The organism is Ferrovibrio sp. GW821-FHT12E11, assembly GCF_058806975.1.
This window is the reverse complement of record NZ_JBXAQG010000001.1, coordinates 2,220,645-2,663,888: the sequence shown is the minus strand read 5'-3', so window position 1 is coordinate 2,663,888 and position 443,244 is coordinate 2,220,645. Positions and strand designations below refer to the sequence as shown.

General features: G+C 64.8%; 445 protein-coding genes, 4 tRNA genes, 2 pseudogenes and 2 riboswitches (2 of these 453 running past the window's edge). Of the genes and pseudogenes, 196 read left to right on the top strand and 255 right to left on the bottom strand.

From position 1 onward, the window contains the following. On the top strand, positions 1 to 509 hold the end of the coding sequence (locus tag AC1ROT_RS13310) for an elongation factor G (protein ID WP_492973302.1). Its footprint begins 1,537 nt before the window's first position; 509 of the gene's 2,046 nt are visible here — the last part of the coding sequence; its start codon lies off the left edge, out of view; its stop codon occupies positions 507 to 509. Here the strand turns inward: AC1ROT_RS13310 and AC1ROT_RS13305 are convergent, their stop codons facing one another. The 3 genes from AC1ROT_RS13305 to atzF all read right to left on the bottom strand — a co-directional run bounded on the left by AC1ROT_RS13305 (position 510) and on the right by atzF (position 3,930). Further along, positions 510 to 1,058: a PAS domain-containing protein gene (locus tag AC1ROT_RS13305; protein ID WP_492999534.1), complete on the bottom strand. Its 549-nt coding sequence runs from the start codon at positions 1,056 to 1,058 to the stop codon at positions 510 to 512. 21 nt (positions 1,059 to 1,079) lie between these two features. Beyond that, entirely contained in the window at positions 1,080 to 1,688 is a 609-nt protein-coding gene (locus AC1ROT_RS13300; protein WP_492999533.1) for a glutathione S-transferase, read from the bottom strand. Between the two features lie 409 nt (positions 1,689 to 2,097). Further along, on the bottom strand, positions 2,098 to 3,930 hold the full coding sequence (gene atzF, locus AC1ROT_RS13295; RefSeq protein WP_492999530.1) for an allophanate hydrolase: 1,833 nt from the start codon (positions 3,928 to 3,930) through the stop codon (positions 2,098 to 2,100). 303 nt (positions 3,931 to 4,233) lie between these two features. Here atzF and AC1ROT_RS13290 point away from each other — a divergent pair, with 303 nt between their 5' ends. From AC1ROT_RS13290 to hpxZ, 8 genes are read left to right on the top strand one after another with little or no spacing between them, the layout of a single operon-like run. Continuing rightward, positions 4,234 to 5,853 carry an ABC transporter substrate-binding protein gene (locus tag AC1ROT_RS13290; RefSeq protein WP_492999528.1) on the top strand — a complete coding sequence of 540 codons (1,620 nt, stop codon included), beginning with the start codon at positions 4,234 to 4,236 and terminating at the stop codon, positions 5,851 to 5,853. Between the two features lie 38 nt (positions 5,854 to 5,891). Next, a complete protein-coding gene (locus AC1ROT_RS13285) occupies positions 5,892 to 6,905 on the top strand; it encodes an ABC transporter permease (RefSeq protein WP_492973307.1) in 1,014 nt (337 codons plus the stop codon). After that, positions 6,902 to 7,747 carry an ABC transporter permease gene (locus AC1ROT_RS13280; RefSeq protein ID WP_492973308.1) on the top strand — a complete coding sequence of 282 codons (846 nt, stop codon included), beginning with the start codon at positions 6,902 to 6,904 and terminating at the stop codon, positions 7,745 to 7,747. The genes AC1ROT_RS13285 and AC1ROT_RS13280 overlap by 4 nt, the downstream gene beginning before the upstream one ends. A gap of 34 nt (positions 7,748 to 7,781) precedes the next feature. After that, positions 7,782 to 8,753: an ABC transporter ATP-binding protein gene (locus AC1ROT_RS13275; protein WP_492999527.1), complete on the top strand. Its 972-nt coding sequence runs from the start codon at positions 7,782 to 7,784 to the stop codon at positions 8,751 to 8,753. Then, the gene (locus tag AC1ROT_RS13270; protein WP_492999526.1) at positions 8,750 to 9,826 is read left to right on the top strand and encodes an oligopeptide/dipeptide ABC transporter ATP-binding protein; all 1,077 of its coding nucleotides are present in this window, start codon (positions 8,750 to 8,752) and stop codon (positions 9,824 to 9,826) included. The genes AC1ROT_RS13275 and AC1ROT_RS13270 overlap by 4 nt, the downstream gene beginning before the upstream one ends. Further along, entirely contained in the window at positions 9,823 to 10,011 is a 189-nt protein-coding gene (locus AC1ROT_RS13265; protein WP_492999525.1) for a DUF4089 domain-containing protein, read from the top strand. The genes AC1ROT_RS13270 and AC1ROT_RS13265 overlap by 4 nt, the downstream gene beginning before the upstream one ends. A gap of 4 nt (positions 10,012 to 10,015) precedes the next feature. Continuing rightward, the gene (locus AC1ROT_RS13260) at positions 10,016 to 11,407 is read left to right on the top strand and encodes an AtzE family amidohydrolase (RefSeq protein WP_492999523.1); all 1,392 of its coding nucleotides are present in this window, start codon (positions 10,016 to 10,018) and stop codon (positions 11,405 to 11,407) included. Positions 11,408 to 11,419: 12 nt separating this feature from the next. Continuing rightward, complete coding sequence (gene hpxZ / locus AC1ROT_RS13255) at positions 11,420 to 11,797, top strand: oxalurate catabolism protein HpxZ (protein ID WP_492973313.1); 378 nt, start codon at positions 11,420 to 11,422, stop codon at positions 11,795 to 11,797. A 2-nt stretch (positions 11,798 to 11,799) separates the two neighbouring features. Here hpxZ and AC1ROT_RS13250 read toward each other — a convergent pair whose 3' ends face one another. The 8 genes from AC1ROT_RS13250 to AC1ROT_RS13215 form a co-directional block, all read right to left on the bottom strand. Further along, positions 11,800 to 12,684, bottom strand: coding sequence for a transglutaminase family protein (locus AC1ROT_RS13250; RefSeq protein WP_492973314.1), 885 nt, complete (start codon positions 12,682 to 12,684; stop codon positions 11,800 to 11,802). Then, on the bottom strand, positions 12,684 to 15,278 hold the full coding sequence (locus tag AC1ROT_RS13245; protein WP_492973315.1) for a circularly permuted type 2 ATP-grasp protein: 2,595 nt from the start codon (positions 15,276 to 15,278) through the stop codon (positions 12,684 to 12,686). The genes AC1ROT_RS13250 and AC1ROT_RS13245 overlap by 1 nt, the downstream gene beginning before the upstream one ends. A 42-nt stretch (positions 15,279 to 15,320) precedes the next feature. Further along, on the bottom strand, positions 15,321 to 18,656 hold the full coding sequence (locus tag AC1ROT_RS13240) for a transglutaminase family protein (protein ID WP_492999521.1): 3,336 nt from the start codon (positions 18,654 to 18,656) through the stop codon (positions 15,321 to 15,323). A gap of 147 nt (positions 18,657 to 18,803) precedes the next feature. Next, the gene (locus AC1ROT_RS13235; protein ID WP_492999519.1) at positions 18,804 to 20,393 is read right to left on the bottom strand and encodes a gamma-glutamyltransferase family protein; all 1,590 of its coding nucleotides are present in this window, start codon (positions 20,391 to 20,393) and stop codon (positions 18,804 to 18,806) included. A 55-nt stretch (positions 20,394 to 20,448) separates the two neighbouring features. After that, on the bottom strand, positions 20,449 to 21,672 hold the full coding sequence (locus AC1ROT_RS13230) for an amidohydrolase family protein (RefSeq protein WP_492999517.1): 1,224 nt from the start codon (positions 21,670 to 21,672) through the stop codon (positions 20,449 to 20,451). 14 nt (positions 21,673 to 21,686) lie between these two features. Continuing rightward, positions 21,687 to 24,164 carry a branched-chain amino acid ABC transporter ATP-binding protein/permease gene (locus tag AC1ROT_RS13225; RefSeq protein ID WP_492999515.1) on the bottom strand — a complete coding sequence of 826 codons (2,478 nt, stop codon included), beginning with the start codon at positions 24,162 to 24,164 and terminating at the stop codon, positions 21,687 to 21,689. Between the two features lie 4 nt (positions 24,165 to 24,168). Next, a complete protein-coding gene (locus tag AC1ROT_RS13220; protein ID WP_492999513.1) occupies positions 24,169 to 25,041 on the bottom strand; it encodes a branched-chain amino acid ABC transporter permease in 873 nt (290 codons plus the stop codon). A 72-nt stretch (positions 25,042 to 25,113) separates the two neighbouring features. After that, positions 25,114 to 26,328 carry an ABC transporter substrate-binding protein gene (locus tag AC1ROT_RS13215; RefSeq protein ID WP_492999512.1) on the bottom strand — a complete coding sequence of 405 codons (1,215 nt, stop codon included), beginning with the start codon at positions 26,326 to 26,328 and terminating at the stop codon, positions 25,114 to 25,116. Between the two features lie 263 nt (positions 26,329 to 26,591). On the opposite strand from AC1ROT_RS13215, the gene AC1ROT_RS13210 reads away from it, so the two are divergent. Continuing rightward, positions 26,592 to 27,020 (top strand): nuclear transport factor 2-like protein, encoded by a 429-nt coding sequence (locus tag AC1ROT_RS13210; RefSeq protein ID WP_492999511.1) that lies wholly within the window; start codon positions 26,592 to 26,594, stop codon positions 27,018 to 27,020. A 4-nt stretch (positions 27,021 to 27,024) separates the two neighbouring features. Here AC1ROT_RS13210 and AC1ROT_RS13205 read toward each other — a convergent pair whose 3' ends face one another. Continuing rightward, positions 27,025 to 27,720, bottom strand: coding sequence for a GntR family transcriptional regulator (locus tag AC1ROT_RS13205; RefSeq protein ID WP_492999509.1), 696 nt, complete (start codon positions 27,718 to 27,720; stop codon positions 27,025 to 27,027). Between the two features lie 121 nt (positions 27,721 to 27,841). Then, positions 27,842 to 28,342 carry a GNAT family N-acetyltransferase gene (locus tag AC1ROT_RS13200; protein WP_492999508.1) on the bottom strand — a complete coding sequence of 167 codons (501 nt, stop codon included), beginning with the start codon at positions 28,340 to 28,342 and terminating at the stop codon, positions 27,842 to 27,844. Positions 28,343 to 28,421: 79 nt separating this feature from the next. On the opposite strand from AC1ROT_RS13200, the gene AC1ROT_RS13195 reads away from it, so the two are divergent. Next, on the top strand, positions 28,422 to 29,201 hold the full coding sequence (locus tag AC1ROT_RS13195) for a COG3650 family protein (RefSeq protein WP_492999507.1): 780 nt from the start codon (positions 28,422 to 28,424) through the stop codon (positions 29,199 to 29,201). Positions 29,202 to 29,247: 46 nt separating this feature from the next. After that, entirely contained in the window at positions 29,248 to 29,958 is a 711-nt protein-coding gene (locus tag AC1ROT_RS13190) for an RluA family pseudouridine synthase (RefSeq protein WP_492999505.1), read from the top strand. Here AC1ROT_RS13190 and AC1ROT_RS13185 read toward each other — a convergent pair. The 3 genes from AC1ROT_RS13185 to AC1ROT_RS13175 are packed head-to-tail and all read right to left on the bottom strand — an operon-like array spanning position 29,936 to position 32,470. After that, a complete protein-coding gene (locus AC1ROT_RS13185; protein WP_492999503.1) occupies positions 29,936 to 30,061 on the bottom strand; it encodes a DUF2474 family protein in 126 nt (41 codons plus the stop codon). The genes AC1ROT_RS13190 and AC1ROT_RS13185 overlap by 23 nt on opposite strands. Next, on the bottom strand, positions 30,045 to 31,052 hold the full coding sequence (cydB, locus tag AC1ROT_RS13180; RefSeq protein WP_492999501.1) for a cytochrome d ubiquinol oxidase subunit II: 1,008 nt from the start codon (positions 31,050 to 31,052) through the stop codon (positions 30,045 to 30,047). Before cydB ends, AC1ROT_RS13185 begins: the two co-directional genes overlap by 17 nt. Further along, positions 31,049 to 32,470 carry a cytochrome ubiquinol oxidase subunit I gene (locus tag AC1ROT_RS13175; protein ID WP_492999499.1) on the bottom strand — a complete coding sequence of 474 codons (1,422 nt, stop codon included), beginning with the start codon at positions 32,468 to 32,470 and terminating at the stop codon, positions 31,049 to 31,051. The genes cydB and AC1ROT_RS13175 overlap by 4 nt, the downstream gene beginning before the upstream one ends. A 269-nt stretch (positions 32,471 to 32,739) precedes the next feature. On the opposite strand from AC1ROT_RS13175, the gene AC1ROT_RS13170 reads away from it, so the two are divergent. Together AC1ROT_RS13170 and AC1ROT_RS13165 are read left to right on the top strand one after the other, a co-directional pair. Beyond that, on the top strand, positions 32,740 to 34,173 hold the full coding sequence (locus tag AC1ROT_RS13170) for a DHA2 family efflux MFS transporter permease subunit (protein ID WP_492999497.1): 1,434 nt from the start codon (positions 32,740 to 32,742) through the stop codon (positions 34,171 to 34,173). A gap of 3 nt (positions 34,174 to 34,176) precedes the next feature. After that, positions 34,177 to 34,980 carry a hypothetical protein gene (locus AC1ROT_RS13165; protein ID WP_492999496.1) on the top strand — a complete coding sequence of 268 codons (804 nt, stop codon included), beginning with the start codon at positions 34,177 to 34,179 and terminating at the stop codon, positions 34,978 to 34,980. Here AC1ROT_RS13165 and AC1ROT_RS13160 read toward each other — a convergent pair. Next, positions 34,977 to 35,720 (bottom strand): SDR family oxidoreductase, encoded by a 744-nt coding sequence (locus AC1ROT_RS13160; RefSeq protein WP_492999494.1) that lies wholly within the window; start codon positions 35,718 to 35,720, stop codon positions 34,977 to 34,979. The genes AC1ROT_RS13165 and AC1ROT_RS13160 overlap by 4 nt on opposite strands. 108 nt (positions 35,721 to 35,828) lie before the next feature. Between AC1ROT_RS13160 and AC1ROT_RS13155 the strand changes: the two genes are divergently transcribed. Further along, complete coding sequence (locus tag AC1ROT_RS13155) at positions 35,829 to 36,743, top strand: LysR family transcriptional regulator (protein ID WP_492999492.1); 915 nt, start codon at positions 35,829 to 35,831, stop codon at positions 36,741 to 36,743. A 102-nt stretch (positions 36,744 to 36,845) separates the two neighbouring features. Next, positions 36,846 to 38,000, top strand: coding sequence for an aminotransferase (locus tag AC1ROT_RS13150; protein WP_492999490.1), 1,155 nt, complete (start codon positions 36,846 to 36,848; stop codon positions 37,998 to 38,000). Positions 38,001 to 38,055: 55 nt separating this feature from the next. On the opposite strand, the gene AC1ROT_RS13145 is transcribed toward AC1ROT_RS13150, so the two are convergent. The 5 genes from AC1ROT_RS13145 to AC1ROT_RS13125 all read right to left on the bottom strand — a co-directional run bounded on the left by AC1ROT_RS13145 (position 38,056) and on the right by AC1ROT_RS13125 (position 43,562). Continuing rightward, positions 38,056 to 38,568: a 6,7-dimethyl-8-ribityllumazine synthase gene (locus AC1ROT_RS13145; protein ID WP_492999488.1), complete on the bottom strand. Its 513-nt coding sequence runs from the start codon at positions 38,566 to 38,568 to the stop codon at positions 38,056 to 38,058. Positions 38,569 to 38,668: 100 nt separating this feature from the next. Continuing rightward, positions 38,669 to 38,829, bottom strand: a riboswitch (FMN riboswitch). Positions 38,830 to 38,932: 103 nt separating this feature from the next. Continuing rightward, entirely contained in the window at positions 38,933 to 40,045 is a 1,113-nt protein-coding gene (locus AC1ROT_RS13140; protein ID WP_492999486.1) for an NADH:flavin oxidoreductase/NADH oxidase, read from the bottom strand. A gap of 60 nt (positions 40,046 to 40,105) precedes the next feature. Beyond that, positions 40,106 to 40,732 carry a TIGR02466 family protein gene (locus AC1ROT_RS13135; RefSeq protein WP_492973337.1) on the bottom strand — a complete coding sequence of 209 codons (627 nt, stop codon included), beginning with the start codon at positions 40,730 to 40,732 and terminating at the stop codon, positions 40,106 to 40,108. Then, positions 40,732 to 42,171 (bottom strand): glutamine synthetase family protein, encoded by a 1,440-nt coding sequence (locus AC1ROT_RS13130; RefSeq protein ID WP_492999485.1) that lies wholly within the window; start codon positions 42,169 to 42,171, stop codon positions 40,732 to 40,734. The genes AC1ROT_RS13135 and AC1ROT_RS13130 overlap by 1 nt, the downstream gene beginning before the upstream one ends. A 59-nt stretch (positions 42,172 to 42,230) precedes the next feature. Next, entirely contained in the window at positions 42,231 to 43,562 is a 1,332-nt protein-coding gene (locus tag AC1ROT_RS13125; RefSeq protein WP_492999483.1) for an aromatic ring-hydroxylating dioxygenase subunit alpha, read from the bottom strand. A gap of 114 nt (positions 43,563 to 43,676) precedes the next feature. On the opposite strand from AC1ROT_RS13125, the gene AC1ROT_RS13120 reads away from it, so the two are divergent. After that, positions 43,677 to 44,465, top strand: coding sequence for an IclR family transcriptional regulator domain-containing protein (locus AC1ROT_RS13120; protein ID WP_492999481.1), 789 nt, complete (start codon positions 43,677 to 43,679; stop codon positions 44,463 to 44,465). Here the strand turns inward: AC1ROT_RS13120 and AC1ROT_RS13115 are convergent. Both AC1ROT_RS13115 and AC1ROT_RS13110 read right to left on the bottom strand, forming a co-directional pair. Further along, positions 44,462 to 44,956, bottom strand: a complete 495-nt coding sequence (locus AC1ROT_RS13115) for an aromatic-ring-hydroxylating dioxygenase subunit beta (protein WP_492999480.1) — start codon at positions 44,954 to 44,956, stop codon at positions 44,462 to 44,464. The genes AC1ROT_RS13120 and AC1ROT_RS13115 overlap by 4 nt on opposite strands. A 2-nt stretch (positions 44,957 to 44,958) precedes the next feature. Further along, complete coding sequence (locus AC1ROT_RS13110; RefSeq protein ID WP_492973342.1) at positions 44,959 to 46,236, bottom strand: aromatic ring-hydroxylating dioxygenase subunit alpha; 1,278 nt, start codon at positions 46,234 to 46,236, stop codon at positions 44,959 to 44,961. 143 nt (positions 46,237 to 46,379) lie between these two features. On the opposite strand from AC1ROT_RS13110, the gene AC1ROT_RS13105 reads away from it, so the two are divergent. Together AC1ROT_RS13105 and AC1ROT_RS13100 are read left to right on the top strand one after the other, a co-directional pair. Continuing rightward, positions 46,380 to 48,050, top strand: a complete 1,671-nt coding sequence (locus tag AC1ROT_RS13105) for a long-chain fatty acid--CoA ligase (protein WP_492999479.1) — start codon at positions 46,380 to 46,382, stop codon at positions 48,048 to 48,050. A 189-nt stretch (positions 48,051 to 48,239) separates the two neighbouring features. Continuing rightward, positions 48,240 to 49,964, top strand: a complete 1,725-nt coding sequence (locus AC1ROT_RS13100; RefSeq protein WP_492973344.1) for an MFS transporter — start codon at positions 48,240 to 48,242, stop codon at positions 49,962 to 49,964. Between the two features lie 117 nt (positions 49,965 to 50,081). Here AC1ROT_RS13100 and AC1ROT_RS13095 read toward each other — a convergent pair whose 3' ends face one another. Further along, positions 50,082 to 51,665 (bottom strand): ABC transporter substrate-binding protein, encoded by a 1,584-nt coding sequence (locus AC1ROT_RS13095; protein WP_492999477.1) that lies wholly within the window; start codon positions 51,663 to 51,665, stop codon positions 50,082 to 50,084. A gap of 115 nt (positions 51,666 to 51,780) precedes the next feature. On the opposite strand from AC1ROT_RS13095, the gene AC1ROT_RS13090 reads away from it, so the two are divergent. After that, entirely contained in the window at positions 51,781 to 53,286 is a 1,506-nt protein-coding gene (locus AC1ROT_RS13090) for a M20 family metallopeptidase (RefSeq protein WP_492999476.1), read from the top strand. Here AC1ROT_RS13090 and AC1ROT_RS13085 read toward each other — a convergent pair. The 10 genes from AC1ROT_RS13085 to AC1ROT_RS13040 form a co-directional block, all read right to left on the bottom strand. Continuing rightward, positions 53,283 to 54,089 (bottom strand): aspartate dehydrogenase, encoded by an 807-nt coding sequence (locus AC1ROT_RS13085; RefSeq protein WP_492999474.1) that lies wholly within the window; start codon positions 54,087 to 54,089, stop codon positions 53,283 to 53,285. The two genes, AC1ROT_RS13090 and AC1ROT_RS13085, sit on opposite strands and share 4 nt — an antisense overlap. Then, positions 54,086 to 55,924 (bottom strand): DNA helicase RecQ, encoded by a 1,839-nt coding sequence (gene recQ, locus AC1ROT_RS13080; RefSeq protein WP_492999472.1) that lies wholly within the window; start codon positions 55,922 to 55,924, stop codon positions 54,086 to 54,088. Before recQ ends, AC1ROT_RS13085 begins: the two co-directional genes overlap by 4 nt. A 66-nt stretch (positions 55,925 to 55,990) precedes the next feature. Then, entirely contained in the window at positions 55,991 to 57,001 is a 1,011-nt protein-coding gene (locus AC1ROT_RS13075; RefSeq protein WP_492999471.1) for an alpha/beta fold hydrolase, read from the bottom strand. Then, positions 57,002 to 57,820 carry an isocitrate lyase/PEP mutase family protein gene (locus tag AC1ROT_RS13070; RefSeq protein ID WP_492999470.1) on the bottom strand — a complete coding sequence of 273 codons (819 nt, stop codon included), beginning with the start codon at positions 57,818 to 57,820 and terminating at the stop codon, positions 57,002 to 57,004. Between the two features lie 35 nt (positions 57,821 to 57,855). Continuing rightward, the gene (locus tag AC1ROT_RS13065) at positions 57,856 to 58,920 is read right to left on the bottom strand and encodes a TauD/TfdA family dioxygenase (RefSeq protein WP_492999469.1); all 1,065 of its coding nucleotides are present in this window, start codon (positions 58,918 to 58,920) and stop codon (positions 57,856 to 57,858) included. Positions 58,921 to 59,027: 107 nt separating this feature from the next. Continuing rightward, entirely contained in the window at positions 59,028 to 60,449 is a 1,422-nt protein-coding gene (gene hydA, locus AC1ROT_RS13060) for a dihydropyrimidinase (RefSeq protein ID WP_492999468.1), read from the bottom strand. Between the two features lie 14 nt (positions 60,450 to 60,463). Further along, positions 60,464 to 61,168, bottom strand: a complete 705-nt coding sequence (locus AC1ROT_RS13055; RefSeq protein ID WP_492999467.1) for a GntR family transcriptional regulator — start codon at positions 61,166 to 61,168, stop codon at positions 60,464 to 60,466. A gap of 7 nt (positions 61,169 to 61,175) precedes the next feature. Further along, the gene (locus AC1ROT_RS13050; RefSeq protein ID WP_492973354.1) at positions 61,176 to 61,871 is read right to left on the bottom strand and encodes an amino acid ABC transporter permease; all 696 of its coding nucleotides are present in this window, start codon (positions 61,869 to 61,871) and stop codon (positions 61,176 to 61,178) included. A 72-nt stretch (positions 61,872 to 61,943) separates the two neighbouring features. Continuing rightward, positions 61,944 to 62,768 carry an ABC transporter substrate-binding protein gene (locus AC1ROT_RS13045; RefSeq protein WP_492999466.1) on the bottom strand — a complete coding sequence of 275 codons (825 nt, stop codon included), beginning with the start codon at positions 62,766 to 62,768 and terminating at the stop codon, positions 61,944 to 61,946. A gap of 52 nt (positions 62,769 to 62,820) precedes the next feature. Continuing rightward, complete coding sequence (locus AC1ROT_RS13040; protein ID WP_492999464.1) at positions 62,821 to 63,735, bottom strand: dihydrodipicolinate synthase family protein; 915 nt, start codon at positions 63,733 to 63,735, stop codon at positions 62,821 to 62,823. Positions 63,736 to 63,861: 126 nt separating this feature from the next. On the opposite strand from AC1ROT_RS13040, the gene AC1ROT_RS13035 reads away from it, so the two are divergent. From AC1ROT_RS13035 to AC1ROT_RS13015, 5 genes are read left to right on the top strand one after another with little or no spacing between them, the layout of a single operon-like run. Further along, positions 63,862 to 66,804, top strand: coding sequence for an FAD-dependent oxidoreductase (locus AC1ROT_RS13035; RefSeq protein ID WP_492999462.1), 2,943 nt, complete (start codon positions 63,862 to 63,864; stop codon positions 66,802 to 66,804). A gap of 9 nt (positions 66,805 to 66,813) precedes the next feature. Further along, on the top strand, positions 66,814 to 67,542 hold the full coding sequence (locus AC1ROT_RS13030; RefSeq protein WP_492973358.1) for an amino acid ABC transporter ATP-binding protein: 729 nt from the start codon (positions 66,814 to 66,816) through the stop codon (positions 67,540 to 67,542). A 2-nt stretch (positions 67,543 to 67,544) separates the two neighbouring features. After that, complete coding sequence (locus AC1ROT_RS13025; RefSeq protein WP_492999460.1) at positions 67,545 to 68,579, top strand: phosphotriesterase family protein; 1,035 nt, start codon at positions 67,545 to 67,547, stop codon at positions 68,577 to 68,579. After that, the gene (locus AC1ROT_RS13020) at positions 68,576 to 69,247 is read left to right on the top strand and encodes a GntR family transcriptional regulator (protein WP_492973360.1); all 672 of its coding nucleotides are present in this window, start codon (positions 68,576 to 68,578) and stop codon (positions 69,245 to 69,247) included. Before AC1ROT_RS13025 ends, AC1ROT_RS13020 begins: the two co-directional genes overlap by 4 nt. A gap of 31 nt (positions 69,248 to 69,278) precedes the next feature. After that, positions 69,279 to 70,592, top strand: a complete 1,314-nt coding sequence (locus AC1ROT_RS13015; RefSeq protein WP_492999457.1) for a M20 family metallopeptidase — start codon at positions 69,279 to 69,281, stop codon at positions 70,590 to 70,592. Positions 70,593 to 70,607: 15 nt separating this feature from the next. On the opposite strand, the gene AC1ROT_RS13010 is transcribed toward AC1ROT_RS13015, so the two are convergent. The 14 genes from AC1ROT_RS13010 to AC1ROT_RS12945 form a co-directional block, all read right to left on the bottom strand. Continuing rightward, positions 70,608 to 71,513 carry a carbohydrate ABC transporter permease gene (locus AC1ROT_RS13010; protein ID WP_492973362.1) on the bottom strand — a complete coding sequence of 302 codons (906 nt, stop codon included), beginning with the start codon at positions 71,511 to 71,513 and terminating at the stop codon, positions 70,608 to 70,610. Beyond that, on the bottom strand, positions 71,506 to 72,468 hold the full coding sequence (locus tag AC1ROT_RS13005; protein ID WP_492999455.1) for a carbohydrate ABC transporter permease: 963 nt from the start codon (positions 72,466 to 72,468) through the stop codon (positions 71,506 to 71,508). Before AC1ROT_RS13005 ends, AC1ROT_RS13010 begins: the two co-directional genes overlap by 8 nt. A 72-nt stretch (positions 72,469 to 72,540) precedes the next feature. Then, the gene (locus AC1ROT_RS13000) at positions 72,541 to 73,773 is read right to left on the bottom strand and encodes an ABC transporter substrate-binding protein (protein WP_492973364.1); all 1,233 of its coding nucleotides are present in this window, start codon (positions 73,771 to 73,773) and stop codon (positions 72,541 to 72,543) included. Positions 73,774 to 73,867: 94 nt separating this feature from the next. Next, complete coding sequence (locus tag AC1ROT_RS12995) at positions 73,868 to 74,926, bottom strand: ABC transporter ATP-binding protein (protein ID WP_492999454.1); 1,059 nt, start codon at positions 74,924 to 74,926, stop codon at positions 73,868 to 73,870. Between the two features lie 566 nt (positions 74,927 to 75,492). Beyond that, positions 75,493 to 76,161: an aspartate/glutamate racemase family protein gene (locus AC1ROT_RS12990; RefSeq protein ID WP_492999453.1), complete on the bottom strand. Its 669-nt coding sequence runs from the start codon at positions 76,159 to 76,161 to the stop codon at positions 75,493 to 75,495. Continuing rightward, complete coding sequence (locus AC1ROT_RS12985; protein ID WP_492999452.1) at positions 76,148 to 76,948, bottom strand: ABC transporter permease; 801 nt, start codon at positions 76,946 to 76,948, stop codon at positions 76,148 to 76,150. Before AC1ROT_RS12985 ends, AC1ROT_RS12990 begins: the two co-directional genes overlap by 14 nt. Beyond that, on the bottom strand, positions 76,941 to 77,789 hold the full coding sequence (locus AC1ROT_RS12980) for an ABC transporter permease (RefSeq protein WP_492973368.1): 849 nt from the start codon (positions 77,787 to 77,789) through the stop codon (positions 76,941 to 76,943). The genes AC1ROT_RS12985 and AC1ROT_RS12980 overlap by 8 nt, the downstream gene beginning before the upstream one ends. 2 nt (positions 77,790 to 77,791) lie before the next feature. Then, positions 77,792 to 78,832: an extracellular solute-binding protein gene (locus AC1ROT_RS12975; RefSeq protein WP_492999451.1), complete on the bottom strand. Its 1,041-nt coding sequence runs from the start codon at positions 78,830 to 78,832 to the stop codon at positions 77,792 to 77,794. Between the two features lie 26 nt (positions 78,833 to 78,858). Then, positions 78,859 to 79,968 carry an ABC transporter ATP-binding protein gene (locus AC1ROT_RS12970; protein ID WP_492999449.1) on the bottom strand — a complete coding sequence of 370 codons (1,110 nt, stop codon included), beginning with the start codon at positions 79,966 to 79,968 and terminating at the stop codon, positions 78,859 to 78,861. Further along, positions 79,965 to 81,467: an amidohydrolase family protein gene (locus AC1ROT_RS12965; protein WP_492999448.1), complete on the bottom strand. Its 1,503-nt coding sequence runs from the start codon at positions 81,465 to 81,467 to the stop codon at positions 79,965 to 79,967. Before AC1ROT_RS12965 ends, AC1ROT_RS12970 begins: the two co-directional genes overlap by 4 nt. Positions 81,468 to 81,531: 64 nt before the next feature. After that, a complete protein-coding gene (locus AC1ROT_RS12960; RefSeq protein ID WP_492999446.1) occupies positions 81,532 to 82,542 on the bottom strand; it encodes an isopenicillin N synthase family dioxygenase in 1,011 nt (336 codons plus the stop codon). Beyond that, positions 82,539 to 83,471 carry a polysaccharide deacetylase family protein gene (locus tag AC1ROT_RS12955; RefSeq protein ID WP_492999445.1) on the bottom strand — a complete coding sequence of 311 codons (933 nt, stop codon included), beginning with the start codon at positions 83,469 to 83,471 and terminating at the stop codon, positions 82,539 to 82,541. The genes AC1ROT_RS12960 and AC1ROT_RS12955 overlap by 4 nt, the downstream gene beginning before the upstream one ends. Positions 83,472 to 83,475: 4 nt before the next feature. Then, the gene (locus AC1ROT_RS12950) at positions 83,476 to 84,372 is read right to left on the bottom strand and encodes a phytanoyl-CoA dioxygenase family protein (protein WP_492973374.1); all 897 of its coding nucleotides are present in this window, start codon (positions 84,370 to 84,372) and stop codon (positions 83,476 to 83,478) included. Further along, on the bottom strand, positions 84,365 to 85,456 hold the full coding sequence (locus tag AC1ROT_RS12945; RefSeq protein WP_492999444.1) for a ring-opening amidohydrolase: 1,092 nt from the start codon (positions 85,454 to 85,456) through the stop codon (positions 84,365 to 84,367). The genes AC1ROT_RS12950 and AC1ROT_RS12945 overlap by 8 nt, the downstream gene beginning before the upstream one ends. 326 nt (positions 85,457 to 85,782) lie before the next feature. Between AC1ROT_RS12945 and AC1ROT_RS12940 the strand changes: the two genes are divergently transcribed. Both AC1ROT_RS12940 and AC1ROT_RS12935 read left to right on the top strand, forming a co-directional pair. After that, positions 85,783 to 87,072, top strand: coding sequence for a Zn-dependent hydrolase (locus AC1ROT_RS12940; protein ID WP_492999442.1), 1,290 nt, complete (start codon positions 85,783 to 85,785; stop codon positions 87,070 to 87,072). After that, a complete protein-coding gene (locus AC1ROT_RS12935; RefSeq protein WP_492999440.1) occupies positions 87,059 to 87,835 on the top strand; it encodes a GntR family transcriptional regulator in 777 nt (258 codons plus the stop codon). The genes AC1ROT_RS12940 and AC1ROT_RS12935 overlap by 14 nt, the downstream gene beginning before the upstream one ends. A 231-nt stretch (positions 87,836 to 88,066) precedes the next feature. Here the strand turns inward: AC1ROT_RS12935 and AC1ROT_RS12930 are convergent, their stop codons facing one another. The 6 genes from AC1ROT_RS12930 to AC1ROT_RS12905 form a co-directional block, all read right to left on the bottom strand. Continuing rightward, the gene (locus tag AC1ROT_RS12930) at positions 88,067 to 89,731 is read right to left on the bottom strand and encodes a PepSY-associated TM helix domain-containing protein (protein ID WP_492999438.1); all 1,665 of its coding nucleotides are present in this window, start codon (positions 89,729 to 89,731) and stop codon (positions 88,067 to 88,069) included. A gap of 7 nt (positions 89,732 to 89,738) precedes the next feature. After that, on the bottom strand, positions 89,739 to 90,032 hold the full coding sequence (locus tag AC1ROT_RS12925) for a hypothetical protein (protein ID WP_492999436.1): 294 nt from the start codon (positions 90,030 to 90,032) through the stop codon (positions 89,739 to 89,741). A gap of 271 nt (positions 90,033 to 90,303) precedes the next feature. Next, a complete protein-coding gene (locus AC1ROT_RS12920; protein WP_492999435.1) occupies positions 90,304 to 92,757 on the bottom strand; it encodes a TonB-dependent siderophore receptor in 2,454 nt (817 codons plus the stop codon). 189 nt (positions 92,758 to 92,946) lie between these two features. Next, positions 92,947 to 93,921 carry a FecR family protein gene (locus AC1ROT_RS12915; protein WP_492999433.1) on the bottom strand — a complete coding sequence of 325 codons (975 nt, stop codon included), beginning with the start codon at positions 93,919 to 93,921 and terminating at the stop codon, positions 92,947 to 92,949. A 125-nt stretch (positions 93,922 to 94,046) separates the two neighbouring features. Beyond that, positions 94,047 to 94,559 carry a sigma-70 family RNA polymerase sigma factor gene (locus AC1ROT_RS12910; RefSeq protein ID WP_492999432.1) on the bottom strand — a complete coding sequence of 171 codons (513 nt, stop codon included), beginning with the start codon at positions 94,557 to 94,559 and terminating at the stop codon, positions 94,047 to 94,049. Between the two features lie 417 nt (positions 94,560 to 94,976). Further along, a tRNA-Ser gene (locus tag AC1ROT_RS12905) sits at positions 94,977 to 95,067 on the bottom strand. A 91-nt stretch (positions 95,068 to 95,158) separates the two neighbouring features. Between AC1ROT_RS12905 and AC1ROT_RS12900 the strand changes: the two genes are divergently transcribed. Further along, a complete protein-coding gene (locus AC1ROT_RS12900) occupies positions 95,159 to 95,476 on the top strand; it encodes a hypothetical protein (protein WP_492973378.1) in 318 nt (105 codons plus the stop codon). Between the two features lie 12 nt (positions 95,477 to 95,488). Here the strand turns inward: AC1ROT_RS12900 and AC1ROT_RS12895 are convergent, their stop codons facing one another. From AC1ROT_RS12895 to AC1ROT_RS12875, 5 genes are all read right to left on the bottom strand, one after another. Further along, a complete protein-coding gene (locus tag AC1ROT_RS12895; protein ID WP_492999431.1) occupies positions 95,489 to 95,902 on the bottom strand; it encodes a DCC1-like thiol-disulfide oxidoreductase family protein in 414 nt (137 codons plus the stop codon). Then, on the bottom strand, positions 95,899 to 97,740 hold the full coding sequence (locus tag AC1ROT_RS12890) for a hypothetical protein (RefSeq protein WP_492999430.1): 1,842 nt from the start codon (positions 97,738 to 97,740) through the stop codon (positions 95,899 to 95,901). The genes AC1ROT_RS12895 and AC1ROT_RS12890 overlap by 4 nt, the downstream gene beginning before the upstream one ends. 37 nt (positions 97,741 to 97,777) lie before the next feature. Then, positions 97,778 to 99,580 (bottom strand): translation elongation factor 4, encoded by a 1,803-nt coding sequence (gene lepA, locus AC1ROT_RS12885; RefSeq protein WP_492973379.1) that lies wholly within the window; start codon positions 99,578 to 99,580, stop codon positions 97,778 to 97,780. Between the two features lie 15 nt (positions 99,581 to 99,595). Continuing rightward, positions 99,596 to 100,075: a PaaI family thioesterase gene (locus AC1ROT_RS12880; protein ID WP_492973380.1), complete on the bottom strand. Its 480-nt coding sequence runs from the start codon at positions 100,073 to 100,075 to the stop codon at positions 99,596 to 99,598. Positions 100,076 to 100,474: 399 nt separating this feature from the next. Beyond that, positions 100,475 to 100,657: a DUF3606 domain-containing protein gene (locus AC1ROT_RS12875; RefSeq protein ID WP_492999429.1), complete on the bottom strand. Its 183-nt coding sequence runs from the start codon at positions 100,655 to 100,657 to the stop codon at positions 100,475 to 100,477. Positions 100,658 to 100,832: 175 nt separating this feature from the next. Here AC1ROT_RS12875 and AC1ROT_RS12870 point away from each other — a divergent pair, with 175 nt between their 5' ends. Together AC1ROT_RS12870 and AC1ROT_RS12865 are read left to right on the top strand one after the other, a co-directional pair. After that, positions 100,833 to 101,531: a hypothetical protein gene (locus AC1ROT_RS12870; protein WP_492999428.1), complete on the top strand. Its 699-nt coding sequence runs from the start codon at positions 100,833 to 100,835 to the stop codon at positions 101,529 to 101,531. 133 nt (positions 101,532 to 101,664) lie between these two features. After that, complete coding sequence (locus AC1ROT_RS12865) at positions 101,665 to 102,777, top strand: sensor histidine kinase (RefSeq protein ID WP_492999427.1); 1,113 nt, start codon at positions 101,665 to 101,667, stop codon at positions 102,775 to 102,777. 85 nt (positions 102,778 to 102,862) lie between these two features. Here AC1ROT_RS12865 and AC1ROT_RS12860 read toward each other — a convergent pair whose 3' ends face one another. Further along, a complete protein-coding gene (locus AC1ROT_RS12860; RefSeq protein WP_492973383.1) occupies positions 102,863 to 103,933 on the bottom strand; it encodes a tartrate dehydrogenase in 1,071 nt (356 codons plus the stop codon). Positions 103,934 to 103,989: 56 nt separating this feature from the next. Next, complete coding sequence (locus AC1ROT_RS12855) at positions 103,990 to 104,970, bottom strand: tripartite tricarboxylate transporter substrate-binding protein (protein ID WP_492999426.1); 981 nt, start codon at positions 104,968 to 104,970, stop codon at positions 103,990 to 103,992. A 213-nt stretch (positions 104,971 to 105,183) separates the two neighbouring features. Here AC1ROT_RS12855 and AC1ROT_RS12850 point away from each other — a divergent pair, with 213 nt between their 5' ends. Further along, a complete protein-coding gene (locus AC1ROT_RS12850; RefSeq protein ID WP_492999425.1) occupies positions 105,184 to 106,386 on the top strand; it encodes an aromatic ring-hydroxylating oxygenase subunit alpha in 1,203 nt (400 codons plus the stop codon). 41 nt (positions 106,387 to 106,427) lie between these two features. After that, complete coding sequence (locus AC1ROT_RS12845) at positions 106,428 to 107,369, top strand: glycosyltransferase family 2 protein (protein WP_492999424.1); 942 nt, start codon at positions 106,428 to 106,430, stop codon at positions 107,367 to 107,369. Here the strand turns inward: AC1ROT_RS12845 and AC1ROT_RS12840 are convergent. The 5 genes from AC1ROT_RS12840 to rpmI all read right to left on the bottom strand — a co-directional run bounded on the left by AC1ROT_RS12840 (position 107,366) and on the right by rpmI (position 113,300). After that, positions 107,366 to 109,087: a carbamoyltransferase C-terminal domain-containing protein gene (locus tag AC1ROT_RS12840; RefSeq protein ID WP_492999422.1), complete on the bottom strand. Its 1,722-nt coding sequence runs from the start codon at positions 109,085 to 109,087 to the stop codon at positions 107,366 to 107,368. The genes AC1ROT_RS12845 and AC1ROT_RS12840 overlap by 4 nt on opposite strands. Positions 109,088 to 109,109: 22 nt before the next feature. After that, positions 109,110 to 111,518, bottom strand: a complete 2,409-nt coding sequence (gene pheT / locus AC1ROT_RS12835; protein ID WP_492999421.1) for a phenylalanine--tRNA ligase subunit beta — start codon at positions 111,516 to 111,518, stop codon at positions 109,110 to 109,112. Continuing rightward, the gene (pheS, locus tag AC1ROT_RS12830) at positions 111,515 to 112,597 is read right to left on the bottom strand and encodes a phenylalanine--tRNA ligase subunit alpha (RefSeq protein ID WP_492999420.1); all 1,083 of its coding nucleotides are present in this window, start codon (positions 112,595 to 112,597) and stop codon (positions 111,515 to 111,517) included. Before pheS ends, pheT begins: the two co-directional genes overlap by 4 nt. 116 nt (positions 112,598 to 112,713) lie before the next feature. Continuing rightward, positions 112,714 to 113,082, bottom strand: coding sequence for a 50S ribosomal protein L20 (gene rplT, locus AC1ROT_RS12825; protein ID WP_492973390.1), 369 nt, complete (start codon positions 113,080 to 113,082; stop codon positions 112,714 to 112,716). Positions 113,083 to 113,099: 17 nt separating this feature from the next. Continuing rightward, positions 113,100 to 113,300 (bottom strand): 50S ribosomal protein L35, encoded by a 201-nt coding sequence (gene rpmI, locus AC1ROT_RS12820; protein WP_144068321.1) that lies wholly within the window; start codon positions 113,298 to 113,300, stop codon positions 113,100 to 113,102. A gap of 683 nt (positions 113,301 to 113,983) precedes the next feature. Here rpmI and AC1ROT_RS12815 point away from each other — a divergent pair. Both AC1ROT_RS12815 and AC1ROT_RS12810 read left to right on the top strand, forming a co-directional pair. Continuing rightward, on the top strand, positions 113,984 to 114,739 hold the full coding sequence (locus AC1ROT_RS12815; RefSeq protein WP_492973391.1) for a DEAD/DEAH box helicase: 756 nt from the start codon (positions 113,984 to 113,986) through the stop codon (positions 114,737 to 114,739). A 203-nt stretch (positions 114,740 to 114,942) separates the two neighbouring features. Then, complete coding sequence (locus AC1ROT_RS12810) at positions 114,943 to 115,881, top strand: class I SAM-dependent methyltransferase (protein WP_492999419.1); 939 nt, start codon at positions 114,943 to 114,945, stop codon at positions 115,879 to 115,881. Here AC1ROT_RS12810 and AC1ROT_RS12805 read toward each other — a convergent pair. From AC1ROT_RS12805 to AC1ROT_RS12725, 17 genes are all read right to left on the bottom strand, one after another. Next, on the bottom strand, positions 115,878 to 116,147 hold the full coding sequence (locus AC1ROT_RS12805; protein ID WP_492999417.1) for a hypothetical protein: 270 nt from the start codon (positions 116,145 to 116,147) through the stop codon (positions 115,878 to 115,880). The two genes, AC1ROT_RS12810 and AC1ROT_RS12805, sit on opposite strands and share 4 nt — an antisense overlap. An 88-nt stretch (positions 116,148 to 116,235) precedes the next feature. Continuing rightward, on the bottom strand, positions 116,236 to 117,039 hold the full coding sequence (locus AC1ROT_RS12800; RefSeq protein WP_492973394.1) for a metal-dependent hydrolase: 804 nt from the start codon (positions 117,037 to 117,039) through the stop codon (positions 116,236 to 116,238). 27 nt (positions 117,040 to 117,066) lie between these two features. Next, positions 117,067 to 118,038 (bottom strand): Bug family tripartite tricarboxylate transporter substrate binding protein, encoded by a 972-nt coding sequence (locus tag AC1ROT_RS12795; RefSeq protein ID WP_492973395.1) that lies wholly within the window; start codon positions 118,036 to 118,038, stop codon positions 117,067 to 117,069. A 222-nt stretch (positions 118,039 to 118,260) separates the two neighbouring features. After that, entirely contained in the window at positions 118,261 to 118,746 is a 486-nt protein-coding gene (locus AC1ROT_RS12790) for a F0F1 ATP synthase subunit B family protein (RefSeq protein WP_492973396.1), read from the bottom strand. Between the two features lie 18 nt (positions 118,747 to 118,764). Then, on the bottom strand, positions 118,765 to 119,259 hold the full coding sequence (locus AC1ROT_RS12785) for a F0F1 ATP synthase subunit B family protein (RefSeq protein WP_492973397.1): 495 nt from the start codon (positions 119,257 to 119,259) through the stop codon (positions 118,765 to 118,767). A gap of 5 nt (positions 119,260 to 119,264) precedes the next feature. Next, positions 119,265 to 119,489 (bottom strand): F0F1 ATP synthase subunit C, encoded by a 225-nt coding sequence (locus AC1ROT_RS12780; protein ID WP_341978682.1) that lies wholly within the window; start codon positions 119,487 to 119,489, stop codon positions 119,265 to 119,267. A 55-nt stretch (positions 119,490 to 119,544) separates the two neighbouring features. After that, positions 119,545 to 120,303, bottom strand: coding sequence for a F0F1 ATP synthase subunit A (locus AC1ROT_RS12775; RefSeq protein WP_492973398.1), 759 nt, complete (start codon positions 120,301 to 120,303; stop codon positions 119,545 to 119,547). Position 120,304: 1 nt separating this feature from the next. Continuing rightward, positions 120,305 to 120,688, bottom strand: coding sequence for an AtpZ/AtpI family protein (locus AC1ROT_RS12770; RefSeq protein WP_492973399.1), 384 nt, complete (start codon positions 120,686 to 120,688; stop codon positions 120,305 to 120,307). A gap of 254 nt (positions 120,689 to 120,942) precedes the next feature. Continuing rightward, complete coding sequence (locus AC1ROT_RS12765; protein WP_492973400.1) at positions 120,943 to 121,572, bottom strand: PAS domain-containing protein; 630 nt, start codon at positions 121,570 to 121,572, stop codon at positions 120,943 to 120,945. A gap of 87 nt (positions 121,573 to 121,659) precedes the next feature. Further along, positions 121,660 to 122,256: a PAS domain-containing protein gene (locus AC1ROT_RS12760; RefSeq protein ID WP_492999416.1), complete on the bottom strand. Its 597-nt coding sequence runs from the start codon at positions 122,254 to 122,256 to the stop codon at positions 121,660 to 121,662. A 115-nt stretch (positions 122,257 to 122,371) separates the two neighbouring features. Then, a complete protein-coding gene (locus AC1ROT_RS12755) occupies positions 122,372 to 123,130 on the bottom strand; it encodes a HesA/MoeB/ThiF family protein (protein WP_492999415.1) in 759 nt (252 codons plus the stop codon). Positions 123,131 to 123,135: 5 nt separating this feature from the next. Then, the gene (gene cysK / locus AC1ROT_RS12750) at positions 123,136 to 124,116 is read right to left on the bottom strand and encodes a cysteine synthase A (protein WP_492973403.1); all 981 of its coding nucleotides are present in this window, start codon (positions 124,114 to 124,116) and stop codon (positions 123,136 to 123,138) included. Between the two features lie 120 nt (positions 124,117 to 124,236). Further along, positions 124,237 to 124,689 (bottom strand): RrF2 family transcriptional regulator, encoded by a 453-nt coding sequence (locus AC1ROT_RS12745; RefSeq protein ID WP_492973404.1) that lies wholly within the window; start codon positions 124,687 to 124,689, stop codon positions 124,237 to 124,239. A 4-nt stretch (positions 124,690 to 124,693) separates the two neighbouring features. After that, the gene (gene dut, locus AC1ROT_RS12740; protein ID WP_492999413.1) at positions 124,694 to 125,179 is read right to left on the bottom strand and encodes a dUTP diphosphatase; all 486 of its coding nucleotides are present in this window, start codon (positions 125,177 to 125,179) and stop codon (positions 124,694 to 124,696) included. Beyond that, positions 125,179 to 126,477: a bifunctional phosphopantothenoylcysteine decarboxylase/phosphopantothenate--cysteine ligase CoaBC gene (gene coaBC / locus AC1ROT_RS12735; protein ID WP_492973406.1), complete on the bottom strand. Its 1,299-nt coding sequence runs from the start codon at positions 126,475 to 126,477 to the stop codon at positions 125,179 to 125,181. The genes dut and coaBC overlap by 1 nt, the downstream gene beginning before the upstream one ends. A 110-nt stretch (positions 126,478 to 126,587) precedes the next feature. Continuing rightward, positions 126,588 to 127,328, bottom strand: coding sequence for an SDR family NAD(P)-dependent oxidoreductase (locus AC1ROT_RS12730; RefSeq protein WP_492973407.1), 741 nt, complete (start codon positions 127,326 to 127,328; stop codon positions 126,588 to 126,590). 99 nt (positions 127,329 to 127,427) lie between these two features. Next, entirely contained in the window at positions 127,428 to 129,743 is a 2,316-nt protein-coding gene (locus tag AC1ROT_RS12725; RefSeq protein ID WP_492999411.1) for a fused MFS/spermidine synthase, read from the bottom strand. 174 nt (positions 129,744 to 129,917) lie between these two features. Between AC1ROT_RS12725 and AC1ROT_RS12720 the strand changes: the two genes are divergently transcribed. The 7 genes from AC1ROT_RS12720 to AC1ROT_RS12690 all read left to right on the top strand — a co-directional run bounded on the left by AC1ROT_RS12720 (position 129,918) and on the right by AC1ROT_RS12690 (position 135,904). Next, entirely contained in the window at positions 129,918 to 131,039 is a 1,122-nt protein-coding gene (locus tag AC1ROT_RS12720; protein ID WP_492999409.1) for a carboxylate-amine ligase, read from the top strand. 42 nt (positions 131,040 to 131,081) lie between these two features. After that, entirely contained in the window at positions 131,082 to 131,360 is a 279-nt protein-coding gene (locus AC1ROT_RS12715; RefSeq protein WP_492999407.1) for an RNA-binding S4 domain-containing protein, read from the top strand. Between the two features lie 137 nt (positions 131,361 to 131,497). Further along, on the top strand, positions 131,498 to 131,839 hold the full coding sequence (gene fdxA, locus AC1ROT_RS12710; RefSeq protein ID WP_492973411.1) for a ferredoxin FdxA: 342 nt from the start codon (positions 131,498 to 131,500) through the stop codon (positions 131,837 to 131,839). Positions 131,840 to 132,728: 889 nt separating this feature from the next. Beyond that, on the top strand, positions 132,729 to 133,247 hold the full coding sequence (locus AC1ROT_RS12705) for a CarD family transcriptional regulator (RefSeq protein ID WP_492973650.1): 519 nt from the start codon (positions 132,729 to 132,731) through the stop codon (positions 133,245 to 133,247). Positions 133,248 to 133,509: 262 nt separating this feature from the next. Next, a complete protein-coding gene (locus tag AC1ROT_RS12700) occupies positions 133,510 to 134,286 on the top strand; it encodes a hypothetical protein (RefSeq protein ID WP_492999405.1) in 777 nt (258 codons plus the stop codon). Between the two features lie 59 nt (positions 134,287 to 134,345). After that, positions 134,346 to 134,951 (top strand): PAS domain-containing protein, encoded by a 606-nt coding sequence (locus AC1ROT_RS12695; RefSeq protein WP_492999403.1) that lies wholly within the window; start codon positions 134,346 to 134,348, stop codon positions 134,949 to 134,951. A gap of 74 nt (positions 134,952 to 135,025) precedes the next feature. Continuing rightward, positions 135,026 to 135,904, top strand: coding sequence for an RNA polymerase factor sigma-32 (locus tag AC1ROT_RS12690; RefSeq protein ID WP_492973414.1), 879 nt, complete (start codon positions 135,026 to 135,028; stop codon positions 135,902 to 135,904). Positions 135,905 to 135,908: 4 nt separating this feature from the next. Here AC1ROT_RS12690 and AC1ROT_RS12685 read toward each other — a convergent pair whose 3' ends face one another. Together AC1ROT_RS12685 and AC1ROT_RS12680 are read right to left on the bottom strand one after the other, a co-directional pair. Further along, on the bottom strand, positions 135,909 to 137,366 hold the full coding sequence (locus AC1ROT_RS12685) for a M48 family metalloprotease (RefSeq protein ID WP_492999401.1): 1,458 nt from the start codon (positions 137,364 to 137,366) through the stop codon (positions 135,909 to 135,911). Between the two features lie 22 nt (positions 137,367 to 137,388). Then, positions 137,389 to 138,216, bottom strand: a complete 828-nt coding sequence (locus tag AC1ROT_RS12680) for a crotonase/enoyl-CoA hydratase family protein (protein ID WP_492999400.1) — start codon at positions 138,214 to 138,216, stop codon at positions 137,389 to 137,391. 127 nt (positions 138,217 to 138,343) lie between these two features. Between AC1ROT_RS12680 and rnhB the strand changes: the two genes are divergently transcribed. From rnhB to AC1ROT_RS12665, 3 genes are all read left to right on the top strand, one after another. Continuing rightward, positions 138,344 to 138,985 (top strand): ribonuclease HII, encoded by a 642-nt coding sequence (gene rnhB, locus AC1ROT_RS12675; RefSeq protein ID WP_492999398.1) that lies wholly within the window; start codon positions 138,344 to 138,346, stop codon positions 138,983 to 138,985. A 276-nt stretch (positions 138,986 to 139,261) separates the two neighbouring features. Further along, positions 139,262 to 140,290, top strand: coding sequence for a site-specific DNA-methyltransferase (locus tag AC1ROT_RS12670; protein ID WP_493001159.1), 1,029 nt, complete (start codon positions 139,262 to 139,264; stop codon positions 140,288 to 140,290). A gap of 172 nt (positions 140,291 to 140,462) precedes the next feature. Further along, complete coding sequence (locus AC1ROT_RS12665; protein WP_492999397.1) at positions 140,463 to 141,515, top strand: PAS domain-containing protein; 1,053 nt, start codon at positions 140,463 to 140,465, stop codon at positions 141,513 to 141,515. Between the two features lie 12 nt (positions 141,516 to 141,527). Here AC1ROT_RS12665 and AC1ROT_RS12660 read toward each other — a convergent pair whose 3' ends face one another. Then, positions 141,528 to 141,971 carry a DUF3237 domain-containing protein gene (locus AC1ROT_RS12660; RefSeq protein WP_492999395.1) on the bottom strand — a complete coding sequence of 148 codons (444 nt, stop codon included), beginning with the start codon at positions 141,969 to 141,971 and terminating at the stop codon, positions 141,528 to 141,530. Positions 141,972 to 141,981: 10 nt separating this feature from the next. Beyond that, positions 141,982 to 142,446, bottom strand: coding sequence for a MarR family winged helix-turn-helix transcriptional regulator (locus AC1ROT_RS12655; RefSeq protein WP_492999394.1), 465 nt, complete (start codon positions 142,444 to 142,446; stop codon positions 141,982 to 141,984). A gap of 98 nt (positions 142,447 to 142,544) precedes the next feature. On the opposite strand from AC1ROT_RS12655, the gene fabF reads away from it, so the two are divergent. Further along, entirely contained in the window at positions 142,545 to 143,807 is a 1,263-nt protein-coding gene (gene fabF / locus AC1ROT_RS12650) for a beta-ketoacyl-ACP synthase II (RefSeq protein ID WP_492973421.1), read from the top strand. Positions 143,808 to 143,928: 121 nt separating this feature from the next. Next, a complete protein-coding gene (locus AC1ROT_RS12645) occupies positions 143,929 to 145,755 on the top strand; it encodes a PAS domain-containing sensor histidine kinase (protein ID WP_492999393.1) in 1,827 nt (608 codons plus the stop codon). A gap of 36 nt (positions 145,756 to 145,791) precedes the next feature. Here the strand turns inward: AC1ROT_RS12645 and AC1ROT_RS12640 are convergent, their stop codons facing one another. From AC1ROT_RS12640 to AC1ROT_RS12630, 3 genes are all read right to left on the bottom strand, one after another. Then, entirely contained in the window at positions 145,792 to 146,499 is a 708-nt protein-coding gene (locus AC1ROT_RS12640; RefSeq protein ID WP_492999391.1) for a hypothetical protein, read from the bottom strand. A gap of 107 nt (positions 146,500 to 146,606) precedes the next feature. Further along, the gene (locus AC1ROT_RS12635) at positions 146,607 to 147,296 is read right to left on the bottom strand and encodes a DUF4175 family protein (RefSeq protein ID WP_492999390.1); all 690 of its coding nucleotides are present in this window, start codon (positions 147,294 to 147,296) and stop codon (positions 146,607 to 146,609) included. Between the two features lie 201 nt (positions 147,297 to 147,497). After that, positions 147,498 to 148,013 carry an RT0821/Lpp0805 family surface protein gene (locus AC1ROT_RS12630; RefSeq protein WP_492973425.1) on the bottom strand — a complete coding sequence of 172 codons (516 nt, stop codon included), beginning with the start codon at positions 148,011 to 148,013 and terminating at the stop codon, positions 147,498 to 147,500. A gap of 165 nt (positions 148,014 to 148,178) precedes the next feature. Here AC1ROT_RS12630 and pdxH point away from each other — a divergent pair, with 165 nt between their 5' ends. The 11 genes from pdxH to AC1ROT_RS12575 all read left to right on the top strand — a co-directional run bounded on the left by pdxH (position 148,179) and on the right by AC1ROT_RS12575 (position 159,199). Continuing rightward, positions 148,179 to 148,769 carry a pyridoxamine 5'-phosphate oxidase gene (gene pdxH, locus AC1ROT_RS12625; RefSeq protein WP_492999388.1) on the top strand — a complete coding sequence of 197 codons (591 nt, stop codon included), beginning with the start codon at positions 148,179 to 148,181 and terminating at the stop codon, positions 148,767 to 148,769. Further along, complete coding sequence (locus tag AC1ROT_RS12620) at positions 148,766 to 149,695, top strand: cation diffusion facilitator family transporter (RefSeq protein WP_492999386.1); 930 nt, start codon at positions 148,766 to 148,768, stop codon at positions 149,693 to 149,695. Before pdxH ends, AC1ROT_RS12620 begins: the two co-directional genes overlap by 4 nt. Beyond that, a complete protein-coding gene (locus AC1ROT_RS12615) occupies positions 149,682 to 151,094 on the top strand; it encodes a sodium:proton antiporter (RefSeq protein WP_492999384.1) in 1,413 nt (470 codons plus the stop codon). The genes AC1ROT_RS12620 and AC1ROT_RS12615 overlap by 14 nt, the downstream gene beginning before the upstream one ends. 89 nt (positions 151,095 to 151,183) lie before the next feature. Next, a complete protein-coding gene (rsfS, locus tag AC1ROT_RS12610) occupies positions 151,184 to 151,897 on the top strand; it encodes a ribosome silencing factor (RefSeq protein ID WP_492999382.1) in 714 nt (237 codons plus the stop codon). Between the two features lie 10 nt (positions 151,898 to 151,907). Beyond that, a complete protein-coding gene (locus AC1ROT_RS12605; RefSeq protein ID WP_492973430.1) occupies positions 151,908 to 152,378 on the top strand; it encodes a 23S rRNA (pseudouridine(1915)-N(3))-methyltransferase RlmH in 471 nt (156 codons plus the stop codon). An 82-nt stretch (positions 152,379 to 152,460) separates the two neighbouring features. Then, complete coding sequence (gpmI, locus tag AC1ROT_RS12600; RefSeq protein ID WP_492999381.1) at positions 152,461 to 154,050, top strand: 2,3-bisphosphoglycerate-independent phosphoglycerate mutase; 1,590 nt, start codon at positions 152,461 to 152,463, stop codon at positions 154,048 to 154,050. After that, the gene (locus AC1ROT_RS12595) at positions 154,043 to 155,245 is read left to right on the top strand and encodes a murein hydrolase activator EnvC family protein (protein ID WP_492999378.1); all 1,203 of its coding nucleotides are present in this window, start codon (positions 154,043 to 154,045) and stop codon (positions 155,243 to 155,245) included. The genes gpmI and AC1ROT_RS12595 overlap by 8 nt, the downstream gene beginning before the upstream one ends. Continuing rightward, entirely contained in the window at positions 155,245 to 156,555 is a 1,311-nt protein-coding gene (locus tag AC1ROT_RS12590; protein ID WP_492973433.1) for a S41 family peptidase, read from the top strand. Before AC1ROT_RS12595 ends, AC1ROT_RS12590 begins: the two co-directional genes overlap by 1 nt. Positions 156,556 to 156,593: 38 nt before the next feature. Then, positions 156,594 to 157,913 (top strand): divergent polysaccharide deacetylase family protein, encoded by a 1,320-nt coding sequence (locus AC1ROT_RS12585; RefSeq protein WP_492999375.1) that lies wholly within the window; start codon positions 156,594 to 156,596, stop codon positions 157,911 to 157,913. 7 nt (positions 157,914 to 157,920) lie between these two features. Then, positions 157,921 to 158,400 carry an RNA pyrophosphohydrolase gene (locus AC1ROT_RS12580; protein WP_492973435.1) on the top strand — a complete coding sequence of 160 codons (480 nt, stop codon included), beginning with the start codon at positions 157,921 to 157,923 and terminating at the stop codon, positions 158,398 to 158,400. A 7-nt stretch (positions 158,401 to 158,407) separates the two neighbouring features. Then, a complete protein-coding gene (locus AC1ROT_RS12575) occupies positions 158,408 to 159,199 on the top strand; it encodes an alpha/beta hydrolase (protein ID WP_492999374.1) in 792 nt (263 codons plus the stop codon). A 7-nt stretch (positions 159,200 to 159,206) separates the two neighbouring features. Here the strand turns inward: AC1ROT_RS12575 and AC1ROT_RS12570 are convergent, their stop codons facing one another. The 3 genes from AC1ROT_RS12570 to AC1ROT_RS12560 are packed head-to-tail and all read right to left on the bottom strand — an operon-like array spanning position 159,207 to position 161,120. Continuing rightward, entirely contained in the window at positions 159,207 to 159,698 is a 492-nt protein-coding gene (locus AC1ROT_RS12570; protein WP_492999372.1) for a PAS domain-containing protein, read from the bottom strand. A 51-nt stretch (positions 159,699 to 159,749) separates the two neighbouring features. After that, positions 159,750 to 160,247 (bottom strand): PAS domain-containing protein, encoded by a 498-nt coding sequence (locus tag AC1ROT_RS12565; protein ID WP_492999370.1) that lies wholly within the window; start codon positions 160,245 to 160,247, stop codon positions 159,750 to 159,752. A 57-nt stretch (positions 160,248 to 160,304) separates the two neighbouring features. After that, positions 160,305 to 161,120, bottom strand: a complete 816-nt coding sequence (locus tag AC1ROT_RS12560) for a ferritin-like domain-containing protein (protein ID WP_492999368.1) — start codon at positions 161,118 to 161,120, stop codon at positions 160,305 to 160,307. A gap of 107 nt (positions 161,121 to 161,227) precedes the next feature. Between AC1ROT_RS12560 and arsC the strand changes: the two genes are divergently transcribed. After that, positions 161,228 to 161,569 carry an arsenate reductase (glutaredoxin) gene (arsC, locus tag AC1ROT_RS12555; protein ID WP_492999367.1) on the top strand — a complete coding sequence of 114 codons (342 nt, stop codon included), beginning with the start codon at positions 161,228 to 161,230 and terminating at the stop codon, positions 161,567 to 161,569. Between the two features lie 64 nt (positions 161,570 to 161,633). Further along, positions 161,634 to 162,566 carry a DMT family transporter gene (locus AC1ROT_RS12550; RefSeq protein ID WP_492999365.1) on the top strand — a complete coding sequence of 311 codons (933 nt, stop codon included), beginning with the start codon at positions 161,634 to 161,636 and terminating at the stop codon, positions 162,564 to 162,566. Positions 162,567 to 162,569: 3 nt separating this feature from the next. On the opposite strand, the gene fdhF is transcribed toward AC1ROT_RS12550, so the two are convergent. The 4 genes from fdhF to aroA form a co-directional block, all read right to left on the bottom strand. Continuing rightward, a complete protein-coding gene (gene fdhF / locus AC1ROT_RS12545) occupies positions 162,570 to 165,320 on the bottom strand; it encodes a formate dehydrogenase subunit alpha (RefSeq protein ID WP_492999363.1) in 2,751 nt (916 codons plus the stop codon). Next, on the bottom strand, positions 165,317 to 166,984 hold the full coding sequence (locus AC1ROT_RS12540) for an NADH-ubiquinone oxidoreductase-F iron-sulfur binding region domain-containing protein (protein ID WP_492999362.1): 1,668 nt from the start codon (positions 166,982 to 166,984) through the stop codon (positions 165,317 to 165,319). Before AC1ROT_RS12540 ends, fdhF begins: the two co-directional genes overlap by 4 nt. Positions 166,985 to 167,076: 92 nt before the next feature. After that, on the bottom strand, positions 167,077 to 167,976 hold the full coding sequence (locus AC1ROT_RS12535) for a LysR family transcriptional regulator (protein ID WP_492973444.1): 900 nt from the start codon (positions 167,974 to 167,976) through the stop codon (positions 167,077 to 167,079). 7 nt (positions 167,977 to 167,983) lie between these two features. Further along, positions 167,984 to 169,366 carry a 3-phosphoshikimate 1-carboxyvinyltransferase gene (gene aroA, locus AC1ROT_RS12530; protein WP_492999360.1) on the bottom strand — a complete coding sequence of 461 codons (1,383 nt, stop codon included), beginning with the start codon at positions 169,364 to 169,366 and terminating at the stop codon, positions 167,984 to 167,986. Positions 169,367 to 169,538: 172 nt separating this feature from the next. On the opposite strand from aroA, the gene AC1ROT_RS12525 reads away from it, so the two are divergent. Together AC1ROT_RS12525 and AC1ROT_RS12520 are read left to right on the top strand one after the other, a co-directional pair. Then, complete coding sequence (locus tag AC1ROT_RS12525; protein WP_492973446.1) at positions 169,539 to 169,862, top strand: TIGR02300 family protein; 324 nt, start codon at positions 169,539 to 169,541, stop codon at positions 169,860 to 169,862. A gap of 119 nt (positions 169,863 to 169,981) precedes the next feature. Continuing rightward, positions 169,982 to 170,057: transfer RNA gene (locus AC1ROT_RS12520), tRNA-Ala, on the top strand. Positions 170,058 to 170,128: 71 nt separating this feature from the next. Here the strand turns inward: AC1ROT_RS12520 and AC1ROT_RS12515 are convergent. Further along, positions 170,129 to 170,332, bottom strand: coding sequence for a hypothetical protein (locus AC1ROT_RS12515; RefSeq protein WP_492973447.1), 204 nt, complete (start codon positions 170,330 to 170,332; stop codon positions 170,129 to 170,131). A gap of 82 nt (positions 170,333 to 170,414) precedes the next feature. Here AC1ROT_RS12515 and AC1ROT_RS12510 point away from each other — a divergent pair, with 82 nt between their 5' ends. The 4 genes from AC1ROT_RS12510 (at position 170,415) to speE (ending at position 173,675) form a co-directional block, all read left to right on the top strand. After that, positions 170,415 to 170,957, top strand: a complete 543-nt coding sequence (locus AC1ROT_RS12510) for a PAS domain-containing protein (RefSeq protein ID WP_492973448.1) — start codon at positions 170,415 to 170,417, stop codon at positions 170,955 to 170,957. Between the two features lie 7 nt (positions 170,958 to 170,964). Then, the gene (locus AC1ROT_RS12505; RefSeq protein WP_492999358.1) at positions 170,965 to 171,954 is read left to right on the top strand and encodes a peptidoglycan bridge formation glycyltransferase FemA/FemB family protein; all 990 of its coding nucleotides are present in this window, start codon (positions 170,965 to 170,967) and stop codon (positions 171,952 to 171,954) included. A gap of 351 nt (positions 171,955 to 172,305) precedes the next feature. Further along, positions 172,306 to 172,737 carry an adenosylmethionine decarboxylase gene (speD, locus tag AC1ROT_RS12500; protein WP_492973450.1) on the top strand — a complete coding sequence of 144 codons (432 nt, stop codon included), beginning with the start codon at positions 172,306 to 172,308 and terminating at the stop codon, positions 172,735 to 172,737. Then, positions 172,734 to 173,675, top strand: a complete 942-nt coding sequence (gene speE, locus AC1ROT_RS12495) for a polyamine aminopropyltransferase (protein WP_492973451.1) — start codon at positions 172,734 to 172,736, stop codon at positions 173,673 to 173,675. The genes speD and speE overlap by 4 nt, the downstream gene beginning before the upstream one ends. Before the next feature lie 75 nt (positions 173,676 to 173,750). On the opposite strand, the gene AC1ROT_RS12490 is transcribed toward speE, so the two are convergent. The 3 genes from AC1ROT_RS12490 to AC1ROT_RS12480 all read right to left on the bottom strand — a co-directional run bounded on the left by AC1ROT_RS12490 (position 173,751) and on the right by AC1ROT_RS12480 (position 178,209). Next, positions 173,751 to 175,721: an APC family permease gene (locus AC1ROT_RS12490; protein ID WP_492973452.1), complete on the bottom strand. Its 1,971-nt coding sequence runs from the start codon at positions 175,719 to 175,721 to the stop codon at positions 173,751 to 173,753. Positions 175,722 to 175,853: 132 nt separating this feature from the next. Continuing rightward, complete coding sequence (locus AC1ROT_RS12485) at positions 175,854 to 177,056, bottom strand: MFS transporter (protein ID WP_492973453.1); 1,203 nt, start codon at positions 177,054 to 177,056, stop codon at positions 175,854 to 175,856. A gap of 100 nt (positions 177,057 to 177,156) precedes the next feature. Then, positions 177,157 to 178,209, bottom strand: coding sequence for an aromatic ring-hydroxylating dioxygenase subunit alpha (locus AC1ROT_RS12480; RefSeq protein WP_492999355.1), 1,053 nt, complete (start codon positions 178,207 to 178,209; stop codon positions 177,157 to 177,159). Positions 178,210 to 178,431: 222 nt separating this feature from the next. On the opposite strand from AC1ROT_RS12480, the gene AC1ROT_RS12475 reads away from it, so the two are divergent. Next, positions 178,432 to 178,923 (top strand): hypothetical protein, encoded by a 492-nt coding sequence (locus AC1ROT_RS12475; RefSeq protein ID WP_492999354.1) that lies wholly within the window; start codon positions 178,432 to 178,434, stop codon positions 178,921 to 178,923. Between the two features lie 106 nt (positions 178,924 to 179,029). Next, positions 179,030 to 179,938: an aromatic amino acid exporter YddG gene (yddG, locus tag AC1ROT_RS12470; protein WP_492999352.1), complete on the top strand. Its 909-nt coding sequence runs from the start codon at positions 179,030 to 179,032 to the stop codon at positions 179,936 to 179,938. Here the strand turns inward: yddG and AC1ROT_RS12465 are convergent. Continuing rightward, complete coding sequence (locus AC1ROT_RS12465; protein WP_492973457.1) at positions 179,906 to 181,150, bottom strand: MFS transporter; 1,245 nt, start codon at positions 181,148 to 181,150, stop codon at positions 179,906 to 179,908. The genes yddG and AC1ROT_RS12465 overlap by 33 nt on opposite strands. A gap of 89 nt (positions 181,151 to 181,239) precedes the next feature. Here AC1ROT_RS12465 and AC1ROT_RS12460 point away from each other — a divergent pair, with 89 nt between their 5' ends. Next, entirely contained in the window at positions 181,240 to 182,034 is a 795-nt protein-coding gene (locus tag AC1ROT_RS12460; protein ID WP_492973458.1) for an AraC family transcriptional regulator, read from the top strand. Here the strand turns inward: AC1ROT_RS12460 and AC1ROT_RS12455 are convergent. Genes AC1ROT_RS12455 through rmuC form a run of 3 tightly spaced genes read right to left on the bottom strand, consistent with a single transcriptional unit; the run spans position 182,003 to position 184,379 of the window. Next, entirely contained in the window at positions 182,003 to 182,425 is a 423-nt protein-coding gene (locus tag AC1ROT_RS12455; protein ID WP_492999350.1) for a cupin domain-containing protein, read from the bottom strand. The genes AC1ROT_RS12460 and AC1ROT_RS12455 overlap by 32 nt on opposite strands. Continuing rightward, a complete protein-coding gene (locus AC1ROT_RS12450; protein WP_492999348.1) occupies positions 182,425 to 183,051 on the bottom strand; it encodes an exopolysaccharide biosynthesis protein in 627 nt (208 codons plus the stop codon). The genes AC1ROT_RS12455 and AC1ROT_RS12450 overlap by 1 nt, the downstream gene beginning before the upstream one ends. Then, positions 183,048 to 184,379 carry a DNA recombination protein RmuC gene (gene rmuC / locus AC1ROT_RS12445; protein ID WP_492973461.1) on the bottom strand — a complete coding sequence of 444 codons (1,332 nt, stop codon included), beginning with the start codon at positions 184,377 to 184,379 and terminating at the stop codon, positions 183,048 to 183,050. The genes AC1ROT_RS12450 and rmuC overlap by 4 nt, the downstream gene beginning before the upstream one ends. A 94-nt stretch (positions 184,380 to 184,473) precedes the next feature. Here rmuC and def point away from each other — a divergent pair, with 94 nt between their 5' ends. From def to truA, 3 genes are read left to right on the top strand one after another with little or no spacing between them, the layout of a single operon-like run. Further along, entirely contained in the window at positions 184,474 to 184,992 is a 519-nt protein-coding gene (gene def, locus AC1ROT_RS12440; protein ID WP_492999346.1) for a peptide deformylase, read from the top strand. A gap of 7 nt (positions 184,993 to 184,999) precedes the next feature. Beyond that, positions 185,000 to 185,920: a methionyl-tRNA formyltransferase gene (gene fmt, locus AC1ROT_RS12435; RefSeq protein ID WP_492999344.1), complete on the top strand. Its 921-nt coding sequence runs from the start codon at positions 185,000 to 185,002 to the stop codon at positions 185,918 to 185,920. Next, positions 185,920 to 186,657 (top strand): tRNA pseudouridine(38-40) synthase TruA, encoded by a 738-nt coding sequence (gene truA / locus AC1ROT_RS12430; RefSeq protein WP_492999342.1) that lies wholly within the window; start codon positions 185,920 to 185,922, stop codon positions 186,655 to 186,657. The genes fmt and truA overlap by 1 nt, the downstream gene beginning before the upstream one ends. 10 nt (positions 186,658 to 186,667) lie before the next feature. Here the strand turns inward: truA and AC1ROT_RS12425 are convergent, their stop codons facing one another. The 4 genes from AC1ROT_RS12425 to dapE form a co-directional block, all read right to left on the bottom strand. Then, on the bottom strand, positions 186,668 to 186,994 hold the full coding sequence (locus tag AC1ROT_RS12425; RefSeq protein WP_492999340.1) for a hypothetical protein: 327 nt from the start codon (positions 186,992 to 186,994) through the stop codon (positions 186,668 to 186,670). 84 nt (positions 186,995 to 187,078) lie between these two features. After that, the gene (locus tag AC1ROT_RS12420) at positions 187,079 to 187,675 is read right to left on the bottom strand and encodes a DUF6624 domain-containing protein (protein WP_492999338.1); all 597 of its coding nucleotides are present in this window, start codon (positions 187,673 to 187,675) and stop codon (positions 187,079 to 187,081) included. 72 nt (positions 187,676 to 187,747) lie between these two features. Next, on the bottom strand, positions 187,748 to 188,320 hold the full coding sequence (locus AC1ROT_RS12415) for a hypothetical protein (RefSeq protein WP_492999337.1): 573 nt from the start codon (positions 188,318 to 188,320) through the stop codon (positions 187,748 to 187,750). Next, complete coding sequence (gene dapE / locus AC1ROT_RS12410) at positions 188,304 to 189,545, bottom strand: succinyl-diaminopimelate desuccinylase (RefSeq protein WP_493001157.1); 1,242 nt, start codon at positions 189,543 to 189,545, stop codon at positions 188,304 to 188,306. Before dapE ends, AC1ROT_RS12415 begins: the two co-directional genes overlap by 17 nt. A 230-nt stretch (positions 189,546 to 189,775) precedes the next feature. Between dapE and secA the strand changes: the two genes are divergently transcribed. The 3 genes from secA to AC1ROT_RS12395 all read left to right on the top strand — a co-directional run bounded on the left by secA (position 189,776) and on the right by AC1ROT_RS12395 (position 194,258). Then, the gene (gene secA, locus AC1ROT_RS12405; RefSeq protein WP_492999335.1) at positions 189,776 to 192,490 is read left to right on the top strand and encodes a preprotein translocase subunit SecA; all 2,715 of its coding nucleotides are present in this window, start codon (positions 189,776 to 189,778) and stop codon (positions 192,488 to 192,490) included. Positions 192,491 to 192,641: 151 nt separating this feature from the next. Further along, positions 192,642 to 193,643, top strand: a complete 1,002-nt coding sequence (locus AC1ROT_RS12400; protein ID WP_492999333.1) for a DUF2891 domain-containing protein — start codon at positions 192,642 to 192,644, stop codon at positions 193,641 to 193,643. Positions 193,644 to 193,685: 42 nt separating this feature from the next. Beyond that, on the top strand, positions 193,686 to 194,258 hold the full coding sequence (locus AC1ROT_RS12395) for a hypothetical protein (protein WP_492999331.1): 573 nt from the start codon (positions 193,686 to 193,688) through the stop codon (positions 194,256 to 194,258). Here AC1ROT_RS12395 and AC1ROT_RS12390 read toward each other — a convergent pair. Further along, on the bottom strand, positions 194,255 to 195,355 hold the full coding sequence (locus tag AC1ROT_RS12390) for a peptidoglycan-binding domain-containing protein (protein ID WP_492999328.1): 1,101 nt from the start codon (positions 195,353 to 195,355) through the stop codon (positions 194,255 to 194,257). The genes AC1ROT_RS12395 and AC1ROT_RS12390 overlap by 4 nt on opposite strands. 168 nt (positions 195,356 to 195,523) lie before the next feature. Between AC1ROT_RS12390 and AC1ROT_RS12385 the strand changes: the two genes are divergently transcribed. The 6 genes from AC1ROT_RS12385 to AC1ROT_RS12360 all read left to right on the top strand — a co-directional run bounded on the left by AC1ROT_RS12385 (position 195,524) and on the right by AC1ROT_RS12360 (position 201,141). Further along, complete coding sequence (locus tag AC1ROT_RS12385) at positions 195,524 to 196,150, top strand: LysE family translocator (protein ID WP_492999326.1); 627 nt, start codon at positions 195,524 to 195,526, stop codon at positions 196,148 to 196,150. Position 196,151: 1 nt separating this feature from the next. Continuing rightward, complete coding sequence (locus AC1ROT_RS12380) at positions 196,152 to 197,339, top strand: epoxide hydrolase family protein (RefSeq protein WP_492999323.1); 1,188 nt, start codon at positions 196,152 to 196,154, stop codon at positions 197,337 to 197,339. A 363-nt stretch (positions 197,340 to 197,702) separates the two neighbouring features. Further along, complete coding sequence (locus tag AC1ROT_RS12375) at positions 197,703 to 198,158, top strand: MaoC family dehydratase (RefSeq protein ID WP_492999322.1); 456 nt, start codon at positions 197,703 to 197,705, stop codon at positions 198,156 to 198,158. Positions 198,159 to 198,305: 147 nt separating this feature from the next. Continuing rightward, positions 198,306 to 198,947 (top strand): glutathione S-transferase family protein, encoded by a 642-nt coding sequence (locus tag AC1ROT_RS12370; RefSeq protein ID WP_492999320.1) that lies wholly within the window; start codon positions 198,306 to 198,308, stop codon positions 198,945 to 198,947. A gap of 276 nt (positions 198,948 to 199,223) precedes the next feature. Continuing rightward, the gene (locus tag AC1ROT_RS12365; protein ID WP_492999318.1) at positions 199,224 to 200,285 is read left to right on the top strand and encodes an ABC transporter substrate-binding protein; all 1,062 of its coding nucleotides are present in this window, start codon (positions 199,224 to 199,226) and stop codon (positions 200,283 to 200,285) included. 250 nt (positions 200,286 to 200,535) lie between these two features. Next, the gene (locus tag AC1ROT_RS12360) at positions 200,536 to 201,141 is read left to right on the top strand and encodes an alpha/beta fold hydrolase (RefSeq protein ID WP_492999317.1); all 606 of its coding nucleotides are present in this window, start codon (positions 200,536 to 200,538) and stop codon (positions 201,139 to 201,141) included. A 307-nt stretch (positions 201,142 to 201,448) separates the two neighbouring features. On the opposite strand, the gene AC1ROT_RS12355 is transcribed toward AC1ROT_RS12360, so the two are convergent. After that, on the bottom strand, positions 201,449 to 202,402 hold the full coding sequence (locus AC1ROT_RS12355) for an acetyl-CoA carboxylase carboxyltransferase subunit alpha (RefSeq protein WP_492973478.1): 954 nt from the start codon (positions 202,400 to 202,402) through the stop codon (positions 201,449 to 201,451). Positions 202,403 to 202,547: 145 nt separating this feature from the next. On the opposite strand from AC1ROT_RS12355, the gene purH reads away from it, so the two are divergent. The 3 genes from purH (at position 202,548) to AC1ROT_RS12340 (ending at position 206,199) form a co-directional block, all read left to right on the top strand. Then, the gene (purH, locus tag AC1ROT_RS12350; RefSeq protein WP_492999315.1) at positions 202,548 to 204,134 is read left to right on the top strand and encodes a bifunctional phosphoribosylaminoimidazolecarboxamide formyltransferase/IMP cyclohydrolase; all 1,587 of its coding nucleotides are present in this window, start codon (positions 202,548 to 202,550) and stop codon (positions 204,132 to 204,134) included. Between the two features lie 14 nt (positions 204,135 to 204,148). Further along, positions 204,149 to 204,796, top strand: coding sequence for a glutathione S-transferase family protein (locus AC1ROT_RS12345; RefSeq protein WP_492999314.1), 648 nt, complete (start codon positions 204,149 to 204,151; stop codon positions 204,794 to 204,796). A 155-nt stretch (positions 204,797 to 204,951) separates the two neighbouring features. Further along, positions 204,952 to 206,199 (top strand): cyclopropane fatty acid synthase, encoded by a 1,248-nt coding sequence (locus AC1ROT_RS12340; RefSeq protein WP_492999313.1) that lies wholly within the window; start codon positions 204,952 to 204,954, stop codon positions 206,197 to 206,199. Positions 206,200 to 206,238: 39 nt separating this feature from the next. On the opposite strand, the gene AC1ROT_RS12335 is transcribed toward AC1ROT_RS12340, so the two are convergent. Continuing rightward, positions 206,239 to 207,558, bottom strand: a complete 1,320-nt coding sequence (locus AC1ROT_RS12335) for an MFS transporter (RefSeq protein ID WP_492999310.1) — start codon at positions 207,556 to 207,558, stop codon at positions 206,239 to 206,241. A 333-nt stretch (positions 207,559 to 207,891) separates the two neighbouring features. On the opposite strand from AC1ROT_RS12335, the gene AC1ROT_RS12330 reads away from it, so the two are divergent. The 5 genes from AC1ROT_RS12330 (at position 207,892) to AC1ROT_RS12310 (ending at position 213,176) form a co-directional block, all read left to right on the top strand. Then, on the top strand, positions 207,892 to 208,311 hold the full coding sequence (locus AC1ROT_RS12330) for a globin family protein (protein ID WP_492973483.1): 420 nt from the start codon (positions 207,892 to 207,894) through the stop codon (positions 208,309 to 208,311). A 25-nt stretch (positions 208,312 to 208,336) separates the two neighbouring features. Further along, positions 208,337 to 209,311 (top strand): alpha/beta fold hydrolase, encoded by a 975-nt coding sequence (locus AC1ROT_RS12325; RefSeq protein ID WP_492999309.1) that lies wholly within the window; start codon positions 208,337 to 208,339, stop codon positions 209,309 to 209,311. A 78-nt stretch (positions 209,312 to 209,389) separates the two neighbouring features. Beyond that, positions 209,390 to 210,100 (top strand): response regulator, encoded by a 711-nt coding sequence (locus tag AC1ROT_RS12320; RefSeq protein ID WP_492973485.1) that lies wholly within the window; start codon positions 209,390 to 209,392, stop codon positions 210,098 to 210,100. A 3-nt stretch (positions 210,101 to 210,103) separates the two neighbouring features. Next, the gene (locus tag AC1ROT_RS12315) at positions 210,104 to 212,047 is read left to right on the top strand and encodes a PAS domain S-box protein (RefSeq protein ID WP_492999307.1); all 1,944 of its coding nucleotides are present in this window, start codon (positions 210,104 to 210,106) and stop codon (positions 212,045 to 212,047) included. A gap of 154 nt (positions 212,048 to 212,201) precedes the next feature. Next, positions 212,202 to 213,176 carry a TRAP transporter substrate-binding protein gene (locus AC1ROT_RS12310; protein ID WP_492999305.1) on the top strand — a complete coding sequence of 325 codons (975 nt, stop codon included), beginning with the start codon at positions 212,202 to 212,204 and terminating at the stop codon, positions 213,174 to 213,176. A gap of 74 nt (positions 213,177 to 213,250) precedes the next feature. Here the strand turns inward: AC1ROT_RS12310 and AC1ROT_RS12305 are convergent, their stop codons facing one another. Both AC1ROT_RS12305 and AC1ROT_RS12300 read right to left on the bottom strand, forming a co-directional pair. Next, on the bottom strand, positions 213,251 to 214,570 hold the full coding sequence (locus AC1ROT_RS12305) for a TRAP transporter large permease (RefSeq protein ID WP_492973488.1): 1,320 nt from the start codon (positions 214,568 to 214,570) through the stop codon (positions 213,251 to 213,253). A gap of 10 nt (positions 214,571 to 214,580) precedes the next feature. Continuing rightward, the gene (locus tag AC1ROT_RS12300; protein ID WP_492973489.1) at positions 214,581 to 215,120 is read right to left on the bottom strand and encodes a TRAP transporter small permease; all 540 of its coding nucleotides are present in this window, start codon (positions 215,118 to 215,120) and stop codon (positions 214,581 to 214,583) included. 207 nt (positions 215,121 to 215,327) lie between these two features. Here AC1ROT_RS12300 and AC1ROT_RS12295 point away from each other — a divergent pair, with 207 nt between their 5' ends. Further along, positions 215,328 to 215,681, top strand: coding sequence for a RidA family protein (locus AC1ROT_RS12295; protein ID WP_492973490.1), 354 nt, complete (start codon positions 215,328 to 215,330; stop codon positions 215,679 to 215,681). Positions 215,682 to 215,685: 4 nt separating this feature from the next. Further along, positions 215,686 to 216,039 (top strand): RidA family protein, encoded by a 354-nt coding sequence (locus AC1ROT_RS12290; RefSeq protein ID WP_492999303.1) that lies wholly within the window; start codon positions 215,686 to 215,688, stop codon positions 216,037 to 216,039. 4 nt (positions 216,040 to 216,043) lie between these two features. Here AC1ROT_RS12290 and AC1ROT_RS12285 read toward each other — a convergent pair whose 3' ends face one another. Further along, the gene (locus tag AC1ROT_RS12285; protein ID WP_492999300.1) at positions 216,044 to 216,595 is read right to left on the bottom strand and encodes a cupin domain-containing protein; all 552 of its coding nucleotides are present in this window, start codon (positions 216,593 to 216,595) and stop codon (positions 216,044 to 216,046) included. A 168-nt stretch (positions 216,596 to 216,763) separates the two neighbouring features. Between AC1ROT_RS12285 and aptA the strand changes: the two genes are divergently transcribed. Next, a complete protein-coding gene (gene aptA / locus AC1ROT_RS12280) occupies positions 216,764 to 218,113 on the top strand; it encodes an omega-aminotransferase AptA (RefSeq protein ID WP_492999299.1) in 1,350 nt (449 codons plus the stop codon). Between the two features lie 66 nt (positions 218,114 to 218,179). Here the strand turns inward: aptA and AC1ROT_RS12275 are convergent, their stop codons facing one another. After that, complete coding sequence (locus tag AC1ROT_RS12275) at positions 218,180 to 218,743, bottom strand: SRPBCC family protein (RefSeq protein WP_492999297.1); 564 nt, start codon at positions 218,741 to 218,743, stop codon at positions 218,180 to 218,182. Next, positions 218,740 to 219,075: an ArsR/SmtB family transcription factor gene (locus AC1ROT_RS12270; protein WP_492999295.1), complete on the bottom strand. Its 336-nt coding sequence runs from the start codon at positions 219,073 to 219,075 to the stop codon at positions 218,740 to 218,742. The genes AC1ROT_RS12275 and AC1ROT_RS12270 overlap by 4 nt, the downstream gene beginning before the upstream one ends. Before the next feature lie 107 nt (positions 219,076 to 219,182). Here AC1ROT_RS12270 and AC1ROT_RS12265 point away from each other — a divergent pair, with 107 nt between their 5' ends. Continuing rightward, positions 219,183 to 219,620 (top strand): EamA family transporter, encoded by a 438-nt coding sequence (locus AC1ROT_RS12265; protein ID WP_492999292.1) that lies wholly within the window; start codon positions 219,183 to 219,185, stop codon positions 219,618 to 219,620. A 4-nt stretch (positions 219,621 to 219,624) separates the two neighbouring features. On the opposite strand, the gene AC1ROT_RS12260 is transcribed toward AC1ROT_RS12265, so the two are convergent. The 4 genes from AC1ROT_RS12260 to AC1ROT_RS12245 are packed head-to-tail and all read right to left on the bottom strand — an operon-like array spanning position 219,625 to position 222,485. After that, positions 219,625 to 220,032, bottom strand: a complete 408-nt coding sequence (locus tag AC1ROT_RS12260; protein WP_492999291.1) for a carboxymuconolactone decarboxylase family protein — start codon at positions 220,030 to 220,032, stop codon at positions 219,625 to 219,627. A gap of 11 nt (positions 220,033 to 220,043) precedes the next feature. Then, positions 220,044 to 220,541: a cell wall hydrolase gene (locus tag AC1ROT_RS12255; RefSeq protein WP_492999288.1), complete on the bottom strand. Its 498-nt coding sequence runs from the start codon at positions 220,539 to 220,541 to the stop codon at positions 220,044 to 220,046. A 4-nt stretch (positions 220,542 to 220,545) separates the two neighbouring features. After that, positions 220,546 to 221,148 carry a 2-hydroxychromene-2-carboxylate isomerase gene (locus tag AC1ROT_RS12250; protein ID WP_492999287.1) on the bottom strand — a complete coding sequence of 201 codons (603 nt, stop codon included), beginning with the start codon at positions 221,146 to 221,148 and terminating at the stop codon, positions 220,546 to 220,548. A 20-nt stretch (positions 221,149 to 221,168) separates the two neighbouring features. Next, positions 221,169 to 222,485: a deoxyguanosinetriphosphate triphosphohydrolase gene (locus tag AC1ROT_RS12245; RefSeq protein WP_492999286.1), complete on the bottom strand. Its 1,317-nt coding sequence runs from the start codon at positions 222,483 to 222,485 to the stop codon at positions 221,169 to 221,171. A gap of 134 nt (positions 222,486 to 222,619) precedes the next feature. On the opposite strand from AC1ROT_RS12245, the gene AC1ROT_RS12240 reads away from it, so the two are divergent. The 5 genes from AC1ROT_RS12240 (at position 222,620) to AC1ROT_RS12220 (ending at position 228,131) form a co-directional block, all read left to right on the top strand. Next, positions 222,620 to 224,338: a sensor histidine kinase gene (locus AC1ROT_RS12240; RefSeq protein ID WP_492999285.1), complete on the top strand. Its 1,719-nt coding sequence runs from the start codon at positions 222,620 to 222,622 to the stop codon at positions 224,336 to 224,338. A gap of 110 nt (positions 224,339 to 224,448) precedes the next feature. After that, a complete protein-coding gene (locus AC1ROT_RS12235; protein ID WP_492973502.1) occupies positions 224,449 to 225,426 on the top strand; it encodes a Bug family tripartite tricarboxylate transporter substrate binding protein in 978 nt (325 codons plus the stop codon). Continuing rightward, positions 225,426 to 225,914: a tripartite tricarboxylate transporter TctB family protein gene (locus tag AC1ROT_RS12230; RefSeq protein ID WP_492999284.1), complete on the top strand. Its 489-nt coding sequence runs from the start codon at positions 225,426 to 225,428 to the stop codon at positions 225,912 to 225,914. Before AC1ROT_RS12235 ends, AC1ROT_RS12230 begins: the two co-directional genes overlap by 1 nt. Continuing rightward, positions 225,914 to 227,392 (top strand): tripartite tricarboxylate transporter permease, encoded by a 1,479-nt coding sequence (locus AC1ROT_RS12225; RefSeq protein WP_492999283.1) that lies wholly within the window; start codon positions 225,914 to 225,916, stop codon positions 227,390 to 227,392. Before AC1ROT_RS12230 ends, AC1ROT_RS12225 begins: the two co-directional genes overlap by 1 nt. Positions 227,393 to 227,678: 286 nt before the next feature. Further along, positions 227,679 to 228,131: a PaaI family thioesterase gene (locus AC1ROT_RS12220; RefSeq protein ID WP_492999282.1), complete on the top strand. Its 453-nt coding sequence runs from the start codon at positions 227,679 to 227,681 to the stop codon at positions 228,129 to 228,131. Between the two features lie 21 nt (positions 228,132 to 228,152). Here the strand turns inward: AC1ROT_RS12220 and AC1ROT_RS12215 are convergent, their stop codons facing one another. After that, positions 228,153 to 229,079: a hypothetical protein gene (locus AC1ROT_RS12215; RefSeq protein ID WP_492999281.1), complete on the bottom strand. Its 927-nt coding sequence runs from the start codon at positions 229,077 to 229,079 to the stop codon at positions 228,153 to 228,155. 197 nt (positions 229,080 to 229,276) lie between these two features. Here AC1ROT_RS12215 and AC1ROT_RS12210 point away from each other — a divergent pair, with 197 nt between their 5' ends. After that, positions 229,277 to 230,029 carry a substrate-binding periplasmic protein gene (locus AC1ROT_RS12210; protein WP_492999280.1) on the top strand — a complete coding sequence of 251 codons (753 nt, stop codon included), beginning with the start codon at positions 229,277 to 229,279 and terminating at the stop codon, positions 230,027 to 230,029. Position 230,030: 1 nt separating this feature from the next. Here AC1ROT_RS12210 and AC1ROT_RS12205 read toward each other — a convergent pair whose 3' ends face one another. The 26 genes and pseudogenes from AC1ROT_RS12205 to tsaB all read right to left on the bottom strand — a co-directional run bounded on the left by AC1ROT_RS12205 (position 230,031) and on the right by tsaB (position 259,531). Beyond that, entirely contained in the window at positions 230,031 to 231,617 is a 1,587-nt protein-coding gene (locus AC1ROT_RS12205; protein WP_492999279.1) for an alkaline phosphatase D family protein, read from the bottom strand. Positions 231,618 to 231,770: 153 nt separating this feature from the next. Then, entirely contained in the window at positions 231,771 to 233,921 is a 2,151-nt protein-coding gene (gene pnp, locus AC1ROT_RS12200; RefSeq protein ID WP_492973509.1) for a polyribonucleotide nucleotidyltransferase, read from the bottom strand. A gap of 280 nt (positions 233,922 to 234,201) precedes the next feature. Further along, entirely contained in the window at positions 234,202 to 234,471 is a 270-nt protein-coding gene (gene rpsO, locus AC1ROT_RS12195; protein ID WP_492973510.1) for a 30S ribosomal protein S15, read from the bottom strand. A gap of 18 nt (positions 234,472 to 234,489) precedes the next feature. Beyond that, entirely contained in the window at positions 234,490 to 235,410 is a 921-nt protein-coding gene (truB, locus tag AC1ROT_RS12190; RefSeq protein WP_492999277.1) for a tRNA pseudouridine(55) synthase TruB, read from the bottom strand. 13 nt (positions 235,411 to 235,423) lie between these two features. After that, entirely contained in the window at positions 235,424 to 235,864 is a 441-nt protein-coding gene (rbfA, locus tag AC1ROT_RS12185) for a 30S ribosome-binding factor RbfA (protein WP_492999275.1), read from the bottom strand. A gap of 31 nt (positions 235,865 to 235,895) precedes the next feature. Beyond that, positions 235,896 to 238,775 carry a translation initiation factor IF-2 gene (infB, locus tag AC1ROT_RS12180; protein WP_492999273.1) on the bottom strand — a complete coding sequence of 960 codons (2,880 nt, stop codon included), beginning with the start codon at positions 238,773 to 238,775 and terminating at the stop codon, positions 235,896 to 235,898. 55 nt (positions 238,776 to 238,830) lie between these two features. Continuing rightward, complete coding sequence (locus tag AC1ROT_RS12175; protein ID WP_492973514.1) at positions 238,831 to 239,328, bottom strand: DUF448 domain-containing protein; 498 nt, start codon at positions 239,326 to 239,328, stop codon at positions 238,831 to 238,833. Between the two features lie 35 nt (positions 239,329 to 239,363). Beyond that, entirely contained in the window at positions 239,364 to 240,890 is a 1,527-nt protein-coding gene (nusA, locus tag AC1ROT_RS12170; protein ID WP_492973515.1) for a transcription termination factor NusA, read from the bottom strand. Between the two features lie 29 nt (positions 240,891 to 240,919). Then, positions 240,920 to 241,450, bottom strand: coding sequence for a ribosome maturation factor RimP (rimP, locus tag AC1ROT_RS12165; RefSeq protein WP_492973516.1), 531 nt, complete (start codon positions 241,448 to 241,450; stop codon positions 240,920 to 240,922). 211 nt (positions 241,451 to 241,661) lie between these two features. Beyond that, positions 241,662 to 242,339: a CbtA family protein gene (locus tag AC1ROT_RS12160; protein ID WP_492999271.1), complete on the bottom strand. Its 678-nt coding sequence runs from the start codon at positions 242,337 to 242,339 to the stop codon at positions 241,662 to 241,664. Between the two features lie 33 nt (positions 242,340 to 242,372). Next, entirely contained in the window at positions 242,373 to 242,981 is a 609-nt protein-coding gene (trmB, locus tag AC1ROT_RS12155; protein WP_492999269.1) for a tRNA (guanosine(46)-N7)-methyltransferase TrmB, read from the bottom strand. Between the two features lie 129 nt (positions 242,982 to 243,110). After that, positions 243,111 to 244,325, bottom strand: a complete 1,215-nt coding sequence (gene metK, locus AC1ROT_RS12150) for a methionine adenosyltransferase (protein ID WP_492999267.1) — start codon at positions 244,323 to 244,325, stop codon at positions 243,111 to 243,113. Positions 244,326 to 244,460: 135 nt separating this feature from the next. After that, positions 244,461 to 244,937 carry a helix-turn-helix domain-containing protein gene (locus tag AC1ROT_RS12145; RefSeq protein ID WP_492973520.1) on the bottom strand — a complete coding sequence of 159 codons (477 nt, stop codon included), beginning with the start codon at positions 244,935 to 244,937 and terminating at the stop codon, positions 244,461 to 244,463. A gap of 67 nt (positions 244,938 to 245,004) precedes the next feature. Then, positions 245,005 to 246,579 (bottom strand): apolipoprotein N-acyltransferase, encoded by a 1,575-nt coding sequence (lnt, locus tag AC1ROT_RS12140; protein ID WP_492999265.1) that lies wholly within the window; start codon positions 246,577 to 246,579, stop codon positions 245,005 to 245,007. Positions 246,580 to 246,587: 8 nt separating this feature from the next. Next, positions 246,588 to 247,472, bottom strand: a complete 885-nt coding sequence (locus AC1ROT_RS12135) for a hemolysin family protein (RefSeq protein ID WP_492999263.1) — start codon at positions 247,470 to 247,472, stop codon at positions 246,588 to 246,590. Positions 247,473 to 247,624: 152 nt separating this feature from the next. Then, positions 247,625 to 248,104: pseudogene (gene ybeY / locus AC1ROT_RS12130) on the bottom strand (rRNA maturation RNase YbeY); the annotation flags it as partial. Positions 248,105 to 248,113: 9 nt separating this feature from the next. Then, the gene (locus AC1ROT_RS12125; protein WP_492999261.1) at positions 248,114 to 249,169 is read right to left on the bottom strand and encodes a PhoH family protein; all 1,056 of its coding nucleotides are present in this window, start codon (positions 249,167 to 249,169) and stop codon (positions 248,114 to 248,116) included. A 34-nt stretch (positions 249,170 to 249,203) separates the two neighbouring features. Then, complete coding sequence (gene miaB / locus AC1ROT_RS12120) at positions 249,204 to 250,598, bottom strand: tRNA (N6-isopentenyl adenosine(37)-C2)-methylthiotransferase MiaB (RefSeq protein ID WP_492999259.1); 1,395 nt, start codon at positions 250,596 to 250,598, stop codon at positions 249,204 to 249,206. 545 nt (positions 250,599 to 251,143) lie between these two features. Then, positions 251,144 to 252,349 (bottom strand): PepSY-associated TM helix domain-containing protein, encoded by a 1,206-nt coding sequence (locus AC1ROT_RS12115; protein ID WP_492999257.1) that lies wholly within the window; start codon positions 252,347 to 252,349, stop codon positions 251,144 to 251,146. Next, a complete protein-coding gene (locus AC1ROT_RS12110; RefSeq protein WP_492999255.1) occupies positions 252,346 to 254,685 on the bottom strand; it encodes a TonB-dependent siderophore receptor in 2,340 nt (779 codons plus the stop codon). Before AC1ROT_RS12110 ends, AC1ROT_RS12115 begins: the two co-directional genes overlap by 4 nt. Positions 254,686 to 254,845: 160 nt before the next feature. Next, complete coding sequence (locus AC1ROT_RS12105) at positions 254,846 to 255,778, bottom strand: FecR family protein (protein WP_492999253.1); 933 nt, start codon at positions 255,776 to 255,778, stop codon at positions 254,846 to 254,848. A 37-nt stretch (positions 255,779 to 255,815) separates the two neighbouring features. Continuing rightward, the gene (locus AC1ROT_RS12100) at positions 255,816 to 256,358 is read right to left on the bottom strand and encodes an RNA polymerase sigma factor (RefSeq protein ID WP_492973528.1); all 543 of its coding nucleotides are present in this window, start codon (positions 256,356 to 256,358) and stop codon (positions 255,816 to 255,818) included. A 67-nt stretch (positions 256,359 to 256,425) separates the two neighbouring features. After that, positions 256,426 to 257,268, bottom strand: coding sequence for a lysophospholipid acyltransferase family protein (locus AC1ROT_RS12095; RefSeq protein WP_492999251.1), 843 nt, complete (start codon positions 257,266 to 257,268; stop codon positions 256,426 to 256,428). A 26-nt stretch (positions 257,269 to 257,294) separates the two neighbouring features. Further along, positions 257,295 to 257,723 carry a Fur family transcriptional regulator gene (locus AC1ROT_RS12090; RefSeq protein WP_492973530.1) on the bottom strand — a complete coding sequence of 143 codons (429 nt, stop codon included), beginning with the start codon at positions 257,721 to 257,723 and terminating at the stop codon, positions 257,295 to 257,297. A gap of 120 nt (positions 257,724 to 257,843) precedes the next feature. Then, entirely contained in the window at positions 257,844 to 258,278 is a 435-nt protein-coding gene (locus AC1ROT_RS12085) for a Ros/MucR family transcriptional regulator (protein ID WP_492999249.1), read from the bottom strand. Positions 258,279 to 258,409: 131 nt separating this feature from the next. Continuing rightward, the gene (gene tsaB, locus AC1ROT_RS12080; protein ID WP_492999247.1) at positions 258,410 to 259,531 is read right to left on the bottom strand and encodes a tRNA (adenosine(37)-N6)-threonylcarbamoyltransferase complex dimerization subunit type 1 TsaB; all 1,122 of its coding nucleotides are present in this window, start codon (positions 259,529 to 259,531) and stop codon (positions 258,410 to 258,412) included. A gap of 56 nt (positions 259,532 to 259,587) precedes the next feature. Between tsaB and ddpX the strand changes: the two genes are divergently transcribed. After that, positions 259,588 to 260,160, top strand: coding sequence for a D-alanyl-D-alanine dipeptidase (gene ddpX, locus AC1ROT_RS12075; protein WP_492999246.1), 573 nt, complete (start codon positions 259,588 to 259,590; stop codon positions 260,158 to 260,160). On the opposite strand, the gene AC1ROT_RS12070 is transcribed toward ddpX, so the two are convergent. Genes AC1ROT_RS12070 through sppA form a run of 5 tightly spaced genes read right to left on the bottom strand, consistent with a single transcriptional unit; the run spans position 260,097 to position 263,883 of the window. Further along, positions 260,097 to 261,317: an NAD(P)/FAD-dependent oxidoreductase gene (locus AC1ROT_RS12070; RefSeq protein ID WP_492999245.1), complete on the bottom strand. Its 1,221-nt coding sequence runs from the start codon at positions 261,315 to 261,317 to the stop codon at positions 260,097 to 260,099. The two genes, ddpX and AC1ROT_RS12070, sit on opposite strands and share 64 nt — an antisense overlap. Further along, positions 261,314 to 262,258, bottom strand: coding sequence for a bifunctional Delta(1)-pyrroline-2-carboxylate/Delta(1)-piperideine-2-carboxylate reductase (gene lhpI / locus AC1ROT_RS12065; RefSeq protein WP_492973535.1), 945 nt, complete (start codon positions 262,256 to 262,258; stop codon positions 261,314 to 261,316). The genes AC1ROT_RS12070 and lhpI overlap by 4 nt, the downstream gene beginning before the upstream one ends. 13 nt (positions 262,259 to 262,271) lie before the next feature. Beyond that, positions 262,272 to 262,595, bottom strand: coding sequence for a LapA family protein (locus AC1ROT_RS12060; protein WP_492973536.1), 324 nt, complete (start codon positions 262,593 to 262,595; stop codon positions 262,272 to 262,274). A 19-nt stretch (positions 262,596 to 262,614) separates the two neighbouring features. Beyond that, positions 262,615 to 262,917, bottom strand: coding sequence for an integration host factor subunit beta (gene ihfB, locus AC1ROT_RS12055; RefSeq protein ID WP_492973537.1), 303 nt, complete (start codon positions 262,915 to 262,917; stop codon positions 262,615 to 262,617). Between the two features lie 39 nt (positions 262,918 to 262,956). Beyond that, positions 262,957 to 263,883: a signal peptide peptidase SppA gene (gene sppA, locus AC1ROT_RS12050; RefSeq protein WP_492973538.1), complete on the bottom strand. Its 927-nt coding sequence runs from the start codon at positions 263,881 to 263,883 to the stop codon at positions 262,957 to 262,959. A gap of 82 nt (positions 263,884 to 263,965) precedes the next feature. On the opposite strand from sppA, the gene AC1ROT_RS12045 reads away from it, so the two are divergent. Then, positions 263,966 to 264,883, top strand: a complete 918-nt coding sequence (locus AC1ROT_RS12045; RefSeq protein WP_492999242.1) for an NHL repeat-containing protein — start codon at positions 263,966 to 263,968, stop codon at positions 264,881 to 264,883. On the opposite strand, the gene AC1ROT_RS12040 is transcribed toward AC1ROT_RS12045, so the two are convergent. From AC1ROT_RS12040 to AC1ROT_RS12030, 3 genes are all read right to left on the bottom strand, one after another. Next, positions 264,884 to 265,240, bottom strand: a complete 357-nt coding sequence (locus AC1ROT_RS12040) for a hypothetical protein (protein ID WP_492973540.1) — start codon at positions 265,238 to 265,240, stop codon at positions 264,884 to 264,886. It abuts the gene before it with no gap. Positions 265,241 to 265,311: 71 nt separating this feature from the next. Continuing rightward, entirely contained in the window at positions 265,312 to 265,890 is a 579-nt protein-coding gene (locus AC1ROT_RS12035) for a PAS domain-containing protein (RefSeq protein ID WP_492973541.1), read from the bottom strand. Positions 265,891 to 266,031: 141 nt separating this feature from the next. Next, positions 266,032 to 266,589: a sigma-70 family RNA polymerase sigma factor gene (locus AC1ROT_RS12030; protein ID WP_492999240.1), complete on the bottom strand. Its 558-nt coding sequence runs from the start codon at positions 266,587 to 266,589 to the stop codon at positions 266,032 to 266,034. 247 nt (positions 266,590 to 266,836) lie between these two features. Here AC1ROT_RS12030 and AC1ROT_RS12025 point away from each other — a divergent pair, with 247 nt between their 5' ends. Genes AC1ROT_RS12025 through AC1ROT_RS12015 form a run of 3 tightly spaced genes read left to right on the top strand, consistent with a single transcriptional unit; the run spans position 266,837 to position 269,054 of the window. Continuing rightward, on the top strand, positions 266,837 to 267,361 hold the full coding sequence (locus AC1ROT_RS12025; RefSeq protein WP_492999239.1) for an invasion associated locus B family protein: 525 nt from the start codon (positions 266,837 to 266,839) through the stop codon (positions 267,359 to 267,361). Next, entirely contained in the window at positions 267,358 to 268,566 is a 1,209-nt protein-coding gene (rlmN, locus tag AC1ROT_RS12020; protein ID WP_492973544.1) for a dual-specificity RNA methyltransferase RlmN, read from the top strand. Before AC1ROT_RS12025 ends, rlmN begins: the two co-directional genes overlap by 4 nt. A 2-nt stretch (positions 268,567 to 268,568) precedes the next feature. Further along, positions 268,569 to 269,054 (top strand): hypothetical protein, encoded by a 486-nt coding sequence (locus AC1ROT_RS12015; RefSeq protein ID WP_492973545.1) that lies wholly within the window; start codon positions 268,569 to 268,571, stop codon positions 269,052 to 269,054. Positions 269,055 to 269,073: 19 nt separating this feature from the next. Here AC1ROT_RS12015 and AC1ROT_RS12010 read toward each other — a convergent pair whose 3' ends face one another. From AC1ROT_RS12010 to AC1ROT_RS11990, 5 genes are all read right to left on the bottom strand, one after another. Then, positions 269,074 to 271,224 carry a methyl-accepting chemotaxis protein gene (locus AC1ROT_RS12010; RefSeq protein WP_492999237.1) on the bottom strand — a complete coding sequence of 717 codons (2,151 nt, stop codon included), beginning with the start codon at positions 271,222 to 271,224 and terminating at the stop codon, positions 269,074 to 269,076. 211 nt (positions 271,225 to 271,435) lie between these two features. Then, a complete protein-coding gene (cynS, locus tag AC1ROT_RS12005; RefSeq protein ID WP_492973547.1) occupies positions 271,436 to 271,885 on the bottom strand; it encodes a cyanase in 450 nt (149 codons plus the stop codon). Positions 271,886 to 271,912: 27 nt separating this feature from the next. Beyond that, positions 271,913 to 272,764, bottom strand: a complete 852-nt coding sequence (locus AC1ROT_RS12000; RefSeq protein WP_492973548.1) for an ABC transporter ATP-binding protein — start codon at positions 272,762 to 272,764, stop codon at positions 271,913 to 271,915. Between the two features lie 5 nt (positions 272,765 to 272,769). Next, complete coding sequence (gene ntrB / locus AC1ROT_RS11995) at positions 272,770 to 273,609, bottom strand: nitrate ABC transporter permease (protein ID WP_492973549.1); 840 nt, start codon at positions 273,607 to 273,609, stop codon at positions 272,770 to 272,772. Positions 273,610 to 273,630: 21 nt separating this feature from the next. Next, the gene (locus tag AC1ROT_RS11990; protein ID WP_492973550.1) at positions 273,631 to 275,022 is read right to left on the bottom strand and encodes a CmpA/NrtA family ABC transporter substrate-binding protein; all 1,392 of its coding nucleotides are present in this window, start codon (positions 275,020 to 275,022) and stop codon (positions 273,631 to 273,633) included. 176 nt (positions 275,023 to 275,198) lie between these two features. On the opposite strand from AC1ROT_RS11990, the gene AC1ROT_RS11985 reads away from it, so the two are divergent. From AC1ROT_RS11985 to AC1ROT_RS11975, 3 genes are all read left to right on the top strand, one after another. Then, a complete protein-coding gene (locus tag AC1ROT_RS11985; RefSeq protein ID WP_492999235.1) occupies positions 275,199 to 277,109 on the top strand; it encodes a sigma-54 interaction domain-containing protein in 1,911 nt (636 codons plus the stop codon). Positions 277,110 to 277,203: 94 nt separating this feature from the next. After that, entirely contained in the window at positions 277,204 to 277,446 is a 243-nt protein-coding gene (locus AC1ROT_RS11980; protein WP_492973552.1) for a hypothetical protein, read from the top strand. Positions 277,447 to 277,606: 160 nt separating this feature from the next. Beyond that, entirely contained in the window at positions 277,607 to 278,407 is an 801-nt protein-coding gene (locus AC1ROT_RS11975; protein WP_492999234.1) for a MipA/OmpV family protein, read from the top strand. 99 nt (positions 278,408 to 278,506) lie between these two features. Here AC1ROT_RS11975 and AC1ROT_RS11970 read toward each other — a convergent pair whose 3' ends face one another. Then, positions 278,507 to 279,703, bottom strand: a complete 1,197-nt coding sequence (locus AC1ROT_RS11970; RefSeq protein ID WP_492999233.1) for a M20 aminoacylase family protein — start codon at positions 279,701 to 279,703, stop codon at positions 278,507 to 278,509. Positions 279,704 to 279,851: 148 nt separating this feature from the next. Here AC1ROT_RS11970 and AC1ROT_RS11965 point away from each other — a divergent pair, with 148 nt between their 5' ends. Continuing rightward, positions 279,852 to 281,132, top strand: a complete 1,281-nt coding sequence (locus tag AC1ROT_RS11965) for an MFS transporter (RefSeq protein WP_492999232.1) — start codon at positions 279,852 to 279,854, stop codon at positions 281,130 to 281,132. Here AC1ROT_RS11965 and AC1ROT_RS11960 read toward each other — a convergent pair whose 3' ends face one another. From AC1ROT_RS11960 to AC1ROT_RS11945, 4 genes are all read right to left on the bottom strand, one after another. Then, positions 281,133 to 281,951, bottom strand: coding sequence for a hypothetical protein (locus tag AC1ROT_RS11960; RefSeq protein WP_492999230.1), 819 nt, complete (start codon positions 281,949 to 281,951; stop codon positions 281,133 to 281,135). A gap of 82 nt (positions 281,952 to 282,033) precedes the next feature. Further along, positions 282,034 to 283,398 carry an MATE family efflux transporter gene (locus AC1ROT_RS11955; protein WP_492999227.1) on the bottom strand — a complete coding sequence of 455 codons (1,365 nt, stop codon included), beginning with the start codon at positions 283,396 to 283,398 and terminating at the stop codon, positions 282,034 to 282,036. Positions 283,399 to 283,485: 87 nt separating this feature from the next. Then, positions 283,486 to 283,734 (bottom strand): YjiS-like domain-containing protein, encoded by a 249-nt coding sequence (locus AC1ROT_RS11950; protein WP_492999225.1) that lies wholly within the window; start codon positions 283,732 to 283,734, stop codon positions 283,486 to 283,488. Then, entirely contained in the window at positions 283,734 to 284,792 is a 1,059-nt protein-coding gene (locus AC1ROT_RS11945; RefSeq protein ID WP_492999222.1) for a class I SAM-dependent methyltransferase, read from the bottom strand. Before AC1ROT_RS11945 ends, AC1ROT_RS11950 begins: the two co-directional genes overlap by 1 nt. Before the next feature lie 122 nt (positions 284,793 to 284,914). Here AC1ROT_RS11945 and AC1ROT_RS11940 point away from each other — a divergent pair, with 122 nt between their 5' ends. Beyond that, positions 284,915 to 285,952, top strand: a complete 1,038-nt coding sequence (locus AC1ROT_RS11940) for a GlxA family transcriptional regulator (RefSeq protein WP_492999218.1) — start codon at positions 284,915 to 284,917, stop codon at positions 285,950 to 285,952. On the opposite strand, the gene AC1ROT_RS11935 is transcribed toward AC1ROT_RS11940, so the two are convergent. Next, complete coding sequence (locus AC1ROT_RS11935; protein WP_492999217.1) at positions 285,848 to 287,095, bottom strand: acyltransferase family protein; 1,248 nt, start codon at positions 287,093 to 287,095, stop codon at positions 285,848 to 285,850. The genes AC1ROT_RS11940 and AC1ROT_RS11935 overlap by 105 nt on opposite strands. A gap of 138 nt (positions 287,096 to 287,233) precedes the next feature. Between AC1ROT_RS11935 and AC1ROT_RS11930 the strand changes: the two genes are divergently transcribed. The 4 genes from AC1ROT_RS11930 to vapC all read left to right on the top strand — a co-directional run bounded on the left by AC1ROT_RS11930 (position 287,234) and on the right by vapC (position 289,647). After that, positions 287,234 to 288,268 carry a methionine synthase gene (locus tag AC1ROT_RS11930; protein ID WP_492973562.1) on the top strand — a complete coding sequence of 345 codons (1,035 nt, stop codon included), beginning with the start codon at positions 287,234 to 287,236 and terminating at the stop codon, positions 288,266 to 288,268. Between the two features lie 45 nt (positions 288,269 to 288,313). Further along, positions 288,314 to 288,610, top strand: a complete 297-nt coding sequence (locus tag AC1ROT_RS11925; RefSeq protein WP_492999216.1) for a SemiSWEET family sugar transporter — start codon at positions 288,314 to 288,316, stop codon at positions 288,608 to 288,610. A gap of 374 nt (positions 288,611 to 288,984) precedes the next feature. After that, the gene (gene vapB, locus AC1ROT_RS11920; protein WP_492973564.1) at positions 288,985 to 289,215 is read left to right on the top strand and encodes a type II toxin-antitoxin system VapB family antitoxin; all 231 of its coding nucleotides are present in this window, start codon (positions 288,985 to 288,987) and stop codon (positions 289,213 to 289,215) included. 30 nt (positions 289,216 to 289,245) lie between these two features. Beyond that, positions 289,246 to 289,647, top strand: a complete 402-nt coding sequence (gene vapC / locus AC1ROT_RS11915; RefSeq protein ID WP_492999214.1) for a type II toxin-antitoxin system tRNA(fMet)-specific endonuclease VapC — start codon at positions 289,246 to 289,248, stop codon at positions 289,645 to 289,647. Between the two features lie 173 nt (positions 289,648 to 289,820). Here the strand turns inward: vapC and AC1ROT_RS11910 are convergent, their stop codons facing one another. After that, a complete protein-coding gene (locus AC1ROT_RS11910) occupies positions 289,821 to 290,312 on the bottom strand; it encodes a hypothetical protein (RefSeq protein WP_492973566.1) in 492 nt (163 codons plus the stop codon). A 56-nt stretch (positions 290,313 to 290,368) separates the two neighbouring features. Next, positions 290,369 to 291,187 (bottom strand): MipA/OmpV family protein, encoded by an 819-nt coding sequence (locus AC1ROT_RS11905; RefSeq protein WP_492999213.1) that lies wholly within the window; start codon positions 291,185 to 291,187, stop codon positions 290,369 to 290,371. Between the two features lie 165 nt (positions 291,188 to 291,352). On the opposite strand from AC1ROT_RS11905, the gene AC1ROT_RS11900 reads away from it, so the two are divergent. Together AC1ROT_RS11900 and AC1ROT_RS11895 are read left to right on the top strand one after the other, a co-directional pair. Next, positions 291,353 to 292,096, top strand: a complete 744-nt coding sequence (locus AC1ROT_RS11900; protein WP_492973568.1) for a response regulator — start codon at positions 291,353 to 291,355, stop codon at positions 292,094 to 292,096. Continuing rightward, the gene (locus AC1ROT_RS11895; RefSeq protein ID WP_492999212.1) at positions 292,093 to 293,514 is read left to right on the top strand and encodes an ATP-binding protein; all 1,422 of its coding nucleotides are present in this window, start codon (positions 292,093 to 292,095) and stop codon (positions 293,512 to 293,514) included. Before AC1ROT_RS11900 ends, AC1ROT_RS11895 begins: the two co-directional genes overlap by 4 nt. An 18-nt stretch (positions 293,515 to 293,532) precedes the next feature. Here the strand turns inward: AC1ROT_RS11895 and AC1ROT_RS11890 are convergent, their stop codons facing one another. From AC1ROT_RS11890 to AC1ROT_RS11855, 8 genes and pseudogenes are all read right to left on the bottom strand, one after another. Then, positions 293,533 to 294,840: a sensor histidine kinase gene (locus tag AC1ROT_RS11890; protein WP_492999210.1), complete on the bottom strand. Its 1,308-nt coding sequence runs from the start codon at positions 294,838 to 294,840 to the stop codon at positions 293,533 to 293,535. A gap of 6 nt (positions 294,841 to 294,846) precedes the next feature. After that, positions 294,847 to 295,665 (bottom strand): PstS family phosphate ABC transporter substrate-binding protein, encoded by an 819-nt coding sequence (locus tag AC1ROT_RS11885; RefSeq protein ID WP_492999208.1) that lies wholly within the window; start codon positions 295,663 to 295,665, stop codon positions 294,847 to 294,849. Positions 295,666 to 295,929: 264 nt separating this feature from the next. Beyond that, positions 295,930 to 296,589 carry a peroxiredoxin gene (locus AC1ROT_RS11880; protein ID WP_492999206.1) on the bottom strand — a complete coding sequence of 220 codons (660 nt, stop codon included), beginning with the start codon at positions 296,587 to 296,589 and terminating at the stop codon, positions 295,930 to 295,932. A gap of 108 nt (positions 296,590 to 296,697) precedes the next feature. Next, on the bottom strand, positions 296,698 to 297,105 hold the full coding sequence (locus tag AC1ROT_RS11875) for a DUF2177 family protein (protein ID WP_492973573.1): 408 nt from the start codon (positions 297,103 to 297,105) through the stop codon (positions 296,698 to 296,700). A 110-nt stretch (positions 297,106 to 297,215) separates the two neighbouring features. Further along, positions 297,216 to 298,874, bottom strand: coding sequence for a chaperonin GroEL (gene groL, locus AC1ROT_RS11870; RefSeq protein ID WP_492973574.1), 1,659 nt, complete (start codon positions 298,872 to 298,874; stop codon positions 297,216 to 297,218). 38 nt (positions 298,875 to 298,912) lie between these two features. Then, positions 298,913 to 299,230, bottom strand: coding sequence for a co-chaperone GroES (locus AC1ROT_RS11865; RefSeq protein ID WP_492973575.1), 318 nt, complete (start codon positions 299,228 to 299,230; stop codon positions 298,913 to 298,915). 221 nt (positions 299,231 to 299,451) lie between these two features. After that, positions 299,452 to 300,084, bottom strand: a pseudogene (locus AC1ROT_RS11860) (NADPH-dependent F420 reductase); the annotation flags it as partial. A gap of 14 nt (positions 300,085 to 300,098) precedes the next feature. Then, complete coding sequence (locus AC1ROT_RS11855; protein ID WP_492999205.1) at positions 300,099 to 300,860, bottom strand: 3-oxoacyl-ACP reductase family protein; 762 nt, start codon at positions 300,858 to 300,860, stop codon at positions 300,099 to 300,101. Between the two features lie 117 nt (positions 300,861 to 300,977). On the opposite strand from AC1ROT_RS11855, the gene AC1ROT_RS11850 reads away from it, so the two are divergent. The 6 genes from AC1ROT_RS11850 (at position 300,978) to AC1ROT_RS11825 (ending at position 308,005) form a co-directional block, all read left to right on the top strand. Next, complete coding sequence (locus AC1ROT_RS11850) at positions 300,978 to 301,901, top strand: LysR family transcriptional regulator (protein ID WP_492999203.1); 924 nt, start codon at positions 300,978 to 300,980, stop codon at positions 301,899 to 301,901. Positions 301,902 to 301,969: 68 nt separating this feature from the next. Next, the gene (locus tag AC1ROT_RS11845) at positions 301,970 to 302,638 is read left to right on the top strand and encodes a glutathione S-transferase family protein (RefSeq protein WP_492999201.1); all 669 of its coding nucleotides are present in this window, start codon (positions 301,970 to 301,972) and stop codon (positions 302,636 to 302,638) included. Between the two features lie 10 nt (positions 302,639 to 302,648). Beyond that, positions 302,649 to 303,038: a PaaI family thioesterase gene (locus AC1ROT_RS11840; RefSeq protein ID WP_492973579.1), complete on the top strand. Its 390-nt coding sequence runs from the start codon at positions 302,649 to 302,651 to the stop codon at positions 303,036 to 303,038. 16 nt (positions 303,039 to 303,054) lie between these two features. After that, the gene (locus tag AC1ROT_RS11835; RefSeq protein WP_492999199.1) at positions 303,055 to 304,194 is read left to right on the top strand and encodes an alanine racemase; all 1,140 of its coding nucleotides are present in this window, start codon (positions 303,055 to 303,057) and stop codon (positions 304,192 to 304,194) included. Positions 304,195 to 304,271: 77 nt separating this feature from the next. Then, on the top strand, positions 304,272 to 306,026 hold the full coding sequence (locus AC1ROT_RS11830) for a sensor histidine kinase (protein WP_492999197.1): 1,755 nt from the start codon (positions 304,272 to 304,274) through the stop codon (positions 306,024 to 306,026). Between the two features lie 185 nt (positions 306,027 to 306,211). After that, positions 306,212 to 308,005 carry a sensor histidine kinase gene (locus AC1ROT_RS11825; RefSeq protein WP_492999196.1) on the top strand — a complete coding sequence of 598 codons (1,794 nt, stop codon included), beginning with the start codon at positions 306,212 to 306,214 and terminating at the stop codon, positions 308,003 to 308,005. A gap of 6 nt (positions 308,006 to 308,011) precedes the next feature. Here the strand turns inward: AC1ROT_RS11825 and AC1ROT_RS11820 are convergent, their stop codons facing one another. The 8 genes from AC1ROT_RS11820 to rsmI all read right to left on the bottom strand — a co-directional run bounded on the left by AC1ROT_RS11820 (position 308,012) and on the right by rsmI (position 314,312). Beyond that, complete coding sequence (locus AC1ROT_RS11820) at positions 308,012 to 309,133, bottom strand: DUF2336 domain-containing protein (RefSeq protein WP_492999194.1); 1,122 nt, start codon at positions 309,131 to 309,133, stop codon at positions 308,012 to 308,014. Between the two features lie 189 nt (positions 309,134 to 309,322). Beyond that, positions 309,323 to 310,075: an FkbM family methyltransferase gene (locus AC1ROT_RS11815; RefSeq protein WP_492999192.1), complete on the bottom strand. Its 753-nt coding sequence runs from the start codon at positions 310,073 to 310,075 to the stop codon at positions 309,323 to 309,325. 189 nt (positions 310,076 to 310,264) lie between these two features. After that, entirely contained in the window at positions 310,265 to 310,462 is a 198-nt protein-coding gene (locus tag AC1ROT_RS11810; protein ID WP_492973585.1) for a hypothetical protein, read from the bottom strand. A gap of 99 nt (positions 310,463 to 310,561) precedes the next feature. After that, positions 310,562 to 311,518 carry a glutathione synthase gene (gshB, locus tag AC1ROT_RS11805; RefSeq protein ID WP_492999190.1) on the bottom strand — a complete coding sequence of 319 codons (957 nt, stop codon included), beginning with the start codon at positions 311,516 to 311,518 and terminating at the stop codon, positions 310,562 to 310,564. Between the two features lie 25 nt (positions 311,519 to 311,543). Further along, the gene (locus AC1ROT_RS11800) at positions 311,544 to 312,368 is read right to left on the bottom strand and encodes a SirB1 family protein (RefSeq protein WP_492973587.1); all 825 of its coding nucleotides are present in this window, start codon (positions 312,366 to 312,368) and stop codon (positions 311,544 to 311,546) included. 19 nt (positions 312,369 to 312,387) lie between these two features. Beyond that, positions 312,388 to 313,002, bottom strand: coding sequence for a BON domain-containing protein (locus AC1ROT_RS11795; RefSeq protein WP_492973588.1), 615 nt, complete (start codon positions 313,000 to 313,002; stop codon positions 312,388 to 312,390). Between the two features lie 55 nt (positions 313,003 to 313,057). After that, positions 313,058 to 313,432: a YraN family protein gene (locus AC1ROT_RS11790; RefSeq protein WP_492973589.1), complete on the bottom strand. Its 375-nt coding sequence runs from the start codon at positions 313,430 to 313,432 to the stop codon at positions 313,058 to 313,060. Continuing rightward, positions 313,419 to 314,312: a 16S rRNA (cytidine(1402)-2'-O)-methyltransferase gene (gene rsmI, locus AC1ROT_RS11785; RefSeq protein WP_492999188.1), complete on the bottom strand. Its 894-nt coding sequence runs from the start codon at positions 314,310 to 314,312 to the stop codon at positions 313,419 to 313,421. The genes AC1ROT_RS11790 and rsmI overlap by 14 nt, the downstream gene beginning before the upstream one ends. Before the next feature lie 19 nt (positions 314,313 to 314,331). On the opposite strand from rsmI, the gene AC1ROT_RS11780 reads away from it, so the two are divergent. From AC1ROT_RS11780 to AC1ROT_RS11770, 3 genes are all read left to right on the top strand, one after another. Next, positions 314,332 to 315,759: a penicillin-binding protein activator gene (locus AC1ROT_RS11780; protein WP_492999187.1), complete on the top strand. Its 1,428-nt coding sequence runs from the start codon at positions 314,332 to 314,334 to the stop codon at positions 315,757 to 315,759. Between the two features lie 177 nt (positions 315,760 to 315,936). Further along, positions 315,937 to 316,467 (top strand): response regulator, encoded by a 531-nt coding sequence (locus AC1ROT_RS11775; RefSeq protein ID WP_492973592.1) that lies wholly within the window; start codon positions 315,937 to 315,939, stop codon positions 316,465 to 316,467. 26 nt (positions 316,468 to 316,493) lie between these two features. Then, positions 316,494 to 316,985 (top strand): hypothetical protein, encoded by a 492-nt coding sequence (locus AC1ROT_RS11770; RefSeq protein ID WP_492973593.1) that lies wholly within the window; start codon positions 316,494 to 316,496, stop codon positions 316,983 to 316,985. Between the two features lies 1 nt (position 316,986). On the opposite strand, the gene AC1ROT_RS11765 is transcribed toward AC1ROT_RS11770, so the two are convergent. Together AC1ROT_RS11765 and AC1ROT_RS11760 are read right to left on the bottom strand one after the other, a co-directional pair. Further along, positions 316,987 to 317,754: a sulfite exporter TauE/SafE family protein gene (locus AC1ROT_RS11765; RefSeq protein WP_492999185.1), complete on the bottom strand. Its 768-nt coding sequence runs from the start codon at positions 317,752 to 317,754 to the stop codon at positions 316,987 to 316,989. After that, entirely contained in the window at positions 317,747 to 318,361 is a 615-nt protein-coding gene (locus tag AC1ROT_RS11760; protein ID WP_492999183.1) for a HupE/UreJ family protein, read from the bottom strand. The genes AC1ROT_RS11765 and AC1ROT_RS11760 overlap by 8 nt, the downstream gene beginning before the upstream one ends. 130 nt (positions 318,362 to 318,491) lie before the next feature. Beyond that, positions 318,492 to 318,727: riboswitch (cobalamin riboswitch) on the top strand. 118 nt (positions 318,728 to 318,845) lie between these two features. Here AC1ROT_RS11760 and cobW point away from each other — a divergent pair. From cobW to cobM, 10 genes are read left to right on the top strand one after another with little or no spacing between them, the layout of a single operon-like run. Beyond that, positions 318,846 to 319,871: a cobalamin biosynthesis protein CobW gene (gene cobW, locus AC1ROT_RS11755; RefSeq protein WP_492999181.1), complete on the top strand. Its 1,026-nt coding sequence runs from the start codon at positions 318,846 to 318,848 to the stop codon at positions 319,869 to 319,871. A gap of 21 nt (positions 319,872 to 319,892) precedes the next feature. Then, the gene (gene cobN, locus AC1ROT_RS11750) at positions 319,893 to 323,669 is read left to right on the top strand and encodes a cobaltochelatase subunit CobN (RefSeq protein ID WP_492973597.1); all 3,777 of its coding nucleotides are present in this window, start codon (positions 319,893 to 319,895) and stop codon (positions 323,667 to 323,669) included. Positions 323,670 to 323,682: 13 nt separating this feature from the next. Continuing rightward, positions 323,683 to 324,330, top strand: coding sequence for a cob(I)yrinic acid a,c-diamide adenosyltransferase (gene cobO, locus AC1ROT_RS11745; protein WP_492999179.1), 648 nt, complete (start codon positions 323,683 to 323,685; stop codon positions 324,328 to 324,330). Continuing rightward, on the top strand, positions 324,330 to 324,713 hold the full coding sequence (locus AC1ROT_RS11740) for a RidA family protein (RefSeq protein ID WP_492999177.1): 384 nt from the start codon (positions 324,330 to 324,332) through the stop codon (positions 324,711 to 324,713). The genes cobO and AC1ROT_RS11740 overlap by 1 nt, the downstream gene beginning before the upstream one ends. Before the next feature lie 21 nt (positions 324,714 to 324,734). After that, positions 324,735 to 325,787, top strand: coding sequence for a sirohydrochlorin chelatase (locus AC1ROT_RS11735; protein WP_492999175.1), 1,053 nt, complete (start codon positions 324,735 to 324,737; stop codon positions 325,785 to 325,787). Next, entirely contained in the window at positions 325,784 to 326,425 is a 642-nt protein-coding gene (locus AC1ROT_RS11730; protein WP_492973601.1) for a precorrin-8X methylmutase, read from the top strand. Before AC1ROT_RS11735 ends, AC1ROT_RS11730 begins: the two co-directional genes overlap by 4 nt. After that, positions 326,422 to 327,624 carry a precorrin-6y C5,15-methyltransferase (decarboxylating) subunit CbiE gene (gene cbiE, locus AC1ROT_RS11725; protein WP_492999173.1) on the top strand — a complete coding sequence of 401 codons (1,203 nt, stop codon included), beginning with the start codon at positions 326,422 to 326,424 and terminating at the stop codon, positions 327,622 to 327,624. Before AC1ROT_RS11730 ends, cbiE begins: the two co-directional genes overlap by 4 nt. Positions 327,625 to 327,637: 13 nt before the next feature. Further along, positions 327,638 to 328,357, top strand: a complete 720-nt coding sequence (gene cobI / locus AC1ROT_RS11720; RefSeq protein ID WP_492999171.1) for a precorrin-2 C(20)-methyltransferase — start codon at positions 327,638 to 327,640, stop codon at positions 328,355 to 328,357. Next, on the top strand, positions 328,354 to 330,159 hold the full coding sequence (gene cobJ, locus AC1ROT_RS11715; protein WP_492999169.1) for a precorrin-3B C(17)-methyltransferase: 1,806 nt from the start codon (positions 328,354 to 328,356) through the stop codon (positions 330,157 to 330,159). The genes cobI and cobJ overlap by 4 nt, the downstream gene beginning before the upstream one ends. After that, positions 330,156 to 330,926 (top strand): precorrin-4 C(11)-methyltransferase, encoded by a 771-nt coding sequence (gene cobM / locus AC1ROT_RS11710; RefSeq protein ID WP_492999167.1) that lies wholly within the window; start codon positions 330,156 to 330,158, stop codon positions 330,924 to 330,926. The genes cobJ and cobM overlap by 4 nt, the downstream gene beginning before the upstream one ends. Positions 330,927 to 330,969: 43 nt before the next feature. Here cobM and AC1ROT_RS11705 read toward each other — a convergent pair whose 3' ends face one another. Next, positions 330,970 to 331,743 carry a cobalt-precorrin-6A reductase gene (locus AC1ROT_RS11705; protein WP_492999165.1) on the bottom strand — a complete coding sequence of 258 codons (774 nt, stop codon included), beginning with the start codon at positions 331,741 to 331,743 and terminating at the stop codon, positions 330,970 to 330,972. Further along, positions 331,727 to 332,827 carry a cobalt-precorrin-5B (C(1))-methyltransferase gene (locus AC1ROT_RS11700; RefSeq protein ID WP_492999164.1) on the bottom strand — a complete coding sequence of 367 codons (1,101 nt, stop codon included), beginning with the start codon at positions 332,825 to 332,827 and terminating at the stop codon, positions 331,727 to 331,729. The genes AC1ROT_RS11705 and AC1ROT_RS11700 overlap by 17 nt, the downstream gene beginning before the upstream one ends. A 46-nt stretch (positions 332,828 to 332,873) precedes the next feature. On the opposite strand from AC1ROT_RS11700, the gene cobA reads away from it, so the two are divergent. The 6 genes from cobA (at position 332,874) to AC1ROT_RS11670 (ending at position 337,614) form a co-directional block, all read left to right on the top strand. Beyond that, positions 332,874 to 333,695, top strand: coding sequence for a uroporphyrinogen-III C-methyltransferase (gene cobA, locus AC1ROT_RS11695; protein ID WP_492973653.1), 822 nt, complete (start codon positions 332,874 to 332,876; stop codon positions 333,693 to 333,695). Between the two features lie 35 nt (positions 333,696 to 333,730). Then, positions 333,731 to 334,987 carry a cobyrinic acid a,c-diamide synthase CobB gene (locus tag AC1ROT_RS11690; protein WP_492999162.1) on the top strand — a complete coding sequence of 419 codons (1,257 nt, stop codon included), beginning with the start codon at positions 333,731 to 333,733 and terminating at the stop codon, positions 334,985 to 334,987. A 62-nt stretch (positions 334,988 to 335,049) separates the two neighbouring features. Next, entirely contained in the window at positions 335,050 to 335,523 is a 474-nt protein-coding gene (locus tag AC1ROT_RS11685; protein ID WP_492973609.1) for a PAS domain-containing protein, read from the top strand. Further along, positions 335,520 to 336,326, top strand: a complete 807-nt coding sequence (locus tag AC1ROT_RS11680; RefSeq protein WP_492973610.1) for a GAF domain-containing protein — start codon at positions 335,520 to 335,522, stop codon at positions 336,324 to 336,326. The genes AC1ROT_RS11685 and AC1ROT_RS11680 overlap by 4 nt, the downstream gene beginning before the upstream one ends. Before the next feature lie 141 nt (positions 336,327 to 336,467). Next, on the top strand, positions 336,468 to 337,019 hold the full coding sequence (locus AC1ROT_RS11675; protein ID WP_492973611.1) for an SH3 domain-containing protein: 552 nt from the start codon (positions 336,468 to 336,470) through the stop codon (positions 337,017 to 337,019). 67 nt (positions 337,020 to 337,086) lie between these two features. Beyond that, a complete protein-coding gene (locus AC1ROT_RS11670) occupies positions 337,087 to 337,614 on the top strand; it encodes a group III truncated hemoglobin (protein WP_492999160.1) in 528 nt (175 codons plus the stop codon). Here AC1ROT_RS11670 and AC1ROT_RS11665 read toward each other — a convergent pair. Beyond that, positions 337,611 to 338,255, bottom strand: a complete 645-nt coding sequence (locus AC1ROT_RS11665; protein ID WP_492999158.1) for a glutathione S-transferase family protein — start codon at positions 338,253 to 338,255, stop codon at positions 337,611 to 337,613. The two genes, AC1ROT_RS11670 and AC1ROT_RS11665, sit on opposite strands and share 4 nt — an antisense overlap. 11 nt (positions 338,256 to 338,266) lie before the next feature. Next, positions 338,267 to 338,875 (bottom strand): pyridoxamine 5'-phosphate oxidase family protein, encoded by a 609-nt coding sequence (locus tag AC1ROT_RS11660; RefSeq protein WP_492999157.1) that lies wholly within the window; start codon positions 338,873 to 338,875, stop codon positions 338,267 to 338,269. Positions 338,876 to 339,088: 213 nt separating this feature from the next. Between AC1ROT_RS11660 and AC1ROT_RS11655 the strand changes: the two genes are divergently transcribed. The 4 genes from AC1ROT_RS11655 to AC1ROT_RS11640 all read left to right on the top strand — a co-directional run bounded on the left by AC1ROT_RS11655 (position 339,089) and on the right by AC1ROT_RS11640 (position 344,462). Continuing rightward, complete coding sequence (locus AC1ROT_RS11655) at positions 339,089 to 340,096, top strand: hypothetical protein (protein WP_492999154.1); 1,008 nt, start codon at positions 339,089 to 339,091, stop codon at positions 340,094 to 340,096. A gap of 13 nt (positions 340,097 to 340,109) precedes the next feature. Then, complete coding sequence (locus AC1ROT_RS11650) at positions 340,110 to 340,973, top strand: hypothetical protein (protein ID WP_492999152.1); 864 nt, start codon at positions 340,110 to 340,112, stop codon at positions 340,971 to 340,973. 92 nt (positions 340,974 to 341,065) lie between these two features. Further along, positions 341,066 to 341,827 carry a response regulator gene (locus tag AC1ROT_RS11645; RefSeq protein WP_492999151.1) on the top strand — a complete coding sequence of 254 codons (762 nt, stop codon included), beginning with the start codon at positions 341,066 to 341,068 and terminating at the stop codon, positions 341,825 to 341,827. Then, positions 341,808 to 344,462 carry an ATP-binding protein gene (locus AC1ROT_RS11640; RefSeq protein ID WP_492999150.1) on the top strand — a complete coding sequence of 885 codons (2,655 nt, stop codon included), beginning with the start codon at positions 341,808 to 341,810 and terminating at the stop codon, positions 344,460 to 344,462. Before AC1ROT_RS11645 ends, AC1ROT_RS11640 begins: the two co-directional genes overlap by 20 nt. 3 nt (positions 344,463 to 344,465) lie before the next feature. Here the strand turns inward: AC1ROT_RS11640 and AC1ROT_RS11635 are convergent, their stop codons facing one another. The 6 genes from AC1ROT_RS11635 to irrA form a co-directional block, all read right to left on the bottom strand. Beyond that, on the bottom strand, positions 344,466 to 344,897 hold the full coding sequence (locus AC1ROT_RS11635) for a VOC family protein (protein ID WP_492999148.1): 432 nt from the start codon (positions 344,895 to 344,897) through the stop codon (positions 344,466 to 344,468). 77 nt (positions 344,898 to 344,974) lie between these two features. After that, entirely contained in the window at positions 344,975 to 345,397 is a 423-nt protein-coding gene (locus AC1ROT_RS11630) for a hypothetical protein (protein WP_492973619.1), read from the bottom strand. A gap of 82 nt (positions 345,398 to 345,479) precedes the next feature. Further along, positions 345,480 to 346,067, bottom strand: a complete 588-nt coding sequence (locus AC1ROT_RS11625) for a DUF3501 family protein (protein WP_492999147.1) — start codon at positions 346,065 to 346,067, stop codon at positions 345,480 to 345,482. Further along, entirely contained in the window at positions 346,067 to 347,431 is a 1,365-nt protein-coding gene (locus AC1ROT_RS11620; RefSeq protein WP_492999145.1) for a (Fe-S)-binding protein, read from the bottom strand. Before AC1ROT_RS11620 ends, AC1ROT_RS11625 begins: the two co-directional genes overlap by 1 nt. A gap of 101 nt (positions 347,432 to 347,532) precedes the next feature. Further along, on the bottom strand, positions 347,533 to 347,952 hold the full coding sequence (locus tag AC1ROT_RS11615; protein WP_492973622.1) for a rubrerythrin family protein: 420 nt from the start codon (positions 347,950 to 347,952) through the stop codon (positions 347,533 to 347,535). Positions 347,953 to 348,156: 204 nt separating this feature from the next. Next, positions 348,157 to 348,576: an iron response transcriptional regulator IrrA gene (irrA, locus tag AC1ROT_RS11610; protein ID WP_492973623.1), complete on the bottom strand. Its 420-nt coding sequence runs from the start codon at positions 348,574 to 348,576 to the stop codon at positions 348,157 to 348,159. A 317-nt stretch (positions 348,577 to 348,893) separates the two neighbouring features. Between irrA and fabA the strand changes: the two genes are divergently transcribed. From fabA to AC1ROT_RS11570, 8 genes are all read left to right on the top strand, one after another. Continuing rightward, entirely contained in the window at positions 348,894 to 349,418 is a 525-nt protein-coding gene (fabA, locus tag AC1ROT_RS11605; RefSeq protein ID WP_492973624.1) for a bifunctional 3-hydroxydecanoyl-ACP dehydratase/trans-2-decenoyl-ACP isomerase, read from the top strand. A gap of 111 nt (positions 349,419 to 349,529) precedes the next feature. Continuing rightward, positions 349,530 to 350,765, top strand: a complete 1,236-nt coding sequence (fabB, locus tag AC1ROT_RS11600; protein ID WP_492973625.1) for a beta-ketoacyl-ACP synthase I — start codon at positions 349,530 to 349,532, stop codon at positions 350,763 to 350,765. A 39-nt stretch (positions 350,766 to 350,804) separates the two neighbouring features. Continuing rightward, on the top strand, positions 350,805 to 351,626 hold the full coding sequence (locus AC1ROT_RS11595) for an enoyl-ACP reductase FabI (RefSeq protein ID WP_492999143.1): 822 nt from the start codon (positions 350,805 to 350,807) through the stop codon (positions 351,624 to 351,626). Positions 351,627 to 351,706: 80 nt separating this feature from the next. Further along, positions 351,707 to 352,231 (top strand): PAS domain-containing protein, encoded by a 525-nt coding sequence (locus AC1ROT_RS11590; protein ID WP_492999141.1) that lies wholly within the window; start codon positions 351,707 to 351,709, stop codon positions 352,229 to 352,231. 71 nt (positions 352,232 to 352,302) lie between these two features. Further along, positions 352,303 to 352,875, top strand: coding sequence for a PAS domain-containing protein (locus AC1ROT_RS11585; RefSeq protein ID WP_492973628.1), 573 nt, complete (start codon positions 352,303 to 352,305; stop codon positions 352,873 to 352,875). A gap of 40 nt (positions 352,876 to 352,915) precedes the next feature. Next, a complete protein-coding gene (locus AC1ROT_RS11580; protein ID WP_492999139.1) occupies positions 352,916 to 353,443 on the top strand; it encodes a PAS domain-containing protein in 528 nt (175 codons plus the stop codon). A 31-nt stretch (positions 353,444 to 353,474) separates the two neighbouring features. Continuing rightward, positions 353,475 to 354,107: a glutathione S-transferase family protein gene (locus AC1ROT_RS11575; protein WP_492999137.1), complete on the top strand. Its 633-nt coding sequence runs from the start codon at positions 353,475 to 353,477 to the stop codon at positions 354,105 to 354,107. 236 nt (positions 354,108 to 354,343) lie between these two features. Further along, positions 354,344 to 355,243, top strand: coding sequence for an MBL fold metallo-hydrolase (locus AC1ROT_RS11570; protein WP_492973631.1), 900 nt, complete (start codon positions 354,344 to 354,346; stop codon positions 355,241 to 355,243). A gap of 107 nt (positions 355,244 to 355,350) precedes the next feature. On the opposite strand, the gene AC1ROT_RS11565 is transcribed toward AC1ROT_RS11570, so the two are convergent. Continuing rightward, complete coding sequence (locus AC1ROT_RS11565; protein ID WP_492999135.1) at positions 355,351 to 356,514, bottom strand: aminotransferase class V-fold PLP-dependent enzyme; 1,164 nt, start codon at positions 356,512 to 356,514, stop codon at positions 355,351 to 355,353. 211 nt (positions 356,515 to 356,725) lie between these two features. Here AC1ROT_RS11565 and AC1ROT_RS11560 point away from each other — a divergent pair, with 211 nt between their 5' ends. Next, positions 356,726 to 357,607: an EamA family transporter gene (locus tag AC1ROT_RS11560; RefSeq protein WP_492999134.1), complete on the top strand. Its 882-nt coding sequence runs from the start codon at positions 356,726 to 356,728 to the stop codon at positions 357,605 to 357,607. Here AC1ROT_RS11560 and AC1ROT_RS11555 read toward each other — a convergent pair. The 4 genes from AC1ROT_RS11555 to AC1ROT_RS11540 all read right to left on the bottom strand — a co-directional run bounded on the left by AC1ROT_RS11555 (position 357,604) and on the right by AC1ROT_RS11540 (position 359,221). Then, the gene (locus tag AC1ROT_RS11555) at positions 357,604 to 357,756 is read right to left on the bottom strand and encodes a hypothetical protein (RefSeq protein ID WP_492973634.1); all 153 of its coding nucleotides are present in this window, start codon (positions 357,754 to 357,756) and stop codon (positions 357,604 to 357,606) included. The two genes, AC1ROT_RS11560 and AC1ROT_RS11555, sit on opposite strands and share 4 nt — an antisense overlap. A gap of 69 nt (positions 357,757 to 357,825) precedes the next feature. Then, positions 357,826 to 358,437, bottom strand: a complete 612-nt coding sequence (locus tag AC1ROT_RS11550; protein ID WP_492999132.1) for a hypothetical protein — start codon at positions 358,435 to 358,437, stop codon at positions 357,826 to 357,828. Between the two features lie 12 nt (positions 358,438 to 358,449). Further along, entirely contained in the window at positions 358,450 to 358,797 is a 348-nt protein-coding gene (locus AC1ROT_RS11545; RefSeq protein WP_492973636.1) for a hypothetical protein, read from the bottom strand. A 127-nt stretch (positions 358,798 to 358,924) separates the two neighbouring features. Further along, entirely contained in the window at positions 358,925 to 359,221 is a 297-nt protein-coding gene (locus tag AC1ROT_RS11540; RefSeq protein ID WP_492973637.1) for a hypothetical protein, read from the bottom strand. Between the two features lie 154 nt (positions 359,222 to 359,375). Here AC1ROT_RS11540 and AC1ROT_RS11535 point away from each other — a divergent pair, with 154 nt between their 5' ends. From AC1ROT_RS11535 to AC1ROT_RS11525, 3 genes are all read left to right on the top strand, one after another. Beyond that, positions 359,376 to 359,687: a hypothetical protein gene (locus AC1ROT_RS11535; protein ID WP_492973638.1), complete on the top strand. Its 312-nt coding sequence runs from the start codon at positions 359,376 to 359,378 to the stop codon at positions 359,685 to 359,687. Between the two features lie 90 nt (positions 359,688 to 359,777). Beyond that, positions 359,778 to 360,839, top strand: a complete 1,062-nt coding sequence (locus AC1ROT_RS11530) for an SDR family oxidoreductase (RefSeq protein WP_492999130.1) — start codon at positions 359,778 to 359,780, stop codon at positions 360,837 to 360,839. Between the two features lie 34 nt (positions 360,840 to 360,873). After that, positions 360,874 to 362,064 (top strand): MFS transporter, encoded by a 1,191-nt coding sequence (locus AC1ROT_RS11525; protein ID WP_492999128.1) that lies wholly within the window; start codon positions 360,874 to 360,876, stop codon positions 362,062 to 362,064. Positions 362,065 to 362,078: 14 nt separating this feature from the next. Here AC1ROT_RS11525 and AC1ROT_RS11520 read toward each other — a convergent pair whose 3' ends face one another. The 4 genes from AC1ROT_RS11520 to AC1ROT_RS11505 all read right to left on the bottom strand — a co-directional run bounded on the left by AC1ROT_RS11520 (position 362,079) and on the right by AC1ROT_RS11505 (position 366,600). Beyond that, positions 362,079 to 363,023, bottom strand: a complete 945-nt coding sequence (locus tag AC1ROT_RS11520) for a LysR family transcriptional regulator (RefSeq protein WP_492973641.1) — start codon at positions 363,021 to 363,023, stop codon at positions 362,079 to 362,081. Between the two features lie 32 nt (positions 363,024 to 363,055). Next, positions 363,056 to 363,907 carry a CDP-diacylglycerol--serine O-phosphatidyltransferase gene (gene pssA, locus AC1ROT_RS11515; protein ID WP_492999126.1) on the bottom strand — a complete coding sequence of 284 codons (852 nt, stop codon included), beginning with the start codon at positions 363,905 to 363,907 and terminating at the stop codon, positions 363,056 to 363,058. A 49-nt stretch (positions 363,908 to 363,956) separates the two neighbouring features. Then, positions 363,957 to 364,649 carry a phosphatidylserine decarboxylase gene (locus tag AC1ROT_RS11510; RefSeq protein ID WP_492973643.1) on the bottom strand — a complete coding sequence of 231 codons (693 nt, stop codon included), beginning with the start codon at positions 364,647 to 364,649 and terminating at the stop codon, positions 363,957 to 363,959. 121 nt (positions 364,650 to 364,770) lie between these two features. Further along, the gene (locus tag AC1ROT_RS11505) at positions 364,771 to 366,600 is read right to left on the bottom strand and encodes an ABCB family ABC transporter ATP-binding protein/permease (protein ID WP_492999124.1); all 1,830 of its coding nucleotides are present in this window, start codon (positions 366,598 to 366,600) and stop codon (positions 364,771 to 364,773) included. A gap of 173 nt (positions 366,601 to 366,773) precedes the next feature. Between AC1ROT_RS11505 and AC1ROT_RS11500 the strand changes: the two genes are divergently transcribed. After that, positions 366,774 to 367,622, top strand: a complete 849-nt coding sequence (locus tag AC1ROT_RS11500; protein ID WP_492999122.1) for a fumarylacetoacetate hydrolase family protein — start codon at positions 366,774 to 366,776, stop codon at positions 367,620 to 367,622. 110 nt (positions 367,623 to 367,732) lie between these two features. Here the strand turns inward: AC1ROT_RS11500 and AC1ROT_RS11495 are convergent, their stop codons facing one another. The 13 genes from AC1ROT_RS11495 to AC1ROT_RS11435 form a co-directional block, all read right to left on the bottom strand. After that, positions 367,733 to 368,788 carry a quinone-dependent dihydroorotate dehydrogenase gene (locus AC1ROT_RS11495; protein ID WP_492999120.1) on the bottom strand — a complete coding sequence of 352 codons (1,056 nt, stop codon included), beginning with the start codon at positions 368,786 to 368,788 and terminating at the stop codon, positions 367,733 to 367,735. Further along, positions 368,785 to 369,411 carry a 2'-5' RNA ligase family protein gene (locus AC1ROT_RS11490; RefSeq protein ID WP_492999118.1) on the bottom strand — a complete coding sequence of 209 codons (627 nt, stop codon included), beginning with the start codon at positions 369,409 to 369,411 and terminating at the stop codon, positions 368,785 to 368,787. Before AC1ROT_RS11490 ends, AC1ROT_RS11495 begins: the two co-directional genes overlap by 4 nt. After that, positions 369,411 to 369,761, bottom strand: coding sequence for a DUF952 domain-containing protein (locus AC1ROT_RS11485; RefSeq protein ID WP_492973648.1), 351 nt, complete (start codon positions 369,759 to 369,761; stop codon positions 369,411 to 369,413). Before AC1ROT_RS11485 ends, AC1ROT_RS11490 begins: the two co-directional genes overlap by 1 nt. Positions 369,762 to 369,906: 145 nt before the next feature. Further along, positions 369,907 to 370,311: a 3TM-type holin gene (locus AC1ROT_RS11480; RefSeq protein ID WP_492999117.1), complete on the bottom strand. Its 405-nt coding sequence runs from the start codon at positions 370,309 to 370,311 to the stop codon at positions 369,907 to 369,909. Positions 370,312 to 370,323: 12 nt separating this feature from the next. Further along, the gene (locus tag AC1ROT_RS11475; RefSeq protein WP_492999115.1) at positions 370,324 to 370,767 is read right to left on the bottom strand and encodes a cell wall hydrolase; all 444 of its coding nucleotides are present in this window, start codon (positions 370,765 to 370,767) and stop codon (positions 370,324 to 370,326) included. Position 370,768: 1 nt separating this feature from the next. Beyond that, a complete protein-coding gene (locus AC1ROT_RS11470; RefSeq protein WP_492999113.1) occupies positions 370,769 to 371,074 on the bottom strand; it encodes a hypothetical protein in 306 nt (101 codons plus the stop codon). Between the two features lie 15 nt (positions 371,075 to 371,089). Beyond that, positions 371,090 to 372,610: a phage terminase large subunit gene (gene terL / locus AC1ROT_RS11465; RefSeq protein ID WP_492999111.1), complete on the bottom strand. Its 1,521-nt coding sequence runs from the start codon at positions 372,608 to 372,610 to the stop codon at positions 371,090 to 371,092. Beyond that, entirely contained in the window at positions 372,603 to 372,887 is a 285-nt protein-coding gene (locus AC1ROT_RS11460) for a hypothetical protein (RefSeq protein ID WP_492999110.1), read from the bottom strand. The genes terL and AC1ROT_RS11460 overlap by 8 nt, the downstream gene beginning before the upstream one ends. 65 nt (positions 372,888 to 372,952) lie before the next feature. Next, positions 372,953 to 373,807, bottom strand: a complete 855-nt coding sequence (locus tag AC1ROT_RS11455) for a tail fiber protein (protein ID WP_492999109.1) — start codon at positions 373,805 to 373,807, stop codon at positions 372,953 to 372,955. 166 nt (positions 373,808 to 373,973) lie between these two features. Beyond that, the gene (locus AC1ROT_RS11450; RefSeq protein WP_492999108.1) at positions 373,974 to 374,696 is read right to left on the bottom strand and encodes a hypothetical protein; all 723 of its coding nucleotides are present in this window, start codon (positions 374,694 to 374,696) and stop codon (positions 373,974 to 373,976) included. After that, positions 374,693 to 375,793 (bottom strand): portal protein, encoded by a 1,101-nt coding sequence (locus AC1ROT_RS11445; protein WP_492999106.1) that lies wholly within the window; start codon positions 375,791 to 375,793, stop codon positions 374,693 to 374,695. Before AC1ROT_RS11445 ends, AC1ROT_RS11450 begins: the two co-directional genes overlap by 4 nt. A 5-nt stretch (positions 375,794 to 375,798) precedes the next feature. After that, positions 375,799 to 376,014 (bottom strand): hypothetical protein, encoded by a 216-nt coding sequence (locus tag AC1ROT_RS11440; RefSeq protein ID WP_492999105.1) that lies wholly within the window; start codon positions 376,012 to 376,014, stop codon positions 375,799 to 375,801. A gap of 50 nt (positions 376,015 to 376,064) precedes the next feature. After that, positions 376,065 to 376,553, bottom strand: a complete 489-nt coding sequence (locus AC1ROT_RS11435; protein WP_492999104.1) for a hypothetical protein — start codon at positions 376,551 to 376,553, stop codon at positions 376,065 to 376,067. 140 nt (positions 376,554 to 376,693) lie between these two features. Here AC1ROT_RS11435 and AC1ROT_RS11430 point away from each other — a divergent pair, with 140 nt between their 5' ends. The 3 genes from AC1ROT_RS11430 to AC1ROT_RS11420 all read left to right on the top strand — a co-directional run bounded on the left by AC1ROT_RS11430 (position 376,694) and on the right by AC1ROT_RS11420 (position 380,594). Next, positions 376,694 to 377,329 carry a S24 family peptidase gene (locus AC1ROT_RS11430; protein ID WP_492973727.1) on the top strand — a complete coding sequence of 212 codons (636 nt, stop codon included), beginning with the start codon at positions 376,694 to 376,696 and terminating at the stop codon, positions 377,327 to 377,329. Positions 377,330 to 377,332: 3 nt separating this feature from the next. Beyond that, complete coding sequence (locus AC1ROT_RS11425; protein WP_492999103.1) at positions 377,333 to 380,107, top strand: ATP-dependent DNA helicase; 2,775 nt, start codon at positions 377,333 to 377,335, stop codon at positions 380,105 to 380,107. A gap of 70 nt (positions 380,108 to 380,177) precedes the next feature. Beyond that, positions 380,178 to 380,594 carry a tellurite resistance TerB family protein gene (locus tag AC1ROT_RS11420; protein WP_492973729.1) on the top strand — a complete coding sequence of 139 codons (417 nt, stop codon included), beginning with the start codon at positions 380,178 to 380,180 and terminating at the stop codon, positions 380,592 to 380,594. A gap of 12 nt (positions 380,595 to 380,606) precedes the next feature. On the opposite strand, the gene AC1ROT_RS11415 is transcribed toward AC1ROT_RS11420, so the two are convergent. Next, on the bottom strand, positions 380,607 to 381,548 hold the full coding sequence (locus AC1ROT_RS11415; protein ID WP_492999101.1) for a diacylglycerol/lipid kinase family protein: 942 nt from the start codon (positions 381,546 to 381,548) through the stop codon (positions 380,607 to 380,609). 107 nt (positions 381,549 to 381,655) lie between these two features. Here AC1ROT_RS11415 and AC1ROT_RS11410 point away from each other — a divergent pair, with 107 nt between their 5' ends. The 8 genes from AC1ROT_RS11410 to AC1ROT_RS11375 all read left to right on the top strand — a co-directional run bounded on the left by AC1ROT_RS11410 (position 381,656) and on the right by AC1ROT_RS11375 (position 387,238). Then, positions 381,656 to 382,162, top strand: a complete 507-nt coding sequence (locus AC1ROT_RS11410; protein WP_492973731.1) for a thermonuclease family protein — start codon at positions 381,656 to 381,658, stop codon at positions 382,160 to 382,162. Between the two features lie 87 nt (positions 382,163 to 382,249). Then, the gene (rplU, locus tag AC1ROT_RS11405; protein ID WP_492973732.1) at positions 382,250 to 382,558 is read left to right on the top strand and encodes a 50S ribosomal protein L21; all 309 of its coding nucleotides are present in this window, start codon (positions 382,250 to 382,252) and stop codon (positions 382,556 to 382,558) included. Between the two features lie 32 nt (positions 382,559 to 382,590). Next, complete coding sequence (gene rpmA / locus AC1ROT_RS11400; protein ID WP_492973733.1) at positions 382,591 to 382,851, top strand: 50S ribosomal protein L27; 261 nt, start codon at positions 382,591 to 382,593, stop codon at positions 382,849 to 382,851. A gap of 97 nt (positions 382,852 to 382,948) precedes the next feature. Continuing rightward, positions 382,949 to 383,986: a GTPase ObgE gene (gene obgE, locus AC1ROT_RS11395; protein ID WP_492999099.1), complete on the top strand. Its 1,038-nt coding sequence runs from the start codon at positions 382,949 to 382,951 to the stop codon at positions 383,984 to 383,986. Then, on the top strand, positions 383,979 to 385,109 hold the full coding sequence (proB, locus tag AC1ROT_RS11390) for a glutamate 5-kinase (protein WP_492999097.1): 1,131 nt from the start codon (positions 383,979 to 383,981) through the stop codon (positions 385,107 to 385,109). Before obgE ends, proB begins: the two co-directional genes overlap by 8 nt. Beyond that, on the top strand, positions 385,106 to 386,389 hold the full coding sequence (locus AC1ROT_RS11385) for a glutamate-5-semialdehyde dehydrogenase (protein WP_492999095.1): 1,284 nt from the start codon (positions 385,106 to 385,108) through the stop codon (positions 386,387 to 386,389). Before proB ends, AC1ROT_RS11385 begins: the two co-directional genes overlap by 4 nt. A 25-nt stretch (positions 386,390 to 386,414) precedes the next feature. After that, entirely contained in the window at positions 386,415 to 387,026 is a 612-nt protein-coding gene (locus tag AC1ROT_RS11380; protein ID WP_492999093.1) for a nicotinate-nucleotide adenylyltransferase, read from the top strand. Beyond that, positions 387,023 to 387,238 (top strand): hypothetical protein, encoded by a 216-nt coding sequence (locus AC1ROT_RS11375; protein ID WP_492973738.1) that lies wholly within the window; start codon positions 387,023 to 387,025, stop codon positions 387,236 to 387,238. Before AC1ROT_RS11380 ends, AC1ROT_RS11375 begins: the two co-directional genes overlap by 4 nt. 3 nt (positions 387,239 to 387,241) lie before the next feature. On the opposite strand, the gene AC1ROT_RS11370 is transcribed toward AC1ROT_RS11375, so the two are convergent. The 3 genes from AC1ROT_RS11370 to thrS form a co-directional block, all read right to left on the bottom strand. Then, positions 387,242 to 388,234, bottom strand: a complete 993-nt coding sequence (locus AC1ROT_RS11370) for an NADPH:quinone oxidoreductase family protein (protein ID WP_492973739.1) — start codon at positions 388,232 to 388,234, stop codon at positions 387,242 to 387,244. 90 nt (positions 388,235 to 388,324) lie between these two features. Next, positions 388,325 to 388,852 carry a translation initiation factor IF-3 gene (gene infC, locus AC1ROT_RS11365; RefSeq protein WP_492973740.1) on the bottom strand — a complete coding sequence of 176 codons (528 nt, stop codon included), beginning with the start codon at positions 388,850 to 388,852 and terminating at the stop codon, positions 388,325 to 388,327. 73 nt (positions 388,853 to 388,925) lie between these two features. Next, positions 388,926 to 390,914 carry a threonine--tRNA ligase gene (gene thrS, locus AC1ROT_RS11360; RefSeq protein ID WP_492999091.1) on the bottom strand — a complete coding sequence of 663 codons (1,989 nt, stop codon included), beginning with the start codon at positions 390,912 to 390,914 and terminating at the stop codon, positions 388,926 to 388,928. Between the two features lie 239 nt (positions 390,915 to 391,153). Here thrS and AC1ROT_RS11355 point away from each other — a divergent pair, with 239 nt between their 5' ends. Further along, the gene (locus tag AC1ROT_RS11355) at positions 391,154 to 392,191 is read left to right on the top strand and encodes an amino acid ABC transporter substrate-binding protein (protein WP_492999090.1); all 1,038 of its coding nucleotides are present in this window, start codon (positions 391,154 to 391,156) and stop codon (positions 392,189 to 392,191) included. A 24-nt stretch (positions 392,192 to 392,215) separates the two neighbouring features. Here AC1ROT_RS11355 and AC1ROT_RS11350 read toward each other — a convergent pair whose 3' ends face one another. Both AC1ROT_RS11350 and AC1ROT_RS11345 read right to left on the bottom strand, forming a co-directional pair. Then, positions 392,216 to 392,869, bottom strand: a complete 654-nt coding sequence (locus AC1ROT_RS11350) for a glutathione S-transferase family protein (protein WP_492999088.1) — start codon at positions 392,867 to 392,869, stop codon at positions 392,216 to 392,218. A gap of 10 nt (positions 392,870 to 392,879) precedes the next feature. Beyond that, entirely contained in the window at positions 392,880 to 394,019 is a 1,140-nt protein-coding gene (locus tag AC1ROT_RS11345; RefSeq protein WP_493001156.1) for a glycosyltransferase family 4 protein, read from the bottom strand. A gap of 147 nt (positions 394,020 to 394,166) precedes the next feature. Between AC1ROT_RS11345 and AC1ROT_RS11340 the strand changes: the two genes are divergently transcribed. From AC1ROT_RS11340 to AC1ROT_RS11325, 4 genes are read left to right on the top strand one after another with little or no spacing between them, the layout of a single operon-like run. Beyond that, positions 394,167 to 395,384 carry a DUF2927 domain-containing protein gene (locus AC1ROT_RS11340; protein ID WP_492999086.1) on the top strand — a complete coding sequence of 406 codons (1,218 nt, stop codon included), beginning with the start codon at positions 394,167 to 394,169 and terminating at the stop codon, positions 395,382 to 395,384. 53 nt (positions 395,385 to 395,437) lie between these two features. Further along, entirely contained in the window at positions 395,438 to 396,673 is a 1,236-nt protein-coding gene (locus tag AC1ROT_RS11335; protein WP_492999085.1) for a DUF2927 domain-containing protein, read from the top strand. Positions 396,674 to 396,691: 18 nt separating this feature from the next. Then, positions 396,692 to 397,444 carry an alpha/beta hydrolase family protein gene (locus AC1ROT_RS11330; RefSeq protein ID WP_492999083.1) on the top strand — a complete coding sequence of 251 codons (753 nt, stop codon included), beginning with the start codon at positions 396,692 to 396,694 and terminating at the stop codon, positions 397,442 to 397,444. Further along, positions 397,441 to 397,989: a GNAT family N-acetyltransferase gene (locus tag AC1ROT_RS11325; protein ID WP_492999080.1), complete on the top strand. Its 549-nt coding sequence runs from the start codon at positions 397,441 to 397,443 to the stop codon at positions 397,987 to 397,989. Before AC1ROT_RS11330 ends, AC1ROT_RS11325 begins: the two co-directional genes overlap by 4 nt. Here AC1ROT_RS11325 and AC1ROT_RS11320 read toward each other — a convergent pair. Continuing rightward, positions 397,950 to 398,813, bottom strand: coding sequence for an SDR family oxidoreductase (locus AC1ROT_RS11320; protein ID WP_492999079.1), 864 nt, complete (start codon positions 398,811 to 398,813; stop codon positions 397,950 to 397,952). The genes AC1ROT_RS11325 and AC1ROT_RS11320 overlap by 40 nt on opposite strands. A gap of 102 nt (positions 398,814 to 398,915) precedes the next feature. Between AC1ROT_RS11320 and AC1ROT_RS11315 the strand changes: the two genes are divergently transcribed. Continuing rightward, entirely contained in the window at positions 398,916 to 399,641 is a 726-nt protein-coding gene (locus AC1ROT_RS11315) for a tetratricopeptide repeat protein (RefSeq protein WP_492973750.1), read from the top strand. Here the strand turns inward: AC1ROT_RS11315 and queG are convergent. From queG to AC1ROT_RS11300, 3 genes are read right to left on the bottom strand one after another with little or no spacing between them, the layout of a single operon-like run. Next, positions 399,631 to 400,683 carry a tRNA epoxyqueuosine(34) reductase QueG gene (gene queG / locus AC1ROT_RS11310; protein ID WP_492999076.1) on the bottom strand — a complete coding sequence of 351 codons (1,053 nt, stop codon included), beginning with the start codon at positions 400,681 to 400,683 and terminating at the stop codon, positions 399,631 to 399,633. The genes AC1ROT_RS11315 and queG overlap by 11 nt on opposite strands. Further along, entirely contained in the window at positions 400,664 to 401,017 is a 354-nt protein-coding gene (locus tag AC1ROT_RS11305) for a RidA family protein (RefSeq protein ID WP_492973752.1), read from the bottom strand. The genes queG and AC1ROT_RS11305 overlap by 20 nt, the downstream gene beginning before the upstream one ends. Before the next feature lie 22 nt (positions 401,018 to 401,039). Beyond that, positions 401,040 to 401,708 (bottom strand): glutathione S-transferase family protein, encoded by a 669-nt coding sequence (locus AC1ROT_RS11300; protein ID WP_492973753.1) that lies wholly within the window; start codon positions 401,706 to 401,708, stop codon positions 401,040 to 401,042. Positions 401,709 to 401,780: 72 nt separating this feature from the next. Between AC1ROT_RS11300 and AC1ROT_RS11295 the strand changes: the two genes are divergently transcribed. The 3 genes from AC1ROT_RS11295 to AC1ROT_RS11285 all read left to right on the top strand — a co-directional run bounded on the left by AC1ROT_RS11295 (position 401,781) and on the right by AC1ROT_RS11285 (position 403,874). Beyond that, positions 401,781 to 402,425, top strand: a complete 645-nt coding sequence (locus AC1ROT_RS11295; RefSeq protein ID WP_492999074.1) for a glutathione S-transferase family protein — start codon at positions 401,781 to 401,783, stop codon at positions 402,423 to 402,425. Positions 402,426 to 402,800: 375 nt separating this feature from the next. After that, a complete protein-coding gene (locus AC1ROT_RS11290) occupies positions 402,801 to 403,379 on the top strand; it encodes a GNAT family N-acetyltransferase (RefSeq protein ID WP_492999072.1) in 579 nt (192 codons plus the stop codon). 9 nt (positions 403,380 to 403,388) lie between these two features. Continuing rightward, positions 403,389 to 403,874 carry a YchJ family protein gene (locus AC1ROT_RS11285; protein ID WP_492999071.1) on the top strand — a complete coding sequence of 162 codons (486 nt, stop codon included), beginning with the start codon at positions 403,389 to 403,391 and terminating at the stop codon, positions 403,872 to 403,874. 35 nt (positions 403,875 to 403,909) lie between these two features. Here AC1ROT_RS11285 and AC1ROT_RS11280 read toward each other — a convergent pair whose 3' ends face one another. From AC1ROT_RS11280 to AC1ROT_RS11260, 5 genes are all read right to left on the bottom strand, one after another. Continuing rightward, the gene (locus AC1ROT_RS11280; RefSeq protein ID WP_492999069.1) at positions 403,910 to 404,692 is read right to left on the bottom strand and encodes a DUF6941 family protein; all 783 of its coding nucleotides are present in this window, start codon (positions 404,690 to 404,692) and stop codon (positions 403,910 to 403,912) included. 1 nt (position 404,693) lies between these two features. After that, complete coding sequence (locus AC1ROT_RS11275) at positions 404,694 to 405,296, bottom strand: helix-turn-helix domain-containing protein (protein ID WP_492999068.1); 603 nt, start codon at positions 405,294 to 405,296, stop codon at positions 404,694 to 404,696. Then, entirely contained in the window at positions 405,289 to 405,819 is a 531-nt protein-coding gene (locus tag AC1ROT_RS11270) for a hypothetical protein (RefSeq protein WP_492999066.1), read from the bottom strand. The genes AC1ROT_RS11275 and AC1ROT_RS11270 overlap by 8 nt, the downstream gene beginning before the upstream one ends. Before the next feature lie 210 nt (positions 405,820 to 406,029). After that, positions 406,030 to 406,836, bottom strand: a complete 807-nt coding sequence (locus AC1ROT_RS11265; RefSeq protein ID WP_492999064.1) for an SDR family NAD(P)-dependent oxidoreductase — start codon at positions 406,834 to 406,836, stop codon at positions 406,030 to 406,032. A 101-nt stretch (positions 406,837 to 406,937) separates the two neighbouring features. Further along, positions 406,938 to 407,372, bottom strand: coding sequence for a response regulator (locus tag AC1ROT_RS11260; protein WP_492973758.1), 435 nt, complete (start codon positions 407,370 to 407,372; stop codon positions 406,938 to 406,940). Between the two features lie 196 nt (positions 407,373 to 407,568). On the opposite strand from AC1ROT_RS11260, the gene AC1ROT_RS11255 reads away from it, so the two are divergent. Next, a complete protein-coding gene (locus AC1ROT_RS11255; RefSeq protein ID WP_492973759.1) occupies positions 407,569 to 407,934 on the top strand; it encodes a DUF6481 family protein in 366 nt (121 codons plus the stop codon). Between the two features lie 149 nt (positions 407,935 to 408,083). Then, positions 408,084 to 408,338, top strand: a complete 255-nt coding sequence (locus tag AC1ROT_RS11250; RefSeq protein ID WP_492973760.1) for a hypothetical protein — start codon at positions 408,084 to 408,086, stop codon at positions 408,336 to 408,338. A 22-nt stretch (positions 408,339 to 408,360) separates the two neighbouring features. Here the strand turns inward: AC1ROT_RS11250 and AC1ROT_RS11245 are convergent, their stop codons facing one another. From AC1ROT_RS11245 to AC1ROT_RS11235, 3 genes are read right to left on the bottom strand one after another with little or no spacing between them, the layout of a single operon-like run. After that, positions 408,361 to 409,053, bottom strand: a complete 693-nt coding sequence (locus tag AC1ROT_RS11245) for a glutathione S-transferase family protein (protein WP_492999063.1) — start codon at positions 409,051 to 409,053, stop codon at positions 408,361 to 408,363. A 2-nt stretch (positions 409,054 to 409,055) separates the two neighbouring features. Next, entirely contained in the window at positions 409,056 to 409,637 is a 582-nt protein-coding gene (locus AC1ROT_RS11240) for a hypothetical protein (RefSeq protein WP_492999062.1), read from the bottom strand. 30 nt (positions 409,638 to 409,667) lie between these two features. Continuing rightward, positions 409,668 to 410,129, bottom strand: coding sequence for a nuclear transport factor 2 family protein (locus AC1ROT_RS11235; RefSeq protein WP_492999060.1), 462 nt, complete (start codon positions 410,127 to 410,129; stop codon positions 409,668 to 409,670). An 86-nt stretch (positions 410,130 to 410,215) separates the two neighbouring features. Here AC1ROT_RS11235 and AC1ROT_RS11230 point away from each other — a divergent pair, with 86 nt between their 5' ends. Next, the gene (locus AC1ROT_RS11230; RefSeq protein WP_492999058.1) at positions 410,216 to 411,217 is read left to right on the top strand and encodes a helix-turn-helix transcriptional regulator; all 1,002 of its coding nucleotides are present in this window, start codon (positions 410,216 to 410,218) and stop codon (positions 411,215 to 411,217) included. A 138-nt stretch (positions 411,218 to 411,355) separates the two neighbouring features. On the opposite strand, the gene AC1ROT_RS11225 is transcribed toward AC1ROT_RS11230, so the two are convergent. Next, a complete protein-coding gene (locus AC1ROT_RS11225; RefSeq protein ID WP_492999056.1) occupies positions 411,356 to 411,631 on the bottom strand; it encodes a hypothetical protein in 276 nt (91 codons plus the stop codon). An 84-nt stretch (positions 411,632 to 411,715) separates the two neighbouring features. Next, complete coding sequence (locus AC1ROT_RS11220; RefSeq protein WP_492999054.1) at positions 411,716 to 412,579, bottom strand: LysR family transcriptional regulator; 864 nt, start codon at positions 412,577 to 412,579, stop codon at positions 411,716 to 411,718. A gap of 107 nt (positions 412,580 to 412,686) precedes the next feature. Here AC1ROT_RS11220 and AC1ROT_RS11215 point away from each other — a divergent pair, with 107 nt between their 5' ends. Together AC1ROT_RS11215 and AC1ROT_RS11210 are read left to right on the top strand one after the other, a co-directional pair. Then, on the top strand, positions 412,687 to 413,436 hold the full coding sequence (locus AC1ROT_RS11215) for an SDR family oxidoreductase (RefSeq protein ID WP_492999053.1): 750 nt from the start codon (positions 412,687 to 412,689) through the stop codon (positions 413,434 to 413,436). 33 nt (positions 413,437 to 413,469) lie between these two features. Continuing rightward, a complete protein-coding gene (locus AC1ROT_RS11210; protein WP_492973768.1) occupies positions 413,470 to 414,417 on the top strand; it encodes an alpha/beta fold hydrolase in 948 nt (315 codons plus the stop codon). Positions 414,418 to 414,464: 47 nt separating this feature from the next. Here AC1ROT_RS11210 and AC1ROT_RS11205 read toward each other — a convergent pair whose 3' ends face one another. The 7 genes from AC1ROT_RS11205 to phhA all read right to left on the bottom strand — a co-directional run bounded on the left by AC1ROT_RS11205 (position 414,465) and on the right by phhA (position 419,770). Next, positions 414,465 to 414,758, bottom strand: a complete 294-nt coding sequence (locus tag AC1ROT_RS11205; RefSeq protein WP_492999051.1) for a copper-binding protein — start codon at positions 414,756 to 414,758, stop codon at positions 414,465 to 414,467. A 3-nt stretch (positions 414,759 to 414,761) separates the two neighbouring features. Continuing rightward, the gene (locus tag AC1ROT_RS11200) at positions 414,762 to 415,226 is read right to left on the bottom strand and encodes a cupredoxin domain-containing protein (protein ID WP_492999049.1); all 465 of its coding nucleotides are present in this window, start codon (positions 415,224 to 415,226) and stop codon (positions 414,762 to 414,764) included. Positions 415,227 to 415,236: 10 nt separating this feature from the next. Beyond that, a complete protein-coding gene (locus AC1ROT_RS11195; RefSeq protein ID WP_492999048.1) occupies positions 415,237 to 416,589 on the bottom strand; it encodes a multicopper oxidase family protein in 1,353 nt (450 codons plus the stop codon). A gap of 10 nt (positions 416,590 to 416,599) precedes the next feature. Beyond that, positions 416,600 to 418,012 carry a TolC family protein gene (locus tag AC1ROT_RS11190; protein WP_492999047.1) on the bottom strand — a complete coding sequence of 471 codons (1,413 nt, stop codon included), beginning with the start codon at positions 418,010 to 418,012 and terminating at the stop codon, positions 416,600 to 416,602. Further along, entirely contained in the window at positions 418,009 to 418,323 is a 315-nt protein-coding gene (locus tag AC1ROT_RS11185; protein ID WP_492999045.1) for a hypothetical protein, read from the bottom strand. Before AC1ROT_RS11185 ends, AC1ROT_RS11190 begins: the two co-directional genes overlap by 4 nt. A gap of 79 nt (positions 418,324 to 418,402) precedes the next feature. Continuing rightward, positions 418,403 to 418,822 (bottom strand): hypothetical protein, encoded by a 420-nt coding sequence (locus AC1ROT_RS11180; protein WP_492999043.1) that lies wholly within the window; start codon positions 418,820 to 418,822, stop codon positions 418,403 to 418,405. 57 nt (positions 418,823 to 418,879) lie between these two features. Beyond that, positions 418,880 to 419,770, bottom strand: a complete 891-nt coding sequence (phhA, locus tag AC1ROT_RS11175) for a phenylalanine 4-monooxygenase (protein ID WP_492999041.1) — start codon at positions 419,768 to 419,770, stop codon at positions 418,880 to 418,882. A gap of 133 nt (positions 419,771 to 419,903) precedes the next feature. Between phhA and AC1ROT_RS11170 the strand changes: the two genes are divergently transcribed. Then, positions 419,904 to 420,374: an Lrp/AsnC family transcriptional regulator gene (locus tag AC1ROT_RS11170; RefSeq protein ID WP_492999039.1), complete on the top strand. Its 471-nt coding sequence runs from the start codon at positions 419,904 to 419,906 to the stop codon at positions 420,372 to 420,374. A gap of 114 nt (positions 420,375 to 420,488) precedes the next feature. On the opposite strand, the gene AC1ROT_RS11165 is transcribed toward AC1ROT_RS11170, so the two are convergent. Next, entirely contained in the window at positions 420,489 to 421,406 is a 918-nt protein-coding gene (locus tag AC1ROT_RS11165; protein ID WP_492973771.1) for an N-formylglutamate amidohydrolase, read from the bottom strand. A 182-nt stretch (positions 421,407 to 421,588) separates the two neighbouring features. Here AC1ROT_RS11165 and AC1ROT_RS11160 point away from each other — a divergent pair. The 6 genes from AC1ROT_RS11160 to AC1ROT_RS11135 all read left to right on the top strand — a co-directional run bounded on the left by AC1ROT_RS11160 (position 421,589) and on the right by AC1ROT_RS11135 (position 426,076). Continuing rightward, positions 421,589 to 421,663 (top strand) — tRNA-Val (locus AC1ROT_RS11160). Between the two features lie 119 nt (positions 421,664 to 421,782). Continuing rightward, positions 421,783 to 422,034 carry a hypothetical protein gene (locus AC1ROT_RS11155; protein ID WP_492999037.1) on the top strand — a complete coding sequence of 84 codons (252 nt, stop codon included), beginning with the start codon at positions 421,783 to 421,785 and terminating at the stop codon, positions 422,032 to 422,034. A gap of 4 nt (positions 422,035 to 422,038) precedes the next feature. Continuing rightward, on the top strand, positions 422,039 to 423,229 hold the full coding sequence (locus tag AC1ROT_RS11150; RefSeq protein WP_492999035.1) for a class-II aminoacyl-tRNA synthetase family protein: 1,191 nt from the start codon (positions 422,039 to 422,041) through the stop codon (positions 423,227 to 423,229). 6 nt (positions 423,230 to 423,235) lie between these two features. Then, entirely contained in the window at positions 423,236 to 423,736 is a 501-nt protein-coding gene (locus AC1ROT_RS11145; RefSeq protein ID WP_492999033.1) for a GNAT family N-acetyltransferase, read from the top strand. Beyond that, complete coding sequence (locus AC1ROT_RS11140; RefSeq protein ID WP_492973775.1) at positions 423,736 to 425,127, top strand: MBOAT family O-acyltransferase; 1,392 nt, start codon at positions 423,736 to 423,738, stop codon at positions 425,125 to 425,127. Before AC1ROT_RS11145 ends, AC1ROT_RS11140 begins: the two co-directional genes overlap by 1 nt. A 4-nt stretch (positions 425,128 to 425,131) precedes the next feature. After that, positions 425,132 to 426,076 (top strand): hypothetical protein, encoded by a 945-nt coding sequence (locus AC1ROT_RS11135; protein ID WP_492999032.1) that lies wholly within the window; start codon positions 425,132 to 425,134, stop codon positions 426,074 to 426,076. Between the two features lie 9 nt (positions 426,077 to 426,085). Here AC1ROT_RS11135 and AC1ROT_RS11130 read toward each other — a convergent pair whose 3' ends face one another. Then, positions 426,086 to 426,988, bottom strand: a complete 903-nt coding sequence (locus tag AC1ROT_RS11130) for an alpha/beta hydrolase family protein (RefSeq protein WP_492999031.1) — start codon at positions 426,986 to 426,988, stop codon at positions 426,086 to 426,088. A 196-nt stretch (positions 426,989 to 427,184) separates the two neighbouring features. On the opposite strand from AC1ROT_RS11130, the gene AC1ROT_RS11125 reads away from it, so the two are divergent. From AC1ROT_RS11125 to AC1ROT_RS11105, 5 genes are all read left to right on the top strand, one after another. Beyond that, on the top strand, positions 427,185 to 427,421 hold the full coding sequence (locus AC1ROT_RS11125) for a hypothetical protein (protein WP_492973778.1): 237 nt from the start codon (positions 427,185 to 427,187) through the stop codon (positions 427,419 to 427,421). A gap of 93 nt (positions 427,422 to 427,514) precedes the next feature. Next, positions 427,515 to 429,806, top strand: a complete 2,292-nt coding sequence (locus tag AC1ROT_RS11120) for a methyl-accepting chemotaxis protein (RefSeq protein ID WP_492973779.1) — start codon at positions 427,515 to 427,517, stop codon at positions 429,804 to 429,806. A 218-nt stretch (positions 429,807 to 430,024) separates the two neighbouring features. Further along, on the top strand, positions 430,025 to 432,457 hold the full coding sequence (locus AC1ROT_RS11115) for a methyl-accepting chemotaxis protein (RefSeq protein WP_492999030.1): 2,433 nt from the start codon (positions 430,025 to 430,027) through the stop codon (positions 432,455 to 432,457). A gap of 92 nt (positions 432,458 to 432,549) precedes the next feature. Beyond that, positions 432,550 to 433,695: a hypothetical protein gene (locus AC1ROT_RS11110; protein ID WP_492999028.1), complete on the top strand. Its 1,146-nt coding sequence runs from the start codon at positions 432,550 to 432,552 to the stop codon at positions 433,693 to 433,695. A 184-nt stretch (positions 433,696 to 433,879) separates the two neighbouring features. Beyond that, positions 433,880 to 436,267, top strand: coding sequence for a methyl-accepting chemotaxis protein (locus AC1ROT_RS11105; protein ID WP_492999026.1), 2,388 nt, complete (start codon positions 433,880 to 433,882; stop codon positions 436,265 to 436,267). Between the two features lie 78 nt (positions 436,268 to 436,345). Here AC1ROT_RS11105 and AC1ROT_RS11100 read toward each other — a convergent pair whose 3' ends face one another. Next, positions 436,346 to 436,984, bottom strand: coding sequence for an FMN-binding negative transcriptional regulator (locus AC1ROT_RS11100; RefSeq protein ID WP_492973718.1), 639 nt, complete (start codon positions 436,982 to 436,984; stop codon positions 436,346 to 436,348). Positions 436,985 to 437,184: 200 nt separating this feature from the next. On the opposite strand from AC1ROT_RS11100, the gene AC1ROT_RS11095 reads away from it, so the two are divergent. Continuing rightward, positions 437,185 to 437,739, top strand: a complete 555-nt coding sequence (locus AC1ROT_RS11095) for a hypothetical protein (protein WP_492999024.1) — start codon at positions 437,185 to 437,187, stop codon at positions 437,737 to 437,739. Positions 437,740 to 437,782: 43 nt separating this feature from the next. Here the strand turns inward: AC1ROT_RS11095 and AC1ROT_RS11090 are convergent, their stop codons facing one another. Continuing rightward, positions 437,783 to 438,949 carry a hypothetical protein gene (locus AC1ROT_RS11090; protein ID WP_492973716.1) on the bottom strand — a complete coding sequence of 389 codons (1,167 nt, stop codon included), beginning with the start codon at positions 438,947 to 438,949 and terminating at the stop codon, positions 437,783 to 437,785. 291 nt (positions 438,950 to 439,240) lie between these two features. On the opposite strand from AC1ROT_RS11090, the gene AC1ROT_RS11085 reads away from it, so the two are divergent. Further along, positions 439,241 to 439,687: a PAS domain-containing protein gene (locus tag AC1ROT_RS11085; protein WP_492999022.1), complete on the top strand. Its 447-nt coding sequence runs from the start codon at positions 439,241 to 439,243 to the stop codon at positions 439,685 to 439,687. A 2-nt stretch (positions 439,688 to 439,689) separates the two neighbouring features. Here AC1ROT_RS11085 and AC1ROT_RS11080 read toward each other — a convergent pair whose 3' ends face one another. The 3 genes from AC1ROT_RS11080 to AC1ROT_RS11070 all read right to left on the bottom strand — a co-directional run bounded on the left by AC1ROT_RS11080 (position 439,690) and on the right by AC1ROT_RS11070 (position 441,745). After that, a complete protein-coding gene (locus AC1ROT_RS11080; RefSeq protein WP_492999020.1) occupies positions 439,690 to 440,913 on the bottom strand; it encodes a methyl-accepting chemotaxis protein in 1,224 nt (407 codons plus the stop codon). Positions 440,914 to 440,928: 15 nt separating this feature from the next. Further along, positions 440,929 to 441,453 carry a PAS domain-containing protein gene (locus tag AC1ROT_RS11075; protein ID WP_492999018.1) on the bottom strand — a complete coding sequence of 175 codons (525 nt, stop codon included), beginning with the start codon at positions 441,451 to 441,453 and terminating at the stop codon, positions 440,929 to 440,931. Between the two features lie 217 nt (positions 441,454 to 441,670). Next, a tRNA-Thr gene (locus AC1ROT_RS11070) sits at positions 441,671 to 441,745 on the bottom strand. Between the two features lie 160 nt (positions 441,746 to 441,905). On the opposite strand from AC1ROT_RS11070, the gene AC1ROT_RS11065 reads away from it, so the two are divergent. Further along, on the top strand, positions 441,906 to 442,538 hold the full coding sequence (locus AC1ROT_RS11065) for a glutathione S-transferase family protein (protein ID WP_492973712.1): 633 nt from the start codon (positions 441,906 to 441,908) through the stop codon (positions 442,536 to 442,538). Between the two features lie 9 nt (positions 442,539 to 442,547). On the opposite strand, the gene AC1ROT_RS11060 is transcribed toward AC1ROT_RS11065, so the two are convergent. Further along, positions 442,548 to 443,244 carry the final stretch of a methyl-accepting chemotaxis protein gene (locus tag AC1ROT_RS11060; RefSeq protein ID WP_492999016.1) on the bottom strand. Its footprint extends 1,220 nt past the window's final position, so 697 of the gene's 1,917 nt are visible here — the last part of the coding sequence; its start codon lies beyond the right edge, outside the window — the gene reads right to left on this strand; it ends in the stop codon at positions 442,548 to 442,550.

The window sequence follows — 443,244 nt, the reverse complement described above, 5'->3', positions numbered from 1 at the left end:
GCGCGATTCCGAAGAACTACATCCCCGCCGTGGACGACGGCATCCAGGAAACCCTGCAGCGCGGCCCGCTCGGCTTCCCGGTGGTCGATGTCAAAGTGACGCTGACCGACGGGCAGCATCATGCCGTCGATTCATCGGACCAGGCCTTCCGCACCTGCGGCGGCATCGCCATGAGCGAAGGCCTGAGCAAATGCGCACCGATGCTGCTGGAGCCGATCCAGGCCGTCACCTTCACGGTGCCGACCGAATACACCGCCAAGGTGCATGCCATCGTCTCGTCGCGGCGCGGCCATATCCTGGGGATCAGCGCCTGCGAGGGCTGGCCGGGCTGGGACCGCATCGACTGCCATCTGCCGGAAGCCGAGATGCAGGACCTGGCCATCGAACTGCGGTCGGCGACCCTGGGCGTCGGCACCTTCTCGGCGCAGTTCGATCATCTGCAGGAACTGGCCGGCAAGCTGGCCGACCGGGTGGTGGAAGACCGGCGCCGCATGCTGGCGGCGGCCTGATCAGGCGTCGTCGGCAATGACCGCGGTGATGCCGGGCACAAAGCTTTCGGCATAGGTATAGGTCGGCGCGTCGCCCAGGCCGTTATCGGTCTCGAAGACCTGGGCGGCGACGAACATGTCGACAGTGACGCCATCGGCGGCCAGCGGACAGGTGAGCCGGCGGGTCAGGCCGACGCGGCCGGCCGGCGCGCGATAGCGCGTTTCGGAATAGACCGGCAGATGCGTCGCCACCGCCTGCCGATACAGGTCGTTGACGTAATCGACGTAGCTCGCGTTGGGATTCAGTTCGTCGATGTAATGGCCGCTGAGATCGAGGCCCGCATGTTCAGCCAGCTTGGTGCCGACCAGGCGGAAGCGGAAGCGCGTGGCGTTATGCGTGGCGTCGACCAGCGCCATGTAAGGCAGCAATTCCGGTCCCAGGTCGAGCGGGTCGATATTTACGCGACCGGGCATCAGTCCCGGCGCCGGACGCTGGGCACGCCAGTGGTTCAGCAGACGCGCGAGGCGGCGATCGATCAGCCAGGGCCGGTCGGCCGCCACCTCGGTCATCGGATCAGCCCGGCCCAATCTTCACGCGGGCACCGTGGCTTTGAAGGACGGCCGCGCAAACATGCGGTCGGCAAAGGCCGCCGTGTTGGGATAGGTCTTGCGCCAGCCCATGTCGGTGTAGCGGAAGTCCATATAGCCCAGCGCGCAGGCCAGGCTGACAGTGCCGATATCGACGCGGTCGCCCAGACCGGGCGCCAGCGCCTCGATCTCGGTCAGGGCACCAACCACCTTTTTCATCTGGCCTTCGGACCAGGCGCTCCAGCGCTTGTCTTCGGGACGCAGGAAGCCTTCGTAGCGCACCAGCAGGGCGGCATCGAGCAGGCCGTCGCCCAGCGCCTGCTCACGCAGCGCCACCCAGCGCGCCTTGCCGGCGGCGGGGAAGAACTTCGGCTTGTCATGCAGGCCGTCGAGATATTCGCAGATCACCCGGCTGTCGAAGAGATGCCGGCCGTCATCGGTAACCAGCGTGGGCACCTTGGCGACCGGATTGGCCTTGGCCACGTCGGGATTCTGGTCGATCGGGGTGGTCGGGCTGGTCAGGCGTTCGATCTTCGCGTCCAGGCCGGTTTCCAGCGCAAGCACGGTGACTTTGCGCACGTAAGGCGAGGTTGGCGAAAAATAGAGCTTCATCGGTTATTCCCTCCGGTTACTGAGGAGCGAAGCCTAACCGTGGCCGGTCTGCAGCGCCATGCGGACAATAATGACAAATACCGATGCCGCCCGGTGTGACCGATGCCGGCAAAAAAGCTGCCGGCAAAAAAAGCGCCGGCTTGCGGAGACCGCAGCCGGCGTTAAGTGTCCGTCTCGCCACCCGGCTCGATCAGAGATCGGAAACCGGGGTACTCTCGCAGCCCGATGCGCCTCGGCACCGGATGCTGATCCCTGTAAAGCAGATTTCGTGCCAGCGGCTTTCGCCCGCTTTGGGGCGTTTCAGACCGGTATCAGCCGGAGAAATGCCCAACAGGCGGGCGGCGCGGTGCGCCACTGCCCAGCCGCGAGGCAGCCAGCGTGTCGGCCGTGTCCGGAGAATCAGGCGCGGTCAGGCTGCAACGGCGCGACGATAGACCCGCCAGTCGCCATAGGAGGAGATGTCTTCGGCATCGCCGACCGCGACAGCCTCGCAGAGGAAACCCTTTACGCTGCTGCCATCCTCCAACGTCACCGTGCCGATGCCGAGCGGGCCGGGAATCGCCGCCGTGAAGGCGCCAAAAGCGGCCAGCGGCAGCGACCACAGCTCGCCGCAGATGGAAACGCCTGCACTGCTGCCGATGCGCACCAGGCCCGGCCGCGCCGTGCCCTTTTCCTTCAGGCGATAGAGACGGTAATCCGCCGCCGTGCGGCATTCGCCGACCAGATGGCCGCCCAGGCCCAGCAGCTGCGGATTGAGCGGCTCGCCGGTCATATGCGCCCCGAAGACGGCGACGGTGACGGCGGGATAGCTGGGCATCGGGGCCACGGCCGCCGCCGGCTGCGGCACGCCGGTGGCGCCGAGCGCCACGCCGCTGAGCTGGTGGAAGGCATGGCCGAGCGCGGCCAGCTGCGCCTCCTGGAAACGCGGCGCGATCAGGGTGATGCCGGCCGGCAGGCCGTTGGGCTGGAAGCCGTTGGGCACCGCCAATGCTGCGAGATCGAAGTAGTTCACAAAGTTGGTGTAGACGCCGAGATTGCTGTTCAGCGTCACCGGATCGGCTTCGAGTTCGGCGACCGTGTAGATGGTGCCGCTGGTCGGCACCACCATGCAGTCGATGTCGGTCCAGACCGGCGCCGTCTGCTGCTTCAGTTCGGCCAGGCGATAGAACAGGCGATGCACCTCGGCGCCGGTGGCCTGCAGGCCCTTCTCGATGATGCCGCGCGTCACCGGATGCATGTCGGCCGCATGCGCCTCCATGAAGGTGGCGGTGGCCGCGGTGCGTTCGGCGGTGCCGGCTGGCTGGTAGAGGAAACCGGCGGCTTCAGCAAAGGGGGTATAGTCTACCTCGATCGGGGTACCGCCCATCACCTGCAGACGCGCGATCGCTGCATCGAACAGACGCTCGGCCGCCGCATTGCCAAAGAACTTGCGCTGGTCCTTGCGCGGCAGGCCGAAGCGGAAGCTCTGCGGTTTCGCCGGCGTGACGCTGCGCCAGCCCGGCGGTGCTGCGCGACTGTAGCCGTCAGCCGCATCGAAACCGGCCGCCACATCCTGCACCGCCATGGCGTCGGGCACCGTGAGGGCGAAGATCGAAAGGCAGTCGAGCGAACGGCAGGCTGGCACCATGCCGCTGCTGCTCAGAAGGCCGATGCTGGGCTTGAGGCCGACGATGTTGTTGAAGCCGGCCGGCACACGACCCGAACCGGCTGTGTCGGTGCCGAACGAGAAGCTGACGAGACCGGCGCTGACCGCCACCGCCGAACCGGAGCTGGAACCGCCGGGGATATAGTCGGCGTCGAAGGGATTGCGCGCCACGCCATAGGGACTGCGCACGCCGACCAGGCCGGTGGCGAACTGGTCGAGATTGGTCTTGCCGATCAGGATCGCGCCGGCATCGAGCAGACGCTGCACGGCGAAGGCGGTCTTCTCCGGCGTATAGGCGAAGGCCGGACAGGCCGCCGTGGTGGGCAGACCGGCCACATCAATATTGTCCTTCACCGCAAAGGGCACGCCCCAGAGCGGCTGCACTGGCGAGGGTCCGCTTTTCTCAAGCTGTGCGGCGCGCGCCAGTGCGCTCTCGCGCGGATTGAGCGCGATCCAGACGCCGTCATCGCCGCGCGCCGCGATGGCGTCATAGATGGCAGCGATCACGGCGGCAGGGGTCGCTTTGCCGCCGGCATAGGCCTCGCGCAGGGCGGTCAGGCTCAGCGATCCGGTCGGGATAATGTCAACGGCAGGCATGCGCGGCATCCTTCAGAGCGGGATTTCCCTGTCATGTATGCAATCCCCATACCGACGGTAAACTACGATAAATCCATAGCTTTTCAAATAACCCCTGTTGCAGAAATAATCATTATCGACATGCATTTGTCTATATTTTAATCATTGTATTCAATCTGCTGAAATCTGGCCTTGCATGCCGCTGACGGGATTCCCCAAGCCCGATCAGACGATTACCCGGAGAACCCGTCCGCAGGCGGCGCATGGCACGCACGTTGCAATTCAGACCACAACAAATCGTATGCAAGCAACGGGGGCCCTGCCATGCAACGCCGCGTATTCCTTTTCGCATCATCCGCCATTGTTGCCGCCGGGCTGATCGCCGCGGCGGCCCTGCCGGCCCGGGCGCAGACGCGCCAGGAAACCCTGCTGGTGGTGGTCGAAGCCGGCATGAACAATCTCGACATCCATGGCGTCGGCACCAGCGGCCGCTCCTATGTCGCGGCCTGGAATATGTACGACCGCCTGGTCACCTTCGGCCGCAAGACCCTGCCTGATGGCACGCTGTCCTACGACTACAGCAAGATCGAACCGGAGCTGGCCGAGAGCTACACCGTGGCGCCCGACGGCACGTCGGTGACCTTCAAGCTGCGCCAGAACGCGACCTTCCACGATGGCGCGAAGGTGACGGCGAAGGACGTGAAATGGTCCTACGACCGCGCGGTGAGCGTCGGCGGCTTCCCCACCTTCCAGATGGCGGCCGGTTCGCTCACCAAGCCCGAGCAGTTCGTCGTCGTCGACGATTACACCTTCCGCGTCGACCTGCCGAAAAAGGACAAGCTGTCGCTGCCCGATATGGCCGTGGTGGTGCCCGCCATCTACAACTCCGAACTCGCCAAGAAAAACGCCACGGAAAAGGATCCGTGGGCGATGGACTGGATGAAGACCAACGACGCCGGCAGCGGCGCCTACAAGCTGGAAAAGTGGACACCCGGCCAGGAAATCAGCTTCACCCGTTTTGACGACTGGAAAAGCGGCCCGCTGCCGAAGATGAAGCGCGTGATCATCCGCGACGTGCCCTCGGCCGGCAACCGCCGGGCCCTGATGGAACGCGGCGATGCCGATATCTCGCTCGACATGCCGCAGAAGGACTCCTCGGAAATCTTCGCCGAGAAGGGCTCGGGCAAATATATCGTGGTCGGCGTGCCGGTGGAGAATTCGCTGAAATACATCGGCATGATCACGACGGCGAAGCCCTTCGACAATGTGAAGGTGCGACAGGCCGTGGCTTATGCCGTGCCCTTCGAGCAGATTGCCAAATCCGCCATCTACGGCCGCGGCAACATGATGTATGGCGCCACCGGCACGGTGCCGAAGGATGCCAGTTGGCCGCAGCCTTTCCCATATAACATCGACCTGGCCAAGGCCAAGGCACTGCTGACCGAAGCCGGCTATCCGGACGGCTTCGAGACAACCATCTCCTTCGATCTCGGCGATGCGACGGCGGACGAGCCGACCGCCGTGCTGCTGCAGGAAAGCCTGGCCAAGATCGGCATCAAGGCCAGCATCGAGAAGATTCCGAGCGCCAACTTCCGCAACGCCATGCTGCAGAAGAACCGCCCGATCCATATCGCCAGCTTTGGCGGCTGGCTGAACTTCCCCGACTACTACTTCTACTGGGGCTATCACGGCCAGAATGCGGTGTTCAACACCATGGCCTACCAGAACAAGGCGATGGACGCGCTGATCGACGCCGCGCGCTTCGAAAGCGACCCGGCCAAGTACAAGGAGCAGGTCACCGGCTTCATCAAGATGTCGATGGAGGAAGTGCCGCGCATTCCGCTGTACCAGCAGATGCTCGATGTCGGCATGCAGAAGAACATCAAGGGCTATACCTACTGGTTCCATCGCCAGCTGGATTTCCGCCAGTTCGAGAAGCTGTAAGGGCCGGGGAAGACGGCAGGTAGAGCAGGAAGGCGACGATGCTGCGGCTGATCGGCAAGCGACTGGTGGGGGCGTTGCCCAGCGTGATCGGCGTGCTCATCGTCACCTTCCTGCTGACCCGCGCCCTACCCGGCGACCCCGCCGTGTTCTTCGCCGGACCGGCGGCCACGCCGCAGGCCATCGAAGAGGTGCGCAAGAGCCTTGGCCTCGACAAGACTTTACCTGAGCAGTTCGTCGTCTACCTGAAGGACCTCGGCCGCGGCAATCTGGGCAACTCGATCGCCACCGGCCAGCCGGTGCTGACCGAAATCCGCACCCGCCTGCCTGCCTCGCTCGAACTCACGCTCTACGGCCTGCTGGTCTCGGTGCTGATCGCCGTGCCGCTCGGTGTGCTGGCTGCCACCAGGCCCGGCTCATGGATCGATCACCTGTGCCGCGTCGTCACCACGGCCGGCGTGTCGCTGCCCGCCTTCTTCACCGGGCTTCTCCTGGTCTATGTGCTGTATTACCTGCTGGGCTGGGCGCCGGCGCCGCTCGGCCGGCTCGACATCTTCTTCTCCGCGCCGCCCAACATCACCGGTTTCTACACCATCGACGCGCTGCTGGCCGGCGAGGGCGAGACCTTCCGCGCCGCGGTGGCGCAACTGCTGCTACCGGTGACGGCGCTGGCGATCTTCACGCTGGCGCCGCTGGCTCGCATGACCCGCGCCGCCATGCTGGAGGTGCTGGGCAGCGACTTCATCCGCACGGCACGGGCCTCAGGCCTGCCGAAAGCCAAGATCGTCTACGGCTATGCCTTCCGCAACGCCATGCTGCCGGTGGTGACCACGCTGGGCATGGTGTTCTCCTTCCTGCTCGGCGCCAATGTACTGGTGGAGAAGGTATTCTCCTGGCCCGGCATCGGCACCTTCGCCATCGAGGCGCTGGTGGCATCCGACTATGCGCCGATCCAGGGCTTCGTGCTGACCATGGCGCTGCTCTATGTGGCGCTCAACCTGGCCATCGACATTCTCTATATCGTGATCGATCCGCGCGTGGGTTTTGAGGCATGAACGCGACGCTGAAGCATATCCGCTACGTGCTGACCGAGAATCCGGTCACGCTGTTTGCCTTCTCGCTGTTCGCCTTCATCCTGATCTGCGCCATCCTCGGGCCGTATCTGGCGCCCTATAATCCGCTCACCACCAATGCGGCAATGGCGCTGAAGCCGCCCTCGGCGGCGCACTGGTTCGGTACGGATTCACTCGGCCGCGACATCTTCAGCCGCGTGCTGGTCGCAACGCGGCTTGATCTCGGCATCGCTTTCGCCTCCGTGATCCTCACCTTCGCGATTGGCGCCCTGGCCGGCATCGCGGCCGGTTTCTTCGGCGGCTGGGTCGACCGCGTGGTCGGCCGTCTGGCCGATACCATCATGGCCTTCCCGCTCTTCGTGCTGGCCATGGGCATTGTCGCGGCGCTGGGCAACAGCGTGGGCAACATCGTGCTGGCTACCGCCATCATCAACACGCCGCTTTACGCGCGCGTCGCCCGCGCCGAGGCCAATATCCGGCGCAATGCCGGCTTCGTGGAGGCCGCACGGCTGTCGGGCAACGGCGAGGGCCGCATCCTGCTGCTGCAGATCCTGCCCAACATCCTGCCGATCCTGATGGTGCAGTGCTCGTTGACCATGGGCTACGCCATCCTCAATGCGGCCGGCCTCTCGTTCATCGGCCTTGGCATTTCGCCGCCGACGCCGGAATGGGGCATCCTGGTGGCCGAAGGCGCCGCCTTCATGATCTCGGGCGAATGGTGGGTGGCGCTGTTCCCCGGCCTGGCGCTGATGACGGCGGTCTTTTGCTTCAACCTGCTGGGCGACGGCCTGCGTGACATTGTCGACCCCCGGAGGCGCACATGAGGGCGCCGACCAGATATACAGTGGGGCGCAGAACATGAGCGCTGTCCCCGTCCTCGCCGTCGACAATCTCAGCGTCGAATTCCGCACCCGCGGCGGCATCGTCAAGGCGCTGGAGCAGGTCAGCTTCAGCATCAACAAGGGCGAAATGGTCGCCATCGTCGGTGAATCCGGCTCGGGCAAATCGGTCACCGCCTTCACCGTCATGGGCATTCTGGATGCTGCCGGCCGCGTCAGCAACGGCACGGCCAGCTTCGGCGGCCTAGACCTGCTGCAGGCCAAGGAAAGCGCGCTGCGCGACATCCGCGGCCGCGAGATGTCGATGATCTTCCAGAATCCGCGCGTGGCGCTGAATCCGATCCGCCGCGTCGGCGACCAGATCGCCGATGTGCTGCTGCAGCATGGCAATGTCACCCGCCGCGAGGCGCCGCAGCGCGCCATCGACATGCTCGCGCGCGTGCGCATCCCCGATCCGCAGCGCCGCGCCAAGGCCTATCCCTTCGAACTCTCAGGCGGCATGTGCCAGCGCATCATGATCGCCATTGCGCTCTCCTGCTCGCCCAAGCTGCTGATCGCCGACGAACCGACCACTGGCCTGGATGTGACCACCCAGGCGGCGATCATGGACCTGATCGCCGAACTGGGCGCCGAGCAGGGCATGTCGACACTGCTCATCACCCACGATCTCGGCATGGCGGCGGAATACTGCGACCAGATCGTGGTGATGCATGCCGGTCATATCGTCGAGGCGGCGCCGACGGCGACGCTGTTCGCCCATCCGCGCCATCCCTATACCGCCAAGCTGATCGCCGCCACGCCGCGTCCGACCATCAGCCTGGCTGACCTGGTCGCCATTCCGGGCAATCTGCCCGACCTGCGCGCCGCACAGATTCCCACCTGCCGCTACAGCCTGCGCTGCGAACGGCGACAGGACCGCTGTGAACAGGCCCTGCCGCGCGTGCTGGGCAACGAAAGGGGCAGCACTGTCGCCTGCTGGAATCCGCTATGAGCGATCTGTTCAACAAACCGCTGCTCGATGCCCGGGCGCTGTACAAGCATTTTCCCGTCGGCAAGAAGCCCGGCCTGTTCGAGCGTGCACGTGGGGCGGCAAAGCCGCCGGCGATGCTGCATGCCGTGGATGACGTCACCTTCACCATCGACAAGGGCGAGACGCTCGGCCTGGTCGGCGAGAGCGGCTGCGGCAAGTCGACGCTCGTGCGCCTGCTGACCCGCCTGCTCGATCTCACCGATGGCAGCATCCAGCTGGATGGCGAAGAGATCGGCCATCTGCCCGCCAAGGGCTTTGGCAAGAGCCCCTACCGCCCGCGCATCCAGATGGTGTTCCAGGATGCCGGCGACAGCCTCAATCCGCGCTTCACGGCTTTTGCCGCCATCGCCGATCCGATCCAGCGCCTGAAGCCGTTGAACCGCGCCGCGCTGAAGGCCCGGGTGGAAGACCTAGCCGCCATGTGCGGCCTGCCGCTGGAACTGCTCGGCCGCTTTCCGCACCAACTGTCGGGCGGCCAGAAGGCGCGCGTTGGCATTGCACGCGCCATCGCGGTGGAACCGGACCTGCTGATCCTGGACGAACCGACGGCGGCGCTCGACGTCTCGGTTCAGGTGGTGATCCTGCAACTGCTGGAAGACCTGAAGCAGCGGCTGGGCATGAGCTATCTGTTCGTCAGCCACGATCTTAATGTCGTGCGCCTGCTCTGCGACCGCGTCATGGTGATGTATCTGGGCAAGATCGTAGAGACCGGCCCGGCTGAGCAGGTATTCCGCAACCCGGCGCATCCCTATACCAAGGCGCTGCTCTCGGCGATTCCGCATTTCGACCAAGTGAAGGGCAGCGGCGGCCCGGCCGCACCGCGCCTGCGCATTGCCGGCGAGCCGCGCAGCCCGATCGACCCCTCGCCCAAGGTCTGCCGCTTTTACGGGCGCTGCCCTGGCGGCCAGGAGTCCTGCGCAGAGAGCATGCCGCTGCTGCAGGCGGTGGGACGCGGACATTCGGTTGCCTGTCACTTTCCGGTGGCCGATACTATGGCGGTCGTCGACGACCCGTTGATTGAGGATGTTGCATGAGCAAGGACCCGTTCAATCCCGAAGCCTATATGGTGGCTGCCGCCGACGCGCTCGGGATAGAGATAGAAGACACCTGGAAACCCGGTGTGATCGACAATCTGGTCCGCTCGCGCGCCATCGCCCAGGCTTTCCTGGGCCAGCCGCTGCCCGACGACACCGAACCGGCCCCCGTCTTCAAAGCGTAAAACCATGAGCATCGACTGGCAGAGCAAGGCCCATGACATCGCCGCGGCCGTGCAGGGCGGCAAGCTTTCGGCCACCGAGGCGCTGCGCGTGTCGCTGGCGCGCATCGAGGCCACCAATCCGGCCCTGAACGCCTTCACGGCCGTCACCTCCGAACGGGCCCGCGCGAAAGCTGCCGCCATCGACCAGGCGCGGGACGAAGGCAAACCGCTCGGGCCGCTCGCCGGCGTTCCCTTCGCGGTCAAGAACCTGTTCGACGTGACCGGTCTGGCCACCCTGGCCGGCTCGAAGATCAACCGCGATCATCCGACCGCGAAAGCCGATGCAACGCTGATCCAGCGGCTGGAAGCCGCCGGCGCCATCCTGGTCGGCGCGCTGAATATGGGCGAATACGCCTATGACTTCACCGGCGAGAATGTGCATTACGGCCCCTCGCGCAACCCGCATGACCCCAGCTGCATGTCGGGCGGCTCGTCCGGCGGCTCGGGCACCGCCGTCGCCTCGGGCATGGTGCCGCTGGCGCTTGGCTCGGATACCAATGGCTCGATCCGCGTGCCCTCCTCGCTCTGCGGCCTGTTCGGCCTCAAGCCGACCTTCGGGCGGCTGAGTCGCTATGGCAGCTTTCCCTTCGTGGCCGATCTGGATCATCTGGGTCCGATGACGCGCTCGGTCGTCGACCTGGCCCTGTCTTACGATGCCATGCAGGGACCGGACAGCCATGACGCCTGGTGCGCCCAGCGGCTGAGCGAACCGGTCAGCGCCAAACTGGATGCCGGCATCGATGGCCTGCGCATCGCCATCGCCGACGGCTATTTCGCCGACCAGGGCGATGCCGAAGTGCATGAAGCGGTTGCCGCCTTCGCCAGGGAGCTGAAAGCCGAAGCGCGCGTCACCATCCCGGAAGCCGAGCGTGGCCGGGCGGCGGCCTATGTGATCACCGCCACCGAAGGCGCCAACCTGCATCGCGAACGGCTGAAGACCCGGGCCGACGACTTCGATCCCGCCGTGCGCGACCGTTTCCTCGCCGGCCTGATGCTGCCCAGCGACTGGCTGGTGCAGGCGCATCGCTTCCGCCGCTATTACCAGACCCGCGTGCTGGAGGTCTTCAAGGATGTCGACATCATCCTGGCGCCGGCAACGCCGCGTGTCGCGCCCAAGCTCGGTCAGGTGATGATGACGCTGAACGGCGTGGAGATGCCGGTGCGCGCCAATCTCGGCCTGTTCACCCAGCCAATCTCGGCCATCGGCCTGCCGGTGGTGGCGGCGCCTTACGCGGATCGCAAGGGGATGCTGCCGATCGGCGTGCAGATCATCGCTGCCCCCTGGAAAGAAGAACTGGCCCTGCGCGTCGCGCGCCGGCTGGAGCAGAGCGGCATTGCCGCCTCGTTGGCTGTTTAAACAGAGGACCGCATGGACATCAATCTCCCCGACGTCGTTGCCGAAATGACCGCTGCCTTCATGCGCTATGAAAAGGCGCTGACTACCAACGACGTGGATGTGCTGGACGAACTGTTCCATAACAGCCCGCTGACCCTGCGCTATGGCGTCACAGAGAACCTGCACAGCTATGACGAGATCAAGGCCTTCCGCGCCGGGCGGCCTTCGGTCGGGCTGGAGCGCGATATCTTCAACACGCGCATCACCACCTATGGCCGCGACTTCGCCACGGCGAACACCGAGTTCAAGCGGAAGAATTCAACCAAGACCGGGCGGCAAAGCCAGACCTGGATCCGCACGGCCGAGGGCTGGCGGGTGGTCTCGGCCCATGTGAGCCTGCTGCAGGAATAGGATTACTGCAGCGGCAAAAGCTCGACGGCGACGCCGATGCGATGCGGCCCACCGCCCAGAACCACGCCACGCACCGGGCTGATATCGCCGTAATCCCGCCCTATAGCGGCGATCACATGCTCGTCCGAGCAGATCAGGTTGTTGGTTGGATCGACATCGATCCAGCCATGCTCCGGCCCGCACCAGACACTGACCCAGGCATGACTGGCATCGGCGCCCCGTAACCCGGTGCCCGGATCGTCGCCGGCGCGAACCGTGCGGATATAGCCCGAGACATAGCGCGCGGCCAGGCCAAGGCCGCGCAGCATAGCAATCTGCAGATGGGCGAAATCCTGGCAGACACCCGCGCGCTTCTGCATCACGGTTGCCACCGGCGTGAAGATGTCGGTGGCGGCGGGATCGTAGCGGAAATCTTTGAAGATGCGCTCGGTCAGTTCGCGCACGGCGGCCAGCACCGGACGGCCCGGCGGAAAACTGGCGGTCGCATAGGCGATGATGGCATCGTCGGGTTCTGCCATCGGCGAGTCCTGAACGAATTCGCTCTCCGTCACCGGTTCGGGGAAGCCGTCGCCTGACAGCGCATCGCGTAAGGATTCCCAGGCCGGCGTGGCGGCCGCATCCGGCGGCTGCACCGGGTCGACCTCGATCTCGGCGCGCAGCTCCACATCGAAACGTGTGTGCGATTCCGCGATCGCGAGATAAGCGATGCGGTTGCCGAAATGATCATGCTGTTCGCGCAATATGCCGGAATCGGGATTGGTGCTGACGCGGCAGCTTTTCACCCGCTGGCGCGGCAGATCGGGCAGCGCCAGATGCAGCATGTGATGCGAAATATCGACCGCCCAGGAGTAGCTGTAAGAGGTGGTATGGCGCAGACGGTATTTCATCAGGAGCCGAACCCGAAACTGCGCGCCACCTGGACATGGCTGAAATAGGTCCGCGAGAGCTGGTCGGAAATATCCATCAGCGCATCGCAGGCGGCATCCAGGCTGCCGCGCAGGCGCGATGCCAGATGGATCATCTCTTCGCGCGGAATGTCGTCGCGGTCGAACAATGCCACCAGATCGGTGAACGGCCGCGCCAGCGCCATGCAGTCGGCGCCGCGCGGCGGCGCGTCCGGATTGGGCAGGGCATCCAGATGCTGGGCCATGGCATGGAGCTGGAAGGCCAGAGCATGTGGATTGCTGGCATCGAGCAACAGCAGATCGAAGACGGCGGCCGGCTGCAGGGCGGCGCGATAGCGGCGGCGGTAGGTGAGCGTGGAGTCGCTGACTTCCAGCGCGATGCGGAAGGCGCTGTCGTTGCTGTTGCCCAGCACGGTGGTGGCGGCCGAGACGCTGCGAGCGATGAAGATGGCGCGCTCCAGACGGCGGCCGAAATCGAGGAAGCGCCAGCCCGAACCGCGCGTCATGTGTTCCGACAGCATGCCGGCGATGGCCGCGGTGGCGCGGATCATCTGGTCGCAGAATTGCAGCATGGCATCGGCGTCACCGGTGGCCGCCGCCCGGCTCTGCCGCAGCTCGCCCAGCAGATGGTTGAACATGCGCCACATATCAGCCGAGAAGCGATGTCGCGCCACAGCCGCCAGCCGCTCGATGGCATCCAGAGTCTGGCCGAGCAGATGGCCCGAGGTGCAGGCCCGCGTGATCGTGGTGGTGAATAACGCAGAATCGGGCGGCGCAGCGGCCGCCTTCTGGTCAACGATGCCGCAGCGGACGAGCGCGCGGGCCAGCACCGCCATCTCCACCAGATCGCGGGCCGAGGAGAATTCACCGACCAGGCGCGACAGCACCGCGCGCAGCAGACGGGCGCCATCATCCAGACGCTCGACGCTGCGGCCGAGCCAGAACAGATCGTCGGCAACGCGGCTCTGCAGCGTGCCCGACGAGCGGCGCAGTGTCAGACGCTGGCGCGTGGCCGTGCCGCGGATGATGGTGGGCGCTTCGTCCTTCGCCACCACCCAGACATCCTTGTTGACGCCGCCGCGCTGCAGGGTGGCACCGAAGGGATCGTTGTTCTGTGGCACCCGCGCCAGGCCGCCGGGCATCACCACATAGCCGTCGCCATCGGCGACCACCTGCACGCGCAGCAGGATCGGTTGCGGCTCCAGGCCATGCTCGCCCAGACCCGGTGAGACCGACGGCACGATACGCTCCTGCGCCACGTAATCGGCTGGCCGCGCCTTCACCTGCGCCAGCAGGCTGGCCTTCTCGGCTTCCGAAAGGCTCGCCACCGACACAGGCTGGTCCTGCAGGCCATAGGCGCCGCGGATCACCAGTGTGTCGAAGCGTTCTTCCACTTCTTTCAGGGCATAGGACTGGCCGCACCACCAGGTAGCGACCGACGGCATGGTCAGCTCCTGGCCGAGCATCTGCTGCGCCAGACCGGGCAGGAAAGCCTGCAGCGCCGGCGCGCCGACCAGACCGCTGCCGATGGCGTTGCAGACCGCAATCTGGTTGTTGCGCGCCGCCTGCAGCAGGCCGACGGCGCCCAGCGTGGAATCGGCGCGCAGCTCCAGCGGATCGCACCATTCGCCATCGAGCCGGCGCACGATCACATCCACCTGCTCCAGACCGGCCAGCGTCTTCATGAAGATGCGGCCGTCGCGCATGGTGAGGTCGGCGCCTTCCACCAGCGTCGCGCCCAGTTCGCGCGCGATGTAGATATGTTCGAAATAGGCTTCGTTATACGGGCCGGGTGTCAGCAGCACGATGCGTGGGTTGTCGGCACGGCTCGGCGAGCGCGCCGTCAGATCGGCCTGCCAGTATTCGAAATAGGTGTTGAGCGCGCGCACACGGCACTGGCGCAATGCGCCGCCCAGCAGACGCGACATCACGCGGCGGTTTTGCAAGGCGTAACCCGCACCGGCCGGCGCCTGCGTACGGTCGGCGATCACGCGCCACAGGCCATCGGGCCCGCGCACCAGTTCGGCCGCGTAATGCTGCAGCATGCGGCCCTGCGGCCGGCCATCGGCGTTGCGCGCAGCGCGCAGGAAATCGCGATGCCCGTAGACCAGCGCCGGCGGAATGCGATGATCGCGCAACAGCGTCATCGGCCCATAGAGATCGCGCAGCACGGCATCCATCAGCTGCGCGCGCTGGATCAGGCCGGCCTCGATGCCGGCCCATTCCTCGGCCGAGAGCAGCACCGGCACCGGATCGAGCCGCCACGGGCGCTGTTCCGGCAGAGGCGGCGCGATGGCGCCGCCGGTGCTGTCGGGCAACTCGTAGAGATTATAGGTGACGCCCTCATCTTCCAGATACTGGCGGCCGCGTTCAGCACGCTCGGCCAGACCGGCGGCACCCAGCTCACTCAAGGTCGCCAGCAGGGGCTGCCAATGGGCACGGATGATGCCCTGGCCGGTGACCATCTCGTCATAGGCGTTGGCCAGATCCGGCGGCAGCGCGGCCGGAGGCGCAACTCGGCCAGCCGGTGAACGGGCGGCCGATGGACGGTCCTGAGCCTGCAGAGGCGAATTCATCACGGCATCGGCATTCGATGGGGTCGAATCGGGCGCCGAATGTTACCCCGTTCGCAGGTCGAGGGTAAGCGGCTGTTCGCGCGAGGGATGCGCGGCCGGGGCCGGCATGCGGCCCGGCGTATGCCCCATGCTGAAAAAGCGGGCACGGCGGCGAGCTTCGGCCTCATTGGCGTTAACCGGGAAGGTATCGTAGTTGCGTCCGCCCGGATGCGACACGTGGTAGGTGCACCCGCCAAGCGAGCGGCTGTTCCAGCCGTCGAACAGATCGAAGACCAGCGGGGTGTGCACGGGGATCGTGGGATGCAGGGCGCTGGGCGGCCCCCAGGCCTTGTAGCGGATGCCGGCAACATATTCGCCGGGCACGCCGGTGGCGCGCAGCGGTACCGCCTGGCCGTTGCAGGACAGCACATGGCGCTCATCGACAAGACCCTTCACCTTTACCTGCAGGCGTTCGACCGAACTGTCGACATAGCGGGCCGTACCGCCGGCCGCCGCCTCTTCACCCAGCACATGCCAGGGCTCGAGGGCGTGGCGCAGCTCCACCTCCAGGCCACGGGCGGCAAAGCCGCCGATGCTGGGGAAGCGGAATTCGCCATGGGCGGCGAACCAGGCCGGATCGAAATCGAAGCCGTGCTGGCCGAGGTCTTCCAGCACATCGTGGAAATCCTGCAGGCAGAAATGCGGTAACAGGAATTCGTCATGCAGGCGCGTGCCCCAGCGCACCGGCTTGCGCGTATAGGGCGCCTCCCAGAAGGCGGCGAGCAGGCCGCGCAGCAACAGCTGCTGCGCCAGGCTCATGCGTACATCCGGTGGCATCTCGAAGGCACGCAGCTCGACCAGACCCAGCCGGCCGGTGGGACCATCGGGCGAATAGAGCTTGTCGATGCAGAATTCGGTGCGGTGGGTGTTGCCGGTGATATCGACCAGCACGTTGCGGAAAATGCGGTCGACCAGCCAGGCTGGCGGGTTCTCGCCATGCTTGGCCACCTGGTCGAAGGCGATCTGCAGGTTGACCAGCGCATCGTCGCGGCCCTCGTCGGCGCGCGGATGCTGCGAGGTCGGCCCGATGAACTGGCCGGAGAAGAGATAGGAGAGCGAGGGGTGGTTCTGCCAGTAGCCGACCACGCTGCGCAACAGATCGGGACGGCGCAGGAAGGCGCTGTCGGGCGGAGTCCCCGCGCCCATCACCACGTGATTGCCACCGCCGGTGCCGATATGGCGGCCATCGAGCATGAACTTCTCGGTGCCGAGCCGGGTCTGGCGTGCTTCTTCGTACAGCACCGTCGTCTTCTCGGCCAGCTCGCGCCAGCCGGCAGAGGGATGAATGTTCACTTCGATCACACCGGGGTCGGGCGTGACACTGAAATTCATCAGCCGCGCATCGCGGGGCGGCAGATAGCCTTCGATCACCACCTTTTGCCCGAGGGTAGCGGCCGTATCTTCGATCGCCGTGACCAGATCGAGATAATCCTCCGCCAGTTCCAGCGGCGGCATGAACACATGCAGAAGGCCATTGCGCGGCTCGATGCACATGGCGGTGCGCACCACCTGCGAGTCCGACTGCTGATTGGCCGGCAACGGCTTCTGCTCGCGCGGCGCGGTCGTGTAATCGCGGCCCTTGGCCCAGTCCTGCATGCGGTCTGTGACCGTGCGGCTGGCCTGGCGCATCAGCGCATGCGGCGGCAGCGGCGGCTGCTCCGTCATGGTGTCGGGCACATGCTGGTAGGGATAATCCTTCGCCGCCACCCAGGGCAGGGAATCCAGCGGCAGGCGCAGGCCCATCGGTGAATCGCCCGGCAGCAGATACATGGTCTGCGGCCGGAAGAACCACGGGCCCGAACGCCAGCGCTTGGCGCCATTCGCAGTCGGCTCGCGGGTCAGCGGCAGCGCGTAGCCCACGGTCTTGTCGAGACCCTGTTCGAAAATCCGCGCCAGCCGCGCGCGCTCCAGCGGATCTTTCAGATGCGACTGGAAGGGATCGACATTCACCGGCAGGCGTCGTTCGCGCCACAGGTAATACCAGAGGTCCTCGAAGCCGGGGATGCGATAGCCGGGATCGACCTGCAGCCGTTCCGCCAGCGTCGCTGTGAAGATATCGGCCTGCTGCGGCGTGGCGCCGGCACTGGCGTCATCATCGGCCGCAAGCAGATCGCGCTCGCGCCAGACCGGTTCGCCATCCTTGCGCCAGTGACAGCTCAACGCCCAGCGCGGCAACTGTTCGCCCGGATACCATTTGCCCTGGCCGTAATGCAGCAGCGGCGCAACGGCGAAGCGGTCGGCCAGACGGCGCAGCAGCTTGCCGGCGTAATGGCGCTTGGTGGGTCCCAGCGCCGCCGTATTCCACTCCTCGCCTTCCATGTCGTCGATGGAGACGAAGGTCGGCTCGCCGCCCATGGTCAGCCGCATGTCGCCGGCATTGAGCTGCTTGTCGACGGCATCGCCCAGCACCAGCATCTTCTCCCAGGCCTCGTCGGAGATCGGCTTGGTGACGCGCGGCGTTTCAAGAAAACGCGTCACCTTCATCTCGTGGCCGAACTCGACCTCGGCCTTTTCCAACGCGCCGCTGATCGGCGCCGCCGATTGTGGTTCGGGCGTGGCGGCCAGCGGGATATGACCCTCGCCCGCCATCAGGCCCGATGTCGGATCGAAGCCGATCCAGCCGGCGCCCGGCAGATAGACTTCCACCCAGGCATGCAGATCGGTGAAATCGGCAGTCGGACCGGACGGCCCATCGAGCGCTTTCACATCCGCGACCAGCTGGATCAGGTAGCCCGAGACGAAGCGCGCGGCGAAACCCAGATGCCGCAGCGCCTGCACCAGCAGCCATGAGGTATCGCGACAGGAGCCGCTCTGCAGCTGCAGCGTCTGTTCGGCGGTCTGCACGCCGGGCTCCATGCGGATGAGATATTTGATCTCGTCCGCCAGGCGTTGGTTCAGGCCGACCAGGAAATCGATGGTACGCTTTTTCTCGCGCGGCACCTTGGCCAGCCAGGAGCTCAGGTGGCGGCCCGGCGGGTCGACGCGCTGGAACGGCGCAAGGTCTTCCTTCAGCGCGGGGTCATAGTCGAAGGGAAACTCTTCCGCCTGCGGCTCGAGGAAGAAATCGAAGGGATTGATCACCGCCATATCGGCGACCAGATCGACCGTCACCTCGAAATGGTCGGTACGTTCGGGGAAAACCAGACGGGCCAGGTAATTGCCCTGCGGGTCCTGCTGCCAGTTGATGAAATGGTCCTTGGGGGAAACGGTCAGCGAATAGGACAGGATCGGGGTGCGGCAATGAGGCGCCGGACGCAGGCGGATCACCTGCGGCCCCAGACTGATTACCTTGTCGTAGCGGTAGGTTGTACGGTGATGAAGGGCAACCTGGATACTCATACCGGCACGCTCATGACTGGCTTTCCCCCGGGGTGTCTGGCCAGACGATGCAATCGGTATGCCGGCCGGCTGTCCAGTAGAAAACGCCAGAAGCTGCCGGGAGTTGCCCCTCTCGGCAAACTAGGGGCGGTTTTTTAGGCAGCCGGCCTAGAAGCCGGCAGCCGCACCGTCGCTGCGCGGATCGGTGGCGCCTTCCAGCACGCCGTCCGCATGCCGAACAATGGCGCCGGCATGGCCCATGGTGCCGGTGAAGGCATCCAGGATTTCCACATTATGACCGGCCGATTTCAGGGCTGCGACCAGCGCCGGCTCGAACCGGTTTTCCAGCTTCAGCGTCACGCTGTTCTCGCCCCAGGTCTTGCCCAGCAGCCAGCGCGGCGCGGTGATCGCAGCCTGTATGCCCTGTCCGTACATGGCATATCTGCTGTAGACCGCCGCCTGGGTCTGCGGCTGGCCCTCGCCGCCCATGGTGCCATAGACCATCGTGCGGCCATCCTCGAACCGTGCCATGGCCGGGTTGAGCGTGTGGAACGGCATACGGCCAGGCGCAAGCCGGCGCGGGCCCTCACCCTCCAGCAGGAAGCTGGAGCCGCGGTTCTGCCAGTTGATGCCGGTTTCATCGAGTACGCAGCCGGAGCCGAATTCGAAATAGATCGACTGGATGAAGCTGACAGCCACGCCGTTGCCGTCGATGGCGCCCATCCAGGTGGTGTCGCCGCCAGAGGCCGGCTGCGGCCAGGCGAGCGCGTGCTGGCGGTCGATCTTGGCAGCCAGCATATCGAGCAGCGCCGGTTCGAGATACTTCTCGGGTGCTTCCGGCATGCTGTCGGGATCGCCGACGATGCGGTCGCGGATCAGGAAGGCCTGCTTGGTCGCCTCGACCAGCCCGTGCAGGTAGTCGAAGCCTTCGGCCTCGCGCACACCCAGACGCTCGAACAGCGCCAGGATCATCAGCGACGACAAGCCTTGCGTCGGCGGCGGGAAGTTGAACAGCCTTGCCGCCTTGAGCGCGACGCTGAGCGGTGGACGGCGGCGCGCCTGATGCCGAGCCAGATCGTCAGCACTGACCGGGCTCCCGACTTTCGCCAGATCGGCAGCGATCGTTTTCGCCAGCGCGCCGCGATAGAAATCTTCCGTGCCAACCGCACCGATCTGTTTCAGGGTCGCGCCGAGGGCCGGCAGCTTCATCAGGCTGCGTTCGGCCGGCGGCTTGCCACCGGGCAGGAAGCGCGCGGCAAAGCCCGGCTGGTCCTGCAATTCAGGCTGCTTCTGCTTTGTCAGGTCATACTGGCTCTGGGTGACGGCGAAACCGTGTTCCGCATGCCAGACCGCATCTGCCACCAGACGCGACAGCGGCAGCTTGCCGCCCAGTTCGGCGCTCAGCTTCAGCGCCTCGCCCCAGCCGCTCACCGTGGCGGCCACTGTGTTGGCCGCCAGCGGCCCACGCCAGGGAATGCTGCTCAGGCCCTTGCTTTTGTATAGTTCCGGCGTAGCAGCCGCAGCGGCACGGCCGCAGGCTTCGACCGCGACCGGGTCTTTACCGGGCGCCGCAATCAGCCAGAAGCCGTCGCCGCCGATGCCGGTCATATGCGGATAGACCACGGTGAGCGCCGCTGCCATCGCCACGGTGGCCTCGATGGCATTGCCGCCCTCGCGCAGGACGGCAAGCCCGGCCTCGGCGGCCAGATGATGCGGCGCGGTGACCATGCCCCGGCGGGCGCGCGGTGTGTTCAGCATTGGGGAAACCTCAGGGAAGTCTTTGTCCGATCAATGCGACGCACGGATCGCGGCGTCAAGGCCGATGCAACTCGGCCTGCGGCCGGGTGAAGCTGCGCCGGCCGCGCTTGAGCCCGAACAGCGGCGGCGCCAGTTCGGCCACGGCGCGGGCCGGGGCAAAGGCATCCAGCACCACCAGATCGGCCGGATTGCCAACCGTAATGCCGTAATCCTTCAGGTTGAGCAGCTTTGCTGCCTGCGCCGTCACCATATCGAGGCAGGCGGCCATTTCCGCCGGCCGCCCAAGTTGCGCAATATTGGCGTAGAGATTGGCCATGCGCAGCAGCGAGCCGTCGCCAAACGGCGTGAAGGGGTTCAGCACATTGTTGGTCGACAGCGAGCAGGTGACGCCCCAGCTGCTCAGGCGATGGGCATGGGTCACGCCGCGCGGGATATTGTGGTCATGGCCGCGGCCCATCAGGAACAGGTCGGTGGCGGGCAGGACGGTGACGGCAACGCCGGCCTCTTTCAAACGCTGCGCCACGGCTTCAAGCTGCGCCGGGGGCAGAGCGGAAAGTTTGGTGACATGGCCGATGGCGACACGACCCGCCATGCCATGGGCCCGAGTCTGGCGGCAGACCTCATCCAGGCTCATGCGCGACGGGTCAAGATCGAAATCGAGATGGAAATCGATGTCGGTACCGAAACGCCTGGCGATCTCGAATATCCGCGCGATCTGACCATTCGGATCGCTGTCGGTATAGGGGCAGCCGCCGATCAGGTCGGCGCCGGTGTCCATGGCCTGAATGAGCAACTCTTCGGTGCCAGGGTCGTTCAGCAGGCCTTCCTGGGGGAAGACGCAGATCTCCAGATCGATGGCCCAGGCGTAATCGGCCTTCAGGCGCCTGATCGCGGCGAAGCTGCGCAGGCCGATGCGCGGATCGATTTCCACATGGGTGCGCATGCGCATGGTGCCCTGGAGAATGGCTTTCTCCAGCGTGGCCCTGGCCCGCGTATAGACATCGTCTTCGGTGAAGGCCTTTTTTGCAATGGCGACTTCGGCGATGGCATCAGCCAGCGTGCCTTCACTGCTGCAGCGTTCGAGGATGCAGGATTTGTCGAGATGCACATGGGTTTCGACGAAGCCCGGCACGACGAGCCGCCCGCCGATATCCTCGACCGGGCCCTCCCCGGCCAGACCGGCGGCGATGGCGGCGAAGCGGCCGGCCTGCAGGCCGAGATCGACCGGGGCATCATGGCCGGCCAGACGGGCATTGCGGAGAATCAGATCGAAGCGCATGACGCTGTTATAGCTCAATCCGCCGCATGGCCAAGATAGGCAGCTTCCAGCGCCTTGTCGCCGCGCAGCGCTTCGGCGCTGCCCTCGCGCACCACGCGGCCGGATTCCAGCACATAGGCGCGATCCGCCACCGCCAGCGCCAGCACGGCCATCTGGTCGACCAGCAGGATGGTGACCCCTTCGTCGCGCAGATCGGCCAGCACCGAGAAAACCTCGTTGATGATGGTGGGCGCCAGGCCCAGCGAGGGTTCGTCCAGCATCATCACGGCAGGCTTGGCGATCATGCCGCGCGCGACGGCCAGCATCTGCTGTTCGCCGCCCGAGAGAAGCCCGGCACGGCTGTGCAGGCGTTCGCGCAGACGCGGGAAGCGCTGCAGCAGGGCGGCGACTTCTGCTTCGGGCTTCACATCTTTACGCGTATAAGCACCCAGCAGCAGATTGTCGATCACGCTGAGTTCGGGGAAGACCTGACGGCCTTCGGGCACCAGCACCAGGCCGGAAGCCGCGATCCTGTGCGCCGGCTGTTGCCGCAGTTCGGCGTCGTTGAGCAGTACAGAGCCTTCGATGGGGCGCAGCAGGCCGCTGATCGCGCGCATGGCCGACGACTTACCGGCGCCGTTGGCGCCCAGCAACGCCACCATCTCGCCCTGGCGGACATTGATGCTGAGCGTTTCCAGCACTGGCGCGGCCCCATAGCCCGCCGTGAGATTGACGGTGGCGAGCACCGCGTCGGCCGGACCCGACCAGGGCTGCGCCCGCGCGCGGCCGCTCATCTCGGCGCCACCGAGATAGGCCTTGATAACAGCCGGATTCTGCCGCACATCCGCCGGCGGGCCAGCCGCAATAGGCGTGCCGGCATCGAGCACCACGACATGGTCGGAAATGCCCATTACCAGCGTCATGTCATGCTCGACCAGGATCACGGCGATGCCGAGATCGGCGATGCGGCGCAAAAGCAGGCTGAGACTGTCCTTGTCGCCGCGCATCAAGCCGGCGGCGGGTTCGTCCAGCAGCAGCACGCGCGGCTGCGTGGCCAGCGCGCGGGCAATCTCGACCAGACGGCGATCCACATGGGGCAGCGCGGAAGCCAGCCGCGCCACCGGGCCGGTATAGCCGACGAAGGCCAGCAGCGCCTCGGCGACTGCGGCTTCATCGCCGGCCTTGCTACGACCGAGCAGGATGCCGAGCCGGCCACGCCGCAGCGCGATGCGGATATTGTCGAGTACGCTCAGATCGCCGAACAGCTGCGTGGTCTGGTAGGTGCGGGCGATGCCGGCCCGCCCGATGGCCCAGGCCGGCTGGCCCGCGAGATCGTCTTCCAGCCGGATGCTACCGTGATCGGGTCTGTAGAAGCCGCCGATCATGTTCAGCACGGTGGTCTTGCCGGCGCCGTTCGGGCCGATCACGGCGGTGACCTTGCCCGGTTCGGCCGCAAAGCCGACGCCATGGGCGGCGCGGATACCGCCGAAACTGATGCTGAGACCTTCAACGATCAGCGGCAGCGCCGAGGCCGGCTTCAGCCATGCGGCCAGATCGATGCCGTCATTCTGCGCCACGCGCGGATCTTCGCGACGGAACCGCGCCACCAGGCTGCCGATGATGCCGCGCGGCGCCGCCCAGAGCACGACGAGCAGCAGGATGCCGAAGAACAGCAGCCGGTATTCGGCAAAATCCGACAGCAGTTCAGGCAGACCGACGGCAACGATAGCGCCCAGCAGGGGCCCGAAGACCGAGCCGGCGCCGCCGATGATCACGGCGAGCAGGAACAGGATCGACTGGAAAAAGGGAAACGAGCTGGGCGCGATGAACATCATCAGCGGCGAGAACAGCGTACCGGCCAGGCTGGTCAGCGCGGCCGACAGCGCGAAGGCCGTCACCTTGATCACCACCGGATTGAGACCCAGCGACTGCGCCGCGACTTCCGAGTCACGCACCGCCCGCATCCCCAGGCCCCAGGCGCTGACACTGAGCCGGTGATAGAGCGCGAAGGCAAAGCCGGCGAGCAACACAGCAAAGATCGCCATCTCGCGCTCGCCAAACGAAATGCCACCGAGCGCCGGCGGCAGAATGCCCATCAGGCCGTTCGAGCCACCGGTCAGTTCGCGCCATTCCACCGCGCCATGCTCGATGATAAAGGCAAAGGCGATGGTGACCATCGCCAGATAAGGCCCCTTCACCCGCAGCGCCGGCAGTGCCAGCAGGAAACCGACCGCGCCGCCGAGCAGGCCGGCGGCAGGAAAGGCCAGCCAGAAGCTGATGCCCTTCAGGCTGAGCACCGCCGTCGTGTAGGCGCCGATGGCGTAGAAGCCGACATGACCGAGCGAGACCTGGCCGGTGAGGCCGAGCAGGATATTGAGGCCGACACCGACGGTGGCCGTCATCGCCACCAGGGCAAGGACCAGCAGCATGTAACCCTGGGCACTGCCCGACAGCAGGATGCCAAGCGCGGTGAGCAGCAGGATGGCGATGGGTATGATGGGACGCGAGGTCATGGCGTCACACCTTCTTGACGCCGGCGCGGCCGAGCAGGCCGTTGGGCAACAGCGCCAGCGCGACGATGACAATGGCAAAGCTCAGGATCTGCGTATAGACCGAGCCGAGCGAGACGGTGATGGTGGCTTCCATCAGGCCGAAAACCAGACCGGCCAGCATGACGCCCCAGGCCGAGGTCATGCCGCCGAGAATGGCAACGGCAAAAGCCTTGATGCCGAACAGCGTGCCCATATCGGAATGCACGGCATAAAGCGGCGCGATCAGCAGACCGGCAAGGGCAGCGAACAGCGCCGAAACGGCAAAGGAGCCGGCAATGGCGCCACGCACGTTGATGCCCATCAGGCGCGCGGCATCGGCATTCTGCACCACCGCCAGCAGCGCCTTGCCGTGCCGGGTGCGCTGCATCAGCTGCTGCAGCGCCACGGCCATGGCAAGGCCGACCACGGGAATCACCAGCTGCAGCGGATAGACGCCGGCACCGAAAATCTCCACCGGCTTTGTGGCCAGGGCGGAGGGGAAGCTGCGCGGCTCCTTGCCGTAGGTGAACAGCACGATGTTATCGAGGATGATGCCGCCGGCCACCGTGGCCATCAGCCAGGCATTCGAACCGCGTTCGGCAAAGGGGCGCACCAGAAAGCGCTCGACCACCAGGCCGAAGATGGCGCAGAGCAGCAGGCTCAGGCCGATCGCCACCGGCATCGGCCAGCCATAGCGCACGCCGAAGACATAGCCGAGCACGGCGCCCAGCATGACGACGCTGCCCTGACTGAAATTCACGGTGTTGGAAACGGTATAGGTGACGTGATAGCCGAGCGCGATCAGGCCGTACATGGAGCCCAGACCGAGGCCGGAAATAATGGCGGACGTTACAAGCATGGCGGTTGATCCCGCTCTGGCATGAGAATCGAAAACCGGGCCGGTTTTGCAACCGGCCCGGCGGAAACGGACTCAGTTGGTCAGCGGCAGGATTTCCGGGCCGACGAAGCGGGTGAAGATGTAGTCCTTCGGGCCGAGCGCATCCTGGTTGTCGGTCGAGAAGGGCTTGAAGTAGTTCTTGATCAGGCCGTCATACTTATCGATGGCGTAGAAGCCGTGACGGACCTTCGGGCCTTCGGTGCTGCCGGCCTTGGTGATCGCCAGGGCACTCAGATGCAGGGCATCATAGGCATTGGCAATGCCGACCGCCGGCGTCACATCGGCGGTGCTCTGGATTTCCGGGAACTTCTTCTTCAGGGCGGCGAAGACCTGCTCGCCCTTGGGCGACAGTTTGCCCGAGAAGCTGAAGGTCTGAATGAAATGCACCTTGGGCGCGCTGGCACCGGCCAGCTCGTTGAAGCGGCCGCCGGCCGGGCCCCAATGCGAGACGATCGGCACATCCCAGCCCATACGATCGAGCGACTTCACCACGATGGAGGACGGCGCCACGTTGCCGACCATGAACAGCACATCGGCGCCGGCCGCCTTCAGTCGGGTCAGCTGCGGCACCACATCGACATCGGGATCGTTGAACTTCTCGATCCCGGCATATTTCATGTTCATGCCGGCCAGGGCCTTCTTCAGGCCGGCCTCGTTCGACTCGCCCCAGGAATTGTTGATCAGGATCATGCCCGGGGTTTTGGACTTGTATTTGGCGACCGCGTAATCGACCAGCGCCTGGTCGACGATCTCGTCGACGGCAGAGACGCGGAAGGCGTAGTTTTCGGGCGCGCCGTTGCGGGTGATCGGGGTGCCGGCCGCCCAGACGCCCATGAAGGGCACCTTTTCGGCATTGATGAAGGGCACGATGGCCATCGAGACCGGCGTGTCGAGACCGCCGAACAGCACGGCCACCTTCTCACGCTGCACCAGTTCGCGCGCCGCCAGCAGGCCCTTGCCCGGGTTGCTCTCGTCGTCGCGCCGCACCAGTTCCAGTTTCTTGCCGAGCACGCCGCCCTTGGCGTTCACCTCGTCGATGGCGATGGTGAGGCCGCGGGTGATCGCCTCGCCCGACTTGGCCGACTGGCCCGAAAGGGCTGCGACCAGTCCGATCTTGATGCTGTCCTGGGCGACAGCCGGGAGCGGCGCAGCCATGACCGCAAGGCCAAGGGCTGCGACGGTGCCGAGCGCCAGACGCCGGGTGAGCGTCATGGACGTAAATGGTTTGGAGTAGTGCGGAGCGGACATGCGGAGCCTCCCGGGCTGAGTTTGATCCGCCTTGATGTTCGCAAGGCACATGCCAGAATTTAAACTATTGATTTCAATTGGTAATTTAATTAGCCAGCACTCCGCTGGCTAAATTGTATGCAATCCGCAACAATCGGCGCGCAAATTGTATTCAATTTTTGGCGACAATCCTCGCGCAGGCGTGATTTGCTGGGCTTTAGCCTCCGGCATCGCTCTTGCTAGACAAGGCCATCCGTCGCGTTTTCGCCAGTCAGGAGTTGATCATGACCGCAATGCCCGCCGCTGCCTCCGCCTTTGCCGGCCTGACCGGCGAAGCTGAGATTGTCCGCCTGTTCCTCGAGGCCAGCATGGTGCCCGATCCGGAAACCGCGCAGCGCTACATCGCGCCCGAACTGGTCATCACCTTCACCGGCGGTCGCAAATACAGCCATCCGCGCGAAACCGCGACTTTCAATGCCAAGCGCTACAAGTGGGTGAAGAAGGCGATGGAGCGGTTCGACGTGGCGCCGGGCGCACAGGAAACCATCGTCTACAGCATCGGCACGCTGTATGGCGAATGGCATGACGGCACGCCGTTCGAGGGCAACCGCTATGTCGACCGCTTCGTGGTGCGGCAGGGCAAGATCGTGAAGATGGATGTGTGGAACGATTCCGCCGAACGCCTGCTGATCCGCAACAACCTCGACCTGTAACCGCTCAGAGGTGATCCAGCCCGTGATGTTCGACCAGATCGAGCAGCAGGCGGCTGGCACGCTGGCGATGGATGCGATGCAGCCGATGCGCGGTATCGCCATCGCGCCGCCGGATCGCCGCCACCACGGCGGCATGCTCGTCATTGGAGACTGAAGGCTTGGGCCGCAAATGCAGCGTGGCCATGCGGGCGCGATGCGACTGGTCGCGGATCGCATCCACCATGCCGATCAGGCGCTGGTTGCCGGCCATCTCGACGAGCGCACGGTGGAAGCAGGCATCGCCGGCCGCCCAGGCTTCCAGGTCATCGGCCTGCAGCGCCGCCGCCATGCCGGAGAGCAGACGATCCAGTTCCACACCTTCAGCCGCCGTCAGGCCGCGCCGCGCCAGGATATCCACGGCGGTCGCTTCCAGGCCAGCGAGCAGATCGTAGATCTCGCGCAGGTCGGCCGCTGACATCGGTAGCACGCGCATGCCATGGCGCGGCCGTACTTCGACCATGCCATCCTGCGCCAGACGGATCAGCGCCTCGCGCACCGGCGTGCGGCTCATGCCCAGCAGCAGGGCGATTTCCTGTTCCAGGGCCTGGGTACCCGGCGGCAGCTCGTTGTCGAGGATGCGGCGCTTGAGTTCATCATAGGCCCGGCGCGTCTGCGATGGACGCGCGCCGGCTGCCTGCCCATTGGCGGTCATGGTCTGCATGCTTGTATTTCCCCCGTGGCTGGCCGGCCCGTTTTTTATGGGTCCGATCCTGCGCTGGAGGAAACATAGCGGAAGCCCGGAGCCGCCGGGCGCTAAATTTTTGTAAACACCCGCCGGTGGGTCAGGCCGCCGGGCGGCTCATATAGAGCACCGGCAGGGCGGTGTCCCCGGCCGGCATACTGCCGCTCGCTTCGGCCCGGTAGCCGAGTTTTTCATAAAGTGGCACAGCATTGATATTGGCGCGCACATAGAGATGCGGATAACCGGCGGCCCCTGCTGCCGCCTCGGCAGCGCGGACCAAGGCCGTGGCCAGGCCTTTGCGGGCCCAGTCCGGATGCACGAAGACCTTGCGGATACGCGCGGTCTGCGGTCGGTCGGTCATCGCCAGCCAGCCGGCAGTCGCCACCAGCATCCCCTGCCCGTCGCGCGCCAGGATCAGATGCGACCGCAGGACATCCTCGGCATAGGCCGGGGCAGCGATCAGGGCCTCATGGGCCGCGATCTGCGCCTCGTCGTGATGGCCGGAGGCCAGAATTCGGAAAGCCATGGCATGCAGGCGGCGTACGGCCGGCAGATCGTCCGGCGTGCAGGGATACAGGGTGACATCGGCAGGCAGCATCATGGAACCAAAACCTAGAAAACCGCGTTTTAATCTGCAAGGCAGCCACATGGCGGCCCTATTTGTTTGTCTGGATGCCTGCATGAAGCATGGACTGCTGTTCCTGGCGCCGGCCCTGTTGCTGGCGGCCTGCTCCGCGACGACGACACCTGACCAGATCGTGCTCACCCGCCAGAGTCGCGAGGCGCAGGACTGGGGCCGCTTCCTGCCTGATCTTTATCGCGGGGTGAGCGCCTGTCTGGCGGCGCATCCGGCGCAGCCCGCCTTTGCCATTGAGGCCGTGCCACAGAACCACGGCATGGTGCTGGTGCGCCTGCAGGGCGCCGATGGCAGCCGCGCGGATTGCAGCGCGGGCATCAGCGGCAGTCCGGCCCCGAAGCTGACCCCTGCCACGACCGAGGCGGCCCAGGGTCCATCCTTCACGCCGGCAACGATGCCCGAGCCGTTCCTGCGCTGTGGCAAGCCCGAACCGGTGCTGAGCGGCAACGGCCGCCTGCTCGGCTGGCTCACCTATATCAACCGCGACTGCCCGCCGGAAATCGCCGCCGCCGATAGCAGCTGGCGCGCCTTCGGCAACGAACCCTACTGGAGCCTGCGCATCGCCGGCGAGGATGTGATCTTCGACCGCCTGGGCGACGTGCCGCAGCGCTATGCCGCCAAACCGGCATCGGCCGGCGACAAACGGATGACCTGGGTGCTGGATTCAGCCGAGGGCGGCGCCCGCGACGGCCTAGAAGTGGTGATCCGCGAAACCGACTGCGGCGACAGCATGGCCTCGCGACGCTATCCCTACAGCGCCGAGGTGACCTTCCAGGGCCGCTCCTTCCGCGGCTGCGCCGAGAAGACTGCGGCCATCCCCTGATGCATCGGCCTTGACCTGCGGCAGCATCTGAGTCACCCCTGCGCCAATGAACGCCGCCGACCTGGAACAGCGCCTGCTGTATCGCGATGCCCTGATGCTGGTGCTGGATAAGCCCGCCGGCCTGCCGGTGCATGCCGGGCCGGGCGGCGGCGACAATCTGGAACGCTATTTTGACCACCTGCGCTTCGGCCTGCCGCGTCCGCCGGCACTGGCGCATCGCCTGGATCGCGACACCTCGGGCTGCCTGGTGCTGGGCCGTCATCCGAAAGCCCTGCGCAAGCTAGGCAAGCTGTTCCAAGACGGCCGGGTGGAAAAGATCTACTGGGCAATCGCGCGCGGCGTGCCGGAAAGTCCGGAAGGCCGCGTCGATGCGGCGCTGCGCAAACTGAGCACCAAGAACGGCGGCTGGCATATGGCCGTGGCACCAGCCGACGATCCACAGGCCCAGAGCGCCATCACCGATTACCGTGTGCTCGGCAAATCCCCTGACGGATTGAGCTGGATCGAATGCCGGCCGCGCACCGGACGCACGCATCAGATCCGCGTGCATATGGCAGCATTGGGCTGTCCACTGGTCGGCGACACGCAATATGGCACTCATGCCGCCGATCGCGAGACCGTGCTGCATCTGCAGAGTCGCGGCATCAGCCTGCCGCTCTATCCCTCGCGCGATCCAATCAGCGTCACGGCACCGCCGCCGCCGCATATGCGCGGCGCTTTGAAGGACTGCGGCTTTACGTTTTCAACGCCAGCTTGATCGCATAGCCCACGGCGGCGACGCTGAGCACGCCGGCCGCCCACAGGCCGACGAACCACAGCAGACGCTGCCACACCGGTTTGCGTTCAGTGATAGTGGGCATGGCGATCCACTTTGCCGCGGAAGACCCAGTAGGCATAGGCCGTGTAGCCGAGAATGATCGGCAGTAGGATGACGGCACCGACCAGCAGGAAGCCGAGCGAAACATCGGGCGCCGCCGCGTCGTAGAAGGTGATTGATGGCGGCACCATCAGCGGCCAGAAACTGATGCCAAGGCCGATATAGGACAGCACGAACAGCGCCAGTGCCGCCAGGAAGGGCGTCTTCTCGCGGCGATGGTCGTGCAGGCCGCGCCACAGGATGCCGGCGGTGATCAGGACCAGGACCGGCATCGGTGCCGCGATAATGACATTCGGCCAGGTGAACCAGCGGGCGAGGAACTGGGCATCCAGGAACGGCGTCCACAAGCTGACCAGGCCAATCATCGCCACCAGAAGAATGCTCAGGCGGCGACCGTAAAGATAGCAGCGGTCCTGCAGGCTGCCATCGGTCTTGATGATGAGCCAGCAGGCGCCGAGCAGCATGTAGCCGATCACCAGCGCAGCGCCGGTGAGCAGGCTGAAGGGGGTGAGCCAGTCCCACCAGCCGCCGGCATAGGCGCGACCGCTGACCTTGATGCCCTGGATCAGACCGCCCAGGGCAATGCCCTGCATCAGCGTCGCAACGAACGAACCAAGCGCGAAACTCCAGTCCCAGACCGGCTTCCAGCGCACCGTGCGCCACCGGAATTCAAACGCCACGCCGCGGAAGATCAGGCCGAGCAGCATGGCGGTGAGCGGCGCATAGAGGGCGGGCAGGATCAGCGCATAGGCCAGCGGGAATGCTGCGAGCAGTCCGCCGCCGCCGAGCACCAACCAGGTCTCGTTGCCATCCCAGACCGGCGCGACGGAGTTCATCATCACATCGCGGTCTTTTTCATCCTTGAACAGCGGAAACAGGATGCCGATGCCGAGGTCGAAACCGTCGAGGATCACATAGGCCAGCACGGCAAAGGCGATCAGCCCGGCCCAGATCAGCGGAAGATCGAGGGTCATGGGGCGTCTCCCCTGGTCATCATGGCGGGGCCGGGCATGATCCCGGCCGTCCGCAACGGCGCTTCCACAGCCGGCTCGTCGGGCCTGTCCGACCCCGGCGTCTTGCCCATCATGCGCAGGATGTAGAAGGTGCCGGCGCCGAAGACGATGAAATACACCACGATGAAGGCGATCAGCGACGCGCTGACGCCCGGCAGGCCGATGGGCGAGACGCTGTCCACTGTCCGCAGCAGGCCGTAGATCGTATAGGGCTGCCGCCCGACTTCCGTGGTCACCCAGCCGGCCAGCACCGCGATGAAGCCGCTCGGCCCCATGACGACGGCAGCACGATGCAGCAGCGGCGTCGCGTAGATGCGACCGCCAAAACGCAGCACAAGACTGGCAAAGCCAATCAGCATCATCAGCAGACCCAGACCGACCATGATGCGGAAACTCCAGAACACCACCGGCGCCGGCGGCCATTCCTCGCGCGGGAAAGCCTTCAGGCCTTTCAGCTCACCATCCCAGTCATGGGTCAGGATCAAGCTGCCGAGCTTGGGGATGCCGATGGCGTATTTGGTTTCACCGGCCTCGTTATCGGGCAGGCCAAAGAGATACAGCGGCGCGCCCTTGTGGGTCTCGTAATGGCCTTCCATGGCCGCGACCTTGGCCGGCTGATGCTTCAACGTGTTCAAGCCATGCAGGTCACCAACGAAAATCTGGATCGGCGCGACCACGACAGCCATCCACATCGCCATCGAGAACATGACCCGCGCCGCCGGATTGCTATTGGCATTGGCCTTGTTTTTCAGCAGATGCCAGGCGCCGACCGCGCCGACCACAAAGGCGGTGGTGAGATAGGCAGCCAGCACCATATGCACCAGGCGATAGGGGAAGGACGGATTGAAGATCACCGCGAACCAGTCTTCCGGCACGAACTGGCCGTTCGGCGCGATGGCATAGCCGGCCGGCGTCTGCATCCAGCTGTTCACCGCCAATATCCAGAAGGCCGACAGGAATGTGCCGAAGGCCACCATGGCGGTGGCAAACATATGCAGGCCCCTGCCGACATGATTCATGCCGAACAGCATGACGCCGAGGAAACCGGCTTCGAGGAAGAAGGCCGACATCACCTCGTAGCCCATCAGGGGGCCTATCACGGGCCCGGCCCTGTCGGAGAAGACCGACCAGTTTGTGCCGAACTGGTAGCTCATCACCAGGCCAGAGACGACGCCCATGCCGAAGCTGACAGCGAAGATCTTCAGCCAGAAGCGAAAGACCTGCAGATAGACCTCCTTCTTCGTCACCAGCCACAGCGCCTCCAGCACAGCGAGATAACTCGCCAGACCGATGGTGAAGGCGGGAAAGATGATATGGAAGGAAACGGTGAAGGCGAATTGCAGTCGCGCCAGGAAGACGGGATCGAGCAGGGCTTGCATCGGCAGTTCCTCCGCGGGGCATGCTAGGACCGTTTCCCGCTTGTCCAAAGCAAAACCGCAACTCCGTCCCGGGTCAATCGCATGTTGCAGGCGCGAATTGCCGCATTGGGGCAACGCGCCGCAGGGTTTGGACATTGCGCCGCATAGCGTTCTACCTATGAAGCATGCGACCCTTGCAGCCTTTGCAACGTTCGGGATACTGGCAGCCGCTATAGTGGTGTGCTTCAGCCCCTTCCTGCGTCCCGTCCCTCGCTCCTGTATCCATCCTTATGCTGATTCCGCTGATCGTCGCCTGCGCGCTGTTTATGGAGAACCTGGATTCCAGCGTGCTCGCCACCGCGCTGCCCAGCATCGCGGCATCGCTTGGCGAGAGTCCGCTCAAACTCAACCTGGCGATCACTTCCTATCTGTTCAGCCTCGCGGTCTTCATTCCGGTCAGCGGCTGGGTGGCCGACCGCTTCGGCGCCCGCACCGTCTTCCGCCTCGCCATCGCCGTCTTCACCATCGGTTCGCTGCTCTGCGGTCTGGCCGACAGCTTCTGGACCCTGGTCGGCGCCCGCGTGCTGCAGGGCCTGGGCGGCGCCATGATGGTGCCGGTCGGCCGCCTGGTGATGCTGCGTTCGATTCCGAAATCTGAACTGGTGCGCGCGATTGCCTGGCTGACCGTGCCGGCGCTGATCGGCCCGGTGATCGGCCCACCGCTCGGCGGCTTCCTCACCACATACCTGTCCTGGCGCTGGATATTCTGGATCAATCTGCCCATCGGCATCCTCGGCATGGTTTTGGTGACGCTCTACATTCCCAATGTGCGCGAGAAGAGCGTGCCGCCGCTCGACTGGCGCGGCTTCCTGCTGTCGGCTATCGGTCTCTGCGGTCTGGTCTTCGGCTTCGAGACCATCGGCCGCGACCTGTTGCCCAACGGCGTCGTCATCGGCCTTCTGGTCATTGGTGCGCTGGGCATCGGCTTTTATATCCGTCATGCTCGCCGCCATCCGCATCCGGTGATCGACCTCAAGCTGCTCAAGGTGCCAACCTTCCGGCTCGGCATGATCGGGGCCTTTCTCTTCCGCATCGGCGTCGGCGCCCTGCCCTTCCTGCTGCCGCTGATGTTGCAGCTCGGCTTCGGTCTTTCGGCATTCGAATCCGGCATGATCACCTTTGCTTCGGCTGCCGGCGCGTTGACCATGAAGATGGCGGCCGGCCCGATCCTGCGCCTCATCGGTTTCCGCCGTGTGCTGATCGGCAATGCCATCCTGAGCGGCGGCTTCATACTGATCTGCGGTTTCTTCCGCCCGGATACGCCGCATATGCTGATCCTTGGCCTGTTGCTGCTCGGCGGCTTTTTCCGCTCGCTGCAGTTCACCGCCAGCAACACGCTGACCATTGCCGACATTGACAATGAGCGGATGAGCCGCGCCACCAGCTTCACATCGATGATGCAGCAGCTCTCGCTTTCGGCTGGTGTCGCTGTCGGCGCCATGGTGCTGCATGCCACGGTGGCCTGGAGCGGCGGCATGGACCAGATCACCGCCACCAGCTTCACCCCGGCTTTCCTCACCGTCGGTCTCACGGCGATGCTGGCGGCCTTTGCCTTCCTGCGCCTGCCAGCCGATGCTGGCTCGGAGGTCAGCGGCCATCGCCTGGTAGCGCCGACCCAGCGCCTCAGCCAGGGCACGCCGCCGATGCCGGGCGACAAGCCTTAGATCATGGACAGCCTGGATTTCACCCTTCTGGCCATTGCCGCACGCGGCCTGGCCACGGCCGGATTCGTCGGCGGCGTGGTTGCGCTGATGGAGCGTAGCTCACCCTTCATCGGCGGCATTGTCCTGGCGCTGCCCATTGTCACCGCGCCGGCCTATTTCTTCCTGATCCTGCATGAGCCCGCCGGCTTCGTGCCGCAGGCCGCGCTTGGCAGCCTCGCCACCATCGGCGCCGTGCTGCTGTTCCTGGTGGCGGTGATCGCGCTGCTGCCTCACGTAACGATGCCGCTGGCGCTGCTGGGTAGCCTGGGCCTCTGGTGCGCCACCGGACTGCTGATCCGCGCACTCCCCGCGGCCTTGCCGCTGTCGCTGGCCGTGCTGATTGTCTGCGGCATCATCGCCTGGCTCGCCGGGCGGCGTGTGCCGATGACAGCGCCTGCGGCGCGCGGCCGTTCGCCGTTTTACGAGATCGTGCTGCGTGGAGCAGCCGCCGGCTGCCTGGTCGCCGTGCTGAGCGGCGTGGCGCATCTGCTGGGCCCGAAAGTGGCCGGTATCTTCGCCTCTTTCCCGGTAGCCTTGCTGGCGGTGTGCTGGTTCCTGCCGCGCCGCCTGGATCGCGCCGGCATCCGCGCAGGACTGCGCGCCACCCAGATCGGTATGGCCAGTCATATCCCGTTTTTCTGCAGCCTGACGCTGCTCGGACCGCAGATCGGTCTGATGCCGGCCTTCATCGCCGGCCTCATCGGTTCGCTGGTGGTTGCGGTGGGGCGGGCGCTGCTGCGCCAGCGCCACCTGAATAAATCGGCCTAGACCACACCGCCATTGGCGCGCAGCACCTGGCCGTTGACCCAGCCACCGGGGCCGGCAAGGAAGGCAACCGTATTGGCGATGTCGTCCGGCTGACCCAGCCGTTCCAGCGGCGCCATGCGGGCCAGTTGCGCCACGCGTTCCTCGCTCTTACCGGTGAAGAACAGTTCGGTCGCCACCGGACCCGGCGCCACCGTATTGACGGTGATATGGCGGCCGCGCAGTTCCTGCGCGAGGAATGTGCTCAACGTTTCGACAGCGGCCTTGGTCGCCGCATAGGGGCCGTAGCCCGGCAGCCGCAGGCCGATCACACTGGAGGACAGAGTAATGATACGGCCGCCATCGCGCAGGCGTTTTGCCGCCTCGCGCAGCACATAGAATACGCCCTTCACGTTGACGTTGAGCAGGCGGTCGAACTCTTCATCGGTGGTATCGGCAATCTTCGGCAACGCGCCGTCCATTACACCGGCATTGGCGACCACAATATCGACGCCGCTGAAGGCCTGCTCGGCCGCATCGAACAACCCGCAGATAGCCGTCGGGTCGGACACATCGGCTTTTACAGCGATGGCACGACCGCCCGCATCGGCGATCTTCGCCACCAGCGCCTCGGCGTCGGCCGCGCGGCTGGCGTAATTGATCACCACGGCATGGCCCTGGGCAGCCAGGGTTTCGGCGATGGCGGCGCCGATACCGCGCGAGGCACCGGTGACGAGGGCGACCTTGAGGGGGGTAGCGGTCATGAATGAGCTCCTGAAACGATGGGGAAGACGCCCTTCATATGCCTTTGGAATATTTGGAATAAATATGTATTTATTGCCATTATTATTCAAAATATATAAACAATAGCCATGGATCGCCTGGATGCCATGCGCCTTTACACCCGGATCGTCGAGCTGGGCAGTTTCACGGCTGCCGCCGAGGATCAACAGCTACCGCGCGCCACGGTCACCCATGCGATCAAGCAACTGGAAGCCCGGCTGAATGTGCGGCTGCTGGAGCGCACCACCCGCAGCGTGCGCACCACGCTAGACGGCGAAGCCTATTATCAGCGCTGCCTGCGCCTGCTGGCCGATGTGGACGAGACCGAGGCGGTGTTCAGCCAGACGGCGGCCAATCCGCGCGGCGTGCTGCGCGCCGCCCTACAGGGCACGCTGGCGCGGGCCTTCATCCTGCCGGCACTGCCCGACTTCTTCGCCCGCTATCCCGATATCCGGCTTGAACTCGGTTTCGGTGACCGCCCGGTGGATCTGGTCCGCGAGGGCGTGGACTGCGCCGTGCGCAGCGGCCCGCTGCCTGATTCCAGTCTGGTTGCGCGCCGCATCGTTACGCTGGAGCAGGTGACTATCGCCAGTGCCACCTATCTTGAACGCCATGGCGAGCCGCAGCGGCCTGAAGACCTTCACAACGGCCATCACGCCGTCAGCTATATGTCGATGGTGAGCGGTCGTCATGAGTCGCTGGATTTCACCATCGACGGCGAAAACCGCGAATTCATGCTGCCCAACATGCTGGCCGTGAATGACGCCGATGCCTATATCGCCGCCTGCCGCGCCGGCCTCGGCATCATCCAGGTGCCGCGCTATCACATCCTGGACGAACTGGCCGCCGGCAGCCTGCGCGAAATCCTCGCGCCGTGGCGGCTGCCGCCGATGCAGGTGGCTGTGGTCTATCCGGCGCATCGCCAACTGTCGCCGCGCCTGCGCGTGTTTGTCGATTTCCTGGCCGAACTCTTCCGCAAGGCCGAGGCACAGGGCCGGCTTTAACACCCGTTTTAACCCGGCAGCCCTGTTGCGCCGCGGGCCGTCATGCTAAGCCAGCCACGCCTTATGATGGCGATTTCACGTGACTTTACCGGACTTTCCGTCATGAACCCGATCTTCGCAGACGCGCCTACCACCATCTTCGAGACCATGTCGCGGCTGGCCATGCAGCACAGCGCAATCAACCTCGGCCAGGGCTTTCCCGACGACCCAGGCCCCGAGGATGTGCGGCAGAAAGCCGCCGATGCGGTGATGACCGGCTGGAACCAGTATCCGCCGATGATGGGCCTGCCCGAGCTGCGCCAAGCCGTCGCCGCGCATTACAAGCGCTTCCACCAGCTCGACCTCGACTGGCAGTCGGAAGTGATGATCACGTCGGGCGCCACCGAGGCCCTGGCCGGCGCCCTGATGGCGCTGATCGAGCCGGGCGACGAGGTCGTGCTGTTTCAACCACTCTATGACGCCTATCTGCCGCTGGTGCAGCGCGCCGGCGGCGTGCCGAAATTCGTCACCCTGCGACCGCCGCTGTGGCGCCTGGACGAAGCCTCATTGCAGGCGGCGTTTTCTCCGAAGACCAAGGCGGTGCTGTTCAACAACCCGCTCAATCCGACCGCTACGGTCTTCCCGCGCGAGGATCTGGAGCTGCTTGGCCGCTATCTGGTGAAATACGATGCCATCGCCATCTGCGACGAGGTCTGGGAGCATGTGCTGTTCGATGGCCTGCAGCATCAGCCACTGATCGGCCTGCCCGGCCTGCGCGAGCGCTGCGTCAAGATCGGTTCGGCCGGCAAGATTTTTTCGCTGACCGGCTGGAAGGTGGGCTTCGTCTGCGCTGCCCCCGCCATCATGAAGGTGCTGGCTAAGGCGCATCAGTACATCACCTTCACCACGCCGCCGAACCTGCAGGCTGCTGTTGCCTATGGCCTGGGCAAGCAGGATGACTATTTCCTCGGCATGCGCCGCGACCTCGCCGCCGCCCGCGACCGCTTTGCCGCTGGCCTCACCGGCATCGGCATGACCGTGCTGCCCAGCAAGGCGACCTATTTCCTCAATGTCGACCTTTCGACGGTATCGAACGACATCGACGATGCCGCCTTCTGCCTGCGCATGGTGGAAGAGGCCAAAGTGGCGGCGATCCCGGTCAGCGCCTTCTATGCCGGCGACCATGTGCGCAGCGTGGTGCGCTTCTGCTTCGCCAAGACCTACGACAAGCTGGACGGCGCCGTGGAACGGCTGGCCGACTTCGTCAAGCGCGGCTGACATACTAAATGTGTCATGGCCGGGCTTGCTTGTCCCGGCCATGACATCGTGGTTGTTAAGCCGCCTTCTGCAGCGCCGCCATATTCCGTAGCGTTGCGGCGCAGGCCTGCGCCACCTCGCGGCCCTTCACTTTGAAATGCTCCTGGAAGAACTGCCGGTGCTCGTCATGTTCATGGAAATGATGCGGCGTCAGCACGCAACTCAAGACCGGCACTTCGGTTTCGAGCTGCACCTGCATCAGGCCGTCGATCACCGCCGATGACACGAAGTCATGGCGGTAGATGCCGCCATTGACCACGAAGCCGGCGGCAACGATGGCGTGATAGCGACCGGTCTTGGCCAGCAGCTTGGCCTGCAGCGGGATCTCGAACACACCTGGTAGCTCGAAACGATCGATGCTGCCCTGGCGCAGGCCGGCTTTCGCCATCTCGGGGAGGAAGGCCTCCCAGGCATTGTCGACGATATCGCGATGCCAGCTGGCCTGGATGAAGGCGATGCGCCGGGCCTCGCGGCCGATGCTGTCGAGACGGATATCGGGTGTGGTGGTCTGTTCTAGGCTCTGATTCATGGGGGCGTCCTTTCATGCCTTGCCTGAATCAGGGCGCACGGCAACGGATACTCGCCGACGCGCACGACAGGAGTCGCACGCGCAAAGGCGCGTTTCCGTGGACCGCTCTCTTCCATCCGGACTGTAACCGTCGGCTTCGGCCTTGCACCGAATCTGCTGGACCCTCGCGGCCGAATGAAAGCCATGAGGCGCTCGCGGGCTCGCATCCCGCCAGGGATGCATACCGCCGGTGGGGACTTTCACCCCGCCCTGAGAACGTGACGCACCGGACCATCCGGTGCGTCAGGATCATGGATAAGACGAAGTCGCCCGGCCGTCCAGCCCGGGATTGCTGCCGTACAAGATTGTCGTGACCGCCGTTACGTCAGCGACCGGCCTTGAGCACGACCTCGCGCGGCGTGTCGGCCCCGCGCACCCGGCCGCGCAGGTATTGCGGGGCGACATGGACGCTGCCGCCGAGCCGGTCGGCTGCGCGCCAGGCCCAGTAGGGATCGTTGAGCAGCCCGCGGCCCATCGCCACCAGATCGGCCCGGCCATCCTTAACGATAGCCTCGGCCTGCTCGGGCTCGGTGATCAGGCCGACCGTCATGGTGACGATACCGGTGGCCTGCTTCACGGCCTCGGCGAAATGCACCTGATAACCCGGACCGGTAGCGATCTTCTGCTGCGACGATACGCCGCCGGAACTGACATCAACAAAATCGGCGCCCTGCGCCTTCAGCCGCGCCGCATAGGCGATGGCATCGGCGATTTCCAGACCGGCGCCCGCCACCCAATCGCTGCCGGTGATCCGCATGCCGAGCGGCTTGTGCGCAGGCCAGACCGCGCGCACCGCCTCGAAGACTTCCAGCGGGAAGCGCATACGGTTTTCCAGGCTGCCGCCGTAAGAGTCAGTGCGCGTGTTGGAAATCGGCGAGACGAACTGATGCAGCAGATAGCCATGGGCGCCATGCAGCTCGATCAGATCGACGCCGGCGCGATCGGCCCGCTGCGCGGCTTCGACGAAGTCGCGTTTCACCCGCACCAGGCCTTCCTCATCCAGCGCCTGCGGCACATGCCAGCCCTCGGCCTGCGGCAACGCACTCGGTGCTTCCGTCTGCCAGGCCAGCGGGCCCTGCAGTGCCTGACCGCCGCGCCAAGGCAGATCGGCCGAGGCCTTGCGACCGGCATGGGCCAGCTGGATTCCGAAGGGCGTCGGCCCGAACTGCTTCACATCTGCCGCGATCTCGGCAAGGCGGGCTTCCTGCACGGCATTGTAAAGCCCCAGGCAACCCGGCGTGATGCGGCCCTGCGCGCTCACATGGGTCGCCTCGGTGATGATAAGGCCGAGACCGGCCGTACCATAACGGCCCAGATGCGTGCGGTGCCAGGTATTCGGTACACCGTCGATGGCGCTGTACTGGCACATCGGCGACAGCACGATGCGGTTGGGCAGCGTCACAGAGCGGAGCTGCAGCGGTTCGAACAGGGCTGACATGGGATGTGGTCTTCGAGCTGGTTGCGATGCCCGATCAGGATGGCGCGACGGCCGACCAAATCAAGTCCTAGCAGACCATGCATAGTTGAAACTGACCGAAATACGTTCCTGCACCGTGAAACTGGCCGGCACTTCATGGCGCAGCCAGCTTTCGAACAGCACCACCTGTCCGGCTTTCGCCTTCACGCTGACATGGAGCTGCTCGCGCGGGGGCAGCTCGGCGCGGCGCGGCGGCGCAGCCATGAAGCGATCCAGCCGGGGATCCTCAAATTTGATTGCGGCGGCGCCGCGCGGCACCTGCACATAGTATGTACCGCTGATGAAACTGAGCGGATGCAGATGCAGGCCATGTGTCACCGCACCGGCCATCATGTTGACCCAGCAATCGGTCATCTGCAGCTTGCGGCCGCGCAGATCGTAGCCCAGCGCCACCGCATAGGCCTTCACCTGCGGATTGAGAGCCTTTTCCAGTGCGGCAAAGGTCGACGAGATGCGATGCAACTGATCGTGACTGCCATAGGAGGTATAACCGCCGGGATAATGCTTGGCGCTCCAGCGCTGGCCGGTCTTGTCGGCCAGACGCAGGGAATCGCAGACATCGATCAGGTCGCGATTGAAACCCTCGATGCCCTTTTTCTTCAGGGCCGTCACTTCGATGCGGGTGGGAAACAGGCTGAGCATGGTCATCAGAACAGCTCGAAATATTCGCGATGCTCCCACTCGCTCACTTCGAGCTGGTAGCGGGCGATCTCGGCTTCCTTGATATGGATGAAATAGTCGACGAAGGTGTCGCCGAAACCGGCGTGATAGCAGGCATTATCCTTCAGCGCCGCCAGCGCCGCCTCCAGCGACCGCGGCAGCATCGGCGCAGCGGTTTCATAGGGCGCGTCGGCCGAAGGCGGCGGCGTCAGGCCGCGCTGGATGCCATCCAGGCCGGCGAGCAGCTGCGAGCCGAGATAAAGATACGGATTGGCAGCCGGTTCACCCAGCCGGTTCTCGATACGGCTGGCCGGGTCGCCTTTGGCGCCCAGCACGCGACACATCACGCCGCGATTGTCCTTGCCCCAGATGGCGCGGTCGGGCGCCAGCGAATACGGCCGATAGCGGCGATAGGCATTGATGGTGGGCGCGGCAAAGGCGGCCGAGGCCGGCGCCTGGGCCAGCAGGCCGGCGAGGTAATGCTGGCCCAGCGGCGACAGCGGTTCGCCATCCCGCAGCGGGATGAAAGCGTTCTTGCCGATCTTGCGATCGGTCAGCGACTGATGCAGATGCCAGCCGGATGAGAAGATATTCGGCAGCTTCGGCCGGCACATGAAGGTGATGTGATAGCCATGGCGGCGCGCGATCTGCTTGGCCGCCGAGCGGAACAGCACCATGGTGTCGGCCGACGCCATGTTGGTGCCGGGCTGGAAGGTGAATTCGCATTGGCTGGGGCCGAACTCGACCTCCAGCGAGCGCAGCGGCAGGCCGAGCGCCTGTACATCCTTGCGCAGGATTTCGTAGAAGTCGTCATACTGGTCGTAACGCTGCTCAGTCAGATACTGGTAGCCCTGCGTAAGCAGGCTGACGCTCGGCGGCGTACCAGGCTGGCCGGCATCTTCCGGCCGCAAGTTTGGATTCTCCAGCTTGAAGACATGGAATTCAACTTCCAGGCCGGCGACATAATCATAGCCAGCCTCGTTCATTTTACGCAGCGCGTTGCGATAGAGCTGCCGCGTAGAGAACGGCACCGGGCGGCCATCGGCGAAATAGAGATCGCAGAGCATCCAGCCGGTATGCGGCGCCCAGGGCAGAACCTTAAACGTGGTCGGATCGGCCACCATCAATACATCGGCCGCACCCTGCATCTCCGGGAGACCGAAACCGCCGCCCTTGGTGAAGACCGGAAACACCGTGCGATGCGAGGTGTCCTTCGCCAGCAGCGTCGTGGTGAAACCGACGCCACTGCGCATGGCACTGCCAAGCTCCTCGGCCACCACGGTCTTGCCGCGCAGGATGCCATGCTGGTCGGCGAAGGAGAGCCGGATCACACCCAGGCCGCGCTCGGCGACCTCTTTCTCCACGGCCTTGGCTGCCTTCTGCTGCTCCGGCGTCCACAGGCCGTACTGATCGACAAAACGCTCCACGAAAAATCCCCCGAAAGACGGCCGATCTTATTCCGCAGCCCCGTTACTCAGCAGCCCCATTACTCAGCAGCCATGGGCGCAGGCACTTGCCACGGGGCGCCGGCGCGTTTGCGCGCATCGGCCTCGCGCCAGTATGCCTGCCACGTGCCCGTCGGGGCAATGCCGTCGATGGTGACAGGGCCGCGAATGGCCTTGGCCGCCGTCGCATCCAGCACCATCAGCGGCGGCTCGTTGCCCGATTCCGCCTGATCGATCGCTTTCATCAGCATTGAGCGATAGTTGATGATCGCCTTGTCGGTGCTGCCCAGATGCTCGCGCGTGCGGTCCTGGATCGGCCCCTGGCCCTCGATGGCCCACTGGTCATGCACATTGATGTCGTTGCCCATGCCGGTATAGGTCTGGGTCTTCTGTTCCAGCGCATCGAAGCCATAGTTGTTGGCCTTGTTCTTGCGCGGGATGTAGTCGGGCAGAGTGTAGAGCTCCAGCCGCTGGGCCCGCATCTGCTGCTTATCGACCGGCGTGGTGAAGCTGGTGAAGATCGCATACCAGTAGCAATTCACGTCATCGATCGGGATATGCCACTGGGTGATGGTCATCTCGGCCGAGAGCGGAATATTGAAGGCCTGTGGGAACAGCAGGTTGGTGACGCGCACATGGGTGCTGCTGTCGCTGATCTGGCGCAAGGCCGTCAGCCGCATGCCGTAATCGGTACGCTCCACCTCGATTTGCGGGCATTCGAATTCGCGCAGCACCTTGGTCATCGGCATGTCGGAATCCGCCGAATTGGCGCGGAACTGGCGGCCATAATTGCCGTCCGCCTCCTCATCCTCGAAGAAGCGGTGCAGGAAGGAGGCATGGGCGGGATCGATGCCGACTTCCAGCGCCTGCAGCCAGTTGCAGGCAATATGCCCCTTGAAGGCGAAGACATGGCTGTCGGGCGCGACGAAGCAGTCGAGGTCGGAGAAGGCCGGCGGCTCGCCCTCACCCAGATACGCAAACAGGATGCCGCTGCGCAGCACTACGGGATAGCTTTTCTGTTTGATGCGCTGGCAGAGCTTGCTGCCGGCCGGCTCGGCCGGGGTCTGCAGGCACTGACCGGTGACATCGAACAGCCAGCCGTGGAAAGGACAGCGCAGGCCGCCGTCTTCCGGGCGGCCGAAGGCAAGATCGGCACCCCTGTGAGGACAGTCGCGATCCAGCAGGCCGTAGCGGCCTTGTTCATCGCGGAAGAGCACAAAGTCCTGGCCCAGCAGCTTCACCGGCTTCACCGGGCGGATGTCTTCCAGCTCCTCCACCAACGCCACCGGCTGCCAGTAGCGGCGCAGCAGCTTGCCGGCCGGCTGGTCGGCGCCGACGCGGGTCATGCGCATATTCTGCTCGTGCGTGGTCATGGCGGGCATCCCTCGAATTGCCTTGACGGGCCCTCCCACAGGCCCGAGAATGTCCGACTAGCGAACATATGTGCGATTTTAAACCTGTCCGCCGCTAACGGCAACGAGAAAACCATGACCCGCCTGCGTGCCATCGATGCCGAAAAACGCCAGCAAAGCGGTCGCAGCCCGGATTTCCTGGAGGCCCTGGCCCGTGGCATGAGCGTGCTGACAGCCTTCGATGGTAAAAACCCACAGATGTCGCTGAGTGACGTGGCCAAACGCGTCGATCTGCCGCGCGCCACCGTGCGCCGCGCGCTCTACACGCTGGGAGAACTCGGCTATCTGGAAACCGACGGCCGACTGTTCCGCCTGACCCCGCAGGTGCTGCGGCTGGCCGGCGCCTATCTTGGGTCTGCCGGGAATACGGAAGCCTTGCAGACCGCCTGCGATACGCTTTGTCTGCAGCTTGACGAAGCCTGCTCAGCCGCCGTGCTGGATGGCGCCCATGCCGTAATGGTCGCCCATGCCTCGCCGCCGCGCTTTCTCTCCTCCGCGCCCGGCCCCGGCTTCCGCGTGCCGGCTTTCTGCTCGGCTTTGGGCCGCGTGCTGCTGAGCGCGCGCGCTGATGTCGAGATGAAAAGCCTGGGCGTGCAGGCACTGACATCGAAGACCGTTACAGATCCTAAAGAACTGGCGCTGCTGATCCAGAAAACGGCCAAGGACGGCCATGCGCTGTCGGACCAGGAAGCCGAACTGGGCTTCCGTTCGCTGGCCGTGCCGGTGCGGCGTTTCGATGGCCGCGTGGTGGCGGCGCTCAACATCGGCATCCGCATTGAAAGCGCCAGCCCGAAGCAGATGCGCGACAGTTTCCTGCCGGCACTGCTGTCGGTTGCCGAGGGTCTGAAGGATCGCGTGGTTTAAATAGGATAGATCAGCGAATTGAGGATCAGCTCGCTGTCGAAGACGCAAACGCGCTCCTTCAGCTTCAGTTCGCCGCCAACGCGCGTCATCTGGTCGATATACCGGCCCACATTGTAAACCTCGGATACCGAACCGGGCTTGGTGCGAAACACGGAATAATTCGCTGTGGCGCGGATCGTCTGGCCATCGTCACTCAGCACCTGCGCCACGCCGATCACATGGCGCTGATAGTAAGGCGCATGGAACAGGGTGTTGGTGATGCCATAGGCGCGATCACGCAGCATCGCCTGGCTTTCCAGCGCCATGATACTGAGCGGCAGACCGGCATCGTAATTCTCACGCGGCACGATACGGTAATAGCAGTCCTCGGTGAACAGGCCGACCCAAGCGTCGTAGTCGCCACGGTCCAGAATATCGCCATAGGCGGTATTGAACTGGTCGACCCGGTACTGGGCTTCCAGGATCGACAGAGCGATGGGATTGGGACGCATTGCTAAAGCTCCATCACCTTGCGCCAGTAACCGTACATGCCGCGAATCAGTGTTTCCGTCACCATATGACCGGTCGGCGCCACGCCGCGGCCGTCCAGCTCGCAGATGGTGCTGCCATCGGCGCCTTTCTGGCGGAAGCCATCCTGCGAAAATTCGATCACTTCACCATCGTCAGCTGACACGAATCCGGCGGGGCCGAACAGATTGGCCTGGCGCAGACGCCGCCGCGTCATCTCTTCGGTGTCGTCCTCGAAACCGAAATGGGTCCAGACGAAATCGAAGGCATCGGGCCCTGATGGCACGATATGACGGGTGGACAGCGAATTGACCTGCTGCTGGATGATCACGCTGGGGAACAGCGTGATCATGGTGACCGTCGGACCCTTCCACCAGGACTCCGGCACGACATCCAGAAGGCGCATGTCATTCAGCGCCATGTCTTTCTTGAAGCTGGTGACGCCCTCGGTAACGGCCTTCGCCTCGCCGCCGGCATTGCGCTGGGAAATCATCACCGCGTGGCGGCCTTCGGCGTCCATGACCATGCGCGACTGCTGATCGGCCCGCCACAAGCCAAACGTGACGAACCAGGTGTGCAGGAGACCCGGATGATAAGGATCCTTGATATTCTCCATCATCAGCTTCCAGTTGCCCGGAATACGCTGGCGGCTGGTGCCCAGCAGGGTGAGCTTTCGGCCATCGAAGATGCGGTTGAGCCAGGGCAACACGTCAGGCCCGATATAATCCTCGAAGCTCGGCGCATCCTGATCGAAGCTGGCGAAGACCAAGCCATTATAGGTCTCGACCTTCAGCTTGGATAAGCCATGCTGCTTGAGGTCGAAATCGGCCGGCATGCCGCCCTGGACTTCACCATCGTCCTTCTTCACGCCCTGGCGGAAGGGCAGGCCGGCAAGATCGCCATTCAGCTTGTAGGTCCACTGGTGATAGGGGCAGACGAAGCTGCGCGCATTGCCGCGCGGCTTCTGGCAGAACCGCACGCCGCGATGGGCACAGCGGTTTTCCACGACGTTCAGGCTGCCGTCACGATCCCGCACCACGATCACCGAGCGTTCGCCCACCCAGGAGAGCTTATAATCGCCCGGCTTGGGCAGCTCCGCTTCCAGCGCGACATAGCACCAATGGCCACCACCGTGGAAAAACCGCTCGATCTCGCGGCGATAGACTGCCTGGTCGGTGTAGGCCCAGAACGGAATCCGGCTGGAGCCCGCGTCGGTCCATTGCGGCAGACCGTCGGTCGACAGTTGGGGCGAAGCAAAATTCATCTCCGAATCCTCCCGACACGGATTTATTTGCATTTGCAAATACTATCCACCCAGCCCGGCCGAAGGTCAACAAACTTCCCTTGGGGCACAATTGAATCCCGGACCGAAAGGCCGGAGCATGGCTGGCATAACGGAGGAAACCGATGTTCGACCGGCACTATGCCGTCTGGCCCAAGGGCGTGCCCAAGCACCTGACCCTGCCGGCGACCAGCCTGTACGAGAATCTGGAGCTGTCAGCCCGGCGCTATCCGGATAAGACGGCCATCCTCTATTACGGCTCGGCCCTGACCTATGCGCAGCTGAAAGATCAGGTCGACCGCCTCGCCGGCTACCTGGCGCAGCGCTGCGGCATCCAACGCGCCGATCGCGTGCTGCTCTACATGCAGAACAGCCCGCAATATGTGATCGCCTATTACGCCATCCAGCGCCTGACCGCCGTGGTGGTGCCGGTCAATCCGATGAGCAAGACGGAAGAGCTGCGCCATATCGTCCACGATACCGGCGCCACCACCGTGCTCTGCGGCCAGGACATCGCGCCGTTTGCGCAGGCGCTGCTTGGCACCGGTCTGCAGCATGCGGTTGTTGCCGCCTATTCCGATTACGTGACCGCGCCCACCGATCTGGTGCTGCCCGATGTGGTGGCAGCGCCCCGCATGGCAATACACCAGGGCATCCTGTGGCATGACGCACTGGCACAGGACCTGAAAGCCGGCCCACATGTCGCCGCCCCCGAAGACTGGTGCGTGCTGCCCTATTCCTCTGGCACCGCAGGCGCACCGAAAGGCTGCCTGCACAGCATCCGCGGCGTGACGGCCACGCTGTTCGGCTCGATCGCCTGGAATCCCGCCTCGCCCGAATCCGTGCAACTGGTCACCCTGCCGCTGTTCCATGTCACCGGCATGCAGAATTCGATGAATGCGCCGATCTTCAATGGCGCCACACTGGTGATGATGACACGCTGGGACCGCAAGGTGGCCGCCGAACTGATCCGGTGCCATCGCGTGACGCACTGGCGCAACATCACCACCATGTGCATCGACTTCCTGTCCGATCCCGAGGCGGCGGCCTGGGACCTCTCGTCGCTGGCCGGGATCGGCGGCGGCGGCGCCCCGATGCCCATGGCCATTGCCGCCAAGCTCAAAGATCTGACCGGACTCGATTACATCGAAGGCTACGGCCTTTCCGAGACCATTGCCGCCACGCATATCAATCCGGTGGGCAACCCGAAGCCGCAATGCCTCGGCATACCCGTCTTCGATGTCGATTCGCGCATCATCGATCCGGACACGCTGGCCGAACTGGGCCCGAACGAGACCGGTGAGATCGTCATCGCCGGCCCGCAGGTTTTCCTCGGCTACTGGAATCGTCCGGAAGAAACCGCACAGGTCTTCTTCGAGCGCGATGGCAAGCGGTTCTTCCGTACCGGTGACCTCGGCTATTACGACGACGAGGGCTTCTTCTTCCTGGTCGACCGGCTGAAACGCATGATCAACGCCTCAGGCTACAAGGTCTGGCCCACCGAGATCGAAGCCATGATGTATGCTCATCCGGATATCCGCGAGGTCTGCATCATTGCGACCGGCGATCCACGCCGTGGCGAAACGGTCAAAGCCGTGATCGTGCCGAAGGAAAACGCCGGGACCATGACCCCGGACAGCGTCCAGGCCTGGTGCCGCGACCGCATGGCTGCCTACAAGGTACCGCGCGTGGTGACCTTCGCCGACAGCCTGCCGAAATCGGCCACCGGCAAGATCATGTGGCGGGTGCTGCAGGACCAGGAACGCGCGACCGCCAAGCCCGACGCCGCCGACTGACCCATTTATCCGATCGAACCGCCACTCCACCCTAAACAGCCGCCAGTATTGCTGCGCTGCACCTTCGACTAAAGGAGGGGGGCACTTTGGACCTTGGTCTACGCCCTTCTACCGCCTCGATAATTTATGATTCCCCATCGGATCGCATCACAAAACGCGACCGTTTTCAGATGAGGGAAGGAACGCTTCATGAGCGCCAATATCGCAGCGGCAGGCGATCGTCGCCGGCCGATGACCAAGGATGAGAAGCGAGTCATTCTCGCCTCCTCCGCCGGTACCATCTTCGAATGGTACGATTTCTATCTTTACGGTTCGCTGGCCGCCGTGATCGGCGCACAGTTCTTCTCGGCATTCCCGGAAGCAACGCGCAACGTCTTCGCGCTGCTCGCCTTCGCCGCCGGCTTCCTGGTGCGTCCGTTCGGCGCGCTGGTCTTCGGCCGTCTCGGCGATCTGGTCGGCCGCAAGTATACCTTCCTTATGACCATCCTGATCATGGGCACCTCCACCTTCCTGGTGGGCCTGCTGCCCGGCTACAACACCATCGGCTGGGCCGCTCCGATCATTCTGATCGCGCTGCGCATGCTGCAGGGCCTGGCGCTCGGTGGTGAATATGGCGGTGCGGTGGTCTACGTGGCGGAACATGCCCCGCAGGATCGTCGCGGCTACTTCACCAGCTGGATTCAGACCACGGCCACGCTCGGCCTGCTGATGTCGCTGCTGGTCATTCTGGCCACCCGCAACTATCTCGGCGAAAAGGAATTCGCCGAATGGGGCTGGCGCGTGCCGTTCCTGCTCTCGATCATCCTGCTGATCATCTCGGTCTATATCCGGATGCAGATGGAAGAGAGCCCGGCCTTCAAGAAGATGAAGGACGAAGGCAAGCAGTCGAAGGCGCCGCTGTCCGAAGCCTTCGGACAGTGGAAGAACGCCAAGTTTGCCGTCCTCGCCCTGCTCGGCCTCACCGCCGGCCAGGCCGTGGTCTGGTACACGGGCCAGTTCTACGCGCTGTTCTTCATCCAGAACGTCCTGCGCGTCGATCTGCTCACCTCGAACGTGCTGATCGCCTGGTCGCTCATCATCGGCACCGCCGGCTTCATCTTCTTCGGCTCGCTGTCTGATCGCATCGGCCGTAAGGTGATCATCCTCGGTGGCTGCTTGGTTGCGGCTATTACCTACTTCCCGGTCTTCAAGTACATCACCGAGACCGCGAACCCGGCCCTCCACAAGGCGCATCAGAGCACCGAAGTGGTGGTCATCACCGATACGAAGACCTGCTCGTTCCAGTTCAACCCGACGGGCACTTCGAAGTTCACCAGCCCCTGCGATATCGCGAAAGCTCAGCTCGCGCGTAGCTCGGTGAACTACAAGACCGAAGACAAGCCGGGTGCAACTGACACCATCGTCCGCATCGCCGGTAAGGAGATCCCGTCCTATGACGCCTCCAAGCTGACGGGCGACGCGGTGCGCACCACCCCGGCGGCCTTCGTCAAGTCGGTCAACGACGCGCTCGGCGCTGGCGGTTACCCGGTTCCGGGTGCGGCCAACCCCGAGATCGTCAAGGTCAGCGGGTTCTTCGACATCTTCCGGGCCCAGCCGTTCAAGCTGGTCGTCGTGTTGACCTTCCTGGTCATCCTGGTCACGGCGGTGTACGGCCCGATTGCCGCGGCGCTGGTCGAACTGTTCCCGACCCGCATCCGCTACACCGGCATGTCGCTGCCCTACCATATCGGTAACGGCTGGTTCGGCGGTCTGCTGCCGGCATCGGCCTTCGCGATGAGCGCGGAGACGGGCGATATCTACTTCGGTCTGTGGTACCCGATCGTGATCGCGGTCGGCACCCTGATCATCGGCTCGCTCTTCGTTCCGGAAAACCGGAACAAAGACATCTTCGCCGAAGACTACAAGTCAGCCTGACGGCTGGCCGTTACAGGAAAGGCGCCGGGGCAACCCGGCGCCTTTTTTGTTGCCTGTGTCGTGGCCGCAAAAAAATCCGGCCGGCAGAGCCGGCCGGAGTCCATGCATACCAGCAGGCTACTTCGCCGGCTTGATGAAGTCGGCGCGCACCATCTGGTCGTTGCGGCCCGAATAGCTGACGGTCTTCTTCATCGCCCAGGCCGACTGCTCGTAATGCAGCGGCAGCAGGCCGTAATCCTCAACCACCATCTTGCTGGCTTCCTGCAGCAGGGCACTGCGCTTGGCATCATCCACCGTGCCCATGGCCTGTTCCAGCTTGGCATCCATTGCCGGATTGGAATAGCGACCCTTGTTGGTGGTGCCCATGCCCTTTTCACGATTGGGCGTGGCCACCAGCGAGCGCAGCGCGTTGCTCATTTCCTGCGACGACCAGCCCGCCATATAGGCGCTGTATTTCAGCTCGTCACGGTTCTTGAAGAAAACCGGCGGTACGGCACTGTCCACCTTGGTCTTCACGCCGGCCCGGGTCCACATCGCGGCAATGGCCTGCGCCACCTTGATGTCGTTGATGTAGCGACCATTCGGCGTCCCCAGCGAGATGCCGAAGCCGTCAGGATAGCCGGCTTCGGCCAGCAGGGCCTTGGCTTTGTTCAGGTCATACTTGTCCGGCTTGGAATCCTGCCGCGTGCCAAACATCGGGAAAGGCAGGAAGTCGCCGGCTGGAATGGCCAGGCCTTCCATGATGCGCGACGAGATCGCATCGCGGTCGATCGCCAGCGAAAGTGCCTGGCGCACCCGCTTGTCTTTCAGCGGATTCTTGCCGTTGGTGCCCTCGATGCCGATGCTGGGCTCGCCCACATGATCGACATGGATGTAGATGATGCGGTTGGACACGGCCTGGCTGACATTCAGCTTCGGGTCCTTTTTCAGCTTCTCGATATCGTCGGTCGGCGGATCCTCGATCAGATCGACGTCACCGGCCAGCATCGACGCGGTGCGGGCGGCCGAATTCGACATCGGCCGGAAAGTCACGGTCTTCCAGTGCGGCTTCGGACCCCAGTAGGCGTCGTTGCGTTCCAGCACCAGCTGATTGCCGCGCTTCCATTCGACGAATTTGAACGGACCGGTGCCGATCAGGCCCTGGCCCTGGTTGAGCGACTCTGACGTCACGCCCTCGGCCACTTCGGCCTTGGCCATCTTTTTCGGCATGATGGTCATCTGCGACACGTCAATCGGCAGTGCCGGCGCCGGGCCATCGGTCTTGATGCGCAGGGTCAGCGGATCGACAATCTCGTAACCGGCGATCTGCCGGGTGTAGACCGTATAGGGCGACGGGCTGTTCGGCACCTTGGCGGCGCGCTGGAAGGTGTAGACCACGTCTTCGGCGGTAAACGGCGAGCCGTCGGAGAATTTCACATTCGGCCGCAGCTTGAATTCCCAGGTGGTATCGTCGAGCGGCTTCCATGAGGTCGCCAGGCCCGGATAGAGCACGCCCTTCTCATCCGACATGACGAGCGCGTCATGGATATGGAACGCGATCTGCAGGTTCGGCGTCAGCGCGTGGTATTGCGGATCGAGCGAGCTGGGCTCCGTCTTCAATCCGATCTTGAGTTCCTGCGCCGTCACCGGCTGCGCCAACGTGAGCAGCGCCGTCAGACCGACCAGAGCCGTTGTGCCAAGTACCGTTCGTTTGAATGCCATCGCCATCAATCCCCGTTCGTTTGCAGATAAGCGTTATGCGTCGTGCTTCTTACGAGCCGTCCGGATTTAGAGTAGAAGAAAGCCGCCGACCCTGAAAAGCCAAAACGGAAGTCTCATGCAGGATATTGCCCGTATTAACGCCCTGATCGATGCCAAGGCCGCGGCCGGCCTGACTCTAAGCGATACGGTCTGGGATCTGGCCGAACTGCGCTATCAGGAACACGGCGCCGTATCCGCGCAGATCGCTCTGCTGGAGCAGGAAGGCTTCCGGATCACCCGCGATGTCGCCGGCATTCCCACCGCTTTCATGGCGGAGGCAGGCCATGATACCGGCGGCGGCAATGGTCCGCTAATTGGTTTGCTGGGCGAATACGATGCCCTCTCCGGCCTTGGCCAGGTGTCGGGCGTGACCGAGCGCAAGCCCAGCAGCCAGGCCAATGGTCAGGGCTGCGGCCATAATCTTTTGGGCGCCGGTGCCGTGCTCGCTGCCATCGCGGTGAAGGACTATCTGACGGAGCACAAGATTCCGGGCCGCGTGCGCTATTACGGCTGCCCGGCGGAAGAAGGCGGCTCGGGCAAGACCTTCATGGCCCGTGGTGGGCTATTCAAAGATCTGGATGCCGCGATCTGCTGGCATCCGGGCAATTTCTGGGGCGTCATGTCCGTCAACAGCCTGGCCAATATCCAGGCCTATTTCCGCTTCTCCGGCCGTGCCGCCCACGCGGCAAGCGCGCCGCATCTGGGCCGCAGCGCGCTGGATGCCGTCGAGCTGATGAATGTCGGCGTCAACTACATGCGCGAACATATGCCGTCGAATACACGCGTGCATTACGCCGTCACCGATACCGGCGGCATCTCGCCCAACGTGGTACAGGCCAGGGCGGAGGTGCTGTACCTGGTGCGTGCCCCGTCGGTGACCGAGGCCACGAAGCTGTTCGAGCGCGTGAAGAAGATTGCCGAGGGTGCGGCGCTGATGACCGAGACCCAGGCTTTTGTCGATTTCGACAAAGCCTGTTCGGAGGTGTTGCCCAACACCGCGCTGGAATGGGCCATGCACCGTAACATCCAGCAACTCGGCCCGGTGCAGTTCGACGACGCCGATCGTGCCTTCGCCGAGCAGATGCGCAAGAACGCGCTGACGCCGGAAGATGTGTTCTCGTCCTTGCGCAGCGTGGGCGAGCCCACCTCTTACGACAAGCCGCTGCATGACGGCATCCTGCCCTTCGACGGTACGCCGCGGCAGCTCTACGGCTCCACCGATGTGGGCGATGTCAGCTGGCTGACACCCACCGTTCAGTGCTGGGGGCCGTGCTTTGCAGTGGGAACACCTGGCCATTCCTGGCAGCTGGTAGCCCAGGGCAAACAGCCGGCCGCCCATAAGGCCATGGTGGCCGCCGCCAAGGCGATGGCCGCCACCGCCATTGACGCTCTGACCGACGAAGACCTGCTGAAAGACGCGCGCGCCGAATGGGAAAAGCGCACCAACAACCAGCCCTATCAATGCCCGATTCCGCCTCTGGTGGAACTGCCGTTCGAGCGCAAAAACAAGGCCGGCGTGCTGCTGGGCACCGGCGCCTCGCCGTTTACGGCCGCGCCACTGACCCGTGCCAAGCCGGTTTAGGCAAAGGTCAGCAGCGCATGGCGATTGGCCAGCGCTGCCAGAACGCTCATGCCGGTGATGGCCGAGGTCTTCGGATTGCTGGCGCTGCTGCGGCCGGCGACGATCACGGTAAGATGCGAACTGTCGCTCTCGGCCTCGATGCGGCCGGTATTGCCAAGCGCAGCCGGATCGGCCACCAGTCGGACCTCGGTGCGATCCAGCCCCAGACCGGCCAGCGCCACGGTGGCGGCGAGGTTGGCGTTCTTCGGATAGGTTAGCGCCGCCTCGCGCGCACTGCCGCTGAAGATCACCGTGGGTACGGTCAAAGACGCCAGATCGAAGGCCGCTTCGGCCGGCGTGCCCATCCAGGCTTGTGGCGGCTTGGTGGATGAATAGGTCACGCGATGCAGCCCATCCGGTCGCATCGCCAGCAGACCATCGAGGCCGGCAATGGCGCCAACCGGAATCACCAGCCTGCCGCCGCCGGCTTTTGCAGCCTGTTGCAGGCGGTCGCGGAAACCGTCATCGGCCAGCGCGCCGGTGGAAATGACAAACATCTCGCAGCCCTGCCGCAACACGGCCTCGGCGCAATCCACCACTGCCGGCTGGCCGGCGGTTTCCACCACGATATCCGGCTTCGTAGCCAGGAAGGCCGACAGGTCGTCGGTGACTGTCAGCTGCGGCCAGGCGGTGCGCACCTCGGTCAGCTGGCGCGGCCGCACCAGCAAGGCAGTCAGGCGATAGCCCTCAAGCGGTGCCGTCAGCCACGCTGCCAGGATCGACTGCCCGATGCCACCGAAGCCGATCAGGCCGATGGCCTTCATGCCGCGCGGTGCTCAGGCGCATGAGCCAGCACCACATCGAGGAAGGCCTGGCCGAAGCGTTCCAGTTTGGCCTGGCCGATGCCGTGGATATCCGTGAGGCGATAGAGCGTGGCCGGCCGCTTGACCGCCAGTTCCAGCAGCGTGCGGTCGGAAAAGATCACATAGGCCGGCTGCTGCAGTTCGGTGGCGAGCTGGCGCCGCAGGTCCTTGAGGGCGGCGAGCAGGATCTGGTCCTCATGCCCCAGCGTGATTTCCGCCGCCGAAGACGAGCGGCCGCGCTGGCTGCGGCCGCGCTTGCCGCTGACCGCCTCAACGCGCAGCTCAACGCGGTTCTGGCCTTTCAGCACGGCGCGGCCGGCATCGGTGAGGAACCAGCTGCCATGGCCGGCGATATCCAGATCGACCAGGCCGGCACCATAAAGCTGACGGAAGATCGAGCGCCAGGCATTGGCATCGCGATCCTTGCCGATGCCGAAGGTGGGCAGACGATCATGCTCATTGCGCAGGATGGCGTCGGTCTTGTTGCCGATCAGGATCTGCACCAGATGCTCGGTGCCATAGCGCTGACCGGTGCGCATCATGGCCGACATTGCCTTCTGGGCCTCGATGGTGCCGTCGAAACGCGCCACGCCATCCTGGCAAAGGTCGCAATGGCCGCAGGGCTCGGACTGTTCGCCAAAATAGGCCAGCAGGGTCTGGCGGCGGCAGCGCGGCGATTCACACAGGGCCACCAGCGCATTGAAGCGCTGGCGCTCGATGCGCTTGCGCTCGTCGGACGTCTCACCCTCCTCGATCTGCATGCGGCGGAAGCGCATGTCGTCGAGGCCATAGAGCGTCAGCGTCTCGGCCGGCAAACCATCGCGACCGGCACGACCGATTTCCTGGTAATAGGCCTCCACATTGCGCGGCAGGTCGGCATGGCAGACATAGCGCACATCAGGCTTGTCGATGCCCATGCCGAAGGCGACAGTCGCCACCATCACCACGCCATCGTCGCGCAGGAAGGTGTCCTGGTTGCGGTCGCGCAGGCGCTGCTCCATGCCGGCATGATAAGCCAGGGCATTATGGCCCATATCCTTCAGCCCGGCCGCCATCTCCTCGGTGCGCTTGCGAGAGGAGCAGTAGACGATGCCGCTCAGGCCCCGCCGTGCCGCAATGAACTCGCCGATCTGGGTGCGCGCACTGGCCTTGGGCAACATCATCAGATGCAGGTTGGGCCGGTCGAAACTGCGGATGAATTCGCGCGGCCGCTCGGCAAACAATTTGGCGATGATGTCGGCCCGCGTCGGCGCATCGGCCGTGGCGGTCAGGGCAATCGTGGTGATATTGCCAAGTTCGGCACGGATATTGCCAAGGCTTAAGTATTCCGGGCGGAAATCGTGGCCCCATTGCGACACGCAATGGGCCTCGTCGATCGCCAGCAGTTTCGGGTTGCTCCGCTGCAGCAGCGCCACCGTATCGGACCGCACCAGCCGCTCGGGCGCCACATAGAGCAGGCGCAGACTGCCGTCGCTCAGCTCGCGGTGGATACGACGGTATTCGGCCTCATCGATGGATGAGTTGAGCGCCGCGGCATTGATGCCAAAGCCCTGCAACTGGCGCACCTGGTCGCGCATCAGCGCGATAAGCGGCGAGACCACGATGGTCAGGCCGCCGGTGAGAATGGCCGGCAGCTGGTAGCAGAGCGATTTGCCCGAGCCGGTCGGCATCACCGCCAGCACATTCTCGCCGTCCAGCAGTGCCTGCACGATCTCGGCCTGCCCGGCGCGAAAGCGCTCGAAGCCGAAAACCCTGTGCAGGGTATCCTGTGCCGCGTCCAGAGAGGGAGATGTCATGCCGATTCGCTATCCTGCATTCTGGATAGCAAAGCGCCGGCTGGATAGCAAAGCGCTGAGTAGCAGTCAGCCCAGCCAGCGGCGAACCTGCGCCTTCAGATAGGCGATATCCTCGGGGTTCTGCACCGGATTGCCGGCACGATGGCCCCAGATGCTGGGAATGGGACTCAATTCCGCCTGCGCCAGATATGGCAGTTCAGCGGCGTTATCGGCGACACGGAAATACAGATCGGTCTCGCCCGGCATCAGCAGCACTCTGGCACGGATGGCACCCAGCGCCTTGTGCAGGTCGCGGTTGTAAAGCGGATTGTCGCTGATATCGCCGGCGAACCAGGTGCGGAGCTGGGCATAGAGATCGGCGGCCGGGCGCAGGCCATAACGCTCTTCCCAGCCGGTGCGCAGATAGGTGTCCAGATCGGGTGCGCCCAGGGCAGTGAGATGCAGGTTGGCGCGATAGAAATCCTGGCTCAGCGCCCAGCCGGCATAGATGCGGCCAAAGGCGCGAATGGCGGCTTTCGGTTCGGCCGAAAAGCGGCCATGACCGATATGCTCGGGCGCCGCCTCCAGCGTGGCCATCAGGCTGGTGAGGAAAATCTGGTTATGCACCGCCGTGCGGGCACTGCCGCAATTGACGATGATCGCCTGCATCGCATCGGGGAAGCTGGCGGCCCAGTGATAGGCCTGCTGCGCCCCCATCGACCAGCCGTAAACGGCATGTAGCGTTTCGATGCCGAACTGCTGCTGCAGGAAGCGGCGCTGGGCCTGCACATTGTCCCAGGCGGTGACCAGATGCGGATAGTCCGGTGTGTTCGACGGGCTGGAGGACAGCCCGTTGCCGAACATGTCAGGGATGACGATGAACCAGCGCGACGGATCGAGGATGCCGTCCGGACCGATCAGCCATTCCAGATCGGGATGCCGCGCCGAATAGCTGGTCGGATAGAGCACCACATTGTCCCGCGCGGGCGACAGCGTGCCATGGGTCTTCCAGCTGATGAAGGCGCTCTTGATGGTTTCGCCGGACTGGACCTGGAGATCGCCGAGATCGAAGCGGCCGGACTGGGTGGGCCAGGACATTTACGGCTTCTCCGCGAAAAGCTTGTTGAGCTCGATACCCGGCATGGCACGGCCGAAGCCGGCGAAACTGCCAGCCTCGGCAATCTCCTTCGCCACCCGCATGACTTCGCCATAGGCCGCGCGCGCCAGCGAACCGCCGACGCTGATGCGGCGCACGCCGAGTTTCGCCGCCTGCTCCACTGTATGACCCATGGTCAGCAGGTTCACCGGCTTGCCGCCAGCGGCCTGGATCACGGTCGTAATCTGTGCCTCGTCCTTGATGCCCGGCGCGTAAAGACAATCGGCCCCGGCCGCCGCAAAGGCCTTGAGGCGCTTTACTGTCTCGTCCAGATCGGGACGGCCGACGAAAAAGCCTTCGCTGCGCGCGGTGAGAAGTACCCCGCTACCACTTCTGTCGATGGCGGCCCGGGCCGCAGCGATGCGCTTCACGGCGAGATCGAAGTCATAGAGCGGCTGCGCCTTGTTGCCGGTCGAATCTTCAATCGAAAGCCCGGCAATACCGGTCTCTATAGCCAGGGTCACGCTGGCCGCCACGCCATCGGGGTCATCGGCGAACCCGTTTTCGTAATCGGCATTGACCGGGATATCGGTGGCTGCCGTCAGCAGCTTCAGATGTGCCAGCACATCGGCACGCTCGACCTTGTTATCTGACCGCGCCATCGACCAGGCCATGCCGGCGCTGCTTGATGCCAGCGCCTTGAATCCCAGGCTCTGCAGCATCACCGCGCTGCCGGCGTCGAAGGGGTTGGGAATGACGAAACAGCCGGACTCGTGCAGACGGCGGAAGGTGGCGCATTTTTCGGCGGCACTGACAGGCATGGAATCCTCCCTGAGGTGACGGCCCTTTATCTGGGTCAGATCGCTTCGTAGGGTACCGTCAGCTGCGTACCCGGCACAATGATGCCGCCCCGGTCGCCCGGCGTGACGCTGCCGAAACGCTGGGCATAAGCGGGCGGCAATGGCCGCGCCTCTTTCGGGGCCAGCCACAGGCGCAGCAAGTGGCGACGCCGGGCCGGCTCGGCCCAGTCGTCGAAGGCCGTGCGGTCATGCAGCAGGGTATGGTTGTTCACCAGCTGCACATCGCCGGGCTGCAGTTCCATATGGAAGTTTAGCGCCGGATCGTTGGCCAGCGCATCGAACAGATCATAGGCCTCGACCTGGGCCGGCGTCAGCGGCGGCACTTCGGCGAAGCGGCGGGCCGATTCGATATACTGGCGCTGGTAGATCGCCGAGAGATAGCCTTCATGCCAGTTGTAGGTCGGAATGGTAAAATACGGCTTCTCGCCCACCGGCACCTCGCCACGACGATCGGTCTCGATCGGATCGAACAGCAAAGCGGCCAGATCAGGCCGGCGCCGACGCATCTCGTTGAAGATGGTGACCGAGCTGACCAGCGCCGAATGGCCGCCGGATTTCGCCACCTGCAAACAGAGCAGACCGACAATGTCGCACGAGTCGGTATGGAAGGTCTGGCGCTCGTGAGTCTGATAAATCCGCACATTCGGATCGTTGCTGCTCAGGCCCATATCCTTCACATGGCCAAGCACATGGCCGCGGGCATTCTGCGAGCGCGCGCTGCCCAGGTGACAGCCGATGCCAAGAAAGGCAATCGCCGCCTCGCGCAGGCTCCAGCGCTGCACCGGCAGGCCGCGCAGCAGTGCGAAGCCGCGGCCGTCCATGACCTCATGCCGCAGGTTGGCCAGACGCGGTCCGAGCGTCGGCAACGGAAAGCGCGCCGGCGCGAGCGCGGCGGCGTTGCAGTGCGGATCGGCGGCCAGCGGCTTGAGCGCGGCCTCGACTTCCGCAATTTCGGCCGGCGTGAAATGCCCGAGCCAGGAGCCATCGCGCAGCATGGCGGGCCCGTACCAGGCCGAGGCATCGGTGATTTCCGGCGGCAGGGCCGGTGCGCTGGCGATCATGATGATATTCCGTGAGACTGATGACTTAGGCAGTCAGGAAAATACATCAGGAACCGGGCCACCGCACAACCGCCACAACTGAAGCGATCGAAAATCCTCCGGACGGATCAGGCTGCCACCTTCGGCTTGGCCATATCCGGCAGGTCGCAGGGCAGGAATTCACCGCGGCCCTCGGCGGCAACGAACTTGCCCTTCTCCACCACCACGTCGCCGCGCGAGAGCACGGTCTCCGGCCAACCCGTGACCTCCAGCCCCTCATAAGGCGTGTAGTCGACATTATGATGCAGCATGCTGTTGGTGATAGTCACCTGGCGCTCGGGATCGTAGATCACGATATCGGCGTCGGCCCCGATGGCCAGCGTCCCCTTGCGTGGATAGAGGCCATACATCTTGGCCGGATTGGTGGCGGTCAGCTCGACAAAGCGCTGCAGGCTGATACGGCCCTTCTTCACGCCTTCGGAGAACAGGATGGGCAGACGGGTCTCGACACCGGGAATGCCATTCGGCACCCAGTTGAACGGCGTTTTGTCGCCACGGATCATCTTGCCTTTCGGATCGTTGTAGCGAAACGGCGCGTGGTCCGACGACAGGATCTGGAATACGCCGCTGGCCAGACCGTCCCAGATCGCCGCCTGGTTGGCCTTGTCGCGCGGCGGCGGGCTGCAGATGCATTTCGCGCCCTCGAAGCCATGGCCGTGCAGGTCATGCTCGGTCAGCACCAAGTACTGCGGGCAGGTCTCGGCATAAATCTTCATGCCTCGGCCCTGGGCCCAGTGAATCTGCTCGACCGCTTCGCGGCCCGAGACATGCACGATCAGGATCGGCACATCGGCCAGTTCAGCCATGGTGATGGCGCGATGGGTTGCCTCGCGCTCTACGGCCATCGGTCGCGAGGCGGCGTGATAGCGCGGTTCGGTATGACCCTCCGCCAGCAGCTTGTCGGTCAGCCAGCTGATGAAATCGGCATTCTCGGCATGAATCATCGCCATGGCGCCGTCGCGCCGCGCCACGGTCAGCAGATCGAGCACCTGGCGGTCGTTCAGCTTCATGTCGTCATAGGTCATGTAGATCTTGAACGACGTATAGCCGTCGCGGATCAGAGCCGGCAGATCCTGGCCGATCAGCTGCTCGGTCGGATCGCTGACGATCAGGTGGAAGGCATAATCGATAAAGGCCTTGCCGGTGGCACGGCGATGGTAGTCGGCCACGGCGTCGCGCAGCGGCTGCCCCTTGAACTGGATGGCGAAGGGAATGATCGTGGTGGTGCCGCCGCAGGCCGCCGAACGCGTGCCGGTATAGAAGTCGTCGGCCAGCACCGAACCGTCACTGGTCGGCTGATCAAAATGGCAATGGCCATCGACGCCGCCGGGCAGCACCAGCCTGCCGGTCGCATCGATATCGGTTCGCCCCGCTGGCAGGGTCGCGGCAATGGCAGCAACCTTGCCGTTTGCAATACCGAGGTCAGCCTTGAAGACATCGGTTGCCGTGGCCAGGGTGCCATTGCGGATGACGGTATCGAACTGCTGCATTGCGATCTCCTGCTTTACCTGTAATAGCCGTCAGGGTTGGCCTCTGCGGCAATCGAACGTCGAACCTCGTCCTGCAGATTGCGCAGATGAGCCAGCATGGCGGCTTTGGCCGCTTCCACATCCCGGCGCTCGGCAGCCTCCAGAATGGCCAGATGCTCCTCGTCGATTTCCGTCTTGCGATGGAAGGCACTGGACAGGCGGAACAGGCGGGCGACCACGCGCATTTCGGTAATCATGCGAGCCAGCGTCGCCTGCCCGGCCAGCCGGGCGAAGAAGGAATGAAACCGGTTGTCGTTCTGCCAGTGCGCCATGTCGTCGGCCCCGTCGGCCTGCGCTATTGCAAACAGGCCGCGGCGTAGCTCGACCAGGTCGGAATCGGTGAGCAGTGGCACAGCCTTTTCGATGGCGAGGCATTCCAGCACCTCGCGCAACTGCATGCATTCGAAGAATTCGCGGATCGAGACGGCACGCACGCGATAGGCCCGATCGCTGGCGCGTTCCAGCAGGCCTTCGCCGACCAGCCGCACCAGAGCCTCGCGCATCGGTGTCCGCGATACCTGCAGCCGTTCGGCCAGCCGTCCCTCGGGCAGTTCGGCGCCGCCCGGAATCTGGCGACTGAGGATCAGCTCCCGCAGATGTTCGTAGGTCTGGTCTCCGAGATTGACGGCCTTGCCGCTCGCCAGGTCGATCGTCGATGCGGGCCGGACCAGAGCGCTCATGGCCGCCTCAATGTGCTTCGGCGATACTGACCGTCTTGTAAGCGCGGCCGAAGCGGTTCTCGATGCGGCGCTGGATAATATCCCAGACCGATGTCATGAGCAGGTAGTAGAGCGCCGCCACCGTGAACAGCTCCAGCACCAGGAATTTCTCCTGGATCAAAATCTGCGTGCTGCGCAGCAGTTCTTCCATCGAGATCACCGAGGTGACGGAGGTAGTCTTGAGCAGGCCGTTGACGCTATTGCCCAGGGCCGGGATGACGATGCGCAGGGCCTGCGGCAGCACGATATAGATCATCACTTGCGCCGAATTGAGGCCAAGCGCACGGCCGGCGTTGCTCTGGCCGGCGGCAACACCAAGGATGCCGCCACGAATGATTTCCGACAGATAGGCCGCTTCGTTGAGAATCAGGCCAACCAGGGCCGATTCAATCACCGAAAGCTTGATGCCGATCTGCGGCAGACCGGTATAGATGATGATCAGCTGCACCAGCAGCGGCGTGCCGCGGAAGATCCAGATATAGCCCTGGGCCAGAACCGACATCCAGCGATACGGCGACAGACGCAGCAACGCCAGCAGGCATCCGACCACCAGCCCGCCGGCAATCGCCGCCAGCGTCAGCCACAGGGTGGTGACTGCACCCTTCAGCAGATAGCCGTTGAAAAGGTATTCGTAAAAGCCTTCCCAGTGCCAGCCCTTGCCCATCTCAATGCCTTCCGTTTACGCGCGATAAAAGTGGCGGCGGCGCAGATTCCTGCGCCACCGCCGGTCGTCATCTTACATGCTGGGGCCTTTGACGGCGAAGGGCTCGGTATTGGCCAGCAGGCCATATTCGGCCATCAGCTTGGCATAGGAGCCGTCCTTCATCATGTCATTCAGCACCTTCACGACGGCTGCGCTCAGCGCCGTGCTCTTCATCGCCAGCGATACCGGCGTCGGGAACATGCCGTGCAGGGCACGATCGAACTCGCCGCGCTTGGCATATTCCGCCGCCGTCGGGTCGATCGAGACGGTCGCCTCGGTCTGGCCGGCGCGCAGGGCCTGATAGGCCGTGGCGAAGTTGTCGAAGGTGCGGATGGTGATCGGCTTCAGACCCTTGTCGGTCAACGACTTGTCGAGCTCCTTCAGCTTGCGCTCCTCGAAGCCGCCAAGTTCCACGCCAACCGAACGGCCAGCCAGGTCTTCCGGCTTGGCGATCTTGAGCGGGTTGCCCTTGGCCACCGAGATGCTGATCGCCTGCGATTCATAGTTGATCATCTGCATCATCTTGGCGCGCTCTTCGGTCCAGAAGATGCCGGTGTTGATGATATCCCAGCGGCCGGCCTGCAGGCCGGGGATCATCGCCGAGAACTCGATGCGGATATATTCCGGCTTCAGGCAGAGCCGCTTGGCGACCTCTTCACCCAGCGTCACGCGCATGCCCTTCAGCGCACCAGTGGAATCGACGAACTGCATCGGCGGCAGGGTCGGATTGGTGGACATCACCAGCGTGCCGGGCTTGACCAGCTCGGAATCCGCCACGGCGGGTTTACACGACTGTGCATAGGCCGGCAGCGCGAATGCCACCAGGCCGGCGGCAAGCAAGATCTTCGGAAACGTCATGATAGCTCTCCTGTGTCGATATGCATGAACCTGACTCCCACCCTTCCCAGCGCTAGGCCGCGGCGTTCGACCTTGCGTCCAGAGAATTGATCAGTCCCAGCGCTGCCATGTCGGCGCGTAGGGCTTCGATATCGGCTGCAGGCAGCGGCAGGCGCGGCGCACGCGGCTGGCCCACCGGCAACCCCATCATGTCGAGGCCGGCCTTGGAAGCGGCGACATAGCGATGCCCGCCGACCCAGCGGACGATCGGCAGGATTTTCCGGTAGAGCGCCAGCGCCGCATCCTTGTCGCTGTGATCGGCAACCAGCTCGAACAGCTTTGCCGAATCGTGCGGCAGCAGATTGGAGCAGACCGCCACCCAGCCCTGTGCGCCGAGCCAGAAGGACTCATAGCCCAGGATGCCGGCAAAGACGGTCATGCGGTCGCCGCAGAGTTCGATGATGTCGCGCACGCGCGTCACCTCGAGTGTCGATTCCTTGATGTAGAGCACGTTGTCGATCTGGCTGAGCCGGGCCACGATCGGCGGCGTCAGGTCGACATTGGCGGTGGCGGGATTGTTGTAGATCATCACCGGGAGCGAGATCGCCTCGCCGATCCGGCGGTAATGCTCGAACAACTCATCCGGCGTCGGGCTGCTGTAATAGGGCGGGATCACCATGATGCCGTCGGCGCCGAAGCGTTCGGCTTCCCTGGCATATTCGACGCCGTCGCGGGTCCATTCGGCGCCGGTGCCGATCAGCACGGGCACGCGGCCGGCGGCTTCCTTCACGCAGACCTCGATCACCTGCTGGCGCTCGTCGCGGGTCATGGAAAGGAACTCGCCGGTGCTGCCAAGCGGAATCAGGCCGTGGATGCCCTGTTCGATCTGCCAGTTCACCAGCCGCTTGAGGGCGGGAACATCCACCGCGCTGCCATCGGCGGTGAAGGGGGTGATCATAACGGTGTATGTGCCACGGAACGGCTTCATCGGAGTCACCAGGGAACTGTCTAAAAAATAGCCTTGCCTTTATACTGATCGTATACTAAGCGTATACAAGCGTCCAGTGCAATTTTATGTCCCCTGATGCCCGCCGACGATAATACTGTTTCGCCCATGCGCCTCCGACATCCCGCCATCCGGCCCAGCGGCGAAGCTGTTCAGATTGTTTATGACAATCAGAGTGTTACAGCCCTGCCGGGGGAGACCATTGCGGCCGCCCTGACCGCCAGCGGGATAGCGGCCTTCCGCCATGACCGGGCGGGCCGGCAGCGCGGCCTCTATTGCGGCATGGGTGCCTGCTTCGACTGCCTGGTCACCGTGGATGGCCGGGCGAACCAGCGCGCCTGCCTGACCAAGGTGGCGGCCGGCCAGGTGATCCGCTCGGCCATGCCCTCGGGCCGCCCCGATGACCAGCTCAGTCCTCTGACGCCCGCGCCAACAACCACTGCGCCGACCGAGCAAACCGTCGATGTGCTGGTGATCGGCGCCGGACCGGCGGGCCTCTCAGCAGCGCGGGCGGCGGCCGAACGCGGCGCGTGCGTCACCGTGCTGGACGAGCGCCCGCAGAGCGGCGGGCAGTTCTATAAGCCACTGGCACCATCACATCACACCGAGACGCCGACCGACCGGCAGTTCCGCGCCGGCCTTGCCCTCACCGCCGCGACGCGCGCCGCCGGCGTCACCATCGTGCAGGAAGCCAGCGTCTGGGGCGCCTACAGTGCCGGCGAGGTCTCCGCCGTCGTGGATGGCGCCGCCATCGTCTACCGGCCGCAGCAGCTGATCCTCGCCCCCGGCGCCTATGAACGGCCGGCCCCATTCGCGGGTTGGACGCTGCCCGGCGTGATGACCACCGGCGCGGCGCAGACGCTGGCACGCGCCTATCGCGTGGCCCCGGGCCAGCGTGTCGTCATCGCCGGCAACGGGCCGCTGAACCTGCAGCTCGCCTGCGAGTTGATCGATGGCGGCGTCGAAGTGGTCGCCGTCCTGGAAAGTGCGCCGCGCCCTGCCCCGCGCCAGTGGCGCGCCATGCTGAACGCGCTGCGCACTGCGCCCGACCTGATCGGCGACGGCCTGCGCTATCTGTGGAAACTGAAGCGCGCCGGCGTGCCGGTTCTGTGGTCGCGCGCCGTACTCTCGGCTCATGGCGATACGCGGCTGCAAAGCCTGCGCCATGCGCCGCTGGATGCCGACGGCCGTCTGCGCAGCGAACAGGCGATCGAGATTCCCGCCGATGCGCTTTGCCTCGGCTATGGCTTCATCCCCTCGACCGAGATCGCCCGCGCACTTGGCTGCACGCATACTCTGGTCGACCGCCATCTCGGCTACCTCGCCACGGAGACCGCAACGGATGGTGCCACCAGCCTGCCCGGTGTCTTCGTGGTTGGTGACGGCGCCGATCTCGGCGGCAGCCGCGTGGCCCTGGCGCGCGGCACGCTGGCCGGCATCGCCGCCGCCACGGCACTGGGACTGCCCGATACCGATCCGCAACAAGCCATCCAGGCGCAGGAGGACCTGCTGCGCGCGCAGGATTTCCAGGCTGCACTCTGGTCGATCTACCAGGCGCCGCCGGTGCATCTGGATCAGGTGGCTGACACGGCTTTGCTCTGCCGCTGCGAAGAGGTCAGCTTCGGCCAGGTGCGCGCCGTGATCGCCGCCAGCCATGACACGCTGGGCGCGCTGAAACGTAACACCCGCCTCGGCATGGGCCGCTGCCAGGGCCGCTACTGTTCGGCCACCGCCGCCCTGCTGCTGGAACAGAAGACCGGCCGTCCGCGCGCGGTCGAGCAGTATCTGGCCCCACGCCTGCCGGCCAAGCCGGCGCCCGCCGGTGCCTTCGCCTTCGAGAAGCCCGAATGGGGTGGTCACCAGCGTGCGATCACGCCCAATCTGGCGCGCGCCACCGAGACGACCATGCTGCCCGAACAGCAGGCGGATATCCTGGTGATCGGTGGCGGCGTGGTCGGCGCCTGCCTGGCCTATTATCTGTCGCAGGCCGGGCAGGATGTGCTGGTGGTCGAGCGCGACGATGCCAACATGCAGGCTTCGGGCGCCAATGCCGGCAGCCTGCATGTGCAGCTGCTGTCCTTCGATTTCGGCGCCAAGGCAGAGGCCGGCGGTGGACCTGCGGCCGCCACCCTGCCGCTGGGCCCACTGTCGGTGGCTTTGTGGCAGGACCTGCAGCGCGACTGCGGCGAGGATTTCGAGGTTCGTATCACCGGCGGCCTGATGGTGGCCGACAGCAATGCCGGCATGGATTTCCTGAAGGCCAAGGCGGCACTGGAAAAGCGCTACGGCATCGAGAACGAAATCATCGGCGGCAACGAACTGCGCCGGCTGGCCCCCGCCCTGTCGGACAAGCTGATCGGCGCCGAACTGGCGCCGCAGGAAGGCAAGATCAATCCGCTGCGCGCCACCTATGCCGTGCTGGAAAAGGCCAGACAACAGGGCGCGCGATTCCAGCGCGGCACCAATGTTACCGCCATCGGTCGCGATAGTGCCGGCTGGCTGGTCCAGACCACACGCGGCCGCATCCGCGCCGGCCGCATCGTCAATGCCAGCGGCCCATGGTCGCGCGAGACCGGCCGGCTGGTCGGTATCGACGTGCCGGTGCACAGCGCGCCCTTGCAGATGATCGTCACCGAACCGGCACCGCCGCTGGTCGGCCATCTGGTCGCCCATGCCGACCGCCATCTCAGCCTGAAGCAGGTATCGAACGGTGGCCTGGTGATCGGCGGCGCCTGGACCGCCAGCTTCGACGAGACGCGACGCTTCAATACCGTCAACCGCGCCAGCATCGAAGGCAATCTCTGGGTCGCCAACCATGTGCTGCCGCAGATGAGCGGCCTGCATGTGGTGCGCGCCTGGGCCGGCATGAACATCAATATCGACGGCGCGCCGATCATCGGCCCCGTGCCCGGTCTGCCCGGCTTTTTCAACACCGTGACCTCGAACGGCTACACGCTGGCGCCTGTGGTTGCGCGCCTGACCGCCGACATGCTGCTGCACGGCCGCACCGAGATCGATGTCACGCCCTTCCTGATTGACCGTTTTGCATAGAGGTACCCCATGATCGAGATCCAGAATGTCAGCAAGACCTATGGCACCTTTCAGGTCCTGAAAGACTGCACGGCCTCGGTGCGCAAGGGCGAAGTGGTGGTGATCTGTGGTCCCTCCGGCTCAGGCAAATCCACCCTGATCAAATGCGTCAACGGCCTGGAGCCTTTCGAGCAGGGCAAGATATCGGTGGATGGCATCGATGTCGGCGCGACGGCCACGAATATGCCGGCCCTGCGCGCCAAGATCGGCATGGTGTTCCAGAATTTCGAACTGTTCCCCCATCTCACCATCCTGCAAAACCTGACGCTGTCGCAACGCAAGGTGCTGAAGCGCTCGGGCTCGGAAGCGGAAGACAAGGCGATTGCGCTGCTCGAACGCGTCGGCCTGAAGAACCAGGCACAGAAATTCCCCGGCCAGCTGTCCGGTGGCCAGCAGCAGCGCGTCGCCATTGCCCGCGCCCTCGCCATGGATCCGATCGCCATGCTGTTCGACGAGCCGACCTCGGCGCTGGACCCGGAAATGATCAACGAGGTGCTGGACGTGATGGTGGAACTGGCGCAGGACGGCATGACCATGCTCTGTGTCACCCATGAGATGGGCTTCGCCAAGAAGGTGGCGCATAAGGTGATCTTCATGGATCACGGCCATATCATCGAAGATTGCTCGAAGCAGGAGTTCTTCGACACCCAGCGCTCCGAGCGCGCCCAGCAGTTCCTCGCCAAGATCCTGCATCACTGACCATGACCGGCAGCAGCGGCTATGCACAGACTGTGACCGGGCCGATCCCGGCCGCGGCGCTTGGCCGGACGCTGATGCATGAACATATCCTGTGCGATCTGCGCGATCCGCTGGGGCGGCGCAAGCCGGCAGCCTGGCCGCCGATCACCATGGAGAACCGCTTCGAGATCAACTATTTCCAGAACCGGCATCAGGACAACATGCTGCTGGACGAGGACGATGTGGCGCTGGCGGAACTGCAGCGGTTCCACACAGATGGCGGCCACTGCATTGTCGAACTGAGCACCGGCGGATTGTCGCCGCAGCCCGACCGGCTGGCCGCGCTGTCACAAGCCAGCGGCGTGCATATCGTCATGGGCGCCGGATTCTATACAGAACCCTATCTCGATCCGGCCACCGCGCAGGCGCCGGTCGAGGACCTGGAGCAGCAGATCGCGGCCCAGATCGATGGGCCGGGGGTGCGCGCCGGCATTATCGGCGAACTGGGTTGTTCCTGGCCGCTACAGGACAGCGAGATGCGCGTGCTGGCAGCGGCGGCCCGGGTACAGCGCCGCACCGGGATTGCCATCAGCATCCATCCCGGCCGCCACGCCGACGCGCCGGAACAGATCGCCGATATCATGCTGGCCCAGGGCGCCGATCCGGCACGCACCGTGCTGTGCCATATGGACCGCACACTATCTGACCTAGATCGCATGCTGGCGCTGCTTAACCGGGGCTTTGTGCTGGAATGGGACTTTTTCGGCATCGAGACCTCGCAATACTGGATGGGCGAGTACGACCTGCCGACCGACTATATGCGGCTCGACCTGATTCGCCGCCTGATCGACCTTGGCCATCTGCAGCGAATCGCCATATCGCAGGATATCTGCATCCGCACCCGGCTCACCCGCTATGGCGGCCATGGTTACGGTCATATCCTGCGACACGTGGTTCCGATGATGGCCCGACGCGGCTACACTGAGCCGGAGATCGAGCAGATTCTGTCCCACACCCCCGCCCGTCTGCTCGGCTACCGATCTGGACCCGACGCATGAGCAAAGACCCAATTCCCCTGCAGGCTGCCGCGACCGGCGGCATGAACCTGTCCAACATGGCCTACCGGGCCATCATGGACATGATCCTCGACCGCCGCATCACCAGCGGCGAAGTGATCATCGAGGATCGCCTGGCCAGCGCGCTGAGCATTTCCCGCACTCCGATCCGCGAGGCGCTGGTGCGGCTGGAAAGCGAGGGGCTGGTCCGCAAGGAAGCCAACCGTCCCTATCGCGTCCGCCAGGTCACCAACCGCGAATACTTCCAGAGCATGCGTCTGCGCGAAATTCTGGAAGGCGAGGCGATTGCCAGTGCCGTCGAAAAGATCGACCCGGCCCGGCTGCAGAAGATCAAGGACGAGATGCTGCGGCTGCGCGACGAGCCGAAAATCCGCGTCGAGGACCACTGGGCGGCAGACGAAGAGCTGCACACCATGATCGCCGATGGTTCGGGCAATGCGGTGATGGCGCAGATCATCCGCGATCTGCGCGTGACCACCCGTATGTTCGAACTGTCGGGCCTGCCCTCGCGGATTCGCCCGGATTCCGATGAGCATCTGACCATTATCGCGGCGCTGGAAAGCCGCGAAGCGACCGCCGCCCGCGCGGCCATGGAGCAGCATATCCGCAGCCTGGCCACCGATGTTCTGAACGAGATCGCCAAGGGCTAGCCAGCCCGCTGCATGAAAGGCCAGGTTCGTCTTGGAATCGACCACCGCCGGAAGCCTGACCGAAGCGATTGCCGCCACGGCCGACCGCGAATCTGCAACGACCCTGGCATTCCTGCAGGATCTGATCCGCTTGGCGCGCCAGGGCGAGGATGCCATCCAGGACCATATCGCCGCCGCCTTGCGCGACCTGGGCTGCCGGATCGAGGAGTTGCGCTACCGCCCCGCCGAGGTACCCCTGATCGAGGAATTCGCCGTCGGCCACGCGATTCCGCCGCGCGAACGCCGCAGCGTGATCGGCATCCTGCCCGGCACCGGCACGGGCCGCAGTCTGATGCTGTTTGCGCATCCCGACCCCGAGCCGCTGACCGGTCTGGATCGCTGGCAGCGCGATGCCTTTGCCGCCACGGTGGAAGCCGGGCGGCTTTACGGCTGGGGCGCCGCCGACGACCTGGCCGGCATCGCCATGATGGTGCAGGGCCTGCGCATTGCGCTTGCGGCCGGCATCCGACCAGGCGGTACCCTCACGCTGGCCAGCACGCCGAGCAAGCAGCATGCCCGTGGCGTTGCCGCGGTGCTGCATGGCGGCTACAGCGCCGATGCCGCCCTGTATCTGCACCCGGCCGAATCCGGCGTGGGCATGCAGGAGATCAAGGCCTTTGCGCCCGGCCAGCTGGAATTCCGCATCACCATTGCCGGGCGCCTGCCGGAGACGCAGGAGCCGGCGCATACCGCCTTCGCTCACCTGGCCATCAACCCGCTCGACAAGGCCTGGCTGGTTTGCGAAGCCCTGCGCGACCTTGACCGAGTGCGCGGCGAGCGGGTGCGGCACCCGGCGCTGCAGGCCGCCATCGGCCGGTCCACCAACCTGCAGATCTCCAATATCCAGTGCGGCGACCCGTCGCGCCTCAGCCGCCTCGACAGTCTCTGCACGATCGGCTGCGCTCTGTCCTTCCCGCCGCCCGAACGCCTCGATGCCGTGAAGAGGGAGGTCGAGGCCGCCATCCACCGGGCGGCCGCCGCCGATCCCTGGCTCAACGCCCATCCGCCGCAGATCGAATGGATCGCCGGCGTCGGCGCGGCGGAGACCGCGCCCGACGATCCGCTCTATGCGCTTGTTGCCGACGCAGTAACGGCAACCACGGGACTGGTGCCGCGGGTCAATCCGCTGCACACCGCCAGCGACATCCGCAATCCCATCATCCAGAAGGGCATGCCCACGGTCGGCCTGGGGCCGCTCTGCGGCAGCCTGACCATGGCCGGTGCCCAGGACGAATGGGTCGATGTCGCCGATTTCCAGCGCGCCGTCCGCGTGACGGCAACCGTTATCGCACGCTGGTCGCGCTGACCCTGCGGCCGCGCCCTATTCCTTCACGGCGCCGGTCATCGCCGAGACGTAATGCTCGACGAAGAAGGCATAGAGAATAACCAATGGCAGCGACCCGACCAGGGCGCCAGCCATCAGCGAGCCCCAGCGATAGATATCGCCATCGACGAATTCGTTGACGATGGCCACCGGTACCGTCTTGTTGGTCACCGACTGCAGGAAGGTGAGCGCATAGATGAACTCGTTCCAGCATAGCGTGAAGCAGAAGATGAAGGCCGAGATCAGGCCGGGTATCGAAAGCGGCAGGACGATCTTGGTCAGAATCTGCCAGCGCGACGCGCCGTCGATCAGCGCGCATTCCTCCAGCTCAAACGGGATGGTTTTGAAATAGCCCATCAGCAGCCAGGTGGAAAACGGGATCAGGATCGTCGGGTAGACGAGGATCAGCGCCAGCGGGCTGTCGAACAGACCATACTGGAACACCACCGTGGCCAGCGGAATGAACAGGATCGAGGGCGGCACCAGATAGGCGAGGAAGATCAGCCCGCCGACGGTCTGCGCGCCCCGGAAACGCAGGCGCACGATGGCATAGGCGGCCAGGACACTGGCGATCAGCGATAATGCGGTCGCGCCGGCGGCGACATACATCGTGTTCCATAGCCATCGCGGATAATTGGACTCGAACAGAAGTTTCTTGATGTGCTGGAATGTCGGCTCCCAGGTCCAGAACGGGCTGACCCGCTCCATGTCCAGCAGCTGTTCGTTCGGCTTGATGGAGGTGAGCGCCATCCAATAGAACGGAAACAGGAGAATCACCAGGAACAGACCCAGCGGCAGGTATAGCGTCACCAGCCGCCGCGGTATGGATTCCAGATAGCTCATGCCCTCGGAGTGGTCGTTCGCCGCCACGCTGGCTGCACCCGTTGCCCTGATGTCAGTCATTGTCGGACCCCTGCTGCCATTTCCGCCTTTGGAGGCCGAACCACGAAATCATGATCGCGCCGAGCAGGAACGGAATCATCGCCGTGGCAATGGCCGCGCCTTCGCCAAGCTGCCCCGCTATGATGCCACGCTGATAGGACAGGGTGGCCATCAGATGGGTCGCGTTCACCGGACCGCCGCGGGTCATGGCCCAGATCAGCTGGAAGTCGGTGAAGGTGAAGAGCACCGAGAATGTCATCACGACAGCGATGATCGGCGTCAGCAGCGGATAGGTGATATGGCGGAAGCGCTGCCAGGGCGTGGCGCCATCCAGCGTCGCAGCTTCATAGAGCGACGGCGAAACCGTCTGCAGGCCGGCAAGCAGGGTGATGGCGACAAAAGGCACGCCGCGCCAGATATTGGCGAAGATGGTGGACCAGCGCGCATTCCAGGGATCGCCGAGGAAATCGATATTGGTCGTAATCAGGCCCAGCTTCTTCAGCGACCAGGAGAGGATGGAGAACTGGGAGTCGTAGATCCACCAGAAGGCGATGGCCGACAGCACCGTGGGCACGATGAATGGGATCAGCACGGCGGCGCGGATCAGCGCCTTGAAGGGGATATGCTTGTTCAGCAGCAGCGCCAGGTAGAGGCCGGCGACGAATTTCACCGCACTGGCAACGATTGTATAGAGCAGCGTGTTGAAGACGGAGAGCCAGAAGGTCGAATCGCCCTGCAGCCACTCGTAGTTCTCAAGACCGATGAACACACCGCCGCGGCCGATCTTGGTGTCGGTAAACGACAGCCACACGCCGAGGCCCAGCGGGTAGGCGAGGAAGAGCACCAGAATCCCCAGTGCCGGCAGCATGAACCAGTAGCCGAGCCAAGTCCGGTTCGACTTGAGCTGGCTCCAGGCGCTGACCTCCATCTTCTGTGGCGGGCGCCGGACCATCGGTTTATCGATCACATCAACCATGCGTTTCCCGATCAAATGCCGTGCTGGAAAAGAGAGAGCCACGGGCAGGGTGCTGCCCGTGGCTCATGCTCCTCAGCGATAGATTCGCTTGGCCTGCCGTTCGGCGACGGCAATGGCGCCCTTGATATCCTCGCGACCGGTTGCGTAATTCGCAAACATGTCGACGACGATGAAATCGGCAACCACAGCCGCCGCTTTCTCGCCAAGAGAGCCAAGCCCACCGGGCGTCAGCGTCCGCTTCGACACGTCGCGATACGGCGTGCGCTTGGGATCCGACGTCCAGACCGGGTTGCTGTCATAGGCGTTGAGGAAGTGCGACAGATACCCCTGCGCCGCCTCGACCCACGGATTGAAGTTTTCCGCCTCCAGCATGAACGCCGTGAAGGCCTTACAGGCCTGCGGCGCCTTGGTGAAGTTGAAGGTCAGGATCGGGAAGGCCAGATGCAGTTCAGTCGGCTTGCCGACCGGGCCGACCGGCATATAGGCATGATTCATGTCATCGGCGACGGCCTTGTTTTCCTTCTGGGCCGCCACATAGACCGAAATGCCGTTCGAGGTGAGATGCAGATCGCCGGACACGAAGATCTTGTTGTTCGACGAGTCATTCCACGACGCGGTGCCGGGAATGAAGTTCTCATACAGCGCCTTCACAAACTCCAGCGCCTTCGCGGTCTCGGGCGAATTGATGATAACCTTGTCATCCTTGTCGACCATATTGCCGCCATGCGACCACAGCGCCCAGTGCAGCCAGGTGTTGGCATCGCCCGAGGCATGACCAAGCGCGAAACCGGCCGGCGTGTTGTTCTTCTTGAGCGCCTTAACCAGCTCAAGGAAGCTGGCGGTGTCTTTCGGGAATTCCTTGAAACCGGCCTTCTCCATCGAGGAGATGCGGTAGTTCATCAGGCCGCCCGTGGTTGCCACCGGAATACCGATCCACTTGCCACCGGACTTGCCGTACATTTCCGCCGCTGGCGTCCAGCCGCCATATTTCTTGCCGAGATAGTCGGCGACGTCGGTCTGGTCGAGGCATTTCTGCGGGAAAAGATGCGGCAGCGAATAAAGGCCCCAGACCATGTCGAGGCCCTGGCCGGTATTCGCGACCACCGAGGCTTTCGGCTGGATGTCGTCGAACGACTCGTTCACGACATTCACCTCGACCCCAGTCGCGGCCTTGAAGGCGCTCACCATCTTCATGAAGGCAGCATCTTCGGCTTCAACGAAACGGCGCCAGCGCATCAGGTTGAGCTTGGCGCCGGCTTCGGGTTTCCAGGGCGCGGTCTGCGCCCAGGCTTTGGCCCAATCCATGAACGCGCTGCTGCTGAGCATGGCCGCAGCCGCGGATCCTTGAACGAATGTACGACGAGTAATGTCTTTCATCAGTCGCTTCCTCCGTTGATTATCAGGCGTTCAGCCTTTTTCCAGTCGACGCGTCAAATAGGTGGGCAAGCCCTGGGTTGGGTTTGAGCCGGATCTTGTCGCCCGGTCTGAATTTGTGGCGTTCGTGAAATACGGCGATGACATCGTCGCCACCAAGCCGGGCAGCAACCATGATTTCGGATCCGGTCGGCTCGACGACCCGCACTTCGGCTTCCGCGCCATCATCGGCGAGGGCGAAATGCTCGGGGCGGATGCCATAAACCGCCGGGCGCCCGGCAGACCCCGCAGGTGCGTTCGACAGCGGCAGATGCAGACCGCCATCGCTCTCGAAACTGCCGCCATTGATCTTGCCGCGCACGAAATTCATGGCCGGAGAGCCGATGAAGCCGGCCACGAACTGGTTGTCGGGCCTGTCGTAAAGGTCGAGCGGCGCGCCGATCTGCTCGACGCGGCCGTCATGCATGACCACGATCTTGTCGGCCATGGTCATGGCCTCGACCTGGTCATGCGTCACATAGACGGTGGTGGTCTTGAGCCGCTGGTGCAGCTCCTTGATCTCGGTGCGCATGGCCACACGCAGCTTGGCATCAAGATTTGACAGCGGCTCGTCGAACAGAAAGACCTGCGGATCGCGCACAATGGCGCGGCCCATGGCCACGCGCTGCCTCTGGCCACCGGAAAGCTGGCGCGGATAGCGGGCCAACAGCGGCGTCAGGCCGAGGATGCCGGCTGCCTGATGGACGCGTTGGTCGATTTCGCTTTTTTCGGCGCCACGCAGCATCATGGAAAAGGCCATGTTGGCTTCCACGGTCATGTGGGGATAGAGCGCGTAGTTCTGGAACACCATGGCGACGTCCCGCTCTTTCGGCGGAACGTTGTTGACCACATGGTCGCCAATTGAAATCTCACCGCCCGTAATGTTTTCGAGCCCGGCGATCATTCTCAGCAGCGTGGATTTGCCGCAGCCGGAAGGCCCGACGAGCACGACGAATTCGCCATCGGGGATATCGACCGAGATGCCGTGCAACACATGCGTCGCGCCGAACGCCTTCCGGACGTCGCGGCAGAATACACCGGCCATTATGGCTCTCCTCCCTATATCTGATATATTTGTTAGGAGGCATCCTATAGCCGGCGCCGCACCACCAGCAAGCGAGGAAGCGGCACACCAGACCTTCGCCGCATGCCGGCCAAGTTTACCTGCAGCGTGAAAGTTGCAGCGCGATCAGGCTTTTTTCCGCGTCGCTGCACCGCGATGGTGGACCAAACCTGCCGCAGGCGCGAACGTCGCCGTGCGGCACTCCGTTTAGTAAAACAGGTCAGCGGGTCTGAAGGTTTAGTAAACTGCTTGCGCGGCATGCTGCATTGCAATTGCGCCCATCATCCCGGTGCGTATTGTTCGCGCGCGCACACGGACGCGGCCTGCAGCAGCCAGTCTGTTCGTTCCCGGTGTCAGATCTCAGGTTAATTGAGAACAAAGCGGCTGATTCCCACGAGCCGCACCGGGAATATTGATAAGGCATACCTCTATTGTCTGAGTTAGATATCCCTAAATAACCAGAAATATTGGGAATTCCCGCCGCCCCCTTGGGATCACGGTCTGAACTGTGAGACGGCACCCAGCCCGCCTGGTGGCCATGCCTGTGGTCACTCACCCAAGGCCTGTATGAGGGCGGCTTCAACACTGCCTATGACAGAGACGCCGGCTGCCACATCCAAGCTGGCCGTCAGGCCGCCAAGCCCTGCCCCACCAATGACGATAACGTCGGCATCATCATGGTGCCGGCAATCCGCAACAGCCTGATTCAGCGCCCCGATGGCAAGATTCGGCTGCTCGGCGACGATAGTGCCAGTGGTATCGATGGTGCGAATGCCGGCCAGGACCATGTCACCCTGCCGCAAGAGCGGCGCCACCATCGGCGGCAGCAGATCACGCCATTGCGCACCGGCGGTCACGATCCCCAGCCGCCGACCGTGGCGGCCTGCCGCCAGCAACGAGGCTCCGAGCAGGCTGCAGACCGGAACATCCATCATCTGCCGTACCGCCGCGACCCCAAGCTCGGCAAAACAGCCCATGACGATGGCATCAAACATTTTACCTTGGTCGATGCACAGGTTACGCACCATCGCGATTGCCGCTGCCTCCCCGGCCCGCATGGTCTGCGGGTCACCCAGATATGCCGGTCCGCCAATGGCAGTCTCGACATGAACGGTCGCTCGACCGGCAAGGATCGCATCGGCGACCTCGCGCAGCCGCTGGCTGACTGCGGCAGAGCTGTTCGGATTGACGATCAGAAGACGCTTAGCGCGAGACATGACCCAGCATGCGGCGGTCCAGCACCAGGATGACCACCAGGGTGATGGCGACGATAATGCCCGAGACCGAGGCCACGCGCACATCCAGGTTGGAGTCGAGCAGAATCCACAGGTTCACCGGCAGGGTCTCGACCCGCGGATCCGACAGCATCAGCGAAACCGGCACATGGTCGATGGAACTCAGGAAGGCGATCACGGCGCCACCCAGCAGACCGGGCCGGATCAGCGGCAGCGTGACATTGAAGAAGGTGAACACTCGGCTCGCTCCCAGGCTGGCCGAACAGTCGAGCAGGACCGGATTCAGCTGCTGCACCGCGGCCGAGACCATGCGGATGACAAAGGGTGTAACGATCACCGTATGGCCGATAGCCAGACTCCACAACGCGGGCCGCAAGCCCAGCAGTGAGAGCAGCAGCAGCAGCGCCAGGCCGAGCGACATGGCCGGGAAGACCATTGGCGACATGAACAGCGAATCGAGCGCCACCGCCCAGGCCGATTTGCGCCCCGCGATGGCAAGCGCGGCCAGGGTGCCGAGCGTGGTGGAGGCCAGCGTGGAGATCAGCGCCACCTGCAGGCTGATCCAGGCCGAAGTGGCGATCTGCGGTGAATTCTCGAACAGCTCGATATACCAGCGCACCGACCAGGAGCGCGGCGGGAACCGCAACAGGAAATCGCCCGTAAACGACATGACCAGAATCACCAGCGTGGGCGCGACCAGCAGGATCACCGACGCCGCGGCCAAAAGGCCGACCACGGTTTCATAGCTCAGGTTCCGCAGTTTAAGCATCCATGCCCCGCAGGTATTTGCGCGAGTATCGGTTCATCGCGAATACGATGGCCAGGATGGCGATAGCAAAGACGATGGAGAGCGCCGCCGCGGCATTCCATTTCTGCACGCCAATCGCCTGCTGGTAGATCAGCAGCGGCATGAAGATCTGGCGGCCGCCGCCGACCAGGGTCTGGCTGACAAAGGCGGTGGACGATCCGGCAAAGGTGAGCAGAAAGCCGGCGATGGCGCCGGGCAGCGACAGCGGCAGGATCACGGTGCGGAAAATGTAGAACCGGCTGGCACCCAGCCCTTCGGCCGCCTTCACCAGGTTGTCGTTGATGCGCGCCAGAGAGGCGTTGATCGGCAGCGCCATCAGCGGCAGGAAAATCTGCACCAGCGCCACGATCAGGCCGGTGCGGGTGTAGAGCATGCGCAGCGGCTCCTCGATCCAGCCGATGCTCATCAGCGAAATGTTGATGACGCCTTCGCGGCCCAGGATGATCATCCAGGCAAAGGTGCGCACCACCGTGTTGGTCAGCATCGGCAGCAGGATCAGGAACACGATGATGGCCCGGCCGCGCGGACCACAGCGCATGAACAGCAGGCCGATCGGATAGGCCGCCAGCATGGTGGCAAAGGACACCTGCAGGCCCAGCACCAGAGTGTCGGACAGGATCCCCAGATTGAAGCCATTGGTCAGCGCCGCAACGTAATGCGCCAGGGTGAAATCGAAACCTCTGGTCGATGCCGACAGGCTGATGATGACCAGGATACCCACCGGTACCAGATAGGCGACAGTGAAAAGCAGCGCGAGCGGCGCAGCCGAGAGATATCCCGATGCCGTGCCGCTCGCGCGCATGATCAGACCCGGATTTCCTGGTTGAACCGTTCGACCCAGGCCGGGCGGCTGGCGATGAACTTGGTCCAGTCGAGGAAGATGCCGCGCTTCAGCACATCACCGACGGTGGCACCCACATCGCGGTTGAAGCCGGTGAGCGCGACTTTCGGGTTGGCCGGCATCATGATCCAGGGCGCCGCTTCCAGCTGGGCCTGCACGACGGGATCGATCAGCAGGTCGATCACCTTCTGCGCCAGCTCGGGGTTGCGGGAATTCTTGATCACCGAAGCCGTCACCGTCTGCAGCGGCAGGCCGCTGGACGGCACGGCAAAGGCGATATCGGCGCCACGCGCCTTCAGGGCGGCGACATTGTTGAAGAAGTTCGGCGCGATATCGACCTGACCCTGGCTGAGCGCCGTGGTGAGGGCGCCCGGGTTGGGCGGAATGGCGCCGACATTGGCCACCAGTTCCTTCAGCGCGGCGAAGCCCGGCTCGATATTGGTCTCCGAGCCGCCGCGCAGCTTGGCCACCTCGATCAGGAAGGTGGTGCCCAGCGTGGAGGCCGGACCGACGATGCCGACGCGGCCTTTGTATTCGGGGTTCCACAGGTCGTTCCACGAGGTCGGCGGGGTTTTGATCTTCTTCGGGTTATAGGCAATGCCGATGGAGGTCAGCGCCATCGCCGGGCCGAAGCCGTCCGGGTCGCGCAGATTGGCCGGCATGTCGGCATAGTTGGGGCTGTCCTTCTCGAGGAATTTCTCGAGCAGCCCGTCCTGCTTGGCCGTGATGATCGGTCCGTTGTCCCAGATCGCGACGTCGAAGGGCGGGTTGCTGCGCGAGGCCTGGATGCGGCCGATCAGGTCGGTATTCAGCATCGGCGAGAAAGCCGAGGTGGCGCCGAACTTCTGCCGGATCTGCGGCCCGACAACGGCCTTGAAGCCCTCGTCGACGCTGCCCGGGTAAGTGGCGATGAAGACCTCTTTCGACTGCGCCATGGCGGGAAATGCCCCGGCCATGGCACTGCCGGCGAGTATGCCAAGCATGGTACGGCGATCGATCTGCATGTGGTGTCCCCTTCTTGCCTGTCTGGTTAGTGGTCTGCGGAGGTGGATTGGGTGCCGGCGGAGTAGATCGTGCAGGCGGCCGGATCGCGGATCGCCATATGGACCAGCTCGCCCGCCGTGTTGCGGATGCCGCCGCGCTGATGCGGCTGGGTGAACTTGAGCACGGTGCCGGTTGCAGTCTCGGCTTCGATCACATCCATGGAGCCGAGCGGCAGCACCTGACGCACGGTGGCGGTGAACAGGCCGCCGGCGGCGTCGGTCAGGCGCAGGTTTTCCGGCCGCACCGACAGGTAGACAGCGCTGCCCGGCGCCAGCTCCTTGTCGCTGGGCAGCGTGCAGGCGGCGCCGGTATCGAGTATGAGGCCGATGCTGCCGCCGTCGCGGTTGCGCAGGGTGGCACGCAGCAGGTTGGCATGGCCGAGGAACTGGTTGACGAACAGCGTGCGCGGCCGGTCATAGAGATCGGCCGGACTGCCGAGCTGCTCGATGCGGCCCTGATTCAGCACCACGACCTGGTCGGCCATCGACAGCGCCTCTTCCTGGTCATGGGTCACCAGGATGGACGTCACGCCGGTCCGCTGCAGCAGCGCCTTCACCTCGATCTGCATGTCGAGCCGCAGGCTCTTGTCCAGCGCCGAGAAAGGTTCATCCAGCAGCACGATCTTGGGTTCGACCGCAAGCGCGCGCGCCAGTGCGATGCGCTGCTGCTGGCCGCCCGACAGCTCGCCGGGTAGGCGATTGCCGAATTTCTCCATCTGCACCAGCCGCAGCATCTCGGCGGTGCGCTCGGCCACGACAGCCGCGGGCTGGCCACGGGCGCGCAGGCCATAGCCGACATTCCGGGTGACGCTCATATGCGGAAACAGCGCATAATTCTGGAACACGATACCGATGCTGCGTTCGGCCGCGGCCATATCGTCGATGGCCGCGCCGTCCACCAGGATCGATCCGGCCGTCTGGCGGATGAAGCCGGCGATCACCCGCAACAGCGTGGTCTTGCCGCAGCCCGATGGACCCAGCAATGCCGTGAGACTACCTGGCGGAATGTCGAGCGAAATCTCGGTCAGCGCCGGCACGCCCGCATAGGCATGCGAGACGCGCGACACGGTGAGCTGGTGACCGCGTGTCGCCGTCATGGCACGCCTCCGGTGGCGGCGATGTTGTTGCCGGTCACCATGGCCGCGTAATAGTCATGGGCGATCGGACAGCTCAGGGATTTGAGGTACACCGCCTCGATGGCATTCTTGAACGGCGCGGTGTCGACCTGCGACGAAGTCAGCTGATCGATCAGTTCCGCATGGGCGGCCTGCGCTTCCCGCAGGATCGCTGTCTCGTCGATAGTGGTCAGCCGACCGTCGCGCATCACGATCTGGCCATCCACCATGGATAGGGCAAGATTGCTGCCGCGCTCGGCATAGACGATCTGGCGCACCGGGTCGTTCAGCGGCGTGAAGGTGGTGGAATCCAGGCGGTAGCCGACGAGATCGGCCTTCATGCCGACGGCGATCCGGCCGATCTCCTTGCCCATGCCGAGCGCCGCCGCGCCGCCTTCGGTGGAGGCGCGCAGGATTTCCGCCGCGGTCAGCCACTGCTTCATGTCCGGACTGGCCAGGTTGGGCAGCACGGCGCCTATGCCCATGGCGTTCAGCATGTTGACGCCGAAGGGCAGGCCGACACCGTCGGTGCCCATGCTGACATTGATCCCGGCATCCAGACAGGCGCGCACCGGCGCGATGCCGGCGCCGATGATGGCGTTGCTCCAGGGATTGTACTGCACGGTGGCGCCAAGATCGGCGATCAGGGCGATGTCGCGTTTCGACAGCCAGACGCCGTGGATCAGCGTGGTATCCGGCTTGATGAAACCGATCTCCGCCATATGGGCGACCATCGACTTGCCGTAGAATTCATGGCCCGTCACGATCTGCATGCGGGTTTCCTGGCAATGCGTCATCACCGGCAGGGCCAGATCGTCGGCCAGCCGGCGGCAGCGCCGCAGGAAATCATCGGTGCAGCGATGCGGCGCCGATGGCGCCACCAGCACGCCGACGCGTGAGGAGGCCGGGTGGTGGCTGCCGGCCAGATCGGTCACCAGATCCAGCAGGGTTTGGGCCTGCGGCCGCGGCAGGGCCCGCAGTTCGGCCAGCAGCTCCGCCGGGAAGCAGTCGTCGAGATAGGGATAGCTGTCGACCACGGCGCGGTCGATCATGCTGAAACCGACCAGCGCCCGCACGCCGGTATCCGCATAGGCCTGCAGCGCCGCGTCCACATGCTCGCGCGAGAAGGTCTGGCCCAGCGACAGGTCGTCCACCAAGGTGGTGACGCCGGTGCGCAATGACTCGATGGCGCCGATCATGGTGCGCAGATACATCTGCCGCGGCGTGATCTGCACCGGGCGCCGCGGCCGGATCAGCGCCATGGCCACTTCCATGGTCAGGTTTTCCAGGCAGCCCTTCAGGTAATGATCCCAGGAATGCAGGTGACCGTTGACCAGGCCGGGGGCCAGCAGCAGGCGCGTTGCATCGACCACCGTGTCGGCGGCCGTGGCCGGCACCGTGCCGGCCGGCTCGATGGCGGCAATGCGGCCGTCCCTGATCACCAGGTCGGCGTGCCGTGCCGCACTGCGGCTGTCCGGCAATACCTGCGCTCCTGAAAGTAGCGTCACTGTCACTGCGTCAGCCCTCCGGGCATGGCATATCCCATCACGAGGCGATGGCTTCGATCTTCACGTTGTTGGCCTTGGCGAATTTCAAGCGCTTGTGCTCACCCGAGGTGATCGGCGCATGGCGCGCCTTGCCACCCTCGGGCTGGCAGCTTGGGATGCATTCGATCACCGCGTCGTAATTGGGCTGATGGAAGAAGGCGATCGACAGGCGGCGCGAGCCCGAGCGGCGGTCGACCGGCGGATTGACCACGCGATGCAGGGTGGAGACCCAGCGGTCGTTGGTCCATTGCGCCATCAGGTCGCCGATGTTGATCATGAAACCGCCGGGCGGAATCGCCGCATCGATCCAGTCGCCGTCGCGGGTGCGCACCTGCAGACCACCCGGAGAATCATCGCCGCGCAGGATGGTCAGCGCGCCATAGTCGGAATGCGCGCCGGCCCGCAGTTGCCCCGGCTGCGGCGGGGTCGGCTGGTCGGGATAGTTCTGCGCCCGCAACAGGCTGATGCATTTGTCGGTCTTGTCGGCGAACCAGGATTCCGGCAGATCCAGCGCCACGGCGAAGATGCGCATGATGTCATCGGCCAACCGGTGCATCGTGCGGAAATACGATATCCAGGCCGTGCGCAATTCCTCGGGCCGGTCGGGCCAGATATTGGGCAGGAAATGCGGATAGGATTTCGGCCCGACGTAATCCGGATCGGCCGGCAGGTCGACCGGTCCGATGGCAAAGGTCTCCTTCAGGTCGAAGGGCGCCGATACATCGAGGCTGTAGGCCAGCGATTCGCGGCCGACGGCGTTGTAGCCGCGGCTCGCCTCCGGTGACGGCCGCTTGACCAGGTCTTTTTCATCGAAGGACAGATCGAAGAAACGATAGGCTGCGTCATAGGCAGCTTTGTAGGCGCTGTCCGGAACACCGTGACCGGTGATGGCGAAAAAGCCGATGCTCTCGTTGGCAGCTGCAATGGCGGCGGCGACCCGCGCCTTGTCTGCGGCCGACCCGTTCAGGAAGCCCGCGATGTCCACCGTGGGAATGCTCTGCCTGTTCATGCGGATTCCTCCATGACGGGGTGCGCCTGCGCCGGGAACTGTTCGGCCCAGAGCGTCGCCAGATCGATGCGGCGCGGCACCCAGACCTGGTCGCCGTAGCTGTCGAGCAACTGCAGGATTCGGCGAAAAGCAGCAAACCGCGCCGGCCGGCCGATGATGCGCAGGTGGAAGCCGATATTGAGCAGTTTCGGACGCCCGGCCACGCCTTCGGCCAGCAGGACTTCGATGGCGTCCTTCACATAGGCCACCATCTCGTCGGCAAGCACGAAGCCGTTCGGATGGAAGAATTTCATGTCATTGGTGTCGAAGGCATAGGGCACCACCAGCAGCGGTCGCGCCGGATTCTCGGCGTCCCAGTAAGGCAGGTCGTCATCCAGTCCGTTGCTGGTATAGGTGAAGCCCAGCTCGCGCAGGATGTCGCGCGTCCAGCGGCTTTCGCTGCCACGGCAGAAAAACCCGGCCGGCCGTTCGCCGGTGGCCAGCCGGATCACCTCGACGCAGCGCCTGAGGTCGGCGCGCTCGGCCTCCGGGCTGTCGTAATGGGCATGCGGCAACCAGCGCCAGCCATGGCAGGCGGTCTCATGCCCGGCGGCCACGATGCGGCGCGCGATGTCGGGCGAGCGCTCGACGGCACGGCCGCACATGTAAAACGTGGCGGGCCGGCCATGGGCTTTCAGCGCCTCCAGCACCCGCCAGATGCCTGCGCGCATGCCATAGGCGAAAATCTGCTCGGTGCCCTGGTCCCAGCGACCCTCCGGCACCACGCTGGCCACTTCGGAGATGCGCTCGCTGCTGGCATCGCCATCGCCGGCTGCCAGTTCGGCGCCTTCTTCGAAATTCACCACCAGCGACACCGCCAGGCGGGCGCCATTCGGCAACTGCACCGCAGGCGGTTCGGAGCCGTAACCGTGAAGGTCGCGTGCGGTCACCGGTTCATCCATTCTTTGCATTGTCGGCGCGGAAGAAGCGCTTGCTGAACTGCTGCTGCAGGTCATAGATCATGCCCTTGGTCTGGCGCGGATAGGGCATGCGGATCGGCGTATCCGACAGACGCGGCCACTGGCTGGACCGGCCACGCACCATGCGGCTTTCATACTCGTCCCAGTCCACGCCGTAGAACAGCGGCCAGGCGTCGGCGGCGGCATATTCGAAGAACAGGATGCGGCGCGATCCCGTGCTGGTGTTGTGGCCGGAGCCGTGGATGATCAGCGGGTGGTGGATCGACATTGCACCGGGCGGGCCGATCAGGGTTTCCGCCGCCGTCGTGTCGATCCTCTCCGCGTCCGTATCGATAGCGCCGAAGAAATAGCCGCCATGATGATGGTCGCGCAGTCCGGTCCGGTGCGTGCCGGTCAGCAGATGCAGCGGGCCATTCTCCGTCGTGCAGGCGTCGATCGCGATGGAGACGAAGGCCATCGACGGATTGGTGTGGGGCACAAAAGCCCAGTCCTGGTGCCATTCCAGCGGCGAACCGACGGACGGCATCTTCACGTTGATCTTGGAATGATGCAGACGGATATCGGGACCGATCAGGTCTTCGACGATATCGAGGATTTCCGGCGCCCGCGCCAGTTCGGCAAAGAAGGGGCTGATCTCGTGCGGACGCTTGATGCGCTGGATCACGGCCTGGCCGTTCAGCTTCTCCGGCTCGAAATCGTAATGGGCGTCGCCCGGCCCGCGCCCCTCGCCGCCAGCCATCAGCGCGTCGGCCGCCTCGCGCATGCGCGCAACCGTTGCGGCCGAGAGCTGATCCTGCAGGATCAGGCAGCCATTGGTTTCGAATGTCTGGCGATAGCCGGTGGCGTTTTTGACAGCAGCAGCCTCAGGCATTGCTTGCCTCCCTTGAGAAAACCGCCAGCACCCCTCCCCCTTCGGGACCCTGGTGCTCGGCCCCGCCAGCGCAGAAGACGCGCGTGTTGCCGAGCAGGCTGGACAACATGCCGCCGACGGCGGCGCGCACATGGCGTGGCGGCTGGATATCGCTGTCGCGCCAGATCACGTGGCGGCGACCACGGATGACCTCGGCGGCCGGCGGATCGCCCTTGAACAGCACGCCATCGATGCGCGCGCTTTCCGCGGCCACCAGTTGCGGGTCCGGTGCAAAGCCCAGCCGGCGCAACAGACCGGTCGCCGATTTCAGGTCGATCAGGTCGTGCAGCGCGGTGGCGCCGACGCGATGCGGGCCGACCCAGCCCGTTGCATGGCCGAACACGATGATATCGCAGCGCATGTCGGTATTGCCCGGCGTCACGATGGCGCGGCTGGTCTGCAGGCTACCATCATCCAGCGCAGCATCGGTCAGACCCGCCATATCGACCTCGCCAAGGGCGGCGGCCACGCCGATGGCGCAGGCTGCCCGGGTCAGCGGCTTGGAGGCATGCGGCCGCACGGCCCGCACCGCGACCTTGCGGCCTGCGGCATCGGCGATGGCGGCATCGGTGAGCAGGGCGGCCTTGATCTGCACAAAGGCCACATCGGCCGCCGTCATGCCGGCATCCTGCATGGCCGTCTCAATTGCCTCGGCCGTTGCCCGCACCTGGGCCAGCGTGCCGATCTCTTCCGGCGCCAGCAGACGGGTGCGCGCATGGCCGACGGCCAGGGCACGCATATCGCCCGCCGACGAATTCTGCACGCTGCGTCGCTGCACGACGATGTAATGCGGCGACAGCACACCCTCGCAGCCGCCCGAGGCGATCAGCACCGGCGCCACGCCGTAACGCGAGAAAATACCCTGCAACGTCATCGCCGCCACATCGCGGCTGAAGTCATTGTCCTGGCCGTTGCCTTCAGTCTTCACGTAGACGCAGACCACCGCAGCCGGATCGATCCGGCCCTCGGCAATGGCTACGGTGAGCGCCGACATATCCGCCGGCGCGGTCATCCCGAAACTGAACACTTCCCCCAGACGCGGCATCGCGGCCCTCCGGAGGGACCGCCCTCCGCAGGGTCAAATTGCAACCGCCGTGCCAGATCCGGGGTGATGGCGGGAAATGTCGGGAAGTCCCTGATTTACGGGAGTATTCGGACGATCCGGCCGATAGCGCCCAACGGGCGGCCCAGACCCGTCCAGCCCAATATGTGCACATTCGTCATTCAGATGTGCACATATTTGCGACACGGATTGTGCCGCCGAATGCGCCAGCCTTGCCAAATCATGGAGAAATCCGCGTGCCTTCGGCGGCATGGAGATTGCAACGCCCGGTATATGGAAATGATGCAGCAGGACGCGACTGAAGCGACATGAGCACCAGCGGATTGGACGCAGACCTTGCGACGGAGACCGCGCTTGCGGCGACGCTGTTTGACGAGCTGCGCGTCGGATCGCGCAGCCGGCTAGGCGTCACCCGCGCCTCCTATGGCGAGGGCGAGCAGATGGCTCATAATCTGATGAGCCGGCTGGGAGAGACCCTGCATCTGGAGCGGCGCATTGATGCGGCCGGCAATCTGTACCTGACGCTGCCCGGTCGCGACCGCAGCCTGCCGGCCATCATGACCGGTTCGCATCTTGATTCCGTGCCCGAAGGCGGCAATTACGACGGCGCCGCCGGCGTGGTCGCCGGCATGGCGATGCTGGCGCGCTGGCGCCGCGCCGGCCGGCAGCCACAGCGCGACATCACCGTGATGGGGGTACGCGCCGAGGAACTGTCGTGGTTCCCCGCGCCTTATATCGGCAGCCGTGCCGCATTCGGCCTGCTGGAGCCCGCAGCCCTCGATGCCTGCCGCCGGCCGGATACCGGAAAGACCCTGGCCGAGCATATGGCGCTGGCCGGTTTCGCGCCCGACCGCATCCGGGCCGGCGAACCGCAGATCGACCCCGATCGCGTGCACTGCTTTCTCGAACTGCATATCGAACAGGGTCCCGTGCTGGTCCAGCGCGCGCTGCCCGTCGGCATCGTCACCGGCATCCGCGGCAATCTGCGCTATCGCCATTGCCGCATCACCGGGCGTTACGGCCATGCCGGGGCGGAGCCGCGCGAGAGCCGCCAGGATGCCCTGCTGGCCGGCGTGGACTTCATCCACCGCCTGGAGGCGCTGTGGCTGGAGCATGAACAGGATGGCAGGGACCTGGTCTGCACGGTTGGCCAGTTCCACACCGATACAGCCGTGCATACCATGACCAAGATTCCCGGCGAGCTGTGGTTCACCATGGACATCCGCAGCGAAGACAATGACGTGCTGCTCGCCATCGACCGGCGCCTGCGCGCCCATGCCGACGAGATCGGCCGGCAGCGGCGCGTGCAGATCGAGCTTGGCGCCTATACCAATGCACTGCCCGGGCCGATTGACCCGACGCACTTGCACAGACTGACCGGTCTGGCTAAGACCTTGTCAATTCCCGCCATGACCATGGCCAGCGGCGCCGGCCACGATGCGGCGGTTTTCGGCAACAAGGGCATTCCGACGGCCATGATCTTCATCCGCAACGCACATGGCAGCCACAATCCGGACGAAGCCATGGAGATGGCGGATTTCGCCCAGGGCCTGAAGCTTCTGGTGGCCGCCGTGGAGGATATCGATGCCGCCGTCTAAGACCAAGCGCACTGCGGCCGAACCGAAGAAAAAGGGCGACGTCGATACCGACGAGGCGATCTACAACGCCATCCGCCAGGCCATGCTGATGGGCAAGCTGCCGGCCGGACTCAATCTTCAGGAGCCAACGCTGGCGCGGGCGCTGGGGGTCAGCCGCGAACGCGTGCGCAAGGCGCTGCATCGCCTGGCGCATGAGCGCTGGCTCGACATGATTCCCAATCGCGGCACCTTCGTGCCGACGCCGACGATCGAGGAACTGCACAACATCTACGAGGCGCGCAAGATCCTGGAGGTCGGCATCGCCAACAAACTGGCGGCGCGGCGCGCCTTCATCGATACCGAGCGCCTGACCCAGCATGTGGCGGCCGAGAAAAAGGCGATCAAGACCGACGACCGCGGCCGGTTGTTCAAGCTCTCGGCCGAATTCCACTTCCTGCTGGCGGAGCTGAGCGGCAACGACCAACTCGTCGACATGCTGCGCGGCCTGTTGACCCGCTCCTCGCTACACTTCTCGCTGTTCGCGCCCAAACGCCTGCATAACTGCGCCGGTCCTCACGAACATGAGAATATCGCGGACGCCGTGCTCAAAGGCGATGCCGCCCGTGCCGCGAAGCTGATGCTGGATCATCTGGTCGGGCTGGAGACGATGCTGTCGGTGCGTGACCGGGTCGACAACTTCACCAGTCTGGAAGATGTCTTCCGCTGCACGCCGGTGGCCAAATCACCGCCCGCCGGGAGAAAGCCGACCCGGGAGCGGGCCTGAGAAAGCGCGCGTTGTACCGCAGGCCCTAGCGCGAAGCGCGGCAGCAAGACTCGCCCATGGCCAGAATGTGCGGTCGGAATTGCCAGCTAACGCGGTAGCTGTCTGATCTCAGGTTAAATGAGAGTAAATCGGCCGATTCAGGTGGGTCGCACCAAAAAATTGAGAAATTTTACTACTCTTCCCTGAGAAGACACCGCGGAATTACCACGTATCTTGAGAATATTTGCGGGCCTAAAGCCCCACCCACCTATCCCTAATAACGGGGCGCGACAGGCGACGCGTGCCCTCATCAGACTTGCGGATCGACCAGATGCTATCGGCCGGGCCGTTCCTTATCCGGCGCGTTGTAGCGGCTGCCATCCATGCGAAACAAAGCGCACCGATGAAGGCGACCACATCGACGCCGATGGTTCCGGCGCTGCCGTGCGCCCACATGCCGAGCGTCGGAAACAGGAGTGCCGTCAGCGTTGTCAGTGGGATCGCCACCGTCGCGGCGGCGCATAGCCAGAGCAGATGGACGGCCGCGCGTGCCGCGCCCCAGGCAAAGGCCCATGCGACCGAGCCGAGGAACACGGCGTAATAGATCAGCTCATGCCAGTGGTTCAGGTCGGCAACGCGACCGTGCAGCCATTTGGCCGCCACGATGGTGAGCGATATGCCCGCCACGCAGCCGAGACACACGCCTATGGTCGCGCTGCCCAGGAGGCGCGTCGAGCGCGACTGTTCGACCTCGCCGCCCTTGCGGGCAGTCTTCCGGCGTGTCTCGATCCAGAGCAGATTGCCGCTGTAAAACAGCCACGCGCCGGATAAGCCCAGTAAGAAGTATACCCAGGCAATCGTCGCCCCTTGATAATGCCCGGCATGCAGGCCGTAGAATGTCTCTGCCGCGCGACGATCCGGATCCTGGCGCGATGGACGTGTGAGGTCGTTAAGCAATTCGCCGGTCACAGCGCTGAGCATGACGCCGCCGAGATGGTAATCTCCGACATAGCCACGCTCCCATCCGGGGACTCTCACCGAAGCGGCCCTGTCTCCGAAATTCTTGAAGATCAGGAAACGGGGCTCGAGATCGGGCACCTGCTCTTTGAGTTTTTGCAGCAGCTGCGCGGGGGCCATCATTACGCCCGCCTCGCCGATCGGCTTGGGCGCTCTGCGCGGCTCATTTTCCTGGTCGTCCAGGATGGCCTGCTTGCCGCCGAAGATCACGCTCTCCTGCGCGGACCAGAGCGGGCTGCTGAGGCTCAATGCGGTCGCGGTGATCGCGATCGCGATGTGAAACGGGAGTGCCGTAATTCCAACGACATTGTGGGCATCCAGCCACATGCGCTTGAGATTTTTGCCGACACGCAGCTCAAGATAGTCCTTCACGAGCGACGGCAACAGCGTGATGACGCCTGCGATCAGCGCCACACCGTAGAGCAGCGAGATCACCCCCATAAAATACGATCCCCAGGGCCGTGGTATCCCGACGCGCATGTGGATGTCGTTGATGAACTCGGCCACTTCGGACGGCTCTTCCGGCTTCGCCAGCAGCGTGCCGTCTGGAGTGAGCGTCCCCCACCAGTGGACATGCCCATGCGGCTGACCTGGTTCGTGTGGCTCATCCTCCTCCCAGGTTACCCGCGCAGGCTCGTTCTCATACCCTCGCAGATGCAACTTGATACCTTCCGCCCGCGCCTGAGGATGAGCCGCGGCGACCAATTCGAGGAGACGGGGTACATCGTCCAGAGGGACCGCGGCCACACCCACGGCAGGCGGCGAAGCCCAGCGTGCTATGGGTTCCTGAAACATGGTGAGCGCGCCCGCATAGAAGGCGATGAACAGCGCAAAGCCGCAGGTGATGCCGGTCCATGTGTGAACCGTCTTGTAAAGCCTGACGATATCGGCGCGAATCATGTTGCCCTCACGCAAAAAAGACGAAGCGGCAGGCGAACAGCGCCGCGAAGGCGATGAGGTTCGCCGCGCCAAGCCATGCCCAGGCGGAAGGACCGCTGCGAAACAGGAAGCAGAAGCCGAACACCGCGGTCCAGACAAACACTTCGAGATAGCGCATCAATGAGTAGCGCCCGCCCGGCGCATCGATACCGCCGGGCCCCAGATAGGCGTAGAGGCCGACCAGCGAGAGTGCCAGACCGAAACCGAGTATTACGCCGGCACTGGCCTTGCCCCACCAGTCGGAACGGATATCGCCTCGCATGTCAGCTCTTCCGCCCGAGGCTGCGGAGTACAGCCGAATAAGGAAAGACAACGAGGCAAACCATGGCAACATGTAGCGCGACGAAGAAGCCAGCCAACGGCCGCAATGCCGCAATCCATGCGGTAAGTCCGGCCGCTAGCAACAGGCTACCCGCCACAAGGACGGGCCTCCCCGGCAAAGCCTGCGCCAGCCACTTTTGATTGGGGCTCGCAAGGTAAAGGCACGCGCACCCGGCTATGGTCAGTCCCAGTGCCAGGACCGCGACCATGACTCAGAAGTCCACAGATGCCGAAAGCCAGAAGGTGCGGGGCGCGCCGAGTTGGACATACCTGAAGTTCGATGCCGACCAATAGTCTTTGTCAAACACGTTATCGACATTGAAGCGGAACGTGATCGGCTTGTTGTTCCATGGCGAGTCCCAGACATACCGTGCACCAAGATCGACGACCTCCCATGCAGGAATCTTCAAATTGTTGTTGGTGCTGCTGACCATTTGATCGCCGGTGTAGGTGAAACGACCGGTCAGCGTCAGCCCTTGCAGAAACGGCGTATCCCACTCGCTGCCGACCACAGTCCGGATGACGGGGACGCCAGCTTCTCTGTTGCCGTCATAGAGACCACCCTGGGTCTTAGTCTGCTGGCTGTCGATCAGGGTGAGTCCGCCCATCAGGCGGACGCTGGGCATGACCTCACCATAGCCGTTCAGTTCGATACCGCGATTGCGCACCTCGCCATCAAGTGCCTGCCTCGGCAGTGGCGTGCCGGCAATGCTGATCGTGTTGGGCTGGGCGATCTGGAACACCGCCAGTGTGCTCGTGACCGTTCCCCAATCGACCTTAACACCCGCTTCGTACTGCTTGCTGACATAGGGTGCAAATACCTCGCCAGCATTCGAAAACGATGTGCCGACAATGATTCCGCGCTGCAGGTTTTCTATATAGTTGGTGTAGAGAGAGACGTTCTTCCACGGCTTGACGACCAGACCCAGAGCGGGGGTCAATGCGTCGCTGTCATAACCGGATGTTATGGCGCCAGTCGTCGTATTGAAACTGTCGGATTCCACTCGCTGGTGACGAATGCCTCCGGTGAACTGGATTCGCTCTTCGAGGATCGACAAGGTATCGGCGATGCCGATGCTCGAAGTCCGTGTTTCGTTTGTTTTCTTTGGATCGCCAGGATCAACGGCTGACGTAGCGCCGCCAAATACCGGATTATAAATGTTTGTGGTGTAGGTAAATGGGGTTGTCGCTTGCGCCTCCCCAATCTCCATCTTGGACTGCGACAGGTTGAGGCTGAATGCATGGTTCACCGGCCCGGTCTCGGCCTTTGCCCTCAATCCACCCTGCATGGACAACACGTCATAGGAAAAATTCGTGTGCTCGACGTTATTCCATCCAAAAGTTCCGCCCGTACTGAGCAGCCTCGGCTGGTTCGGGCCTATGAGTGAGAAATCCAATGTCTGCTTGCCGATGGCGGCATAGGCCATGACAGCGTCGGTGATGTCGGCTTCGCCACGCACCATGCCTAGGGTTAAGTTGCTGGGCTGCCTGCTCCAAGTCGGATTGAGGCTGGTTCCGGCGTCAGGGGCCTTCGGAACGTGGACGATGCCGCCACCGACACCGCTGAGAACGAGCTGCTGTACCATCTGCGGGCTGGCGTCGTTCGACTGATGCGCGACGTCACCGGATATCCGGACGCGCTCGCCGCGATAGTCCATATTGATCGCCGCCGATCCAACTTCTGCGGAGACCGGTTCCACCGCCGTATCGCCCTCGCGGTACGCTCCGTTGACACGAACGCCAAACTGCTTCTCCGCGCCAAAGCGGCGGCCGAGATCCAGATGAGTGCCAAGCTGCATGATGGAGCCATACCGCGCGGTCAGCTGAGTGACCGGTTCGTCGCTGGCCTGCTTGGTGACGAGATTGTACGAGCCGCCGACACCGCCCTGCCCGAAAGCCGCCATGCCGTTCAGCAGAGCACTCGGCCCTCTCAGCACCTCGACGCGTTCCATGTAATCCATGTCCGGCGTACGCAACGGAGCCATACCCGCCAGGCCGTTCAGACTACCGTTACCGGATGACAGGGTGTGCGAGAAACCCCGAATAGTTATTGAGCCGTCTTCATCGCTTGCGCTGTTTTGTTTCGTCAGTATCGACGGATCATTCAACAGAACATCCTGAACGGTCCGCGCCTGCTGATTTACAATCGTGTTATTTGTATAGTTTGTCTGCGAAAACGGCGTGTCCATCACGTCCTTGTTGCCGAGCATGCCAATTTGCCCGCCGCGCGCGATCTGGCCACCGGCATATTCCGGCATTGGCGTCATCGTCGAATTCGGATTAACGGCACGCCCTTCCACCGTCACCGGCGGCAGGACAGCCGCACCACTCGACTTCGGCAGCTCCACCAGCGTGGCAGTGTTCGGACCGGTCAGTGAATAGCCGAAGCCAGTGCCGGTCAGGAGACGCTCAAGCGCCTGCGTCGGGGTCATGGTGCCAGTTACGCCCGGCGTCTGAATTTCGCGAATTAAATCGCCGCGCACAGAAATCTGCATGCCCGACTGCTGCCCAAATGCAGTGAGGCCATCGGTCAGCTGCTGTGGGGCAATATTGAAGATTCGTTGGGGCGCGGCCTGAGCGACCTGCTGGCTTTGGGCGGCCTGGGCCATAGCAAACTGGACTGGTATAGCCGTCCCGATTGCAGTGGAAACCAACAGCAGCAACATTCCGGCCTGTCGCGCACGGCGGCCGTTAGACACTTCCCCCAACATCCCCGAAATCTCCAATGACCAGCCAAAGACACCAGGAGCGCTTGATGCAAATGCTTCTTAGCTGCTCCTGACCTTGGGACGCTGGCCCTCCGGTCATATTCAAAGATTTTTCGAGAAATCTCCCGAAGCCAGGTTAAGTACCTGTTATGGCTTGGAAATTATGAGCACCCAAGGCGTCATTCGGGCAACATCGGCCTTGAGGGCGCTGGCGATCGACTTCAGGGCAGCTTCTGGATCTGAAGGATTGAAGACCCCGGTCAGGGTCTGAGAAGCGAGGTTACCCCTCACCACGATCAGGCCGCCAAAGTAGGGCCGGAGGCGCTCTACCACGTCGCCAACGAGCTCATCCCGGGCGATTAGCTGGCCCTCCACCCACGCCCGCGCGGTGTCGGGGTTCGCTCGGCCAGAAACCGGCGCTGCGGCTCCGCCCAATCGAATCCAGTCGCCCGCCCCAAGACGGCGTTTGTCCGATCCGAACCCGACTTGAACCAGGCCGTGCTCAACCGCAATTTCAGCACCATCACCGAGCAGCCTGACATCAAAGGCAGTTCCCAGGACAGTCGTCTCTGTTTTCCAAGCTTGAACTTTGAATGGCCGGTTCGGATCTGGGCTGACGTCAAAAAACGCCTCACCACGCAAAAGCCGAACCTCACGGTGGCCTTTCTTGAAGCTTACGGCAACGGCGCTCCGCGGGCTCAAGGAAACGACGCTCCCGTCAGCCAGCGGCACCGACAAAACTTTGCCCGTATCCGCAACATGGTCTGCCTGCACCCGCACCAGCACCGATGGCAGGACGAAGACGGCCAACATTGCCGCCAGCGCCATTGCACCGACGGCAAATCCAACCCGCATATTGCGGCGCACTATCCCGACTGACCGGCGCGACGCAGCGCGATCGGCAGCAAACTCGCTCCAGACCGCGGCAGTCTGAGGAGTCGCATGCCGGACAACCGCGGCCGTGTGAGCGACCTCAGTCCAGTCACGCTTGTTTTGCTCGTTGTTCGCCAGCCAGGCATCGAACTGCGCTCTGAGAACCCGGTTGCCGGGGTCATCAGAGAGCATGATCAGCCAATCGCTAGCTGTCAGCGGGGCGACATGATTATCAGATGCAGGGGTCATACCTGTCGTCTACCTGGGGCAACTATGCAGACGGTGTCTGAATGGTTTACGCAAAAAGCGGCTCCAGGATACCTCCTAATCTTCTAACGAGTTGGCGCTGGTCATATTCAAAGATTTTCACACCTTCAAGAGCGGCGCAGGCGTTGCCTGCAGTGGTCAAGGGCCTTAACAACCAGGGAATGGGCCTGACCGGCTGAGATATCGAGGAATTCAGCGATGTCTTTGATTGTGCATTCGCCAAACCGATGCATTTCGAATGCGATTTTCATCCGCTCCGGCAGTTCAGCTATCGCAGCCCGCATGACGCGCACCTCGTCTTTGTCGACAGCCTCGGTCTCGGGCGACGGCCGGTCCGCCGGGAACTCTTCAAAAATTCCATCAAGCGCGGGCAGGATGTGCCGCCCTTCTCTTGCGAGACGTCGTCGGCCATCGAGAGCCAGATTATGGACAATCCGATAGAGGTAGCTGACCGGTTCATCGATAATGCGGTCTTCGACAGCCGCGGCGTTGAACCGGATATAGGCTTCCTGCACGACGTCTTCGGCTTGCGCGCTGTTGCCGACAATGCCGCTCGCATAGGACACCAGCTTTCCGCGGTGTGCCATGAAGAGGGTCAAAACTTGTCGGTCGTGCCGCACGTCGATCGCCTGAATTCAAGATTCTGAGGGCGACCATATTAAAGTTGCGAACGGTTCGCAACATGCAATGCCGGCCCCAATCACGCGTTTCGAAGTGATGGGTCTTGAGCAGGGCAATGCGATAAAGCTCCGCGGCGAGGCACAACGCATCTATGCGATGCGGGCAGACCAAGACGAAAAACTCTCATCGGTCAAAAAGCGAGATGCCGGCGGGCCATGTCCGGGGCAGCTACATCATGTCTGCCTGCGATGCGGATGGGTTTTACCACGCTATCCTGCATACCCTAGCACGAAGCGCGGCAGCGTGACCACCCATTGCCAGAATGTGTGGTCGGAGTTGCCAGCGATCTGGGAAATTGCCAACTAACGCGGCAGCCGACACTGCATGTGCAATATCGTCCTGGTCAGGGACTGAAGTGGCGGAGAGAGTGGGATTCGAACCCACGATACCCTTTTGAGGTATACACACTTTCCAGGCGTGCGCCTTCGACCGCTCGGCCATCTCTCCAGCGGCCGGCACTATACCCGCCGCGAGCGAATTTGCAATCGGCCAGGCCTTGGGCTTAACATGCTGTCACGACAGGCGGATTCAGGGGGAAATGGCCGTGCTGCTGGGACGCATTCTGGGCTGGTTGCTGCTGGCGCTGGCGCTGCTGGCGCTGGGCGGCGACGGCCTGCGCTGGCTGGAAACCGGCCGCTTCGGCTTTATCGCCATCGGCGACTTCTGGCGCCGCCTGGATGCCGGCAGCCTGGAGGTTCTGCAAAGCTGGACGCCGCCGGCGGTCTGGGACCCGGCGGTGGTCACCCTGCTGGGCTGGCCCGCCGCCGTGGTGTTCGGCGCGTTGGGCCTGCTGCTGCTGATCGTGTTCCAGAGCCGCACGCCGAAACGCCGGCAGCGCTTCGGGGCCCTGGCTTAGGCTTCTGCGGCTTCAGTCTGAGGTCTTGACTGCACTATTCGGAATTTTCTTTCTGCCCAGCAAAAAAAGCAGAAAGGCGCGACCGGCGCGCAGAACAGGATAGAGGATCGCCGCACGGCGGTGAGAACGGAAAACCAGCGCCATCAATCGATTTAAGACATTGCTGCCCGATGTCATCAACGCCATGGCGACCATGGCGTCAGCGCCTGCGTACACGCGATCATCGATCACAAACAGCATGCCTTCGTTCAGATCGTAACCAGCTTCGGCAGTTCTCGCCACAAGGTCCGCATCTTTCCGGGCATCAATCAATATCAACTGCCCAAGTGCATCCCGCAGGCGAAAAACACTGACATAGCGAGAACACACCGGGCATTCGCCATCATAGACAATGGCGGGACCCTTTATATTCAGGGCATTTTTCACGACCCCGTCCCCGGTCCCCAGAAAGCAACGGACTCGACTTCACCACTCTCCTGCACGGTCAGGACCGTGAAGTAAGCATCATGCCATTCTGATGCCCTGACGATCAGTGCATCCGGGACCTTTCGGATAATGCTGACATCCTGCAGCGGCGCGTCTGGCGAGGCGCGCTGTGTGATGGTGATTTTCGGATCCCTGTAACCCATAATATTCAGGCCGATCCGAACCTCATCGCCCTGTCGTGAAACACGGCCCTGCACACTGCGCACCGTGCCGTCCGGCATTTGCACGGCCCGCAAGGCCTGATGCGGTATAATCGGTGCGGGGGATTCGGGATATGCCGGATACCGGTAGATGCGAGTATGCAGATTGATACGCGACCCTTCTGGCAGGGGCGGCAGAAAGGCCCGCGTGGCTGCAAGAGCGCCGGCATAGTCTTCGACTGAATGATCTGTATAAGCCATCATATAGAGAGATTCCTTCAGATTTGCGAAGGTGATCTCTCCTTGCTGACAGCGGAAAAAGACTGGGTCATCAAAAGTCGCTTTTCGCGAAATGCCATCGAAGAGTCCCGACAGATCATCCGGCGATTTACCGGTGATGTTGCGCCAGCGCCCCCCTTCCGCAGGACAATGAGGAGCCTTCACAGTGACGGCGGCGCGGCGCCAGTCATATGGCATATGCTGCCGGTAAGGCGGCTGGGCAATGACGCCGGAATACATGTCCATCGAACAGAATGGATAATTCAGCTCCTGATGGCCGCGCTGGAAACCGAAAACAAAAACATAATAACCAAGAAACACGGCCGAGAAAATTGCCGAACTGCGGAACTCCCACCTGGAAGCCGAAGCAAAAGCGGAGTGCCGGAAGCCGGCGAGCTTTCCCGCAAAAAAATCCCAGTCCACAAAAACAGCCGTCAGCAGAAGCCACCAGGGATTCCAGACTGTCATGAACATCTTCAGCAGGATGACACCGGCCGCGAAGATTATGCCTTCGGCTAGCCGCAAATAAGGACGATGCGGCGTGAAAACAGCGAGAATGGGCAGGAACTGGGTGACCAGATGCAATGCCGCCGCAGAGATCCAAATCGCCGGCGACGACCACAGCCATTCCACGTAAACCGGGACGACGAATTCCTTATAACCCATCCATGTGAGGGCCAGCGCGTTCCGCAAATTGTCGGTGATAACCCATTGTACACCGGCATTGTAAAGCTTGGCGTAGCCGGAGGCGAAGTAGAACAACGCTACAGCCGCCTGCGCCATCATTACCGGCCAGAGAACCAGACTGTCCCGGCGAGAGAACGGCCACCAGAGTACGAACCGCAAGATGATTCTGTCTGCAGAAAGCGTCGCGCCGCCATTCCCGAACATGAACGCCAGGCCAGCCAGAAAGACAACATTGTAAGGGTGCGACCAGTAAGAAAACCAACCCGCGTCCAGCAAGGCCAGGAGCAGGGTTGAAAGGACGCTGACGACCATCGCCGGCCTTGTAATGAAACCCACGATAGCCATGACAGTGGATATGGCCGAGGCATACAGCACCACGTCCCAGAATGCCGGCGCGGGCGGACGATTCCCGAACAGCTTCAGAAGGCTGAAGGGATAAAACCTGGTGTCACGAAAGCCATGCAGAAAGCCGGCAAAATCGCCTCCATTCAGGGCGGCGACCAGAATAAAGTGCACCCAGAGTATAGAAGAGAAAAGGGCAATCCTGACGATGCCCACGGACAGATGCGCTGGCCGGCTCTCGTCCAGACCGATGATAGTCAGAAATCCACGGGTGATATGGGTGAACGCGTTTTGCGCCACCCAAACCGGCTTCATCCAAACAATCATCATCCCCCCAGACAGTTTCCTATCCCCGGCAGGCGCAAAGTCAGTCCGAAATCTTGAGCGCGGCAATGAAGGCTTCCTGCGGGATTTCCACATTGCCGACATTGCGCATGCGCTTCTTGCCCTCTTTCTGCTTCTCCAGCAGCTTGCGCTTGCGGCTGATGTCGCCGCCGTAGCACTTGGCCAGCACGTCCTTGCGCAGCGCCGAGATATCCTCGCGCGCCACGATACGCCCGCCGATGGCGGCCTGAATGGCGATCTTGAACATCTGGCGCGGGATCAACTCTTTCAGCCGCTCGCAGAGCTGGCGGCCGCGGGTCTCGGCGCGGCCGGCATAGACGATGCTGGCCAGCGCGTCGACATTCTCGGCATTCACCAGGATGGTCATCTTCACCAGGTTGCCCGCCTCGTAACCGTCCATCTGGTAATCGAAGCTGGCATAGCCGCGGCTGATCGATTTGAGGCGATCATAGAAATCGAACACCACTTCGTTCAGCGGCAGGCGATAGACCACCATGGCGCGGTTGCCGGCATAGGTCAGTTCGACCTGGCGGCCGCGCTTCTCTTCGCAGAGCTTCAGGATGGCGCCGAGATATTCGTCGGGCACCATCACGGTGGCCTTGATCCACGGCTCGTCGATATGGTCGATCAGCATCGGATCGGGCATGTCGGCGGGGTTATGCACCTCTTCCATCGAGCCGTCGGTCTTGTAGACGTGATAGATCACGCTGGGCGCCGTGGTGATGAGATCGAGGTTGAACTCGCGCTCCAGGCGCTCCTGGATGATTTCCAGATGCAGCAATCCTAAGAAGCCGCAGCGGAAGCCGAAGCCTAATGCGGCCGAGCTTTCCATCTCGAAATGGAAACTGGCGTCGTTGAGCCGCAGCTTGCCCAGGCTTTCGCGCAACTCCGGGAAGGCGCCGGCATCGATCGGGTAAAGACCGCAGAACACCACCGGGATGGAGGGCTTGAAGCCCGGCAGCGCCGTCTCGGCCTGGCGCCGGTCCTCGGTGATGGTGTCGCCGACCGAGGTATCAGCCACTTCCTTGATCGCGGCGGTGAAGAAGCCCATTTCGCCGGGGCCGAGTTCGTCGACCATGACCTTCTTCGGCGTGGTGACGCCGACGCGCTCGACCGGATGCACGGCGCCCGACGACATGAACTTGATCTTCATGCCCTTCTTGATGACGCCATCGATGACGCGGAACAGCACGACGACGCCGAGATAGGCATCGTACCAGCTGTCGACCAGCAGCGCTTTCAGCGGCGCCTCGCGGTCGCCCTTGGGCGCCGGCAGGCGGGTGACCAGCGCTTCCAGCACCAGGTCGATGCCGATGCCGGTCTTGGCCGAGATCGGCACGGCATCACTGGCATCGAGGCCGATCACATCTTCGATCTGCTGCTTGACGCGGTCGACATCGGCGGCCGGCAGATCGACCTTGTTGAGCACCGGCACGATCTCGTGCTTGGCATCGAGCGCCTGGTACACATTCGCCAAAGTCTGCGCTTCGACGCCCTGGGAGGCATCGACCACCAGCAGCGAGCCTTCGCAGGCGGCGAGCGAGCGGCTGACCTCGTAGGCGAAGTCGACATGGCCGGGCGTGTCCATCAGATTGAGGACGTAATCCTTGCCGTCTTTCGCATGATAGTTCAGGCGCACCGTCTGCGCCTTGATGGTGATGCCGCGTTCCTTCTCGATATCCATGCTGTCGAGAATCTGCTCGCTCATCTCGCGCTTCTCGAGACCGCCGCAGGCCTCGATCAGTCGGTCGGCCAGCGTCGACTTGCCGTGGTCGATATGGGCGATGATCGAGAAGTTTCGGATCAGGGAAAGATCAGTGGCCACGATGTCTATCTATGCTCAGCGGAACAGGCTCATGAGGTCGCTTTCGCGCGCCTCGCGGGCCGGAATCTTCATGATGCCGCTGGCGCGCAGGCAGGGCGCACCATCGGCGGTGATCAGCGTCTCGACGAAGCTGAGATTGCGGGTCTGGCGCAGCAGGCGGCCCTTGCCTTCGACCCAGGCGCCCAGCGGCGCCGGCCCGACATAGTCGCCCGCCAGGTTCACGGTGGGCAGGAATTTGCGGCCACCGGCAGAGGCCGAGGCGGCCAGGCCGAGCACCATGTCGGCAAAGGTCATCAGCATGCCGCCATGGCAGATCTGCATCGGATTGCAGTGGCGCTGCTCGACGCGGAAGCCCAGCACCGGCACGGCGGTGCCGTCGGTGTCTTCCAGCCGGCCCCAGAGCGGGCCGTTCACCGCCAGGAATCCCATGAAGTTGAGTTCCTTCATGCCGGGCGGAATGGCGGCAGCAGCGGGGGATTCGGGGGCGGCGCTCATGGGCCGGGGTTGTAGCATCCGGGGGCGGCAGCGGCAACGCGGGTCTGTTGCGCCGCAAAGCGCCGGCAGCCTCAGGATTCTCAGGCGGTTAGCACGGCTGAAACCCTGCAACCCTGACAACGCGCGCCTTCTTGAGCCAAAGTGGACCAAACTTTGCCAAACCTGGCCAGCGCGACGCCATTTCGGACCATCCTGAGCCATTTCGCGCCATCCTGAGCCCAGGGAGTATTCGGTAACCAGGGCATGTTCAGTAACCGGCTCTGCGGTCGCCGTGAGACGATGCACGGGAAAACGGATTCACGATGGACAACAGCAGAGACCCGGCCGGAAAGACCGGTCGCGCCAGAAGAACATTATAGGAACAAATGATCGAAATGTCAAACCGGCGCTGTCGCCGGTTCAGTGCGGCCGACCCAGCTCCTGCTCCACCGCATGGGTCGAGCCGCCGACCCGGTCGACCGCCTCGCGCAGGCGGTCGGGGGTGACGGTGAAATGCCGGCACCAGTAGCGCACCTCCAGATCGGCCTCGAGATTGACCCGGGCCGGATCGGGCGGCGTGAAATCCTTGCGCAGGTCGGTCATGGGATGCCCCTCCTCTGCCGTGGCGATGCGGGATTCAATGCCGCAGGACCGATGTGGTTCCGTCAGCACCGGGCGCAGCCGTTGACGCACCACTCCCGGGTCCATCAGAGTCTGGCATTCATAGGGGGATTCAATGTTGCGCCGGCCCAATCCTGTTGTCAGTCGTCTGCTGTCCGTGATCGCCGTGCTGGCTTTACTGGCCGCCTGCGCGCCGCAGAGTTTGACGGCCGAACAGGCGCGGTCAATCGGGCGCATCGCGCTGGCCGGTCCAGAAAATCCCACGCAGTATGCGCTCGTGCAGGGTGATTTAGGATCGGCCGTCGCCATGGGTGTCGCCGTGGGTCCGGGCGCCGCAGCCGGCACGCTGGGTGGCTCGTTGTCCGGCCCGGGACAAGGCAAGACCCTGACACAGGCGCTGGCGGATCAGAAGCTGGCCCTGGGTGATGAACTGACTGCGGCACTCAATGCCGCGCTGACCCGTAACAAATACGACGTCATGCAGATCAAGCCGCAGCGGCGCAGTCCCGAAAAGCTGATGGATAGCTATACAACTATCGCCAATGCGGATGCCGTGCTCGATCTCGCCATCGAAACAAGCTCATATGAGCGGCGCGTCTGGGGAAAGGTCGGGCCATCGCTCACCATCCAGGCACGCCTGACAGATCTGCGGTCGGCACGCACATTGATGCAGAAAACCTATCGTTACGACGCGTATGCGGCGACCATCGGCTACACTATCCTGCGGCCGGCCGAGAAATACGGCTTCGAGAAAGCACAGGATGTACTGGCGCGACCCGATATCGCCGCGGAAGGCCTGCGCGCCGTCATCCCGATGATTGTCGATGACCTGACCGCACAATTGCCGCAGAAATAGACGAAACGGCTGCGTCGGAAAGGCCCATCAAGCGAAGCTTGGCCATGGCGCGGCGCCACACGAATCCCGCGCCCCTGCTGACCCGGCCCGCCAGACCTGTTAAGATCGGTGCTACAGGATGGGACATCGCGGCATGACCACCGACGCCAATACGCCGCCAGAAACTGACGCCAAGCCGCTGGAACAGCTGCTGGAGACGCCGCATCTGGCCGATGTGCTGGAAAGCGACCGCTTCAGGCAGTTTCTCGACCATATCCCCTTTGCGATCGTCGTTTCGGAACTGCAGCCATCCGAGCAGGTCACCTATGCCAATATCGAATTCGAACGCCTGACCGGCCGGCCGGCGGCGCAGGTCAGCGGCAAGAGCTGGGACAGCGTTGTCGATATCGCCATTGCCGAAGACGGCACGCGCAAGCTGAGCGACGTAATTGCCGAGGAAGACGACTATATCGGCACCTTCCAGATCGCGCGCCCCGACGCGCCGGTTGCCGTCGATGCCTGGTCGAACGTCATCCTGGATGACGATGGCACGCCGATCTTCCGCCTGCTGGGCCTGGCCGAAATCGGCACCCGCGATAAAGCCGGCGCGGATGACCTGGAGCAGCGCATCCGCGAGAAAGACACGCTGCTGCGCGAATTGCAGCATCGCGTCAAAAACAATCTGCAGATGATCACCGCGCTGATCCGCATGGAAACCCGCAACCTGCCGGAGGGCGCGACCGGCGAACGGTTCGACCGGCTGGCGGGCCGGGTCGATTCCCTGGCCCTGCTCTACCGCTCGATGTCGGATGAGTCGTTTGGCGATACGGTCGATCTCGGCGTCTATCTCAGCCAGATCGCCGCCGCCGTGATGCGCGCCCATGCGGTGGAAGGCATCCGGCTCGATCTCAAGGTCGATACCTGGCCGGTCTCGATCAATGTGGCGATGCCGGCCGGGCTGGTGGTCAACGAGCTGCTCACCAATGCGCTGAAACACGCCTTTGCCGGCCGCGATGGCGGCACGGTGACGCTGCACAGCCTGGTGGACGGCAAGGGCTGCCGCGTCGTGGTCGCCGATGACGGCATCGGCCTGAACAGCCCCACGGACTGGCCCAGGCAGGGCAAACTCAGCGCCCTGATCGTGCGCTCGCTGCGGCAGAATGTGGGCGCGCGCCTGGACGTCGTCTCCTCGCCCGGCAAAGGCATGCGCGTGACGATCTTTTTCGCCCGCGCCGATGCGGCGCCGGAGGCCGAAAGCCAGGCCTGAAGCGGCCGGCTTGCGCCGGCCGGCACTATTTCAGTCGACGTCAGGATTCCCGCTTTCGCGGGAATGACACTGCATGCTGGGCGCTTCAGCCCTTGGCCACGGCCTCGGCAATCGCCTTGCCGACATCCTGCGTATTCGCCTGGCCGCCCATATCGGGCGTGCGCGGCCCGGCTTCCAGCACATCCTCGATGGCCTTCATCACCGCATCGGCCGCGTCCTTGTGGCCGAGATGCTCAAGCATCATGGCGCCGCACCAGATCTGGCCGACCGGATTGGCGATGCCTTTGCCGGCGATATCCGGCGCCGAACCATGCACCGGCTCGAACAGCGAAGGGAATTTGCGCTCCGGGTTGAGATTGGCCGAAGGAGCAATACCGATGGTGCCGGTGCAGGCCGGGCCCAGATCGGACAGGATATCGCCGAACAGGTTGGAACCGACCACGACATCGAACCAGTCCGGGTGCTGCACGAAATGCGCGGTGAGGATGTCGATATGGTACTGGTCGACCTTCAGGCCCGGATAGCCCTTCTTCATCTCGGCCACGCGCTCGTCCCAGTAGGGCATGGTGATCGAGATGCCGTTCGACTTGGTGGCCGAGGTCAGGTGCTTCTTCGGCCGGCTCTGCGCCAGCTCGAAGGCGAATTTGAGAATGCGGTCGGTGCCGATACGGCTGAGGATGGTTTCCTGCACCACAAATTCGCGCTCGGTGCCATGGAACATGCGGCCGCCGATCGAGGAATACTCGCCCTCGGTATTCTCGCGCACCACCCAGAAGTCGATATCGCCGACCTTGCGGTTGGCCAGCGGCGAGGGAATGCCCGGCATCAGGCGGACGGGGCGCAGATTCACATACTGGTCGAATTCGCGGCGCCACTGGATCAGCGAGCCCCAGAGCGAAATGTGATCGGGGACTTTCTCGGGCCAGCCGACCGCACCGAAGAAGATGGCGTCATGGCCGCCGATCTTCTGCTTCCAATCATCCGGCATCATCTTGCCATGCTTGAGATAGTAATCGACGCTCCAGTCGAAATGGTCGAACTGGAAATCGATGCTGAAGCGGCGGGCGGCGGCATCCATCACCCGCAGGCCCTCGGGCACCACTTCCTTGCCGATGCCGTCGCCGGGGATGGTGGCGATCCTGTGTTTCTTGGCCATTTTTATACGCGTCCTTTTTTTTGCAGACTGGGGAGACTTAAACAGATTAGCGCCGGTCAGTCAGCATACTGGCCGGCGGCATTGATCAGCGGCGCCCATTTGGCGATTTCCGCCTCCAGATGCGCCTTCAGCGCCTGCGGCGTCGCGCGCGCATCGGAGGCCACCGTGGTGTTGATATCGGCGAAGCGTTTGACGATCTCGGCATCCTTCAGCAACGCACGGGACGCCGCGGCCAGCCGCTGCACGATGGCGTCGGGCGTACCCTTCGGCGCATAGAGCGCATGCCAGACATTGACCTCGAAGCCCTTGAGGCCGGCCTCGTCGGCGGTGGCGAGGTCGGGCAGATCGGCCAGGCGCTCCTTGGTGGTGATGGCATAGGCCTTCACCTTCTTGGCCTTGATCTGGCCGGTGGTGTTGGTGGCCTGGTCGCAGGTCATGTCGAGCTGCTTGCCCAGGATATCCTGCATGATCGGCGCGTTGCCGCGATAGCCGACGGTGTTGAGCTGCACATTCATGGCCGACATCATCAGCATGCCGCAGAGATGCGAGGCGGCGCCGATGCCGGCATTGCCATAGGAGACCTTGTCCTTCTCCTTCTGCAGATGCGCGATCAGCTCCGGCAGCGAGTTCGGCGGGAAGTCCTCGCGCGCGATGATGGTCATCGCCGAATCGGTGAGCAGCGCGATCGGCGCAAACGAGGTCTTGGTGTCGTAGGGCAGCTTGCGATACAGCGTGGCCGCCGTGGAGATGCCGACATGGTGCACCAGCAGGGTATGGCCATCTGGCTCGGCGGTGGCGACGCGATTGGCGCCGATGGTGCCGCCGGCGCCGGTGGCATTCTCGACCAGCACGGTGTGGTTGTTGAGCTGGCGCGACAGGCCCAGCGCGGTGAGGCGCGCCACCGTGTCGGTCGGGCCGCCGGCGGCATAAGGCACGACGACGGTGATCGGCTTGGTCGGCCAGTTCTGCGCTGCAGCATGGCCGGCAACCAGAACGAGGGCTGCCGCAAGAGCGGCCCCAGGAGCAATTGAACGCATGGTTTCCTCCGGATTTTCTTTTGGTCTTATAGGGCATTGACCCTACAGCGACGGCACCCCGTAACGCCAATGCTGCTGCGGCCTTGGTTGATGCCGAGCGGGCATAAGGCGGCAGAGTGACAGGGGGCGCTGCCGTTACGACAGTCTTGCATTTCGCCGCCGCTGTGCTTCCCTGACATCAAACAGAAACGTCACGGGAGTGAAAACGTCGGGATGGACTACGCCCCGCATCTGGCCCAGTTCCGCCGCCTGCTCGCCATGGTCGACCAGCCCGACATGGCCTGCACCGACCGGCTGCCCGACCGACCCTTCCATATCGCGCCCGAGGTCTATGCCGGGGCGGACCGCTATGCCCGCGAGATTGCGACCGTGTTCCGCCGCGCGCCGCTGGTGCTGGGCCATGCCGCCATGCTGCCCAAGCCCGGCGATACGCTGGTGCTCGACATCATCGGCCAGCCGCTGCTGCTGGCCCGCGGCCGCGACATGCAGATCCGCGGCTTCCTCAATGTCTGTCGCCATCGCGGCACGCGGCTTTGTAATAATACGGAGACTGGCATCGCCAAACGCAGCCAGTTCACCTGCCCCTACCATAACTGGACCTACGGTCTTGATGGAGCGCTCAAACACGTTCCCCTCGAAGACGGCTTCCCCGGCCTGGACAAGGCGCAATACGGCCTGACGCCGATCCAGCTGGATGTGCGCGAGGGCGTGATTTTCGGCCTTGTCGATCCGGAGGCGCCGCCGCTGGCGATCGATCCCTTCCTGGCCGGCATGGAGCAGGACCTGGCCGTGCATGGCTTTGGCAGCATGCAGGTGTTCGCCCGCGCGCTGACCCGGCGCAAGTGCAACTGGAAACTGGTGATGGACGCCTTTCTGGAGGCCTATCACGTGGTGCGGCTGCACAAGACCACGCTGGCCGGCTTTTTCCGCGACAATGCCGCGGTGCTGGACCATCTGGGGCCGCATCTGCGCACGCTGCTTCCTCGTACCGAGTTTTCAGAGGTGCCGACCTTGCCGGAAAGCGCCTGGGACGAGCGCCGGCACAGCACCTTTGCCTATATGCTCTGGCCCAACACGATCCTGGTGCTGAGCCCGGATTACACCAGCCTGCTCAGCCTGTATCCCACCGCCGTGGACGAGGTGCTGTTCAGCCATACCATGCTGGTGCCGCACCACCCGCGCGACGACAAGGAACGCGAGCACTGGCAGCGCAGCTTCGACCTGATCGAGAGCGGCGTGTTCCAGGCCGAAGACCTGCATATCTCCGAACAGGCGCAGATCGGCATGACGTCGGGCGCCAACAGGACCATGCTCTATGGCAAGCTGGAGATCGGCATTCGCGCCCTGCATGAGGAGCTGGACCGCTGGACCGGCCTGACCAGCGTCACGGATATTAGTGTGACGGACGCGACCTAGGCGGCGTTGCGCCGCTTTGGCGGCCTGCGTATGCTCCGCCGATGTCTGGCGTTTCCTATATCCTCACCGTCTACAACAAGGCCCCGTACCTGCCGGGCGTGATCGCCGGGCTGGCAGCGCAGCAGGGCGATTTCGCCCGCGAGTTCATCTTCGTCGATGACGGCTCGACCGACGGCTCGCCCGAGCTGATCGAAAGCCTGACCGCCGGCTGGGGCAATGTGCAGGTGCTGCGCCGCGCCAATGGCGGTCCGGGCGCCGCCACCAATGCCGCCGCCGCAGCGGCACGCCACGACTTCCTAAAGATCGTCGATGGCGACGACATCCTGGTGCCGCAGGCCGGCGCCTGGCTGCTGCAGGCCCTGCAGGCGACGCCCGGCGCGGCAATGGCCTATGGTACCGGCGTGGAATACCAGGTCGGCGCGCCGGTTGTCTGGCCGACCGCCGATGACGCCATGCCGCCCAGCCGGGTGGTAGAGGATCCGCTGTCGATGCTGATCCGCAATTCCTTCATCTGCCCCAGCTTCATGATGATGCCGCGCGCGCTCTATGGCCGTGCCGGCGGCTGCGCCGTCAACAGCATCACCCAGGACTATTCGCTGCAGATCAAGGTGGCGGCGTTCGGCCGCTTCGTCGAACTGGCGGCGCCGGTGGCGCTGACACCGGCCGTCGCGCCGGGCCGGCTGTCGGCCCAGGTGCCGCGCGTGCTGCACGACGTCAATCTGACCCTGCTGGATATCCTGCGCGACAATCCGCGGCTCACCCCGGCGCAGCGCCGGCTGGCGGTGAAGCGCGCCACCGGGCGCGCGCTGCGCTATCGCCGCCGCCACGCCACCGATACGCCGCTGTGGCAGAGCTGGCTGCGCTATCTGCAGGCGCGGCTGCCGCTGCCGGTGAACGAGGCGGCGCTGATCGCCGGCGGCCTGAAGGATTTCGGCGTGCCGAGCCAGATCGACGGCTTCCGCCTCTACAAGGGCTATCCTTAAGCCGTCTTGCCGGGCTGCCAGACGGCGCTTTCGCTGACCACGTAATCGATGCGGCCTTCCTTCAGCGCGCGCAGGCATTCCGCCGGCGTGTTGATGATCGGCTCTTCATGCACGTTGAAGCTGGTGTTGATCAGCACCGGCACGCCCGACAGTTCGGCATAGGCGGTGAGGATGTCGTAATAGAGCGGGTTGTCCTGGCGGCGGATCACCTGCGGCCGGGCGGTGCCATCCACATGCACCACGGCGGGGATGCGGTCGATCCATTCCTCCTGCACCTGGCAGGTGATGGTCATGAAGCGCGCGGCATAGAGCGACTGCGGCGGCAGCTTGAAGATGCGGGTGGCATCCACGTCGCGCACCACCGGCGCAAACGGCATGAATTCCGAGCGGTCGAGGCGCTCGTTGAGCGTCTGGTTGATCTCGGCCTTCAGCGGCGCGCCCATGATGGTGCGGGCGCCGAGCGCGCGCGGGCCGTATTCCATGCCCTTGGTATAGATCGCCACCACCTTGCCGGCATTGAGCAAAGCCGCGGCGGCCTGCACCGGCTCGCTGCTGACCAGCTCCGCGCCGGCGCCGCCGAGCACCGGATCGATATCGAAACTGTAGTCGCGGCCGAGATACACATCGTCGAGCCGGTAGCGCTTCGACAGCCAGGTCTCCAGCCCGTCGCGCTCCAGCAGATGCTGCAGCACGCCGCCGGCCGCCAGGCCCTGGTCGCTCATCGCCGGATAGATGAAGACCTCATCCACCGGCAGTTCCTCGGCCAGGCGCTGGTTCAGCTTCACATTGGCGAACACGCCGCCCGAGAGGCCGAGTTTGCGCATGTCGTGCTTTTTCAGCAGCCGGCGGATCGACTCGGTGATGAAATCCTCCAGCACCTTCTGCACCGAGGCCGCGACGATCTCGCGCGGATGGCCTTCGGCCCAGCCGAAAATCCAGCGCCGCATTTCCGGATAGGACGCGAAATCGCTGTCGATGCGGCCATCGTCATCGATGCTGAAATGCGAGGCCAGCGCCGAGGCCAGCGCCGGTTCGCCGAGTGCGGCCAGGCCGGTGAGCTTGCCTTCATGCTTGTTGATGCGGAAGCCGAGCGCCTGGGTGGCATAGCCATAGGCCAGGCCGAGCGAATCGATCTTCAGCTTTTCGGTCAGGCCTTCATCGCCGCCATAGAGCGTGGCCAGCCGGCCGTATTTCAGGATGCGGTGGCTGTACTGCACATTGTCGCCGCCGCCATCGGCGGTATAGAGCAGCGCGTCCTGCCAGTCGGTATGGAACAGCGTCGCCAGCGCATGCGATTCATGGTGGTTGTAGAAGGTGAGCGGAATATTGCTGTTGCAGCCGAGGTCGCGCAGGAAGGCGGCGCTGTTGAACATGGCGGCGCTGTCGGTGCGGCCGTAGCGCACGCATTCGCGCTCCATGCTCTTGTGCTTTTCCAGGCCGACGGCCTCGCGCACGCGGTTCTCGACCAGGCGCGGCAGCGGGAAATGCTGGAAATAGCGGCTGGGGAAGGGCCCGCGCGACAACGCCACGGCACCGATATGCTCCATGCCGATGCCGGCAATCCCCAGGCATTCGGCAATCGCTTCGATGGGAATACGGCCGCCGTCGATCTTGCGGCGGGTGAAGCGTTCCAGCGCCACCGAGGCGACCATGCGGTAATCGTCGAACAGCACGGCGCAGGCGTCGTGGTAGCCCGAATGGATGCCCAGGATATACATGCCTTTACCCGTTCCTTCTGCGCTACGCGCGCAGGCTCGCGCCGCAGGCCTTTTCGGCCGCAGCGACGATCTTCTTGCCCACGGCCTCGATCTCCGCATCGGTCAGCGTCTGCTGCTGCGGTTCGAGGCGCACACTGATGGCCAGCGATTTCCTGCCTTCGGGAATCCCCGGACCGGCAAAGACATCGAAGACCGCGACGCGGCTGATCAATGCCTTGTCGGCGCCGCGCACGGCTTTCAGCAGCGTATCGGCCGGCATGGCGGCATCGACGATGAAGGCGAAGTCGCGCTCCACCGCCTGCAGTTCCGACAGCTTCAGGGCCGGCTTGGTGCGCACGCCGGGCTTGGCGCGGCTGGCCGGGATGCGGTCGAGATAGACCTCAAAGCCGACGAGAGGCCCCTTCACATCCAGCGCATTCAACGCGCGCGGATGCAGTTCGCCAAACGCCGCCAGCACGGTCTTGGGGCCGAGGCGCAAGGTGCCCGAACGGCCCGGATGGTACCAGTCGGGCGCGCCATCCATGACCATCAGCGGCGCGGTATCGACACCGGCAGCAGCAAGTGCAGCCAGCGCATCGGCCTTGGCGTCATAAGCATCGACATTGCGCGGACGCTCGCGCCAGTGGCGCGGGCCGGTCTGGCCGCGCCGGATACCGGCGGCGACCATGGCCTGGCCGTCCATGTCGGGGCTGGCATATTGCGGCCCGATCTCGAACAGCGGCACATCCATGGTGCCGCGATCCATGTTGCGTTTCGCCGCAGCGATCAGCCCCGGCAGGATCGAGGGCCGCATCGCCGCCATATCGGCACTGATCGGGTTGATCAGCAGCAGACTGGCCTGCCCGCCACCGAAGACTTCGGCTTCCGCGGTTTTGATGAAGGAATAGGTGACGGCTTCGACCAGGCCGCGCGCGGCCAGCGCGCGCTTGGCCATGCGCACGCGGCGTTGCGGAGCGGTGAGCGCCGGCGCCGGCACGGCACGCAGCGGCGGCAGCGGTTCGGCCGGGATCGCGTCGAAGCCATGAAGCCGCGCGATTTCCTCGACCAGATCGGCCTCGCCATCGATATCGGGACGCCAGGACGGCACATCGACCGACAGCACATCGCCCTTTGCCGTGACTGAGAAGCCGAGCGATTCCAGGATCTGCGTCTGCACCGCCACCGGCAAGTCGAAACCGACCAGGCCGAGCAGGCGCGTGGGGCGCAGCGTCACGGTCTTCTTCCAGTCGGGCTCGGTGCCCGCCACCACGATCTCGGAGGCTTCGCCGCCGCAGAGATCGAGGATCATCTGCGTGCCGACATCGACGCCACCCCGCACGAAGGCCGGATCGACGGTGCGCTCGAAGCGGTGGCGCGCATCGGAATGGATGCCGAGCTTGCGGCCGGTGGTGGCGGTGCGCAGCGGATCGAACCAGGCGCTCTCGATGAAGACCTCGGTGGTCTCGAACGAGCAGCCGGAATGTTCGCCACCCATCACGCCGCCGAGGCCTTCGGGGCCGGCATCGTCGGCAATGACGGTGATGGTGTCATCCAGCGCATATTCCTTGCCATCCAAGGCCAGCAACTTCTCGCCGGTCTTCGCCAGACGGGCCGTGATGTTGCCGGTGACCTTTGCCGCATCGAAGACATGCAGCGGACGGCCGAGATCGTAGGTGAAGAAATTGGTGATATCGACCAAGGCAGAAATGGGACGGAGCCCGATGGCCTTCAGACGCTGCTGCAGCCAGGCGGGAGAAGGCCCGTTCTTCACGCCGCGGATATGACGGCCGGTAAAGACCGGACAGGCCTTCTCGGCACCGGCCGGGAAATCGAGCGACACGCCAATCGGGCTTTTATAGGCACCCGGGATCGATGGCAGAGCCAGCGGCTTCAGCTTGCCCAGACCGGCAGCCGCCAGATCGCGGGCGATGCCGCGGATGCCAAGGCAGTCGCCGCGATTGGGCGTCAGCTTGATCTCGATCACCGGATCATCGAGGCCGAAGACCTTGGCCATCGGCGCGCCGAGCGGTGTGTCGAGCGGCAGATCGATGATGCCGGTGTGTTCGTCGGTGAGGCCCATCTCGCGTTCGGAGCAGAGCATGCCGTTGGAGGCGACGCCGCGGATAGTGGCGGCCTTGAGCAGCAACTGCGTGCCCGGCACCGTAGAACCAACAGGCGCGAAGATGCCCTTCATGCCGGCGCGCGCATTGGGTGCGCCGCAGACGACCTGGAAGGTTTCGATACCGGTATAGACTTCGCAGACCCGCAGCTTATCGGCATTGGGATGCGGTTCGGCCTTCTTCACCTCGGCGACGATGAAAGGCGCGAAGACGGCGGCACGATCCTCGATGCCTTCCACTTCCAGGCCGATGCTGGTCAGCTTGGCGGCGATCTGGTCGAGCGAGGCCGTGGTGTCGAGATGGGTTTTGAGCCAGGCGAGCGTGAACTTCATCGGGCGACTCCCTGGCCCAGCGTGGGCAGGTCGAGCGGCACGAAGCCGTAATGCTTGAGCCAGCGCAGATCGGCGTCGAAGAAACCGCGCAGATCGGGAATGCCGTATTTCAGCATGGCGATGCGGTCGATGCCCATGCCGAAGGCGAAGCCCTGCCATTCATTGGGATCGAGGCCGCAATGCTGCAGCACCTTCGGATTGACCATGCCGGAGCCGAGGATTTCGAGCCAGTCGTCTCCCTCGCCCACGCGCAGCACGCCGCCCTCGCGCGAGCAGTTGATGTCGACTTCCGCCGACGGCTCGGTGAAGGGGAAATAGCTGGGGCGGAAGCGCATCTTCACCTTGTCGGTCTCGAAGAAGGCCTTGCAGAATTCGGTCAGCACGCCTTTCAGATGGCCCATATGGGTGGCGCGGTCGATCACCAGACCCTCCACCTGATGGAACATCGGCGTATGGGTCATGTCGTAGTCGCTGCGATAGGTGCGGCCCGGCACGATGATGCGATAGGGCGGCGGACCGCCCTGCATGGTGCGCACCTGCACCGGCGAGGTATGGGTGCGCAGCACCATCTGTTCGCCGTCCTGGCGCTGCGGCAGATAGAAGGTGTCCTGCATCTGACGCGCCGGATGCTCGGCCGGCATGTTCAGTGCCGTGAAATTGTGGAAGTCGTCCTCGATATCCGGACCTTCGGCAATGCTGAAGCCCATCGCGGCGAAAATCTCGGTGATCTCGTCGATCACCTGGCTGACCGGATGAATGCGGCCTTGCTGCTCGGGCCCGTCGTTGAGCGGCAGCGTCATATCCAGCGTTTCCGCCTTCAGCCGCGCATCGATCGCCGCATCGCCCAGCGTGACCTTGCGCGTCTCGATGGCGGCGGTGAGCCGATCCTTCACTTCATTCAGCTGCGTGGCGCGCGCCTTGCGGTCGTCGGGCGCGAGCGCGCCGAGTTCCTTCATGGCGGCCGAGAGCCAGCCCTTCTTGCCGAGCACGGCAAGGCGGGCGTCTTCGAGCGCATCCAGGCTCTGCGCGGCGGTGACGGCGCTTTCGGTTTCAGCGGCCAGTCGGGCGATCTCGGTCATCGTTCCTCAGGATTCTTTAAGCAACAAGAAGATCGAAGCAGGCAAAACAAAGGGGGCCGTGATGACGGCCCCCTTCGCAAACGGTTCGCTTTGAATAACTGGCGAGTGCGGGCCGATCAGGCCGCCGCGGCAGGCAGGGCCGCTTTGGCCTGCGCCACCAGGGCGTTGAAGGACTCGGGCTCGTGCACCGCGAGATCAGCAAGAACCTTGCGGTCGATCTCGATGCCGGCGAGCGCGAGGCCGTTGATAAATCGGCCGTAGGTCAGACCCTGTTCGCGGGCCGCAGCGTTGATGCGCTGGATCCAAAGCGAGCGGAAATTGCGCTTCTTGGCGCGACGGTCGCGGAACGCATACTGCAGTCCCTTTTCGACCTTCTCGATCGCGACGCGGAAGACGGTGGAATTGCGACCCCGATAGCCTTTGGCGGCCTTCAGGACCTTCTTGTGGCGGGCATGGGCGGTAACGCCGCGCTTAACTCGTGACATAGCAGTCTCTCCTCAGCTCAGGCGTTTGGCAGGTAGTTCTTGATGATCTTGCGCGCATCGCCTTCGAACACCACGGCGGTGCCGCGATGATTCCGGATCTGCTTGTTGGTGCGCTTGATCATGCCGTGACGCTTGCCCGCATGGGCCCGCTTCACCTTGCCGGTCGCCGTGAGCTTGAAGCGCTTCTTGGCCGAGCTCTTGGTCTTCAACTTGGGCATTTCATAACCTCCGAAGGTATGGAGTGATCTTCAAGGCGAACTCGGCAGCCCTTCAGCCGGAACGCCCGATACGAGGGGCGGTTTGTAGCGACCCCGCCGGCGCTTGGCAAGCCGCTTTGCCCGGCTTTTGCGAGGGATTTCAGGGCCCCGGCCGCACCGGCCCGACCCTGGCCCGGGCCACCGGCCGCCGGGCTGGCGCCGCCCGGCCGGACTCCGCCCCGCCGCGGGCGGATGATCCCGTTTTGCCCCTGCCGACACCCCCGCCGAGTCGCCCTCCGGACCCTGCATAATACCCGCCAAGGGCGAAATACAGACGCGGTTCGCGTGTAGACAAAAGAGCCTTGCGATAAACACAAAACCGTTATGATAGCCTTGAATAACAAAAGGGTTTTACCCATATGACCGATAGAGGGCAGGCCCGGAAAATCAGCAGTTTCCACCCGCTGAACGTGATTGTCGCACCATGAGGTTTCGCGCTTGCAAAACAGGGAACGGCCGCTAGTATCACGCGGGTTCGCGGTACCCCCGCCGGACGCCGCCGTACCAACCCTGGCTTCCGTGACAAGCCCTACGCCTCACCGCCGCGCCAACCGCGCTGCCGGACGCGGTGGATTTGTCGCCCAAGACTGGATTGCCGTCGTTACGTCCCGGATGAACCCTCACCGCGTGACCAAAGATTGCAGATGATGTTGAACACCGTCCAATTCTCGCAGCTCGACCTCGTTGAACCCATCCAGCGTGCGCTGACGGCTGAAAAGCATGTCGCGCCGACGCCGATCCAGGCGAAAGCGATTCCGCATCTTCTGCAGGGCCGCGACCTGCTGGGCCAGGCCGAAGCCGGCGCCGGCAAGACCGTCGCCTTTACCCTGCCGATCCTGCAGCATCTCTCCATCGATCGTCATCCGGCCGGCCCGCGCAAGGCCCGCGCCCTGATCCTGACGACGTCGCGCGAGCGCGTGCAGCATATCCAGGAAAGCTTCCGCGCTTATGGCCGCTTCGTGCGCCTGAGCCAGGCCACCGTTTATGAAGGCCCCGGCAAGGCGGCCCAGGCCCAGGCGATGAGCCGCGGCATCGACATCCTGATCGGCACGCCCGGTCGCGTCGTCGAGCTGATCAATGCCGGCCAGCTTGAGCTGAACAAGCTCGAGATCATGGTGCTGGACGAGACCGACCGCATGCTGGAACTCGGCGTGACCAACGAGCTGCGCGCCATCTTCGAGGCCGCGCCGACCGAGCGCCAGACCATCGTCTTCGCCACCACGCTGCCCGCCGAGATCAAGCAGCTGGCCGATAACCTGCTGACCGATCCGGTCACGGTGCTGACCAATCCGCCGGCCCCGCGCCTGATCAACACCGCCCAGTCGGCCCGCATCCGCGACACCGAAGCCCGGCGCCGGGTGCGCGACCTGCTGCCCGAACGGATGGCCGGCCGGCGCTAAGCGCCGCAATCCATTACCAAAAATCTACCTGCCTGCAGCGCCCGCCTTACCAGCGGGCGCTTGCTTATGGGCAAACCATGCGCCAGATTTATCCACAGGCAGCCCCGTCCGGGGCCGTCAGCTGTGCCCGGCGGCCAGAAACGGTTTATCAACCAGGTCGCTGTTACAGACGTATGACGTCAAGACCTTTGGATACGGCGTTGGTGACGAAGGACAATATCGAACAGACCGAGGATATGTCCTGGCGCGACAAGCTGCGCGCCTGGTGGCATGGCGACGACTATGCCATGCAGCATGCGGTGCAGGACTACACCACGCGGCCGGCCGAACTGCCGGTCGAGGTGGACGAGACGCCGAAGGAAATCCCCAGCATCGAGAAATGGACGGCGCGCCGCCTGCAGGTGGCGCAGAAGCTGTTCGGCGAGGGTTTCAACACGCCCGGCGGCGAAGAGCTGATGAAGCCGCTGACCGCGCCGCTCGGCCTCAATCCCAATATGTCGATCACCGAACTGGGCTGCGGCATGGGCGGCATGACCCGGCTGATGGCGCGCGACAACCTGTGGATCGACGCCTACGAGCCTGACACGGACCTGGCTGACCAGGCGATCAACCTGGCGAAAAGCCAGGGCGTGAAACAGCGCACCAATATCAAGACCACGGCGCTCGACAGCCTGCAGTTCAAGCGCAAGAGCATCGACGTCTTCCTGTCGAAGGACGGGCTGATGAGCGTGCAGGACAAACGCCTGCTGCTGGCCAAGATCCGCGCCGCGATGAAGCCGAACGGCCAGCTGATGTTCACCGACTTCCTGCTCACCGGCTCGCCGGAAAGCCGCGTCTATGAAGTCTGGTGGGACCGCGAGCCGGTGAAGCCGCATCTGCTGACGCCGGAAGGCCTGCAGGCCGAGCTGGAAAGCCTGAACTTCATCATCTGCTACATGGAAGACGTCACCGAGGATCTGAAGCGCGCGGTGATCGAATCCTTCGGCCGCTATGCCGAAGAAGTGAAGCTGCGCGGCAAGGCGGTCGACGAGAACGAGCGCGAATGGGCGATCACCGAGGGCGAGCATTGGGCAATCCGGCTCAGCGCCATGGATGCCAATGTGATCCGGCAGTACCGCATCTTCTGCCGCGTGGTCGACTAGGCCGGCTTTTTCAGAATCAGCCAGACGGCCACGGCCGCCGGCAATCCGAACACCACCAGATGCACCAGCAATTCGGCCTGTACCGAATAGCCGGCCTGCGTGACGCCGATATAGCCATTGTAGAATGACACCGCCGCCCAGACCGGCAGGAAGACGCGCGGCCCGTTCAACACGGGCCGGCCGGCGCGGCGGTTGAGCACGCGCGCGACCAACCAGAGCGCGGCCAGCACGGCAAAGCCGATCACCGTCATCTTCAACATATGCATGGCCACCCCCCCTTTGATGCCGGACCAGTCTACAACGAAAAAGGGCCGCATCACTGCGGCCCTTCGCTGTGGAAGAGGGTCCTGCGCCCTAGAACTTCACCGCTTCGCCTGGCTGCAGGCTGATCACCTTGGTCGAACTGCGGCCCAGGGCGGCGATGAATTCCTCCGGCGTGCCTTTTCCAAGTGGATTGGCACCGTAATGCATCGGGATGGCGTATTTCGGCTTGAGGTAGTCCCGGATCGCCAGCGCCGCGCCCTGCGGGTCCATGGTGAAGTTGCCGCCGATCGGGATCAGCACCAGATCGGGCTTGTAGCGCTCGGCGATCAGCTTCAGGTCGCCGAACACGTCGGTATCGCCCATGTGATAGATCTTGAAGCCGTTCTCCATCTCCAGCACATAGCCGACCGGCTCGCCGCCGTAATGGCTATGCGACTTGCCGGCCTCGTCGCGATGCACATAGACCGAGGAATGCTCGGCATGGGTCGCCGTCACCTTGATGCCGGGCACCGGCTGCACCGTGCCGCCCTTGTTGAAGCGCGGCAGCTTGTCGGGCGGCAGTACGCCGAGCGTGGTCAGCACCTGGTTCAGGTCGCCCGGCGCGTACATCGGGATGTTGTTCAGCTTCGCCAGTTCCGGCGCATCGGCAATATGGTCGCCATGACCATGGGTGACGAACAGCGCATCGACCTTGCCAAGCGATGCCGGATCCTTGAAACCGGCCGGCGTCTTGGGGTTGGCGCGCAGCCAGGGATCGACCACGATCACCTTGCCGCCCGGGCTGGTGATGCGGAAGGCGGCCTGGCCGAGCCAGAGCACATCCGTCTTGCCGTCCTGCGCCGCCGCATGGCCGGCGACCAGCAGCAGCATGATGGCGCCCAGAAAACCTCGCATGTTTTACTCCCTGACTGATGTGGTGGATTAGTCGATCTGTACGGCGGCGGCCTTGAGGATCGGCCGCCAGCGTGCGATTTCGCTGACAATCATCTGACCGAAGCGATCCGGCGTCAGCGGATCGGCTTCGGCGCCTTCCGATTCCAGGCGGGCGCGCATCTGCGGCGTTTCCATGGCCTGATTGATCACGGCATTCAGCCGGGCGACGATAGCGGCGGGCGTACCGGCCGGCGCCACGATGCCATACCACTGGTCGGCCTCGAATCCCGGATAGCCGCTTTCCGCCACCGTAGGCAGATCGGGATAAGCCGTCATGCGCCTGGCGCTGGAAACGGCCAGGGCGCGCAGGCGGCCGCCGCGCACATGTGCCACCAGCGCCGTTGCACCGGTGAAGCCAAGCTGGATTTCGCCTGACAGCAGATCGGTGACGAAGGGCGCCGTGCCCTTGTAGGGCACATGCACCATGTCGGTGCCGGTGACATGCTTCAGATATTCGGTGGTGATATGCGCTGCAGAGCCGTTGCCGCCGGAGCCATAGGCGAGACTGCCGGGTTTGGCCTTCGCGGCAGCCACCAGTTCGGCCAGACTGCTGACCGGGTTTTTCGCATTCACCACCAGGATATTCGGCACCCGCGCCACGAAAGCGACCGGCGTGAAGCTTTTCACCGGATCGTATTGCAGCTTTGGATAGAGCGAAGGATTGATCGCCAGCGTGCCGATATGGCCCATCAGCAGCGTGTAGCCATCGGCGGGCGCACGCGCCACGGCTTCGGCGCCCAGGCTGCCGCCGGCGCCGGCGCGATTATCGACGATCACGCTCTGGCCCAGAGCCGACTGCAGGCGCGTGCCGATTTCACGTGCCAGGATGTCCGTGGTGCCGCCCGGCGTGAAAGGTACGACCAGGGTGATCGGCCGCTGCGGATAATCCTGTGCCTGTGCCGACAGCACCAGCATGATCAGCGCCAGGACGGCGCCAGCGAAACGCAACGATAGCGGCATAAGCTCTTGGCATCCGGCGGGCCGATGCCGCGGCCGGATGATCTCCTCCCTGATTCCTCTGTTATACGCAGAGTGCTGGGGCCGGACGGCATGAGGCAAATGACATTAATTGCTCGACCGATGAATGGGGCGCATGGATGCAGCGCCGACATCGCACCGGAGGGATAACGAAAAAGGGCCGCATCGCTGCGGCCCTTCTGAATCGTCGGATGGCGCTGTGGCTTACGCCAGCTTGGCCTTCACATCGCTGATGGCGCGATCGACCTGCGTGGCCGCCGCCGCACCCTGCAGCGACTGCGTCAGCACCTGGGCAGCGGCGGCAATCGCCACCTCCACCGCGGTGTCGCGCACATCCTGCAGCGCATGCTTTTCGGCCTGGGCGATCTTGGCCTCGGCCTGCTTGCGACGACGCTCGAGGCTGGTCTTCAGATCGGCCTCGGCCTGGGCCGCGATGGCCTTCGCCTCGGCCTGGGCCGCGGCGACGATCTCTTCGGCTTCGCGCAGCGCGTTGGCCTGCTTGCGCTGATACTCGGCAAACAGGGCCTGCGCATCCTTGTGCAGCTTCTCGGCCTCGTCCAGTTCCCGCTTGATGCGGACAGCGCGCTCGTCGAGCTGCTGCAGCACCTTGCCGGGCACCTTCAGATAGATGACCAGAGCCAGGAACAGGATCAGGGCGACCATCACCCAGAATGACGTATCGTGCAGCATGGCTGTGTCTCCGATCCGTCAGTTCTTCTTCGCGGCGAGCGCCTGCGCGACGGCGGCATTCACCGCGTCGTTGGCCGGCGCCGTGCCGCTCAGGCGGGCGACAACATCGGAAGCCGCATCCACCGCAACCGCGCTGAGCGAGGCGAGCGCCTGCTGCTTGGCCGTGGCGATCCGGGCTTCCGCCGTCTTGGTCTGCTCGTTGATCTCGGCTTCCACCTTGGTGCGCAGGGCAGCGGCCTCGGCCGCCAGCTTGGCACGGGTGTCGCCGGCGATGCCCTGAGCCTTGGCGCGGGCCGTGGCCAGCGCCTGCTCGTACTGGGCGATCGCAGCTTCCGTCTCGGTCTTCAGCCGGGCAGCCTCTGCCAGATCGGTCTCGAGGCGCTTGGCGCGCCCCTCGACCACATCAGCCACGCGCGGCAGCGCCAGCTTTGCCATCAACAGATAGAGGATGACAAAGGTGATCGCCAGCCAGACGAGCTGGGGCAGGAAGGTGGCTGTTTCGAGCTGAGGCATTTAACTCAGACGAACAGGATCAGCAGTGCGATCAGCAGGGCGAAAATGCCGAGCGCTTCGGTCACGGCGAAGCCCAGCATCAGGTTGCCGAACAGCTTCGGAGCGGCGCCCGGGTTGCGGAGCGCGCCATTGAGGAAGTTCGCGAAGATCAGACCCACGCCGATCGCCGCGCCGCCCATGCCGATCGCCGCGATGCCGGCACCGATCATCTTTGCTGCAGCAAGATCCATGATACTCATCCTTCTTTCTAGGTTTGAACTGATAGGTTGAACTAAAGAACTGAACTCAGTGGTGTTCCATGTTGACCGCTTCGGCCAGGTAGAGGCAGGTCAGGATCGCGAAGACATAGGCCTGCAGGAACGCGATCAGGAATTCCAGTGCGGTCAAAGCCGTGACCATGATCAGCGGCAGGATGCCGCTGGCCGAGAGCACGCCGCCCATGCCGATCATCGAGATGATGAAGCCGGCGAAGACCTTCAGGGTGGTGTGGCCCGCCAGCATGTTGGCGCAGAGACGAAGCGACAGCGAGATCGGGCGCGAGAGATACGAGATGATCTCGATCGGCACGATGATCGGCGCCAGCCACATCGGCACGCCGGCCGGCATGAAATGGGTGAAGAAGTGGATGCCGTTGCGGGCAATGGCGATCAGGGTGATGGCCAGGAAGACGAAGATGGCCAGCGCGAAGGTGACGATGATGTGGCTGGTGACGGTGAAGCTGTAGGGCATCATGCCGAGCATGTTGCTGAACAGCACGAAGACGAACAGCGTGAAGATGAACGGGAAATACTGGCGGCCGTTGGGGCCGACATTCTCGCGCACCATATTCTCGACGAAGCCGTAGGTGAGTTCGGCCACCGACTGCAGACGGCCCGGCACCAGGCTCTTCTGGCGCATGCCGTAGATCATCAGGAACGCGGCGCAGACAACGGCCAGAACCATGAAGGCCGAAGCGTTGGTGAAGGAGAAGGCCTGCAACTGGCCGCCTTCACCGCAGAAGGCGATGCACTTGACCTTGAATTGATCGAGCGGGCTAGCAGCCACGTTATTCCCCTTCTGTCTTCTTCGCGTTGCCGGCGGCTTCCGCCTCCTGGCCGCGCTGCATGATCATCGCGGTGCGGATCGCCGACCACATGGCCGTGGCGACCCCCAACAGAATAAAACCGAGCAGACCCCACGGTGCGGTGCCCAGCCAGCGGTCGAGCCACCAGCCGATGAAGAGCGACACGACCACCGCCGCGACCATCTCGATGGCCAGCGACCAGGCCTTGCCCACTGCACGCATGGCGCGGGGGTCGGCATCCGGGCGGCGACCTGCCGCCTCGACTGCCTTCCGCTCGCGCACCGTTTCCAGACCTTCGCCCAGGCGCGCCAGGGCGGGATCGGAGAGTCCGCTGCTCTCGGGAGGGGTCTTGTCCTGTTCGGCCATGCACGAGGCTCCGGCGCCAGAAAAGAGAAACACCCCCCAGAAAGCGCCGGCACCATAGGAACAGGGTGCTGGGGCGTCAAGCTGCGGCGGGGCCTCGACAGATTTGCGAATCGGTTGCATCTGCCAAATCAACCCATTTGCAACACTAGGGTTTTTCTGGGCTATTACCGAAAGCCGGCGGGCGCCGATTGCTCTTTGCCCGACCGCCGTCTTGGGCTGCGCCGAGGCTGCGACAATCCGCCGCAGCACCAGACCTAGGGCTGTGCGGCCGGCAGATCGGCGCAGGGATAGAGGGTCACCTCGCCCTGGATGGCGGCGATATTGGCGATCTGCGGCTGCTGGCCGAGCTTGTACAGAGTGATCCCGAACACGCCATAGGGGCTGCCATCGGGATTGCACAGCGGCACGATCAGGCGTTCGGCGCTCTGCTCAAGCCGGCCGGGCGGGGCAATGCGCCGGCGGCTGGTCTGGATTGCCGGCAGCTCCAGCATCCGGCGGTACAGGGCCGGGACCCGGGCGGCCATGGCGGGCGGCATCAGTTCGCTGGTGCGGCGGCCGATCAGGCTGCGGCCCCAGGCCTGGTTGACCCGGTCGCCGGCCAGCGTGCAGAGGAAATCCTCCTCGCCGGGCAGATACTGGTAAATCCACACATGGGGCAGGCAGTCGCGGATCTGCGCCGGATCGATGGCGGCGCGCGGCGCCATCAGGGGATTGGGACTGCCGCTGCGGCCACCGGCCCAGTGCCGCAACAGGCGCAGGAAGCGCCCATCAGCAAAGGACGGCCACTGGCCCTTCGGCCCGGTGACGTCTTCGCGGACCTCGTCACCGGCCCCCGCCGGCGGGCCGGCATGCCGTGCCGTGACGGCCATTTCCTGAAACATCATCGCCCCCGCCTTTTGATTTTATCCCGCCATGAAACCACCGGCGCGGGTGCGGCCACAATAACCCCCGGGGGTGGGGGGCAGGGCCGGTCAGGATTCGGGCAGGGTCTGGGGCAACGCGGCGCAGGGATAATAGACCACATGCCGCCCGACCTGGGGCGGATGCTCGGCCTGGGTGACCGGATCGAAGTGGTACAGCGACAGGCCGAAAATGCCATAGGGCCGGCCATCCGCGTCGCTGACCGGCACCACCAGGCGTTCGGCCGCCTTTTCCTGGCGGTCGGCCGGCGAAATACGGCGATGGCTGACATGCAGCGCCGGGGTCAGCACGATGCGGCGGTAAATCTCCTGAGCGACGGCGGCGCTGTCGGCGGGCATGAAATCCTGTGGCGTCTTGCCGATCAGGCTCTGGCCCCAGGCCTCGTTGACCCGCTCGCCGGCCAGGGTGCAGACGAAGCGGTCTTCCTCGGCGCGATACTGGAACAGCCAGACATCGGGCAGGCAGGATTTCAGCTCGATCGGATCGATCGCACTGCGCGGCATCATCGCGCCAAGTTTGCCGTCCATCATGGGGCGGCGCTCGGCCCAGTGGCGCAGGAACAGAGTCAGCTGCGGATTGGCGAAAGATGGCCAAACGCCAGCCGGAGCGATATCACCGCTGGCTTCGGAGGAAGGGAATTGCTGCATCACCGCTTATGCTAGGCGAGTGCCCCACGGCCGTCGAGGTACAGAAGCGGTAACGTGTCTCAACCGCAGGTGCGGCCCAGGAAATTACGATGTGCCGCAGGTGCGGCACTGGGAATCAAGATGTGCCGCAGGTGCGGCACTGGGGATCGCGGCGCAGGCGGACGGTGCGGACATCGCCGCGCAGGGCGTCATAAAGCAACAAGCGGCCGGAAAGACTGTCGCCCAGAGCGAGGATTTCCTTGACCACTTCCAGCGCCTGCAGGCTGCCCATCACGCCGCCCAGCGCACCCAGCACGCCGGCTTCCGAACAGGCCGGCACGCTGCCCGGCGGCGGCGGCTCGGGGAAGACGCAGCGATAGCAGGGATGCGGCGCGCCCAGATGCGCCTTGAAGGTGGAAAGCTGGCCATCGAAGCGCAGCATCGCCGCCGTCACCAGCGTCTTCTTCAGGCGGTAGCAGGTGTCGTTGACCAGGAAACGCGTGTCGAAATTGTCGCTGCCATCGGCAACGATATCGTAGGCGCCGATCAGCGCATCGGCATTTTCCGGCGTCAGCCGTTCGGTATGCTCGACCACGCGCACATGCGGATTGAGCGACGCGATGGCCACCGCAGCGCTTTCGGTCTTGCGGCGGCCGATATCCTCGGTGCCATGCAGAACCTGACGCTGGAGATTGGACAGCGACACGGTGTCGTCATCGACGATGCCGAGCGTGCCGATGCCGGCCGCCGCCAGATACAGCAGCAATGGCGAGCCGAGGCCACCCGCGCCGATCACCAGCACGCGCGCGGTCTTCAGCGCCTGCTGCCCGGCACCGCCGACCTCCGGCAGGATGATATGCCGTGAGTACCGCTCCAGCTCGTCCTTGCTGAACACAGCGCTTACAGGCCGTCGAACAGCGCCGTCGAGAGATAGCGTTCGGCAAAGGAGGGAATGATCACCACCACGGTCTTGCCTTCCATGCCCGGCCGCGTCGCCACTTCCAGACCGGCGGCAACGGCGGCACCCGACGAGATGCCGGCCGGAATGCCCTCCAGCCGGGCCAGGCGGCGCGAGGTCTCGAAGGCGGTTTCGTTGCCGATGGTGATGATCTCGTCGATCAGGCTGGTATCGAGATTGCCCGGGATGAAACCGGCGCCGATGCCCTGGATCTTGTGCGGGCCGGCCTTGCCGCCGGAAATCACCGGGCTGTCTTCCGGTTCCACCGCGACGATGCGCACGCCCGGCTTCTTCTGCTTCAGCACGCTACCGACGCCGGTGAGCGTGCCACCGGTGCCGACGCCGGAGATCACCACATCGACCTTGCCGGCCGTATCGACCCAGATTTCCTCTGCCGTCGTGCCGCGGTGGATTTCCGGATTGGCCGGATTCTCGAACTGCTGCGGCATCACGCTGCCGGGGATTTCCTTCAGCAGCTCGTCGGCACGGGCGAGCGCGCCCTTCATGCCCAGACCCGGCGGGGTGAGTTCGAGTTCGGCGCCGAGGAACTTGAGCATCTTGCGGCGCTCCATCGACATGCTTTCCGGCATGACGAGAATCAGGCGATAGCCCTTGGCGGCGGCGACGAAGGCGAGCGCAATACCGGTATTGCCCGAGGTCGGCTCGACGATGGTGGCGCCGGCCTTGAGCTTGCCCGACCGCTCCATCGCCTCGATCATGGCGATGCCGATGCGGTCCTTCACCGAATTCAGCGGATTGAAGAATTCCAGCTTGGCCAGCAGCTCGGCCTTGCAGCCGGCCTCGCGGGCCAGGCGGTTGATGCGCACCAGCGGCGTGGCGCCGATGGTGTCGACGATCGAATCATAGACCTTGCCGCGCGGGGCATTGAAATGACGGATCGTGTTCGGCTTGGACTCGGTCATGATTCCTCCGGATTTTTTCACCGTCATGCCGGGCCTGACCCGGCACCCCATTTTCCCGCATGAAAAGAAAATGGGATTCCCGCCAAGAAGATTTCCCTGGGCGGGAATGACGAGCAAGGGTCAGATGGCGAAATTGTCGGCGCCTTCCAGCGCCGCGGCAAAGCCGCTGGTCTCGGCCCGGCTGCACAGGTCTTCCAGCGTGATGGTGTCGATCCGGGCCAGCACGATAGCCTGGCATTCCTCCCAGATCGGCTGCACCGTGCGCTTGCCCAGCTCGGACCCGGCGGAGAAATCCTCCTCGCCCTCGGCATCCAGCTCGGACACGATACGCACCACCTCGCCCACCGTGATGCGGCGCCGTTCGCGCGCCAGCGTATAGCCGCCGCGCGGACCGCGCACACCCTTGAGCACGCCATTGCGCACCAGATGCTGCATCACCTGTTCGAGATAGCGCTGCGGCACATTCTGCCGCGCGGCGATATCCTTGGACTGCACCGGCTCGGGACGCGCATGGAAGGCGATATCGACCACCGCTTCCAGCGCATGCATGGTGCGCCGCGTACACTTCAACATGCGTTCAGTCTCCTGCTGCTGTTTTGGGCGTTGCCACGCCGGTCGAACCGAAGCCGCCGGCGCCGCGCTGGGTCTCGGGCAGTTCCGCCACCGGCACCCATTCGGCCCGGCTGTAGGCGGCGATCACCATCTGCGCGATGCGCTCGCCGCGATTGATGGTGAACGGTGTGCTGCCGTGATTGATCAGGATGATGCCGACCTCGCCGCGATAATCGGCATCGATGGTGCCGGGCGAATTGAGCACGGTGACGCCCTGCTTGAGCGCCAGGCCCGAGCGCGGCCGCACCTGGGCTTCAAAACCCGGCGGCACCGCGATGCTCAAGCCCGTCGGCACCAGCCTGCGCTCGCCAGGCTGCAGCACCACCGGCTCGGCGATGGCCGCCAGCAGATCGAGGCCGGCGGCATCTTCGGTGGCATAGGCCGGCAGTGGCAGGCCTTCGGCATGCGGCAACTGCCTGATCGGCACATGCAAGGGAACAGGACGCGTCATCACGAACCTTTCTTGAGCGGTACGGCTTTGGATTTTTCCGGGCCGGCAAAATGCTGGGCAATCCGGGCGGCGAGCCGGGCGGCGACCTCGGCCTTGGTCAGGCGCGGCCAGTCCTCGACGGCACTGGCGGTCACCAGATGCACGGTGTTGCTGTCGCCGCCGAAGGTGCCGGTGGCTTCCGACACATCGTTGGCGAGAATCCAGTCGCAGCCTTTCGCCGCCAGCTTCTTCTGCGCATGGGCGACCACGGTTTCGGTCTCGGCGGCGAAACCGACCACCAGCGCCGGACGGCGCTTTTTATCCGTGGTGCTGATGGCGCGCAGGATATCGGGGTTCTCGGCGAGTTTGAGCACCGGCGGCAGGTCGCCGCTCTTTTTCATTTTCTGCGGCGCTTCCACCGCCACGCGCCAGTCGGCCACGGCGGCAGCAAAGACGGCGATATCAACAGGAAGGTCGAGGAAGCAGGCGGAGAACATGTCGCGGGCCGCTTCCACATGCACGGTCTTCACGCCCGGCGGATCGGGCAGGGTCACCGGCCCCGTCACCAGGGTCACATCGGCGCCGCGCGCCGCCAGTGCCGCGGCAATCGCATGGCCCTGCTTGCCCGAGGAGCGGTTGGCGATGTAGCGCACCGGATCGATGGCTTCATGTGTGGGACCCGAGGTGACAATCGCCTTGCGGCCTTTCAGGTCCTGCTGCAGCGGCTGCACGGTGCTGGCAGGCGGCTGCACCAGCAGCAGATGTTTGGGCAGCGGCTTGCCGAACTGCGCCTCGATGGCGGCGACGATCTCCAACGGCTCGGCCATGCGCCCCGGTCCGAATTCGCCACAGGCCATCTCGCCATCATTGGGCCCGATGAAAGCGACGCCGTCGGCTTTCAGCTGTGCGACATTGCGCTGGGTGGCCGGGTGATACCACATGCGCACATTCATCGCCGGCGCCACCAGCACCGGCTTGTCGGTGGCGAGCAGCAAAGTGGTGGCCATGTCATCGGCCAGACCGGCAGCCATGCGGGCGAGGATATTAGCGGTGGCCGGCGCGACCACGACAAGATCCGCGTCGCGCGACAGTTCGATATGGCCCATCTCGGCTTCGTCGGTCAGCGAGAAGAGATCGTCGGAAACCTTTTCGCCGCTGAGCGAGGAGACACTTAAGGGGGTGACGAACTGCGCGGCCGACCTGGTCATGGCGCAGCGGACGGAGGCGCCACGCTCCCGCAGGCGCCGGATCAGGTCCAGCGCCTTATAGGCGGCAATGCCGCCCGAAATCACCAGCAGAATACGCTTGCCCTTGAGCACAGTTTCCTCGGTTTTCTGATAAAAACCATTCGGAATCGGCCATATTACGTGGCTGATATGTGCTTAAAGGTAATCCCCGGACCCGGAAAGCACAAGTCCTGAGGGGACTTTTAAACGTGCTGGCCGCCGTTGATGTGGATTTCGGCGCCATTCACGTAGGACGAGGTCTGGGTGCAGAGGAAATAGATGGTCGAGGCCACCTCTTCCGGCTTGCCCAGGCGATGCATGGGAATGTCGCGCCGCACGATCTCGTCGGTGCCGGGCGAGAGGATCGCGGTATCGATCTCGCCGGGCGCGATGGCGTTGACCCGCACGTTATGCGGACCGAACTCGCTGGCCATTTCGCGGGTCAGCGCCGCCAGCGCGGCCTTCGAAGTGGCATAGGCCATGCCGGCGAAGGGATGCACGCGGCTGCCCGCAATCGAGGTGACATTGACGATCGAGCCCTGGGCCGCCTTCAGCTCGTGGAACAGGCCCTGGCCCAGCAGCGCCACCGAGAAGAGATTGACGTTGTAGACATGCATCAGCGTCTTCAGGTCGGTATCGAGCACGCCGAGCCGCGAGCCGCCCGGACCCTTGGGCGAGATCGCAGCATTGTTGACCAGCGCATCGAGCTTGCCATCGGGCAGCCGGGTCTTGAGATCGGCGATCATCGCCGGCAGTTTTTCGATGTCGTTCAGATCCATCTGCACATGGCTCTCGGCGCCGCCCTCCCAGGGGCAATGTTCCGAGAAGGGATGCCGCGACACGGTGAAGACCCGCCAGCCGGCAGCCGAGAAGCGCTTCACGGTGGCATGGCCGATGCCGCGGCTGGCGCCGGTGAGGATGAGAGTGCGTTGACGATCCGACATGGGGTGAGAACCTATCGCAACGATATGGGCGGCGCCAGCGGCGCTGTCCCCGTCTCACACGAATTCCCCGCTTGATTCCTGTGCCTGCCGACAGGTGGTTCAGATTCCCGGTTTCGGCGCCGTTACCGTGGCCGCGCCCAGGCGGTTGTTGATGTAATATTCATCACGCGGAAACAGGTCGGCATTCAGCAGGGTGGCGCTGCCGCCCGGCTGGGCCGGACTGTGCAGGATGGCATCGCGGAACAGGCGGTCGGCCGACGCCGTGTCGATGCCGGCGGCGGCGAAATGGCGCTGCGTCGCCGGCAGCGCGAACAGCCGCGCCAGCCGGCCGTGATCGAGCTGCACCGGATGGCGCGATCCGATCAGCACCGGGAAGGGCTGCAGCATCGTCACATGCGGGAAGACGGCGCTGAAGGTGGCGACGCTGCGCGCTGTCGGTCCCCATTGCACATAGATGCCGTCGTCATCCAGCGCGGCCAGCACCAGCTGCATGAATTCCTGCGAATAGAGCAGGCCGCTATGGGAGGACTCGGGCAGGATCGCATCGGCCTGGATCACATCGTAGCGGCGGTCGGCGGCGAAGATGGCGCGGCGGCCGTCGCCGACCACGAATTCATAGCGCGGATCCCTGAGCAGCCCGGCAATGGCGGAATCCGGTTCGCGCGCGGCGAAGGCCCGCAGCACCTCGAAGACCGGTCCGACCAGTTCCACCACGCGCACGCGCTGGGTCGCCGGATTGACGCCGGCCGCAAACGGCGTGCCGCCGCTGCCCGAGCCGATCACCAGCACATCTTCGGGTGCGGGATGCAGCAGCGGCCCGACCGCGCCGAGGAAGGCATGCTCGATCAGGAAGGGCCATTTCGACTGGGTGAAGCCCTGGATGAAAAACGGACTGGCGCTGCCATCGTCGCTGAGACGAAACAGCGCCAACCCTGAGCGGTCTTCCGCCACCAGGATGTCGTGATGCGCGGCGGCCTGATGCAGGCGCGCCCAGAATTGCGCATTGCCGGGGAAGGCGGCGATCACCGCCGCCAGCACCGCCGCGAGCGCCGCCGCGCCGCGCCAGGCGCGCGACTGGTTTTCACGCCAGGCCGCATAGCTCCAGTACAGCAGCAGCGCGACCGCGAGCAGCGCCACCAGTTTCAGGCTGCCGGCGGTGCCGAGCCAGTGCAGGGCGGCAAGGCCGGTGGCCAGACTGCCGGCCGCGTTGCCAAGGATATTCGCCACCTGGACAGCGGCGACGCGCCAGCCGAGACGGCTCAGGTCGGTCTGCACCGCCTGCTGCGCCAGCGGGAAGGAGATGCCGAGCAGTAGTGACGGCGGCGCCACCAGCAGCACGGTGACGCCCAGCGCCATCAGCAGCGGCGTGCCGTAATGGCGCGTGGTCTCGGCCGCCAGCAGACCTTCCCACCAGCCGGCGCCGGCCAGCCAGTAGACGCCCCAGATCGAGGCCAGGGCATAGAGCGTGGCAAAGGCCTGCACGGCGAAGAAAGCCGCGCGCGTGTCGCGCAGTTTTTTGAGCCAGACCGCGCCGATCACCATGCCGAGGCCATCGGCGAGCAGGAAACTGCCGAGAATGGTGGCGAAGCTATAGGCGGTGTATTGCGCGATCACGCCGGCGACGCGGACCCAGAGGATTTCCAGCGCAACGATGGCAAAGCCCGAGACGAACACCAGCACCGCCCAGGTGGCGAAGCCGAAACTGCCGGCGGCGGCAGCGGGCTGCGGCGCTTCCACCGGCGCCTGCTGCGGGGCCGCGGTCGCATCGCCGCGCCACAGCAGCAGGCCGATGGCGGCGGCGACAAGATTGAAGAGGGCGGCGACACGCAGGGAATTCTCGTAGCCCAGCGTGCCGATCAGCCACCAGCCGCCGAGCAGCGCGCCAAGGCCGGCGCCCAGCGTGTTGAGGCCGTAGAGCCAGCCGATGCGCGGCGCAGCATCGGCCAGCGAATGGATCGCCGCCTTGGCCAGCAGCGGCAGCGAGGCGCCCATCAGCATGGTGGGGATCAGGATGCCGGCGAAGCAGACCGCAAAGATGCCCCAGCGGCTGGGCACCATTGGACCGATCACCTGCACAACGAAATCATAGAGGAAGGCGCGGCTGCCGAGCGCAAACACGCCGATGCCGATCTCGCAGAGCACGAAGCCGATCAGCGCGGCGCGCATGCTGAAGCGGTCGGTCACCGCACCCGAGGCCAGGCTGCCGAGCCCGAGACCGAGCAGGAAGGCGCCGACCACCAGTGCTGCGGTGACAGCATCCGAGCCCGCAAAAAGCCCGAGCATGCGCTGCCAGACGATCTGGTCGATCAGCGCCGCAAAGCCGGACAGGAAGAAGGCGACACATAACGCCAGAAAGGACACCCGCGTCAGAAACGCCACCGGGCGCGCGGATGCGCCAACGCCTGCCTGCACCATTTTTGGTTCCCCCACTGCTATCCGATTTTGTACAGGGCCGCCCTGCCCGCACGCCAGCAGAAATGTATGCAGTCGGCCATTTGTGGCGGTGCGGCGGGATTTTTTTCGTCGCTCCACCGTTTTACCAGCCCGCCCCGGCCCGTCGCCGGATCAGCGGCGCGTCAGGGAGCTTGTATGAATTCCGCCTACACCATCGGTATCGAAGAAGAGTATTTCCTGGCCCATGCCGAGAGCAAGAATGCCGTCTCGCGCATGCCGAAGGCGCTGATCCGGCGCGCCCGCAGCCTGCTGGGCGACCAGGTGACGCCGGAACTGCTGCAGTCGCAGATCGAAGTGGTGACGCCGGTCTGCCATTCGCTGGACGAGGCGCGCCAGCATCTGCGCGGCTATCGCGCCGCCCTGAAGCAGACGACGCGCGAGTTCGGCCTGGAATTCTTTGCCGCCGGCACGCATCCGCTGGCGGAATGGAACGAGCAGACGCCGACCGACAAACCGCGCTATCACAAGCTGGCCGACGACCTGAAATTCCTCGCCATGCGCAACATGATGTGCGGCATGCATATCCATGTGGAAGTGACCGACCCGCATGAGCGCATCGACGTGATGAACCGCGTGCTGCCTTTCCTGCCGATCCTGCTGGCGCTCAGCACGTCATCGCCGTTCTGGCGCAAGCATGCCACCGGCCTGATGGGCTATCGCCTGGCGGCCTATGACGAGCTGCCGCGCACCGGCATGCCGGATTTTTTCGCCAGCCTGGAGGATTACGACACGCTGATCGGCACCATGGTGCAGGCCGGCGTGATCGAGGATGCCAGCCATGTCTGGTGGACGATCCGGCCCTCCGTGCGTTTCCCGACGCTGGAGCTGCGCATCGGCGATTCCTGCACCCATGTGGAAGACACGCTGTGCATCGCCGCGCTGTATCGCTGCCTGGTGCGTGCGCTGCGCCGTCGCAAGGACATCAACAGCGTATGGCGCAATCATACCCGCGTGCTGATCGAGGAGAACCGCTGGCGCGCCCAGCGCTATGGCACCACCGAAGGCCAGATCGATTTCGAACAGAAGCGCCTGGTGCCGTTTCCCGAGGTGATCGAGGCGCTGCTGGCGCTGGTGGCCGAGGATGCCGAGGCGCTCGGCTGCACGGCGGAAGTGCAGCATGCGCGCACCATCCTGACGCGCGGCACCTCGGCGGCCGAGCAGATGGCGCTGTATCGCCGCGCGCGGGCCGAGGGCGCCAGCCGGGTGGCGGCGCTGCGTCGCGTGATCGGCTGGCTGGTGGAGACGACGGTCACCTGACATGGCTGTCGCCTGACGCCGGCCGCATTATAATGACGGGCCATGAGCGACGATTCCGATCCCGTTGGCGCCCTGCGTCTCGACAAATGGCTGTGGCTGACCCGGTTCTGCAAGACCCGCGCGATCGCGCAGAAGCTGGCGGGCAAGGGCCGCATCCGCATCAACGGCCGTCCGGTCGACAAGCCCCATGCGCTGGTGCGGGTGAACGACATCATCACCCTGCCTTTGCCGGCCGCAGTCAAAGTGCTGAAGGTGCGGCAGCTGCCCGAGCGGCGCGGCCCGGCACCGGAAGCCCAGGCGACCTATGAGCTGATCCCGTAAAGCCCGGTTGACGGGGAACTGTTAGTATACGAATAATTGACCCGGATTGGCCCCTGTGCTACCCGACGGGCCGCCGCTGCCCCATATCAGCGGCCCAGACGCCACCAACCAGCCTTTTCGATCCCAGGGTTTCGCCGATGACCTACGTCGTGACCGAGAGTTGTATCAAGTGCAAGTACATGGATTGCGTCGAGGTTTGCCCCGTCGACTGCTTCTATGTCGGCGAGAACATGCTGGTGATCAATCCGGACGAATGCATCGACTGCGGCGTCTGCGAGCCGGAATGCCCGGCTGAGGCGATCCTGCCCGACACCGACAACCGGGCCGAGCAGTGGGTCGAGATGAACCGGGACTATGCCGCCAAGTGGCCCAACATCACGCGCAAGGGCGATGCCCCGGCCGATGCCGATGCCTGGAAGGGCGTCGAGAACAAGTTCAAAGAGCATTTCGACCCGAACCCGGGCAGCGGCAATAAATAATCCGGGCCGGACTCCGATCCGCGCTGCATCGCGGAAAAGCCCGGTTTTTCCGCATCTGCCGACAGCCGAGACCCATCATGGGGCCGCATCTTCGCTGTCATTAGCCCTTAACCTGTGGTATTATCGTAACCGAACAATAACCACGCCCGCCGAACATAGGTGGACGGACGGACGGCTTCCGGACTGCATGGATTCCTAGGGTGTGAGTGACATCCTGCAGCTTTGAGTTGCGTTCGCGTGATGGGTTTCGACCAATGCCATCTCTTTGCAGGGTCCTCGCGGGCCTGGATGGCATTCTATTCGGTTGGCGCCTGACGCGGGTTTGGATTGTTGGACGAGATCGAGCGAGGGTGGTTCAGTGACGAAAGCCCCAGTGAAAAAGAGCAAGGCCCCCGCCAAGGCGGTGCCTGCAAAGGCCGCCAAACCGGCGCCGGCCCGTGCGGCCAGCACCAAGAAGCCGGCGACCAAGCAGTCGGCCAAGGCCCCGGCCAAGCCCGCCGCCAAGGCCAAGGTTGCGCCCAAGCCGCCGGTGAAGGCCGCCGCCAAGCCGGCGCCCAAGCCCGTGCCGAAGGCTGCCGCGAAGCCCGCCCCCAAGGCGGCTGCACCGAAATCCGTCGCCCCGGCCAAGCCGGCCGCGAAAGCTGCGCCCGCTCCGGCGCCGAAGAAACCCGAGACCAAGCCGGCCGCCAAGGCCGCCCCCGCTGCTGCGCCCGGCAAGGCTGCAACGGCCAAGGGCGGCAAGGCTGCCGCTGCCGCAGCGCCTGCCCCCGTCAAGCCCACCGGCCCCGTCCGCGTGCTGGCGGTATCGGCCGCGCCGACCCGCCCGCTGCCGCAGCCGGTGCGTCCGGCCAGCGCCGAGCCGAAGCAGCCGCCGCAGCCCAACAAGATGATGCAACTGAAACCTGTTCCGACCAAGGTGAAGGTCGATTTCGCCGCCGGCGATCATGTGGTCTATCCGACCCATGGCGTTGGCAAGATTTTGCGTATCGAGCGCCAGATGATTGCCGGCTTCGAGCTGGATTTGATGGTGGTGGAATTCGAACGCGACAAGATGACCGTGCGTGTGCCGCTTTCGAAGGTGAACTCCGTTGGCATCCGCAAGCTCAGCTCGCCACAGAAGATGCGCACCGCGCTGGACACCCTGAAGGGTCGCGCCCGCGTCAAGCGCGCCATGTGGAGCCGCCGCGCCCAGGAATACGAGGCCAAGATCAATTCCGGCGACCCGGTCTCGATCGCCGAAGTGGTGCGCGACCTGCACCGCAATGCCGGCCAGCCCGACCAGAGCTACTCCGAGCGGCAGATCTATGAATCCGCCATGGACCGTCTGATCCGCGAACTGGCCGCCGTCGAACGGATCGACGAGGATTCGGCCGTGAAGAAGCTGGAAAAGATTCTGAAGGTGGCCTGACGCCGCCCTCTGACCGAGGCGCGAAAAGGTCACACCGCTTTTCGCCTCTGTGTTGATGTTTTGACTTCGCTTTAGCGGACGGGTCCGGTAGCCTCGGTTGCCGGACCCGTTTTTCATTGGCCGATTCGTTATCGACTTGTCCGCGCCGCATCTGACTGCTCCCACCGCCCCGGTTGCTGCTCCGGCAGCCCCCCTTGCGCCTGCCGCAACCCCGCCTGCCACAGCCCCGTCTGCCGCAGCCCCGGCGGCCGAAGTCTTCTCCGTGCTGGGCCAGGCGCATCGCGTCTGGGCCGTGGCCGCCATCCATGCCGAAGCCGCCCGCCTGCGCGAGGCCCATGACGAGCTGGCCGCCCGCCTGCTGCCCGGCGACCGCCTGGTCTATCTGGGCAACATGATCGGCCATGGCGCCGCCGTGGTCGAAACCATGGACGAGCTGCTGAGCTTCCGCCGCGACTTCCTCTGCATGCCCGGCGCCATCCCCGAAGACATCGCGTATTTACGCGGCGCGCAGGAAGAGATGTGGCGCAAACTGTTGCAGATCCAGTTCGCGCCCGGCCCGGGCGAAGTGTTCGGCTGGATGCTGCGCCACGGCCTGGAGCCGGTGCTGCGCGGCTATGGCGTCGATCCCAAACAGGTGCCCGGCATCCTGCGCGAAGGCGCGCTGGGCATCAGCCGCTGGACCAACTCCTTACGCGCCGCGATCCGCCGGCATCCGGGCCATGACGAGCTGTTCAGCAGTTTCCGCCGCGCCGCCTATACCCAGGGCGGCGAGCTGCTGTTCGTGCATGCCGGTATCGATCCCGCCGTGCCGCTGTCGGCGCAGTCCGATCACCTGTGGTGGGGCTCGCCGGTCTTTCGCGGCTTAAGCCAGCCCTATGCCGGGTTCCGCCGCGTGGTCAGCGGCGGCAATCCGCGCGGCGAAGGCGCCCATCTGGACGCTTTCACCTGCTGTCTCGACGGCGGCGCCGGCTTCGGCGGTCCGCTCAATGTCGCCTGCTTCTCGCTGGATGGCGCCATCGTCGAGAGTTTCGCCATCTGAACTTTTCTTCACGCCGGTTTAACCTGCTGACGGTTGCGCCGGAGCAGCGCGTCGCTACCATGCCGGCCATGTCCCTGCCCGCCATGGAGCAGCTGGTCGATCTGATGCTTGCCGACCGGCAACCCGATCTCAAAGCCTATTTCGACGCCCATGGGGCGCGCCTGGAACATCTGATCTGGTCCCCAACCACAGCGGTTACCGAAAGCGCGCCTATGCGCTTTATAATCGACTATTGGGAGCAGATGCAGAAAGACGCCCGGGGTATCCCGCTGGCCAGCGCCGTGTCGCCCTTCGAACTGAAGCCGGCCCTGGGCCATGTGGTGCTGATCGACGTGCTGGATGAGGGCTGGGATGGCCGCTTCCGCGTCTATGGCACCAAGGTGGCCGAGACCTATGGCCGCGACATGACCGGCCGGCTGATTTCCGAGATCGACGGCGGCAATTATGTCTCGGTGTTCTTCCGCGCCCTCTATCGCGCGGCCTGGCTGCGGCGCCTGCCGCTCTATACGCAGCATTTCCCGCCGCCGCATGTGGCGGTGGAATCCTGGCAGCGCGTCGCCCTGCCGCTGGCCGGCCCTGACGGCGCCGTCTGCCGCTTTCTCGCCTGCAATATCGCCGGCCCCTGGCGCCCGCCGGTGCGACCGGCCGTCAATCCGGCGCCCTGATCCGGTCTTTCCCAGCCCCGGCGTGATCCGCCGGCCCCGGCCCTGCGTAGATAAGGCAGACCTGCGAGGCTGCCATGACGCCCGACCGCACCGCCGCCACCCCCGAGGCTTCCGACCGCGCCTTTGTCCGGCGCGCCATGCGCCTGCCGCTGCTGGGCCCGGACGAGGAGGTTGCCCTGGCCCGGCGCTGGCGCGAGCACCAGGACCAGACCGCCATGCACCGGCTGGTCGCCCCGCATATGCGCATGGTGATCGCCACCGCGGTGCGTTTCCGCCATTACGGCCTGCCGGTGAGCGACCTGATCCAGGAAGGCAATCTGGGCCTGATGCAGGCGGCCGCGCGTTTCGAGCCGGGCCGCGAGGTGCGCTTCTCGACCTATGCGGCCTGGTGGATCCGCGCCGCGATCCAGGATTTCGTGCTGCGCAACTGGTCGATCGTGCGCACCGGCACGACCGCGGCGCATAAGTCGCTGTTCTTCAACCTGCGCCGCCTGCGCGCCCGCATCGAGCGCGGCGGCAGTGAGACGCTGACCGCCGAGGGCCGCACGCAACTGGCGCGGCAGCTCAATGTGAACGAGAGCGATGTGCTGCATATGGAAAGCCGGCTGGCGGCCGGCGACCGCTCGCTGAATGCCGTGATCGGCGAGGATGGCGAGAGCAGTTGGCAGGATCTGCTGCCCGACGAACGCCCGGACCCGGAAACCGTGTCGATGACGCAGCATGACAGCGCCTTGAAGCGACGCTGGCTCGGCGAGGCGCTGGCGGCGCTGCCCGAGCGCGAGCGCCGCATCCTGCAGGCGCGCTTTTTCACCGACCAGGCCATCACGCTGGAACGCATCGGCGTGCATATGGGTATTTCAAAAGAACGCGTGCGCCAACTGGAGCATCAGGCGCTGACGCGGCTGCGCCGACGCCTGAGCGATACACCCGGCCTGCAGGCAGAACTGCGCTAGGGCGTCACTCCACTGTCTTGAAGCGCTCGCCCGGCTTGGGCTGTTCGCCGGGCTGCAGGGCATTCAGCAGCCGCAGCTCTTCCGCCGCATACTGGCCAAGCGGCGCGGTCCTGGCGTAGGTCTCAACCGTATCGCCGCTGCCCACCTTCACGACCTTCACACGCACCGGCTTGGTCGCCTTGACCTCGTCATCGCTCAAGTACTTCGTTGTGTTGACGCTGCGGATCACGGTCTGCTCGATTTTCCCAAGTCCGCCAGCGGGCGCAAGAATCACGAAGCGCATAATATTGCCGGTGGGGAATGAGACAGCCACGAAGCGGGCATCGGCAGAGCCGCCGCTTTTCTGCTGGATCCGCGTCGAACCGGTGGCGGCCGGCATGCCGTTCACCTTGATGGCTTCGGCATTGCTCAGACGCAGATTGGGCACCCAGACCCGGGTGAGATAATCGAGCGGATTGCGACCGGCTTGCGCTTTCTGCTTGTCGCCCTCGATATCGAACTGCATCTGGCCACCCGCACCTTTAGCCACCACGGCATTACTGGTGTTGACGATGCGCCAGCCATCGGGGGCAGAGAAGCTGACCCGAAGATCAGGATGGGTGAAGTTGGTGCCGCGCACCACGCCTTCCTTCGGGTCGTCGCCGTAGATCATGCCGTCGATGCGCTCCAGATATTCGTCACGGCGATAGACCGGGCTGTTGGGATATTCCTTCGCCGCCGCCATCGCCTCTTTCACGCGCTGCGGCCCGCCCGGATGCGTGGCGAAGAGATCATTCATGCGATCCTTGCCGGCAGCGCCGGCCTTCTTGCTTTCCAGGTCGCTGTAGTTGCTGAGCGACTGCAGGAAGGCCGCCTGGGCATCAGGCGCATAACCGACGCGCGCCAGCATCTTGACGCCCAGCGTATCGGCCTCCAGCTCGTTCTCGCGACTGAAGCTGGCGAGATAGGCGCCACCACCGACCTGACCGACCTGACCGATCAGGTCGCCCGCGCCGGAACCCAGAAACAGCGAACCGAGGATCGAGGCGCCGGCAACGCCGAGATTGGTGAAGATCGACTTGTCGTAACGTTTTTCCGAATGCTGGGCGATCACATGGCCGATTTCATGGCCGAGCACGCCAGCCGCTTCCGCCTCGCTGTTGGCCAGCGCCAAGGTGCCGCGTGTGATGTAGACATAGCCACCGGGCAACGCAAAGGCGTTGACGACCGGCGAGTTCAGCACAGTGAAGGTGAAGCTGCTGGCCGGCTGGCCCGACTGGCCGGCGATGCGCCCGGCAATGCCGGCGACGTAGGCGCCGATATTGGGATCCTCATAAACGCCGCCGAATTCCTTGAGGATTTTCGGATGCTCTTCCTTGCCCACCTTCCGGGCTTCGTCGGGTGACATGAAGATTTGTGCCGGCGCCGGCGTTGCGGCCAGCAGTGCCAAGGTGGTGGCGAGAGCGAAGATGGAATGGCGCATGATTCTGATTCCCTGACACTCTTCAGCGGCCGACAAAGCGCGCAGCACGGCGTTCGACAAAACTGGCAACCCCTTCTTTAACGTCCGCGCTGGCCATCAGGTTGCGTTGCGTCGGGCTGAAATCGGCCACGGCCGCCGCCGGGCCGTCTTCCACCGCCAGGCGCGCATTGCGCAACGTAGCCGACACCGCGAGCGGCGCCTGGGCGGCGATGCGTTCCGCTACTTTGATCGCTTCGACCAGCTGGCCGCCCGGCTCGGTCACTTCCTGCACGAAGCCCAGACGCAGCACCGTCGCCACATCGAATTCATCGCCGGTCAGCAGATAGCGCATGGCATTGCCCCAGCCGGCACGTTCGACCATGCGGATGGTGGCGCCGCCGGTGGCCATGATACCACGCTTCACTTCCAGCTGGCTGAAACGGCAGTCGCTGGCGGCCACCACCAGATCGGCGGCCAGCATCAGCTCGATGCCGATTGTATAGGTGATGCCCTGAACAGCAGCCACCACCGGCTTGGTGCGGAAGGGCGCGATGTTGTTGCAGGGATCGATCTGGCCCGGTTCGACCAGCAGGTTCTTCTCGCCCATCAGCGGCGCCACCTTGGGCAGATCGAGCCCGGCGGTGAAATGCGGGCCTTCGGCATAGAGCACGGCGACGCGCGCATCGGCATCGCGCTCGAAAGCGGTGTAGGCCGCCGCCAGCTCTTTCAGCATCTTCGGCGTGAAGCCGTTCATCTTGGCCGGCCGGTTCAGGCCGATCAGGAAAATGTCGCCGTCGCGGCGGGTCAGAATCTCGCCATCGGGATCAGCCGGGGCGGGCGCGGCGGGCGGCATACTCGTCTGGGCACTCATGTCTGGGCTTCCTCAGCGCGGTTGTCCCGAGTTTTTCACAGGCGGCAGGATGGGGGCAAGACGGCCGGGCCGGTGCATTCTATACTGCCGCTTCATGGCAGAAGCTGGGCAGTTTCGAGGGGCGGCCGTGCCGGATTTCACGTTTGAGCTGAAGGTTGCCGGTCCCGATGGCGGACTGATCTGCGGCGTCGACGAAGCCGGCCGCGGCCCTTTGGCCGGACCCGTGGTGGCCGCCGCCGTGATCCTGGACCGCCGCCGCCGTCCCAGAGGCCTGGACGATTCCAAGAAGCTGAGCATCGAAAAGCGCGATCTGCTGTTCGAGCGGCTGATGGAGCATGCCCGCGCGGGCCAGGCGCATATCGGCATCGGCGCGGCATCCGTGGCGGAAATCGGCCGGCTGAATATCTTTCACGCCACCATGCTGGCCATGTGCCGCGCTGTCGCGGCTTTGCGCATCGTTCCGCATCACGCCCTGATCGATGGCAATCACTGTCCGAAGCAACTCGTCTGTCCCGCCACCGCGGTGGTGGGCGGCGATGCCCTGAGCGTTTCGATCGCCGCCGCCTCGATCATCGCCAAGGTGACGCGCGACCGCGCCATGGCCAAGCTGCACCGGCGCTATCCGCACTATGGCTGGGACCGCAATATGGGCTACGGCACCCCTGCGCACCAAGCCGGACTGAAAATCGCCGGTGTCACAAAACACCACAGACTAGGTTTTGCGCCTGTAAGGGACCAACTGACTCTAGATTTAGTATTAACCAATTAAACACCTAAAGAATCTAATGACTTGCGGGTCTTTCTTGGGGATGATCCGCACATGGCGCCGACGTTCAACGACCCGACCAGCAAGTCCCGCAACAAGCCGGGGCTGCGCAAGGGCCATCTCAGTCTCGTCGGGGCCAACCCGGATGCCGGCCGCACCGCAACCGTGAGCCGGGCCAAGCCGCTGCTGGCCCGGGCGCCGAAGGCCGAACTGGCCCGGGCCCTGCCGCATCCCGACCTGCCGCTGGACAAGATCCTGCTCGGCGAATGCGTGGCGCAGATGAACGCCCTGCCGGCGGAATCGATCGACTGCATCTTCGCCGACCCGCCCTATAACCTGCAGCTCACCGGCGAGCTGCGCCGGCCGAATGACAGCGTGGTCGATGCCGTCGACGACGACTGGGACAAGTTCGCCTCCTTTGCCGAATACGACAAATTCTCGAAAGCCTGGCTGCAGGCCGCCCAGCGCCTGCTGAAGCCGAACGGCACCATCTGGGTGATCGGCAGCTACCACAACATCTTCCGCCTCGGCGCGCAGCTCCAGGACCTGGGCTTCTGGATGCTCAACGACGTGGTGTGGCGCAAGACCAACCCGATGCCGAATTTCCGCGGCAAGCGTTTCACCAATGCGCATGAGACGATGATCTGGTGCTCGAAGGACCAGAATGCGCGCGGCTATACCTTCAACTACGACGCCATGAAGGCGCTGAACGAAGACCTGCAGATGCGCTCGGACTGGCTGATCCCAATCTGCTCGGGCGGCGAGCGCCTGCGCGGCGAGAATGGCAGCAAGACCCATCCGACGCAGAAGCCGGAAGCGCTGCTGCATCGCGTGCTGGTCGCCTCCACCAAGCCGGGCGACGTGATCCTCGATCCCTTCTTCGGCTCGGGCACCACCGGCGCCGTGGCCAAGCGGCTCGGCCGGCATTTCATTGGTATCGAGCGCGAAACCACCTATGCCAAGGCGGCCGAGCGCCGCATCGCCACGGTGCAGCCGGCGGCCGCCGAAGATGTGGAAGTCACGCGTTCGAAAAAAGACGAGCCGCGCATCCCGTTTGGTTGGGTGGTGGAACGCGGCCTGCTGGAACCCGGCACCGTACTGGTCGATCCTTCGCGGCGGTTTTCCGCCAAGGTCCGCGCCGATGGCAGCCTCGCCACCGGCAATGCCAGCGGTTCGATCCACAAGATGGGCGCTCATGTGATGGGTGCCACTGCGTGCAATGGTTGGGTTTTCTGGCATATGCAGGTCGAAGGCAAACTCGTACCGATTGATGTGCTGCGCCAGAAGCTGCGCGCAGAGCTTGTGTGACTTTCGGCCAACCCTCGTCGTTTTCCACAATAATCGATCCACATTCCGGCCACGGTGCTGGCGAGCCCGCTTGAGCGGGTGATACCGTGCCGCCTGCGCGCTTCAGCTTGCGCGGATGGGGTCTAGGGTGGCGGATCAGGAAACAGTTCACGCTGCTTTGCTGCAGCGGCTGATGGAAGACGACGAGTCCCTGCTGGAAAGCCAGGACCCCGGCGTCGAAGCCATGCTGATCGAGCGGCTGTACCAGAACAGCTGGGCCACGCGCTACACGCCGATCCCGCTGCTGTTCGGCGCCTTCGTCATCTACAAGGACTATCTGAGCTGGTGGCATATCACCGGCCTGACCGCGCTGTATCTCGGCACCACTTTCTACATGGACCGCCTGCGCGATGCCTTCGCCGCCAGTCGCGACTCCTTCAACAACAAGACCGACTGGGGTCTGCGCTTTGCTATCGGCTGCAGCTTCACCGGCCTGACCTGGGGCCTGCTGGCCTGGTTCGCCTATCCGCCGGGCGACTTCGCCTTGCAGGCCGCGCTCTCCGTCGCCTGGTCCGGCCTCGCCACCGCCACGCTGAACACCCGCGCGGTGCATCTGCCGTCCTTCTACGCCTTCATGATCGCCATGTCGGCGCCGTTCTTTGCCCGCGGCTTCCTGTTCGGCGAGCCAAGCACGGTGATCATGGCGTTTTTCGGTGTCATCCTGCTGACTGCGATGTGCTTCTGCGCGCAGATCAACAGCAAGCGTGAGCGCATCAGCATGGCGCTGCGGCTGCGCCATGCCGAACTGATCACCGAACTGGATCGCGCGCGCGCCTCTGTGCAGACCAGCTACAGCGACATGGAAAGCCGGTATCGCTGCATGGCTGCCGATTTCGAGGCGATGCAGCGCCTGACCCGCGAGGGTTTCTGGGCCTGGGAGGCCGAAACCGGTCAAGTGGTCTGGTCGGACGAGACCTACCGGCTGCTGGGGCTGGCACCGCAATCCTGTCCGGCCGCCCTGGCCGCCTGGGTCGACCGCGTGCATCCCGATGACCGCGAGGCGGTGCGCAACCACTACCAGCGCCTGCGCCATGGCACGGCCTCGGCCGAGGTGCGCTTCCGCCTGGCCGGCAGCGAGGCCTGGCTGCAGGCGATCGGCGAAGCGGTGCTGAAGGACGATGGCGAGGTGCAGCGCATCCGCGGCATCCTGCGCAGCGAGCCGGAAGCGGCTGGCGCACAGGCCTGATCGACGCCCCATTCAGTCGACGGCGCAGACCTTGAGCAGGACGGCATCGGGACGGCGCTCGCCGATGCCGATGTGTAGTTTTTGCACCAGCCATTGCAGATCGGGCGCCGCGGTCTCGAAGCGCATCGCCGTACGCATGTAATAGGCCGATGGATCGACGGGTTCGCCGCGTGCCAGTTTCGCCATGACGTCGGCCGGGCCGATGCGCAGGCCGCGGCTCCAGACCTCGACCTGTGCGCCGCTCGCCAGTTTCAGCATGTAGCGCGCATCCAGATCGGCGAGGCCATCGGGGCGCAGCACCTGCCAGTCCGCACCGCCGGCCAGCACAAGGCCGGAAATTTTCCCGCTGACCTTGCCGCCGGTGATCGGCACGCAGCGCTTTTCGCCCGCGGCGTCGCGGCCGATGCTCTGCGGCGTTGCGACATGCACTTCCAGATCGAAAACCGGCGTCAGCATCGCTGTCCCCTCATTTCATGCGCGGCAGGATATCGTCGAGCCGGCGGTGCAGATCTGCGGCCTGCGCCTTGCCGATCTTCTCGGTCAGCGCCGCCTGCGCCTGCTGCCAGACCGGCAACGCCTTCTGGAACAGGCGGCGGCCTTCGGGCGTCAGGCGAATCTCGCGCCGCCGCCGGTCATCGGCGGCAGGCCGCTGGGTGATCAGGCCGCGCTGTTCCATCAGGCGCAGGTTGCGCGTCAGCGTGGTGGCATCGGCATCCAGTTCGGCAGCCAGCGTGCCCACCGCATGACTGCCATCGCGATAGAGAAGCGCCAGCGTGGCGAATTGCGGCATGGTCAGGTCAAGGCCGGCCAGGTGCTGGCCATAAACCTGCAAGCCCCGGCGCGTCGCCGCATGCAGGCGCAGCACGGTGCAGCCCTCCTCCAGCAACTGGCGGAAGGCGGCCTCGGGCGTGTCGCTGCGCTTGCGGCTCATGCCTTTTCAATACCCCTGCCGGCCGCCTCTTGCAAACCGCCGGTCGGGTTATTACCTGTACTTACATTATATGTATATACAGTTTTTAGGAGAAGGCCATGACACAGGTGGTGATTACCGGGATGGGGCTGGTTACGCCGCTGGGGGCCGGGGTGGAGACCAACTGGGCGCGCCTGACCGCCGGGCAGTCCGGTTTGCGTCGCATCACCGCCTTTGAAACCGGCGATCTGCCGGCGAAAGTCGCCGGTATCGTGCCCGATATCGCCGACGATCCGGCGGGCGGCTTCGATCCTGAAACCGCCGCGCCGGCAAAAGACCGTCGCAAGATGGATCGCTTTATCCATTTCGCCCTGGCCGCCGCCCATGAGGCCGTGACGCAATCCGGCTGGAGGCCGGCCGATGACGCGGCGCGCAGCCGCGCCGGCTGCATCATCGCCACCGGCATCGGCGGCTTTCCGGCCATTGCCGAAGCCACGCGGACGGTGGAGCGCGCCGGGCCGCGCAAACTGTCGCCCTTCGTCATCCCCTCCTTCCTCGGCAACCTGGCGGCCGGCCAGGTTTCGATCCGCTTCGGCCTGCAGGGTCCGCTCGGCTGCCCGGTCACGGCCTGTGCGGCCGGAGCCCAGGCGATCGGCGATGCCGCGCGGCTGATCCGTGCCGGCGATGCCGATGTGATGGTCGCCGGCGGCGCGGAAGCCTGCATCGACCGCGTCAGCTTTGCCGGCTTTGCGGCGGCCCGTGCGCTGGCCACGGCCCATAACGATGAACCGGAAAAGGCCTCGCGGCCCTTCGATGCCGATCGCGACGGCTTCGTCATGGGTGAAGGCGCCGGCATCCTGGTGCTGGAAAGCGAAGACCATGCCCGCGCCCGCGGCGCCACCATTCTCGGCCGTGTGCTCGGTTACGGCACTTCGGCCGATGCGCATCACATCACCGCGCCGCCCGATGACGGCGCCGGCGCGCGCCGCGCCATGCAGATCGCTCTGACACAGGCCGGACTGGAGCCTGCGCAGATCGGCTATATCAATGCCCATGCCACGGCGACGCCGGTGGGCGATGCCGCCGAGATCAGCGCGGTGAAGACGGTGTTCGCTGGCGCGCTGAACGGCCTGTCGATGTCCTCGACCAAATCGGCCATCGGCCATCTGCTCGGCGCCGCCGGCGCGGTGGAAGCGATCTATGCCCTGCTGGCGGTGCGTCACGGCCTGCTGCCGCCGACGCGCAACCTGGAGACGGCGGATGCGGCCTTTGCCGGCATTGATCTGGTGCCGCTGAAAGCCAAGGCAAAAGATATTGCCTATGCGATGTCGAATGCCTTCGGTTTCGGCGGCGTCAATGCCGCTCTGGTTGTCGGACGCTGACGACCCAGGTAGAAAATCGCGCCATCGCCATAAAAATTGGCCAAAATCCGCAACAGATACTGTTATTTGCCGGTCATCCCTCTAATCTCGCGGCGCGCCGCCGTTGCGAGGCTGGAGTCATATGTCGGAATCAGAAGTTACGTCTGCAGCTGAATTCAAACGGCTGATCGACGAAACAGACGTTACCCCGAAGCCGGCCGAGCGCGCGCTGGTTGCGTCCGTTATGGCGCAGCGGCTTTTCCGCACCAGCCGCCCGACGCGCTACATGTCTTTCGTGTTCATGGCCGGGATGTTTGCGGCCTTCTGGGACAGCCTGCATGTCTGGGAAATGGCCGCCGCCTTTGCCCTGAATTTTTCCGGCACGCTGTGGTTCGACCATCTGCGGCGCGATTTCGCCGCCCGGCCCAATCCCTTTGCGCAACCCGACCGCTGGACCAGCCGCTTTGCGCTGGCTTCGACAATCACCGGCGCCAGCTGGGGGTTGCTCGGCTGGTTCGCCTATGTGCCGGACGCCTTCGAGACGCAGATTACCCTGGCCTTTGCATTCTGCGGACTGATGACCCTGAGCGTGCTGACCCGCCATACGCATCTGCCGTCCTATTACGCCTTCCTGACCATGACCATCGTGCCGCCCCTGCTGCGTTGCCTGATGGAAGGCAGTGCAGCATCGCTCACCATTGCTTTTTGCGGCGCTGTCTTTGTGCTTTTCACCTCGGTCTGGACCCACAACGCGAATGACAGGGAGCAGCGGGCGGCGATCCTGCAGTTGCGCAATGCAGAACTTCTGAAAGAAGTGGACAAGGCCCGTGCGATGGCGGAAGCCGCCCGCGACGTGGCAGAAGAGAATTACCGCCGCACGCTGGACTCCCTGCAGAACGCCCAGCGCATTGGCAATATCGGCAACTGGGACTGGGACCCGGTCAGCGGCAAGCTGTTCTGGTCCGACCAGTTCTACCGGGTCATCGGACTGTCCCCCGATGCCCTCGCGCCCAGCATCGAGGCTTTCCTGGCACAAATCCATCCGGAAGACCGCGACCGGATGGCGCAAAGCCTGGCCGGCATATATCCCGCTTCTTCGCAAAACACATTCGAGTTCCGTGTCGTGCCGGCGGAAGGCGAAACACGCACCCTTCTCGCCATCATGGAAACGGTTCAGGACGAGTCCGGCAAAGTTGTGAGGATGGCGGGCACCCTGTGCGACGTGACGCAACAGCGCCGATACGAAAACGCGCTGATAACGGCAAAAGCGGAAGCCGAACGCGCCAGCCTGGCGAAGACCAATTTCCTGGGCAACCTGAGCCATGAATTGCGAACCCCGCTGAACGCCGTGATCGGCTTCGCCGAAATGCTGACCCTGCCGCGGACCGGCGGCACCATCACGCACAAGGCAGAGGAATATGCCGGGCTTATTCTGAGGAGCAGCCGCGAGCTGCTGGTGCTGATCGACGATCTGCTGGATATCGCGCAGATCGAATCCGGCCAGCTCGAGCTCAAGTCCGAAACCATCGACATGCCGGCTCTGATTGACGCGGTCGTGTCCGATGCGCAGCCTGCCCTGCAGAAGGCCGGGTGCCGTCTGGAAACACGCGTTACCGGACATCGCATCCAGGGCGATACCCGGCGCATCCATCAGATCGTAGCGACACTGCTTGTCGAAGCCATACGCCTGTCGCCGCCGGGCAACAGCCTGCAGCTCGGCATGGAGCCCGAGGACACCATGCTGCGGCTGACGCTGACCAGCCGGGCCGCACTACCCAACATCACCGAGGACACCAGTCTTCTGCACGGCTTCGAATCCCGCATTGCCTATCATGCCGGGGATCTCGGTCTGCATCTGGCGCTGATGAAGGAGCTGGTGCGCCGCCATCGCGGCAATCTGCGCAGCGAAAGCCTTCCCGATGGCAGCACGTCACTGCATCTGCGCCTGCCCATGGCCGGGCCGGTCTGAAACACAATTGGGCTGAAACAGAATCGCGTTGACAGGTCAGGCCTTGAAATTGACCTTCATGCCGGCTGTCGGCGCCGCGGCATTCTGCAGGTTGGCGATCTCGCGGTTGGCATCGCCGAACATCTTCTGCATCTCGCCGCGATCCTGCGCTTCCAGGAACGGGTTCATGCCGGTGAGCAGCAGGCGCTTCATCACCTTCTTGAGCGCACCGTTGATCTCGGCCGCATCGCTCTTCAGCGTAGCCAGGTCTTCATTGCTGATCGCGCCGGTGCTGACGGCCGGGCCGAGGCCCAGCGAGGCCTTGATCTGCGCGGCGGCCGACTGCGCCGCCGTCAGCGGCTTCTGCGGATCGGTCACCGGCGGGGCATTGAGCGTCAGGGCCTGGGGTTTGGGCGGTTGGACGGACCCTGTGCCGCTGGCCCCGGCGCCGGAAAGCGTGCGGCTGATCTCGCGGGCGGCATCGCGGATATCGCGGGCGACGCTGCGCGCCAGGCGTCCGTCGCCCATGGCGGCGGCCGAACCGGCCGCGAGTTGCAGACCGGCCAGACGCACACGGGCCTGATCGAGCTTGCTGCGCGCCAGACTGGCCGCGAGCGCACCGCTGCTGCCCTTGAGGCTGGTCAGCACCTCATCGAGAGTCTGCCCGGCCTGGCTTTTCGTCTGGCCCGTCCTGGCCACGGCCTGGGTCTGGGCTGTCGCCAGCAGGAATTTCGGGGTGCCGTTACCGGCAATATCGCTGACCATTCTGGCCTCAAGCAAAGGGGTGCCGCCGCCCATTTTGGGTTGCGCGGACAGGGTCCTTATACTCCGGTCTCAGCCGGCAGGGGTTAATTCCGGGCCTAAAAAAGCGATTATGCGCTGATATTCACCGTCATACCGGGAGTGGGGGCCGCCGCCGCCAGCAGGCCACCAACCTCGCGATCAGCTTCCCGGAACATTTTTTCCATTTCGCTGCGCTCTTTGGGATCGAGCGTATGGAAGCCGGTCTCGCGCAGTTTGCGCATGATTTTCTTCAGCTCCTTGACCAGCCCCGCAGCCTCGCGTTTCAGGCTGGCAAGATCGTCGTCGCCGGCAGCAGGCCGGGCCTCGCCGGCCGGCGCGACGCTGGCGGCCGGCTTCGGCGCATCAGCGGGAGCCCCGGCCCCTGTGGGGGCAAGCGCCGCGGTGCCGGAGGCCGCCGGCATGGCCGCGGCCGTAGTACCGCCCGCCTCGCCGGCGGCCGCCAGCGCGCGGCTGAGTTCGCGGCAGGCATCGCGGATATCCCGCGCCACCTTGCGGGCCAGACGCGCATCGCCGGTGGCGGCGGCCGAGCCGGCAGCCAGCTTCAGCGCTTCCAGTTTGGCTTTCAGCTGTTCGAGCTTGCGGCGCGCGGCTTCCTTGGCGCCCTTGCTCTTGCTGTTTTTCAGATCGTCGATAATCCGGTCGAGCGTCCGCTCGGCGTCGGTTTTCTGGCGCGGGGCATTCAGACTTGCCAGCGCATCGCGCGCAGCCGCCAGGGCGGTGGGAGGGGGCGCAAGCGCCCCGGCAATATCGGCGACCATTCTGGCCTCCTGTTGCAGGTTGTCGGCGGCACGAGGCTTCTGCCTGCGCCGCGCTTTCATCTTAGCCCCGCATCCTTAACGCGCCATAAAAAAAGACGGCGTGTTCGGGGGAACACGCCGCTGAGTCTGGGGGGAAGGAAAATGAGGAATAACGCGGTAGTCAGGCCGGCCGGGGCTCTGCAAACCTGGCCGGACGGAAAATCAGTTCATAACCTTCCAGCTGCCATCGGGCTGGCGGCAGGCGGTGCCGAAGCCCTGCTGCTGCTCGCCACCGACGGTGATGGTCTGCTGGAATTCGCGGCAGTATTCACCGCTCTTGGCCTGGTAGGCCGGCTGCGGCACCACGGTGCCGGCATTGCCGCTGTCAGGGTTGCGCCAGGACACCTGGGTGCCCGACGGCGTGGTCTCAAAAGCGCGCTGGTTGGCGCGTTCCATATAGCCGCGGTCGGCCTTGTCGAGCGATTTGCCGACTTCCGAGCCGAGCAGCGCGCCGATCAGCGTACCGGCGGCGACGCCGACCAGCTGGCCGGTGCCCTTGCCGAACTGGGCGCCGGCAACGGCGCCGCCGACGCCGCCGAGCACGGTGCCGACATTCTGTTTGGGGCCGCTGTCATTGGCGCAGGCGGCCAGCATGCCGACGATACCGACAGCAGCAACCACCGACACGAAGCGGCGAGACCGGCTATGATAAGGCGGGCGGAGAGAAATGGCGTTCATGGATCGTGGACCCCTAGGACATGCCCCGATAAGGCCTTTTAGGGCCGGGCACGGGAGAAAATCTGGCCGGGGATTGCGGCGGGATTGCGGCAGGGTTTAGGTATCATTGCGTCAGACTGTTACAGTCGGTGACAGCCGGCCATCGCCAGAGGATTGCAACCGATTATGAATGCCACCGCAGACCCTTTTGCGCAATTCGCCGCCTGGCTGGCCGAGGCCACCAAGAGCGAGCCGAACGACCCCAACGCCATGGCCCTGGCGACCGCCGATACCGACGGCCTGCCCAATGTGCGCATGGTGCTGCTGAAAGACCATGACGCGCAGGGTTTCGTCTTCTACACCAATTTCGAAAGCCAGAAGGGCACCGAGCTGCTGGCCAACAAACAGGCCGCCGCCGTGTTTCACTGGAAGAGCCTGCGCCGCCAGGTGCGCATCCGCGGCAGCGTGAGCGTGGTGAGCGATGCCGAGGCCGATGCCTATTTCGCCTCGCGCGCCCGCGACAGCCGCATCGGCGCCTGGGCCTCGCAGCAGTCGCGCCCCCTGGAAGGCCGCTTCGCGCTGGAGGCCGCAGTGGCAAAATATGCCGCCAAGCATGCCATCGGCGAGGTGCCGCGTCCGCCGCACTGGTCAGGCTTCCGCATTGCGCCGGTCTATATCGAATTCTGGACCGACAAGCCGTTCCGCCTGCATGACCGCCTGGTTTTCCGGCGCAGCAGCGTGGCGGCGCCATGGACCACCGAGCAGCTCTATCCGTGACGATCGTCGCGCAAACCCGCGTCGACCGCGCCACCACGGCGCGGCTGATGCGGCGCGCCACCTATGCCTCCGTGCTGGTGGTGACTCTCCTGGTGGCAGCGAAGCTGGCGGCCTGGCTGCAGACGGAATCGGTGGCGCTGCTGGCCTCGCTGGTCGACAGCCTGCTCGATGGCGTCGCCTCGCTGATCAACCTGTTCGCGGTACGTCATGCGCTGACACCGGCCGATGACGAACACCGCTTCGGCCATGGCAAGGCGGAAGCGCTCGCCGGCCTCGGCCAGGGCGCCCTGGTGGCCGGATCGGCGCTGTATCTGTTCATTGCCGGCATCGAGCATCTCGTTACGCCGCAGCCGATCGGCCAGAGCCCGGCCGGCATCGCTGTCATGCTGCTGTCGATTGTGCTGACCGGCGGGCTGATCCTGTATCAGCGCCGTATCGTGAAACAGACCGGCTCGCTGGCGATTGCCGCCGACCGGCTGCATTATGTCGGCGATCTCGCCACCAATCTGACCGTGATCCTGGCGCTGCTGCTGGCCAGCCGGCCGGGTTTTGTCTGGGTCGATGCGGTCGGCGCCCTGATCGTTGCCGTCATCATCGTCAAGAGTGCCATCGACATCGTGCGCGGCGCGCTCGACAACCTGATGGACCGCGAGATGCCGGATGCCGACCGCGACCGCATCCTGGCCGTGGTGCGTGCCCATCCGCAGACCCGTGCCGCCCATGACCTGCGCACGCGGCTGGCCGGCAACCAGGCCTTTATCCAGTTCCATCTGGAACTCGATCCCGACATCACCCTGCGCGCCGCGCACCGGATCTCCGACGAGATCGAGGCGCAGCTGCTGCAGATCTTCCCTAGCGCCGAAGTGATCATCCACCAGGATCCCGCCGGCTATGACGAACCGGTTGCCCCGCATGTTCCACGCTAAAGCCAGCCTCATCGCAACCGCCAGCCTGCTGGTCCTGCTCGCCACGCCGGCCCATGCGGCCGCCGTCGACGGCCGGAGCCTGACCGTCCTCTGGGTGCTGCCCTTTGCCGGCATACTGCTGTCCATCGCGCTGATGCCGCTGTTCACGCCGAATGTCTGGCATCATCATTTCGGCAAGGTCGCGGCCTTCTGGAGTCTCTGCGTCATCCTGCCCTTCGCGCTGCAGATCGGCACACTGCCAACCGCCCATATGCTGCTGGACGTGGCGCTGCACGAATACATCCCCTTCATCGTTCTGCTGTTCGCACTCTTCACCGTGGCCGGCGGCGTGCGCATCACCGGCAACCTGCATGGTTCGCCCAGCCTGAACACCGCCCTGCTGCTGGTCGGCACGGTACTGGCCAGCTGGATGGGCACCACCGGCGCCTCCATGCTGATGATCCGCCCGCTGATCCGTGCCAATGACGACCGCCGGCACAATGTGCATGTGGTCGTGTTCTTCATCTTCCTGGTCAGCAATGTGGGCGGCGCGCTGACACCGCTGGGCGATCCGCCGCTGTTCCTCGGCTTCCTCAAGGGCGTCGATTTCTTCTGGACGACGAAGGCCCTGTTCATGCCGACGATGTTCGTCACCGTATTGCTGCTCGCCGTCTTCTACGCCATCGATAGCCACTATTACCGCAAGGAAGGCATCGTCGCGCCCGATCCGACGCCGGACAGCGCCATCGGCCTGGAGGGCGGCATCAACCTGATCCTGCTCGGCGCCATCATCCTGGTTGTCCTGATGTCCGGCACCTGGACTCCCGGTGTGGAGATCAGCGTCTTCGGCGTTGGCGTGGCCCTGCAGAATCTGGTGCGCGACATCCTGCTGGTCGTCATCTCGCTGCTGTCACTGAAGCTGACGGATACACAGACCCGCAGCGACAACGGCTTCACCTGGGGGCCCATCATCGAAGTGGCCAAGCTGTTTGCCGGCATCTTCATCACCATCATCCCGGCCATCGCCATCCTGCGCGCCGGTCTCGACGGCGCGCTAGGGCCCTTGGTCAGCCTTGCCTCCCATGCCGATGGCACGCCGAACAATGCGATGTATTTCTGGCTCGCCGGCGGCCTCTCCAGCTTCCTCGACAATGCGCCGACCTATCTGGTGTTTTTCAACATGGCCGGGGGCGATGCCACGCAGCTGATGGGGCCGCTGGGCACGACGCTGCTGGCGATCTCGGCCGGCGCGGTGTTCATGGGCGCCAACAGCTATATCGGCAACGCCCCCAATTTCATGGTCAAGGCCATCGCCGAGGAGATGAAGGTCAGTATGCCCAGCTTCTTCGGCTATATGGCCTGGAGCTGCGCCATCCTGCTGCCCTGCTTTGCCATCGTGACGCTGATCTGGTTCCGCTGATGCGGGGTCACAGGACTTTCATTGTCGATAAAGCCGAGTCGCGGTAGACTGTGACCGATTCGGGCGGCAGTCCGGCCGCCTGATCACGGGTGTTTGTTCAGGAGGACAGAGCCATCGCAACCAGCACGACGCGCAAAAGCGCTGCCGCGACCAAAGGGGCCAAGCCCAGGGCCGCCACCAAGTCCAGCACAACGACGTCCAAGGGCACCGCCGCCGCCAAGAAGCCAGCGGCTGCCAGCAAGACCAAGACCGCGCCTGCGACCAAAACCACATCGGCGACCAAGAAGACCGCGCCGGTTCGCAAGACCGCGATGACCAAGGTCACCGAAGCCGCCGCCAAGGCCGCCGCGAAATCCGCGGCGCCAAAGCCGAAATCCGCGAAAAAGGCCCCGGCGACATCCGGCGCAAAGCCGGCGCCCGGCAAGGCCGCCGCCCCGAAAAAAAGCAGCATTCCGCCTGCCGTGCTGAAGCTGCACCAGGCGATCCTGAAATCCCTGGATGACGACAAGGCCGAGGAGATCGTCTCGATCGACCTGACCGGCAAATCCTCGATTGCGGATTTCATGGTGGTCGCCTCCGGCCGCTCCTCCCGCCAGGTCGGCGCCATCGCCGAGCATCTGGTCGAACGCATCAGCCGGGAAACCGGCCGCAAGGTGCGGGCCGAAGGCAAGGCCGTGGGCGACTGGGTGCTGATCGATACCGGCGACATCGTCGTGCATATCTTCCGGCCCGAGGTGCGCAGCTTCTACAATCTGGAAAAGATGTGGGGCGGCGCCACCATCCCCGAGCCGGCGGCAGCCTGACGATTCCACGATGAAGATCACCGTGGCCTGCGTCGGCAAGGCGGGCCGCGCCAAGCATGATGCGGCCCAGACCCTGCTGGAAGGCTATCGCGAGCGCCTGCCCTGGCCGGTCACCATCCGCGAGGTGGAAGACCGCAAACAGGGCGGCAGCGCGCCCGAGCGCAAGGCCCGCGAAGCCGCCCTGCTGCTGGCCGCCCTGCCCAAAGGCGCCGTGATCGTGGCCCTGGACGAGCGCGGCAAAAGCCTGACCAGCCGCCATTTCGCCGATATCCTGGCCCAGTGGCGCGACCACGGCGAACAGGAGGTGGCTTTCCTGATCGGCGGCGCCGACGGCCTGGACCCCGCCTTGGTATCCAGGGCGCGGCTGACCCTGTCGCTTTCGGCCATGACTTGGCCGCATTTGCTGGCCAGGGTGATGCTGCTGGAACAGCTCTATCGCGCCTGGAGCCTGCAAACCGGCCATCCTTACCACCGTGATTAAGGAAAGGCCGGCGTGACGGGCGGGCCGGTCTGCGCTATGTAGAACGCAAGCCCCTTACTCAGAAGAATCGCCGATTTTCGCCATGAGCAATACCGCCGAAGCCCGCAAACCCGTCGTCCTCTGCATCCTGGACGGCTGGGGCCTGCGCGATGATCCGGCCGACAACGCTCTGGCCCAGGCCAGCCTGCCCAATTACCGCCGCCTGCTGGAGACCCGCCCCTTTGCCAAGGTGGGCACCTCGGGCCGCGATGTCGGGCTGCCCGACGGCCAGATGGGCAATTCCGAAGTGGGCCACATGAATATCGGCGCCGGGCGCATCGCCGTGCCGGATCTCGGCCGCCTCGACAATGCCGTGGCGGACGGATCGCTGAAAGACAATCCCGCCCTCACCGGTCTGATCGCCAAGCTGAAAGCCAGCAAGGGCGCCCTGCATCTGCTCGGCCTGCTGTCGGATGGCGGTGTGCATTCGCATCAGGACCATATGGCGGCCGTGGCGAAGATTTTCGCCCAGGCCGGCGTGCCCGTGAACATCCATATGTTCGCCGATGGCCGCGACACGGCGCCGAAAAGCGCCCTGGGGTTCCTGCAGACCTTCCGCCAGCAGATCGCCGGCGTCGCGAGCATCTCGTTTGCCACCGTGAGCGGACGCTTCTTCGCCATGGACCGCGACAAGCGCTGGGAGCGTGTCAGCCAGGCCGTCGATGCCATTGTCGATGCAAAGGGCAAGGCGGCGGCCAGCGCCGAAGCCGCCGTCGAGCAGGGTTATGCCGCCGACGAGAATGACGAATTCATCAGCCCCACCGTGCTCGCCGGCTATGCCGGGATGAAAGACGGCGATGGCGTGCTGATGGCGAATTTCCGCGCCGATCGCGCGCGCGAAATTCTCACAGCCTTGCTCGATCCGCATTTCGACGGATTCACGCGCAGCCGCGTGGTGAAAACCGCCGGCGCCGTTGGCCTGACCGAATATTCCACGGCGCTGAACGCATTTCTCGCCACGGCCTATGCGCCGATGCGCTATCCCAACGTGCTGGGAGAAATCCTGGCGAATGCCGGCAAGACCCAGCTGCGCATCGCCGAGACCGAGAAATACGCCCATGTCACCTTCTTCATGAATGGCGGCGAAGAACAGCCGTTCAAGGGCGAGGACCGCATCCTGGTGCCGTCGCCGAAGGTGAAGACTTACGACCTGCAGCCGGAGATGTCGGCGCCGGAACTGACCGACAAGCTGACCGCCGCCATCACCTCGGGCCAGTACGATCTGGTCATCGTCAACTATGCCAATCCCGACATGGTCGGCCATACCGGTTCAATGCCGGCGGCGATCAAGGCGGCGGAAACCGTCGACACCTGCGTCGGCCGCGTCGAAGCAGCAGTGAAGCAGATGGATGGCGTGCTGCTGATCACCGCCGATCACGGCAACCTGGAACAGATGATGGATCGCAACAGCGGCCAGCAGCATACGCAGCACACCACCAATCCGGTGCCGCTGCTGCTCACCGGCGGCGCGCGCACCGATGCTTACGCGCTCTCGGACGGTCGCCTGTGCGACATCGCGCCGACGCTGCTGCATTTCCTCGGCCTGCCGCAGCCCAAAGAGATGACCGGCCGCATCCTCGCCACGCCGACCACGACCGCAACCAGCCAGAACCCTGCCCGCCGCCTTGCGTAAGCTGCTCCTGTCCCTCGTCGGCCTGGCGCTGCTGGCGCCGGCGGACGGCTTTGCGCAAGCCGCACCGCAGCAGCAGCTGCAGGATGTGCAGAAGCGCCTGCAGGAAAGCCGCGAACGCGAGCGCGAACTGGGCCAGGAAGCCGCCAAGCTGGCCCAGAAGCAGCGCGATCTGCAAAGAAAGCTCGTCACCGCCGCCCGCAAGCTGCAGACCCAGGAGGACCTGGTGTCGCAGAGCGAGGAAAAACTCGCCCGGCTGCTGTCCGACGAGGAAGCCGCCCGGGCCTCGCTGGAGCTTCGCCGCGGCGAATTGGCGCAAACGCTGGCCAGCCTGGCCCATCTGAGCCGTCAGCCGCCCGAGGCCATGGTGCTGGCGCCGGGCTCGGCGCTCGACATGGTGCGGGCCAGCCAGCTGATGGCCGCCCTGGTGCCGGAGATCGAAAGCCGGGCCACCGGCCTGAAGGACGAACTGACCCGCCTGGCCCGGCTGCGGCAGGGTGTTTCCAGCGAGCAGGAGCGCCTGGGCAAGGCCATCGCCCAGCTGGACCATGAGCGCCGGGACCTGGAATTCCTGCAGGCCGAAACCCATGCCGCAGCCGCACAAACGGCGGAAGAGCGCGATTCCGAGCGTGAAAAGGCCGGCCAGCTGGCCGCCCAGGCCAAGGACCTGCGGGCGCTGGTCGACCGCCTGCTGGAACAGGAGCGCCGCGACGCCGAACGGCGCGCCGCCGAGGCCCGGGCCAGGGCCCTGCCGGCACCCAAGGGCGGCGAGCGCGACCCGCCGGAAGCCTATGCCGCTTTAGAAGGCAGCGCCGCCCTGCCGGCCCGCGGGCGGATCGTCGGCCGCTTCGGGCAGGCCGACGAAAACGGCGCACCGCTGCGCGGATTACGCATCGAAGCCCGCCCCGGCGCCCAGGTGATCGCGCCGACTGACGGTAAAGTGATGTTCGCCGGTCCGTTCCGCGGCTACGGGCAACTCTTGATTATCGCCCATGGCGGCGGATACCATAGCTTATTGGCGGGATTTGGACGGATCGACCGGGCGGTCGGTCAATGGGTTCTCGCCGGAGAACCGGTTGGCCTGCTGAGCAACTCCCCAGGCGAAAAACCTGTCCTATATCTCGAACTGAGGCGCAAGGGTGAAACGGTCAATCCGTTACCCTGGCTGGCCTCGGGCGACAGAAAGGTTAGCGGCTGATGCGCAATTTCCTCCTCGGTGGCGTCTGTGCCTTCGCATTGATGGGTTCTGTCGCGCTGTTCGCAGCCCCCAGCAAGGTCGGCAACCTGCAATCCAACGAAACCTACCGGCAGCTCAATCTGTTCGGCGAGATTTTCGAGCGGGTGCGCAACGACTACTACAAGGAAACCAAGGACGAGGAGCTGATGGAGCACGCCATCAACGGCATGCTCACCTCGCTCGACCCCTATTCGGTCTACATGCCGCCGCGCAGCTTCCAGGAAGCGCGCGTGCAGACCCGCGGCGAGTTCGGCGGTCTGGGCATCGAAGTGACGCAGGAAAGCGGCCTCATCAAGGTGGTGTCGCCGATCGACGAAACGCCGGCGCAGAAGGCCGGCGTGCTGCCGGGCGACCTCATCACCCATCTGGACGGCGATCCGGTGATGGGCAAGTCGCTGCAGGAATCGATCGAGAAGATGCGCGGCAATGCCGGCACCAATATCGTGCTGACCGTGCGGCGCGGCGCCGCCGATGCGGCCAAGACCTTCGACATCAAGATCACCCGCGCCGTCATCAAGACCCGCGTGGTGCGGTCGCGCCGCGAGGGCGAGTTCGCCTACCTGCGCATCTCGTCCTTCAACGAACACACCACCCAGGACCTGACCGCCGCCATCGACAAGCTGAAGAGCGAGATGGGGCCGGAGCTGAAGGGCTATATCGTCGACCTGCGCGACAATCCGGGCGGTCTGCTGGATCAGGCGATTTCGGTATCCGATGCCTTCCTGAACCAGGGCGAGATCGTTTCGACCCGCGCGCTGCGCGCCGCGGCCGATGAAGGCCAGCGCTACAACGCCAAGCGCGGCGACGTCGCCGATGGCAAGCCGATGGCCGTGCTGATCAATGGCGGCTCGGCCTCCGCGTCCGAGATCGTCGCCGGCGCCCTGCAGGACCATCATCGCGCCGTGCTGGTGGGCAACACCACCTTTGGCAAGGGCCTGGTGCAGACCATGATTCCGCTGGGTGAATTCGGCGGCATGAAGCTGACCACCGCAGGCTACTTCACCCCCTCGGGCCGCTCGATCGACAAGGTCGGCATCAGCGCCGATGTGGAAGCCTGGAACGAGCGCGACCGCCAGATCGCCGCGGCGCTGAAAGAGCGCCGGCAGATGACCGGCACGCGCGAGACCGAGGAAGACAAGCCGCAGAACCAGAGCACGCCGGTGCCGACACCGCAGGCCGTGCCGACGCCGGGCCAGGACGGCCCTGACCTGGTGCTGCAGTCCGCCATCGAAGTGCTGCGCGCACCGCCGAAGCCGTCTGCCCGCAAGTGACCTTGCGGCACGGATCAGCAGAAGGCTGAGACACCGCAATGGCCAAACTGCACGCCGATCCTGACGACCGCGCGATGGGCGATGCGCCGCCGCAGAAAGCCGGCCTGTTCGGCCGGCTGTTCGGCCGCAAGAAAACCGCAGCCGTCGAACCGGTGATGGCGGTTGCCGATCATGACGACGCCGACCTGATCCAGACCATCACCGGCGATGACGATGTTCATCCTGTCGAGCCGCCGCGTCGCCGCGGCTTCAAGCACAAGATCACCACGCTGTTCCGCATCATCGGCCTGATCCTGTGGCCGCCCTTCCTGCGTGGCGACTTCGGCACGGTGAACCGTCGCCTGCTGCTCACCGCCTGGACGCTGGTGCTGTTTGCGCTCGCCGCCGCCGGTGGCTGGCTGGTCACCACCAGCGAGAAACTGGCCTTCCTGCCCGGCTCGGAAGTGACCATCGGCGTCGCCCGCCTGGCCCTGCCGCCCGAAGCCCGGCTGGCGCCCGACCAGAAGAGCAGCGCCGCCGCACCGCCGCCGGCCGTCGGCCGCCTGGCCAGCGGCCTGCTGGTGGCGCCCGATCCGGCGCTGACCGAGATGACGCCGCGCGGCCCGATCCCCAAGATCGGCGCCGATGGCCGCCAGCCCTGGAATGCCTATGCGCGGCCCTACGACGAGCCGCCGAACCGGCCGCGGCTGGCCATCGTGCTGCACGAGATGGGCCTGAACGTGCAACTGACGGCGCTGGCCGCCGAACGCTTGCCGCCGGCGATCAGCTTTGCCTTCAATCCTTATGCGCCCGATCTCGCCGCCCAGGTGGAGAAGGCGCGCAACAGCGGCCATGAAGTGCTGATCGGCCTGCCGATGGAACCGTTCGACTATCCGAGCAGCGACCCCGGCCCCTACACGCTGCTGACCTCGCTCAGCGACCAGGAAAATATCCGCCGCCTCGACTGGGTGCTGGCGCGCGTGCCGGGCTATATCGGCTTCACCAATCTGATGGGCGGCAAATATACCTCTTCGCCCGAGCATATGCGCACCATCGCCGCCCGCCTCAAGGATCGCGGCCTGATGTTCGTCGACACCCGGGTGGCGCCGCGCAGCGTGGCGGCGCGCGTGGTGCGCGAAGGCGGCGGCGTCTATGCCTTCGTCAACCGCCAGATCGACATGCAGCCGACCGCCCCGCTGATCGATGCGCGCCTGGAAGAACTGGAGCGCACCGCACGCGCCAGCGGCGTCGCCATTGGCGCCGCCATGCCCTATCCGGTCAGCCTCGACCGCCTGCTCGCCTGGACGGACAAGCTCGACGCCAAGGGCATCGCGCTCGCCCCCGTCTCCGCCATCGCCAATCGTCAAACCCCCGAGTGAGTCGTCCATGAGTATCGATGCGCGTCCCTACCGCGACGGCGTGGGCATTGCCCTGCTGAATGCGCAGGATTTGGTCTTCGTCGGCCAGCGGATCGACCAGACCGCCGAAGCCTGGCAGATGCCGCAGGGCGGCATCGATGCGGGCGAAGAGCCGCTGCCGGCAGCCTTGCGCGAAATGGAAGAAGAGATCGGCGTGCCGGCGCATCTGGCCGAGGTGATCGCCGAAAGCCGCGGCTGGCTCTCCTACGACCTGCCGCCGGAGCTGGTCGACAAGGTATGGAAGGGCAAATATCGCGGCCAGCGGCAGAAATGGTATCTGGCGCGCTTCAAGGGCCGCGACAGCGACATCAACATCCAGACCGCGCATCCCGAATTCAACCAGTGGCGCTGGCAGCCATTCCGCCAGCTGCCCGACCTGATCGTGCCGTTCAAGCGACCGATCTACGAACAGATCGTCGCCGAATTCGCCGACCGGGTCCGCACCTGACCTGCGCATGAGCAAGGGCGATGTCCTGCTGCTGCACGGCGCCTTCGTCGGCGGCTGGGTGTTCGAACGCCTGCGCAGCGAACTCAGCCGGCGCGGCTGGAAAACCCATGCCCCCGACCTGCCCTTTCATGGCGCGGAACAGGCCGGCCAGCCGCCGCATCCGGATCTGGCGAAACAGGGTATTGCCGACTACCGCCGCTTCATCGAGGACGAGATTCATCGCCTGCCGCCGGGCGCGCATCCCCCCGTGGTGATCGGCCATTCGCTCGGCGGCCTGCTGGCGCAGCAACTGGCGGCAAAGAATCTGGTGCGCGCCACCGTGCTGCTGGCGCCGGTGGCGCCCTGGGGCAGCCTGCCGCGCACGAAAAGGCAGCTCGACAATGCCGCCGGTCTGCTGTGGAAGGGCGGCCTGGATATCTGGCGCAAGGGCGTGCCGCCGGATTTCCAAATTGCCGCCGACCAGTCGATGGATCATATCGCGCCGGCGCTGCAGCGGGACATCTTCGCCCGCATGGTGCCGGAATCGGGCCGCGTGCTGGGCGAGAGCGTGCTGTGGTGGCTGGACTGGCATGCGGCCAGCCATGTCGCCACCCATCGCGTGCAGGCGCCCGTGCTGGTGATCGCCGGCAGCGACGACAAGGTGACGCCGGCCACGGCCTGCCGCGCCGTCGCAGCCCGTTATCCCGGCCGCGCCGTCTATCGCGAGGTGCCAGGCCTGAGCCATTTCATCTTCGGCGAGCCGAAGGAAGACGAGGTCATTGCCCTCGTCGCCGACTGGCTGGACGAGCGCGTGGCCTGAAGCGGCTTCAAACGGACTCGACCGGCACGCCGCAACCCAGCACGATATCCACACTGGATCCATCGGAAGACAGCGGCAACAGCACGGCCTGAAACCGCTGCCGGCCGCGTTCGATTATGTAGTCGTAAGACAGCGCCTGCATCGTGCCGCCAGTAATGACCGCATCATACAGCGCCAGCAGTTCGGCGCGGAAACCGGTATTGGCGATCTCGTCGAGCCAGCGTCCGGTCAGATCGCGACCGTGATAGAACACGAACTCGCTGCCGAACAACCGGTAACGCAGACGCCATCCGGCATCGGGCTGACGCACCACATCGACCAGCAGCAGATAGCCCAGCAGGGATTTGAGATCGAGCGGATCGAGATCGGCACGGGCGGGAAAGCGACGGCCGGTCTGCTTGCCGGACCAATAGTCGATCAGGCTGCGCAGCCGCGGATCGAGATCCCCTGCTGCGACGGGCATGATGTGGCGGTTACCCGCTGCTGTTTCGCCTCCCATGCCGACAAGCCTAAACCGACCGGGAAAATCAGCAAGACATCTTGGAGGTTGCTAATAGACTGCAACCGGCAGGCCGCTGCTGAGCAGTATGTCGATGGTCTGGCCATCGGCAGCCAGCGGCAGGATCACAGCCTGGAAGCGGTGGCGCCGGCTGTCGAGCAAGTAGTCGTAAGACACCATCGGCGTGGCACCTGTCGCCACCACATGGGTGTAGAGCGCGGATAGCTGCTCGCGGTAAACCGGGTTTTCGATTTCATCCACCCAGCTGCCGGTCAGATCGCCGCCATGGTAGAAAACGAATTCGCTGCCGAACAGGCGATAGCGGAACCGCAACCGGGCGTCCCCTGCTGCCGCTTCCGGGCGCACCACATCGATCAGGTTGATATTGCCGAGCAGGCCGCGCAGGTCGAGCGGATCGATATCGGCGCGTGCCGGAAAGCGCCGGCCGGCACGCTTGGCACGCCAATAGGTCAGCAGCTCGGCGAGGCGCGGATCGAGGTCGGTTTCTGAGATCGGTCCCTGGGGTGGCAGATCGACCGGCGCTGTCATGGCGGAAAGTTTAGTCCGTCGTGCGGTCGAGGCAAGAGCCGGTGTGATCGCCCGGCGTCAGGCGGCCGCGGCCAGGCGGCCTAGGCGCCATTGCATGACCCGCCAGATGATGGCGGCGAACCAGCGGCTGGCCCGCGACTGCGGATCAAGGTCGCAGGCCTTGAGTGCCATGCTCAGGCCGCGCTGGATATGGCCGAACCGGTAGACCCGGCTGGCGCGCAATTCATAGGCGGCGCTCTGCGTCTGCCGGTTGTATGCGCCTTCGCAGCCATTACCGCACCAGTAGGCCATCGCCAGTTCGTCATCGCTGGCTTCCTGCATGCGGCCGAGCGCAATCGCCAGACGCCGCAGGCGCGACAGCGGCTGGTGCTGCTGATAGCGCTGCAGGTGGTCGTAGAAGAGTTTGTAATGGCGGAACTCGTCGGCGGCGATCTTGCCGGCCACCGCCTTCAGCACCGGCTCGTCGGTGGCATCGCGGATCGCGGTATAGAAACTGGATGTGCCGCATTCCACCACGCAGCGCGCCACCAGCTCGCCGCTGCGGCTGCCGCGCACGGAAGCTGTGACATCCAGCGGCAGGCGGTAGCCCTCGACAAAGCGCCGCATCGCCAGATCGGCATCGAAAGCCGGATCGGCCAGATGGGCCCAGCGCGCCAGCGCCGCGCCATGCTGGCGTTCCTCGACACCCCACTGCCGCACCACGGCGCAGAAGGCGGGGTCATCGGCAAAGACATTGCAGAGATACGTGACGTAATCGTCGGCATTGTGTTCGACCAGCGCCGCCGCTTTCACCGCGCGCAGCAGATCGGGATCGACCTTTGCGGGGTCGAACTGCTGCCAGGGAATGTCGTCGAGGGTCCAGTGACCGGTCATGCTTCTCTTATTTAACCGACGGTCATCAAATTGCAACTCTTGCAAAATCCGCTAAGTGCCGGTTAATACACCATTCTTGGCGAAATTAGGGCGACAGGACCGGTTCCATGGCCGACAGTATCCTCTATCACAATCCGCGTTGCTCCAAATCCCGCCAGGCGCTCGCCATCCTGAAAGCCAGTGGCATCGAACCCGAGATCGTCGAATATCTGAAAACCCCGCCCGACGAAGCCGCCCTGAAACACCTGCTGGCCCTGCTGGGCCTCAAGGCCCGCGATGTGCTGCGCCGCCAGGAAGCCGCCGCAGCCGGCCTTGATCCGACCGCCAGCGAAGCCACGCTGATCCAGGGCCTGGCCGCCCATCCGGAAGCGCTGGAGCGGCCGATCTTCGTGCACAAGGGCAAGGCGGTGCTCGGCCGCCCGCCGGAAAAGGTGCTGGGCATTCTCTAGCCTGCTGGTCTTGGCCGGGGCTGCGCGTTAGGTTTGTCAGCATACAAACGGAAGCGTCTCGCCCATGACCGATCAGTCCATCGACACCCAAAAGGGTGCCGCCCCCCAGGCTGTTGTCCAGCAGGGCATTTCCGCCTATTCGCTCGGCCTGCTGGCGCTGCTGACGCTGTTCTGGGGCATCAACTGGCCGATCATGAAGATCGCGCTGGTGGAAATGCCGGTCTTCACCTTCCGCGCGCTCTGCCTGGGCGGTGGCGCCGTCGGCCTGTTTGCCATCGCGATCTTCAAGCGCATGCCGCTGCGCATTCCCGCCGGCTATTTCTGGAAGCTGGTCTGGATCAGCCTCTTCAACATCGCCGGCTGGAATGTCTTTGTGCTCTACGGCCTCAGCATGCTGCCGGCCGGCCGCACCACCATTCTCGCCTTCACCATGCCGCTATGGCTGATCCCGATGAGCACGCTGCTGCTGCACGAACGCCTCACCGGCTGGAAGCTCGCCGGCCTCGGCATCGGCCTCACCGGCCTGATCGTGCTGGTCGCCGGCGAATGGCAGGCCATGGCGGCCGCGCCGCTGGGCGTGGTGCTGGTGCTGGCAGCATCCGTCTGCTGGGCCATCGGCACGCTGCTGACCAAGCTCTGGTTGGTGCCGATGACGGCCGTGCCGTTTGTCGGCTGGCAGATGGTGCTGGGCGGCCTGCCGATCTTCGTTCTGGCACCTGCGCTGGAATCCAGCGGCTGGTACATGTATTCGCTCGGGCCGTGGCTCTCGGCGCTGTACAACGCCACGATCTGCTTCGTTTTCTGCTACTGGGCCTGGAATGTGCTGGTGCGCATCCTGCCGGCCGGCATCAGCGGGTTGTCGACCCTGATGATCCCGGTGGTGGGCGTCTTCTCGTCGATGTGGATGCTGGGCGAGCAGCCGCAATGGCCGGAATTCGCAGCATTGGTTCTGGTTGCCACCGCGCTGGGCCTGATCCTCAAGCCGGCAAAAAGCTGAAGGCTACTCTGCCGCCACCTGCTCGCGCAGCGGTTCGACCTTTGCCGCGCAGAACTTGAATTCCGGAATCTTGCCGAAAGGATCGAGCTGCGGATTGGTCAGCAGGTTGGCCGCCGCCTCGAAGAAGGCAAACGGAATGAAGACCATGCCCTCGGCCACATCGCGGTCGATGCGGCATTTGAGCTGGATCGCGCCGCGCCGGGTCGAGACCCGGATGATGTCGCCAGCCGCAATGCCCATGCGGCCTGCATCGCGCGGATGCAGCATGGCGATGGCTTCGGGCTCCAGCGCATCCAGCTGCGTCGCCCGCCGCGTCATCGCCCCGGTATGCCAGTGTTCAAGCAGGCGGCCGGTGCTGAGCACCATCGGGTAATCGGCATCGGGCAGTTCGGCCGGCGGCGTGACCTTGGTGGGGACGATGCGGGCGCGGCCGGTGGCCGTGGGGAAACCGTCGCCAAAAATGATCTCCTGGCCACCCGGATAGGTGACCGCGTCTTCGTTTTCCAGCCGCGACCAGGTGATGCCGGCCAGCGAGGGCATCAGCGCCGCCATCTCGGCATAGATTTCACTCGGATGCCCATAGGCCCAGGGCAGGCCCATGCGCTGCGCGATCGCCTGCACCAGCGCCCAGTCCTGCCGCGCCTCGCCCGGCGGCTTAAGCGCGGCGCGGCCGATCTGCACGCGGCGATCGGTATTGGTGAAGCTGCCGTCTTTCTCGGCAAAGGCGGAAGCGGGCAGCACCACATCGGCATGGAAGGCGGTTTCGGTGAGGAAAATATCCTGCACCACCAGATGATCGAGTTTGGCCAGCGCCGCGCGGGCATGAGTGGCATCGGGGTCCGACATCGCCGGATTCTCACCCATGATATACATGCCGCGGATCTCGTCCTGCAGGATCGCCGTCATGATCTCGACCACGGTCAGACCGCGCTTGGGCGGAATGCTGGCACCCCATACAGCCTCGAAGGCCTGGCGCCTGGCGGCGTCTTCCACCGACTGGTAGTCGGGCAACACCATCGGAATGAGGCCGGCGTCAGACGCGCCCTGCACGTTGTTCTGGCCGCGCAACGGATGCAGGCCGGTGCCGGGCTTGCCGACCTGGCCGGTGATCAGGCTGAGTGCGATCAGGCAGCGGGCATTGTCGGTGCCATGCACATGCTGTGACACACCCATGCCCCAGAAGATGATCGAGGCTTTTGAGGTCGCATACATCCGCGCCACGTCGCGCAGCACGTCGGGTTCGATGCCGCAGAGTGGTGCCATGGCTTCCGGCGTCGCGTCCTTCACCGCCTGCTCCAGGTCGGGGAAGCCGTCGACGAAACGCTGAATATAGGCCGGATTGGTCAGGTTCTCGGCGATGATGACATGCAGCAGCGCATTCAGCAGCGCCACATCGGCGCCCGGCTTGAAACGCAGGTGATGCGTGGCAAACCGGGTCAGCGCCTGGCCGCGCGGGTCCATCACGATCAGCCTGGCGCCATTCTGCCGCACGGCATTCTTGATGAAGGTGGCCGCCACCGGATGGTTCACGGTGGGATTGGCGCCGATCACGATGATCACCTCGGCATCCATGGCGGCCGAGAACGGCGCGGTCACGGCGGCCGAACCGACGCCTTCCATCAATGCAGCAACGGATGACGCATGACAAAGGCGCGTGCAGTGATCGACATTGTTGGTGCCGAAGCCCAGACGCACCAGCTTCTGGAACAGATAGGCCTCTTCGTTCGAGCCTTTGGCCGAACCGAAACCGGCCAGCGCCTGCGGACCGACCGCGTCGCGCACCTTGACCAGGCCGGCCGCCGCGCGCGTCAGCGCCTCTTCCCAGGTGGCTTCGCGGAAATGCGTATAGGGATTCGCCGGATCGACGAAATCCCCGCCATGCTTCGGGATGCCGTCCTTGCGGATCAGCGGCACGGTCAGGCGATGCGGATGGCTGATATAGTCGAAGCCGAAGCGGCCCTTCACGCAGAGCCGGCCGCGATTGGCGGGTCCGTCTCGGCCGGTGACATACTGAATCCTGTCATCCTTGATCTGATAGGTGACCTGGCAGCCGACACCGCAGAAGGGACACAGGCTGTCGACGCTCTTGGTCGCCTTCTCGACTCCGCGATTGTGTTCGTCGACCAGCGTGGCCGGCAGCAGCGCGCCGGTGGGGCAGGCCTGTACGCATTCGCCACAGGCTACACAGGTGCTGTCGCCCATCGGATCGTTGAAATCGAAGACGATCTCGGAATGATGGCCGCGGAAGGCCATGCCGATCACATCGTTGCCCTGCACCTCGCGGCAGGCGCGCACACAGAGATTGCACTGGATGCAGGCATCTAGGTTGACCGCCATGGCGCCATGGCTGCGGTCTGGTGCAACGGGAGCCGCCTCCCGTGCCGGGAAGCGGCTCTCGGTGACGTTCAGCGCCTCGGCCCAGTGCCAGAATTTCGACTCCGCGTCATGGGCCTCGGCGCGCACCGGCTGGTCGGCAACCAGCAGCTCCATCACCATGGCGCGCGCTTTCACGGCCCGTTCGCTGGCCGAAACCACCGTCATGCCTTCGGTCGGCTCACGCTTGCAGCTCGGCGCCAGAACGCGCTCGCCTGCGATCTCCACCATGCAGGCACGGCAGTTGCCATCGGCGCGGAAGCCCGGCTGCGGCGTGTAGCACAGATGCGGGATATCCGTGCCCACCCGTTTGGCCACCTGCCAGATGGTCTCGCCGGGCTGCGCCTCGACCGGTTTGCCGTCGAGCAGAAAGCGGATCATGTGAAGCGCTCCAGCACCGAGAGCAGCGGATTGGGCGCAGCCTGGCCCAGACCGCAGATCGAGGCATCGCGCATCACCTGCGCCAGATCGCGCAGCAGCGGCTCGTTCCATTTCGGCTGCGCCATCAGCGTCGCGGCCTTTTCGGTGCCGACGCGGCAGGGCGTGCACTGGCCACAGCTTTCATGGCGGAAGAACTTCATCAGGTTCAGCGCCGCATCCTTCACGTCATCTTGGTCCGACAGCACGATCACCGCCGCCGAACCGATGAAGCAGCCATATTTCTCCAGCTGGCCGAAATCGAGCGGGATATTATCTAAGCTGGCCGGCAGGATGCCGCCCGAGGCCCCGCCCGGCAGATAGGCCATGAATCTGTGGCCCGGCAGCATGCCGCCGCAATACTCCTCGATCAGCTCGATGATGGTGACGCCGGCCGGCGCCAGCCTGACGCCGGGATTGCGCACGCGGCCGGAGACCGAATAGCTGCGCAGGCCTTTCCCACCGTTGCGGCCATGGCCCTGCCACCAGGCCGCGCCTTTATCGGCGATCTGCGGCACCCAGTAGAGCGTCTCGATATTGTTGATCAGCGTCGGGCGGCCGAACAGGCCAACCTGAAACGGATAGGGCGGCTTCTGGCGCGGCAGGCCGCGCTTGCCCTCGATGCTTTCCAGCATCGCCGATTCCTCGCCGCAGATATAGGCCCCGGCGCCGCGCCGCAGTTCGACCGTCACCTCGCCGAGCAGGCCGGCGGCCCGCAGCGCCTGCAGCTCGTCGGCGATGACCACATGCAGCGCCGGATATTCGTCGCGCAGATAGATATAGGCCGTTTCCGCCTCGATCAGATGGGCGGCGATCAGCATGCCCTCAAGGAAGCCATGCGGATCGGTTTCGAGCAGCCAGCGATCCTTCAGCGTGCCGGGCTCACCCTCGTCGCCGTTCACGGCGAGCAGGCGCGGCTTCGGCTGCTCCAGCAGGGCTTTCCATTTGCGCGCCGTGGGAAAACCGGCGCCACCCATGCCGCGCAGGCCGGCGGCCTCGATCTCGGCGATCAGCGTCTCGGCCGTCAGCGCGCCGGCGCGCAATTTTGCCAGCACGCCATAACCGCCCTGCGCCCTGTAAGCCGCCAGGCCTTTGTAAGGCGGCAGAACCGGTGCAACGGCCCTGGCCGCATGCGCCGTCTGCACGGCTTCACGCGAGGCCGGCGCGATCACGTTCTTGCCATAGACGGCGCAGGGTGCGCGGTCGCATTGCCCCATGCAGGGTGCACGTTCGATCCGCACGCCTTCCAGGCTTTCCAGCTGTGCGGCCAGCGCATCGGCGCCGGCCATGGCGCAACTCAAACTGTCACAGACGCGCAGGGTCACGCTCGCGGGCTCGTCGCCATCGACCACCCGGAAATGCGCATAGAAGGTCGCCGTCTCGAACACCTCGGCCAGCGGCAGGTGCATGACTTCACTCAGGGCGGTCAGCAGCGGCGCCGGCAGATACCCCTTTGCATCGTTGATCGCATGCAGGTATTCGATCAGCAGATCGCGACGGCCGGCATCGGGCACGACTATGGCGCGCAAGGCTGCATGATCGGCATCAGAAGCCTGACGGCCGCGCGGCGTGGCGCGGCCAGGACGGCCCGGCCGATGCTGGCGGGGCGCAGGAACGGCAATATTCATGAACAAAAACGCTGGCTGGCTGCTGGTGCGCCATCATCCGCCCCGGTCAGGGCGGGATCAAGACCGCATTCCCGTCGCGCGATAGAGGTTTTCTATCGACCGGTCAGCACGGTAGCGAGCAGCTTGGCTTCCGCCATCAGGGCGGCGGTCAGCGGCGGCATCGGTTCGCGCTGCGGCACCACCAGGCCGATGGTGTGCACCGCATCCGGCTGGGTGATCGGAATGGCGCGCAGGGTTTCGGTCAAGCCGAGCGTCTCGGCCAGCTTTTCCGGCATCACGCTGGCCCACTGGCCGGTGCGCACATGCGAGAACAGCACGATCATCGAGTTGGATTCCAGCGTCGGCTCGGGCTCGGCGCCGCCGGCCTCGCGCAGCAGCCGGTCGATGATGCGGCGGTTCTGCATGTCAGGCGTCAGCAGGCAGAGCGGGATGCGACTGACCTCGGCCCAGGTGACGCTGTCGCGGCGGCCCAGCGGACTGTCTTCCGATGTCAGCAGGCGATACTGCTCGGAATACAGCGGGATCGAGCGGGCGCGGCCGAGCGGCTCGTTGTCGATATAGGTGATGCCGGCATCGATCTCGAGATTCTCCAGCATGGCCAGTACTTCGATCGACGTGCGCGACAGGATGGTGAATTTCACATCCGCATGTTTGGCGCGATAAGGCGTGGTCAGCGCCGAGACCATGCCCAGCGCCGTGGGAATGGCGGCGATCTTCAGATGGCCGGTCAGACCGGTTTTCAGCGCCTGCACCTCCTGGCGCATGGCGCGCGCATCGCCGACGATCCGGCGCGCCCAGTCCAGCACCCGCTCGCCCTCTGCGGTGAAGCCGAGAAAGCGCGAGCTGCGCTGCACCAGCAGCACGCCAAGGGTATCTTCGAGCTGCTTGATGCCGGCCGAAAGCGTGGGCTGGGTGACGCCGCAGATGTCGGCGGCCTTGCCGAAATTCTTCTCGCGCGCCAGCGCCAGCAGGAATTCCAGCTTGTCGATCATGCGACGGTCAGGCCGCGCGTTCGAGGGTCGCGCCCAGCCGCCGCATCAGATCGGCAAAGCCGGGAAAGCTGGTATCCATCACGCGGGCATCATCGATCACGGTGCCGTCCTGCACCGCCAGACCCAGAACCAGGAAAGACATGGCGATGCGGTGATCCAGTTCGGTGCCGATGGCGTCGCCGCCCGCTGCGATGCCCCGGGGCGGCCGGCCCTTGCCGTGAATGACAATGCCATCCTCGAATTCCTCGAGATCGACGCCGCAGGCCTTGAGGCCGCGCGCCATCACGGCCAGGCGGTCGCTTTCCTTCACCCGCAGTTCCTTGGCGCCGCGCACAACGGTGTCGCCCTCGGCGCAGGCGGCCGCCACGAACAGGATCGGGTATTCGTCGATCATGCTGGGCGCGCGTTCGGGTGGCACGGTCACGCCCCTCAGTGCACCATGCTTGACGATGATATCGGCCACCGGCTCGCCGCCCTCGTCGCGCCGGTTGGCATAGGTCATGTCGGCGCCCATCTCCTGCAGGGTGGCGAACAGCCCGGTGCGCAGGGGATTGAGGCCGACGTTATTCAGCGTGATCTGCGAGCCCGGCACGATCAGCGCCGCCACCATCGGGAAAGCCGCCGAGGACGGATCGCCCGGCACGCTGATGGTGGCCGGTTTGAATTCGGGCTGCCCGGTCAGGCGGATGATGCGGCCGCCGGATTTCGTTACCTCGACGCTGACCTCGGCGCCGAAATGCCGCAGCATGTTTTCGGTATGGTCGCGGGTCGCCTCATGCTCGATCACCGTGGTGATGCCCGGCGCGTTCAGGCCGGCGAGCAGCACCGCGGTCTTCACCTGAGCCGAAGCCACCGGTAGTTCGTATTCGATCGGCAGCGGATGGGCCGTGCCGACCACCGTCAGCGGCAGGCGGCCGTTACTGCGGCCGACGAAGCGCGCGCCGATGCGCGACAGCGGCTCGACCACCCGGCCCATCGGGCGGCGGCGCAGCGAGGCATCGCCGGTGAAGGTGGCGGAGAAATTGTGGCTGGCGACCAGGCCCATGACCAGGCGCGCGCCGGTGCCGGCATTGCCCATGTCGAGCACGTCCTCGGGCTCGGACAGGCCGCCGACGCCGACGCCCCAGACCCGCCAGTCGCCGCCGCCGCGCGGGCTGTCACCCAGGCGCTCGACCTCGGCGCCCATGGCGCGCATGGCGGCCGCCGTCCGCAGGACATCCTCGCCTTCCAGCAGCCCGCTGACCCGGGTTTCGCCCACGGTCAGGGCGCCGAAGATCAGGGCCCGGTGGGAAATCGACTTGTCGCCCGGAATGGCGGCGCTGCCGGCCAAGCCGGCGGCGCCAGGGCGGGACCGGAGAGGCTGGGCTTTCTGGGTGGAATGGGCGGTCATCGGGGCAACAGTCCCAGAGCGGGTCGCCGGCCGTAAAAAAAGCCGGGATTAACGGGTTGACAGGGCGCGCTTCTTTAACACAATCGCGCCGCTCCGGCCAGCCGGCCGGGGCGTCGCCGCCGGACCCGTTTCCAAGGCTGTCCGGGCGCCGACCAGCATGGAGATTTGTTCGATGGCGAAAGCTGAATGGGGCACCAAGCGCCGCTGCCTGAGTTGCGGTGCCGGCTTCTACGATCTCGGTAAATCGCCGATCATCTGCCCGAAATGCAGCACGGAATTCAATCCGGAAGTGCTGGCCAAATCGGCCCGCCGCCCGTCCAAGGTCGAAGAAAAGAAGGCCCCCAAGCCCGTCGTCATTGCCGATGCCGCCGATGACGTGGTGGAGGATGCCGAGATCGGCGACGAGATTCTGGAGGATGCCGACGAGTTCGAAGAGGACGATGTCGCCGAAGAGATCGACGTCGAGACCCCGACGGACGAGACTGAAGAACGCTGAAAATCGGGCCTCGTTTCGGGGCCACGAAGCACTTGCAAAGCGGCGGAGGGCGGCTTATGGTCCGCCCCCGCCGACGGACCTCAGGCTCTGACAAGGAGCTGTTAAGTCCGTGATTTAATGGGGCCATAGCTCAGCTGGGAGAGCGCCTGCATGGCATGCAGGAGGTCAGCGGTTCGATCCCGCTTGGCTCCACCAAATCCTTCCGAAAAACGCCCGGTCCGCCCAAGACATTTGGTTGGCCGGGCGTTTTCGTTCCGGCCGGCCGCTCACGACCAGAAGCACAGGATGCCGTAGCAGGCGCCGAGCCAGTCGCGGAAGATGAAATACAGCGCGACATCCAGCGCCAGCAGCAGCAGCAGCACCGGTCCCAGCACGAATTTCAGGAAATACAGCAGCGCCCAGCGCGTGAACCGGGGCGCCGGAATCACCAGGCCGTGGATGCGCTCAGGCTGTCGGAACAGGCGGGCCATGACGCCGTCTTTACCGCAAAGCGCCGCCGCCCGGAAGAGCATGGCTTTACAGTGCTGTGCCGAACCGGCCAAGCTGCCGGCCATGACCGATGCCCCCGGCCGCTCCACCTTCTCGACCGCCAGCCTGCTGCGGCGCGATTTCACGGCCGCCGACTGCCGCGAGCCGGTGATCGGCCAGCTCTACGATTACTGGCAGGACCGGCGCGGCGCCCATCGCTTTCCCGGCCGCCAGGATATCGACCCGCTCGACATGAAAGCCGCGCTCGGTGGCATCACCATTTTCGAGGTGCATCGCAATGCGCCGATCCCCGGCCGCCTGCGCTTCCGCTATCGCCTGATCGGTTCGGCCATCGTCGCCCGCGACGGCTTCGACCATACCGGCAAATGGCTGGACGAACTGCCGCTGAAGCAATACCGCGCGCTGCTGCTGGGCCGGCTGGAAATGCTCTGCGCCGACCCTGGCGTTCTGCTGGTGCACAACAAACAGTTCTATGATGAGCGCTGGTACGATTACGAAGCGATCTGGCTGCCGCTCGCCACCGACCACCAGACCGTCGACATGCTGATGGCCTGCCAGATTTTCGCCCGCCGGCCGTCGGGCCATGTGGGCCTGCCCGTTGCCTGACGAAGCCGTGCCTGACGCGATCACCCTGCAGGCCTGCAGCGATGCCGCCGCCTGGGCGGCGGCGCAAAGCGCCATGCGCCGCAGCGTGCTGGAGCAGGGCTGGTGCTATGGCGCCGCCGTCGATGCAGCCTCCACCGGCAAGGTCTGGCCCGAACGCTGGCTGATCCGGCGTGGCGATACCGTCATCGGCATGGCGCAGGTTTTCGTCCGCCGCATTCCCCTGCTCGGCCGTTTCGTGCGCCTGGTGCGCGGGCCGCTCTTCATGCCCGGCCTCGACCGCGCCGACCGCAACGCAGCGCTTGGCCTGCTCCGTGCCGCCTATCCCTGGCGCCAGCGCTGCCTGCTCTGGTGGCTACCGGAACTGAACGGCGGCTCGGAGTCCGATGCCGCGCTGGCGCAACTGGGCCTGCGGCCGATGGTGACCGGCTATTCCTCGATCCGGCTCGACCTGATGCCGCCGCTGGAGCGCCTGCGCAAACAGCTCGACGGCAAATGGCGCAACATGCTCAAGACCGCCGAGAAGTCGGCGCTGCTGCTTGAAGTGAGCAGCGTCGCCGATGGCAGCTGGAATGCCGAAGCCTTCGCTGCCCTGATGGGCGAGCATGACGAGCATCGGCTGGAAAGCCGCTTCCTCGGACCCGATGCCGCCTTCTACACCGCCTTTGCCGCCAGCGTCGCCACGGCACAGGCCGGTGAGGATGCCATATTACTCTGGGCCCATGCCGGGCCGCATCTGGGCAAGCTGCGTCCGATCGCCGGCATCCTGGTGCTGCGCCATGGCGCCGGTGCGACCTATGCCATGGGCTGGAGCAACGAAGCCGGACGGCTGGTGAAGGCGCATTACCGTCTGCTGTGGCGGGCGGTGGCCGAGTTGAAAGAACGTGGCGTCACCGATTTCGATCTGGGCGGCGTGGATACCGAACGCGGCGCCGGTGTGGCGCGCTTCAAGCTGGGCCTGGGCGGCGCGGTTTTCACCCTCGCCGGCAGTTATCTCTGAGGCGAAGCATCCATCGCCGAATGTGACAGTTTGCCGCGGCAACAGCGCGGATTCGGCGCGATTCAGCCCGCTGGCTGCCCCCTGGTTGTGACCCCTGCACCACAGGGGAAAAAAACCGCCCCCGAGGGGTCGTTTTTGCTTGCATCAGGGGGGGATTGGCCCCATACCCCCCTTCCAGAGACTGTTTGGAAAGTTGCGAACTGGCCGTCGGCCCGGACATCGATCCGACCGACCGGAACCACGGGGCTTTCCCAACAGTCTCTCTGCCAATCGGACACCCCTTTCATCTTATCGGGGTTGCCGCTCATTTCCCGGATTGCCCACAGCAATCCCCGTGGTGGAGAGACCAGTATGACCAAGAACTCCCTCAAGCCTGCCCTGCATGCCGTGCCGACCGACGAGACGGCGGCCGACGAGCATTTCATCTGCAAGGACGGCATGCGTTATGCCGGCATGCATCTGATTATCGATTTGTGGGGCGGCAAGCACCTGGATAACCTGGCGCTGGTAAAGCAGACGCTGACCGAGGCCGTGGCCGAGATCGGCGCGACGCTGCTCAACATCGACCTGCATCATTTCGAGCCCAATGGCGGCATCTCGGGCGTGGCCGTGCTGGCGGAAAGCCACATGTCGATCCACACCTGGCCGGAAAAGGGCTATGCGGCTCTGGACGTCTTCGTCTGCGGCGACTGCCAGCCACAGAAGGCTATTCCGGTGCTGCGCCGCGCCTTCCTGCCCGACAACATCCAGTGCACCGAACTCAAGCGGGGCCTGGTCCTGTGACCACGTGGTTTAACGAGACGCTCTACAAGGGCTTCCGCCAGAGCCACGAAGTCAAGAAGGTCCTCTTCGAGGGCAAGTCGCAGTACCAGAATGTCGGCGTGTTCGAGAGCGGCCGCTTCGGCCGCGTGCTCGCGCTCGACGGCGTGGTCCAGTGCACCGAGGGCGACGAATTCGTCTACCACGAGATGCTGACGCATCTGCCGATCCTGGCCCATGGCAAGGTGCAGTCGGTGCTGATCATCGGCGGCGGCGACGGCGGCATCCTGGAAGAAGTGCTGAAGCACAAGTCGATCAAGCGCGTCACCATGGTCGAGATCGACGGCAAGGTGATCGAGGTCGCCAAGAAATACCTGCCCAAGATCTGCGGCAAGGCCTTCTCCGACAAGCGCACCAACCTGATCGTCGGCGACGGCGCGGCCTATGTGGCCGAGACCAAGGACCGCTACGACATCGTGATCGTCGACCGGCCCGATCCGGTCGGCCCCGCCACCGTGCTCTTCTCCAAAGCGTTTTACGATAACTGCCGCCGGGTGATGAAGCCGGGCGCCATTCTCGTCGCCCAGAACGGCGTGCCCCATATGCAGGGCCCGGAACTGACCGACGCGATCAAGCTGTTCCAGAAGATCTGGGCGCATTCGGGCACGTATCTGGCCGTGGTGCCGACCTATGTCTGCGGCTTCATGTCGATGACCTGGGCGTCGGACCGCGACATCACCGATGTCGATCCGCGCCATATCTTCGCACGTTTCGACGCGGCGAAGCTGCCCAAGCTGAACTACTATAATCCGGAGCTGCATTTCGGCGCCTTCGCGCTGCCGAATTTCGTCGCCCGCCTGCTGCCGGCCCTGCCGAAGGCAAAGGCCGTGAAGAAGCCGGCCGCGAAGAAAAAGCCTGCACCGAAGAAGAAAGCCGCGCCGAAGAAAAAAGCCAGGCGCTAGACGCTGGACGAATACTCACAAAAAGCCCGCCGGTGATCCCGGCGGGCTTTTTGTTTGGCGCGAGGCTGAAAGGCTTCAGACCTTCATGGGCAGGATCACCATCGGCACGCCGCGGCTGTGCAGTTTCCGCTGCAGCGCCAGCGGCGTCGAATTGTGCAGCAGGCGGGTGAAGACGTTGTCATTGGCAAAGAGCAGCTTGGAGGCGAAGAAGACCGTGTTGGGGAAGGTCTCCAGCACTTCGCCGGCCAGCTTGTCGAGCAGCTCGACCGTTTCGGTGCCATAGGCGCGGTAGGTGGCCGTGGCGATGCCGCGGCGTTCGCACCAGTTGGAGAAGCGCTCCAGGCGCGTATCGATCTCCACCTGCATCCGCGCGACCTTTTCCTGGCCGTGGAACTGCTCGATATCGATCTCGCCCACGGTGAGGAAGACCACATTCTTGAACTGGTTGGGGAACAGCGTCAGCGCCGCCAGCAGCGTATGCATGGCCACGCCGTCGCGGCCGCCAAGGAACAGCGCCGCCGTGCGCCCCTTGGGATCGGGCACCAGGTCGCGGGCCGGCGGCGCGCTCTGGGTGTTGCCGAACAGCACATCAGCCTCGGCGAGCTGACGGTTCACGCTGTCGTAATGGCGCTTGATCGAATAGCCGAGGAAGACCACGAAGCCGGTGGCCAGCACGGTGAACCAGGCACCATCCATGAATTTTTCGACCAGCGTCACCAGCAGGATCGAGAAGGCGACGGCGAAGCCTACGGCCGACTGCAGCATGCCGATCACAAAGCCCTTTTCCCAGCGGTGCATGACCCAGTAGCGACACAGGCCGGCCAGGCAGAGCGAGAAGGTCAGGAACACGTTGATCGAATAGAGCACGACCAGGAAATGCACCTCGCCATCGGTGACCCAGAGCGCGCCGATGGCGGCGGCGCCCATGACGATGACGCCGTTCTGGGTGACCAGGCGATCCGAGAGCTGGCTGAACTGGTGCGGCATCCAGCGGTCGACCGCCATGTTGGCCAGCACGGCCGGGCCGCCGAGGAAGCCGGTATTGGCGGCGACGAACAGCAGGGCGGCGGCGAAGATCAGCGTGATGGTGAGTGCCACCGGCACCAGCAGGCTGTCGCCGAACAGCTCGCTCAGGATCGACTCGAAGACCACGGCATTCAGCGTCTTGCCTTCTTCGTAGCTGACGTTCCACAGCAGGTAGAGCACGATCAGGCCCGCCGCCATGAAGGCCAGCGACAGCGCCATGTAGAGCATGGTCAGTTTGCCGGTCTGCACGCGCGGCTCGCGCAGCATGTTGACATTGTTCGACACGGCTTCAATGCCGGTATAGGTGCCGCCGCCCATGGCAAAGGCCTTCAGCAGCAGCGCGATGACGCCGAACAGGCCAATCGTGCCGGCGAGGTTCTGGGTCTCGCTGACGGTGGCCGGGATCAGGTCGGGCAGGGCATCGGAATGGGCGCCGATGCCGACGACGATCAGCAGCACATGGGTGACGACAAAGCCGAGGAACAGCGGCAGCAGCAGCGCAATCGGCTCTTTCATGCCGCGCATGTTCAAGGTGGTGAGCATGACGACCACCAGGAATTCGATCGGCAACTTGTAGGCCTGCCATTGCGGCGGCAGCAGGCTGAACAGCGCGTCCACGCCGCTGGCCACCGAGATGGCGATGGTCAGCACATAGTCGATAATCAGCGCCGAACCCGAGACGAGGCCCGCATGGGGGCCGATCAGTTCGGTGGCGACCTTGTAGCCGCCGCCGCCATTGGGAAACAGCGCGACCACCTGGTTATAGGCAAAGGCGATGATGAAAACCGTGAGCCCGGTGGCGATGGCCAGGTAAAGCGCCAGATGGGTATGCCCCTCCAGCGCCAGGAAGGCTTCGGCCGGGCCGTAGTTCGCCGAAGACAGACCATCGGCGCCAAGGCCGACCCAGGCCAGGAATGCCGCCAGGGCGATATGCTGGCGCACCTTCGGCGAGAAGGGATCGAGCGGTGCGCCGAGGAAAAGACGCTTGAGTCGTTCGAGACTCAGCCAGGAAGGTTTCATAGCAATGATAACGGAGGATGAGAGAGGCGGTTGCCTGTCGCTGGGGGCGTTTTCATGTCAAACGCGGCGCGATCCTCTGCCTGAAACCAAAAATCGTCAAGAGTCGGCTGTGAATTCCGAATTTGATAGAGATTACCGTGCCTTGGCGGCAGCGAAGGCGAATCCGGCAGTGGAAAACACCGCCGCGGCCAGCACCGCCACGAGAACGGCGGCGTAGCCGTCGCTCACGTCCCAGATCAGCGCCGCCAGCGAGGGCGCAATGGCGGCGGCGATGCTGGCCGGCAGGCTGAGCGCACCGTTGATAGCGCCGACGCCCGCGCGGCCGAGCAGATCCGGCGCCGCGGTACCGCGCAGGATGGTCATCATGCCATTCGCGGCGCCATACAGCGCCGCAAAGACGAACAGCGCCGGCACCACGGCCGGAAACAGCATCAGCAACAGCACCGCGATCAGGAAGGTGCCCATGACCAGGATGCCGGTGGCGACTGTATCGATGCGGTGCACGAACAACAGCAGGATGCGGCCGGCCACCTGCGCCGGGCCGATCACGGCCAGGATGCCGACCGCGATGGCCAGCGGGATGCCGTATTCGCCGAACATCGGCACGAAGTGGAAGGTCAGCATCGCATGCATCAGGCCGTAGAAGGTGTAGCAGACGGCAAGGCCCCAGAAGACCGGATGGCGCAGCGCCCGATGCAGCGGCCCCTTCTGCATCGCGGTGCCGGCGGATACTGCTGCGATATCCGATGGCGCCATCTGGCGGTCGCGCAGCATCAGCGCATGCACCGGCAGGCAGAAGACCAGATTGCAGCCCGCCATCAGCAGCAGGGCATCGCGCCAGCCCAGGCCCTCGATGGCCCAGGCGATCAGCGGAATGAACACCGTGCTGGCCAAGCCACCGGCCAAGGTCAGCACGGTGATGCGCAGCTTGAAGTTTTCGGGGAACAGCCGGGTCAGCACGGCAAAGACCGGCGTGTAGAGCGTGCAGGCCTGACACAGGCCAAGGCCGAACCACAGCAGGTAGAACCCGACCAACGTGTCGACGCGCGACCAGGCGACAAACAGCAGCGCCGCGCCGAGCGAACCGACGCTCATCAGCATGCGGCCGCCATGGCTGTCGATCCGTCGTCCCACCGGCACCGCCATCAGGCCCGCGACCAGCAGGCCGAGCGACAGCGCGCCGTTCAGTTCGCCGCGGCTCCAGCCGAGTTCGGTCTCCATCGGCAGGACGAAGAGCGGGAAGCCATAGAAGATGGTGCCCCAGGACACCAGCTGGGCGAGAGACAGGGCGGCGACCAGCGGCCAGCCGTCGCGGCGATAAGCGGACAGAAGCATTGGGCTGGTTTATAGCGCCCTTCCCCGCCATCGTGCATGAGATTTTCTTATGCGGCGCGAAAGCCGGGACTGCCGTCCCGACCTTCGCTGCACAGATGGATCACTCCGCCGCACTCTGCAGCGGTGTGGCTGGCATACCCGCGTAAATCTCGCCTTCGCCATGGGCCTTGAACAGCTCAAGCAGGCGCTTGCGCATGATGAGGCCACCCTTGTCGGACGGCATATGCGCCTCGATGCGACGCGAGATGTCGATGCAGGCATCGGCATCGGTGGCTTCGAGGATTTCTTTATCCTCCAGCGTGATCACCGCGTCCCAGTCGATCAGCTCCTGGGTGCTGCACTGGTCTTCGCTGTCGTTGCGATACAGCCACTGCACGAGTTGAATCCTGCCATCTTCCATCGGCGTCGCGCAGTTGAAGATGATGTGCCGGAGTCCGCCGGGATATTCCATGTCGAGGCGGCGGCAGAACGGCATGTACCAGTGATTGCGCATATGCCGCGTGGTGGTCGGCGCCGTGGTGCCGGTGACGCGATGGGCAATCGGCGGATTGGCGATCGGCACGATCGATTCGGCATAGAAGCCGTAATCGGTCTCCTTCATCTCGTATTTCTCCGGCTTGGGCTGGTCGAGCTGGCCGAAGGTGGATTTGTGCACGAAGGAGAAATGTGCGTTGTCGAAGGAATTCTCCAGCATGCGGATCGGCGCGCAGTTCCACTGTTCATAGAACTGGTCGATACGGCGGAAGCCGGGATCGCTGTCTTCCGGGATGTCGAAGATCTCGGCCAGCGGTTCTTCCAGCGCCACCCAGGCATAGCCATAGCGCGACTGGCAGCGGTAGCTCGGCGTCTTCAGCGTGCCCGAGACGGCGGCGTTGTCGGGGTATTGCGGGATGCGCACGCACTGGCCGGTCTTGTCATAGGTCCAGCCGTGATAGCCGCAGACGATGTTGCCGTTCTCGCACCAGCCCTTAGAGAGCTTGGCCGTGCGGTGGCAGCAGCGGTCGGCCAGACAGGCCGGCTTGCCGTCCGCATCGAGAAACAGCACCAGGTCCTCACCCATCAGGCGGAAGGGCTTCGGGCCATCGGCCAGATCCTTCAGCTTCACGGTGGCATACCAGAATTTACGCAGGGTCTTCTGCTTGGTCGTCAGCATGGATAGGACATCCTATCGCTCAGGCCCCCGCGGTCGCCGTCATAAGGCGGACCGGTGGGACGGGGCCGCCAGCCGGCCTACCGTGAATGGTCGCCTCCGCTGGCCGGGTCTTCGACCCGTGTCCCGGAAATATGCAAATCCTGCACCACGGAGGGCCAGTGTTTTCTTGCCTATGTTGCAAAGAATGATATATTATAACATTACTTGATTGATGAGGCTGCCATGCGCCGTCGCCAGTTCCTGTCTGCCGCCGCCCTGACCACCGCCGCTTCGGGCTTTGCCTGTCTTGCGACCGCGCCGGCCCGCGCCCTGTCGCTGGAACCGCTGCCCGGGCATCTGCGCCTGACGGTGCCGCCGGTGGACGGCACGCTGGACTGGGACCTGCTCGCCAGCGCCGGAGAAACCCGCTTCCAGGATGGCGCCATCAGCCGCTTTCCGGCCGCCCTGCGCAGCCTCGACGGCCAGGCGGTCACGCTGACCGGCTATATGATGCCTTTCCGCGATGGCGCGGAGCATAGCGAATTCCTGCTCGGCGCCCTGCAGTTCCACTGCCCGACCTGCATGACGGCCGATCTTAACCGGCTGGTCGCGGTCAAGGCAGCAAAGCCGGTGACCTTCGCCGAACGCCCGCTGCTGATCCGCGGCACCCTGCGCCTGCTGGAAGACGAGCAGTCGCCGCTGTTCTACCGGATGGACGGCGCCCGCGCCGTCTGATCCGGGCGGTCTGACGCCACGTCATCCGCATAACGATTGCAGCCCGCTTGTCATCAGGCGGGCTTTTTCGTACTGGGGCGGTATCGTATCGCCTGGGTTCACAAAAATGACGACCTCTGATTCTGCGCAGCGCCCCGAGTCTTCGAAGAAACTGCGCGCCACCCTGATCGGCACCATCGCCATCTGGCTGTGGGCCGCGCTGGCACTGTTCACCACGCTGACTCCCAGCGTGCCGGCCCTGCAACTCACTGCCATGACGTTTACGCTCTCGGCGCTCGCCGCCGTGGTGCTCTGGATCATCCGGGGCGATGGCGTGGTCAAGCATTTCCGGCTCAGCCCCGCCGCCTGGGCTTTGGGCGTCGGCGGGCTGTTCGGCTATCACGAGCTGTATTTCCTGGCGCTGAAACTGGCGCCGCCGCTGGAAGCCAGCCTGATCAACTATCTCTGGCCATTATTGATCGTGCTGTTCTCGGCCTTGCTGCCGGGCGAGCGGCTGCGCTGGTTCCATCTGGCTGGTGCAGCCCTGGGCCTCGCCGGCACCGTGATCTTGATCGCCGGCAAGGGCGAGCTGGGCTTCGACTGGCGCTATGCGGCGGGTTACGCCGCCGCCTTCGCCTGCGCCTTCACCTGGTCGACCTATTCGGTGCTGAGCCGGCGCTTTGCAACAGTTCCCACCGATGCGGTCGGCGCCTTCTGCGCGGCAACCGCACTGCTGTCCTGGATCGGGCATTTTGCTTTCGAGACCACTGGCGTACCAGCCGATATGAAAGAATGGGCCGCGGTGATCGCGCTGGGCTTAGGCCCGGTCGGCCTCGCCTTCTTCTGCTGGGACCATGGCATGAAGCGCGGCGATGTACGCGCGCTGGGCACAATGGCTTACGCGGCCCCGCTGCTCTCGACCCTGCTGCTGATCCTGTTCGGGCAGGGCGCGCTCACCCTGCCCGTCATTCTTGCCTGCGCTTTGATCGTCGGTGGCGCCGTCTTAGGCACCGGCGACCTTCGGCGTCGCACCTGACGGCATGTCTTCGCTGCGCGGTGCCCCAACAGGCGACTCCGTGGGCGAACCGCCAGGGAAGACCAGCGCCGACAGGAAGATGCTGAGGCCCAGCGCCGCCAGCACACCGAACAGCGTGTCGAAACCGCCGCCGCGTTCGTAGACCAGCGCGATCAGCGGCACCGCCGTGGCGCTGGCACCAAACGACAGCAGATAGCGCAGCGAAAACGCCCGCGCCCGCCATTCATCCGAGGTATAGCGCGCCACCATGGTGTCGTTGATCGTCACCTGGCCGAAGACCGCGAACATCACGCCCAGGCAGGGTAGCACCAGCCACCAGCTTTCCGTGTAGCCGGCCAACAGAAGACACGGCGCCTGCAGGAAGGACACGACAACGAAGATCTGCTTCAGCGTATAGCGGTCGACCAGACGGCCGATGATGAGCTGCGCCATGGCGCCGGCGAGATAGACCATGAAGACCAGCATGCTGATGCCAACCGGCGTACCGATCAGATCATGCATGCGTTCGCTGAACAGCTTGGGCAGCACGATGGTGGCCGCATTGAACACCACGCCGCCGCTGACGCCGACCACGGCCAGCACCGCGAAGGCGCGGATGGCAATGGCGCGGGGCACTTTCACCTGCGGCTTGCCCTTGCGCGGCGGGCTGGCATGTTCGGGCACCATGGCCAGATAGGCGATGCCGAAGCCGATGGAGACCAGACCCGGAAGGATGAAGGCGTAGCGCCAGCCCAGATACTGCGCGATCGCGCCGGTGACCAGCGCCGCACAGGCGACGCCGACATTGCCCCAGACACCGTTGGTGCCGAGCTCGCGGCCGAGTTTTTCCGAACCGAGCGCTTCCGCATGCGCGGTGAGCATGGCCGTGCCGACCGGATGGTAGATCGAAGCGAACAGCCCCATCAGCGTCAGCGCCACCGCCAGCATCCACAGCGAGCTGGTGCTGCCGGCCAGGATCGCGGCACCGCCGATGCCGATGAAAAAGACGCCCAGCATGTTGCGCCGGCTCCACTTGTCGCCGAGCCAGCCCGATGGGATCGAGCCGGCACCGAAGGCGATGAAGCCGCCGATGGAGAGCGCCAGCAATTCGCCGTAACCGCGGCCGAAATCCGCCTCCATCGCCAGCACGGCGGTGGGAAAGATCAGCATGAACATATGGTCGAACAGATGGGCGATATTGACGTAGTTGATCACCCGGCGCGGCAGCGACATGGACGGAATCCTTGAGAGAAACGGTTGCAGGCTCCACCATAGGGGTGTCTGATAGTCATTGTCCTGACAGTTTCTATCGAGAATCGGACATGGCCCGCAGCACCAATGCCGAGGATTACCAGCGCATCGCCCCCGCCGTGGCGGCCATGCCGAAGGATTTCCCGGCCGGGTTCCATATCGAGCCGCACAGCCACGAGCGGGCACAGCTGCTCTATGCCACGCGCGGTGTCATGCGGGTCAGCACCGAACAGGGCGCCTGGGTGGTGCCGCCGCAGCGCGCGCTGTGGATTCCGCCCGGCGTCGAACACGAGATCCGCATGAGCGGCGCGGTGGCGATGCGCACGCTCTATATCGCCCCGCAGACTGCCGCGCTGCTGCCGCCGGCCTGCCAGGTGATCGAGGTATCCGATCTGCTGCGTGCGCTCATCCTCGCCGCCATGGAGGAACCAGTGGAATATGAACAGGGAAGCCGCGGCGCGGCGATTGCGCAGCTGCTGCTGCATGAGCTGCGTAGCGTGCCGGCTCTGCCGCTGCATCTGCCAATGCCGCGCGAGGCCAGGCTGAAGGCCGTCTGCCGGCGCGTGCTGGACCATCTGAGCGACGACACCGATATCGAGACGCTGGCAACGGAGGCCGGCATGAGCAGCCGCAGCCTGGCACGGCTGTTCCAGCGCGAGACCGGCATGGGCTTCCAGGCCTGGCGGCAGCAGGCGCGTCTGGCGGAGGCGCTGGCACGCTTAAGCAGCGGCCGTCCGGTGGCACTGGTGGCCAGCGATCTGGGTTATGCCTCTGCGGCGGCCTTCACGGCGATGTTCCGCCGCTCGCTCGGCACGACGCCGGGGAAGTATTTCGCTAAGGCGCCCAGCCCTTCGGGGCGAGCGTAAAGCCGGCGAAGTCGAAGCCCGGCGCGACGGTGCAGCCGACCAGGGTCCAGTCGCCCAACGTCTCCGCCGCCTGCCAGTGATCCTGCGGCACGATGCCCTGCGGCCGCTGGCCCGCGGCGATGTCATTGCCGAGCGTGATGGTCTGCACCGGCGCGCCTTTGTCGGCAGCGATCTGGAGTTTCAGCGGCGCACCCGCATGCCAGTGCCAGGTCTCGACGGCATCCACTTTATGCCAGTGGGATTTCTCACCCTGCTTCAGCAGGAAATAGATCGCGGTCGAACGGCTGCGGCCATCGGTATCGGTTGCCGGATCGCGAAAGGTCTCGACGAAATAGCCGCCTTCGGGATGCGGCTGCAGCTTGAGCAGGGCGATGATCTCGTCGGCCGTCATCAGAAGATCCGGTCGATAATGGCCAGGCCGACGTCGAGCAGGAACCAGACCCAGCCGGTGGCCAGCAGGCTGGCGACGATGGCGGCGATCAGCAGCGTGCCGTCGCGTTCGACCTGACCCAGGGCTGCCAGGATGATGGCCCAGGCCGGAATCAGGTTGCCGAAGGGGATTGGCAGCGACAGCAGCGCAGCATTCCACAGGATCAGCAGGCCGAACGGCCGGCTGGCGCGACGCCCCGACAGATGCAGGAAGCGCGGCCGCACATACCGTTCGATCTTCACGATATAGGGCAGCGCCGGCCGCAGCAGTTTGGCGATATCGCCGCGCCGGAAGCTGCGGGCCCGCCAGCTTTTCGGAAACCACGGCGTCTCGAAGCCGAGCAGCATCTGCACCGACAGCAGCAGCAGCGGTGCGCCGAGCACCGCCGACAGGCCGGGGGCAATCGGCGCCGGAATGCCGTTGGGCAGGGCGAAGACCAAGATCAGCAGGCCGAAGGCACGCAGACCGAAGGCGCGCAGCAGATCGTCCAGGCTGATGCGGTCGTCATCCCGGCCGTCGCAGAGCGCGGCGACGATGTCGCTGACCTTTTCGGGCGCCGCCGATTCGGATTCCGGAGCGTCGCTCATGTGTCACCGATACCCGGCAGGCGCGGCGCGACTTCCTCCACCTCGGCCTCGATCACATCATCGGTGCGATGCACATTGACCTCGAAGCTGGGCAAAGCGGCCGGCGCGCTCTTGCTCGGGCGGATGCCAAGCTGCGCCAGCTTGCGCACGCGCGGCAGCAGCCGGGCATTGACCGAACGGCTGAAGCTTTCGAACTGTTCGGTCGCCTGCTGCAACCCGCGGCCGACCTTTTCGGCGAGCGTCAGCGCCGTTGCCGTGCTTTCCACCAGCGCCGTCACGGCCTCCACGATCTTGTCCAGATTCTCGATCTGCTTGCCGCTGTCGATTTGCATGCGCGAAAAGGCGATCAGGGCGAACAGCGACGAGGGTCCAGCCAGCACCACGCCGGCCTCGATAGCGCGCTGCTCGAAATCCGGCGCCGCCAGCCGCAGCTTTTCCACCGCCGCATCGTTGGGCAGCGTCATGGCGACGATGCTGCGCTTCAGCACGCCGCCGCGTTTCGCATCCCTGTAGGCGCTCACCACCGCGTTGCCGTAATCCTTGGCGGTCAGGGCGCGCAGATGCGTGGTCATGCGCTGGGCCAGCTGCTGCAGCGCCGCCGCCTCGGCGCCCGCGCCTTCCGCCTCGGCCAGGTCGAGCAGCAGCTTCGAGGCCTTGGAATCGACCACCAGCACCGCGTCGCCGGGCAGGAAGATCACCGCATCGGGGCGCAAGCTGCCGCGGTCGCTGTCGCCGGCCACATGATACTGCAGCACGAAATCGACGCCCGGCTGCAGGCCGAAAGCCTTCAGCGTATTCTCCAACCCGATCTCGGCCAGCCGCCCGGCGCCACCTGGATGCGACAGCATGCGGTGAATGGCATCGACGCGCTGGTTGTCCTTCTGCTGCTGGGCCACCGTGCCGGCGACCACCTGCGCCACCGCGGTCATCTGCTTGGTCAGGCTTTCGGTGACCAACTGCACCTTCTTCTCGGCGTCTTCCTTCTGGGCCTCGGCCTCGCGCTTGTGGTCGGCCAGCAGCTTGTTGGAGAGCTGGGCGGCGGATTCCACGGCGGCCGCCCGGGCCGCCTGGGTGGCGGTCTCGGCCAGCTTCTCGAAAGCCTGGGTCTTCACGGCGAGTTCGGCGCGCAGGCCGGCGGCCTGGCGCTCGGCGTCCAGCCGGGCAGCCTGGGCGGCGGCGGCCTCGTCGCGGGCCTGGTCGACCTGATCGCGCAGCTCGGCCACCAGGGCCGCCTCACCGGCGGAAGACCCACCCCGGCGCAGCAGGAAAACCAGCAGGATCAGCACGATGGCCAGCCCGGCAAGACTGGCGATGGCGAGAATCGGCATTATATCCATGGGCATGGACGTTAAATAACAGCGGGCTTGACGGACCGCCAGCCCGCGGCCTATCTGACGCCCCGTAATATCACGGAAAGACCCTATGGCCCTGCTGCCCATCATCACGGCGCCCGACCCGGTTCTGGAGACTGTTTCGACCCCCGTCGAAGCGGTGACGGACGAGGTGCGCCAGCAGCTCGATGACATGCTGGAAACCATGTATGCGGCGCCCGGCATCGGCCTGGCCGCCATCCAGGTCGGCATCCCCAAGCGCATGCTGGTGATCGACGTGGCGCGCGAGGGCGAGGACAAACAGCCGCTCTACATCGTCAACCCGGAAATCACCTGGGTGTCCGATGACGACCAGCTCTACGAAGAGGGCTGCCTGTCGCTGCCGGAACAGTATGCCGAGGTCGAGCGCCCGGCCGAGATCAAGGTCAGCTATCTTGACCGCAACGGCGAGCAGCAGGAGTTGCAGGCCGACGGGCTGCTCGCAGTCTGCCTGCAGCATGAGATGGACCATCTCGACGGCATCCTGTTCGTCGACCATATCTCGGCGCTCAAGCGCAACATGATCCTGCGCAAGCTGCTGAAGCAGAAGCGCCTGACCGCCACCGCCTGATCTCAGGATGACATTACGCCTCGTCTTCATGGGCACGCCGGATTTCGCCGTGCCGGTGCTGGAGGCGTTCCTGAAGGCCGGCGATGAAATCGCCGCCGTTTACAGCCAGCCGCCGCGCCCGGCCGGCCGCGGCCAGAAGCTGACGCCCTCGCCCGTGCAGGCCTTCGCCGAACAGAACGGCCTGACCGTGCGCCATCCGGTCAGCCTGAAATCGCCCGAAGCCCAGGCCGACTTCGCCGCGCTGCATGTGGATGCCGCGGTGGTGGTGGCCTATGGCCTGCTGCTGCCCAAGCCGGTGCTGGATGCGCCGCGGCTCGGCTGCTTCAACCTGCATGCCTCGTTGCTGCCGCGCTGGCGCGGTGCCGCGCCCATTCAAAGGGCTATTCTTGCCGGCGACACCGAGACCGGCGTCTGCGCCATGCAGATGGATGTCGGCCTCGATACCGGGCCGGTACTACTGCGCGAAACCGTGGCGATCACGCCGCGCATGACCGTCACCCAGCTGCATGACGAGCTCTGCCGCATCGGCGCACCGCTGATGGTGCGCGCCCTGCATGATTTCGCCGATGGCAAGATCGCGCCGCAGGCTCAGCCGGCCGAAGGCGTGACCTATGCCGCCAAGCTCAGCAAAGATGAAGGCCGCATCGACTGGACGAAATCCGCCGCCGAGATCGACCGCATGGTCCGCGCGCTCAATCCCGGCCCCGGCACGACGTTTGCGCTGAACGGCGAACGCATCAAGCTGCTGGCCTGCGAACCGGTTGCCGGCAGCGGCGCGCCCGGCACCATGCTGGACGATACCGGCACGGTCGCCTGCGGAACCGGCGCGCTGACGCTGCTGAAACTGCAGCGCCCGAGCAAGTCGCCGGTGGCGATTGCCGATTTCCTGCGCGGCCTGCCGCTGCCCAAGGGCTCGCGGCTCGTCTGATGCCGCGCTTCCGCCTCACGCTGGAATACAATGGCACGGCCTTTGTCGGCTGGCAGCGCCAGAAGGATGGCCGAGGCGTGCAGCAGGCGGTGGAAGAGGCTCTGGAAGCCATGTGCAGCGCGCCGGTGGAAATTTTCGCCGCCGGCCGCACCGATGCCGGCGTGCATGCCACCGGCCAGGTGGTGCATTTCGATCTCGACCGCGACTTCACGCCGGACCGCATCCGCGATGGCCTGAACTTCTACCTGCGCGAACAGCGCATCGCCGTGCTGGACTCAAGCATCGTGGACGACAGCTTCGATGCGCGCTTCTCGGCCACGGCACGACACTACCTCTATCGTATTCTGAACAGACGCCCGCCGCCGGCACTGGAGGCCGGTTTCGTGTGGCATGTGCCGGTGCCGCTGGATGCCGAAGCCATGCACGACGCCGCGCAGGTGCTGCTCGGTCATCACGATTTCACCAGCTTCCGCTCCACCGAATGCCAGGCCAAATCGCCCGAGCGCACGCTGGATCATCTGGCCGTCAGCCGCGTTGCTGAGGAAATCCACATCACCGTGCGCTCGCGCAGCTTCCTGCACAACCAGGTGCGTATCACCGCGGGTACGCTCAAGATGGTGGGCGAAGGTCGCTGGACGGCGGCAGATGTGAAGACGGCGCTGGAGAAGAAAGATCGCGCGGCTGCCGGGCCGACGGCGCCGCCCGACGGGCTGTGCCTGACGCGTGTGGAGTACTGACGCAGGCCGGCTAGCGGCGGCATCGATTCCAGCGTTCTACACCGGGCATGCCATATCCCTGGCTGTTAAAAATCAGGATGTCGCGCGCGCGGTCGTAGTTGAAATTGCTGACGATGCCTTCTTCCCGCCAGCGCACAGCCGCCTGTCCCCGCGGCCCGTCATTGAGGACGTAGATCGCGTCCTCGGGAGGATTGCTGCCCCATTTGATCGTGTCGGCGCCGATCAGAATCCTCTGGTCCGGATCGCCGCACGAACCGCGCTTCGCCCATGACCCACGAATCTCCGATGGTATAGCGGCACTGCTTTCGGTTTGCGCCGGCACACTCTGCCATGCCATCAGCAATGCGGCTGATCCGAGCAAGACACATGCACTCAACCTGGACATCAGAGTTCCACCAACAGGAACCGGCTCGGTACAATCTCAGGCGCGCCAGCCGATCGCTTTCGCCCAGGCTTCGAAATCACCGGTGCGCTGGCTGGCATTGGCCGGTGGCACTTCGCCAGAATCAGCGGCTTCCTTGCGGCGCTGGGCGATGCCATCGGCCAGCGGCGTCAGGCTGGCCGAGGCGCGGCGCGCATTCACATTGGCCTCGTCCTCGATCGGCAGCGGATTGAGTTCGCCATTCGCATCCCAGTCGAACTGGGTGCCATAGACCTGCTTCTTGCCTTCGAGCCAGCGGATGCGGTCGGTGAGCAGCGCCAGCTGCCAGCGCGGCACATCGCCTTTCGCCGCCGCCGCCTCGATCAGCTCGAAACAGGCGCGCATGAAGCGCGGCAAGCCGATGGCATGCTGGGCGATCATCCAGGCCGCGGTGGCGCCGTCTTCGCCGACCAGCGCGAGGCCGGGCCAGCCCTTGGCATCGACATAGCCGGCCAGCGCCTTGGCCTGCTTGTTGTGCATGGCGCGCATGTCGTCGTTATAGCCGAGGAACAGGCTGCCATCGGCCGCGAGCCGGGTCCGCAGGCTGCGGCTTTCCTCGACCATGTCGAGCAGCGTCTGGCGCAGAATCTGATCCATTACCATCCCCGGAGAATCACTTATACACAGCTTGGCCGTTGCCGCCGTGCAAGTCCAGCCGGATGCCGCCGATCAGAACAGCAGATCGCCGAGTCGATACAGAACCAGGCTGACGGTGAGATCGAAAATCGCCGCCGCCAATGCCACCGGCAGTGCTGCCTGCAAGCCATGCCGCGCCGTCTGCACCACGATGTAAAACCACGCCAGCAGCAGCGCTGTGCTCCATCCGACCTGCACGCTGCCAGGGATCAGCTGCAGCGCGCCGCCGGCCAGGATCGGCAGGCTGGCGGCCGTCACGATGGCCTGGGCCCAGTTGTACAGGACAACGAAGACGGCATAGCGGCCGCTCAACCCAAACATGCGGCTTAACCCTGCAATCAACCCCAAATATATGCCCCAGGCGAGCAGGAACTGGACGAACTGCACCAGCGCGAACAGCGGCCAGCCGAGATCGGCTTCGCCGACAGGCCCTTCGGGTGGCAGCAGCAGCACGTAGACCACGCCGACGATCAGCGGCGCGCGGAAGCTGCGCCAGAAACCGGCCTCGGACAGATCGAAATGCAGCAGGGCCGCCGAATCGCCGCGCAGCAGCAGGCCGAGCCCGCGCAGCGCGTTGGCGACTTCGACTTTAAACAACGGCGGCATCGAAGAACCGCTGCAGCATGCTTTCATAGACCTTGCTCAGCGCGCGGATGTCATCCACGCCGGCGCGCTCGTCAACCTTGTGCATGGTCTGGCCGACGAGGCCGAATTCCACCACCGGGCAATAGGCCTGGATGAAGCGCGCATCCGACGTGCCACCCGTCGTACTTAATTCAGGAACCCGACCGGTGCCGGTCTTCACGGCTTCCGCCATCGCGGCGACAAAGGGCCCCGGCTTGGTGAGGAAGGGCATGGCGCCGTCTTCCAGCACCAGATCGAAGCGCGTGCCCTGCAGCGCGCGGTTGGCGCTCTGCGATCCGCAGACGGCTTCCACCGTGCGGGTGATCCAGTCCTTCAGGCCGGCCGCAGTCTGTTCGGTATTGTAGCGGATGTTGAGCACGGCTTTGGCCGAGGCCGGAATCACATTGTTGGCCGGATTGCCGACATCCACCGTGGTGATCTCCAGGTTCGATGCCTCGAAATGCGCGTTGCCGGTATCGAGCCGGCGCGACTTCAGCGCTGACAAGATATCAAGCAGCTTGGGCACCGGATTGTCGGCCAGATGCGGATAACCGACATGACCCTGGATGCCATGCACGGTGAGGCGCGCGGTCAGCGAGCCGCGCCGGCCGATCTTCATCATCTCGCCCAGCTTCAGCGGATTGGTCGGCTCGCCCACCACGCAGACCGACAGCGTCTCGCCCTTTTCCTTCAGCCAGTCGAGCACCCGCGTGGTGCCGTTGATGGCGGGGCCTTCCTCGTCGCCGGTGATCAGCAGGCTGATGCGGCCGTTCAGGGCATTGCCGCGCGCGGCCAGGAAACGCCCGGTGGCAGCCACGAAAGCCGCAATCGCCGACTTCATGTCGGTGGCGCCGCGGCCATAAAGCTGGCCCTCGATGATCTCGGCGCCGAAGGGATCGACGGTCCAGGCCTTGGCGTCGCCCACCGGCACAACATCGGTATGGCCGGCGAAGCAGAAATTCGGGCCGGCACCCGCTGTGCCGATGGCGCCGGCACCCCAACGGGCATAGAGGTTTTCCACATCGGGGGTGTTGGCTGCCGAAAATTTAAGCCGCTCGCAGGTGAAGCCCAGACCGGTCAGCGCCTGTTCCAGCACCCCCAGCGCGCCCTGGTCGCTCGGGGTCACGCTCGGGCAGCGGATCAGCGCCTGCGACAGCTCTACGGGATCGGGAATGGCGGCAGAAACAGGGGCAGCAGACACGGGAATGACCTTGGGATAGGGGAAGTTCTGGGCGCTTTCGGCGAAAGCGCGATGTAACCCCTTGAAACGGCGCGGGTCAATGCGGTCGGCCCGGGCCTGTTCGCGGCGCTTTACGGGCGGATTTACCGCACCCCCCTTCGTTGACACAGGCCGGGGCAATGCATATCTAATGCCGGGTTTCGTCGCCCGGTTCTCGTTTGGCGACGCATATTTAGCGGCATTTTCAGGGGTACGGCATGTTCGGCGCGATCGCCAAGAAGCTGTTCGGTTCGGCCAACGACCGCGCCGTCAAGGGATATTCCAAAGCGGTTCAGGCCATCAACGACCTGGAGCCGGAAATTGCCGCGCTCACCGATGCCGGCCTGCAGGCCAAGACGGTCGAGTTCAAGCAGCGTCTGGCCGGCCGCGACGGCAAGCCCGGCGAAGACCTGGACGACCTGCTGCCGGAAGCCTTTGCCGTGGTGCGCGAGGCGGCCAAGCGCGTGCTGGGCCAGCGCCATTACGATGTGCAGCTGATCGGCGGCATGGTGCTGCATGATGGCCGCATCGCCGAGATGAAGACCGGCGAAGGCAAGACGCTGGTTGCCACGCTCGCCGTCTATCTCAATGCCCTGGCCGGCAAGGGCGTGCATGTCGTCACCGTGAACGACTATCTCGCCAGCCGCGATGCCGCCTGGATGGGTCGCGTCTATGGCTTCCTCGGCCTGACCACCGGCGTGATCGTGCATGGCCTGGACGACGAGGAGCGCCGCGCGGCCTATGCCTGCGACGTCACCTACGGCACCAACAACGAATACGGCTTCGACTATCTGCGCGACAACATGAAGTTCCAGCGCGAGCAGATGGTGCAGCGCCCCTTCAGCTTCGCCATCGTCGATGAAGTCGACAGCATCCTGATCGACGAGGCGCGCACGCCGCTGATCATTTCCGGTCCGTCGGAAGACACCACTGACCTCTATGTGAAGGTCAATGCGCTGATCCCGCAGCTGGTGCCCGAGGATTACGAAAAGGACGAGAAGCAGCGTTCGGTGAACTTCACCGAAAGCGGCACCGAGCATATCGAGCAGATCCTGCGCGCCGCCGACCTGCTGAAGTCGGAATCGCTCTACGACATCGAAAACATCGCCGCCGTGCATCACGCCAACCAGGCGCTGCGCGCCCATGTGCTGTTCACCCGCGACGTGGATTACATCGTCAAGGATGACAAGGTGGTCATCATCGACGAATTCACCGGCCGAATGATGGAAGGCCGCCGCTATTCCGACGGCCTGCACCAGGCGCTGGAAGCCAAGGAAGGCGTGTCAGTCCAGACCGAGAACCAGACGCTGGCCTCGATCACCTTCCAGAATTACTTCCGCATGTATCCCAAGCTGTCCGGCATGACCGGCACGGCCTCGACGGAAGCCGCCGAATTCGCCGATATCTACCGCCTGGAAGTGATCGAGATTCCGACCAATGTCGGCGTCGCCCGCATCGATGCCGATGACGAGGTCTATCGCTCGGCGCGTGAGAAATACGAAGCCATCGTCAAGCTGATCGCCGAATGCCGCGAGAAGGGCCAGCCGCTGCTGGTCGGCACCGTGTCGATCGAGAAGTCGGAGCTGCTGTCGGATTACCTGAAGCAGCGCAAGATCGAACACAACGTGCTGAACGCGCGCCATCACGACCAGGAAGCCTATATCGTCGCCCAGGCCGGTCGCCTGAACGCCGTTACCATCGCCACCAACATGGCCGGCCGCGGCACGGATATTCAGCTCGGCGGCAATGCCGAGATGCGTATCCTGCGCGAGACCGCCGGCATGGACGGCGAGCTGAAAGAGAAGATGGAGGCGCAGATCCGTGCCGAAGTCGCCGCCGAAAAAGACCGGGTGCGCGAAGCCGGCGGCCTCTATGTGATCGGCACCGAACGCCATGAAAGCCGGCGCATCGACAACCAGCTGCGCGGCCGTTCCGGCCGCCAGGGCGATCCGGGCGCGTCGAAATTCTTCCTCTCGCTGGAAGACGACCTGCTTCGCATCTTCGGCTCCGAGCGCATGGAAGGCATGCTGCAGCGCCTCGGCCTGCAGGAAGGCGAAGCCATCATCCATCCCTGGATCAACAAGGCGCTGGAAAAGGCGCAGCAGAAGGTGGAAGCGCGGAATTACGAAATCCGCAAGAACCTGCTGAAATACGACGACGTGATGAACGACCAGCGCAAGGTGATCTACGAGCAGCGCATCGAGATCATGGGCGCCGAGCATGTGGCCGATACCGTGGCCGACATGCGCGACGAGATCGTCGACGAACTGGTCACCCGCCACATCCCTGAGAAGGCCTATGCCGAACAGTGGGATTCGGCCGGCCTGCAGGCGGAAGTGATGCGCATCTTCGCGCTCGATCTGCCGATCGTCGACTGGGCCAAGGAAGAAGGCATCGCCGAGCAGCAGATCCGCGAGCGGCTGGCCGATGCGGTCGAGCGCCGCATGGCCGAGAAGGCCGCCAATTTCGGCCCCGATGTGATGCGCATGGTCGAACGCAGCCTGCTGCTGCAGGTGCTGGACCAGACCTGGAAGGAACATCTGCATCACCTGGACTATCTGCGTCAGGCCATCGGCCTGCGCGCCTATGCGCAGAAAGACCCGCTGAACGAATACAAGCGCGAGGCCTTCACGCTGTTCGAGCAGATGCTGGTGCGCGTGCGCGAGCAGGTGACCGCCATCCTCGCCCGCGTCGAAGTGCGCAACGACGAACCGCCGCCGGAATTCGCCCGGCCGTCGCAGCCCATGCATGAAAGCCGCGGCGAGCCGCTGGAAGGCGGCGCGGATGCCGAAAGCCTGCCGTCGCGCCCGGTGGCGCAGGCCCGCAGCGCCGCCGTCGACCCGAATGACGAAAGCACCTGGAAGGCGACGCCGCGCAACGCGCCCTGCCCGTGTGGCTCCGGCAAGAAGTTCAAATACTGCCACGGCAAGTAAGCCGCGGTTCTCAGCTTTAGAAAAAGTGTCATGGCCGGGCTTGTCCCGGCCATCCACGTTTTGGAGCCGGCAAAAACATTTCGTGGATGCCCGGATCAAGTCCGGGCATGACAACCTTTGTTGAGGCGACGGGCTGTGCCATCATGGTGGCATGACCCAGCTCACTCTGGCCCAGGCCGAACGCTTCGCCGCGCTGCCCCTGCGCAATCTCGACCGCGAATTCCCCAACAACCTGACGCATTTCAACAACGATGCCGGCGATGTGCTGCCGCCGCACAAACTGCATCCGATCTTCTGGGGCAGTTACGACTGGCATTCCTGCGTGCATGGCTGGTGGCTGCTGACGCGCTGCCTGCGCCGCCATCCGGCTCTGGCCGGTGCTGCCAAAGCCGAAGCCCTGTTCGCGCAGTTCTTCACGGCGGCAGCCGGCGCCGGCGAAGCCGCCTATCTCGACGCGCCCGGCCGCGGCACCTGGCAGCGGCCTTATGGCTGGGGCTGGCTGCTGACGCTGAGCGCCGAACTCTCGCAATGGGATCTCCCGCAGGCGCAGACCTGGCGCGCGGCGCTCAAGCCGCTGGAACAGCGCATCGTGCAGCGCTTCCCCGCCTATATGGAGAAGCTGACCTATCCGATCCGCGTCGGCACGCATTTCAACACCGCCTTCGGCCTGCTGCTGGCACTGCACTATGCCCGCGTGACACAGGAGCCGACGCTGGAGCCGGCGATTGCCGCTTACGCCGAACGCGTCTTCCGCAAGGACACAGATTATCCGGCGCGCTTTGAACCCAATGGCGACGACTTCCTGTCGGGCGCACTGACCGGGGCGCTGCTGATGGCCGCGCTGCTGCCCGATACCGACTTCGCCGCGTGGTGGAACCGCTTCCTGCCCGATGCCACCACCATCTTCACGCCGGCCATCGTGGCCGACCGCGCGGATGCCAAGGGCGTGCATCTGGACGGGCTCAACCTGAGCCGCGCCTGGTGCCTGCGCGGCATCGCCGCAAAACTGCCCGGCGACCAGTCCGGCCTGCTGCAATCGGCGGCGTTGCATGAAGCCGCCAGCCTGCCCTTCCTGGAGAGCGGTGAATACGGGGGTGAGCACTGGCTCGCCACCTTTGCCGCGCTCAGCATTGAAGGCCTGGCGACGGACTGAAACCGGCAGACAACATCGGCGCTCCCGCAGTATGCTGACGCCATGCGCCGCTTCATGCTTCTGTCGATCCTGATCCTGCTTGCGCAGCCGGCGCGCGCCGGCAGCAGCGACATGACCAGGATCGGCGACTACACCGAGCTGACCCGCGCCATCGCCACCGACAATATCGACCTGGTCCTGAAGCATCCCGCTGTCGAGGCGAAACTGCGTGAACTGACCGGGCCGTATTATCCGCGCATTGCCAATCTGGCGCTGCCGGTGCCGATCGGCTATGCGCCGCCGTTCAATCTGGTTGTGGTCGGCTACTCTGCCGGCGCCGACTATGCGAAGGCGGAGACGACCGAAACCGTGATGATCGTCGTCGACTGGACCAGCGCCGTGGTTCATGCGGCGCTGCGCACACCGCAGGAGACGCTGGTCTTCGGTATCGGCTGGCGGCTGGCCGAATACCCCCAGCCGCTGCGGCACTTCATTTACCGGGACGAGATCCTGAAGCTGACCATACCGGATGCCGGAAACGGCCCGGCGCAGACCTGGATCAGCATCTACGATTACGGCGACGACCGGCAGCAGCTCTGGCCACTGTCCAGCTGGCAGAAGCCCGACAAGCCCTAGCGCTCCGGGCCGCGGCGATAGGGGATTTTTTCAAACAGCCGCAACCGCGTTTCCACGCTTTTGAACACCTGTTCGGCCGACTGCGGATCGGCGATGCCGGGTTGCAGCGCCGCCACCGCCGCCCGGCCCTCATCGTCGACCCGGGTGAAATCGCTCTTCCAGCCATGGCGGCGCTGGTAATCGAGATAGGCTTTCAGCATGCCGGCACCCTGGCGATGCGCCGCCGCCGCCATGCCGGCTTCGGTGAGCCTGAACCGCGCCTTGATGCCATCGACCTCCTGGCCGAGATGCTTCAGCACATCGAGACGGCGCATATAGGTTTCGTTGCGCGCCATCAGATCGGCAAAGGCCTGTTCCTGCGCCTCGGCGTTGCGCTTGAAATCCGCCAGGCTGCGCACGCCGTGTTTGCCGGTCCAGTTGCCGGCCGCGTCCATCAGGCCGACATCGCGCAGCGCCGGCTGGCGCAGCTGATACCGGCCATAGGCGCCGTCATTCTCGGCGTCGTAGCCGTGATGGCCGCCGGTGCTGCTTTCCTGCTCATGCAGGGCGGCACGGAATGCCTCATGCACCGGCGAGGCGGACCCGGGATTGCGCCCGGCAGACGCGACATCGCCGGTCACCGTCAGGCCCGGCAGCGGCGCGGCAGCCGGTGACGACGCCCGGTAGCCGCTTTCCAGCGCATCGATGGTCTCGCCGCCCGGGCCGGCCCAGCCGTCCGGGGTGACCCCGGCGCCGGTCTGGAAGCGCAGCATGGCGTCATCGTCGCGCGGACCCCAGTAGCCGGTCGGCCCGCCGGTGGCCGCGGCATCCAGCAGACCCTCGCGATGCAGCAGGGCCTGCAGCTTGAACACATCGCCGCGCCGGTTGCTGCGGCCACGGCCCACGGTGTCGGTCAGGCGGAACAGCGTGTCGCCGAACAGCTGGCGCAGCGGCGCGCCGGCCATCCAGCGGCCGCGCACCGCCTCCCAGGCCGGATCGCCGGCCCCGATGCGACCGAGGGGATCGGGCTCCGGCGCGGGCCCGGGATGCGCCCCGAACAGACGGTCGATCTCCAGCGCGGCATCGTCACGGCCGGAACGGCTCGGCAGCAGGGTCATGGCATAGCTCCATATGGATCAAACAAAGAACATAATATAGGATATTATTCTGGTTTTATCAAATTAAATTCTCTTAATGTTCTTATGATCCTCCCCCTTGCACTGACCGGCCGGCCTATGGCTGGCTGGGACGATACAGAGACGGAATACAGGGAGGAAATCCGCACGATGCCCGTCAGTCTCGAACTCTGGCTCGCCTTTGCCGCCGCCGCCGCGATCATGATCATGATCCCCGGCCCCACCACGCTGATGGTGCTGGGCCATACGGTCTCCAGCGGCTGGCGCATCGGCCTGACCAGTCTGGTCGGCGTCGTGCTCGCCGATATCTGCGCCATCACGCTCTCGGTGCTGGGCTTCAGTGCGCTGCTGGCGGCGTCGGCCGAGGCCTTCACGGTGATGAAATGGATCGGCGCGGCCTATCTGGTCTGGATCGGCATCCAGCTCTGGCGCGCGCCACCGATGAATCTGGATCCCGTAACCGAGCGGCGCAGCGGCGCCTGGAAGGCGGTGCGCCAGACGTTCCTGGTCACGCTGCTCAATCCGAAAGGCATCCTGTTCTTCGCCGCCTTCCTGCCGCAGTTCATCGACGCCGCATTGCCGCTCTGGCCGCAGGTGATCGCGCTGATGGCCACCTTCTGCACGCTGGCCACCCTGATCCAGGGTTTCTACATCACGCTCATGGGCAAGGCGCGCAGCCGCATCGCCAGCCCGCGCGCCCTGACGATCATGAACCGCACCGGCGGCGTCATGCTGATCGGCGCCGGCCTGCTCACCGCGTCGCTGAAAAAGGCCTGACATGCTGCGGCTGGCGCCTGCGGCGGAAAAGTTCAGCATCGAGATTGCCGATGCGGCGCTGGCCGATCTGCAGATGCGGCTCAGCCATACGCGCTTTCCCACCGAGCCGGTGGATGCCGCCTGGCAATATGGCACCCACGGTGCCTATATGCGCCGCTTCATCGAGCGCTGGCGCAACGGTTTCGACTGGCGCTTCTGGGAAGCGAAGCTGAATGCCTTCCTGCAGTATCGCGTGAAGCTGAAACGCCCCGATACCGGCAGGCTGCAGACTGTGCATTTTCTGATCGAGCCGGGTTCGGGCGACACGCCACGGCCGCTGCTGCTTACCCATGGTTGGCCGGGATCGGTGTTCGAGTTCATCGAGGTGATCGAACGCCTGGCGCATCCCGAACGCTTCGGCGGCAAGACCGCAGACGCCTTCACCGTGATCTGCCCGACCCTGCCCGGCTACGGCTTTTCCATGCCGATCGAGAAACCGATCGGGCCGCGGGCGATCGCGCGGCTGTGGTGCGACCTGATGGTGGAGGTGCTGGGCTTCGACCGCTTCCTGGTACAGGCCGGCGACTGGGGCTCCATCGTCTCCAGCTGGATGGGCATCGACTATCCGCATCATGCCGCAGCCCTGCATCTCAACATGGTGCCGCTGCGCCCGCCGCTGAGCAAAGAGTCGACGCCGCTCAGCACGGCCGAGCGCGAGTGGATCGCCCGCGCCAAGAAGCTGCATGGCAGCGAGGCCGGCTATCTGGCGATCCAAAGCACCAAGCCCTCCACGCTGGGCTATGCCATGAGCGACAGTCCGGCCGGCCTCGCCGCCTGGATCGTCGAGAAATTCCACGGCTTCCCGCGCGGCCCGGCCGAGCAGGACCCGCCCTTCGCCATGGATCACCTGATCGCCAACATTGCCTTATACTGGCTGACCGACACGGCGGCGACGGCGACCTGGATCTACTGGGCGGCGCGGCAGAATGGCGACCTGGCCATGCAGCCCGGCGATTTCGTCTCCAGCCCCACCGGCTTCCTGCTGCCGCCCTGGGACCTGGTGCCACCGTCGCCGAAAGGCTGGCTGGAGCGCGGCTATCATGTGACGCACCGGCACGACCTGGAACGCGGCGGACATTTCGTCGCGATGGAACAGCCGGATATATTCGTCGCCGACGTGCAAGATTATTTCCAAAATGTGGTTGTATGAATCATGACGACTGCCAATAAAGCGCGACGCGTTGAACTATACAGTTTAATTGTTGTCTCCTTGTTACTTTCTGCCTTTGGGTTTTGGTACGGGCCTGGCCGCTGGTTAATCGCCTTTGATTCAGGGTGTACCAACTGCATTCCGACTGCGGAAAATATTTCGGTATGCGTATGGATTGCTTGGGCGTGGATCATTGTTGCGGCCGCTGCAGCAGTGCGTCACCACCTAAGAGCTTTATGGCTCATCATCGGTGCGCCATTTGTCCTTTTCTGGCCCGCGATGTGGATCAAGGCGGACGCATGTGACCTAATAGGTCGCTGCGGTTCTGCATTTGGATTAATAGCAAGCTAGAGATAAAACAGTATGAGCAAGAGCGAACGCTGGTTTGAGGATTACAGCGCCGGCGAGATCATCAAGGCCGATGGCGTGACGATTTCGGAAGCCGAAATCCTGGCCTTTGCCTTCACCTACGATCCGCAGCCGTTTCATCTCGACAAACTCGCCGCCGAGCAGTCGCCCTATAAGGGCCTGATCGCCAGCGGCTGGCAGACCGGGCTGCTGGGCTTCCGCATGCTGCTCAATGCCGGCCTGCTGGGCAGAGGCAGCATGGGCTCGCCGGGCCTGGACGAGCTGCGCTGGTTCCTGCCGGTGCGGCCGGGCGACACGCTCTATGGCCGCGCCAGCATCCTGGAGACGCGCGAAAGCCAGTCGAAGCCCGACCGCGGCATCGTGAAGATGAAATACTGGATCGAGAACCAGAAGGGTGAGACGGTGATGAGCTTCTTCGGCACCCAGCTGGTGCTGAAGCGGCCTCAGTAGTTCCATTGTCATGCCCGGGCTTGACCCGGGCATCCCATGCAATGGGATCCGCGGATCAAGTCCGCGGGTGACCGTGTTTGTGATATTGACTCTCCTTATACGCCGCCCTTTCTCAGGCCGGCACGCTTTCCCAGGGGACCCGCCATCATGACCACCGTCACGCTCTATTACGGCTCCGGCTCGGCCTATGCCTGGCGCATCTGGCTGGCGCTGGAACACAAGGGCGTGCCCTACGAACTGAAGGTGCTGTCCTTCAGCGAGGGTGGTCACAAGACGCCGGACTATACCGCGCTCAATCCGCGCCAGCGCGTGCCCACCCTGATCGATGGCGATTTTGTCCTGCGCGAATCGGCGGCGATCATGGAATATGTCGAGGACCGCTGGCCGCAGCCGCGCCTGCTCGCCGCCGATACGCGGGCGCGCGCCGAACAGCGCCGCATGATCCGCGAGGCCGACAACTATGTCGGCAGCAAGATCGAGCATCTGTTCGAAGCGGTCTTCGCCCCGCCTGAGAAAGCCGATGCCGCAGCACTGGCCGCAGCGGTGACCGACGTGAAAGACGAACTGCTGCGCTGGGAACCGCAGCTCAAGGCGGATTTCCTGAGCGGCGCCACCGTCTCGGCCGCCGATTACACGCTCTATCCGCATCTGGCGATCATCGCGCGCTTCCGCCTGCGCAAGCCCGACGCCATTCCGGCCGATCTGTTCCCGCCGAAGATGGCGGCCTGGATGGCGCGCATGCAGGCCCTGCCGATCGTCCAGAAGACCTGGCCCCCACACTGGAAGTAAGGCGCACTGGAAGAGCTAAGCCCCTGTCGTCATTCCCGCGAAAGCGGGAATCCAGAACAGCGGATCGACTGGGCTCCCGCTTGCGCGGGAGCGACGCAGGAAAGACTTCCAATTTTCAGGCAGGCTGGCCCGTCATGTCCGACGCCGCCGCAGCGGCAGAAAACACAATGGCCGAATCCTCGCCATCTGCACAAAATTCACGCAATAATATTTCGTGACGGAAAAGCAGGCGCACCCTAGGCTCGTGCATACAATTACAAGCCGACGGAGCCTCCCATGCCTGCTTCCTCCCGCATCCTGCGCCCCAGCCGCCGCAGCCTCCTGACCGGCGGCGCCGCACTCGCGGCCACGGCCGCCTTCGTGCCGAAACGCATCTATGCGCAGACCAGCGCAAAGGTGCCGGTGAAGTTCTCGCTCAACCTGCCGCGCAACGGCACCAACTCGCCCTTCATCTACGCCTTCGAGAAAGGCTACTTCGCCGCCGAGGGCATCGAGATCACCGCGATGGACCCGGCGGCCGGCGCCGATGCGCTGCAGCGCGTGTCGTCCAACACCTATGATGTCAGCTTCGCCGATCTCACCTCGCTGTCGGAATTCTATGCGAGCTTCCCCGAGCAGGTGCCGCTCGCGGTGTTCAACATCTACAAGATCACCCCGGCCGCCATCGTCAGCTGGAAGACCGCGAAGATCACCAAGCCGGCCGACCTGATCGGCAAGACCGTGGGCGGGCCGCTGACCGACAACGCCTACAAGCTGTTCCCGGTCTTCTTCAAGGTGAACGGCCTCGATCCGGCCGGCGTGAAGTTCAACAATGTCGATCTGCGCCTGCGCGAAAGCCAGCTGATGCGGCGCGAAGTGGATGCCGTCACCGGCTTCGATTCCACCGTCTGGATCAACCTGAAATCGCTGGGCATGAAGCGTGAGGACGTGTCGATCATGCTCTATGCCGATTACGGCCTCGATTTCTACGGCAACTCGGTCGTCGTCTCGCGCAAATTCCTGAAAGACAACGAGGCCGCCATTCCCGGCATCTGCCGCGCGGTCTGCCGTGGCTGGCAGGATGCGATGAAGGACCCGAAGGCGGTCACCGATTCGCTGCTGAAGGCCGATGCGCTGCTCAAGCACGACATCGAGCAGGAGCGCCTGCAATGGGTGCTCGACAACCAAGTGAAGACGGTGGAAGGCAAGGCCTTGGGCATCGGCGCCATCGACAAGGCCAAACTGCAGCGTGGCATCAACACCATCGCCCAGGCCTATAACCTGCAGAAGGTGGCCCCGGTCGAGGCGATCTGGAGCGACAAGTACCTGCCCTCAGCCGAGATGCGCAAGATCGCGTAACCCGCCCGAGCCATCCAGTCCCTTCCGTCATGCCACGCTTGCGTGGCATGACGATTTTTATACTCCCCCAACCGTCGCCCTCGGGCTTGTCCCGAGGGTCCATCCCAACCATCGGCGCGTCGGGTCGCGCAGATAGGCCCCCGGAATAAATCCGAGGGCGACGGTTTTATTTTAACGTTCCAGTCCCCACGCATTGCACCAGTACAACTCCGCGCGTGACGGCAGCCGTTCACTGACGCATCCTCCCCGCATGACGCATCTCCTCTTCCTGCCCGGCGCTGGCGGCGCGGCCGAGTTCTGGCATTCGCTCGGACGCCTGCTGCCGGAGACCTATGCCAAGACCTATCTGAACTGGCCCGGCCTCGGCCATGAAAAGCATCGCCCGGGCTATGACAGCCTCGATGCTCTCACCGCCTATGCCGCCGCGCAGCTGGCCGATGACGACAATGTCATTCTCGCCCAGTCGATGGGCGGCATCTTCGCGCTGCGGCTGGCGCTGCTCTATCCGCAGAAGATCCGCAAGTTGGTCTTCACGGCGGCCAGCGGCGGCATCGACGTGATGCGCTTCGGCGCCGCCGACTGGCGACCCGCCTATCGCGCCGAATATCCGCAGGCCGCCGACTGGATCACCCAGGCGCGCGCCGACCACTCAGCCGAGATTCCCGGCGTGCAGCAGCCGGCGCTGCTGCTCTGGGGCGATGCCGACACCATCAGCCCGGTCAGCGTCGGCCGCCACTTGGCTTCTCTGCTGCCGAAGACCGAGTTCCATATCATCGCCGGCGGCACGCACAGTTTTGCGCAGGACCGCGCGCCCGAGATCGCGCCGCTGGTGCAGCGCTTCATAGCATCGCCATAAATCGTCGCTCCCGCGAAAGCGGGAGCCCAGTCTACCCAGCAGTCTGGATTCCCGCTTTCGCGAGAATGACGAATCACTTGAATCAAATGCCGACAGCACCATCTCAATGACGCTGCTGTCGGACATCGTGAAAAATCAGCGGGACAGACTTGGACTCAATCGGTCCTCAACGGGACAGAATGGGCTCTGCATGGGACCGAATTGGCCTCGCATGGGACCCAATCGGCCCGCAACGGGATCGCATCGGCCTGCAATCGGCCGCAGCCGGACCGGCATGGTCCAGCCGCATCAAGGACTTGACCGAAACTTAAAGGCCAGTCGCGCCCATATCGAGGAATTTGCGCCGGCGTGCCTCGCGCAAACTGCCCGGCTCCTGGCCGACCAGGCTGCGCAGGTTGGCATCCAGCGCATCGCCGAGCGAGGCAATCGCCCGGGCCGGATCGCGATGGGCGCCGCCCAGCGGCTCCTTCACGATCTCGTCCACGACTTTGAGCTTCAGCAGGTCATCGGCGGTGACGCGCAAAGCCTCGGCCGCATCGGGCGCCCTGGCATTGTCGTTCCACAGGATGGCGGCGCAGCCTTCGGGCGAGATCACCGAATAGATCGCGTGTTCGAACATCAGCACGCGGTTGGCAGCGGCCAGCGCCACGGCGCCACCCGAACCGCCCTCGCCGACGATGGCGGCCACGAGCGGGACTCGGATATCCAGACAGCAGTCGATGGCGCGGGCAATCGCCTCGGCCTGGCCGCGCTCCTCGGCCTGCACGCCCGGATAGGCGCCGGCGGTATCGACCAAGGTGACGACCGGCAGGCGGAAACGGTCGGCCATGCGCATCAGGCGGATCGCCTTGCGATAGCCTTCCGGCTTGGCCATGCCGAAATTGTGCTTCACCCGGCCCTCGGTGCCGCGGCCCTTTTCATGACCCATGACCATGACGGCGCGGCCGCGCAAACGACCAAGACCACCCGTGATGGCGCCATCCTCGGCAAAGGCGCGGTCACCGCAGAGCGGCACGTAATCCTCGACCAGGCCGGCGATGTAATCGGCGAAATGCGGGCGGTCCTGGTGGCGGGCGACCTGGGTCTTCTGCCAGGCGCCGAGCTTGGCGTAGGTGCTCTGCAGCTGCTGGGCAGCCTTGGCCTCCAGCTTCTCCAGGTCTTCCGCGATATCGGTGTTGCCGCTGTCGACCAGCTTCCTCAGATCGGCGATTTTCGCCTCGAGTTCAGCGATCGGCTTCTCGAATTCCAGATAAGAGCGCATGGGGGCATCGTTTAGCATGGATCGCGGCGGCGGACAAACCTCCTAAACCCTTGTATCTCCCTAAGTTTTCCACATCTTCCGGGGGTGGCCGCATCATGCTATAGCCCGTCCGCCCTTCCCTCCTGCCCTTCCCGAGGCCCCGTCGATGTCCGCCGATCTGATCAAAGTGCGCCGCGCCCTACTGTCCGTGTCCGACAAGACCGGGCTGATCGACTTCGGCAAGGCGCTCAGCGGCTTCGGGATCGAGATCCTGTCCACCGGCGGCACCTACAAGGCTCTGAAAGACGCCGGCGTTGCGGTGAAGGAAGTGGCCGAGCATACCGGCTTCCCCGAGATGATGGACGGGCGCGTGAAGACGCTGCATCCCACCATCCATGGCGGCATCCTGGCCTTGCGCGACGAACCTGATCACAAGGCGGCGATGGACAAGCACGGCATCCCGCCGATCGACCTGGTGGTGGTGAATCTCTATCCCTTCGCCGCCACGGTGGCCAAGGGCGCCGACTTCCCGACCTGTATCGAGAATATCGATATCGGCGGCCCGGCGATGATCCGCTCGGCAGCCAAGAACCACGGCTTCGTCAATGTGGTGGTGGATGTCGCCGACTATGACGCGGTGATCGCGGCACTGAAGGCCAATAACGGCGCCACCGATCTCAAGCTGCGCCGCACCCTGGCCGCCAAGGCCTATGCCCATACCGGCGCCTACGACAGCATGATCGCCACCTGGTTCGCGCGCCAGAATGGCGAGGATTTCCCGCCCACCCTGCTGCTCTCGGCCGAGCGCAAGCAATCCTTGCGCTATGGCGAAAACCCACATCAGCGCGCGGCTTTCTACGTTACCGGCGACAAGCGCCCGGGCGTGGCGAGCGCGCAGCAGCTGCAGGGCAAGGAACTCAGCTACAACAACCTGAACGACACCGATGCGGCCTTCGAGCTGGTGTCGGAATTCAGCGACAAGCCGACGATCGCCATCATCAAGCATGCCAACCCTTGCGGCGTCGCCAGCGCCGACACGCTGGGCGAAGCCTGGGATGCCGCCTTCCGCTGCGATCCGGTCTCGCCCTTCGGCGGTATCGTCGCCATGAACCGCACACTCGACAGGGCGACCGCCGAGAAGATCGGCGCCATCTTCACCGAGGTGATCGTCGCGCCCGCCGTGGATGACGACGCCAAAGCCTTCCTGAATGCCAAGAAAAACCTGCGCCTGCTGGTCACCGGCGCCATGGCCGATCCGCTCAGCAGCGGCTGGTTCGTCAAATCCGTCGCCGGCGGCTTCCTGGTGCAGACCCGCGATGCGGGTCGCATCGAGGAACAGGATCTCAAGATCGTCACCAAGCGCAGCCCCACCCCGCAGGAGCTGGCCGATCTGCTGTTCGCCTTCCGCGTCGGCAAGCATGTGAAGTCGAACACCATCGTCTATGCCAAGAACGGCGCCACGGTGGGCATCGGCGCCGGCCAGATGAGCCGTGTGGACGCCGCCCGCATCGCCTATCGCAAGGCCCAGGACTCGGCCGCCACCGCCGGCCTGGCCGAGCCGCTGACCGTGGGTTCGGTGGCGGCTTCGGATGCCTTCTTCCCGTTTGCCGACGGCCTGGAGGCCCTGGTGGAAGCCGGCGCCACCGCCGTGATCCAGCCGGGCGGTTCGATCCGCGACCAGGAGGTGGTGGATGCCGCCAACAAGGCCGGCCTGGCCATGGTCTTCACCGGCATGCGCCACTTCCGGCACTGACGGGGTTTACGTCGATGTACAAGCTCTTCTGGTCCCCCGGCTCTGCTGCGATGGCCCCCCAGGCGGTGCTGGAGGAGATCGGCGCGCCCTACGAGGCCATCCGGCTCGACCTTGCCGCCAAGGAGCATGAGCGTCCGCCCTACACGACGCTCAACCCAAACGGCCGGATTCCCACCCTGGTGGATGGCGATTTCGTCATCTTCGAGACGGCGGCGATCTGCCAGTATCTGAGCGACAAGCACCCGGAGGCCAATCTGGCGCCGCCGATGAATTCCACGGCGCGCGGCCGGTATTACCAGTGGCTGACCTACATGACCAACACGGTGCAGACCGGCTGCATCGACTGGTTCCACCCCGACTGGACCTTCGCCGACCCGGCGCAGCAGGCGGCGCTTAAGGCCGAGGCCGAACGCAAGCTCTATCGCAGCTTCGACGTGATGAACGACAGTATCGGCCCGTTGAATCGCCATATGGCCGGCGAGCAGTTCACCATCTGCGACATCTATCTGGCCATGCTGGCGCGCTGGAGCCGCTATTTCGCGCGGCCGATGTGGCACTGGCCCAACCTGAAGCGGGTGGTGGACACCGCCTATCCGCGCCCGGCCTTCCAGCGCATGATGCAGAAGCAGGGCATCGCCTGGGCGGAGACCTGGCCTGCATAACCGGGCCGCGAATTCGCCGCATCGGTAACCAACGCACCGGATATGCCCTCGGTTCCAGCCGAGCGGACCTGCACAACCCCTCTTGTCGCCGGCAACCCAGCGCGTCAATATGAATGACGGATTGGGGCGTTATCTCTTCTACTTGGAGATTCCGCATGCTTTTGGACAGTGTACTCAAGGCAGTCATCAAAACCGGTTCGCTGACGGTGATCGATCACCACAATCGCAGCCGGCACTATGGCGACCCGGTGGGACCGGAGACCGTCGTGATCCGCCTGACCAGGGCGGGCACCGGGACGCGCATGGCGCTGGACCCGAATCTGGCGGTCGGCGAAGCTTATATGAACGGCGATCTCGTCGTCGACAAAGGCACGATCTACGATTTCCTGGCCGTGGTGGTGCGCAATCTCGGCACCCATGGGCAGCTGCCCTTCTCCGGCCTGATGCGCGCCTTCGACCGCGTCACCAAGCTGTGGCAGCAGTTCAACCCGCAAAGCAAGGCCGCCAAGAATGTCCAGCATCACTACGATCTGGATGGCCGGCTCTACGATCTGTTCCTCGATACCGACAAGCAGTATTCCTGCGCCTATTTCCCGTCGCCCGATGCCACGCTGGAACAGGCGCAGCTCGCCAAGAAGCGCCATATCGCCGCCAAGCTGCGGATCGAGCCCGGCATGAAGGTGCTGGAGATCGGCTCGGGCTGGGGCGGGCTTGGCCTCTACCTGGCCGAGACCTGCGGCGCCGAGGTCACCGGCATCACACTCAGCACCGAGCAGCACACGATCTCCACCAGCCGCGCGGCCGAACATGGCCTGAGCGACCGGGTGAAGTTCCATATCCAGGATTACCGCACGCTGGCCGGCCAGTTCGACCGCATCGTCTCTGTGGGCATGTTCGAGCATGTCGGCGTGCCGCATTACCAGGAATACTTCAACGGCGTCGCCCGCCTGCTGAAGGATGATGGCGTGGCGCTGATCCATTCGATCGGCCGCATGGACGGGCCGGGCACCACACCGGGATTCATCCGCAAATACATCTTCCCCGGCGGCTATATCCCGGCGCTGTCGGAGGTGACACCGGTGATCGAGCGCAGCGGCCTGTGGGTCACCGACATGGAAATCCTGCGCCTGCATTATGCCGAGACGCTGAAGCACTGGCGCCAGCGTTTCATGGCCCAGTGGGACAAGGCAAAGGCGCTGTATGACGAACGCTTCTGCCGCATGTGGGAATTCTACCTGGCCGCCTCGGAAGTCACCTTCCGGCACTGGGGCAACATGGTGTTCCAGGTGCAGCTGACCAAGCAGGTCGACATTCTGCCGATCACGCGCGACTACATGCAGGAAACCGAGCAGGTGCTGGCCGGTCGCGAGAAACCGCAGCGGCCATTTGCCAAGACGGCATAACGACAAAAGCCCCGGTTAAAGCCGGGGCTTTTTCTTATGTCACGACCGCGCCGGCTCCTTTACCTTCCACAGCACGATGAAGCCGGTCACCAGGAAGACCAGCACAATCGCGGCGCCCACCCGCTGGGTGGCGAAGATCGGCGTGGTGATGGCGATCAGCAGCGGCGCCAGAAATGTGGTGGCGCGTCCCGACAGCGAGAAGAGGCCGTAGAATTCGCCCACCATGTCGGGTGGCGACAGCCGCGCCACCAGCGTGCGGCTGGCCGCCTGGACCGAGCCGAAGCCGGCACCCAGAAGAATGGCGCAGAGGAAAAACACCTGCTCGCCGGCTGAGCTGAAGAGGCCGGCGCCGGCAGCGCGCGGCATAACATCGACAAAGAACAGCACCTTGCCGGTCGTGATCGACAGGATGCCAAAGGCGCCGAGGCCGATCGACACCAGCGCGATCTGCACGGCGCGCTTGGAGCCGATGCGATCCTCCAGCGCGCCGCTGATCATCACGGACGGAATCGCCACCAGATTGATCAGGATGCCAAAGATGCCGAGTTCGGTGGTGCCCCAGTTGAAGACGCCGGCCGCATAGATGCCGCCAAAAGTGATGATCGTGACCACGCCATCGTAATAGATCATGTAGGCGATCAGGAAGCGCAACAGGTTGCCGTATTGCCGCATATGGCGAATGGTGCCGATCACGCGGCCGATGCCGACCCTGATCACCTGCGTGAACGGCAGGCCCGAACCGGGACGATCCGGCGTGAACAGAAACATCGGCAGCACGAAGATCGCCACCCAGATCGCGGTGGCTGGCCCGATGATGCGCTCGGCCTCGAAGGCGTCGCGGCGCAGACCGAGCAGGGCCTCGCCGGGCGGCGGCGTGATCCCGATGAGTTCAGGCTGCGACACGATCAGCGTGCCGAACAGCGCCAGCAGGCCGCCGGCATAGCCCAGGCCCCAGCCGATGCCGCTCAGGCGTCCGATATGCTGCGGCGTCTCCAGCGACGGCAGCAGCGCATTGTTGAACATGATCGAATATTCGGCGGCGATGCTGGCCAGGATGAAACCGAGCAGCACCAGCGGCAGGAGCTGCATCTGCCCGGGCTGCGCCAGCCACAGCAGCGCGCAGCCAAAGGCCAGCAGGATCTGGAACAGGAACAGCCAGGGCTTGCGGCGGCCGCCGGCATCGGCCAGGGCACCGAGGAAGGGCGCGCCGATGGCGATGATCGCCGCGGAGAAGGCCAGCGTGTAACCCCACAGCGCCTGGCCCTCGACCGAATTGCCGATCACCTTGCTGGTGAAATAGGGCGCGAAAATGAAGGTGGTGATGACGGTGAAATAAGGCTGGTTGGCCCAGTCGAACATCGCCCAGGACAGGCGCGCCCGCCATGAGGCAGGCCCGGCAGGGGTATTTCCCGGACGGACTATTGGAAGCTTGCCGGAAGGTGTCGCTGGGATCAGTTCTTTTCCGTTTGTCATGGCTTCCCTACGCGTGCTTTCCGCGAGCATAGCCGCCTCGTGTGACAGCGCCAATCACTGCCCCGGCGGGCAAATGAAACAATTGAAACGCTTTTCGCGGTTGCGAGACACACAAGCGAAACCCGCCGGGCCGATAAACCGCGCCGTCACAAAGCCCCGGACCGGCGGCGAATCGCAACACCGCCGGCCAAGCCCCAGAGACCCGACAGGAGACCAGCCATGACCCCGCACCAGATTGCCCTCGTCAAAGACAGCTTCACCAAGGTTCTGCCGATCAAGGACGCGGCCGCGGCCGCCTTCTACGAGCGCCTGTTCACCCTCGACCCGGCGCTGAAGCCGCTGTTCAAGGGCGACATGGTGGCCCAGGGCCAGAAACTGATGATGGCGATCGCCACCGTGGTGGCCGCACTCGACCGCCTGGAGACCGTGCTGCCCACCGTGCAGCAGATGGCCCGCCGCCATGTCGGCTACGGCGTGCAGGAGAGCCATTACGCCACCGTCGGCGGCGCGCTGCTCGATACGCTGGCCGGTGCCTTTGGCGATGCCTTCACCCCGGAGCTGCGCGAAGCCTGGGCCACCGCCTATGGCACCCTGAGCGGCGCCATGATTGCCGCCGCCAAAAGCCCGCAGGCCGCCTGATCTTTCTTTTTCCGGAAATCCGACCATGACCGCCGTTCCGTTCCGCCAGCCTGAAACCGTGCCCGTGCCGTCGCGGCCCGTCGCCGTGAATCCCGCCGCACAGCTGGTGCCGACTCATCCTGCGCTGATGGCGCTGATGAGCACGGTGCCGGTACAGGCTTTCGTCGGGCCGCGCGGCACCATGGTGCATCTGTTCACGGCCGGCAGCGGTACGCCGGTGCTGGCCGTGCACGGATCGGGCATGCAGGGCCAGATGTGGCGCGGCCTGCTGCCCTGGCTGGGCGATGGCTTCCGCCTGCACTGCCCGGATCTCTACGGCTATGGCCGCAGCGAACCGCTGCCGATGCCCCAGCGCATGACGCTGGACGACAATGCGAGCCTGATCGGCACCCTGCTGCGTCGCTTCGACCGGCCGGTGCATCTGCTGGGCCATGCCTTCGGTGCGGCCGTGGCGCTGCGCGCGGCCCTGGACCATCCCGACCGGATCCGCAGCATGACATTGTACGAGCCGATGGCCCTGCATCTGCTGAAGCCCGAATGCGGCGGTCACGCCCCGGCGCAGCGCCAGATGGAAAGCCTGGCCGGCGACATGCGCGTGGCCTGCCTGCGCGGCGACAGCCTTGAGGCCGCCCGCCTGTACCATGATTTCTGCAACCATCCGGGCGCCTTCGCGGCCCTGTCCCCGATGCGCCAGACTGCCCTGGCCGGCCATGCCCCGCGGCTCTGCCTGGATATCGGCATGGCCTTCGGCGCCCGCCAGGCCCTCGCCGCCTATGCCATGCTGAAGATACCGGCCCTGCTGCTCAGCGGCACGCGCTCGCCCGGCATCTTGCGGCTGATCGCTGAACGGCTGGCCGGCGCCCTGCCGGTGGTGCGCCATGCCATCCTGCCCGACCTGGGCCATCTGGCCCCGGCCAACCAGCCCGATGCGGTCGGTCGCGTGATCCTGCCCTTCCTGAACGCCTGCGAACGTGCGGCGCTGCCGCGGGCCTGCGCCTGAGACCCTGCCGCTGCCTGCAAGGCCGATGGACGGCCTGGGCCTTCGCTTGCTATCACAGCCATGGGGAATGGGGACGGCATGACAGGTGAACCCTATATCATCGTGGTCGACGACGAGGCTGGCATCCGCGAGATGGTGGCGGAATACCTGTCGGGCCATGGCTTCCATGTCGAGACGGCCGCCGATGCCGTCAGCTTCCGCCAGCTGCATGCCGAACGGCCGGCCGATCTGGTGATCCTGGATATCACCATGCCCGGCGAGGATGGCCTGAGCCTGGCGCGCTGGCTGCGCGCCCGCTCGAAAGTCGGCATCGTCATGCTGACCGCAGCCGGCGAGGTGGTCGACCGCATCGTCGGTCTGGAGATGGGCGCCGACGACTATATCCAGAAGCCCTTCGACCTGCGCGAGCTGCGCGCCCGCATCCGCACCGTGCTGCGCCGCCTGGGTGACGGTGCAGCCCAACAGGGCGACGACGCCGAGGTGGTGCGCTTTGGCAGCACCTTCCTCAATCTCGGTGCCCGCAAGCTGTTCGATGCCGCCGGCGCCGAGATCGTGCTGACCGCCATGGAGTTCGATCTGCTGGCCGCCTTCGCCCGTCATCCCGACCGTGTGCTGAGCCGCGACCAGCTGCTGGACCTGGCGCATCACCATCACTGGGAACCGTTCGATCGCAGCATCGACATCCGCATCGCACGCCTGCGCCGCAAGATCGAGATGGACCCGACCAAGCCTGAGGTGATCAAGACCGTGCGCGGCGCCGGCTATCTGTTCAGCCGGCGGGTCTCGTAGCGCGTGTCGGCCCGGCTGCCCTACGACATCGAGCATCTGCGTCCGCTGCTGGCGGCCTCGCTGGACGGCGTGATCCTCACCGACATCCAGGGCAGCATCGTCGAATTCAATCCCGCCGCCGAAGCCATGTTCGGCCAGCAGCGCGAGCACGTGCTGGGCCGGCCGGTCGGCGCCGTGGTCGTGCCGCCAAATCTGCGCCCGTTCCATGAGACCGCGATGCTGCGCCGCCTGTCCAATCCCGGCGACGCGCGCAACCGTCAGCGCTTCGAGACCGAGGGTCTGCGCGCCGATGGCAGCGTGTTTCCCGTCGAACTGACGGTGACCGACCTGATGCTGCCCGGCGGCGAACGCCTGCTGGTCGCTTACTTACGCGATATCACCGCGCGCCAGCAGCTGCGCCTGAGCGAGGAACGCTACCGCCTGGCGGTGCGCGGCTCCAACGACGGCATCTTTGAGTGGGATGTTGAAAACGGCACGGCTTTCTACTCCGAGCGACTGGAAGAAATCGTCGGCCGCAAAGCCAAGGATCTTGCCACCATCGATGCCTGGCATGTGCATGTGCATCCCGACGATCTCGACATCCTGAAGGATGGCACGCGCCGACTGCTGCGCGGCGAGGTCGAGAATATCGTCATGGAATACCGCCTGCTGCGCGCCGATGGCGTCGAACGCTGGGTGCAGACGACGGCCGCGGCCAAGCGCGGGCCTGACGGGCGCGCCCTGCGCATGGCTGGATCGGTGGGCGACATCACCGAGCGCAAACGCGCCGCCGCCGAAATCGAGCGCCAGAAAGAAGCCCTGTACCAGTCGGAAAAGCTGTCGGCGCTGGGCTCGCTGCTGGCCGGCGTGGCGCATGAGCTGAACAACCCGCTGTCCATCGTGGTCGGCCAGGCGCAGATGCTGAAGGAAAACGCCGAAGGCACGGCGTATGCCGAGCGCGCCGGCAAGATCGAAACGGCCGCAGCACGTTGCGCCCGCATCGCCCGCACCTTCCTCGGCATGGCGCGACAGCGGCGGCCGGCGCGGCGGCCCGTCATGCTGGAACGCGTGGTCGAAGACGTGCTGAACCTGCTGGACTACAATCTGCGCAGCAGCGGCATCAGCATCGAGCGGCGCTTCGCCCCCGACCTGCCGGCGATCTCGGCCGATCCCGACCAGCTCAACCAGGTGTTCAGCAATCTGGTGATCAATGCCCAGCAGGCGCTGGCCGGACAGCCCGATCCGCGCCGCATCGCCATTGCGATTGCCCTGAGCGGCGATGGCCAGTGGATCGAGGCCAGCGTCAGCGACAGCGGACCGGGTATTCCGGCCAACCTGCGGCGCCGCATTTTCGAGCCGTTCTTCACCACCAAGCCGCCGGGCAGCAGCCCGGGCAGCGGCACCGGCATCGGCCTCGCCGTCAGCCATGGCATTGTCACCGCCCATGGCGGCACCCTGGAAGCCGATGCGGCCGATGGTGGCGGCGCCTGTTTTCGCATGCGCCTGCCGGCCAGCAGCGCATTGGCGCAACCGGCGCAGACCGGGCGCAGCGGCGAGCGCACGCTCTTGCCGCGCGGACGCCATGCCCTGGTGGTCGATGACGAAAGCGGCGTGGCCGACCTGCTGGCGGAAATCCTGCGTGGCGCCGGGTTTGTCGTCGCCCTGGCCGATAACGGGCAGGCGGCGCTCGACCTGCTGGGCGACAGTGATTTCGCCGTCATCCTGACCGACCTGCGCATGCCGGGCCTGGATGGGCCCAGCTTTTTCACCCGCCTGCGGGCGCAGAACGCGGCCCTGTCGCAGCGCATCATCTTCGTCACCGGCGACATGCTGAGCCCCGATATCGCCGAATTCCTGCGCGAGAGCGGCCGGCCCTGTCTGGAAAAGCCGTTCTCGCCAGAAGAGGTGCGCCGCGTGGTGGCCGGCGTGATCGACGCGGAACCAGCCGCGAACCAATCTGGCAAATGATTGGCCGGCAACTGACCGCAGCGCGGCATATTGCCCGTTTCCGCATCAGCCCATTTTCCGGGCCACTGGTCTTGCCAAAACCGGTCATACGATGACAAACTATTTTAATGCGCGCTTTATTCCGGGCGCATCGTCCAATGGGGAGACAATCGATATGACGAAGATGTGGCTTAGCGCTGCCGTGCTCGGCACCGTAATGATCGGTGGCGCCGCCTCGGCGCAGACCAAGTGGGACCTGCCGAACGCCTATGCGATCAGCAACTTCCACACCAAGAATCTGCAGCTGTTCGCCGATGACGTGAAGAAGCTGTCGAGCGGCAAGCTGGAGATCACCATCCATCCGGGCGCCTCGCTGTTCAAGGCGCCGGAAATCAAGCGCGCCGTCCAGACCGGCCAGGTCCAGGCCGGCGAAGTGCTGATGGTCAATCTGGAAAACGAAATCCCGGTCTTCGGCGTCGACGGCGTACCGTTCCTCGCCACCAGCTTCGACTCCTCGTTCAAGCTGTGGACGGCCTCGAAGCCGCTGATCGAGAAGAAGCTGGCCGATCAGGGCATGATGGTGCTGTATGCTATCGCCTGGCCGCCGCAGGGCATCTACTCCAAGAAGGACATCAACAGCGTCGATGACCTGAAGGGCACCAAGTGGCGCGCCTACAGCCCGGCCACCTCGCGCATCGCCGAACTGGTGCAGGCGCAGCCCGTGACCATCCAGGCGGCCGAACTGGCCGGCGCGCTGGCCACCGGCGTCGTCAACACCATGATGACCTCGGGCGCTACCGGCCGTGACTCCAAGGTCTGGGAAAGCCTGACGCATTACTACGACACCCAGGCCTGGCTGCCGAAGAACCTCGTCTTCGTCAACGCCGATGCCTTCAAGAAGCTGGATGCGGCGACGCAGAAGGCCGTGAAGGATGCCGCCGTTGCCGCCGAGAAGCGCGGCTGGGACATGGCCAAGGAAGAGACCGAGTCGGCCAAGGCCGATCTGGCCAAGAACGGCATGAAGGTTCAGCCGCCCTCGCCGGCGCTGAAGTCCGGCCTCGAGAAGATCGGCGCCACCATGATCGAAGAATGGGTCAAGAAGACCGGCACCGATGGCGCCTCGATCGTCGACGCCTACAAGAAGATGTAAACCCCGCATCTGCGGTGCATATGAAAAGGGCGGCCGAGAGGCCGCCCTTTTTTATTGGCTGTGATCGTTCGCCGCTATCCGCCGGCAGAATCGGGGAAGGCCATCTTCGGCAGCACCGAGACGATCTCCGGGAAGACCGTGATGATCGCCACCGCGGCCACCAGCAGGAAGAAGAAGGGCAGCGAGGCTTTCGCCACAAACAGGCTGTCTCGTCCTGACATGGTCTGCAACACGAAGAGGTTGAAGCCCACAGGCGGCGACACCTCCGCCATCTCGATCACCAGGATCATGAAGATGCCGAACCAGACCAGATCGAAGCCGGCCAGCTTGATCAGCGGCAGCACCACCACCGTGGTCAGCACGATCATCGAGATACCGTCCAGCGCGGTGCCGAGCAGGATATACATGATGGTCAGCGCTGCGATCAGGGCGTAGGGGCTGAGCTGCAGGGCGCCGACATAATCGGCCAAACCGCGCGGAATGCCGGTATAGGCCATCGCCTTCGACAGGAAGGCGGCCGAAGCCAGGATCAGCATGATCATGCAGGTCATGCGCACGGTGCCCATGACGCTCTGCCAGAAATTCTCCCAGGTCAGCGAGCGCGACCAGGCCGCGATGGCAAAGGAGCCCAGCACACCCCAGGCCGCGCATTCGGTGGCCGTGGCCCAGCCCAGGATCAGGGTAACCAGGATGAACAGGATCAGCAGCGCGGTCGGAATCAGGTTCTTCGATTCCCGCATCCGCTCCCTGAAGGTCATGTCCTTCATGTCGTCGGGCGGCTGCTTGTCGGGATTCATCAGCGACCAGATGGCGATGTAACCCGAATAGAGCACCATCACCAGCAGGCCCGGCAGGAAGCCGGCGAGGAAGAGCTGGATGATCGAGACATCGGCCGCCACCGCATAAACAACCATGGTGATCGACGGCGGAATCAGGATGCCCAGCGTCCCGGCACCGGCCAGCGAGCCGAGCGAGACGCGCTCGTCATAGCCGCGCTTGTTCAGTTCCGGCAGGGCGATCTTGGCGATCGTCGCCGTGGTGGCGGCCGAGGAACCCGAGACCGAACCGAAAATGCCGCAGCCGATGACATTCACATGCATCAGGCGGCCGGGCAGCCAGCCCAGCCAGGGCGCCAGGCCCTTGAAGATTTCCTCCGATAGCTTTGTCCTGAACAGGATTTCACCCATCCAGATGAAGAGCGGCAGGGCCGCCAGTGTCCAGGATGCGCTGGAATCCCAGAAGGCAACGGCCAGCACCTTGCCGGCCGGGGCCGGCGTATAGAGCAGCATGGCGAGCCAGCCGCAGGCGGCGAGTGAAATTGCGATCCAGACGCCGGTGCCAAGCAGCAGCAGCATGAACAGCAAGACGATGAGTGAAAGCTCCATCTGACCCATGATGCGCTCCTCAGACCTGCGATGCGGCGCGCTCGAGGACTTCCTCGGCGGTCTTGGGCGGGTCCTTCGCGTAATCGGGCTTGTAGCCCAGCGCCGTGATCACCAGCTGCTCGACAAAGGCGATGAACTGCACCGTGGTGCCGAGCGCCAACGGAAGCTGCACGATCCACAATGGCAGGATCAGCATACCCGGCGTCACGTCCTTGAAACGGTAGGCGTCATAGACGAAATCGCTGCAGAACCAGGCGATCCAGCCGGTGAAGATGCAGCCGATCAGCAGACACAGGGACTCCGCCCAGCGGCGCGCCTCGCCTTCGAAGCGCTCAACCAGAATGCCGACGCGCACCACTTCGCCCTTCTTGAAGGTATAGGCGAGGCCGAGCGCGAAGCAGGCGGTGGAGAACCAGGCCGCGATCTCGTCACCGCCGCGCAGGGAGAAGCCGATCTCGCGCCCCACCGACAGGACCAGCATGATGAGGCAGATCAGCACGAGCAGCACACCGGCCGCCCAGCCGCAAACAAGATAAAGACCGTCCAGGGCGCGCCGCACGGCGGTCGCTCCAGGTCCATACTGCGTTTTCATAAGACCCCCGATACAAACCGATTGTGGCTGCAACTTATCAGCCATCGGCCGGACCGGCACAAGACTTTGTTCGTTTCTGCGGCTGGTCAATCGATGAGCAGATGGCTAAAAAACTGCTTTCCCACCAGTTGTTTATGCGGCGGTTACGATCGCCACAACCTGAGGATCCCGCCCATGCTTCCCATCACGCGTTTCCCCGGCAGCGTTGCCGGCCGCAGCAGCGCCGTCGTCTTCAACAAGATGGTCTACACCGTTGCCACCGCCGATACCTATGAGCTGGACATGCGCAAACAGGCCGCCGAAGCGCTGGCCAATCTGGATGCGCAGCTGGCCAAGGCCGGCACCGACAAGTCGCGGCTGCTGTCGGTGATTGTCTACATCACCGACATGGCGCTGAAGCCGCAGATGAATGCGGTTTGGGATGCCTGGGTGGATATGCAGAACCCGCCACAGCGCGCCTGCATCGGCGCCAGCCTCGAAGACGGCGACCTGATCGAGATCGTCGCCACCGCGTCCACGAAGGAGTGAGATCATGCTGCCGATTACCCGCCTCACCGGCATGACGCCGACCCGCAGCCGCGCCGTGGCGCATGGCAACCTGGTCTTCACCGTGGCCGTCGCCGATACCACCGAGCTCGACATGCACAAGCAGACGACGGAAACGCTGGCCAAGATCGAGCGCTTCCTGATGGATGCCGGCACCGACAAATCGCGGCTGCTCTCCTGCACCGTCTATATCTGCGACATGGCTCTTAAGCCGCAGATGAACGCGGCCTGGGATGCCTGGGTGGACATGGATAATCCGCCGCAGCGCGCCTGCATCGGCGCCACGCTGGAACATCCGCATATGGTGGAGATCGTCGCGGTGGCCGCGACGAAGGACTGAACCCTCAGAAGCTGGGCGGCGTGCAGGCGCTGACCAGTTCGCAGGGGTCCTTGCCCAGGTTGCGGAAGCGGTGCGGCTGGTCGCTTTCGAAATAATAGGCATCGCCCGGACCCAGAACCCGTACCTGGTCGGCCACCGTCACCTCGAGGCGGCCGCGGATGATGACGCCACCCTCCTGCCCCTCGTGGCGCAGCATCACGCGGCCGGTATCGGCGCCGGGCGCATAGCGTTCGACCAGGATCTGCAGGGCGCGTCCGTTCAGATCGGCGCCGACCTGACGATAGCTGATCTTGCCCTTGCCGACTTCCGCGAGCTCGTCGGCGCCGTAAAAGGCCTTGCGCGGCGCTGGCGCATCGTCCATGGCGAAGAATTCCGCCAGCGACATCGGCAGGCCATCGAGCACGCGTTTCAGCGCGCCGACGGACGGGTTCATCTGGTTTGCCTCGATCAGGGAGATGGTGGCATTGGTGACGTTGGCGCGGCGGGCCAGCGCCCGCTGTGACAGTTTCGCCGCCAGCCGCACCGCTTTCAGCCGGCTGCCGATGTCTATTTCCATGCCAGATGCCATCCCGGCCCCCGTTTCGCTGTTCAGGATCGTCAACATTCTGCTCACGATTCAATAAATATCAAGGGTTTAGCCGTTTGCAGAAAAGCACTGTTTCGCCATCGCGAAACGCCCGATGATACGGCTTGAGCCCTTTCTCCTCGCGCGCCGGAGCCTGCCATGTCTGCCAAACCCGCCCTCGTTTCCAACGAAAACACCGCCGTGCCGAACGACCTGGAATCCTGGTGGATGCCCTTCACCGCGAACCGCCAGTTCAAGGCCAATCCCCGGCTGCTGGTCGGCGCCAAGGACATGCATTACACGACGCATGACGGCCGCCAGGTGCTCGATGGCAGCGCTGGCCTGTGGTGCGTCAATGCCGGCCATTGCCGCAAGCCGATCGTGGAAGCAATCCAGAAGCAGGCCGCCGAAATGGATTTCGCGCCCACCTTCCAGATGGGCCATCCCAAGGCGTTTGAATTCGCCGCTCGCCTCGCCCATCTGGCGCCGGGCGACATCAACCACGTCTTCTTCGCCAATTCCGGCTCCGAAGCCGTCGACACCGCATTGAAGATCGCCATCGCCTATCACCGCGCCCGCGGCGAAGGGGCCCGCACCCGTCTGATCGGTCGCGAACGTGGCTATCACGGCGTCGGCTTCGGCGGCATTTCAGTGGGCGGCATCGTGTCGAACCGCAAGGTGTTCGGCCCGCTGCTGGCCGGCGTCGATCACCTGCCACATACCCACAGCCTGAAGGACATGGCCTTCTCGAAGAGCCAGCCCGACTGGGGCACGCATCTGGCCGACGATCTGGAGCGCATCGTCGCGCTGCATGATGCCAGCACGATTGCGGCCGTGATCGTGGAGCCTGTCGCGGGTTCCACCGGCGTCCTGATTCCGCCGAAGGGTTACCTGCAGAAGCTGCGCCAGATCTGCGACAAGCATGGCATCCTGCTGATCTTCGACGAAGTGATCTGTGGCTTCGGCCGCACCGGCGCCGCCTTCGGCGCCGATACCTTCGACGTGATCCCCGATATGATGACGGTAGCCAAGGGCCTGACCAATGCCGCCGTGCCGGCCGCTGCGGTCTTTACCCGCAAGCATGTGCACGATGCCTTCATGAGCGGCCCGGAGAACATGATCGAACTGTTCCACGGCTATACCTATTCGGCTCATGCGCTGGCCTGCGCCGCCGGCATCGCCACGCTGGATCTCTATCGCGACGAAGGCATCTTCGAGAATGCCAAGGCGCTGTCGCCCTACTGGGAAGAGGCCGTGCACAGCCTGAAGGGCGTGAAGAACGTCATCGACATCCGCAATATCGGTATCATGGCCGGCGTCGAGTTGGCCGCCCGTGAAGACGGCGCCGGCAAGCGCGGCTACGACGTCTTCGTAAAAGCCTATGAAAAGGGCCTGATGTGCCGCCTGACCGGCGATACCATCGCGCTGTCGCCGCCGCTGATCCTGAACAAGGGCCATATCGACGACATCTTCGGTATCCTGAAGGACTCGATCCAGAGCGTGAACTGACCCGCAGCCTGATTACGCTCCATGGAAAAGCCCGGCCTTATGGCCGGGCTTTTTTATTGCAGCGGCTCAGACGTCGAACAGCGTTTTATAATGGTGCTGCACCTGGTCGAACTTGCTCCAGTAGGGCGGCTTCGGGTCGCCGTTCAGCACCGCCACCAGCACGCCGGTATGCACATGCCAACCACAGGAGACCATCAGCCCTTCCGTATTGCTGGTCAGGCGGCGATGCGTCAGCGACAGCAGCACGCTCTTGCCCCGGGCCTTCAGCTCGAACAGCACCTCCGAGGCCGGACTGCCGTCGCCCGCATCGCCCCAGGTGAAGCCGAGCAGATGTGGCGGCGCCAACTGGGTGATCCGGCCGGGATTGGTCAGCGGCCCGGTATAGGGCTTGAGCCAGTCCGGCACCGCCTCACCTTCCGGCGCCAGCGTGGCATTATGGAATTCCAGCGTCACCCTGCCGCCGACATGCAGCTCCATCTCGCCGCCCGCCAGCCAGGTGGCACGCTTTTCCGGGACGGTGAGATAGTCCCAGACCCGCTCGATCGGGCCGGGCAGCAGGCGTTCGAAGCGGACCGCACCGGATTCCAGCACCGTGCCATAGGCATTGTTGTCGATCACATCCGTGCTCATCTCTTGCTTCCTTTCGCTTTGTTCTTCGCTGTCTCGGGCTTGCGTAATTCGCGCTCCAGGGCATCCAGCTTCGGCGCCCAGAAGCGCCGCACGCTGTTCAGCCAGGCATCCATTTCGCCCAGCCCCTGTGGATTGAGCTGGTAGATCCGACGCTGGCCATCCACCCGCACCTGCACCAGCGCCGCTTCGCGCAGCACTTTCAGATGCTGGGAAATCGCCGGGCCGCTCATGTCGAACTGTTCGGCGATTTCGCCAGCGGCCTGTTCGCCGTGACCGAGGCGTTCAACGATCTGGCGGCGGGTGGGGTCGGCAAGGGCTGTGAAAATCTGCATGGCTATTGTTTATAATATTCACTTAAATAAGTAAACACTTAAATATAGGGCACTGGGCGGCCCATAATTCCGCAGGCTATGCTGTCACCCGCAGGAGGAATTCCGCGATGACATCCATGCTTTCCAGTTGGCAGTTCTGGGCCGTGCTGTCGGCGGTTTTCGCCGCCCTGACGGCCATCTTCGCCAAGATCGGCGTTGGCGATATCGCTGCAGATCTCGCCACCCTGCTGCGCACCGTGGTGATCCTGCTGCTGCTCGCCGGCATCGTCTTCGCCACCGGCCAGTGGCAGCCGCTGCACAGCATCGCCAGCCGGACCTGGATTTTCCTGCTGCTTTCCGGCCTCGCCACCGGTGCATCCTGGCTATGCTATTTCCGCGCGCTCAAGATCGGTGATGCCGCCCGCGTGGCGCCCGTCGACAAGCTGAGCGTCGTCATGGTAGCCATTTTCGGCACCGTCCTGCTGGGCGAGACCCTGTCGCTGCTCAACTGGCTGGGTGTTTTCCTGATCGCCGGCGGCGCCGTGCTGGTGGCCTGGAAGGCCTAGGGTTTCAGCCTTTTTTGGAAACCGCGCCGGCCGCTTCCAGCACCTCGTTCGCAGCCTTGAAGGCATCGAGGCCGGCAGGAATGCCGCAATAGATGGTGGCGTGCAGGAGCACTTCCTTGATCTCGTCGACACTGACGCCGTTGTTCAGCGCGCCCTTCACATGCAGCTTGATTTCCGGTGCGCGGTTGAGCGCCGTCAGCATGGCGAGGTTGAGCATACTGCGCGTCTTGCGGTCGAGCCCCGGGCGATCCCAGCCATAACCCCAGCACCATTCGGTGGTGATATGCTGGAAAGCCATCATGAAATCGTTGGCCTTAGCGATCGAGCCGTCGACATAGTCGGCGCCCAGCACCTCGCGCCGTACTTTCAGACCGGCCTCGAACAGGGCCCTGGTTTCGTCATCCTTCGACATGATTCGCTCCTTCAACGGTAGAAGACATGATCGCCGATGCGGGCCAGCTTCTTCCGCTTGGCCGCCCATGATGGCGCCTTGATTTTTGCACTGTGAAAATACAGCGCGCCATTGGTGGGGTCTTTGGCCCCACCGGTCATCGCGGCGCGCGCGCTTTCGACCGCTTCTTTCCAGTCGGTATCGTCCTGGGGTTCGTCACGCTTGCCATCGCACCACCAGGAAAACTGGCACCCCTTGCCACGCGGGGCTTTCTGCGAGACCACGCCGCAGATCGTATTGGGAAATTTCGGATTCTTCGTCCGGTTGAGCACTGTATGCGCCACCGCCAACTGGCCGTCATGGCTTTCGGTCTTGCCTTCCCAGTAGACTGCCAGCGCCAGGCATTTGGTGGCGTCGTCCAGCGCTTTTGCCGGCTCGGCCACCGCGACCTGGGCGGCCGTTTCCTGCGCGGAAACCGGGGATGTGGCCGTCAACACCGCGAACAGAACACCGACCGCCAGCCGGCGCATCGTCTTACCCCGCCTTCGCCAGCGCGCGATCCAGAAAGTCCAGCCGATCCTGACCCCAGTAGCGCTCGCCATTCAGGATATAGGTCGGCGCACCGAACACCTGGGCATCGATGGCCTGCCGCGTGCCATCCGCGTAGGCAGCCTGCACAGCTGCACTGTCGGCGGCCTTGAACAGCCTGGCCGGGTCGAGGCCGCATTCGACGATCAGTTCTTCCAGCACTTCCGGATCGGCGATGTTGCGATCCTCGGCCCAGATCGCATGCATGACCGCATGAGCGAGTCCGACGCCATTAGCGCCGTCGTCGCGCGCCGCCACCACCAGCCGCGCCGCCAGGCTTTCATCGACGGGGAAACTGCTCGGCATCAGATGCAGCGGCATATTGAGATACTCGCGCCAGCGCTTCAGCTCCACATCACGATAGGAACGGCGCTGCGGTGCCCGTTTGGCCAGCGGCAAGCCACCGGATTCGCCGAATACCGTCAGGGCCGATGCCGGCACGATGCGCACGGTGGCCTTGTGCTTGGCGACGATAGCTTCGAAGCGCCTGGAACCGAGATAGGCCCAGGGTGATGCGAGGAAGGTGTAATAATCGATATGCGCCGCCATGGGATCCTCCGGAGTTTTTTTCAGTCCTGCAAGCCGCGCAGTCGCTGGAACTGCCGCAGTGCGTAAGAATCGGTCATGCCGCTGATGAAATCGGTAACGCTGAGCAGCCAGTCATAACGGCTGGCGCCGGGCTTTGGTTGCTGCGGCATCAGGCGCAGAAGGGCGCGGTGACGCGGCGCCAATGCCTTCACATCGCCGCCGGACTGTTCGAGCGCATGATGCGCTCCACAAAAAGCCTCCAGCAGGCTGGCCAGCACCTCGCCACCCATCACCTCGGTCTGGAAACGCTCGCGGGTCTCGAAGATACGGTTACGGGTGAAACCCGCGATCTCCTCCAGTTGCGGTGCCTTGCTGGTGCGCGCCAGCAGGTCGCCGCTGAAGCGGCCCTCCAGGATTTCGGATTCATGGTCGAGGAAGACCTTCACCGCCAGATCGATCAGATCGCCGATCGCCTTGGCGCGCAGATAGGCGATCTTCCAGGTTTCGTCCTCGATTTCGCTATAGCGCGGCGGCAGCCGCTGCAGCAGGCCTTTCAGCCGCGCCTCGGCCTCGGCAAAGGTGATGCGGCCGAGCTTGAAACCATCTTCGATATCCACCACCGAGTAGCAGATGTCGTCCGCCGCTTCGACCAGATAGGTCAATGGATGGCGGGCAAACCGGTCCGCGCCCAGGCTGAGCAGGCCGGCATTGCGCGCCACTTCCTCGAACAGGGCTGTCTCGGCGACGAAATGGCCGAACTTGCCCTTGGCAGGATCGGCCCGGCTGCTGCCGAAGGGATACTTCATGAAGGTGGCAAGGGTGGCGCAGGTGAGCCGCAGGCCACCGGCATCGCGCCAGTTCTGCAGCCGCGTCATCACCCGGAAGCCCTGCGCATTCCCCTCGAAATGCAGGAAGTCGCGCTGTTCGGCTTCACTCAAGGCCGCGATCAGCACGGCGCCAGGGCCGGAGCGGAACCAGTGCTGCACCGTCGCCTCGCCGAAATGGCCAAACGGCGGATTGCCGATATCGTGACCCAGGCAGGCCGCGGCAACGATATGGCCGAACTCGGCCGCGGTGAGCCCCCCCAGATCGCCGCCCTGGCGATCGACGATCACCTGGCCGACCTGGGCGCCGAGCGAACGGCCCACGGACGACACTTCCAGGGAATGGGTTAGCCGGTTGCGCACATAATCGCTCTCGGGCAGCGAGTGGACCTGGGTCTTGTCCTGCAACCGACGGAAGGCGGAGCAGAACACCACCCGGTCCCAGTCCTTCTGGAAGGGGTTGCGGGCCGGGGTTACCGGTTCGGCGGTCTCATGCCCGAGGCGCTGCGCCGACAGCAGACGGGACCATTGCATTGTCATGACGCCATGGTGGAGAGAACCCGCTGGCCTTTCAAGCGCTTGACCGGCAGGCCCGCAGCACGGGTTTTAATGGAAATGCAATGCCCTTGCCCCCTAGAGTAGGGCGAACAGGAAACGCCACGCCGCTCATGCTCGACACGACCATAGCCATTACCGCCATTGCCGCGCCGCTGGTCGTTGCCTTGATCTGCCTGCTGACATGGCGCCGATTCGAGGGCGGACGGCACCTGCTGTTCTGGGGCATCGCTCATATCGGCATCGCGGTTTCGCTGGCCACGCTCGGCCTGAGCAACCAGGTCGAGACCCAGCCGTTGGCGCTGCGCTGGCTCGCCGTCTTCGGCAACCTGCTCTGGGCCGTGATGCTGGCATCGGGCATCCGTGTTCTGACCGGGCGATCCGACCGGCTGTGGCATGCCGGCATCGCCACCATCGTGGTCTTCATCATTGTGCTGGTGCTGCGCGAGGTGAGCGGCTCGCTCTACGCCACGATCTCGCCGGGCCTGAGCAGCCTGATCGTGTTCTATGCCGGCGTCACCGTCCTGCGACACCGCCGCTCGATCTTCTACACTTTCACCGGCCTGTTGCTGACCGGGCGCGCCCTGCTGGTGATCGGCGTGGCGCTGCAACTGCAGGGCCAGGGCATGGTTCAGGTCTCCACGTTCTCGCTCGGCATCTTCCTCAACCTGCTCACCGGCCTGGGCCTGGTGATGATCGAGTTCGACAATGCGCGCCAACGCGAAGTACAGGCGCGCGCTGCAGAACAGGAGACCCTGCGCTTCTTCGAAACCGTGCTCGACACCATGCCGGCGACGATGACCTACAAGGACAGCAGCCTGCGCTATCGCATCATGAACCGGCGCATGCGCGAACTGCGTCAGGCTTATGACCAGAATTATATCGGCCGCAGCTGGTCGGACATCGTCGGTGCCGATGCCGCCAAGGTGATCGAGGATGTCGACCGCCGCATCCTGGAAACCGGCGAGTCATCCCATATGGAGCAGGCCTGGACCGGACCGGACGGCCGCAGCATCGTCATCTGGGCGATGAAAGTGCCGTTGCGCGACACCGACGGCCGCATCGCCGGCATTGTCACCTGCGGCGTCGACATCACCCGGCTGAAAGAAACCGAGGCCATGCTGATCGACCAGCGCGAGGCCGCCGAAAGCGCCAGCCGCGCCAAGACCAGCTTCCTCGCCCATATGAGCCACGAGCTGCGTACGCCGCTGAATGCCATCATCGGTTTTGCCGACATGATGGCGGCCGGTTATGCCGGGCCGCTGTCGCAGCGCCAGGGAGAGTATGCCGTCAACATCCGGGAATCGGGTGAGCATCTGCTGCGCCTGGTCAACGACATCCTCGATCTGTCGCGCCTGGAAAGCGGCCGGCTGGAAATGAATATCGAGGACTGCAGCTTCGATCAGATTGTGGCCAGCGCCATGGCCATGGTGCAGCCACAGGCGCGCCAGGCCCAGGTGACCCTGCATTACGAGCCGCAGCCGCTGCTGGTTCGCGTCGACGAACGCGCGCTGACCCAGATTCTGATCAATCTGCTGGGCAATGCGGTGAAGTTCAGTTTGCCCGGCGGCAGCGTGACCATCCGGGCCGACAGCAGCAATGGCGTGGTCCGCATCCAGGTGGCCGATACGGGGGTCGGCATGAGCGAAGCGGAAAGCCGCGCCGTCGTGCAGCCGCTTTACCGTTCCGATGTGTATCGCACCCGGCCGAACAGCGGCGCCGGCCTGGGCCTTTCGATCTGCCGCACCCTGGTCGAGATGCATGGTGGCCGCCTGGACATCCGCAGCGCGCCCGGCATGGGCACTACCGTGGAAATCGCCCTGCCGGCCTGAGTCGCGCCGTCCCCTGAGTGCAAAATTTTACGGCGTATTTCCTTGTTTTCGCTTGCCCTAGGCGGCTCTACTGCCACTATCAAACAAACGCCGTCTCTGGGAGAGAAACCATGATAAACCGCCGCAGCTTTCTGCAGTCCACCCTCTGTGCTGGTACTGCCGCCGCCGTCATGCCCGCTTTCATGCGTGATGCCCGCGCCCAGGTCGACAGTCTGAAACTGTTCGTGCCGGCCAATCCGGGCGGCGGCTGGGATCAGACCGCGCGCAGCATGGAACTGGCGCTGAAATCGGCGAACCTGATCAAGGGCGCGCAGGTGACCAATGTCGGTGGCGCCGGCGGCGCTGTCGGCCTGCCGCAGTTCGTCAACCAGTGGAAAGGCCAGGGCAACGCGCTGATGGTCGCCGGCATGGTGATGGTGGGCGCGCTGATCACCAACAAGTCGCCGGTGAAGATCACGCAGACCACACCGATCGCCCGCCTGACCGGCGAGTTCGAAGTGATCGTCGTGCCGCCGAATTCGCCGCACAAGACGCTGGGCGACCTGATGGCCGCCTTCAAGGCGGATCCGAGCAAGGTGAGCTGGGCCGGCGGTTCGGCCGGCGGCACTGACCATATCCTGGCCGGCATGCTGGCCAAGGCGGCCGGCGGCGATGCCAAGAAGGTGTCGTATGTGGCCTACTCGGGCGGCGGCCCGGCCCAGGCGGCCCTGCTGGGCGCGCAGGTGACCTGTGGCGTTTCCGGTTGGGGCGAATTCAGCGAGCAGATCAAGGCTGGCAAGCTGCGCGCGCTGGCGATCTCGGCCGAGAAGCGCGAGCCGGGCGTCGATGTGCCCACCATCAAGGAGCAGGGCTTCGATGTCGTGCTGTACAACTGGCGCGGCGTCTTCGCCCCGCCGGGCGTCAAGGATGCCGACAAGGCCGCGATGATCGAGCTGATGACCAGGATGAATGCCAGCGCGCCGTGGAAGGAACAGCTCAAGACGCGCGAATGGACCGATGTGTTCCTGGCCGGCGAGCCTTACGGGAAATACATCGCCGAAGAGAATGCGCGCATCGAGGGCATCCTGAAGGACATCGGCCTGGCCTGATGCAGCGCCTCGCCAAGCCGGAGACGGCCGTCGCCATCGGCGTCATCGCACTGGGCTTCCTGGCGCTGTACGAGACCACCCAGATTCCGGTCTCGCCGATGTATGCGCAGGTCGGCCCCACGCTGGTCGCCTATCTGGCCAGCGCGCTGCTGATCGCGCTGGGCCTTGGCCTGATCGTGCAGGTCTGGACCGGGTTGTGGACCAGCCCGCCGGAAGAAACCGAAACCGTGCTGGATGTCCGCGCGCTCGGTTGGCTGCTGCTCGGGCTGGTGCTCAACATCGGCCTGATCGGACCACTGGGCTTCATCCCCGCCTCCACGCTGCTGTTCGCCTGCACGGCCCGCGCCTTCGGCAGCACGCGGCCGGCGCGCGATGTGCTGATCGGGCTGGTCTTCGCAGGCGTCGCCTATTTCGGCTTCGCGCAACTGCTGGGCATCAATATCGGCGAGAGCAGCCTGCTGCCCGCCCTGCTGGAAGGCGGCACCTGATGGATACCCTCTCCCTGCTGGCCGGCGGCTTCGCCGTCGCGTTGCAGCCGATGAACCTAATGTGGGCGCTGGTCGGCGTCACATTGGGTACCGCCATCGGCGTGCTGCCGGGCCTGGGGCCGGCACTGACCATCGCGCTGCTGCTGCCGATCACCTTCAGCGTGCCGGCCACCGCCGCCTTCATCCTGTTCGCCGGCATCTATTACGGCGCCATGTATGGCGGCAGCACCACATCGATCCTGCTCAACACGCCGGGCGAAAGCGCCACCATCATCACTGCACTCGAAGGCCACAAGATGGCCAAGAAGGGCCGCGCGGCGGCAGCCCTGGCCACCGCCGCCATCGGCAGCTTCGTCGCCGGCACCATCGGCACGCTGGGGCTGACCTTTGTCGCGCCGCCGCTGGTGGAATTCGCACTGCGCTTCGGGCCGGCGGATTACTTCTCGCTGATGGTGGTGGCCTTCATCGCGGTTTCCGCCGTGCTGGGCACCTCGGTGCTGCGCGGCCTGACGGCGCTGGCCTTCGGCATCCTGCTCGGCCTGGTCGGCATCGACCTGCAGACCGGCCAGCCGCGCTTCACGCTGGGCCTGCCGGAACTGCTGGACGGCATCAACGTGATCGTCGTCGCCGTCGGACTGTTCGCGGTGGGCGAAACGCTGTATCTCGCCGGCCGGCCGAAATCGGAAGTCACGCTGGTACCGCTGAAAGGCCGTGCCTATATGACCAAGGAAGACTGGCAGCGCTCGTGGAAGCCCTGGCTGCGCGGCAGCTTCCTCGGCTTCCCCTTCGGCGCGCTGCCGGCCGGCGGCGCCGAAGTGCCAACCTTCGTCAGCTATTTCCTGGAAAAGAAACTCTCCAAGCATCCGGAAGAATTCGGCCATGGCGCCATCGAGGGTGTGGCCGGACCGGAAGCTGCCAACAACGCGTCTGCGGCCGGTGTGCTGGTACCGATGCTGGCGCTGGGCCTGCCGACCTCGGCGACGGCGGCGATCATGCTCTCGGCCTTCCAGTCCTACGGCATCAATCCCGGTCCGCAGCTGCTGCAGAGCCAGCCCGAGCTGGTCTGGGGCCTGATCGCTTCGCTCTATGTCGGCAATGTGATGCTGCTGATCCTTAACCTGCCGCTAGCCGGCCTGTGGGCGAAGATCCTGTCGATCCCCTCGCCATGGCTGTATGGCGGCATTCTTGTTTTTGCGACGATCGGTACATACGGCATCAGTCAGTCCTGGGTCGACTTGGTGCTGCTGTATCTGATCGGCGTCGTCGGTTATCTGATGCGGCGTTTTGATTTTCCCACCGCGCCCACCGTGATCGGCATGATCCTCGGGCCGTTTGCAGAACAGGAATTCCGGCGTGCGATGACGATCTCGGCCGGCGACCTGAGCACGTTTGTCACGCGGCCGCTGAGCCTCACGCTGCTGATTATTGCAGTTCTGTTGCTGGTCACGCCGCTGCTGCTGCGCTTGCGCAACCGCTGATTAACCGCGCGCCTCACACTCGCGTAAACGGACAGATTCCAGGGGAATTTCGGGGCGCGAAAAATCGTGACCGCCATCACTGCGCGCTGGGCAGGAAGCGCCTATATAAGAACCATGAGATGAAGAGATTTTGCAGAGTCGCTTCATTTCTTATTTTCCTCCCCCAATGAATACCCCCCCTTGAGAGGCGATCTTCCCCCCGGATCGCCTCTCAATTTTTTTGTGCCCAGCCTTGTCTGAATCGCATGGCTTGCCTTCGTCAGGCGCATAAGCCATCAAGGCTGCGATGACACGCCGCACTTCCCGCAAACCCCATCCGGTGCCGCCGGGCTTCACCGCCCTGCCGCGATCGCCTTCGCCCTATTTCCACGCCATCGGCAAAGTCTATAAGCGTGGCGGCGAGGCAGGCACCGATCCGGTCTACGGCCTGCACGTGCGGCCGAAGCACACCAACCGCTACGGCACCGGCCATGGCGGTTTCCTCGCCACCCTGGCCGACTATTTCGCCGCCTGCTTCGTTTATGAACGGCGGCCCGAAACGCAGTCGGTGCGAACCAAGGAACTCTCACTGAGTTACGATTCACCCGTGCCGATGGGCGCCTGGCTGGAGGCGCACTTGACTGACTTTCAAACAAAGAAGTCCAAATTCGCCGTGGTGACCTGCGAACTGCGCATTGGTGACACAGCGGTCAGCACTGTCAGCGCTACATTCAGCATTCGCGACAAGCCGGCCGGTTAGGCCAAGCTTACAGATTCTGGCTTACCGGTTCTGTGGAACGGTGACGCTGGGCAGCGGCGCATTGGCGTCGCCCGCATTTCCTGGCGGCAGCGAGGCTGGCGGCGCGCCGGCCGACACGATGCGGCAGACCTGGGCGCGGCCGCCCGAATCCTGCAGCCGCAGCACCTCGCCGCTGCGCTCGGCGCCCCAGCCGGCGCCGAAATAGTCGTAGCGCGCGCCAGGCTGCTGGCGCTGCAACACCACCGGATCGCGGCCCGCGGTTTCCACCACCAGCCGGTCCTGCGCCGCACCCAGCAAGGCATGCAGCGTATCCGAGCAGCGGAAGACAATCTCGCCGCCCTCGCCTGCCAGCTTGCGCGCTTCCGCAGAGGCGGGCGCGGGCTGCGGGATGGAAGCGATGGAGAAACCGGTCTGGCGCGATTCCGAGAAGGCCGGCTTCACGGTGGCCAGCCGCTCCAGCGCGGCCAGCGCCTGCAGATTGGCGCCGCGGATTTCGGCTTCGGTCGGCTCGGTCTCGATACCGTCCACCATCTTGCGGCCGCCGGTGAATTTACCCTGCGAGAAAGACAGGTTCAGCTCGATGCGGCGGAAGCCGTCCATCGATCCGGCCTGGCCGCCGCGGCGACGGCCATGCTCGCCATAATGCATCAGGTCGCCGTTATGGAAGGTGAAGACCACATTGGCATTGCCGTTGTCGCCATAGTCGCGCCATTCGGCAATGCGCTCGGGCTTGCCCTTCTGGATCGCGGCTTCCCAGTCGGCTCTGGCGTCGCCGGCGGCGTATTTGCCGCGCACGATGGTGGCGCCATCGGTCATGTCCTCGGTCCCGTCAGCCTCGGCGGCCGACGGCGCGGCAAGAGTCTGGGCATGAACCATCGGCGCTGAAAACGGCATCGCGAAAGCGGCGGCCGTCAGCATCAATCCGGCAAGAAGGGGGCGGTTCGTCATGGGATGGCTCCACACGGAATCGTCTAATCTAGTGTAAACGCAGAAAAGCGGCAGGAATCGGGCGATGCAATGGCGCGCTGGCCCCAAAGACCAAAAAAACGCCGGGATTGGCGGTAAAATCGACGAACATATCCGGTTCTTCACTTCCCCCCTTTCAGGGCACGCCATAAGGTGACCCAGAATCAGGAGGGAACCGTTTGCATCCGGCCATTGCCATTCTGGGCTTTGCTCTCACCTGGGCTTGCGCTGGCATGGCTGCGGCAGCCCAGCCGCTACAGATCATCGGCGCAGCCCGGCCGCCCTACATGACCGACACCGAGGGCCGCGCCGGCGGCCCTGCTGTCGTGCTGTTGCTTGAACTGGCGAAAGCCGCCCGCCTAGACGCCGCCGACGCGGGCGTGCGCATCCTGCCCTTCCAACGCGCGCTGCTGGAACTCGACCAGGGTGACACCCTTTATCCGGCCCTGCTGCGCACACCGCAGCGTGAAAATCGTTTCGTCTGGATCGGCGAGGTCTTTGCCGACCGTGCCGTCTTTTTCACCCGGCGCGGCAACCCGCAGATCGATCGCCTGGATACGCTGGGCCAGGTCGGCCGCGTCAATGTCATGCGCGGATCCGAACTGCAGGCGATCCTGCAGTCCTATGGCCTGATCGAGATCGAGGCGACCAACAGCGAGACCGACAATGCCCGTCTGCTGCAGGCCGGCCGCATCGGCGCCTGGTTCGGACTGAAGGCAGTGGGACGGGCAACCTGGCTGGAACTGGGCTTCACGCCGGCCGACCTGCAGAGTGGCGACACCTTCGCCACCATGCCCTTCTGGATCGCCGCATCGAAGAATATCGAACCCGACACGGCGGTCCGTTTGCGCACGGCCTATCAGGCGATGCGGCGCGACGGCCGCTACGAGCGTATCATCCAGCCGCTGCGCAAGCTCGAGACGGGTTTCTAGGTTACACCGGCTGCACCGCGCCAAGACCGGGACCGGCCTGACTGGCCACGCGCAAGCCTGGCATGCCGGCAAGCGACAGGTCGCGCTGCCGGATGTCGCGCAGCAACAGCCAGCGCGCTGTCGCCGCCGCAGGCGTCAGCGTCACCGCGAGATAGCCGCGATGCTGCAGGTCGCACCAGAGCATGCCGGGGCTGGCCTCACGCATCGCCTGCGCGAGCGGCACCATATTCTCAGACAACAGGCCAGCCTCGGCGCCCGGCGAAGTGACGCTGGGCGCGGCGAATTCGACGGCAGCGATACCACCCGCGGCATCAGGCATGGCGAAAGCCCAGGCGTTATGACTGTCGCCGGCCAGGAAGATCACATTGTCGCCAGCGGTCTGCGCCGCCGCCAGCAGGCGCTGGCGCGCCGCCGGATATCCGGTCCAGCTGTCCAAGCTGGAGGGCACACCCAGCGTGTTGAGACGGGCGCGCAGGCGGCGAGCGGCGTGGCGACTATCGCCCGGCGGCGTCAGGTCCGCGAAGACGGCCGGCGTGGTCACTGCGCCAACAAGGACCTGCTGTCCGACGATCTGCCAGCGCGCGCCGCGCCGCGTGGATTCTGCGAGCTGGTGCTGCAACCAGGTTTCCTGCGTCAGGCCCAATAGGCTGCGCCGCCCGTCATGCAGCGCCGTGAGGAACGGCTGTAGAGCCGCAGGCGGCACCGTGTCAGCAGACGCGTCGCGCAGCGCAGCAGGCAGACCGAGCTGGCGGCTGCGGCCGGCCAACCGCGTGTCGAGGATGATCAGGTCGGCCAGGGTGCCGATCGGGAAACTGCGGTAGCCCGCGACGGCGGCCGGATCGCCACGGATCGGCAACCATTCATAATAGGCCTGCAGTGCCGCCTTGCGACGCAGCGCCCAGTCACCCTGGCTGGCGGCATGGTTGCTGGCGCCCTCCGACCAGGCATTGTCGGCGGTTTCGTGATCGTCCCAGATGGCGACCATCGGATGCCGGGCATGGAGTTGCTGCAGGTCGGGATCGGCGCGGTAGCTAGCATAGCGTTGCCGATAGTCCTGCAGCGCCACCAACTCGGACGCCGGCTGCATGTCGCGGCCGCCGACCCGCAGCCGTGCGGCCGGATAGCGCCCCAATCCGTATTCGTAGATGTAGTCGCCGAGATGGACGACGAGGTCGATGTCCTCGCGCTCGGCGGCATGCCGGTAGGCATTGAAGTAGCCGAAGCCGATATTGGCGCAGGAGAAGACTGCCAACGTGTACTGCGCCACACTGCCGACCGGCAGCGTGCGGGTGCGACCCACGGACGAGGCCTGGTCACCCGCGAGGAAGCGGTAGAAATAGGACTGGCCGGGCTCCAACCCGTCCACGTCCACCTTGACGATGTAATCGGCAGTAGCACGAGCCTGCGCCACGCCCTGACACAGGATGGTGCCGAAGGCAGCATCGCGCGCCACCTGCCAGGTGACGATGGTCTCCGGCGCCGCATCGGCGGGCAGATACCGTGTCCACAGAATAACCCGGTCGGCCAGCGGATCGCCGCTGGCGATGCCGTGGCTGAACGCGCCACGCCGATCTGCCGGACCAGGCACACAAGCCGCCAACGCACCGCCAGTGGCTACTGCGAGCAGGGAACGACGGGTCGGCATCGGCTGAGACATGAATGGCAGCCTATGCCAGCCCCGAGCAAAAAGAAAAGGCCGGGATTTCTCCCGGCCTTCTCCGTATCGATATGCCGTTCAGACTTAGTCAGCCTGGGCGGCCTCGGCGTCATCGCCGCGCGGCTTGTTCGTCAGGTCCTCGCCGGTGGCCTGGTCGACCACTTTCATGGACAGGCGCACCTTGCCGCGCTCGTCGATGCCGAGCACCTTGACGCGCACTTCCTGGCCTTCCGACACCACGTCGCTCGGCTTATTGACGCGCTTGGGCGCCATTTCCGAAACATGCACGAGGCCGTCGCGGCTGCCGAAGAAGTTGATGAAGGCGCCGAAGTCGACCAGCTTGACCACCTTGCCCTTGTAGATCATGCCGACCTCGGGTTCCGAGACGATCGACTTGATCCACTGCACGGCGGCATCGGCGGCGGCCGGATCGCTCGACGCGATCTTGATCGTGCCATCGTCCTCGATGTCGATCTTGGTGCCGGTCTTCTCGACGATCTCGCGGATCACCTTGCCGCCCGACCCGATCACTTCACGGATCTTGTCCTTCGGCACGCTCATCGTGGTGATGCGCGGGGCGTTTTCCTTCACGCCGCTGCGGTTCTGCGACATCGCCTTGGCCATTTCGCCGAGGATATGCACGCGGCCGGCCTTGGCCTGCTCCAGCGCCACCTTCATGATCTCTTCGGTGATGCCGGCGATCTTGATGTCCATCTGCAGGGCAGTGACGCCCTCTTCGGTACCGGCCACCTTGAAGTCCATGTCGCCCAGGTGATCTTCATCGCCCAGGATGTCGGACAGCACGGCAAAGCGGGTGCCTTCCAGGATCAGGCCCATGGCAATGCCGGCGACCGGAGCGGTCAGCGGCACGCCGGCATCCATCAGCGCCAGCGAGGTGCCGCAGACGGTGGCCATCGAGGAGGAACCGTTCGACTCGGTGATCTCCGAGACAACGCGGATGGTATAGGGGAAGGCTTCCTTCGCCGGCAGCAGCGGGCGAACCGCACGCCAGGCCAGCTTGCCATGGCCGATTTCACGGCGGCCCGGCGAACCCATGCGACCGGCTTCACCGACCGAGTAGGGAGGGAAGTTGTAGTGCAGCATGAAGGCTTCGCGGTATTCGCCGTCCAGCGCATCGATGATCTGCTCATCCGTGCCGGTGCCCAGCGTGGTGACCACCAGCGCCTGGGTTTCGCCACGGGTGAACAGGGCGGCGCCATGGGCGCGCGGCAGCACGCCGACTTCCGACACGATCGGGCGCACGGTCTTGGTGTCACGGCCGTCGATGCGCAGGCCGGTGTCGAGGATGTTGAAGCGCACGACCTGGGCTTCCAGATGCTTGAAGGCATCGGAAACGTCGACCGGGTTGGCTTCGCCATCGGCGAACAGCGCCTTGGCCTTGGCCTTCACTTCGCCGACCTTGGCGTAGCGGGCCTGCTTGACCTTTTCTTCATAGGCGACGCGCAGTTCGGCTTCGATGCCCGAATCCTGCAGCTTCTTGAAGGCGGTCTCGTAGCCGGTGCGGGCCGACAGCGGCATCGCATCCTTGGCAGCGCGTTCGGCCAGGCCGATGATGGCTTCGATCACCGGCTGGAAGTTCTTGTGGCCGAACATCACGGCGCCGAGCATCACGTCTTCCGGCAGCTGCTGGGCTTCCGATTCGACCATCAGCACGGCGTCGGCGGTGCCGGCGACGACCAGGTCGAGCTTGTTGCCGGCTTCGCCGAGCTGGGTCTTGGTCGGGTTCAGCACGTATTCGCCGTTGATATAGGCGACGCGGGCGGCACCGATCGGGCCCATGAAGGGAATGCCCGAGATGGTGAGCGCGGCCGAGGCGCCGACCAGGGCGACGATGTCCGGATCATTTTCCAGATCGTGCGACAGCACGGTGGCAACCACCTGCGTCTCATTGCGGAAGCCATCGGCGAACAGCGGACGGATCGGGCGATCGATCAGACGCGAGGTCAGCGTCTCCTTCTCGGTCGGACGGCCTTCACGCTTGAAGAAGCCGCCCGGGATCTTGCCGGCGGCAAAGGTCTTTTCCTGGTAGTTCACGGTCAGCGGGAAGAAGTCGACGCCCGGCTTGGGGGACTTCGCGGCAACGGCGGTGCAGAGCACGATGGTGTCGCCATAGGTGACCATCACGGCGCCATCGGCCTGACGGGCGATCTTGCCGGTTTCGATGGTGAGCTTGCGGCCGCCCCACATCAGTTCGGTCTTGTGGATATTGAACATGAGTTTTCTTCCTTCCTCGGCGCCCTTAGGTCCTTCGGACTGTCCCTGACCTAGGCACCTGGCGGGACGGCGCCCATCGCCTCCCGCCCGGCCGGCACAACTGACTTCAGATCAGTCGCACACGGCAAACCGGCGCATCGAGTCCATCCCGATGGCGCCGACCACTCTCCGGCCTACGATGAAATGAAGACGCCCGCCCCGGCGGTCCGGGAGCGGGCGTGGTTCATCGTATCCGGAATACGGCTGCTGGCGATTCGCTTCGCGGCAGCGGCCATAATCGTTACTTGCGGAGACCCAGACGCTGGATCAGCGCGTCATAGCGCGGCGTATCCGTGCGCTTCAGGTAGTCGAGCAGGCTGCGACGCTTGCTCACCATCATCAGCAGGCCGCGGCGCGAATGCACGTCCTTCTTGTGGGTCTTGAAATGCTCAGAGAGGTTGTTGATGCGCTCGGTGAGCAGGGCCACCTGGACGTCCGGCGAACCGGTGTCGCCCTTCTTGGTGGCGAATTCCGAAACAACAGCGACTTTGCGCTCGGGGGTAATCGTCATGGTCTTAACTCCGCGACATCAAAGGTTGAACAAGCGCAACGGGCGAACCTCGTCGGCGAGACGTTCGGCGAGGCCGACGGGTTTGCCGTCTGCCATGGCCAGAAGTTCGCCTTCCGGCGGGAGTCCGGGGGCCGTGAGCGCGACCTTGATCGGCTGACCGTGTCTTAAACGGTCGGCCTGCGGGCCGGTCAGAACCAGGGCCGGGATGTCGTCCAGCGCGGTTTCGATCGGCAGCAGGTACGCGTGCGCGGCGTCCTTTTGGCACAGTTCCTCCAGTGAATCCAGCGAAAAGGCCGCCGTTTCCACATAGCGCCCGACCCGGGTGCGCCGCAGGGCCGTGATATGGCCGTAAGTCCCTAAATATAAAGCAAAATCCCGCCCCAGCGCCCGTACATAGGCCCCCTTGCCGCAATCGACCTCGAACACGGCATGGTCCGGATCCGGACAGTCGACTAGGCGCAACGCATCAATGCGGATCGGCCGGGCCGCCAACTCCGGCAGCTCGCCCCCTGCCCTGGTCTGGGCGCGGGCTAGGTCGTAGCTGCGCTGGCCGTCGACCTTGATGGCGGAATAGGCCGGCGGGCGCTGCAGGATCTCGCCGGTGAAGCTGGGCAGCATGCCTAAGATGGCCGCGCGGTCGGGCCGGATATCGGAGCGTTCGGTGACGGCGCCCTCGGTATCGTCGGTGGCGGTGGCCTCGCCCCAGCGGACGGTGAAGCGGTAGGTCTTGCCTGCCCCCATCACCCAGTTCACGGTTTTGGTGGCTTCGCCCAAAGCGATCGGCAGCACGCCGCTGGCCAGCGGATCGAGCGTGCCGCCATGGCCGGCCTTGGCAGCATCGGTAAGGCGGCGGACTTTTGCCAGACACTGCGTCGAGGTGAGCCCGAGGGGCTTGTCGACGATCACCCAGCCATGGACCGGGCGGCCCCTCTTCTTCAAAGGACTAGCCTTTTCATTCGTTGTCCGGCTCTTTGGCCAGGTCAGCCTTCACGGCCGGCTGCTGCAACAGGCGGGTGACGCGGGCGGCCTCGTCGAAGCTGTGGTCGAGCTTGAAGGAGAATTGCGGCGCGACGCGCAGATTGATCTGCTTCACGGCCTCGGTGCGGATATAGGCGCTGGCGCGGTTCAGCCCGGCGATGATCTTGGGCGCATCGCTGCCACCCAGCGGCATGACGAAAGCCGTCGCCGCCTTCAGGTCGGGGCTGATGCGCACTTCGGTGACGGTGACGACGAGATCGGCCAGATCGGGATCGCGGAAATGGCCGTTGCGCAGCACCTCCGACAGGATATGCCGCAATTCTTCGCCCACACGCAGCTGTCGCTGGCTGCGGCCGGCGCCCGAGTCTTCGCTGCTGCGTGCGCGGCTTTTGCCGCCGCCTTTGCGCTGCGCCATACCGGTTGCTCCCTGGAAGCGGACGCGCGACTTACAGCTCGCGCGCCACGCTCTCGAGTTCGAAACACTCGATCATGTCGCCGACCTGGAGGTCGTTGTAATTCTCGAACGACATGCCGCAATCCATACCCTGCTTTACCTCGCGCGCATCGTCCTTGAAGCGCTTGAGCGTCGAGAGCGCGCCTTCGTGGATAACCACGTTGTCGCGCAGCAGGCGGACCTTGGCGCCGCGCTTGACCAGGCCTTCGGTGACCATGCAGCCCGCGACCTTGCCGATCTTGGTGATGTTGAACACCTCGCGGATTTCGGCATAGCCCAGGAAACGCTCGCGGATGGTGGGGGCGAGCATGCCCGAGAGCAGGGCCTTCAGGTCGTCGATCAGGTTGTAGATGATCGAGTAGTAGCGGATATCGACGCCATCGCGCTCAGCCAGTTCGCGCGCCTGCTTGGAGGCACGCACGTTGAAGCCGATGATGGCGCCCTTCGAGGCCGCCGCCAGCGAAACGTCGGACTCGTTGATGCCGCCGATGGCGCCGTGCAGGAAGCGGACAACCACTTCCTCGGTGCCCAGTTTGTTGACGGCGGCCTGGATCGCTTCCAGCGAGCCCTGCACGTCGGTCTTGATGACGATCGGCAGTTCCTTGGCTTCGCCGGCCTGGATCTTGGAGAACATCTGCTCGAGCGAACCGCGCGCCGAAATGGCGGAGCGGGCTTCGCGCTGCTTGCGCTCGCGGAACTCGGCGACTTCACGGGCCCGGGCTTCGTTCTCGACGACGACGAACTCGTCGCCGGCTTCCGGATTGCCCTGCAGGCCCAGCACTTCGACCGGCACGGCCGGGCCGGCCGAGACGACATTCTTGCCGTGATCGTCGATCAGGGCGCGCACGCGGCCCCAAGCGCTGCCGGCGACGAAGACATCGCCGACATGCAGCGTGCCACGGGCGACCAGCACGGTGGCGACTGAACCGCGGCCGCGCTCCAGTTTGGCTTCCACCACCACGCCTTCGGCGCGGCGGTCCGGATTGGCCTTGAGATCGAGGATTTCAGCCTGCAGCAGGATGGCTTCTTCCAGCGTGTCGAGGCCCATCTTGGTCTTGGCCGACACTTCGATGGACTGCACTTCGCCGCCCATCTGCTCGACCACGATTTCGTGCTGCAGCAGTTCCTGCCGCACCTTCTGCGGATTGGCCGCCGGCTTGTCGCATTTGTTGATCGCGATGACGATCGGCACGCCGGCCGCCCGCGCATGGTGAATGGCTTCCACGGTCTGCGGCATCACGCTGTCGTCGGCGGCAACCACCAGCACGACGATGTCGGTGACCTTGGCGCCGCGGGCGCGCATCTGCGTGAAGGCTTCATGGCCAGGCGTATCGAGGAAGGTGATCGCCTTGCCCGACTTCATATGCACCTGGTAGGCGCCGATATGCTGGGTGATGCCGCCGGCTTCGCCGCTGACCACATCGGTCTGGCGCAGCGCATCGAGCAGTGAGGTCTTGCCGTGATCGACATGGCCCATGACGGTGACGACCGGCGAACGCGGCAGCATCACCGCATCCTCGTCCTTCTCGCCGCCGAGACCCAGTTCGATATCCGATTCCGCCACACGCTGCACGCGATGGCCGAATTCACTGACGATCAGTTCGGCGGTATCAGCGTCGATGGTCTGGTTGATGGTCGCCATGACGCCCATCTTCATCAGCGCCTTGACGACGTCGACACCACGCTCGGCCATACGGTTGGCCAGCTCCTGCACCGTAATCGTTTCAGGAATGACGACGTCACGCAAAATCTTGAGCTGCTCCGCGGAACCCTGATTGTGGGCCCGTTTCTCGCGTTCAATACGACGACGGAAGGACGCAACCGAGCGCACGCGCTCGTTGTCGTCCAACGCCTTGGTGACACTCAGCTTGCCGGTGCGGCGCTCGGCGCCATCGCGGCCGGGACGCGGCGCGGGCTTGGCCGGGACGATCTTGGCGCCGCCGGGGCCGCTGCGGCGCTTGGCGCCGCCCTCGTCGTCATCCTCCATGGCCGCCGGGCGAACGCCGGTCGGTGCGACCGCGCCAGGCGCGGCCTCGGTGCCGGGAGTCTCAGGCGTGGCCAGACGGCGGGCAGCTTCGGCTTCGGCCTTCTTGCGGGCTTCTTCCTCGGCACGCTTGCGCGCATCCTCGTCGGCCTGGCGGCGCAGGGCCGCTTCGCGTTCGGCATGAATCTTGGACTGGTCGTCCATCCGGCGACGCATGTCCTCTTCGGCCACGCGACGCATCTCGGTGAAGCGGCTGCGCAGGTCGTCGTTGCGCGCGCGATTCTGCTTCTCTTCGTCCGACAGGGGCTTGAGCACCATGCCGGAGGTGCGGGTCGGCCGCGGCGGCGCATTGCGATCGGGCCGCTCGGTGCGGGTGCCGGGGCGGACATCGCCGGTCGGCTGTGCCGTCATGCGCGGGCCGCTGCGCGGCTGCTGCTCGACGATACGGGCGGTCGGCGCCGGCGTCGCAGTGCCGGCCGGAGCGGCAGCACGCGGCGGGGCGGGTGCGGCAGCCGGGGCCGGCTCGGCGGCAGCGCGCGTTGCTGCAACGGCTGCGGCTTCCTCGGCGGCCTTGACCGCCTTGGCGGCGTCATGCTCGGCGAATTTCTCGGCCAGCGACGGCACGCTGACGCTGGGCGCGGCGGCCTTCGGTGCGGCAGATGCGGCGGGCGCGGTAGCAGGCGTCGCGGCGGGCGCAGCGGCATCGGCCTTGCCGGCCGCGGCAGCACCCGGCGGCACGATGGTGCGCTTCTTGCGCACTTCCACCGTCACCGCCTTGGTGCGGCCGTGACTGAAGCTCTGGCGGACCTGTCCGGTCTCCACCGTCTTCTTCAGTTCCAGCCGCTTGGGCCGCGCCTTGTCCTTGTCCTGCTCGTTCACGTCGCTCATACAGTCCGCTTCCGCCTACCGCAAAAAATCAAACATTCCGCATCTTGCGATGCCCTTACTTATGGCGCTGCCGCCCGCCTGCCAGCCCCCGCCCACGGTTTGGTGCAGCATCGGATGCCACACCCAGCCGGACGAGCAGCGCCAGATCGGCCGCCGCGCGCAACCCGAGCGGCGTGCGCATCAGCGCCAGCCGCCCGAAGCCGAGGCCGGTCGCATCGGCGGACACCCTGTCCCCCTCTGCGGCCGCATCGGCCACCACCAGCCCGGCACGCCGGGCCTTCATTACCTGGGCAGCGCCATGCGCCATCCAGGCCTCCAGGCTGCGTGCCGGCAGATCGGCCGGCACCTGCAGCTTGCGTTTGGCGGCACGGGCAAACAGGCCCTTTGCCGCCGCCTGAGCCACCGCATCCGCCGCCGGCGCAAGCCACAGCCCGCGCCCGCCCAGCCGATGTGCCGGATCCGGCACTACCACGCCCGCCATATCGATGGCGAAACGCAGCAACCGGTCTTCGTCCGCGCGCAGGCCGGTCAGCAGACAACGGCGTTGCGGCATGGTCGAAAACCGTCCTTCAACTCCGGACGGCAGGCTTACGCCTGGCCGTCCGCATTCTCCTCGCCGGCGAACCAATGCTGGCGCGCCGCCATGATGATGGCATTGGCATCGTCGTTCGACATGCCTTCGCCAACGATTTCCTGCAGCTCGTCGCCGGCCAGATCGCCGAGGTCGTCGAGCGTCTTCACGCCCTTCTCGCCCAGCGCCACCAGCATCGGCGGGGTCAGGCCCTCGACTGCGGCAACCTCGTCGCTGACGCCAAGCGCCTTGCGCTTCTCTTCCAGCTCGGTGTTGCGCTTCTCGACATATTCGAAGGCGCGCTCATGCAGCTCGCCGGCGATATCGCCATCGAAGCCCTCGATCTCGGCCAGCTCTTCCACCGGCAGATAGGCGAGTTCCTCGACCTTGGTGAAGCCTTCGGTGACCAGCAACTGGGCCAGGGTCTCGTCGACATCCAGAGCGTCGATGAACAGCTGGCTGCGCTCGCGGAATTCCTTCTGGCGGCGCTCGGACTCTTCTTCCTCGGTGAGGATGTCGATGTCGTAGCCGGTCAGCTGCGAGGCCAGGCGCACATTCTGGCCACGGCGGCCAATCGCCAGCGACAGCTGGTCAGTCGGCACGACCACTTCCACCGAATTGGCTTCCTCGTCCAGCACCACCTTGGCCACTTCGGCCGGGGCCAGCGCATTGACGATGAAGGTGGCCGGATCGGGCGACCACTTGATGATGTCGATCTTCTCGCCCTGCAGTTCGTTCACCACGGCCTGCACGCGGCTGCCGCGCATACCGACGCAGGCGCCGACCGGATCGATCGAGGTGTCGTTGGAGAGCACGGCGATCTTGGCGCGGCTGCCCGGATCGCGCGCCACAGCACGGATCTCGATGATGCCGTCATAGACTTCCGGCACTTCCTGGGCGAACAGCTTGGCCATCAGCTGCGGATGGGTGCGCGAGAGGAAAATCTGCGGGCCGCGCGGCTCGCGGCGCACATCGTAGATATAGGCGCGGGCGCGATCGCCCTGACGGAAGGTCTCGCGCGGCAGCAGCTCGTCGCGACGCAGGATCGCTTCGGCGCGGCCCAGATCGATGGTGACGTTCCCGTATTCCACGCGTTTGACCAGACCGTTCACGATCTCGCCGATGCGGTCCTTGTATTCGTTGTACTGGCGCTCGCGCTCAGCTTCGCGCACCTTCTGCACGATCACCTGCTTGGCGGTCTGCGCGGCGATGCGGCCGAAATCGATCGGCGGCAGCGGCTCGGCAATCACATCGCCCACCTGGGCGTCGGGATTGCGGCGCTGCGCCTCGATGATGCCGATCTCGATGGCATCGTTCTCGATCTTCTCGACCACCTGCAGATGACGCTCCAGGCGAATCTCGCCCGACTTGCGGTCGATCTCGGCGTGAATGTCGTTCTCCAGGCCGTAACGCGAGCGCGCCGCCTTCTGGATTGCGTCTTCCATCGCCATCAGCACGACATCGCGCTCGATCGCCTTCTCGCGGGCCACAGCATCGGCCACCTGCAGCAGCTCGATGCGGTTGAAACTGGTCACCGTTTCCATCGTTCCTGTTCCTTGAACTCGTTACCTAGTCACGGACTGTCGTTGGCAATCACCGGACGACCCGCCAGCGAAGCGGCGATCAGGTCGTCGGTGACAATCAGTTTGGCGCTGCTGATGTCGGAGACCGGCAGACGCGCTTCGTCGCCCTTCTCCTCATCCTTCAGCAGCACGGTATCGCCGGTCAGGCCGCCGATGCGGCCCTGGAAGCGCTTGCGGCCATCCAGCGGACGGCCCAGCTCCACCTTGGCGGCGAAGCCCTTGAAGCGTTCGTAATCGGCCGGCTTGGTCAGCGGCCGGTCGAGACCGGGCGAGGACACTTCCAGGCGATAGGCATCGCTGATCGGGTCTTCCACATCCAGCACGGCGCTGACCGCCCGGCTCACCTCGGCGCAGTCATCCACGGTGATGCCGCCGTCATGGGGGGCACCGCCGGTGTCGCGCTCGAACATGATCTGCAGCACCGGGCGCTGGCTGCCGAGCAGGCGCACACGCACCAGCTGGAAGCCCATCGCCGTCAGCGTGGGTGCAATCAGGTCTGCAATACGGGTCGCCGCGTCCATGCGTGCGCTGGGTCCTTAAAAACGTCGAAGTCTGTTTCTGCCGAGGTCTGATCGCCGGTCGGGGCCGACAAGTGCCGGCAGAAACCCGTAGAAACGAAAAATGGGCCGGCTGGCCCATGTCCCTTCCCGATCCGACCATGGACCAGGCCAGCGATGTCGGAGGCTGTTATAGCGGCAAATTCCACCAATGCAAGGCTTTTCGCCCCCTCGGTCATCCCGTCGGGGGCGGTCCGGCAGGGTCGGTTTTTCCCGGTCCGCGCGGCCCCACCCGACGGGCCGCCAGAGCCGAAAAATACCCCAGCAGCAGCCAGAACAGGAGATAGAGGCCCAGCACCTTCCAGACCCCAAGGTCTGGGCTGGCCGATCCGGCCAGCTCGCCATAGCCGGGGGTGGCCGGCGGGCCACTGCCGCCGGCGCTGCTGAAGCCGCCAGCCAGTGGCGGCAAGGCCAGCAGCACCAGGGCGGCGATCCGGCCGCTGAACCAGTGCCCACCGGGGCTGTACAGGAGCCAAAGGCCGCCTGCACCTGACGCCAGGGCGAGCAGCCAGAAAAGCAGGCGGTCGGCCGGAATCCGGCCTGGCGGCAGGTCGGGCAGCGCCAGCCAGGGCGCCAGCACGAAGGCGGTGAAGCCGGCAGCCCCCCAGAGCAGGCCGTCGCGGACCCGTGCGAACCCGGACAGATCGGCCCGGGCCTGGGCCGCCCGATGCAGGAAAACCAGCTGCAGCAGCAGGCCGCCGGCGATGCCGAGCCAGACATGATGGATCAGCAGGGTTTCATTGGACGGCAGCTGGCCGGCGACGACCGGGCCCAGATTCACCCGGGCAATCATCAGGGCCAGGGCGGCGCCAAGGCCGGCCAGTACCGTCGCGAATACCAGACGCAACCGCATGAGCGCCTCCCGGGCTGTCTCTACGGCGGAGGTTCAGGTCCGTCGCAGACGATAATAGTGCGGCACCCGCCCGGCGGCGATGGCCTTCTGCTCATATTTGCTCGGCGGCCAGTCATCCGGCCGCCGCAGCCAGTCGGCACGGGTCTCCGCCTGCCAGTCGAACCGCGGCTCGGCCAGGATATGGCGCAGCATCCAGCGCTGGTAATCGGGCACGTCGGTGGCGACCCGCAGTTCGCCACCCGGCGGGATCAGCCGCGACCAGTCAGCGAGCGTGTCGGCATTGACGATGCGGCGCCACTGATGGCGCTTCTTCGGCCAGGGATCGGGAAACAGGGTGAAGCCGCGCGCCACGCTGTTGTCGGGCAAGGCCTTCAGCAGCAGGCGCGCATCGTCGGTGAGAATGCGGATGTTGTCGCGGCTGTCGCCGCCATCATGGCGTTCGGCGATGCGCATGACCAGCTTGGCCACGCCATGCTCGTAGGGCTCGATGCCGATGAAGCCCACATCGGGATGCTGCTGCGACAGCGCGAACATATGGCCGCCATCGCCGAAGCCGATCTCGACCCAGTAGGCTTTTTTCGGTGTGGCAAACAGCGAGGCCGGATCGAGCGCAATGCCAGGCGCCGGCAGCGCGATCGACACGCGCGGCAGCCAGTCGCCAAAACGGTTTTCGCGGGTGGGGGAAAGTTTGCGGCCGCGCCGACGTCCGAAAATCAGACGTCTTGGCGCGGCCGCGGACTCGTCGTCAGACACGTATTAGCGGATGTTGAATTAGCGGATGTTGAAGGCCGACTTCAGGTCCTTGACCAGATCGGTCTTCTCCCAGGAGAAGCCACCGTCCTTTTCCGGCTTGCGGCCGAAATGGCCGTAGGCGGCGGTGCGGGCGTAAATCGGGCGATTGAGGTTCAGATGCTCGCGGATGCCGCGCGGGCTGAGCTTCACCAGCTCCTGCAGGATCTTGGAGATCTTGTTCTCGTCGGCCTTGCCGGTACCGTAGGTGTCGACATAGACCGACAGCGGATAGGCAACGCCGATGGCGTAGGACAGCTGGATCAGGCACTTGTCGGCCAGGCCGGCGGCGACCACGTTCTTCGCCAAGTAGCGCGAGACATAGGCGGCCGAACGGTCGACCTTGGTCGGATCCTTGCCCGAGAAGGCGCCGCCGCCATGCGGGGCCGCGCCGCCGTAAGTGTCGACGATGATCTTGCGGCCGGTGAGGCCGCAATCGCCGTCCGGACCGCCGATGACGAAACGACCGGTCGGATTGACGTAGAGATGCTCGTCATCGCACATCCAGCCCTTCGGCATGACCTTCTGCACGTAGGGCTTCACGATGCGCTTGATGTCGCCGCTTTCCAGAACGCGGCCCTTCTTGTCCTTCAGCGCATGCTGAGTCGAGACGACGATGGCGGTGGCGCCGGTCGGCTTGCCGTTCTTGTAGAGCAGCGTGACCTGGCTCTTGGCGTCGGGGCCAAGCAGCGGCTCCTTGCCGCTGTGGCGCACGTCGGCCAGCACCTTCAGGATATTCTGCGAGAGCTGCAGCGGCGCCGGCATCAGTTCCGGGGTCTCGTTGGTGGCATAGCCGAACATGATGCCCTGGTCGCCGGCACCTTCGTCCTTGTTGCCGGCGGCATCGACGCCGACGGCGATGTCAGCCGACTGGCCATGCAGCAGCACTTCGATCTTGGCGGTCTTCCAGTGGAAGCCCTTCTGCTCGTAGCCGATCTTCTTGATGGTGGCGCGCGCCACCTCTTCGATCTTCTTCTTGTTCACCGCGCCCGACTTCGACACCAGGCTCTTCGGGCCGCGCACTTCGCCGGCGATGACCACGCGGTTGGTGGTGGCCAGCGTTTCGCAGGCGACGCGGGCATAGGGATCTTCCTTCAGGAAAAGATCCAGCACACCGTCCGAGATCTGGTCGCAGACCTTGTCGGGATGGCCTTCAGACACCGATTCACTGGTGAACAGATAGGAAGAACGCGCCACGTGTTATCTCCTCAAGCAGCCGCGCCAACCGGCCCCAGGCTTTTTTTAAACCCCGCCCCCGCACCGGCGTTTGGCGCACGCCGGAATTGGGAAAACGGGAAAAGTCCGGTTATTTCGCAGAGCCTGACGCGGGGGTCAAGCGGAATGGCGTGACCGAACTGGGGTTAAGCCCGGTTCCACAGCGCCGGCCGGTGAGTCTTCGCCGTCCGTCTCTTCGGTTCCGTTGCCCATGGCCCAGACCAGATCGATGATCTTGCGGCGCAGGCCGGTCTGGCGCAGGCCGTTGAAAGCGCGCAGCAGTTCGACATCGTCACGGCTGAACGACGCCGCCGGGCTGTTGGACGGCACGGCCGATTCCACCATCTGGCCATCGCGGTTGGCAATCTGCGCCTCGTCCAGGCCCTCGAAGAAATAGGCAGCGGGCACGCCGAGGATGATGGCGAACTGGAACAGACGGCTGGCGCCGATACGGTTGGCGCCTTTTTCATATTTCTGGATTTGCTGGAAGGTCAGGCCGACCATCTGGCCGAGCTTGTCCTGACTCATGCCGATCATGGTCCGGCGTAATTTCAATCGATTGCCGACATGAATGTCGACGGAGTTCTTCGTCACTGGGCACCCTCACGCAACGCATAATCAAAAACGAAGGGCCGATTAAAGTCCCTCGTCGTTGCTGCGGTCAACGCTTTGCACTGCGACGAAGCGCCACAAAGCGCCAGATAAGGAATAATAGCGAAAAAGCGAGCAAAGGTACATCACCGATACGCGCGTAAGGCGGAGAACCATCCAGGGCTTTTGGTAAACGGCCGTCAACCACGCCGATGGCATCCAGCCCCAGGCTGGCGGTGATTCGCCCATAAGGGTCAATAATGGCGCTGATGCCGTTGTTGGCGGCCCGCACCAGGGGCAAGCCCTGCTCGATGGCGCGGAAACGGGCAGCGTTCAGGTGCTGCCAAGGCCCTGACGAACGACCGAACCAGCTGTCGTTGGTAACGTTTAGCAACAGGCCGGGCCGCGGCCCGCCACTGCCATCCGATATCTCATCGGGGAAAATCGCCTCGTAGCACACCAGCACGCGGGCCGCCGGCAGGCCGGGAATGGTCAGTGCTGCCGCCGATTCGCCGGGCGAGAAATCAACGCTGCCCGCCGCCAGGGCGTCGAGGCCGAGCGGCTTCAGGATGCTGCGGAACGGCAGGTATTCGCCGAACGGCACCAGATGCAGCTTGTCGTAGACGCCGGCCAGCGTACCGGTGGCATCCAGCACGAAGACGCTGTTGAACAGCACCAGCTGCTGCTTCGCATCGAACATCCGGCGCGGCGCACCGGTGATCAGGGCACCGCCTTTCGCCGGCAGCAGCCTGGCCAGGCCCTCGCGCAGGCGTGGTTCCTCGTCCAGCAGATACGGCAGGGCGGTTTCCGGCCAGATGATATGGGTGGGCGGAATCTCCGCCGCCTGCAGGCTGAGCGCGGCATGCTCCTGCAGATGCTGCTGGCGCAGGTCGTCGCGCCATTTCACCGTCTGCGGCACGCTGGGCTGCACCAGACGCAACTGTACGTCGGGCACGGTGTCGACGGCTGCCGTCGGCAGGCGCAGACTGCCCAGGCCCAGCAGCAACACGAAGCCGGCCGGCAGCAACAATGTCGCCAATCGCACCCGCTGCGACAGGCCGGGCAACAGGAAGAGCGCGAGGCCGGCAGCCGCCAGCATGGTGATCAGCCCGAGCCCCTGCACGCCGATGAAGGCGGCCAGCTGCATGGTGGCCGGCCAGTCGCCCCAGATGGCGCCCACCACGTTCCAGGGAAAGCCGGTCAGCACATGGCCGCGCAGGTATTCGCCGATCAGCCAGCCGAAGGGCGCCAGCAGGAACCGCCAGGCCGCGCTGGCGCCGGCAACCTGCAGCGCCAGCCACAGGCCTGCAGCGGGGAACACGGCCAGCAGCAACGGCAGGCCCAGCACCGGCAGCGGCAGCAGCAGGGCGTATTTGTCGGCGTCGACAAAGAAGGCAATGCCGATCCAGTACAGCCCGGCGACGAAATAGCCATAGGCGAAAGCGAAACCGGTGAAAAAGGCGCGCCAGCGCAGCGTGGTAGTCTGCAGATGCAGCAGTCCGATGAAGGCGATAAAGACCAGCGGCCAGAGCGACAGCGGCGCCTGCGCACCGGCCAAAGCCACACCCAGCAGCAGGGCGAGGCCATAGCGGCGCCAGCCGGCCAGATTCGCCAGCACGGTCATCACAGCGGTCAGTCGGCTCATGTCAGGCGTCAGGCCGCATCGGCGCTGGTTTCCTGCGTCTGTACGCGGATGCGCACACGCTTCACCCGGCGCGGATCGGCATCCAGCACCTCGAAGGCGAGGCCGGCGGGATGTTCGATCAGTTCGCCGCGCAGCGGCACCCGCCCGAGATGCGAAACGATCAGGCCGCCGACGGTATCGACTTCCTCGTCTTCTTCCGGATCCTGCAGGACGCGGCCGATCTTTTCTTCCAGGTCTTCGATCGGGCAGCGGCCGACCGCCTCCAGCACGCCGTCGGCGCGCTGGATCAGCATGGCGCCGGCGCTTTCATCATGCTCGTCGTCGATCTCGCCGACGATCTGCTCGACCAGATCCTCGATGGTGACCAGGCCATCCACGCCGCCATATTCATCGACGATGATGGCCATATGCACGCGGCTGTCGCGCATCTCGCGCAGCAGTTCCAGCACCGACTTCGATGGCGGCACCACCAGAAGCTTGCGCATGATCTTGTCGATGGCGAAGCCGCTGCGGCCGGCCAGATAGGGCAGCACATCCTTGACATGGATCATACCGATCACGTCGTCGAGCGAGCCGCGATAGACCGGCAGACGCGAATGCTCGGCATCCACCAGCATCTTCACCAGCTTCTCGAACTCGATCTCGGTGGAGACCGCAATGATGTCGGTGCGCGGCACGCGGATTTCACCAACCCGCAGCTCGCCCACTTCCAGCACATTGCGCAGCAGGGCGCGCTCGGCGGTCTCTTCCGGCGTGGCGCTGTCATCGGCATGCTCTTCCAGCAGCTCTTCGATGCTCTCGCGCAGGGATTCGTCGCTGCGTCCGCGCAGCAGCGACAGCAGGCGGCGCCAGAATGTCGTGCCGCCGTTGCCGTTTTCGCGGGCCTCGCTCATGACGCGCGCCTCCGCTTTGCGGTCGTCTTCGTGGTCTTCTGTTTCGCCCGGACAGGCGCAGATTTCGTTTTCACAACACTCTTCTTCTTTGTAACGGTCTTCTTCCTGGTCACGATCTTCTTCTTGGTGACGGCCCTGGCGGGCCGGATCGTATAGGGATCGGCAATGCCCATACCGGCCAGGATCACGGTCTCCAGCGGCTCCATCGCCTCGGCCTGGTCGTCATCCATATGGTCGTAGCCGAGCAAATGCAGCACCCCATGCACGGTCAGATGCGCCACATGGTCGGCCAGGGTTTTCTTCTGCGCTTTCGCTTCACGCTTGCAGGTGGCGAGACCCAGTGCGACATCGCCCAGATAGGCCGGCGGTCGTGCCGGATCGACGGCGTTTTCCGCCGGGAAGGACAGCACGTTGGTCGGCTTGTCCTTGGCGCGCCAGCCGGCATTCAGCTTGCGCATCTCGGCATCGTCGGTGAGCAGGATGCTCAGGCCGGTGGCGGCTTTGGCCGGCAGTTCGCTTTTCAGGGCGGCCTGCACCGCCTTGCGAACCGCCACAGCCGGGTTGGGCAAATCCTTGCGCCAGCCGGCCGCGGCAATGCGGATGTCGATCTCTATACTCGGGCCTTCAGGCATGGTGGCGGATCAGCGTCTCGGTCTGGGCGTCGCCAGGTCGAGCTGCTGCTCCTTCTGGGCATAGGCGCGCACGATCTTGGTGACCAGCGGATGGCGCACCACATCGGCCTCGCCGAATTTCACGAACGAGATACCATCGACGCCATCGAGAATATCCAGCGCATGACGTAGGCCCGACGGCACGCCGATCGGCAGATCGATCTGCGACAGATCGCCGGTCACCGCCAGACGCGAATTCTCGCCAAGCCGCGTAAGCAGCATCTTCATCTGCACCGGCGAGGTGTTCTGCGCTTCGTCCAGGATGACGAAGGCGTTGGCCAGGGTACGGCCGCGCATGAAGGCGAGCGGCGCCACTTCGACCTCGCCACTTTCCAGGCCCTTGGCCACGCGTTCGGCCGGCAGCATGTCGTAGAGCGCGTCGTAGAGCGGACGCAGATACGGATCGATCTTGTCGCGCATGTCGCCCGGCAGGAAGCCAAGACGCTCGCCGGCTTCGACGGCGGGGCGCGACAGGATGATACGGTCGACACGGCCTTCCAGCAGCATCGACACCGCCATGGCGACGGCGAGATAGGTTTTTCCAGTGCCGGCCGGGCCGAGGCCGAAGACCAGTTCGTTATTCTGCAGTGCGTCGAAATACAGTTTCTGCGTATGGGAGCGCGGAATGATGATGCGCTTCTTGGTGCGCACCGCACCGTCCGGGATCGGCCGGTCATCCCGAATCAATTCGGCCTTGTCACGCAGCTTCGCCGTCACTGGAGCGTTCATCGGACCCCCTTGCGTCATGCGGATTGCACCATCGACATCACCCATCTCGACTTCGGTGCCGTTTTCGAGACGGCGGTAGAGATCGGTGAGAATTTTGCGCGCCTGGACCTGCGCCTCGGCCGGGCCGGTGATCATCAGCCGGTTGCCGCGCGACGCCACCGCCACGCCCAGCCGCTCTTCGATGCGGGCGAGATGACGATCATGCTCGCCGAACAGCAGGGCGAGCAGGCGATTGTCCTCGAAATCCAGAATGATCGGATCGGCTGCCGTTTTATCCGCGCCGCGTGCATCGCTCACAGGCTTTGGCCTCGTTGCTGCGTCCAATCGATCCTCATGCTGCTGCCAGACGGGCGAGCTGCCCATCCACGGAACTGCCATGGCCGGCGGTAATGGTCACTGCGGCGCGATCGCCGATTTGCAGCGACGCATCGTTGACGATCACCGACTGCATGTAAGGCGAGCGGCCGAGCACCTGGCCGGGACGACGTCCGGCGCGGTCGACGACCACATCCAGCGTCCGCCCCACCGTGCCGGCGTTGAAGGCCAGCGACTGCTCGCGCAGCAGATCCTGCAGGGCCTGCAGCCGCGCGCTGCTCGCCGCATCGCTCACCTGATTGGGCAACAGGCTGCCCGGCGTACCGGGGCGGGCGGAATACTTGAACGAATAGGCAGCGGCATAGCGCGCCTGGCGCACCAGATCGAGCGTCGCCGCGAAATCCTTGTCGGTCTCGCCGGGGAAGCCGGTGATGAAATCGCCGCTGAGCGCCAGATCGGGACGCGCGGCATAGAGCTTTTCCACCACGCGCAGATAGTCTGCCGCGCGATGCTGGCGATTCATGGCTTTCAGCACGGCATCCGAACCGGCCTGCACCGGCAGATGCAGGAAGGGCATCAGCATCGGCAGGTCGCGATGGGCGGCGATCAGGTCGTCGCTCATCTCCAGCGGATGCGATGTGGTGTAGCGCCAGCGGATCTGCGGATACTGCGCATTGACCCGCTCGTGCAGCGCCGCCAGCAGGCGGGCCAGCGACCAGGTCGCGCCATCAGAACCTTCGCCATGCCAGGCATTCACATTCTGGCCGAGCAATGCGATCTCGTGCACGCCGGTGGCGGCGATTCTCAGGGCTTCCGCGATGATGGCATCCGCCGGACGGGAATATTCGGCGCCGCGCGTATAGGGCACGACACAGAAGGTGCAGAATTTGTCGCAGCCTTCCTGCACGGCCAGATAGCCGACCGGCCCGGGGGCCGCAGAAATCTCGTTGGGAAGATGATCGAATTTCGATTCGACCGGGAAGGCGGTCTCCATCAGGCCCAGTCCCGCTTTATGGGGTCCGCCGCTGTGCCTGACGCTGGCGCGCTCGGCTTTCGCCAGCAGCTCGGGCAGCTTGTGATAGGCTTGGCTGCCGACCACGAGGTCGACGAAGGGCGCGCGCTGGTTGATCTGCTCGCCCTCGGCCTGGGCGACGCAGCCGGCGACCGCGATGGTGACGTCGCCACCCTGCTTCTGGGCCTCCGTCTTGCGGATGCGCCAGTGGCCAAGCTCGGAGAATACCTTCTCGGCGGCCTTTTCGCGGATATGGCAGGTATTGAGGATGACCATGTCGGCATCCTCGGGATCGTCGGTCTTGGCGTATCCGAGCGGGGCCAGCACGTCCGCCATGCGGGCGGAGTCGTAGACGTTCATCTGGCAGCCGTAGGTCTTGATGAACAGCTTTTTGGCCAAGTCCGGGTTTCAGCGGGGCGGGCCTTCAACCTGACGACGCCCCAGACGCTCCTTAAGAATTCGTTGCCGACAGCCCACGCTATCACCCCGGGGGGCAAAAACCAAGGACAACAGCAGCCGATCAGGGGCAGCGTCACAGATTCTTCACAAGAGAATCAAGGGGTTAATATAATCACCGTGCACCTCGCCCGAGCCGGGCAGCATCGGGTCCGGCCCGACAACACCCCGATTCGCGCCTGCCAGGCTCCACCGGCGCTCCCGGGCGTTCGTTCGGCTTCGTTTTGCTTCGTTCGGCTTCGTTCGGCTTCGTTCGGCTTCGTTTGCGTTCGTTCGGCTTCGCCGGCACTCGCCGGCTTTCGTCGAAGGCGGGGAAACGAGACCGAATCTGCCTGTTGCCTGGCGGGCAACAAGAACTAAATGGGAATATATAAAAGAATATCAAGGGCAGGCTGGGGCCGATGGCTGGCTGGCTTGCGGCGGATTGCCCGGCGCGGCTGGCTGGCTGGTCGAAACCGGTTTTCACCGGCCCCTGAAGATATGACGTTCTAGCCCGCCATTTTTTTTACCGCCGACCGCCGACGCCACCACAGCACGATGCCGGTGACCGAGAGCAGCGCCGTTATCAGCCCCGCGGCAGAAATGACGATGCGCCCCGGCAAACCGGCGATCCAGCCGCTGTGCAGAGGAAACTGCAGCCTCAGGAAAACATCGCCGGCCGTGCCCTGCCAGGGCACTTCCGCCGCGAGCAATCGTCCGTCCATCGCATCGAAATACAGAAACGGCCGGTTGGGTCCGGCGCCGTAATCCGACTGGCCGGGGAAGAAGTGGACCGAATAGATCCCGTAGGCCGAATTGTAGGATATCCCGCCCGGACGATCCGACCAGCCGCGCCGGTCGGCCTCGGCATTGGCGGAGATAGAGATCGCGGTAAAGCCCAGTCCCGCCGGCGTCTGACTGCCGGCCGGCCGGGTCTGGCGCAGATCGTAGGGCGACGGGGTCAGGCTGCTGAAGACCGAGACAACGGGCCGGAACACCTCGCGGTTCAGGTTGAAGTAGATGCTGGTGAACGCCAGCATCATCAGCACCGGCCAGAACCACAGGCCACCGGCCCGATGCAGATCGAGATAGCGGCGGCGCAGGCTCGCATCGGGTTTGATTATCCAGGCGACGCGCCAGTGCTGCAGCAGTGGTCGTGCCCGCGGCAGGGTCAGCGCTGCTCCGACGATGCTGTCGAACAGCCAGACCAGTGCGACCCCACCCATCAGCCAGGCGCCCCAGCGACCCGGCAGATGCAACCGGTAATGCAGTTCGTAAAGAAAACCGACCACATGGCGCCGGTCGATGCCCCCACCGAAACGCTGACGCCGCTCAAGGATCGTGCCGGTGGCGGGATCGACGAAAATCTGGTCATAGCCCAGCACGAAGGGCCGGTCGGTCTGCGGATCGGAGCGCGGGCGCAGGGACAGGCGCGCCGTTTCGCCCGGCCGCACATTCAGCGGCACATACCGCACCATGGCGCGCGGCTCCGCCGCCTCGACGCGGGCGACCAGATCGTCGAGCGGCAGCGGCGGTCCGACCGCCTGGACATGAAAGATGTCGGCATTGAGCCAGGCATCCAGCTCGAAATGAAACGCGATCACCGCACCGGTCAGACCGGCGACGAACAGGAATCCCGCCGTCGCCAGGCCTGCGATGCGGTGGACCAACAGCCAGAATGGCCGCGTCGCCGCCCTTTGCAGGGCAGCGATCACCAGCGGTAACGGACCGCGGCAATCACCGTGCGGCCGATGCCGTAGTTACAGCTCGTCAGCGAGCCGCAGGAGAAGTTCTCCTTGTCGAACAGATTGGCGGCGTTCAGCGAGACGCGGAAATTCTGCCAGTCGTAATGCACAGCGGCATCGAACAGCGTATAGGCCGGCACATCGAAACTGTTGGTTGATGTGCCATAGGTGGTGCCGATGTAACGGGCGCCGGCACCGAAGCCGAGACCAGACAGATCGCCGCTGCGCAGCGTATAGTCGGCCCAGAGCGAGGCCATGTATTCCGGCACGCGGGCCGGCCGCTTTCCCAGATCGGTACCGTTGCTCTTGGTCACCTCTACATCGGTATAGCTGAAGGCAGACAGCAGATCGAGCTCACGGCTGATGCTGGCCTTGCCCTCCAGCTCCAGGCCGCGCGACGTCACTTCGCCGGTCTGGATGCTGAAGGTGGGATGGGCAGGGTCGCTCGTCGTCACATTCTGCCGGCGCAGGTCGAAAGCCGAGAAGGTGACGAAACTGTCGTAGCCTTTCGGCTGATATTTGACGCCGATTTCCTGTTGCTGGCCGGTTTCGGGCACGAAGGCCTTGCCGGAGAAGTCTGTACCGGACACCGGTTCGAAGGATTCGGCATAAGAGACATAGGGCGCCAGGCCCATGTCAAAGAGATACATCAGGCCGGCGCGACCGGTGAGCGCGCGGTCGTCCTGCATGGTTTTGAAGCCGGTGAAGCGATTCTTCGTATCGCTGACGGCGCGATCCTGGCGTCCGCCGGCGACGAGGATCCAGTTGTCATATCTGATCTGGTCCTGCGCATAGAGGCCGTATTGCGCGATCGTCTGGTCGGAACCACTGCCAAAGGCCGGCACGCTCACGGCCCTGCCATAGCTCGGCGCAAAGATATTGAGCAGTCCGCCACCGCCGGTCGAGTTGCCGGTCATCACATCGAGCGAAACATGCTGATAGTCGAAGCCGGCGATGGCCGTGTGCTTGACCGGGCCGGTATCGAACTTGGCTTCGGCCTGCTGATCGGCAGTAAAGACGCGCCCCGCGGCCAGCCGTCGTTGCACGTTGCGGTTATAAAAGCGCGGATCGGCCTGCTGGGCGCCAAGGAAGATCGTCTTGGAATCATAGTCGTGATCGCTGTAGCGCAGCGTCTGGCGGAGCGTCCAGGTATTGTCGATGCCATGCTCGGTCAGCGCGCTGAAGGATGTCTTGTTCATCAGCGTGGAATCGAAGTCCGGCTCACCCACGAAGCGGTTGATCGGTATCCTGCCATTCGGGCTCGACAGAACGGTGCCCACCGCCGGCATACCGTAAATGTAGAGCGAGTCATCACGCTGATGATCCATCAGCAGCGTCACTGATGTATCGGCGCCGGGACGGAAGGTCAGACCGCCGGCCAGGAAGATGCGATCATCCCGCACATAATCCACCTGCGTGTCCGTGTCGCGGCCAAGCGCGACGAAACGGTAGGACAGTTTCTCGCTCGCTGCGCCGCCGATATCGGCGGCGATCTGTTTGCGGTCGAAGCTGCCGCCCTGCACTTCCACTTCGTTGATCGGCCGGTCGGTCGGCCGCTTGGTCACCATGTTGACCAGGCCACCTGGCGAATTCTGGCCATAGAGAATGGAGGCCGGACCCTTGATGACCTCGACGCGCTCCATGTTGTAGGGCTCCGGCGCATGGAAGCCGAGGAAAGCCTGCGGCAGTTCGCGCGTTCCATCACGATAGAGGTAGCCGGCAAACTGCGTGAAGCCGCGCAGCTGGATGCCGTCATGCTGCATCTGCAGGCCACCGGCTTCAGCGCGGACGCCGGCGGTATAGCGTAGCGTTTCGCCGATCTGGCGTGGCTTCTGCTCGTCCATCTGCTCGCGTGTGATCACCGAAATGGACTGGGGCGTTTCCAGCAGCGGCGTATCGGTCTTGGTGCCCGTGGCGCTGCGCGTTGCGACATAGCCGTCGACAGGCCCCCAAGCGGTTTCACTGCGCTGCCGGCCTTCGACCGCCAGTGTGGGCAGCACCGCGGCGTTACTGCCCTGGGCCGGCAGTTCGACCAGTGTCACCGTATTTGCGCCGGTGACATGGTAGGTGAGGCCGGTGCCGGTCAGCAGGCGGGCCAGCGCATCAGCGGGGCTGAAGGTGCCGCGCAGCACACTCGAGGTCTTGCCTTGGGCCAGCGCTGCCGGATAGCCGAGCTGCCAGCCGGAGTTACGGGCAAAACCATCCAGCGCCGCGGTCAGCGGCTGGGCCGGAATGTCGAACTGCTGCTGGACTGGCTGACCCTGCGCAACTGGGGTCTGGGCCTGCAGGGGCAGATTGCCCGCCATGCCGAAAACCAACGCCGTTCCCAGCAAAAGCGCGTTGCGCCAAGAATACCTGTGCATTCAACTTCCCCAATGCCTGTTCTTTCAGCAAATGCGACGCATTTGCGACCCTTAAGCCCTGACGCATGGGGCAGCGTCAACCGGAAGCGTTTTTATGAAAAAATCAGCGGGAGAGGATCAACAGCCGGCCGCCATAGACGGCAACCTGCGCCCCTGTGGCCGCGGCAAGAGCCGCCACCACGGCCGGTGGGTCGTCGAGCCGGTAGCTGCCCGAGACATGGAGGCCGGCCAGATCGGCGCCGCGTACCCAGATCATGCCCGGCCAGTAGCGGTCGAGTTCGTCCAGCACCTCGCCCAGCGGTCGGTTGGCGAAAACCAGGCGGTTCTCGGTCCAAGCGAAAGCCTCCGGCGCGATGGCCATGGCATTCATGCCGCCACCCTGCCCCAGAACGGCCGCCTCCCCAGCCGTCAGCGTGGCCAATGAACGGCTGGCCCGCGCCACCGCCACGCGGCCATGATGTACGGCGACCGTGACGTCACGCGCAGCATCCAGGCTGTAGGCCGTGCCGAGCGCCTGGGCCGCCACATCGTCACGCTGCAGCCGGAAGGGCCTGGCCGCATCGGGCTGCACCTCGGCAAAGACGCGGCCGCGCAGCACCGTGACCTTGCGCTGCTGCGCACTGTAATCCACTGCGACTGCCGCACCGGCATCGAGCAGCAGTTGCGACCCGTCGGCCAGGGTCACGCGCTGCGGCAGCCCGGCTTTCGCCACATGGTCAGCGGCGAAATCGACATCCAGCCCGCTGATATGCGCAGCCCCCCACAGCCCTACCAGCACTGCAGCTGCCGCCGCCATGCGGCGCGCCAGCATGGGAACGCGGACCTTGGGTTTTTCCGCGCCCACCGCAAACAGCGCCGCCGTCAAATCGGCATCGGTCCACAGGGCTTCGACGCGGGCATAGGCCGCCGCATGGGCCGGATCGGCATCATGCCAGAGGAGAAACGCCGCGCGGATTTCTGCATCGGCGTCGCCGCGCAGGGTCGCGAACCAGTCGGCGGCCTGCTGCTCGGGATGGGCAGTCGGATCAAGGGACATATCGATAAGACGCGCGAGGCCGGTCAAAGCGGAAGTCCTATCCGTAGCCGCCATCGGCGGCGAGACAATGTTTCAGCGCCAGCGCCAGGTCCTTGGCGATGGTACGTTCGGTGACACCGAATTTCCGCGCGATCTGCGTCTGGGTCAGCCCATGGATCCGGTGCAACACAAGCACCTGGCGGGCGCGCTCAGGCAGGCAGGCCAGTGCAGCCTGGAAGCGGCGAACGCGATCGCGGTCCAGGACCTGCGTCTCCGGTGACGGCTCGGTTGCCGGCACGGCGGCGACCGCCGCATCGAGTCCGTCGCTGCCGGCGGGATGCACCCGTGTGCGCACCTTCTGCCGCCGCAGATGATCGAGCGCCAGGTTGCGCGCGGTCTGATAGAGGAAAGCCTGCGGATGCTGCACCTCGCCGGCCTCGGCAGCAGCAGCGGCCTTGATATAGGCATCCTGCGCCAGGTCCTCGGCCGCGTGACGGTCACCGACCAGACGCGACAGCCAGCGCACCAGCGGGCCCCGCTGGGCGGAGAACAGCGCCGCGAAGTGATGTCGTGCCGCGGCAGATGCGGTCTCGTCGGCCAAGCGGCTCCCCCGGTGAATGCGGGGAGCTTATTTTAGTTGAGAATTATTCGCAAGAGTGATGGGGGCTTCAGTCTTCGGCCACAATGTCCTGCGGCTTCGGGGCCGGCAGTTTCTGCGGCGGCGTGCGCGGACCGGGGATTTCGCGGCCGGCATTGATGTCGCTGAGGCCTTCGGCCACGCGCTGGTGGCACCAGGCGGCAAGGCCCTTGCGCGAGTTGAACTGGTCCATGGTGACGGCCGTGTGGAATTCCACCACCGCCTCGCTCGGACCGGCCTTGAGGAAGCGCCACAGATGCGGCACCAGATCCTCGTCGCCGACCCAGGCAAACAGCCGCATCCAGCGCCGGCCGACCGGCATGTGATTGAGCTTGGCATAGCCGAGGCTGACCGGCTGCACGGTCAGATGGCGGCCATGCACCGGTGCTTCCGCCATGGCGAAGAAGGCCGACTTGAAGGTGAGGATGCGCAGGCCGTCGGACGAGGTGCCTTCGGGGAACAGGATCAGGCTGTCGCCCTGCTGCAGGCGCTCGACCATTTCATCGCGATGCTCGGCGGTGCGCGACCGGCGCTCGCGTTCGACAAACACCGTGCGCTGCAGCCGCGCCAGCGTGCCGAAGAACGGCCACTCGTTCACCTCCTGCTTGGCGATGAAACTCACATCCGGCATCGCCGCCGACAGCACCACGATATCGAGCCAGGAGATATGATTGCACGCGAACAGCGTCGGCCGCGTGGCCGACGGCTGGCCGACGCGCCGCACCTTCACCCGCAGCAGCCAGGCCACCGAGCGGTGATAGAAATACGGCAAGCTGCGCATCAACGGACTGTTGAGACGGATCAGCAGAATCTGGACGGGGATCAGCAGCACCGTCCAGGCAAGAAAGACGGTGAGCGTCACGAGTGCGCGCATGGCCATGGCTGCGGAAGGGCTGGGACTCAGCCCTTCTTCTTGTCCTTGTCATCGAGCGGCACGCCAAAGAGCTCCAGCCGGTGATCGACCAGCTTGTAGCCCAGGCGCGCGGCGATCTTGTCCTGCAGCGCCTCGAGCTCGGGATCGTTGAACTCGATGATCTTGCCCGACCGCGTGTCGATCAGATGATCGTGGTGCGACTCCGGCATTTCTTCGTAGCGCGCACGCCCGTCGCCGAGATCGAGACGGCTGAGGATGCCGTTCTCCTCGAACATGCGCACGGTGCGATAGACCGTGGCGATCGAGATGCGCGGATCCACCGCCACCGAGCGGCGATGCAGCTCTTCCACATCGGGGTGATCGTGCGAGGAACTGAGGACCCGGGCGATCACACGCCGCTGGTCGGTCATCCGCATGCCAAGTTGTTCGCAAAGTTGTTCGAGGCGGCTGCTCATACGCCGAACGCCCTTTTTATTGGTGAATGATCCCTGCCCCAGCAGTTTAGCACGGCCGCGCCAGCGATGAAACGCGCGGCGCGACTCGACCGGGGGCCATATTTCCCGTGATGCGCCGTCTTAACGGCGATGGCGGCCCTTGCCAAGCCCGATCTTCTTGGCCAGCACCTGGCGATGCAGCGCATAATTGGGGGCCACCATCGGGTAATCGGCCGGCAGGCCCCAGCGTTCGCGATACTGCTCCGGCGTCATCTTGTAATGGCTCATCAGATGGCGTTTGAGCATCTTCAGCTTCTTGCCGTCTTCCAGGCAGATGATGAAATCCGGCGTCACCGATTTCTTCACCGGCACGGCGGGTTGCGAGCGCTCCGCAGTCGCAGCACCGGCCGGCGTCGGCGTTTGCGCTGTGGTGCCGTCGAGACCAGCCAGGGTGGCGTGGACCTGGCGGATCAGGGCCGGCAGTTCGGCGGTGTCGATGCGGTTCTGTGCGACATGCGCCGCGACGATCTGGGCGGTCAGCGTCAGCAACTGTAACCGCTCGGCGGACTGCGGCATTGGCTCAAACTCCATGAACAGATCAAGTAAAACGTCGTGCCAATGCTTAAACTAGGGAGCGATTCTGCCTAAATCCAGTGCGTTCTTGGCAAAAATCAAAGTGTCACAGCAATATTCCTGCAACTTGTACTTTAGTCCTGCCCCAGCAGCCGCTGCATGACGATGGCGTCGCGCGGGCCGGCCGCGGTCTGGTAATAGGCGGCGCGGCGGCCGACCTCGGCGAAGCCGGCCGCCAGATAAAGCCCGCGCGCGGGCTTGTTGTCGGAGGCGACCTCAAGGAAACAGCGTGCAACACCCTGCGCGCCAAGCCGGGCAAAGCCGGCCTGCAGCAGCCGGCGCGCCACATTCAGGCGCCGCAGCCGCGGCGTCACCGCGAGCGTTATGACCTCGGCTTCGTCAGCAGCCTGGCGCAGCAGCAGGAAACCCACCGGCTGCGTGCCATTCAGGGCGACCAGGCAGAGCGCGCCCGGCATATCGAGCAGGTTCCGCAGGCTGTCGGCAGTCCAGCCGCCCTCGGCGAAGGCTTCGGCATGCAGCGCGGCCAGCACGGCAGCCGCTTCGCCGCCGCAGGATTCGATGCCGACCGCCAGTTCGGCGCGCGGCTGCGGCGCTTTCGGCAGGGCCGCGTCCGGCGGACGGATATAGAGCGGCGCCGGTGACGCGTCGGGCCGCGGCATCGCGCGGGCCAGCCTGGCCACCAGCACCGGATCGGGATCGGGATCGGCATCCGATATCGTCAGGTCGGCGTGGCCGGCGGCGTCTTTGAGCAGCACCGCACCGCTGCCGACCAGCATGAACGCGCCGGGTGGAATCGCGGCAGCCGCGTCTTTGAGCGGCAGCAGCAGCGGTTCGGTGACCGTCGTGCCGTCTGCTGCGAAAACCTGCAGATAGACTTCGTCGCGGCGCGCATCGATCGCCGCAACCGTGCCCTGCCCGGGCCGGGCCGCCGCGGCAGCCAGTGCCTGCGTGGTGGTCACGCCCCAGACCGGTTTGCCGAGCGCGAGCCCGAGGCCGCGCGCGGTGGCCAGCGTCGTACGGATGCCCGTGAACGAGCCGGGCCCGATGGTGGCGGCAATGCCGTCCAGCTGGCCGAGTTCGATCCCGGCTTCCAGCCGTGCCTGCTCGATCAGCGCCAGCAGCCGTTCGGCATGACCCTTGCCGCCGGCCGAAACCACGCGCGCCAGAGCGCGATCCCCATCGGTGATGGCGACCGAGCAGGCGTTCAGCGCGGTATCGAGGGCCAGCAGCTTCACGGGTTCGCCGGCCGGTGATAGTAGGAAGGCGTGTTCATGGTGATGGAGTAGCAGTGATGCCCGCTTTGGTCGAGATCAAGCCGCCGGACTTTCCGGTCCTGATCGACCTGCGCTATGCCACGGCCGATAACCTGACCGGTGCGCCGATCTATGCCCGTGCCGGCTGTTACCTCAACCCGGAAGCCGCAGGGCTGCTGAAAAACGCCGTTCAGCTGGCCGCCCAGATGGGCCTGCGGCTGAAGGTGTTCGATGCCTTCCGTCCCACCGAAGCCGCCTGGGCTTTGTGGAACCACACGCCCGATCCGACTTTCCTGGCCGATCCGCGCAAGGGCTCGCCGCATTCGCGCGGCGCCGCCGTGGATGTGACGCTGGTGGATGTCGCCGGCGACGAACTCGACATGGGCACGGATTTCGATGCCTTCACGCCGCTGGCCTTCCATGGCGTGCTGGAGATCGGCGCGGCGCAGCAACGCAACCGCGCGCTGCTGTTGGGAATCATGACGGCGGCGGGCTGGGATTTCTATCGCAACGAATGGTGGCACTACCAGCTGTTCCAGCCGCGCCGCTATCCGCTCTTGTCGGATGCGGCGGCCGGCACGGAACTGATGGCGCCGTCCGGGGTGATGTGATCGGCGGTGATCGCCACGCGATCCACTTCGCCGGACAGCCATTGCGCCGTGGTCAGCGGCTCGGCTTTTTCAAACAGCACGTCGCCGATCATCTCGCCGACCAGCGGCCCGAACTTGAAGCCATGGCCTGACGTGCCGCAGAAGGCATAGGCACGCGGCCCCAGCGTGCGGAACTGGAAGCGTTCCTCGATCTCCACGTCGTAGAAGCAGGTCTTGGCCTGCACCACTTTGTAATCGTCCAGACTGGCGATGCGATGACGGGCGTTGTCGAGAATGGCGGTAATCTCTGCCGGCCTCGGTTCGCGGTCGGCGGAAGGATCGGCGGTCAGGCCGAAACGATGGTCGCCGATCTTCAGGCCGGTGCGCATGCCATCGCGGGTGATGCGCGGCGGCACAACGTAGAAGCCTTTCGTCTGGCCGATTTCGAGCAGCATCGGTGCGCTGTACCAGGCCGTGCCCAGATCGGCCGGCGGCTGCAGATACACCACCACCTGGCGCGACGGCCGCGACACTTCGGCCAGGCCGGGCAACAGTTTCGAGGTCCAGGGCCCGGCCGTCACCAGCACGCGGTCGGCCTGCAGCGCGCCATGCTCGCCGAGTGTGACCGTGCCGGCCTCTGCATCCACCGCGGTGACGGTTTTACCGGTGGCAATGCGCACGCCGCGGTCGCGCAGATGCGTGGTCAGCGCCGCCACGATGGCTTCGGCAAACAACACGCCGCCGGACGGACAATAGAAGGCATCCTGCAGGCCGGCCTCGTTCAGCATGGGATAGCGGCCGGCCACGGTTTCGGCATCGAAGGCGAGATGCTCGACCTCTTCCTCGGTCAGCACGGCGGCGCATTTCGCCGTCCAGTCATCGCCCTCGCCGCTCAGGATCAGCGTGCCGGTCTCGGCATAGAGCGTCATCTTCAGGTCGCGCCAGAGCCGGTCCCAGGCGTGGTAGGCATGGCGCACCATGCGGGTGTAGCCCACCTGCGCGCCATAGGGGTAGCGGATGAGGCGATGCTGGTCGACCGAGGAGCCGAGCGGATTGGGCAGCGTGCCCTGCTCGATCAGCGTGACATCGGCACCATTGCGGCGCAAAGCCCAGGCACTGCTGAGGCCCATGATGCCGCCGCCGACGATGATGACCTTCATGCCGTTTTCCGTCTTCATGACATCAGGCTCTCTACCACCAGTTCGGCCGCCGCCAGATCTTCCAGCGCGGTACCGACCGATTTGAACACGGTGACCTCGGTATCGTTGCTGCGGGCGAAGACATCGTTGCGGCACAAGGCAAACAGGTCGCCGCGCACATCCTCGGGACTCAGCAGGCCGTGCTTGATCGGCACGACGAGATCGCCGGCTTCTTTCAATGCGCCTTCGCGGGTATCGACCCAAACCTCGCCGCGCGACAGCGTGGCGTCGTCGGCCTCGCGCATCTGCGGCGTGAAGCCGCCGACCAGATCGACATGGGTGCCGGGCTTGAGCCAGTCGCCACGCACCAGCGGCTCGCGGCTTAAGGTCGCACAGGAAATCGTGTCGGCGACGCGCTGCGAGGCCTCCAGATCGTCGACCACGGCAATCGATGCATTCAGGTCGGTCAGTTTCGCCGCCAGCACTTCGGCGCTGCTGCGATTGCGATTCCAGATCTCGATGCGCTTGTAACGGCGCACCGCGCAATGGGCGCGGATCAGATGCGGCGCCAGCGATCCGGCGCCAATCATCAGAAGATGCTGTGCATCCTGACGTGCCAGATAACCAGCGGCCAGAGCAGACGCGCAGGCGGTGCGACGGAGCGTGAGCGCGACGCCATCGATCACCGCCTTGGGCGCGCCGGTGCGCGCATCGAACAGCAGATAGGCGCCGATCACCGACGGCAACCCCGCCTTCGGGTTGTCCGGGTAGACACTGACCGCCTTGATGCCGATATGCCGCCCGGGCTGCCAGGCCGGCATAATCAGCAGCGTACCGCCCGGGCCGCCCTGCGGATCGTCGATATGGAAATGGCTGCGCACCGGCACCTCGCCGCCGGCCTGAAAGGCGGCGCGCAGATGCGGAATCAGTTTTCCGTAGGGCAGAGCCGCATGGACGGCGGCGGCATCGATACTGCGCATGGGCGGAGCCGGGTCAGGCGAGCGGCGCCGGCGGCAACGGCGGCAATGCCGATGCGGCTGGCGTCTGGTCGGCCGGCTTCTGCGCCGCCAGCTTGATCTCGGCCTGGCGCTGGCGCGCGGCCTTCTGGCGCGCCGCCGACCATGCATTGAACCGGCCGAACACCGCGCCGAGGATCAGACCGACAAAGAAGACAAGGAAAACCAGCAGGTAGAGCGGCAGCTCGACCTCGAAGGGCAACGGATCGATGCTGACCGTCACCGGATTCTTGTTGGCGACCGCAAACACCACCAGGATCAGGAGAAGCAGGGCGCCCAGAAAAACGCGCAGAAAGCGCATGCGGACCCCCGCTGGAAAATTACTCGGTGTCGGACGACTTGCCCGAGAGATTGAGCTTCTGGCGCAGTTCCTTGCCCGTCTTGAAGAAGGGCACGAACTTTTCCTGCACGTCCACGGCTGTGCCGGTGCGCGGATTGCGACCCGTGCGCGCCGGACGGCGTTTCACAGAAAATGCACCGAAACCGCGCAATTCAACACGATCGCCGCGCGAGAGTGCGTTGGCGATCTCATCGAAGATCGTGCCGACGATGCGCTCGATATCGCGCTGCGTCAGATGCTGGTTACGTTCGGCCAGACGGTTGATGAGTTCGGACTTGATCATCGGTTTTCCCTGCGCAGCGGCTGCGGGCCCCCTCGTTCGTTACTCAGGGTGCCAAACCGAGGTCAGGCCGTCAAGCCTAAGTCTTTCCCCGAAAAGGCTTTTTCCAAGGAGGGCGATGGCCGTCCGGCTGCCCAGGCCGTCCAGCAGGCCGGCCGGCGGGTCCGGCGGCACGTCGCGGAGGGGCAAATCGGCGCTGATGCCGCGCTGTCCGGCGAGCCAGGCCCGGGCCTCGGCCAGGCCGCCCAGGCCGTCGATCAGGCCATTATCCAGCGCCGCGCGGCCGGAATAGACCCGGCCATCGGCCAGCTGGCGGACCTTCTCGACCGGCAGATTGCGGCGGTCGGCCACCAGGCCGACGAACCAGCTGTGGGTTTCATTGACCATGGCCTGGATCTGGGCCCGGCCGGCCGGGCTCATCGGCTTGGTCGGATTCGGCTCGGCCTTGAGCGCGCCCGAGGTGATGGTTTCGGCGCTGACGCCGACCTTTTCCATCAGTTTGGAGAATTCCGCAGTCTGGAACAGCACGCCGATCGAGCCGGTGAGCGAGGTTTCACGCGCCAGAACATGGTCGCCGGCGATGGCGATCATGTAGCCGGCGGAGGCGCCAAGCGTGCCGATCACCGCCACCACGGGCTTTTTCTCGGACACCTTGCGAATGGCCTGGAACAGCGCCTCGCCGCCATAGGTGCTGCCGCCGGGGCTGTTGATATGCAGGATGAGCGCACGGGCGCGGTCATCCGCCGCCACCTCCTGCAGCTTTTCCATCCACCAGTCGTTTTCGCTGATAACGCCGCTGATCTCCAGACGGGCCACATGCACCTGATGACCGCGGATCACATTGCCGGGGTCGAGGCGGTACAGGCCAATGACCGCGACGGCGAGCACCGCGATCACGGCGATGAAGCGCCACCAGGTCAGGCGGCGGTTGAGCTTGCGGCGTTCCAGCCAGGCATCGGTATCGGACATGAGGGTAAACTTAGGCAGCACTTCGGTTTTTGCCAAGGGAGCGAGGCAGACAAAACCGCCCCGCTGCGGTTACAGTTCCCGTATGCGCTCCCTTATCTTTGCCGGCCTGCTTCTGTTGGCCCTGCCCGCCCAGGGTCAGAGCCCGATCCAAGATGTGCCTGGCGGCGAGGCGCCGCGCTATACCGAGCGCAGCCTGTCGAAAACCCCGATGGACGCGGCGATCCGCAGCCGCTTCTGGGCGCCGGGCCTGAACGAGGGCTATGTGCCGCAGGGCCTGACCTTTGTGCGCGACACGATCTTTGTCGGCACCTATCGCAGCACCGAGCAGCAGACCAATCGCGGTCCGGCGAAAATCTTCGCTGTCGATCCTAAGAACGGCGCCGTGGTCGGCGGGTTCGACCTGCCCGACAGCATCGGCCATGCCGATGGCCTGGCCGCCACGCCCGATGGCGGCCTGCTGTTCCTCGCCGACAGCGGCCGCGCGCTCTATGCCTTCGATCTGCCGCGCTCGCTGCAGGCCGGCCGCGCCGTCATCGTCGGCAAGCCGCGCAAGCTGGAAAAAGATCCGGCGCTGGGCAGCAACTTCCTCAGCTTCGACGGGCGGCTGCTGTGGTTCGGCCGCTACAGCCGCGACGATACGGCCGCCCGGCTGGTCGCCGCCGATCCGGCCATGGTGTTCAACGGCAGCGACAAGCCCTTCCGCATGGCGGAAGCCGCGCGCAGTCTGGCCCTACCTTTCCATATCCAGGGCGCCACCTTCGATGCGCAGGGCAATCTCTGGCTCAGCGCCAGCAACGGCAGCATGGGACGGCTTTATAGCATCGACACGCAGAACGGCGCGGTGCTGGCGGAGTATCCGGCGATGGCCGGGCTGGAAGACCTGGCGCGCGGCGCCGATGGTCTGCTCTGGAGCATCTCTGAGGCCGGCTCGCAGCGCTGGAACAGCTGGAAGACATTTTTCCCGCTGCTGTTCAGTTTCGATCCGGCGGCGCTGAAGTAGCTACCAACGAAACAGATCGAAGCGCACCAGGCGATAGGGCAGCGGGTCGAGCCCGTGGCGGCGACGGACGGCATATTCCACCATCTGGATCGCCCACATGGCGATGAAGGCGCCGCCAAAACTGCCAACCACGGTGAGCAGCATGTTATCCGGCGGGATGCCACGCATGGCGCCGACCTTCAGGGCAATGGCCTGGCCCAGCCCGAAGCCGAGCACCAGCGAGATCACGTTGGTGGCGTATTTGGCGATGCGCCACTGGGTGGTGGCGTTGAGTTCGTACTGCACCGTCGACCAGCCGGCCAGCACCACCAGCACGATCAGACAGCCGCCGGTGATGGTGATGAAGGGATCGTCCATGATGTCCTCGCCTGACGCCTGTTTCTTGTTGCGCCGGACTATAGAGGGATCGTGCGGCGGATCAATCCGGCTTAAGGCGGATCGAGCAGGCCGCGGAAGGTGGCCTGCAGCACGCCTTTTTCCAGGGCCTCCACCGCAATCTGGCGCTGGCGCGAGGGCACCGGCTGATGACCCGCCACGGGATCGGCCGGCGACCAGCTCACGGCGCTGAGTACAAAGGCGACGCGGCTTTCGCCGGCTTCGGCCGCCATCGGCAGCAGCAGGCGACGCATGCGGCCATGGCCTTCCTCGGCCCAGGCCCGCACATTCTCGACAAAGAAGGGCTGCGCCTTGTCGAAAACGATGTCGTAGATGCCTTCCAGATACGGGCGGTAATCACCGGTCGGATACAGTTCGGTGCTGGTCTTGCCGGTGGCGTCGCGGCCAAAGCGCTGCACCAGCTCGGTGCCGACCAGGCGGAACCGGAATTCGGAACCCTGTCCGGTGCGCTCGGCCAGTGCCAGATGCGGCAACAGACGGCGCGGCATGTCGAGCGGATCGATGGCGCTGCGCGGCGGCAGTGGATGGGCGCCCCGCTTGGCCGACCAGTAGGCGGCCAGGTTCAGCAGGATGCGATCGTCGGCAAATGGCAGGGAGTGGCCGGCTGACACGGATACGGGAACTCTTAATTAAGCCGACCAGACGAATCGGAATGCGGTAACATGATCCGACAGTCATGCAATTCCCATTCGGATTCAATGGGTTGCAACCTGACCGCGTATGATTGAGGTTTAAAATATCGCCGGGGACGCTTATTGGTCGGATTTACCGATTTCAAGCTGCCCTTTCAGTCTGGCCAATGCCAGACGGATACGCGACTTCACCGTGCCGAGCGGCAGGTTTTCCCGTATGGCGATATCCCGGTGCGACAGATCGGAAAAGAAAGCGAGCTGCAGCAGCTTAATCTGTTCCGCCGGCAGGGTCTGCAGCGCAACGCGCAGCCGGGCCTCGTCCTGCGCCACATCCAGGCCCTGATCCGGCGCCGGCTCGGGGTCGGGGATCAGGGCCGGATCGTTGGGATCGAATTCGGGCCGGCGTTCGCGCCGCAGCCGGTCGATGCGTTTGTTGCGCGCGATGGTGAACAGCCAAGTGGCCACCGAGGCCTGCGCCGCATCGAAACTCGCCGCCCGGCGCCAGGCCAGGATCAGGCTTTCCTGGGCCAGTTCCTCGGCGGCATCTTCGGGCGTGCCCAGACGCATCAGATAGGCTTTCACCCGGGGGGCGAAATGCTCGTACAGCCGCGCAAAAGCCGCCCGATCGCCGGCCTGCGCCACCGCGGCCATCAGCTCTGCCTGCCGTTCACGGTCCATGGGGGCGCCCGATCATGGCGCAATGGTGCGGGAAGATCAGGGATAAGACAAGCCAGCCAATGGCTTAGACAACAACCCGTGAACGCTGTGACGGTTGCCATGATGTCGCCATGAAATCGGGTGGAAATCGCCTATCCGCCCCGCTATGTTCGCCGCCATGACCGACAACACGGCTAATCGATCCGCAGCTCAGACGCTCGCCTCGCTCCTCCTGTTGCCTGCCCTTACCATCGGGCTTGCCCTCGGCGTGTGTGCCCTCGGCAGCCCTGCCCTGGCACAGGCGAAGAAGCAGGAGGCCAAGCCGACGGCCGCCAAACCCGAGACGAAAAAGATCGGCAGCTTCAGCGGCTGGGATGCCTACGAGCATACCGACAAGGGCGCCAAGCTCTGCTACCTGCATGCGCTGCCGCAGAAGAAGGAACCGGCAGCCGCCAAGCGCGGCGAGATCTATATCCTGGTGACGCACAAGCCGAAGGAAAAGATCCGCAACGAGGTCAGCATCTATTTCGGCTACACGCTGAAGGATGCCACGCCGGCGCAGGCGGTGATCGGCCCCACCACGGTGGAGATGTTCACCCACCAGGAGGCCGCCTGGGCCTCCGATTCATCCGTCGACCAGAAGCTGGTCGATGCCCTGCGCAAGGGCAAATCCCTGGTGGTGAAGGGCGAGTCCGCCCGCGGCACCAAGACCACCGACACCTATGACCTGGGCGGCTTCATGCCGGCCCTGCAGGCCATCGACAAGGCCTGTGGCCTGCCGGCGACGTCATGAGCATTCCGGCGCTCTCCTCTTCTGCCGCCATCGTCGAGGATGTCCGCGTCGGCGACCGCGCGCCGGCAGCAGCCGATGGCCGCACCGAGCTGCTGGGCCTGACGCGCGCCGAAATCGCCGCGGCCCTGGTGGCGGCCGGTGAAGCCGAGAAGGGCGCGAAGATGCGCGCCAGCCAGCTCTGGCACTGGATCTACTATCGCGGCAGCCGCGACTTTGCCGCGATGACCACGCTGTCGAAAGACCTGCGCGAGCGTCTCAGTCATCATTTCAGCGTCGGCCGGCCCACGGCCAGCACGGATCTGAAAAGCACCGACGGCACGCGCAAATGGCTGATCCGCTTCGCCGACGGCGAAGAAGCCGAATGCGTGCATATCCCCGAGGACGATCGCGGCGCGCTCTGCGTCTCCAGCCAGGTCGGCTGTACGCTGACCTGCCGCTTCTGCCACACCGGCACTATGAAGCTGGTGCGCAACCTTAACGCTGCCGAGATCGTCGGCCAGGTGATGCTGGCCCGCGATCACCTGAACGAATGGCCCTCGCCGCCGGACGGCCGCATGCTGTCCAACATCGTGATGATGGGCATGGGCGAGCCGCTGTACAATTTCGACAGTGTCGCCAAGGCGCTGAAGATCGTGATGGACGGCGAAGGCATCGCCATCTCCAAGCGCCGCATCACGCTCTCCACCGCCGGCGTGGTGCCGATGATCGCGCGCTGCGGCGCCGAGCTGGGTGTCAACCTGGCGATCAGCCTGCATGCGGTGCGCGACGACATTCGCGACGTGATCGTGCCGATCAACAAGAAATACCCGATCAAGGACCTGATGGCCGCCTGCGCCAGCTATCCCGGCCTGAGCAACGCGCGCCGCATCACCTTTGAATATGTGATGCTGAAGGGCGTGAACGACACGCCGGCCGATGCGAAAGAGCTGGTGCGGCTGCTGAAGGGCGTGCCGGCCAAGGTGAACCTGATTCCGTTCAACCCCTGGCCCAACGCGCCCTATGAATGCTCGAGCGACGAGGCGATCCGCAAGTTCAGCGATATCGTCTTCAACGCCGGCTATTCCTCGCCGGTGCGCACGCCGCGCGGCCGCGACATCATGGCCGCCTGCGGCCAGCTCAAATCCGCCAGCGTGAAACGCAGCAAGGCCGATATCCTGCGCGAGCAGGCGGCCAAAGACGCGGCCGCCGCCGCCCTGCCGGCCTGACCATGCGCAGCCTGTTCGCCGCCGCCCTGCTTGCCACTGCCCTGCCGGCTGCCGCCGCGCAGGCCCAGAACCTGCTGCAGGGGCCGGGCCTGGCACCGCCGCCGGCCCAGTCGCAGATCAGCACCGCGATCCAGCCCCTCGCAGCGCCGCCGGTGCTGACGAATGTGGATGAGAACGTGGCCTTCAATCACACCGAACAGTGGCTGATCCCGCTGTATTTCGAGCGTGTGCGCCAGAAGCAGAAACGCGCCGCGCGTCAGAAACGCTACGAACGCGCCCTGCCCGCCGGCCTGACCGCAATCCCCGCACGGGGTTCGCAGCTGCCGCCAGTGGTGCTGGCCGAAGCGCCCCGCCTGCCGGGGCCGCTGCTGCGCGACCTGCCGCCGGCCCGTCCTGGTACCGAGCGCATCATCATTGCCAAGGATGTGGTGATGGTGCACACGGCCAGCGGCGAAGTGCTGGATGTGCTGAGCAACATTATTTACTGAGGCCGGGCCGTCCGGCGTATTAGCGCCGGAAGAACCCGACCAGCTCGGCCAGTTCGGTGGCCTGGTGCGACAGCGCCTGGGCCGAGGCCGTGGTCTCTTCCACCAGGGCCGCATTGCGCTGGGTGGTCTGATCCATCTGCGCCACCGCCATATTCACCTGTTCGAGGCCCGTGGCCTGTTCACGTGACGCTGCCGCGATCTCGGCGATGATGTCGGACACGCCGCGGATCGCCGTATTCACCTCATCCAGCGAAGCGCCGGCCTTGTCGACCAGGGCGGCACCGTCGCGCACATGGCCGTTGGACGCCTCGATCAGGTTGCGGATTTCCTTTGCCGCATTGGCCGAACGCTGTGCCAGCGCGCGCACTTCGTGGGCGACGACGGCAAAGCCCTTGCCGGCATCGCCGGCCCGGGCCGCCTCGACGCTGGCATTCAGCGCCAGCAGGTTGGTCTGGAAAGCGATCTCGTTCATCACCGCGACGATATCGCCGATTTTCGACGCACTGGCCTCGATCTGCTGCATGGCCGCGATCACGCCCTGCACCACGGTGCCGCTCTGCGCTGCCGTGCTGCGGGCATTATGGCTGAGGCCGTCGGCGCGTGTGGCGTTATCGGCATTCTGCTTCACGGTGGCGGTGATCTGCTGCATGGTCGCCGCCGTCTCTTCCAGCGCCGCGGCCTGGCTTTCGCTGCGCTGGGCGAGATCGAGGCTGCCCGATGAAATCTCTGCAGACGCGGTTTTCACCGCGGTGGCGCTTTCAGCCAGACGGCCGGAGAAATCGCCGAGCAAAGCCGCCATCGCATTGGTGCTGTCTTTCAGCTGCCCGAACAGGCCGGCATAGTCGCCCTGCACCTGGCGGGCGAGATCGCCGGCGCCGAGCGCCGCCGTCACCAGCGCCATCTCGTCCATCATATGCTGCAGCATTTCCACAAAGCGGTTGAGCTGCTGGCTGAGATCGAGGAAAAAGCCGCTCTTGCCATCCTGCGCCAGACGGCTGGAGAGATCGCCGGCAATCAGCCGGTTGACCAGATCGGTGACCTCGGCCGCCGAAACCCGCTCCCGGGCTTCCGCCTCGGCCTGCTGCAGTTTTTCATTGTCACGCACCATCTGGCGATCCCGCGAGGATTTGCGACGGGCCGCCGCCTGGCCGCGCCAGGCGCGCCAGGACTGTCGCAGCTGACCAAGGCGCGCACCGGCGCCCACGGCAGCAGCAACCGTGGCAATCACCGGCAAGCCCAGCATCAGGCAGAAACCAAGGATGCCGGCAAGGCGATCCGGTTTCTGTTCGAGCAGCGCCGCGCAGGCCGCCTGCAGATCCGCCGCGACGCGATCGCGCACGCGGCAGATCTGGTCGATACGCGCTGTCGTAACCTGGAACCAGTGCGGCGCGGCGATATCGGCCGCTTCGCCGGCCGCGAAGCTGTGATAGATACGGCTGCGCAGGGTATCGACTTCGGCGAATTGCGGCCCGCTGCGCAGATCGTCGAACTGTTTGGCCTGCGCCGGCGTGGCGTGGCTCTTGAACACCGTGAAATCGGCCTCCTGCAGGAAGCCCAGACTCATGAAGCGCTGGAATATCGGCAACTCGAACTTGCCGGCCGCCAGCGCGCCTGACCCGGTGGCGCGCTCCTGCGCCGATTTTTCCAGGCCTTCCAGCAGGGCGAGAAAGGCATCGAGACCGCGGGCGATCGCCATGTTCTGCAGCAGATAGCCCAGGCTGCGCACGCTCTCCAGCGCCTGACGGATCGGCGCGGTCCAGTTGGCGAAGGATTGCTGGGTGGTCAGATCCAGCCGGTCGATGGCCGGCCGTGCGGTGCGGGCCGAATCCAGCGCCTGGCTCAGCTCGGCGCCCGCCGCGAGCAACGGCGCCAGCAGGGCGAGGCCGCGGCAATCCTGCAGGGCGCGGCGCAATTCGGTCACACGATTGTCGAGATCGCCGCGCGCGCCGTTCAACTGCTCGCGGAACTGCGTGCCCTTGCTGCCGATGAACAGGGCGCTGGAGCCGCGCTCGCGCTGCAGATCATGGGCCAGCGCGCCGACCGCGATGGCATAGCCGATGGCCTTCGCCGCCGCCGGCGCTTCGCTGTACAACTGGCGCGCCTCGTAGAGCTGCGTGGCGGCATAGCCGACAAATCCGAGCACCGAAAGACTGCGAGACTGACCGGGCATTCACTACCTCTATCGCCTTTTGCGATGCCTATAATTTTCACTGAAAACAAAGCATGTTCCGTGCCAAGAAAACTTTTGCGCCCCTCAGTTGCGTTCAGCGCACGGCCCGCGGGCAATTGCCGCCACGAAAAACGGGATGCTGAACCTTCAGCATCCCGTTTGCCATCATCCTCATGGGCGAGAAGCCTGCGCAAACCGCACGCGGCGCCGCTTAGTAGCGTTTGTATTCGAGATACTTGCCGGTCATGACGATCTTGACGCGATCGCCCTTCGGGTCGGGCAGGCGTTCCATCGTCATGTTGAAATCGATGGCCGACATGATGCCATCGCCGAACTCCTCATGGATCAATTCCTTCCACGTGGTGCCGTAGACCTGCACCAGCTCGTAGAAGCGATAGATGGTCGGATCGGTCGGCGGCACCTGTGGCAGGGAGCCGCGATACGGGATCTCGCAGAGCAGCTTTTCCTCCATCTTGCCCAGGCCCAGCAGCTTGGCGGCCTTGGCGGCCTGCGCCGGCTCCAGCTTCATCTGGCCGAGCAGGGCGGCGGTGATGAGGATATGGGATTCCTTGGGATCGATCTTCTTGGCGATGGCCTTCCAGGTCAGGCCCTTCAGGCGTTTGGCATCGCAGATCTTTTCGGTAACGGCTTCGCGCTTCACGGGTCTCTCTCCTCTGCTTTCTGACGGTTATTCAGCGGCCGCGTTGACGCCAGCGGGGCGCACATGCGGCGGTTTCTTCGCATCCCAGCCAGCCGGCGGGATGAAGTTTTTCGAGCGCCGCACCAGGAAATCCAGCAGGTGATTGCGCATCGGGTAGTATTCGGCGAGCTGGTGCAGGGTTTCGCGCGTGCGGGTCTTGGGCAGGGTGTTGACCAGGATTTCAGCGATCTTCGCGCCCGGCCCGTTGGTCATCAGCACGATGCGGTCGGCCAGCAGGATAGCTTCGTCCACATCATGGGTAATCATGAAGACGGTGAGATTGGTGGTGGCGCGCAGGCGCAGAACCTCGTCCTGGAGCGTGCCGCGCGTCAGGGCATCCAGCGCCGAGAAGGGCTCGTCCATCAGCAGCGTTTTCGGCTCGATGCTGAGCGCGCGCGCGATGCCGACGCGCTGCTTCATGCCGCCCGACAGCTGCGACGGCTTCTTGGCCTCCGCGCCGGCCAGACCGACCATGGCGATATATTTGCGCGCATGTTCGGCGGCCTCGAACCTGGTCCATTTCGGCCAGCGCGACTGCACCGCGAACATCACGTTGTCGAGCACGGTCATCCAGGGCATCAGGGCGTGGCCCTGGAACACCACCGCGCGCTCCAGGCTCGGGCCTTCAATCGCCGTGCCGTCGAAGATGATGGCGCCCTCGGTGGCGCTGTCGAGCCCGGCCATGATGTTGAGCACGGTGGTCTTGCCGCAGCCGGAATGGCCGATGATGCAGACGAACTCGCCCTTATCCATGCTGAACCACAGATCCTCGAACACCGCCTGGTCGGCGCCGGGGAACTGGCGCTTGAGCGCCTCGACGGAAATGAAATGCTGGCTCATCGCACTTACTCGGTGAACGTGACGAGGCGGGTTAGGAAGCCGAGGAACTGGTCGAGCAGCATGCCGATCACGCCGATGAACAGGATGGCGTTGATCACATTGGCAATCGACAGGTTGTTCCATTCGTTCCAGACGAAGTAGCCGATGCCGGTGCCGCCGACGAGCATCTCGGCCGCCACGATCACCAGCCAAGCAATCGAGATCGAAATGCGCATGCCGGTGAGGATGGTGGGTGCGGCGGCGGGCAGGATGACACGGAAGATCTTGCGGAAGGTGCCGACCTCCAGGGTGCGCGCCACATTCAGCCATTCGCGCCGCACATTGGCCACCGCGAAGGCCGTGTTGGTCAGCATCGGCCAGACCGAGCAGATGAAGATGACGAAGATCGACGAGATCGCTGAGTCCTTGATGGTGTAGAGCGCCAGCGGCATCCAGGCCAGCGGCGACACCGGCCGCATGACCTGAATGAAGGGATCGAGAGCCTGGCGGAACAGCGGCGACAGCCCGATCAGGAAACCGAGCGGCACGGCGACGATGACGGCGAGGCCGAAACCCAGGGCCACGCGCAGGATCGACCAGCCGAGCTGCACGCCGATGCCCTGATCGTTCGGACCCTTGATGTAGAAAGGATCAGCCAGATGCGCCCACAGCACCTTGCCCACATCCAGCGGCCCCGGCATGGCCGATTTGCCCTGGGTGGCGGTCAGCCCCATGAGCTTGGCATATTCGGGATCCATGGCCTGGGTGGCGCCGGTGCCCGAGGTGGCGATATGCCAGGCCCCGAGCAACGACAGCAGGAGCGCCAGGGATACGATGGCGGCACGCAGGCGGAACGACATCTTCATCAACGCAACTCCGCCTGCGACTCAGACCCGCTTGATCTTGAACGAGTTGACGTATTCCGCCGGCTTGGACGGGTCGAAGACCTTGCCCATCACCGAGAAGGTCTTGTACGGGCTCGACGGCGGGGTGAGGCCGACATCCTGCATCAGCTTCTGGGTATCGGTGGCGAGGAAGACCTGTTCGGCCACCTTCTGGTAATCGATGTCGCCCTTGATCTGGCCCCAGCGCTTCATCTGCGTGAGAATCCAGATACCGAAGCTCTGCCAGGGGAAGGGCGCGAAATCGATGCGGTCGGGCACCTTCTTCACATTGCCCAGGCCGTCGGCATAGGTGCCGGTCAGCACCTGCTCGACCACCGTCACCGGCTGATTGAGATAGGCGGCCGGCGCAATGGCCTCGGCAATCTGCTTGCGGTTCTCGGCCTTGGTCGCATAGGCCGTGGCTTCGATGATGGCGCGTAGCAGGGCGCGATAGGTGTTCGGGGCCTGGGTGATGAACTCCTGGCTGGCGGCAAAGGCGCAGCAGGGATGGCCGTCCCAGATTTCCTTGGACAGGATATGGATGAAGCCGACGCCGTCATAGACTGCGCGCTGGTTCACCGGATCGGGCGCCAGGAAGCCGTCGATATTGTCGGCACGGAGATTCGCCACCATTTCCGGCGGCGGCACGGCGCGGATCTGCACATCGGTATCCGGATCGAGGCCATGCTCGGCCAGGTAATAGCGCAGCAGGTAGTTGTGCATCGAGTAGTCGAAGGGCACGGCGAGCTTGAAGCCCTTCCACGATTTCGGATCGCGCTTGTCCTTGTGCTTCATCGCCAGCGTGATCGCCTGGCCGTTGATGTTCTCGATCGCCGGCGCGGTATAGGGGATCGGGTTCGAGCCGGTGCCGGTGGTGATCGCCAGCGGCATCGGCGACAGCATATGCGCGGCGTCGTATTCCTTGTTGATGGTCTTGTCGCGAATCACCGCCCAACCGGCGGTCTTGACCACTTCGACATCCAGGCCGTGCTTGGAATAGAAGCCCATCGGATGCGCCATGATGATCGGCGTGGCGCAGGTGATGGCGATGAAGCCGACATTGAGCTTTTTCTTTTCCAGCGGCGCGGACCCTTGCGCAAAGACCTCGCGCGCGGTGGCCAGCGGGAAGAACTGTTCGATGGCCGCGAGCAGCGTGCCCGCGCCAATGGTGTGCAGCACGCGGCGGCGGGTCACGTCATTGGGGATCAGGGCGCGGACGACGGCCTGGTCGACCGCATTGGTCAGGCGCTTTTCTTCATCGCCGGCGACCTGCAATTGCTGGTCGCGCTGCAGCAGCGCCAGCTCGGCATTGTGGTCGGCCAGCGAACGATGGGCGCCGCAGGGACAGGCGGAAAGATCGGTACCCGCATCGAACGGATTCTTGAACAGCGACATATCTCATCCCCCTGGTGGCTGGCCTGACGGATAAATTTGCAAGCCATGTGCCAGAGGGGGTGCGGCGCAGCATTGCCGCGTAAAACCTGCATAAATGAGCGGAAGTAATGTTCTGCCCCTTACTACGAATATTCGTAGTATACGAAACTTCGTAGTTATGATTACAATATTTCGTAATGACCGATCAGACGCCCCTCCCTGCCGTCAGCGCGCTGGGCCATGCCTTCGACAGCAATCCGCAAGCGATGCTGGCCGTCGACCCGACCGCCGACCGCATCCTGGATGCCAACCCGGCCGCCGCCCGGCTGCTGGGCTATGACCGCGACACACTCTGCGCCATGAAGATGACCGAGCTGCATCCGGGCCAGCGTCCGGCCCTGATCGTCTTCACCGAGGCCGTGGCGGCCAAGCGGCGCTACTGGACCCGCGACCTGCGGCCGCGCCATGCCGGCGGCCATGAGCTGAAGGTGGAGTATGTCGGCGCCTTCATGAGCGCGGCCGGCCATCTGCTGCTGACGCTCGGCGACCTGGACGAACTGCGCCGCCGCCATGTCGATGCCGAAGCGGATTCATACTTACGCGGCGGCATTGCCGAATGGCAGCGCGTCGAGCGGTTCTTCCGCGACATCGAGCGCGAGAACCAGCTGATCCTGCGCGCTGCCGGCGAAGGCATCTATGGCGTCAATGCCGAAGGCAAGACCACCTTCGTCAATCCCGCCGCCGAACGCATGCTGGGCTGGACGGCGGATGAACTCGTCGGCCAGGACATCCATTCGATGGTGCATCACAGTCATGCCGACGGCTCGCACTATCCCGGCCATGACTGCCCGATCTATGGCGCCTTCCGCGACGGTCATGTGCATACGGTGGCCAACGAGGTGTTCTGGCGCCGCGACGGCAAACCCTTCTGGGTCGAATACACCTCGACGCCGATCCGCGACCGCGGCGCCGTGGTGGGCGCCGTGGTGGTGTTCCGCGATGTCAGCCTGAAGCGCGAAGCCGATGAAAAGCTGCATGCGGCGCTGGAGGAAGTGGAAAGCCTGCGGCAGAAGCTGGAACTGGAAAACGCCTATTTGCAGGAGGAAATCCGCGCCGAAAGCAATCATCGCGGCATCCTGGGCAAATCGGCGGCGATCCAGAATATCCTGCGTCAGGTGGAGCTGGTGGCGCCCACCGACGCCACCGTGCTGGTCACCGGCGAGAGCGGCACCGGCAAGGAACTGATCGCGCGCGCCATCCATGAAGCCAGCAAACGCAGCGACCGCCCGCTGATCCGCGTCAATTGCGCCGCCATTCCGCGCGAGCTGTTCGAGAGCGAATTCTTCGGCCATGTGAAAGGCGCCTTCACCGGTGCCTTGCGCGACCGCATCGGCCGCTTCGAGCTGGCCGATGGCGGCACGCTGTTCCTGGATGAGGTCGGCGAGATTCCGCTGGAGTTGCAGGGCAAGCTGCTGCGCGTGCTGCAGGAAGGCCAGTTCGAGCGCGTCGGCGAGGAGCGTACCCGCAATGTCGATGTGCGCGTGATCGCCGCCACCAACCGCGACCTGAAAGCCGAAGTGCGCCAGGGACGGTTCCGCGAAGACCTGTATTTCCGCCTCAACGTCGTGCCGATCGAATCGGTGCCGCTGCGCGAACGCCGCGAGGATATCCCGGCGCTGGCTGCGCATTTCCTGCGCGGCGCCGGCCGCAAGCTGAAGACCGATGGGCTGCGCCTGAGCGAAGGCGACATGCGGCGGCTGTCGCACTACGACTGGCCCGGCAATGTGCGCGAACTGGAGAATGCCATCGAGCGTGCCGCCATCCTGGCGCGCGACGGTCGCCTGCGATTCGACCTGCCGGATGCCGCAATTCCCGCCGCCCAGCCGGTGGCCGTGGCTGCGAGCCAGCCGCTGCTGCTGACCGAAGATGACCGGCGCAGCCGCGACCGCGCCAATATCCTGGCCGCATTGCAGGCCTGCGGTGGCAAGGTGTTCGGCCCCGGCGGTGCGGCCGAACTGCTGGACGTGAAACCGACCACGCTCGCCTCGCGGCTCAAGGTCCTCGGAATCCGCAAACCTGCTGCCGAAAAGGCAGGCAGGCAGCCCTGAAAGCGGGCAGACCGCAGCGCACCCCTTGTTTGTCTCTCGATTCAGGGCTTCACTGCTGTCGCGTTCCCAGACGCACTCCTTTCAAGAGGCGATCATGGCAACCACGAAACTCGACAAGAACCTGCGGCTCGACCTGCCGCGCGACCTGCTGAAAAGCCATCACTGGCAGGCGGGCACCGAATTCATCATCGAGGACCGGCCCGATGGCCTGCTGCTGCGGCCGCTGACCGAGCCGAAAAAGGCCGCGAAAGCGGGCACCGCCAGCCATGGCGCCGCCGGCTGCGACCGCACGCTGGCCGAGGCCATGCGCGACCGCTACGCCCGCCTCGGGCACTGAATCGGCCGCCGCGGCCTCGCCTTTTCGATACTCCGGCCCATATCAAGGACTTGTCGTGACCACGGTCACGGCAGGCCGGGTCCTGTGTCGCCATGATCCGGCCGTAATTTCCCGGCACTGGTAGCGGGATACAAAGTCGCCCCCGGAGCGTTAGTCCATCATGTCGCCGCTTGTTACCCGCGTTGCTTTCGCCGCCGCCACTCTGCTGGCGGCGCTGCCGGCCGTTGCCCAGACCAAGGCCGCGGAACAGAGCAGCGGTGACAACTTCCGCCTCACCGTCGGCGGCGGCGCGATCTATGCGCCGACCTATCTGGGCTCCGACGAATACGAGGTCGATCCGATCCCGCTCTTCGACCTGCGTTATGCCGACCGCTTTTTCCTCTCCACCCGCGACGGCCTCGGCGCCAACCTGCTCGAGCGCGGCTCGAACTGGAAAGCCGGCCCGGTGGTGAAATACCGCTTCGGCCGCGACCAGGATGACGATGACGCCCTGCGCGGCCTGGGCGATGTCGATCCGGCCGGCGAGGCCGGCGGCTTCGTGCATTACGACATGCGGCCGTTCAAGCTGGGCGCGGAAGTGCGCCAGGGCTTCGGCGGCCATGACGCCGTGATCGGCGATGTCTTCGCCAACTGGTCGACCAAGCTGAGCGACAGCCTGATGCTGACCGCCGGCCCGCGCGCTACCGTGGCCTCGAAAGATTTCACCCAGACCTATTTCGGTATCGACAGCGCCCAGGCGGCGCGCAGCGGCTATCGCCGCTATGCGCCTGACGGTGCCTATATGAGCTACGGGCTCGGCGCCAACCTGACCTATATGCTGAACGAGCGTGTATCGCTCGGCGGTTTCGCCGGCCTCGACCGCATCGCCGGCGACGCGGCAGACAGCCCGCTGGTCGACCAGGCCGGCTCGGCCACCCAGGCCCGCGTCGGCGTCACGCTGGGCTACAGCTTCGGCTGGTAGGCGACCGCGCCAAACCGTCGCCCCGGGCTTGACCCGGGGTCCCATTATCCTTTGCGATAAAAATGGGATCCCCGCTTTCGCGGGGATGACGTGGAAGATTTACCGCACGTCGCCCAGTTCCACATTCACCAGGTTCACCCAGTAGGCGGCACCGGTCAGGATGATCTGGTCGTTGAAGTCGTAATGCGGCGTGTGCACCGAATGGCAGGAGCCATCCGCGATGCTGCCGCCATTGCCGATCAGGATATAGGCGCCCGGCTTCTGCTCCAGCATGAAGGCGAAATCCTCGGCGCCGGTCAGCGGTTCGGCATCGCCATCGGTGCGCGCCTCACCCACGGTGAGCGCCGCAGCCTTGAGCGCCAGCAGCGTCTGCTCAGGCGCATTCTTCAGCGGCGGATAACGCCGCAGATAGTGATAGTCCACGCTGCAGCCATGGGCCTTCGCCATGCCTTCGGCGATTTCGCCCAGGCGACGGTCAAGCAGGTCACGGTCTTCCGGCGTATAGCTGCGCGCCGTGCCGCGCACGGTAACCTCTGACGGAATCACATTGGCCGCGCCATACTGGCCGGCGGCCAGATGGCCAACGCTGACCACGGCGGCATGCTGCGGATTCACATTGCGGCCAATGATGCTCTGCGTCGCGGTGACAAAAGCCGCGGCCGGCTGTGTCGGGTCGGTGCCGAAATACGGCATGGCACCATGGCCACCGGTGCCGCGGAACACGGCCGTCCATGTGTCGCTTGCTGCCATCATCGGACCCGGACGGATGGCGAAGTCGCCGGTCTTCAGGCCGGGCATGTTGTGCATGCCATAGACGGCATCGACGGGAAACTTCTCAAACAGGCCATCCTCGATCATCACGCGCGCGCCGCCCTCGCCTTCCTCGGCGGGCTGGAAGATGAAATGCAGCGTGCCGGCGAAATCGGGATTCTGCGCCAGATGCTTGGCCGCGCCGAGCAGCATCGTCGTGTGGCCGTCATGGCCACAGGCATGCATCTTGCCCTGATGCACCGAGGTGTAATCGAAGGTGTTCTTCTCCTGCATGTTCAGCGCATCCATGTCGGCGCGCAACGCGATCGTGCGCTGGCCGGCACGCTTGCCTTTCAGGGTGCCGACCACGCCGGTTTTCCCCAGGCCGCGATGGATCGGGATGCCCCATTCGGTCAGCTTGGCCGCGACCACATCGGCGGTGCGGTTTTCCTCGAAGGCGGTTTCGGGATGCTGGTGGATGTCATGGCGGATCGCGGTCAGTTCGTCGCGATAAACCTGCATATCCTTCAGAATATCTTTGCTCATCTGGGGCTCTTCTCGATCAGGGGCTTGGCCTTAGCACAGCACTGCTGACCGGCCTTGGCAAGATGTACCGGTACATTTCCCCCTCTGGACTTGTGCAAATCCACCCCTATCATCGCCGGCACCCGAGACAGCCAAGCAAGAGCCCCTCATGGCCACCGATACCGCCAGTTCCCCCGCCCGCCCCGCATTCCATCACCCTTCGCTGAGCCAGTGGCAGAGCGTCTCCATCCTGGCCGGCGCAGCCATCATGCTGTCGCTCGCCATGGGCATGCGACAAAGCCTGGGCCTGTTCATGCAGCCGGTGACGAAAGATATCGGCATCTCGGCGGCCGATTTCGCATTCGCCCTGGCGATCCAGAATATCGTCTGGGGCGTGGCGCAGCCCTTTGCCGGCGCACTGGTCGACCGCTTTGGCACCCGGCTGATCGCGCTGTTCGGTGGCCTGCTCTATGCTGGCGCACTCATCATTACTGCCTATGCCCACAGTGCCTGGATGATCACGCTCGGCTCCGGCCTGATGATCGGTGTGGCCCTGGCCTGCACGACATCGGGCATCGCCGCCAAGATCGCGGCGAAAGTCGTGCGGCCCGAGCGGCGCAGCCTGGCCTTCGGCCTGGTCTCCGCCGCCGGTTCGATCGGCACCTTCTTCTGCGCGCCGCTGGCCCAGGGCGTGATCCAGGCGAGCGGCTGGCAGATGGCGATGTTCGTCTTCGTGGCGCTGGCCGCCGCCATGCTGCCCGCCGCCCTGATGGGCGGCCGTGCCGACAAGGTGCCGCTGGATGCGATCCCCGGCGCCACCGAAACCATGCGCAGCACGCTGGGCGAGGCTGCCAATCATGGCGGCTATATCGTGATGGCGGCGGCCTTCTTCGTCTGCGGCCTGCAGCTGGTGTTTCTCACCACGCATCTGCCCACCTTCCTGGCCGATTGCGGCGCCGATCCGATGCTGAGCGCGCAGGCGCTCGCCGTCATTGGCGCCTTCAATGTCTTCGGCAGCTGGCTGTTCGGCTGGCTCGGCGACCGCTACCACAAGCCGATGCTGCTGGGCGTGATCTACATCGCGCGCTCGGTCGCCATCGCCGTCTATTTCAGCCTGCCGGTGAGCCAGGCCAGCACGCTGGTCTTCGCCGCCATCATGGGCACCCTGTGGCTGGGCGTCATTCCGCTGGTCAACGGCCTGGTGGCGCAGATCTTCGGCATCCGCTATCTCGCCACGCTGACCGGCATCGCCTTCTTCAGCCACCAGGTCGGCAGCTTCCTCGGCGCCTGGGCCGGCGGCGTCATCTATGACGCGCTCGGCTCGTACCAGCTCGCCTGGCAGCTCGCCGCCGGCATCGGTGCGGCGGCCGGCGTCATGCAGCTGTTCATGAACACGACACCGACCGAACGCGTGCTGGCGAGCCAGCGCGCGACGGTCGGCGCCGAGTAATCACCGCGCCAGATACTGCTGCACGGTGTCCTGCGCCACCTTCTGGAGGTGGGCCGCCGTATCGGCGTCGAGCCCGGCCGTGTACTTCATGCCCACCGGCGATTTACCGAACAGCGTGGCATAGGTGACGGCCGAGGCGAGATAGGTGCCGGCCAGACTGGGGTGGCGCTTGTCGGCCACATAGAGATTGAGATCGGGCTTCAGCTTGATCGACTGCGCAAAGGCCAGGCCCGCCGGAATCACCAAAGCCTTATGCTCGTTGCCGGCCTTGGTATAGGCCTCGGCCAATTGCTCGGTCATTTCGGGCTTGTCCTGATAGGCCCAGGACATGAAAAAGACCGGCTGGCCGCCATGCTTGCGCACGGTATCGCTGTGTTTCTTGGTGTATTCGGCAAAGACCTTGCTCAAGGTCGGATGCACCGGGCACTGGCTGCAATCCATCATGACGGCAACTTCGAACAGCTTGCCGCCCGGCGGGTTGAACACCACCTCGTTGTCGCCGACGAAGGAATAGCGGCCGATGCCGTTCGGCTGAAAATAGGCATCGACATTGTGCCAGTCGAGACCGGAACCGCTGATCGTCACCGACGAGGCGCGATACTTATGATCCTTCATGCCTTCGCGGACCATGAGGGCAATATGCCCGTGCATGCTGTTGTTGTAGTAGAAGAAGCTGTTGCCGATATAGATCACCGAGGCTGGTGCTGCACCGCCGAGATCCTTCACGGCGGGCCTGGTCTGGCCCCAGCCGGTCGTGGTGCCGGCCAGCGACAGCGTCACGGCCGCAGCGATTCCAAATGCGAACTTGCGCAGGGTCATCTTTGTTTCCTCCGGGTTTTATTTTTGTCCGGCGCAAGTCTAGTGCGCCGGACAACCGGAGGCAAATCCGCTGCGCCTGTCGCTAGCGGCGGGCGAACAGCCGCCCCAGGGTCAGAACCGTGGTGAGCAGCGCACCCACGACAAGGCCGATCCACAGGCCCGTCACGCCGAGACCCTGTATCTCGCACAGGTAGAGCCCCAGCGGCGTGCCGATGCCCCAATAGGCGACCAGCTTATAGGTCATCGGCGCCCTGGTATCCTTGCGCCCGCGCAGCAGGCCGATGGCGACGAGCCCGGGATAGCCAACAAACTGCAGCAGGCCGAGCAGAAGCAAAAGCACCACGGCAACCTGCGCCGCAGCAGCACCCGCCGCACTGGCATCGAAGAACCACACCGCCAGCGGTTGCGCGCCGAGCGCCAGCAGGAGGCAGAATGCGATCCCGCCGGCAGACGACAGCACCAGGCTGCTGGCGATCACGGCGCGGCCGGCGCTGGCATCGCCCAGGCCGTCGGCCCGGGCCAGTCGCACCATGGATGCCTGCTGCAGTGCGGCCGAGCCGGCATAGATGATACCGGCCATCCGCAGGGTGAGCGTATGGGCGGCGACATCGGCCGCGCCCAAGGTGGCGGCATAGAGCGTCACGGCCAGATAGAGGCCGGTCTCGGTGGCCATGGTGACGCCGATGGGCAGTCCGACACGCAGCACGGCAACAAAGCCGCGCCAGTCGAACGGCGCCGGCACCGCCGGCCGGAGGGGTGCCGTGCGACGCGCCATCAGCAGCAGAAGCACCAGGCTGGCGCTCGCCACCAGCAGTGTGGCGAGGCCCGACCCGGTCGGGCCGAAGGCCGGAATGGGGCCCATGCCCATCATCAGCACATAGTTGCCGGCCGCATTGAGCGGCAGCATCGCCAGCGTGACCTTCAGGAAGGCCTGCGGCTGCTCGGCCGCCGTCAGCAGCGTGCGATACAGCATGACGCCCAGCATCGGAATCAGGGTGAGCGCCATGGTCTGGGTGAAGCCCGCGCCCAGCGCGAGTAGGCGCGGTTCCAGTCCGAAGGCCTGCAGCCAGAGCGGCGCGAACCAGACCACCGGAACGGTCGCTGCCGTCAGCAGCGCCACCAGCATCCAGCCGATCCGTTCGAGCCGGTGGCGGTCCTCGGCATCGGCGCGCGCCACCGCCGCCGCATAGAAGGGCGCCACGCCGCCCAGGATGCCGGCGCAGATGTAGAAGACGATCGAGTAGAGATCGCTGCCGACCGCCACCGCCGCCAGCGCATCGGTGCCGAACAGCATCGACACCATCAGCGTGTCGGTCACGCTCATGCCCATATTGACCAGCGCGATCAGTGCGATCGGCCAGCCAAGCCGCAGCAATGCGCCACCCTCGCTGATCGGCAGACGCCACGCGGCCGGGTTCGCCGCGAAATCCGTTTGTGCAATCGACATCGGTATCCCTGTCTGTTGTCTGCCGCCGTCAGGCGGCAGGACGGCGACAGCCGCGGCTTGCAGCGCGGCTGTCGCCTGTTGCTTCGGTCAGCGGTCGCGCAGACGCCGCTCGGCGATCCAGAACGGCCGCGTCGCCTCGTATTGTGCGACCAGCGGATCGACGCCCGCATCGCGCAGCGTGCGGTGATCGACCTGTCCCAGGGCCCGGCGCGCCCGGATACGCCGGCGCCAGGTGCGCACCGCCTCCACCAGCCGTGTCAGGCCGTCGGTCTGGCGATCCTCGGCGCGCCGGCCAATGATCGTCCCGGTCACTGACCGCAAGACATGGGCGCGCATCAGGCCCGCGCTTCCAGGATCAGGTTGAACGGCGTCTGCGTCGCCCGGCGGAAGTGCGAGAAGCCGCTGGCCTTCGCCAGTTCCGCCAGACGGCCCTCGCCGGCCTGGGCGCCCAGCACATGCGTGCCGTTTTCAGAGATCGCATGGGCACAGCACAGCATGGCGGAACCGGCGTAATACATGCGGCCGATCGGATTGAGGTTGTCTTCCACCTTGTCGTTGGCAAACGGCTCGACCAGCATCACCGTGCCGTCCTTGGCCAGCGCCCTGGCCGCCTGCTTCAGCGCGACATCGGGATGCCCCATGTCGTGCAGCGCATCGAAGAAGCAGATCAGATCGAAGCCTCGCTCCGCATAGTCGCCGGCCTTGGCCACCTCGAAGGTGACGCGGTCGGCGACACCTTCCTGTTCCGCATTGCTGCGGGCCTGGGCGATCGAACCGGCATGGGTATCGAAGCCCCAGAAGCGCGACTTCGGGAAGGCTTTCGCCATGATGATGGTGGAATGGCCATGGCCACAGCCGACATCGGCGATGCGTGCGCCGTTTTCCATCTTGGGGACGACGCCCTCCAGAGCGGGCAGCCAGGCCGGCACCAGGTTGGCGGCATAGCCGTTGCGGAAGAAGGCGGCGACGCCGCAATAGAGCCGCTCGTGATGGTCGCCCCAGGCCACGCCCTTGCCGGTGCGGAAGGCCTCGATGGTCTTGTGCTCGTCGAACCACAGCGAGGCCGTCACTTCCAGGGCATTGGGGATGAAGACCGGGCTGCTATCGTCGGCCAGCATCAGCGCCTGTTCCGGCGAGAGCTCGTAAGTCTGTTCGATGGCGTGGTAATCCACATAGCCGCCGGCGGCCTGGCAGTTCAGCCATTCGCGCACGTAGCGTTCCGCACAGCCCGAGCGCTGCGCCAGATCAGCCGGTGTCAGCGGCCCGGCACCGGCCATCGCCTTGTAAAGGCCGAGCTTGTTGCCAACACTGATCATCACGCCGCCATTGGCGGCCGAGAGTTCGCCGACGGCCATGCTCACGAGCGCGTGAAGCTTGTCTTGATCGATCATCATAGAATCATTCCATTCTGTAGCTTTCCCGGGGGGTCGGGGCGGCGGAGAATGGGCGCTGTCGCAGCCGGATGTGAGAGGCTAACTTGTCAATACCGGTCCTCTTGTGCCAATGAAGCGCTCAAATGAACCCTAAGCTCATCCATGTCAGCCTGATCGCCATCCCCGAGGCCTCGGCCTCGGTGCTGTTCGGCATGCATGATCTGATGAATGCCTTCCCGCAGATGCAGGGCATCATCCCCGGCCTGCCGGAGATGACGCCGTTCCAGGTGGAACTGGTGGGCGCGGAGGCCGGCGAGCTGATCGTGGCGGGCGGTACGCGGGTGAGCGTGCAGCGCAGCTTCCGCGACGTGGACCAGACCGATATCGTCATCGTGCCGGCGCTGGTGATGAAGGCCTGGCGCACTGGCCGCTACAACAGCCTGGTCGACTGGCTGGCGCGGCGGCACGACGCCGGCGCCACGCTCTGCTCGGCCTGCTCGGGTATTTTCCTGATCGCCGAGACCGGCCTGCTGGATGGCCAGCGCAGCACGGTGCACTGGTCCTACGGCCCGCATTTCCAGGCGCTGTATCCCAAGGTGCCGGTGCATCCGGAGCAGACCCTGACCATCGCCGGATCGCGGCAGCAGTTCGTCTCCTGCGGCGCCTCGATGTCATGGCACGACCTGGCGCTCTACCTGGTGGCGCGACACACGGGCGAAGCGGCGGCGCGCGCGGTGGCGAAATTCTACGCCCTGCAATGGCATCGCGACGGGCTGCAGCCCTTCATCACCTTCGAGGGCCGGCGCGATCATGGCGACGCCGCGATCCTGGATGCGCAGAGCTGGCTGGATAAACACTACCAGGTCGCCGACCCGGTGGAGGAAGTGGTGAAGCGCTCGGGTGTGGCCGAACGCACCTTCAAGCGCCGCTTCACCAAGGCGACCGGCCATGCGCCCATGGCCTATGTGCAGCAGATCCGCATCGAGGAAGCGAAACGCCGGCTGGAAGGCACGCGCGATCCGGTCGACGAGATCGGCTGGCAGGTCGGCTACGAGGATCCCGCCTTCTTCCGCCGCCTATTCAAACGCGTGACCGGCATTTCGCCGGGCAGCTACCGGCGCCAGTTCCAGATTCCGGCCTATGCCACGCCTGGCAGTGCGCCCGGGCAGGCGGCCGAATAGGGACGGCCATATCGCAGCCGCTGCGGATATCCGCATCGCCGGTTGTTCAACCACGTGATGAAACAGTTTGGCGGCGGCAATCGCCAGCGTGCCGACCACAAGCGAAGCCGTGGTGGCCGCCATGACAGGACCGAGCAGCGGCAGCAGCGGCAGATAGGCTATGCCGCCGAACGACCAGATCAGCGGCGCGTGCAGCAGGTAGAGGCCGAAGGAAATCTGGCCGAGAAAACCCGACAGCGGGTTGGCAAGAAAGCGTTGCAGCACCGGCGCCAGCATGACGCCGCCGACGATCAGGGCAGCACGCAGCTGGCTGGTGCCGAGAATCGGACTGGCCGGATCGGGCGGCGTGGCGGCCGGATCGTAGACGCTGAGGCCGAACAGCGGAAACAGGCAGAGCCCGAGCACCACCAGCGTGACGCCCACCGGATCGCGCCAGGCGGCGATACGCGTGTCGTGGCGCGCCAGATCGTGGAAGACGATGCCGAGCGCGAAGAGCGAGCAATAATTGGCGATCCAGCCGGCCGGCCATGCCGTGGACGTGAGCGCCAGGAGTGTGCCGGCGAACAGCGCCGCCGTCAGGCGCGTGCGGCCGGCAGGGAGATACAGGGCGAGCAGGAACACCAGCAGCGAGCCGGGGAATTCGATGCGGATGGTCCACAGCACCGGATCATGCACCGGCGTCGGCCCGATGAAGGCGGAGACAAAGGCCTCGCGCAGGATGTCCCAGACGGACGGGGCGTAGGCCGGCGGAAAGAACATGCGCATCCAGCCCGACTCCGCCGCCCAGCCGATGGCGATGCTGCGATCGGCATTGATCTGCAGCAGCGCCCAGACCACCAGGCCGGCGGCAAAGATCGGGATGCCGAGCCGCAGCCAGCGTTTCAGAACCAGCCGGCCGAGGCCCGGCCGCAGGCCCTTTTCCCGCGCCGCATCCAGCGCGGCGGTCAGCACGATGCCCGACAGGATGAAAAAGATCGACACCGCCAGCGGACCATCGGTGAGGAAGCTGAACGGCGCCGCCGCCGGCGAGGCTTTCACGCCGGCCTCGTGGCCATCGGGGGCAAAGGCCAGCAGCAGGTGATGGAACAGCACGAACAGCGCCACCCAGCCGCGCAACCCGTCGAGATACAGAATCCGGCGCATAGTTCATCCTGCCCTGATCGTCAGACCCGGGATAAACGCTGCAGTGCGGCAGGGTTCACTGTTGCGCGAGGCTATGTCTCATCTTGGTCACAGATGGTATCGTCGCCGCCCACGAATCAGGCGAGGAAACCCAGCATCATGTCCGCCAGGCATCTGTTCCCCACCGCTGTCGCCGGCAGCCTGCCCAAGCCGGCCTGGCTGGCCGAGACCCACAAGCTGTGGCCGCAGTGGAAAGCCGAGGGCAAGGACCTTGAAGATGCCAAGCGCGACGCGACGCTGCTGTGGATCAAGGCGCAGGAAGATGCCGGCCTGACCATCGTCGGCGACGGCGAGATGTCGCGCCAGCATTTCGTGCATGGCTTTGTCGAATGCGTGGATGGCATCGACCGCCAGAACAAGGTGGAGATGGCCATCCGCGACAACCGCTACAAGGCGATGGTGCCGCGCGTGGTCGGCAAGCTCACGCTGAAAGGCCGCGCGCATCCCTGGGAGGGCGCCTTCAGCCGCGCGCATACCAAGCGGCAGCTGAAATTCACCCTGCCCGGCCCGATGACCATCATCGACACGATTGCGGATGAGTATTACGGCGACCGCGTGAAGATGGCGATGGCCTTTGCCGAGCTGCTGAACCAGGAAGCAAAAGCCCTGGAAGCCGAGGGCGTCGATATCATCCAGTTCGACGAGCCGGCCTTCAACGCCTATACCAAACAGGCCGGCGAATGGGGCATCGAGGCGCTGCATCGCGCCATCGACGGCCTGAAATGCAAAACCGCCGTGCATATCTGCTACGGCTACGGCATCAAGGCGAATATCGACTGGAAGCAGTCTCTGGGCCAGGAATGGCGCCAGTATGAAGACTTCTTCCCGGCGCTGGCCAAGAGCCGGATCGACCAGGTGTCGCTGGAATGCTTCCACTCGAAAGTGCCGCCGCATCTGATGGCGCTGCTGGAGGGCAAGGAGGTGATGGTCGGCGTGATCGACGTGGCAAGCGACGCCATCGAGACGCCGCAGGAGATCGCCGACACCATCAAGACCGCGATGCAGTATGTGCCCAAGGACCGCATCATCCCCTGCACCAACTGCGGCCTCGCTCCGCTCGACTCGGCCGTGGCGCATGCCAAGCTGAAGGCGCTGGGCGAAGGCGCGGCGCTGGCCCGGGAACAGTTCGCCTAGGCTGCCGTTCTTTCTCCCGGTTTCCACAACAACCGGGATGCAGTCATGGACACGGCGACTCTGCTGGGCGCCGGCGCGGCACTTGCCTCGACGGTGAGCTTCGCGCCGCAGGCCTGGAAGGTGATCCGCTCGCGCCGCACGCAGGATATTTCCGGCGTGATGTATGGCCTGACAGTGACCGGCTTCGCGCTCTGGCTCGCCTATGGCATCACCCTGATGCAGTGGCCGCTGATCGTCTGCAACGGCATCTGCCTGCTGCTCTCGGGCTTCATCCTGACCATGAAACTGCTGCCGCAGCGGGCCAAGGACGAGGTGGCGGATACGGTGGACCCAGGGAAATAGCCGGATCGCTTCGCCAGCCTTCGTTTCACTTCGTTTGGCTTCCCTGGCCTTCGTTCGGCTTCGTTTCCATTCGTTTGGCTTCGTTTGCCTTCGTTTCGCTTCGCCGGCGTTCGGAGCGGTTCCGGATGGCTCAGGATCGTTCGCGACGTTGCGCCGAAGCCGCTCTCGACATGCAATAATATGCGCCCGGCCCGGCCGCTGTGGCAGCGGGGCTTTCGCACTGGATTCACGATGCAAAAGATCGACAGGGAAAACGGCGGAAAACCGGCTTACCCATTAAGAACATATAGAGTACATTAAATTCGCACTCTCCACAAGGCCGATTTAATATTGTATATCCCATATGGATATCCCTCTGATTCCGAGACAAGCCTATGGCCACGATCCGCACCCGGCTTTTCCTGTCCAACCGCAGCCAGGCGGTGCGCCTGGCCCGTGACGTGGCCTTTCCCGCCGATGTGCAGGAGGTGGCTGTGCTGAAAGACGGCGCGCGCCGCATCCTGGTGCCGGCCGACCGGCTGTGGGACGACTTTTTCGACGCCCCCGGCCTCGACCTGCCCGAGCGCGACCAGCCGGCCATCATGCAGCGCCGCGAGCCGCTCTGAGCGCGGACGACGGCAACGCCGGCTGAGCCCATGCTGCGCTACATGCTCGATACCGATATCTGCATCCGCGTGCTGCGCGACCGGCCCGCCAGCGCACGGCCGCGTTTCAATGCCGAGGCCGAAACGCTCTGCATCTCCACCGTGAGCCTGGGTGAATTGCTGCATGGCGCGGCGCGTTCGGCGCAGCCGGCAGAGACCCGCCGCATGGTGGAAAGTTTTGCCGCGCGACTGATAGTGCTGCCCTTCGATGCCGAGGCCGCCGGGCATTTCGGTGATATCCGCGCAACGCTGGAGCAGCGTGGCAGCGTGATCGGACCTTACGATTTGATGATCGCCGGCCATGCACGCAGCCGCGGCCTGATCGTGGTCACCGGAAACCAGCGCGAATTCGGGCGCGTGGATGGACTGCGGACGGAAGATTGGCTGGGATAGAAGTGAAGCAGAAAATGTTGCGCACCAGATTAAGCCGCAGCATCCTTTATATAAATCAGAGTTGCTCGCTTCAATTTTTAGAAATTAGAAAAGGGCACCGTTTCCGGCACCCTTTTGCATTTCAAAAAAATGGGATTCCCGGGTCAAGCCCGGGATGACAAGACTGGAAATTCCTACCGCTCCTGCGCGTCGAGTTGCGCCTCGCACTGGCCATAGCGCTGCGCCGCCATGCCGATATGGCGCAGCTCGGCATGCACGTAGGGCCACAGCACGATCAGGAAGGCGATGCTCACCGCGTCCAGCATCAGGATCGCCAGATCCTGCGCCGTCATCGGCTCGGACACCGTCGCCAGCGCCTGGAACAGCGCCATGCCAGTGGTGCCCGCAACGAAGATCAGCACGCCCACCAGATGCAGGCGGTAGGTGGAAAGCAGCAGGATCACCAGGGCCATCGCAAGCTGCAGCCCGGCCGCCACCACATCCTCCTCCAGTTTCAGACTGCTGAGCAGGGTGGCCACGCAGGCGCCAAGATAGAGCGCCACCGCCAGCAGGTTCAGGCCGAACCAGAAGACCGACAGCCGCCGCCCCAGCACAGTGACCAGCACGCCGGCCATCAGGCTGCTCAGCACCACGGCCCAGGCCACCCAGTGCCATGGTCCCATCATGCCCTGCCTGCTTTCATCGCGTGTGTCCCATCATGCGCCGCTGTCATCCCGCGCATTCAGAAGCGGTAACTGAGGAACAGGCCGGTGCTGAGCTGGTCGGCCGAACCGCGATCCTGAACCAGCGGGCTGTCGGCCGCGTCGCCGAGCAGGCGCTTGTAGCCGAGCCGCCCGGTGAGGCCCCAATGCTCGGTCAGGCTGTAATCCAGATCGAGCGTCAGGCCGGCATCCTTGAAGCCGCCCTCGGGCTGGTAGCGCCGCATGCCGCTGCGCGCGGATTGCGGCGCCGTCACGCCGAAGAAGGTTTCGGTATAGCTCTCGTCGGCCCAGGTGGCGAAAAGCTCACTGCGCAGGCGCAGCTTCGGGCTGAAGCTATAGGCATAGCCGCCACTGAGCTTCGCCGTCAGGCCATCATGGGCGCCGCTGACATCCTGAAACGCCGTGAGTCCGGCCGACCACGGCCCCATGCGATAGCTGATGAAGGCGCCCACTTCGGCGCCGGCATCGATATCGCCCATGCCGCGCAGGTCGTCGCTGTCGTCTTCATCGCGGCCCATCTGGTAACGGACCAGCGGACCGACCTGCAGCTTGTCGCTGTCGCGCGGGCCCTGCCAGGTGAAGGCGTTGGCGCCCAGCATCGGGCCGCGCAGGAACACCAGGTCTTTGTAATTGATCATGAGCAGCGGCACCGGCGCGACTTCATACTCGTCGCTGCCTTCGTATTCGGGCTGATACTGCGCACCGGCACCAAGGCGGATATCCCAGTCCTTCTTGACCGGCGGGGCCGGCTGCTGTTGTGCCGGCTGCTGCTGGGCCGTGGCCACGAATGGCAGCAGGAGAATGGCTGCGGCGGCAGCCAGGAAGGCGGTGTTTTTCATCGGGAGAGCGCTCTTTTTTTGACGGGTCCGGGGTGGTATGGCCGGCACCCTACCCGGCGGGCCGCCGGGGCCGGTGTCAGCCCCGTATCGTTATGTTTCAGAATGTTGCTGGCCCGGTGCCGGGCCGATTCGACCTGATATAGTGGCCGCCTGCCGGAGAGACGCGTGACCACGAGCCCCACCACCCACGTTCTGATTGTCGATGACGACCATCGCATTCGCGCCATGCTGGCGCGGTTTCTGACCGATCACGGGCTGAAGGTGAGCCAGGCCCGCGACGGCCGCGAGATGTTTGCGCTCTGCGAGGCGGCGCGCATCGACGTGATCGTGCTCGACATCATGATGCCGGGCGAGGACGGCCTGTCGCTGTGCCGCCGCATGCGCGCCCAGAGCACGGTGCCGATCATCCTGCTGACCGCGATGACCGGCGACACCGACCGCATCATCGGCCTGGAGATCGGCGCCGACGATTATGTGGTGAAGCCGTTCAATCCGCGCGAGCTGCTGGCGCGCATCCGCGCGGTGACGCGGCGCCTGAGCGCCGCCAGCATCAATGCCGAAACCCGCCCGGTGGCGATGGCCTATGAATTCGGCGGCTGGCAGCTCAATGCCAGCCGCCGCACCCTGATGTCGCCGGCCGGCGCCCTGACCGACCTGACCAGCGGCGAGTTCGACCTGCTGCTGGCTTTCCTGGAGCATCCGCAGCGCGTGCTGACCCGCGACCAACTGCTGGACCTGGCGCATGGCCGCATGAGCCAGTCCTACGACCGCAGCATCGATGTGCAGATCAGCCGGCTGCGCCGCAAGATCGAGGCCGATCCGCAGGACCCGGCCTTCATCAAGACCATCCGCAACGAAGGCTATTTCTTCACGGCGGTGGTGACCATGATTCGGGATGCGGCGGCGTGAGAATTCCGCTCTGGTCAAAGCTGCGGCTGGCGCCGCGCATCATCATCGTTATCCTGCTCAGCCTGCTGGCGGTGAAGGCGGTCGACAAGCTGATGCCGCTGGTGATCCGTCCGCCGGAGATCATGTTCTTCGACCGCGACTGGATGCTCGCCACCCTGCAGGAGTCGCGCGACCGCATCCGTGCGGCCAGCAGTGAGGCGCGGCCGGCCGTGCTGCAGGACCTGCCGGCACGGCAGTGGCTGGACATGACGCTGCTGGCGGCGCGGCCGGACTTCCGGCACATCTCGCGCGCCGGGGCGTTCGCCGAGATGAGGCTGCTGATCGCCGAACGGCTCAATATTGCGCCGCAGGACGTGTTGCTGATGGCGGATGAACTGGACGATCCGGAATATTCCTCGCGTCCGCTGGTCATCATCCTGCCGCCCCTGCCCGTCACCATGCGCGACGTCCTCGACGTGCGGCGCGAGAACATGCTGAGCAGCGACCTGCGCATCGCCTTCCGCATCGGACCACAGGAGGACTGGCTGCTGGTGATGCCGAAAAGCGACGGCCAGGAAACCGTGCGCATGATCCGCAACGTGCTGCTGCCGATCTTCGCGGTGATGATGATCGGGCTGATGTCGGTCTGGGTGGCACGCGGCGTGGTGCGGCCGCTGGACGACCTGGCGGCGGCGGCCGAGAAACTCGGCCGGGACCGCGAGATTCGGCTGGTCAAGGAGTTCAACGCGCCCGAGCTGCGCGCCATCGGCGGATCGTTCAATGCCATGCAGCTGCGGCTGAAGCGCTTCGTCGACGACAGGCTGCAGATGATCGCCGCAATCAGCCACGACCTGCGCACGCCGCTGACCCGGCTGCGGCTGTTCGCCGAATACCTGCCCGACCAGGACCAGCGCCGCCAGGTGCTGTCCGATATCAACGATATGGAAGCGATGGTGAGCGCCACGCTGACCTTTGCCAGCAACACGCTGAAGGACGAGGCGAAGAGCGCCATCGATCTGGCCGCCATGCTGATCAGCCTGTGCGATACGGCCTCCGATGCTGGCTGCGCCGTGAGCTACGACGGCCCCGATCATGCCGGCCTGACCGGCCAGCCGATCGCCATGCGCCGTGCCTTTGCCAACCTGATCGACAACGGCTGCAAGTTCGGCAGCATCGTGCAGGTGCGGCTGCGCGAGACGCCCGATGGCGTCACCGTCACCGTTGCCGATGACGGGCCGGGCATTCCGGCCGACCAGCGCGAGGCCGCCTTCCGGCCGTTCACCCGGCTGGAAAGCTCGCGCAACCGCGAGACCGGCGGCACCGGGCTGGGACTGACCATCGCGCAGGATGTGATCCAGGCCCATCGCGGCCGCATCGAACTGGGCGATGCCGAAGCCGGTGGCCTGCTGGTGACGGTGGTGCTGCCGCACCACGCGTAAAAAATAGCGACGCGGCGCTCAGGCCGCCTGCTCTTCCGTCCGCTGCAGGCCCACCGGCAGCAGCACTTCCACGGTAGTGCCCTTGCCGGGCTCGCTGGTGATCTGCAGGCTGCCACCCTGGATCTCGGCGAACTTGCGCGAGATCGGCAGGCCGAGGCCGGTGCCTTCAAAGCGTTTCGACAGCGCATTGCTGATCTGGCGGAAGGGCTGGAAGGCCAACTGGATTTCGGCGGGCGTCATGCCGATACCCGTATCGGATACCGCAATGCGCAGGTGACCGGCCATATCGCGGCGGGCGCTGAGCGTCACAGTCCCGCCCTGCGCCGTGAACTTCACGGCATTCGACAGCAGGTTAAGCACGATCTGCTTGGTCTTGGTCGCATCGAGCGTGCCCATGCGGCCGCCTGCCATGTCGAAATCCGACATGAGCGTCACGCCGGTTTTCTCGGCGCGACAGATGGTCAGACGCAGGCTATCGCTCAGAATATCCTGCAGGTCGCAGTATTCGGCATAGAGATTCTGCTGTCCGGCCTCGATCTTGGCGAGATCCAGGATATCGCTGATGACGCCCAGCAGATGCTGGCCGCTGCTGCTGATGTCTTCCGCGTAAGCCTTGTAGCGTTCGCTGAGCGGTCCCATCAGCTGCGTTCGCATGATGTCGGAAAAGCCGATGATGGCATTCAGCGGCGTGCGCAGCTCATGACTCATATTGGCCAGGAATTCCGATTTGCTGTGGCTGGCGCTTTCAGCCTTGCGCCGTTCGTCTTCGGCCACGCGCAGGGCGTCCTGGGTCAGATGATACTGTTCCTTCAGGTCTTCCGCGGCCTTGCGCAGCGCGCTGGTCGCCATATGCACGCAGGCATAGGCCGAAACACCCAGCATGCCGCCCAGCAGGGAGAGGATCAGAACGCGTTCGAGCAGGGGGCGCAGGCTTTGCGCCACCACCACACTGCCCACCACCCGCGGCCCGGCGATGATCGGCGCGGAAACATCAAGGATCGGCCAGGGCGGCAGCTCGCCGATGGCAACGACCTCGGCCCCGAGATCGTCGTAGACATACTGGCGGGTGTCGCCATCGGGAGCAGCGAAGAGTTCGACGATCTCACCGACGCGATGATTGCTGTAGCGCCAGGTATCACCCTGGACATAGGCATAGAGCGCGACCTGGCGGGCCGAGAAGCGCGCCGACAGCGCCTGGATGGCGATCTGATCGAAATAGGCAATCGTGCCATAACCGGCGGGCACCGCGATGGCGACCAGCACGCCGACCCAGATGGCGATGCGGCGCAGGATGCGCCGGATGCGGTCTGTTCCGGTTTCAGCCATACGACATCACGGCGATGGTTCGGCGCCATTGGCACGTACGACGGCCTGGCCGGCCGGCGTCGCGATATAGTTGGCCATGATGAGCGTTGCCGGCGTGGCGGTCTGCAACACCAGCAGGCAGACCGACAGCGGCAGGGGATAGGAGCGGTCTGCAATCGACTGCGGCGCCGGCAGAACGCCATCGAGCGCCACCGGCGTCAGGTTCAGCTTTTCGGCGCGGACCTGGAGCAGCGTGGTGATGGCCAGCGAGCCGGCCGTCTTCTGGGCAAATTCGGCATTCTCCTGATCGGTCGCGCCGACCGGAATGCCGCTGCGCCGGAAGGCGGCGGCAAAGGCCGGTTCCAGCGCGGGGATGGCCTTCACCAGATAGGGATTCTCCGAACCGGTGCGCGAGCGCAGGATCACCTTCAGTGGCTGGCCATCGGGCCAGCGTGGATCGGCGGCGCTGTAAATCGCGGGCAGTTCATCGCGGGTCAGACTGAAGGTTCCGCTGCGCGAAGTGGCGAAAATCAGCGCCGTGGTCATGCAGGCGGCGGTGCGGATGCCGGCGGCGTTTTCGTCCGGCGTCGCCTGGCGGGTCGCAATCGCAACCTCGATGGCGCCGGCAGCCAGCGCCTTCAGGCCGCCCGTAGTGCCGAGACTGGGAAGCACCTCGGCCTGGATGGAGGGATACGCGCGCTCGACCTGTTCGCCGACAACGCGCATCAGCGCCAGACCCATGCCGGTGCCGCCGATGCGGATCGTGTCGGTGGCACGCGCCGGGGCTGCCGCCAGAAGGGCGGACATCAGCAGCAGGAAAAGACGAAAGGACGGGGCGCTAAGCATCGGAATGTTTGCTCGCTGTAATCGGCTGCCGTGTTAGTAGCAGTGAAAACCGCGCGTTTCCGCTTACTTTTCAATAACAACCCCCGCGATCATCGCCGGGCGCGGCAAATCGCGGAAATCAAGCGCCCCATACCATCACATCTGGAGGGTTTTTGCCCGGCCTGCCTGTATCGGCGGACAGGTCCGGCACGCTCCGGGGATCGGCGCGCCAAAGGATTGCAGGCGACGCCGCAGCGCACGGCGTCGCCTGGATACGAGCGGGTCTTACTTGGGCTGAGGCACGATGCGCAGGTAAGGCTTCGGCGCCTTCCAGCCGTCGGGGTATTTCGCCTTGGCGTCGTCGTCGCTGACCGAGCCGGCGATGATGACATCCTCACCCGGCTTCCAGTCGGCCGGTGTCGCCACCTTGTGCTTCGCCGTGAGCTGCATGCTGTCGATCATGCGCAGGATCTCGTCGAAGTTGCGGCCCGTGGTCATCGGGTAATGCAGCTGCGCCTTGATGGTCTTGTCGGGCCCGACGATATAGACCGTGCGCACGGTGGCATTGTCGGCCGCCGTGCGGCCCTTCGCGCTGTCGCCGGATTCTTCGGGCAGCATGTTGTAGAGCTTGGCGACTTTCAGGTCGTGATCGGCGATCAGCGGATAGTCCGGCAGGAAGCCGGTGACATCCTTGATGTCGCCGACCCAGCGCTTGTGATCGTCGACCGGATCGATGCTGAGGCCGGCCACCTTCACATTGCGCTTGTCGAATTCGGGCTTCAGCTTGGCCACGGCGCCGAGCTCGGTGGTGCAGACCGGGGTGAAGTCCTTCGGGTGGCTGAACAGGATGCCCCAGCCGTCGCCGATGAAGTCGTGGAATTTCAGCTTGCCGATGGTGCTGTCAGCCTCGAAATCGGGTGCCTTGCTGCCGATGCGCAGACTCATGGGGATTCCCTCCGGGTTTCTGGAAAGGACCTAAGCTAGGGCAGAGACCCGCCGCTGAAAACCGAAGAATTTTTGTCAGTCCGGCGGAGGATTTTATGCGCGCATCGTTTATGCGAATTTTCGCTCCAGCCAGAGCGCGAAACCAACCGCCAGCGCACTCATCACCGCGCCCCAGGCCATATCGACCACGGTGACGCTGAGCGGCCAGCCGCGCGTGGTGGCCTGGTTGGTCAGGTCATAGGCGCCATAGGCGACGAGGCCGAAAAAGGCGCCGTAGAGCATGGCCTGCGGCAGCGGGTCGCCATCCTGCAGCGCCGGCCGCAGCACGAAGACCAGCAGGCCCAGGCCGTAAAGCACATAGAAAGCGATGGCGGCCCACCAGACCGGCGTGTCGTTCAGCAGGCTACCGAGCCGGGGCCGGTAGAACAGCTTCGTCGCCAGACCGAGCCAGAACGCATCCAGCACGGCCATGGCGGCCCACATCCCGGCGGCGGCGATGACCAGCGATTTCGACATGGGCGGACTCCTCAGGCTGCGCTGCCCATGATGTAGACCGAATGGCCAATAGAAAAGGCCCGGTGTTTCCACCGGGCCTTTCCCAACTCTGCGAGCAGAGAGCGTCGGACTTAGAAGTCCATGCCGCCCATGCCGCCCATACCGCCCATGCCGCCGCCGCCCGGCATGCCGCCGCCGGCCGACTTCGGCTCCGGCTTGTCGGCAACCATGGCCTCGGTGGTGATCAGCAGGCCGGCCACCGAAGCAGCACCCTGCAGCGCGACGCGCACGACCTTCGTCGGGTCGATGACGCCGGCCTTCACCAGGTCGGTATACTCTTCGGTCTGGGCGTTGAAGCCCCAGCTGGTGTCCTTGGACTCCAGCAGCTTGCCGGCCACCACGGCGCCGTCAACGCCGGCATTCTCGGCGATCTGACGGACCGGAGCCTGCAGGGCGCGGCGGATGATTTCCACGCCATGCTTCTGGTCGGCATTGTCGACCTTGACCTTGTCGATGGCGCGGACCGAGTACAGCAGCGCAGTGCCGCCGCCCGGAACGATACCTTCTTCAACCGCGGCGCGGGTCGCATGCAGCGCGTCGTCAACGCGATCCTTGCGCTCCTTCACCTCGATCTCGGTGGCGCCGCCGACCTTGATGACGGCCACGCCGCCAGCCAGCTTGGCCAGACGCTCCTGCAGCTTCTCACGGTCGTAGTCCGAGGTGGTTTCCTCGATCTGCGCCTTGATCTGGCCAACGCGGGCGTCGATGTCCTTCTTCTTGCCGGCGCCGCCGACAACGGTGGTGTTTTCCTTGTCGATGGTCACCTTCTTGGCGGTGCCGAGCATGGCGAGCGTGACGCTCTCCAGCTTGATGCCGAGATCTTCCGAGATCAGCTGACCGCCGGTCAGGATCGCGAGGTCTTCCAGCATCGCCTTGCGACGATCGCCGAAGCCCGGCGCCTTGACGGCCGAGACCTTCAGGCCACCGCGCAGCTTGTTCACCACCAGAGTCGCCAGGGCTTCGCCCTCGACGTCTTCGGCAATGATCAGCAGCGGACGGCCGGTCTGCACGACGGCTTCCAGCACCGGCAGCATCGCCTGCAGGCCCGACAGCTTCTTCTCATGCAGGAGGATGAAGGGGTTCTCCATCTCGCAGAGCATCTTCTCGGCATTGGTGATGAAGTACGGCGACAGGTAGCCGCGATCGAACTGCATGCCCTCGACGACGTCCAGTTCGGTCTCCAGGCTCTTCGCCTCTTCAACCGTGATGACGCCCTCGTTGCCGACCTTTTCCATGGCCTTGGCAATCATGTTGCCGATTTCATGGTCGCCGTTGGCCGAGATGGTGCCGACCTGGGCGATTTCCTTGGCGCCCGAGATCTTCTTCGAGCGGGTCTTGAGGTCTTCGACGATCTTCTCGACGGCGAGGTCGATGCCGCGCTTCAGATCCATCGGGTTCATGCCGGCGGCAACGGCCTTGGAGCCTTCGCGCACGATGGCCTGGGCCAGCACGGTGGCGGTGGTGGTGCCGTCGCCGGCCTGGTCATTCGCCTTCGAGGCCACTTCGCGCACCATCTGGGCGCCCATGTTCTCGAACTTGTCAGCCAGCTCGATTTCCTTCGCAACCGTCACACCGTCCTTGGTGATGCGCGGCGCGCCGAACGACTTGTCGAGCACGACGTTGCGGCCCTTCGGGCCCAGCGTCACCTTGACGGCATCGGCGAGGATGTCGACGCCACGCAGCATCTTGCCACGGGCATCGGCGCCAAAACGAACGTCTTTAGCAGCCATGAGACTATCTCCTTAAATCTTTTGAATGGGGGCGCTGATTAAGCGGCCTTGGACTTCTTGGCGGGGGTGCCTTCGATGATGCCCATGATGTCGGATTCCTTCATGATCAGGAGATCCGTGCCATCGAGCTTCACCTCGGTGCCCGACCACTTGCCGAACAGCACGCGGTCGCCGACCTTGACGTCGAGCGGCTGGACCTTGCCAGCCTCATCGCGGGCGCCGGCGCCGACGGCGATGATCTCGCCCTGCATCGGCTTTTCCTTGGCGCTGTCCGGAATGATGATGCCGCCAGCCGAACGCTCTTCCTCGGCCACGCGCTTTACCACCACGCGGTCATGCAGCGGACGAAACTTCATGCGATCCTCCATATGTATCTGTCGCATCGAAAAATTCGGAAACCCAGAAATTCGCCGTTTTCCGGCAAAATCTCAAAGTTGTTAGCACTCCCCTCGGGAGAGCGCCAGACACTTAAGCAGGGCATTGCCCCCCGTCAAGGAGGCATGCCCGATTTTCGCCATAAATTTTCATGACAGCCGGATCCCCGCGCCGGGCGAAGGCCCCGGCGCGGGAGCAGAGGCTACGACGCCTTCAGCAGGTTGAGCGCGGGCAGCGGGCCGCCGGGGAACTGCATCAGCGCGGCGCCCCGGGCCAGAGGACCGAGATCGACGGGCGCGAAGCCGAGCCGCTCGGCCAGCGCCGATACTTCGGTTCGCGCCGCCGCATCGTCACCCGAGAGAAAGACCACGCGGTTGCCGCTGCTCTCCCGCGGGTCGCGCGCCAGCAGCGCCGCCGGCAGGGTGTTAAAGGCCTTCACCAGACGCGCGCCCGGCAGCAGACCGGCCAGCACGGCGCTGGAAGTGCGGCCATCCAGGTCGGCGAGCTGGAAGCCAGGCTGCACCACCGGATTGTTGCTGTCGATCACGATGCGGCCATTCCAGTCCGGCAGGCCGGCCAGCGCGGCCGGCAGCTGTGCCCAGTTCACCGAGATGAAGACGATCGCGGCGGAAGCCGCCTGCTGCACGGTGCCGGCGCGAACCGTGGGGCCGAGCGCGGCTACTGTGTCGCGCAAGGAGTCCGGGCCGCGGCTGTTGCTGAGGATGGCGTCGATCTTCGCCGCCGCCAGTCGTGTGGCGAAAGCCTGTCCGATGGCGCCGGCGCCGATGATGCCGATGGTGCTGTTGCTGATGCTCTTGGTCATGACACGATCTCCGTTCCGTTCAGGATTTACGCGGCGAAACCGCCATCGATGCGCAGATTGGCGCCGGTGATGTAGCTGGCGTCCGGGCCGGCGAGATAGGCCACGAAGCCGGCAATCTCATCGGGTGCCGCGTAGCGCTGCAGCGCCGTGAGGCCGCGCACGGTCTCGGCAAACGGGCCCGAGGCGGGATTCATGTCGGTATCGGTGGGGCCCGGCAGCACATTGTTCACCGTGATGCCGCGCGGACCGAGATCGCGTGCCATCGCCTGGGTCATGCCGGCCACCGCGCCCTTGGTCAGCGCATAGACCGAGATGCCGGCATAGGGGACATATTCGCTGTGGATGCTGCCGATGTTGATGATGCGGCCGCCCTGCTGCATGTGGCGCGAGGCTTCCTGCGCGGCGACGAAGGCACCCTTGATATTGACCGCGACCAAGCGGTCGAAATCGGCGAGCGGGATTTCGCCAGTGACGCCCTGCGCCGCCGTGCCGGCATTGTTGACCAGGATGTCGAGCCGGCCGAAGACGGCGGCGGTTTCATCGACCGCCGCCTTCACCGCAGCGGCATCGCCGGCATCGGCCCGGATGGCGCGGGCCTTGCCGCCGACCGCGGCGATCATCTGCACGACCTCTTCGGCCTTCTGCGGCGAGGCGCTGTAGGTGACGGCGACCGCCGCACCTTCGGCGGCGAGACGCCTGGCGATGGCGGCGCCGATGCTGCGCGAGCCGCCGGTGACCAGGGCGACCTTGCCGGTCAGGGTTTGGGGGGAGGAAGGCTGGGTGGACATGATGCATGCTCCGTAGGTGGATGGTGGTGACGGAGCAGAGGGTAGGCGCACAACTCCCTTTGAATTAGCCGGTAATTATGTACATTACTTTCAAGTATTACTTGAAAGTGTGTTGCCATGGAAACCTTGGCCAATCTGGAATCCTTTGTGCGTAGTGCGGAACTCGGCAGTTTTTCTGCCGCCGCGCGTCGCCTGGGCCTGACGCCGGCCGCTGTCAGCCGCAATGTCGGCACCCTGGAAGCCAATCTGGGTGTGCGGCTGTTCCAGCGCAGCACGCGCCGGCTGACCCTGACCGAGTCCGGCGAGCGCTTTCTGCAATCGGTGCGCGGCGGGCTGGACAGCATCCAGGCGGCGATTGCCGGAGTCAGCGCCGAAACGGCGCAGCCGGCCGGCCTGCTGAAGGTGAGTCTGGCGCCAGGCTTCGGCGCCGATTACATCCTGCCGCTGCTGCCCGGCTTCCGCGCGCGCTATCCGCTGGTGACGCCGGAGTGGCAGTTCGAGAACCGCGCGGTGGATCTGATCGCGGAAGGATACGATGCGGCCATCGGTGGCGGCTTCGCGCTGACGCCGGGCATCGTGGCGCGCGAACTGGCGCGCGCGCATATCGTCGCCGTCGCCGCGCCGGCCTATCTCGCCGGCCGCAGTCTGCCGCAGACGCCGGCCGATCTTGCCGCCTGCGATGGCATCGCCATGCGCTCGGTGCAGACCGGCCGATTGCGCAGCTGGGTGATGCGGGACAGCAAAGGCCGCGAAGCCGAGCCGCAGATGAACACCGCCGTCATCCTGAGCGATCCATCCTCCATGTGCCGCGCCGCCCTGCTGGGCCTGGGCGTGGCGATGCTGGCCATTCCGGATGTGCTGCCGCATCTGGAACGCGGCACGCTGGTACGGCTGCTGCCCGACTGGCATGCCGATGTGGGTCCGATCTCGCTCTACTATGCCAGCAAGACGCTGCTGCCGGCCAAGACCCGCGCCTTTGTCGATTTCGTCATCGAGCAGTTCCGCCGCCAGGACCTGGCTCAAAGATTCTCTGCCCGCTGACGCGCGCGGGCGGTTCTCCGCATGCCGACACGCATGCTAGGCTGCCCGCTTACCGCACAGAGGTTCCCATGATCACCGTCCATCACCTGAACAACTCCCGTTCGCAGCGCGTGCTCTGGCTGCTGGAGGAACTGGGCCTGCCCTACCAGGTGGTGCGCTACGAGCGCGGCCCTGACATGCGCGCGCCGGCGGCGCTGCGGCAGATCCATCCGCTCGGCAAGTCGCCGGTGATTTCCGATGGCGACATCACCATCGCCGAGACCGGCGCCATCGTCGAATACCTGATCGAGACCTACGGTCAGGGTAGACTGATCCCGGCGCCGGCCACGGCGGAGAAGCGCCGCTATACCTACTGGCTGCATTATGCCGAAGGTTCGGCCATGCCGCTGCTGCTGCTCAAGCTGATCTTTCTGCGCCTGCCGAAAAACGTGCCGGGCCTGATCCGGCCGATCATCAAGATGGTGGCGGGCAAGGCGCAGGCGACGCTGATCGACCCGCAGCTCGCCCAGCATATGCGCTACTGGTGCGACGAATTGACGAAGAACGGCGGCTGGTTCGCCGGGCCGGACTTCAGCGCCGCCGATATCATGATGAGCTTCCCGCTGGAGGCGACCGCCTCCCGCGTCGGCCTCGATGACACTTACGTGCCGATCCGCGACTTCCTCAACCGCATCCACGCGCGGCCGGCCTATCAGGCTGCGTTGAAAACCGGCGGTCCCTACGAACTGTTGAAATAAGGCCTTTGCGATGTCGGACCTGACCAAGCTGCCTTTTGCCGACCTGATCGGCCTGCGCATCATCAGCGTGGCGCCCGACAAGGTGCTGGCCGAACTGCCGGTGACGCCGGACCTGTGCACACGGCCCGCCGTGCTGCATGGCGGCGCGGTGATGGCCTTTGCCGATACGCTGGGCGCGGTGGCCACGGTGGCCAATCTCACGGACGGCTTCAGCACCACCACCATCGAAAGCAAGACCAACTTCTTTGCCGCGATTCCCGCCGGCGATACGGCGAAAGCCGAATGCACGCCGCTGCATCGCGGCAAGACCACCATGGTGTGGCAGACGCGGATCACGCGCGGCGACGGCAAGCTGGCCGCCGTGGTGACGCAGACGCAGCTGGTGCTGAGCCCCCGATAAACAGAGTCCGGCCGACATGACCATGACCCTCGACGACCTGCCCACCCCCGCCCTGCTGCTCGACCGCACGCGGCTGATGCGCAATGTGGCGCGCATGCGCGAACGCGCAGCGCATCTGAAAGTAACCCTGCGACCGCATCTGAAGACGGCGAAATCGGTGCGCGTGGCGCTGATGTGCCATAATGGCGATCCCGGCCCGATCACGGTGTCGACTCTGGCCGAGGCCGCCTATTTCGCCAAAGCCGGTTTCCGCGACATCACCTATGCCGTGCCCATCGCGCCGCAGAAGCTGGAGCAGGTGGCCGCCATCATGAAGGATGGCACCGACCTGAAGATCATCACCGACCATATCGCCGTGGCCGAGGCCATCGCCGCCAAGGGCGTCGCGCTGGGTGTCACCTTCCACGTGCTGATCAAGATCGACTGCGGCCTTGGCCGTGCCGGCATTGCACCCAACGCGCCCGAACTGCTGCCGCTGGGCCAGGCACTGTCGCAGCCGGGCGCGAATCTCGCCGGCGTGCTGACCCATGCGGGCCATTCCTACGGCGCGAAAAGCATCGCGCAGATCGAGGAGATCGCCGAGTCCGAACGCACGGCCGTGATCCTGGCCGCCACACGCCTGCGCGAGGCCGGGCTGTCCTGTGCGATTGTTTCGGTCGGCTCCACGCCGACGGCGCTGTTTGCCAAACATCTGGACGGCATCACCGAGATGCGGCCGGGCAATTTCGTCTTCTTCGACCTGTTCCAGGCCGCCCTGGGCAGTTGCAGGATGGAAGACATCGCGGTCAGCGTGCTGGCCTCGGTGGTGAGCCATCACCACAGCCGCAACCATCTGCTGATTGATGCCGGCGGCCTGGCGCTGTCGAAGGACACCGGCGCCAACATGCACAGTCCCGGCACCGGCTATGGCCGCGTCTGCCGGCCGGCCGGGGCCCTGCCGCTGGATGGCCTCAACATCCATGACGTGCATCAGGAGCATGGTCTGCTCGGCGGGCCGCAGATGCCGCCGGTGGATTTCGCTGCCTTTCCGCCCGGCACGCGGCTGCGCGTGCTGCCCAATCACGTCTGCATGACCGGCGCGATGTATGATCGCTATTATGTGACCGATGGCGGCAGCGAAATCGTCGCCGAATGGGACCGTGTGAACGGCTGGTGAGTTAAAGCGGTTGCCCAAAGCTGTTGCATGAACCCTGTCTTTCCGGTTGAGTATCTTCCGGGGGAAACGCTCTAGGCATGTCCGGGATCATCGACACCGCATCCACCGAACCCGCTGCCGCTCCGGCAGATCGCAAGCCCGACTCCCGCATCACCTTCCATCAGGTCGTGCCGATCAACGGCGTGGTCACCCTGGTCAATGTCAGCGCCGTCGCCCTGCTGCTGTCGAACCAGATTCCGCTTCCCTGGCTGGCCGCCTGGTGGCTGCTGCATGGCGTGACCATGATCGCCATGCTGGTGCGCTGGCGCCTGGGCCATGGCATGCGGCGCCAGGGCAGCGAGAAACGTTCGGCGCGGCTGCGGCAGTTCGATCTGGCGAGCGCGGCCGTCTCGGGCGCGGCCTGGGGCGTGTCGTCGCTGTTCCTGCCGCATCTGACTTCGGAATATCAGCTGCTGCTGGTGATGGTGGCGGCCGGCATGATCGCCGGCTCGGCCGCCACGCTGGCGGTGGTGCCGCAGGCGGCGCTGGCTTTCATGCTGCTGATCGCCGTGCCCTTCATTACGCATTTCCTGCTCACCGGCACCGGGGTCGGCGCCGCCATGGCGGTGGTCTCATCGCTGTATACCGCCGCGATGATCCTGACCAACCGCATCGTCAACGGCGTGATCCGGCGCAACCGCCGCCTCTATGAAGAGAACAGCGCGTTGGACGCCCGCATCCGCGCCGTCCGCGCCGAACTGCTGGACATCGCCGAAAGCACCGAGGCCTTCGCGCTGATCGACAGCGCCGGCCGGCTGCAGCTGTGGAACCGGCGCCTGCCGGCGGTGCTGGGCCTGCAGGAGGCACAGCTGCAGCGCGGCCGCGACCTGGACGGCCTGCTGCGCGATGCCGGACTGGCCGAGGCGCTGCTGACCAGCGAGATCGCCGGCGGCACCCTGCAGCTGCCGAATGGCCGCTGGGTGCAGATTGGCCATCGCGCCACGCCCCAGGGCGACCGCGCGCTGATCGTGATCGACGTGACCGAACAGCAGCAGGCCGCCAGCCAGCTGCAGCAGCAGAATGCCCGTCTGGAAGAGCTGTTCCGCGAGGTGAGCCTGGCGCGCGATGCGGCGCTGCGCGGCAGCCAGGCAAAATCGATCTTCCTGGCCAACATGAGCCACGAGCTGCGCACGCCGCTAAATGCCATCATCGGCTTTTCCGACATCGTGCAGAAGAAGATGTTCGGTGAGGCCTGGGAGAAATACGACGAGTATCTGGCCGACATCAACGGCAGCGCGCGCCATCTGCTGGCGGTGATCGACGATATTCTCGACCTAGCGCGCATCGAGGCCAACCAGATCGTGCTGAACGAACAGCCGGTGATGCTGGACGAGGAACTGCCGGTCTCGGCCCGCCTGGCCGCCTCGCATTACGGCCGCGAAGCCAAAGCCGTGAGCGTCAGCGTGCCGCCGGATCTGCCGGCGCTGCATGCCGATCCGCGCCTGGTGCGCCAGATCATGATCAACCTGATCGGCAATGCGCTGAAATTCTCGCCGCCCGATGTGCCGGTGGAAGCCCAGGCGGCGCTCCATACTGGCACGAACGAACTGGTGGTGACCGTGCGCGACCGCGGCATCGGCATCGCGCCGGAAGATCACAAGCGCATCTTCGAGGCCTTCGAGCAGGCCGACAGTCAGCTGAGCCGCAATTACGGTGGCGTCGGCCTGGGACTGTCGCTGGTGCGCGCCTTTGTGCTGGCCCATCACGGCCGCCTCGCCATCGACAGTGCGCCGGGCCAGGGCACGGCCATCACCGTGTTTTTCCCGGCCTCCCGCACCGAGATGCCGGCCTGACGCCGGATTGCGGCTGGTGAGCGCCGTCACAGTTTGCAGGGCCATTTGCCGCAGGCGTAAATTCGCGCTGGTCATCAGGGGAACGATGCTGTATCCCCTGCCGCGCGTTACACATTCGAACCCGTCCTGTCGTCAGGACTCTCATCTCCGGTTGAGTGATAACGCAAAACAGCCACCATACAGCGATGTCGAACCTGCCTCCTGATAGCGCGAATCCGCGCGTCGAATCCCATGCCGCGGCTTCCGCCGCGGGCCATGGCGCAGGCGCGACGAAGACGCAGCAGATCCAGGGCGGACCGCCGTTCCGGCAGAGCTTCCAGCAGATTTTGCTGATCAATGCCGGCGCCACCGTCTGCTTCCCCACCGTCACCGCGCTGCTGCTGCGGGAACAGGTGCCCGAGAATCTGCTCTTGGGCTGGTGGCTGCTGCATATGCTGTCGGCCTGCATCATCGTGGCGGACTGGTCCATGCGCCAGCGCGTGCGCCACGAGGCACAACCGCGCTGGCAGATGCCGGTGGAAATTTTCGTTGCCGGGTTTGCCGGCTGCATCTGGGGCCTGAGCGCGCTGGCGTTGCCGCTGATCGATGCCGAGGGACAACTGCTGCTGATCGCGGTGGTCGCCGGCGTGATCGGGGCCTCGGCGCCGGCGCTGTCGCTGATGCCGCTGGCCGGCGCCACCTTCATCATCTGCATCGCCCTGCCCTATGCAGTGCATTTCCTCAGTGTCGGCACCACGATCGGCTATGGCCTGGCCGGGCTGCTCTGCGGGTATGTAGCGGCGATGATCGTCGCCAACCGCGTGGTCCATCGCATCATGGTCCGCAACTGGCGACTCAATCGCGAGAACAGCGGCCTGTACGACCGCATCCGCCGGGCCCAGGACGAATTGCTGGATGTCGCCGACAGCAGCGAAGCCTTCGTGTTCTGCGATGCCGCCGGCCGCATCCAGCTGTGGAACCGCCGTTTCCAGGCCCTGCTCGACCTGCCTGAAGACGACCTGTACCGCGATGCGCCGCTGGCGCCGCTGCTGCAGCGCGCCGGGCTGCCCGAAGACCTGCCGCAGCAGCTGCACCAGGCGCCAGTCGGACAGAGCCGCCCGGTGCTGGAACTGCCCAACCACCGCTGGGTGCGCGCCAGCCTCCGCCGTCTGCCCGACGGCGATGCGGCGCTGATCCTGATCGACATCACCGAGCAGCAGCAGCAGAACGCGCAGCTGGAGGAGCTGTTCCGCGAGGTGAGCCAGGCGCGCGACACCGCCCTGCGCGCCAGCCAGGCGAAATCCGCCTTCCTGGCGCATATGAGCCACGAGCTGCGCACGCCGCTGAATGCCATCATCGGGTTTTCCGACATCATCAAGCGCAAGATGTTCGGTGCCGACTGGGTGCGCTATGACGACTATGTGGGCGACATCCACAGCAGTGGCACGCATCTGCTTGGCATCATCAACGACATTCTCGACCTCGCGCGCATCGAGGCCAACCAGATCGTGGTGCAGGAAGACATGGTGGATGTGGCCGAACAGGCCGCCACCTGCATCCGGCTGGCGGCGCAGCAGTTCGGCCGTCCGCCGGAAAGCCTGGTGGCGGAGATTCCGGACGACCTGCCGATGCTCTATGCCGATGCGCGGCTGCTGCGACAGATCATGATCAACCTGATCGGCAATGCGCTGAAATTCTCACCGCCCGAACTGCCGGTTGTCGTCGGCGCGCGGCTGCAGCCGGCCAGCAACGAGATTGAACTCTGGGTGCGCGACCGCGGCATCGGTGTGGCGCCCAAGGACCAGGCGCGCATCTTCGATCCCTTCGAGCAGGCCAATACCAAGCTGAGCCGCAATTACGGCGGCGTCGGACTGGGCCTGTCTCTGGTGCGGGCCTTCGTGCTGGCCCATCAGGGCCGTATCAGTATCGACAGCGCACCGGGCCAGGGCACCACCATCACCGTCGCCTTCCCGGCCACACGCACCGGCGGCACGGCCTGAACTTCGTCAGGCGGCGGCAACCGCCAGGCGCTGGGCCGCCTGGGCGCGGCTGCGGCGGCGGGTGAGCCAGCGCTGCTCCTGCGGATCCCACAGAACGGCATAATCGGCCAGCATCATACCGGTGACCATCTCGGCGAATTCGGCGCGCTCGATGGTGCCGCGCTGGAAATCGAAGCCGCGCGCCAGATCGATCACTGCCTCGATCATCTTCAGATAATCCTTGGGCAGACCGCAACGCAGGCAGATGGCCGGCAGGCCGCGCTTGCCCGGATCGTAGATCAGCAGCCGGGCATTGGCGGGCGCGATGCCGGCCAGCTGGGCCAGCCCCTGTTCGAAGAAGGCGAGATCGCCGCCGGCCAGGGCGCGCACCAGCAGCATGGGATTGAGCTGGCCGCGCTTCTGCAGGTCGGCCGCCAGCTCGGCCAGCGCCGGCGGTTCGGCGCCATCACCGATCAGGCCGAGCAGCGTGCGCTCGCGCAGCTGCATCATGGTGTCGGCGGCCATCGCCGGCGGAATCTGGTAGCGCGCCACCAGCGTCTCGCGCAGGGCGTCGGAGACCTGGGCGATCAGGCGCGCGGCGAATTTCGGCGGCAGCTGCGGATGGCGGGCCAGCGCCTCGCCGACATTGCGGCTGTCGGGGAAGCGGTCGAGCGCCCGTTCCATCATGGTGTTGGTGATCTGCGCGCCGCGATTGGCGATCAGCACGGCCACCGCCGGCTCGGCGCCATGTGTGACCAGCGCATTCGACAGCGCCGCCGACACCGTGCGGCGGCCGGCCATCGCAGTCTGGTGCAGCGGCGACACCACCTGCACCAGTTCGATCAGATCGGCATCGGAAAACACCGGCGAGAACTGCAGCAGCGGCGTGGCGACCGCCGCCGTGTCACGGGCCAGCTTGAGGGCGACGCCGCGCGGCAGTTCGGGATTGCTCTTGAGATGCTCGGCCAGGGCCTGGCGCACCATGATCTCGGCATCGCGGGCAAGCGCGGTGACGATGGCTTCGGCCAGCTGGCGTTCGGATGGCGACAGCGTCTGGGTGGACCAGGCCAGCGCCACCTTGGAGGCCGTGTCGGTACGCGCCGCAGGCGATGGATCCGCCAGCAGCCGCTCGACATCCTGCAGTGACAAGAACGCCCCCGACGCCACCCGACTCGCTTCCCTGATTATGCGTTATTTGGCGGGGGACAATAGCAAAGCACGGCCGAATGTCACGGCCAAATATCCTGACCAATACTGACGAATCCCTGATTGCCGGTTTTCGCGGCTGGCAGACCGGTTTGTATGCAACCGGCAACCCTGCGGGGCCGCCGGGTCGCGTCAGATGGGCAGGAAGATGAAGTTGAAGACATAAGCCGCATTGCGCTGGCGATGCATTGCCTCGGGATCGAAATCCTCCAGCAGGCGCAGGCTGCGGCGGCCCTGGTCGAAATACAGCCCGCGATAGCCACGCGCCAGCACGGCCGCCAGGGACTGCTCGATCGGCTGTCGGGTGTGGACCTCTTCCATTTCGACCAGCAGCACCGGGCGGTCGCGCGCCAGCAGGGCAGCGCCACCGGCCAGCACATCCAGTTCGCTGCCCTCGACATCGATCTTGATGAAGCCGATATCGGGCAGATCGAGATCGTCGAGCCGCGCCATGGTGACCGCGACCGCGGTATGGGCACCGCAGACCTTGATACAACTGAGCGATCCGCCCTGGTTGGAATGGCCGCCACTGCGACCGCGCGGGATCAGGAAGTCCGCGGCTCCCGCGCGATCAGACAACGCCAGCGGCGAGACGGTGACATTCTGGGACGCGGTCTGCCGCAGCACCGCGAGCATTTTGGGATTGGGTTCGAAGGCATAGACATGCCGGGCCAGCCCGGCCATCACATGGGTAAAGGTGCCCTTGTTGGCGCCGGCATCGATGGCATTGCGCCGCTGATCGACCAGCAGGTCGAGCAGGCGCAGTTCTGGCTGCCCCGCCCAGCGTTCCTTCAGCACCTTGTAACGAATATAAAGACCGGACGGGATCAGGGCGTGTTTGACACGCTCCTCAAACGTCCAGAGCTCGCGCTCTAGACCCGACATTGTGTATGTGCCCCCTGGACCAGGAAGACACTAGGACCTGACGGGCCGCCGACCTATCAGAAACCGTTTATACGAAAATAATTCATATTCAGGTTGCATGGCCGGGGTTGCAGATTGCAACGCATACGAATGGATCGCGCAACTGCGCCCCGGCCAGCCTTTCATTATGGTCTGGACCTCAGACTCGCATCAGCAGGTGGTGTAGCCCGGCGGGCAGGTGCGGACCGTGCTGCCCGGCGGCACGACCACGGCCTGGCCCGGCTGCACCACTGCGCGCTGCGGCGGCGGGTCGACGATCACGGTCTGGCTCTGCGGCGGGCTGGGGCTGCAGGCCGCCAGCATCAACGGAGCCGCCAGTACGGCGGTAGCCATCAGGATCTTGCGCATGGTGTCTCCTCCTTATACTGCCGACACGGCAGCCTGAGGACACAACACCGCGACAGTGCCGAAGTTCTGTGACTTATCGGGGACTTATACGGGAGCGATTTATGCCATCACGCGACGGCTGAGCCCATCCTCGATGGCATCCCAGATTTCGGCTTCCAGCTGCACGCCGTCGAAGCGGTTGATCTGCTGGATGCCGGTGGGCGAGGTGACATTGATCTCGGTGAGGTAATCGCCGATCACGTCGATGCCGACGAAGATCAGGCCTTCGCGCTTCAGATGCGGCCCGATGATCTCGCAGATTTCATGCTCGCGTTTGGTCAGGCCGATCTTTTCCGGCCGGCCGCCGACATGCATGTTGGAGCGCGCCTCGCCCGCTGCCGGCACGCGGTTCACCGCACCGGCCGGGCGGCCATCGATCAGGATGATGCGCTTGTCGCCTGCCCGCACCTCGGGCAGATAGCGCTGCACGATCACCGGCTCGCGCGCCAGCTTGGTGAACATTTCCAGCAGCGAGCCGAGATTCTCGTCATCGGGCTTCAGATGGAAGACGCCGGCGCCGCCATTGCCGAACAGCGGCTTGAGGATGATGTCCTTATGCTCGGCGCGGAAGGCCTTGATCGCCTCCATGTCCGACGAGATCAGGGTCGGCGGCATCACGCCGTCGAAATGCGTCACATACAGTTTCTCCGGCGCGTTGCGCACGGCGACCGGGTTGTTCACCACCAGCGTCTTGGGGTGGATATGCTGCAGGATATGCGTGGCGGTGATGTAGGACATGTCAAACGGCGGATCCTGACGCATCAGCACCACATCCATCTCGGCCAGATCGATCAGCGCCGGTTCGCCGAGCGTGAAATGGTTGCCGCGTTCGGCCCGCAGGCGCAGCGGCCGCGCCCGCGCCAGGACCTGGCCGTCGCGGAAGCTCAGATCCTTGGCCAGATAGTGAAACAGGCTGTAGCCGCGGCGCTCGGCTTCGAGGCCGAGCACAAAGGTGCTGTCGCCATCGAAGTCGATGCTTTCGATGGGGTCCATCTGGATCGCCACCTTGAGGGCCATGGCACAGTTCCTTGTTGTGAAAAGGTCAGTTCAGCTGGAGGCGAATGTGGCGCAGGAAAGCCTCGGCCTCAAGGCTTGCCGCCTCGTCGCCGGCCAGCATCAGGAACCGTTCGGTGGCCGCCATCGCCTGGCGGATATGGCCGAGCTTGCCCTCGACCACGCCGAGTTCACGCCAGGCCGGCGCGAAATTCGGCGCCACCAGCAGCATGCGCCGCAGCGTCTCGGCCGCGCGTTCGACATCGCCGCCGCGCCAGGCGCGGCCCTTGATGTTGTTCTGCAGCCGCAGCAGCACTTCGCGCGGCGTCATCAGCCGCACATGCTCGGGCCGCACTTCCTCGCCACCGCCGATGCGGCGCAGCAGGTCGTTCATCTCCGGCGCCGCCGCGATCTTGCCGGCATGGAAGGGATCCAGCACCAGGGCGCCATCCTCGCCTTCCAGCCGGATCAGGAAATGGCCGGGAAAATCGATGCCGGCCACCGGCCAGGCCTGGGCGCGGGCGGCGTAGATGTAGAGCACGCCGAGGCTGACGGGCAGACCCATGCGGCGGTCGATGACACGGATCAGGTCGGCATTCTGCGGGTCGTCGTAATTTTCGGTATCGCCGCGGTAACCGAATTCCAGGCTGAGCACGCTGGCCAGTGCCATGGCGCGTGGCGCCACCTCGGCACCGGCGCCGATGCGGCTCAAAGCCGCGGCGATATCGGCCAGGTGCCGGCGATAGGGCGCGAGATCGAGACCGGGACGGTCGAGCGCCGCCAGCAGCAGCGCCGCCTCGGCGATATCGATGCCGTCATCAGGCGCAGCGCCGAGGGTCTTTAAAGCCGTCTCTATCGCTGCGCTGTCGCTCATGCTGCCTCTTGCCGGGCTTCTACACCGGCCGGCGGCGCGTATCGGTCTTCAGCCAGACATGGCTGACAACCCTGCGCACCCCTTTGATGGTCCGGGCCTGTTCGGTCACCCGCGTGATCTCGTCATCCGACTGGCCGATGCCCATCAGATAGATCGTGCCGTTCACCGTCTCGATCGAGTAGTTGATGTCGACGATCTGCTTGTCGCCGGCGATCTTGGCGCGCAGCTGCGTGGTGATCCAGGTATCGTTGGCATAGTCGAGCAGATCGCCCGATGGCGTCACCTGGATTTCGTTGATCACCTCGTTGATGCGATCCGATGCGGCCCAGGCCAGACGCGTGGCCTCGTCGCGCGAAAATTCCGTACCGACCACACCGGTCAGCAACACGCGGCCTTCGTAAACCGTGATCGACAGCTTGCGCCAGAGATACTGGTTGTCTTTCAGATAGCGATCGTTGATGGCGAGCTGAATGCCCTTGTCGTTGGCGGCATTCTTGATACCGCGCTCTTCCGCCGCGGCAACACCGGTGGCAGCGCCGGCACCGACGGCGACGCCGACACAGCCGTTGAGCATGGGTGCTGTGGCCAGCAGGGCGGCCAGAACAAGAAAGCGGCTAGCAGACGTGATACGCACGAACATCCCCTGTCGTTCAATGGCCCGGTCGTTCAAAACCCGGTTCGGGCCGGCCTCAGTCGATGCGCCAGGCATCGCGGATATGGTGGGGCCAGCGCCCCGGTACAAGCAGCATGGCGTCGAAGCGCAGCGTCAGGGCGGCGGCATCGGCCTGCTGGCCCAAGAATACCGCAGCCGCATTGGCAATGCGACGGCGCTGCTTGGCCTGTAATGATTCTGCCGCCTGCATATAGGTGCCGCGCGCCTTCACCTCCACGGCGACCAGCAGCCGGCCGCGGCGGGCCAGGATGTCGATCTCGCCCAGAGGGTGACGCCAGTTGCGCGCCAGGATGCGGTAGCCCTGCAGCCGCAGCCACCAGACAGCCCAGGTCTCGCCGCGCCGGCCTCGGCGATGCCGCGCATCGGGGGGAAGATCGTCAGTCTGCGGCATCCCGCAATTCCAGGGCGCGGGCATAGACCGCCTTGCGGGCCAGATTGAGCACGGTGGCCACCTCGTCCACCGCCTGGCGCAGCGGCAGCCGCGCCAGCGCCGCCCGCAGCGCCGCATCGAGATCGTCCGCGCCCGCGACACTCTCTTCGGCCGGCGGCCCGATCACCAGCGTGACCTCGCCTTTGGGCGGACCGTGTTCGGCATAATGGGCGGCCAGCTCGGCCAGGCTGCCGCGCCGCACCTCCTCGAATTTCTTGGTCAGCTCGCGCGCCACGGCCGCCTCGCGTTCGGGACCGAAGACCTGGGCCATGCTGGCCAGGCTGTCGGGCAGGCGCTGGGCGCTTTCCAGGAAGATCAGGGTGGCGCGGGCGGATTTCAGCTCGGCCAGCCAGCGGATGCGGGCAGCCGCCTTGGGCGGCGGGAAACCCGCATAGAGGAAGCGGTCGCTGGGCAGACCGGACAGGCTCAAGCCCGTCAGCACCGCCGAGGCGCCGGGCAGCGCCGTGACCACGACACCAGCGGCGATGCAGTCACGTACCAGCTTGTAGCCGGGATCGTTGATCAGCGGCGTGCCGGCATCGGAGATCAGCGCCACCACGGCGCCGGCCTGCAGTTTGCCGAGCAGCTGGGGCCGCACTTTTGCCGCATTATGCTCATGATATGGAAATAACGGCGTGGCGATGCCATAGCGCTTCAGCAGCGGCCCGCTGACCCGGCTGTCCTCACAGGCCACCAGATCGGCGCGCCGGAGCAGGGCCAGGGCGCGCAACGTTATATCGGCGGCGTTGCCGATGGGGGTGGCCACCAGATATAAGCCGGATGTGAATTGCGCTGCATCGACGCCAAGATTGTCGGGCAGCGGCTGAAACGGGTCTGTCATGAGCGCCGGAATGAGCTGCGTGGGTTACCTTAAAGCTGGTCTTTCCGGCCTGTCCATGGTGCTGCGGCCTGCAGCCGCCGCGGCCGGTATGCTGGTGCTGGTTGCCTGCCAGAGCGGCCCCAGCATGCAGGGCGGCCTGCCCGGCCTGCTCGATCGTGTTGTTCCCGGCGCGCCCCAGCGTGTCGCGCCCTCGCCCGGCACCCCCGTGCAGACGCCGGCCCAGACCAATGCCATGCCCAATAGCGGGACGCAGCCGCCGGCGCAACCACTGCCGCTGCCGGCTGCCACGCCATCGGTGGCGATCGAGACGCTGCCGATGCCGCCGGCGCCGCAGTTGCGCGCCCCGGGCGGCGCCGCGGCCATCCATATCGGTTTCCTGGCGCCGCTGAGCGGCCCGAATGCCGGCCTGGGGCGCGCCCTGTTCGAGGCGGCGCAGCTGGCGCTGTTCGATCTGGGCGACGACCGCCTGGTGCTGCTGCCGCGCGACACCGAAGGCCAGGCCGACAAGGCCGCGGCCGCGGCCCAGCAGGTGATTGCCGAAGGCGCGCAGATCATCCTGGGGCCGGTATTCGCCAATGAAGCCGCCACCGTGGGCCAGGTGGCGCGGCTGCGCAACGTCAAGGTCCTGAGCTTCTCCACCGACCGCAGCGTGGCCGGCGGCGGCGTCTTCCTGCTCGGCTTCACGCCGGACCAGCAGGTCGAGCGCGTGGTCGCCTATGCGCGCACCAAGGGGATGACACGGTTTGCCCTGCTGGCGCCGGACTCGGCCTATGGCGGCGCGGTGGCCCAGGCCGCCGAAAGCGCCACAAGCCAGGCGGGTGCCCAGATGCTGAAGCAGGAGCGCTATCCCGGCGACACACCAGACCTCACCCCTATTGTCCGGCGCTTTGCCAGCAGCCTGCGCGCCCTGCCGGCCCGCAGCCTGGAAGACCCGCCGGTGGACGGCGTCGACCCCAATCTGCCGCGTCCGGTGGATGCCCTGCTGCTGCCCGAAGGCGGGGCGCGGCTGCGCGCCCTTGCTCCCCTTTTGCCCTTCTTCGATATCGATCCGCGTGCGGTGCGGTTCCTGGGCACCGGTCTGTGGGACGATCCCGCCCTGGGCAGCGAACCGGCCCTGGTGGGCGGCTGGTATGCCGGCCCGGCGCCAGAAGGCTTTGCCGAATTCGCCCGCCGCTTCGAGCAGGGTTTCGGCCGCCGGCCGCCCCGGCTGGCCAGCCTGTCCTATGACGCCACTGCCCTGGTCGGCATCCTGGCCCGCAGCGCGGCGGGGGCGATGTTTGACGAGGCGGCCCTGACTAACCCGGACGGTTTTGCCGGATATGATGGAATTTTCCGCTTCCGCAGCGATGGCGTGGTGCAGCGCGGTCTGGCGGTTCTGGAAATCCAGCGCCGCGGCAGCCGGGTGATCGACAAGGCACCGGCCAGTTTCCAGCCCGCCAGCAACTGAGCCCGGGGGCGTTCGCCCAACGGGCTGATTGCATCGGCCAGCTTACTAAGAAATTATTCGCTCCCGTGCCGGCCGCGTGCTACCACCGCGGAACGGTCCAATACTACCTGGACGCGCTTTTGCTTTGAGGTCCTTTCTAGTAGGATTCTTATCAAGCCCGTGCGGGGAGATGCTGCAGTGAGCGAAGACACGATGTCGGATCATGAGCGTATCGATTTCTCGAAGATCAGTTTTCTGGTCGTCGAGCCGAACCGGTTGATGGGTCAGATGGTCCGCGATGTGCTGATGATGCTGGATGCCCAGTATATCGATCGCGCCCGCGACTTCGACACGGCGGTCAACATCCTGCGGTTGGGCCGCACCGATATGATGATCACCGAATGGGCGCTGGGCGCGGAAAAGCTCGGCCGCAACGGCATGGATATCGTGCAGTGGATTCGCAACGATGCGGGTTCGCCGAACCGCATGATGCCGATTGTCATGATGACGGCGAATTCGGAAGAGGAATATGTCTGCCGCGCCCGAGATTGCGGCGTGTCGGAATTCGTCGCCAAGCCTTACACGGTGAACGGCTTTTATACCCGGCTGGTGGCCGCGATTGCACGGCCGCGCCAGTTCGTGCGCATCGGCGAGTATTACGGTCCCGATCGCCGGCGGCGTCGCACGCCCGGCTATGGCGGGCCGGAACGCCGCATCGACCTCAACTGACGCCGGCAGCCATCAAGGTCAGTATAATGGCGAAAAAGCCGGTTTTCACGCCTCCACAGCAGGATTTGCGCCGCAAGGCTGTCAATTTCAAGAAAGGCTTCCGCCTTCAGCTTGCACCTGAAGAGCTGCGCCGCCTGGAAGAGGTGGTGGAAAAAGCCACCGACAGCTTCACCCAGGAAATTGCCGACAAACTGCGTCAGCTGCGCGCATCCCTGGACGAGGTGGCCACCGGCCACGGCGTCGATCAGGCCATGCAGGCAATCCGTTCGCTGTCGCTCGACATCAAGGGCATGGGCGGCATGTTCAAATATCCGCTGCTCACCGCCTTTGCCAAATCGCTGAACGATTTCACCAAGGATATGGGCGCGCCCAGCCCGATCCAGCTCGACATCATCGCGGCGCAGATCGATGCGCTGTATGTGGTGACCGCCCAGCGTATCCAGGGCGGCGGCAGCCAGATCGAATCCGAACTGCTGGGCGCCCTGCGCACCGCTACCCGCCTGCACAAGGCGACGTAAGTCAGCCCAGCATCCGCCACAACGGCAGGCCGCTGAGCGCCGCAAAGGCACAGAGCCCCAGCGCCACCAGACGGAACTGCTGTTCGCTCGAACGCGCGAACAGCCGGCTGCCCAGATTGAGCGGCAGCAGATAAGCCGGAATCAGCGGCAGCGACATCAGCAGGCTTTCCGCGGTGAACAGCCCGTTCCACCAGTAAGCGAGTCCCGAGGCGATCGCCGTGAAGCCGAAGAATACGATCAGGTTGGCGCGCACGGTGGCGGCCTCGCCCTGGCCGCCAAGCCAGAGCAGCACCACCGGCGGACCCGGCAAGGCGGCAGCGCCGCCGCTCAGGCCGGCCAGCGCGCCGGTGCCAAGCGTCGCCGGCAGACCCAGCCGGCCGCGATAGCGCCAGCCGGCGGCCATCAGCCCGACCGCCAGCAGGATCAGCAGACAGATCACCCAACGCATCACATCGGGATCGGCGATCACCAGCAGCGCCACGCCGAAGGGCACGGCGACAACCGCACTCAGGCCCAGCGGCAGCACCTCGCGCCAGACACAGCGGCGCAGCGCATCGGGCAGCATGGCCAAAGCGGCGATATCATCGGCGATGAACAGCAGGATGGCGGCGAGCTTGGGTTCGTAGACCAGGCTGGCGACCGGCATGAACATCATGGCGCCGCCGAAACCGGAAAAGCCGCGCACCAGACCGGCCAGCGCTGCTGCGCCGAAAACGGCCCAGTAGCGCGGCTCGGTCAGGAAGCCGAAAAGAGGAAACGCGTCAGCCAACCAGGATGACGATGCCGGCCAGCGCCACGGCCGCGCCGGCGGCGCGGGTGATCAGGCCGACATTCAGCTGCTGCGCGAGACGGGCTGCAACCAGGCCGATGCCATGCAGCAGCGCCGTGGCCAACAGCATGCCGAAGCCATAGACCAGCGCCTGCGAGGCATCGCCGATCTCGGTGCCATGGGCATGGCCGTGGAACAGGGCAAACACGGCGGTCACCGCCATGGCGGCCGGCAGCGGCGGACGCATGGCGAAGGCAACGATCAGGCCCAGGATCAGCACCGACATCGCGATGCCGGACTCGACGCCGGGCAGGGCGACATCCGCCAGACCGAGGCCGAAGCCGGCCGCCATCGCGGCGACGAAGCTGGCCGGCAAGAGCCAGAGGGCGCGCGGCTGCTGCGCGGCCTGCTGGACCGCCCAGAGGCCGACCGCCAGCATGGCGAGCAGATGATCGAGGCCGCCGAAGGGATGCGCGAAGCCGGCGGAGAAACCGGCGGCGGCGGGCTCGGCGCCGGGATGACCGGGATGGGCCAGAGCCGGAACGGCGATGCTCGCCAGAACGAGGGCCGGCAGAACCATCTGGCCGAGCTTGGACTTGAAGGACATGACGACCTCTTTATTACGCATGCGTTGCGAACCACCCGTCTCCTTTGTGCCCCAAGCCGGTTGCGTTTGACAAGACATGCCCGGGCCTCCCCGCGGGGTTGGCGCGCGTTTGACAAGGCCGGACCCCGGGCTTAGGGTCCGCCGCGATGGTTCGCCGCCTGCCGAAAGGTGGAACGGCGATGAAAAGGGAACGCGGTGCCGGCTTTCTGTGCAGATATGTCTGTGCAGGGCCGCAAGCCGCGGCAGCCCCCGCTACGGTAGGCGGCGAGCGGCGCGCAACAGCCACTGGACCGGACACGGTCTGGGAAGGCGCGCGATCCGCGACAACCCGCAAGCCCGGAGACCTGCCATCGGCTTTAGTCGAAGCGGACGTGCCGGACGGGGTGTGCCGGCGCCCGGCCTATGTCATTCTTGCCGCCGCGCAGGCGCAAGACCGACAGCAGCCATGGTCCGCGTCGGCGTCATGGAACAGGGCGCTCATCCTATGCAGAAGATTCCCGCAACCGTCGTCACCGGCTTTCTCGGCGCCGGCAAGACCACGCTGATCCGCCACCTCATCACCAATGCCAAGGGCCGGCGCATCGCGCTGATCGTCAACGAATTCGGCGAAATGGGCATCGATGGCGAGCTGCTGAAAAGCTGCGGCGCGCCCGATTGCAGTGAGGACGATATCATCGAGCTGGCCAATGGCTGCCTGTGCTGCACGGTGGCCGACGATTTCCTGCCGACCCTACAGAAGCTGCTGGACCGGCCCAATCCGCCGACGCACATTGTCATCGAGACCTCCGGTCTCGCCTTGCCGAAACCCCTCGTCCAGGCTTTTGCATGGCCGGGCATCAAAAGCCGCACAACGGTGGATGGCGTGGTCACCGTGGTGGATGCCGCCGCCGTGGCCGAAGGGCGGTTTGCCGATGATGAAGATGCGGTGGCCGCGCAGCGCGCCGCCGATGCCAGCCTGGATCATGACAATCCGCTGGAGGAACTGTTCGAGGACCAGCTCGGCTGCGCCGATCTGGTGCTGCTGAACAAGGCCGACCTTCTGGATGAAGGCGCCATGCAGAATGTGCGGGCCGAGATCGGTGCGCATCTGCGCCAGGGCGTGAAAACCCTGTCGATCAGCCAGGGCGAGATCGCCGCCGATATCCTGCTGGGCCTGCATGCGGCCGCCGAAGACGACATCGCGGCGCGCAAGTCGCATCACGACAATGAGGAAGACCACGACCACGAGGATTTCTTCAGCTTCTCGCTGACCCTGCCCGAGCAGACGGCGCCGGATGCCCTGCTGGAGCGTCTGCTGCCGGTGATCGCCGAACACGACATCCTGCGGGTGAAGGGCTTTGTCGCCGTCGCCGGCAAGACCATGCGGCTGGTGCTGCAGGGCGTGGGCGCGCGGCTGTCGCATTATTACGACCGTGACTGGACCAGCGCCGAGCCACGCGCCACGCGCCTGGTGGTGATCGGCCGCGCCGGCCTGGACGAGGCGGCGATCCGCGCCGCCCTCGCGGCCTGAGTCGAACAGGGGCGCAGCGCCTTGCATCTGCTCAATGCCATACCCGGCGGCGCGGCGACAGCGGATGGCGCTGTCGACCTGAAACAGTCGCCGGGCGATATCGTCATCCTGAGCGCTGCGGATTCCGAACTGGCGGGCCTGAGCAATGCCTGCGCGGCCCTGAGCGACGACTTCCCCTCGCTGCGACTGGCCAATCTGCTGCAGCTTGGCCACCCCTACGCGGTCGATCTCTATGTCGACAGCGTGATCGTGCAGGCCAAGCTGGTGATCGTGCGGCTGCTCGGCGGCCAGAGCTACTGGGCCTATGGCGTCGAGCGTCTGAGCGAGGTTTGCCGCACGCGTGGCATCGCGCTCGCCTTCCTGCCCGGCGACCGCCAGGCCGATCCCGGCCTCGATGGCTTCTCTACCGTCACCGACGAGACGCGCGCCGAATTGTTCAGCTATTTCCGCGAGGGCGGCGTCGACAACCTGCGCAATGCCCTGCGCTATGCGGCTTCCGTGATCGGTCATGCGGAAGACCCGCCGCCGGCGCGGCCGCTGCCGGCCGCCGGCCTGTACTGGCCCGACCTCGCCGATCCCGATCTCGACACGCTGCGCCACACCTGGGCCGCCAAGCATCGCGGCATGCCGCATCCGATCTGCGCCATTGTTTTCTATCGCGCCCTGCTGCAGGCCGGCGATATAGCGGCTGTCGATGCGCTGATCGAATCGTTAAGCGCCGAGGGGCTGCATCCGCTGCCGATCTATGTCACCAGCCTGAAGGACCGCCTGTCGGCCGATCTGGTCGGGACCCTGCTGGATCAGGCGCTGCCTGACGTGATCCTCAATGCCACCAGCTTCGCTATCGGAAGCCCGAATGGTGGCGCAGCCAATACGCCCACCGACGATCCGCTGGGGCAGTGTGACTGCCCGGTGCTGCAGGTGGTGTTCGCCTCAGGCCCGCGCGAGGACTGGCAGACCGGCACGCGCGGCCTGAATGCCCGCGATCTGGCGATTGCCGTGGCGCTGCCGGAAATCGACGGACGCATCCTCACCCGTGCCGTGGCCTTCAAGGCTGAAGCCACCTTCGACACCCGCACCGAATGCAGCATCGTACGCATGCAGCCCGATCACGGCCGCTGCCGCTATGTGGCAAAGCTGGCCTGCGCCTGGTCGCGCCTCGCACGCCTGGCACCGGCAGAGCGCAAAGTCGCGCTGGTGATCGCCAACTATCCCAACCGCGACGGCCGCATCGGCAACGGCGTCGGCCTGGATACGCCACAAAGCGCGGTGGAAATCCTGCGCGCCATGAAAGATGCCGGCTATGAACTGAATGCGCTGCCGGTCAGCGGCAACCGCCTGATCGAAGCGCTGCAGGAAGGCGTGACCAACGACTTCGCCCGCGCCGCCGGCCGGCGCGTGCGGGTGCTGTATCCGCTCGCATTATACCGTCGCTACTTTGAAAACCTGCCGCCCTCGATACAGCAGGCCGTCCAGGAGCGCTGGGGCGATCCGGAAGCCGATCCGCTGCTCCATGACGGACCCGACGGCAGCGGCTTCACCCTGCCGGTTCTGCCCTTGGGCAATGTCGCGGTGATGATCCAGCCGGCGCGCGGCTACAATATCGATCCGGCCCGCAGCTATCACGATCCGGCATTAGTGCCGCCGCATCACTATCTGGCGGCCTATGCCTGGCTGCGTGAAAGCTTCGGCGCCGATGCCGTGATCCATTGCGGCAAACATGGCAATCTGGAATGGCTGCCCGGCAAGGCGCTGGCGCTGAGCGAAGACTGCTTCCCCGAAGTGGTGTTCGGGCCGCTGCCGCAGCTCTATCCCTTCATCGTCAACGATCCCGGCGAGGGCACGCAGGCAAAGCGCCGCACCTCTGCCGTGATCCTGTCGCATCTGACGCCGCCGCTGACGCGCGCAGAAATCTATGGCGATCTCTCGGCACTGGAACAGCTGGTGGATGAATATTACGAAGCTGCCGGCCTCGACCGCCGCCGCCTGCCGCTGCTGGCCGAACGCATCATCGACGAGACGCGGCGGCTCGGTCTCGACGCCGATTGCGACATCCAGCCGGGCGAGCCCACCGAATCCGCGCTGCTCAAGCTCGACAATCATCTCTGCGACCTGAAAGAGCTGCAGATCCGCGACGGCCTGCATGTCTATGGCGTGAATCCCCATGGCGAGCAGCTGATCGACCTGCTGGTGGCGCTGGTGCGGCTGCCGCGCAACGACAGCAAGGGCGGCAATGCCTCGATCCTGCGCGCGCTCAGTGCCGATCTCGGGCTCGGCTTCGATCCCCTGGGCACCGACTATGCCGCCGACTGGACCGGACCGCGCCCGGATATCCTGGACGCCATCGTGCCGGACGGCTACTGGCGCAGCCATGGCGACACCATCGAACGGCTGGAGATGCTGGCCAAGCAGCTGATCGGCGACCGCCGCCTGCCCGACGAGACCTGGACCGCGACCCGCGTGGTTCTGCAGGAAATCGACTACCGCCTGCGCCCGGCGGTGCTGAGCTGTGGCCGCGCCGAGATCGAAAATCTGCTGCTCGGCCTCGATGGCCGTTTCGTGCCGCCGGGCCCGAGCGGCGCGCCGACCCGCGGCCGGCCGGAAGTGCTGCCCACGGGGCGCAACTTCTTCTCGCTGGATGCGCGCAGCCTGCCCACACCCTCGGCCTGGACGCTCGGCTGGCAGTCGGCCGATGCACTGCTGCAACGGCATCGCCAGGATCATGGCGAATGGCCGCGCGCGATTCTTCTCAATGCCTGGGGCACCGCCAACATGCGCACCGGCGGCGACGATATCGCCCAGGCGCTCGCTCTCATTGGCGCGCGCCCGACCTGGGAGACCGCATCGGGTCGCGTCACCGGATTCGAGATCGTGCCGCTGGACCTGCTGGACCGGCCGCGTATTGACGTCACCCTGAAGGTGAGTGGCTTTTTCCGCGACGCCTTCCCGGCGCAGCTGGCGCTGTTCGATGCCGCCATCCGCGCCGTGCAGGGGTTGGACGAGCCGCCGGAACTCAACCCGCTGGCCGCGCGCTTCCGCGACGAAACCGACGCGATGATCGCCCATGGCGTCAGCCCGGAGGATGCGCGTCGCCGCGCCGGCTATCGCATCTTCGGCGCCAAGCCTGGCGCCTATGGCGCCGGCCTGCAGGCCCTGATCGACGAAGGCGGCTGGGCCGAGACCGCCGATCTGGCGCGCGCCTATATCGCCTGGGGCGCCTATGCCTATGGTGCCGAAGCAGAAGGCGTCGAAGCCAAGGACGGCTTCACCCGCCGCCTGGGCGTGATCGACACCGTGGTGCAGAACCAGGACAACCGCGAACACGACCTGCTGGATTCCGACGACTACTACCAGTTTGAGGGCGGCGCGGTGGCGGCGGTTCAATTCGTCTCAGGCGCCGCACCGACCGCTTATCACAACGACCATTCTCGCCCGGAAGCGCCGCGCATCCGCCGCCTGGAAGAAGAGATCGCCCGCGTGGTGCGCGGCCGCGCCGGCAATCCGAAATGGATCGACGGCGTAAAGCGCCATGGCTACAAGGGCGCCTTCGAGATCGCCGCCACGGTGGATTACCTGTTCGCCTTTGCCGCCACCACCGGCCTGGTGCGCGATCATCAGTTCGACCTGCTCTATGAATCCTACCTGGCCGATCCGGATACGCGGCATTTCATCGAGATCAACAATCCGGCCGCCGCCCGCGAGATCGCCGAGCGCTTCCGCGAGGCGATTCGGCGCGGCCTGTGGCGGCCGCAAGCCAATTCCGCCGCCGATCTGCTGGAAAGAATGTCGGCCGCATGAAAGCGATTGGTACATGAAAATCAAGGAACCCGGCCTGAGCGACGACGAGATCAATGCGCGCGCCAACGAAAAGGCAAAGAAGCGCAAGGAAGTACGCGACCGCATGCTGGCGACCAAGACGATCACCGAGAAGGGCCTGCTGATCGTCCATACCGGCAAGGGCAAGGGCAAGTCGACCGCCGCCTTCGGCCTGGTGATGCGCGCCATCGGCAATGGCTTCCGCGTCGGCATCGTGCAGTTCGTCAAGGGCAAGTGGCAGACCGGTGAGCGGCCGGTGCTGGAGAAATTCCCTGAACAAGTGACGATCAAGGCGATGGGCGAGGGCTTCACCTGGGACACCCAGGACCGCGCCCGCGACATCCGCGCCGCCACCGAGGCCTGGGCTGAGGCGAAGCGCATGATCGCCGCCTGCACCGGAGACCGGCCATTATACGACATGCTGGTGTTCGACGAGCTGAACATCGTGCTGCGCTACGACTATCTCGATCTGGCCGAAGTGGTGGAAACCCTTCGCCAACGCGCGCCGCAGCTCCATATCGTGGTGACCGGCCGCAACGCCAAGCCAGAATTGATCGAAGCCGCCGACCTGGTGACCGAAATGACCGAGATCAAGCATCCCTTCCAGGCCGGCGTGAAGGCGCAGAAAGGAATCGAGTTCTGATGGAAAAGACCCTGCTCAATCCCGCCAGTATCGCACCGCCGGTGGGCAATTACGCCCATGGCGTGCTGGTCGCCGGCGGCCAGCGCATGCTGTTCATCAGCGGGCAGATTCCGGCGGCAAGCGACGGCAGCATCCCGAAGGATTTCGAAAGTCAGGCGCGCAACTGCTGGCGCAATATCGAGGCCATTCTGAAAGAGGCCGGCATGAGTTTTGACAACATCGTCAAGGCCACCATCTTCCTGACCGACCACAAATACCTGCAGGCCAACCGGCAGGTGCGCAACGAAATTCTTGGCGATCGCAAATTCGCCTCCAGCGCCATCGTGACTTCGACCCTGCTGCCGGAATGGCTGCTGGAGATCGAAGCCATCGCCATGGCCTGAGCAGAAAGCACACCACGCCCCATGTTTTCGCTGGAAAAATCCGCCTTCGAGAAAACCGCCGTGATGCTCTGCGGCCATGGCAGCCGTGACGAGGCGGCGGTGGCCCAGTTCAAGGCGCTGGCCGAGCATATGAAGCGGCGCCTGCCGCAATACGATGTCGATTACGGCTTCCTGGAATTCGCCACGCCGATCATCCGTGATGGCCTGGACGCGCTACGCGCCAAGGGCAATACGCGGATTCTCGCCCTGCCCGGCATGCTGTTCGCGGCCGGCCATGCCAAGAACGATATCCCCAGCGTGCTCAACCGGTATCAGGCCGAGCATGACAATATCACCATCACCTATGGCCGCGACCTCGGCATCGACCTGAAGATGCTTCGCGCCGCCGGCGACCGGGTGCAGACCGCACTGGATACAGCAGGCGACGGCATCGGGCGCCATGAAACCGCGCTGGTGGTGGTCGGCCGCGGCACCTCCGATCCCGACGCCAATTCCAATGTGGCCAAAGTGATGCGCATGCTGTGGGAAGGCTTCGGCTTCGGCTGGGGCGAGACCGCCTATTCCGGCGTCACCTTCCCGCTGGTACAGCCCTCGCTGCAGCATGTGGCCAAACTCGGCTACAAACGCGTCATCGTCTTTCCGTATTTCCTGTTCACCGGCATCCTGGTCGACCGCATCTACGGCGCGGTCGACGACGCGGCAGCCGCGCATCCGGAGATCGAATTCGTCAAGGCGAGCTATCTCAACGACCACCCGCTGGTGCTGGAGGTGTTCGAGGACCGGGTGTCGGAGATTCTGGCCGGCACCAACAACATGAACTGCCAGATGTGCAAATACCGCGCCCAGGTGCTCGGCTTCGAGGACGAGGTCGGGCTGGCGCAGGAAAGCCACCACCATCATGTGGAAGGCATCGGCACCGGGCACAGCCACGGACACGATCACGGACAACGGCACGGGCACGGGCACGGGCACGATCATAGCCACGACCATCACGATCATGCGTCTCATGACCATGGTCATCATCCCTATCCCCATGCCGATCATCCGCATGGTCCGAAGACGCTTGTGAAATGACCGGCTACGACTATCTGCGCGATCCGGATGCGATCTATCGCCTGAGCTTCGAGCTGATCCGCAAGGAAGTCGATCTGGCGCATCTGCCGCCGGGTATCGACGAGCTGGCGCTGCGGCTGATCCATGCCTGCGCCATGCCGGATATTCTGCCCGACCTGGTGTGGACGGACGATCTGCCGCAGGCCGTGCATGACGCGCTGCGCGCCGGCAAGCCTATCTTAAGCGATGTCGACATGGTGGCTTATGGCGTGATCCGCTCGCGCCTGCCAGCCGATAACCGTGTGCTGAGCTTCCTCAACACACCGGAAGCACGCCAGATCGGCCAGACTGGGCAGATCACCCGCTCAGCCGCTGCCGTCGAGCTTTGGCTTCCCCATCTCGACGGCGCCGTGGTGGTGATCGGCAATGCCCCGACCGCGCTGTTCCGGCTGCTGGAACTGCTGCAGGACCCCGGCACACCCCGGCCGGCGGCCATCCTGGGCTTCCCGGTCGGCTTCGTCGGCGCCGCGGAATCCAAACAGGCGCTGATCGAGGCGTCGCCCAAGGGCGTGGCTTATGCGACACTGAAGGGACGGCGCGGCGGCAGCGCTATGGCGGCGGCGGCCATCAACGCCCTTGCGACCTGGGACCCTGCATGACGACACCATGGCTGTCCGTGATCGGGATTGGCGAAGACGGCCTCGACGGCCTGAAATCCGCCGCACGCACACTGATCGAGACCGCCGATCTGCTGATCGGCGGCGAGCGCCATCTCGCCATGGTGCCGGTTCGTGATGGCCAGCAACGTATCGCCTGGGCCTCGCCGCTGCTGGCGCAAGCCGACCGCATCCTGGACCACAAGGGCCGACGCACCTGCGTGCTGGCCAGCGGCGATCCGATGTGGTTCGGCATCGGCGCGACGCTGGCCAGACGTGTGCCACCCGAAGAGCTGGTGATCGTCAGCCATCCCGGCGCCTTTGCGCTGGCGGCGGCGAAACTGGCCTGGCCGCTGGATGCCGTCGCCTGTCTCACGCTACACGGCCGTCCGCTCGACCTGCTGGCGGCACAGCTTTATCCGCAGGCGCGGCTGCTGATCCTCAGCGAGAATGGCGCCATGCCGGCGCAGGTGGCGAAGTATCTCGACAAGCGCGGTTTCGGCTCGGCCGAAATCACGGTGCTGGAGCATCTGGGCGGCGCGCAGGAGCGCGTGCTGACCGGCAGGGCGAAGGGCTGGCCCCATGGCGCCTGCGCCGATCTCAACACCATCGCGCTGCAGCTCAACGACGGCCCGGGCCTGACCCGGCTCGCCGGCCTTGAGGACGATCTCTATCTCCATGACGGCAATATCACCAAACGCGAGATCCGCGCCGTGACGCTGGCGCGGCTGGCGCCATTTCCGGGCGAGCTGCTGTGGGATGTCGGCGCCGGATCGGGCTCGATCTCGATCGAGTGGATGCGCAGCCATCACCGTAACCGCGCCATTGCCATCGAGAGCAAGGATTCGCGCCGCAGCATGATCGCCCAGAATGCCGCCCAGCTTGGCGTGCCCGATCTCGATATCCGCGATGGCATCGTGCCCGCTGCGCTGGATGGCCTGCCGCCACCCGACGCCGTCTTCATCGGCGGCGGCGTGACGGCGGAAGGCGTGATCGAACGCTGCTGGGACGCCCTGAAGCCCGGCGGACGGATCGTTGCCAATGTGGTGACGCTGGAAGGCGAAAGTATCCTGACGCAGGCGCGCAGCACGCATGGTGGCGATCTCGCGCGCTTTTCGGTGCAGCGCGCCGAGCCGGTCGGCCGCTTCCATGGCTGGCACGCGATGTTCCCGGTGACGCAGTGGTGCGCTGTAAAAGATTGAAGATTGGCAAGGCATGACCGGCACCGTATATGGCCTCGGCATCGGCCCGGGCGACCCCGAGCTGATTACGCTGAAGGCGCTGCGGCTTCTTCAAAGCGCAGATGTCGTGGCTTATCCCGCCCCCGAAACCGGCGACAGCCTGGCGCGTAAAATCGTTGCGCCGCATCTGAAAGGCGGCCAGACCGAAGTGGCGATCCGCATGCCATTGACGGTGGCGCGTTTCCCGGCCCAGGCCGTCTACGACCAGGCCGCCAAGGACCTCGCCGCGCATCTCGATGCCGGCCGCAACATTGCCGTGCTGTGCGAGGGCGATCCCTTCCTCTACGGCTCCTTCATGTATCTGTTCGGCCGACTGGCCGAGCGCTTCCCGGTCGAGGTGGTGCCCGGCGTGTCGTCGCTGAATGCCTGCTCTGCAGCGCTGAAGCATCCCCTGGTCTCCCGCAACGACGTGCTGACGGTGATCCCGGCGCCGCTGGATGACGAGACCATTGCGCAGAAGCTGCTGCACACCGATGCGGCCGCGATCCTGAAGCTCGGTCGTCACGGGCCACGCATCGTCGCCCTGCTGCGGCAGCTTGGCCTGAGCAGCCGCGCGCATTATATCGAACGCGCCACCATGGCCGAGCAGCGCATCCTGCCGCTCGACGATGTCGACCCGCAGAGCATCCCGTATTTCGCCATGATCCTGATCCACAAGAAGGGCGAAAGCCATTTCATGGAGTTCCAGTCTTGAGCATAGGTAAACCGGCGCTGGTGCTGCTAACCCCCAATGCGCGGGGAACGGCACAGGCACTGATGACGGCGTTTCCGGCCTGGGACGTTTACGCGCCCGACGATGCGGCGCTCGTCCATGCGCTCCCCATCGGCAAGCCCACGGAGACCATGGCGCAGCTCTTCGCGGCCGGACGCCCGGTGATCGGCATCTGCGCCGCCGGGATTCTGATCCGCGCGGTGGCCGGTACCCTGGCCGACAAACGCAGCGAGCCGCCGCTGATCGCGGTGGCGGCCGATGGCTCCAGCGTGGTGCCGCTGCTGGGCGGCCATCACGGCGCCAACCTGCTGAGCCGCCGCATCGCCAGCGTGCTGCAGGGCATCGCCGCCGTCACCACCGCCGGCGACCTGGCCTTCGGTCTGGGACTGGACGAACCGCCCGAAGGCTACAGGCTGGCCAATCCCGACGACGCCAAGGGCCTGATGGCCAATCTCCTGCGCGGCACCGGTATCCGCATTGCAGGGGAAGCGCCCTGGCTGCGCGACAGCGGCCTGCCGATCCGCGATGACGGCACCATGCTGATCGAGGTGACGCACAGAGCCGTCGAAGGCAACGCCAATCACCTGGTCTATCACCCGCGCAGTGTCGCCATCGGCGTCGGCTGCGAGCGCAACTGCAAACCCGTCGAACTGATCCGCCTGGTGCAGGGCGTTCTGGATCGCGAAGAGATTGCCCGCGACAGCATTGCCGGCATCTATTCGCTCGACCTGAAAGCCGACGAACCGGCGATGCAGGAACTGGCGAAATGGTTCGACGTGCCCTTCCGTGTTTTCGATGCCGCCACGCTGGAAGCCGAGGCACCGCGGCTGGCCAATCCCTCGGATGCCGTCTTCGCCGAGGTCGGCGTGCATGGCGTGTCGGAAGGCGCGGCGCTGGCTGCCGCCGGACCGGACGGCATCCTCCTGGTGCCCAAGCAGAAATCCGAGCGCGCCACCTGTGCCTTTGCGCTGGCGCCGCTGCCCTTCGACGGGACAACGCGTGGAAAAATGCGCGGCGAGCTGCATGTGGTGGGCACCGGCCCGGGCGATGCGCAATGGCTGACACCGGAAGCACGGATCGCCTTGAGTGAGGCCACCGACTGGGTCGGCTATGGCCTCTATCTCGATCTCTACCCCGAACTCAGCATTGGCAAGACGCTCCATCGCTACGAGCTGGGCGAGGAAGAGCTGCGCGTGCGCGCCGCCCTCGATCTGGCAGCAAGTGGCCGGCGCGTGGCGCTGGTCTGCTCGGGCGATCCCGGCATCTATGCCATGGCAACGCTGGTTTTCGCCCTGCTGGAGAAAGGACCGGAACGCAAAGACTGGCAGCGGCTCGCCGTACAGGTCGCGCCCGGCATCTCTGCTTTGCAGGCCGCAGCGGCGAAATCCGGCGCGCTGCTGGGTCATGACTTCTGCACGATTTCGCTGTCCGACCTGCTGACGCCGCTGGAAGCCATTCTCCAGCGCATCAAGGCCGCAGCCGAAGCCGATTTCGTCATCGCCTTCTACAATCCGGTGTCGCAGCGCCGCCGCCACCAGCTGGAACTGGCGAAAGACATCCTGCTGCAGCATCGCCCGCAGGACACGCCCGTCGTGCTGGCCCGCAATCTGGGCCGCGAGGGCGAACGCATCACCCTGACGACCCTGGCTGCGCTCGACATCGACGCGGTCGACATGCTGACGGTGGTGCTGGTCGGCTCGTCGGCCAGCAGGGCGATAGCCATGCCTGATGGCCGCCGCTTTGCCTATACGCCACGCGGCTACGAAAAGAAGTTCACGGAATGACTGTCCACTTCATCGGCGCCGGCCCCGGCGCGCCGGACCTCATCACGCTGCGGGGCGCGAAACTGATCAAGGCCTGCAAGGTCTGCCTTTACGCGGGCTCGCTGGTGCCGCCGGAAGTCGTGGCGTTGGCGCCGAAAAAGGCCCGCGTGATCGACACCGCGCCGCTGAACCTGGACGAGATCATGGCCGAGATCGTCGCGGCGCATGACAAAGGCCTGGATATTGCGCGCGTGCATTCGGGCGATCCGTCTTTGTACGGCGCCATCGCCGAACAAATCCGCCGGCTGAAAAAACTCGACATTCCCTATACCATCACGCCCGGGGTTCCTGCCTTCGCTGCCGCCGCCGCGATCCTGCAGACCGAACTGACCCTGCCCGACGTGGCGCAGAGCGTGATCCTGACCCGCACGGCGATGAAGTCATCGGATATGCCGGCTGGCGAGACGCTGGCCAATTTCGGCAGGACCAAGGCCACGCTGGCCATTCATCTGTCGATCCGCAACATGAAACATGTGATTGAGGAACTGACGCCGCATTACGGGGCCGATTGTCCGGTCGCCGTTGTCGTCCGTGCCACCTGGCCGGACCAGGAAATCATCCGCGGCCAGCTTTCGGATATTGCACCGAAGGTGCGGGCGGCCAAGATCACCCGCACGGCACTGATCCTGGTCGGCCACGTGCTGGGCGAGGATACTGCCTTCAGCGACAGCGCGCTGTATGACCCGAAGCATGTGCATGTGCTGCGGCCAGGGAAGACGAAAAAATAACATCTGTCATGCCACCGCTTTCGCGTTGGCATGACAGATGCTGTTATAATGCCGCGATGTTAATCCAGCCCAGCGCGGCGCCGACTGAATCGAGCGCTTCGCCCGGTGGCAGCGGCGGGCGTTCGATCATCAGGACGGGAAGATGAAGTTCGGCGGCAGCCGCCACCTTGGCCGCTGAGCCGCCGGAATTCTTGGTCACCAGCAGATCGATGCGGTGCTGCTGCATCAGCGCCTTCTCGTCATCGGGCGAGAAGGGACCGCGGCCCAGAACCAGTTCACCGGCCGGTAGTGCGAGCCCCGCGGCTGGCGGATCGATCATGCGGGTGAGAAACCAGCGGGCATTGCCATGCGATGCAAGGCCGCCGCCCAGCGGCACAAAGGGCCCCAGTTCCTGCCGGCCGACGGTGAGGAAAATCCGGTGCGCCGGATGGAAGCGCAGGAACACCGCCGCCGCGGCCACGCTTGGCATCAGGGTCCAGCGATCGCCCGGCGCGGCCACCCAGGGCGGCCGCACCAGCTTGGCGCGCGGAATGCCCAGCGCGGTGCAGGCTTCGTGGGCATGGCGCGCCATCTGGGCCGCGAAGGGATGCGTGGCATCCAGCACCAGGTCGATCTTCTCGGCGACCAGATAGCTGCTCAAGCCTTCGATGCCGCCGAAGCCGCCGATGCGCACCTCGCCCGGCGGCACCTGCGGATTCTCGGTACGGCCGGCCAGCGAGGAAATGCAGCGCACTTTCGCATGGCCCGCCAGTTCGCGCGCCAGCCGCAGCCCCTCGGCCGTGCCGCCGAGCAGCAGGAGATTACGCTGGCGTGCCATGCGCTCTCCCGACGATGCTGCCGGCACGATCCACGGCGACGACATCGATGACGATGGCCGCCGGACTGACGATGCCCTGGGCCACGGCGCAGGCCCGGCGCGCCACCAGATCGCCGAGCGGCAGACCGGCGGCCTGCGCCATCTGCAGAACCTGCAGGGCCGTATTGGCCGCCTGCGCCTGCGCCACCTGATCGGCGGAGGCGCCCAGCTCACCCAGCCACCGGGCCAGGCTTTCGGCATCGACCTGGCTGCGGCCGGAATGCAGGTCCATCTGGCCCTGCGCCAGTTTCACCAGTTTGGCGAAACCGCCGCCGATGGTCAGCCGCGGCACCGGATGCTGCCGCAGGTATTTCAGCAGCGCGCCGGCGAAGTCGCCCATATCGAGCAACGCCTGATCGGATAATCCATAGAGCGTCTGCACCGCCGCCTCGGAGGTCGAGCCGGTGCAGCCGGCGACATGATCCAGACCGGCGGCCACCGCCACATCGACGCCGCGATGGATCGAATGAATCCAGGCCGAGCAGGAAAACGGCACGACGATCCCGGTGGTGCCGAGGATGCTCAGGCCGCCGACTATGCCGAGCCGCGGATTCCAGGTCCGTTTCGCCAGGTCCGCACCGCCGGGCACCGCGATCTCGATTTCCACATCGCCGGCATCGCCATGCGCGGCGGCAACCTGCTGCACCACCGCGGCCATCATGCGGCGCGGTACCGGGTTGATCGCCGGTTCGCCCGGCGGCAGCGGCAGGCCGGCCAGCGTCACCATGCCCACACCTTCGCCGGCCCGGAACTGCACGCCGCTGCCCGGTGACCCGCGCGAGACCCTGGCAACGATCAGCGCCTGATGCGTCACATCGGGATCGTCGCCGGCATCCTTCACGATGCCGGCCCGGGCCCAGCCGTCGCCCTGCTGTTCGGTCGCCAGCGCAAAGCTGGGCGTTTCACCGTTCGGCAGTGTGATGGTCACCGGATCGGGGAATACGCCGGTCAACAATGCCTGATAGGCAGCCGCCGTCGCCGCGGTGGCGCAGGCGCCCGTGGTCCAGCCGCGGCGCAGAGGTTTATCCGGCGAGAGGTCCGTCATGGGAGGCGAAGTATACACCGGCGACCGTGCGGTGTACCCTCACGCCATGCATTTGCCCGCCCTCGACATGCCCGTTTTTCCGCCCGGCCAGGTCTGGCTTGCCGGCGCTGGTCCCGGCGATCCGGGGCTTTTGACCCTGCATGCGGTGAATGCGCTGAACCAGGCCGATGTCGTCGTCTATGACGCGCTGGTCGGCGAAGCGATCCTGCGCTGCGCCCGGCCGGCCGCGGTGCTGGAATACGCTGGCAAGCGCGGCGGCAAGCCCTCGCCGAAGCAGCGTGATATTTCCATCCGCCTGGTCGAGCTGGCGCGCCAGGGCAAACGCGTTCTGCGGCTGAAAGGCGGCGATCCCTTCGTTTTCGGCCGCGGCGCCGAGGAAGCCCTGGCGTTGCGCGAGGCCGGCATCGGCTTCCGCGTCATTCCCGGCATTTCGGCGGGCATCGGCGGCCTGGCCTATGCCGGCATTCCGCTGACGCATCGCGACACCAACTCCTGCGTCACCTTCCTGACCGGCCATAACGCCAGCGGCGAAGTGCCCGATAGCGTCGACTGGGCCGCCATGGTGCGCGCCTCGCCGGTGCTGGTGATCTACATGGCGATCAAGCATCTGGATATCCTGGTGGCCAAGCTGCGTCATGCGGGTCTGAGCGCCGACCGCCCGGCGGCCCTGGTGAGCCATGCCACCCTGCCGCAGATGCGCGTGCTGACCTCCACGCTGGACCGCGTGGTGGCCGAGGCACAGACCGCGCAGATCGAACCGCCGGCGCTGCTCGTGGTCGGCGAGGTGGTCAACCTGCATCAGGTCTTCGGCAGCAGCGACCTGCAGGCGATGCCAACCCCCGTCGCGTCATGCCAAGCGGCCTCGTAATCGCCGCGCCCGCGTCGGGCAGCGGCAAAACCACTGTGACCCTGGCGCTGCTGCGCCTGCTGAGCCGCGAAGGCCGCAGCGTCACCGCCTTCAAGACCGGACCGGATTACATCGACGGCGCCTTCCATCGCGCCGCCGCCGCCAGCCGCCCCTGCTACAATCTCGATCCTTATGCCATGCGTGCGGAAACCGTTGCCGCCGTGCTGCGCGCCGGCGCCGAAGAGGCCGAGGTGGCGGTGATCGAAGGCGTGATGGGCCTGTTCGACGGCGCCGCCAGCGGTGAAGGCTCGACCGCCGATCTGGCCGTGCGGCTCGGCCTGCCGGTGATGCTGGTGGTGGATGCGGCGCGCCAAAGCCAGTCGGCCGCAGCATTGGTGCATGGCTTCCGCAGTTTCCGCAGCGATGTCGCAGTCGCCGGCGTCATTCTCAACCGCGTCGCCTCGCCCCGTCACGAAGCCCTGCTGCGCGAGGCGCTGCAGCAAAGCGGCATCCCGGTGCTGGCCGCCCTGCCGGCGGAAACCGAACTCGCCCTGCCGAGCCGCCACCTGGGCCTGGTGCAGGCCGGCGAGCATGAAGGTCTGGATCTTTTTCTCGACCGCGCCGCCGACTGGCTGCACCGGCATCTCGACCGCGCGGCATTGGATACCCTGCTGCAGCCACTGGCCATTGACGGCACGGCGAAGCTGCGGCCGCTGCAACCACTCGGCCAGCATATGGCGGTGGCGCAGGATGAGGCCTTTGCCTTCGCCTATCCGCATCTGCTGCAGGGCTGGCGCGACCAGGGTGCGGATTTGAGTTTCTTCGCGCCGCTGCAGGATCAGGCGCCGTCGCCGCAAGCCGATGCCGTCATCCTGCCCGGCGGCTATCCCGAACTGCATGCCGGTGCCCTGGCGGCGAACCAGACCCTGATGCGCGGCCTGCACGATGCGACGGGCCGCGGCGTGGCGATCTATGGCGAATGTGGCGGCTTCATGCTGCTGGGCCGCAGCCTGACCGATGCGACCGGCCACAGCCATGCCATGGCCGGGCTGCTGCCGGTGGCGACCAGCTTCGCCGAGCGCCGGCGCAGCCTGGGCTATCGCCGCATCGTCACCCTGGCCGAGACCGCGCTCGGCCCGAAAGGCAGCCGTTTCCGCGGCCATGAATTCCACTATTCGGTGCAGGTCGACGACATCGATCCGGCACAGGCGCTGTTCAGCCTGCAGGATGCGGTCGGCGCCGATCTCGGCCCCGCCGGCTGCCGGCAGGGCAGCGTCTGCGGCAGCTACCTGCATTTGATCGACCGGGAATGAACGACTTGCCGGAATAGATGAGTGGACTAGAATTGTGATCCGGTCGTTCTCACTGGCATTGCATGATCAACTGGATCGATATTCTTTCACCGAAACTGCGGCAGCTGCACCAGGACTGGATTCACTATCGCGGCAGTCATTTGATGCCGGTGGTGACGACTTACAATGACTTCGCCCGCATCGACAGCGTGGAACATGCCGACAGCCAGACAGTCGTGGTGATGTTCCCGCAGGTGGGTCCGCCCCTCTGCAAGCATGTCGGCAGCGACCTGACGGCCATTATGTCCGATTTCCGCTCCGGCATCAGCTTCAGCGACCTGCGTTCGCCTGTGATGCGCACGGCGGTCAGCCAGCCGTTCCATCGCATTGTCACCAGCCGACAACCCGAAGTGCGCCGCAGCCGCCTGGTGTCGGCGGCGCGCGCCTACGACTACGAACTGCTGCTGCTGCCCTTCAGCGACACGCGGCTGCATGTGCGCATTGTTCATGCCGTCTATGACCTGACCGGCATCGACTGGAAGAAGGCCGCCGCATGATCGAGGCTCCGATCCCCGAGAACGACACCTATCGCCTGGCTGCACTGCATGCGCTGCCGCTGCTCGATACGCCGCCGGAGCCGGATTTCGACGCCATCGTCAATCTGGGGCAGTCGCTGTTCCGCACCGAAAGCTGCCTGATCACCCTGGTGGATACAAACCGCCAGTGGTTCAAGGCCTGCATTGGCTTCGATACGGCCGAAGGCCCCCGCGCTACCTCCTTCTGCGGCCATGCCATTCTGCAGTCTGACGTCTTCGTCATTCCCGATGCCCGCGAGGACGAGCGGTTCCACGACAATCCCGCCGTCACCGGATCACCCTTCGTGCGCTTCTATGCCGGCGCGCCGATCCTGCTGCCCAGCGGCTATACCATCGGCACGGTCTGCATCTTCGATCCGCGACCGCGCCATGATTTCGGCCTGGTCGAATGCGCGCGGCTGGCCAACCTGGCCAAGATGGCACTCGGCGCCATCACGCTGCGCGCCCTGCGCGGCGAGGTCGACCAGGCCCGGCAGGCGGTCGAGCGGCACCAGAGCGCCCTGCTAGCGGTGCCGGGCCCGGTCGCCCTGCTAGATGTGGAAGGCCGCCTGACCTTCTTCAACGATGCCTTCGCCGCACTCTGCCCGGCATGGCCGTCGGAGGGCGATGCCGCCGCCGCTGCGCTGGGCCTGTCCTGGTCGCCGGTTGCCATGCTGGCCTCCGGTGCAGGGGAGACGACACTGCCGCATCCGGCGCTGCCCAGCGGCCTGGTGGTTTACCGCGATCCCGACGGTTTCATCGTCACGGCGGCCCCGCCGGCCTGAATCTGGCGGCCTGCGGACCGTCACCGAAACAGTATTGCGCGGGACTCGGGCGCTGCTACGATCCGCAGTGCTGGCCCGATTCGCCAATTTGGTCCGGGCTTTAACCCTTCCTTTGCCGGTTCTGCGTTAGTCACCGCTTTCATGCTGTCGCGATTCGCCCTTGCCCTCTGTCTGATTCTGGCCGGCCCGGCATCCACAGCCCTGGCCGCCGAGGCCGCGACCCTGACGGCGCCCAATGCGGCCAGCGCGTCCCCCGTGCCCGACAAGGGCCTCGATTCCGGCCTGCCGCTGCCGCGCTTCGTCAGCCTGTCGTCGGACAAGGTGAATGCCCGCACCGGCCCTGGCGCACGCTACCCGATCGCCTGGCAGTACCAGCGCCGCGGCCTGCCGGTGGAAGTGGTGGCGGAATACGAATACTGGCGTCGCATCCGCGACCATGACGGCACCGAGACCTGGGTGCACAAGAACCTGACCTCGGGCAAGCGCTTCGCCGTGGTCGACGGCACCGTGCGCTCGTTGTTCAAGAAGGCCGACACGGCCACCGACGTGCTGCTGACGGCCGAACCCGGCGTGCAGGCCCGCGTGCGCAAATGCCCGGACCTGAACTGGTGCCAGGTGGAGATCGCCGGCACGCGCGGCTGGATTCCGCGCCAGCACCTCTGGGGTCTCTATCCTCAGGAAACCTTCGACTGACGCTGGCGATGGCCTGCGACACCGCGTCGCGGCATCGGGGCTGCCCTGCCGCCCTATCCTGAATGCCATGAGCCACGACGACGATACCACTCTTGCCCAGCGCCAGGCGCGCCGCGCCGCCATTTCGCCCGGTGCCCATGCCGGCGTGGATGAGGCGATGGTGCGGGCGGTGGTGCATGGCTTCTACGACCGCATCCGCAGCGACGACCTGCTCGGACCGATTTTCAACGGTGCGATCCAGGATCGCTGGGATCATCATCTGGCCAAGATGGTGGATTTCTGGTCATCGGTGCTGCTGATGACCGGCCGCTACGAGGGCCGGCCGATGGCGGCGCATCTGATGCTGGATTACAAACGCGGCGAGCAGGGCATGCCCCGGCTGGACGAGCCGCATTTCAATCACTGGCTCGACCTGTTCCGCGCAACGGTCGCCGACCTCTGTCCGCCCGAAGCCGCGGCGCTGTTTGTCAATCGCGCCGAAAAGATCGCCCAGTCCTTCGTGATGGGCATCCGCTTCCATCGCGGCCAGGAACCCGACTGGCTCGGACCGGTGAAAAGTGAACCGGTGCAAAGCGAGCCGGTCAAACCGGCCTAGACATAATGCGTGAGGCGCTGGCCTGGCAGCAGATCGTAAGCCGATTGCCAGCCGGGCAGAGCCGCGATCCGCTGCAGCCAGGCATGAATGGCCGGATGGCTGACGGCGAAATCGTAGCCGGTTTCATCCGCCGGATAATGTAGATAGGCCATCATCGAAAAGTCCGCCACCGTCGGCTCTGCGCCCGCGGCAAAGGGCGCGCCCTGCAGATGCTGCTCAAGAATACTGAGGAAATCGTCGAGGCGCCGGCGGAAATACTTCAGCACCTGCGAATCGGGATTGGGTGTGAAGGTGCGGTGAAACCGGTAGGTCGCCATGTAGCCGGTGAGCTTGTGGTTATCCCAGAACAGCCAGCGCAGCACTTCGAATTTTTCCGCCTCCGTCGTGCCGCCGAATTTTCCGTACTGCTCCGCCAGCTTGAGCAGGATCGGCGCCGTCTGGGTCAGGCGCACGCCGTCTGCCTCCAGCACCGGGATTTCGCCCATCGGGTTGACGGCTTCGCGCCAGGCCGGCGTGCGCGTGACACCGCCGCCGAAATCGGTCCAGACCGGCTCGAAGCGCTGGCCGCAGAGCGTCAGCATCAGGGCCAGCTTGTAGCTGTTACCCGATTCCGGGAAATAGTGCAGCCGATAGGCCGGCATCCCGCGCGCCCTCAATAGAGGCGGTTCTTGTAGCCATCGGCGATGCTGGCCTCGACCACGGCCAGATCGACGCCCGCCACCTGATCGGCGATCACCTTGCCCAGACTGGGGAAGCTGCTGCGCGGCACATGCTTCTCGGGGTTCCATAGGTCCGACCGCATCATCGCCTTGGCGCAATGGAAGAAGACTTCGCGCACCGTGATCTCCAGCGCCGATGACGGCGCCTTGCCCTGCGCCGTCATCGGCGCCAGCCGTTGCGGATCGGTGATCACTTTCGCCGTGCCGTTGACGCGCAGCGTCTCGTTGATGCCCGGCACCAGGAACAGCAGGCCGACATGGGGGTGCTGCACGACGTTGCGCAAGGAATCGATCAGGTTGTTGCCGCGCCGGTCAGGCAGCAGCAGGGTGCTGTCATTCTCCACATGCACGAAGCCCGGGGCATCGCCGCGCGGCGAGCAGTCGGCGCCGTCCGGCCCGCTGGTGGACAGCGCCAGGAAGGGCGACAGCGCAATGAAGGCTTTGGCATGCTTGTCGAGGCGCGGAATGATTTTCCGCTGAACGGTGTCGCTCGGTTCGGCATAGCAGTCGCGCAGGGCGGCTTCGGATTCAAGGACGGACATGGGGAACCTCCAGCCGGCATCGTGCCGGTGCAATGCCGCCGGATCAATCCTCGGCCCAAGGCTGCGGATGCCGGCGACGTTCAGAAGTTGTTCAGATACCGGAAAGATGCCGTTCAGGACAAGCAACGATTTGAAATTGCGGCCTTTCCCGGCTGCCCCTACTGCAGTCTGAGCGCCGCCTGCGGCGCCCGGACCGACAGTGGGGGACATGCCGTGACAACACGTTTTGCCTGGAGTGCAGGCTTCACCGGCGCCAGCCTTGCGGCGCTGATCCTGCTGCCTGCCGGCCTGGCCATGGCGCAGGAAAGCCCGAAGCTGCCGCCGCTGCCCAAGAACTTCCCGATGATGGTCGGCAACCTGATCGTGCTGCCCCATGCTTCGGAAACGCTGGAGCATGTGACGGGCCTGGCCTCGAACACAGTGCTCGACAGCACGACCTTCAAACCGCGCCGCGTATCCGACCAGCGCGCCGTCACCGCGGCGGGCGCCAAGGCAATATATTCGGTCAGCCCGCAATCCCTGATCGATTTCGACTACAACCTGCACTCCATCAATTACCTCGACAACGACGAATTCAACTTCCTCACCAACGCGTTCAGCGTCGGCGCGAGGGTTGAGGTCGATATCTACAATGCATTTTCCTTCAACACCGGCATGACCCGTGCGCTCGCGACCGGCGATTACGACGGCTATTACTGGCGGCCGCATATGAATATGGCCTATACGCGCCGCTTCGACATGCAGACCACGCTGACCACCAGCCTCGACCTCGCCAAATACAATTTCGATAAGTCGGAGAACCTCGACAGCAACATGTTCGGTCTGTCCGTCACGCCGCGCCACCGCTTCAAGGATCTGCCGCTGGACACCGCTTTCGCCCTGTCGCTCGGCCGCAACAACGCCGAAATCGCCGCGCAAACCTTCCGGTTCGTCGAGGCTTCGCCCAGCCTGACCTGGAAGTTCAATGCGCGGGAGTCGATCCAGGGTTCGCTCCGCTATGCCCGCTACGATTTCTCTGGTCCCGACCTGGTGCAAACCGCCATCACACGCGAAGACCGCATCTGGGGCGGCTCCGTCGGCTATTACCGGCAGCTGACACAGGACGTCGTGCGCAGCCTGACGGCTTTCGCGCGTTACAGCCATACCGACACCGATTCGAATATCGACCGCCAGAGCTACAACTCTCACGTCGTATCGGTCGGGCTTTCGGCACGATTCTGAGCGGAGAAGAACAATGACGATTCGCGCGATGATCCGAACGACCCGGTGGCTCTGCATACCTGCAGCGCTGGCATTGTCATGCCTGTCTCTGCCCGTTTATGCGCAGGGTAACTCTTCCTCCATGCAGCAGATGCAGGAGAAATTCCAGCAGTTGCAACAGCAGGCGTCGCAGGCACAGCAGCAACTTCAGCAGCGGATTCTGGAGGCGCAGCAACAGGTGCAGCAGGCGTCGCAGCCGACGCAGCAGGCGAAGAACGTGGAGGTAGAGCAGCAGACGCAACCGGCGTCGCAGCCGACACAGATGCCGCAGCTGGGATCGCAGCCGGTGCAGGGGACACAGCCGACGCAGGAGGCGAAGGCCGTGCAGGTAGAAGATCAGATACAGCCGACGCAGCAGGCGTCGGAGATGAAGAGCACGGAGACAGAGCAACAGAAGCAGCTACTGCAGATGTATCAGTCATATTTCGGCAAGCCGGCCGACACGAGCATGATGATCGACCTGGCGACGGTCAGTCAGACCGCGGGCATTTCGATGACAGCCACATTGGTGCAGATGCATAAGGAACTCCAGCAGGCCGAGGCCTTTTTCCAGAACCCCCCGTCGTTCCTTACGCAGGGCGCCCAGCCAGCGCTCAATACCCAAGGGCTGCAGGGATTCGATGCCAAGTTTTCCGAGATAATTGAAACCGCGCTGCAGCAATTCGCCGGCGCGCTCGAGATATTTCAGACCAACCCGTTTTTCGCTGACATATTCGCGCAGCTCGGCCTGAACCCTGATTTCATCCCGGGCAGCGGCACCTTCGGCGGCGGCGGCACCGTCTCGACCAGTCTCTGCCCGCCGGGCCAGTTCTACAGCCCGGGCGTCGGCTGCATCTGACGGCATGCTGCCAGAGACCTTGCAACCGCGGGGAAGTCTGTCAGGCTTGCGGCACGAGAGCACAGGCTCTGAGAGAGCACAGACCCGGGAAGATGGACCCAGTCAAAACAGTTAGCAGCGCAGCGGCGGAAGAGGCCGTCAGCGTAACGCCCGAAACCGAAGGCCGGCTGCTGATCGTCGATGACGATCCGGTCACGCGGCATCTGCTCTGCAGCTATTTCCGCCAGGCCGGCTATCACGTGGCGGAATCCGACAGTGGCGCCGATGTCGAGGCGCAGATCGCCGCTGCGCCCTGCGATATCGTCCTGCTGGATATCCGCATGCCCGGCCGCAACGGCCTGGATATCACCCGTTCCTTACGCGTCCAGAGCAGCATCGGCATCATCCTGATCAGCCAGCTTGCCGACGACACCGATCGCGTGATCGGTCTGGAGATCGGTGCCGACGACTACATCACCAAGCCGTTCAACCTGCGCGAGGTGCATGCGCGGGTGAAAAGCCTGCTGCGACGCATGGCGCTGTGGACACGGCCCGACGACAGCGACGTGATCCGCTTCCAGGGCTGGCAGTTCGACCTCGCCACCCGCCGCTTGCTCTCGCCGCAGGGCGAAGAGGTGCGCCTGACCGGCGGCGAATTCCAGCTTCTGGCCTGCCTGGTGCAGCGGCCCAAACGCCTCACGCCGCGCAGCCATCTGATCGCTATGGTCAGCGACGGCGCGCGCAGCATGTCGGCCGAAAGCATCGACGTGCTGATCTCGCGCCTGCGCCGAAAACTGGGCGACGATACGCGACCGCCCCAGCTGATCGTGACGGTGCATGGCCAGGGCTATGTGTTTGCCGCGCCGACTTACTGACCTCCTCGCCGCGCTACCGCTGCTCCTACTGCTGGCGGCGACGCCGGCACGGGCGCAGGAGATTCCCACGCTGACGCTGCGCGATGGCACACTGATCGACCTGATGGTGCAGGCGGCGCGTTATGACGGTGACCCCGCCGGCGAGAGCGATCCGGCCTATCCGGCACTGCTGCGCCGCGCCTTCGCGCAGGCCGCGCCGGCGCCGGCGCCATGGCCGGATTACAGGGCGCTCTGGCTGGCCGTCCGGCTGGTGAATCAGAGCACATTGACGGACTGGATGCTGCGGATGGATACCGATCCGCTCTACCTGCCGCAACTTGTCGTGCTCGATGATACCGGCACCCTGCTGTCGGTGGCGCGACGGCTGGACGCCCGCGCGGCCCTGCCCGAAACCGGCGCCGAGATCGGCGTCGGCCAACGCTTCCAGGTCGCGGTTCCACCGGGTGAGGCCCGGATCGTGCTGCTGCGCTTGAACGCCCTGGGTTTCGGATCGCTGGTGGCCGATATCCTCAGCCGCGACGCCTGGACCGTCTGGGCGATCCGACACCAGGCGGTTCTCGCTCTGGCGGTCGCCCTGATCGCCGCCACCGGCATCTACACCATGGTGATCGGCACCGGCATCGGCCGCATGGCCTATCTCTGGTACGGCCTGCATTGCGCCACGGTGCTGGTCTTCTGGCTCAATCTCTATGGCGTCTTCGCCGACCTGTTCGGTTTCACCGACCATACGCGGCTGCTCTACAAGGCATCGTCGATGGCGCTAGTGGCGATCGCACCCCTGCTAACGCGCGCGTTGCTAGATGTGCGGGACTTCGCGCCGCGCCTGAGCACGGCGCTGCTGGTCTGCGGTATCGCCGGATTCGCCCTGATCCTGCCGATCATCGTGCTGCATCCCTGGCCCGACCTGCAGCGCGCCTGGCTGCGCGGACCCGACTGGCAGTATCTCGTCGCGGTCGTCAGCTATTGCCTGATCTTCCCCGCCGGCTTTCTGGCGATGTGGCATCGCGTCGCCGGCGCCCGCTGGTTTCTGGTCGGCTGGCTGACCTATATCGCCGGCACCTTCTACACACTGGCCGCCTATTTCGGCTTTGTGCCCTTCACCGGGATGATTCTGTTCGTGGGTTTCATCACGGCAAGCTGGGAGGTGCTGTTCTCGGCCCAGGCGCTGGCCACCCGCATCCGCCTGCTGCAGGCCGAAAAGATCGAGGCGCAGGCGCAGCGCCGTGCGCAGCAGGATTTCCTCGCCGCCATCAGCCACGACCTGCGCACGCCGCTGAATGCCATCCTCGGTGCGGCTGCCATGCCCGATGACCGCAGCCTGACCGAAGCCGCGCGCCTGCGGCTCGCCGCCATCCGCCGTGCCGGCAAGATCCTGCTGGCGCTGATCTCCGACCTGCTCGACCGCGCCTCCTTGAGCAGCGGCAACCTGACCATCCTGAAACGGCCGGTGGCACTGCAGGACTGCGTGCAGGAAGCCGTCGACCTGGTGCGCGAGCGCGCCGAGGAGAAGCGGCTGCGGCTGCGCATCAACATCGACCCGGCCCTGCCGCATTCGGTGATCGGCGATGAGCTACGGCTGAAGCAGATCCTGTTCAACCTGGTCGAAAATGCCGTGAAATTCACGCCGCGCGGCGAGGTGACGGTCACCGCCAGCGCGCTGCCCTCGCCGGCCGCGCCGCGTCTGGCCATCGCCGTGCACGACAGCGGACCAGGCATTCCGGCCGCCGAACAGGGCATTATCTTTGCCCCATACCGGCGCGGGACGGCCATCGAAGGTGCTGGCCAGACGGCGGCTGCGGGCGGCAGCAGCCGCGGCCTCGGGTTATCCATCGCGCGCGACCTGGCGCGGGCCATGGACGGCGACCTGATCGTGGATAGCGCGCCAGGTGAAGGCAGCTGCTTCACCCTGACCCTGCCGCTGGTCTCCGCCGCGCCCGCCGATCGCCTGGTGGCCAGCCAGTTTATCCTGCTGGTCGACGATCTGGCGCTCAACCGGGAAACCGGCGCAGCCCTGTTGCGCAGCGAAGGCCATATCCTGCGCAGCTGCGGCAGCGGCGAGGCGATCCGGCATGTCGAGCAGGATGCCCTCGACCTGGTGCTGCTGGACCTGCAGATGCCGGAAATCGACGGCTTCGAACTGGCGCGCCGCATCCGTCACCTGGGCGACGAGCGCAAGGCCAACCTGCCCATCATTGCGCTCAGCGCCCATGTCGACGAAACCGTGCGGCAGCGTCTGGCTGCTGTCGGTGTCTTCGATATCCTGCAGAAGCCGCTGGGTCTGGACAGTCTGAACGCCATCCTGCAGCAGGCCATCGAGACCGCGCCGCGCCGGGTCAACTATGCGCTGCAACTCCGCGTCGCAGGCGAGGTTGGGCGTGCCAGCTGGGTCGTGGCGCTGCGGCGCTTCCGCGACGCCAGCGAAAATCTGCTGCAGGAAATCGCAGAGGCGCAACCGATGCAGCGTGCCGAACTGCTGCACCGGCTCGCCGGCATGGCCGGTGCCGTGGGACTGGAAGCCGTGTCGCATGAGGCCGCCGCACTGGAACAACGCCAGCGCAACGGCAACAGCATCCTGGATGGACTGCCTGGCCTGCGCGATCTGTGGTCGCGCAGCCTGGCGCGCTGTATCCCGTAACGATCAGGACGGCAGATCCGCCGCGATGACCACGCTGGGCGCCGAACGGGTGGCGGGGCCGTGGAACACCGCCTCGATATTGTTGCCATCGGGATCAAGCGCGAAGGCGGCATAATAGCCGGGATGGTATTTGTCGCGCGGACCGGGCGCGCCATTGTCGCGGCCGCCGGCAGCCAGCACGGCGGCATGGAAGCGCTTGACCATGGCCTCGTCGGCGGCCTGGAAAGCGATATGCGCCCGGCCGGTGAGATGGAAATCCGCATGGGCTTCGGCGGTGCTGACATACAGCTCGTCGACGAAAAAGAAGCCTGGGCCCTCGCCCCCGATCTTCAGGCCCAGGGCGCCGAAGGCCGCCTCGTAGAATTTGCGCGCTGCCGCCAGGTCGCGGACCACCAGCTGGATGTGATCGATCAGTCGGCCACGATGGAACTGCATGTGTTTCCTCCGGAGCGGAATGCCCTGCCGCAGATAACCCGCGACACGGCCTTTTGCTCCGGACGAAACGGCAAAGATCAGGTTGCCGTGATGTAGGGAATCCCGGCGATCACGCTGCTGAGCACCACGCCGTTGACCAGCATGCCCGCGACATGCAGCCGGCGCAGCCGGGTCACCGCGGCCACATCGCCTTCATCCCGGGCCTGCAGCGCCGTGTCGAAATGGCGCATGAACCAGCGATGGGCAAAGAACGTGCAGCTGGCCAGCAGGAGCATGCCAAGCGCCGGCCAGGCCTTGCCCGCCACCGCATAGGCCAGTAGCGCCAGCGGGCTGGTGACCAGCAGCATCCAGAAATAGCCCCGGAACATGGCGCGCAGTAGCCGCGGCACCGAGGGAATGGTGAAGCGCACCAGCAGGAAGGCCGGACAGGCGAGGAACAGGTATCCCAGCGGGAACAGCAGCAGGATGGTGGTGAGCAGAACGTAGGATTCGGGCGTCATAACCCATCTCGCGCGGCCGTGGACGACCGGCCCATATTATACCAGCCGTACCGGTATAATACCCCCCAATGGTCGAAGCCGCTCAGGCGAAATCCTGCGCCAGGCTGGCGCGTACCGGCTCCGGGATCACGGCGATATGGCCGTAACTCGGATGTTCGATGGCCAGCAGCACGCGGTCGGCCGCCTTGAAGCCCGCCACCTGTTCGGCCGTGAAGGGGAAGCGCAGGAAATGCACCGAGGAGGTCTTGCCGTCCTCGCGGTTGCGCTCGGCGTCGTCCTCGGGAATCGCCTTCACCTTGTGGCCGCCGAATTCCAGCACCACCATCTGGTCGATATTGGTGAGCTGGCCCAGCAGCACCGGGCGGCGCACCGGATCGTCCACCTCGATCATGAAGGTGCAGACCAGTTCAGCACCCTTGGGGATCAACGGCGCATAGGCATGCAGCTCGTCGGCGATCTGCTCCTCGCCGCCCTTCTCGATGAACAGCATTTCGTGAATCTGCCACCACATGGTGGCGTAATTCTCGAAATAGAAGGTGCAGAACGGGCCGACGCCGACGCGGCGGTTCTTCTTGATGGCGACGATCTCGGCACGCTTGTCCTTGCGGACTTTCTCGAAGTCCGGCATCGCCAGGATGTCGTCGCGTGTGATCGTCGTTTTGGTGTTCATCAGATCAACCCATATGCCTTTGCAAACAGCTCCACCGGATGATCGGCCTTGGCCGGCAGGGTGAAGCCTTCTTTATCCTTGCCCTCGCGCTCCATGCCCTGGCGGATATGGATGGCGGCGAGCGGGCATTCCGACGCGATATGCGCCTTGTTCTCTTTCACCGCGGTGCGCATGACCGGCTTGCCCACCTTCATACCGACCTCGAAGAACTCTTTCCGCACGCCCCATGAGCCGCCATGGCCGGCACAGCGCTCGATCACGGCCAGGTCCTGGCCCTGCTTCATCTCCGGGATCAACTTCATCATCTCGGTCGCCTTGTTACCCATATTCTGGGCACGGGCATGGCAGGCCAGATGCAGGGTGACGCCGCCTTCCAGCGGCTTCAGGCCCGGCGCCAGGCCATGCTTCTTGGCGATGTCGACGATGTATTCCGAAATGTCGAAGGTAGCCTGGGCCAGTTTTTTCACCAGCGGGTCGTCGGGCAGAATCAGCGGCCATTCGAATTTCAGCATCAGCGCGCAGGATGGCACCAGCGCCACGATGTCGTAGCCTTTGTCGATCAGCGGCGAAAACGCCTCCGCCACCACGCGGGCCTTCTTGGCCACATCCGCAATGTCGCCCTGCTCCAGCCGCGGCATGCCGCAGCAGCCGGGATATTCGACCCGCAGGTCGACGCCGTTATGGGCGAGAATCTTCTGCGCGGCGACACCGATATCGGGATTGTTGTAGTTGCCGAAGCAGGTGGCGTAGATCGCCGCCTTGCGTTTTCCAAAGGCGGGAGCCTCGCGGTTCACCGCCGCCGGCTCGGATTTGGCGCGCGCCACCAGGGTTTTCGAGTGGAATTTCGGCAGCTCGGCATCGCGATGGATGTCGGTGACGGCTTCCATCACCGGACGGGTCAGCCCGTTGCCGCGTTCGGAGGCCCAGTTGGCAATCGGCGCCACCAGGCCGGCGAGCTTGCCGTTGCGATCGGTCTGCGAGAGCTGGTCGCCAATCGCATCCTTATGCCCATGATGCCGTTCGGCGGCGCGATACCGCAGCATCAGATGCGGGAAATCGAGCTGGAATTCATGCGGCGGCACATAGGGGCACTTGGTCATGTAGCACAGGTCGCAGAGCGTGCAGGCATCCACGATCGGCTTGAAGTCCGCCGACTTCACTTCATCGAGTTCGCCGGTCGGCGAGGCATCGACCAGATCGAACAGGCGCGGAAAACTGTCGCAGAGATTGAAGCAGCGGCGACAGCCATGACAAATGTCGAGCACGCGCCGCATTTCGGCGTCGAGTTTTTCCAGGTCGTAGAAATCGGGATTGTTCCAGTCGAGCGGATGCCGGACCGGCGCCTCAAGGCTGCCTTCGCGCATGGTAGTCCCCCGGATGGGTGCGTCTAACGTGCTGGTCATCTGCGGAGCGCCAGCTTGGGGCGATGCGCTCCGCAGATCGTTACGTCACCAGGGCCGGGAAATCAGCCCAGCGTGTCGAGCGCCTTCTGGAAGCGGCCGGCATGGCTCTTTTCAGCCTTGGCCAGCGTCTCGAACCATTCGGCGATCTCGTCGAAGCCTTCCTCGCGGGCGGTCTTCGCCATGCCGGGATACATGTCGGTGTATTCGTGGGTCTCGCCGGCGACGGCGGCCTTCAGGTTGTTCGAGGTCTCGCCGATCGGCAGATCGGTGGCCGGATCGCCGACTTCGGCCATGAATTCGAGATGGCCATGGGCATGGCCGGTCTCGCCTTCGGCGGTCGAGCGGAAGACGGCGGCAACGTCGTTGTAGCCTTCAACGTCGGCCTTCTGGGCGAAATAGAGATAGCGGCGGTTGGCCTGGCTTTCGCCGGCGAACGCGTCTTTCAGATTGCCGTGAGTCTTGGAGCCTTTGAGTGCGGGCATTGCTGGTCCTCCTTGCATTCCCCTGAGCCGCGGGTTCCCCGAACGGGCCCCACAGCGGTCGTCCCGGTCTGATGCGGCTGCCATGGGGGACAGCGCGGCAGATTCGGAATCAGCGGATTATGAACCGCAACCGCAGGCCGTCAAGGCGTTTTAGAATTATTCTAAAAGTTGCGAATGGCTCGCAGACGGAGCGTTTCGCGGGCCTCAGCTTTCGAGGCGGACGATCACGTCGACGCGGGCGATTTTCGCGCCCTCGGGGGCCTCGGGCAAGCGGGCCACGGCGATCTCGGTTTCCGGGATGTCGCGCAGCTCGCCCGAGCGCTCGTAATAGAAGTGATGGTGCGGCGACAGGTTGGTGTCGAAATAGGCCCGGCCGGCATCCACCGTCACCATGCGCAGCAGGCCGGCGGCGGTGAACTGGTGCAGGCAGTTGTAGACGGTCGCCAGCGACAGGCGGGCGCCACGCTCGGCAGCCTCGGTGAACAGGCCTTCGGCGGTGACATGGCAATGGCCGCGCTCGAACAGGATCTCGGCCAGCACCAGGCGCTGCCGCGTGGTCCGCAGGCCGGCACCCTGCAGCCGCGCCGCGGCCGCCTTGAAGCGGGGATCGATCACCTTGGTCATAAGTCTGCATATATAACAGGAGTGGCCCTGAGGCCACCGATTTGTCGGTATTGTTGCATTCCCCTCGCAAGCTGTTGATCGGGCAGGGTCTGTTCCGGCGGCGACCGGCGTTAACCACTTCGCCCGGGCCGTCGATGCGACCGGATCGCGTCATTGTAACAAGTTGCAACGAAACTGTTGCGGCTGGCCGGGGGATCACTACATTGTGCCCGGAAGGCGATGGCAGACCCGACACTTAAGGGTCATTTGCCACAGAGGGACTGCGCCATCCTGGCAGCAGACGGGTTGAGGATTTCGCGCCAGTGGAACTAAAGAACGTGGAACGGAAGAACAGTTACAGCTACGAGGATCTGCTGGCTTGCGCGCATGGCAAGCTGTTCGGCGAGGGCAATGCCCGCCTGCCGCTGCCGCCCATGCTGATGCTCGACCGGATCGTCAAGATCGTCAGCGATGGCGGCAAATACGGCAAGGGCGAGATCGAAGCCGAGCTGGACATCAAGCCGAACCTCTGGTTCTTCCCCTGTCATTTCGAGAATGATCCGATCATGCCGGGCTGCCTCGGCCTCGATGCCATGTGGCAGCTGGTCGGCTTTTTCCTCGGCTGGATGAAGGCGCCGGGCCGCGGCCGCGCGCTCAGCGTCGGCGAAGTGAAATTCTCCGACATGGTCACGCCGGCGGCCCAGAAGATCACCTTCAAGATCGATATCAAGCGGGTGCTGATGCGCAAGTTCGGCATCGCCATCGCCGACGGCACGATGTTCATCGACGGCAAGCCGGCCTATGAATGCAAGGACATGCGCGTTGGCGTGTTTCCGGATGGCATGGCGCCGGCTGCTGCCTGATGCGCGCTGTCTGACCCGGCTGCGCCGTCACACGACGGCCCTATATTTGTGAAAGCATTGTCGTTGCGGCCAGCATTCGCTAACCCGGCCGCATAACAGGAGCCTTACGCCATGCGTCGCGTCGTCGTTACCGGTCTCGGCATCACCTCTTCCATCGGCAATAATGTCGAGGAAGTCGCAGACAGCCTGAAGGCCGGCCGCTCCGGCATCGTGTTTGCCGAAGACTATGACCGCCTGAATTTCCGCAGCCGCGTGCATGGCACCGTGAAGATCGATCTGGAGGCCGCCATCGACCGCCGCCAGAAGCGCTTCATGGGCGACGGCGCCGCCTATGCCTATCTGGCGATGGAGCAGGCGATCGCCGACAGCGGGCTGGAAGCCAATGACATCATCAACCCGCGCACCGGCCTGATCGTCGGCTCTGGCGGCGCCTCGACCAGGAACCTAGTGGCCTCGGCCGATATCACCCGCGAAAAAGGCGGCCCGAAAAAGATCGGCCCCTTCATGGTGCCGCGCGCGATGTCGAGCACCTGCTCGGCCGTGCTCTCCACCGCCTTCAAGATCAAGGGCGTCAACTACTCGATCAGCTCGGCCTGCTCGACCTCGGCCCATTGCATCGGCAATGCCGCTGAACTGATTCAGCTCGGCAAGCAGGATATCGTCTTTGCCGGCGGCGGCGAGGAACTGGACTGGACCCTGAGCTGCCTGTTCGACGCCATGCCGGCCATGTCGTCCTCCTTCAACGCCACGCCGGAAAAGGCCTCGCGCGCCTATGACAAGGACCGCGACGGCTTCGTCATCGCCGGCGGCGGCGGCATCCTCGTGGTCGAGGAGCTGGAACATGCCAAGGCGCGCGGCGCCAAGATCTATGCCGAACTGGTCGGCTATGGCGCCACCTCGGATGGCGCCGACATGGTCGCGCCGTCGGGCGAAGGCGCGGTGCGCTGCATGCAGCAGGCGCTCAGCGAGGCCGGCGGCCATGGCCATAACGCGCCGATCGACTACATCAACACCCACGGCACGTCCACACCGGCCGGCGACATCACCGAGCTGAACGCGATCCGCGAAGTGTTCGGCGACAAGGTGCCGCCGATCAGCTCGACCAAGTCGCTCACCGGCCATTCGCTGGGTGCCGCCGGCGTGCAGGAGTCGATCTACTCGATCCTGATGATGCGCGACAACTTCATTGCCGCCTCGGCCAATATCGAAAACCTCGACCCTGGCGCCGAAGGCTTCCCCATCGTGCGCGAGCGCCGTGACAACGTGACGCTGAACCGCGTGATGTCGAATTCCTTCGGCTTCGGCGGCACCAACGCCTCGCTGATCTTCCAGCGCTACGCCGCCTGACCTGCCAGCTTTCCCCAATCAAAAAAGTCCGGAACGAACATGACTGACATGCCTGCACTGATGAGCGGCAAACGCGGCCTCATCATGGGGGTCGCCAACGACCATTCCATCGCCTGGGGTATCGCCGACATGCTGCACAAGCATGGCGCGGAGCTTGCCTTCACCTACCAGGGCGAAGCCTTCGAGCGCCGCGTGCGCCCGCTGGCCCAGAGCGTCAATGCCAAAGCCATCGTGCCCTGCGATGTCGAGGACGAGACCTCGATGCGCCAGGCCTTCGAGAAGGTTGGCGCCGCCTTCGGCAACCAGATCGATTTCGTGGTGCATGCCATCGCCTATTCCGACAAGGAAGAGCTGAAGGGCCGCTACCTCAACACCACGCGCGGCAACTTCAGCCGCTCGCTGCTGATCTCGTGCTATTCCTTCACCGAGGTGGCGCGGCTAGCGCAGCCCTATATGAGCCAGGGCGGTTCACTGATCACCCTCACCTATGAAGGCAGCACGCGCGTGATGCCGAATTACAACGTGATGGGCGTCGCCAAGGCGGCGCTGGAAGCCAGCGTGCGCTATCTCGCCGTCGATCTTGGCCCGCAGAATATCCGCGTCAACGCCGTGTCGCCCGGGCCGATGCGCACGCTCGCCGGCTCGGCCATCGGCTCGGCCCGCGCCACCTTCAAGTTCACTGCGCAGCACAGCCCGCTGCGCCGCAATGCCAGCCTGGACGAAGTGGGCGGCGCCGCGCTGTTCCTGCTCAGCGATCTCGGCTCGGGCGTCAGCGGCGAGATCGTTCATGTCGACAGCGGCTTCCATGTGCTCGGCATGCCCAACCCCGCCGACCTCGCCGGCAACGGCCAGGACAGCTGAAGCGCGGCTACCGCCGCATACTGCGTTACACATCCGGTCCGGGCGACTATGCTGTCCGGACCGTTGCATTTGCAGTCCCTATGGATCGCCCGCTCGACAGTCTCCTGACCGACTTGGAACTGCCCGGCCATCGTGCCGTGGCGGAGCACTGGCTCGCGCTTTACCGCAGCAAGGGCGACATCCCCACCCTGGCCGAAATCGACCCGCTGCATTTCCCGCGTGCGCTGGCCGATGCCTGGATCGTCGATGCCACCGAGGACGGCCGCTTCTGTTTCCGCCTGATGGGCGAGACCCTGGTGCAGTGGTATGGCCGCAGCCCGAAAGGCCTGTATTACGAGGACCTGTTCCCTGCCGCCACCGTGGCGGTGCTGATCCCCCAGTCGCAGCAGGTGCTGCAACGGCCCTGCGCCGGCTTCCAGCGCGTGCATACCCAGACGCCGGACCGGCATCTGCCGCGCTCGTTCGAACGCCTGACCTTCCCCTTGCGCGACACCGCCACCGGCCGTATGCGGCACATCCTGGGCAACTCGATCTTCAACCGCGAACGCGACGATCCGCTACCGCCGGAAGCAGATTACTGGTATCCGCTCGACACGAGCCGGTGAATAGCCGCGATTAGCGGTTGTCAGCCCTGCCCGCCGCGCCGCAGAATGGATGCCACCCCGAGGGGCGTCCCATGTCGCACGACTTCAATACGCTGCTGACTGACATGACCCTGCCGATGCACCGCGCCCTGGTGCAGCACTGGCTGGAGCTTTATGACGCCGCCGGCGGCCGGATTCCCGCCGTGCAGGCCATCGACCCGCTGCGGCTGGGCCGCTACCTGCCCGATATCTGCATCCTCGACCATGACGGCGGCGACGTCTTCCGCTACCGGCTGGCGGGCGGCAACGTGAATGAATTCTACGGCCTGGATGTCAAAGGCCGCGACATGACGGAGCTGCTTGAATCGCCGACGCGCGAGCGCCTGCTCGACATGGCGCATGCCATCGTGGAGATGCCGGCGGCCGTGCTGCATGGTCTGAGCAGCATGCTGCCGCAGTGGAACTACTCGGTGGCGCTGCAGCGCATCAGCCTGCCGCTGGCCGACCGCGACGGCGCACTGCGCCATATCATCAGCGCCACCGTGTTCCGCTACGACCGCAGCCAGAGCTATGCCCTGGTCTCGGCCGATTTCCAGCACCGCTACCGCATCCCGCAGGACGGCCGCAGCGGCCAGGCCGACGACACGATGCGCTCGGCCGGCTGAGCGCTGTACAGGCTTTTGACGTCGCCGATATACTGTCGGCGTGAATCGGCCGCTGACCGCCCTCATCGAAGACATCATGTTGCCGAGCCACCGGCTGGTGGCCGCACACTGGCTTGATCTCTATGCCGCCGCCGGCAGCCGCGTGCCGCTGCTGCGCGACCTCGATCCGATCCGGTTTCCCGCGGCCCTGCGCGACATCTGGATCGTCGATGCCGGTGACGATGGCCGCTTCCGCTTCCATCTGGCCGGCCAGAGCCTGGTCGAGTGGTATGGCAGCAGCCCGAAGGGACTGTCCATGGAAGACATTTACCCCGATACGGTGCTGCCGCTGATCAACCGCACCCTGCAGCAGGTCATCACGGCACCCGCCATCTGCTACCAGAAGGGCAGCAGCCTGACCAAGAACTGGAGTCTGCCGATTGCCATGGAGCGGCTCGGCCTGCCACTGGCCGACGATACCGGCCGGCTGCGGCACCTGTTCGGCATCACCAGTCTCGAAACCCGGGATGGCGATGGCGATGGCCCGCTGACATCCAGTATCGATGTGGAACGCTGGTACCCGGTCTGAACTACCCGGTCTGAACTGCGAGGACGACCCCATGCTCAATCTCTATTATGTCGCCAGCACCTGCGCGCTTGCCTCGCATATCGCGCTGGAAGACGCCGGCGCCGCCTACACGACGACGCGGATGAGCTTTGCCAGCGCCGACCAGCGCAAGCCGGAATACCTGGCGATCAACCCGAAGGGCCGCGTGCCGGCACTGGTGACCGAGCGTGGCGTGCTGACCGAAACCCCGGCGATGCTGGCCTATATCGCGCAGCTTTATCCCGCCGCGAAGCTGGCGCCGCTCGACGACGCTTACGCCTTCGGCCAGGTGCAGGCCTTCAACAGCTATCTGTGCTCCACCGTGCATGTGGCCCATGCCCATCGCATGCGCGGCTATCGCTGGGTCGAGGCCGATGACGCGGCGTCGATCGCGGCGATGCAGCGCAAGGTGCCGCAAAGCGTGTTCGAGGCCTTCCATCTGATCGAGACCGGCATGCTGGCCGGCCCCTGGGTTATGGGCGTGGACTATACGATCTGCGATGCCTATCTCTTCACGCTCGCCCAGTGGCTGGAAGGCGATCGCGTCGATGTGGCGCAGCTGCCGCGGATCATCGCGCATCGCCAGCGCATGCTGCAGCGCCCGGCGGTGCAGCGTGCCATCGCGGCCGAAACGGCGGCGGCCTGATCCGCATCTTTTATCGTCATGCCACGCAAGCGTGGCATCCACGTCTTTCGTGGGCCAAGTCGTGGATACCACCGCTGCGCGTTGGCATGACGGTGGAGGGGAAAGATCGTGGCCGGGACAGCCCATGGCCTTCCGATCACCGAAAGTTGCCCGGCCGGCTCGGGCATTCTGGCCTATGCTGGGGTACGGCAGGCCTGACGGGTCTGCTCGGGGAATCTCAAATGGGGGAAACAATCATGAACCGGATTCTGTCTGCCGCCATCGGCATGGCCGCAATGGCTGGCGCCGTCTGCACGGTCGCGCCGGCTGCGGCCCAACAGGCCGCGCGCCCGCCGATCGCCACCACCAAGGTGGAGGGCACCGATAATGTCTATGTCTTCCGCAATGGCGGCCATCAGGCCATGTTCATCGTCACCCGGGATGGCGTGATCGCCACCGATCCGGTCGCCTATGGCAAGCCCACCGGCGGCCAGGCCTATGTGGACGAGATCCGCAAGGTCACCGACAAGCCGATCAAATACGTGATCTACAGCCATCACCATTACGACCATATTGCCGGCGGCAAGGCCCTGAAGGATGCCGGTGCCATCTTCATCGCCCACAAGCGCGCCAAGGAACGCCTGGTGCCGCTGAAGGACCCGCATACCGTGATCCCCGATGAAGTGGTGGGCAACAAGGGCCGCACCATCACGCTGGGCGGCACCAAGCTGGAGCTGACCTATCACGGTCTCAACCATTCCGACTCGTCTCTGGTGATGCGCCTGCCGAAGGAAAAGATCATCTTCATCGTCGACACCATTCCGGTCGGTTCGGTCCCGGGACGCGGCATCATCGATTTCTATCCGCTGGAAACCGAAGGCTTCATGAAGAAAGTGCTGGCGATGGACTGGGATCGCATGATCCCCGGCCATCCCGGCCCCAATGACCGCCTCGGCACCAAGGACGATGTGCGCGCGCAGCTGCAGTTCCTGCAGGATGCCTCGGCCGAAATGAAAATCCTCGCCCAGGACGGCAAATGCTGGGACACGGCGGAGAAGGAATTCAAGCTGCCGAAATACGAAAGCTGGCCGGGCTATGCCAACAACCTGCCCTTCGTGGCACGGCGCTATTGCGGCCTCTGGGGCCGCGGCACGTAGCCTTACAGACAACTGTCATGCCAACGCGCAGCGGTGGCATCCACGACTTGGCAACAGGATAAATCGTGGATGCCACGCAAGCGTGGCATAACGGATGGGATGAGGACCTACAGCGCCGCCTTCAGCACGCGGAACAAACGCTCGATATCGTCTTCGGTGTTGTAGACATGGGGCGTGATGCGCATGGCCTTGCCGCGCACGCTGACAAACACCTTTTCCGCCGCCAGTTTCGCCGGCAGATCCGCCGGCACGGCATCACCGAAACGCAGACCGAGATAATGCCCGGCACGGCGGTCGGCGCGCACGGTGTCGAGACCCAGCTCGGCGCGCGCCCGTTCGGCCACCCTGTCGTTGCGTGATTTCAGCGTCGCGTAGATGCGCGCCGTGCCCCAGCCGAGCAGCAGTTCGAGCGAGGCTTTCGCCGCCGGAGTCAGGGCGAAGTTGCTGCGTTCGCCGACATCGAAGCGTCGTGCACCCGGCTGGAACTCGGCCTTGTAATCGACCAGGCCGGCGAAGTTTTCCGAATCCTTGCGTGCGATCCAGTTATGCTCGATCGGTGGGCCCGACTGCCAGCGCGGTGCCACATAGAGATAGCCGAACGAATACGGCCCCAGCATCCATTTATAGCCGCCGGCAACCAGGATATCGGGCTGGATCGTGGCCACGTCGAAAGGCATCACCCCCATCGACTGTGTGGCATCGATACACAGCGCGGCACCCACTTTGCGACAGGCGGCGCCGATGGCAACCAGATCGAGCAGGCCGCCATCAGTCCAGTGACAATGCGGCAGGGCCACGATGCCGGTGCGACTGTCGATCTGCTCCAGCACCAGCGCCGTCCAGTCGTCATCCGAAGGACGCGGGATATTGACGAACTGCGCGCCGGTCTTCTTGGCCAGTTCCATCCAGGGATAGATGTTGGAGGGGAACTGCTCGGCCAGCGTCACGATGGTCTGCCCGGCTTTCAGCGGCAGAATATTGGCCGCCACCGCCATGCCATAGGACACCGACGGCACGATCGCGATGTCACTGGCATTGGCGTTGACCAGCTGCGCGAACAGGCCGCGCACCGCTTCGGATTCGGTGAAGAAATCCACCGGGCTGATGGTCCAGGGATTCAGCTTGGCACGCATGCCGGCCTCACCGGCCGCCGCCACGCTTTTCGGCAGCGGGCCCATATAGGCACTGTTGAGATAGGCGACATCGGCGGGAATATCGAACAGCGCGCGCTGGCTCGGCAGCAGGGCCTGGGTCAGAGACTGGTCGGTCATGGCATCCATCCGTTGAAGTCGTAAGCCTGACTAGCCAGCCCGGGGCTTGCCTGTCGAGCGACAAATTGCCGCCCGACAATACACCCCTGGCCTAAGTCGCTGACAATTCTCGCGGCCGCGAATGCACCCCGACAATATTCCGCTGGCGCGGCTGTAACGCCGGCGGCAGAGTGCCGGCAAAACAAGGTCCGCTTCCCCCGGTGGCATAACCATGTCCGTTCCGCATATTGCCCTCGCCGTCCTGATCGCCGCGATCTGGGGCTTCAACTTCGTCGTCATCCGGCTCGGCCTCGACGCCTTCCCGCCACTGCTGTTCAACGGCCTGCGCTTCGCCGTCGCCAGCCTGCCCTTCCTGCTGCTGTTCCGCAGCCCCGGCGTGCCGTGGCGCTGGGTGCTGGGCACCGGCCTGGTGCTGGGCGTCATGAAATTCAGCCTGCTGTTCGTCGCCATGGCCCATGGCATGCCGGCCGGCCTCGCTTCGGTGGTGATGCAGGCGCAGGCGCTGTTCAGCGTGGTGTTTGCCGCGCTGCTTCTGCAGGAACGGCCTGGCATCATGCAATGGAGCGGCATGATGATTGCCGCGGCAGGTCTTGCCGTGATCGGTCTTGATATGGGCGTGGGGGCGTCGCTGATCGCCTTCGGCATGATTATCGCCGCCGCCGCCTGCTGGGGCCTGGCCAATATCCTTACGCGCCGGGCCGCGGCACCACAGCCGCTGGCTTTCATGGTCTGGGTCAGCGCCGTGCCGCCGCTGCCGATGCTCGGCCTGTCATGGGTCTTCGAGGGCGAGGCCGCTATCACGACGGCCATCGCCTCGCTCGATGCGCGCGGCATCATGGCCGTGCTCTATATCGGGCTGCTGTCGACCACCGCCTGTTTCGCCGCCTGGAGCTTCCTGCTGCGGCAGTACAAGGCCAGCATCGTGGCGCCGTTCACCCTGCTGGTGCCGGTCTTCGGCCTGATCAGCGCAGGCCTCGTGCTGGACGAGACGCCATCCGCCGTCAAGCTCGGCGGCGCAGCGCTGATCCTGTTCGGTCTGATGGTGAATGCCGGCCTGCTGAAGCGGCTGCTGCCGGCAGCGAAAACCGCCTAGAGCTTTATCGCGAGATCGCGGATCGCCGTGCGACAGGCATCGGCGGTCCGCTCCAGATAGGCGCGGGCGTCGGGACGCAGACCATCCTGCTGCAGCTGTTCATTGATCGAAGCGAGAATTGTGCGCAGGTGCCGAATACGGGCCGGCATGTCTTTATCCCCCTCAGGCGAATCGCGTGTTGAATCATGTTTCACGCGACGGAGAGTGGGCAGTTTAGGTTAATAAAAACTGACCTGCTGTTTGCGGCTGCCGCGACGGGCGATGCGACGCAGGCCCGGCGTGAAAGCCGGGCGACCGGATTCAAAATCCGGAATCGTCGGCACCACGACATGCGGTGCCGCAGGACGATCAAGCGCCACTACATCGGGTATCATCACCTCTTCCACCGGTACGGTGATCGGCGGCGCCTCCATTATTCTGTCCTGTGCTTCGGCCGCCGCATCTGCATCTGCGGGCGCACCAGGCACCGGCACGGAGAGGATGGTGACCGACGGTTTCGCCGGCGAATCGGGCGGAGCGGCTGCCGATTCGGTTGCCGAAGTCTCCGCACCGGCCGGCATCGTCTCGGCCTGGGTGACCAGGCGGTCGAGCATGCTTTTCAGCGGCAGCGGCACCGGGTCGTAGCCTTTCAGGATCAGCACCAGCGCCGGCCGCATCATGCCGAGCTTGTCGGCGAGCTGCTCGAAGCTGATACCGTACTGACGGCAGGCTTCCAGCACGCGCGGCTGCACGTCGCCGAGATAGTAGAGCTTGCCCTCCTTGCGCAGGCAGGGCAGGCCGTCCTCGAACAGGAAATCGTCGTCCTCGGTGATCGGGCTGTGCAGGGTCATCGCGGGCGCCGCTTACAGGCGGTCCTGGGCGGTGGCGGCCGCCGACTGCCAGGCGGTCATGCCGGCGGTGAGGCTCAGGCCCTTGAGCACGAAGGCCTCGATGGCGCGCTGCACCGGACGCGGCACCGGATCATGGCCTTTCAGCATCAGCACCAAGGCGCCGCGCGGCATGGAAAATCGGGTGGCGAAGAGATCGAAGCCGATGCCATGGGCGCGGCAGGCCTGCAGCACCAGCGGCTGCACATCCTCGGCGAAATAGAGCTTGGCCCCGCGCTCGATGGTGTTCAGGCCGGTATGGCCGCCAATGCCGGTGCCGAAACCGGCCGGGCGGGCGAAACGGGGATACTGCATCGGGTTCATGGCGCGGCTCCTGCTGCCCGGAAGGGGATCATCGGAAGCCAAACGTCATGTGGCGCGCCGGGTTTCCCCGGCGGGCTGGAACCTTTTTATGACCGGAAGAGAGGCCGGGGGAAAAGCGGGAGGGTGGTCAGACGCTCAGATCGGCCCGACGGCCCATGCCGCGCGGACGGGCGCCGGTGGTATCGGTCTTGGCTTCGGTGGCATTGGCGCCGGTATCGGTCTTTTTGCCTTTTTCGCCCTTGGACTGGGCCGATCCGCCGGTATTGCCGGTGGCGATGGCCGCCTGCCGGGTCTGGTTGCCGACCGGCAAAGCCGTGACCGCCGCGGCGGCCAGGGCCGCGTTCGGAGCCTGCGACTGGTTCAAGCCTTGCGCCGGGGTGGACGGCTGGGCTTGCGGCAGGGATGACACCGGAGGGATGATCATCGTCATGGTCCAGATGTATGATGACAAAACGTGGTTGACAAGAACTTAAAGTTTTAGGGCAACTGGGGCCCACAATTATTAATAACTACAACGGGGAAAGGAGCCTGCCCTGTCCAAGCCCAAGGCGAGTAAACCCCCGGCAAAACCGGGGCTTTTGAGCCGGCTGTTCGGCACCGCCGCGCCGGCGCCCAAGCCCAAACAGCAGTTCAACGGCCCGGCCAAGGACGCGGCCGAAGGCCGTCGGCTGCGCGCACAACTGGCCGAGCAGATCCGCAGCCTGCGCGCCAAACTGAGCCCCCAGCTTCTCAAGCTGGGCGAAAAGATCGCCCGCAAGGGACCGCCAGTGACCGACCAGGAACGCGCCACCATGGCCATCGAGCTGTTCCTGGCCCAGAAGCAGGATGGCGGCGATTTCGCCGCCAAGCTGAAAGAGAAGATCGAGGAGCGCCGCCGCAAGAGCCACTGAGGCAGCCGGCGGCTATTCTTTCCATTTTGGAAAAACTGCTTCTCCGCACCGACTGCTAGTTCTGGCAGCCCCGGCGCCTACCTTGCCGGCATGACTCAGAAAACCAGAACCGCTCTGGTAGTCGGCGCCCAGGGCGTGATCGGCCGCAACCTCATCGACCATCTTGCGACGCTGGACGACTGGCGCGTCATCGGCCTGTCGCGCCGGGGCGGTGAGTCGACCGCAGCGCTGCGTCATATCGCCCTCGACCTGCTGGACGCCGCCGATACAAAACTGAAGCTCGCCGGTCTTGGCGACGTGACGCATGTCTTCTACGCGGCCTATCAGGATCGCCCGACCTGGGCCGAACTGGTGCCGCCGAATCTGGCCATGTTGGTGAATACGGTGGAGGCCATCGAACCGGTGGCGCGCGGCCTGCAGCACATCAGCCTGATGCAGGGCTACAAGGTCTATGGCGCGCATCTCGGACCCTTCAAGACACCGGCGCGCGAGGACGAGGCCGGCCGTCACATGCCGCCGGAATTCAATGTCGACCAGCAGGTCTTCCTGACGCAGCACCAGCAGGGCAAGACCTGGAGCTGGTCGGCCATTCGCCCTTCGGTGGTCGGCGGCTTCGCGCTCGGCAATCCGATGAATCTTGTTGTCGCCATTGCCATCTATGCGGCGATGTCGAAGGAGCTGGGCATTCCGTTGCGCTTTCCGGGCAAGCCCGGCGCCTACGATGCGCTGCTGGAAATGACCGATGCCGGCCTGCTGGCGCACGCCACCGTCTGGGCCGCGACCGAGCCGAAAGCTGCCAACCAGGCCTTCAACATCAATAACGGCGACCTGTTCCGCTGGCGCGAGATGTGGCCGCTTATCGCCGACTATTTCGACCTCGAAGTCGCACCGCCGCTGCCCATGCAGCTCGGCACCGTGATGGCCGACAAGGCAGCCCTGTGGCAGAACATGCAGGCAAAGCATGGTCTGGCGCCGCATCCCTATGCCGATGTCTCGGCCTGGGGCTTTGCCGATTTCGTCTTCTCCTGGGATTACGACATGTTCGCCGATGGCAGCAAGGCGCGGCGCTTCGGCTTCCACGAGCATGTCGAGACCCGGCAGATGGTCATCACCCTGTTCGACGATCTGCGCCGCCGCAATATCATTCCGTAAAACAAAAAAATCAGCCCTCCCTCAGGAGCCTCCCATGTCGTCCACCCAACGATCATCCACGATTGCCATTGCGGCGCTGTCGGTCAGCGCCTTTGCGATCGGCACCACCGAATTCGTCATCATGGGTCTGCTGCCGCAGCTCAGCCAGGACTTCGCCGTCTCGGTGCCCGATGCCGGCCTGCTGGTCACCGGCTATGCGCTCGGCGTCGCCATCGGCGCGCCCCTGCTCGCCGCGCTGACCGGCCGCATTCCGCGCAAAGCCCTGCTGCTAGCGCTGATGGCGCTGTTCACCATCGGCAACATCCTCTGCGCCATCGCGCCGGGTTATGGCCTGATGATGGCGGCCCGCGTGGTCACCAGCTTCACCCATGGCAGCTTCTTCGGTGTCGGCTCGGTGGTCGCCGCCGGCCTGGTGGCGCCGGACAGGCGTGCCGGTGCGGTGGCGCTGATGTTCACCGGCCTGACCATTGCCAATATCCTCGGCGTACCGTTCGGCAAGCTGCTGGGCGATGCCTATGGCTGGCGCTCAACCTTCTGGGCGATCTCCGGCCTGGGCGTGATCGCCATGGCGGCGGTTGCGCTGCTGGTGCCGCGCATCGCCAAGGTCGAAGACTCCAACTTCCTGCGCGAGCTGCGCGTGGCCATGAAGCCCGCCGTGCTGCTGGCCCTGCTGACCACCGTGTTCGGTTTCGCCGGCGTGTTTGCCGCCTTCACCTATGTGGCACCGCTACTACTCGACATCACCGGCACGACCCAGACCATGGTGACCGTGGCACTGGTGCTGTTCGGTGTCGGCGTCACCATCGGCAACACGCTGGGTGGCAAGGTCGCCGACCGTAGCCTGATGCCCGGCCTGATGGGCATTCTCGCCCTGCTGATCCTGGTGCTGGTCGCGCAGTATCTGTTCGCTGCGCAGCTGGTGCCGGTGCTGATCCTCGTCACGCTGGTCGGCGTATTCGGTTTCGCCACCGTGCCCGGCCTGCAGACCCGTGTGCTGGACAAGGCCGCCGATGCGGCAGCCCTGGCGGCCACGCTCAACATCGGCGCCTTCAATCTCGGCAACGCCATCGGCGCCTGGGTCGGCGGCCTGATGATCACGCAGGGCTTCGGCATTGCCGCGACGGCGCTGGGCGGCGCCGGGCTGGCGCTGATCGGTCTGGCCGCGACCGCGCTCGGCTATCTCGGCGACCGCGCGGTGCTGAAGCCGGCGCAAGCCTCGGCGTAAACAACGAAAACGCGTCAGCTCCGGCTGGCGCGTTCCTTTTTCGCCCGCACGGCGGCGGGACCAAGCAGCTTGCGTTCCGCCGCCTGCAGCTCCTTTGTCAGGAAATCGACAAAACAAGTGACGCGATGTGGCACCTGTCGGCCCGGCGGAAACACCGCATGGACATCCTCGTCGCGGCGATAGGCGGCCAGCACCGCGACCAGCCGGCCGCTGTTCAGATCGTCGGCCACATCCCAGATCGATTTCTGCGCCAGGCCCAGGCCGGCCAGGGTCCAGGCATAGGCGACCTCGCCATTGTTGGCGGCCAGACGCCCGTTGATGCGCAGGGCGCTTTCTTCCGTGTCGCCGGTGAAGCGCCAGACCTGGCCCGGGCCGGTGCCGCAGATGGCGATGCAGTCATGCGCGGCCAGGTCGGCCAGCGTCTGCGGCGTGCCGCGTTTTTTCAGATAGGCCGGCGCGCCGCAGATCAGCCGCTGGTTCGACACCAGCCGGCGCGTGCGCAGCGAAGAATCCGCCAGATCGCCCATGCGCAGCGCCAGGTCGATATTCTCCTCCAGCAGATCGACCACCGTGTCGGTGAGCTGCAGATGGAAGCTGAGTTGCGGATGCTTGGCGGCGAAGGCGGCGATCAGCGGCGTGATCCAGGCGCGGCCGAAGGCCACCGGCGCGGTGATGCGGATGGTGCCGGTCAGCCGTCCGTCGGCGCCGGCAATCGCCTGCTCGGCATCGGCGACATCGGCGAGGATGGTCTTGCAGCGTTCGAAGAAGGCGAGGCCGTCCTCGGTCAGCGCTAATTTCCGCGTCGTGCGGTTGATCAGCCGCGCCCCGAGCCGGCGTTCGAGCTGCGCCAGCTGCTTGCTCACCACCGGAATGGAAAGATTGAGGCGCCGCGCCGCGGCCGACAGGCTGCCGGTAATGGCAACAGCGGCGAAGATTTCCATGTCACGCAGGCGATCCATGGCGCGAAAATGGCGGGATCGTATGAAAAACGCTAGTGCAGACTGCTGCGCGGCGGTTCGCCGGATTCCACGGCTGCCGGCTCGACCGTCGTAACCGGTGCAGGCTGGTCGGGCCCGGCCGGTACGCTGCCATCGCCACGCTTCAGCCGGTCATGAGCCTTCACCGAGAAGGGGATCGAGGCGATATAGGCGATCTCCATCGCCGCCAGCGTATACCAGGGCTGATTGAGCAGGCCGGCGACCAGCAGGCCGACGCCGAGCAGCACCAGGCCGATATATTCGCGCGGCACGCGGACGCGCTTGAAGGAATAGGTCGGCACGCGGCTGACCATCATGCCGCCGATGACCAGCATCCAGATCGCATTCAGGCCGGCCGAACGGAAGAACTCGCTGTCCAGCTCCAGGCTGATAATCAGAAACAGCAGGCTGAGGCCCGCACCCGCCGGCGCCGGAATACCGGTGAAGAAGCTGCCGGTCCATTGCGGCTTCTGGTCATCGTCGAGCGCGGTATTGAAGCGCGCCAGACGGAGCGCCGCGCAGACCGCGAAGGCCAGCACCACCACCCAGCCGGTATTGCCGCCGCCGAGCGTGTTGAGCGTCCAGAAATACAGCACCATCGCCGGCGCCACGCCGAAGCAGAGGAAGTCCGACAGCGAATCCAGCTCGGCGCCGAATTTCGACGCGCCTTTCAGCAGGCGGGCAACGCGGCCGTCCAGCATGTCGAACAGGGCGGCGGTGGCAATCGCCATCACCGCGAACTTGAACTGCCCCATGATGGCAAAGCGGATCGCCGTCAGCCCTGAACAGAGCGCGATGATGGTGAGGATATTTGGCGCCAGCGTGTTGAGCGGCAGGTTGCGCAGCTTGATCGGCTTCATCGGCATCGTGGCTCTCCTGTCGCCGCCAGACTAGTCCGGCGATCTTACAGTCGTATTAACGGACCGTACCCGTCCGCGGCTGCTCGGTGGCGCCATCCTCGGCGATCACGGTCTCGCCGGCGATGCAGCGCTGGCCGACGATGGCCAGCGGCACCATGCCGTCATCGAGATAGACATCGACGCGGCTGCCAAAGCGGATCAGGCCGAACCGTTCGCCGGCCTTGTAGGTTTCGCCCTCGCGGGCTTCACAAAGAATACGGCGGGCGACCAGGCCGGCGATCTGGACGACGGCGATCTCCTTGCCCGAGGTCAGCTTGAGTCGCATGGACTGGCGCTCGTTGTCGATGCTGGCCTTGTCGAGCGCGGCATTGAGGAACTTGCCCGGACGATAGGCGAGCGCCGTCACCACACCCTCGGCCGGGGCGCGGTTCACATGCACGTCGAAGACATTCATGAATACCGAGATGCGCATCAGCGGGTCGGACCCCATGCCGAGCTCTTCGGGCGGCGCGGCGCGCTCGATCATCTGCACCACGCCATCGGCCGGCGAAATGAGAAGGCCGGCGCGATCGGGCGTAACGCGCGGCGGGTCGCGGAAGAAATAGGCGCACCAGCAGGTGAGGATGACGCCGAGCCAGCCCAGCGGGGTGGCGATCCAGAACAGGATCAGGGTGACGATCGCGAAGATGGCGATGAACTTCCAGCCTTCGCGGTGGATCGGCACCAGAACGGAACGGATCGTGTCCATGGACGCAGTCTTCCTTCAGTCGGAACGGGACGTATGACGCGGGTGCAATGTAGCGATTGCCGGCCCCGTCTTAAAGACCTGCCGGGGCAGGACTTTGGGCGATTTTGGCCCCGCCGGCGGCTCAGTCGCCCGCCGCCGAGAGGATAGCGGCGCTTTCGGTGCCGGCCTTGGCCTCGCGATCGCGGGCTTCCTGCTGCTTGTGCCAGAGCGCGGCATAGAGCCCGCCCTGGGCCAGCAGCGCATGATGGCGGCCGCGTTCGGCGATCTGGCCCTGCTCCAGCACGATGATCTCGTCGGCATCCACAACAGTGGACAGCCGGTGCGCGATCACCAGCGTGGTGCAGCCTTCGGCGGCGCGGCTGAGCGCTGCCTGGATCTCGCGTTCGGTATGGGTATCGAGTGCCGAGGTCGCCTCGTCGAACACCATGATCTTCGGGTTCTTCAGCAGCGCACGCGCAATCGCCACGCGCTGCTTCTCGCCGCCGGACAATTTGAGGCCGCGTTCGCCCACCATGGTCTGCATGCCATCGGGCAGGCGGGCGATCAGGTGATCGAGCCGGGCATCGCGGGCCGCCTGCGCCACATCCGCATCGGAGGCGCCGACACGGCCATAGCGGATGTTGTAAAGGATGGTGTCGTTGAACAGCACGGTATCCTGCGGCACGATGCCGATGGCCTGGCGCAGACTGAGCTGCGTGACGCCACGGATATCCTGGCCGTCGATGGTGATGCTGCCCGACTGGATATCGTAGAAGCGGTAGAGCAGACGCGACAGCGTCGACTTGCCGGCGCCCGAAGAGCCAACGACCGCGATCTTCTTGCCGGGCGCGATGCGGAAGCTGACGCCCTGCAGGATTTCGCGACGCGGATCGTAGGCGAAACGTACATCGCTGAACGCCACCTCGCCGCGCGGCACCTGCAGCGCCGGCGCATCGGGCGCATCCTGCACTTCCGTGGGCACCACCAGCAGCGTGAACATCGCCTCCATATCGATCAGGCCCTGCTTGATCTCGCGATAGGCAAAGCCGAGGAAATTCAGCGGCAGATAAAGCTGGATCAGGTAGGCATTGACCATCACCAGGTCGCCGAGCGTCATGGTGCCGTCGCGCATGCCGAGCACCGACAGGCTCATCACCGCGATCAGGCCGACCGAGATGATGGCGCCCTGGCCGAGATTGAGCAGGGCCAGCGTGGTCTGGCTTTTGACCGCGGCGGTTTCGTAGCGCTGCAGCGCCTCGTCGAAGCGATGCGCCTCATGGGCCTCGTTGGTGAAATACTTCACCGTCTCATAATTCAGCAGGCTGTCGACCGCGCGGGTATTGGCACGCTGGTCCTCGTCATTCATCTGGCGGCGGTATTTGGTGCGCCATTCGGTGATCGCCAGCGTGTACCAGATATAGCCGCCGATGGTGCTGACCGTGATGACGGCAAAGACCCAGCCGTAGAGCCACCACAGCACGCCGCCGACCAGCGCGATCTCCACGATGGTCGGCACGATGTTGAAGGTCATGAACTGCAAAACGAACTGGATGCCCTTGGTACCACGTTCGATCACGCGGGAGAGGCCGCCGGTCTGGCGCTCCAGATGGAACCGCAGGCTCAGCGCATGCAGGTGGTTGAAGGTCTCCAGCGCCAGATCGCGGATGGCGGCCTGGGCCACCTTGGCGAAAACCGCGTCGCGCAGCTCGCCGAAGGCCTGGGCACCCATGCGGGCGAGACCATAGGCGACCACCAGGCCGATCACCGCGGTGACGGCGATCTGGCCGGCGGAAAAGCCATGGTCCAGCAGGTCGACCACCTGCTTGAACAGATATGGCACTGCAACATTGATCAGCTTGGCCGCCACCAGGAAGACGAAGGCGATCACCACCCGGCGGCGCAGATCGGGGCGACCCGCGGGCCAGAGTCGCGGAATCAGCAAGGCTGGTAGCGATTTTTTCAAGTCGGTCATGATGGGCAGGGCTGGGGCGATTGATTAGGTTGGGCTGGCGCGAACCGGTTTGACCCGGATTGGTTCAGGGGCGAAATTGGTCCGGGGACTTGATCGGCAAGGCGGGCGGAGCCTATCGTCTGCCCCCGAATAATCCACGTTATTTTCCTGTTAGGCTTCAAGGGAGCAGTGCGATGAAAGTGGTGAGCTTCGTCCGAAATGGCAAGGGCTCGTATGGCGTGGTCTCGGGGGACGGGATCGTCGATGTGGGCGCCAAGCTGGGGACGAAATACCCCGACCTGGTCGCGGTGCTGAAGGCCGGCGCACTGGCCGAAGTGGAAGCCGCTGCCAAGGGTGCGACCGCCGACCTGCCCTACAAGGGCACGGTGCTGCTGCCGGTGGTGCCCAATCCCGGCAAGATCGTCTGCGTCGGCGTCAATTACGACGAACACCGCCGCGAGATGGGCCGCGAGCCGCCGGGCCATCCCACCATCTTCGTGCGCTTCCCGGAAAGCCAGGTTGCCCATGACCAGCCCCTGCTGAAGCCTGCCGAATCCGACAAGCTGGATTACGAGGCCGAGCTGGCCGTCATTATCGGCAAGCGCGGCTACAAGGTCTCCGAAGACGATGCCTTCAGCATCGTCGCCGGCTACAGCTGCTACAACGACGGCTCGGTGCGCGACTGGCAGACCCATACCGGCCAGTTCACCCCGGGCAAGAACTTCAACGCCACCGGCGGCTTCGGCCCCTGGATGGTGACCGCGGACGAGATCCCCGATGCCCAGGCCCTGGAAATCCAGAGCCGCCTGAACGGCCAGGTGATGCAGAAGTCCAATACCGAACTGATGACCTTTAACATCCGCAAGATCATCAAGTATGTGACCACCTTCACGCCGCTGGAACCTGGCGACGTGATCGCCACCGGCACGCCGGGCGGCGTCGGCACCAAGCGCAACCCGCCGGTCTACATGAAGGATGGCGACATCATCGAGATCGAGATCGAGAAGGTCGGCCTGCTGCGCAATCCGGTGAAAAACGCGTAAGCGGTCCGCTTTACTCTGAGTGCCAACGGGGCGCTTCAGGCACCCCGTTTCGTTTCTGCCTCCAAACCGTCATGCCAACGCGTCAGCGGTGGCATGACGAGAGGCGGAGGTTACCCTTTCCCCACCGCCTCGGCGACGCTCTTGAAGCCATCGCGCTTGAGCAGCGCCGCCAGCTCGGCCTTGATGCGCGTCACCAGGCCCGGACCTTCATAGACCAGCGCCGAGTAGAGCTGTACGGCCGAGGCGCCGGCGCGGATCTTGGCATAGGCCTGTTCACCCGAGGCAATACCACCGACGCCGATCAGCGGCACCTTGCCGCCGACGTAAGAGTAAAGCTGCCGCAGCACGGCGGTCGAAGGCTCGAACAGCGGCTGTCCCGACAGCCCGCCGGTCTCTTTATAGTTGCGGCTTTCCAGCGTGGCCGGTCGCGCAATCGTAGTGTTGGTGGCGACGATGCCATCCAGCCGGAAATTCACAGCCAGCTGCGCCACCGCCTGGATGTCTTCATCGGCGAGGTCGGGCGCGATCTTGACCAGCAGCGGCGTTTTATACTGCTCGTGCAGCGGCTGCAGCCGCGCCAGCAAGGCCGTCAGCTCCTCGCGACCCTGGAGATTGCGCAGGCCCGGCGTGTTGGGCGAGGAGACATTGACCACCGCGAAACCACTGAGCGCGGCGAGCCGCGCGTAACTGATCGCATAATCGCCGGGACGGTCGGCGGAGTCTTTATTCGCGCCGAGATTGACGCCGAGCAGCCCAGGCTGGCCCCCTTTGAGATTGGCGCGCCGCGCCTCCAGCCGCGCGGCGGCGACAGCGAGGCCGTCGTTGTTGAAGCCCATGCGGTTGATCACAGCGCGGTCTTCCTCCAGGCGGAAGACGCGCGGGCGCGGATTGCCCGACTGCGGCTGCGGCGTGATGCCGCCCACTTCGACGAAGCCGAAGCCGAGCTGCAGCATGGCATCGGGCACTTCGGCATTCTTGTCAAAACCGGCGGCGAGGCCGACCGGATTGGTCAGGCTGCGGCCGAACAAGGTGGTGGCCAGCACCGGGTCGTCCTTGGGCGCCGGCGGCAGCGGCGCGCAGGACAACAGTTTGAGCGTGGCGCGATGGGCGGTCTCGGCATCGACATAACGCACCAGCGGCCAGATCAGGGTTTTGTACAGGCTCATGATACGGGCTCCATGGCGCGCAGCGGCACGCTGTCCAGCGTTTCAAAGGCGAGCGCGGGATAGACGGTCTCGCGCATCAGGGATATGGCGCGCACCGCGAAGGGCAGATCGAGCGGAATGGCGGCGACCCGGGCCGCAAAATCTGCCGGCAGCCGGTCCGGCTGCGCATAGCGGGCGACGGTGATGTGAATCAGATCATATGTGTTGACGCCACCGGGTGGCGGCGGCACGCCGGCCGCCATGCGCCGGCGCAGGTCCCAGACCGGTTCGGCCGGTTCGGCCACGGCGATCACGGCCGTCGGCATGGCCCGCAGCGCGGTGAAGCGCAGGGTGAAGGGGGCATGATCGGCGCACCACTGTTCCAGCGTGGCCCGCGAGACCGCCGCGACGGTTGTCCAGAACGCATCCTTGTCGAAATTACTGCGCACCGGCGCCATGCTGTAGAGCGACAGATGCAGCGTATCCGGCGGCGGCAGATGCAGCGGCGCGGCACCGCCGGCGGCGGCGGCCAGCGCAGCGGTAACCGGCGCGATGGCGGCCTGTGTCGCCGCATCGGCGAGGGCGAACAGCGTGTAGGAGATCGCCGGCCGGTTCCACAGCGGATCGGCGACGAAGCCGTTCATCACGCCAGCTCCGGGAAGACATGACGGCCGGTGGCCGGATCGAGCGGCAGTTTTTCGACGCGATGGACCGCTGCAACGGGAAGCGGCCCATAGAGATGGGGGAAGAGATCGTCGTTGCGCGATTTCTCCCATTTCAACGGCGCCGTCAGCACCGCGGTGTCGACGGCGAGCAGCAGCAGGCCGGCCAGGCCGGCATAATGCTTCGCGGCCGTGTCGGCCGCCTGCTGCGCCGTGGAGAAATGGATGAAGCCGTCGCGGATATCATGGGCCGTGCCGGTAAAAGCGCCCGCCGCCTGTGCCGCCGCCCAGTCGGATTCGGTGATGATGCGATAGATCGTGGTCATCGGCATGGGATAGCAGAAGCCACGCGGGACGTCACCCCGCTCTCCTTCTCCGCGTCATGCCAACGCGCAGCGGTGGTATCCACGTCTTTCCCGGCCGTAAGCAAGTCGTGGATGCCACGCAAGCGTGGCATGACGGAGAGCAGACGACCCCTCACTTCGTCCGCCCCGCGGTTTTCTCGAAGCTGCGCAGACCGGCCATGCCGAGCATGGCCAGCACCAGTTCGAACAGGCTGTCGGTCTGGATCGCCGGCGGCTGCAGGCCCGGCGACCACAGCGCCGCCGCCCAGAGGAACAGCGGATGGCCGATATAGGCCCAGCCCACGGCAGCCGCACAGATCCAGCCGACCGCAGGCCGCCAGCCGGCGACGAAAACCGAACGATGCGTCGCCTCGATCTTGTTCAATTCGATTTGCAGCTCAGCCGGATGTTGCCGTAACCGCTCCAGAACTGCTTCGGCCTGGGCGCGCTCCTCGTCAGAGGTAAACAATTTATCGAACACATTCCCGATGGCCTCCACGGGAGAGGCGACGTTGGCCAGCAGCAGCTTGTCGAGCATGGCAGAGTCCCGTCAGGCGATATCGTTATAGAAAGCGTGGCGACCGATCACCGCGCAGGGCGTGCGACCGCGCGCCCAGGCCGGCGCCGTATCCACCGTGTGATAATGGGTGGCGCCAAAGGTGTAGTCCGGCAGGTCGCCGGCCAGCGCCGTCTGGGCGATCTGCTGCGCCTGCGCGAACGCCCGGTCGCGCGCGGTGACGGCCAGCAGTTTCGCGCGATTGGGATCGCCCGGCAGCCAGCAGGAAAACTGCCGGGGTTTCAGACATATCTCGGCTAGGCTGCGGCCCCACCAGCCGGGTCGCCCGGCACGATTGAGAATGATGCTGGCAACCGCGCGCATGCCATCGGTGCCCTCGCCGCGCGCCTCGCCCCAGAGCGTGCGCGCCAGCACATCGAGCGCAAAGGCCTGGTCGCCGTAAGCCGCCGCGCGGTTGGGATGATCGAAGGCTGTCATGTCAGGACACCATCCGTGTCTGCTGCCCGAGCTTGGCCTCGATGCGTAGCAGATGTTCGGTCAGCCGCGTCTCGACATCCTTGAGGTAGCCGATCGAGGCATAGCGCTGGGCGACCTCGAGTTTGTAGTCGGCCAATGCGGCTCTTGTCGCCGTTACCGCGGCACGTTGTTCGGCCTGCATCTGGTGCAGCAGCAGTTCCTGGCGTTCGCGCTGATGCTGGGTCAGCCAGAACAGGCCGCCGAGCGCCGGCAGTTCGACGGCGCTGAGCCACCACATCAGGTCGATGGCGATTTCACTGGTCATCATGGCGCGTCTCCTTCCCTACACATCGAAATCGGTGACGGCGCGATGGGCCAGGCCACCCTGGCGCCAGTCGTGCCGCTCTGGCCGCGCTGGCAGCAGGCCAACACGCACCGGCTCGCTGGCCAGGCATCCGGCCACCGCGTCCAGGCCGTCGTCCTGCATCTGCCCGCCGGGCCGCCATTCGCGCATTTCGCGCAGGAAAGGCGTTTCGGTGATCTGGTCATGGGCGCGCAGCGCCCCGGCCGCCAGCACGGCATCGAAAGCCTCCAGGATGCGCACGGCTTTGGCCTTGCGGCTGCTGCATTCGATCACGCTGGCGCCGCAGCCGGTCTCGGCCAGTGCCTTGCGCAGCAGCCCGGGCAGGAAACGGCCAAGACCGTTGATCTCGACGCGAATGGCAGGCGCATAGAATTCCCTGGCGAAGTCTGCGGCCTGGCGGCAGAGCTGGGTGGCGGCATCGGCCGGATCGCGCACATCCTGTTTCAGCCAGCGGATGCGATGCAGGTGATAGCCGCCATCGGAATCGGTGAAGACGATGGCGATGACGCTGCCATCGCCCTTGCGTGGTGCGCCGAAAGCCGGGTCCCACCAGCAGCTGGCCGAGACCAGACGCCGCTCGCCGAGCTTCAGTCGCAGGGCATCGCCGCTGAGCATCTCTGCGGTGATGTCTTCCTTGTAGAGCACGATGCGTTCGGGATCGAGGCGGCCGTCTTCGGTGGAGGTCGGCTGCAACAGCATCTGGGCGGCAAAGCGCGCCGGGCCGCTGCGACGGCGGATATGGTTCAGCCGTGCGGGCGTGAAGCGTTCAGGCCAGCGGCTCTGGCCCCGCTCGTCGAGCACCGGCAGTTCGAGGCGCGCGAAACCGTCCAGGAATGGTGCGGTCTCGCCGATCTCCTTGCGCGGACCGAGCGCGTAGATCGAATAGTATGAGTGCGGCGTGCCGGCATAGAGCTGCGTACCTTCGGGCACCAGCACGTAATCGATCTCGGCCAGGCGGGCGCGCAGCTCCTCGCGCTTCAGCGGCGTGTCGCTGGTGTCGGGCACTTCGACATCGTCACAGAGCACGATATCGGCGCGACAGCCGGTGATATTGCCATGCAGGCCGCGCGCCAGCATCGAGGGATCGCGCCATTCGGCATCGCGGCGCACGGTGAACTGGTCGGCCGCCCACTGGTCCGGCCGGTCGGGCTTGAGCCGCACGGTGAGCGGATGGCGTTCGATGATGCGTTTGACGTTGCGCACCATCTTGCGCGCCAGCGCCTGCTCGGCCGCCAGAACCAGGATGCGGAGCGACGGGTCGCGCAGCAGCAGCCAGGCGGCGAACAGGCCGACCAGGGTCGACTTGCCGGCATCGCGGAAGACCAGCAGCAGCAGGTCGCGGCGCTTTTCGTTCCAGCAGCGTTCGAGCCAGGCGATCACATCGTCATGCAGCGCCGGCGTGGTCAGGCGCTGACGCCGGTTCCAGACATCGACGAAATCGCGCAACGATATGGTCTGCGCCAGATCCGGCGGCAGGATGCGTGGGCTGAGTTCAGTCATCGCGTGCCCCCCGCGCATCAGCCAGCAAAGCTTCCAGCGCAGCCTGGTCGTATTCCTCCGGCGGCTCGGCCTTGCGGCCCGCCCGATCGAGGCCGAGCAGTTTCTGCAGCAGGGCGATATGGGTCAGCATGGCCTTGAGCATGCCCTGGCGGCGCTGCTGCTCCAGATCGCCGGGCTTGTGTGGGGTCAAGCTCATGCGGGCATATTGCTCCTGTAGGTCGCCAAGCCGCTGGCGCGCGATGACGTCGAAGCGATCGACCAGGGTTTCTTCGGACATGCGGGGCCTCCATTGTGATGCGACAGAAAGGCGGCCCGGCGGATGGCGCCGCCGGGCCGGGTTGCTCAGGCCTTGATGATGTAATTCAGCACCAGGGTCGGCTGCGTGTTATTATGCGGTGCGTCGCCGCCGGCGAATTCGGTGTGGCCAATGACAACACCGGCATCGCGGTAGACGTGAACACTCACCGCAGAGGCAGCCGCCTGCTCGCCGCGCACGTCATGACGATGCGACGCCAGTTCAGCGACAGTCAGCTGATGCTGCTGGTTGCCACCGGCCGCGCCAAGCTGGCTGCCGTTCAGGCCAGCGGACGAGCCGGCAGTCAGGCGATTGGCCGCGGTGCCGCCCATATCGTCCTTGCCGGCGACCACGCGACCGCGCAGATCGGGCAGGTTGAAGGTGGTGCTGCTATCGCCGGTGCCATAGACCGTGCCGGTCACGGCGAACAGCGCAGCATAGGTCACGCGGCTGACTGCCGCGCCGTCGCAGAGCAGCCAACCGGTCGGCGCGGTCGTGCCAGCGAAAGCACTGACGGCACCAACCGGCAGCAGCGACCCGGCATCGACATCGATACGCAGCGTTTCATCGCCGCCATCCGCCTGCTCGGTCAGCGTGACGGCGGTGCCGGCGACCAGCTTCTGCGCCAACGCGCCCGCCGTGCGGTCGTTGGTTGAGACGTGCAGTACCTGAAGGCGGCGGATACGCACCACCGCGCCACTGGCTGGCGCGCCGGCAAAGACGGCGGTGCCGCCGAACGGATCGCCCGCGCCATAGACGCTGACGCCCGCGGCGAGATTGCCGTTCAGATAGACGGCGATCTCAGCCGCCGAAGCGAAGGCAAAGGGAATGTCGAAAATCGTGGTCGTGCCGTTGCCCTCATAGGTCAGTTCGGCATTGCCAGTGGAAACGGGGATCGTCATGAGTAGGATACCTTTGTAAAAGTTGCTGATTTGTTCTTTTAATGGTTGCAAAATCTAGGCTTACATCGCGGACTCCTTCTCAGTTGTTGGTCGTTTCCGGCTCAGTCCTGCACCAGCAGGGCCACCAGCAGCAAAAGCGCGGCCGCGGCGATCTCGGCAGCCATCATTAGGCTGCCAGCCTGTCGGCCAGGGTGACATCGCCGGCTGCAAGATCGATGACGATCACCGGCGCCGGCGGCGTCACATCCAGCGGCGTGTCGAACAGCAAGGCCGCCAGCAGACGGCGATGGAAATCCGGCGCCGCCGCCATGGCCATCGCATGCCAGGCCGGCGCGACGGTCTGGCCGATGCGGGTGATGTGGAAGCCATCTGCCGTTCCGCTCGCTTCCAGATGCAGGATGCCGCGACCCCAGCCCTTGCCATGGCGCAGGCCGGCCCGGATCAGGGCCGAGGCCAGGTCCGTGGCCGCCGTGCCATGGGCGATATAGCGCTGCCGCGCCTCGTCCATCTCGGCGCGCCAGAAGATCTGCGCCCGGCCGGCGGTGAGCAGCAGGCTGGCGCATGCGCTGCGACCACCCGTCGTCGTGCCCTGCGGCAGGCCGAGGTAAAAGCCGAGCAGGGCAAAGCCGATGGCAGGATCCTGCAGATGTGCACTGAGCCGCGCCCCGATGCCACCGGTGCAGTGGCGATCGTTCAGCCGTGCGGCGGCCACCGCCAGACGATCGTCGCAGGCCAGGGCGAAGCCGGCCGGCTGTGCGGGATCGATATCCCCGACACCGTCGGCCAGCAGCAGGCGCACCGGCTGATCGAGCGCCTCGGCCGCCCGACGGAACTGCACGGCGCAGGCCAGGCTGGCGCGCGCCGGCGTGCTGAGCAGCAGCAGCGTCATGCCGCCACCGCGTCCAGACGGGCCGGATCGATCACCGTGACGTGTTCGGGCAGATCCGGCCGCCGCGCCGGACCGTCGATCTCGATCAGCACCAGCCGCGTCAGCCAGTAAAGCGACGCTGCCAGCACCGCAAGATTGTGCCAGTAGCTGTTGTCACAGGCCTGGCGCCACAGATCGCCCTCCAGGAACAGGCAGGCGCCCTGGCACAGCGTGACCAGCGGGCAGCGGCTGCATTCGTCACGCACCGACCAGTGATAGGCGGTGTCGAGGCGGATATCGGCCATCGCTTCGACATGACCGATACGATGCTTAGTGTCCGCCGACATGTTCTGACAGGTGATGGCGTTGCCCTTGAGATCGACCGCCAGGCGGGCCGGGTCGTCCATGCCGCATTTCTGTCCGAGCGCTGCGGCCGGCCGCGCCTCGGGGTCGCGCTGGCGCCGCGCCGCGAACCAGGCCTGCCGTTCCAGCGCCGGATAACGCAGCGCCAGATGGTCCAGGCTGTAGTCCTGACGCCGGAAGACCGTATCGAGCCGACCACCGACGCCTTCTTCCAGCACCAGATCGTTCAGCGGCACCGCGGAGAAGCGGAAGGCGCTGACCTCGCCGAGCGCTGCTTCCTCGCAGGCCAGACAGGCGGTGCCGGCCACCACCAGATCAAGAAACGCCTGATGAAGCTCGACACTGAGATTTGACTTGTCGAATTGCGCCTGCAGCAGGGCGGCAGCTTTGTCGAGTTCCGCAGCCATGGCGCCATGCTCGGCTTCCGGCACATCGCGGCCCGGCTGGAAGGCAAACCAGCGCGACCATGGCGGCGTCAGTTGGGATAACAGGGCTGCGGCAAGCTGCTCCGCGGCATCGGCGGCCGTGGCATCGAACAGCCGCTCGTTCACACGGCCGCCGCCGGCATTGAAACCGGCCGCCGTGCCGGGACGACGCAGCGGCAGCGCATAGTCGTAGCAATCCTGCCACAGGGCATCCCAGCTGCCGCGCTGGCTGCGCGCACGACTGTGGCGGCGGCGCAGCGCCTGCGGATCGAGCAGGGTCTGCAAGGGATCGATGGTGGCGCCGGCTGTGGAGACGGGGGTGATCGACATGCGACTCACTCGCCCAGCAGGCGTTTCGCGGCGGGGGCGCCACCGGCGACGTTGTCGTCCAGGCCGCGCCAGGAGGTGGCGATGGTTTCGCCCTGGGACCGGCGACGGCGCTCGCGCGCGGCGCGTTCGGCGATCTCGGCCTCGCTTTCACTCGGCGGCGGCGGGGCCGGGATGGGCGGCGGAGGCGGCGGCGGTGACGGCGAAGAGAAAATCCCACCCATGTTGCAGGCCTTTCGCAGGCTGGCACCGATCCATATCGGCGCAAAGTTGCTTAAATGTTCTTTGTAGAGTCAGAATAGAACGAAACAAATCCATAATCAAGGGATATTTTCCGCAACTCAAGAAAAAGTTCCCATGGTGTTCTAATGGACCAGCAGTGCAGCCCAATCAGGCGCTTGACCGTCTCGACACAGGAGAACGGCAGCGGCGGCGCCAGCCGGCGCGGCGGATCCAGCACCGGCACGGTCAGCGCGCACTGGCCGCGCGCCCGCAGATGCGCGGCCAGGTCGGCCTGCGGCGACCAGCCGGAAAAGCTCCGGATTTCAAGGCGATGAGAGAGTGGATCGATTCCGATCCAGCCATCATCCAGGGCCAGATAGGCGAGGCAGTGACGGAAGCCGGGCTTGAGCCGGCGCAGCTTGGGCAGTCGGGTCTCCTCGAGGAAAACCACCACGGCACGGCGGCCTGCGGTTGGCCCTGTCGCAGGCGATACGGGTGCCGGACGGGCCATTTTCGCCCGGTTTTCCGCAATTTGTTTCATATCCAACCCTGCTACGATAGGAACAGAACAAAAATTCTCGTTTCTTTAGACCCTTATATTCCTATATTGTTCTCATGTCAAATGGTTTTAGAGAGAATATTCCTGTAGCCAAAACCCTGAATTTACAAGACTATCGTCCCATGCTGACTCACCGGGCAATATGGGCCGCTATTGACGGCCTGGCCGAACGTTACGGCCTGACTGCGTCCGGACTCGCCCGCAAGGCCGGGCTGGATCCGACCACCTTTAACCGCTCGAAACGCACCTCTCGCGATGGCAAGCAGCGCTGGCCGTCCACTGAATCGATCGCCAAGGTGATCGAGGCCACCGGCGCCAGCGTGCCGGAATTCATGGACCTGCTGATCGAGACCGGCGGTGTGGCCCGCAGCACGCAGCGCGTGCCGCTGATCGGCCTGGCCCAGGCCGGCAAGGACGGTTTCTTCGACGATGCCGGCTTCCCGATCGGTGAGGGCTGGGAAAAGGTGCCCTTCCCCGAACTGGGCGACAGCCAGGCCTATGCCCTGGAGATCAGCGGCGACAGCATGCTGCCGGTTTATCGCGACGGCGACATCGTGATTGTCTCGCCAGCCGCCAGCGTGCGTCGCGGCGATCGCGTGATCGCCAAGACCGTGCAGGGCGAAGTCATGTGCAAGATGCTGGCGCGCCGCACGCTGACCCGCATCGAACTCGCCTCCTTCAATCCCGAATTCCCCGAGCGCGCCTTCGACGTGCAGGACATCGCCTGGATCGCCCGCATCATCTGGGCCGCGCAGTAATCCATGTCGGATTCTCTGGCAGCCGCACTCGGCCGGCTGCCGGCGCTGGTCGCCGGCGGTGGTTTCGCCTGGTGGTTCGAGAACGGCCGGCTGGAAAAAATCTCCGCCGATGCCGCTGCCCGCCGCGCCCGTGCCACGCCGCCGCTGCTGGTGCATGGCAGGGCGACTGCCACGCGGCTGGGTGTCGAACCCTTCCCGGCCTATGACCTGCTTGATCTCTTCGCCTTCGTACGGCCGGCGCGATTCTGCCTGCCGACACCCCATGGCCTGCTGGCGCGCCTCGAGCTTGACGCCGCCGACGATGAGGAAGCCGCCCAGTATCTGCACCATGCCGCGCAGACCCTGCTGGAAGAATTGCCGAAGCAGCAGCCGCGTGCGCTGAAGCGCAGCGCACGTCTCGCGCAGACACTGCAAAAAGCCGGCTGGCCCTGGGCCATCTATCTGCTCACCGCGCTGGGGCCCGAAGCTTCCAGCGTGCCGGCCGGCGGTTTCGGCGGCCTCGACATCTGGCAAGAATTGCCCGAATGGGTGGATTACGCGCCGCCGCCGCCACCGGATACGCAGACGGTGTCGCCGATGGAGGCGCGCGAGCGTCTGGCCCGCCTGCTAGGTACGACATCGGAGCTGCGCGAGACCCAGGCCGATTATGCCGCCACCACCGCGCAGGCTTTCGCGCCGCGCGAAATGATCGGCATGCCGGAAACCGTGCTGGCCGAAGCCGGCACCGGCATCGGCAAGACGCTGGGCTATATCGCACCCGCCAGCGTCTGGGCCGAGAAGAATGGCGGCACGGTTTGGCTCTCCACCTATACCAAGAACCTGCAGCGCCAACTGGATCGCGAACTCGACCGTCTGTTTTCCGATCCGGCCGAGAAGGCCGCCAAAGTGGTGGTGCGCAAGGGCCGCGAGAATTATCTCTGCCTGCTGAATCTGGAGGATGCGAGCCAGGGCGGCGTCGCGCGGCCCCAGGATATCGTGCCGCTCAGCCTGATCGCGCGCTGGGCCGGCGCCACCCGCGACGGCGACCTGGCTGGCGGCGATTTTCCCGCCTGGGCCGTCGACCTGCATGGCCGCAACCGCACGCTGGGACTGACCGATCAGCGTGGCGAATGCATTCATGCCGGCTGTCCGCATTACCGCAAATGCTTCATCGAGCGCAGCGTACGCAAATCGCGCAAGGCCGAGATGGTGATCGCCAACCACGCCCTGGTGATGATCCAGGCCGCGATGGGCGAGGATGAGTCGCAGAAGCCGCTGCGCTATGTCTTCGACGAAGGCCACCACCTGTTCGAAGCCGCCGACGGCGCTTTCGCCGCCCATCTGACCGGTATGGAAGGCGTCGACCTGCGGCGTTGGCTGCGTGGGCCGGAAGGCGGACGCCGCAGCCGCGCCCGCGGCCTGGCCAACCGCATCGGCGACCTGGTGGCGCAGGACGACCGCGGCAAGGCCATGCTGGATGCCATCGTCGAGGCCGCGCGCTGCCTGCCCGGCGAGGGCTGGCTGGCGCGTCTGGCCGAGGGTAATGCCAATGGCAGTGGCGAAAAGTTTCTGGCCAAAACACGCCAGCAGATACTGGCGCGTAGCGCCCAGCCGGACAGCCCCTATGGCCTGGAATGCCCGACGCGCGAGCCGGTCGAGGGCCTGATAGATGCCGCGCTGACCTTTGCCCATGGCATCGAACGTCTGCTTGAGCCGCTGAACGGCCTGAGCAAATCCTTAAGCGACATGCTGGCCGATGAAACCGCCGAACTGGACACGGCGACGCGCAGCCGCATGGAAGGCGCCGTGCGCGGCCTGCTGCGACGCAAGCTGACGCTGGATGCCTGGCGCAGCATGCTGCTCGACCTGCAGACCGAAACGCCATCGACCTTCGTCGACTGGTTCGGCCTGGAGCGCATCGACGGCCGCGATCTCGATCTCGGCCTCTATCGCCATTACCTCGACCCGATGCAGCCTTTCGCTGCCGCTGTGCTGAAACCGGCCCATGGCGTCGCCATCACATCGGCGACCTTGCGCGATATCGCGCCGATGAAAACCGATGCGGCGCCGGAAGCCGCCTGGGCCAGTGCCGAGATCCGCAGCGGCGCGCGCCATCTGCCGCAACCGGCCCGCCGTGCCGCCTTCCCCTCGCCCTTCGACTATGCCGGCCGCACCCGCGTGCTGGTAGTGACCGACGTGCGGCGCGATGCCATGGACCAGGTGGCCGCCGCCTATCGCGAACTCTTCTTGGCCTCCGGCGGCGGCGGCCTGGGGTTGTTCACCGCGATCTTCCGCCTGCGCGCCGTGCAGAAGCGCGTCCTGCGGCCGCTGGCCGAAGCCGGCCTTCCGTTATACGCACAGCATGTCGATCCGCTGGATAACGCCACGCTGGTCGACATCTTCCGCGCCGAGGAAAACGCCTGCCTGCTGGGCACGGACGCGATGCGCGATGGTGTCGATGTGCCGGGCGCGTCCTTGCGCCTGGTCGTCTTCGACCGCGTGCCCTGGCCGCGGCCCGACCTGCTGCACAAGGCGCGCAAGGCGGCTTTCGGCGGCCAGGCCTATGACGATCTGTTGACCCGCCTGAAGCTGAAGCAGGCCTATGGGCGACTTTTGCGGCGTGCTGACGATTACGGCGTCTTTGTTGTGCTGGACGCGCAGCTGCCCTCCCGTCTGCTCTCTGCTTTTCCGGCCAGCGTCGATGTACGCCGCGTCGGAATCAGGGACGCCGTGGCGGAAACGGCGAGCTTCCTCACATCGATGCGCGCCGGCACTGGCGAAGCGCAAAATCTCGCCTAAACTGGCAGCCATCCTTTCGCCGCATTCGGCCGCTAGTCGAAGCGCTCCCCGTTCCGAAGGCTTTTTCCGCATGTCGACCATCACGCCCCAGAATGCCCTGATCTATGCCATGGTCATTGCCGCCGTGGCCGACGGGAAGCTGAAAGACTCCGAAATCAACGCCATCGACGTGGCGGTGCGGCATCTGCCGATCTTCCGCGGCTACGGTCTCGACGCCATGCAGGTGGCCGTGGGTGACTGCGTGGCGCTGCTGGATCAGGAAGACGGCGTCGATGCGGTGCTCGGCCTGGTCAAGGAAGCCCTGCCGGCCGACTGGGTGGAAACCGCCTATGCGCTGGCCTGCGATATCGTCGCGGTCGACGGTCATGGCCGCCAGGAAGAACTGCGCTGGCTGGAAATGCTGCGTCACGAACTCGGCGTCGAGCGCCTGCACGCCGCTGCCATCGAGCGCGGCGCCGGCGTGCGCTACAAGCGCCTGCCGCACTAAAAATTCCGGAGATTATTCGGCGGCGGTCTGCAGCGCTGCTGTCGCCAGTGCGCTGCCCCGCGGCACGATCAGCGGAATGGCTTTCGCGCTGATCCGGGTCGCGGCTGGCAGCACAGCGGCAATATCGCCATCGGCCTGCACCGGTTCGCCGGCCTTGCCATGGATGACAATCTCGCGTCCACGCACCAGCTCGATTTCCGGCAGCTTCTGCAGCAGGCCAAGGGTCATCGCCGTTGTCGCGCGCAGCGCGCCGATGCGGCCGCCCATGCGGAACAGGCAGACCTCGAAGGCTGGATCGTCCAGCCGCGCATTGGGCGAGCAGATAAATTTCCCACCGTAGAAATGGCCCTTGGCGATCACCGCCGAGGCGCAGTCGTAATCCTTGCCGTCGATCGTCAGGCGATATCCCGGAACCTCGTACTGCACGAGCTGGCGTAAGGATTCGATCACATAGGAAGCCTTGCCGAGCCAGCGCTTCAGCTTCGGCGGCAGCTTGGCCACCACATGGGCGTCGAAGCCGACGCCGGCCATGATGGTGAAGAGCCTGTCATTCACAAAGCCCGGCCAGATCATGGTCTGCGGTCCATGCAGCACCGCCTGCATCACGCTGGGCGGATCGAGCGGCAGGCCGATTTCCATCGCCAGCACATTGGCAGTGCCCAGCGGAAAAATCCCGAGCGGCGCGCTGCGCTCCGGCAGACCATTGGCCACTTCGCCAATCGTGCCGTCGCCGCCGGCCGCCACCACCGCATCGTATTTCTCGGCCTGGCCATCGGCGGCAAAGAGTTCGGCATCGCCACGTTTGCCGGTGGGCCGGAATTCGACCGCACAGCCGGCATCTTCCAGCAGGTCGAGATAGGCCTCCAGGCGATGGCGTTTCCGCCGCCCGGCCGTCGGGTTGTAGATCACCAGCAGACGGCGACGATAGGACGCAGGGACGGAGGAGCCGGACATGGCGGCCCGGATAGCAGATTTTCCGCCCGGGCGTCAGCCATGGTTTTGTGACAGTCAGGGCCACGGCCCGGTCAGCAGCGCATACCGGAATATGCTAAGCCGGATGCATGACATGGTATGCGATTCGGCTCCTGCCGCTGCTTCTCCTTATACTGGCGACACCGGCCCGGGCCGCCGAACCGGCGCTCCTGCCAGCCGTGCTGGACGGCGACACCATCAAGATCGCCGGGGTGAACTACCGCCTGCATGGCATCGACGCTCCCGAAAAAGCCCAAATCTGCCAAAGGGATGGCCATGACTGGCTGTGCGGCCAGGAGGCGGCGGCCTATCTGCGCGGCCTGATCCGCGGCCGGGCCGTCACCTGCGCAGAGAAGGACCGCGACCGCTATGGCCGGGTGGTGGCCATCTGCTATGCCGGCGGGGACGACCTCAACCGGGCCATGGTGCGGGCCGGCCTGGCCTGGGCCTATACGGCTTACGCCCCGGATTACGCCGATGCCGAGCTGGAGGCCCAGATATTAAGGAATGGCATCTGGGCCCCCACGGCCACCGCCCAGCCGGCCTGGGACTGGCGGCGCGACAGACGGCAAAAACCGGCCCGAATCCGGGGTTGACAGCCCCTTGGCCCCGGCTATAGTGCGCCCCTCGAATTCAGGCGGTGCCGGACGGCCGGCGCTGCCGCTTTCTTATGGAATATCAAGATGTTCGCAGTGATCAAGACCGGCGGTAAGCAGTACAAGGTGGCAGCGGGCGACGTGCTCGAGGTCGAACTGGTGGCTGGCGAAGCCGGTGCCAAGATCGAATTCAACCAGGTTCTCGCCATCGGCAACGGCGCCGACGTCAAGCTCGGCAAGACGCTGAGCGGCGCCAAGGTCATCGCCGAAGTGGTCGGTCCGACCCGTGGCCCGAAGCTGGTCATCTTCAAGAAGCGCCGCCGTCAGAATTCGCGTCGCAAGAACGGTCATCGCCAGCATTACACTGCGGTGAAGATCCTCGAGATCGCCGCCTAAGCGCGCGCTGAACAGTTTAAGGAGACAGTTCCATGGCACATAAGAAAGCTGGCGGCTCTTCCCGCAACGGTCGCGACTCAGAGTCCAAGCGCCTCGGCGTCAAGAAGTACGGCAGCGAAGCCGTTGTCGCCGGCAACATCATCGTCCGCCAGCGTGGCACCAAGGTGCATCCGGGCAAGAATGTCGGCATCGGCAAGGATCACACCCTGTTCGCCACCGCCGACGGCAAGGTCAAGTTCCACGAGGGCAAGGGCAGCCGCTCGTATGTTTCGGTGCTCCCGCCGGAGGCGTAAGTAGACGCGCCTTTCCCGCAAGCATCACAATCGATCAAGGGGAATGGCGCAGGCCATTCCCCTTTTTCTTTGCCCTTACTGACAGACCGATATCCAGATGAAGTTCCTCGACCAGGCCAAGGTCTATATCGAAAGCGGACAGGGCGGCCCCGGCTCCGTCAGCTTCCGCCGCGAGAAGTTCATCGAATATGGTGGACCCGATGGCGGCAATGGCGGCAAGGGCGGCGATGTCTGGGTCGAATGCGTCGATGGCCTCAACACGCTGATCGACTATCGCTACCAGCAGCATTTCCGCGCCGCGCGCGGTGGCCATGGTTCCGGCCGCCAGCGCTCGGGTGCCAATTCCGATGACGTGATCCTGAAGGTGCCGAAGGGCACGCAGGTTCTGGCCGAGGATAACGAGACCCTGATCGCCGATCTGACCGAGATCGGCCAGAGAGTATTGCTGTGCAAGGGCGGCGATGGCGGTTTCGGCAACGAACATTTCAAATCGGCCACCAACCGCGCGCCGCGCCGCGCCGATCCCGGCTGGCCCGGTGAGGAAAAGTGGGTCTGGCTGCGTCTGAAACTGATCGCTGATGCCGGCTTGGTCGGCCTGCCCAATGCCGGCAAATCGACCTTCCTGAGCCGTGTCAGCCGCGCCAAGCCCAAGGTTGCCGATTATCCCTTCACCACACTGAAGCCGCAGCTCGGCGTGGTGAAATCGAACGACCGCGAATTCGTGCTGGCGGATTTGCCCGGCCTGATCGAAGGCGCCGCCGACGGTGCCGGCCTCGGCCATCGCTTCCTCGGCCATGTCGAACGCTGCGCGGTGATCCTGCACATGCTGGACGGCACCGCTGAAGATCCGGTGAAGGACTGGAAGCTGATCCGCAAGGAGCTGAAGGTCTATGGCGCAGACCTCGACAAGAAGCTGGAGATCATCGGTCTGAACAAGATCGATGCGATCCCGGCCGACGAACTGAAAGACAAGATCGCCAAGCTGAAACGCGCCGCGAAACGTCCGGTGCTGGCGCTTTCGGGCGTCACCGGCGAAGGCGTGCAGGTGGTGAGCGACGCACTCTATGCCATCATCGCCGAAGCGCGCGCCGCCGAGAAGGTGCGGATCGAGCTCGAGGCCGGCGAGGATGAGTAACGGCCTCGACAAGGCCAATCTTGAGAAGAGCCGGCGCATAGTCATCAAGGTCGGCTCGTCGCTGCTGGTCGATGCCGAGAAGAACACGCTGCGCGATGCCTGGCTGACTGCCCTGGTCGAAGACATCGCAAACCTGCGCGCCGATGGCAAAGAAGTGCTGGTCGTCTCGTCGGGCGCCATTGCGCTCGGCCGGCGCATTCTCGGCCTCGACGCGAAAGCCATGCGGCTGGAGGAAAGCCAGGCCGCCGCCGCGGCCGGCCAGATCCGGCTGTCATCGGCCTGGCAGGATGCGCTGGCGAAACATGACCTGAAGACGGCGCAGCTGCTGCTGACGCTGGGCGACACGGAATCGCGCCGGCATTACCTGAATGCCCGCGAGACCGTGAACACGCTGCTGAAACTCGGCGTGGTGCCGGTGGTGAACGAGAACGACACGGTGGCCACCGCCGAAATCCGCTTCGGCGACAACGATCGCCTGGCCGCCCGCGTGGCCCAGATGATTTCGGCCGACTGCCTGGTGCTGCTGTCGGACATCGACGGACTCTACACCGCCGATCCCGGCCTCGACGCGAATGCGAAATTCCTCACCGAGATCGAGGCGATCACGCCGGAGATCGAAGCCATGGCCGGCGTGTCGCGTTCCGGCCTCGGCCGCGGCGGCATGATCACCAAGATTGTCGCCGCCAAGATCGCAGTCGGCGCCGGCTGTGCCATGGTGATCGCCAACGGCAAACACCTGCATCCGGTGCAGAGCGTGCGCGACGGCGGACGCTGCACCTGGTTCCGTGCCCATTCGACGCCGGCCGCCGCGCGCAAGCAGTGGATCGCCGGCCATCTCAATCCGCAGGGCACGCTGACGCTGGATGACGGCGCGGTGAAAGCGCTGCGGTCCGGCCGCTCGCTGCTCCCCGCCGGCGTCACCGCTGTCGACGGCCGTTTCCAGCGCGGCGATCTGGTCCGCGTCTGCACCCGCGACGGCACCGAGATCGCTGTTGGACTTTCGGCTTATGCCGATGAAGATGCCCGTCGCATCAAAGGCCACAAATCCGGCGACATTGAAGAGATTCTCGGCTACCGTGGCCGCGACGAAATGATCCATCGTGACGAGTTGGTACTGCGATGAACGTCCAGAGTTCTATCTCATCTGACAGCACGGTCCTGATGGCCGAGATCGGCCGTGCGGCGAAAGCGGCCGCCGCGATCCTGAGCACCGCCAACACGGCACAGAAGAATGGCGCACTGCTGCATGCCGCCAAGGCACTGCGCGCCAGCGAAGCCGCCATCCTGGCCGCGAATGCGGAAGATGTGGCGGCTGGCAAAGCCAAGGGCCTGACGCCGGCGCTGCTCGATCGCCTGACCCTGAGCGCCAAGAGCATTGCCGGCATCGCGCAGGGCCTGGAAGAGATCGCCGCGCTGGCCGATCCGGTGGGCGATGTGATGGCCTGCTGGACCCGGCCCAACGGCCTCAAGATCGAACGCGTGCGCACGCCGCTGGGCGTGATCGGCGTGATCTATGAAAGCCGGCCCAATGTGACCGCCGATGCCGGCGGCCTGTGCCTGAAAGCCGGTAATGCCTGCGTGCTGCGCGGCGGCTCGGAAAGCTACAAATCCAGCAAGGCGATCCATGCCTGCCTAGTCGAAGGCCTGCGGCAGGCTGGCTTGCCCGAGGCGGCGATTCAGCTGGCGCCCACCACCGACCGCGCCTTCGTCGGCGCCATGCTGGCTGCGCCGGAGTATCTCGATGTGATCGTGCCGCGCGGCGGCAAGTCGCTGGTGGCACGCGTGCAATCCGAGAGCCGCGTGCCGGTCTTCGCCCATCTCGATGGCAATGTGCATATCTATGTCGAGCACAGCATCGATTTGGTGATGGCCGAACAGATCGTGCTGAACGCCAAGCTGCGCCGCACCTATGTCTGCGGCGCTGCCGAGACGCTGCTGATTGAGCGTGCTGCCGTCGCTACGCATCTTAACCGCCTGGTGCAGGCTCTGCTGGATGCCGGCTGCGAAGTGCGCGGCGATGCCGATGTGCAACTCGCCGATCCGCGCGTGAAACCGGCCACCGAGGCCGACTGGGCAACGGAATATCTGGATGCCATTATCGCCGTGAAGGTGGTGGAGGGCATTGACGACGCCATTGCCCATATCAGCACCTATGGCTCGCATCATACCGACGCCATCCTGACACAGGACGCGCAAAACGCCGCGCAGTTCATGAACCGGCTCGACAGCGCCATCCTGCTGCACAATGCCTCGACGCAGTTCGCCGATGGCGGCGAGTTCGGCATGGGCGCCGAGATCGGCATCGCCACTGGCAAGATGCATGCGCGCGGCCCGGTCGGCGTGGAGCAGCTCACCACCTTCAAATATCTGGTGCATGGCACCGGCCAGATCCGGCCCGGTTGATCGAGCAATCCGGCGGGCGCGGCGCATGATCCCTCCTCTTGGTTCGCGCCAGCGCCTGCGCATCGGCCTGCTCGGCGGCTCGTTCAATCCCGCCCATGCCGCCCATCGCGAGATCAGCCTGACGGCACTGCACCGGCTGAAGCTGGATCAGATCTGGTGGCTGGTCAGTCCGCAGAATCCCCTGAAAAGCCGCAGCGGCATGGCGCCCCTGGGCAAGCGCCTGGCCCAGGCTCGGGCCACCGCCGCCCATCCCGCCATCCGGGTCACCGCCATCGAGGATACTCTGGGTACGCGCTATACCGCCGACACCCTGCGACGCCTGCGGCTGCATTATCCGATGGCGCAGTTCGTCTGGCTGATGGGCGCCGACAACCTGGCGCAGTTCCACCACTGGCGCGACTGGCAGGATATTGCCGGGCAGATGCCGATCGCAGTCCTCGACCGGCCGGGTTACAACCTGACCGCGCCGCAGAACCCGGCCGGACAGTGGCTGTCCCGCTTCCGCGTCCCGCGCCACCAGGCCGTCGCCCTGGCCGCCATGCCGGCGCCGGCCTTCCTGCTGCTGAAATCCAAGCTCAACCCCTTGAGTGCGACGGCGCTGCGGGCGAAGAATAGACAACAGGGAGAACGGCCATGAACAGCTATCTCGTGTCTTACGACTACGGCTCTGCCGGCCTCTGGGCCATCGTGAAAGCCCCGGACAAGGCGAGTATCGCCAAGCGCTTCCCCAAGGTCGACATCATGGAAGACAAGCCGGTCTCGATGACCGCAGTGGAATACGGCAAGCTCATCACCTACGACCTCAATGGCACGCTGCCGCAATGGCTGGCGGAGCTTGAGGTGAAGTAACCCTTACGAGACCTTGATGACCACCTTGCCGGTGGTCTTGCGCGACAGCAGCGCCTGCATCGCCTGCGGCACCTGGTCGAGCGCAAATGTACCCGAGACATGGGGCTTCAGGCGGCCCTGTTCGTAGAGCGCCAGCAAGGCGGCAAAGTTGGCGCGATTCTTCTCCGGCTCGCGCGCGGCAAACGCACCCCAGAAAACGCCGACGATGCTGCAGCCCTTGATGAGCGCCAGATTGGCCGGCGCTTCCGGGATGCGGCCCGAGGCAAAACCGATCACCAGCAGACGACCATCCCAGTTGATGCAGCGCAACGACTGGTCGAAGGCATCACCGCCGACCGCGTCATAGATCACATCGGCGCCGTTGCCACCGGTGAGTTCCTTCACGCGGTCCTTGATGCTTTCGGTGCTGTAGTTGATGACATGGGCGGCGCCATACTCTTTCACGATGGCAGCCTTCTCGTCGGAGCCGACCGTGCCGATCACGGTGGCGCCCAGTTCGCGGCCGAGTTCCACGGCATTCAGGCCGACGCCGCCGGCAGCACCATGCACCAGCAGCACCTCGCCCTTTTTCATGCGGCCGCGATCGACCAGCGCATGATAGGTCGTGCCGTAGGTGATGGGGAAACCGGCGGCCGTCTCATACGGCATGCTGGCCGGAATCTTGAACACATTCCCGGCCGGACACTGCACCTGCTCGCCGAAAGCGCCGCTGCCGGTGGTGGCCATGACGCGGTCGCCGGCTTTCAGGTCGCTGACCTTCTCGCCCACAGCCACAACCTCGCCGGCGCATTCCATGCCGGGCGCAAAGGGGAAGCTCGGCTTGAACTGGTATTTGCCGGCGATCATCAGCGTGTCGGGGAAATTCAGGCCGGCGGCATGCACCTTGATGCGCACCTCTTTCGGGCCGAGCGCCGGCAGCGTCAGATCGTCGAGCACCAGGCTCTCCGGGCCGCCCCAGGCCTTGCACACCATCGCCTTCACAGTGATTGCCGACATTGCTGAACGCTCCCTGGCTTTATTATTCTTATGCTGCAGATACAGAAATGGCGCCGATGTGAACCGGCGCCATTTGCAATCGCTGTGGTCTTACTTCGGCGACATGACCATGGTCATCTGCCGGCCTTCCATCTTGGGCGTCTGCTCCATCTTGGCCTTTTCGCCAAGATCGTCGCGCACGCGATCAAGCAGTTTCATGCCGAGTTCCTGGTGGGCCATTTCACGGCCGCGGAAGCGCAGCGTCACCTTGACCTTGTCGCCTTCTTCCAAGAAGCGCACCATCGCCCGCATCTTCACGTCATAGTCATGCGTGTCGATCATCGGGCGCAGCTTGATCTCTTTGAGTTCGATGATCTTTTGCTTCTTGCGCGCCTCGGCGGCCTTCTTCTGCTCCTCGTACTTGTACTTGCCAAAGTCGAGGATCTTGCAGACGGGCGGATCGGCGGTGGGCGAAATCTCGCAGAGATCGAGGCCGGCTTCTTCAGCCAGACGCAGCGCTTCGCGGATCTGGACCACACCGCGGTTCTCGCCTTCGGCGTCGATCAGGCGCACCTGGGGGACGTCGATCTCGTGATTAATACGCGGGCCGTCGGATTTCGGGGCCTGCTGGGTATTCATTGGGGGACGGGCTATGACGCGCTCCTAAAGTAGTTACAACAAAATCAGTAGGTTAAGGCGAATGCAGCTAGGGTCAGCCTTGGGGCATCCGTGCCTCGGCCGACAATCTAGCAATCGCCTCGGCCAACGCAATGGTTTCCTGCTGCTCCGTGCCCAGACGCCGCAGCGTCACGGTGCCCTGTTCGGCTTCCTTTTTGCCGACCACCAGGATCACCGGCACCTTGGCCAAGCTGAGCTCGCGGATCTTGTAGTTGATCTTCTCGTTACGCAGGTCGGTATCGACCCGCAGGCCGGCAGCATCGAGCTGGTCGGCCACCTGCTGGGCGTAAGCATCGCAATCCGAGACGATCGGCGCGACCACGGCCTGCAAGGGAGCCATCCAAAGCGGGAGACGGCCGGCATACTGTTCCAGCAGGATGCCGATGAAGCGCTCGAAGCTGCCCAGGATCGCGCGATGCAGCATCACCGGACGATGGCGGGCGCCATCAGCGCCAACGTAATCCGCATCCAGGCGCTCGGGCAGCACGAAATCGACCTGCAGGGTGCCGCACTGCCAGTCGCGGCCGATGGTGTCGCGCAGCACGAATTCCAGCTTCGGGCCATAGAAGGCGCCCTCGCCGGGATTCAGCGTGTAGTCGAGGCCCGATGCGACGCAGGCATCCTTCAGCGCATTCTCGGCCTTGTCCCAGGTTTCGTCCGAGCCGGCGCGCTTGGCCGGTCGGTCGGAGAACTTCACCTTGATCTCGGTGAAGCCCATGTCCTTGTAGATCGATTGCAACAGGTCGCAGAAGATCTTGCTCTCCGAGATGATCTGGTCCTCGGTGCAGAAGATATGCGCGTCGTCCTGGGTGAAGTTGCGCACGCGCATGATGCCATGCAGCGCGCCGCCCGGCTCGAAGCGGTGGCAGGAGCCGAACTCGGCCATGCGCAGCGGCAGGTCGCGGTAGCTCTTGAGGCCCTGGTTGAAAATCTGCACATGGCAGGGGCAGTTCATCGGCTTCAGCGCGAAGATGCGCGCATCCGGATCGGCCGCATACTCGCGCAGGCCCTCTTCATTCTCCGCGATATACATGCTCTCGCGGAACTTCTCCCAGTGGCCCGAGGCCTCCCACAGCTTGCGGTCGACCAGCTGCGGCGTCTTCACTTCCAGATACTTCGCCTTTTCCAGGCGCTGGCGCATGTAGCGTTCCAGAGTCCGATACAGCGTCCAGCCCTTGGGATGCCAGAACACCATGCCGGCGGCTTCTTCCTGCTGATGGAAGAGACCCATTTCCTTGCCCAGGCGACGATGGTCGCGCTTCTCGGCCTCTTCCAGCCGCTTCAGATAGGCGTCGAGTTCCTTCTGGTCGCGCCAGGCGGTGGCATAGACGCGCTGCAGCTGGCGATTGTTGGCATCGCCGCGCCAGTAGGCACCCGAGACCTTCATCACCTTGAACACCGGCGGCAGTTTGCCGGTGGAAGGCAGATGCGGCCCCATGCAGAGGTCGAGCCAGCTGTCGCCCTGGCGATAGATCGAAATGGCTTCGCCGCGCTTGGCAATTTCCGCCACCCATTCGGCCTTGTAGGTCTCGCCGATGGACGTGAAATAATCGACGGCCTTCTGCGGTTCCCATTCCTCGCGGCTGATCGGCAGGTCGCGCTTGACGATCTCGGTCATGCGCTGCTCGATCTTGCCGAAGTCTTCCGGCGTGAAGGGCTCGTCGCGCACGAAGTCGTAATAGAAGCCGTCGTCGGTCGACGGCCCGAAGGTGATCTGGGTGCCGGGGAACAGCTCCTGCACCGCCTGCGCCATCACATGGGCGCCGTCATGGCGGATCAGCTCGAGCAATTCGGCCTCGTTCTTGTCCTTCAGCGTCACGATCTCGAGCTTCACGTCGCGCGTGATCGGCGTCTTCAGGTCCTTGAGCACGCCATCCAGGCGGATGGCCAGCGCCGCCTTGGCCAGGCCGGCGCCGATGCTGGCCGCCACATCCGCGCCGGTGCTGCCGGCCGTGTAAGTTCGCACGCTGCCATCGGGCAGGGTGACGCGGACTTCGGCAGCAGAAAGGGCAGAGCTGGACATGATTTAGCGGACCTCCAAGGGGGCGCAGCCTAGCCGCCCCACTCCCCCTGTCAAGCCAGCGCCCCGGTCGATTCCGGGCCGATTCCGGGCAGGCAAACCGGGCATTGCCGCTTTCGGCGGCAGGGTGGCCCGGCCTGCGGAATCCCCGCGGCGGAATTCGCTGGGCCGGCCGGCCGAACCATGCTGGCATAGCCTTCGCATAACCGGACGGGGAAACCGTCATAACAGGGGGCTCAATCATGCGTATCCGATCCATTCTGGCTGCCACGCTGGCCGTCACCGGCCTGGTCGCCGTCGGCCTTGGCGCACCGGCGGCTTTCGCCGGCGCCACCTTCGATGCCGTCAAGGCCAAGGGCTTCGTGCAATGCGGCGTGAACGGCAGTGTCGCCGGCTTCTCGGCGCCGAACAGCCAGGGCCTGTGGACCGGCATCGATGTCGATATGTGCCGCGCCGTGGCCGCCGCCGTCTTCGGCGATTCCAGCAAGATCAAATACACCGCGCTGACGGCGCAGCAGCGTTTCGTCGCCCTGCAGTCGGGCGAGATCGACGTGCTGACCCGCAACGTGACGCAGACGCTGCTGCGCGACGCCTCGCTCGGCCTGCGTGAGGCCGGGGTGAATTTCTATGACGGCCAGGGCTTCATCGTGAACAAGAAGCTGGGCGTGAAGTCGGCGAAGGAGCTGAACGGTTCGACCATCTGCGTGCAGCCCGGCACCACCACCGAGCTGAACCTCTCGGATTACTTCCGCAAGTCCAACATGACCTTCAAGGCGGTGGTGATCGAAAAGGTGGACGAGAATATCGCCGCCTTCAGCTCCGGCCGTTGCGACGTTTACACCACCGATGCCTCGCAGCTCGCCGCCGTGCGCGTCACCGCGCTGAGCCCGCCGGATGATTACATCATCCTGCCCGAGCGCATCTCCAAGGAGCCGCTCGGCCCCATGGTGCGCCAGGGCGACGACCAGTGGTACCAGGTGGTGAAATGGGCGCTGCTGGCGCTGAAGGAAGCCGAGGAACTCGGCATCACCCAGCAGAATGTCGATGAGATGCTGAAAAGCGAGGATCCGGTGATCAAGCGCTTCCTCGGCGTCACGCCGGGCTATGGCAAGGCGCTCGGCCTCGATGAGAAATGGGCCTACTGGATCGTCAAGCAGATCGGCAATTACGGCGAGAGCTTCGAGCGCAACCTGGGCAAGGGCAGCCCGGTGAAGCTGGAACGCGGCTTGAATGACCTGTGGACCAAGGGCGGCCTGATGTACGCCATCCCGCTGCGGTAAGATCCGCGTCGCTGTGCCGTCGCGTCAGGCCTTTTTCTCCTGCGCGGCGGCCAGTTCGGCATCCTTCACCCGTATCCGCGCCAGCGCCGGGCGCTGGGCGAAGCGCTCGATATAGGTCTTGATCAGCGGTGTCACTGGCACAATGCCAAAACCGGTGGTCCAGGTCAGCGCCATGCCCCACAGGATATCCAGCGCGGTGAAGCGCTTGCCCAGCATATAGGGTCCCTGCGAGAGCTGCTCGTTCAGCGTCTTCATCACCAGGTCGTAATCGCCATAGGGGCTCATGCCCGGCGGCGCTGGTTCGCGCTTCAGCGCGCGGTCGACCAGCGCCGGCTCGAAACACGAGCCATAATAGGCCATCCAGCGCAGGTAAGGCCCGCGGTCGGGATCGTCGAAGGCCGGTGCCAGACCGGCCTCGGCGAACAGGTCGGCCAGATAGATGAAGATCGCCACCTGTTCGGTGATCAGCGCATCGCCATGGCGGATCGCCGGCACCTTGCCCATCGGATTGACGCCGAGATAGGCGGGCTGGCGGTTCTCGCCGGCCTTGAGGTTCACCACCTGCAGATCGTAAGTGGCGCCCAGCTCTTCCAGCAGCAGCAGCACGCCGGCCGAACGGCTGTTGGTCGCATGGAACAGCGTCAGCTTGCGCCTGTCATTCACGGATCTGTCAGGCATGGCGAACCTCTCAACCGTGATCGGGGAACAGCAGCCTCGTATAGACGCGGATATAGGCGTCGCACATCGCGTCGATGGTGAAGCGCTCCGACACATGACGGCGCGCCCGTTCGGCGATGGCGACGCGGCGCGTCGGTGTCAGCTTGAGCGCCTCGTCCAGCGCATCGGCCAGCGCATCGTGATCGGATGGCGGCACCAGCCAGCCGGTCTCGCCCGGCAGCACAGTTTCGCGCGAGCCGCCGTGATCGGTGGCCACCACCGGCTTGCCCATCGCCTGCGCCTCCACGGCGACGCGGCCGAAACCTTCGGGGAAGGTGGAGGCCGAAACCACCACATCGGCCAGCATATAGGCGGCCGGCATGTCCTTGCCGTCACCCGGCATGCGCACGCAGCGATCAAGGCCGAGCTGCACGATCAGACCCTCAAGGTCGGCACGATAGCCTTCGCGCCCCTGGGTATCGCCGAGCAACACCGCGGTGAAATCCTGTTTGCCCTCATGGCGCTCAGCCAGCTTGGCCAGCGCGCGCAACAGCACGGTATGGCCCTTCCAGCGCGTCAGCCGGCCGGGCAGCAGGATCACCGGGCGGCCGTCAACCAGGCGCCACTGCTGCTGCAGGTTGGACAGGCGTTCGGGATAGATGCGGCCGGGATCGAATTTCGCCAGATCGATACCGCGCGGAATGGTGACCAGACGGGCGCGCGGCACGCCGAAGGCCTTGTTGGCGTAGTCGGCGACGAAATCGGAAATCGCCACCACCATGTCGCCCTTGGCCATCGGCCCGGCCCAGAACTTGCGGAACCAGCTATGCGACTTGTAGGCATTGTGGAAGGTGGTCACCAGCGGCACGCCGCAGCGCTGCGCCGCCAGCCGCGCCGACCAGGCCGGCGCGCGCGAACGCACATGCACCAGATCGACCGGCAGGCTACGGATCAGCGCTTCCAGCTTCGCGGCATTCTTGCGGATCACGAAGGGATTCTTGCTGGCGACCGGCAGCGTGATGTGTTTGGCCCCGGCGCGCTCCAGCTCGCGCACCATCGGCCCGCCAGCCGAAACCACATAGGAGACCCAGCCGGCCCTGGCCAGCGCCTTGGCGGTATCCACGGTACCGCGTTCGACGCCGCCGGTGACCAGCGCCGGCAGCACCTGCATCACGGCGGGCGGTCTTCCCGGGTTATGGGTATTCAGGGTAGAAAGGGGGGTGTCTGGCATTGCGGCTGAAAGACTCGAGGCAGGCCACTATAGGCCGCCTGCCGGGTAGCGCAAAGCCGGGCCTGTGGCAAGTGAGCGGGGGCGGGCATGCCTGCATTTGGCAGATTTGCACTATGTGTCCTGGTTTCGAGCCTCGCGGCGGCAACGGCCGCGGCGCAGACGACCGGCAAGAATCCCTCCCATGCCGACATCCTGCGCGGTTTCGATGCCGCCGCCTTCTGGGCCAGCCGCGAGGATGTCGATTACGGCGGCACCTACAATCCCACCGGCATGGTGATCAAGTGGCAACGGCCGATCCGCTACCGGGTCGAGGGCCTGCGGTACAATGCCGACGCGATCAAGGTGGCGGTCGACGCCCTGACGCGCATGGGCGGGATCACCGGCATCAAGGTGCAGGAAGCCAAGGACGAGAAGGAGGCGAACTTCACCGTCGTCTTTCGCGACGTCGCCGTCTTCATGCTGAACGGCCGGCGTGCCGGCTGTTACATGACGCCGAGCTACAATCCGCCGACCGGCCAGATGACCAAGGCGGTGCTGCAGGTCAACCTGTCCTTCAAAGGACTGGAGCATTGCATCATCCATGAGACGCTGCACGGCTTCGGCCTGCTGAACCATCCGCACAAGCTGCACTCGGTGCTGAGTTACTACACCACCAGCTTCGTCCATGACCTGACCGAAGCGGATATCGTGATGCTGCAGACTCTGTACGATCCACGCATGAAAGCCACGAGTTCGCGGCTGGCTGGCCTGATCCTGGCGGACGGAATCATCGAGGAAAAACGCCGCGCCCTGAATCCCGCCGCGCCGCCCAAGACGGACTCCACGGCGATTTTCCAAGCCACCTTCGCCGATCTGGAAAAAACGGCCGCCACCGGCAATGTGCGCGCGCACCTCTATCTGGCCGAAGCCTATCGCTTCGGTCTCGTCGTGCCGCAGGACGAGGCGAAGATGCGGCAGATCATCGACCGTGCGGCCGCCCTGCCCGAGATCGCCCAGCGCTTCGACGTCGCCTATGCCCTGGCTGCCGGGCTGTATGTGCCCCGGGAGGAAAGCCGCGCGGCCGCACTGTACCGCCGCAATGCCGAGGCCGGCCATATCGTGTCGCAAAATAATCTCGCGGTGCTGCTGCGGGACGGCAAGGGCGTGACACAGGACCTGCAGGAAGCCCTGATGTGGTTCACCATCGCCGCCGGCAAGGATTACAGCCTGGCCGAACGCAACCGCCAGAAGTTGCTACCGCAGATCTCCGAAGAGGATCAGGCCATTGCGACCCGGCGGGCGGCGGCATGGAAACCCGGGCCATAAGCCGCTAGATAAGGTGGCATGACCGGATACGCCATGGAGCACAGACTGCAGTGATGCGGCAGATCGGGATTCTGGCCCGGCTCATTGTATTGGCCGGCAGCCTGTGGGCCGGCGCCGGTATCGGCAGCATCGCGGCGCGCACCCCGGCGCCATCCCCGACTCCCTCCCATGAGGATATCCTGCGTGGCTTCGATGCCAGCGCGCTGTCGGCCAGCCGGGAGGATACCGCCTATGGCGGCAGTTACGATCCGGTCGGCATGATCGTCAAATGGCAGAAGCCGATCGTCTACCGGATCGAGGGCCTGCGCTCACGGCCGGATGCCATTACCCTCGCCATCGCCACGCTGAGGCAGCAGGCCGCGCTGGCCGGCGTCGAAGTCCGCCCGGCCGCCGCGCCCAGTGAAGCCAACTACACCATCACCTTCCGCAATGTCGCCGCATTCAATATCGGCGACCGCAAGGCGATCTGCTACGCGACCTATAATTTCGATACCATCGGCCATATGCAGTGGGCCGCGCTGCAGATCAATCTGGCGGCGCCCAGCCTGGAACGCTGCGTGCGGCACGAGGTTCTGCACAGTTTCGGCCTGCTGAACCATCCGCATCGCCTGCATTCGGTGATGAGCTATCAGACCGGCGACCAGGTTGCCGATCTCACCGAGGCCGATCTGGTGCTGCTGCGCAGCCTGTATGATGCGCGCATAACCCCGGCCATGTCGCGGCTGGCAGCCCTGGTGACGGTCGACGGCCTGATCGAAGCCAACCGCCGTGCCCTCAATCCGGCGGCACCGCCGAAAACCGATTCCGCCCCGGTGCTGCGCGATGTGATCGCCGATCTGGAGCAGGCCGCGGGCGCCGGCAACGTGCGCGCGATGATGTATCTCGCCGAAGCGGCCTGGCAGGGCTATGGCATGCCGAAGAATCCCGCCCGCATGACGGCCCTGATCGACCGCGCCGCGACGACCCGGGATGTGGTGTCGCGCTTCGATCTGGCTTTTGCCCTGGCCAGCGGCCGTTATGTGCCCAAGGATGAAGCCCGCAGCGCGGCCCTGTACCGGCGCAATGCCGAGGCTGGCCATACGGTTTCGCAGAGCAATTTCGCCCTGATGCTGGTCAATGGCGTCGGTGTGCCGGTGGACCACACCGCGGCACTGATGTGGTTCACGCTGGCCGCCCGCGGCAACAACGCCATGGCCGAACGCGGTCGCCGGTTGCTGACGCAAAGCCTGCCGCCGGAGCAGCGACAGGAGGCCGCCCGGCGCGTGGCGGCATGGAAACCGACGCCATAAGCCGCTAGATAAGACGGCATGACCGAAACCCAGTTCCTGACCCGCCCTGACGGTACCCGGCTCGCCTATGCCGCCACGCCAGCCCGTGACGCCGGCGGCCCCGGCATCTTGTTCTGCGGCGGCTTCCGCTCCGACATGACCGGCAGCAAGGCGCTGGCACTGGAAGCCGCCGCAAAGGCGCGTGGCGCCGGCTTCGTGCGCTTCGACTATTTCGGCCATGGCCAGTCCGATGGCGCCTTCCTCGACGGCAGCATCGGTCGCTGGAAAGAAGACACCCTGGCCGTGCTCAAAACCCTGTGCAGCGGGCCGCAGGTGATCGTCGGCTCCAGCATGGGCGGCTGGCTCGCCACGCTGGCGGCGCTGGCGCTGCCCGACAAGGTCGCGGGGCTGGTGCTGATCGCGCCGGCGCTGGACTTCACCGAAGACCTGATGTGGGCCGGCATGAGCGAGGCGCAGCGCGCCGCGATCCTGCGCGATGGCGTGCTGCGCGAACCTTCGCAGTATTCCGACCAGCCTTACGAATATACGCTGAAGCTGATCACCGAAGGCCGCGACCACATGATCCTGAAGGCCGGCATCAGCTTCGACAAGCCGGTGCGCATCCTGCAGGGCATGGCCGACCCGGATGTGCCCTACCAGCATGCGGTGAAAACCGTGGCCGCCTTCCAGGGTGCCGATACGCGACTGACCCTGATCCGCGATGGCGATCACCGGCTGTCGCGCCCGCAGGACCTAGCCTTGCTGATCGACACGGTGTGGAGCCTGCTGTGAGCGATGTGGTCATCGAGACCGTGCGGCTGCGGCTGCGTCCACTGCAGCTTGAAGATGCCGTCGCCGTCTCGACGCTGATGACACCGAATGTCAGCCGCTGGGTCGCCACCTGGCCCAGCCCCTACAGCATCGAGGCCGCAACCGAACGCCTCACCCGCGCCATCGCCAGCAACGCAGAGGGCACCGCCTTCAGCCGCGTACCCGAACGCAAGTCCGACAATGCCATGATGGGCTGGTACGGCGTCGCCGTGATCGATGCAGAAGAGCGCATCGGCAGCATGGGCTACTGGCTGGGCGAGGTCTTCCATGGCCAGGGCTACCTGTCGGAATCGCTGGCGCCGTTTGTGGCGGCGGCGATCCCTGCCCTGCAACTGAAGCATCTCGATGCCGGCGCGCAGGTCGACAATCTGGCGTCGCGCCGCGCGCTGGAACGTCTGGGCATGCACTTCATCGAAGAACGCATGGACCAGACGCCGATCCGCCCCGATCCCGAACTGGTCGCCTTCTACAGGCTGGACTGCAGCGCCTTCAGCCCTTCGCGGTAGGTCGGGTATTTCAGCGTGACGCCGAGATCGCGCTTGATCTTGTCATTCCGCACCCGCCGGCAGTCGGCATAGAAGCTCGCCGCCATCGGCGACAGTTTCGCCTCGGCGAACGGCACTTCCGGTGGCGGCTCGATCCCCAGCAGCCCGGCGGCATAGGCGATCACCTCCTGCGGCGGCGCCGGCTCATCGTCGGCCAGATTATAGATCGCGCCGGGATCGGGATGGCGCATGGAGGCGCGCAGGGTTTGGGCGATGTCTTCCACGTGGATACGGCAGAAGACATGGCCGGGCTTGATGACCCGGTGCGCCGTGCCGTTGCGCAGGCCTTCGAGCTGGTTGCGCTTCGGCCCGTAGATGCCGGCGAGCCGGAACACATGCACCGGCACACCAAGGGTCCGGTGCAGGTCGAGCCAGGCGGCCTCGGCTTCGGCGCGACGTTTGCTGCGCGCCTGCGTCGGGTTGACCGGCGAGGCTTCATCCACCCAGCCGCCCTGCGTATCGCCATAGACGCCGGTGGTGGAGAGATAGCCGAGCCATTTCAGATGCGGCAGTTTGGCGATAGCGGCGGCATGCCAGCGCAGCACCGCGTCGGCTTCTTCTTCTGCAGGTACGGAAATCAGCATATGCGTGGCGGGCGTCAGCACCGAAGCGTCGCTCAGCGGCGTCACACCATCGAAGACATGGGCATCGTAACCGGCGGCGGCGAGATTGGCGGCCTTCTCCAGGCTGCGGCTGGTGCCGATGACGCCCCAGCCCTCGCGGCGCAGCTCGGCCGCCAGCACGCGGGCGCTGAAGCCCAGACCGAAACAGAACAGCGTTGCCATCCCAGAAATCCCATGCCTTGATTTTGCCACGGCGCGCGGCCACTCTGCCGCGCCATGATCGCATTCCGCAAGATAGGGCTTCTGACGGCATTCGCCAGTGTCATGGCCATGACAGGCGCGCTGCAGGCGCAGCCCTCGCCCTCACGCGTGCTGGAAGACCAGAATTACCAGGACTGCCTCAGCCTGATGCGGCGCAATCCGGAAGAAGGTTTCGCCCAGGCGCAGACCTGGCAGGCGACCGGCGGCGGCCTGCCGGCGGCCCATTGCGCCGCCCTGGCGCTGGTGGAGATGAAGCATTACGGCGATGCCGCCGACCGGCTGGAACAGCTGTTGCCGCAAGCCGAGAAACAGGCGCCGCATCTTTCGGTGGCGCTGCTCGACCAGGCCGCCAATGCCTGGCTGCTGGCCGACCAGCCCGACCGCGCGAAGAAGCTGCTGGATATCGCGCTCAAAGTCGTGCCCGACACGCCCGACCTGCTGATCGACCGCGCCATGGCCCATGCGGCGCTGCAGGACTATACCGCGGCGCGCACCGATCTCGATCGCGCGCTGGTCGTGGCGCCGCTGCGCGAGGATGCCATGGCGCTGCGCGCCGCCGCCCGCCGCCAGACCGGCGATCCGGCCGGCGCGCTGCAGGATGCCGAAGCCGCATTAGCCATCGAACCGCGCATGCCGGAGGCTTTGCTGGAGCGCGGCATCCTGCGCGCCGATGCCGGCGACAAGCGTGGCGCGCGGGCCGATCTGCTGCAGGTCCGCCTGCTCGCGCCCGATACCGCCGCCGCGGTTACAGCGGGTCAATATATCGAGAAGATCGACGTCAGGCAGTAAGGCGCCGCAAGGCCTGCGCCGCCTGTTCGCGCACGACGGCGGCTGAATCCTGCGACAGGCGCTGCAGTACCGGCAGCACCGCCGCATCGCCGCTGTTGCCCAGCGCCACGCAGACATTGCGTACGAACCGGTCGCGTCCGATGCGCTTGACCGCCGTGGTGCTGAAGCGGGCGCGGAAACTTTCATCATCCAGCCCGGCCAGATCGAGCAGCGCCGGTGCGTCCAGTTCGCTGCGCGGCTGCAGGCTGATCTCCTGCGCGGTGCTGGCGAACTTGTTCCACGGGCAGACGGCGAGGCAGTCGTCGCAGCCATAGATGCGGTTGCCCATCACATCGGCGAATTCCGGCGCGATCACGCCATCGTATTCGATGGTGAGATACGAGATGCAGCGCCGCGCATCGAGCTGGTAGGGCGCCGGAAAGGCTTTGGTCGGGCAGATGTCGAGGCAGTTGGAGCAGGTGCCGCAGTGATCCACTTCGGCCGCGTCGGGCGCGATGTCCAATGTCGTCAGAATCAATCCCAGAAACAGCCAGGAGCCGAAGTCGCGCGACACTAAATTCGTATGCTTGCCCTGCCAGCCGATGCCGGCGGCGGCGCTCAGCGGCTTTTCCATCAGCGGCGCAGTATCGACGAACACCTTCACGTCGCGGCCGGCCTCGCGATGCAGCCAGCCGGCCAGGCTCTTCAGCTTCTTCTTGACCACCAGATGGTAGTCGCGGCCCTGCGCATAGACCGAGATCGCAGCGCGGTCTTTTCTGGCCAGAACCTCGAGCGGATTGCGGTCCGGTCCGTAATTCAGGCCAAGCGCAATAATCCCGCGCGCCTCGGGCCAGAGCGCATTGGGATGGCGGCGGCGCTCGGCCTTGTCTTCCAGCCAGAGCATTTCGCCATGGCGCTTGAGCGCCATGAATTCATCCAGCCGCTGGGCCAGCTCGGGTCCGATTCGGTCGGCGCTGGTGAAGCCGACCGTATCGAATCCTTCGGCCAGGGCGCGCTCACGGATGCGCGCCTTGATATCCGTCTCAGTCGGCGAGCGCGGCAATGATCGCGATCTCGACGCGGTAATCCGGGCCGGCCAGCTTGGCCTCGGTGGTGGCGCGGGCCGGCGTGTTGCCCGGCGACACCCAGGCATCCCAGGCGCTGTTCATCTCGGCAAACGTGCCCATGTTGCTGAGCCAGATGGTGGCCGAGAGGATGCGAGTCTTGTCGGTGCCGGCTTCCTTCAGCAGCTTGTCGATCTGGCCGAGGATCTGCTCGGTCTGGCCCTTGGTGTCGGCCTTGTTGTCGGCAGCCACCTGGCCGGCGAGATACACGGTCTTGCCATGCACCACGGCCTGGCTCATGCGGGGACCGACTTCGATGCGACGGATGCTCATATTCGATAGTCTCCTAAAGGGTTCAGAAATCCAGATCGGCGTAATGCTTCGGCGGCGGCAGGCCGGGAATATGGTCGGCCAGCAGCGGCCGGAACGAGGGCCGCGACTTCACCCGCGCATACCAGTCATGGGCGCCGGGATAATCGGCCCAGGGCACATCGCCCAGGTAATCGACACAGCTCAAATGCGCGGCGGCGGCGATATCGGCGAGGCTGAAATCGTCGCCGGCCAGCCAGTTGCGCCGCTCGGTGAGCCAGGCGATGTAATCCAGATGGATCTTCATATTCTGGTGCGCGATGCGGATCACGGCGGATTCCGGATGGCCGCCGCCGAGGAAGCGCTTCATCACCTTCTCGAAGACCAGCGGCTGGCTGACCTCGGGGCCGAATTTGTGGTCCCACCAGGCAACCAGGCGGCGGGTCTCGGCGCGGCCGGGCGGATCGAAGCCAAGCAGCATCTTGTTCGGGTAGACCTCGTCGAGGTATTCGCAGATCGCCTGGCTGTCGGCCAGCACGCGGCCGTCATGCTCGATCAGCACCGGGCCTTCGCCGCTCGGGTCCATGGCGAGGAATTCGTCGCGCCGCTCCCAGACCTTCTCGACCTCGAGATCGAATTCCAGGCCCTTTTCCTTGAGCAGAACGCGGACTTTGCGGGACTGGGGCGACAGCCAGAGATGGTACAGCTTGCGCATGGGCGCGGAGTTTAGTCGTATTCGCCCAAGCGAAAAAGATTCCGGCCATAAAGAATTGGGAAAAAACGCCAAATGCCAGAGCAGCAAAGCAGCAAAATCACCATCTGGGGCCGCACCACCTCGCTGAATGTGCAGAAGGTGCTGTGGGCCGCCGACGCCCTGGGCCTGGCGTATGACCGCATCGACTGGGGCGGCGCCTTCGGCGGCACCGATGCGCCAGAGTTCCGCGCGATGAACCCCAACGGCCTGATCCCGGTGCTGCGCGACACCGACGGCAGCGTGCACTGGGAAAGCAACAGCATCTTGCGCTATCTCGGCGCGCGGTACGGCAGCGAAACCGCGCTGTGGCCGGCCGATCCGGCGCTGCGCAGCCAGGCCGACCGCTGGATGGACTGGACGCTGACCCTGCTGGACAAGCCGATGGTCGTGCTGCTGCTGGGCCTGATCCGCGAGCCGGCCAAGGCCGACCTGAACGAGCTGAGCAAGGCCGAGGCCCTGCTCACCGATTACTGGACCCGGCTGGATGCCCATCTGGCGACCCGGCCCTATGTCGCCGGCGACCGCCTGACCCTGGGCGACATCCCGGCCGGCTGCCAGTTGCAGCGCTGGACCGGTTTCCCGCTCACCCGGCCGCATCTGCCGCATCTGCTGGCCTGGCACGAGCGGCTGAAAGCCGAGCCGGGCTACCAGCGGCATATCATGATCCCGCTGACCTGACGGGCAGGCCTGGTTCCGGCCAAGTCGGTCCGGTTCAGGGCCAATTGGAGGCCAGTTCGGGCCGGTAGAAGACCAGTTCCGACCCGTTGGGAGCCAGTTCTAGCCAATTGGAGGCCAGTTTAGGCCAGTTCTGACCCGGATTTTCGCCCCAAAAGCCCGGATTTGTGCGAGTTCCGGGATTTTGACCCGCTTTTCTGGATCAAACACCCGGTTTTTGCCAAAAGCGCACGCCAGCGTAAACAGCCCTTCACCATGTCTGGCGGGGAAATCCCGGCATTCCGATTCACGATGGACAGCAGCACAAGAAAGAACAATAATAGAACATACCACCGGGTTTTCAAGCCCGCGCGCCTGCTTCGATGCCCGGGAACTGCCATGCCGCTTGCCATCCGCCCCCTGACCCCCGAGCTGTGGCCGGCGCTGGAAGACCTGTTCGGACCGAACGGCGCCTGCAACGGCTGCTGGTGCATGTATCCGCGTATCGGCGCGGACTACCGCAAGCGGCCGCGCGACAGGAACAAGGCGGACCTGCGCAAGATCGTGAAGACCGGTCCGCCGCCGGGCCTGCTGGCCTTTGACGGCGACCTCGCCGTGGGCTGGTGCCAGCTGACGCCGCGCGCCGCGCTTCCCTGGTTCGACGCGTCCTCGCGCATGAAGCGCGTGGACGATGCGCCGGTCTGGGCGATCTCGTGCTTTTTCATCCGCAAGGGCCATCGCCGCAAAGGCGTGACATCGGCGCTGATCGCCGCCGCTGTGACGGCCGCGCGCCAGGCCAAGGCCCCGGCCCTGGAAGCCTATCCGGTGGATGCGGAGCAAAGCCGCAGCACATCCTATACCGGCTATGCCAGCAGCTTTCTGCGCGCCGGCTTCACCGAAGTGGCGCGGCCGTCGCCATCGCGGCCGATGATGCGGCATATGCTGAAGACGGCTGCAGCGAAGCGCAAAAACGGATAAGCAGCTCTCATGATCGCTGCCTGCCCTTGCGACTCCAACCTGGCCTTCACCGCCTGCTGCGCACCGTTTCTGGCCGGCGCGCCAGCGCCAACGGCGCTGGCGCTGATGCGCTCGCGCTACACGGCCTATGCGCAGGGCGATGTGGCGCATCTGAAGCGCACCCTGGCTCCCGAGCATCGGGCGGAGTTTGATCCGGTGGAAATCGCCGCCAGCATGGCGCAGACGCAATGGATCGGGCTGCAGATTCTCGACGCCGTAAATGGCGGCGAGGCGGACGAGACCGGCAGCGTGGAGTTCGCCACGCGGTATCTCTTGCGCGACGGCCAGGTTCGCGTGCTGCAGGAACGCTCGCGCTTCCGCCGCGAGGCCAGCGAAGGCGGGCGCTGGGTCTATGTCGACGGCGATGTCGAGACGCAGCCAGCGAAAAAGACCGGCCGCAACGATCCCTGCCCCTGCGGTTCGGGGAAGAAGTTCAAGCATTGCCACAGTATATGAAAGGATGGCGATCAATCTAAATGCAACGAATAAAATTACTGCCGCTTTGTCCGTGTTTGAACTGAAAATTCTTCCACTAAACGATCAATTGGCTCAAAACGAACGAGGAAACCAAACTCGTCATTCTCTATAATGTTTGGGGTTACCCCCTCAGTTTTCGTACTGAATTTCAGAACCGGAACATCATTGAGCTTTTTAGGATAAAAGACCCTATAAGTATTTCGACCAAGATCAATTCGTGTTGGTAAATCCGCGCCCCCCTCAACAGAGGGTAATTCATTACGGGCTATCTCCATAATTCTAAAAGCCCACTCCTCTCGCTCATTGGCATCAACAGACAAAGCGGAGTAATGGAACACGCTCGCAAGAACAGCGTCCCACGAAGAGTCTTCTAGAGACGGGGGATGAGAAACTCTTAGACTACCAGCAAAAGTTTCTTCTCCATCAACCTTTACCCACGCTTTTAATTGACCAGCAGATTCGAGCTTGAGCGGTTCGATGCGGACGACGTGTTTGCTAACCAAGTACAGAGGTTTCTTTTTTTTATCGCCATTTATGTTCTCAAATAGCTCCGAACTCCCTGTTTGCTCGGGGAACACTTTGTCCTCGCCATTTGGCATCTCAATACGTATTTGAATGCGATTATGGGGATTTGATGCCGGAGAACGCACATAAACCAACGCAACTAATTGCGACTGCTCATAAGGAAAATCATTTACATAAATTTCAGTGCCATACACGCCAATGTGCAGTGCCTTACCATTAGATTCTTGGCGAAGATCATCACAAAAAAGGCACTGAATAGACCGCTGATCCATTTTAGTGATCTACCAGAGAAAATTTGAAAACATCAGCATTCCCATGATGCTTTCTTATGACACCTCGTTTGTGCGCTCGATCTGATAAGTCATAGCCATGCCATGGTTGCTTATCTGCCGTTGGCTGTTTTGTAGAAGTCGTAATGTGTTTTGGTATAGCTATTACTTTAGGGTCAAACATAGTCCTGTAAAGCGCCTGCTTAACCCACACATCGCTCGCGCCGCCAGTTCCAATAATTCCGACCGCGTCTAAAATTGGTTTATAATCGAAAGCATTGGTATAAGCTTGAGCTAATCTTCGTTTAGCTACTTCTTGACGCACCTCATTCATGGGTACAATTTTGAATTCGACGCGCGCATCCATGCCTCGCGCTAAATCGGAGAGAGTATCGAGCGTAATATTTTGCTCGCCTTTCAGTCGCTTCGAAATCAATGCTTCATCAGTTCCCAATCTACGGGCCAGCTCCTTTTGTGTAAGGCCGTCTTTGCTTAATTTTTCAAACAGAGACCGTACTTGCCGAAAAAACTTGTGGCGTAGACTGGCGCGATAAAATTCCTTCTCATCGGAAGAAAGTGGCGGCCGGTTTGATGACTGATTATTCATTCTCGTAGCTTTCGCTTGCGCCTACATAATCTTCGAACTGCTTACCAATGAATATTGATAAGCCAAGTGTGAGAAGCTTGTCCCGCTTCTTAATGGTCTTTTCTACTTCGTCGTCCCATTCGCTGCTTTTACCTTGATAGGGTAAATCATCCCGCAATTTACAATGCGTAACGACAAACGCATCTTTGTCCACAAACCAACCAAACAAGCGAACTTGCGGGGCTTCGGTTACACGAAGCTCCCACACTTGCTTTTCTAAAGGTTGAAGGCATTTAAAATCTGTGCCGTCCCACATGGGTTCTCCCATGAGAAATGACTTTATAGACGAGCGAGCATTAGCTAGTGCTCGGCCTCTAAGCATAGAAGTTCGCCGATTCGCATAATTTGGAGGACACTGTGCAAATGCCTCTTCCGTCATAAACAAATGACGATGCGCCACTTCATCTGGATCTGGAAAATCCAAGTCAACTTTATGGAGTGCTTTTTGCACCACCAATTTATCTAATGTGGCCCTGATTGACATATAAGTCAACCGCTTAAGCGGAGTTGAGGGATTGGAGTTTATTACACTAAATTTTACGAATACGACTCAGGCGAGTGTGTTGCGCAGTTTGCGATTCGTTCAAGCTGTTTTTCTGCAAAGAAAAATATAATTTTCGCGTCAACGAATACATTAGTATTCACTTTTAAACAACCATGTCTTGCGCATTTTATTACATTTTCTTCTTGTTATTTAAACATTCCTTCTCTCCCCACGCAGCGTCGGCAAACCAATTCCCGTTGAATCGAAGCCACCATCCACCGCCAGCACCTGCCCGGTGATGTAACCGGCCTGGTCGCCGCACAGGAAGCAGATCGCGTTGGCCAGTTCGCTCTCCAGGCCATAGCGGTTGAGCGGAATATGGTCGTGATAGTCGGCGCGGATTTCCGGCGTGTGCACGGCTTTCGCCATCGCCGTATCCACCGGGCCCGGCGCCACCGCATTGACGCGGATGCCGTATTGCCCGAGTTCGGCCGCCTGCTGCTTGGTCAGATGCGCCAGCCCGGCCTTGCTGGTGCCATAGGCGACGCGCAGCGTGGACGCCCGCAGGCCCGAGATCGAGGTGATATTCACAATGGCGCCGCCGCCCGCATCGCGCATGATCGGCGCCACGGCCTGGGTCATCAGAAACGGCCCGGTGAGATTGACCGCCATGACACGGCTCCAGTCCTCCAGCGTCACCTCGAGGATCGGCTTGAACACGGCGATGCCGGCATTGTTGACCAGCGCATCGATGCGGCCGAAATGTTTGTGCGCGGCCTGCACGGCGCCCTGCACCGCCTTTGGATCGGACACATCGGCGATGAGTGCCAGGGTGGCATCGGGCGCGCCGAGATCCTTCACGGCGGCCTGCAGCGTATCGTCCAGGATATCGAGCAGCGCCACGCGCCAGCCATCGGCGAGAAAGCGTTTTGCCGCCGCCAGGCCAAGACCGCGCGCCGCGCCGGTGATGAGCGCGACGCGGGATGCGCCTGCTGTCGTCTGCGATGGACCTGTCACGCCGCTCTCCCCGCTCTCGTTTCTTGCTTGGGGCGAGCTTAGCGCGCGGAGGACCGCGCCGGCCAGTCTCCAGGACTATGGGAACAAGAGCGGCAGGAGGCCTAGTCCTTGCCGTGCTTCTGCGCGCGATCGCGTGCTGCCAGCAGCGACTGGATGCGGCGATGCACCTCGACGGGCTCGTAGGGCTTGCCCAGCGACGGCCCCTCCTCGCAGAGTTCGCCGGCGGCTTCCGCCTTCTTCTCGCCGCCCGAAGTGATGATCACCTCGATGCCCGGCCGGTTGGCCCGCACCCAGCGCGCCAGGCCGAAACCGTCCATCTCGCCCGGCATCCGCACATCGGTGAAGACCACGTCGATCTGCGCGCCGTTTTCAAACAGCTGGATCGCCTCGCGGGCATTGCCGGCCTCGATCACGGTGTATTCGCAGTCCCGCAGATACTGGGCGATCGCCATGCGCACCAGAACCTCGTCTTCAACCACGAGTACGACGGCAGCAGGGGACTCCGCCGGCGGGCGTTTGTCGGGGGCCGGGGTCATGGGCAATCCTCTCGCGGGCATGGCAACCGTAAGCCGAAGGGAACCCCTGTATGACGGAATGGTTCCGCTCTGGGGATGGACCGCCGTCCGCGTCGTCAAAACCGCCAATTTCGCCGTCTTTGCTGGGCTGCCTCTGTACTTTTTGCGGTTTCTCTGCTCTGACAGGCTATCCGCAATAACCGAGACTCACTGCCACATGGCCTTTAAAGAAACCAGCCTGCTCGACCGCATGGATGCCGCGGCAAAAGCCCGCCAGGCCCTGCTCGAAAAAGCCCAAGCCAACGACCCGACCCGCGATCCCGGATTTGCCGCCCGCCAGGCCGCCCGCGCCGCCGCCAATGCCGAGCGCGAAAAAGCCACTGCCGAGCGCCGCGCCAAGAAGCAGGCCGAAGCCGCCGCCAAGGCGGTCGCCGATGCCGAAAAGCGCCGCCTGGCTGCCGAAGCCAAGGCCGTTGCCGATGCCGCCGCCGCCGAAGCGAAAAAGCCGGTGGTGCGCAGCGAAGCCGAACTGAAGGCGGCGCGCGACGCGCGCTATGCCGCCCGCAAGGCGCGCCAGCGCTGATGCCGACCCGCTGATCTCCCGCGCGGGAGATCAGCCTTCCTTTTCATGAGATGCAGTAGCGACCGTCCGCGGCCGCAGGCCCGACCTGCGGCGTTGACCTCGTCCTGCCGCGGCCTATGCTCGTCGGTGGTCTCCAAGGGAGGAACCCCATGACATATAAAACCGTCGCCACGCTCGCCGCTGCTGCGCTGCTCAGTCTCAGCCTAGCCCTGCCCGCCATCGCCCAGACGGCGACCCCCGCCACCCCGCCGGCCAAGGCCGACAAGGGCACGGCCAAAAAAGCAGAGAAGACCGACAAGGCCGCCAAGCAGAAAGCCGAAAAGACACCGGCCAAGGGCATGGAGCAGGGTCAGAAGAAGGGCATGGACAAGGGCCAGAAGAAAGGCATCGAAAAGCGCAGCTGAAGCCCTGCACCGGCAGCGGCGGTCAGGCTGCCGCTTCCGCCAGCGCCATCATGAAGGGCGGCAAGGGCCGCGCCTGACTCAGCAGCCAGCGTCCCATGGCGCCGGCCACCTGTCGCACGGCGGCGCGTTCGCCCATGCGGATGCGCCAGTCGCCCAGCCGCGGGGCGAAGCTGCTGTCGATCGGCGCCCCCATACGCGCGCCGAAGATCTGCGCCATGTAGAAGGCGATATCGGCATAGGTGTAATCGGCGCCGGCGAGCCAGGGCCGGCCATCGGAGAGCAGGCCCTCCATCTGCGCGTAATACGCGGCGCAGGCGGCGCGCGCCGCGACCGCCGTGGGGTCGTCGGGGATCTGCTGCAGGCCCATCAGGCGGATCACCGGCGGGAAATACACCTCATCCGATTCATGCTCCAGCCGCCGCGCCCGCGCGCGCGCCGCGATGTCGCGCGGCCAGAGCGGTGCCTGCGGCTTCAGGTCTTCCAGATACTCAAAAATCTGGGTGCTGTCGTAGAGTTCGAGATCGCCATGAACCAGCACCGGCACCTGGCGTTTGGGATTGATGCGCAGCACCGCCGGATGCTTGGGCTCGTAGAGGGCCTTCATCTCGAAGGGCACCATCACCAGATCGAAGGCGATGGCCTTTTCATGCAGCGCGATCTGCACTTTCGCGCCGAACATGCTTAAAGGCCCGGAATACAGCGTGATATCGCTCATGGTCATCTCACCCGCGTAAAATCCATCACCCAGTTGCATTCCCAGCTGATACCGTTGTCGCGCGAGTAATCCTGCGCCCAGACCGGCGCGATCTCGTTCACCGTCCAGCGATAGCGCACCTTCACGGCAAAGCCTTCATCGGTGTCGTCGCCGAGGAACACACCGCGGCGGATTCCGTCGGCGCCGGTCTCGAAGCGTCCGGCCACCGGCGGCTGCAGCAGGCCGTTGGAACTGCTGACCCACCAGATGCGCCAGGCGGCGGCGTTGATGTCGTAGAGCCGCATGGTGAGGCCGGAAAAGCCGCGCGACGGGAAATGAATCTCCTCGATATTGGAAATGCCATCCAGATATCCGCCGCACTGGCTGCGGCCCTCGAAGACCTCCCAGCTTTGCGGATCATCCTGGTCGAGGCCGGCGAAGCGCTGCTTCAGGCGGCGGTTCACCAGGGTCCAGCGGCCGTAGAGAAAATCGAAATCGGCGCGGCCGCTGCTGACGACCGTGCCGCCAACCACTGGCGTGTCGTTGCCATTGGCGATGCGGCCGGCGATGGCGAGATGCGGATAGGACATGGCCTGTGCTTTCATCAGATGAGTCATGGCTTCAGCCCCGTGCATTCAGCCCGCGCGCTTGGCATAGCCCATCGCCTCGACGATCAGGCCATCGCGCACGCGCATGATGTTGACGCCGCGCAGGGCCTCGGTGGCGGCCGGCCCGAAGACATAGCGCCAGCGGATCACCGCGCGTTCGCCAACGACGAACACCTCCTCCTGCTCGAAATGGCTGTGCGTCTCGGCCGCCAGGCCCTGCCAGTTGGCCAGCGCCGCATCGCGGCCATAAAGCAGCGCGCCGTCCGGGGCCGGGGTAATGGCTTCGATGACGCAGGCCTCGGCCACCAGGGGGGCGATGGCGGCGGGATCGCGCTCGTGGAAGGCGCGGTTGAAACGGTCGATCACCGCCGCCGTCTGCTGCGAGACAGGGTCGGGGGAGGCCAGAACGGCGGCGGTGAAGACGCCCAGAGTCCGAGAAGACTGGGGGGCGGGTGAAGACTGGGGGGCGGCGGGGGTCATGTCGTTCATGGCGGAGGCTCCCTTTTCTTTATGGGCCACAGCCTAGTCCCCTATTCCTGACAGCCAGTGTCAGGTATTTCGGCTATACTCGAAAAATGCGTGCGAGCCGGCTGATCTCGATCCTGATGCTGCTGCAGACCCGCGGCCGGATGACGGCCGAGGCGCTGGCGGGGGAATTCGAGGTCTCGGTGCGCACCATCTACCGCGATGTGGATCACCTGAGCGCTGCCGGCGTGCCGGTCTATGCCGATCGCGGTCCGAGCGGCGGCTTCGCGCTGCTGGATGGGTATCGCACCAAGCTGACCGGTATGACGCCGGCCGAGGCCGAGACGCTGTTCCTGGCCGGATTACCCGGCCCCGCCGCCGAACTGGGCCTGGCCGAGATCATGGCCACCGCTCAGTTGAAGCTGCTCGCGGCCCTGCCGCCGGCGCTGCAGCAGCAGGCCGAGCGCGTGGCAGCGCGCTTCCATCTCGATCCGCTCGGCTGGTTCCGCGACAGCGACGCGGAGGCGACGACGCATTTGCGCGCGCTGGCCGATGCGGTGTGGAACAGCAAGCGCATCCGCATGACCTACAAGAGCTGGCAGAAGCTGAGCGAGCGCGAATTGCTGCCGCGCGGCCTGATCCTGAAATCGGGCCAGTGGTATCTGGCCGGCCAGACTGTCGAGAAGAAAAGCAGCAAAGAGAGCGCCGGCGCCATGCGCTCCTTCCGCGTCGGCGGCATCCAGGCGCTGACTGTGCTCGGCACGGATGCCAGCCTGGCGCTGCCCAGGGATTTCGATCTGGCGGCCTGGTGGACGGAGTCGGCGAAACGCTTCGAGGCCGAGGTATTTCGCGGCACGGCGGAGCTGCGCATCAGCCCGCGCGGCCTGCGCTGGCTGCGCAGCATCGCGCCGCCGATGCATGAAGCGGCCCTGCGCACCCTGCAGCCGGCCGATGCGGAAGGCTGGCACCGCGTCAGCATCCCGATCGAGGACACCAAATTCGCCGCCGGCCAGATGCTGCGGCTGGAGGCGGAGGCGGAAGTGCTGGAACCGGCGGAGTTGCGCGCCGCCGTGATCGGGCTGGTGCGGGATCTGGGCAAGATCTACGGATAGGCGCGAGCCTCCCGGCGCAGTGGCTGCAGACCGGGAGGGACGCCCGCGACGACATCTGGATGGGACGTTATCCCACGCGCGTCCCAAGGCCAGATGACGCGCAACGGCGCAAGGTCAAGCTGCGTTGTCGGTGGTCGATCAGCGGTTCGGCCCGATGCCGTTATTCTGCGGCAGACTGGTGCCCTGCGACGCCATCAGCGCGAAGGTGACCAGCGCCGCCATCGGCAGAGGCTGGGACTGCGCCTGCGGTTTCTGCGGTTTCGCTCTGGTTTCCACCGGCATTTGCACGGCGGGCTGTACGACGGCAGCGGGGGCAGCGGGCGCGGGTGGTTCACCGGCCGGCGCAGCAAGCGCAGGCAGCAGAAGCAGGCCAGAGAGCGCAACGCCTCTGAGCAGTACAAGACCGGTTTTCATGGCAGGCCACCCCGCAAGCGGTGAATGACCTGATGACAACCCGGGCGCCGCGCGAAGGTTCCGCGAGGCGTGACGGTATTTATTTCAGTTCGCCAGCCGCTCGACGATCAGGTCCATCAGGGCGCGCAGACGCGGCAGGCGTCGCAGGTCGCGGTGATAGCCGATGTAATGGGGCCGGTCGGGCAGCGGTTCGCCGAGATCGAGCGCCACGATGCCCGGCGTCGCATCGCCCACCGGCCGCGGCAGCACGGTATAGCCCGCGCCCCAGGCGCACATCTGCGCCTGCACCGCCAGGTTGTTGCTGCTGAATCCGGCCATCGCATGAGGCAGCGCGCGCTGCAGCCACAGCACATCGGGTCGTCCGGCATAGGCTTCATGCATGGTGACGACACGCAGGCCGGCGCCATCGCCAAAGGCCGGCACCGCACTGCCGACGGGCGCGTAGAGTGCATAGGGCACCGTGACCAGGCGACGCCCGATCACCTCGGGCTCGTCGAATGGCCGCATGCGTATCACCAGATCGGCCTCGCGGCGCGGCAGACTGTAGAGCCGCGCATCGGTCAGCAGTTCGACCTTGGTCTTCGGATAGCGCAGGCCGAATTCCGACAGCACCGGCGCCAGCATGTAGATGGCGAACCAGTCCAGCGTGGAAAGACGCAGCTGGCCGTCGATGTCATGGTCGCCGGCGGCGAGCTGGCGTTGCGCCGCCAGCGTCTCGGCCTCGATGCGTTCGGCATATTTCAGCAGCGTGCCCCCCTCGTCGGTCAGCACGAAGCCATCGGCGGTGCGCTGGAACAGCACATGGCCGAGCGCCGCCTCTAGCGCGCGCAGGCGGCGCCCCATGGTGGGCTGGGTCTGGCCGATTTTACGCGCCGCCGCACCCAGCGTGCCCGCGCGGGCAATCGCCAGAAAAATCCGCAGGTCGCTCCAGTCCAGGCCGGGAGTCATTCCATGCATTTATGCATGGGTATTGTGCAATATCAATAATTTCCAAACATCAATGGCGGGCGCATTCTCGGGCCAACGACAACACGCACCCGGAAAGGACCTGCATCATGACCCGCCTGACCAACAAGACAGCCCTCATCACCGGCGGCACCAGCGGCATCGGCCTGGAGACCGCCCTGCAGTTCGTGGCCGAGGGCGCCCGCGTCGCCGTCACCGGCACCAATCCCGCCACCATCGAAGCGGCCCGCGCCGCTTTGGGCCCCGGCGTGCTGATCCTGCGCGCCGATGCCGGCGATGTGGCCGGCCAGCAGGACATCGCCCGTCAGGTGCAACTGGCCTTCGGCAAGCTCGACATCCTGTTCGTCAATGCCGGCGTTGCCGACTTCCGCCCGGTCGAACAATGGGACGAAGCCGGTTTCGACCGCTCGGTCGCGATCAATCTCAAAGGACCGTTCTTCCTGGTGCAGGCGCTGCTGCCGGTCTTTGCCGCAACAGCCTCCATCGTGCTCAACACCTCGATCAACGCCCGCATCGGCATGCCGAATTCCAGCGTCTATGCCGCCAGCAAGGCGGGCCTGATCTCGATGGCGCGTACGCTGTCGGGCGAATTGATCGGCCGCGGCATCCGCGTGAATGCCGTCAGCCCCGGCCCCATCTCGACGCCGCTCTATGGTAAGCTCGGCCTTTCCGAGGCCGATCTGAAAGGCATGGCAGACGGCATCCTGCAGCAAATCCCCGCCAGGCGCTTCGGCGCCGCCTCCGAGATCGCCAAGGCCGTGGTCTTCCTTGCCTCGGACGAGTCCGCCTTCACGGTCGGCAGCGAACTCGTCATCGACGGCGGCATGAGCAATCTCTGAGCCTTCCCCACAGATCAAAAAAAGGAATATCCCATGCGCCTTTCCATGCCGCGCCGCAGCCTGTTCACCGGCGCCCTTGCGCTTGCCGCCGCCAGCACCATCGCCATGCCGGCGCTGTCCGCCGACCAGGGCATCGCCTGGCCCAGGAGTTTCAAGGCGCAGACCATCGCCACCAACGGCACCACCATCCATCTGCGCGTCGGCGGCAAGGGGCCGGCCGCAGTGCTGCTGCACGGCTATGGCGAGACCGGCGACATGTGGGTGCCGCTGGCCGTCGAACTTTCGCGCGACCATACGGTGATCGTGCCCGACCTGCGTGGCCTCGGTCTGTCTGCGAAGCCGAAGACCGGCTTCGACAAGAAGACCCAGGCCCATGATGTGGCCGGCGTGCTGGATGCACTGAAGGTGTCCGACGCCGACCTGGTCACCCATGATATCGGCAACATGGTGGGCTATGCCTTCGCCGCCCAGTATCCGCAACGCGTGAAGAAATTCGTGCTGATCGATGCGCCGGTGCCGGGCATCGGTCCGTGGGACGAGATCCTGAAACATCCGCTGCTGTGGCATTTCCGCTTCGGCGGGCCGGATATGGAACGCCTGGTGAAGGGCCGCGAGCGCATCTACCTGGATCGTTTCTGGAATGAGTTCTCGGCCAACCCGAAGCGCTTCACCGAAACCGCGCGCCAGCATTACGCCAGGCTCTATGCGATGCCGGGCGCCATGCATGCCGGCTTTGCGCAGTTCGCCGCCTTCGACCAGGACGCCATCGACAACAAGGCGATGCTGGAAAAGAACGGCAGGCTGAAGATGCCGGTGCTGGCGCTAGGCGGCGAGAAGTCGTTCGGCGGCACCATGGCCGTGGTGATGCGGGCGACGGCCGATAACGTCACGGAAGGCGTGGTGCCCGACAGCGGCCACTGGATCATGGAAGAGAATCCGAAGGCGACCACCGCGATGGTCAGCGCCTTCCTGCGCCAGTAACCGACGCGACGATCCGCGGGATGGCGCATCGCCATCCCGCCCCACTTTTAGCGCGATTTCTGTTCAACTGTCCGGATGTAAAACACCCCATCCTCCTTAAGAATGGTAGCAATGACCCGATCACCGGCCTGCAAGCGACCCAACAGAGCCGCATCCTTCACTTGGAATACCATGCTCATCGCCGGCATCTCCAGCGCTCCGGTGATCGGACCGTGCCGCAGGGTAATCTTGCCGGATTCCTGATCGACCTTGCGCACTTCGCCTTCGGTCTGTCCTTCCTGCGCCAGTGCATCGGCCACGCCGAGCACGAGCAGAAAGCCCACTGCCAATCTCATCACCATTGCCTATCTCCCGACCTGAATATCGCCCTTCATCCCTTTTTCAAAGTGGCCGGGGATCAGGCAGGCGAAATCGACACGACCGGCGGTGCTAAAATGCCAGATTAGTTCGCCGATATGAGCCGGCGGCACGGTGATGGCATTGGGCTCGTCATGTACCATGGTCGGATGCTTGCGCATCACTTCCGCATGGTCCTGCAGGGCTTTGATCTCGCCCAGCATGAATTCATGCGGCTCCAGTCCATCATTCTTCACCACGAAGCGGATGGTTTCGCCGCGCTTCACCGGGATACTGGCCGGCGCGAAACGCATTTCATCGCTCATACTGACCGAGATGGTGCGCGACACGGCCGATGCCTTGCCGGGCTCACCAACCGGGGAATGCTGCTCAGGGCCATGGGCGGCCACGGTGAGTGGCAGGGCACCGAAGGCGGTGGCGGCAAAAGCTGTTTTCAGGAATATGGATGCCATCGTGTCGTCCTCAATGCTTGTGTTCGGAAGGAGTCGGAAGGGTTTTCGCCGCCGGCTTGCTGGCCGGCGCAGGCGTGCTGGCCGCTGCGGTATCGACCTTGTAGGCCACGGTGCCGGGCGGGTGTTTGTACCAGCCGGGATCGCGATAATCGCCGCGCGCGAGGCCATCGCGCACCTTCACCACGGTGAACATGCCACCCATCTCGATGGGGCCGAACGGGCCCTGGCCGGTCATCATCGGCAATGTGTTGTCGGGCAGCGGCATTTCCATCTCACCCATATCGGCCATACCGCGCTCGCCCATCGTCATGTAATCCGGGATCAGCGACACCAGCCGCGGCGTGAGGCCGCGATGGTCGACACCGATCATGGTGGGCACCCCATGCCCCATCGGATTCATCGTGTGGTGCGACTTGTGGCAGTGAAACGCCCAGTCGCCCGGCGCATTGGCCTCGAATTCAAACGCCCGCATGGCGCCCACCGGCGCGTCGATGGTGACTTCCGGCCAGCGCGCCGACGGCGGCACCCAGCCACCATCGGTGCAGGTGACGGCAAAGTCATAGCCATGCAGATGGATCGGATGGTTGGTCATGGTGAGATTGCCGAAACGAATCCGCACGCGGTCGCCCAGCCGCACTGGCAGCGTGTCGATGCCCGGAAAGGCCCGGCTGTTCCAAGTCCACAGGTTGAAGTCGGTCATCTCCGCCACCTTTGGGGTGGCGGCACCGGGCTCGATGGCATAGGCGTTGATCAGGAAAGCGAAGTCGCGGTCGACGCGATACTGGTTCGGATCGCGCGGATGCACGATGAACAGGCCCATCATGCCCATGGCCATCTGCACCATCTCGTCTGCATGCGGGTGATACATGAAGGTGCCGGATTTGCGCAGCTGGAATTCATAGACGAAAGTTTCGCCCGGCTTGATCTGCGGCTGACTCAGGCCGCCAACACCGTCCATGCCGCTGGGCAACAGCATGCCATGCCAGTGAATGGTGGTATGTTCCGGCAGCCGGTTGGTGACAAAGAGGCGCACGAAGTCGCCTTCCACCGCCTCGATGGTTGGCCCTGGACTGCTGCCGTTATAGCCCCAGAGATTGGCTTTCATGCCCGGGGCGATTTCGCGCACCACCGGCTCGGCCACCAGATGGAATTCCTTCCACTGGCCATTGATGCGCCAGGGCGCCGACCAGCCGTTCAGTGTCACCACCGGATGGAAAGGTCGGCCACTGCTGGGCTGTGGCGGCGGCACCATCTTCGGGCCTGGAGAAACGCCCGGCTCGGGCAGGGCAGCCAGTGCCGAACGGGCAACACTGGCGGCAGCGACACCGGATGCGGCGGTAATTAGATTGCGTCTGGTAAACATGGGTCTCTCCTCAATGCGCGGCCGAAGCCGAACGGCGCGGCAGCAGGCTGTTGCTGCTGCCCGCCATGCCGCCGCTGTCGACCGGGGCGATGGTGACGAAACTGAGATCGGTATCGGCGATCCAGAAATCGCGCTGGACCTCCAGCGCCGCCGAGACATCGGCAATCTGTTCGCGTGCATCGGCCAGCAGTTCGAACGTGCTGATCAGCATGCCGTTGTAGCGCAGCACCATTTCCTCGCTGGCTTTCTGACGCAGCGGGATGATCTCGGTCTGGTAATGCCGCGACAGGTCGTAGGCCGCGCGATAGGCGAGATAGCTTTCGCGCGCCGCCGAGCGTGCCTGCACGGCGGTATCGGCCAGGGTGTTGACCGCCTGCAGATAATAATGCTCGGCACGCGTCGCCTTGGCATCGCCGAAATCGAATAGCGGCACCTCGAGTGAAATCTCGTAGCCTTTCTGGTCCGCCTTGCCGGTGTCGCTGTTGCGCTGATAGCCCACCTCCAGCACGTTGATGAACCGCGTGACGTTGGTCAGGCCATAGGCTTTTCTGGTGGCGGCGAGATCGGCTTTCGCCAACTGCACATCTAGCCGCTCGGCAATCGCCTGTGCCTCGATACTTTCAACACGGCGTGGCGTGGCGGGAATATCGGGCAGGCGCTCGGGCAGACTGAAGCCGGTGTCGTTACCCCACAGGCCCATCAGGCGGGTCAGACGCTCGCGCGTCGCCACCGCCATCACGCGGCTCTTTGCCAGCCGCGCCGTAGCATCGGCATAGAAAATCTGTTCGCGCAGAAGCCCGAGCGCGTTGGTATTGCCGACCTGTTTCATACGGCGAGCTAGGTCTGCCTGGGTTTCGGCCGCCTCGCGGATCTGCCCGACATATTTCGCCGTCTGTTCCGCCGCCACCGCCTCGTACCAGGCCTTCCGGGTCTGCGCCGCCAGCGCCAGAACTTCGGTGGCGGTGCGTAGCTTGGTGGCCTCGAAGCGCCGATCTTCGATCCCGGCGGCAAATGGCAGAAGCAAAAGACTGAAAGCATCGATGCTGATGCCGCGTTCGATTTCGGTTTCGTTGCCGCGGCGCAGCCGTGCGTAACTGATGCCAGGATTGGCCGGCCGCCAAGAGGCGGTGAGATCGGCGGCACTGATGCCCAGTTCAGAAAAGCTGCTCTGCAGGCGCCGGTTGTTGAGCAAAGCCACCTGCACGGCGTCGTCCGCCGTTAGCGGCCTGGTCAGCAGGCGGTCGAGCGTATCGCGCACCGCACGGGCGTCCTCATCATTCTTGATCCAGGTCGGCCGCTGGCCGATGCGCTGTTCGGCCGTGGTCGCAACCTCATTGAAGGCACGCTCCGCCACCGGTCCGGCACAGCCGGTGGTGACAGCAGCCAGCGCGAGCACCGCGATGCTTTTCTGAATGGTCATCATGGCTGACGTCCTCCATGGCGATGACCATGCGGGTCCTGCATCATCGGCATAGCGGGGGCCGCCCGCGCGGCATCCGCGGACGGGTCGTCTTTCAAAGCGCCGGCATGGCCGCCGGCAGCGCGCACGGCATCGTTCGCCTGGCGCCAGTCACGTTTTTCATCAAAGGCTGCCTTGCGATAGGCAGCGAAGGCCGACTGATAGTCGGGCGGCGGCACAGCGACCGTTGGATCGGATGGATCGGCAGCGCTTGCGGCAAGTGGAACCGCCGCAATCAGCAGCGCGAACGCTACAGTCTGGAAACTCGAAGACATGGAATCACCCTCAGCATGATGTGCAATACGGCTGTACTGCGACTGACGGTTGTGCCGGCAGTCGCAGTTCCGATGCAGATCAGTGTCGAGGAGGTTCGTTCGGCTGGGCGGGCGAGATGCCGGCAGGTGCCAGAACGGGAGCCGGCTGGTAGTCGTGATAGGCACCGGAGGTGATCACTGACGGTGCGGCCGGCAGCAAGACACTAGCGAGCGAACAGCTTTTACACAGCAGGCAGCCCTGCTCGCAGGGCGTAGACGGCGTCGGCATGTCGTCAGCCGCCATGCTGCCGCCGCAGTCATGCGCGGCGGCGGAAGATGGTGTCACCGCGTGATGATCCGGCACACTGATGGCTTCCACTGACATGGCCGGCATCATCGGCATTGCGACACTATGCGTGACCGAGGCCACAGTCGCCGCGAACAACAGGCCAAGCGCCGCGGTCAGCGCGCAGAAACGGCGCAGTCTCGACGGGCGATGCGGGCGGAAATACACAGACATGTAGTGACTATAAAAGCTTCCCATCGGGGAAGGTCAAGCGCGATCCTTGCCATGATGTCACGCGTCGGCGGTATCGTTTTCCCAGCCGCCATCTTTTGCGTTCAGCGTCCCGCGCGTGATCACGGCATCCTGCGGCATCACATCGGCGGCGGCGTAATCGGCCTTGTCCTTCAGTGCGGCATAGAGCGGCGTGAAATCGGGCCGCGTCGCTTCGAACAGCTCTTCAAAGCTTTTGATGACGAAATAGGTCTTCTGAAATGTGTCGATGCGGTAACGCGTGCGCATCACCCGCATGAGATCGAAGCGCACACGGTTGGGCGCATCAGAGTCGAGGCAGAAGACGCTTTCGGTCTTGGAGGAGAGAATGCCGCTGCCGTAGATGCGCAAGGAGCCGTCGGCCTGTTCGATCAGGCCGAATTCCACCGTGTACCAGTAGAGCCGCGCCAGGTGATGCAGCGCGTTCAGACCATTCGCCTTCAAACCACCCTTGCCATAGGCTTCCATGTAATCGGCGAAGACCGGATTCATCAGCAGCGGCACATGGCCGTAGATGTCATGGAAGCAATCCGGCTCCTGGATGTAATCGAGCTGCGCACGCTTGCGGATCCACCAGGTGACCGGGAAGCGCCGCGCCGCCAGATGGCCGAAGAACACATCGTCGGGCACCAGCCCCGGCACGCAGACGATGCGCCAGCCGGTCGCCTTCTCCAGCACATCCGAAAGCCGTTCGAAATCCGGAATGCCATCCGCGGCCATGCCCAACCCGGTCAGACCGTCGAGGAACTGCTGGCAGGCGCGACCGGGCAGCAGGGCCGCCTGGCGTTTGAACAGGTCGCGCCAGACCGCGTGATCCTCGGCCGTATAGCGATGCAGGGGCTGCGGATGGGTGAAATCGGCAGCGATCTCCAGGTCCCCATCGCTATTTGGGTCGATGTCGCGGACAGCCATGGCGGCCTCCCGGAAGGATGAATGTCTTCCGAGGATATCGCCGTTTTCACGCAATATCCGCGCGATATTCGGTTTATTTTCGTCATATGCGCAATCTTCTGGCATATTATTCCTGAAATTGCAGGAATCACGCATGACCCCGGATCTGGATGTTTTCGACCTGAAACTGCTCTCGGCCCTGCAGGGCGACGGCCGGCAGCCCAATGCAGCCCTGGCCGAGGCGGTGGGGCTCTCGGCCAGCCAGGTGAGCCGGCGGCTGTCGCGCCTGGAGGAGGACGGGGTGATCGCCGCCTATGCGGCGCTGCTGAATCCGGAAGCGGTCGGCCTCACGGTGATGGCCTTTTCCAATATCTCGCTGGAACGCCAGGCCGAGCAGATGGATGCGTTTGAATCAGCCGTGACGCGGTTTCCCGAAATCCAGGAATGCTATTCGGTGACCGGCGAGGCCGATTTCGTGCTGCGCATCGTGGCGAAGGATTTAAAAAGCTTCGCCGATTTTCTATCGCAGCATCTGCTGCGCGTGCCGGGCGTGCGCGCCGTGCGCAGCTCCATCGTGCTGCACACCATCAAGCGGACGACGGCGCTGCCGCTGGAGGCGAGATAAATCCCCATATGGTGTCATGCCCGGACTTGATCCGGGCATCCACGTCGTCGGATTTTCAGAAAAGCGCGTGGATGGCCGGGACAAGCCCGGCCATGACACTCGATCTTTAAAATTCTACTTGTTCAGAAACGCCGGCGTCGCCGACGAAATCAGCAGTTCGGTCAGGCCGGTCATGGCTTTCTGCACGCGGTCGAAGCCGACCGACTTCACGATCTTGGCCTCGTCCATATAGAGATCGCGGTTGATCTCAAGCTGCAGCGTATGGATGCCGGCATCGCGGCGCGCGTAATGCTGGGTGATATAGCCGCCGGCATAGGGCTTGTTGCGCGCCACGCCGAAACCGCAGGATTTCAGGTAATCCTCGACGCGATCGACCAGCCGGCCGGCGCAGGAGACGCCATGGAAATCGCCCAGCACCATATCGGCGCGGCGCATGCCGGCGTCGGGCATGTTGTTGCCGCCGACGCTGGGCATCGAATGGCAGTCGAGCAGCAGGGCCACGCCGTGATGCGCCTTGGCCTCGGTCAGCAGGGCCTCAAGCGCATCGTGATAGGGCCGCCAGCAGGTCTCGACCCGGCGTTCGGCTTCGGAAAACGGAATCTTGCCCTTGTAGATTTCCATGCCGCCGGCGACGACGCGGGCGATGGTGCCGAGCCCGGCGCCGATCTTGCTGCTGTCGGTGACCACATGCGGCGGCAGCGGCGTATCGAACATGCCGGGATCGAGTTCGTAGGCGGCGCGGTTGGGATCGCAATAGGCCCGCGGGAACAGCGCTTCCAGCAGCGGCGCGCCGAGCGACGGCCCCGCCTTGTAGAGATCGTGGATGAAGGCATCCTCGGAGCGGCGCAGCGACAGCGCGTCGAGCTGGCTGAAGGCCTTGAAGCTGGCCGGGTAGATATCGCCCGAATGGGGCGAGGACAGCACCAGGGCGCTGCGTCCGGCCACCGGCAAAGTCACCCGGATCGGCGGATCGTTGGGGAATTCCGGATCGGGCTGGAACCGGCGGGTTTTGAGCGTGGCGCTGCTTGTCATTCGGACCTGGAAAGCTGCCGGACGGGGAAATCCCGGGCCGACCGGATACTGGGGCAACTGGCAGGAGAATATGGGGCATCCGGGCGGGACTTGCCAACCGGCGTCGCAGCCATTAAAAGCCAGCCGTCCGGTCGACCCCCGGACCCGACGGTTTTCCCTGAAGACCGGCGGTTGCGCGTAATGGGCGGTTAGCTCAGCGGTAGAGCACTACCTTGACATGGTAGGGGTCACAAGTTCGATCCTTGTACCGCCCACCACGCGCCGGCCCCGGCCCTGGCACTCACCCCTTGCTAGTCCTCGCACCGCTTTCTATAAACGCGGGCCACAGGCCTGACCGGGCTGTTTCGAGCCGGCGGTGAACAGGGGATTTTCCGATATGGCGCAGGATGTTGCCGCTGCCTTGATTGCGTTTCTGCGCCAGATGGACCCGAGCAACGCCAGCGATCCGCTGCTGACGCCCGAGGTCGACCTGATCGACGGCGGCTATATCGACAGCTTCGGCATGGTGGAGCTGATTGCCTTCGTGCTGTCGAGCTGGAATGTCGACCTCTCCAGCGCCGATTTCTACGATGGCCAGATGCGCAAGGTCTCGGGCATCGCCGCCGCCATCCAGTCCAAGGCCGGCTGAGACCATGGCTGCCGCGCTGTTCCGGGTCAAATCCACCGTCGCCATCCCGGCGCATGGCCGCGACTTGGTGCGCTATGCCGCCGCCTATATCCACCCCTCGGTGCGCCGGGTCTGGATCGAGAATGAGGCCTGGTGGCTGGAAAGCGCCGAAGACCTGGGCCAGCAGCAGGTCGATGACGGCTTCGCCATCCTGTGCAAGCGCTTTGGCAATGTCGAACTGCCGCCGCTGATCCCCAGCTTCACCCTGCCGGCCCCGGACACCCTGACCAAAGCCGTGTCCGAGATCGATCCGACCCTGTTCCAGCCGACCGCGCCGGGCCTGTTCATCCTGCGGCCGCCCTACAGCGACCTGATGCGCTTCCTCGACTGGACGCTGATGTGGCGTTTCGCCCGCGCCTTCAGCGCGCGCGACGAGATCTATCCGAACGTCATCCCGATCGAGCAGCTGGCGCTGACCCAGCATCTGCGCGCCTTCCCCGAGCATCTGCATTTCATCTCGCATCTGACCGAGGACCTGCAGGTGCTGGATGCCTTTGCCTCGCGGGCGCGCGCCTCGGTGCAGAACACGCAGCCGGCAGCCGGCGAACTGGCGCCGGTGGCGCTCGTGCATAATCCCTCCACCTGCTACCACTGCTATGCCGCGCGCACCGGCACGCAGCTGGCCGGCAACGAGGCCGTGACGGCCGTGACGCGCTGCCACCGCTATGAATCGGCCAATCACAGCGATCCCGGCCGTCTGATGGAATTCACGCTGCGCGAGATCGTCTTCCTCGGCTCGGCCGATTACGTGCGCGAGACGCGCGAGACATCGATGCGCATGATCCAGGACTGGGCCACGGCCTGGTCGCTCTATGGCGAGCTGCTGCCGGCCAACGATCCCTTCTTCACCGACGATTACGAAGCCAAGGCCGTGCACCAGCACCGGCTGGCGATGAAATACGAATACCGCGCCGTGCTGCCGGGCACCGGCAAGACGCTGGCGGTGCTGTCGTCGAACCTGCATTCGGCCACCTTCGGCAAGGCCTTCGATATCCGCGTCGACGGCATGCGCGCCAATACCGGCTGCCTCGGCTTCGGCCTCGAACGCCTGGCGATTGCCATCGTCATGCAGCATGGCCTCGATCCGGCCAAGTGGCCCGAAGGCCTGCGCCGCGACCATGCCGCCTGGCGCGCCGCCGACGCGCTGCAGCAGTAACACCGCATGACCGTGCCGCATCTGCGTCCCGCCACGGCCGAGGACTGCGTAGCGATTGCCGGCTGGCTCAACGATCCCGCCACCAACGCCCTGCTGTCCTCCAACCTGCGCCAGGGCGGCCTCACCGCGCAGGCGCTGACGCTCGGCCTGCGCCGGCGCGACCAGCTGTGGACGGTTTTCGGCACTGGTGCAGAGACAGAACCGCAGGGGCTGATCGCGCTGGACAGCATCGACAGCCATGACCGCATCGCCAACCTGTGGTTCGTGCTCGGCGATGTGACGGCGCGCGGGCGTGGCCTGACGCCAGCCGCTATCGAAGCCTTCTGCCGCAGCAATCCGGCGCAGCTTCATGTGGTGACGGCGTGGATCGTCGAGGGCAACACGGCGTCCGTGCGCTGCCTGGAGAAAGCCGGCTTCCACCATGTCGGCCGCGTGGCACAAGGCGTGCGCATGGATGATGGCTGGCGCGACCGCATCCTGATGCAGCGCGTCCTGGAACAGGCCTGATGGATCTTCTGCTGCATACCGGCGGCATCCTGATCACGGCGGCGCTGGCCGCCGTGCTGCCAGCCTGGCCGCGCCGCCTGCTGCTGCTGCTGGCCGCCGCGCTGCTCTATGGCGCCATCGACTGGCGCTTCCCGCCGCTGCTGGCGGCGATCATTCTCGCCACCTGGCTGCTCGGTCTGTGGCTCGGCGCCAAGCCGCGCGGCATGGGCGGCATTCTGCTGGCTGTCGCCGCGGTGCTGTCGCCGCTCGCCGTCTACAAATACCTGCCGGTCTGGCTCGACGGCCTCGACCAGCTGCTGCCGGTCTCGGGGCTGAATTTCGGCGGCTATGGCGCCGTGCTGGTGCCGGTCGGCCTCAGCTTCTACAGCTTCGCCTGCTGCGGCTATCTGATCGACGTGCATCGCCGCAATTATCCGGCCGACCGCAACCTCGTGCGGCTGGCGTTGTTCGCCTCCTTCTATCCGACGCTGCTGTCCGGCCCGATCGAACGCTATCCGCAGCTGGCCAAGCCGCTGTGGGAGTTCCTGCGGCCGACGCCGGAGATGGTGCTGAACGGCCTGCTGCTGATCGCCTATGGCGTCTTCCTGAAAGAGGTGGTGGGCGACCGTCTCGGCGGCGTGGTCGACAGCGCCTACAATACCGGCGCTGCCGGCGGCTGGAGCAATGCGCTGGTCGCCTTTGCCGGTTTCGTGCTGCAGCTGCTGGCCGATTTCGGCGGCTATTCGATGATCGCGGTCGGCGCCGGCAACCTGTTCGGCGTGGCGCTGACGGTGAATTTCCGCCAGCCCTTCTTCGCCCAGACGCTGACCGATTTCTGGCAGCGCTGGCATATCTCGCTGACGCGCTGGATCGGCGACTATGTCTATCGCCCCACCGCGCTGCTGCTGGTCAAGCACACCAAATGGACGCGCTGGTGGAAGGAGGCCGTCGCCTCCTATGTCACCTGGATCACCATGGGCCTATGGCATGGCGCCGAAGGCACCTATCTGCTGTTCGGCGCGCTGCAGGCCACGCTGATGCTGACGCACAAGGCGCTGCCGGCCCTGCCGGGCGCACGCGATGCCGCCTGGCGCCGCAGCCTCAACATCGCCGCCACTATGATGGTGGTGGTGATCAGCTTCGGCATCATCCGCGCCGCCTCGCTCGGCCAGTATGGCGAGCTGCTCGGCGCGCTGGTGACGCTGGCGCCGGCCACCGCCAAGATCGACATCTCGCGCACCGCGCTGATCGGCGCCGTGCTGATGCTGGCGGTGGAAGCCGTGATTCATTTCCGCCCCGGCTTCCGCTTCACGTCTGTTACACTGCGCGCGGCACTGATCTTCGGCTTTGTGGTGGCCACGGTCCTGTTGGGAAATGACGATGCCCGGAATTTCATCTACTTCCGGTTCTGAGCCGATGCGTCCGACACTCAAGGGCCCGGCAACGCGGCGCCAGGTCGGCATCGCCGTCGTCACGGTGGCGCTGGCGCTGGCGATCTGCGACCAGCTTTATGGCCTCGTCTTCGACCGGCTGTTCGCCGCCTCGTCCTTCAATCCGGCGGCGCGCGTGCAGAGGTCGGGCGCCGAGACCGTGATCCTCGGCGCGTCCGGCGCGCATTACGCTCTCGATCCCGTGGTGATCGGCGGCAAGACCTACAATGCCGCCGAAGACGGCCAGAGCGGCTATTACGTCGCCACGCTGCTGAACGTGCTGCCGGCCGGCAGTGTGCGCCGCGTGATCTACGGCTTCGATCCGGCCGATGTGATCAGCGGCCTCAACGGGCCGAATGTCAGTCACCTGGCACGTTTCGCGCCCTTTGCCACGCTGGACCCGCAGTTCGAGACCTGGGTGACCGGCGGCAAGCTGCTGGCGCGACTCAAACTGCGCTCGGGCTTCTATCGCTATCGCGGCATCGGCGCGACCGCGCTGCGCGGCCTGCGCCAGCCGATGCAAGCTTCCGACACCGGTTTTCAGCCGCTGCAAGGCGCCATGGCGCGGCCGGCGTCGGATCCGATCACCGGCGGACCGGTCGCGCAGCCCTCGCCCTCGGGCCTCGCCATGCTGGAGGCCATCGCCACTGCCGTGCGCCGCCATGATGCCGAACTGGTGGTGGTGATGACGCCGATGTATCGCTACGACCGCACGCGGCTGACGGAAATGCAGCCGGTCAACGATGCCATGCGGCAGAGTCTGGCCGGCGTGAAAAAACTCTGCGACCTCACCGCGCCCGACGATCCGCGCCTGGCGGATGTCTTCGATAATCATCAGTATTACCGCGATGGCGCCCATACCAACGGTCCCGGCGCCCAGGCCTATTCCGCCATCATCCGCGACCAGATCGCGGCGCGCTGCTTCCGCTGAGCTGCAGCCTTACGGCTTCGGCAGCGTGGCGAGATATTTTTCCACCACCGGACCCCAGGTCTTCGCGCCGTTGGTCCCAAAAAACAGGCCGTGGCCGTCCTTGCCCCAGGGACCGAGCGCGGTGAACTGCGCCTTGCCGCCGGCGGCGGTGAACTTGTCGTACATCGCTTTCGATAAGGCCGGCGCGAAGAAGGTGTCGTTTTCGGTATAGACCCAGAGCATCGGTTGCCGCGCCGTGGCGCCATAGCGGCCGGCCGCCTCCACCAGCGCGTCGGGCGTGCAGTTGGTGTTGGGCTTTTCTTCGGCCCAGCCGCCGCGGCCACCGGCGAAATTGATCAGCCCGGCGATGCCCTGCGGATTGCGGCTGGCATAGGCGATGGTGGCCCAGCCGCCGGCCGACTGGCCGACCACCAGCGTGCGGCCCGGCTGCACATAGGACAGCGTCGTCACGTAACGCACGGCGGCATCGATATCGTCGGCACTGGCCAGGCCGGCATGATGGAAGTTCGGCCGCGAGCAGCTGCCGTAATTCTCGACCCAGTCGCCGCCGGTCTCGCCATAGCCGCGGCGCAGCGGAAAGGCGACGACATAGCCGCGCTGCAGGAACCACTGCGCCACTTCCGACTCACAGGTGGATGGCTTCATGGTCGGACGCAGGGAGGCCTTGGCCGGGGAACCATGGTTGATCACCGCCACCGGCGCCGGCGCCTCGCCTGGCGGGCGGCAGCTGCGCAGCTGCAGCACCTGCTGCTTCTGCTGGCCATCGACGAAGGACCAGATCCAGTGCAGCTGCATACGGGCGGGGCCGTCCGGGGCGGCCTGGGGTCCGATGGCGATGGTCTGCGCGCCGGCCGAGGCCGTCAGGACGGCCAGCAACGGGATTACAACCAGGGCGTAGAGCAACGGGCGCATCGGCGGTCCCCCCTTTGCCGCGCAGTGCTATCACAGATGGCAGCCGGCGACCATTACGGGAATTGGATCGCCTCCTATTCGCCAAAAAACCCGGAAAACTGGGCTTTTTCATTCAGAAAAAATTAAGCATACTCATCCGACAGTGGGCAGGCTGGCCAAGGGTCAATGGCCGAGCCATTGCGGGGAAGGTCACAGCATGGCGAGTGAAGCGGCAGCCGTTCCGGTGGGCAGCGTATTCATTGAACATTCGCGCTTTTTGCCCGGACCCGCGCGGGCGCGCTGGCGCGTCGAACGCATCGTCGCCCTGCCGAACCTGCCCGAGCATGCCGCCATCCGAAAACTGGAGTCCGGCGGCGAAGAGCGCCTGATTACCCTGCAGGCCCTGGTCCAGAGCGGCAAATACACCCGGGAAGTCGAAAATTCACACGCATAATCAAGATTTTAGGTTTTAGGAAACGAAACAGGGAATAGCATACGGCCCAATTCTCATCTAACGGGTCGTCTGAGCGGCCCGCCGGGGGCCATCATGTTCCGTCATTCGCTCAACCGCCTGCTGCTGGCCATCATCCTGTTGCTGGGCACCGTCGGCCTCGTGGTCACCCTGGTGCAGATGCGCGATGCCCAGCTGGCCGCCGCCGAAAAGGGCAAGATCCTCGCCCTGGCCCGCGCCGACCGGCTGCTGTTCGATGGCGTCGCCAATTTCCGCGTGCAGCGCGGCCAGGCTCAGGCCGACATCCTCTCGCTGGATAATGGCCGTGCCGCGATGGAAACCATCAAGGCGGATTACGCCAGGCGCTATGCCAGCGTGCAGCAGGCCTTTGTCGGCCTCGACGTCCCCGACCAGGCGAAGCTGAAGGCCGCCATCGCCGAGCAATGGAGCATTGTGGACGGCAAATTCCCCAGCCTGCTGGCAGAAGGCGACAAGCCCAAGGCCAGCCGCGCCATCGCCAACACCAACGACTGGTACAATTCCACCACCGGGCTGATCAATGCGGTGAACGCCACCTCCGCCGTGGTGAGCAACGAAATCCGCATTCTCGATCCGCTGATCGCCGAGCTGGTGCAGGTGCGCCGCCTCGCCTGGCAGATCCGCGACCGCTATGGCATCCAGTGCTCGATCCAGCGCCAGAACATCAACACCAACAAGCCGCTCGACGACACCCAGCGCACCACGCTGCTGCGCAATCGCGGCATCGTGCAGGCCGGCTGGGAAGGCCTGGAGGACCAGATCAGCCGCAACGGCGTGATGCCGTCGATCCTGAAAGCCGTGCGCGATGCCAAGGCCGCTCATGACAAGGCGCAGGCCGGCATCGATGCGGTGGTCGCCAAGCTGGATGGCAGCGGCAATCCGGTGATGAGCCCGAACGACTGGAACGCGCTCTGCCAGGGGCCGTTCGAGCAGATCGTCGGGCTGGCCTATATCGCGCTGGATGAAGCGATCGCCTATGCCGACCGCGAACAGGATGCTGCCGAGCGTCGCCTGATGACTGCCGGCGCCGCCGTCGCCGTGGCGCTGCTGCTGGCGCTGGTGGGTATCGTGGTGCTGCGCCGCCGCTTTGCCGGCCCGGTGCATCGCCTGCTGGTTTCGGTCGACGCGCTGCGCCAGCGCGATTACCACACGCCGGTACCGCCGGCGCAGAACCCGGATGAACTCGGCCGCATCACCACCGCACTGGAAGGCCTGCGCGAAAGTGCGGGCCAGGCCCAGCGCCTGGAAGCGGAAGAACGCGATCGCGTCACCGCGCAGCAGCGCGCCCAGGACGAAGAGATGACCCGCAACGAGGCGATCAGTCGTGAGATCGCCGCCTTCTGCACGGCGATTGCCGCCGGCAAGATCGACAGCCGTATCGACGAGACGGGCAAGAGCGGCGTGTTCCTCGACCTGTCGCGGCAGATGAATGGTCTGGCCGCCACGCTGGACAATGTGGTGGGCGAATTCACCGCGGTGATGGGTGGCATGGCGGAAGGCGAGGTGAACCGCCAGGTCAGCGGCGCCTATGACGGCGCCTTCGGCCGCCTGAAAGATGCCGCCAACCGCATGGCCCAGCGCCTGCGCGAGATCGCCGCCCAGCTTGGCGACAGCACCAATGCCGTTCATAACGCCTCGTCCGAACTGATGGCCGGCAACCAGGATCTGGCCAGCCGCACGGAAAGCCAGGCCGCCTCGATCGAGGAAACCGCCGCCTCCATGCACGAGATCACGGCAACCGTGAAACAGAATGCTGACAACGCCCAGGCCGCAAGCCAGCTCGCCACCATGGCGCGCGACACGGCGGAAAAAGGCGGCAGCGTGGTCGCCAATGCGGTCACCGCCGTGACGCAGATCGAGGACAGCGCCAGAAAGATTTCCGATATCATCGGCCTGATCGACGAGATCGCCTTCCAGACCAACCTGCTGGCGCTGAATGCCTCGGTGGAAGCGGCGCGTGCCGGCGAGGCTGGCAAGGGCTTTGCCGTGGTGGCGCAGGAAGTACGCGCGCTGGCGCAACGCTCGGCCAATGCCAGCAAGGACATCAAGGGCCTGATCGCGACGTCCAATGCGCAGGTGAAGACCGGTGCAACGCTGGTGAACCAGGCCGGATCGTCGCTGACCGAGATCGTCGCCGCCGTGAAGAAGGTGACCGATATCGTGGCCGAGATTGCCGCGGCCTCGCGCGAGCAGGCCACCGGCCTCGATCAGATCAACACGGCGGTTGGCCAGATGGATGAGATGACCCAGCGCAATGCCGCGCTGGTGGAAGAAAATACAGCCGTAACCCAGTCGATGGCGGATCAGGCCGCACGACTGGCCGAGCTGGTGCGATTCTTCCGCATCTGAGGCGTCGCGGTAACCATAATGGTTGGCCCAGCGCCTTCGCCGCACCGCAGGATGATCCGTGCGCGGACCACACCGCGGGGGCTATAGGTGTTTCCTATCGCCTTATCAAAAAATCATTACCCGCAGATTTGATTTACTGATTTTATGACCCTGCCCGTTCTGCGGGCATGCCCCGTATCGTCTTGACCAGCGTCAATAATTTTGCCCCGAGGGACCTCATGCTGATCGGCCGCCTGCCGCTCGTCACCAAGATCACGCTTGTCGTGGCCACCCTGATCGTTCTCACGGCCGCCGCAGTTGGCGGCGCCGCCATCTGGCGCATCCGCGGCGAACTGGCCGAGCAGGTGATCCAGCGCCAGAACAACAGCCTGCGCACCCTGGCGGTGCTGGTGCGCAAGAGCTTCCCCGATACCAAATTCGATATCGATGCCCAGGGCCGCGTCGGCCGCGTGACCATGACGACGATCCCGGATTTCGACAATCATGACATGATCGACGAGATCGGCAGGGTGACCGGCGAAACCGCCACCGTCTTCCGCTGGCAGGATGCCGAGCAGGACTTCTTCCGCAAGACCACCAATATCATCAATGCCGAAGGCAAGCGCGCGGTCGGCACGCCGCTGGGCAAGGGCAGTGCTGCCTATGGCCCAGTGACCCAGGGCCGCACCTATCTGGGCGAGGCGGTGATTCTGGGCAAACCCTATTACACCGTCTATCACCCGATTTATGACTCCGCCGGCAAGGTCAGCGGCATTCTCTATGCCGGCGTGCTGAAAGAGCGCATCGACGCGTTCGGCGATCATATCGCCATGAACCTGATCATCGCCGGCCTCATCGCCATCGTGATTGGCGGCGTGATCGCCGTGCTGCTGACCCGGATGCTGCTGCGGCCGCTGCCGAAGATCGCCGGCTGGACCGGCGAACTGGCTGACAACAACCTGCGCATCGAGATCGGCTATCTGGATCGCGGCGACGAGGTCGGCAAGCTGGCTCGCGCCGTCAACGCGCTGAAGCAGACCTCGGTCGGTGCGGCGCGCGCCGAAAGCGGCCTGGAGAATGTCACCGCCAATGTGATGATTGCCGACGAGGACAATGTCATCGTCTATTGCAACCGCGCAGTGATCGCCACGCTGAAAACGGCAGAATCCGACATCAAGCGCGACCTGCCGCATTTCAATGCGGAAGACCTGATCGGCAAGAAGATCGATATCTTCCACAAGAACCCGGCGCATCAGACCGCCATGCTGTCCAGGCTGAAGGACACCTACCGCACCCGCATCACGGTTGGCGGCCGCAGCTTCGACCTGATCGCCAATCCCGCCGTCAACAAGCGCGGCGAACGCGTCGGCACCGTGGTGGAATGGGCCGACCGCACCGAAGAGATCCGGCTTGGCAACGAGGTTGTGGAGCTGATCGAAGGCGCCACCGACAAGGGCTTTGCCGAGCGCGTCGATGTCAGCACCAAGAGCGGATTCATCAAGGCGCTGGGTGAAGCGATCAACACCATGTCCGACAAATGCCAGGCGATGACCGGCGAGATCGCCACCGCGATCAGCGCCATGGCCGGCGGCGACCTGACCCACAAGCTGTCGCGCGACTATCCGGGTATCTTCGGCCAGCTGAAAACCGGCGCCACTGCGCTGTCGGAAAAGCTGCGCGATTTCGCCGGACAGCTGAACGATACGGCACGTACCGTGCGCGATGCCTCGGGCGAAATCTCCAGCGGCAGCCAGGATCTGGCCAGCCGCACGGAAAGCCAGGCGGCCTCGATCGAGGAAACCGCCGCGTCGATGCATGAGATCACGACGACCGTGAAGCAGAATGCCGACAACGCCCAGGCCGCCAACCAGCTGGCGACAGCGGCGCGCGATACCGCCGAAAAGGGCGGCAGCGTGGTGGCCAATGCGGTGACGGCCGTGACGCAGATCGAGGAAAGCGCGCAGAAGATCAGCGACATCGTGGGCCTGATCGACGAGATCGCCTTCCAGACCAACCTGCTGGCGCTGAATGCGAGCGTGGAAGCGGCGCGCGCCGGCGAGGCCGGCAAAGGCTTCGCCGTCGTCGCCCAGGAAGTGCGCGCACTGGCCCAGCGCTCGGCCAATGCGTCGAAGGACATCAAGGCGCTGATCTCGACCTCGAATGCCCAGGTGAAAACCGGCGCGGCCCTGGTCAACCAGACCGGAGCCTCGCTGACCGAGATCGTCGGCGCAATCAAGAAAGTGTCGGATATCGTCGCCGAGATCGCTGCCGCCAGCCGCGAGCAGGCCAGCGGCCTGGAGCAGGTGAATACCGCCGTGGGCCAGATGGACGAGATGACCCAGCGCAACGGCGCCCTGGTCGAGGAAACCTCCGCTTCTGCCCAGGCGCTCGCCAACCAGGGCCGTCAGCTTGCCGAACTGGTCGGCTTCTTCAGACTGGGCGGCACCATGCCGGCCACCCCGTCAGCAGCTCCGTCGGCGGCCGCAAAACCCTCAACAGCCGTCGCGGCGCCCCCGGCAGCCGCAAAGACGGCAGTGGTGAAGCCGGCTGCGGCAAAACCCGTCGCGGCCGCCAAGCCGGCACCGGCGGCCCCGCCGCCGAAGCCAGCCGCAGCCCCGGCGCCCAAGCCGGCGCCGAAAGCGGCCGATGATGACGACTGGCAGGAGTTCTGAACGCGGTTCCCGCCTGAACCCCGGACAAATGGCGCGGCACATTACCGTTTTTACAGTTTCGCCGCGCCGCGTCCGCCACTAGCTTCCCGGCCATGTCTTCCGGAGAGAAATATCTGCGCCCGATGCTGGATTCCGGCTCGTCGCGCGTCCTCAACCTGCTCGATCAGACCCTGCGGCTGCGCCAGAATGCCGCCAGGGCCGGCGCGCAGGGCAATGGCGCGGCCCATGACGAGCCGCTGTTCTTCAAGAGCCGCAAGGCCAACAATCTGGTCCTGGTCAAATACAGTCCCTCCATGCAGGAGCGTGACCAGCTCAGCGATGGCCGGCCAGTGCAGACCAAGCTGTATCTCGCCTTCAACGAACGCAACATTTACGAGGGTGGCAAGACCGTGCTGCTCTCCGATCCGCAGCTGGATCCGGTGATGGCCGAACATCTGGCCACTTCGCCGGAGCTGAATGCCGACCATTTCTATCACGACCGCAACCTGCTGGAGCTGATCGACGGCCTGCCCTCGCTCGATCCCTTCCTGATCCGCGACCGCCTGGAAATCGAGGCGATCCCGGTCAACGAGGCCTATCTGGAAATCCCGGCGGCCGAACTGGCGGCGATCAAGAGCTTCGTGCGCGAGAAGATGACGGCGGTGGCCGGCTTCGCCATGCAGGGCCAGAGCGACCAGAAGGATTCGACGCTGGCCGTCGACCGCCTCACCCAGAAATTGTGGGAGGCCAAGGATGCCGAGGCGCTGCGTCCGGTGATCGAGGCCTTTCGCATCGATCCCGCCGACGCACCGGGCATCGTCTATGCCTGGAAGGGCACGATCTATTTCGATTACGACTTCCATCGCAACGAGGCGAAGTGGAAGCGGGTCGGGGCCTGGCTGAGCGGCGGCGCCGAACCGCGCGATTCCGGCTACGGCAGCCAGCAGGCCGAGATCGCCCGCCTGCGCGACGAAGCCCAGCATGCGCGGTCGAAGACCTGGATGCAGGTGAGCGGCCTGCTGCAGCAGTATCACCAGAGTTTCGACGCCCTGTTCGTGAACAAGGAAAACGGCGGCGCCTTCATCGATTTCCTGAAGAAATCCAAGGATACCTTCTGGGCCCTGGGTGACGGCCTGTCGCGGCTCAGTCATTCCCACAATATCTGGGAGCGCTCGACCGAGCGGTTTCCGATGCGGAAACTGCCGAGCGGCAACCTGATCGACCTGCTGGACGGCATCCGTCGCATTCACGAGGCGTAAAAACGCCGTAGCGTTGTGCAAACGCTGCTCCCTTGTGCATGCAACCCTGCATCGCATAACCCCTAGGTATGCCTTAACCATGTTTTAGACAGCCTGCGGCACTCTGCCTGCGGATCAAGGGTTGCACGCCTCTTTGTGGCGGCGCACTCTAGTCATCAGTGGGGTATTCAGGGGGAGCGCAAGAATGCGTTTCGGCATCCGTCAGAAGTTATTGCTCGCTGTTGGCGTCATCGCCGCCATGGCGGTCGTCTCCAGTCTGGTTTCATTTGCCTTCTTCGGCCAGGTGCGCGGCGCCCTGAGCATGCTGACCGAGCGCAGCCTACCGGCGGTGAGCAGCGCGCTGACCCTGGCCGCCCAGAGCGCCGATCTGGCCGCCTCGGCCCCGGCGCTCGCCTATGCCACCAATGATTCCGAACGCAGCACCGCCGGCGCCGTGCTGCAGGGCAAGCTGACCCAGATCGGCCGCACGCTGGCGCAGGTGAAGGCCAGCGACGCGCCGGCGGAAACCCGCGAGGAAGTCGAGCAGGCTTTCGCCCGCCTGTCGGACGCCATGGCCAGCATCGACACCGCCGTGAAGGAACGGCTGGTGCTGAACGGCAAGCGCCAGGCGCTGACCAAGACCATGACCGACAATCACGCCAACTTCCTGTTCCTGGCCCAGCCGGCGGTGGACCAGGCGGTGATGGACATGACGATGGAATTCGAGCTGGTGTCGCGCGCCACCGGCAGCGGCGCCTCGGAAATGATCCAGAGCATCCTCGACAAGCAGGTCGCCGGCAGCCGCGCCCTGCAGGACCTGGTGGCCAAGACCAATCTGAGCGTCGGCATGCTGGCGGTGGCCGCCCAGGCCGACAGCCTGGAGGCGGTGGAGCTGATCCAGGTCGACAACATCAACACCAAGGCCGAGATGCTGCGCACGCTCGACACCGTCGAAGCGATCTTCCCCAACAAGGAAATCGCCGAAATGGTCAGCGGCATCGCCAAGGTGAGCGAAGGCGAGAACGGCCTGTTCAGCGTGCGCCTTGCGGAACTGGCGGCCCAGCGCCAGGGCCTGTCAGCGCTCAGCGAAGGCCGTTCGGCGACGCTGGCGCTGGCCGATGCGGTCGACCAGCTTGTCGCCTCGGCCCGCGCCGATGCGGCGCGGTCGTCAAAGGCCTCGCTCTCGGCGATCGACATTGCACAAACGGTGATGGCGATCATCGCGGTCATCTGCCTGATTGCGGCCGTGGCGATCGGCTGGCTCTATGTCGGCCGCCGCGTCATTGATCCGATCGTGGCCACCACCGGCACCATGGACCGGCTGGCCAAACGCGACTGGAGCGCCGATGTGGTCGGTACCGAGCGCAGCGACGAGATCGGCGACATGGCGCGCGCCGTACAGGTATTCAAGGACCAGGGCCAGGAAGCCCAGGCGCTGCAGACGCAGATCGAAGCTGACCGCAGCCGCTTCGAGGCCGAACGCCAGGCCCAGGAAGCGCTGCTGAAAAGCGCGGTGGGCGATATCGTCAATGCCGCCAATGCCGGCCGGCTCAGCGAACGCATCGACACCAGCCGCATCGCCGGCGTGATGCAGGAGCTGGGCGGCGGCGTCAACCAGTTGCTCGGCACGGTGGAGCGCGCGCTCGGCGATCTCGGCACCATGCTGCACAAGCTGGCCGATGGCGATCTGACCCATCGCATCCGCAACCAGTATGAAGGCCTGTTCGCCCAGTTGACCGGCGATGCCAATCAGGTGAGCGAGCGGCTGGCCAGCACGATGGTGCAGCTGAACACTGCGGCTGCCGCGGTGCGCGACGCGTCTGCGGAGATCTCGACCGGCAGCCAGGATCTGGCGAGCCGGACGGAGAGCCAGGCGGCGGCGCTGGAACAGACGGCCGCCTCGATGCATCAGGTGACGGCGACGGTGAAGCAGAATGCCGACAATGCCCAGGCGGCGAATCAGCTGGCCGGGGTGGCGCGCGACACGGCGGAGAAGGGCGGCGGGGTGGTGACCCAGGCGGTTGCGGCGATGGGCGAGATCGAGGGCAGCGCCCAGAAGATCAGCGATATCGTCGGCCTGATCGACGAGATCGCCTTCCAGACCAACCTGCTGGCGCTCAATGCATCGGTCGAAGCGGCAAGAGCCGGCGAGGCCGGCAAGGGCTTTGCCGTGGTGGCGCAGGAGGTGCGCACCCTGGCGCAGCGCTCGGCCGATGCCAGCAAGCAAATCAAGGGCCTGATCTCGGCCTCCAACGCGCAGGTGAAGTCCGGCGCGGCCCTGGTGAACCAGGCCGGCAGCTCGCTGACCGAGATCGTGACGGCGGTAAAGAAGGTGTCGGACATCGTGGCCGAGATCGCGGCGGCCAGTGCCGAGCAGTCGCGCGGCCTGGAAGAGGTCAACGGCGCGGTGGTCAACATGGACGAGATGACCCAGCGCAACGGCGCGCTGGTCGAGGAGACCAATGCATCTGCCCAGGCCATGGCGAACCAGGCGCGGCAGCTGGCTGAACTGGTCGGGCATTTCCGCGTCGACGGCAGCAGTGCCGCCAACGACAGCGACGCACCGGAAGAGATGAAAGACGCGGCGGACTAAATCATTCCGTCGTCATTCCCGCAAAAAAGCGGGAATGACAAAAAGAAATCAAAGCCCGGTAGCGATACCGGGCTTTTTTTATGCGCTGCGCTTCTTCTCGGCGATGGGCGCCATCGCATCGGCCAGCGCCTGATTGCCCGCGCCACCCAGACGCCGCAGATTGGCGATCACGCCATCGATATCGGCAAGCGGACGGTTCTGGCTCAGCTTGTCCTTGCCTTCGAGCCGCGCGATCGGAATCTCGATCCCGACAATGCCGCGCGCCATGCCTTCGAAATAGCTCGCCGGCTCGTCATCCAGCTTCCAGCCATCGGGGCCTTCGTAGATTTTCGACAGGCGATCGACAATGCCGCGCAGCACCGCCGGATCGCGCGTCACCGTCGCGGTGCCATAGGCATGCGCCACGCGGTAGTTCCAGGTCGGCACCGCCGGCTTCTTGGCATACCAGTTCGGCGAGACATAGCCATGCACGCCTTGGAAGATGCACAGCACCTCCTGGCCGTCGAGCAGGGCGGCCTGCGGGTTGGCGGCAGCCAGATGGCAGATCAGGGTGCCATGCTCGCCGGCGCCATGCTCGCCGGGCCGATTCAGCAGAAACGGCACATGGCTGCCGATCAGGCCCTCCTTGGTGGAGAGCAGCAGGCCGAAGGCATTCTGCTCGATCAGGTCGAAGACCGGGGCGGTGTCGCGCTGGGCGAAATGGGCAGGCACATACATGGGGGCATCCGGGCTGGCGGGCGGGTCACCCGAGCATCTACGGGGCGGGCGGCCCCGCCGCAACAGCAGAATTGCATCGAAATTGCCCCCGCGTGCCAGTCCGGCCAGCCCCGGCCCGCCATATGGGTTATCAAATTTACACCCGCAGAAAGAGAAAAGCCCGCGCGACATTCATCATTCTACTGTAGATTATGCCGGCCATGGCCCTGGATGAATCCGCCCTGCCCTCCGCGACGACGTCCCGCGCCGCTCTGGCCGCAAAGGCCGAGCGGCCGCGGCTCATCAAGGCATCGCAGGAGCTGCGCCGCCGCGCGGTGAACCGCCAGAAGGGCCTGGAATTCACCCTGCCGCCAGAGATGAAGCGACGGCTGGAGGGCGTGATCGCCGCCGCCGTACCCGGATTTGAAGCCGAAATCCTCGGCCGGCTGGCGGAACTGCGCTACCTGCTGGCCGGGGTGGAAAAGGATGATTTCGCCCTGATCTTCCTGCTGCCGCAGCTGCGCGAGCTGGCCTTCGACATCAAGGGCATGGCCGGCACCTTCGGCTACCAGCTGCTGACCGACCTGGCCAAGGGCCTGCACGACTTCCTCAACCAGATCGACATGCCGACCGGCGCCGAGTTCCGGATCGTCGCCATCCATATCGATGCGATCTACCTGCTGCTGGCCCAGCGCATCACCGGCCAGGGCGGCGACCTGGAGCGGCAGCTGCTGATCAATCTCGGCTATGCGACCGAGAAGGTCGCCACCCACTGAGTGCGAGGAGACTGCGCGCCAGATGATGGCGCAGCCAGCGGGTTCAGTTGAGGTGGTTTTCCGGATTGATGTTGCGGTCGACGGTGATCTTGATCTTGCCGAGGAAAATCTCGAACTGGTCGTAGCGCAGCTTCATACCCGGCTTGTCGGCGACTTCCGATTCAAACAGGTAGTTGCAGTGATCGAGCGCATTGACGCAGAAACCCAGCGCCCAGAAATGATCATTGGCATTCTGCAGGAATTTGCGGAAGGCCTCGGGCTTGTTCTCCAGGAATTGCGAATGACAGTCGCGATAATTCTTGAAAATGCTGGCCGTGCTGGCGGTCAGAGCCTTCATCTGCTCGATCGTCGCCTTGCGGTTCATCTGATAGAGGTCTTTCAGATGGCCGAACATGGCAAGATCATAAGGCTCTGAATCCTTCGACTGCAGCCACCGGATCATCTCGGTGCTCTTGCGGATGTTTTCAGCGTATTTGTATTCGTAATAGGCGACGCCCTTCCAGGCGGTGAGGATGCGGTGGCTCTGCGACTTGTCGAGGCCGAAGGCCTCGATGAACATCGCCGCTTCCGGGCTCTGACTGTTCCACAGGCCATTGATGAAATCGGCCAGAGAACGTGACTTGCGCTTGATCACCTGCTCGGGGAAGGCCTTGGTGATGATCGGGAAGACATCGCGGGTGATGATGCTCTTGATGCTCAGCTCCTCGACCTTGTCGAGGCCGAGGAAATCGCCGTCCACTTCCAGGTCGGCTTCCTCGAATTTCACCCGCATCAGGAAGGGATCGAGCGATGGGATATCGTCGATCAGGCTGAGCAGTTCAAGATCGCGCGCGGTTTCCGGCGTCACCGTCTCCAGATCGATGCCGATGAAATACCGCAGCTTGGCCGCGAAGTCGGCTTCGCGCAGATAGACGCCATGGCCGCCATCCTGCGGCATGACCGAATCATAGGGGAAATACAGACAGGTCTCGACCGGACGATCCTGCTTGTTCAGGCTCTCGCCGGCGACGAAATCGGCGATGTCCATTTCGAAATTCGGATACTTGAAGATGATCGCCTTGTTCAGACGCGCATTGTCGAAAAAATTGTTGTTCGCGCGCCGCGCCTTCTTGGGCACGTTGAAGACGACATTCGACCGGTCGGAGAGAATCTTCTCCAGCAGGGGCGAAATATTCTTCCGGGTCCGTTTGGTTTTTTTCGTAAGCGTCATCGCGCTGCCCGATCCCACCATACCTACAATCCCCACGGGTGGCTGATCCTGACGCGGTCTCCCGACGGCGCCAGGCCAGTAAAGAATTATCGGCATACTGTCACGATTCCAAATTCTACTGAAAGTTATAGTTTGAAAATGTGTGCGATAGCGCTATTGCCCATTTTTAGATCGTTTCAATCAGTGTGACACTGTCAAATCATCAAAACTGCAACCTGAAATAGATAAATCGGTCCCTGCCCATGAGGGAATGACCGTGCTAGGACTGAGTCTGATAATCAGACGGATCGTATGCAGCCCCCTCCGGACACCTCTTTGCCAGACGACCTGCAGGCCCTGCTGGTGATATGGCGCCGTCTGGCCGGCGGTCGGCGGTTTCCGGCCTGGGCCGAATTTCCGTCCGACAGCCTGGCCCCGTTAAGCGACCGCATCCATGTGATCGAGCAGCTGGAAGACGGCGACTTCTATTTCCATCGCTTCTCCCCGATCAGCGCCGCCCGCCTGGGCCATGACATGACCGGCCGCCGCCTGTCGGAAGTGATCCTCGACCTGCGCGCCTCTACCAGCACCAGCGGCTATCGCCGCTGCCTGACGCTGGCCCGCCCGATGACCGATACCGTGCCGGCCAATTTCAATGACGGCGCCCAGCACACCGCCTATGACCGGCTGCTGCTGCCCTTCGGGGTCGGCGAAAAGCCAGTGCTGCTGCTGGCGGCACTGTATTTCCGCCCCCAGTAACCTCACATCGCGCGAATGTGGCCGAGGAACCGGCGCACCTGCGCATCGAGCTGATCGGCCTGGCTGTTCAGGGCCGCCGCCGCATGGCTGACATCCCCGGCGGCCGTGCCGGCGGTGCCGGCGGCCGTGCTGATATCGCCGATCCCGTCCGACACGCTTTCGATGCCGATGGCCGCATCGTTGACGTTGGTGCTGATATCGGCAGTGGCGCCGGCCTGCTCGGCCACGGCCACGGCGATGCTGCCGACCTGCTGGTTCAGGGTTTCCGCCTGGGCGCCAATCGCCGTGATCGCCGTCGCGGTCTTTTCCGACGCCTGCTGGATGGCGCCGATCTGGTCGGCGATGCTTTTCGCCGCCTCCGCCGTCTTCTGCGCCAGGCTGCGCACCTCCTGCGCCACCACGGCAAAACCTTTGCCGGCCTCGCCGGCGCGCGCCGCCTCGACGCTGGCATTGAGCGAGAGCAGGTTGGTCTGGAAGGCGACCGAGCGGATGAAGTCGATCACGTCGTCGATCTTGCGGTTGGCCTGCGCCAGTTCGCCGACCGTGATGCTGGCGCGCTGCGCTTCCGCCGCCACCTGGCTGCTGGCCTCGCGCGACGCCCTGGCCTGATGACGGATTTCGGCAATCGAGGCGTTGAGCTGTTCGGCCGCCGCGGCAACCGCCTGGGCATTGGCTGAAGACTGATGCGCCGCGCCGGCCACCGACTCCGCATTGGCATGCACGGCCTGGATCTCGCCGGCCATGGTGGCGGCATTGCCCTGCAGGCCGCGGGCCGCATCCTGCACCGCCATCACGATGCCCATCACCTCGGCCTCGAACTGGTCCGCCAGCCTGGTGCGCTCGTCGCGGGCGCGCGCTTCGGCAGCGGCGCGTTCTTCGGCGATCTGGCCTTCCAGAGCGGCGGCGGTTTCGGCCTTCTGGCGCATGGCATCGCGCGCCGTGTTGATGATCTGCGCGCCGCGGCGGAAATCACCCGGCATGCCGCGCAGCAGGAAGGGCCGGAAATACTTGCCCTCGGCCGCATGCATCAACGAGGCGCCGGCCTCGCGGATAAAGGCATCGGTGCGGTCGAGCAGACGGTTGAGCGACTGCAGCGCCGGCGCCAGGTCGCCATGGCTTTCGGTATCGGCAATGCGGGCGTCCAGATCGCCGGCGGCGGCACGGTCGCAGACATCGGCAATGATATCGAGGGCGGCGCGATGGCGGCCGCCAAGAAAGAAGGTCATGACAAACTCCAGGCGTCAGGCGGCGAGAGAGAAAACGAATTCTTCGTAAGGCATGCCCCGGGCTGACAGCATCTGCTGCAACAGCGCGAAGCCGGCGGCCTGGCCCTGCTTGCGGTCGGCATGCTTCGCTTCTTCTGCCAGTAGCTGCGCATACAGCGGAATCACCCTGTCCAGCACGGCGCGGTCGGGACGACGGCGGTTGGAGTGATAGCCGTCGATGGTTCCCTTCGCGTCGAAGCTCGGCGTGACATGGGCAAACACCCAGTAGTAATCGCCATTCCTGGCCATGTTTTTCACATAGGCGAAAATCTCGCGGCCATCGGCAATGGTCTCCCACAGCAGCTGGAACACGCAGCGCGGCATGTCGGGATGCCGCAGGATGCTGTGCGGCTGGCCGATCAGGTCATGCTCGGCATACAGGCCGATGCGGCAGAACACATCGTTGGCATAGAGGATGCGGCCCTTGAGATCGGTCTTGGAGACAATGATCTCCTCATCGCCGAACTGGCGTTCGGTTTTGGTGGGAACGGGATGCGGCATGGGAGAGGCTTTCGTTTTTTATCGAGGTGCGGCGAGTATGCCGCGCAGCGGCAGGACCGGTGAGAGACACGCGGTCACATGCGACGATCTGTCGAAATGCCATCGCCTCGCTGATTTAGCGAGTCACCACCGTCTTGCCGGACAAGACAGCGCAGAGCAGCCGGCCGGCGAACGGACAGCGCGCAGGGGAGCGGAGAAAGGATGGCGCGGGGGGAAATGGTGCCGGCGGAGGGAATTGAACCCCCGACCTCGACTTTACGAAAGTCTTGCTCTACCCCTGAGCTACGCCGGCACGGCGGGCCCGGCCGGGTTGACCCCGGTGGGCAGCGCGCGGAAAATACGGCCCGACCGGCCGGTTGGCAAGCCGCAAAACCGGTCAAAACGACGACGGACAGCCAGATATTTATCCTGAATATCTGGCACTTGGCGGATATCCGGGGGGTTATCGCATTATGGCCGCGGCCTACACGCTTTACGGCAGTTTCCTGTCCTCACCCACCTACAAGGTCGGGCTGATGCTCAGCCTGTGCGGCCTGCCCTTCGATTACCGCCATATCGACCTGGCCAAGGGGCAGCATAAAAGCCCCGAATTCCTGGCGATCAACCGCTACGGCCAGGTGCCGGCGATCCGCCATGACGGCCAGACCATGTGCCAGGCCAACACCATCCTGGAATACATCGCCGAGCAGAGCAGCCAGTTCGGCGGCGCCACGCCGGAAGAGCGTCAGCGCATCCGCGAATGGCTGGTCTGGGAAACCGACCGGCTGGAGCCAGGCATCAACCGCACGCGCTTCTTCGAGCGTTTCGCCAAGGCCGATCCGGCGGTGATGGAATATACCCGCAAACATGCCGATGCGGGCCTGACCGTGCTGAACGACCTGCTGGATGGCAAAAGCTTCCTGGTCGCCGAACGGCCGACGATTGCCGATATCGGCGTCTACTGCATCGTCGCCTATATGGAAGAGGGCAAGTTCGATGTCTCCGCCTGGCCCCATGTGAAGGCCTGGGCCGACCGCATCGCCGCCCTGCCGGGTTTCAAGCCGCCCTACGAACTGCTGCCGCGCACCGACAAGGACGCGGCCTAGCCGTCCGGCTTATTCCGCCGCCTGCTGATACTGGTAATCGGACGCCGGCGTGTTGTTCTGCACGTCGCCGCGCAGGCTTTCTACCACGCGCTCCAGCTCGACCGCCTGCTCCTGCAGCTGCAGCGCGCCGGCACGGCTTTCCTCCACCATGGCAGCGTTGCGCTGGGTCATCTGGTCGATATTGGTGACGGCGGCATTGATCTGCTCCAGCGCCAGAGCCTGCTCGCGGCTGGCGCCGGCGATATCGCCGACGATGCCGCCCACGCCGGAGATCGACTCGACGATCCGGCCGAGCGCGCCGGCCGCCTGGCTGACCAGCTCGGCCCCCTGACGCACTTCGCCGTTGGACTTCTGGATCAGCGTCTTGATCTCTTTCGAGGCATTGGCCGAACGCCCTGCGAGGGCACGCACTTCCTGGGCGACGACGGCAAAGCCCTTGCCGGCCTCGCCGGCGCGGGCCGCTTCCACACTCGCATTCAGCGCCAGCAGGTTGGTCTGGAAGGCGATCTCGTCGATCAGCGACATGATGGTGCCGATCTGCTCGGCTGAGTTCTGCATGGCGGTCATCGCGTCGGTCACCCGGGCCATGATGCGGCCGCCCTCGTTGGCGGCGTCGGTGGCCTCATGGGCGCGCTGGCTGGCGGTGCCGGCGCTTTCGGCGTTCTGGCGCACCGTCTGCGTCACCTCATGCATGGTGGCCGCGGTT

Bases quoted from the DNA above. Each gene is read 5' to 3' on its own strand.
- AC1ROT_RS12590 (WP_492973433.1), top strand. From the start codon at position 155,245: ATGCGCAATTTCCTCCTCGGTGGCGTCTGTGCCTTCGCATTGATGGGT.
- AC1ROT_RS12485 (WP_492973453.1), bottom strand. From the start codon at position 177,056: ATGCTTCTGTCCGCTTATCGCCGCGACGGCTGGCCGCTGGTCGCCGCC.
- cobM (WP_492999167.1), top strand. From the start codon at position 330,156: ATGACTGTCCACTTCATCGGCGCCGGCCCCGGCGCGCCGGACCTCATC.
- AC1ROT_RS12370 (WP_492999320.1), top strand. From the start codon at position 198,306: ATGACCACCGTCACGCTCTATTACGGCTCCGGCTCGGCCTATGCCTGG.
- AC1ROT_RS12935 (WP_492999440.1), top strand. From the start codon at position 87,059: ATGCCGCCGTCTAAGACCAAGCGCACTGCGGCCGAACCGAAGAAAAAG.
- AC1ROT_RS12715 (WP_492999407.1), top strand. From the start codon at position 131,082: ATGAGCGACGATTCCGATCCCGTTGGCGCCCTGCGTCTCGACAAATGG.
- AC1ROT_RS11520 (WP_492973641.1), bottom strand. From the start codon at position 363,023: ATGGATCGCCTGCGTGACATGGAAATCTTCGCCGCTGTTGCCATTACC.
- AC1ROT_RS12090 (WP_492973530.1), bottom strand. From the start codon at position 257,723: ATGAGCAGCCGCCTCGAACAACTTTGCGAACAACTTGGCATGCGGATG.
- AC1ROT_RS11940 (WP_492999218.1), top strand. From the start codon at position 284,915: ATGAACCCTAAGCTCATCCATGTCAGCCTGATCGCCATCCCCGAGGCC.
- AC1ROT_RS11260 (WP_492973758.1), bottom strand. From the start codon at position 407,372: ATGACCCCGGCCCCCGACAAACGCCCGCCGGCGGAGTCCCCTGCTGCC.
- AC1ROT_RS12615 (WP_492999384.1), top strand. From the start codon at position 149,682: ATGTTCCACGCTAAAGCCAGCCTCATCGCAACCGCCAGCCTGCTGGTC.
- AC1ROT_RS12450 (WP_492999348.1), bottom strand. From the start codon at position 183,051: ATGAGCGACGCTCCGGAATCCGAATCGGCGGCGCCCGAAAAGGTCAGC.
- AC1ROT_RS13095 (WP_492999477.1), bottom strand. From the start codon at position 51,665: ATGGCATTCAAACGAACGGTACTTGGCACAACGGCTCTGGTCGGTCTG.
- AC1ROT_RS11685 (WP_492973609.1), top strand. From the start codon at position 335,050: ATGATCAACTGGATCGATATTCTTTCACCGAAACTGCGGCAGCTGCAC.
- AC1ROT_RS12570 (WP_492999372.1), bottom strand. From the start codon at position 159,698: ATGGGAGGCGAAACAGCAGCGGGTAACCGCCACATCATGCCCGTCGCA.
- AC1ROT_RS12880 (WP_492973380.1), bottom strand. From the start codon at position 100,075: ATGAGCGCCGCCCCCGAATCCCCCGCTGCTGCCGCCATTCCGCCCGGC.
- AC1ROT_RS12345 (WP_492999314.1), top strand. From the start codon at position 204,149: ATGTACAAGCTCTTCTGGTCCCCCGGCTCTGCTGCGATGGCCCCCCAG.
- AC1ROT_RS11180 (WP_492999043.1), bottom strand. From the start codon at position 418,822: ATGTCTGTGTATTTCCGCCCGCATCGCCCGTCGAGACTGCGCCGTTTC.
- AC1ROT_RS12550 (WP_492999365.1), top strand. From the start codon at position 161,634: ATGACCGATCAGTCCATCGACACCCAAAAGGGTGCCGCCCCCCAGGCT.
- AC1ROT_RS11220 (WP_492999054.1), bottom strand. From the start codon at position 412,579: ATGACTCCCGGCCTGGACTGGAGCGACCTGCGGATTTTTCTGGCGATT.
- AC1ROT_RS12730 (WP_492973407.1), bottom strand. From the start codon at position 127,328: ATGTCGGATCGTCAACGCACTCTCATCCTCACCGGCGCCAGCCGCGGC.
- ddpX (WP_492999246.1), top strand. From the start codon at position 259,588: ATGCCCGCTTTGGTCGAGATCAAGCCGCCGGACTTTCCGGTCCTGATC.
- AC1ROT_RS12040 (WP_492973540.1), bottom strand. From the start codon at position 265,240: ATGGACGATCCCTTCATCACCATCACCGGCGGCTGTCTGATCGTGCTG.
- arsC (WP_492999367.1), top strand. From the start codon at position 161,228: ATGGCCGACAGTATCCTCTATCACAATCCGCGTTGCTCCAAATCCCGC.
- AC1ROT_RS13065 (WP_492999469.1), bottom strand. From the start codon at position 58,920: ATGATCGCCAGCGCACCGGCCCTGCCGCCGGAAATCACCGATGCCTCG.
- AC1ROT_RS12780 (WP_341978682.1), bottom strand. From the start codon at position 119,489: ATGGATCTTGCTGCAGCAAAGATGATCGGTGCCGGCATCGCGGCGATC.
- AC1ROT_RS13245 (WP_492973315.1), bottom strand. From the start codon at position 15,278: ATGAATTCGCCTCTGCAGGCTCAGGACCGTCCATCGGCCGCCCGTTCA.
- AC1ROT_RS11910 (WP_492973566.1), bottom strand. From the start codon at position 290,312: ATGATGGGACCATGGCACTGGGTGGCCTGGGCCGTGGTGCTGAGCAGC.
- AC1ROT_RS12385 (WP_492999326.1), top strand. From the start codon at position 195,524: ATGCCCGTCAGTCTCGAACTCTGGCTCGCCTTTGCCGCCGCCGCCGCG.
- AC1ROT_RS11355 (WP_492999090.1), top strand. From the start codon at position 391,154: ATGCGTATCCGATCCATTCTGGCTGCCACGCTGGCCGTCACCGGCCTG.
- AC1ROT_RS13120 (WP_492999481.1), top strand. From the start codon at position 43,677: ATGACCCGCCTGCGTGCCATCGATGCCGAAAAACGCCAGCAAAGCGGT.
- AC1ROT_RS11385 (WP_492999095.1), top strand. From the start codon at position 385,106: ATGAACGTCCAGAGTTCTATCTCATCTGACAGCACGGTCCTGATGGCC.
- purH (WP_492999315.1), top strand. From the start codon at position 202,548: ATGTCCGCCGATCTGATCAAAGTGCGCCGCGCCCTACTGTCCGTGTCC.
- AC1ROT_RS11450 (WP_492999108.1), bottom strand. From the start codon at position 374,696: ATGACGCTGCTGCTGCTCAGCACGCCGGCGCGCGCCAGCCTGGCCTGC.
- cbiE (WP_492999173.1), top strand. From the start codon at position 326,422: ATGACGACACCATGGCTGTCCGTGATCGGGATTGGCGAAGACGGCCTC.
- AC1ROT_RS12275 (WP_492999297.1), bottom strand. From the start codon at position 218,743: ATGAGCACGGATGTGATCGACAACAATGCCTATGGCACGGTGCTGGAA.
- AC1ROT_RS12745 (WP_492973404.1), bottom strand. From the start codon at position 124,689: ATGTTGAAGTGTACGCGGCGCACCATGCATGCGCTGGAAGCGGTGGTC.
- AC1ROT_RS12815 (WP_492973391.1), top strand. From the start codon at position 113,984: ATGATGTTGAACACCGTCCAATTCTCGCAGCTCGACCTCGTTGAACCC.
- AC1ROT_RS12665 (WP_492999397.1), top strand. From the start codon at position 140,463: ATGGAAGACGACGAGTCCCTGCTGGAAAGCCAGGACCCCGGCGTCGAA.
- AC1ROT_RS11335 (WP_492999085.1), top strand. From the start codon at position 395,438: ATGCGGCAGATCGGGATTCTGGCCCGGCTCATTGTATTGGCCGGCAGC.
- fabF (WP_492973421.1), top strand. From the start codon at position 142,545: ATGACACAGGTGGTGATTACCGGGATGGGGCTGGTTACGCCGCTGGGG.
- AC1ROT_RS11425 (WP_492999103.1), top strand. From the start codon at position 377,333: ATGTCGGATTCTCTGGCAGCCGCACTCGGCCGGCTGCCGGCGCTGGTC.
- AC1ROT_RS12645 (WP_492999393.1), top strand. From the start codon at position 143,929: ATGTCGGAATCAGAAGTTACGTCTGCAGCTGAATTCAAACGGCTGATC.
- AC1ROT_RS12840 (WP_492999422.1), bottom strand. From the start codon at position 109,087: ATGTATATCCTGGGCATCCATTCGGGCTACCACGACGCCTGCGCCGTG.
- AC1ROT_RS12420 (WP_492999338.1), bottom strand. From the start codon at position 187,675: ATGGATCAGATTCTGCGCCAGACGCTGCTCGACATGGTCGAGGAAAGC.
- AC1ROT_RS12765 (WP_492973400.1), bottom strand. From the start codon at position 121,572: ATGATGTTTCAGGAAATGGCCGTCACGGCACGGCATGCCGGCCCGCCG.
- AC1ROT_RS12790 (WP_492973396.1), bottom strand. From the start codon at position 118,746: ATGCTGCACGATACGTCATTCTGGGTGATGGTCGCCCTGATCCTGTTC.
- AC1ROT_RS11645 (WP_492999151.1), top strand. From the start codon at position 341,066: ATGGACCCAGTCAAAACAGTTAGCAGCGCAGCGGCGGAAGAGGCCGTC.
- AC1ROT_RS11625 (WP_492999147.1), bottom strand. From the start codon at position 346,067: ATGAACACCAAAACGACGATCACACGCGACGACATCCTGGCGATGCCG.
- AC1ROT_RS12070 (WP_492999245.1), bottom strand. From the start codon at position 261,317: ATGAAGACGGAAAACGGCATGAAGGTCATCATCGTCGGCGGCGGCATC.
- AC1ROT_RS12865 (WP_492999427.1), top strand. From the start codon at position 101,665: ATGACCACCGACGCCAATACGCCGCCAGAAACTGACGCCAAGCCGCTG.
- AC1ROT_RS11275 (WP_492999068.1), bottom strand. From the start codon at position 405,296: ATGAATAATCAGTCATCAAACCGGCCGCCACTTTCTTCCGATGAGAAG.
- AC1ROT_RS13275 (WP_492999527.1), top strand. From the start codon at position 7,782: ATGAGCGCTGTCCCCGTCCTCGCCGTCGACAATCTCAGCGTCGAATTC.
- AC1ROT_RS13145 (WP_492999488.1), bottom strand. From the start codon at position 38,568: ATGAATCAGAGCCTAGAACAGACCACCACACCCGATATCCGTCTCGAC.
- AC1ROT_RS13240 (WP_492999521.1), bottom strand. From the start codon at position 18,656: ATGAGTATCCAGGTTGCCCTTCATCACCGTACAACCTACCGCTACGAC.
- AC1ROT_RS11280 (WP_492999069.1), bottom strand. From the start codon at position 404,692: ATGGATCAGCGGTCTATTCAGTGCCTTTTTTGTGATGATCTTCGCCAA.
- AC1ROT_RS11770 (WP_492973593.1), top strand. From the start codon at position 316,494: ATGGCGAAAAAGCCGGTTTTCACGCCTCCACAGCAGGATTTGCGCCGC.
- AC1ROT_RS12515 (WP_492973447.1), bottom strand. From the start codon at position 170,332: ATGGCCCGCCTGTTCCGACAGCCTGAGCGCATCCACGGCCTGGTGATT.
- AC1ROT_RS11620 (WP_492999145.1), bottom strand. From the start codon at position 347,431: ATGCGCGAAGGCAGCCTTGAGGCGCCGGTCCGGCATCCGCTCGACTGG.
- AC1ROT_RS13200 (WP_492999508.1), bottom strand. From the start codon at position 28,342: ATGATGCTGCCTGCCGATGTCACCCTGTATCCCTGCACGCCGGACGAT.
- rpmA (WP_492973733.1), top strand. From the start codon at position 382,591: ATGGCACATAAGAAAGCTGGCGGCTCTTCCCGCAACGGTCGCGACTCA.
- proB (WP_492999097.1), top strand. From the start codon at position 383,979: ATGAGTAACGGCCTCGACAAGGCCAATCTTGAGAAGAGCCGGCGCATA.
- cobA (WP_492973653.1), top strand. From the start codon at position 332,874: ATGCATTTGCCCGCCCTCGACATGCCCGTTTTTCCGCCCGGCCAGGTC.
- AC1ROT_RS11530 (WP_492999130.1), top strand. From the start codon at position 359,778: ATGACTCAGAAAACCAGAACCGCTCTGGTAGTCGGCGCCCAGGGCGTG.
- AC1ROT_RS11200 (WP_492999049.1), bottom strand. From the start codon at position 415,226: ATGGCATCCATATTCCTGAAAACAGCTTTTGCCGCCACCGCCTTCGGT.
- AC1ROT_RS13205 (WP_492999509.1), bottom strand. From the start codon at position 27,720: ATGCAGACCATGACCGCCAATGGGCAGGCAGCCGGCGCGCGTCCATCG.
- AC1ROT_RS12760 (WP_492999416.1), bottom strand. From the start codon at position 122,256: ATGCAGCAATTCCCTTCCTCCGAAGCCAGCGGTGATATCGCTCCGGCT.
- AC1ROT_RS11925 (WP_492999216.1), top strand. From the start codon at position 288,314: ATGGACACGGCGACTCTGCTGGGCGCCGGCGCGGCACTTGCCTCGACG.
- AC1ROT_RS11305 (WP_492973752.1), bottom strand. From the start codon at position 401,017: ATGAGCATCCGTCGCATCGAAGTCGGTCCCCGCATGAGCCAGGCCGTG.
- AC1ROT_RS12220 (WP_492999282.1), top strand. From the start codon at position 227,679: ATGACACGCCGCACTTCCCGCAAACCCCATCCGGTGCCGCCGGGCTTC.
- aptA (WP_492999299.1), top strand. From the start codon at position 216,764: ATGTCTGCCAAACCCGCCCTCGTTTCCAACGAAAACACCGCCGTGCCG.
- rpsO (WP_492973510.1), bottom strand. From the start codon at position 234,471: ATGACGATTACCCCCGAGCGCAAAGTCGCTGTTGTTTCGGAATTCGCC.
- AC1ROT_RS12940 (WP_492999442.1), top strand. From the start codon at position 85,783: ATGAGCACCAGCGGATTGGACGCAGACCTTGCGACGGAGACCGCGCTT.
- AC1ROT_RS12490 (WP_492973452.1), bottom strand. From the start codon at position 175,721: ATGAAACCTTCCTGGCTGAGTCTCGAACGACTCAAGCGTCTTTTCCTC.
- AC1ROT_RS12685 (WP_492999401.1), bottom strand. From the start codon at position 137,366: ATGCGCCATTCCATCTTCGCTCTCGCCACCACCTTGGCACTGCTGGCC.
- AC1ROT_RS11470 (WP_492999113.1), bottom strand. From the start codon at position 371,074: ATGATGACCAGTGAAATCGCCATCGACCTGATGTGGTGGCTCAGCGCC.
- AC1ROT_RS11150 (WP_492999035.1), top strand. From the start codon at position 422,039: ATGGCTGCCGCGCTGTTCCGGGTCAAATCCACCGTCGCCATCCCGGCG.
- AC1ROT_RS11490 (WP_492999118.1), bottom strand. From the start codon at position 369,411: ATGAACGGCTTCGTCGCCGATCCGCTGTGGAACCGGCCGGCGATCTCC.
- AC1ROT_RS12240 (WP_492999285.1), top strand. From the start codon at position 222,620: ATGCTCGACACGACCATAGCCATTACCGCCATTGCCGCGCCGCTGGTC.
- AC1ROT_RS11080 (WP_492999020.1), bottom strand. From the start codon at position 440,913: ATGACCTTCTTTCTTGGCGGCCGCCATCGCGCCGCCCTCGATATCATT.
- AC1ROT_RS11550 (WP_492999132.1), bottom strand. From the start codon at position 358,437: ATGACCCTGCACAGCCCGATCACCGAGGACGACGATTTCCTGTTCGAG.
- fdhF (WP_492999363.1), bottom strand. From the start codon at position 165,320: ATGATCCGCTTTCTGCTCGACGGCAAACCGGTCGAGGCGCAGCCCGGC.
- AC1ROT_RS11880 (WP_492999206.1), bottom strand. From the start codon at position 296,589: ATGAGTCTGCGCATCGGCAGCAAGGCACCCGATTTCGAGGCTGACAGC.
- AC1ROT_RS13025 (WP_492999460.1), top strand. From the start codon at position 67,545: ATGACCGGCAGCAGCGGCTATGCACAGACTGTGACCGGGCCGATCCCG.
- lnt (WP_492999265.1), bottom strand. From the start codon at position 246,579: ATGAGCCGACTGACCGCTGTGATGACCGTGCTGGCGAATCTGGCCGGC.
- AC1ROT_RS11370 (WP_492973739.1), bottom strand. From the start codon at position 388,234: ATGTCGGCAATCACTGTGAAGGCGATGGTGTGCAAGGCCTGGGGCGGC.
- AC1ROT_RS12800 (WP_492973394.1), bottom strand. From the start codon at position 117,039: ATGCGAGGTTTTCTGGGCGCCATCATGCTGCTGCTGGTCGCCGGCCAT.
- cobI (WP_492999171.1), top strand. From the start codon at position 327,638: ATGACCGGCACCGTATATGGCCTCGGCATCGGCCCGGGCGACCCCGAG.
- AC1ROT_RS11475 (WP_492999115.1), bottom strand. From the start codon at position 370,767: ATGACAGCCTTCGATCATCCCAACCGCGCGGCGGCTTACGGCGACCAG.
- AC1ROT_RS12060 (WP_492973536.1), bottom strand. From the start codon at position 262,595: ATGCGCTTTCTGCGCGTTTTTCTGGGCGCCCTGCTTCTCCTGATCCTG.
- AC1ROT_RS11955 (WP_492999227.1), bottom strand. From the start codon at position 283,398: ATGTCGATTGCACAAACGGATTTCGCGGCGAACCCGGCCGCGTGGCGT.
- AC1ROT_RS13035 (WP_492999462.1), top strand. From the start codon at position 63,862: ATGCGCCTCCGACATCCCGCCATCCGGCCCAGCGGCGAAGCTGTTCAG.
- AC1ROT_RS11345 (WP_493001156.1), bottom strand. From the start codon at position 394,019: ATGCAGGTGCTGCCGGCGCTGGTCACCGGCGGCGTCGAACGCGGTACC.
- AC1ROT_RS13210 (WP_492999511.1), top strand. From the start codon at position 26,592: ATGACCGCAATGCCCGCCGCTGCCTCCGCCTTTGCCGGCCTGACCGGC.
- AC1ROT_RS11810 (WP_492973585.1), bottom strand. From the start codon at position 310,462: ATGCGCAAGATCCTGATGGCTACCGCCGTACTGGCGGCTCCGTTGATG.
- AC1ROT_RS12305 (WP_492973488.1), bottom strand. From the start codon at position 214,570: ATGGGTCAGATGGAGCTTTCACTCATCGTCTTGCTGTTCATGCTGCTG.
- AC1ROT_RS11235 (WP_492999060.1), bottom strand. From the start codon at position 410,129: ATGAACGACATGACCCCCGCCGCCCCCCAGTCTTCACCCGCCCCCCAG.
- AC1ROT_RS12160 (WP_492999271.1), bottom strand. From the start codon at position 242,339: ATGCGGTTGCGTCTGGTATTCGCGACGGTACTGGCCGGCCTTGGCGCC.
- AC1ROT_RS12380 (WP_492999323.1), top strand. From the start codon at position 196,152: ATGCTGCGGCTGGCGCCTGCGGCGGAAAAGTTCAGCATCGAGATTGCC.
- AC1ROT_RS11510 (WP_492973643.1), bottom strand. From the start codon at position 364,649: ATGGACACGATCCGTTCCGTTCTGGTGCCGATCCACCGCGAAGGCTGG.
- AC1ROT_RS12525 (WP_492973446.1), top strand. From the start codon at position 169,539: ATGGCGAAAGCTGAATGGGGCACCAAGCGCCGCTGCCTGAGTTGCGGT.
- AC1ROT_RS12460 (WP_492973458.1), top strand. From the start codon at position 181,240: ATGGCCCGCAGCACCAATGCCGAGGATTACCAGCGCATCGCCCCCGCC.
- AC1ROT_RS11420 (WP_492973729.1), top strand. From the start codon at position 380,178: ATGTCGACCATCACGCCCCAGAATGCCCTGATCTATGCCATGGTCATT.
- AC1ROT_RS13195 (WP_492999507.1), top strand. From the start codon at position 28,422: ATGAAGCATGGACTGCTGTTCCTGGCGCCGGCCCTGTTGCTGGCGGCC.
- AC1ROT_RS11905 (WP_492999213.1), bottom strand. From the start codon at position 291,187: ATGAAAAACACCGCCTTCCTGGCTGCCGCCGCAGCCATTCTCCTGCTG.
- AC1ROT_RS13305 (WP_492999534.1), bottom strand. From the start codon at position 1,058: ATGACCGAGGTGGCGGCCGACCGGCCCTGGCTGATCGATCGCCGCCTC.
- AC1ROT_RS13045 (WP_492999466.1), bottom strand. From the start codon at position 62,768: ATGACGTTTCCGAAGATCTTGCTTGCCGCCGGCCTGGTGGCATTCGCG.
- AC1ROT_RS13100 (WP_492973344.1), top strand. From the start codon at position 48,240: ATGAGCGCCAATATCGCAGCGGCAGGCGATCGTCGCCGGCCGATGACC.
- AC1ROT_RS11575 (WP_492999137.1), top strand. From the start codon at position 353,475: ATGCTCAATCTCTATTATGTCGCCAGCACCTGCGCGCTTGCCTCGCAT.
- AC1ROT_RS11145 (WP_492999033.1), top strand. From the start codon at position 423,236: ATGACCGTGCCGCATCTGCGTCCCGCCACGGCCGAGGACTGCGTAGCG.
- AC1ROT_RS12890 (WP_492999430.1), bottom strand. From the start codon at position 97,740: ATGATGATTGTTTGGATGAAGCCGGTTTGGGTGGCGCAAAACGCGTTC.
- AC1ROT_RS11505 (WP_492999124.1), bottom strand. From the start codon at position 366,600: ATGACCGACTTGAAAAAATCGCTACCAGCCTTGCTGATTCCGCGACTC.
- AC1ROT_RS11415 (WP_492999101.1), bottom strand. From the start codon at position 381,548: ATGTCCGGCTCCTCCGTCCCTGCGTCCTATCGTCGCCGTCTGCTGGTG.
- AC1ROT_RS12105 (WP_492999253.1), bottom strand. From the start codon at position 255,778: ATGTCCCTTGATCCGACTGCCCATCCCGAGCAGCAGGCCGCCGACTGG.
- rsmI (WP_492999188.1), bottom strand. From the start codon at position 314,312: ATGACAGACCCGTTTCAGCCGCTGCCCGACAATCTTGGCGTCGATGCA.
- AC1ROT_RS13190 (WP_492999505.1), top strand. From the start codon at position 29,248: ATGAACGCCGCCGACCTGGAACAGCGCCTGCTGTATCGCGATGCCCTG.
- AC1ROT_RS12215 (WP_492999281.1), bottom strand. From the start codon at position 229,079: ATGACGAACCGCCCCCTTCTTGCCGGATTGATGCTGACGGCCGCCGCT.
- AC1ROT_RS12960 (WP_492999446.1), bottom strand. From the start codon at position 82,542: ATGAACAGGCAGAGCATTCCCACGGTGGACATCGCGGGCTTCCTGAAC.
- AC1ROT_RS12930 (WP_492999438.1), bottom strand. From the start codon at position 89,731: ATGATTCGCGCCGATATCGTCAGGCTTTACAAGACGGTTCACACATGG.
- AC1ROT_RS13050 (WP_492973354.1), bottom strand. From the start codon at position 61,871: ATGGGCAAGGGCTGGCACTGGGAAGGCTTTTACGAATACCTTTTCAAC.
- AC1ROT_RS11570 (WP_492973631.1), top strand. From the start codon at position 354,344: ATGAACCGGATTCTGTCTGCCGCCATCGGCATGGCCGCAATGGCTGGC.
- AC1ROT_RS12235 (WP_492973502.1), top strand. From the start codon at position 224,449: ATGATAAACCGCCGCAGCTTTCTGCAGTCCACCCTCTGTGCTGGTACT.
- lhpI (WP_492973535.1), bottom strand. From the start codon at position 262,258: ATGCGCAGTATCGATGCCGCCGCCGTCCATGCGGCTCTGCCCTACGGA.
- AC1ROT_RS12085 (WP_492999249.1), bottom strand. From the start codon at position 258,278: ATGCCGCAGTCCGCCGAGCGGTTACAGTTGCTGACGCTGACCGCCCAG.
- AC1ROT_RS13030 (WP_492973358.1), top strand. From the start codon at position 66,814: ATGATCGAGATCCAGAATGTCAGCAAGACCTATGGCACCTTTCAGGTC.
- AC1ROT_RS11410 (WP_492973731.1), top strand. From the start codon at position 381,656: ATGACATGGTATGCGATTCGGCTCCTGCCGCTGCTTCTCCTTATACTG.
- AC1ROT_RS11815 (WP_492999192.1), bottom strand. From the start codon at position 310,075: ATGTCGGGTCTAGAGCGCGAGCTCTGGACGTTTGAGGAGCGTGTCAAA.
- recQ (WP_492999472.1), bottom strand. From the start codon at position 55,924: ATGACATCTCCCTCTCTGGACGCGGCACAGGATACCCTGCACAGGGTT.
- infC (WP_492973740.1), bottom strand. From the start codon at position 388,852: ATGAATACCCAGCAGGCCCCGAAATCCGACGGCCCGCGTATTAATCAC.
- rplT (WP_492973390.1), bottom strand. From the start codon at position 113,082: ATGTCACGAGTTAAGCGCGGCGTTACCGCCCATGCCCGCCACAAGAAG.
- AC1ROT_RS11865 (WP_492973575.1), bottom strand. From the start codon at position 299,230: ATGAAGTTTCGTCCGCTGCATGACCGCGTGGTGGTAAAGCGCGTGGCC.
- AC1ROT_RS11875 (WP_492973573.1), bottom strand. From the start codon at position 297,105: ATGTCGAAATCGCTGGTCATCGCCGCCGCCGGGATGTGGGCCGCCATG.
- ntrB (WP_492973549.1), bottom strand. From the start codon at position 273,609: ATGAAGATGTCGTTCCGCCTGCGTGCCGCCATCGTATCCCTGGCGCTC.
- AC1ROT_RS12945 (WP_492999444.1), bottom strand. From the start codon at position 85,456: ATGCCGCGTCTGGGGGAAGTGTTCAGTTTCGGGATGACCGCGCCGGCG.
- AC1ROT_RS11170 (WP_492999039.1), top strand. From the start codon at position 419,904: ATGACCCCGGATCTGGATGTTTTCGACCTGAAACTGCTCTCGGCCCTG.
- AC1ROT_RS11950 (WP_492999225.1), bottom strand. From the start codon at position 283,734: ATGCGCGCCCATGTCTTGCGGTCAGTGACCGGGACGATCATTGGCCGG.
- AC1ROT_RS13110 (WP_492973342.1), bottom strand. From the start codon at position 46,236: ATGAATTTTGCTTCGCCCCAACTGTCGACCGACGGTCTGCCGCAATGG.
- AC1ROT_RS11890 (WP_492999210.1), bottom strand. From the start codon at position 294,840: ATGGCTGAAACCGGAACAGACCGCATCCGGCGCATCCTGCGCCGCATC.
- AC1ROT_RS13085 (WP_492999474.1), bottom strand. From the start codon at position 54,089: ATGAAGGCCATCGGCCTGATCGGCTTCGGTGGCATCGGGCAGTCGATC.
- AC1ROT_RS12995 (WP_492999454.1), bottom strand. From the start codon at position 74,926: ATGGCCGGTGTATTCTGCCGCGACGTCCGGAAGGCGTTCGGCGCGACG.
- AC1ROT_RS13265 (WP_492999525.1), top strand. From the start codon at position 9,823: ATGAGCAAGGACCCGTTCAATCCCGAAGCCTATATGGTGGCTGCCGCC.
- AC1ROT_RS11500 (WP_492999122.1), top strand. From the start codon at position 366,774: ATGAAAGTGGTGAGCTTCGTCCGAAATGGCAAGGGCTCGTATGGCGTG.
- AC1ROT_RS11245 (WP_492999063.1), bottom strand. From the start codon at position 409,053: ATGAGCGATATCACGCTGTATTCCGGGCCTTTAAGCATGTTCGGCGCG.
- AC1ROT_RS11190 (WP_492999047.1), bottom strand. From the start codon at position 418,012: ATGATGACCATTCAGAAAAGCATCGCGGTGCTCGCGCTGGCTGCTGTC.
- AC1ROT_RS11105 (WP_492999026.1), top strand. From the start codon at position 433,880: ATGCGTTTCGGCATCCGTCAGAAGTTATTGCTCGCTGTTGGCGTCATC.
- cobW (WP_492999181.1), top strand. From the start codon at position 318,846: ATGCAGAAGATTCCCGCAACCGTCGTCACCGGCTTTCTCGGCGCCGGC.
- AC1ROT_RS11225 (WP_492999056.1), bottom strand. From the start codon at position 411,631: ATGAAAACCGGTCTTGTACTGCTCAGAGGCGTTGCGCTCTCTGGCCTG.
- AC1ROT_RS11215 (WP_492999053.1), top strand. From the start codon at position 412,687: ATGACCCGCCTGACCAACAAGACAGCCCTCATCACCGGCGGCACCAGC.
- AC1ROT_RS11485 (WP_492973648.1), bottom strand. From the start codon at position 369,761: ATGCCGATGACCACGATCTATCGCATCATCACCGAATCCGACTGGGCG.
- AC1ROT_RS11845 (WP_492999201.1), top strand. From the start codon at position 301,970: ATGATCACCGTCCATCACCTGAACAACTCCCGTTCGCAGCGCGTGCTC.
- fmt (WP_492999344.1), top strand. From the start codon at position 185,000: ATGACATTACGCCTCGTCTTCATGGGCACGCCGGATTTCGCCGTGCCG.
- AC1ROT_RS13125 (WP_492999483.1), bottom strand. From the start codon at position 43,562: ATGACCACGCACGAGCAGAATATGCGCATGACCCGCGTCGGCGCCGAC.
- pheT (WP_492999421.1), bottom strand. From the start codon at position 111,518: ATGAAGTTCACGCTCGCCTGGCTCAAAACCCATCTCGACACCACGGCC.
- AC1ROT_RS12695 (WP_492999403.1), top strand. From the start codon at position 134,346: ATGCCGGCCATGTCCCTGCCCGCCATGGAGCAGCTGGTCGATCTGATG.
- AC1ROT_RS11840 (WP_492973579.1), top strand. From the start codon at position 302,649: ATGTCGGACCTGACCAAGCTGCCTTTTGCCGACCTGATCGGCCTGCGC.
- AC1ROT_RS13250 (WP_492973314.1), bottom strand. From the start codon at position 12,684: ATGAAATACCGTCTGCGCCATACCACCTCTTACAGCTACTCCTGGGCG.
- AC1ROT_RS13230 (WP_492999517.1), bottom strand. From the start codon at position 21,672: ATGCGCTTCGATCTGATTCTCCGCAATGCCCGTCTGGCCGGCCATGAT.
- dut (WP_492999413.1), bottom strand. From the start codon at position 125,179: ATGACGCGTCCTGTTCCCTTGCATGTGCCGATCAGGCAGTTGCCGCAT.
- rmuC (WP_492973461.1), bottom strand. From the start codon at position 184,379: ATGCCGATTCTCGCCATCGCCAGTCTTGCCGGGCTGGCCATCGTGCTG.
- AC1ROT_RS13040 (WP_492999464.1), bottom strand. From the start codon at position 63,735: ATGAAGCCGTTCCGTGGCACATACACCGTTATGATCACCCCCTTCACC.
- gpmI (WP_492999381.1), top strand. From the start codon at position 152,461: ATGAGCAATACCGCCGAAGCCCGCAAACCCGTCGTCCTCTGCATCCTG.
- AC1ROT_RS12990 (WP_492999453.1), bottom strand. From the start codon at position 76,161: ATGTCTCGCGCTAAGCGTCTTCTGATCGTCAATCCGAACAGCTCTGCC.
- AC1ROT_RS13260 (WP_492999523.1), top strand. From the start codon at position 10,016: ATGAGCATCGACTGGCAGAGCAAGGCCCATGACATCGCCGCGGCCGTG.
- AC1ROT_RS12455 (WP_492999350.1), bottom strand. From the start codon at position 182,425: ATGACGGCCGACGAGATCATCGCCCTGCTCAAGCTGCAGCCGCATCCC.
- AC1ROT_RS12340 (WP_492999313.1), top strand. From the start codon at position 204,952: ATGCTTTTGGACAGTGTACTCAAGGCAGTCATCAAAACCGGTTCGCTG.
- AC1ROT_RS12425 (WP_492999340.1), bottom strand. From the start codon at position 186,994: ATGGCATGGCAGAGTGTGCCGGCGCAAACCGAAAGCAGTGCCGCTATA.
- rplU (WP_492973732.1), top strand. From the start codon at position 382,250: ATGTTCGCAGTGATCAAGACCGGCGGTAAGCAGTACAAGGTGGCAGCG.
- AC1ROT_RS11970 (WP_492999233.1), bottom strand. From the start codon at position 279,703: ATGAGCAAAGATATTCTGAAGGATATGCAGGTTTATCGCGACGAACTG.
- AC1ROT_RS11565 (WP_492999135.1), bottom strand. From the start codon at position 356,514: ATGACCGACCAGTCTCTGACCCAGGCCCTGCTGCCGAGCCAGCGCGCG.
- AC1ROT_RS11340 (WP_492999086.1), top strand. From the start codon at position 394,167: ATGCCTGCATTTGGCAGATTTGCACTATGTGTCCTGGTTTCGAGCCTC.
- AC1ROT_RS12325 (WP_492999309.1), top strand. From the start codon at position 208,337: ATGACCGCCGTTCCGTTCCGCCAGCCTGAAACCGTGCCCGTGCCGTCG.
- AC1ROT_RS12580 (WP_492973435.1), top strand. From the start codon at position 157,921: ATGAGTATCGATGCGCGTCCCTACCGCGACGGCGTGGGCATTGCCCTG.
- AC1ROT_RS12900 (WP_492973378.1), top strand. From the start codon at position 95,159: ATGGCCGTGCTGCTGGGACGCATTCTGGGCTGGTTGCTGCTGGCGCTG.
- AC1ROT_RS11255 (WP_492973759.1), top strand. From the start codon at position 407,569: ATGGCCTTTAAAGAAACCAGCCTGCTCGACCGCATGGATGCCGCGGCA.
- AC1ROT_RS11935 (WP_492999217.1), bottom strand. From the start codon at position 287,095: ATGCGCCGGATTCTGTATCTCGACGGGTTGCGCGGCTGGGTGGCGCTG.
- AC1ROT_RS12270 (WP_492999295.1), bottom strand. From the start codon at position 219,075: ATGCAGATTTTCACAGCCCTTGCCGACCCCACCCGCCGCCAGATCGTT.
- AC1ROT_RS12475 (WP_492999354.1), top strand. From the start codon at position 178,432: ATGCGCCGTCGCCAGTTCCTGTCTGCCGCCGCCCTGACCACCGCCGCT.
- AC1ROT_RS12510 (WP_492973448.1), top strand. From the start codon at position 170,415: ATGACCGATGCCCCCGGCCGCTCCACCTTCTCGACCGCCAGCCTGCTG.
- AC1ROT_RS11800 (WP_492973587.1), bottom strand. From the start codon at position 312,368: ATGAGCGACAGCGCAGCGATAGAGACGGCTTTAAAGACCCTCGGCGCT.
- AC1ROT_RS11760 (WP_492999183.1), bottom strand. From the start codon at position 318,361: ATGTCCTTCAAGTCCAAGCTCGGCCAGATGGTTCTGCCGGCCCTCGTT.
- vapC (WP_492999214.1), top strand. From the start codon at position 289,246: ATGCTGCGCTACATGCTCGATACCGATATCTGCATCCGCGTGCTGCGC.
- cobO (WP_492999179.1), top strand. From the start codon at position 323,683: ATGAAAATCAAGGAACCCGGCCTGAGCGACGACGAGATCAATGCGCGC.
- AC1ROT_RS11830 (WP_492999197.1), top strand. From the start codon at position 304,272: ATGTCCGGGATCATCGACACCGCATCCACCGAACCCGCTGCCGCTCCG.
- AC1ROT_RS12670 (WP_493001159.1), top strand. From the start codon at position 139,262: ATGAACGCCCTGCCGGCGGAATCGATCGACTGCATCTTCGCCGACCCG.
- AC1ROT_RS11085 (WP_492999022.1), top strand. From the start codon at position 439,241: ATGCAGCCCCCTCCGGACACCTCTTTGCCAGACGACCTGCAGGCCCTG.
- AC1ROT_RS11495 (WP_492999120.1), bottom strand. From the start codon at position 368,788: ATGAGCCTGTACAAAACCCTGATCTGGCCGCTGGTGCGTTATGTCGAT.
- AC1ROT_RS11195 (WP_492999048.1), bottom strand. From the start codon at position 416,589: ATGTTTACCAGACGCAATCTAATTACCGCCGCATCCGGTGTCGCTGCC.
- pheS (WP_492999420.1), bottom strand. From the start codon at position 112,597: ATGACCGAGATCGCCCGACTGGCCGCTGAAACCGAAAGCGCCGTCACC.
- AC1ROT_RS11730 (WP_492973601.1), top strand. From the start codon at position 325,784: ATGACCGGCTACGACTATCTGCGCGATCCGGATGCGATCTATCGCCTG.
- AC1ROT_RS12310 (WP_492999305.1), top strand. From the start codon at position 212,202: ATGACGAAGATGTGGCTTAGCGCTGCCGTGCTCGGCACCGTAATGATC.
- AC1ROT_RS12375 (WP_492999322.1), top strand. From the start codon at position 197,703: ATGAGCAAGAGCGAACGCTGGTTTGAGGATTACAGCGCCGGCGAGATC.
- AC1ROT_RS12535 (WP_492973444.1), bottom strand. From the start codon at position 167,976: ATGATCGACAAGCTGGAATTCCTGCTGGCGCTGGCGCGCGAGAAGAAT.
- AC1ROT_RS12465 (WP_492973457.1), bottom strand. From the start codon at position 181,150: ATGTCGCTGCCGCGCCGGGTGATCAACTACGTCAATATCGCCCATCTG.
- AC1ROT_RS12260 (WP_492999291.1), bottom strand. From the start codon at position 220,032: ATGTCGAAGGATGACGAAACCAGGGCCCTGTTCGAGGCCGGTCTGAAA.
- AC1ROT_RS12565 (WP_492999370.1), bottom strand. From the start codon at position 160,247: ATGACAGCGCCGGTCGATCTGCCACCCCAGGGACCGATCTCAGAAACC.
- AC1ROT_RS11295 (WP_492999074.1), top strand. From the start codon at position 401,781: ATGCCAGAGCAGCAAAGCAGCAAAATCACCATCTGGGGCCGCACCACC.
- AC1ROT_RS11230 (WP_492999058.1), top strand. From the start codon at position 410,216: ATGCGTGCGAGCCGGCTGATCTCGATCCTGATGCTGCTGCAGACCCGC.
- AC1ROT_RS12575 (WP_492999374.1), top strand. From the start codon at position 158,408: ATGAGCAAGGGCGATGTCCTGCTGCTGCACGGCGCCTTCGTCGGCGGC.
- AC1ROT_RS12850 (WP_492999425.1), top strand. From the start codon at position 105,184: ATGGACTACGCCCCGCATCTGGCCCAGTTCCGCCGCCTGCTCGCCATG.
- AC1ROT_RS12795 (WP_492973395.1), bottom strand. From the start codon at position 118,038: ATGCCGCTATCGTTGCGTTTCGCTGGCGCCGTCCTGGCGCTGATCATG.
- truA (WP_492999342.1), top strand. From the start codon at position 185,920: ATGCCGCGCTTCCGCCTCACGCTGGAATACAATGGCACGGCCTTTGTC.
- vapB (WP_492973564.1), top strand. From the start codon at position 288,985: ATGGCCACGATCCGCACCCGGCTTTTCCTGTCCAACCGCAGCCAGGCG.
- AC1ROT_RS12030 (WP_492999240.1), bottom strand. From the start codon at position 266,589: ATGGACCGTGAACGGCAGGCAGAGCTGATGGCCGCGGTGGCGCAGGCC.
- AC1ROT_RS11560 (WP_492999134.1), top strand. From the start codon at position 356,726: ATGTCCGTTCCGCATATTGCCCTCGCCGTCCTGATCGCCGCGATCTGG.
- AC1ROT_RS12845 (WP_492999424.1), top strand. From the start codon at position 106,428: ATGTCTGGCGTTTCCTATATCCTCACCGTCTACAACAAGGCCCCGTAC.
- AC1ROT_RS12640 (WP_492999391.1), bottom strand. From the start codon at position 146,499: ATGGTCAGCGATATTGCCGGTAACGGCACCCCGAAATTCCTGCTGGCG.
- AC1ROT_RS11855 (WP_492999205.1), bottom strand. From the start codon at position 300,860: ATGTCCACCCAGCCTTCCTCCCCCCAAACCCTGACCGGCAAGGTCGCC.
- AC1ROT_RS11675 (WP_492973611.1), top strand. From the start codon at position 336,468: ATGCTGTCGCGATTCGCCCTTGCCCTCTGTCTGATTCTGGCCGGCCCG.
- AC1ROT_RS13215 (WP_492999512.1), bottom strand. From the start codon at position 26,328: ATGTCCGCTCCGCACTACTCCAAACCATTTACGTCCATGACGCTCACC.
- infB (WP_492999273.1), bottom strand. From the start codon at position 238,775: ATGAGCGACGTGAACGAGCAGGACAAGGACAAGGCGCGGCCCAAGCGG.
- AC1ROT_RS12915 (WP_492999433.1), bottom strand. From the start codon at position 93,921: ATGACCCCTGCATCTGATAATCATGTCGCCCCGCTGACAGCTAGCGAT.
- sppA (WP_492973538.1), bottom strand. From the start codon at position 263,883: ATGTCCGATACCGATGCCTGGCTGGAACGCCGCAAGCTCAACCGCCGC.
- AC1ROT_RS12290 (WP_492999303.1), top strand. From the start codon at position 215,686: ATGCTGCCGATTACCCGCCTCACCGGCATGACGCCGACCCGCAGCCGC.
- AC1ROT_RS11270 (WP_492999066.1), bottom strand. From the start codon at position 405,819: ATGTCAATCAGGGCCACATTAGATAAATTGGTGGTGCAAAAAGCACTC.
- AC1ROT_RS11545 (WP_492973636.1), bottom strand. From the start codon at position 358,797: ATGAACCCGATGCAGTATCCCCGTTTCGCCCGCCCGGCCGGTTTCGGC.
- AC1ROT_RS12720 (WP_492999409.1), top strand. From the start codon at position 129,918: ATGAATTCCGCCTACACCATCGGTATCGAAGAAGAGTATTTCCTGGCC.
- AC1ROT_RS12095 (WP_492999251.1), bottom strand. From the start codon at position 257,268: ATGCGCGCACTCGTGACGCTCACCGTCTTTCTTGCCTGGACGGTGCTG.
- fabB (WP_492973625.1), top strand. From the start codon at position 349,530: ATGCGTCGCGTCGTCGTTACCGGTCTCGGCATCACCTCTTCCATCGGC.
- AC1ROT_RS11290 (WP_492999072.1), top strand. From the start codon at position 402,801: ATGCCGCTTGCCATCCGCCCCCTGACCCCCGAGCTGTGGCCGGCGCTG.
- aroA (WP_492999360.1), bottom strand. From the start codon at position 169,366: ATGACCGCCCATTCCACCCAGAAAGCCCAGCCTCTCCGGTCCCGCCCT.
- AC1ROT_RS12875 (WP_492999429.1), bottom strand. From the start codon at position 100,657: ATGACCGACCTGCGCAAGGATTTCACGCCGCCCGATCCGGCCCGGGTC.
- AC1ROT_RS11120 (WP_492973779.1), top strand. From the start codon at position 427,515: ATGTTCCGTCATTCGCTCAACCGCCTGCTGCTGGCCATCATCCTGTTG.
- rimP (WP_492973516.1), bottom strand. From the start codon at position 241,450: ATGGACGCGGCGACCCGTATTGCAGACCTGATTGCACCCACGCTGACG.
- AC1ROT_RS11555 (WP_492973634.1), bottom strand. From the start codon at position 357,756: ATGCCGGCCCGTATTCGGCACCTGCGCACAATTCTCGCTTCGATCAAT.
- AC1ROT_RS12855 (WP_492999426.1), bottom strand. From the start codon at position 104,970: ATGCGTTCAATTGCTCCTGGGGCCGCTCTTGCGGCAGCCCTCGTTCTG.
- AC1ROT_RS13005 (WP_492999455.1), bottom strand. From the start codon at position 72,468: ATGGTTGATGTGATCGATAAACCGATGGTCCGGCGCCCGCCACAGAAG.
- yddG (WP_492999352.1), top strand. From the start codon at position 179,030: ATGACGACCTCTGATTCTGCGCAGCGCCCCGAGTCTTCGAAGAAACTG.
- AC1ROT_RS12975 (WP_492999451.1), bottom strand. From the start codon at position 78,832: ATGCAGATCGATCGCCGTACCATGCTTGGCATACTCGCCGGCAGTGCC.
- AC1ROT_RS12110 (WP_492999255.1), bottom strand. From the start codon at position 254,685: ATGGCGGGCAATCTGCCCCTGCAGGCCCAGACCCCAGTTGCGCAGGGT.
- pssA (WP_492999126.1), bottom strand. From the start codon at position 363,907: ATGCCGATGAAGCCGATCAAGCTGCGCAACCTGCCGCTCAACACGCTG.
- AC1ROT_RS11735 (WP_492999175.1), top strand. From the start codon at position 324,735: ATGTTTTCGCTGGAAAAATCCGCCTTCGAGAAAACCGCCGTGATGCTC.
- AC1ROT_RS11945 (WP_492999222.1), bottom strand. From the start codon at position 284,792: ATGATGATCGATCAAGACAAGCTTCACGCGCTCGTGAGCATGGCCGTC.
- AC1ROT_RS11095 (WP_492999024.1), top strand. From the start codon at position 437,185: ATGGCCCTGGATGAATCCGCCCTGCCCTCCGCGACGACGTCCCGCGCC.
- AC1ROT_RS11980 (WP_492973552.1), top strand. From the start codon at position 277,204: ATGGCAACCACGAAACTCGACAAGAACCTGCGGCTCGACCTGCCGCGC.
- AC1ROT_RS11525 (WP_492999128.1), top strand. From the start codon at position 360,874: ATGTCGTCCACCCAACGATCATCCACGATTGCCATTGCGGCGCTGTCG.
- AC1ROT_RS11660 (WP_492999157.1), bottom strand. From the start codon at position 338,875: ATGTCCGTCCTTGAATCCGAAGCCGCCCTGCGCGACTGCTATGCCGAA.
- AC1ROT_RS11595 (WP_492999143.1), top strand. From the start codon at position 350,805: ATGACTGACATGCCTGCACTGATGAGCGGCAAACGCGGCCTCATCATG.
- AC1ROT_RS12805 (WP_492999417.1), bottom strand. From the start codon at position 116,147: ATGCATATGTTGAAGATGACGGTGATCGGCTTTGCCGTGCTGGCCGCG.
- AC1ROT_RS11665 (WP_492999158.1), bottom strand. From the start codon at position 338,255: ATGCCGGCCTATCGGCTGCACTATTTCCCGGAATCGGGTAACAGCTAC.
- AC1ROT_RS11630 (WP_492973619.1), bottom strand. From the start codon at position 345,397: ATGACGCCCGAATCCTACGTTCTGCTCACCACCATCCTGCTGCTGTTC.
- AC1ROT_RS12245 (WP_492999286.1), bottom strand. From the start codon at position 222,485: ATGCAATGGTCCCGTCTGCTGTCGGCGCAGCGCCTCGGGCATGAGACC.
- AC1ROT_RS12980 (WP_492973368.1), bottom strand. From the start codon at position 77,789: ATGCGCGCGAGCGGCACGGCATCGGGATATCTCTCGGCTGCGCCGCTC.
- AC1ROT_RS13075 (WP_492999471.1), bottom strand. From the start codon at position 57,001: ATGTCCTGGCCCACCCAGTCCGGCCGCTTCGATCTCGGCGATCTCCAG.
- phhA (WP_492999041.1), bottom strand. From the start codon at position 419,770: ATGGCTGTCCGCGACATCGACCCAAATAGCGATGGGGACCTGGAGATC.
- AC1ROT_RS12925 (WP_492999436.1), bottom strand. From the start codon at position 90,032: ATGCGAGGCGATATCCGTTCCGACTGGTGGGGCAAGGCCAGTGCCGGC.
- AC1ROT_RS13280 (WP_492973308.1), top strand. From the start codon at position 6,902: ATGAACGCGACGCTGAAGCATATCCGCTACGTGCTGACCGAGAATCCG.
- AC1ROT_RS11700 (WP_492999164.1), bottom strand. From the start codon at position 332,827: ATGACGGACCTCTCGCCGGATAAACCTCTGCGCCGCGGCTGGACCACG.
- AC1ROT_RS11375 (WP_492973738.1), top strand. From the start codon at position 387,023: ATGAACAGCTATCTCGTGTCTTACGACTACGGCTCTGCCGGCCTCTGG.
- AC1ROT_RS11680 (WP_492973610.1), top strand. From the start codon at position 335,520: ATGATCGAGGCTCCGATCCCCGAGAACGACACCTATCGCCTGGCTGCA.
- groL (WP_492973574.1), bottom strand. From the start codon at position 298,874: ATGGCTGCTAAAGACGTTCGTTTTGGCGCCGATGCCCGTGGCAAGATG.
- AC1ROT_RS12295 (WP_492973490.1), top strand. From the start codon at position 215,328: ATGCTTCCCATCACGCGTTTCCCCGGCAGCGTTGCCGGCCGCAGCAGC.
- AC1ROT_RS13020 (WP_492973360.1), top strand. From the start codon at position 68,576: ATGAGCAAAGACCCAATTCCCCTGCAGGCTGCCGCGACCGGCGGCATG.
- AC1ROT_RS13070 (WP_492999470.1), bottom strand. From the start codon at position 57,820: ATGCCTGTCAGTGCCGCCGAAAAATGCGCCACCTTCCGCCGTCTGCAC.
- AC1ROT_RS11975 (WP_492999234.1), top strand. From the start codon at position 277,607: ATGTCGCCGCTTGTTACCCGCGTTGCTTTCGCCGCCGCCACTCTGCTG.
- AC1ROT_RS11285 (WP_492999071.1), top strand. From the start codon at position 403,389: ATGATCGCTGCCTGCCCTTGCGACTCCAACCTGGCCTTCACCGCCTGC.
- AC1ROT_RS12970 (WP_492999449.1), bottom strand. From the start codon at position 79,968: ATGACGGCGACACGCGGTCACCAGCTCACCGTGTCGCGCGTCTCGCAT.
- AC1ROT_RS11185 (WP_492999045.1), bottom strand. From the start codon at position 418,323: ATGTCTTCGAGTTTCCAGACTGTAGCGTTCGCGCTGCTGATTGCGGCG.
- AC1ROT_RS12680 (WP_492999400.1), bottom strand. From the start codon at position 138,216: ATGAGTGCCCAGACGAGTATGCCGCCCGCCGCGCCCGCCCCGGCTGAT.
- AC1ROT_RS11090 (WP_492973716.1), bottom strand. From the start codon at position 438,949: ATGACGCTTACGAAAAAAACCAAACGGACCCGGAAGAATATTTCGCCC.
- speD (WP_492973450.1), top strand. From the start codon at position 172,306: ATGACCAAGAACTCCCTCAAGCCTGCCCTGCATGCCGTGCCGACCGAC.
- AC1ROT_RS12285 (WP_492999300.1), bottom strand. From the start codon at position 216,595: ATGGAAATAGACATCGGCAGCCGGCTGAAAGCGGTGCGGCTGGCGGCG.
- AC1ROT_RS11540 (WP_492973637.1), bottom strand. From the start codon at position 359,221: ATGATCATCCCTCCGGTGTCATCCCTGCCGCAAGCCCAGCCGTCCACC.
- AC1ROT_RS11350 (WP_492999088.1), bottom strand. From the start codon at position 392,869: ATGCCTGACAGATCCGTGAATGACAGGCGCAAGCTGACGCTGTTCCAT.
- pdxH (WP_492999388.1), top strand. From the start codon at position 148,179: ATGAATGCCACCGCAGACCCTTTTGCGCAATTCGCCGCCTGGCTGGCC.
- AC1ROT_RS13150 (WP_492999490.1), top strand. From the start codon at position 36,846: ATGAACCCGATCTTCGCAGACGCGCCTACCACCATCTTCGAGACCATG.
- AC1ROT_RS11380 (WP_492999093.1), top strand. From the start codon at position 386,415: ATGATCCCTCCTCTTGGTTCGCGCCAGCGCCTGCGCATCGGCCTGCTC.
- AC1ROT_RS11930 (WP_492973562.1), top strand. From the start codon at position 287,234: ATGTCCGCCAGGCATCTGTTCCCCACCGCTGTCGCCGGCAGCCTGCCC.
- AC1ROT_RS11100 (WP_492973718.1), bottom strand. From the start codon at position 436,984: ATGTATGTGCCTGCCCATTTCGCCCAGCGCGACACCGCCCCGGTCTTC.
- AC1ROT_RS13285 (WP_492973307.1), top strand. From the start codon at position 5,892: ATGCTGCGGCTGATCGGCAAGCGACTGGTGGGGGCGTTGCCCAGCGTG.
- AC1ROT_RS11110 (WP_492999028.1), top strand. From the start codon at position 432,550: ATGTCTTCCGGAGAGAAATATCTGCGCCCGATGCTGGATTCCGGCTCG.
- hydA (WP_492999468.1), bottom strand. From the start codon at position 60,449: ATGCAGCAGTTCGATACCGTCATCCGCAATGGCACCCTGGCCACGGCA.
- AC1ROT_RS11125 (WP_492973778.1), top strand. From the start codon at position 427,185: ATGGCGAGTGAAGCGGCAGCCGTTCCGGTGGGCAGCGTATTCATTGAA.
- AC1ROT_RS13000 (WP_492973364.1), bottom strand. From the start codon at position 73,773: ATGGATTGGGCCAAAGCCTGGGCGCAGACCGCGCCCTGGAAACCCGAA.
- AC1ROT_RS12415 (WP_492999337.1), bottom strand. From the start codon at position 188,320: ATGCCGCCGTTGTTTAAAGTCGAAGTCGCCAACGCGCTGCGCGGGCTC.
- AC1ROT_RS11455 (WP_492999109.1), bottom strand. From the start codon at position 373,807: ATGACGATCCCCGTTTCCACTGGCAATGCCGAACTGACCTATGAGGGC.
- AC1ROT_RS13225 (WP_492999515.1), bottom strand. From the start codon at position 24,164: ATGACCTCGCGTCCCATCATACCCATCGCCATCCTGCTGCTCACCGCG.
- AC1ROT_RS13105 (WP_492999479.1), top strand. From the start codon at position 46,380: ATGTTCGACCGGCACTATGCCGTCTGGCCCAAGGGCGTGCCCAAGCAC.
- AC1ROT_RS12635 (WP_492999390.1), bottom strand. From the start codon at position 147,296: ATGGTCGCCGATATTGCCGGGGCGCTTGCGCCCCCTCCCACCGCCCTG.
- AC1ROT_RS13290 (WP_492999528.1), top strand. From the start codon at position 4,234: ATGCAACGCCGCGTATTCCTTTTCGCATCATCCGCCATTGTTGCCGCC.
- AC1ROT_RS11315 (WP_492973750.1), top strand. From the start codon at position 398,916: ATGGCCATGACAGGCGCGCTGCAGGCGCAGCCCTCGCCCTCACGCGTG.
- AC1ROT_RS12045 (WP_492999242.1), top strand. From the start codon at position 263,966: ATGCGCTCCCTTATCTTTGCCGGCCTGCTTCTGTTGGCCCTGCCCGCC.
- AC1ROT_RS12000 (WP_492973548.1), bottom strand. From the start codon at position 272,764: ATGAGCCAGCATTTCATTTCCGTCGAGGCGCTCAAGCGCCAGTTCCCC.
- AC1ROT_RS11460 (WP_492999110.1), bottom strand. From the start codon at position 372,887: ATGTCCGAAGAAACCCTGGTCGATCGCTTCGACGTCATCGCGCGCCAG.
- AC1ROT_RS11590 (WP_492999141.1), top strand. From the start codon at position 351,707: ATGGATCGCCCGCTCGACAGTCTCCTGACCGACTTGGAACTGCCCGGC.
- AC1ROT_RS12690 (WP_492973414.1), top strand. From the start codon at position 135,026: ATGACGCCCGACCGCACCGCCGCCACCCCCGAGGCTTCCGACCGCGCC.
- ihfB (WP_492973537.1), bottom strand. From the start codon at position 262,917: ATGATCAAGTCCGAACTCATCAACCGTCTGGCCGAACGTAACCAGCAT.
- AC1ROT_RS12365 (WP_492999318.1), top strand. From the start codon at position 199,224: ATGCCTGCTTCCTCCCGCATCCTGCGCCCCAGCCGCCGCAGCCTCCTG.
- AC1ROT_RS12585 (WP_492999375.1), top strand. From the start codon at position 156,594: ATGGCCAAACTGCACGCCGATCCTGACGACCGCGCGATGGGCGATGCG.
- AC1ROT_RS11075 (WP_492999018.1), bottom strand. From the start codon at position 441,453: ATGCCGCATCCCGTTCCCACCAAAACCGAACGCCAGTTCGGCGATGAG.
- cysK (WP_492973403.1), bottom strand. From the start codon at position 124,116: ATGACCGAGTCCAAGCCGAACACGATCCGTCATTTCAATGCCCCGCGC.
- AC1ROT_RS11990 (WP_492973550.1), bottom strand. From the start codon at position 275,022: ATGTCGCTGTTCAAGAATCCGTTCGATGCGGGTACCGATCTTTCCGCC.
- AC1ROT_RS12320 (WP_492973485.1), top strand. From the start codon at position 209,390: ATGACAGGTGAACCCTATATCATCGTGGTCGACGACGAGGCTGGCATC.
- irrA (WP_492973623.1), bottom strand. From the start codon at position 348,576: ATGACCAAGGTGATCGATCCCCGCTTCAAGGCGGCCGCGGCGCGGCTG.
- AC1ROT_RS12660 (WP_492999395.1), bottom strand. From the start codon at position 141,971: ATGCTGACGCCGGTTTTCGATCTGGAAGTGCATGTCGCAACGCCGCAG.
- AC1ROT_RS11440 (WP_492999105.1), bottom strand. From the start codon at position 376,014: ATGGGTGGGATTTTCTCTTCGCCGTCACCGCCGCCGCCTCCGCCGCCC.
- AC1ROT_RS12985 (WP_492999452.1), bottom strand. From the start codon at position 76,948: ATGCTTAAACTGCGGAACCTGAGCTATGAAACCGTGGTCGGCCTTTTG.
- AC1ROT_RS12225 (WP_492999283.1), top strand. From the start codon at position 225,914: ATGGATACCCTCTCCCTGCTGGCCGGCGGCTTCGCCGTCGCGTTGCAG.
- AC1ROT_RS12360 (WP_492999317.1), top strand. From the start codon at position 200,536: ATGACGCATCTCCTCTTCCTGCCCGGCGCTGGCGGCGCGGCCGAGTTC.
- AC1ROT_RS11480 (WP_492999117.1), bottom strand. From the start codon at position 370,311: ATGCTCGACAAGCTGCTGCTGGCCAACGTCGCCTCTCCCGTGGAGGCC.
- AC1ROT_RS11740 (WP_492999177.1), top strand. From the start codon at position 324,330: ATGGAAAAGACCCTGCTCAATCCCGCCAGTATCGCACCGCCGGTGGGC.
- AC1ROT_RS13175 (WP_492999499.1), bottom strand. From the start codon at position 32,470: ATGCAAGCCCTGCTCGATCCCGTCTTCCTGGCGCGACTGCAATTCGCC.
- AC1ROT_RS12335 (WP_492999310.1), bottom strand. From the start codon at position 207,558: ATGTTCGACTGGGCCAACCAGCCTTATTTCACCGTCATCACCACCTTC.
- AC1ROT_RS11985 (WP_492999235.1), top strand. From the start codon at position 275,199: ATGACCGATCAGACGCCCCTCCCTGCCGTCAGCGCGCTGGGCCATGCC.
- AC1ROT_RS13115 (WP_492999480.1), bottom strand. From the start codon at position 44,956: ATGCGTCCCAATCCCATCGCTCTGTCGATCCTGGAAGCCCAGTACCGG.
- AC1ROT_RS11240 (WP_492999062.1), bottom strand. From the start codon at position 409,637: ATGAAAGCACAGGCCATGTCCTATCCGCATCTCGCCATCGCCGGCCGC.
- atzF (WP_492999530.1), bottom strand. From the start codon at position 3,930: ATGCCTGCCGTTGACATTATCCCGACCGGATCGCTGAGCCTGACCGCC.
- terL (WP_492999111.1), bottom strand. From the start codon at position 372,610: ATGACTGAACTCAGCCCACGCATCCTGCCGCCGGATCTGGCGCAGACC.
- AC1ROT_RS11435 (WP_492999104.1), bottom strand. From the start codon at position 376,553: ATGAAACAAATTGCGGAAAACCGGGCGAAAATGGCCCGTCCGGCACCC.
- AC1ROT_RS12860 (WP_492973383.1), bottom strand. From the start codon at position 103,933: ATGGCCAAGAAACACAGGATCGCCACCATCCCCGGCGACGGCATCGGC.
- AC1ROT_RS13185 (WP_492999503.1), bottom strand. From the start codon at position 30,061: ATGCCCACTATCACTGAACGCAAACCGGTGTGGCAGCGTCTGCTGTGG.
- AC1ROT_RS13170 (WP_492999497.1), top strand. From the start codon at position 32,740: ATGCTGATTCCGCTGATCGTCGCCTGCGCGCTGTTTATGGAGAACCTG.
- AC1ROT_RS11210 (WP_492973768.1), top strand. From the start codon at position 413,470: ATGCGCCTTTCCATGCCGCGCCGCAGCCTGTTCACCGGCGCCCTTGCG.
- AC1ROT_RS13300 (WP_492999533.1), bottom strand. From the start codon at position 1,688: ATGAAGCTCTATTTTTCGCCAACCTCGCCTTACGTGCGCAAAGTCACC.
- AC1ROT_RS12330 (WP_492973483.1), top strand. From the start codon at position 207,892: ATGACCCCGCACCAGATTGCCCTCGTCAAAGACAGCTTCACCAAGGTT.
- def (WP_492999346.1), top strand. From the start codon at position 184,474: ATGGCCCTGCTGCCCATCATCACGGCGCCCGACCCGGTTCTGGAGACT.
- cydB (WP_492999501.1), bottom strand. From the start codon at position 31,052: ATGACCCTCGATCTTCCGCTGATCTGGGCCGGGCTGATCGCCTTTGCC.
- AC1ROT_RS11130 (WP_492999031.1), bottom strand. From the start codon at position 426,988: ATGCGCCCGTTGCTCTACGCCCTGGTTGTAATCCCGTTGCTGGCCGTC.
- AC1ROT_RS11205 (WP_492999051.1), bottom strand. From the start codon at position 414,758: ATGGTGATGAGATTGGCAGTGGGCTTTCTGCTCGTGCTCGGCGTGGCC.
- AC1ROT_RS12395 (WP_492999331.1), top strand. From the start codon at position 193,686: ATGCGCCGCTTCATGCTTCTGTCGATCCTGATCCTGCTTGCGCAGCCG.
- rlmN (WP_492973544.1), top strand. From the start codon at position 267,358: ATGAGCATTCCGGCGCTCTCCTCTTCTGCCGCCATCGTCGAGGATGTC.
- AC1ROT_RS12705 (WP_492973650.1), top strand. From the start codon at position 132,729: ATGCAACTGAAACCTGTTCCGACCAAGGTGAAGGTCGATTTCGCCGCC.
- AC1ROT_RS11250 (WP_492973760.1), top strand. From the start codon at position 408,084: ATGACATATAAAACCGTCGCCACGCTCGCCGCTGCTGCGCTGCTCAGT.
- AC1ROT_RS13270 (WP_492999526.1), top strand. From the start codon at position 8,750: ATGAGCGATCTGTTCAACAAACCGCTGCTCGATGCCCGGGCGCTGTAC.
- AC1ROT_RS11825 (WP_492999196.1), top strand. From the start codon at position 306,212: ATGTCGAACCTGCCTCCTGATAGCGCGAATCCGCGCGTCGAATCCCAT.
- thrS (WP_492999091.1), bottom strand. From the start codon at position 390,914: ATGTCCAGCTCTGCCCTTTCTGCTGCCGAAGTCCGCGTCACCCTGCCC.
- AC1ROT_RS12770 (WP_492973399.1), bottom strand. From the start codon at position 120,688: ATGGCCGAACAGGACAAGACCCCTCCCGAGAGCAGCGGACTCTCCGAT.
- AC1ROT_RS13055 (WP_492999467.1), bottom strand. From the start codon at position 61,168: ATGAGCGCTCTGGTCCGGCCCGCATCGACGATCGACCTGGCGAGCGGC.
- AC1ROT_RS11850 (WP_492999203.1), top strand. From the start codon at position 300,978: ATGGAAACCTTGGCCAATCTGGAATCCTTTGTGCGTAGTGCGGAACTC.
- AC1ROT_RS12255 (WP_492999288.1), bottom strand. From the start codon at position 220,541: ATGCGCCGGCTGGCGGTCGGTGTTCTGTTCGCGGTGTTGACGGCCACA.
- AC1ROT_RS12950 (WP_492973374.1), bottom strand. From the start codon at position 84,372: ATGCCTGAGGCTGCTGCTGTCAAAAACGCCACCGGCTATCGCCAGACA.
- AC1ROT_RS11585 (WP_492973628.1), top strand. From the start codon at position 352,303: ATGTCGCACGACTTCAATACGCTGCTGACTGACATGACCCTGCCGATG.
- AC1ROT_RS11330 (WP_492999083.1), top strand. From the start codon at position 396,692: ATGACCGAAACCCAGTTCCTGACCCGCCCTGACGGTACCCGGCTCGCC.
- AC1ROT_RS12655 (WP_492999394.1), bottom strand. From the start codon at position 142,446: ATGAGCCGCAAGCGCAGCGACACGCCCGAGGCCGCCTTCCGCCAGTTG.
- AC1ROT_RS13160 (WP_492999494.1), bottom strand. From the start codon at position 35,720: ATGACCGCTACCCCCCTCAAGGTCGCCCTCGTCACCGGTGCCTCGCGC.
- AC1ROT_RS11790 (WP_492973589.1), bottom strand. From the start codon at position 313,432: ATGCCGCAGACTGACGATCTTCCCCCCGATGCGCGGCATCGCCGAGGC.
- AC1ROT_RS11320 (WP_492999079.1), bottom strand. From the start codon at position 398,813: ATGGCAACGCTGTTCTGTTTCGGTCTGGGCTTCAGCGCCCGCGTGCTG.
- AC1ROT_RS12480 (WP_492999355.1), bottom strand. From the start codon at position 178,209: ATGCTGACGACCAAGCAGAAGACCCTGCGTAAATTCTGGTATGCCACC.
- AC1ROT_RS11960 (WP_492999230.1), bottom strand. From the start codon at position 281,951: ATGACCCTGCGCAAGTTCGCATTTGGAATCGCTGCGGCCGTGACGCTG.
- AC1ROT_RS11165 (WP_492973771.1), bottom strand. From the start codon at position 421,406: ATGACAAGCAGCGCCACGCTCAAAACCCGCCGGTTCCAGCCCGATCCG.
- AC1ROT_RS11650 (WP_492999152.1), top strand. From the start codon at position 340,110: ATGACGATTCGCGCGATGATCCGAACGACCCGGTGGCTCTGCATACCT.
- rpmI (WP_144068321.1), bottom strand. From the start codon at position 113,300: ATGCCCAAGTTGAAGACCAAGAGCTCGGCCAAGAAGCGCTTCAAGCTC.
- AC1ROT_RS12135 (WP_492999263.1), bottom strand. From the start codon at position 247,472: ATGAGCGAGGCCCGCGAAAACGGCAACGGCGGCACGACATTCTGGCGC.
- AC1ROT_RS12175 (WP_492973514.1), bottom strand. From the start codon at position 239,328: ATGCCGCAACGCCGTTGTCTGCTGACCGGCCTGCGCGCGGACGAAGAC.
- AC1ROT_RS11670 (WP_492999160.1), top strand. From the start codon at position 337,087: ATGAGCCACGACGACGATACCACTCTTGCCCAGCGCCAGGCGCGCCGC.
- AC1ROT_RS12400 (WP_492999333.1), top strand. From the start codon at position 192,642: ATGACCCAGCTCACTCTGGCCCAGGCCGAACGCTTCGCCGCGCTGCCC.
- AC1ROT_RS13155 (WP_492999492.1), top strand. From the start codon at position 35,829: ATGGATCGCCTGGATGCCATGCGCCTTTACACCCGGATCGTCGAGCTG.
- AC1ROT_RS11300 (WP_492973753.1), bottom strand. From the start codon at position 401,708: ATGCGCAAGCTGTACCATCTCTGGCTGTCGCCCCAGTCCCGCAAAGTC.
- AC1ROT_RS11115 (WP_492999030.1), top strand. From the start codon at position 430,025: ATGCTGATCGGCCGCCTGCCGCTCGTCACCAAGATCACGCTTGTCGTG.
- gshB (WP_492999190.1), bottom strand. From the start codon at position 311,518: ATGGCCCTCAAGGTGGCGATCCAGATGGACCCCATCGAAAGCATCGAC.
- AC1ROT_RS11430 (WP_492973727.1), top strand. From the start codon at position 376,694: ATGCTGACTCACCGGGCAATATGGGCCGCTATTGACGGCCTGGCCGAA.
- AC1ROT_RS11885 (WP_492999208.1), bottom strand. From the start codon at position 295,665: ATGCTTAGCGCCCCGTCCTTTCGTCTTTTCCTGCTGCTGATGTCCGCC.
- nusA (WP_492973515.1), bottom strand. From the start codon at position 240,890: ATGGAAACGGTGACCAGTTTCAACCGCATCGAGCTGCTGCAGGTGGCC.
- AC1ROT_RS12725 (WP_492999411.1), bottom strand. From the start codon at position 129,743: ATGGTGCAGGCAGGCGTTGGCGCATCCGCGCGCCCGGTGGCGTTTCTG.
- AC1ROT_RS13090 (WP_492999476.1), top strand. From the start codon at position 51,781: ATGCAGGATATTGCCCGTATTAACGCCCTGATCGATGCCAAGGCCGCG.
- AC1ROT_RS11965 (WP_492999232.1), top strand. From the start codon at position 279,852: ATGGCCACCGATACCGCCAGTTCCCCCGCCCGCCCCGCATTCCATCAC.
- AC1ROT_RS12265 (WP_492999292.1), top strand. From the start codon at position 219,183: ATGACATCCATGCTTTCCAGTTGGCAGTTCTGGGCCGTGCTGTCGGCG.
- AC1ROT_RS11445 (WP_492999106.1), bottom strand. From the start codon at position 375,793: ATGTCGATCACCCCCGTCTCCACAGCCGGCGCCACCATCGATCCCTTG.
- AC1ROT_RS11135 (WP_492999032.1), top strand. From the start codon at position 425,132: ATGCGTCCGACACTCAAGGGCCCGGCAACGCGGCGCCAGGTCGGCATC.
- AC1ROT_RS12010 (WP_492999237.1), bottom strand. From the start codon at position 271,224: ATGCCCGGTCAGTCTCGCAGTCTTTCGGTGCTCGGATTTGTCGGCTAT.
- AC1ROT_RS13220 (WP_492999513.1), bottom strand. From the start codon at position 25,041: ATGCTTGTAACGTCCGCCATTATTTCCGGCCTCGGTCTGGGCTCCATG.
- AC1ROT_RS12015 (WP_492973545.1), top strand. From the start codon at position 268,569: ATGCGCAGCCTGTTCGCCGCCGCCCTGCTTGCCACTGCCCTGCCGGCT.
- AC1ROT_RS12540 (WP_492999362.1), bottom strand. From the start codon at position 166,984: ATGAATATTGCCGTTCCTGCGCCCCGCCAGCATCGGCCGGGCCGTCCT.
- AC1ROT_RS13135 (WP_492973337.1), bottom strand. From the start codon at position 40,732: ATGACCATGCTCAGCCTGTTTCCCACCCGCATCGAAGTGACGGCCCTG.
- hpxZ (WP_492973313.1), top strand. From the start codon at position 11,420: ATGGACATCAATCTCCCCGACGTCGTTGCCGAAATGACCGCTGCCTTC.
- AC1ROT_RS11705 (WP_492999165.1), bottom strand. From the start codon at position 331,743: ATGGCACGCCAGCGTAATCTCCTGCTGCTCGGCGGCACGGCCGAGGGG.
- AC1ROT_RS11835 (WP_492999199.1), top strand. From the start codon at position 303,055: ATGACCATGACCCTCGACGACCTGCCCACCCCCGCCCTGCTGCTCGAC.
- AC1ROT_RS12355 (WP_492973478.1), bottom strand. From the start codon at position 202,402: ATGCGCTCTTATCTGGAATTCGAGAAGCCGATCGCTGAACTCGAGGCG.
- AC1ROT_RS12560 (WP_492999368.1), bottom strand. From the start codon at position 161,120: ATGACCGGTCACTGGACCCTCGACGACATTCCCTGGCAGCAGTTCGAC.
- AC1ROT_RS13140 (WP_492999486.1), bottom strand. From the start codon at position 40,045: ATGTCAGCCCTGTTCGAACCGCTGCAGCTCCGCTCTGTGACGCTGCCC.
- AC1ROT_RS12250 (WP_492999287.1), bottom strand. From the start codon at position 221,148: ATGGCGGCGCATATCGATTATTACACCTTCCTCGCATCACCCTGGGCC.
- AC1ROT_RS12785 (WP_492973397.1), bottom strand. From the start codon at position 119,259: ATGCCTCAGCTCGAAACAGCCACCTTCCTGCCCCAGCTCGTCTGGCTG.
- rbfA (WP_492999275.1), bottom strand. From the start codon at position 235,864: ATGGCGCAGCGCAAAGGCGGCGGCAAAAGCCGCGCACGCAGCAGCGAA.
- AC1ROT_RS12630 (WP_492973425.1), bottom strand. From the start codon at position 148,013: ATGAACGCCATTTCTCTCCGCCCGCCTTATCATAGCCGGTCTCGCCGC.
- AC1ROT_RS13010 (WP_492973362.1), bottom strand. From the start codon at position 71,513: ATGACTGACATCAGGGCAACGGGTGCAGCCAGCGTGGCGGCGAACGAC.
- AC1ROT_RS11155 (WP_492999037.1), top strand. From the start codon at position 421,783: ATGGCGCAGGATGTTGCCGCTGCCTTGATTGCGTTTCTGCGCCAGATG.
- AC1ROT_RS12920 (WP_492999435.1), bottom strand. From the start codon at position 92,757: ATGTTGCTGCTGTTGGTTTCCACTGCAATCGGGACGGCTATACCAGTC.
- AC1ROT_RS11065 (WP_492973712.1), top strand. From the start codon at position 441,906: ATGGCCGCGGCCTACACGCTTTACGGCAGTTTCCTGTCCTCACCCACC.
- AC1ROT_RS12230 (WP_492999284.1), top strand. From the start codon at position 225,426: ATGCAGCGCCTCGCCAAGCCGGAGACGGCCGTCGCCATCGGCGTCATC.
- AC1ROT_RS12390 (WP_492999328.1), bottom strand. From the start codon at position 195,355: ATGACCCTGCTGCCGAGCCGTTCCGGCCGTGACGATGCCGCGCTGGAG.
- pnp (WP_492973509.1), bottom strand. From the start codon at position 233,921: ATGTTCAATATCCACAAGACCGAACTGATGTGGGGCGGCCGCAAGCTC.
- AC1ROT_RS11615 (WP_492973622.1), bottom strand. From the start codon at position 347,952: ATGCCCGCACTCAAAGGCTCCAAGACTCACGGCAATCTGAAAGACGCG.
- AC1ROT_RS13165 (WP_492999496.1), top strand. From the start codon at position 34,177: ATGGACAGCCTGGATTTCACCCTTCTGGCCATTGCCGCACGCGGCCTG.
- fdxA (WP_492973411.1), top strand. From the start codon at position 131,498: ATGACCTACGTCGTGACCGAGAGTTGTATCAAGTGCAAGTACATGGAT.
- secA (WP_492999335.1), top strand. From the start codon at position 189,776: ATGTTCGGCGCGATCGCCAAGAAGCTGTTCGGTTCGGCCAACGACCGC.
- AC1ROT_RS12605 (WP_492973430.1), top strand. From the start codon at position 151,908: ATGAAGATCACCGTGGCCTGCGTCGGCAAGGCGGGCCGCGCCAAGCAT.
- obgE (WP_492999099.1), top strand. From the start codon at position 382,949: ATGAAGTTCCTCGACCAGGCCAAGGTCTATATCGAAAGCGGACAGGGC.
- AC1ROT_RS11140 (WP_492973775.1), top strand. From the start codon at position 423,736: ATGGATCTTCTGCTGCATACCGGCGGCATCCTGATCACGGCGGCGCTG.
- AC1ROT_RS11635 (WP_492999148.1), bottom strand. From the start codon at position 344,897: ATGCAGTTCCATCGTGGCCGACTGATCGATCACATCCAGCTGGTGGTC.
- AC1ROT_RS13235 (WP_492999519.1), bottom strand. From the start codon at position 20,393: ATGCTGAACACACCGCGCGCCCGCCGGGGCATGGTCACCGCGCCGCAT.